We start from the raw sequence: 453,122 nt of genomic DNA on the forward strand, positions 1-453,122 counted from the left end.
CCTTCGACAATTCCCCGCACGGCCTGCTGTAGAGCCGAGCCCATGCTCGGCTGCTCTTCGTTCAACTCTCGGAATATTCGATTTCGATGGAGATTCATCCACGCAAGGCGTGGATCTACAATCCCACCATGTCCTCCCCCGCCCTGCCCTGGAATGGCACGCTGCTGCTGGGTGCCCACGTGGCCGTGTTGCAGGGTCATGCCGGCGGCAGCGCTGCACATGCGCACTATGCCCATCAACTGCTGTTGAGTGAGGAGACTCCCTGGCAGGTCGAAATCGACGGCATGCGTCAGCAGGGCCAGCGGCTGTGGCTGCCCTCGTTCCAGCCGCACGCAATCGTGTCGGCGCCGCAAACGGGTTGCACGGTGTTCCTCGAACCGGCGCATGCCGACCTTGAACAGATCCAGCAGCATCTGCACACGCTGCCCGGTACTGCGGCGCAACTGCACGACTGGTTGCCGCAACTGAGCCGCGCACAGCCACTCGACCGCCGCGTGCAGGCGGCGCTGGCCCGCATCGGCCAGCACCTGCCTGGCCCGGTGCCGGCCGCCGATATCGCCGAAGCGGCGCATCTGTCGACCAGCCAGCTGCACCGGCGTTTCCAGTCCGACCTGGCGGTGACCCTGCGTGGTTGGGTGCTGTGGCAGCGCCTGCGCACCGCGCTGGCACATCACCTGCGCGGGCACAGCCTCACCGACAGCGCGCATGCCGCCGGCTTCGCCGACCTGGCCCATCTGTCGCGCAGCCTGCGCCGCATGTTCGGCATCGGTGCGGCACAGCTGCAAGGCCTGCAGCTGCACGCGGCCTGACACGCTCGATCACTCCCGCCTGCGCAGGCCTTCGGGTAGTTCCGGCACGTCACAATGCGGCAGCTCGCGGAACGGCGCCAGCAGCTGCCCCGGATAATCGCGCGGGTAGTCCGGCTGGCTGCCGATGCCGAGGTCCTGCTGCCGCAGCCGATAGCCCGGTGCATCGAAAGCGGTCCCCAGCAGATGATCCCAGAGGGTCAGGAACAGGCCGAAATTGACATCGCCAGCAGTGCCGTAGCGCATGTGGTGGAAGCGATGCAGTGGCGCCCACGCCATCACCCGGCCCAGCACGCCGGGGCGCATGTCCACGTTGGAATGCTGCAGCAACAGCTGGATGGCGATGGCAAACGCCAGCACTGCCGCCACCGGCATCGGCAGGCCCAGCACCAGCAATGGCAGCACGCCCCCACCGCCTCGGCCGCCTGATGCAGCGGGTGCTTCATCAGGCCGTTGAAGCCGTACATGCGGGTGACGCTGTGATGCACGGCATGCAGCCGCCACAACCAGCCGATGCGATGGCTGGCGTAGTGCACCAGGGTGATGCCGAGGTCTGCCGCCACGATGGCCAGCAGCACCTGCACGGCAAACGGCCACTGTACCGGCCAAAGCTGCCACGGAATGATCGCCGCCAGCAACGGCACCGCGGCGATCGACAACAGGTTCAGCCCTTCATTGACCAGTGCGTGCAGGGTATCGCGCACGCTGTCGCCATGATCGTGGTTGAACGCCGGATCATACGGCCAGGCCCGTTCGGCGCCGAATGAGAGCGCGATGGCCAGCGCCAGCAGGGCCAGCAGCCATAGTGGGTCACCGTGGCAGCGCCCCACCCAGACGATGGCGGCAGAGACGAATCCAAGCAGGAACAGGGGGCATACAGGCGGAGCATCCAGTGCTTCATGGGCAACCCGGAAAGTGAGGGGCCTGCATGCTGGCGTGGCGTGTGGGTTGCTGGCTTGAACAAACGGCGCAATCCGTGCGCCGCGGGTGGAGGCCGAGCCTGGTCGGCACCGTGTTTCCTGCATCCACGCATGGCGTGGATCTACAATGAAGCCCTCATCGCGCCCGGGACCGGCATGGACTCCTTCAACCTGATGCGCGCCTTCCGCCGCATCGTCGAACGTGGCGGACTCGCCCGCGCTGCCGAAGATCTTGGCCTTTCGCCAGCCGGGCTGAGCAAGCAGCTGCGTACGCTGGAAAGCCACCTGGGTGTGGTGCTGCTGCAGCGGACCACGCGGCGCATGAGCCTGACCGAAACCGGCCACGCCTATTACCGCGAATGCTGCCGCCTGCTCGACGAGCTGGACGCGCTGGAGCGCGGCATCGCCGAACAGCGTGGCGAGGTGGGCGGACGCCTGCGGGTGAACGCGCCGCAGTCGTTCGCGCTGAGCACGTTGTCGCCGCTGCTGCCGCGCTTCCTGCAGCAGCATCCGCAGCTGTCACTGGATCTGCTGATGGAAGACCGGTTGATCGATGCCGTCGGTGAAGGCTTCGATGTCTCCCTGCGCATCCGTGCCGAACTGGACGATTCGCGGCTGGTGGCACGCCGCCTGGCCTCGCTGCAGCAGGTGTTGTGCGCGGCCCCGTCCTACCTGCAGCAGCATCCGGCACCGCAGGTGGTGGACGATCTGCAGGCGCACAGCGTACTGGCCTACAGCCTGTCCGACTCGCCCGGCAGCTGGCCGCTGCTCGGCCCGGATGGCCAGGTGACCATCACCCTGCCGGCGCGCGTCACCGTCAACAACAGCCTGCTGCTGCGCGACCTGCTGGTGGCCGGCATGGGCATCGGCGCCCTGCCCTCGTTCCTGGCCGCTCCGGCACTGGCAAGCGGCGCCCTGCAGCAGGTGCTGCCCGACCATCGCTATCCGCCACGCTTCGTACATGCGGTCTACCCCACCTCGCGCCACCTGCAGCCCAAGGTGCGCGCCTTCATCGACTTCCTGCACGCCGAGCTGCCCGGCTGCGCCGGCCTGGATTCGTAACTCCCAGCGAAAACTGAGCTGCCCGTGGCGTGCTGTTTCGGCCACGCCGCACTGCCTACTCTGCCGCCTCCTCCTTCACCGATGGCAGGCAGATGTCTTCCGCTCCTTCCCCGCCACCGCAGCGCCGGTGGTCGATTTCTTCCACGACGTGGTCTGCGGCTGGTGCTTCGTGCTGGCTCCGCGCCTGCAGCAGGTCTCGGCCGAACTCGGCATCCAGGTGCGCCACCGCAGCTTCGTGCTGCAGGACTCGCGCGCCCGGATGATCGAGGTGTTCGGCTCGATGGCCCGTGCCAAGGCGACCATCCTGCGCCACTGGACCGACTGCGCCGCGCATGAAGACACCGCACGCATCGATATCGAAGGCATGCGCGCACAGGACTTCGAGTATCCCTCCGGCTGGCTGGGCGCACTGGCCTGCCAGGCCGCCGGGCTGATCGGCGGCAACGATGCCCATGGCGCGATGTTCGACGCGGTGCAGTGGGCGCACCTGCACCAGCACCGCAACATCGGCGATGCCGATGTGCTGCTGGACATCGCCGAATCGCTGGGCCATCGGCGCGGCACCTTCGCCGATGCGATGCGCAGCGACGCCGTACGGCAGCGCGTGCAGACCGATCGTGCCGAAGCCGCGGCCCTCGGCATCCATTCCATTCCCACCGTGATCGGCGGCAACGGCCTGCGCCTGCAGACCCTGCCGTTGCCACACCTGCGCCAGGCCCTGGCGCACCTGGTCGCGGCCTGAGCCGCACTGTCCCCCACCCCACAAGGAGATTCCCCATGACCCCACGTACCCTGGCCACCGCACTGGCCCTGCTGCTGGCCGGCACCGCTGCTTCCACCACGGTGTCCGCGCACGAACGCGTTCCCTCCGGCCAGCAGGTCGGCACCAGCCCCTGGGGGCCGAAGGACGAGATCGGCCGCCTCAACCTGATCACCGACGCCTCGCGCGCGGCGATCCTGTCGCGGGTCAGCGGCGGCAAGGCCTATGACCTGGCCACCGAGTACTACGTCGGCATGCCCAGCTGGCAGGACGCTGGCGACCCGCACTACCAGTTCTGGATGACCCACACCCCGCGCGGCACGGTGATGGATGATCCGATGGGCGTGGGCCAGACCATGAACCTCACCCGCAGCTACACCGGCACCGCGTTTTCGATGTACAGCCACACCGGTACCCACATCGATGCGTTGAACCACTTCGGCATCCACGGAAAGATCTGGAATGGCTTCGAGGCCGACAAGCATCTGGGCGACCGTGGCTGGAATGTCACCGGCATCGAGAAATTCCCGCCGCTGATCGCCCGTGGCGTGCTGATCGACGTGGCCGGCGCCAAGGGCGTGGACATGCTGCCGGACAGCTACCGCGTCACCCGCCAGGACCTGAAGGATGCACTGGCACGGCAGAAGGTGGCGCTGCAGCAGGGTGACGTGGTGCTGATCCGCACCGGCCGCATGCGCCTGTTCGAGCAGCCGAAGGCCTACATGGCCAACCCGCCGGGCATGGGCCTGGACGCGGCGCGCTTCCTGGTCGAAGACAGTGGCGCGATGATCGTCGGCGCCGACAACCTCAGCTTCGAGACCTTCCCGTCGGAGGTGTCCGATGATTATGTGCCGCTGCACACCTACCTGTTGGCCCAGCAGGGTGCGCCGATCATCGAACTGGTGGCACTGGACGAACTGGCCCGCGACAAGGTCTACGAGTTCGCCTTCATCGGCGGCCCGTTGAAGATCCGCGGCGGCGATGCCGCACCGTTGCGACCGGTGGCGTTGCCGGTGCGCCCGTAACCGGGGCCTGTGGGTGCCGACCCTGGTCGGCACTCCTTTACCCCTTCAGCAACCTGAAACCCACCCCGCCGATTTCATTAGTAATTCTACTTACAACGCGAGTAGCATGTCCGGTCTCAGCCCCTGATACGCGCCTGTCGATACTCGCTCCATGCCCGCCGTTTCCGCCCATCTCTGCCGCTTCCAGCCTGCCCGGCGCCTCCCCTGGAGGACCGGCTGATGGGCGCCGTCGTCGCCCTCGACCGGCTGCTGGATGGCCGCCAGCTGTGGCGTGGCCCGGCCCGCTACGGGCCGGCCAGCGACCATCTGGCCAGCGGCCACCCGGCCCTGGACGCCCGCCTGCCCGGTGGCGGCTGGCCGGCCAGCGGGCTGTGCGAGGTGCTGCAGGCCGCGCCCGGCGTGGGCGAACTGGCCCTGGTCTGGCCGGCGCTGGCAAAGCTGAGCCAACGCGACCGCCCGATCGTGCTGATCGCCCCGCCCTATCGCCCGCATGCGCCGGCCTGGGCCGCCGCCGGGTTGGAGCTGGCCCAGCTGCAGATCATCCAGGCCACACCGAAGCAGGCGCTGTGGGCGGCCGAACAATGCCTGCGCTCTGCCGCCTGTGCGGCGGTGCTGTGCTGGCCGCAGCAGGCCGACGACCGCGCCCTGCGCCGCCTGCAGGTGGCCGCCGACAGCGGCCAGTGCCTGGGCTTCGTGTTCCGCGAAGCACGTGCGGCACGCAACCCCTCCCCGGCCAGCCTGCGCCTGCAGCTCGAGCATGGCCAGGTGCGGGTGCTGAAGTGCCGCGGCGGGTTGCCGCCGGCACAGCCACTGCCGCTGGCCATCGCGCACTGAGGCCGCGCCATGCACTGGGCCTGCCTGTTGTTGCCGCAGCTGGCGCTGGACAGCGTGCTGCGCCTGCAGCCGGACCCGCAGCGGCCGCTGGTGCTGCTGCAGGGGCCGGCACAGCGCCGCGTGCTGCGCGCGGTCAGCCCGGCCGCGCGCGCGGTGGGCCTGCGCCCGGGCATGCTGCTGTCGGCCGCGCAGGTGCTGGTGCAGGACCTGCATCTGCACGATTACGACCCCAACGCCGAACAGCACACCCGGCAGCTGCTGGCCAGCTGGGCCTACGCTTACAGCTCGCAGGTCAGCCTCGATTTCCCGCATGCGCTGGTACTGGAGATCGGTGCCAGCCGCGCCCTGTTCGGTGACTGGCCCGCCATCGAACAGCGCCTGCGCAACGAACTGCATGAACTCGGCTTCCGCCATCGCCTGGTGGCCGCGCCCAACCCGCATGCCGCACGCGTGCTGGCCAATGTGCATGACGGCCTTGGCATCGATGCACAGCAGCTGCCGGCGGTGCTGGCACAACTGCCGCTGCCACGCTGCGGCCTGCCCGGCGATGCGGTGACCGTGCTCGGCCGCTCCGGTTTGCGCACGCTGGGGGCGGTGCTCGACCTGCCACGCGACAGCCTGGCCCGGCGTTTCACCCCGAGGTACTGCAGCAGCTGGACGCATTGCGGGGCCTGCCCACCGCGCCACTGCGCTACTACCAGCCACCGGACCGTTTCGATGCACGCATCGAATTCGAATACGAGATCGAATCCAGCCAGGCCCTGCTGTTCCCGCTGCGCCGCCTGCTGCTGGACCTGGCCGCCTTCCTGTGCTCGCGCGATGGCGGCGTGCAACGCTTCGACCTGCATTTCGAGCACGACCTGCTGCCGGCCAGTGTGCTGACCATCGGCCTGCTGGCACCCGAGCGCGATGCCGCGCTGCTGTTCGAGATCGCGCGCAACCGCATGGAAGCCTTCGCCCTGCCCGCCGGCAGCCGCGCGCTGCGCCTGCAGGCCGAGCAGTTGCCGCCCTTCGTACCGGCCGCGCGCGATCTGTTCGATACCCGGCCCGCGCAGGCGATGCCCTGGAACCAGCTGCGCGAACGCCTGCGCGCACGGCTGGGCGATGATGCGGTGCAGCCGCTGGCGGTACAGGCCGACCATCGCCCCGAACGCGCCAGTGGCACCCAGCCACCGGTCAAGCCGCCCGCGTGTTGGCCGCTGCGCCCCGGTTGGCTGCTGGAGACGCCGCAGCCGCTGCGCGACCCACGCCTGCGCATCGTCGCCGGGCCGGAGCGGATCGAATCGGGCTGGTGGGACCAGGCCGATGCACGGCGCGACTATTACGTGGTGGAAACCGCGCATGGCCAGCGCGGCTGGGCGTTCCGCATGCGTAACGATCCACACGCACCGTGGATGCTGCACGGCTGGTTCGGCTGAGCCGCGATGCACAGCGGACTGCCCGGCTACGCCGAACTGCATTGCCTGTCGGCCTTCAGTTTCCAGCGTGGTGCCTCGATCGCCGAAGAACTGTTCGCGCGCGCCGCTGGCCAGGGTTACCGCGCATTGGCGATCACCGACGAGTGCTCGCTGGCCGGCATCGTGCGCGCCTGGCAGGCAGCGAAGACGCATGGCGTAGCACTGATCGTCGGTGCCGAATTCCAGGTCGAGGACGGGCCGAAGCTGGCCCTGCTGTGCACCGACCAGGCGGCCTACACCGGGCTGTGCCAGTTGATCACCACCTGCCGGCGACGCGCGGCCAAGGGCGAGTACCGCTGCCTGCGTGAGGATCTGCTCGGCCTGCCCGACGGCCTGCTGTGCCTGTGGCTGGACCGGCAACCGGCCGCCACCGACCTGGAACTGCTGCGCGCCGGCTTCGATGACCGGCTGTGGCTGGCGGTGGAGCTGCACCACGAACACGACGATGCACGCCGCCTGCAGCAGCTGCAGGCGTTCGGTGAACGCCATCGCCTGCCGCTGGTGGCCTGTGGTGATGTGCACATGCATGTGCGTCGCCGCCGCGCCCTGCAGGACACCCTGACCGCCATTCGCCACCGGTGCAGCGTGGCCGAAGCCGGCTGGCGCCTGTTCCCCAACGGCGAGCGCCACCTGCGTCCACGCACAGCACTGGCCCAGCTGTACCCACCCGAACTGCTGGCCGAGACCCTGCGCATCGCCGAGCGGTGCCACTTCACGCTGGAGCAGCTGCAGTACACCTATCCGCGCGAGCTGGTGCCCGAAGGGCATGATCCGGACAGCTGGCTGCGCGTGCTGGTCGAGCGTGGCATCCCGTGGCGCTGGAAAGACGGCATAAAACCGGCACAACGCACGCAGATCGAGCACGAACTGGCGTTGATCAAGCAGAAGAACTACGCCTCGTACTTCCTCACCGTGCAGGACATCGTGCGTTTCGCGCGCAGCCAGGACATCCTCTGCCAGGGCCGCGGTTCGGCGGCCAACTCGGCGGTGTGCTTCGTGCTGGGCGTGACCGAGATCGACCCGGCGCGCAGCAACCTGCTGTTCGAGCGTTTCATCTCCGCCGAGCGCGACGAGCCGCCGGATATCGACATCGATTTCGAGCACGAGCGCCGCGAGGAAGTGCTGCAGTACGTGTTCAACCGCTATGGCCGTGAACGCGCCGCATTGACCGCGGTGGCGATCAGCTACCGTGGCCGCAGCGCGATCCGCGACGTGGCCCGTGCGCTCGGCCTGCCGATGGACCAGGTCAACGAACTGGGCGCAGCGATGGACCACTGGGGTGGCCATGTGCCGCTGCCGGAGACCCTGCGCGAGCGCGGTTTCGATCCGGACACACCGCTGATGCGGCGGCTGCTGGCACTGACTGCCGAACTGATCGACTTCCCGCGCCACTTGTCACAGCATCCGGGCGGTTTCGTGATTTCCGAGCATCCGCTGTCGACCCTGGTGCCGGTGGAGAACGCGGCGATGGCCGACCGCACCGTCATCCAGTGGGACAAGGATGACCTGGATGCCACCGGCCTGATGAAGGTCGACTGCCTGGCGCTGGGCATGCTCACCGCCATCCGCAAATGCCTGGCGATGCTGCAGCAGCACGGCCTGCACAGCGGGCGCATGGATGCCATCCCGGACGAGGACACCCCGACCTACGACATGATCAGTGCCGCCGACACCATCGGCGTGTTCCAGATCGAGTCGCGCGCACAGATGGCGATGCTGCCACGCATGCAGCCGCGCAATTTCTACGACCTGGTGATCGAAGTGGCGATCGTGCGCCCCGGCCCGATCCAGGGTGACATGGTGCACCCCTACCTGGAACGACGCCGGCTGCTGCGTGAACAGGGCCCGCAGGCGCTGGACAACCTGGAGGAACCCTTGTATCCGCCGCAGCTGGAACGCGTGTTCGCGCGTACCCTGGGCGTGCCACTGTTCCAGGAACAGGTGATGCAGCTGGCGGTGGATGCGGCCAGCTACACCCCCGGCGAAGCCGACGCGCTGCGCCGTTCGATGGCGGCGTGGAAGCGCCGTGGCGGGCTGGAACCGCATCGCGAGAAGTTGCTGGCCGGCATGTTGAGCAACGGCTTCAGCCGCGAGTACGGCGAACACCTGTTCGAACAGATCAAGGGCTTCGGCGATTACGGCTTCCCGGAAAGCCACGCCGCCAGTTTTGCCCTGCTCACCTATGCCAGCTGCTGGCTGAAGTGCCACCATCCCGCCGCGTTCACCGCCAGCCTGATCAACAGCCAGCCGCTGGGGTTCTACAGCCCCGATCAGCTGCTGCAGGACGCGCGCCGGCACGGCATCGGCGTGCTGCCGGTGGACGTGCGCCACAGCAACTGGGACTGCACGCTGGATTTCAGCAAGGGGCCAGCGGCGATCCGGCTCGGCCTGCGCCTGATCGACGGCTGCAGCGAACCGGCCGTGCAGGCCATCGTGCGCGAGCGTGCGCGGCGTCCGTTCGACGATGTCGGCGACCTGTGCCAGCGCACCGCACTGGACCGCCGCCAGCAGGGACTGCTGGCCGATGCAGGTGCGTTGCGTGGGCTCAGCGGCCATCGCCATCGTGCGCGTTGGGATATCTCCGGCGTGGAAAACCGGTTGCCCTTGTTCGATCAGGCGCGTGCCACGGCCGAGGCCCGCGTGCCGTTGCCGCTGCCCAGCGCCTGGGAAGACATGCAGGCCGACTACCGCAGCACCGGCACCACGCTGGGTCGCCATCCGATCTCGTTCCTGCGTGCGCAGTTGCGCAGCCGTGGCTGCCTGGATGCCGCGCAGCTGGCCGGGCACGGCCACGGCCGCCGCGTACGCATTGCCGGCCTGGTGCGCATGCGCCAGCGCCCGCAGACCGCCAGCGGCGTCACCTTCCTCACCCTTGAGGACGAGACCGGCATGGTCAACGCCGTGGTCTGGCGGCACCTGGCCGATCGCCAGCACCGGGTGCTGGTCGACACCCAGCTGATGCAGATCGACGGCCGCCTGGAGCGTGTTGATGGCGTGCAGCATGTCATCGTGCAGCGCATGCACTGCCTGGATGAACTGCTGCAGGGCCTGCGCAGCCACAGCCGCGATTTCCACTGATCCCGGGAATGACGGCGTAACGGCTACTGGGTGATGGCTACTGGGTAGAGTCGACTGTCAGTCGACTTGCGCGCGTCAGCGCGGGAATTTCCGCGACCTGATCGAACAGCAGTCGACCAGCAGTCGACTTTACCCAGTCGACGCTACCCGGCCGGCTCTACCCATCCCCTTTTGCATCCGCTATCGTCGGCACATCCAAGGAAGGACGACCCGATGCCCCGTGCGCTGCTGCTGACCACCCTGGGGGTCTCGACCCTTGCCCTGCTCGTATCCGGCTGGACCGCTTGGAACCTGCACCGCAGCCAATCACCACAGCGCATCATCGAGGCACGCGGCCTGGTCATCCACGATGGCAACGGCCAACCGCGCGTGATCCTCGGTGCACCGGTTCCCGATCCGCTCAGCCAGGGGCGCCCACAAGGGCCGCGCGCCACGGCGCTTTCCGGGCTGATCCTGCTCGGCCCGGATGGCTCCGAGCGCGGTGGCTACGGCACCAGCGACCGCGGCGGCGAAGCCGTGCTGACCTTGGACGATGCCAGCGGCACCACCGAAGTCTTCAAGGTCGTCGCCAATCCGGACCGGGGCGCCAGCCTGATGGTCAAGCACCAGAACAACACCGGCGCCATGCTCACCTCATGGCAGGGCAAGCCGGAGCTGATGTTCGTCGATGACAGCGGCCAGTCCTACTACGTCCGCCCCGGTGCCAACGCCGCGCCCTGATCACCGCACGCCGTAGCGTCGAGCTTGCTCGACTGCCGGTCATGTAGAGTCGAGCTTGCTCGACTGTTGTTGGCACGAGCAGTCGAGCAAGCTCGACTCTACAGTCCAAACACCGCGGCGAGGTCATCGGCCAGCTGCCGTTGCTGCACCGTCCCCAGCGCCGCGCAGGTGATGCGCAGGCCATGCCCCGGTGCTGCCACTGCAAACACTTCGCCCGCGCGCACATGCCATCCACGCGAGGCCAATGCCAGCACCTGTGGATGGCTGTCGCCCTGCAGCGGCAGCCACAGGTTCAATCCTTCCATCGGCTGCGGCGTCGGTACGCCACGTGCCCGCAGCAGCTCCTGCAGCGACTGCAACCGCTGCTGGTAGCGCTCACCCGCCGACGCGATCTTTGCCCGCTGCTGCGGCGATTCCAGCACCGATGTCGCCGCGTCCTGCAGCAGATGACTGACCCAGCCGGTACCGGATGCCAACCGCAACCGCAACCGCATCGCGGTCTCGTCATCACAGGCCAGCCAGGCCAGCCGCAGGTCCGGGCCCAGTGGTTTGGACAGCGAGCGCAGCAATGCCCAACGGCGGCCATCCAGCGGCAGCACCGAGTGATAGGCCTGCTGCGAGAGCAGCGCGTAATGATCGTCGATCAACACAGCCACCTGCGGGTAGGCCGTCAGCAACTGGCGCAGCGCCCGCGCCCGTCTCGCATCCAGGCTGGCCCCGGTCGGATTGTGCGCACGCGGGGTCAGCAGCACCGCACGCGCGCCGGCCTCCAGTGCCTGACGCAGCGATTCGACCTGCATGCCATTGGCATCCACTGCCACCGGCAATGGTGCATGGCCGGTGGCATTGAACACGTTGAGGCTGCCGAGGAAGCAGGGATCCTCCACCGCGATCCGGTCGCCCGGCAGCAGCCACGCCGCCAGCAGGCGCTCGATGCCATCGACCGCACCATGGGTCAGTTCCAGCGCATAGCCGCCCGGGCAGTCCGCATCCAGCGAGGCCCGCGCCAACGACTGCAGCCGTGGGTCGACCGTACCCACGCCATACAGCCGCGGCGCAGCCGGAGCCAGCCGCAGGGGCGGCAGCAGGCGTGGATCCGGATTGCCACCGGCCAGGTCATGCAAGGCCAATCCCGGTGGGGTGCCCTCGCGCGCCATCGTCGGCGGCAGGCCACGCACCACCGTGCCGCGGCGGCCACCGGTGCTGGCCAGGCCGGCCGCGTCCAGCCGCTTGTAGGCGGCGGCCACGGTGTTGCGGTTCACCCCCAGCTGTTCGGCCAGCTCGCGCACCGGTGGCAGCACGCTGCCCGCTGGCAACCGGCCCTTGCCGATGCCATCGCGGATGCTGTCGAAGATCGACTCGGCGCTATGCCCGGTGATTTTCATTTTGTCCTATGCCAAAATAATTCTTGTCCTGTGCCAGTGTATCCCACCCTGGCCACCCTGCATTGGAGGTGCCCGCATGCCCCTTGCCGCCGCCGACTGGCCCGTCGCCCAGTCCGTTGAACAGATCGCCGCCAACCTGGCCACGGTGCGCCAACGCATCGCCGACGCCTGTGCCCGGGTCGGCCGGGACCCGGCCAGCGTCCGCCTGCTGCCGGTCAGCAAGACCGTCGATGACGCCCGTATCCGCATGGCCGTGGCCGCCGGTTGCCACGAACTGGGCGAGAACAAGGTGCAGGAGGCACAGCGCAAGGCCGAGACACTGGCCGACCTGGGCGTGAAATGGTCGGTGATCGGCCATCTGCAGACCAACAAGGCACGCTACGTGGCGCGCTTTGCCAGCGAGTTCCAGGCGCTGGACAGCCTGCGCGTAGCCGAAGCGCTGCAGCAGCGCCTGCAGCTGGAAGACCGCACGCTGGATGTGTTCGTGCAGGTCAACACCTCCGCCGAACCCAGCAAATACGGTCTGGAACCCGATGCCGTCGGGGCCTTCGTGCAGCACTTGCCAGTCTTTGACAGGCTACGCGTGCGTGGCCTGATGACCCTGGCCATCTTCACTCCCGAAGTCGAACGTGTACGCGCGTGCTTCGTGCGCCTGCGTGAACTACGCGACCAGCTGCAACGCAGCGCCCCACCTGGCCTCGACCTGTCGCAGCTGTCGATGGGCATGTCCGGTGACTTCGAAGTGGCCATCGAGGAAGGCGCGACCGTGGTCCGTGTCGGCCAGGCCATCTTCGGCGCCCGCGCTACCCCGGACAGCTTCTACTGGCCGAACAACGGAGCCGAGGCATGAAGCACGCGGTTGTCCTGCAACACGTTGCCTTCGAGGACCTCGGCACCCTGCAACCGCTGCTGTTGGCACAGGGCTGGCAGCTGCAGGTGCTGCAGGCTGGTGTAGATGCACTCGATCCGGCCGAAGCGGCTGACCTGCTGGTGGTGCTGGGGGGCCAATCAGCGTCAATGATGTTGGTCTTTACCCGTTCCTCGACAACAGCATCGCGCTGCTGCAACGACGGCTGCTACAGCAGCGGCCCACCCTGGGCATCTGCCTGGGTGCGCAGCTGATGGCACGCGCTCTGGGCGCACAGGTTGCACCCAGCGGCGGCAAGGAAATCGGCTTTTCGCCGCTGCTGCTGACCGATGAGGGTCAGCGTTCACCACTGCTGGCGCTACAGGGCATTCCGGTACTGCATTGGCATGGCGAGGCATTCGAGCTTCCGGCAGGTGCGCACCGGTTGGCCAGCACACCGGCCTGCCGCCACCAGGCCTTTGCCATCGGTCACCACGCCCTGGCCCTGCAGTGCCATCCTGAACTGGATGCGCGCCAGTTCGAGCGCTGGTTGATCGGGCATACCCTGGAGCTGGCCCAGGCCGGCATCGACCCAAACGACCTGCGCGCGCAGGCACGCCGCTATGGCGCACCGCTGGCGGCAGCGGCCACCGCGATGTTCAGCCAGTGGTTGCAGGAACTGCCGGAGACAGCCCGATGAACTACCGATTGCAGATCCACCGCAATGGCGCCTACTGGGGCCACTTCGACTGCAGCGGCCCCGATGCCCGGCAGCACATGGACAGCATCGCCGCACAGCTGCCCGCCGATCAGGGCTACCAGCTGCAACGGCAGAAAGGCATCGGCGAAGAGCGCATCCTGTCCAGCAACGCCGACGGCCTGCGCGTGCTGGCGGTGCAGATCCAGTACCGCAATCTCTAACCCGACGGCGGTAGTGCCGGCCGCTGGCCGGCAACGCTGCGCCCACCACCATGGGCTGACGCATCCCCTCCTGCAGGCGATACTCACGCAATGTTCGACGTACCTGTCCACCTGCAGGGCATCGCCTGCGATCTTCAGCAATGGCTCGACCGCCTCCAGGCACTGCCCAGCAACATCGACTACCGGCTGCTGATCGATGGAGAAGCGCTGCGCTTCCCCTATCGCATCTACGCCGACGGCGTGCGCCTGGAACGCCTGGCGTCTTCCCTGCAGGGCGATCATCGCCTGCTGTGCCTGTGCCTGGCCACCCGGCATCCCGATGGTTTCCTGCGACAACGCGCCGTCGAGGCAATGGGGCAGGCGTCAGCACCGTGGGTGCTGGCGTTCCATCTGGCGCTGCTCAACGAGTATGTCGAAGAGATCGCTCTGGCAATCGACCATCATGCCCGGCAGATCGGCCTGACCGCTTACGCACCCCTGGTCCGCGAGAACGCCGCTTTCTTCGAGCGGTGCATCCAGCGCGCCGCAAGCTATTGGGACGCGTACCATCGGCAAAGGCATCCAACGCTGCACACATTCCCTGCTCACCGCCTGCTGTTGGAGATGCGCCGCGCCAGCCGCGCGAATTGATCGGCCATCCAGCGCATCGGCGCACCTCATGGATGCAAATGATTCTCTTTTGCTGTAAGGTGCAGCCGCTGCCCTTGCCGCCGCGGGCTGTTTCCCCTCCCAGTTGTTGCCCGCCCCGTGTCCACGCCTGTCGAACAGACGGATGTCGCGCAGCTGTGCGCGGCCCATTACCGGCCGCTGCATGCCCATGTCCGCCACAAACTCCCGCAACGCTGCGACGCCGATGACGTCGTCCAGGAAACCTGGCTGCGCTTCCTGAAGGTCGCTGCCAGCGGTCTGCTGGGCAATGGCCGCGCCTATCTGTATCGCGTTGCCCACAATCTGATTGCCGACCATTACCGCCAGCGCCAGCGTCGCCGCGAAGCACCGCTGGAGGATGCGCATGTACTGGCCCTGGTCGATCCGGCACCGCAGCCGGAACAGCGTCTGCTCGACACCGAACAGTTGCGCCATCTCGATGCGATCATCGCCGCGCTGCCACCACGCTCGCGCCAGGTGTTCCTGCTGGCCCGTGTGGAACAGCTGGGGCTGGCTGAAATCGGCCGCCAACTCGGCATCAGCCGGCAGACCGCACACGGTCATCTGCTGCGCGCGCTGGTCACCCTGCAGCGGGTGCCCGGTGCATGAACCAGGAGACGATCGCACGCGAAGCCGCGCGCTGGTGGCTGGATGGCCATGACGGGGGCCGCGACGAACCCGCGTTCGAGCAGTGGCTACAGGCGGATCCACGCCACGCCGCGCAGTACCTGCACCTGCAGCAGCTGTGGCAGGCCGGCGCTGCCCTGCCCAGCCTGCAACGCCAGCAGCAGCGCCGTCAGCGCCGCCGTCTGCGCGAGGCCGGCATCGCGGTCCTGCTGCTGTGCACACTCGGGCTGTACAGCCGCCATGCCTCGCCACCGCCTGCACAGGTGCTGCGTACCGTCGCCGGTGAGATCCGTGACGAACGGCTGCCGGACGGCACGCGGGTACGGTTGTCGCCAGGCAGCGAAGTACATGTCCGCATCGATGCGCAACGCCGGCAGCTGCAACTGCAGCGCGGCCAGGCCGGCTTCGAGGTAGCTGCCGATGCGGCCCGCCCGTTCCAGGTTCACACGCCGCAAGGCACGGTGACCGCACTGGGGACCGCGTTCGACCTGGCCGTGCTGGACAGCAGCAGCCGGGTCACGGTCACCGAGCATCGCGTCCGCGTGGACAGCGGCAACGGCCATGCCGTGGTTGCCGAGGGTGAACAACTGCGCTTCGACAGCGTCGCCCCGGGCATGACCGTGCCCGCCGATCCGGGTGCAATGGCCTGGCGCGAGCGGCGCCTGCACTGGGTCTCCACACCGCTGGGCGAGGTCGTCCAGGACCTTGATCGCTGGCATGGTGGCCACACCTGGATCGTCGGCGCGCGCCTGCGCCAGCAGCCGGTCACGCTGCTTGGCAGCACCGCAGGCGCGGCCCACAGCCGCGACCAGCTGGCGGCGCAGCTGCATGTGCGCGTGCTGCGCCTTGGCGGCAACCTGCAGGTCTGGCTGCCCCCGCGCACGGGGCGACGCGATGCACCCTGACATCGGCCCTGCTCACGCGTCTACCCGGGATGACGACGCTCTGCGTCAGCCCCTGGAGCCCCCGATGCTGTACCACCGCCCCCTTGTCCTCGCCCTCTCGCTGGCCTGCGCCAGCGCGTTCCCGTTGCTGCCCGCCCACGCGCAGGCTCAGACACCATCGCGTCATTACGATGTCCCCGCCCAGCCGCTGGCCAGTGCGCTGGATGCCTACAGCCGGTTGAGCGGCGTCGACCTGGTGATCGGCGCGGCGCTGCCTGCCGGCCACACCGCACCCGCACTGCGAGGCGACTTCGACGATGCCCAGGCCTTGTCGCGCCTGCTGCTCGGCAGTGGCCTGCGACCGCGCTTCATCGATGCACGCCGCGCCACGCTGGAGCCGGCACCGGCCGAATCCGGCGACGGCAGCCGCCGCACCGGCCCGCTGCGTGTGCAGGGCAACGATGCGCTCGGCCATGCTCCCGGCGCCGGTGCCAGCCAGTACGTCCCTGCCACCAACGATGGTTTCGCGCCGACCGTCGGCAGCGAACGCGTGGCCATGGCCGAACGCCAGGAGGGCAACAGCCTGCTGCGCTCGATGCCCGGCACGCACAGCTTCCATTCGCGCAGCCAGCCCGGGCTGCAGGTCAACATCCGGGGCATGACCGGCGCGGGTCGGGTCAACACCATGATCGATGGGGTCACCCAGACCTTCCGCAACAACGCCGGGCATGGCTCCGGTGGCCCGTTCGCCTATGTCGATCCGTTCCTGCTCGCCGGTGTGGACGTGCAGCGTGGCGCGGTTGCCGGCGGTGATGGCGCCGGTACGCTGGCCGGCAGTGCCAACTTCCGCACGCTGGACATCGACGATCTGCTCGGCGAGGGCCGTGACTGGGGCCTGCGCGCCGGCTACCACCAGGGCAACAATGGCTACGGCAATGGTCGCACCTTCGCCGGTGCCTGGCGTCACAGCGAAGAAGGTGGCGACCGCCAGTTCGGCCTGCTGGCTGCCGCAAGCAGCAGCCGCAGCAGCGAATACGCCACCGCCCATGGGCAGAAGAACAACGCCGATCCGGGCAGCCAGCAGCCCAGCAGCTGGTTGCTGAAAGCGCGCCTGCAGCCCAGTGACCAGCATCGGCTGGACCTGAGCCACATGCGCTACGAAAACGACTTCTACCACAACTACCCGTGGCAGATTTCCGCGCGCAACCAGCGCGCCAGCTACCACTACACACCCTACACGCCGTGGGTCGACCTGCGTGCGACCTTCGCCAGCAACAAGACCCGGCTGTTCTATCCGCCGGTGGAGGATTCAAACTACATCGGCCGCCGCACCCACAGCAGCCTCAGCAGCTGGACACTCGACAACACCAGCCGCTTCGATGTCGGCGCCCTGCAGGCGCGCTGGAATACCGGCATCAAGCACCAGTCGGACATCTACGTGGCCGACACCCCGATCCTGCGCGGCGCCAACCCGCAGGGCCGCAGCCAGCTGGACAGCGTGTTCAGCACCCTGGAACTGCAGTACGACATCTACGCGCTCACCGCTGGCCTGCGCCAGGATCGCTATCGCATCGGCGGCCACATTCCGGCGTGTTCCGATGTTCCGGGCCAATGCACGCAGATCAATGGCGGCGACATCGACGTGCGCCGCAGCGAGCGCGCACTCAGCCCCAGTCTGGCGCTCTCACTGCAGGCCACCGACTGGCTGCAGTTGTTCGCTGAAGTCTCGCGCACCTCGCGGCCGCCGCGTGTGCAGGAAATGTTCTTCGAGAAGATTCCGCTGGAGGACGCCAGCGTCGCCGACGGTATCGGTGCCAATCCGTTCCTGCGCCGCGAGCGCTCACGCAACCTGCAGTTCGGTGCCAATTTCAGCACTGAATCGCTGCTGGTTGACGGTGACCTGGCGCAGCTGCGCATCACCCGCTTCGACAACCGCATCCGCGACTACATCAAGCCGCAGTACCTGTTGATCGTGCATCCGCCGGAAGTGGAGCCGTTGGTGGTGCCGATCGACAGCGATCCGCAGCTCAATGCCTGGACCGATGTGCTGGATGCGGACGACTTCACTGCCACGACCCGCTGGATGAACCATCCCGGTGTGGTGCGCATGCACGGCGTCGAGCTGGAGGCGCACTACGCCAGCGAGCACTACCACGCCACGCTCGGCTGGACCCGCTCGCGCACCAGCGCGCCAGCCATCGAATTCGTCAATCTGGAAGACATCACTGCCCTGCCCGATCGCTACTGGACCCTGGACGTGGGCGGTCGCTGGTGGCAGCAGCGCGTGCAGGCCGGCCTGCGCGCCGAGTACTCCGGCCCGACCGAAGAAGGCTACGACTTCTTCCAGACCCGCAAGACCGGCGGCACCGGTGTGCTGCTGGACTTCTACGCCAGCTTCAAGCCGCAGGCCAACACTACGCTGTGGCTGAACATCGAAAACCTGCAGAACAAGTCCTATGACAACAATGCCTCGATCGACAGCATCTTCAGCCCGATCCTTGACCGCGGCAACGGCCGTGGCCGCACCGTCTCGATGGGCATCAATGTGGCGTTCTAGCCGTCGCTGGCTGCCGCTGTGCCTGCTCGCGCTGACCGCCCTGGCCAGCGCGCAGCCGATGCCTGGCACGGTGATCGACCTGGCCAGCGGCCAGCCCCTGGACGAAGCCACGTTCGTGCAGCGCGCCGCCGGCGCGCAGCGCCTGCTGCTGGGCGAGCGTCACGACATGGCGGGCGATCATGCCGCCCAGTGCTGGCTGCTGTTGGCGCTGCAGCGCGAGCGAGCACAGGGCGCGCTGGTGATGGAGATGATCGCCAGCGAGCGTCAGCCACGTCTGCAACGCGTACAGCGCTGGCTGGGCAAAGGCAACCAGGCCGACAGCACGCGACTGCAGGAACTGCTGGACTGGGATCCGCGCTGGCCCTGGAGCGCCTACGGCGCTGTGGTGGAGGCCGCGACCCATGCAGGAACTGCGCTGCATGGCGCCAACCTGTCGCGCGGAGAGGTCAACACGCTGCTCGCTTCGACCGACCCGGTGCGCTTCCCGGTCGCCGCTGCCCGCCAGCGGCTGTCGGCGGTGGTAATGGCCCAGCACGCGGACGCAGCACCGATGCTGGACGGCATGCTGGACGGCATGCTGGCCGTTCAGCACGCGCGGGACACACGCATGGCGCAGGTACTGGCCAGCGCACCGGCACCGGCGCTGCTGATTGCCGGCCGCTGGCATGTGCTGCGCGGTACCGGAGTGCCAGGCTACCTGCCGTCGGCCGTCCCCGCCCTGGTGATCGCCCTCGCCTCGCCCGGCGAAGTGATCGATGCCGCTGACGCCGATCTGTTGTGGGTGACCGGCGATGAGTGAGCGCGGTCAACACTGGCAGGCCATGGCGATCACCATCGGCCTGCACCTGCTGCCCTTGCTGCTGCTGGTGCACTGGGTAACGGCACCTCTGGCGCTGCCGCCACCGGAACAGGATGTACGCATCAGCCTGCGTCTGCTGGCACCGGCCACGCCACCGCAGCCGCTGGAGGAACGCCAGGCCGATACGCCCAGCCAGGCGCAGCAGGCGCGCGCCTCGCAACCTGCCAAATCACCGCCGCCACCCACGCCCACCGCCGCACGCGAGGGCGAACTGGCTGCCAGCGAAACCGGTGGCCGTGGTCGCCAGCCGCTGCCGGTCGCCCCGCCAGCGGCCGTGACCGATGCAAGTCCCGCACCGGCATCGATCACGGCCGCGCCGCCCGCTCCCGACGCGCCACCGGCGGACGTCCAGGCCGGCGCCGCCAGCGACCAGTGGGAAGCCCGCCTGATGGCGCGGCTGGAGCGTTATCGCTACTACCCCGCCGCCGCACGCTCGCGGCGCCAGCAGGGCACTGCCTGGGTCAGGGCCAGCATCGACCGCGAAGGTCGCCTGCTGGCACTGCGGCTGGAGCAGTCCAGTGGCCAGCCGTTGCTGGATGACGCAGCGTTGCAGACCTTCCGCCGCGCGCAGCCGCTGCCGCCCATTCCTGCCGAGATGAAGGCACCGCAGGAACTGGTGGTACCGGTGGAGTACTACCTGCGCTAGGTGGTGTGGAACTGCGAGGCAGTCTGCGACCTCAACCCGGGTTGAGGTCAAACGCATTCCGTGCAACAGACCGGTCCGCGATGCGCAACGATCGCGCAGTCCGTAGCGTCGAGCTTGCTCGACGGCTTCACGCGGTCGGCAGTTGTAGAGCCGAGCCCATGCTCGGCTGCCCCATGCGAACGGCAGCCGAGCACGGGCTCGGCTCTACAGGCAAGCATAAGGCAATCATGCGTGGAGCCGTCGAGCAAGCTCGACGCTACGTCCACGCCGGGTCGGCGGTGAAATCGATGGTCAGCCAGAACGTGCTGCCACGCGCATCCAGCCGCACGGCGATCTCATCACGCATCGCATCGACTCCGCCCACCGTTCCCAAGGGGTGGACGGATCGGTCAGCACGTGGATCTCGATGAAGCGCATCCGCCCCATCTTCGCCACATGGCTGGTGAAACCGGCATAACCACGCTCGGCCACGAATGCCTGCATCACCTGCTGCACGCGCCGGTCCAGATCGTCGGGTGCCACCTGCAGCACCTCACGCATCGCCTTCCACGCGCTGCGCGCCGGCACCGGCAGCACCGCCAGGCTGATCAGCGCCAGCACGATCGAATCCAGGTACGGCACCCAGTGGTGCCAGTCGCCACCGTGCAGGGCCCGCGCCAGCACGAACGCCAGCACCACCGCCAGGCTCATCAGGCCACCCAGCAGCCAGCCACGCACGTCCAGCCACAACAGCGCCGAGCGCAGTCGCCGGGCACGCTGCGCGACGAACGCGGCCATCGCCAGGTTGCTGGCACTCAGCAGTGCCGCCCACCACAGTGCGGGCCCGAATTTCACTTCGTGCCCTCCGGTGGTCAAACCGATCACCGCGTTGGCCAGCGCATACACGCAGGCCAGCGACAGGATCACCCCGCCCAGCGCCTCCACCATCGGCTCCAGGTGCCAGTATCCGTACTGGAAGCGCGGGCTCTGTTCCCGCGCCACCAGCCGCAGCACCGACAACGACACCAGGGTCAGCGCCACGTCGACCAGACTGTACACCCCATCGAACAGGATGGCCTGCGAACCCACCAGCAGGCCACCGCTGAAGCCGACCGCGCTGACCGCGATGGTGACTCCGATGGAGAACTTCAGGATGCGTTGCTCGCGCGCGGTCTCCATCGTCCGCCGAAGGACCGACCGTCGCCGGTCAGGCCTTCAGCACCTCCACCCGGTACGAGGTCACATCGCCGTCCTGCTCGATGATCAGCCCGTGCACGTCCGATTCGAAGCCCGGGAAGCGCGCATTCTGCTCGCGGGCGATGCGCAGCGACTGGATGATCGGTTCATCGCTGTCGCCGAAACGCTCACCCGGCATGATCGTCGGGATGCCCGGCGGGTACGGCACCAGCATGGTGGCTGCAACGCGTCCACTGAGCTGCTCGATGTCGACCCGTTCGATCTCGCCCTTGACCAGATGGTTGTAGGCCTCGGCCGGCGTCATCACCGGCGTCGGCAGGTCCACGTACATCTCGCGCATCACCTTGGCCACCGAGAACTCCTGGTTGAACGCGTGCAGCGCGTCACACAGGTCACGCAGGCCCCAGCCAGCGTAGGCGTTCGGATAGTCGGCCACCAGCGACGGCAGCGCCTGGCTCAGCGGCGCGTTGCGGTCGTACAGTTCCTTGAATGCCATCAGTTCGGTAACCAGCGTGCTCCACTTGCCCTTGGTGATGCCCATCGAGAACAGGAACAGCACCGAGTACAGGTTGGTCTTCTCCACGGTGATGCCGCGGCCCCACAGGAACTTGCTCAGCACCGCCGCCGGGATGCCCAGCGTGCCCATGCTGCCATCCATCGACAGGCCCGGGGTCAGCAGGGTCACCTTGATCGGGTCGATCAGCACATAGTCGTCAACCAGGTTCTCGAAGCCGTGCCAGTGTGCATCCGGCTGCAGATACCATTCCTCGCGCTTGGCCACCAGCGGTGCCGGCGTATCACCCTTGTCCAGGCTGCGCTCGACCTTTGTGGGCTGCCACACGCTGAACCACCAGTCATCGCGCCCCAGGTCATCGCGCACGTGCAGCATCGCGCGACGGAAGGCGATCGCCTCGTCATGCATTTCCTGCACCAGCGAACGGCCGGCGTCGCCTTCCATCATCTTCGAGGCCACGTCGCAGGCGGCGATCACCCCGTAATGCGGGCTGGTCGAGGTGTGCATCATGAACGACTCGTTGAAGCGCTCGGCATCCAGGTTGCGCTGCGCCGAGTTGCGCACATGGATCATCGACGCCTGCGAGAACGCCGCCAGCAGCTTGTGGGTGGAATGCGTGGTGAAGATGATCGCATCCTGCTCACGCGGCTTGCCCTTGGCCATGCCGTAATGGTTCTCGTAGAACGGATGGAAGGCGGCATAGGCGTACCAGGCTTCGTCGAAATGCAGGAAGTCGACCGCGCTGCCGATCTCGTCGGCGATCTTCTCGGCGTTGTAGCACAGGCCGTCGTAGGTCGAGTTGGTGACCACCGCAATGCGCGGCTTGGAGCCGGCCTGATAGGCCTTGCTGGCCAGCGGGTTGGCAGCGATGCGCTGCTGCAGCGACTCCGGCGTGAACTGGTCCAGGCTGATCGGGCCGATGATGCCGTGCGCGTTGCGGCTGGGGGTGAAGTACACCGGCACCGCACCGGTCATGATCAGCGCATGCAGCAGCGACTTGTGGCAGTTGCGGTCGACGAACACCACGTCGCCGCGCGCCACCGTGCCGTGCCAGACGATCTTGTTGGCGGTGGACGTGCCGTTGGTGACGAAGAAGGTATGGTCGGCGCCGAAGTTGCGCGCCGCCTCTTCCTCGGCGTCCTTGATCGGGCCGGTGTGATCCAGCAGCGAACCCAGCTCCGGTACCGAGATCGACAGGTCGCTGCGCAGGGTGTTCTCACCATAGAACTGGTGGAACGCGCGGCCCACCGGCGACTTGGTGAACGCCACGCCGCCGGCATGGCCCGGCGTGTGCCAGGAATAGTTCGACTCGGCCGCATGATGGATCAGCGCCTTGAAGAACGGCGGCAGCAGATTCTTCATGTAGTCTTCGGCCGCGCGCATCACCTGCCGCGAGATGAAGCTCTTGGTGTCTTCGAACAGGAAGATGAAGCCGTGGATGTACTTGAGCAGCTTGCTCGGCACCTTCTCGATGGTGCGGCGCTCGCCGTACAGGAACACCGGCAGGTTGGCGCGGCGCGCGCTCTGCTCGCGCAGGAAGGCGGTCAGGCGCTGGAACTCGCCATCCACCTCCTCGCTGCCGTCGATCGAGATCAGTACTGCCGAGGCCGCCACATAGGTGCGGGCACCGGCGCGGGCGTCATCCAGGTTCAGGCCGCACAGCACGCGCTGGTCGTTGCTGCGCAGCTCTTCCACCAGGGCGCGGATCAGGATGCCACCGATGCGCGGCGACTCGTAGTCGTTGTCGATGACAATGACCGGATAGTCCAGGGACTTGAAGTACACGTTGATTCTCCTTGTCGAACTCAGGAACGCTGGGCGCCGGCGCTGATGGCCGAGGCCTCGCGGGCGCGCTGCCGCTGCTGGCGGCGCTCCTCGCTGAAGAAGGGATAGAACACGGTGATGAACAGCACGAACAGGAAGGCGTACTGCACGATGGTTCCCGACGAGCCGTAGATCGCCCACAGGCAGTACACGACGGTCAGGCTGGTCAGCGTCCAGAACGCGCCGGTATGGATGATGGTGTGCGAGCGTTCGACCACGAAGTAGCAGGCCACGCACGAGTAGATGTACGGCAGCAGGGTCAGCACCACCGCTGCCGAGGTGATCACGTCGAACTGTGCCGACGCGGTTTCCGAGGTGGAGGTGACCAGCACGGCGAGGGTCATCAGCACCGCCACGATCAGCACGCCCTTGACCGGCACGTCGTCCTTGTTGGTCTTGCTGAAGATGCTAGGGAACAGGCCGTCGTCGGAGGCGGCCTTGGCGCTCTGTGCAGTCAGCAGGATCCAGCCACCCAGCGAGCCAGCCGCACCGATGAAAGCACACAGGCTGACCAGCGCCCCGCCCCAGCCACCCACCGCCTTGGCCGCGGCCAGCGCGAAGGGCGCATCGGAGGTCTGCAGCTCGCCGTTGGGTACCATGCCCATGATCACCGACGAGCTGGCGATGTAGGCTACCGCCGCCAGGAACACACCGGCCAGCGTGGCGCGGGCCACGTTCTTTTCCGGGTTCTCGACCACACCGGCGGTTACCGAGGCTGATTCAACGCCGATGAACGCCCACAGGGTCAGCGCCGCCGCGCTGGAAATCGCCCCGAAGTTGGATTCACCAGACACGTTGTAGGCGCCCTTGAAGATGTCGGCGTCGAAGAAGAACCAGCCGAAGATGGCGATGCCCAGGATCGGCACCAGCGCGAAACTGGTGGTGACCGTCTGCACGCGGCTGACGAAGGCCGGGCCGATCATGTTGGCAAAGCTCAACGCCCACACCAGCACCAGCACCGCGATGCAGCGCACCAGCGGCTCGGACAGGATCGGGAAGAAATAACTGAAGTAGCCCACCGCTGCGATCGGAATGGCAACGTTGCCGATCCAGTTGGCGAACCAGTAGATGGTATTGGTCTGGAAGCCCATGTACGGCCCGAACCAGTCACGCGCATAGGCATAGGGGCCGCCTGCCTTGGGTGCCAGCTTGCCGAGTTTGGCAAACACGAAGGCCAGCAGCAGTGCACCGGCGGTGGTGATCAGCCAGCCCCAGATCGAGGCGGTACCGATCTTGGCCAGGCTGGACGGCAACAGGAACACACCGGAACCCATCATGTTGCCGGCGACGAGGAAGGTGGCTCCGACCACCCCGATTTTCTTTGCTTCTGCCATGACAATCTCCTGTACTGGCATGAGCCCGGCTTGACCGGGCGTGGGGACGGTTACGCTGGCGTACGACTGCTCGCGCTTACTTGATGAAGTTGTATTGCAGGCTGCCCTGCACCCGGACGGTGTCGCCGCGCGCGCCGCCCTGCTGTTCCAGCCGCCCGTACAGCAGTTCCATGCCCATGGTCCACGAGGGGGCCGGGCTCCAGATCAGGTTGAACACCCCGTAGCGGCTCTGCCGGAAGGCGTCGGCGGCCAGCGCCGCGTTACGTTCCAGGGTCAGCTGGCCGACGATCAGGTTCGAGCGCCACAGTGGCGACCAGTAGTGGGTGTAGCCGACAAAGCCCCCGTGCAGGTCCAGGGCATCCAGACGGCCCTCGGCATCCACCACAGCATCCAGGCCCGACCCGGTCAGGTCGGCGGTGTAACGGCTGAGGCCGCGGCCACCCAGCGCACCGAACAGCAGCAGATCACGTTCGCCCACCGAGGCCGAGCCGCTCAGCTGCAGGCCTCCGGCCATGCGCCGGTCACGCTCGCCTGCACCGTCGTAGGCCAGGCTGCGTGCCACCGCGCCCAGTTGCAGGTGGCCCCAGTCGCGCTCCATGCGCGCGGTTACCGTGACATCGGGCAAGCGGTTCACCGCGGTGCGTTCATCACTGGCACCGGCCAGCTCGGTCTCCGGGTCTTCGGCAGCGATAGTCAGGGTGTTGCCCTTGCCCATCGCGAAGCTGTGATGGATGCCGGCCACCAACAGGTAGCCAGCGCCACCGGGGCCGGCGAAATCGAGGGTATCGGGCAGGCTGTCGGCATCCATGAAGCTGGAATAGCCATAGCCGGCATAGGTATTGCCGAGCTGGCCATAGGCATGGCGCAGGCGGAACTGGTAGCCGTCACTGCTGCCGAAGAAGTCGTTCTCCAGGTAGAAGCGCAGGTTGCCATGCGTGGTCGGGCGCCGCGCCTCGAAACTGAAGCGGGTCTGCTTGGCGTGGATATTGAAGTTGGAGACATCGCGGTGGCTGCCACCCACCGGCATCGAAGAAGGAATGAACTGGTCTTCGTCACCGGCCGCGCGCGAGTCGGCAATCGCATCGAGCTTGGCGTAGCCGCCGATGCGGATCACGGTATCGGTGCCCGGAATCGCGAAGAACCCCTTCAGGTCTGGATCGGTCGGACCGGCGGCGCTGTCTGGCCGCGATGCCGCGGTGGACGGGTCGGCCACCGAGTCGCGTTGCGGCAGCACCGGCTGCGCCACGCCCGGCACCTGGGTGCGATGGATGGCATCGGAGGGGGCGGAAGCGGCCACGGGCGTCGCCGCCGATGGCGCGGCCTGCGCCGGTGCAGCATCGCGCTGTTCAAGCCGGTCCAGCCGTTGCTGCATGCCTTCCAGCGCCTGCCGCATGGCGGCGATCTCACGACGCAACGCCTGTGCATCTTCTGGCTCCCCCTGCTGTGCATACGCTGGCGTGATCGCCAGCGCCGTCAGGCAGGCCAGACTCAGTACCGCCAAGCGCATTGCTTCCTCCCCGGGCGAACACTTGCATCGCGCTGCCCGGCCGCACACAGGTGCCGCCCCGGCCACACGTTGCCGTTGCTGGAAATGCGGGTACTGCGTTGACGACACCGGCGAGCCTGCCCTTCGCAGGCAACAGGACGATGACACTGCCCCATCTCCACCCATGCCATCACCATCAGGGCCGCGCTGCCAGAGAGGTGGCGACCGCAGCGGTCTGGGTAACAAGCGGAGGGTGAGAGTGTCGTGAATGGCTGTACCGTTGCGCCCGGATCAGGGCGGCTGCGGCGCGGCATGCAGGGCGCGTTGACGCTGTATTCCATGCGTCAAAGGCTAGTACAGCTGTCGTTTTTGGCCTTGATTGGAATCAAGGCGTAATGCTTGATCTCAGTCACGATTCAGACGTGACCCGCAACAGATCGTGCGCAAGCGGTTGTGTCCGCCAGCCGCACCAAACGCAACGGGCCCGCATGTCGCCATGCGGGCCCGCACTTCAGAGGAAAGCGATGGCGCTGCTCAGCGCGGTCCCAGCACCGTCTGCAGATCGCTCCCCTGTGGCAGACCGGAGCGGCGCTGCACCTGACCCTGGGCATCCTGGAACAGGATGCCAGGCGTTCCCTGGAAGCCCATCTCGATCATCAGCACCTGGTTGGCATCGAGCTTGCCGGCGATCTCACGACTGATGCTCGGCAGCGCCTTGATGCCCCCTCGGTCGAACTGGCGTTCGTTCTCCAGCAACGCCGCGCTCGGGTCGCGTGCGGCGAGGATGGCAGCCGCCTTGGCAGGGCTGTCTTCGCGGATCACCCCCACCATGATGTGGCGCAGCTGCACCTTGCCGGCATCGACCCACGGTCGCGCCGCTTCCCAGAACTTGTGGCAGTACGGGCAGTTGGCATCACTGAAGGTATAGACCACACGCGGGGCGTCGGCCTTGCCGTCACGCACCCAGGCACTGGCGTCCAGCTTGGTCCAGATCTTGGCCGACATCGGCGCAGCGACCAGTTTCTCCACCGCCTCGGCCGCCACGTCATTGCCCTCGGCATCGAACAGGCTGCCGACCAGCACATTCTTGCCGTCGGCGGTGACATAGGCCGCAGCGGGCTGCTGCCCGCCCACCACGCCGGCGAAGCCGCGCAGCCCGCCCGGTGCATCGAATTCGGCAACGACTTCGAAACCGTGCTTCTCGATGCCCTTCAGCACCGCAGGGCGGTCGCCCTTGGCGGTGGTGGCCGGCGCACCCGCCCCCGCCGTCTTGCCTGGCGGGGTCTGGGCCTGGCTGCAGGCGGCCAACGCCAGCAGAACCGGCAGCAACAGCACCGCCGGTGCGGTACGCAGGGAAGTGGACAACATGGGAACTCCGTAGTGAGATGCTCGCGGCAGGCTACCGCAGCCGACGCAGTTTGTGTTCAAGACCGGCCGCGGTCAGTTCGCCCAGGTGCAGCTCGCGCAGGCGCCCATCCTTGTCGAAGAACAGTGTGGAAGGATAAGCCTGCACGCCCAGCGCGGTGGATGCCGAAGCGGAGTCGTCCAGCAGCAGGTTGCCCAGCGCAAGCCGCTCTGCGGCGATGAATTCCCGGACCTCGTCCGCGGTTTCACCCTGGTTGAGAAACACGAACTGCACGCCTGTGTGAGCCTGCTGCGCTGCGGCCAGCACCGGCATCTCGCGCCGGCAGGGCCCGCACCAGCTGGCCCACAGATTGAGCACCACCGGTGCGCCCCGGAACTGCTGCAGATCGATCAACCGCCCCTGCAGGTCCACCACCTGCACCGCAGGGAGTGGCATCCGCTGTTGCTGCCAGACTGCCAACAGGTGGCTGCCACCTGCCCAGAACGTCACCCCCAGCAACGCGCCGGCCAGCACCGGAACACGCAGCACACGCCATTGACGCAGCCGCCAGAGGCCCCACAGAAGGCCCGCGGCCAGTACCACGACAAGATGATAGCCACCGTCGGCGATCTGCAGGATGCTCCACGGCGCCTGGCGATAGAGCCCGAAATTCAGTACGACGAAACTGATCCGCCCGCACAGCAGACCGATCAGCAGCATGTCCAGCACCATGCTTGCCGCCGAAGGCGGCGTCGTTTCGCCCTTGCGGCGCGGCCAGAGATGCGCCACCACCATGGCCAGCAATGCACCCAGCAGTATCACCACCACCGGCATCGGTACCGGTCCAATACTCGACATCTGCCACCCGTTCACTCGTGTGCTGACTGCATGGTCGAAGCGCCGCGCCCAGGATGCAAGTGCAGCGCCCGCTCCATGCCTTCCGCATCAGGCCGCACTGCGTCGCATCTGCGCGCCGGCCGCAGGTTGCAGTCCGCGCAGGCTGCCGGCCACCGAGGGCATCAGCGGACGCTCGCGCCGCTTGTGGTTGACCAGGCGGCGATAGTTGGCCGGTGTCATGCCTACGATGCGAAGGAACAGGCGTCGGAATGCACTCTGATCGGCATAGCCCACACCCCACGCCACCTCATCGATGCCAGCCCCCTGCTGCAGCAGCGTCTGCGCCTTGGCGATGCGCAGGCGTTGGCAGTACTCGATGGGGCGCAGACCGGTGGCCCTGAGGAAGCGCCGCTGCAACGTACGTGGCTCCAGCCCTGACACTTCGCAGATCGCACTCAACGTGGCGCCGCGCGCGGCGGTGGTATGCAGCCAGCGCTGCGCCTTCAGCACATCGCGGTCGCCATGGGCGAAATTGGCACTGAAGCGCTCCAGGTCCTGCTGGATCCCCGCCGGAACGGTAACCCCCAGCTGCTGGGCCACGGCATTGGCCACCCCTGGCCGTGCAGGCGATAGAGCAGGCGCAGGCCGAGGAACCGCCAGGCCTGGCTGCCCGCGACGGTCAGCAGATCGCCATCATCGACCAGTGCACGCTCGCTCGGCACCCAGCTGGCCGCCTGCCCCTGCAGACCGGCGTGACGGCCGCAATCCAGCGCACAGATGGTGCGCCCGGCCAGCAGCCCGGCGCGCGCCAGCACGCTGACGCCATCGCCTGCGGCGGCCAGCAGGCTGCCGCCGTCGTAATGCGCGCGCAGCCAATCCAGCAGGATCTCGTCGGCGCGCAGGCAGACACCCTGGCTGATCTGGCCCGGTACGGCGACCACGCCAGGAATGTCCGCATCGAGGATCTCCGCGCCGGCGATGCGATGCACCCCGGTCTGGCTGGCCGGCACGATCCAGCGCGTCACCACGACGCGCTTGAACGGTCGCCGCTGCTGGTGGGCAAGCCGGTTGGCCACATGGGCCATCTCAGTCAGCACCGAGGCCGCAGATGGGTCTCCTCCGGGATACTCCACCACCCCCACCTCGACGAATCCTTCGTTCCTGAATCCTTCCACAGCCCCTCCTCGGTTCGTTGCAGGCCATCGCGCGGCCAGTTCAGGCGCAGGGTAGGAACTGCTCCAGCAGCGGGGCTATGAAGAAAGTTGCAAAGTAGGCTGAATGCGGCGCACGGACGTCCCTTGACCCTGGAGCGGACTCAAGGCTTCAAAATGGCGCCAGCATCCGCAGGAATCCGCCATGAACATTGGTCAACTGGCACGCCAGGCCGGCGTACCGATCGATACGGTGCGCTATTACGAGCGCCAGCAGCTGCTGCCCCCGGCAGCACGCTCGGCCGGGGGCTATCGCATCTTCGGCGAGCCTGATCTGCGTCGCCTGCGCTTCATCCGCCGCGCCAAGGCGCTGGGATTCAGCCTGGAGGAGATCGGCGAACTGCTGGCCCTCAGCGATCAGCACCGGCATGACATGGGCAGCGTGCGCAACACGGCGCAGGCACGCCTGCACGACATCGCACAACGGATGGCGGAACTGCAACGCATGCATGCGGCCCTGTCGCAGCTGGTCGAGGCCTGCCCCGGTCATGGCACGCTGGATCAATGCCCGATCCTGGCTGCCTTGACCGATGGCAACGCATGAGCCCGGAGGCGTGACATCGCCGTCGCGATCGACGTGAAGAAAAGTGCAACAAATGCTTGCCAACCCCCTGGGGCAAGGCTATTATTTCGCTCCTCAGCGACGTGGGGCCATAGCTCAGCTGGGAGAGCGCCTGCATGGCATGCAGGAGGTCAGCGGTTCGATCCCGCTTGGCTCCACCAAACTTTCGGCATTAGGCCGTCGAAAGGTCGCAAAGAACATTGATGAGATCTGCGTCCCCATCGTCTAGAGGCCTAGGACATCACCCTTTCACGGTGGCGACCGGGGTTCGAATCCCCGTGGGGACGCCACTCATCACGAACAACGAGGACCCGGCCGATAACCGGGTCTTTTTGTTCACCGCCTACCGGCATTCAGGTTGTGGCGTTGCGGTTCCCCTGCCCTCGTGGCCGCGGTTGAACCGGAACGAAAAAAGTTCAAAAAAGCTTCCACAAACGTGAACACGCAGGTATGATAGGCGGCTCGGTAACACGGGGCCATAGCTCAGCTGGGAGAGCGCCTGCATGGCATGCAGGAGGTCAGCGGTTCGATCCCGCTTGGCTCCACCACTTTCGACATTAGGCCGTCGAAGGTTCTACAACTTGAAGTTTTTCGTGCGTCCCCATCGTCTAGAGGCCTAGGACATCACCCTTTCACGGTGGCGACCGGGGTTCGAATCCCCGTGGGGACGCCAGTTTCAAAACGGACTCTGCTCCCGGCAGATCATCCGCAGTTTCATTGGGGCCATAGCTCAGCTGGGAGAGCGCCTGCATGGCATGCAGGAGGTCAGCGGTTCGATCCCGCTTGGCTCCACCACTTCGACATTAGGCCGTCGAAGTTCTACAACTTGAAGTTTTCGTGCGTCCCCATCGTCTAGAGGCCTAGGACATCACCCTTTCACGGTGGCGACCGGGGTTCGAATCCCCGTGGGGACGCCAATTCTTGAAAACCCCGGTTTCGGCCGGGGTTTTTCTTTGCCTGCGATTTATGGGAAGGCGCCATCCACGCCATGCGTGGATGGCCTCACCGCCTCCACGCCTCAGAACCGGCGATACATCCCGATCGAGGCCGGCGCGGTCGGCGCGAAACCAAACTGCGCATACAACCGATGCGCTTCGCCATCGGCCAGCAGGCTGACGTACGCCGACGGCGGCAGGTTCGCCTGCATCCATGCATCGAGCCGTCGCATCACTTCCTTGCCCAGGCCCTGCCCCTGCAACCGCGGCAGCACCGCGATATCGCAGACCTGCAGATGGCAACCGCCATCGCCGACGATGCGCCCCATCGCCACCAGTTCACTCCCCTGATAGGCACACACACCGAACAGGGTATTGGGCAGCGCGCGCTCGGCCGCTTCCCGGCTCTTGGCGCTGAGGCCGGCAAGCACGCGCAGCTGGCAGTAGTCTTCGACCGTGGGCACGGCCTCGCGGAACTGGCAGGCGACAGAATCGTTCATGCACTCTCTCCAAAGGGTCAGGCTATCCTGCCGCATCCGCGTCGCAGCCGCTGCGACCCACGTCGGCAGAGTCCCCATGTGCTATTCCGCCCTGATCCGCGCCGACTACGCCAAGCTGGTGCGTGAATTCGGCGCCATCCTCTCGCTGGAGGAATTTGCCGAGCTGTACGCACACGATCCCGGCAAGAAGCGCCCGAAGACCCCCAAAGCCATGGACGATGGCTTTGCCGGCGCACGCACCGAGCAGGGCCGCGACATCGTCGCCAGGATCCAGCAATGGCACGCGCAGGAGCGGCAGCAACTGGAGACCGAGCTGGCCCGCCAGCGCGAGCGTCGCGACATCGCCCATGCCACCCTTGCCACGCGCCCCACCCAGAAGGCGCGCAACGACCTGCGCGTGGCCGGCAATCGCATCGAGCGCGCGCAGGCAAGGCTCGAAGACCTGCACCGTGTGCAGCTGCTGCCGCGCGACAACCGCATCTTTCCCGGCACCTACGCGCCGGTGATGGTCTGCGAGCACGGCCAGAGGGTGATCAAGCCGATGCGCTATCAATGTCGGTTGCCGGACAAGCCCGCGCGCAACGACGTGCTCTATCCCGGCACCTACAACGCCCGCCGCGACAGCCTGGAAGGCTACTGGCGCGGCGCCTTCGGCCTGCGCCACGGTGTCGTGGTGGTCAGCGCGTTCTATGAGCACGTGCCCCGCCACGCGATGGCCGGGCGCACACTGGGCACGGACGAGAAAGAGCAGGATGTGGTGCTGGAGTTCCGTCCCGATCCACCGCGCGACCTGCTGCTGGCCTGCCTGTGGGCGGAATGGGAAGGCCCGGAGGGACGCCTGCTCTCATTTGCCACGATCACCGATGCGCCGCCCAGCGATGTCGCCGCGGCCGGCCATGATCGCGGCGTCGTGCCGATCCGCAGGGAACACCTGGATGCCTGGCTCAATCCCGACCCGGATGACCTGGCGCGCCAATACCGCATCCTCGACGACCGCGAGGAGATCCACTACGTCTACGAGGAAGCGGGCTGAGCGCCGCGCACAGATGAAAAACCCCGCCTGGGCGGGGTTCCTGGATCAGGGGTTGCCGCCGCACATCGCCTCTTCGCAGAACGCCTGTTCCTGCAGGCACTGCTCGACCTCACCGCCCCGCGCGATGCAGCTCTTGTAGAGCTGGAAACAGGGCTGGCCACACCACGCGGCTGACGCCGTACCACCAAAGACCGCCATCGAAAGGACACCGGCGGCAACCATGCGCTTGATCCACTTCTTCATGCCACGCTCCTTGTAGGCCTGAGCATTCAGGCCCCGCCAGCATACCTGCCTGGCGAAACGGACGTGTCCGCTCAGGCCTTGACGCTGGAACGACCGACCGCGCGCACCAGTGCCTGGAACAGGTCGGCCGACAGATAGGGCTTGACCAGCAGCACGCCGCTGCGCATCGATTCGGGAATCTGCTCGGCCAGCATGCCGGTGGCCAGCACGAAGGGAATGCCGCATGCCGACAACGCAGCCGCCACCGGTTCGCTGGTTTCGTTGCGGGCCAGACGGTAATCGAGCAGGGCCACGTCCGGGCGCGATTCCGACAACAGCTGCAGGGCTTCGGACACGCTTGCCGCCAGCCCGACCACGGTCGCGCCAGCATGCACCAGCTGCATCTGCAGCAGGGCCGCACTCATCTCGTCATTCTCGACCACCAGCACCCTCAGGTCCTGCAACACTGTCATCGGCTACCGCTCCTGGAGGTATTCAAGCCGCCGCAGTATAGCCAGCATAGGGCCTATGCCGACAGGAAGCGCCCTGATCGGCCTTCCCTCTATGAAAGCCCTGTCGACCTCGGTTACACTCGCACGCTGCCTGCCGGTGTGGCGGAATGGTATACGCAGCTGACTCAAAATCAGCCGGGGGTAACCCCATGAAGGTTCGAGTCCTTTCACCGGCACCACTGCATCAAAGGCCAGGTCCCCGACCTGGCCTTTTGCATGTGCAGGGCCCGGCGCCGACCCTGGGCGCGATGCGGATGAACCGAGCGCGTCATCCCGCTGGATTACCCGCCTTCTGCTGACAACGTTGCCAGTGAACGAAGTTCACACTTTTCTTGCCAGCCTCACCCGCATCTGCCTATCGTGACCGCAGCCGGAGCTGGGGGCGGGGGAATGCATGACGTTGCGTGCCGCATTGTTGTTCCTGGTTACGCACGCGCTTGTCATCGGCCTGATCGGCCCCGAAGACCCGGTCGGCTCCTATCTGATGCTGATGGCCGCTCCGCTGCTGGCGGCGCTGGCCTGCGCCCGGCGCGCGCGACGCAGCCAGGCCGCCTGCAAGTGGCGATTGCTCGGCGCGGCCGTCGGCCTGTTCTCACTGGCCCTGCTGGCCCTGCTCTACCGCAATGTGGCCGGCCTGGCCCCTGCACAGATGACCGCCTCAACACTGATCCTGTACGTGTTCTACCGGATCCCCCTGACCTACGTAGCTGCAAGCCCGGGCGGCGGCAACCGCTTCATCCGTGCAGTGGACCTTGCGATCATTGCCCTGCTTTGGTTGCTGTACTACCTGCATACGCGGGCCATGGCACCTCTCAACACCGCGCTGTGGACGCAGTGCCTGAACAACATGAGCAGCGTGCAGAACAGCCTGGTGTTCTGCTTCGCGCTCATCCGCTTCCTGGCTGAGGACAATCCCGACCGCCGCGACTTCTTCCGGACACTTTCGATCTACGCGCTGGGCTACTTCCTGCTGGCGTTGTACATCAACACGGTGCAACCCCAGGCACCCGACGGAGGGTGGGCCGACCTGCTGATCAGCGCACTGTTCGTGCTGCTGGCGGTGATGGCCGGCAGCACGCGACGCTGGCCGGCGGTGGCTGTGCCGCGCGATCTGCGCCGCGTCGTCGATGCCGGGGTCCCGCTGATGCTGCCGCTGCTGCTGATGATGGTGGCCCTGCTGGTCGCCCGCCTGCAGCCGGTCCTGGCGACGGTGGGCTTCATCGGTGCCATGCTCGGTTACGCCCTGCGCAGCGTGCTGACCCAGATCGAGATCCAGCGCCAGCGCGATGAGCTGGAGCTGCTGGCCCGGCGCGATCCCCTGACCGGGCTGGGCAACCGCCGCAGCTTCGATGAGTCACTGGCCGGCGCTCATCGCCGTGCGCGCCGCCAGGGCCTGGGGCTGGCAGTACTGATGATCGACATCGATCACTTCAAACGGCTCAACGACACCTACGGGCATCCGGAAGGCGACCGCCGGCTGCAGGCCGTTGCGGCGATCCTCGAGGGCTGCCTGCAGCGTGGCGACGATCTGCTGGCCCGCTACGGCGGCGAGGAATTCATCGCTGCCCTGCCCTCGCCCGACACCGCCCACGCAGAGCAGACAGGTGAGCGGCTGCGTGCCGCCGTGGCAGCCGCCGCGCTGCCGGCCGCCGAGGACAGCGTGACGATCAGCATCGGCGTGGCCTGGCAGCCCGCTGGCGCGGAGGCGCCGCCGGGTGACCTGGTCGACCGCGCCGACCAGGCCCTTTACCGCGCCAAGCACGCCGGCCGCAACTGCGTGCGTACCGCCACGGCGGCCGCTGACGAACGCTCCGACCGTGGTGCCTAGACCGCGCGCAGGACGGCGCCGCCCTGCGGATGGGCGCTGCTGCCCTGCACGCGGAAGCCGGCGACGGTCTGCAGCAGCTGCGCCGACTGCTCCTCCATGCTGCGTGCCGCCGCCGAGGCCTCTTCCACCAGCGCGGCATTCTGCTGGGTACCCTGATCGATCAGATCGACCGCATGATTCATCTGCTGGATGTCGTCGCTCTGCTGCTGCGAGGCGGTACTGATCTCGCTCATCAGGTCACTGACCCGGCGCACGTTGGTCACGATTTCGTCCATGGTGCGCCCAGCGCTTTCGACCTGGGCGGTGCCGGCCCCCACGTTGGCGACCGACGCATCGATCAGCTGCTTGATCTCCTTGGCCGCGCTGGCCGAACGCTGCGACAGCTCGCGGATCTCGGTGGCGACCACGGCAAAGCCACGGCCGTGCTCGCCCGCGCGTGCCGCCTCCACCGCTGCATTCAGCGCCAGGATGTTGGTCTGGAAGGCGATGCCGTCGATCACCCCGATGATGTCAACGATGCGCCGCGAGGACGCATTGATCACCGCCATCGTCTCCACCACCTCATGCACCACGCTGCCACCGCGCGCAGCGACCTCGGCGGCGCCACCGGCCAGCTGGCTGGCCTGGCGTGCGTTGGTGGCGGTGCGCTGCACGGTGTCGGCCAGGCCCTTCATCGACACGGCGGTCTCCTCCAGCGAGGCCGCCTGCTGCTCGGTGCGCTGCGACAGGTCACTGTTGCCCTGGGCGATTTCGGTCGCGCCCACCGCGATGGTGTCGGCGGCGAACTTGATCTGGCTGATGATCGCGGCCATCGCCTCCACCAGCGAATTCACGCCCTCGCACAGTTCGCCGATCGGCCCCTGGGTGCCGGCCGTGGCCACGCGCCGGGTCAGATCGCCCTGCTTGGCTGCGGCCACCACTTCGCGAGTCTGCGCCACGGCACGCTGCATGGCCTGGTTTTCATGCACCTGCGCGGTGATGTCGGTGGCGTACTTGACGACCTTGAACGGCTTGCCGTTGAGATCGAGGATCGGGTTGTACGAGGCCTGGATCCAGACTTCGCGCCCGCCCTTGCCCAGCCGCCGGTACTGGCCGGCATCGTATTCGCCGCGCCCGAGCTTTTCCCAGAACTGGCGGTACTCGGCGCTGCTGCGAAGTTTGGGTTCAACGAACAGCGAATGATGCTGGCCACGCACCTCATCCAGACTGTAACCGGTGGTGGCCAGGAAGTTGTCGTTGGCTGACAGGATGCGCCCGTCCAGGCTGAACTCGATCACCGCCTGCGACTTGCCGATCGCGGCCAGCTGCCCTGCCGAATCGGCCGCCTGCAGCTTCTGCGCGGTGATATCGGTAGCGAACTTGACCACCTTGTACGGGCGCCCCTGGCGATCCAGCACCGGGTTGTACGAGGCCTGGATCCAGATTTCGCGTTGGCCTTTGCCGAAGCGGCGGTACTGCCCGGCATCGAACTCGCCACGCCCCAGCCGCGCCCAGAAGTCGCGGTACTCGGCGCTGCGCGCCTGTTCCGGATCGACGAACAGGGAATGATGCTTGCCCTGGATCTCCTCCAGCCGATAGCCCACCGCCTGCAGGAAATTGTCATTGGCCTGCAGGATGGTGCCGTCGAGCGCAAACTCGATGACCGCCTGCACCCGATGCAGCGCCGCGACCTGGGCTTCCAGTTCGGAGCGATCGTTCGCTGCCGGACCGGTGCTGGCGCGATGCTGCGGGGCCAAGGTGCCCAGCAGCGCGCGCCACGGCGACCAACGGGTATGCAGCTCGGCCGGCGCCTGCGCGCCCGCCGTGAAGCCTGGAATGAGCATTGTCTGATCCTCGGTGTCCGACAAAGGGTTGCGACCCGACGGGCGGGATGCCCGGCGGCAACTTCAGTTGCTAAGGACTACAGGTGCCGGATGGCACCCTCGAGCGGCTGGCAAGAACATCTGGTGCGGGTGCGATCGGCATCTGGGAGCGGCGGAACACACAGCGCGGGCCGCCCATCGGGGGCAGCCTGGGGTCCTGCAGCGGGCGACTGGAGCGGGATCCAGAGAGGATATCGGCGTTGTTGCGGGTGGCTTTAGCCGAATTAAGCGACGCCGGTCGCATCTTCCGGTGCTGCTGCGGGGATGTGGTAGACAACCGCGACGTACTTCACAGCTTGCTCACGTGCGACCGGGGCGCCGCCGAGGGATTCGGCCAGGCGCCGGCTGCGCGTGTTCTGCTCGGCCACCGGGTAGCGGAACGCAGCGCAGTGCAGGCGCCGGGATGCGTACGCCCACACCGCCGCCACGGCTTCACGGCCGTAGCCCTGCCCATGCATCGCTTCGGCGATCCAGATGCCCAGTTCCGGTTCCGCATCAGCGGTACGATGCAGACCCGCCAGGCCGAGAAACGCCTCATCCTCGTGCCGGCGGATCACGAAGGTGATGTCGCTCGCGTCGGCGATGGTGGGCAACCACGCCTGCCAGACGGCAGCAAAGGCCTGCTCCGACACCGGCGGTTCGAACGCCATGTAGCGGGTCAGCCCCGGCGTGATCGCGGCAAACACCTGGTCCGCATCGGCCGGGGTGAACGGCCGAAGGCGCAGCCGCTGGCTGTTGATGATCCAGTCGTCAGTGGGCATGTCCAGCTTCGTCACGGTCGATGCCCACAGCCTCGCCTGCAACGCCGATGCAGTTCAAGCACAAAAGGTTTGCATGACCAACGGGAGATTCCCCGGCACACGAAAGTGGCCAGCATGCAGCGGACTGCAGGACGTCCACTGACACGGAGATCGCATGTTCCCACGCCTGGCCAGCTTCCTGATCCTGGGCCTGTGCAGCACCGGCACGTTCGCTGCCGATGCCACCTATCGGCCAGACTTCCACCCCGACCAGCTGAAGGGGCCGCCCGCAGGCCGCCCCAACCAGGTGCTGGTGCTGGGCAGCCCGCATCTGTCCGGCCTGCCGAAAACCTTCACACCGGACATCCTGCAGCCGCTGCTGGAGCCTCTGCTCCAGCGCCTGCAGGCCTGGCAGCCCAATGCCATCGCCGTGGAGAACCTGTCCGGCCTGCAATGCGATTTCATGCGGCGCAACCCGACCCGTTACGCCGAAAGCGTCGAGACCTACTGCATCGACCCGGCGCCGGCGGGGGCCGCTACCGGGCTGGATGTGCCCACAGCCAATGCCGAAATGGAGCGCCTGCTCGCGCAATGGCCGAATACGCCGACGCCGGCACAGCGCCGCCGGCTGGCCGCCGTGTGCCTGGCCGCAGGCGAGCACGGGTCGGCGTTGGTGCAATGGCTGCGCCTGCCCCCGCAGGAGCGCCGCGCGGCCGACAGCCTGACCCCGGAACTGGTGCAGTTCCTCGACAAGCGCATGACCCGCCGCGACGAGGCCGGCATGATCGCCGCCGTACTGGCCGCGCGCCTGGGCCTGGAGCGTCTGTGGCAGGTGGATGACCACACCGCCGATACGCCCACGGCCAAGGACAAGGAGAAGGCCTATGGTGCGGCCCTGCAGGCGGCCTGGGACAATCCGGCAACCACGGCACGCTTCGCCGCCGATGAGGTGCTGTACGCCAACCTGGCCAAGCCCGGGGAATGCTCGCGCTCTATCGCGACTACAACGCCGCGGGAACGGCCATGACCGTCTACCGCAGCGACTTCGGCGCCGCCCTGGTCGAGCCGTCCACCGAAGGCTTCGGCCGCAGCTATGTCGGCTATTGGGAAACCCGCAACCTGCGCATGGTGGCCAACATGCGCGACGTGCTCGGCCAGCACCCCGGCAGCCGCATGCTGACCATCGTCGGCGCCTCGCACAAGGGCTACTACGAGGCCTACCTCAACCAGATGCACGATGTGCAGCTGGTCAGTGCGGACGCAGTATTGCAGTGAGAGGGATAGGTGCCGGCCGCGCGCCGGCACTATCCTGCAGGGCCCGAGCTGCAGGTGCCGACATGCTGAAAGTGATCGCCGAGGATTTCATCCATCCCGATGCCGTGGACACCGTGCTTCCCCTGTACCGCGAGCTGGTTGCATGCACGCAGCGCGAGCCGCTCTGCCTCGGCTATGAACTGTTCGTCGACCAGAAGGATCCGGGGCACTTCGTCTTCATCGAACGATGGCCGGACCGCGCCGCGCTCGACCTCCACTGCGCCAGCGAACATTTCCAGCGCCTGGTGCCCCGGATCAACGCCTTCCAGCGTGCGCCGTGCCGGTTCGTGCTGATGGATGCCGCGCCGCTGTAGTGCCCGCATCGATGCCGCTGCGATCACGGTGGCCACCTCGCCACAGCAGCACGCTGGCCACCACCGTGCACGCCAGGGTGAGGACCAGCGAGGCCACCACGCCCTTGTGCAGCAGCGGCAGCATCGCCTGGGCGAGGCGATCGTCGCGCAGCTGTTCCAGGCGCAGGCCACTGGCCAGTGCCAGGCACCAGCCGACCATGGCCGGTGCGTAGGCGGCGACGGCATTCCGATTCCAGCTGATCATCCTGTGCTCTCTTGTCCGGGAGGATGCGGCGATTGTTCCGCCCCTCCCTCTCACAGGTTGAGACCGCCTCCGGCGGCTATCGCGACCAGCCGCCGCCCAGCGCCGCCATCAACGCGGCGCTGGCCTGCAACTGCCGGCTCTGGATGTCCTGCAGGCCGAGCTGGGCCTGGCGCGCATCGGTTTGCGCACTGACCACGTCCAGGTAGCTGACCACACCTCCGGCGTAGCGGTCACGCGCGATCTGCTCGGCACGCCGCGCCGCACTCACCGCCTCCTGCTCGTGGCCGCGCTGGGCATCGAGCTGGCGCAACAGGGTCAACTGGTCTTCCACCTGGCGGATCGCGGCCAGCACGGTCGCGCGATACTGCGCCGAGGCCGCATCGAACTCCGCATCGGCCTCGGCCTTGGCCGCCTTGCGCCGGCCGCCATCCAACACCGGCAACGCCGCCAGTGGGCCCAACGCCCAGTAGCGGTTGCCTGCCTCGATCAACGCGCTGCCACCGGAGGTCTGTCCCCCAGCAAGCCGCTCAGGCTGAGCTGCGGGAACCACGCCGCACGGGCCACACCGATGCCGGCGTTGGCGGCAAACACCCGGCGTTCGGCGGCAGCGATATCCGGCCGGCGTTGCAGCAGGTGGCTGGGCAGATCGGCCGGCACCGCAGGCAGCGCCGGCAGCGCGGCATCGGCCAGCGCGAATCCGCTCGCAGGTGCGCCGACCAGCTCGGCGATGGCATGCCGCACCAGTTCGTTGCGTGCATCAAGCGCGTCCAGGTCAGCCTGTGCGCTGGCCAGCTGATGCCGTGCCCGGGACACGTCCAGTTCCGAGGCGATCTCACCGCGGAAGCGGTCCTCGGTCAGTGCCAGCGCCTGCCGGTAGTCCTCGATGCTGCCATGCAGGATCCCCTGCTGCGCCTGGGTACCTCTCAGCTGCAGGTACAACCCGGTCAACTGCTGCGAAAGGCTCAGGCGCGCGGCGGCGAGGTCATCGCCACTGGCCTCGGCGCGCGCTTTGCCCGCGGCGGCGGCGTTGCGCAGGCGCCCCCACAGATCGAGATCGAACGACAACGAGAATGTGGCCGTGTTGCTGTCATAGAGGGCCGGCTGGGTGGCACTGCGCAGCGGCTTGTCATCGGATTGGCGCTGACGCACCGGCCCGGTGCTGAAGCCGACCTGCGGCGCACCTGCCGACGCCACTTCCCCGGCGGCGGCACGCGCCGCGTCGTAGTGCGCAACGGCCAACGCCAGCGTTGGATTGGCCTGCAGCAACTGCTGCTGCAACCGGTCCAGCAGCGGGTCCTGGAACGCCTGCCACCAAGTCTGTGGCAGTGGCGCGGCAGCCGCCGGGGCTTGCACCTGCTCGTAGGTCGCCGGCATCGCCACCGAGGGCGGCTGATAGGTCGGCGCCAGCGAACAACCTGCAAGCGCGGCTACCGCCACCAGCGCCGCTGCGCGCTCAACCGCGGGCATGCGCAGGCTCCGCGTTACCGGCGACCACGCGCACATGATCACCCTCGCGCAAGGCATCCGGCGGGTTGGGAATCACCCGGTCCCCCGCCTTCAGGCCACGGTCCACGCGCAGCGTGCTGCCCAGGTCACTGGCGATGTGGATGTCGCGCAGGTGCACGATGTCCTTGCCATCAACCACCGCCACCTGGGTGCCCTTGGCCCGGAAGATCAGCACCTCGGCCGGCACGCTGACGCCGGCACCACCGCCCTGCAGTGGCAACGATACTTCCGCGTAGCTGCCGGGCAGCAGTGCGCCATCAGCGTTGTCGACCACGAACTGCGCCAGCAGCGTGCCCGAGCTGCGGTCGATCGCGCTGGAATCACCCTGCAGGGTAGCCGTGAAATGCCCCCGTCCTGGCCCGGCACCTGCAGCGTGGCCTGCAGTCCTGGCCGGATGCTGGCCGCGCTGTTCTGCGGCACCGGCACCATCAGGCGCAGGCGGCGGGTATCGGCGATGGTGAACAACTCGCGGCCACTGTCATCGGCGCGGATCAACTGGCCGACGTCGGTCTGCCGCGAGGTGACCGTGCCGTCGAACGGCGCGCGCAACGTGCGGTAATGGCCCAGCTCCTGCAGCCGCGCGTAGTCGGCCTGTGCCGCTTCCACGCTGGCCTGCGCCGCCACCGCGTTGGCCTGCTTCTCGTCCGCTTCCTGGCGCGATACCGAATGGCTGCCCAGCATGCCCTGCCAGCGCTCGGCGCTGACCTTGGCCAGCGCCGCGTCGGCCTGCACCTGCAGCAGGTGGGCGTGGGCCTGGGCGATCTGCTGATCCAGCTCCGGATTATCGATCACCGCCAGCACCTGCCCAGCCTTCACCGGCTGGCCGATGTCGGCACTCCAGGATTTCAGGTAGCCGCCCACCCGGGCATGGATCGGCGCTTCGGTCCAGGCGCTCAGGTGCGCCGGCAGGGTCAAGGTACCGGCAGCGCCCTGCTCTCCCGCAGTGACCACCTGCACCGAAGGAACCGCCTGGCGCTCGGTCCACTCGACCACCGCGTGTGCCTGCTGTGCGCGCAGGGCCAGACCGGCGGCCACCAGCACCAGCGCCACCGCAGCGGCCAGGAGCAAAGGACGGCGCAGCGAACGCTGCGGCAGCGAAGACTCAGACATGCAGGGGTTCTCCGGCAGGAGCAGTACGGGTTTTACGGGAATGGGCCAGCGCGAACACCACGGGCACGAAGATCAGCGTGGCGCAGGTTGCCAGCAGCAGGCCACCGATCACCGCGCGGCCCAGCGGCGCGTTCTGCTCGGTGGACAGTGCGGTCGGCAACATGCCCAGGATCATCGCCAGCGCCGTCATGCAGACGGGGCGGAAGCGGGTGAAACCTGCCTCCAGTGCGGCCTTGGCGGCATCACCGTGTTCGGCCAGACGCTCACGGCAGAAGCTGACCACCAGGATCGAATTGGCCGTGGCCACGCCCATGCAGAGGATGGCGCCGGTCAGCGCCGGCACCGACAGCGTGGTGTGGGTCAGGAACAGCATCCAGACCACCCCGGCCAGCCCGGCCGGCAGCGCAGTGATGATCACGAACGGGTCGGTCCACGACTGGAAGTTGATGACGATCAGCAGGTAGATCAGCACGATCGCGGCCAGCAGGCCGTAGCCGAGGCCGGTGAAGGCCACATGCAGCGCGTCGATCTGCCCGTGCAGGCCAACCTCGGTGCCGCGCGGACGCTGGCCGGCCATGCCGTCGATGACCTTCTGCACGTCGGCCGCCACCGCGCCCAGGTCGCGGCCCTGCACGCTGGCAAACAGGTCCAGCGTGGGCTGCACGTTGTAGTGGGTCACCACCGCCGAGCTGGAACCGCGCTGGATGTCGGCCAGTCCGCCCAGCACCTGCGGCACGCCACCGCTGCCGGTCACCGGCAACGCCTGCAGCGCGGCCAGGCTGTCCATGCGGTACTGCGGCGTCGCCGCGACCACGCCGTAGGAGATGCCGTTCTTCGGGCTCAGCCAGAACGTGGGGGCCACCTGGCCACTACCGGCCAGCGAGGCCACCATGCTGTTGGTGACGTCGCGTTCGGTGATGCCCAGGCCATTGGCGCGCAGGCGATCAACGTCCACCTTCAAGGTGGGATAGCCGTCGGGCTGCTGCAGGCGCAGGTCGACCAGTCCCGGCACGTGGCGCAGGCGGCGCTGCAGTTCCTGCGCATAGGCACGGTTGCCGGCTGCGTCCGGCCCGGCGATGCGGATATCCAGCGGCGCCGGTGAACCGAAGTTGAGGATCTGGCTGCTGGTGTCGGCCGGCAGGAAGGCGAAGCTGGCACCCGGGAACGCGGCCGGCAGCACTTCGCGAAGATGCTTCTCGTACGCTGCCGCATCACCATGTCCCGGCTTCAACGAGACCTGGATGTCACCATCCTGTGGACCGATGGTGCCACTGGCGCTGTAGGCCATGTTGATGCCGGTCATCGGCAGGCCAAGGTTGTCGACGATGGCATCGATCTCGTGCGGCGGGATCTCCTGGCGGATGCGCGCTTCGATGCGATCGAAGGCCGCAGCGGTTTCCTCGATGCGCGTGCCCAGCGGCAGGCGCACGTGCAGCGACAGTGCGCTGGCTTCGGTGGCCGGGAAGAAGTCCTGGCCCAGTGTCGGCAGAAGCGCGAAGGACAGCAGCACGCAGGCCATGAAGCCGACCAGGAAGCGCCCGCGGTGGGCCAACGCCAGGCCCAGCAGCGCGTGGTAACGGTCGCGGGTGGCGGAGAAACCAGCCTCGAAGCGCTGCTGCCAGCGCAGCAGCGTGGCGGTGAGGCGCGCGCGGCGGGGCTGCGGATGGTCACCTTCGTGATGGTTGAGGAAGGCATCTTCGGGATGATGACCGGCGCCTGCCTCCACCCGATGCGGTTTCAACAGGTACAGCGCCATGGTCGGCACCAGCGTGCGCGACAGCACGAACGAACTGGCCATGGCGAAGATCACCGCCAGTGCCATCGGCCGGAACAGGTAGCCGGCAATGCCATCGAGCAGGAACATCGGCACGAACACGATGCAGATGCACAGCAGCGACACGAATGCCGGGCCGACGATCTGCGCGGCGCCATCGAGGATTGCTTCGCGCACGCCCTTGCCCTGCTCCAGGTGCCAGTTGACGTTCTCGATGGTGACCGTGGCATCGTCGACCAGGATGCCCACCGCCAGCGCCAGGCCGCCCAGCGTCATCACGTTGAGCGTCTGCCCGGCGGCCGACAGCAGCGCGATGGCCGACAGCACCGCCAGCGGAATCGACGCGGCGATGATCACTGTCGAGCGCCAGCTGCCGAGGAACACCAGGATCATCACGCTGGTCAGCAGCGCGGCGATGATGCCTTCGCGGGCGACGCTGCTGATCGATTCGCGCACGAAGGTGGAGGCATCCCCCAGCAATGAGATCTTCAGCGACGGCGGCAGCGTTTCGGCGATCTGCGGCAGCATGCCGCGGATGCGACTGACCAGGGTGAGGGTGGAGGCATCGCCATTCTTCAGCGCGGCCATCAGCACCGAGTGCCCGCCGTTGACGCGCACGATGTTGGTCTGCGGCGGCGCGCCATCACGGACATGGGCAACCTGTCCAATGGTGACCACCGCACCGTTGACGGTGCGGATCGGCAGATCGTTCAGCGCCTCGATCTGGCTGGGGCTGTTGTTGAGCAGTACGGTGAACTCGCTGCTGCCCAGCTTGGCAGTGCCGACCGGGGTGATCTGGTTCTGCGCGGCCAGCGCATTGCCCACGTCCTGTGCCGACAATCCCTTGGCCGCCATCGCCTGCGGGTCCAGATCGAGGGTGATCTGGCGCTGCTTGCCGCCGTACGGTGCGGGAATGGCCAGCCCGGGAATCGAGGTGAGCGGCGGCCGCACGGTGTTCTGCGCCAGATCACGGATCTGCGATTCGCCCAGGGTCGGGCTGGAGAACGCCATCTGCAGCACCGGCACGGTGGAGGCGCTGTAGTTGAGGATCAGCGGCGGCGTCATGCCGGCCGGCATCTGCTTGACGATGGTCTGCGAGATGGCGGTGATCTGCGCATTGGCGGTGCGGATGTCCACGCCCGGCTGGAAGAACACCTTGACCACGCCCATGCCGGCCAGTGACTGCGACTCGATGTGCTCGATGTCATTGACGGTGGTGCTCAGCGCGCGCTCGTAAGGGGAGACCACGCGACCGGCCATCGCATCCGGCGACAGGCCGGTGTACTGCCAGACCACCGCGATGACCGGGATGCCGATGTCGGGGAACACATCGGTGGGGGTGCGCAGTGCGCTGAGCGGACCGACGATGCAGATGAAAATGGCCATCACCACGAAGGTGTAAGGCTTGTTGAGCGCGGTCCTGACCAACCCGAGCATGCGGCTCTCCAGCGGTGCCACTGCCCACCGCGGGCAGCGCAGGTCGGCAAGTATCGGCGTTGCCAGCTAAAACAAGGCTGTGCCGCAGATGAAACATATTTCATGAAGGAGGTGGGTTCGGCAGGGCGGCGCCCTGCACCCGCCGGATCAACGTCAACATCAAAAGCCAGAGCGGATTGCTGGGGTTGGCGGGGCACTGTGGGTTTGCGGGGGCGCCGTAAACCCGTCCATGGGGGCTTGGTCGCCGCATCCATGCGGCTCACAGCCCGCAAACCCACAGTGCCCCGCCTTGGACAGTTTCACGCGGCTGTTGGAAACTGCGACTGTTGGTCCGCGCGGCTGTTGGTAGGTGTCGACCGTTGGTCGACACAACTGTCAGACATCAAATTTCATCTGGAACCCGACCCAGTGCCGACCAACGGTCGGCACCCACCAGGAGCAGCTTGCACCAACAGCCGCGGGAAATTGTCGAAGGCGGGGTGGGTCCGGTTGCGGGGGACGCTGCAAGTACGTCCATGTAAGCTCGGTCGCCGCATCCATGCGGCTCACGCCCCCGCAACCGGACCCACCCCGCCTACCCACAGCAACCCCGGCGTTTGACGTTGACGTTGATTGCAGCAGGTGCAGGGCTGCAAGCCCTGCAAAAGACCACTCCCTACAGCACCTGCGGACGGCACAGCAGGCTGAACCGCGCGCCGCCCAGCGTCGACTCTCCCGCCTGCAGGCGGAATCCATGCAACCCGGCAATCGCCGCCACGATCGACAGCCCCAGCCCGAAGCCACCGCCCTTGCTGGCCTCCGCGCGATGGAAACGCTGGAACACCAGGCTGCGCTCGGCCTCGGCAATGCCCGGCCCGGAATCCTCCACCACGATGCAGGTAGCGCCCTGCTCCACCCGCGCCGAAAGCTGCACACGGCCGCCTTCCGGTGCGAACCGGATCGCGTTGTCGAGCAGATTGCCGATCGCTTCGAACAACAGGCCGCGGTCACCGATCACGCCCGGCAGATCGGTGGCCAGCTCAAGCAGCAACAGCTGCCCCTTCTCTTCCGCCAGCGGCGCATAGAAGGCGTGGATCTCCTGCAGCAGCGCGTCCGGCGCCAGCGTGCTGAAACCGGAACGGCGCTGATGGTCTTCCAGTTCGGAAATCCTCAGCAGCGCGCGGAAGCGCGCCATCAGGGTGTCGGTCTCCTCCAGCACCTGCTCCAGCGCCAGTGACTGCGGATCACCATCGGCCACCTGCTGGCGCATGCGGTACAGCTGCGCACGAACGCGCGTCAGCGGCGTGCGCAGGTCATGGGCGATGTTGTCACACACACCCTTGACCTCGGTCATCAGCTGTTCGATGCGGTCGAGCATCGCATTGACGATGGCCGCCAGCATGTCCAGCTCATCGCGACGGTCGGACAACGGCAGACGCCGGCCCAAGTCGCCGGCCACGATGCGGGCGGTGGCCTGCTCGATGGCCTGGATGCGCCGCAGCGGCCGCTGCCGCAGCAGGTGCCAGCCCAGCAGGCCGGGCAGCAGGGTCAGCGAAACTCCCCACAACAGTGCATCGAGGATCAGATGGTTGACCTGGTTCAACGGCCCGCTGTAGCGCACCAGCACCAGGATGCGGCCGTCGCGGGTCGGCATGGCCACGCCGAAGCCGCGCTTGCCACGGGCGTAGGCATCGTTGATCGGCAGCCCCGACACCGGGTGCGCGCTGCCATCCGGCGGCAGCTGTGCGGGCAGCGACTTCAGCATGCCGGCAAGCGGCTTGCCCTCGGGCGTGAACAGCCCGTAGGCATCAATGCCATGCAGGTCGTAGCGTCGGTTCTCGCGCAGCGCTGCGGTCAACCCGTCACCGGTGAAATGCTCGAACAGGTGCGCGCGCTGCAGCACGGCAGACTGTGCCAGCTCGTCCAGGTACAGCGACACCCGCCAGTACAGCACGCCCAGCAATGCGCAGGACCAGGCCACGAACAGCAGGCTGTACAGGCCCAGCAGGCGACTGCTGGACGAACGCCAGCCGTCAGACAGTTTCGCTGAGGACATAGCCGCTACCGCGCACGGTACGGATCAGCGATGGTGCATCGGGGTGGTCCAGCTTGCGCCGCAGGCGGCCGATATGGACATCGATCAGGTTGGTACCCGGGTCGAAGTGATAGCCCCACACTTCCTCGAACAGCATCATCCGGGTCAGCACCTGGCCGGCATTGCGCATCAGGTACTCCAGCAGCTTGAACTCGGTCGGCAGCAGGCTCAGGCTGCGCCCGCCGCGATGGGCGGTGCGCGCCAGCAGGTCCAGCTGCAGGTCGCCCACCCGCAGCACGGTCTCGTTGCCGGCCAAGCGTTGGCGCCGGCGCAGCAGCACTTCTACCCGCGCGGCCATCTCATCCGAAGCGAACGGCTTGGTCAGGTAGTCGTCGCCGCCGGCGCGCAGGCCGCGCACGCGCTCGTCGACGTCGGACAACGCACTGAGCATCAACACCGGCGTATCGATGCCGATCCGGCGCAGCGTGGTGACGATGGCCAGGCCATCCAGGCCGGGCAGCATGCGGTCCAGCGTGATCGCGTCGTAGTCACCGCTGGCCGCCCGCACCAGGCCTTCGCGGCCGTCGGCCACCCAGTCCACCTGCAGGCCATGGCTGGCCAGTTCGGCCAGGATTTCCTGGGCGGTGATGGCATCATCCTCGATGGTCAATACGCGCGACATGGGCACCGCTGAAGTCCAGGCTCGCCCATGCTCGCCAAATCGGCCGACGCGGGCAAATGAAACATCCTTCATCCGCACCGGCGGTGCAGGCCGGTTCAGCCGGCCTCACCGTCCTCGCCCGGCAGGTCGGACAGTTCGCCCTGCACCTGCACGTTGTTGCGGCCCATCGCCTTGGCCCGGTAGCACTGGGCATCGGCGGCGGCCACCGCCTGGTCCACGCTCATGCCGCCGGCCAACGGCGCAATGCCGATGCTGGCACCGACCCGCAGCCGGTGCTGGTCCCAGGGAATGGACAGCGACGCCAGCGTATGCAGCAGTTCGCCACCGATGCGGGCAGCGCGGCGCGGCGTGCAGCCGGACAGGATCACAGCGAACTCATCGCCGCCCAGGCGTGCCACCACGTCCGAATCACGCACGCCGTGCCGCAGCACGCTGGCCACCGCCCACAACACGGCATCGCCGGCCAGGTGCCCCCAGGTGTCGTTCACCGGCTTGAAGCGGTCCAGGTCGATATACATCAGCGACGCGGCCTGCCCGGTCCGTTCAACGCGGGTGATCGCCTGCTGCAGATGCACCTCGAAACCACGGCGGTTGCTCAGTTCGGTCAGCGGGTCGATCTCGGCCAGGTGGCGGGCCTCGCGCTGGCGTGCGCGCTGCTGGGTGTCATCGCGCAGCACCCACACCGCGCCGCGTACATGGCCTTCGTCGTCGCGCAGCCAGGCACGGGTCAGATCCGCCGGCACCGTGGCGCTGCCCAGCCGCAGCAGCAGATCGGCATGCAGGTCCACGGCGTTGCTTTCCGGGTCCAGCAGCACCGATACGTCCAGCACCGAGCCGGGCGCATATTCGGTGGTCAGCGACAGCACGTCCTGCACCTTGTGCCCGGCCAGCGACAAGGCGCCATCGCCGGCCAGGGTGCGCACCGCCGCCGCATTGGCGTAGTCGATGCGACCGTCAAGGTTGACGCTGAGCACCAGGTCGGCCACCGCATCCAGGGTGATGCGGCTGCGCTGCTCGCTCTCGAACAGGCGCTGCTCGCTGCTGCGCTGGGCGGTGATGTCCTGGATCTGCGAGACGAAATGCAGCGGTTCGCCATGCTCGTTGCGCACCAGCGAGACCGACAGGCGCGCCCAGATGGTGCGGCCATCGCGGTCCAGATAGCGCTTTTCCAGATGGTAGTGGCTGCGCCGGCCCGCCAGCAGGTCCTGTACCAGGGCCAGATCGGCCTGCAGGTCATCGGCATGGGTCAGGCGCTGGAAATCGACCTGCAGCAGTTCCTCGCGCGGATAGCCGAGGATCCGGCACAGCGCGTCGTTGACGTCCAGCCAGCGCCCTTCCAGCGACACCAGCGCCATGCCCAGTGCGGCGGAGGTGAACGCGCCGGCGAACTTCTCCGCCGACAGGCGCGCTTCGGCGCGTGCCTGCAGGATCTCGGTGATGTCGATGGCCATGCCGACGTAGCCGATGCGCAGGCCGTCAGCGCCATCCATCCGGCTGATCGACAGCCGCACCTGGCGCGACTGGCCATCCTTGCGCAGCAGGGTCCATTGCCGTGAATACGTCTGGCCGTCGGCGCGCGCGCTGAGCGCCTCGAACACGCCTGGAAGCGTGCCGTCGGCCGCGGCCTGCGGTTGCAGCCAGGTTCTAAGCTCCTGGGGGTCGTGGAAGGCGTCGAGCCTGCGCTGGCCGACCACCTCAGCGGCGCTGTAGCCCAGCAGCCGCTCTGCGCCGGTATTGAACAGGGTGATGGTGCCATCGGTATCGGTGGCGATCACCGCCACCTCGTCGGAGGCATCGACCACGGCCTGCAGGCGCTGGCGGGTCTCGGCCGCGTCATGCCGGGCCTGCTGCAGTTCGGTCACATCGGCATGCGCGCCGGCCATCCACAGCGGCCGCCCCTGCCCGTCCCATTCGAACACCCTGCCCCGGTCCTGGATCCAGATCCATTGGCCATTGCGGTGGCGCATCCGCAGCAGGCAGGCGTAGTTGTCGCTGCGCCCTTCGAAGTGGTCTTCCAGCGCCGCATCGGACAGCGCGATGTCATCGGGATGGACCAGCTTCAGGAAGGTCTTCTGGCAGACCGGCTCCAGCTCGTCCAGTCGATAACCGACGATTTCGGCCCAGCGCGCGTTGACCCGCATCTGCCCGGTCTGCACGTTCCATTCCCAGGTACCGGCCGCAGTGCCGTCGATGATCATCGCCAGCCGGCGGCGCTCCTCGGCCAGCTCGTGCAGGCGCCGCTCCAGCATCCCGTTGCCGTTGTTGCCCTGGCCCGCCATCAACGGGGCGCCTCGCAGGCGCAGGCAGGCGCGGGCCGCAGCGAAAGGCTGCAGCCGCCAATGAAGACGACGGGTCGTGCTGGCGTCATGGCCCTCCCCAGCGACAGCGGGGTGGCCAAACGCCGCCCCTGTTGCGCAAGTGTGCGCAATCACGGGGAAAATCGACAAGTCCCCCGCCACACATCAAGCGTGACGGGGGCCACGAACCTCAGCTGCGCTTGGCGCGCGCGAACGCCTCGGCCAGGGCGTTGTTGGCCGGCGGTGCCGCCTGCCCGCCCCGGTTGCCGGTGCCCTGGCCCCGGCCGGGCCCACGGCCCTGTCCCGCCGCATCGCGGCGTGACGGCTGGCCCGTACCGCGTTCCTCGCGGCTGCCGGGACGGCTGGTGGCCTGGCCGGGGGTGTCGTCCAGGCGCCGGGTCAGGGCGATGCGCTTGCGCGCCACGTCCACCTCCAGCACCTTCACCTTGACGATATCGCCGGCCTTGACCACCTCGCGCGGGTCCTTCACGTAGGTGTCGGACAGGGCAGAAATGTGGATCAGGCCGTCCTGGTGCACGCCGATGTCGACGAAGGCACCGAACGCGGCCACGTTGCTGACCACCCCTTCCAGCACCATGCCCTCACGCAGGTCCTTGATGTCCTCCACGCCCTCGGCGAAGCGTGCCGCCTTGAATTCCGGACGCGGGTCGCGGCCGGGCTTCTCCAGCTCCTTCAGGATGTCGCGCACGGTCGGCACGCCAAAGGATTCATCGGTGAACTGCTCGGCCTTCAGCCCGCGCAGGAAGCTGCCGTCGCCGATCAGCGCCTTGATCGGGCGTGCGGTGCTGGCCACGATGCGCTCGACCACCGGGTAGGCTTCGGGGTGCACCGCCGAGGCATCCAGCGGCTGCTCACCGTCGGCGATGCGCAGGAAGCCGGCGCACTGCTCGAAGGTCTTTTCGCCCAGGCGCGCGACCTTGAGCAGGTCCTTGCGGCGTTTGAACGGGCCATTGTCATCGCGGTGGCGCACGATGTTCTCGGCCACCGTGGCCGACAGGCCGGACACGCGCGACAGCAGTGCGGCCGAGGCCGTGTTTACGTACACGCCCACCGCGTTCACGCAGTCCTCCACGCGGGCGTCCAGGGCCCGCGCCAGGCGGTACTGGTCCACATCGTGCTGGTACTGGCCGACGCCAATCGCCTTGGGCTCGATCTTGACCAGTTCGGCCAGGGGATCCTGCAACCGGCGTGCGATCGACACTGCGCCGCGCAGCGACACGTCCAGGCCCGGAAATTCCTTGGCCGCGAACTCGGAGGCCGAGTACACCGAGGCACCGGCCTCGCTGACCACCACCTTCTGCAGCTTCGGGTTGCCCGCTGCCTTGATCGCTTCACCGGCCAGCTTGTCGGTCTCACGGCTGGCGGTGCCGTTGCCGATCGCGATCAGCTCCACGTTGTACTTCGCGCACAACTGCTTGAGGGTCTGCAGTGACTGGTCCCATTGGCGGCGGGGCTCGTGCGGGTAGATGGTGTCGGTAGCCACCAGCTTGCCGGTGGCATCGACCACCGCGATCTTGCAGCCGGTGCGGATGCCCGGGTCCAGGCCGAGCACGGTCTTGGCGCCGGCCGGCGCAGCCAGCAGCAGGTCCTTGAGGTTGTCGCCGAACACCGCGATGGCCTCGGCTTCGGCCTTCTCGCGGGCCTGGTTGAACAGGTCCAGCAGCAGGTGCGTGTGCAGCTTGGCGCGCCAGGTCAGGCGGCAGGCATCGAGCAGCCAGCGGTCGGCGGCACGGCCCTGGTCGGCGATGCCGGCCTTGCGCGCCACGCGCCCCTCGGCGTACTGATGGCCGGCCTCGGCATCGCTGCCCGGGTCCAGCTCCAGGAACAGGATTTCTTCGCGACGCGCGCGGAACAACGCCAGCAGCCGGTGCGAGGGAATCTTCGCCAGCGCTTCGGCGTGCTCGAAATAGTCTCGGTACTTGGCGCCTTCGGTTTCCTTGCCCTCGGCCACGCGCGCACGGATCACGCCGGTCTCGCCCAGCCAGGTGCGCAGTTCACCGACCAGCGCGGCGTCTTCGCCCCAGCGCTCCATCAGGATCGCGCGCGCGCCTTCCAGCGCCGCCTTGGTGTCGGCCACGCCCTTGTCGCTGTTGATGAAGGTTGCGGCAACGGTCTGCGGGTCCTGCGTCGGGTCGGCGAGCAGGCCGTCGGCCAGCGGCTCCAGCCCCGCCTCGCGGGCAATCTGAGCGCGGGTGCGACGCTTGGGCTTGTACGGCAGGTACAGATCTTCCAGCCGGCTCTTGGTATCGGCGGCCAGGAGGTCGTTGCGCAGTTCGTCGCTCAGCTTGCCCTGCTCGCCGATGCTGGCCAGCACCGCCGCGCGGCGGTCTTCCAGCTCGCGCAGGTAGGTCAGGCGCACTTCCAGGTTGCGCAGCTGGGTGTCGTCGAGCCCACCGGTGACCTCCTTGCGGTAGCGCGCGATGAACGGAACGCTGGCGCCTTCGTCGAGCAGGCCGACGGCGGCGCGCACCTGGGCGGACTGGGCACCGATCTCGGCGGCGATGGTCTGGGCGATCTGCTGGGCGAGCGCGCTCTGGGCGTTCTTGGCGTCGTGCATTGCTTCAGGTCTGTGCCGCGTTACGGGAAGACCCCATTCTGGCAATCCGCGGCGCAGCCGGACAAGGCATTGACAGAGGGCGAGGTTCAGCGGCGGGGCCGGATTGGACGCCGGCATCCTGGCGATGGGGGCTCGGACCGGCCCGGGCTGGGATGCCGGCGCGGGCGCGCGATGGTGGGCGCGCCCTGCCGCGTGTTGCGAAGGTCAGCGGTAGTGGCGGGCGGCGCGCTGCATGACGATCTCGTCACGCATGCCTTCCAGGGCCATCAGGCGGACCTTGCCGACACCCTGCAGTTCCATGAACCGCTCGGTGTAGAACTCCGGCCCCAGCGCGGTGTCAGCGCGCGATTTGCTGAAGCCGTAGGGCACCACGCCCTTCTCGCCATCCTTGCTACCACCGACATAAAGAACAATTGCCATGTGATGTATTCCTCCAAATTGCTACTGCGTACTGCACTCGATGAGCGATGCTGCGAGCCCATCGAGGGAGAGCTTACCGCGTCGAACCTGACTGGAACGTCACGCAGCCTAATGACGATCGGTTGCATGCAGATGACTGCGAATTCGCAGCAGAATGCTTACGAATCTTTAACTTTCAGCTAACGAACCGCCCTCAGCCACGTAGAGTCGAGCTTGCTCGACTGCTCGTACGGGCCGCAGAAAAAGCAGTCGAGCAAGCTCGACTCTACGATGGCCACCAGCCGTGGCCGAAGCGGGCGTAATGATCCGCCGCGCGCTCGAACGGGTTGCGCGCGCTCACCCCGCCACACAGCAGATACACCGGCAGGTACAACGGCCCCAGCACCAGATACTGGTAGACGTGCGCCCGCTCATGGTCATCCAGGCGGATCAGCGGCTCCACCCCCACCCTGCCTGGTGGGCGTAGGTCCGGCACGACATGCCGAGGTCGTGCCCGGTGTGCAGGATCACGTTGCCCAGGGTGATCGCACCGCCAGGCCCCCACGGCCACCGGTCAAAAACGACAGCACAGTCGGCACCGCTCCAGCGCGGTCTCGCCCCGCCGAGCATGCCCACCAGTCCACCCAGCAGTCCGGCCAGCGTGTTGGGCAGGGTCCAGGCCGCGCCCAGCACCTGCAGCGCGCGCAGCCAGACCGGCCACGGTCGTTGGGAGGCGTTCAATCGGCCTCGTTGGGGATCAACAGCCACAGGATCAGATAGACAAGAATGCCCGGGAACGCGGCCGAGGCCACCGATACCAGCACGTAGATCACCCGCAGCAGCGTGGGGCTCCAGCCAAAGCGGTGCGCGATGCCGCCGATCACGCCGGCAATCATGCGGTCGTTGAGCGATCGCGACAGCGTCCTGGGCGTGGTGTTCATGGCGGCGTCTCCTGGATATCGGAAAGAGCAGTCGAGCAAGCTCGACTCTACATCGCCCCCGTGTCTACGGCGTGCGTTGGCGCAGGGCCTGCAGACGTGCGCCAAACCAGGCCGCTGCCGTCTGTTCAGGCTGCCCGGGGCACTGGATGCGGTAGGGCTTGCCACTCATGCTGCTCTGGCTGGCGGCACGCTCGATGAACTGCTCGGCGCTGTCCACCTGGTTCTTCTTCAGCAGGTAGTCGTACTTGCGCTGCAGGTGCGCGCGCGCATCGCTGCCGTCGTACCAGCTGCCATTGCGCTGGAACCGGCATTGCGAGCCGTCCAGGCTGCCGATCAGCTGGGCGATCTCGCGCTGCGCCTGTGGGCCGGGGGCGGCGTGGGCCAGTGGCGCGGCGAGCAGGATGGCCAGCATCAGGAGAGGGTTTCGGGACATTCCGGGTTCCATGGAGTCGAGCAAGCTTGAAGTCGAGCAAGCTCGACTCTACCGGTCGCGGGCCTTCAGCCAGCCATCGATGGTGGCAGGGACTTCGCGCTGCGCGCGGCCTGACACGTAAATGCCGATGTGGCCGCCGCAGAAACTGGACTCGGTGTAATCGTCAGTGCCCAGGCGTCCACGCATCGCGCGCGAGGCGTCCGGCGGCACCAGGTGATCCTGCTCGGCGTAGATGTTCAGCACCGGCAGGGTTACCTGCGACAGATCCACCGCCTCCTCGCCGATCCGCACCGTGCCCTTCATCAGCCCGTTGCCCTGGTAGAACTGCTTGATGAAGTCACGGAACGCCTCACCTGCCAGGTCCGGTGAATCGAAGATCCACTTCTCCATGCGCAGGAAATCCTCCAGCGCCGCCTTGTCATCGAGGATGTCGAGCAGGCCGACGTACTTCTGCACGTTCAAACGGAACGGCTTGAGCATCAGGTAGCTGGCATTCATCAGGTCGGCCGGGATGTTGCCCAGCGTGTCCACCAGCAGGTCCACGTCCACCTGCTGTGCCCAGTGCGAGAGCATGTTGTCGGCGGTCTGGAAATCGACCGGGGTGACCATGGTGATCAGCTTGCCCAGCTTGTGCCGGCGCAGCGCGGCATAGCACAGCGCGAACACACCGCCCTGGCAGATGCCGAGCAGGTCCACCGGCCCGCCACTGCGTGCGCGCAAGGCGTCCACCGCGCCGTCGATGTAGCGCAGCAGGTAATCCTCCAGGGTCTGGAAACGCTCGGAGCGGTCCGGGTAGCCCCAGTCCAGCACGTACACGTCCTGGCCCAGCGCCAGCAGCTTCTGCACCAGCGAGCGATCGGCCTGCAGGTCCACCATGTACGGCCGGTTGACCAGTGCGTAGACGATCAGCAGTGGCGTGCGGCGGGTCGGCGCCTGCTCACCGACAAAGCGGTACAGCACCACCTTGCCGTCGCGCCAGACTTCCTCGCGGGCGGTCACGCCATAGTCCACGTCTTCCACCTGCGGCAGCAGCTTCAGCCCTTCCATCAGCTTGCGCTGCATGGCCAGGGTTTCCTGCATCAGATCATCGGCGTTGAAGCCCAACGGTCCTTTCATCGGTTGCGGGCCCGCGCGGAAACAGCGGGTGCCCGCTTCTTCGCCGGCGCCTTTGTCGCCGCGCTCTTCTTCGCAGGTGCCTTCTTTGCCGGCGCAGCCTTCTTCGCGGCCGTGCGCGCTGCTGGCTTCACCTTCGCCGGCGCCGGCTGCGCCACCGGATCCACCGCAGCGGTTCCGGCCAGCACCGCCACTTGCGCCTGCAGGCGGCGCAGGCTGCGCTCCAGCTCGGCGATGCGGCGATGTGCGGCATCCATCTCGCTGCGCGTCGGCAGGCCGATACGTTCACTCATCTGTTCCACCTCGCGCTGCAGGCCGGCGCGCAGGCGCATCTGCGCGTTGCCCAGGGAGGCGTACACCTGCTGGAACGGTTCGGACATGGCGACCTTGGCGTAGGCTTCCTCGGCCACTTCGATCCACAGATCGAACATCGCACGGGCGCTGGTCAGCTGGCTGCCGGGCTGTTCATGCTCGGCCAGGCGCTGCTCGAACAGGGCAAAGGCCTCGTCCAGCGCCTGCTTGATCTGATCGACATAGGCGCGCGAATGCTGCTGGTAGTCCTCCTGCGCCCGCAGCAGCGCCTGCCAGCGCGCCTGGTGCTCGCGGCCGGGGCCGAATGCCGGGCTCTGCAACCACGGGCCGGCCTGCAGCTGGAACTGCTGCAGCCACGCGGCAAATTCGGGCACGGCGGCACCGGCCTGGGTACTGCCCCGGGCGCCCTGCAGCATCCACTGCAGCATGCCCTCGCCCTGCCCCTGCACCGCCTCACGCCAGGCCTGCGCCACTTCGGCACTGCTGGCATCGCGGCCGGCGAAGCGCGCGGCCACCTCCTGCATCGTGCCGTACCAGCTGCCGGCCTGCTCGCGGAAGCGGCGCACTGCATCTTCCGGTGCGCCCTGCCCTTGTTCCGGCAACAACTGGGCCCAGCCGTCAAACAGCCGCTGCCAGCTGCCGGGGTCGCCGCCGCCCGGCGCGGCGGGGGCGGTCGCATGGCGCAGCGCATCGCCCCAGGCGCCGAAGTACTGCCGGGCCAGGGTCTCGAAATCGCTGCTGCCGGCGTCGTGGGCCGAGCTGGTCATCGCAGGCCTCCGCAGAGCAGGTTCATGGCTTGGGAATACGCAGGGTCTTGCTGATCATCAACGACCCGGACAGCGCGAACAGCAGCACCATCGGATGCAGCTGCCACGGCCCGATCTGCCACTGGCCGAACCAGATGTCCTGGCCGATGGCATCGGTACCGGCGGCGATGGCCAGCACGATCACCAGCACCAGGCTGGTCGGAATCGGCGTGCCCTCGAAGTACTTGACCTTGCCCTCGTCGCCGGCCAGCGCCTCGGCCGTGACGTTGTAGCGCGCCAGGCGGCTGACACCGCAGCAGACGAAGTAGCTCAGCACCAGCCAGTCCCAGCCGCCCTGCATGCCGCAGGCATAGGCCAGCGCCGCCGGGGCCACGCCGAAGGAGATGACATCGGACAGCGAATCCAGCTCCCGCCCGAGAGTGGAACTGGACTTGCGCCAGCGCGCGATGCGCCCGTCCAGTGCGTCGAAGATGAAGGCCAGCGGGATCAATGCCATGCCGAACAGCAGATAGCCGCGCTCCCCATCCTGCAGGAAGCGCATCGCGGCAAACACCGCACCGGTGCCGCAGAAGGCATTGGCCAGGGTGAACCAGTCCGCCAGCTGGAATTCGCGCAGCATCGAGAAGTGACGTTTCATGGGGTCTCACGGAGCATCAAGGCCCACAGGTTACCGCGAGCGCCGCCGCTGGCGACAGCACCGGCACGGCGGCGCCTTCACCGCGCCCTCACTCCTCATCACCAGCGGTGAATTTTTCGCCACCCATCTTGACAGCCTAGGGGGTGGCGCCTGTCGTGGCTTATCCACAAAGTTGCCCACGCGTAATCCACACCCCCTGTGGACAACCAGATCTCACCGACTGCGACTCTGGACATTTCCTGATCACCCGGCAGCGGGGTTTACCTACTTCCCAAGCCGCCGGGACGGCGCTATGGTCGTCGGCGGACCCGCCGCCGCCACGTCCGATTCCTTGTGACGGACGATGATGATGCTGGATGCTTCCACCCTGGCCGCGCAGCTGCGACGGCCCCATGGCGACGCTGCACTGGCAGTGGCCGACTCGATGAACCGCAGCAACGGCGCGCTGAACCAGGCCGCGATCGGGCTGCTGGCGGTGGCAGCCGGCGAACGCATTCTGGAGATCGGCCCCGGCAATGCGGCCTTCGCGCCGCAACTGCTGCAGGCGCCAGCAAGCCAGTACCTGGGCATTGAACTGTCCGCCGCCATGGTCGAGGCCGGCAACCAGCGGCTGGCCAGTGCCGGCCTGGGCGGCCGGGCGGCGATGCGGCTTGGCGATGCCCATGCGCTGCCGGTGGACGAGGCCTCCATGGATGCCGCACTGGCGGTCAACACCCTGTACTTCTGGCCCAACCTGGCCCCGGTGCTGGACGAGCTGGCGCGCGTACTTCGCCGCGGAGGCCGGCTGTGCCTGGCGTTCGGCGATGCGGCCTTCATGCGCAGCCTGCCGTTTTCCGTCGATTTCCAGTTGCATGAACTGGACGCGGTGGAGCTGGCACTACGCGTGTCGGGATTCAACGTCTCGGCCTGGCGCAGCCACCGGGAAACCGCGTCGAGCAATGACGGACAGATGCGCGAGAAGCATTTCCACCTGCTGCTGGCACATCGGCGCTGAACCTGGCCGGCTGCCCCGCAGAGCGCCGCGGTCAGGCCGCTGCCGGCAACCGGCCGCGCCAGCGGGCGAAACAGATCACCTGCATCACCAGCATTGCCATCAGCCCCAGCGGCCACGCCCACCACAGGCCGGCCAGCCCCTGCCGCGCCTGCAGCCACATCGCCAGCGGCAGCTCCAGCAGCAACACGGCAACCATGCCCAGCAGTGCCGGCAACAGCACCGTGCCACTGCCCCGCATCACGCCGACCAGCACCGCACTGCCTCCCATCGCCAACACCCCCACACCACCGTGCGCAACTGCTGCGTGGCCAGTTCGCGCACGTCCGTGGCCGCCAGGATCAGGCCGCTCAGCCAGGGCGCCAGCGCCAGCACCAGCAGCACCACCACCGCCAGCATCGCGCCGCCGAGCAGCACGCCGGTGCGGGCGATGGCCGGCAGCCGTGCCGTACGCCCCGCCCCCATCGCATGCGCAGCGAGGACGGTGGCGGTGATGCCCAGCGACATCGCCGGCAACTGCACCCAGCTCATCAACTGGTTGACCGCGCCGTAGGCCGCCGTGGCGGTATATCCGTAGCGATTGATCCAGCCCAGCAGCACGATCTCGGCCACGGCCAGACTGAGCATCTGCAGCGAGGACGGCACGCCGATACGCAGCATCGAACGGATCAGTGCGCCATCAAAGCGGATCGCACGCAGCACTTCGCGCCCGGGTGCCAACGGGTGCCCCATCCGCTGCCAGCGCCACATCAGCCAGACCAGGGCCAGCAGCGAGGCCAGCGCCGCCGAGACGGCCGCACTGGCCGGGCCCAGCGACGGCAGGCCGGCCCCGCCCAGGATCAGCAGCGGCGTGCACAGCAGGCCAACGAGCGTGGCCAGCAGCAGCGCATGCAGCGGCGTTTTCGCATCGCCCACCGCACGGCTGACCGCCGTGGCCAGCCACAGCAGGAAGAACACCGGTGCCGCCAACAGCAGGACGCGCGCATAGACGATCGATTCGCCAAGGATCGGCGCGGGCGTGCCGAGGGCCACCAGCAACTGAGGCGCGAAGCCACCACCCACGGCCATCACCAGCACCGACAGCACCAGCACCAGCGCCACCGCACTACCGGCAATGGCGCGCGCCTGCTGCGGGCGGCCCGCGCCCCAGGCTTGGCCGATCATCACCATCGCACCGGTCGCCAGCCCCATCACCAGGGCCAGCAGCAGGAAGAAGACCGGGAAGAACGCAGCGGCCACCGCCACTGCCTGGGTACCGAGCAGATGGCCCAGGTAGATGTTGTCCAGTGTGCCGGCGGCCAGCTGCAATGCATTGGTCAGCAGCATCGGCAGCAGCAGGGTCAGGTAGGTGCGCCACAGCGGTAGCGCGGTCGAAGCGGTTGCAGGTGCAGGCGTGTTCATGGGTTTTTCCGGGCAAGGCGCCGCCCTGCCCGGCGTCTCCGCCAGCAAAGCAAGCACAGGGGAAGCGGGCCTTGGCCCGCGATCAGAGAGCGCGGCCGCTCAACGACGGCGCGGGGGCTCAGCCGTCGGCGCTGTCTACAGGTTCGTCGAAGGCCAGACGCAGCGCGTGGCGGCGCACGTCCCCGGGCCAGAGGCGCAACGCCACTTCAAGGCCTGCGCGGTCATGCGCGAACAGCAGGCGGATGGCCTCCTCGAAGCCCGGCAGGTCACCGGCGATGGTCTGCAGGAAGTGATAGGCACGCTCGGCATCGCGGCGCCGGCGGTCCTTGTCGGCACCGGCCCGGCTGGCCGCCTCCACCAGTTTTCGCAATGCCACCGAGGCCCCGCCGGGCTGCTCGGCCAGCCACGCCCAATGGCGCGGCAGCAAAGTCACTTCACGGGCCACCACACCCAGCTTCGGGCGGCCACGGCCACGCGGGGCAACAGGCGCGTCTTCCGGAGCGATTCCGGCATCGGCCTCCGCAGCCGGTGCAAAGGCGTCGGCCAGCCGCGCCAACAGTTCGGCATCGCTGCCGCGCGTGTCGAAATCACGGGTGCGGCCGGTGGCGTTGTCGAACACCAGCAGCGGGCCGGCGGCGTGGTCGGCGCGCAGCTGCTTCAGTGCCAGCGCGGCCACTGCCGGGGTACCGGAGGCGACCAGGCGATGGCCGTCGAAACAGCTGAAGGGGGAAGTGCGGACGCGGGCATGGCGAAGGCATCGAGGGCGATGCGTAAATACTGCCCGGGTAATTTGCGTGCGTCAATATTGTCCGGGTATTAATTTCCCGGAAGAGCGTGCCAACCAAGGTTGGCACCCACCCGTTTCGTCGTTGGCACCCAGCCGATTCGTCGGGTCACAGCCGGCTGTAGGACCAGCTGACCATGCGGCCGTCCTTGTACGGCATGACCCCATGGAAGGGGCGCGGGTCGGCGTCGAACACCAGCGGCAGGAAGTTGCGATCCCCCTCCCACATCGGCAGCGTGTCCAGCTTGTCCAGGTCCACCCACTCCAGCGTGCCTTCGTGGTTGCCACCGTGCGGGGTGCCTTCGAAGGTATCGATGACGAACACGAAGCCCAGCCAGTCCTCGCCGTGCTTGCCGAAGCCCGGCCAGCTGAGGGTGCCGCGCAGGCGCATGCCGGTGCAGTCGATCCCGGCCTCTTCCTGGATCTCGCGACGCATGCTGGCGGCCACGTCCTCGTCCGCTTCGATCTTGCCGCCCAGGCCGTTGTACTTGCCCAGGTGATGGTCACCGGGGCGGGTGTTGCGGTGGATCATCAGCACCTGGCGACGATCGGGCGAGAGCACATAGCCCAGGGTGGCGACGATCGGGGTATACGGCATGGGGCAGCATCCAGCAGCAGGTCAGCCGTGGATTATGGCCGATCAGCGCACCAGCGACAGGCGGCGTTCGGCAGGTGTGCCCGCGCCATCGGGGTCGCGGCGCAGGGTGGCCACGCCGTGGCCGCGCTCGGCCAGGTATTCCAGCCACTTGCCGAGGAAGGTGTTCATCCGCATGCGGTGGCTGATCAGCTCGGCCGGCGGCGGGTACAGGCCCATGGTGTCCTGCCAGCGGCGGCCCACATAGCAATGGGTGGTCTCGGCCTGGCGCGCGTCACGGTACAGCCGCACATAGGCCGACGGATCCGGCTCGCCGGTGACCGGGTCGGCCAGGTCGTAGGTCAGGCGCAGTTCCACCGTGTAGCGATGGCATTCGATGACGTCCAGGCGCACGTCCAGACCGTCGCCGATCGAGGAAATGTAGCTGCCCGCCGCCAGTCCGGCCGGTTCGAACAGGCGCACCAGGTGCCGGTAGTTTTCCGCATACAGCCCCATGAGCCAGCTCAACCGGCTCAGGCGGGGAATGCGATTGGTGCGGGGCAAGGCTCGGGCCATGGGTCGATCCTACACGTTGGTGCTTCAACGTGGGGGCGGCCATGCGCAAGCCAACCCCGGGGGTGTTGCGATCAGCCGGCCAGCGGCCGGCTCTACAGGGCCAGCATCCACGGGTAGTGCCGGTCGCTGGCCGGCAGCCCGGGAAAGGATCAATACAGCTCGCGCTGCAGCCCCAGCGTGGCCAGCACCTTGCTGGAGATTTCCTCGATCGAGGTATGGGTGGTGCTCAGGGTCGGGATCCGCTCCATCTGGAACATCACCTCGGCCGCGGCCACCTCGCGCTTGCAGGTGTCCAGGTTGGCGTAGCGCGAGTTCGGGCGGCGCTCCTGGCGGATCTGCTGCAGGCGGTCCGGGTCGATGGTCAGGCCGAACAGCTTGCGCCGGTAGTTGCGCAGGCGCGGCGGCAGGCGGTCGCTTTCCAGGTCCTCGTCGGTCAGCGGGTAGTTGGCCGCACGCACCCCGTAATGCAGGGCCAGGTAGATGCAGGTCGGCGTCTTGCCGGCGCGCGACACCGCCACCAGGATCACATCGGCGTCGTCGTAGTTCACCGCGATGCCGTCATCGTGGGTCAGGGCGAAGTTCATCGCATTGATGCGGCGGTGGTAGGTGTCGAAATCGACCATGCCGTGGGCCTGGCCGACCCGGGCCAGGCGCGGGCTGGCCAGTTCACGCTCCAGCGGCTCGATGAACGGCGCGAACACATCCAGCATCAGCGCCCCGCTGTCGGCCAGGATCAGGCTCAGGCTCTGGTCCACGCAGGAGTTCACCACGATCGGCCGGACCTGGTAGCGCTCCCCGCCGCCTGGATCCGGGCGCAGGCTTCACGCGCCTTTTCGGGGTCATCGACAAACGACATCCGGTCGGTAATGAAGCTGAACCCGGAGAACTGGGTCAGCAGGCTATGCCCAATGGTTTCAGCGGTGATACCGGTTCCATCGGAAACGTAGAACACCGGACGGATGGTCGACATGCGCGCTTTTACCCCTACGAAGCTTAAAAAGGCCGCCAGCACAAGCTTGTGCCGACGGTGCTCTGCCCGGCATCATATCGGCTTCTTCCTACGGACGCGGCCACTCAGCCCGCCTCGGGCGATGGCCAAACGGAGCATCGCGCTTGAACGAGAACATCCTGTGGTTGCACGAACTGCGTCTGGCCGATCTGGCCCGCGTAGGCGGCAAGAATTCGTCGCTGGGCGAGATGATCGGCAACCTGGCCGGTCTGGGCGTTTCGGTGCCGGGCGGTTATGCCACCACCGCTGAAGCCTTCAAGGACTTCATCGCGCACAACGACCTGTCCAAGCGCATCTTCGACAAGCTGGCCACGCTGGACGTCGAGGACGTCACCGCGCTGACCGCCGCCGGCAAGGAAATCCGCACCTGGGTGATCGATGCGCCGCTGCAGCCGCAGCTGGACCAGGACATCCGCAGTGCCTACGCCCAGCTGAGCGCCGACAACGGCGGCGGCGACGTGGCCGTGGCCGTGCGTTCGTCGGCCACCGCCGAGGATCTGCCGGACGCCTCCTTCGCCGGCCAGCAGGAAACCTTCCTCAATGTCACCGGTGCCGACGATGTCGTGCACAAGGTCAAGGAAGTGTTCGCCTCGCTGTACAACGACCGCGCCATCGCCTACCGCGTGCACCACGGCTTCAAGCATGAAGACGTGTTCCTGTCCGCCGGCGTGCAGCTGATGGTGCGTTCGGGCGTCGGTTCCTCCGGCGTGCTGTTCACCCTGGACACCGAATCCGGCTTCCGTGACGTGGTGTTCGTCACCTCCTCGTTCGGCCTGGGCGAAATGGTCGTGCAGGGTGCGGTGAACCCGGACGAGTACTACGTCTACAAGCCCACCCTGCAGGCCGGCAAGCCGGCGATCCTGCGCCGCTCGCTCGGCAGCAAGGCGATCCGCATGGTGTATTCGGATGTCCCGGGTGAGCGCGTAAAGATCGAGGACACCCCGGCCGAACTGCGCAACACCTTCTCCATCAGCGACGAGGACGTGCAGGAACTGTCCAAGCAGGCGCTGGTCATCGAAAAGCACTACGGCCGCCCGATGGACATCGAGTGGGCCAAGGACGGTGTCAGCGGCAAGCTGTTCATCGTGCAGGCGCGCCCGGAAACGGTGAAGTCGCGCAGCCACGCCACCCAGATCGAGCGCTTCGCGCTGACCGAAAAGGGCGGCAAGGTGCTGGCCGAAGGCCGCGCCGTCGGTGCCAAGATCGGTTCGGGCGTGGCCCGCGTGGTCAAGACCCTGGACGACATGAACCGCGTGCAGCCGGGCGACGTGCTGATCGCCGACATGACCGACCCGGACTGGGAACCGGTGATGAAGCGCGCCTCGGCCATCGTCACCAACCGTGGTGGCCGTACCTGCCACGCTGCGATCATCGCGCGCGAGCTGGGCGTGCCGGCCGTGGTCGGTTCGGGCAACGCCACCAAGGTGATCGAAGATGGCCAGCTGGTCACCGTCAGCTGCGCTGAAGGCGATACCGGCTTCATCTACGAAGGCAAGCTCGGCTTCGAGCGCACCACCACCGATCTGGGCAACATGCCGCCGGCACCGCTGAAGATCATGATGAACGTGGCCAACCCGGAACGTGCCTTCGACTTCGGCCAGCTGCCGAACGCCGGCATCGGCCTGGCGCGCCTGGAAATGATCATTGCCAGCCACATCGGCATCCACCCGAACGCGCTGCTGGAATACGACCGCCAGGACGCGGCGACCAAGAAGAAGATCGACGAGAAGATCGCCGGCTACGGTGATCCGGTCAGCTTCTACGTGGACCGCCTGGCCGAAGGCATCGCCACCCTCACCGCCTCGGTCGCACCGAATGCAGTGATCGTGCGCCTGTCGGACTTCAAGTCCAACGAGTACGCCAACCTGATCGGTGGCAGCAACTACGAGCCGCACGAAGAGAACCCGATGATCGGCTTCCGCGGCGCCAGCCGTTACGTCGACCCGAGCTTCTCGGCTGCCTTCGCGCTGGAGTGCAAGGCCGTCCTGCGCGTGCGCAACGAAATGGGCCTGGACAACCTGTGGGTCATGATTCCGTTCGTGCGCACCCTGGAAGAAGGCCGCAAGGTCATCGAGGTGCTGGAACAGAATGGCCTGAAGCAGGGCGAGAACGGCCTGAAGATCATCATGATGTGCGAAGTGCCGTCCAACGCACTGCTCGCCGATGAGTTCCTGGAAATCTTCGACGGCTTCTCGATCGGCTCCAACGACCTGACCCAGCTCAGCCTGGGCCTGGACCGCGATTCGTCGATCGTCGCCCACCTGTTCGACGAACGTAACCCGGCGGTGAAGAAGCTGCTGTCGATGGCGATCAAGTCGGCACGTGCCAAGGGCAAGTACGTCGGCATCTGCGGCCAGGGCCCGTCCGATCACCCGGATCTGGCCGAGTGGCTGATGCAGGAAGGCATCGAGTCGGTGTCGCTGAACCCGGACACCGTGGTTGATACCTGGCTGCGCCTGGCCAAGCTGAAGGCCAACGGCTGATGCACTGAAGGCCGCAGGCTGACGTCGTGTTCATCGGCGTCGGCCCATACTGCTGCTGCACGCAAGCCCCGCCTCTGCGGGGCTTGCTGTTTCTGGCGTCGATGGACGCCCTGCCCTTCGCAGCAAAGGACGTCCGCATGATCGCCGCCGCAGCACCCGCCGCCCCCGCCGCAACGCCCTGGTTCCACTCACTCGACTGGGAGCGCCTGCTGGAAACCTATGGCGTGCCGTTGCTGGCCGCGGTCGTCGTACTGCTGATCGGACTGTGGATCGCTCGCCGCATTTCCAACGCAATGCCGCGTGCCACCTCACGCATGGGCGTGGATCCGATGCTGGGCAGTTTCCTGCGCAACGTGGTCTACGCGGCGGCGCTGGTGATCGTGGTGGTGCTGGCGATCGCCACACTCGGCGTCCCGATCTCGCCGCTGCTGGCTGTACTCGGTACCGCCGGCCTCGCCGTTGGCCTTGCGCTGAAGGATTCGCTGTCCAACATCGCCTCGGGCGTGATGTTGGTGACGCTGCGTCCGTTCCGTGTCGGCGACGTGGTCACCATCGCCGGGCAGACCGGCACCGTGCGCGAAGTGCGTATCTTCCAGACGGTGCTTACCGGCGCCGACAACCAGCACACCACCCTTCCGAACACGCTGATCACGGCCGCCCCGATCATCAACCTGACCGCCGAACCGACCCGCCGCGTCGAACTGGTGATCGGCATCGGCTACGAGGACAACATCCAGCTGGCACGCGATACCGCGCTTGCCCTGATGAAGGCCGACCCGCGCGTGCTGCAGACACCGGCACCGGACGTGGTGGTGTACGAATTGGGTGCACACGCGATCAACCTCGGCATCCGCTGCTACGTGAAGTCGGCCGACTGGTTCGGCACCAAGGTCACACTGCTGGAGCAGTTGAAGCTGGGCTTCGACAAGGCCGGCATCAACATTCCGTATCCGCAGCAGGACATGCACCTGTACCTGCACGGCAAGGATGGCGGCGTGGTCGAGGCCGAGGCGCTGGTGCGCGACACGCCCTGATCCATGCTCTGGATGCCGGCCAGCGGCCGGCGCTACCTCCTCCTCGTGCACCCTGGCAATGCCGGCCAGCGGCCGGCACTACCTCTCCTCGTGCACCCTGGTAGTGCCGGCCGCTGGCCGGCAGCCTCCAGTATCAGGCAGCGACGCTTTCCTCCAGCGTCGGGTAGTCGGTGAACCCAACCGCATCACCGCCAAAGAACCTCGCACGATCCGGCGGATTCAGTTCTGCACCGGTACGCAGGCGCTCAGGCAGATCCGGGTTGGCGATGAACGGCCGGCCGAACCCGATCAGATCCGCCCAGCCTTCTGCCAACGCCTGCTCGGCGCGCTCGGCGGTGTACTTGCCGGCATAGATCAGCGTGCCCGGGTAGACCATGCGCAGCGCCTGCTTGAACGCCACCGGCATCAGCGGCGCATCCTCCCAGTCGGCTTCGGCAATGTGCAGATAGCCCACACCCAGTTCGCCCAGCAGATGCGCAGCGGCCAGATAGGTCGCCTGCGGCGTATCGTCCACCGCGCCCTGCAGCGTGGTCAGCGGTGCCAAGCGCACGCCGACGCGTTCACCGCCCATCACCGACACCACCGTCTGCACCACCTCGCGCAGGAAGCGCAGGCGGTTCTGCAGCGAGCCGCCATAGCCATCGGTACGCTGGTTGGCCTGCGAGTCGATGAACTGGTTGATCAGATAACCATTGGCGCCGTGCAGCTCGACACCGTCGAAGCCCGCCTCCAGCGCGTTGCGCGCGGCCTGCGCGTAATCGGCGACGATGCCCGGAATCTCGTCCTCGCCCAGCGCGCGTGGCATCGAGTGCTGGATCATCTCGCCCACGCCCGCTTCCGGGCCGGCACCGGCCGGGTCGACGAACACCTTCACGCCTTCGGCCAGCAGTGCCGAGGACGATACCGGCGCTGCGCCATTGGGCTGCAGGGCCACATGCGAGACGCGGCCGACGTGCCACAGCTGCGCGTAGATGCGGCCGCCGGCGGCATGCACCGCATCGGTCACCTGGCGCCAGCCCTGCACCTGTTCCGGGCTGTGGATGCCCGGCGTCCAGGCGTAGCCCTGGCCCTGTGCACTGATCTGGGTGCCTTCGCTGACGATCAGGCCGGCGCTGGCACGCTGCGCGTAGTAGGTCGCCATCTCGGCGGTGGCGACATTGCCGGCGGCCGCGCGCGAGCGGGTCATCGGCGGCATCACGATGCGGTTGGGCAGGGTCAGTGCGCCCAGGCGGTGGGGAGTGAACAGCATGGCAGACATCTCTTGCGGGGGAGTGCCGGCAAGAATGGGGACCGCCTGCGAAAGGCAACAGGCGTGTTGTGGCAAAACAGTTGTGCCCGGCAGGCAAGGATGGCCTTGCATGAAGGCTCATCCACGCACGGCGTGAATCTACTCCAGGCTGGGCTCGATCCTGATCGCGCCATGCGCCACCCGGTCATAGCAGGTGCGCACCACATCTTCGCCGTACTTCAGTTCCAGCCGACGCACGATGAAGTGACCCCGCGCCATGTCCTGGTAGTAGTCGGTGAACATGGTATTGAGCGTTGCACCGGCGGCGGCACCGACGATCGGCACCGCCTGCGCGGCGAACTTCTCAGTGACCACCACGCCGAAGCGCGCCGCCACCTTCTCCACCAGCTTCGCCAGCAGCTTGCCGGCTTCCTTCGGTGCCACGCCCAGGGTCAGGTCGCGACCGGTCACCACGCGCCCTGCCAGTTCGGCCGACAGATGCCTCATCACGTCGGTGGTGAAGCCACGGGCCAGGTAGTAGCCGGTCTCGCTGGCGTCATCGCGCGGCGAGTTGCCGCCCAGCGCGAACACCTCCAGGCAGGCCTGGCGGGTGCTGAACTCGGACAGATCGAAGCCCTCGCTGCGGGCCACGTCGGCCACCGCACGCATCATGATGGTGGTCGACACCGGCAGTTCGATGAACAGCGCGGCGAAGCCGAACGCCCCGCCCACCGCACCGGAGGTGGCGACCGCCAGTTTGTGCCAGCGGGTGGAGGCGCCCTTGCCGGGCGTGTTGTCCATGCTCCACAACGCGGCCTGCGCCGATTTGGACAGCGCCGCCTGCACCGCGCCATGGATGCGGCCGGAGACTGCCTTGGGCAGCGCCTTCACCGCGAACTCCAGCGGCGTGCCGACCAGGTTGGCCATGCGCGCGGTCAGCGTCGGCGCTTCCAGCAGCGCCACCGCCCGCTGCAGGTCGGACCAGTCGCGGGCGTCGTGGGCGATATCGCGGGGGAGCAGGATGGGCTCGTTCATGGCGCCGATCTTAGCGCCGGGAAGTTGAACGGTTCGTCGCGGGGCACGGCAGAGGGGTCAGAGCCCTTTCCGCCGGAAAGGGATCCGCCCCCAACGGGCGACGGCATCAGGCAGCCGGCAGGCCCGACAGTGCGCCCATGAACTGGCGGTAGTGGCGCAGTTCGGCGATCGAGTCATGCACATCGCTCAGCGCGGTGTGGTTGCTGTTCTTGCCGACACCGGCAGCCACGGTCGGCGCCCAGCGCTTGGCCAGTTCCTTCACCGTGGACACGTCCAGGTTGCGGTAGTGGAAGTACTTCTCCAGCCGCGGCATCTGCCGGTGCAGGAAGCGGCGGTCCTGGCAGATCGAGTTGCCGCACATCGGCGACAGGCTTGAGGGAATCCATTGCGCCAGGAAGTTCACCGTCTGCGCCTCGGCCTGGCCCAGGGTGACGGTGCTGTCCACAACGCGCTGCCACAGGCCGGAACGGCGGTGCTGGTTGCGGTTCCACTCGTCCATCGCTTCCAGCGTTTCCAGCGGGTGGTGGATGGCGAACTCCGGACCCTCGGCCAGCACGTTGAGCTGCGCGTCGGTGACCACCGTGGCGATCTCGATGATCGAATCGTTGTCGGTATCCAACCCGGTCATTTCCAGGTCGATCCAGATCAGTCGCTCGTTGGCCGCGCCGTTTTCCGCCATGGTGTCGCCTCGTTGCTGGGCAGGCGCGCAGCCCACCGGGAAAGGAAAGAGGCGCCCATCATACCCCTTCGCCGTTCAGCCCTCGTCGGCGTGATCTTCCAGCAGCAACGGCGGCTTGCCACGCTTGGCACGGAAATAGTTGGTCAGGCGCGTACTGGCGTCCTTGGCCAGCACGCCGCCATGGATCTCCACCCGGTGGTTGTGGCGCGCGTCACCCAGCAGGTCGAACACGCTGCCACAGGCGCCGGTCTTGGGGTCGCTGGCGCCGTAGACCAGGCGCGAGACACGCGCATGCACGATGGCCATCGCACACATCGCGCACGGCTCCAGGGTGACGTACAAGGTGCTGCCGAGCAGCCGGTGATTGGCCAGTCGCGCACCACCGGCACGCATCGCCACGATCTCGGCATGCGCGCTGGGATCGTGCGAAGCGATGTTGAGGTTCCAGCCTTCGCCCAGCAGCTGGCCGTCGGCACCGACCAGCACCGCACCGACCGGGATCTCGTCGAACTCGCGCTGCGCGCGCTCGGCCAGCGCCAGCGCGTGGCGCATCCAATGTTCATCGGCGTCGTGCACCGGTACACCCAGGGCATCGGTCATGGCGGTTCTCCGGTATCAACAGGGCCAGGCTGGCCGCCCGGGCCGTAGTGTACGCCGGCGGCCGTGCAGGCGCTGCTAACGTGCGTCGAAGCGCTCGCGTGCCGCGTCCAGCACCGGAAAGTTGATTTCCGCCCAGCGGTCGAGGCTGGCCAGCGTAGCCACCAGGCCCCGCGCGACCTCGGTCAACCGGTACTCCACGTGCAGCGGCTTGCGCCCCAGCTCGCAGCGCTCGACCAGACCGTGACGCTCCAGCTGCCGCAGGGTCTGGGTCAGCACCTTCTGCGAGATGCCCTCGATCTTGCGCAGCAGTGCGCCATTGCGTTGCGGGCCGTCAGCCAGCGCAGGCAACACCAGCATCACCCACTTGCCGGAGATCAGCGCCAGCGCATCGCGCGCCGAGCAGTCCGCCGCATAGACATCGCCGGGATGGGCCATGGTTACCTCAAAGTGCGTAATTGCCGGGGCAATCCGGCGTCGCGAGGATGGTCGCACATCCCTCGCCGAGCCCACCCCATGCGCGCACTGATCGTGCTTGCCCACCCCGAACCACGGTCCTTCAACGCCCATCTGGCCGCGCAGGCCGCCGAACAGCTGCGTCGCGACGGCATCAGCGTGGAGGTGGTCGATCTGTACGCGGAGGACTTCGATCCCTGCGAGGCCGCCCACCACCATCGGCAACGCCTGCAACCGGAGCGCTTCGATGCCCAGCGCGAGCAGCGGCACAGCGCCGAACTCGGCAACCTGCCCGCCGACATCCAGCGTCACCTGCAACAGCTGCACGCCGCCGATCTGCTGGTCCTGCAGTTTCCGCTGTGGTGGTTCGCCGCGCCCGCCATTCTCAAGGGCTGGCTGGATCGCGTGCTGGTCTATGGGCCGATGTACAACAGCCGGCAGCGCCACGAACACGGGGTGATGCAGGGCAAACGTGCACTGCTCAGCGTCACCACCGGCTCGTCGGCACGGGCCTGCGCGGTCGATGGACGCGAAGGCGATACCGGGCTGCTGCTGTGGCCGTTGATGTACAGCCTGCGCTACATCGGCTTCGAGGTGATGCAGCCGCATCGGGTGCATGGCGTGCGCTCGGGGCTCGCGGCGCAACGCGTGCAGGCGCACGACGACGCACTCGTCGCCGCCGTACAGGATTACCGGGAACGGCTGGCGCACTGGCAGCACTGGCCGACCGTGCCCTTCAACGACAGCCAGGACTTTGAAGGCGGCGTCGTGCTGCGCGCGCAGGCGGCCGCGCACAGCCCGTTCATCCGCCACCGCAGCGGTGAGTGAAGCCCGGCCTGTACAGACGCGTGCAAGGCCTCATACTTCGCCTTTATCCAAAGCACCTTGGTGACCCCATGACCACCCTGCGCCCCTCGCGCGCCGACGACGGCGCGGCCCTCGTCGATCTCTGGCGCCGCGCTGTCGACGCCACCCACGACTTCCTCAGCGCCGACGACCGCCAGGCCATCGATGCCGAAGTGGCCAGCTTCCTGCCACAGGCGCCCTTGACCGTCGCCGTCGATGCCCAGGACCGTCCATTGGGCTTCATGCTGATCGATGGCACGCACATGGAAGCGCTGTTCATCGACCCCGATGTGCGTGGCACCGGTATCGGCCGTCGGCTTCTGCAGCACGCACTGGCGCTGCATCCGCAGCTGAGCACCGACGTCAATGTGCAGAATGCGCAGGCAGTGGGGTTCTACCTGCGCATGGGCTTTGTCGAAACCGGCCGCTCAGCGCTGGATTCGCAGGGCCGTGCCTATCCGCTGATCCACCTTCGGCACGCGGGCTGAGCGCCTGCGGTCAGGCGGTCGCATCGAACGCCGGCGAGTAGCGAACCTCTCCCTGCGCCAGCGGTGGCTGCAGGCACAACGCCTGGAAGTACTCGGCAGGCACGCCCGGCAGTACCAGCCCCGGCTCGGCGCGGAAGCCGAACCGGCCGTAGTACGCCGGCTCGCCCAGCAGCACGCAGCCGCGCGCGCCCTGCTGGCGAAGGGCGTCGATGGCCGCGCGCATCAACGCGGCCCCGATGCCCTGCCCCTGCCGCGCCGGCAGCACCGAGATCGGGCCCAGGCCATACCAGCCGCTGCTGCCATCGGAAACCGTCACCGGCGACACCGCCACGTGGCCGAGCAGCAGCCCGTTGTCCACGGCCAGCAGCGAAACCGACAGTTCACCGCGTGCGCGCAGTGCGTCGACGATGAACTGCTCGGTGTGGCTGCTGTGTTCGGCCGTGGCGAAGGCCGCAGCCGTCAGCGCGTGGATGCCGTCGATGTCGGCCGGGGTTTCAGTGCGGATGATGAAATTCAAGAGGCACCTCGTTCAGTGCGGCGGACCCGGCCAGCGGGCCCGCGGGAAGGGAAAAGAGTCGATACGACGTGCATCAGCGATTGTCCAGCTGCGGGCGCACCGCGACCAGTCCGGCGCGGTTGATCCGGTAGGGACGACCGTCATGCGAACTGATCAGGCGCTTGTTCTTCAGCTTCTTGAAGACGGCCAGGGTGCAATCGCTCAGCAACAAGCCTTCACGGTTGAAGCATTCAACACTGCGGACACGGCCTGAGCCGTCACGGCTGAACGCAATGCAGCCGCCCTGGGCGAGGACGTGCAGCGTCCTCTGCTCCGCTCGGGAGATATTCATGGGAAAAGAGATCCTGCGTAATCGGAAATGCGGACGACGCGGGCGGCCAACGGCGCCCGGTCACGGAACCACGCATTCGATAACCGCTCCCGGCAGACACACGGGAAGGGTTATCCGATGACGACAATCTCCAACATGAAGAACCACACTCGGCAGGCGCCTGCGTGCTGCAGGCCCGCGCACGTTACCCAGCCCCCTGCGGCGGGTCAACCTCGGCGGCGCCGTGGTTGGGCGATAATTTATCTTCCAGCAGCAGGAGGCAACGATGGACTGGGTCGTACAGGCACGCACATTGGCAAGCCAAGCCCATGCCGGGCAACAGGACAAGGCCGGACAGCCCTACATCGAACATGTCGCGCGCGTGGCCGCCGCGATCGATGACGATGACACGGCCAAGGCGGCGGCGTGGCTGCATGATGTGGTGGAGGATTGCCCGCAGTACGCGCCACGGCTGGCGGCCTTTCCGGCGCCGATCCGCGACATCGTGACCCTGCTCAACCGGCACAGTGCCGCCGATGCCCCGCATTACTACGCTGGGATCCGTCAGCATCCACGGGCATTGAAGGTGAAGCTGGCCGACATCGCCGACAACGCCCATCCACGCCGCTTGCTGCAGCTGCCGCCGGAGGTGGCCGACCGCCTGCGTGGCAAGTACGCCGCCGCATTGGCCGCGCTCGGCACCCGCAGCGCATCCACCGCCGTGCCCGATCCGGCATCCACCCGCCTGCGCTCGTTGATGGAGGCGGCACGTACCCTGGTTCAGCTGGCTGATGAGGCCGGTGCACACGCCTTTGCCAGTGGCGAGGATCCCTCCACGCATGCGCAGGCGCTGATCAGGGTGCGTGACATCGTGCTGGCCGAACTCGAAGCGCAGATGACGCCGGAAGCGTTCCTTCTCTGGAGCGACATGTACACGCTGGCCTGATCCGCCTTGGGGCGCGGTCGGCACCACCTGCCAAACGCTGATTCTTGGCAGCGGGCGCTGATCGCTGCTGCGCTGCAGCAGTACAATAGGCGGCTCCCCGCCCCATCGCGCCCCCGCATGAGCCCCAACTCTTCCCTGGCTGCGCGGCTGACGCCCCGCCAGCGCACCCTGATCATCCTCGCCCTGTCGCTGGGTGGCTTTGCCATCGGCACCAGTGAATTTGCCAGCATGGGCCTGATGCTGGAGATCAGCCGTGGCCTGGCGATCTCTGAAACCCAGGTCGGCCACCTGATCAGCGCCTATGCCATCGGCGTGGTGGTCGGTGCACCGATCCTGGCCTTCGTCGGTGCCAGCTTCCCACGCCGCAAGCTGCTGCTGGCGCTGATGGGCTTCTATGCGGTGGGCAACCTGGCCAGCGCGCTGGCGCCGAACTACGCCACCATGCTGGCCGCACGCTTCGTCGCTGGCCTGCCACACGGGGCCTACTTCGGTGTGGCGATGCTGGTGGCCGCGGCGATCAGCCCGGCCGGGCAGCGTGGCCAGGCGATGTCGCGCGTACTGCTGGGCCTGTCGATCGCCATCCTGATCGGCAACCCGCTGACCACCTGGCTGGGCCAGCAGCTGAGCTGGCGCACCGCCTTCGCGCTGGTCAGCGTGCTGGCCATCGCCACTGTGGCGATGATCGCCCGCTTCCTGCTGCCCGACCCGGACGAGGTGCGCACCTCGCCGATGCGCGAACTGCGTGCCTTCAACACCACCCAGGTATGGCTGGCACTGGCGATCGGCGCGGTCGGTTTTGCCGGCATGTTCTGCGTGTTCACCTATCTGGCGCCGACCCTGGTGCAGGTCACCGGCGTGGCCGAATCGTGGATGCCGCTGGCGGTGGGCGTGTTCGGCATCGGCGCGATCATCGGCAACATCGCCGGCGGCTGGCTGGTGGACAAGTTCCACTTCAAGGCCGCCGCCGTGGTGCTGCTGTGGTCGATCGTGATGCTGCTGCTGTATCCGCTGGCCGCGCAGTCGGTGTGGACCATCGGCCCGATGATCATCACCGTGGGCACCATGGGCGCACTGGCAGCGGTGCTGCAGACGCGCCTGATGGACGTTGCCGGTGAAGCACAGACGCTGGCGGCAGCCTCCAACCATGCGGCCTTCAATACCGCCAATGCGCTCGGTCCGTGGCTGGGCGGCATGGCCATCAGCGCCGGTTTCAGCCCGGCCAGCACCGGCTATGTGGGTGCCGCCACTGCCGTCGGCGGCCTGCTGCTGTGGGGTCTGGCGGTGATGCTGGACAGCAGGCGCAAGGGCGGCGTCGCCGGCAGCCGCTGAGCCTCGCGTCGGGGCATCAGCCGTTGCCGGTGCGACGGCGATGCAGGGATCGGCAGGTACCGCGCGGGCAGGCTTCTCTTCGCCGCAGTGATGGCCCACCATCTGCATGATCGGCGGCAGCCCGCCGCCGATTGCAGCATGCAGAAGGAACCAACGTGGCAGCCGTGCCGACCCGAAACCGTGAAAAGCTGCTCGATGACCTGCTCTCGCTGGGCCGCAACTGGGCGCTGGCGATCGCCATCGCCGGTGCGGGGGCGGCCGTCCACTACAGCGAATCGGTGTATGAAGCCGGTCTCTGGCGTGGCCTGCTGCCCACGCTGTGCTTCCTGGTCGCGATCATCTGGATCGTACTCAGCATCATCCGCTTCGACCTGACCATCCAGCAGCACTTCGCGCGCAAGCGGTCACGCTGGCTCAGCCGCCTGTTGTATGTGGTGCTGCTTGGTACCGGCGTCACGGCCGTGTTCTTCGTCACCGAGCTGGCCGCCAGCAACCATATTGCGCGGATGTGCGACTCGGTAGCCAACGAGCCGTCCAGCCGTATCCACCGATCGGCCGAGTGCCAGCGGCTGTACCAGCATCGGGCAGCCTACCGGCAGCGGCTGGAGTCGGCCGAGGGTGAGTTCGACTGAATCATCGTCGTCGCCGGGGCATCCCGCCGATGAACACATTCCGTGGATATGGCGTTGGGCACAGTGCGGGTGCCTCCCACGACCGGCCAGCACGGAGCCGCCATGCATCACCCCTCCGCCCCCGCCCGCCATGACGCCATTGCCCTTCAGGCCGGCATGCTGGGCAGCCTGCTCGGCGTGGCGCTGTTCAAGGCCATCGCGCTGTCGGCGCTGGCCAGTGGCTCGGTGATGGTGATCGGGTTGTGGCTGCTGGCCTGCGCCCTGCTGGGTGCCTGGGCCCTGGCGGCGTGCCTGGCCTGCCTCGCGCTGAGCCGGCGAGTGTTCGTGCTGATGCTGGTGTTGTGCATGGCGCTGATGGCCTGCATCGCCTGATGCGAGGTTGGCTGGCGTTGTTTACCCGCGTGCCGCCAGCGCCTGGACAGATGTGCAGGACCTGCTGACAGGCACTCGGCTATGCTGCCCCACCTTCCCGCGTCGACGGTCATGCTGCCCTTCCCCTTGCCGTCTCCGCGCCCGACCAGCTGGCCTACCGCCTGCTACAGGACAGCGACTGGGCGCGCTCTGCCGCCGCAGCCAGCGCCCCGCCCGAACTGCGCACCCTGCTGGCGATGATTCTCGACTCTCCCGAGCCGCTGTGGATTGCCTGGGGCCACCAGGACAAGACGTTCTTCTTCAACGATGCCTACCTGCCGATGCTGGGCGGCAAGCTGCACGGGGCCATGGGCAATGGCCTGGAACAGGTGTGGGCCGATGTCTGGCAGGTGGTGGCACCGGCGATTGACGATGCGTTTGCCGGCACCAGCCGCAGCTTCAACAATCTGCCCCTGATGATGGACCGCGACGGCACGCTGCGGGAAACCTTCTGGACGTTTTCCTATTCGCCGCTGCGCGTCGGCAATGGCACAGTGGCCGGCATCATCTGCGTGGTCAGCGAACAGACCGAGCGGGTGATCGAGCGCGACCGGCACAGCCGCCAGGTCGCGGCCATCACCGAACAGGCACGCGAGGCGCATCTGGAGCTGGTACGCGCGCGCGAACAGCTGCGGCAGTCGCAGAAGCTGGAGGCCATCGGCCAGCTAACCGGCGGCGTCGCCCACGACTTCAACAACCTGCTGCAGGTCATCACCGGTTCGGTGGACATGCTGCTGCACACCTGGCCTGGCGACGATCCGCGCCTGCGCTACATCCAGGCCATCGGCAGCGCCTCGGACAGGGCCACGCGGCTTACCGCGCAGCTGCTGGCATTCTCGCGCCGCCAGAGCCTGTCCCCGGAGGTGTTCGATCTGTGCGAGAGCGTGCAGGCACTGTCGGACATCATCACCACCGTGCTCGGTGCGCGCATCACGATGCGGGTGAACCTGCCTGACACGCCGTTGCCGGTGCTGCTGGACCGCACGCAGCTGGATACCGCCCTGATCAACATCGCGGTCAACGCACGCGATGCCATCGATGGCCAGGGCAGCGTGACGATCCAGGTCGAACAGGTCACCGCGGTACCATCGATCCGCTTTGCCGCACCGATGAAGGGCGCGTTCGCCGCCATCAGCGTGACCGACACCGGTACGGGCATCGATCCGACCGTGGTCGACCGCATCTTCGAGCCGTTCTTCACCACCAAGGATGTCGGTGCAGGAACCGGACTCGGCCTCAGCCAGGTGTTCGGCTTCGTCAAGCAGTCCGAGGGCGAGGTGGATGTGAGCAGCGAACCCGGCACCGGGACGCGTTTTACGCTCTACCTGCCGCTGGCCCAGTCCAGCGGCGCACTCCCGCGGCCGCTGTCACAGCCAGGCCTGGTGCATGGCCACGGGCTGTGCGTGCTGGTGGTGGAAGACAACGTGGATGTGGCCGAGTTCGCGGTCGGTGCGCTGCGCGAACTCGACTACACCGTGGTGCTGGCCCGCAATGCAGACCAAGCGCTGGCCGCGCTGGAACAGGATGCCGCGCGCTTCCATGTGATGTTCAGTGACGTGGTGATGCCCGGCACCAACGGACTGGACCTGGCCCGCAACGTCCGCAGCCGGTTCCCGGATCTGCCGATCATCCTCACCAGCGGCTACAGCGAACTGCTGGCGCGTGACCCGGGGCATGGCTTCACCCTGCTGCGCAAACCCTATTCACTCAAGCAGCTGGCGGCGGTGATGACCGAGGCCGGGCGACAGCGCTCGCCTGTGCCGGTGCGGGTGTAGCGCCTGCCGCGATAGCCACCGCCGACTATCGCGCAACTGTTACAACATAACAAGTGCACTTGGATGGATTGCGCGTGCCTGCTGTCACGGATTTGAATCGCATGGCCAGTCCGGCATCACCTCCGAGAACCCCCATGACCTTGTCGTCCCTGTACCGCGCCGCACCTGCCTTGATCGTCGTGTCCGTTCTCAGTGCCTGTGCCACCTATGACGACAACGCGATGCACCCGGCCTGCCAGGAATCACCGCACCTCAAGGACCTGCCGCCCGACGTCGCCGCGCGCGAAAGCCGCTGCAACAAGGGCATGGAAGTGTGGTCCAGCGAGCGCAAGGGCAGCGACAAGCCACTGGACCTGAGTGGCAGGAAGAAGGATCTCTGAGCGAAAGCGGCGCAGTCCTCACCGGCTGCGCCGCAGCCGCGCCGATCAGGCCGGCGCCAGCACACCGAACCAGCGCTGCAGCGCCTCGGACAGCCCCTTCGCATCGCCACCGGCATCGCAGGCCCAGGCCACGATGCCGTCGGGCCGGACCAGCACCGCACCGAGACCCAGTGTGTCGTGCACCGGCGAAGCCATGCAGGTGAGGCGATGCAGCTCGCCGTCAATGTCCTCGCAGAGCGCGGAATCGGCGTCGAACACCAGCAGCACCCCGCTACCGGCGCGCAGCAGCTCGGCCATGCGACGGCCATCGCCCAACTGCAAGTCCGGCACGCTGCGGCCGACCAGCGGATGCCCTTCACCCAGGTCCAGCCGCTGCGCAACACCCCAGACCCGTTCGGCCAGGTAGGTCGCGCCGTCGCCGGTCTCGGCCAGGTCGGCGATGACCGCCGCCAGCGCACGCGAGCCCGTACCAGGACGCATCAGCGCCACCTGCGCGCGCGACCAGTCCAGCACCCGCGCGCCGATCGGATGCCGCTCAGCGCCATAACTGTCGAGCAGCGTGCTTTCGGCCTTACCATGCACCACGGCCGCCAGCTTCCAGCCAAGATTCATCGCATCGCCGATGCCCAGGTTCAGGCCCTGCCCGCCCAGCGGCGAATGCACATGCGCGGCATCGCCGGCCAGCAGTACGCGCCCGTTGCGATAGCTCGTCGCCTGGCGCGCACCATCGGTCCAGGTGCTGTGCAGATGCAGCGCGGTGAGGGTGGCCTCTCGCCCGGAAATACGCCGCAGCAGGGCCTGCGCCGCCTCTCGATCAAGCGGTGTGCGATGGCCTGCGCCACCATCGAAATCGGCCAGTGCCAGCACGTCGGGCGGATTGAAATTGCACATGCCGTGCGCGGTGTACTGGCGGCCCAGCGTCAGCACCGAAGGGTCGTCCAGTTCCACACGCAACGAATGCCCGGTGAACTCCGGGTCGGTGCCGGCGAAGCTGAAGCCGCACTGCTTGCGCACGGTGCTGCGGCCGCCATCGCAGCCGACCAGCCAGGCGGCGCGCAGCGGTCCAGCGGCGGTCTCGATGGTCACTTCCGCATCGCCCGCCTGCACCGCCTGCAGCGCGCAGCCACGTTCGATGCGCACCCCCAGCGCGACCGCGCGGTCGCTCAGCACGGTTTCCAGCGCGTGCAGTTCCACCGCCATCTGGGTGCCAACCGGTGTAGCGAGGCGATACGGCCAGCGCCTGCTGTCGACGTTGTCCAGGGCGAACGGGATGCCGGCAAAGTGACCGCCCAGCGGCCGCGACTGCGCCAACCAATGCGCGGTGCCGGGTGGGGGCGCGCCCTTGTCGGGCTTGAGCACCTGGGTCGCGGCCACCGCCTCGAGCAGGCCGCGCCGGTCCAGCGCCTCCAGGGTGGGCGCATTCAAGCCGCGCAGGCCGAACGGCAAGCGCTTCAGCGGCGACTGCGGCGATGCGGCCGCTTCCAGCACCAGCACCGAACAGCCGGCCAGGGCCAGCTCGCAGGACAGGAACAGGCCGACCGGACCGGCTCCGGCAATAACCACGTCGTACCGCATGAGGATTCCTCGTGAGCACCGGGCCGGCGCTCTGGCAGGCATAATGTTACACTCGGTGTACGTTTCCACAAGTGAACCGCCCATGACCCCGCCCCCTGGCCGCCGTGAGCAGCGCAAAGCCGAGACCCGACAGGTGATTTCCGACGTCGCCACCGGGTTGATCATCGCGCGTGGCTTCGAAGCGGTGTCGATGTCAGAGATCGCCGAGGCCGCCGGCGTCTCGCGCAAGACGGTGTTCAACTACTTCGCCAGCAAGGAAGACCTGGTCTTCGACCGCGACGAAGAGGCGCGCGCGCTGCTGCGCGAAGGCATGGCCGAGCGCGGCAACATGACGCCCCTGGCCGCGTTCCAGTCGCTGCTGTGCAGCCTGCTGCACAGTGGCCATCCCCTGCTGCGGATCAACGCCGGTGCCGCAGCGTTCTGGGCCACGGTGGCCGACAGCCCGGTGCTGGTCGCGCACGCGCGGCGCCTGCAGGCGCAGCTCACCGATGATCTGGCCCACTTGATGGCCACCGCGGCCGGTCGCCCAGCCCATGATGCCGAGGCCCGGCTGGGCGCGGCGATGCTGCTGGCCTCGGTGGTGGCCGCCTACGAAAGGGGCCTGGCCAGCCAGGCACTGGGCGAGGATCCGCGCGAGGCGATGCTGCAGCTGATGGTGCGCGGCGCCACCGGCGTGCTGGTCGCGCTGGCCGGTACCCCTACACCGACCCCGGCGCACGTCCATAGCGCATTCGGGGGATAGGTCACGAAGTGTTGCAAATGCTAATCTTTCTCATTTGCAGCCACCTCCCCGCCCGCCATGCCCTCTCCCCTGCTCCGCGCGCACGCCCTGTACCTGGCGCTGACGCTGCCCCTGGCCACTCTCTGCCAGGCTGCCGAACCCTCCCCTCCAGCCGCTACAGTGCTGGACAAGGTGGAAGTGCGCGGCCGTGCGCAGACCCTGTACCGGGTGGACGATGCCGCAGTCGGTACCCGCACCGACACGCCGCTGGAGCTCGTTCCGCAATCGATCCAGGTGGTGCCACGCGAGCTGATCGACGATCAGGCGGCGCGCCAGGTCACCGACCTGTACCGCAGCATCAGCGGCATCAGCTTCTTCAGCTATGCCGGCGTCACCCTGCGCGGCTTCCGCCAGGAGAACGTGTTGTACGACGGCCTGCGCGGCGATCCGTACGCCGGCTTCTCGGTGCCGCAGCTGTTCAACATCGAACGGGTGGAGGTCCTGAAGGGACCGGCCGGGGCGCTCTATGGTGGCGGTGATGCCGGCGGCGTCATCAACTACGTCACGCGCAAGCCGAAGGCCAGCGCCGAGCGCCGCATCGAAGTGCAGATGGGCAACAAGGATTTCCGCGCCGGCTCCATCGAAGGCACCGGCCCGTTGAACGCCGACGGCAGCGTGCGCTACCGCGCAGGGCTGTATGCCGATACCGAGCAGGGCGTGCGCTGGAACGCCGACAGCGAAAGCGTGATCGGTGATGCCTCGCTGGCCTTCGATGTCGGCCAGACCGGCGAGCTGGTGCTGCAGTTCACCGACATCACCCAGAACCTGGGCGGCAACCGCCTGCGCGGCGTGCCGGTGAACGATGCCGGCACCTTCCTGACCGACCGCCGCTGGAACCATAACGAGGCCAGCGACTTCCTCGACATGCGCGCGAAGGTGGCGTTGGTGCAGTACCGTTTCGCGCCGCGTGACAACCTGGATGTGGACCTCGCCGCACGCTGGTTCAGCAACAACGAGCACCAGATGTACCACGAGCCGATGGGTCTGATCGACCGCGACCGCGATGGCGTGGCCGAGTGGATGACCCGGCAGCTGCGCAACCAGGTCCGCGACAACGAGGCCTTCACCGCCAGCGGTAATGCCGTGTGGCGGATCGACACCGGCCGCGTCGGCCACAAGGTGCTGTTCGGTGCCGATGTGTACCAGCTCGACGCAGACTTCACTGCGCAGACCGCCAACAGCGCCGACCTCGCGCGTGGCGCCGGCCCGGTACGCGGCATCGACCTGTTCAACCCGGTGTACGGCGCCAGCACCTGGCACGACTACAACCTGGCCACCCTGCCCTGGCGCAGCACCTCTACCCGCAGCACACGCTACGGCGCCTACCTGCAGGACGAACTCGCACTGGGCCAGCGCTGGCACGTGCTGGCCGGGCTGCGCTGGGATGGCTTCAAGGATGAGGATCGTCTCGGCGCCAGCAGTGTCGATGGCAACGATCTGAGCTGGCGGCTCGGCAGCACGTTCACCGTTCGCCAGGGGCTGAACCTGTATGCCAACGTAGCCAGTGGCTTCGTGCCGCAGAGCGCGGCGAACCAGAACCCGGCCGCCGGCGGCCCGTTCGACGCCGAGCGCAGCAAGCAATGGGAAATCGGCCTGAAATCGCTGCTGGCCGAACGCGTGAGCGTGAACATGGCGGCCTACCGCATCGACCGCAGCAACATCGTGCAGGCCACCGGCGAGGTGATCGGCGGCGTGAACCAGCTGGCCGCGCTGGGCCTGGTGCGCAGCACCGGCATGGAGCTGGACCTGCTGGCCGATGTCACCGAGCGCTGGGTGCTGAACCTGACCTACGCCTACAACGATGCCCGGGTGAAGGACGCCGGCCCGGGCGGCATCACCAACGCCTCCGGCGACCGCTTCGCCAATGCGCCGCGCAACAAGGTCGGGTTGTGGACGCGCTACGACCTGCCCGCGATCAACTCCGCCATCGGCTTCGGCGCCGACCATGTCGGTGAGCGCGTCAGCCTCGATGGACAGACGGTGAAGGCCTATACCGTGTTCGACATGAGCTGGAAGACCACCTGGAAGCAGTGGCAGTTCCAGGCCAACGTCAAGAACCTGTTCGACAAGGTGTATGCCGCCAGTGGCTTCATCGCACGCAACGGGCACTTCCCGGGCGAACCGCGACGGGTGTATGTGCAGGCCGCTTACACCTTCTGAGCGGCGGCCGCTGTCGCGCCGGGCCCAGACCCGGCTGCACCCTGCGTGATCTAATGGCCTCCCCATGGATGAGGCCTGATGCAATGACACGGATCCGTACCCTGGTGCAGCGTGCATTCCCACTGGCGCTGCTGCCACTGCTTGCCGCCTGCCAGAACGAACAGGTCAGCGCGTTCTTCAATCCTCCGCAGGACGTGCAGGCCAGCGGCGAATTCCACATGAGCACCCCGCCGGGGCTGGTGCACAACAATCTGCTGTCCTCGGCAGCGGTGAACGACGGCCAGGCCCGCGTGGACTCGCGCGGCCCGGGCTATCTCGATATCCGCTTCTTCCCCATCACCCATGCCGATGCGCTCGATACCATGGGCCCGAAGTGGCCGTCCTCGCAGCGCGATAGCGAGCCCGATCTGGGCAACGTCGATTTCAGCAGCCACTTCGTCTTTCTGGTGGCGCACCCGGAACTGACCGGCTACGCCGCGATGCGCAGCGGTCAATACGCCACATTCTTCAGTTCTGTGAAGGTTGCCTACCTCGACGACCGCGTGGTGGTGCATCTGGATGCGTCGCGGCTGGGCGACATCAGCCCGATGGCACTGCTCGGCAGCCCGTGGGCCGGCAAGCTTTACACGCTTGAACGGCGTGGCCGGAAGCAGCTGGAAGTGAAGCTGTACGACAACCGCTACCAATTCACGCTGGTGCCGGAGGTCGTACCAGAGGTGGAGTCTGAGATTCCGCCGCCCAGGGTGAGGTGAGGCCATCAGCGTGACACCGATGCGCCGGAGCCCGAGCCTCGGCGCAGACGGCGACGGTTCACGGCACCAGACAACGCTCAACCTGCAGCGAAAGCGCTTCGCAGGCGTCGAACAGGCCATCAACCAGTGCTGCGGACGGACAGCTGCGCGGGTCATCGTTCTCACGCGCGACATGCGCGGCATGCAGCACGGCGCTGAGTGCGGCAATGCCTGACGCACTGCGCGTGGCCAATGCCAGGTCAAACGCGCGCGCAGGCGTGAGCCGGGTTTCCGTCCACGCCTGACCGTCGGCGCGACGTTGCTTGCCGTAGCGGTCGAGGAAGTCGAAGAACGCGGAGCGCGGAATGGACTCGGCCGCATCGCTGAGGGCATCTTCCATCTTCTCGGCCAACGCATTGGGAAGATCGCGCACGGCATCGCCGAGCAGAGCATGCAGGCGGGGATAGTCGGGGAGCAGGTCGGACATGACGGCAACCTCACAGGTATGGCCACCTGCAGATGCAAGGTGGCGGACGGTGCGGGTTGGCGTGCCGGATACATGCCGCAAGAAGCCGGCGGATCAATGATCCCCACGCACCGTCCACCATGGGCTGGCAGAAGGTGCATTGTCACGATTGCAGCTTTCGCTACAACCGCGACGCCGCGCGACATGTAAGTTCGGGACGCCAATCCCGGCCAGGGCAGGTGCCTTGGCAGCGCCATCGTTGGCGCGTTGCTTCGCTGCTGAAAAGTAGGGAAATACCGCACTGGCTCGTTATCGCGCCGGGTGCGTCAAAAGATGGCGAATGGATATCGGATGGCGTTCGGTTCGATCGCCTCCCTATCCGCCGCCACTCTCGCAAGCAAGGCAAACGCGACACTTCACGGTTGCCCACCATTTCCAGATGGGCCACTGCGCGTTCCATTGCAGGCATACGCGCATTGCTCAGGAACTGTCGCAACTGACAGAGCCGCACGTCGCAATCGAGCCGCTCGCGTCAAATTTCCTGACGCAGAAGCGTCGCGTCCTTCACGCGCCGAAAGCTGAAACACCCTGCCACAGCTGGTTTTCCCCGTATGCATGACCTTTGCACGGCCGCACGCGCCGCCGAACTGGATCGCATCCTGCATTTCGTTCTGGAACGGAAGCGAAACATGGCAAGGAACTGGATTGTGGTGGGCGACCCGACCTCCAGCGGCGGCCGCGTGATCACCGGCTCAAGCAGAACCGACATTGACGGCATGAGCGTTGCCCGCGTCGGTGACAAAGCGACCTGCCCGACGCTGCATCAGGGCGAGTTCGCCATCGTCGAAGGCGATATCACGACCACCATCGACGGCCAGCCTGTTGCACTGCATGCCAGCGCGCTGGCCTGTGGCTGCCGTGTCCTGTCTACCCAACAGACCCGGGTGTACGTCATCACCAACGGCGGCGGCGGCGGCCGGACGCCTGCAGGTGATGCCGGCCCGACCGAACTCGCGTCTGCCCTGCAACCCGCAGCCTCGCCATCTCCCCGCACTTTCGACCAGGCGATCCGATTTGTCGGCAGCCGAGGGAACCCGCTGGCCGAACTGCCCTATACATTGTATCTGGACGATGGCAGGGCCTTCTCCGGCACCACCGATGCGCAGGGCGGCACGGCGCGGATATCGACCGCGCAGAGCCAAGCCCTGGTGCGTGCGGAACTACGTCCACCTACGGTGCTGACAGGGTGCTGTGTGCGCATGGCGCCCGGCAGCGATGATGCACCGGAGATATTCGATCTCGAGGGTGTGATCACCACGCCACGGGACATGGGCGTTTCGGTTGTGGAGGTGAGCGCCCCCGGCCATGAGCGGAGCCTTACGTTCGGCGAGATCGAGATGGCGCGACTGGTGTTTGGCGACTCGGTCGACTACAGCCGAGTGAAGGTTCACAACCATGGCTACTGGCTGTTTTTTGGGTTCCAGCACAAGGACACTGGCGTCACGCCCAATGGCGAAATGTACTTTCCGAAGGATATCTATCTCGACGACTTCTCAACCGATGACTTGCGTAGCCAGCAGTTCTTCATCCACGAAATGACGCATGTCTGGCAGTATCAGCTGGGTTACAAGGTCAAGCTGGTACGAGGGCCGCGACCCAGAATGAGCTACGACTATCTACTCGATGAGCTCCGCTTGTTCCACAACTACAACATGGAGGCCCAAGGTGACATTCTGGCGGACTACTTCCTCATCAATTTCCGTGGCTCACAAGCACGCATGAACAACGCGAGGTATCGCACAGCTTCTGGAGTCGCTGCACAATTGGAACGGACGCTATCATCATTCCTCGCCGATCCCAGCAGCAGGTCAAATCTGCCAAGGACGACCCAATGACGCGACCGCAGCTATCGGCGGCAGTTTTCGGCATGCTCTTGCCAATGATGGCAAGCTGTTCAGCACCTCCCGGCCGCTACCAGCAGGCAACCATTCGAGACCGCGATGGCGTGCCGTGCTTCAGCGTAGCCGACACGCCCGAAGCACGTGCCAACGCTCCACTGATCGCGGGCATTACGGTAATGGAGATGGGTACGGGGGCACGCCAATCTGGGAGCGCATCTTCCTACGCGCCAAAACTACCGAGCCCGCGCTGGGTCCCGACCAGTGCATCGGCTACGGTTTGGGGGGAACGCCCGCCGGCTTCTTGCGCATGGGTACGCACTATCAAGTGGAAATCTGGGGTAGAACGCCAGGCACACCTGGTAATGTTGGTGAAGCGCAATCACGCTGGTATCAAGGCTGCTTCTACATTGCTGAAGTCATCGGCAAGTACGAAATTAGAACGGTGGAATCGAATTGCTCGACCGCACGTTCGTCTGGATCGCCACCGGTGCAATTGGACGGGAAGGAGAATGGGATATCCCGTTGATAGGGCCATATCTGGCTCTTCTGTGCCTTCTGTTGCCAATGCTGGCCAGCTGCTCGTCACCACCCGGGCGCTATCAGCAGGCTGCGATACATAATCGCGATGGTGTGCCGTGCTTCGGAGTACCCGACACCAAAGAGACGCGCGTCAACGCGCCAGTTATCACCGGCGTGTCAGTGACGGAACCAGGTAGGAATGGCCTGCCAATGTGGGAGCATGACTTTCTGCGTGATGGGACCGGCGAGCCGACGCTGCCTCCAAGTCAATGCATCAAGTACGGTGAGGGCGTGGCGTCCGTCCCCTCACTGCTGACGGGCAAACGTTACCAGGTAGTGCTATGGGGACGCACACAAGGTGTTCCCGGCAGGAAGGGCGAAGCCGACGCCCGTGTCTTCAGTGTCTGCTTCCAAATGGTGGAAGTGAGCGGAAAGGTTATAAAGCCCGTCGTATCGGATTGTTCGACCGCGCTCCCTGCCGGGCAACAACTTGTGCGAATGGAAGACAGGTAGAGAGGCCCCTAGTGGTGGAACCCTATGAAGCAACTGAAAGCATGGATGCTGTTGGCTTTGCTGCTGCCAATGATGGCCAACTGTTCGTCACCACCCGGGCGCTACCAAGAGGCCACGGTCAGCACCTCTGAAGGCAGGCTGTGCTTTGGTGTTCCTGACACGCGCGAGATTCGATCCGCGCCGCCTGGGATTGCCTCCATCGGACTGAGCGCTGCTGGGCAGGGTCTCTACCCGATGTGGGAACGCGTCTTCATTGAAGAGCACATTCCCGAGCCTTCGCTCGCACCCGACCAGTGCATACCCTATGGCTCCGGACCCAGCCCTGCCCCGCCGCTGCAGGCGGGCGCGTACTACCAGGTGGTCCTTTCCGGATATACGCCAGACAACCCAGAGAATGGAGCGGTGGGACAGAAGCGTGTATTCAGCGCCTGCTTCCACCTGCGTCAATCCGCCGATGGCCGCGAGTTGAAGCCTGTCGTGGTGACCTGTGGGGAGGTGCCTCCATCTCCGCTGCCCCCGTCATGAGCGGAGGGCCAACGATCTGCGCGGCACAGAGCACGATCGCATGAATCGCTGCGGCAGAAGCTTCACCGCACTTCCGGCCTCGCCGGCGCCCAGCCTTCAGCTCTCCCCACGCGCGCTCTGGTAGCCGCGATAGGTTTCACCCCATTCCCGCATCGCCAGCAGCACCGGCACCAGCGTGCGCCCGAATTCGGAAAGCTCGTATTCCACCTTGGGCGGCACCTCGGGATAAACATGGCGGATCACGACCCCATCGGCCTCCAGTTCTCGCAGCTGGCTGGTCAGCATCGACTGGGTGGCGTTGGGTACCCGCCGCGTCAACTCCATGAAGCGTCGCTTGCCGGCCATCAAGTGAAAAAGAATGATCGGCTTCCACACGCCACCCATCACCGACAGCGTGACTTCCACCGCGCAACCGCTCTTGCCATCCCAACGCTTACTACGCATGCATACTCCGGAAAACCATAGTACCCATGAAAAAACATCGTTCTTGTTGCCATAACGGTGCGAGCCTAGCATGGGCCCATCCACTGAACGTGAGGCCCTTCCATGAGTTTCAAGGCACTACTGACCCGTAAAACCGACGACGGCGTTTCCACGCAACTGGTCGATTTCAATGATGCGGATCTGATGGACGGCGACGTGCTGGTGCAGGTCGAGTACTCCACGCTCAACTACAAGGATGCGCTCGCCCTCACCGGCACGCGTCCAGTGATCCGGACGTTCCCGTTGATTCCGGGCATCGATCTGGCCGGCGTGGTGCTGGAATCGAGCAACGCCGGTTTCAAACCCGGCGACCGGGTCGTAGTGAATGGCTGGGACCTGAGCATGGGCCACCACGGCGGTCTGGCCCAGCGCGCCCGCGTGCGCGGCGAATGGCTGAACAGGATTCCGGGCAACCTCACTACCCGCGATGCCATGGCCATCGGCACTGCCGGCTACACCGCCATGTTGTGCGTGCTGGCGCTGGAAGACGCGGGCGTGACCCCGGACAAGGGCGATGTGCTGGTGACCGGTGCCAACGGCGGCGTGGGCTCGATTGCCGTGGCCATCCTTTCCAGGCTGGGCTACCGGGTGGTGGCCGCCACCGGGCGCCCGCAACACGCCGAGTATCTGCGCAGCCTGGGTGCCGCCGACATCATCGACCGTGCACAGCTTTCAGAACCACGCGATCGACCCGTCAGCGCCGAGCGCTGGGCGGGCGTGGTGGATGTGGCCGGCGGCCCGACACTGGTCAATGCCATCGCCGAGACGAAGTACCGCGGCGCCGTGGCGGCCTGCGGCCTCGCCCAGAGCGATGCCCTGCATGGCTCGGTACTGCCCTTCATCCTGCGCAACGTGACCCTGGCCGGCGTGGATTCGGTGAACGCACCGCAGCACGTTCGCCAGCGCGCCTGGGATCGCCTCGCCACCGATCTGGACCCGCAGAAACTGGAAAGCACGGTGCAGCAGATCGGGCTTGCCGAAGTGCTGGACGTCTATGAGCAGATCATTCCGGGCAAGGTGCGCGGGCGGATCGTGGTCGACGTGAACGCCTGACGCCCGTTACTTCACCGCTGGCAGCTGGCCTGCCCGGCCAGACGCCCTGCGCACGGCACCAAGCCCCCTTATCATGGGGCTGTAAGGGCGCTTTACGCCCAGTGACGTACGCAAGGCAGTATCTGGATGTCTATGGAATGGCGCCCCTCGGGCTGGGGCCAGCGTGTGACCCGCTCGCCGGACTGGCGACTGCGGCTGGATGGCGAGCATGTCGAGCTTCTGATTGGGGGCCGGCAGTACTCGCAGCGCGTGGATCACGACCAGCGCGTGCGGGTGCTTCCCGGCGTGTTCTGGGCCAAGGTGGCGCTGCAGACCGAGGACGGCCAAACGCTGTCCGTGGACGGCCTGCCGAACCGCCAGGCGTCCCATCTCTCGGCTGCTGTCCAGAACGTGCTCTTTGCGCGCACCACGCGCGGGCGCAAGGCGCTCTTTGAGGAGATCCTGGAGCAGATCCAGTCATGGCTGAGCGCGGCGGACGCGCTGACCGATCGCGGTCACGCCAGCCGCCGCTGGATCACCCACGAGCAGCAGCAGGCGCTGCTGGCTGAGCGGCCTGCTCTGCCACTCTCCCCAGATGAGCTGGAGAGACTGTTTCTCGATACGGACGTGCACGACGACCTGCACTCCAGCCGCCATCTGGCCGCGCTGGAAGCGCTCAATGACTGGCATCGGGATTGGCCTGCTGCCTGGGCCGAGGCCAACGAGGCCATCACCCAGCGCGAGCTGGTGCTGGCCAAGGACCTGCTGGACCATGTCGAGAGCAGGCCACTGACCGAAGAACAGGCGCGCGCGGTCATCTGCTTCGACAACCGGGTACAGGTGGTGGCCGCGGCCGGCTCCGGCAAGACCTCCACCCTGGTTGCCAAGGCCGCCTACGCGATTGATCGCGGCTTCGTCGAGCCCGAGCGCGTGCTGATGCTCGCCTTCAACAAGGACGCGGCCGAGGAACTGGAAGCGCGTGCGCAGCGCGCGTTCCAGCGGCTCGGCATGGGCGATGCCGTGGTGGAAGCGCGGACCTTCCACGCACTGGGCCTGGCCATCATCGCCAAGGCAACGGGGCGCAAGCCCGACATTCCGGAATGGGCCACCGACGCCACGCTGGGCTTCAACAAGCTGGCCGAGCTGGTGGACGACCTGAAGGACCGCTCGAGCCACTTCCGCACCCAGTGGGACATGTTCCGCCTGGTGTTCGGCCGCGACCTTCCTCCGTTCGGCGCCGAGATGCTGGCCGACGGCTACGACCGCGATGGCACGCCCTACATCCGCACCCTGCAGGGTGAGCGGGTGAAGAGCCTGGAAGAATGCGTCATTGCCGACTGGCTGTTCTACAACGGCGTGGCCTACGACTACGAGCGGCGCTATGAGTTCGATACCGCGACCGACACCCACCGCCAGTATCGCCCGGACTTCTATTACCCCGACGCCGCGCTGTATCACGAGCACTTTGCGCTGGATGCCGACGGTCAGCCGCCGAAGCACTTTGCCAACTACAGTGAAGGCATGCACTGGAAGCGCCAGCAGCATGCTGCGCGCGGCACCTCGCTGGTCGAAACGACTTCGTTTGGCCTTCGTAGCGGCCACGCGCTGCAGCACCTGGCCCGGGCGCTTGGCGAGTCGGATGTCGAACTGGACCCGAACCCGGACCGCGCGCTTCCCGAGCAGGGCGCCAAGCCGATGCCGGACGCTGATCTGATCGGGCTGATGCGCACGTTCATCGCCCATGCCAAGAGCAACTGCCTGACGCTGGAGGACATGGCCGGGCGCCTGCGGCAGATGCCCGACGACCAGTTCAAGGAACGGCACCGGCGCTTCCTGGAGATCGCCGGGCCGGTCTTCCAGGCCTGGGACAACGCGCTGGCCGACGAGCGCGGCATCGACTTCGAAGACATGCTCAACATGGCCGCAGGGCTGCTGGAACAGGGCCGGTACCAGTCACCCTACGAGCTGGTGATGGCCGACGAATTCCAGGATGCCTCACGCGCCCGTGCGCGACTCTGCCGCGCGTTGGTCAGTCAACCCGGCCGCCATCTGTTCGCGGTGGGCGATGACTGGCAGTCGATCAACCGCTTCGCCGGTGCCGATGTCTCAGTGATGACCAGCTTCCCGGAGTGGATGGGACAAGGCCAGGTACTCAAGCTGGAACAGACCTTCCGCTGCCCGCAAGCGCTGTGCGATGTCTCCAGCCGCTTCATCCGCCGCAATCCAGCGCAGATGGCCAAGGCCGTTCGCTCGGCGACGCCGGCGGTGGGCCCGGTGCTGCAGGCGTTCCAGCTGGCCCGCCGTGAGGAAGTGCAGGACGGGGTTCGCCAGTACCTGGCCACGCTGCACCAGCAACTGCTGTCCGGCGCACTGCCTCGCGGCCACGCCGGTCGTGTGACGGTATTCATTCTGGGCCGCTACCGGAATGAGCGCAGTGCCTTGCCTGCGGACTGGAAGACCACGTTTGGCAGCACGATGGAGGTCGAGTTCCTGACCGCGCATCGTTCGAAGGGGCGCGAGGCGGATTACGTGATTCTGCCGGGCATGGTGAATCGTGGCTTCCCGAGCCTGCGTTCTGATGATCCGGTACTTTCGCTGGCGATGCCCGAAGGCGATGCCTTCCCGCTGGGCGAAGAGCGACGGTTGTTCTATGTGGCGCTGACGCGTGCGCGGCGCTCGGTGGCGATGTTCACCCTGCAGGGCAAGCACTCGCCGTTCCTGGATGAGCTGGTGCAGGACGGCGTGGTGGAAGTGACGAGCCTGTCGGGTGTGGCGATCAATGAGGAACGCTGCCCGGTGTGCAAGGTGGGCGTGTTCGTGGAACGGAATGGGCCGCATGGGGCTTTCAGATCGTGCTCCAGCTATCCGTTGTGCCATAACAAGCCCAAGGGTGGCCGTCGCGCATGAGTGCCTCTTTCTGCGTCTTCGTGGCGATGCGTGTACTGGCCTCACCGCAGCCCTGGTGGCATGCCTGGCGGCCGGAACTGGCCTGCCCGCGCAAAGCAGCCGTGTGACGGCGGCTCGCGTGCAGATCGAGGGCGTGGACTGAAGAAACGAAAAAGCCCCTGCATGCAGGGGCTTTTGTGAATCAGTGGCGGAGAGAGTGGGATTCGAACCCACGGAAGGTTTAACCCTTCGCCGGTTTTCAAGACCGGTGCCTTAAACCGCTCGGCCATCTCTCCAATCGGGTCCCGGTCGCCCGGGCAGTGGCGTATTCTCGCACGTGAAGGTCATTTGCCCAAGACCACCCTTGCCCCTGCCCTGCGCATGCGGCACGGTGGGGGCTCGACCGCATCCGGAGCCCCCATGGCCCACCTCGACCTGGCCAACCTGCGCACCACCCTGCTGGACGACACCCAGTTGGCCGCGGTAGCCCTGCATCGCACCCTGGCCGGCCACCTGCCGGTCAGCAGCGGGCAGCTGGTGGTCTGCGATCCGCTGGTCCAGGCCGAGGCGCCGGCGCTGGCCGACTACACCGCGCCGGCCGGCCGTCATCCGGTGGAGATCATCGTGCACAGCGGCCGCCCGGCACTGGCCGTGGTCTGGTTCAAGCCGCGCCAGGCCCTCACTGCATCGGCCCTGCATTGGCAGATGGCACGCTGGACCACCCAGGACCTGACCGGCCTGGATGAGGACAGCTTCATCGGCTATCCGGTCGACGCCGGCATCGGCTGCTTCATGGATACCGACACCCAGCAGGCGCTGCTGGCTCTGATCGAGCAGACCGCCGGCGAGGAAAACAGCGCGTGGTCCGATGCGCTGATCGATCATGACGGCCTCGACGAAGGGGCCGAGTACCGCCCGTGGGGCGAAGACTCGCCACATGGGCTGGTGGTATTCACCAGTGGCTGGGGCGACGGCGTGTATCCCAGCTATTGGGCGCTGGATACCTCGGGCCATCCGGTGGCGCTGGTCACTGATTTCCTGTGCATCCAGAACGGTGACGGACGCGACGAGCGTGAGATCGCCGACCAGGCCTATCGCGACAGCCTTCCACCCGAAGAAGCTGAAGCGCTGGCACGACTGGTGGCGGCCGTGGAGCGGGACGACGCCGACGCGCTGCGCGACCTGCTGAAGGATGCACCACAGCGTGCCAACCAGATCGAGCCTGGATGCGGAGGCACCGCCGTGTTCGAGGCGATCCGCCTGGATCGACCTCAGGCGCTGCGGGTGCTGCTGCAGGGTGCGGCGCTGCCAGCGATGCCCGAGCGCCTGCACATGAGCAGGGCCACCAGCTATCTGGAGTACGCGCGTTTCCTGAAAAAGCCGCGCAGCGCCGAACTGATGGCGGTGTTGGAAGCACCGGTCATCACGGATCGGCCAGAACCGGTGGCAGCGCCACGACGCAGCTTGTGGGACCGGCTGTTCGGGCGGAAGTGATCGGCGCCGGATACAGCAACGCCGGGCATGACCCGGCGTCACCGTTCATTCCTCTCAGCCGGCATCCACCGCCAGCGCGCCCAGCGCACTGGCCTTGATCCGCTCCTTGGCCTTCTCGCACGCACCATCGCAATGCAGGCGCGAGGCCTCCAGCTGCGGCGGCAGGTGCTCGGCCAGGAAGTCGATGAACACGCGCACCGCCGGCAGCAGGCCGCGACGCGAGGCGAACACGGCATGGCACACGCCCTGCGGCAGCGACCAGTCCGGCAGCACCACTTCCAGCTCGCCATTGCGCACGGCATCGGCGCACACGGTTTCCGGCAGCATGGTGATGCCGAAGCCGTCCTTGACCATGCTCTGCAGCAGCGGGAAATCGAAGCCGGCCACGCGCGGCTGCAGGTCGACCCGGCGCACCTCGCCTTCCGGGCCATGCAGCTCCCAGCGCTGGCGCGCTTCGTCTTCGCTGATGCTGAGGGTGACGTGCTGGGCCAGCTCCTCCGGGTCCTTCGGGCGACCGGCGCGGTCCAGATACTTCGGGCTCGCCACCAGCAGTTCCTGCACCTGGCCGAAGCTGCGCATCACCAGGCTGCCGTCGTCGTCCAGCCGCGAGCGCACGCGCAGGGCCACGTCGTAGCCTTCATTGATGATGTCCACGCGGCGGTTGCTGATGTTCAGCTGCAGGCGCACCTTCGGGTACTGCTCAAGGAACTTGGGCAGCAGCTTGGGCAGCTGCATCTGCGCCAGCGACACCGGCACGCTGGCGCGCACCACACCGCGCGGCTCGGCGCTGAGGCGGTCCACCACTTCGCGCGCGGCCTGTGCCTCGGCCAGCATGGTCTGGGCGTGGCGGTGCACGCTGGTGCCGACGTCGGTGACCGCGAAGCGACGCGTGGAGCGCTGCAGCAGGCGCACGCCCAGGTCGGTCTCCAGCTGGCTGATGCGGCGGCTCAGGCGCGACTTGGGGATGCCCAGGGCGCGCTCGGCGGCGGCGAATCCGCCGTGGTCGACCACCATCGCGAAGTAGTACAGATCATTCAGGTCATGCATGCCCGAGTTCCATATCTAGAACAATACGTGGCATTCAATCACCTTTATCCCGCCTTTGCAACAACCTATCGTTCTCTCCGTCGGCGGGGCCTACCCGCTTCTTCCTTCCAGAACATAGGTGACTGCCATGAAGCTTCTGCATCTCGACGCCAGCGTGCTTGGCGAGAACTCCGTCTCCCGCCACCTGACCGCCGCCGTGGTGGCCCGGTTCAAGCAGCAGATCGAAGGCCTGCAGGTCGATTATCGCGATCTTGACGCCAATCCGGTACCGCATCTGCGCAGCAGCTCGCTGGCCAAGGCCGACGCGGCCGAAGCCGCTGATGCTGAACAGGTGCTCGAGCAGTTCCTTGCAGCAGACATCGTGGTGATCGGCGCGCCGATGTACAACTTCAGCATTCCGTCCACCCTGAAGGCCTGGATCGACCGCGTGGCCGTGGCCGGCCGCACCTTCAAGTACACCGAGAACGGCCCGGTCGGCCTGGCCGGCGGCAAGCGCGTGATCGTGGTCAGCAGCCGCGGCGGCATCTACACCGATTCGCCGGCCGACTTCCAGGAGCCCTTCCTGCGCCAGACGTTCGCGTTCTGGGGCATCAACGACATCGAGTTCGTGCGTGCCGAAGGCATCGCCTACTCGCCGCAGCACCGTGAAGACGCCATTGCCGGCGCGCTGGCGGCCCTGCCGTCGCACGAAGCGGCTGACGCCGTCGCTGCATAAGCGTTCCAGCGTTCGGCGCCGCTCTCTCCTCGTCGAGGCGCTGAACGCGGGCCGGGATCCCCTCCCCATCCCGGCCCACCCTGGCGGCCCCGCAGTGCGGGGCCGCTTTTTTGTGGACCGATTCCCGCCCGCCTGGCATGGCCCGGCGGAAACGGTACAGTGGGTCATGGACTACATCGTGACGACTGCACACCGCAGCGAATTTCCGCAGCCGATCACCCTGCGCCGAGGCCAGGCGCTGGTGGTGGGCGAGCGCTATGCAGGCCCGGAGGGCTGGGAGGATTGGTTCCTGTGCCAGGCCGAGGGGCAACAACCCGGGTTCGTGCCGGCACCGGTGATCGGTCGTGATGCGCAGGGTGACGCGTATGCCACCGAGGCCTACTGCGCGCGGGAGCTGGATGTGGATCCGGAGCAGAGGCTGCGCGGGCTGCGCACACTCAATGGTTGGGCGTGGTGCGTGCCGGAGGCGGGCGAACCGGGATGGGTGCCGCTGGAGAAGCTGCGGATTGTGCGGTGATCGCGGGGTTCATCCACGCATGGCGTGGATGTAGCCCGCACTGTAGATCCGTGCCATGCGTGGATTCGGTGCCATGCAAGCATGGCACCCACCCGATCAACTAATCAGCCGATGGTTTCCAGCCCACCCATGTACGGGCGCAGCACGTCCGGCACGGTGATGCTGCCGTCGGCGTTCTGGTAGTTCTCCATCACCGCGATCATCGCGCGGCCAACCGCCACGCCCGAGCCGTTCAGGGTGTGCGCCAGTTCCGGCTTGCCGGTGGCCGGATTGCGCCAGCGGGCCTGCATGCGACGGGCCTGGAAGTCACCACAGTTCGAGCACGAGGAAATCTCGCGGTAGGTTTCCTGCGACGGCAGCCAGACTTCCAGGTCGTAGGTCTTGATCGCCGAGAAGCCCATGTCGCCGGTGCACAGCAGCACCTTGCGGTACGGCAGGCCCAGCTTTTCCAGCACAACCTCGGCACAGCGGGTCATGCGCTGGTGCTCGGCGTCGCTGTCTTCCGGGCGGCTGATCGAAACCAGCTCGACTTTCTCGAACTGGTGCTGGCGGATCATGCCGCGCACGTCGCGGCCACCGCTGCCGGCCTCAGCACGGAAGCACATCGAATGGGCGGTCATGCGCAGCGGCAGACGCTCGGCATCAACGATCTCGTCGCGCACGATGTTGGTCAGCGGCACTTCCGAGGTCGGAATCAGGTAGCGCGTGGAGTCACCCACCGCAGTCTTGAACAGATCGTCCTCGAACTTCGGCAGCTGGCTGGTGCCACGCAGCGAATCGGCGTTGACCAGCAACGGCACGTTGGTTTCCTCATAACCGTGCTCGCCGGTATGCAGGTCGACCATGAACTGGGCCAGGGCGCGGTGCAGGCGCGCGATCGGGCCACGCAGCACGGTGAAACGCGAACCGGACAGCTTGGCCGCGGTCTCACCGTCCAGCCAGCCGTTACGCGCGCCGAGCTCGACGTGGTCCAGCACCTTGAAATCGAACTGGCGCGGGGTACCCCAGCGGGCCTGCTCGACGTTGTCGTTCTCGTCGGCACCGGCCGGCACGTCATCGGCCGGCAGGTTCGGGATGCCCATCGAGATCGCTTCGATCTTCTCGCGCAGCTCGTCCAGCGCCACTTCCGAGGCCTTCAGCTCGTCGGCAAAGGCCGCGACCTCGGCCATGATCGCCGAGACGTCCTCGCCCTTGGCCTTGGCCTGGCCGATCGCCTTGGAACGGCTGTTGCGCAGGCTCTGCAGCTCCTGGGTCCGCACCTGGATGCGCTTGCGATCAGCCTCCAGGGACTCCAGGGCAGACACGTCGAGCTCGAAGCCGCGGCTGGTGCGCAGGCGTTCGGCGAGGTCGGCGGGCTGGTGGCGGAGCAGGGCTGGATCAAGCATGGCAGGTGTCGTGGTGGGTATCAGGGATGGGATTATCGCCTGTTATACGGATTTCTGCCGCCCGGTTCATTCCCGGCGTGGCAGAATCGGGGCATTCCGTACTGGTCCGGTCCATGTCTGCACCCCGCTCGTCGTCCGCCAAGTCGTTCACTGTGCATATCCCGCGCAACGCGCTGAAGATCGCCGGCATCGCCTTCGGCGTTGGCGTGCTGCTGTTCGTGGTGGTCTGGCTGACCGGCCGCGACAAGGAGTTCTTCCGCGCCGACCCGGCTGCACAGACCCCGCAGGAGACCGCCCAGGTGGAACCGCTGCCGGAACCGCTGGCCGCCGCCGCCGGGTCCAGCGACATGCCCGATGCCAAACCGGCGCCGGTGGAAGAAGAAGCGCCGAAGCTGGTGGAAGCCGCCCCGCCGCCGCCGGCCCCGGTGGCCGAAGCAGCCCCGGCCGCTACGGGTCCGGCGCCCGCCGTGGCCGCCAACAGCCAGCCGATGCCGATTGCCGGCCAGTCGCCACCGCCGACCTACCCTGCCGCCGCCCTGCGCGCCGGTGAGACGGGCAGCGTGGTGGTACGCGTGGATGTGGACGCCACCGGCTATCCCAACAATGCCACCGTCATCCAGCGCAGCGGTTCACGCGAGCTCGACCGTGCCGCCACCGATGCCGTGCGCCGCTGGCGCTTCACCCCGGCACACAGCAATGGCCAGCCCGTTCCGGGCAGCATTGAAGTGCCGTTCGACTTCAAGACCCAGTAACTGAATGTAGTCCGGCAGGCAAACTGAACCCTGCCGGTGGTGTTGACGCAGCACTGACACTTCCGCACGGCGGCTCGGGCAACACTCTGCACGTCGTCAATTGACGGAAGGAGTTTGCGATGACTGCCACCACCCACGAGAACCTTCATTCGACACACGACAGCCACACTCAGCAGCGGCCGACCTCGCCCTGGATGTGGATCGCGCTGATCGTGGCGATGTTCGCTGCCGCACTGCTGTGGCTGCGCCACGCCAACCAGGACGACGTGGCACCGGCGCCGGTGGGCGAGCGGATGCTGCCGGCTGCGGAGCAGCCGCTGGCCGATGCGGCCGTGCCTGCCAACGGGCAGGCGGCTCCGGCCGCCACCCAGCGCCGTGCAGCACCGGCGGTGCGCAACCGCGAGGCGCGCCCGCTGGCCAGCAACAGCAAGCCGACCTACCCGGCCACGGCACTGCGCAATGGCGTGCAGGGCAGCGTGGTGGCCAGCCTCAATGTCGATACCCGCGGCCATGTGACCAATGCGGCGATTGTTTCGCGCAGTGGCGAACGCAGCCGTGATCTTGATCGTGCGGTGCTGAGCACCGTGCAGAACTGGAAGTTCCAGCCGGCCATGCATGAGGGCCGTGCGGTAGCGAGCGTAGTGCGGGTCCCGGTGGACTTCCGCACCGAGCAGCGTTGATCGCGGACGAGGGGTTCGTGATGTTTCGACGGAGGCTTCGGCCTCCGTCCTTTTATCTGGCGCCTCGAATGTAGAGCCGAGCCATGCTCGGCTCATCGCAATGTCCACCATGGAGTCGAGCATGGCTCGACTCTACGGAGCCTCGCGATCAGGCCAGATTGAACCCGGCGCTGCGGGCCAGGCCGTCGAAATCCGGGAAGGATGTGGCGACGTTGGCGATGTCGTTGATGCGCACTTCGCCATCGCTGATCTGGCCGGCAATGGCGAACGCCATGGCGATGCGGTGGTCCCCGTGGCTTTCGATGGTGCCGCTGCCCAGACGCACACCGCCGTACAGGGTGGCACCGTCTTCGGTTTCATCCACCTGCATGCCCAGCGTGCGCAGGCCAGTGGCCATCGCCGCAAGGCGGTCGGATTCCTTCACCCGCAGTTCGGCCGCACCGGTTACCACGGTCTGGCCTTCGGCGGCGGCGGCGGCCACGAACAGCGCCGGGAACTCGTCGATCATGTCCGGCACCAGTGCCTCGGGAATGCGGGCGCCCTTCAGCGGCGCGTAGCGCACCACCAGATCGGCCACCGGCTCACCGCCCTGCTCGGCCGGATTCTCTTCAGTGATGTCCGCCCCCATCAGGCGCAGCGCGTGCAGCAGGCCGGTGCGACGCGGGTTCAGGCCGACCTGCTTCAGGCGCAGCGCGGAACCGGGAATGATGCTGGCGGCGACCAGGTAGAACGCCGCCGAGGAGAAATCGGCCGGCACCACGATATCGGTGGCGCGCAGGCGCTGGCCGCCACGCAGGCGGGCCTTGCCGGGCGAAAACTCGATCTCCACGCCGAACGCGGACAGCATCCGCTCGGTGTAATCGCGGGTCGGGTGCGGTTCCAGAACGCTGGTTTCGCCCTGCGCGTACAGACCGGCCAGCAGCACCGCCGACTTGATCTGCGCGCTGGCCACCGGCGAGGCGAAGTCGATGCCGTGCAGCGCCTGGCCGCCATGCACGTGCAGCGGCGGCGTACCGTCGCTTTCGGTGTCGATCTTCGCGCCCATCTGCGACAGCGGGCCGGTCACGCGGCGCATCGGGCGGCCGGACAGCGATTCATCGCCGACCAGCGTGCAGTCGAAGGCCTGGCCAGCCAGCAGGCCGGCCAGCAGGCGCATGCCGGTACCGGCGTTACCGCAGTCCAGCGGTGCGTCCGGCGCCTTCAGGCCATCGATGCCAACGCCATGCACGATACGCTGCGACGGGCTGGGGGTTTCGATGCGCACACCGAGCTGGCTGAAGATGCGCGCGGTGGCGCGGGTGTCCTCGCCTTCCAGGAAGCCTTCGATATGCGAGGTGCCATCGGCCAGCGCGGCGAACATCACCGAGCGGTGCGAGACCGACTTGTCGCCGGGAATGGTCAGGCTGCCCTGCAGCGGCTGGCCCTTGCGGGCGATCCAGTGTTGCGCGTTGCTCATCGTTCGATCATTCCGTAAACGCCGGCAGCGCCGGCGATGCATCAGGGAGCGGTGGCCAGAGCCGCCGCAGCAGCACTCAGGGCACGGCCACTGGATAGGAGCCCAGCACCTTGATCTGCGCCGAGTGCGCTTCCAGTTCGGCCAGCGCGGCCTGCATCGGCGCGTCGTCGATGTGGCCGGCCAGATCGATGAAGAAGCCGTACTCCCACTTGCCGTGGTGCGACGGCCGCGACTCGATGCGGTTCATGCTGATGCCATGGCGGGCGAACGGGCTGAGCACGTCGAACAGCGCACCGGGCTTGTCATGGATGAACACCAGCACCGAGGTGCGGTCGTGGCCGGAGGTCGGGAAGATGTTGCGGCCCACCACCAGGAAACGGGTGGTGTTGTCGGCGTCGTTCTGGATCGGCTTGGTGACCACCTTCTTCAGGCCGTACACATGGCCGGCGCTCTCGCCACCGATGGCCGCCGCGTCGTCGGCGTTGCGCGCACGGCGTGCGCCTTCGGCGTTGCTCGACACCGGAATCTTCTCAGCCTTCGGCAGGTTGGCGCGCAGCCAGGCCGAGGTCTGCATGAACGACTGCGGATGCGCATAGATGCGTTCGATATCCTCGATGCGACCGCTGCGCGACATCAGGTACTGCTGCACGCGCAGTTCCACTTCGCCACAGATCTTCAGGTTGGAGGTCAGGAACATGTCCAGGGTGATCTGGATGGTGCCCTGCCCAGAATTCTCCACCGGCACCACGCCGAAATCGGCGTTGCCCGCTTCCACTTCCTGGAACACTTCCTCGATGCTGGCCATCGGCAGGCCCAGCGCCGAGCGACCGAAGTGCTTGAGCACGGCCTGCTGGCTGAAGGTGCCTTCCGGGCCGAGGTAGCCGATCTTCAGCGGCTCCTGCTGGGCCAGGCAGGCCGACATGATCTCTCGGTAGACATGCACCAGCAGCTCGTCGCTGAGCGGGCCTTCGTTGCGGTCCACCACCATGCGCAGCACCTGTGCTTCGCGCTCGGGGCGGTAGTAGTCGACGGCGGCGGCCAGCTTGCCCTTGGCCTTGCCGACCTGGTGGGCGAAACGCGCGCGCTCGGCGATCAGGCTCTGGATGTCGCGGTCGATCTGGTCGATCTTCGAGCGCACATCAGCCAGTGCCAGCGGCGCCAGGGTCGGCGCCGGATTGGACGCGGCCTTGCTCTTGGCGCGGCTCTTGGACGCCGCACTGTCCTTGGCCGGTTCGGCCTTGTTCGGCGCCTTCTTGCTGGATTTGCTGCTTGCCATCGGAATTCCTTGTTGCGGGGCACGCACACGACGGTGCGCGCCGTTCATTGCTCAGCCGTGACGCTGCTGGAAATCGGCCATGAAGGCGACCAGCGCCTCGGCCCCGGCCAGCGGCATGGCGTTGTACAGCGAGGCCCGGATGCCGCCGACCACCTTGTGGCCCTTCAGCGCCAGCAGGCCGGCGGCCTTGGCTTCGGCAACAAAGCGCGCGTCGAGCTCGGCATCGGGCAGGAAGAACGGGATGTTCATCCGCGAACGTGCGGCGTGCGCGACTTCGTTGCGGTAGAAGCCACCGGAGCCGTCGATGGCGCCGTACACCAGCGCGGCCTTGGCCGCGTTGCGCTTGGCGAACTCGGTCACCCCGCCCTCGGCCAGCATCCACTTGAACACCAGGCCGGCCAGGTACCAGTTCCAGGTCGGCGGGGTGTTGAGCATCGAATCGCGGGCGACGTGCGAGCGGTAGTCGAAGATGTCCGCGCGCGGCTGGCCACTGCGTTCCAGCAGGTCGCGGCGGATGATCATCACCGCGATGCCGACCGGGCCGAGGTTCTTCTGCGCACCGGCGTAGATCACGCCGTAGCGGCGCACATCCAGCGGCTCGCTGGCGATGGACGAACTGAAATCGGCGATCAGCGGGACGTTGCCGGTGTCGGGCACATCACGGAACTCGACGCCGTGGATGGTCTCGTTGGCGGTGAGGTGCACGTAGGCCGCATCGGGCGAAAGCTGCCAGTCCGCGCGCGGCGGCAGCGTGTGGTAGCCATCGGCCTCGCTGCTGGCGGCGATGTTGACGTCCACGTAGACCCCGGCCTGCTTGACCGCGGTCTTGCCCCAGTGGCCACTGACCACGTAGTCGGCACGCTGGCCGGGGCTGGCGAAGTTGAGCGGGATCAGCGCCTGCTGAGTGGTGGCGCCACCGGACAGGAACAGCACCGCATAGTCGTCGGGGATATCGAGCAGGCGGCGCAGGTCGGCCTCGGCCTCGGCGGCCACGGACATGAATTCCGCGCCACGATGGCTCATTTCCACGATCGAAGCGCCGGACCCGTGCCAGTCCAGCATTTCCGCCTGCGCCTGGCGCAGGACCGATTCCGGCAAGGTTGCAGGGCCGGCACTGAAGTTGAACGCGCGCGTCATGTCACACCTGTGGGGCAAGACCCCTAGTATGCCGCACTGCACCAGCCTTGCGGCCTTGTGGCGCAAGGGAAATTTGGTTTCATTGGAATCCATTGGCCGCCAGCATGGCGCCGGTAGTCGCCGACCTTGGTCGGCGTACGCCGTAAGGCGTCATGCCCATCCAGGGAGCGTGCCGACCAAGGTCGGCACCTACCGGAAGCGGGTGGGCACGCGCCGCGTGGGTAGCGCCGGGCCAGGCCCGGCGGACGCAGGGTTCAGCGTGCGCCGAACCAGAGCAGCAGGCTGAGCAACGCCGCCAGCAGCAGCGCGCTGACCAGCAGCCACGGCCAACGCCGGACCCTGCGCGGCGCGACGGGCAGCACCGGCGCTTGCTCGATGTCCTGGCTGGCCTCATCCTCGTCCGGCAACGGGCGCCGGCGCGGGTCATGCGGAACCTCCAGCACGAACCGGTGCTGGCCATCGAACACCACCTGGTCGCCGGCCTGCAGCCAGCAGTGACGAACGGCCACGCCGTTGACCCGGGTGCCATCGGCACTGCCCAGGTCGCGCAGCAGCACGCGCTCGCCATGCACTTCCACGCGGGCGTGCTGTTCGGCGAACGCGGGGTCGTCGATGGCGATGTCGGCGTCGTTGCCACGACCGATCAGGCGCGCCCGCGACAACGTGAAGCTGCGCCCATGATGCAGGCCACCGACGCCACGCAGCAGGCGCTGCTGTTCGTCGCTGCCCTCGTCGCTGTTCGGCGCAGGCGCCTGCAGCAGGCTCTCGACCTCGCCCTGCAGCACCATCTCCACGCCATCGACGTACACCGCGTCGCCTGCACGCAGCAGGGCCATCCGCCGTACCGGCCGTCCGTTCACGTGGATGCTGCGGATGCCGTTGCCGACCTGCAACCACAGCCCCCGGTCATCCATGCAGAACTGCGCCAGCAGCAGGGCGCCGTTGCCGCCCTCACCCAGCCTGACGCTGCCGTTGGCCTGGCGCACGATACGCTGCACCCCGGGCCGCAGGGGCTGGTCGGGCTGTTGTTGTTGGCTGAAGTGGACAAGCAGGTTCTGCACGCGGCGCAGACTAGCAGGTTGCTCGCCAACGAAGAAGAACCGGTGATGAGTGCTTGGCGCGAAGGCCCCCGATGCGCACAATGCTCGCCCTCATTGATCATCCCCGCCCTGCGCCAGGAGCCTGCATGTCCACCATCGATGTCCGCCACGCCCACGCCCTGCCCGACGCACAGGCGCGCGCGGCGATCGAACAGGTCGCCGCCAAGTTGTCCGAACGTTTCGGCCTGAAGTCGTCCTGGACCGCCGACGTACTGAATTTCTCCGGCAGCGGCGTGGACGGTGCGATCGAACTGCAGCCCGGCGCCGTACGTGTCACCGCCAAGCTGGGCTTCCTGCTGTCGGCGATGAAAGGCATGGTGGAAGGCGAGATCCAGCGCGTGCTGAAGGAAAAGCTGGGCTGAATCCCTGCGGCGGCCGTCACGGTCGTGCAACGCCATCGCGCGCTACTCTCGGGGCAGGCCCAACTCCCACGGGAAGTGCGATGAACCGTTACGAAAACGACGACCGCCGCGACGACGACGCCTCGTTTGGCGACCAGGCCGAGCGCTTCTCGCGCAAGCTGAGCGATTCGGCCCAGCAGGTCTGGCTGGCCGGGCTGGGTGCCCTAGGCCGCGCCCAGGCCGAAGGCAGCCGCTTCTTCGATGGCCTGGTGAAAGAAGGCGAAGCCTGGGAAGCCCGCCGCCGCGAGCGCCAGGGCGACCAGGGCCCGGGCTGGCGCGACAACGTTGAATCGTCACTGGACGACGCGCGTGAGAAGGCCTCCGGCACCTGGAACAAGGTCGAGAAGGCCTTCGACGACCAGGTGCAGGGTGTGCTCAAGCGCCTGCATGTGCCCACCGCCGACGAAGTGGCCGCGCTGGAAGCCCGCATCGATGCCCTGCATGCGCGCCTGGCCAAGCTGGAGACCCGGGCCGCCTCGGGCAGCGACGCGCCCGCGCCGGGCAGCCACCAGTCGCCGGACAGCGTGCCCTGACCGACGATTGTTGCAATGCAATAAAATCTGGTTGACAATCGCGAGCAACCCGCCAATCGCTTCGGCTGCCGTTTGTTCCCTCCCTCACGGCTTCAGGATTGGCGGGTTTTTCGTGCCTGCACTACGCCGATCTGAGCGTTTGATCACATTTGGTGTCAGGAACCTCCTGACCCAGCAGGGCGGCGCGCCGATTACACTGTCGTCTTCCGCATTCGCCCCTTCCGCGCACCTCCCGCATGCTCCCCTGGATCCTGGCCCTGCTCTCGGCCCTGCTTGTCTGTTCCCTGGCCGTTGTCTATCTGTGGTGGATCAAGCGGCGCCAGAAGGAGATGCAGCTCGGCCTGCAGGCCCTGGCTGGCATGCACTGGCGTGAATTCTCGGTACTGGTCAAGCGCATGCTGCGCGAGCAGCGCGGGCTGCGCGAGCTGAACGATCCGGCCGAGGATGCGCGTGAGCCGAGCAGCGATTTCGTGCTCAGTGACGGCCCCAACCAGTGGCTGGTGTCGTGCAAGCATGGCCTGGCCTACCGCATCGGCACCGCCGCAGTGAACGAACTGGGCGCCGCCGCGCGCCTGGCCGGCGCCAAGGGCGGCATGCTGCTGACCGAAGGCCGTATCGAACGTGACGGTCGCGCCGCCGCCGAAAAGCAGGCCGTCGAAGTGCTGGACGGCCCGCGCCTGTGGCCCCTGTTGCAGCCTTATCTGCCGGGTGACATCGACACGCGCGTGCGTGCCGGTGCGCGCCACGAAGCGCTGCGCCGGATCGCCATCGCCGCGCTGGGCTCGGTGACGCTGGGCCTGCTGGTGGGCGTGGGTCTGCAGGGCCTGCATGTGGACCGCGCCGAGCCCGTTGCCGCGGCGCCGGTCACCCCGACCGTGGCCGCTGAAGCGGCCCGCGAACCCGCTCCGGTGGCCACGCAGGCCGCCCTGGCAGCGCTGCCCGCGCCGGCCCCCACGGCCGCGCCGGGAACCCTCGATGCGCGCAGCAATCCCAATCCGGATACGGCCACGCTGGACCGTTTCCAGGCGGATCTGTCGCGCGCGCTGGCCGGCAAGCCCGGCATCGCCAGTGGCGTCTGGTTGACCCGCCAGACCCTGGCGATCAACCGCACCGGAGAACTGGATGCGGTATGGCCGCAGGTCTGCGAGGAAGTGCTGCACTACCCGGCCCTGCGCAATGTCCGCATCCAGCTCAATGCCCGCCCCGGCGTGGATGAACCGGTGCGCTGGCGGCAGTGCGCCACGTATTGATGGGGACCGACATCCACGCATGGCGTGGATGCCCCTGTAGCGTCGGGCCGCGCTCGACTCATCGCGCATCGCGCGGACAGCAGCCGAGCATGGGCTTGGCTCTACATGACGCCTCGCCAGGACTCGACGTGGCAGGCAGTTGTTGACCCGTTCGATGATGTCGTCCAGCAGCGCCGGATCAATGCAGGTGACGAGCGTGCGCCCGGCTCTACAGTAGATTTACGCCATGCGTGGATACGGCCCCTACCGTGCGCCGGGCGCGAAGCGTGCCACCAGGTCCCAGGCATCTCCCAGGAACACCTGCCGCACGCGGGTGATCGGCTGTTCGCCGCGCCAGGTCAGGCGCTCGATCACCAGGCAGGCGGTGCCGGGCTTCACATCCAGCAGCTTGGCGCTGGCGGTGTCCGCGCCCCAGGCGCTGATGCGGTGCTGCGCGCGCGTCCACGACACGTTCTGCAGCAGCCAGCTGCCCGGCGCGGTGGTGTTGAAATCAACCTCCAGCACCTCGGGCACGCCCACCGGGCTGATCAGGCGGTGCTCCAGCGCCAGCGGACGGCCATCGGCCAGATGCAGGCAACGCATCGCCAGCAGCATTTCGCTACCAGCCAACTCCACTTCGCCGGCATTGCCCACGTCAGCCAGACGCAACTCGCGCTGCAGCAGGCGGTAGCCGTACTGATGGCCGCGCGAGCCAACCTCCATCGCGATATCCGGAATTTCCAGCGCCACCTGCTCCAGATGCGGCGGCTGCCGTGCCACGAATGAACCCGCGCGACGACGGCGTTCGATCATGCCACTCTCAGCCAGCGCGGTCAGCACCTTGTTCACCGTCATCCGCGAGCAGCCGTACTGCTCCATCAGCTCGTGCTCGTACGGGATGCGGAACCCCGGCGCCCACTCTCCGCTGAGAATGCGGCTTTCCAGATCGCTGCGGATACGCTGGTTGAGCGTGGCGGACTTGCTGGCCTTCACGTGGTGGGGTCTCGGTGGCGGGAGGCGATCAGCCCAGCACGCCCTTCAGGGCGGCGGCGAAGGCGGTGGTGATCGCCTCGCGCTGCAGGTGGCGACCTTCGGCCACACACTGGCGGCCATGGCGCCAGACCGATCGCAGCGCGCCATTACGTGCGGCGAACACCCAGCTGTCAAGCCATGCGTCACCCTGTCGCGCCTGCAACGCGGGGTGTGCGGCATCCAGTTCGACCAGATCGGCACTGGCGCCCACCTGCAGGCCAGCAGCCACGCCCAGCGCCTGTGCGCCACCGTGCAATGCGCCCTCGAACAGGAAGCGGCCGCTGCTGCGGGTGGCATCCGGGGCCAGCACGTTGCGCCCGCGAAGGGTCAGGCGCTGGCCATATTCGAGCAGGCGCAGCTCTTCGGCCGCGTCGATCAGCACATTGGAATCGGAGCCGACGCCGAAGCGTCCGCCCTCACGCGCAAACGCCTGCATCGGGAACAGGCCGTCGCCCAGGTTGGCTTCGGTGATCGGGCACAGCCCGGCCACGGCCTGGCTGGCCACGATGGCCGCGCGCTCGTCATCGGTGATGTGGGTGGCATGCACCAGGCACCAGCGCGCATCCACCGGCGCATGGTCGTACAGCCACTGCACCGGGCGCTGGCCGCTCCAGGCCAGGCAGGCCTCGACTTCGCGCACCTGCTCGGCGATATGGATATGCACCGGGCCATCGGTGAGCGGCAGCAGCGCGCCCAGTTCCTCGCCGGTGACCGCGCGCAGGCTGTGCGGGGCGATGCCGAGCACGGCGTCAGGCAACGCGGCCAACGCTGGCTTGGCCGCGTCCAGCAGCTGCGCGAAGCCATCCACATCATGGATCAGGCGGCGCTGCGCCGGATTCGGCGGTGCGCCACCGAAATCGGCGTGGGCGTAGAACACCGGCAGCAGAGTCAGGCCGATGCCGGTCTGCCCGGCGGCAGCGGCGATGCGCGCGCTCATCTCGGCACGGTCGGCATACGCCTGGCCGTCGGCATCGTGGTGCAGGTAGTGGAATTCGCCGACGCGGGTGAAGCCGCTTTCCAGCATTTCCATGTAGGCCTGGGCGGCGATGGCCTGCACCGCGTCCGGGCGCAGACGGGCCAGGAAGCGGTACATCAGCTCGCGCCAGCTCCAGAAGCTGTCACCGTCGCCGCCGCCGATCTCGGTCAGGCCGGCCATGCCGCGCTGGAAGGCGTGGCTGTGCAGGTTGGGCAGGCCCGGCACCAGCAAGCCAACGCGGGTATCACCGTCCCGCGCGCCCTGCCCGGTGCTGATCGCCGAGATGCGGCCGTCCTGCACCTGCAGGCGGACATCGCGGGCCCAGCCTTCGGCCAGCAGGGCGTGGGCGGCATGGAAACAGTGCAGGGAACGCGAATCGGACATGGCTGGACAACCCGAAATGGACGCCTATATTGTATAGACATATAAGCACAGCCGCGTTGTGGATGCCATGCACGTCGATACCCTCTGGTCCAACGTCCACCTGATCACCCTCGATGGCGAGGGCCTGGGTGTCATCCGCGATGGCGTACTGGCCTGCAGCGAGGGCCGCATCGTCCACGTCGGCGCCGCCGGCAGCGATGCGCACCTGCAGCCGACCACCCGCATCGACGGTGAAGGGCGCTGGATCTCGCCGGGCCTGATCGACTGCCACACCCACCTGGTCTACGCCGGCAACCGCGCCAACGAGTTCGAGCAACGCCTGCAGGGCGTCAGCTATGCCGAGATCGCCCGCGCCGGCGGTGGCATCGTCTCCACCGTGCGTGCCACCGGCGCCGCCACACCCGAGCAGCTGGCCGGCGAAAGCCGCCCGCGCCTGCTGGCGATGCGCGCCGAAGGCGTGACCACGATCGAGATCAAGTCCGGCTACGGCCTGACCCTGGCCGACGAACGCAAGCAGTTGCAGGTCGCACGCGCATTGGGCGAGGAATGCCGGGTCAACGTGGTGACCACCTTCCTCGGCGCGCACGCGATTCCGCCAGGCCGCGAGGCGCAGGAGTACACCGACGAGGTGTGTGAGGTGATGATTCCGGCCATTGCCGCCGAAGGCCTGGCCGAAGCGGTGGACGTGTTCTGCGAGAACATCGCCTTTTCGCCCGCGCAGGCGCGGCAGGTGTTCGAGGCCGCACGCGCGAACGGACTGGCGGTGAAGATCCATGCCGAACAGCTGAGCAACCAGCACGGCGCCGAACTGGCCGCGGGTTTCGGCGCGCTGTCGGCCGACCATATCGAACATCTGGATGACACCGGCATCGCCGCGATGGCTGCCGCCGGCACCGTCGCCGTGCTGCTGCCGGGCGCATTCTATTTCACCCGCGATACCACCCTGCCGCCGATTGCCGCGCTGCGTGCGGCCGGCGTGCCGTTGGCACTGGCCACCGACAGCAACCCGGGCACCTCGCCGCTGACCAGCCCGCTGCTGGCGATGAACATGGGCGCCACTCTGTTCCGCCTGACCGTGGACGAGTGCATCGCCGGCTTCACCCGTGAAGCGGCGCGCGCGCTGGGCCATGGCGAGCGCATCGGCCGCCTCGCTGTCGGCATGGACTGCGACCTGGCGATCTGGGACATCGACGCCCCCGCCGATCTGGTCTATCGCATTGGATTCAACCCGCTGCACGCGCGCGTGGTGCGCGGGCAGCCCGACCTGCCTGCCTCCTGGAGCAACACATGAGCAACACCCTGGTTCTTCGTCCCGGCCATGTCACTCTCGCCCAATGGCGGCAGGTCTATCGCGGCGCGCCGCTGGCACTGGACCCGGCCGCACTGCCGGTGGTGCGCGCCAGCGCCGCCGCCGTCGCTGCCATCGTCGCCAAGGGCGCACCGGTGTATGGCATCAACACCGGCTTCGGCAAGCTGGCCAGCGTGCGCATCGAGCGCGAGGACCTGGCCACCCTGCAGCGCAATATCGTGCTCTCGCATGCAGCCGGCGTGGGCGAGCCGATGCCGGCCAGCGTGGTGCGCTTGATGATGGCGCTGAAGCTGGTCAGCCTGGCGCAGGGTGCTTCGGGCATCCGCGAGGAAACCCTGCTGCTGCTCGAAGCGATGCTGGTCAAGGGCGTGCTGCCGGTGGTGCCGGCGCAGGGTTCGGTGGGTGCCTCGGGCGACCTCGCGCCGCTCTCGCATCTGGCCAGCGTGATGCTGGGCGTCGGCGAAGCCTTCATCGGTGACGAACGCCTGCCGGCAACCGACGCACTGGCGCGTGCCGGCCTGCAGCCGATCGAGCTGGGCGCGAAGGAAGGCCTGGCGCTGCTCAACGGCACCCAGTTCTCCACCGCCTATGCGCTGGCCGGCCTGTTCGAGATCGAGACCGTGTTCCAGGCTGCGCTGGTGACCGGGGCACTATCGGTGGAAGCGGCCAAGGGCTCGGACACCCCGTTCGATCCGCGTATCCATGCCATCCGTGGCCAGCGCGGGCAGATCGCCACCGCCGCGACCCTGCGTACCCTGATGCAGGGCTCGGACATCCGCGAATCGCACCGCAACAACGACGTGCGCGTGCAGGACCCGTACTGCCTGCGCTGCCAGCCTCAGGTGATGGGCGCGGCGCTGGACATCCTGCGCCAGGCCGCAACCACGCTGGAAATCGAAGCCAACGGCGTGTCCGACAATCCGCTGGTGTTCACCGATACCGGCGAAGCGCTGTCCGGCGGCAACTTCCACGCCGAACCGGTGGCCTTCGCCGCCGACATGCTGGCGATGGCGGTGTGCGAGATCGGTTCGATCAGCGAGCGCCGCCTGGCGATGCTGGTGGACCCGGCGCTGTCCGGCCTGCCGGCCTTCCTGACCCCGCGCCCGGGCCTGAATTCCGGTTTCATGATTCCGCAGGTGACCGCCGCGGCACTGGTCTCGGAGAACAAGCAGCGCGCCTACCCGGCCAGCGTCGATTCGATCCCGACTTCAGCCAACCAGGAAGACCACGTGTCGATGGCCGCACACGGCGCGCGCCGTTTGATGCAGATGGCCGAGAACGCCGCCAACGTGATCGGCATCGAGCTGCTGGCCGCCGCGCAGGGCTGCGACTTCCATGCGCCGCTGCGCTCCAGTGCCGCGCTGGAATCCGTGCGCGCCGCCCTGCGTGCGCAGGTGCCAACGCTGGAAGAAGACCGCTACTTCCATCCGGACATGGTGACCGCCACGAATCTGGTGCGCAGCGGCGCGCTGGCACACGGTCTTGCCGAACTGCTGCCGACCGTGGAACCGCAGGCATGAATGCCCTTCCCGAATGGCTGACGGTGCACGAGGGCGATGCCCCGTTGATCGTCAGCTTCCCGCATACCGGCAGCGAGCTGCCGCACGACCTGATCGGCCACTACCATTCGCCGTGGCTGGCGCGCCGCGATGCCGACTGGTGGGTGCACGAGCTGTACGATTTCGTGCGCGGTATGGGCGCGACCACGGTGCGTTCGGCGATCTCGCGTTCGGTGATCGACCTCAACCGCGATCCCAGCGGGGTCTCGCTGTATCCGGGCCAGAACACCACCGGCCTGTGCCCGCTGACCACCTTCGACAACCAGCCGCTATACCACGCCGGGCGCGAACCGGATGACGCCGAGATCGCGCGGCGCCGCGACACGTATTTCCTGCCCTACCACGACGCACTGGCCGCACAGATCACCCGCCTGCGTGCACGCCACGGCACCGTGGTGGTGTACGACGCGCATTCGATCCGCTCGCATATTCCGCATCTTTTCGATGGCGAGCTGCCGCAGTTCAACCTGGGTACCGCCGGCCCGTCCGGAGCACCAGACACCTCCTGCGACAACGCATTGAGCGATGTGGTGGAGAACCTGCTCAGGATCAGTGGCATGAGCCAGGTGCGCAACGGCCGCTTCAAGGGCGGCTGGATCACCCGCCACTACAGCAACATCGCCGGCGGCGTACATACGCTGCAGATGGAGCTGGCCTGCCGCGGCTACATGCACGAGCCGCTGCCCGACCAGGTGGACGAACACAGCTGGCCCACCCCGCTCGACCCTGACCACGCCGCACCGCTGCGCCATACCCTGGCGCAGGTGCTCAACGCCTGCCTTGAATTCGCTACGAACCGGAGCGCCGCATGACCCGCAACGACCCGTCCCGCACCATCGCCGCGCCGACCGGCACCACGCTCAACGCCAAGAGCTGGCTGACCGAAGCGCCGCTGCGCATGCTGATGAACAACCTGCACCCGGACGTGGCCGAGCGGCCGCAGGAACTGGTGGTGTACGGCGGCATCGGCCGCGCCGCGCGCGACTGGGAGAGCTTCGATGCGATCGTCGAAACGCTCAAGCGCCTGGACGATGACCAGACATTGCTGGTGCAGTCGGGCAAACCGGTGGGCGTGTTCCGCACCCATGCCGATGCGCCACGCGTGCTGATCGCCAACTCCAACCTGGTGCCGCGCTGGGCCAACTGGGACCACTTCAACGAACTGGATAAGAAGGGCCTGGCCATGTACGGCCAGATGACCGCCGGCAGTTGGATCTACATCGGCGCACAGGGCATCGTGCAGGGCACCTACGAGACCTTCGTGGAAATGGGCCGCCAGCACTTCGGCGGCGACCTGACCGGCAAGTGGCTGTTTACCGGCGGTCTGGGCGGCATGGGTGGCGCACAGCCGCTGGCCGCAGTGATGGCCGGTGCCTCATGCCTCGCTGTCGAATGCCGCAAGAGCAGCATCGACATGCGCCTGCGCACTGGCTACCTGGACACCTGGACCGACAACCTGGACGAAGCGCTGCGCCTGATCGACGAGTCGTGCAAGGCCGGCACGCCGAAGTCGGTGGGCCTGCTGGGCAACGTGGCCGACGTGCTGGCCGAACTGCTGAAGCGCGGCGTGAAGCCGGACCTGCTGACCGATCAGACCTCCGCCCACGATCCGGTGAACGGCTACCTGCCGCAGGGCTGGACCGTCGAGCAATGGGACGACAAGCGTGCATCTGCGCCGAAGGAAGTGGAGAAGGCCGCGCGAGCCTCGATGGCCAACCACATCCGCGCCATGCTCGGCTTCCACGCGCTGGGCGTGCCGACCGTGGACTACGGCAACAACCTGCGGCAGATGGCGCTGGAAGAAGGCGTGGAGAACGCGTTCGACTTCCCTGGTTTCGTGCCGGCCTACATCCGCCCGCTGTTCTGCCGCGGCATCGGCCCGTTCCGCTGGGCGGCGCTGAGCGGCGATCCGGAAGACATCGCCAAGACCGATGCCAAGGTCAAGGAACTGATTCCGGACAATCCGCACCTGCACCGCTGGCTGGACATGGCCGCCGAGAAGATCAAGTTCCAGGGCCTGCCGGCACGCATCTGCTGGGTCGGCCTGGGCGACCGTGATCGACTCGGCCTGGCTTTCAACGAGATGGTCGCCAACGGTGAACTGAAGGCGCCGGTGGTGATCGGCCGCGACCACCTGGACAGCGGCAGCGTGGCGTCGCCGAACCGCGAAACCGAGGCGATGGCCGATGGTTCCGATGCAGTGTCCGACTGGCCGCTGTTGAACGCCCTGCTCAACACCGCCAGCGGCGCGACCTGGGTGTCGCTGCACCACGGCGGCGGCGTCGGCATGGGCTTCTCGCAGCATGCCGGCATGGTGATCGTGTGCGATGGCACCGAAGCGGCGGCGAAGCGGATTGGTCGCGTGCTGTGGAACGACCCGGCCACCGGCGTGATGCGCCATGCCGATGCCGGCTATGAGATCGCGATTGAGTGCGCGAAGGAGAAGGAGCTGGATCTGCCGGGAATTCTCGGCTGATACGGGGTTGCTGGCCAGCGGCCGGCACTACCGGAAACACCGGGTTCTGCCGGCCATTCTCGGCTGATCCACGGTTGCCGGTCAGCGAACGCGTGGTAGTGCCGGCCGCTGGCCGGCATCGCCCCCACCCACCGATGGCCCTTGACCGGGCCACGATGGAGTTTCCATAGTGCGGCCTCACCCTTGGGTTGATCCGTCATGAACCGACTGCTTCGCCATAGCGTTGCCCTGCTGTGCCTGCTTCCGGGCGTCGCATTCTCAGCCCCATCCGGCGTGGCCACCCGGTTCGACACACAACTGCAGACCAATCGCGAACGCTACGGCATCGCCGGGCAAGCGGTGCTGGTCGCCCACAACGGACAGGTGCTGTACCAACGCGCCAGCGGCGATCGTGATCCCGCTAGCCATGCACTTGCCACCGTCGATTCCATTTTCACAGCGCAGTCGATGGCCAAGCTGCTGACCAGCACGCTGGTGATGCAGCTGGTCGATCAGGGCAAAGTGGATCTGGATGCGCCAGCCAGTCGCTACGTACCGGACCTGCCGGCCCCGTGGCAGGCGATCCCGGTGCGTGACTTCCTCAACCATAGTTCGGGCATCGGCGAGTACTACGACCGGGTCGACAATCGCTGGGTGAGCAAGGGCTACAGTGGTGTCGCGCCGGATCTTGCGGCCGCGCTGAAGGTGGCCGCCGCCGCGCCGATGCAGTTCGCCACCGGTAGCCGCGTGCAGTACACCCAGGCCAACTACCTGGTGCTGACGGCGTTGCTGGAAGCGCACTACCGCAAACCCTACCCGGCCATCGCGCGCGAGCGCATCCTGCAGCCGCTGAAGATGACCAGCACCTCGTGGGGCGTGGCCAGCGTACCGGCCCAGCGCGCGGCGGTGCCGTACATCGGCAAGGACGGCGCATTGCAGCCCGCCAATGAAGACCCGTGGCCGAGCTACGGTTGGGGCCATGCCGACCTGCAGACCACCGTGGGCGACATGAACCGCTTCCTGCAGGCGCTGGCGACCGGCAAGCTGCTGCGCACGGCCACGCTGGAAACGCTCTGGCAGCCACAGACGCTGAGCGGCGGCGGCAGCAATTTCTTTTCCACCGGCTGGGACACCACCCGCAGCGATGGCTACACCCAGGTCGGCCACGATGGCGGCACCCGTGTGCGTGCGCGGCTGGCCTACAAGGGCACGCTGGACAGTGGCTACTGGGTATTCGTCTACCTGACCAATGGCAGTGCGCGCAATGTGTGGTCGAGCACATTGGTGGAAAGCACGATGGCGGTGGCCGCACCGGGGAATTCCCGCATGCGGTGCTGTCTGAGCGGTTGATCGCTTATGCGCTGGATGATGATGCAGGCGCTGTACCCGCCCTGCGCGCGTGGTTGCGCGACAGCAGCGGCATCGCGGCCAGCGAACTGGAGCGGGCGATCAACAGCGACGGCTACGCCATCCTCGCGAGCCTCGGCGCGCGCAGCGCGTTGAAGGTGTTCACACTCAACACCGAGCTGTATCCGCAATCGGCCAATGCGTGGGACAGTCTGGCCGAGTGCCATGCCGCGCTGGGTGAGAAGGAAGCCGCCGAGCGGCTGTATGCGAAGTCGAAGGCGCTGGCGAAGCCTTCGCCGTAAACCGATTGTAGAGTCGAGCTTGCTCGACTGCTCCCAGGTGCGATCGTAGAAACCCGCAGTGCGCGCGATAGTCGAGCAAGCTCGACTCTACGAAGCGCGTGGGCGGCCATACGCTGCCGGTGGGTGACGTGGGGTGCCCGACCTGTTAACTTGCGCGCCACTTTTGTGGTTTACAGCATTTCGCATGTCGCTCCCGTCTCACCGCCCCACCCCGTCGCTGCTGTTCCTGGCCGTTTCCTTCAGCCTGGCCGTCACTGCCCAGGCCGCCCCACAGGCCACCACCCTCGATGCCGTGCAGGTCACCGCCGCCGATGCCAGTGCGCAGGCACGCGCGGAGATGAAGCGCGTGCCTGGCGCCAGCAATGTCATCGACGTGGCCAAGGCCGATAGCCGCCTGTCCAGCAGCGCCGATGTGCTGGCCTACCAGCCGGGCATCAGCGCGCAGTCGCCAGGCAACGAGGGCACCAAAGTCTCGATCCGCGGCTCAGGCATCAATCGCGGCCCGGGTGCGCATGCGTCGGGCATCGCGGTGTCGATCGACGGCCTGCCGCTGACCGGTCCGGGTGGCACGCCCTACGAACTGCTGGAACCGCTGTGGCTGTCGCGCGTGGAAGTGCTGCGAGGGGCCAATGGGTTCGAACGCGGCGCGCTCGCGCTCGGCGGCGCCATCGACTACGTCAGCCGCAGCGGCCGTGATTCGGCGGGTGTGCAGCTGCACTACGAAGCCGGCAGCCGTGGCTACCAGAAGCGTGGCCTGAGCTGGGGCGGCGTCAGCGGTGATGTCGACTATTTCCTGGCCTACACCGACACCGAGTTCGACGGCTACCAGCGCCACGCGCGCGGCGACGGCAAGGGGGCAATGGCCAATGTGGGATGGCAGATCACGCCCGATCTGCAGACGCGCTTCTTCGTGCGCTACCGCGAAACCAATCACGAAACACCTGGGCGCCTGACCCGCGACCAGATCCGCAACGATCCGCGTGCGGCCAATCCGGCCAACCTGGCCATCGATGCGCGCCGCCCGCAGCCGGGCAGCACCTGGCTGGGCAATGTCACCACGCTGCAGATCGATGAGGATTCGTCGCTGCAGGCCGGGCTGGTCTATCACAAATATCCGATGGACCTGAACGAAAGCCTGTACCGCCAGCAGCTGGACTACGCCAACCTCAACGCCACGCTGGACTACCGCCATCACCACACGCTGTTCGGGCTGGACAGCGACACCACGATCGGCCTGCGCGTCACCCACGATCTGGATGCCGACGTGCGCGAGTCGCTGCGCTTTGCCAGCAACGGCTATGCCGCCGGCACGCGCACGCGTGAGTTCCGCCACCACGGCACCGACAGCACGCTGCACGTCAGCAACACCCTCGCCTTGAACGACCGCCTGCGCATGCAGACCGGGCTGGCGCTGATCAACACCCGTCGCGATGTGCAGGTGACCTGGCCGAGCAGCGGCGGCCGCCTGCGCGATCATGACTGGGACTACGCGCCGCGACTGGGCTTCACCTGGCAGCACAGCGCGCAGACGCAGTGGTTCGGCAACCTCAGCCGCTCGGTGGAAGCGCCGCATCCGTGGTCGATGATCTGGGGTTCGAACCAGTATTTCGGGCCGGGCAATGGCCCGTCCACGGGCCGCCAGCGCGCGCCGGTGCCGATGCAGAACCAGACCGCCACCACGCTGGAACTGGGTGCGCGTGGCGATGCGGCGCTCGGCCGGTGGGAGCTGACCGGCTACTACGCGCATGTGAACCACGAACTGCTGAGCGTGGAGCTGCAGCCGGTGCCGAACCTGTTCATCGCAGAAAACAACGCCAGCCCCACCGTGCACCGTGGCATCGAAGCCGGCTTGGACAGCACGCTGTGGCAGGCCGCGCCGGGACGCCTGTCGTTGCGCCAGGCGTACACCTTCAGCGACTTCCGTTACCGCCACGATGCGCGCTTCGGCAGCAACCGCCTGCCGGGCCTGCCGCGCCACAGCTACCAGGCCGAGCTGCGCTTCGATCACGCGTCCGGTCTGTACGCCGCGCTGAACACCGAATACGCCTCACGCATCGCGGTGGACTATGCCAACAGCTACTGGGCCGACAGCCATGTGATCTTCGGCAGCCGCATCGGCTACGACGCACCCAATGGCCGCTGGCAGGCGTGGGCGGAGATGCGCAACCTCGGCAACCGTCACTACGCCGCCACGGTCACGCCAGGCTATGACGATGCGGGCAAGGATGTGGCGCGCTCGACGCCGGGCGAAGGCCGTGGCGTCTATGCGGGCGTGCGTTGGCGCTTCGATTGAGCCGCGCCACGGCGCGGTCACAACCCGCGGAACACTTCCAGCAGGCTGGCCGCGCCCGGTACCCGCTGCTGGGCCAGCCAGCCCACGATCGCAAAGAACAGCAGCAGGCCCAGCAACGGCCAGATCGTGTGCGTCACGCATACCCGCCACCAGCCCTGCTCCTGCATGCCCTGCATGCGCCGGTACAGGCCACCGGCAATGGCCGCGTCCACCAGCAGTTCGGCCATCAGTACCGGTGCCGACCACACCATCCACACGCTGGCCAGCAGGACGGCGGCCACCAGCGCGACGATGCCGAGGACGGCCAGCAAGGGCAGCCCGGCTTCGTCTTCAACCAGTCCGGCCAGCGGCACCTCGCTCACCTCAACCTCGCTCTGCGCTGCCGACTCATTCCACGAGGCAGACGCACCGCCACCACCGGAACGGCCGCCGACATCACTCCACGGCGATTGCGCGGCGCTGCCGTGTGCCGATGGGGTGCCTCCGCCCACCTCCGACGACAGCGCATCGAGCACGTTGTCCCAGCGCCAACGGATCCAGATCCACATCAGCAGCAGGAACACACCGTAGGCCAGCAGTACCGCCAGTGGGTAGCGCAGCGGCATGGCCTCGACACCGGCCAGCCGCAGCAGATGCGAGACGAGGAACCCGGCAGCTGCGGTCAGCGCAACGATCAGGGCCATCTGCAGCCGCGGCCAGCCGCGTTGCTGCAGGTGCCGCCGCGCACGCACGACTTCGCTGCCACGGCTCCTGCGCAGCTTCAAGGCACTGGTGGAAAAATGGCGCGGGTTCTTCATGCCGCCACCCGTAGGCGGGAGGCAACGCGGTCAGCGACCTCGGAAACCTGATGCTGCATGCGGACGTCCTTGCCGGGCACGCGTAGGCGGTGATGGCCGGATTCTATCGCGATGCGGCGCCGCGTCGAGAGCGCGCACAGCTTCATTGATCAGGCAGCACCGGGCGTTACGCGCTCATCCACGCGTGGCGTGGATCTACCGGATACGGCCGGATCAGGGAGGCGCGGCAGCCTTCAGCAACTGTGCGGCCACCTGGTCGAACGGGGCGATGTCCTGCAGCGCGCGGCACATCGCTACCGCGCCTTCCACGCTGGCGATCACCAGGCTGGCCAGTCCCGACGCGGTCGCGAGGTCGTGCCCTTCGGCGACGAAGGCGGCGACCAGATGGCTCTGCCAACGCACGAACACCTCGGCGGCGGCCACGCGTGGCTGGCTCGGTGCGGCATCCATCGGCTCTTCCACGGCAGCCGCCAGCACCGGGCAACCGGCACGGAACTGCGTGCGCAGCAGGCGTTCGCGCCACATCGCCAGGAACTGCTGCAGGCCCTGTGCCGCGCCGCCCTTCAGCAACTCCACCAGCAGCGCCTCCACCTTGTCGCCGGCCATGTGCGTGGCGCGTGCCAGCAGTTCCTGCTTGCCGCCCGGGAAATGATGGTAGGTGGAGCCCAGGGGCGCGTCGGCCAGCTTGGTCACCTCGCGGATGCTGGTCGCGTTGAGGCCGACCCGCGCCAGCATCTGTGCCGCAGCATCAATCACCCGTTGCGGGGCGTCAGAGGGTCGCGGGCTCACGGCGGGGTTCCTTGCCAGGACAGTTGTCATAGACTAGCGTACCGACCGTTCTATAACAGTCGTCATAACCATGAATCTCTGGTTCCGCCTGCTCCACCTGCTGCTGTGCAGCCTGTTCCGGCCGAAGCTGGAAGCCCCGTTCGGGGTCTCGCGGCTGCAGTTCCGGGTGCTGCCCAACGACCTGGACAGCAACCTGCACATGACCAACGGCCGCTACTGGAACATCTTCGATCTGGGCCGGCTGGACCTGATCCTGCGCATGGGCCTGGGCCGGGTGGCGCTGCGTGAGAAGTGGGCACCGATCGTCGGCGCCGGCACCATCCAGTTCCGCCGCGAGCTGAAGCCGTTCCAGCGCTTCACCCTTGAAACCCGCCTGGTCGGCTGGGTCGGCTCGCGCGGCATCATGGAGCAGCGCGTGCTGATCGGCCGCGAACAGAAGATCGCCACCCGTGCGCTGCTGGTCACCGGCATCTACGACCGCCGCGCGCGCCAGTTCGTGGGCATGCCGGCGATGATGGAAGCCATCGGCGTGGTCGCGCCGCCGTCACCGCCGCTCAGCGCCGCCGCCGAAGCGCTGCTGGCAGCGGATGCGGCGCTGAAGCGGGATGACGCCTGAGCCGCATCAGACCCTGGGCATGTTCTTGGTCACGCAGTGGATGCCGCCACCGCCGCCGGCAATCGCGTCGATATCCACCTGCTCGATCACGCGGCCGGGGTACAGATCCTCCAGCAGCTCGCGGCAGTGGCCATCGGCGGCATCGTCACCAAACTGCGGCGCGACCACCGCGCCGTTGATCGGCAGATAGTTGATGTAGCCCATCGCCAGATCGTCGTTGTCACGGGTGTGCACGTTGTCGCGCCCGTCCAGCGGCGGCGGCAGCGTGTGCACCTGCAGGCGCCGCCCATCGGCGTCGGTCGCATCGCGCAGTATCTCAAGATGTTCGCGGGTCAGATCGTAGTCGTAGGACTCCGGATCATTATCGAGGTTGGCGATCACCACGCCCGGGCGCACAAAGCGCGCATAGAAATCCACGTGTGCGTCGGTGATGTCCTCGCCGGCGATGCCGGGCAACCAGATCACCTTGCGCAGGCCGAGGTGGTGCTTCAGCTCGGCCTCGATATCCGCGCGCGACCAGTCCGGATTGCGGTTGCGGTTCACCCAGCAGCTCTCGGTGAGAATGGCCGTGCCGTGGCCGTCGACTTCGATGCCACCGCCCTCGCCGACCAGATCACTCTCCAGCAGCGTTGCGCCGGTCACCTGCGCCAGCCACGGCGCCACCGCGCCATCGTTGCGCGCGCTCTGCTTGCCGCCCCAACCGTTGAAGTTGAAATCGACCAGGCCCAGTCCGCCCTGGCCGTCGGTGACGAAACAACCGCCGTAGTCGCGCACCCAGATGTCATCCAGCGGCACCTCCAGGAATTCGATGTTGTCGCGACCGCAGCGGTCCTGCGCCTGCTTCCGCTGCGCGGGGCGGCACAGCACGCTGACCGGCTGGTGGCGGGCGATGGTACGGGCCAGCCGCGCCACAGCGCTGTTCACCGCATCGGCCTGCGCGCCCCACACCCGCGGCTGCGCCGCGAAGGCCAGGAACACACGCTCCTGCGGGCCGTGTTCGTCGGGCATGCGCCAGGCACCCGCGCCTGGGGCCGCTGCCGCAACGCGGCCCGGCAGGCCGGCCAGGCCCAGTGCCGCCAGGCCGCCAAGCCCGGCCGCACCGGCCAGCTGGGTAAGGAAGTGACGACGGGTAGGCATGACGGGCTCCACGGGGTTGGGGGTCAGGCCATGCTGCGCTTGCCGACCCATAAGAACAAACGATAGATTCAGACATCAATTGAACAGTTCTGCTTATCTGAAATGCTCAAGCACTGGCCCCCGCTGAACGCCCTGCGCGGCTTCGAAGCCGCCGCGCGGCTGGGCAGCTTCCACGCCGCCGCCGAGGAGCTGCACCTGACCCAGTCGGCGATCAGCCAGCAGATCCGCGGGCTGGAGGCCTCGTTGCAGCAGCCACTGTTCTTCCGCCAGGGCCGCAGCGTCACCCTCACCGACGCCGGCATCGACCTGCTGGAAACCACCCAGTCCCTGCTGCGGCAGCTGGCCAGTGGCATCCGCCGGCTCGATCAGTACCGCAAGCCCAATCAACTGATCGTCAACACCAGCCCGGCCTTTGCCCGGCATTGGCTGGTGCCGCGCCTGGCAGAGTTCCATCGCCTGCATCCCGATGCCGACCTGTGGCTGCTGACCAGCGAAGAAGCGCCGGACATGACCACGCAGACCCTGGACATCGCCGTACGCGATGACCTCGATTCACAGGCGCACTGCCAGCACCGCGTGCTGCTGCAGGATCGCCTCTATCCGGCCTGCCACCCGGCGCTGCTGGCCACGCCAGTGCATGAGCGCCTCACCCTGCACGGCGAGCGCGAGATGGACTGGAGCCAATGGCAGGTGCAGGGCGGCGCCGACGTTGGCCAGCGCCGCGACGGCATGAACTTTTCCGAGCCCGGGCAGCTGCTGGACGCCGCCTGCCAGGGGCTGGGCATTGCCCTGGTGAGCGAGCTGCTGGCGGCACGGGCCTGCCAACAGGGGCAGCTGCACGCGCTGGACGACGCACGCGTGCGCGGCCCGCGCTGGAGCTGGCTGGTGCATGAGGACAGCGCCGCCGAACCGCTGGTGATCGGCTTCTGCGCGTGGTTGCAGGCCAGCCTGTCCGCTTCTATTTCTGCTTCAGTGCGCGGCTGACGGCCGCTTCTGCCAACGGCGCCATGCGCGCGTAGCCCTGCGCCGTCGGATGCACACCGTCCTCGGCCAGCTGCGGATCGAGGCCGCCGACTGCATTGGCCATCGGCGTGTAGTAGTCCAGATAGACCAGCTGCTTCGCCTCGGCGTAGCGCTTCAATGCATCGTTCAACGCACGCACTTTCGGCGCCGGCGTGATGCCCGGCATCCACGGGTACTCGCTGACCGGCAGCACCGAGGCCAGCACAACGCCGATGCCGTGCGCCCGCGCCAGATCCACCATCGCATGCAGGTTGTCTTCAATCATCGCCTGCGTGGACGGACCGGTGTTGCCGGCAAGGTCGTTGGTGCCGGCCAGGATCACCACCACCTGCGGCTTCAGCGCCAGCACGTCCTGTGGGAAACGCAGCAGCATCTGCGCCGTGGTCTGGCCACTGATACCGCGGTTGAGCCAGCCCTTGCCAGGAAAGAACGAGGCGCTGCCTTCCCTGCCCCAGCCTTCGGTGATGGAGTCGCCGTAGAACACCACGCGCGGGTGGCCGGGCACGGCGGCAGGCAGCGCGGCATTGGCGTCACGATAGCGCTGCAGCTGCGGCCAATCGGCCAGGCGCTGCTGCATGAAACGCACCTCGTCCGCGCGCAGCTGTTCTACCGGCTTCAGCAGTAACGGATTGACCACCGCAGGCTCGGCCGCCTTCAGCGGGGCGCTCAGCGCCATGGCAACGGTGATGGCAGCGGCAAGCAGCATGGATCCACGCATGCGGGTTCTCCAAGAAACCAGGCCCGCAGTCTAGCGCTGCCTGCCCGCTTCATCGCGAAGCCGAGCGCGCCGCCACACCGGTCACCTTGGCCGGCATCCACATACCCGGCGTCCAGCCGCTGGCGGCCAGGATCGTCTTCGGGTCATCCTGCTGGACCAGCGCACGCACCGCCTCGCGCTTGTCCTTGGCCTGCAGGTAGTACGCCTTGGCAATGCGGTAACCCACCCAGTAACCCAGGTCGTAGGGCTCCTGTGAACCGGGCGTGTAGTTGTACAGCCACGGCGACAGGTCGGTGCTGTCCAGGTCGAGTGCGAATGCGCTTTCGATATGCACTTCGCGGCCGCGCGTCCACGCGGCGTGGCGCCCATTGCCGACGTTGCCGGAGATCAGCTCGGTGATGAACTCGGCAATCCCTTCGCCCAGCGAAATGCGCAGCACCGTCGCGCGCGGGTCACCCGGTTCGAAATCGATCAGGCCGGTCTGCTGGATGTGCACGTACTCGTGCGCGATCACGTGCACGAAACGATCCTGCACGTTGGCATTCATGAAATCGGCCGCACACAGCGCTTCCAGGCCGATGATCACGCCACTTTTCGAGGTCAGTCCGACCGGCCGGCCGCGGCCCACGGCGATGGTCACCGGAGGGAATGCGGTCTGCGGGTAGATCGCCTGCAGGTTGGCGAACACCTGCACCAGGCGCTGCTTCACCGCCGGCAGCTCGGCCAGGCAGTTTCGTCCCTGCGCGTACAGCGCCGGCTGGTTGGCGATGGCCTCGGCGATGCGCTCTGCGGTGACCCGGCGCGCCTTGGCCAGCTCGGCCAGACCGCTTGACCCCTCGGCCAGGTAGCCGCGCAACTGGGCAACGCTGGGCTTGCCGCCCGCGTCATCGTAAATTGCATAGAAACGACCGACATCCTCGGTGAGGATCTGCGGCCCCGCCGGTGCAGCCGCCTGTGCCGCGCCTACCGCCCCGGCACAGGCCAGGGCCAGCAGGCCGCGCAGAATCATGTACATCGCTCCGTCCTTGGTGGTGTGCATGCAAGGCGCGCAATTTACCACTCTGCCCGAGCCGCCGCAGCAGGTGGATGCGGCGCCCCCTGGGCTATGCCAGACTCCCCTGGGCAGCCAGCCACGGATGACGGAGCACGCACCATGATGATCGTTCCCGCCTACTGGGCCGAAGCCCGCGTACAGGCCCGCTTCCGTGGCCGCGCGCTGGTCGTGCGCCGCTTCGGCTGGTCCGATGAGGGCCCCGCCGAAGCCCAGGCACATGCCGATGCCCGCGCCAACGAGGCACTCAACGCCATCGTTGCCGGGCAGCCGCTGCCGCGCCGCGAGGTGCGCAGCAATTACGGCGTGGAAGGCGTGCCGATCCGCGAACAGATCGTGCAGCGCGATGGCGACGTGGTGATCACCCGCAACAGCTACGGCGCGTTGTGCCTCAACAGTCCGGATGTGTTGTTCGCCGACATCGACCACGCGCCTGCGCCGGGCGGTTGCGTGATGCCGGCCCTCATCGCCGCCGCGGTGCTGCTGGCCGGCGCCATCACCGGCACCCTGCTCTGGCATTGGCTGGTGGGGCTGGTGCTGGGCGTGGTGGCACTGCTGCTGGTCAACGCGGCAGTGCTGGCACGCCGGCGGCAGCGCCTCGCCGCCGCCGGCGGTGCCGAAGGCATCGCGCTGCAGCGGGTAGCGGCCTTCAGCGAACGGCACCCGGACTGGCACCTGCGCGCCTACCGCACCCCGGCCGGCCTGCGTCTGCTGGCAATGCACGCGACATTCCCGCCCGAAGACGAGCAGCTGCAGGGGTTGTTCAAGGCCCTCGGCACCGATGCACTGTACGCACGCATGTGCCGGCTGCAGCACTGCTTCCGTGCGCGGCTGACCCCCAAGCCATGGCGGGTCGGCTTGAAGTACCGCATCCGGCCGCCGGTGGCGGCCTGGTCCGCCGAGCAGGCCAGCAACCCCGACCGCCTGGCGTGGATCGCCGAGTACGAGAAGAAGAGCGCCGGCTTCGCGGCCTGCGCCTATCTGCGCAGCTTCGGCGATACCACGCGGGTGCATGCCAAGGCCGAACATGTGCGCGAACTGCACGACCGGCTGTCGCACGCGCAGGACCGCCTGCCGCTGGCATGACGGCGGCGCAGGCTCAGTCGGCACCCTGCACGAACGGCTGCCCGGCCAGGGTCATGCCCACCCGCACCGCAATCTGCTGGCCGCTCTTTTCGAAGGTCGTCGCACACTGCGTGCCGCCCTTCTGGCATCGAACCTCCGGAAAGCCTTCCAGCGGTTCGGCAGCGCCCGCCACCGCGGCTGGCTGCCACCCGGCAGCATCCAGCAGGCGCTTGGCCTTGGCATAGGGCATGCCGGCGATGATGCCCAGCTGCGCCAGTTCGGCGGGCAGCGGCTGGGCGTGAGCAGGCGCCTGCGCCACCATCAGTAATGCAGCAAGAACCACAACCTTCATCGGTGCGCCCCACAACGTGCGTTGGAGCTACAGGGTAGCCCAGTGGCGGCCGCTGTCGGCGCATGGATCACCCCTTGTTACGCAATCCAGGCAGGCCGATACCTGGCGTTACCGTTCGGTCAATGCTCTCCCGGCCGAAGCCCATCGCCCCAGCGCGCCCGCAACGGCCCCTGCTGCCGGAACCGTTGCGGGCAAGCCGCCTCATGCGCAGGCCGGATCAGCCCGGCACGAGCGTGGCGCGCGCCTCCTGGCGGTGCAGTGCCCCCGCCCACAGGGATGGATCGACACCGCCCAGCTGCGCAGGCGCATCGCCAGCGAGCCCCGTGTCAGCACCCGCCTGGAACGCGCCCATGGCCCCCACCAGATGCTGAAGTTCCGCCTCCAGTGACATGGCCTCCGGCGCGGACGCGGCGGCGGAGGTCATGCTGGTGCGCAGCGCGGTCATCGGCGTCAACTGACTGGCAATCTGATCTGCAGTGATGGCGTAGCCACCATCGCCAGGCTGCACGAAGGCAATGGCGTACTGTCCACCCTGGAAATGGCGGAGCACACGCATCTGCTGCCCGGCGCTGCCATCCACCCTGACGACCAGATCATCGCCATCACGGTGATAGCTCAGGCGGCTGCGATCGATGCCATCGAAGTACAACCAGTCGGTACCACCGCCGGTGTTGTCCACCGTATCCGCGCCCGACCCGGCCCGGTAGAAGTACGTGTCGTTGCCCACTCCGCCGATGAGCATGTCATCGCCATCTTCGCCTACCAGTTGGTCGTCGCCGGCGCCACCGATCAGGATGTCCTTGCCGGACCCGCTGAAGCTGCCGTTGCCACCGGACAGGTAATCGTTGCCATCACCGCCTTCCAGCTTGTCATCGCCCCCCATGCCAAACAACTTGTCGTCGCCGGCAAGACCCTTGATCAGGTCACGCCCACTGGTACCAACCAACTGCTCGGCGTTCGCCGTACCGTTGATCTTGGAGGGGTAGTCGGCATCGTTTCCGGTCCCCGGCGTACCTCCGCCGTCGCCACCGCCATTGCTGACCAGCGCATTGATGGCCGCCGTGTTGAGCGCATTGCCGGTGGCAGCCTGCAGATAGTCGAGCGCCCAGTCACCGCCCAGGAAGTGATTGGTCACCGTGACGCGTTGGTTGGCATTTCCGTTCACAACGATCACCAGGTTGTCACCTTCGCGGGTGAAAGCCAGCTGTCCGGTGGTAATGCCGTTCTGGAAGAACAACCAGTCGACGCCTCCCCTGTGTTGTCGATCACATCGTTCCCGCCGCCATGGATGTACTGGTCATCGCCGCTGCCACCCAGAAGCACGTTGTTACCGTCCTGGCCGCGCAGAGTATCGTTGCCTGCGCCTCCCTCAAGCCGGTCATTGCCCGAGCCCGCAGCGCTGCCATTGCCGCCCGCAAGCTGATCATTGCCATCGCCTCCGCGCAGCGTGTCGTCGCCTGCCATACCGAACAGCGTGTCATCGCCGCCCAGACCCTCGATCAGGTCCTTGCCCGCGGTGCCCACCAGCTGCTCTCCTGCCGACGTCCCGGTGACGGTCTTGTCGAACCCGCCCCCACTGCCGCCGCTGACCAGCTGGTTGATCTGGGCTGCGCTGAGTGAACTGCCTCCATCAGGCTGAACCTGATCGATGGCCCAGTCCCCACCGAGGAAGTGATTACGCACGCGTACCGCCGGCGCAGCTCCCTGGTCGATCCGGATCAACAGGTCATCCCCGTCGCGGGAGAAGCTCAGCCGTTCCCGGGTGACCCCGTTCTGGAAGAACACCGTATCGTTGCCGCCTCCGGTGTTGTCTACGACATCACTGCCTGAGTTCGCATCGACCAGATAGGCGTCGTTGCCCGCGCCGCCCAGCAGGGTATCGTTGCCCGCCCCACCACTGAGCGTGTCGTTGCCGCCTCCCCCATTGAGCGTGTTGCTGCCACTGTTGCCCGCCAGGTAGTTGGCCAACGCATTGCCGGTCCCGTTGATGTCGGCACTTCCAGTCAGGAACAGGTTTTCCAGATCCGCCGACAGCGTGTAGGAGGCCGAAGACTGCACCTGGTCCGTGCCCCCGCCGGCAAGCTCGATGATCGTGTCCGCCGTGTTGTCCACGATGTAGATGTCATTGCCTGCGCCACCACTCATCTGATCGGCACCGCTGCCGCCATCAAGATAGTCCGCACCATTGTCACCGCGCAGGACATCGTCACCGCTGCCACCCCAGAGCTGGTCATCGCCGTCGCCGCCGACAAGGGTGTCGTTGCCGTCCATGCCGCTCAGCTTGTTTGCCGCAGCGTTGCCATTGATGACATTGTCCAACGCGTTGCCGTTGCCGGACACGATGCCGTTGGCCAGGATCAGGTTCTCGACATTGTCGGCCAGGATCAGGTTGGTCTCGAAGCGACGCTCGATGGTATCCAGACCGCCGTCTTCGTCCTCGAACACACGGTCCTGGGCCGATTCGATGATGTACAGATCGTCGCCCAGGCCACCGTACAGACGATCGGCACCGAGGCCGCCCTCGAGCCGGTTGTTGCCATCGTTGCCATACAGCTCGTTGTCCAGGCTGTTGCCAACTCCGCTCAGGTGGCCGGAGCCGGTCAGCACCAGATTCTCCAGATGGTCGCCCAGCTGCCAGTCCAGCGCCGCCTCGACCGTATCGACGCCTTCGCCGGCCACCTCGATGACAACGTCGCCGGCGCTGTCGACCACGTAGGTATCATCGCCGGCACCGCCGACAAGGCGATCTTCGCCGGCCGCGCCATCAAGCCTGTTGTCGCCCTGGTTGCCTACCAGCGTGTTGTTGCCCTGGTTGCCGATGCCTTCGTATGCACCGTCGAGCAGCTCGAGCCGCTCGACGTGATCGCCCAGCACGTAGCGATGACTGCCACTGCGGACGGTGTCGTCGCCTCCGCCGGCCAGTTCGATCACCTGCTGGCTCGGATCATTCACCACATAGATGTCGTCGCCCTCGCCGCCATACAGGCGATCACCGGCGCCAGCGCCATTCAACACGTCATTGCCTGCGCCGCCATGCAGATCGTCACGGAACTGGGTGCCGGCAAGCACATCCGCGCCATCGGTACCTCGCAGCACGTTGCGTACATTCACCGTCAGCCAGGCCGTGGTGCGCTGCCCCCAGCTGTCGGCAGCAATGATCTCCAGCGAAAGATCCGCACCGCCATTGGGCGGTGTGCCTGTCAGCTGCCCGGTAAGCGGGTCGATGACCAGCCAGGCCGGCGCATTCGCACTCAGTGAATAGGTCAGCGTGTCCTGGGCCTCATCCTGGAACATGCCCGAGGGAATCTGTGCCGAGAAGGCCGCCTCACCAATGGCCTCGAACTCGACGAACGGGATCAGCGTGATCGGAGGCTTGTTGGTGTACGGCAGCTGGTGAAGATCGCCGCGACGCACGGTGCCATCGGCGAACAGGAAGTGGTCGACCACCCCACGCACCACCAGACTGCCGCTTTCCTCATACCAGTAGTTGCTGACCGTGAGCTGATCATTCTGATCGCTGCCGACCTGCACGATCAGGTCCAGCCCACTGCGGCTGAAGGTGACGTCGTCCGGGTCGATGCCTGCGCCAAACACCACACGGTCGCGCCCGGCACCCGGCTGCGAATCCACCGTATCGCGGCCATCGCCGATTCCGTAGTGGAAGTCGTCGTCGCCATAACCGCCCCTGAGCATGTCATCGCCGGTACCGCCATGCAGGTCCGCACCGCCCTGGCCTGCGATCAGCTGATCATTACCCTCTTCACCATAGAGGTAGTCCCGGCTGGCCTTGTAGACCGTGTTCGGCTCGCGATCGCCGCCCTTGAGGGTATCGTTGCCTCCGCCGCCGCGGATTTCGTTGCTGAATCCGTTTCCGGTCAGGACGTTGTCACCGGCATCGCCGCGCAGGTTGGCGTGGAACGCGCCCCCGTTGATGGTGCCCGCGCCGCGTCCGTCAGGCACCAGGTTGTTGCCCAGCTCCAGGTTCTCGACATTTGCGAAGTTTGCCACCTCGAACCACTGGTTCTGGGGCGCGCCATCTTCGAGAGCGTCGATCACCACGGTATCGTTGCCTTCCCCGGCCAGCTCCACCACCGTGTCGTTGGCACTGATGATGTAGCGATCATCTCCCATACCACCGTACAGATGGTTGGCGCCGGTCGACGTGCGGCCGTTGAGCGTGTTGTCGCCCGCATTACCCCAGCCCGACCAGTCGCCGCTTCCGACCAGTTCCAGGTTCTCGATGTTGACCAGGTTGGCGATCGAGTAGGACAGGCTGGCACGCACCGTGTCGATGGAGAAGCGGTTGTCCCAGCCCCAGTCACCCTCGATGATCACATCGCCGAGGCTGTCGACCACATAGGTTTCGTTGGCCTGGGTTCCGATCAGCGTGTCATTGCCGGCGCCACCATCAAGCACGTAGTAGCGTCCACTATGGCTGCCCATATAGGACGGCTTGCCAAACTGGATGATGTTGTCCAGGTCGTTGCCGACCAGGGTGCGGGGAATGTGCACGATCCAGCCAGGATAGGACGGGTTCTGCCAATGCCAGGTGTTGCTGTTGAAGACGCCCACCAGATTCTCGACATTGGCCGTCAGGGTGTATGAGAAGGACTCGGCAAAGACGGTGTCCACGCCTTCGCCTTCCAGTTCGATGACCGTGTCCGGGGAAGAGGCGTACTGGTAGCCGGTGCTGATGTAGTAGCGATCATTGCCAGCACCGCCCCGCAGGATGTCCGGGCTGCCATCACTGAATTCGTTCGCATACAGCATGTCATCGCCGGCACCGCCATCAAGCAGGTCCGCACCGCCATCGCCGTAGATCACATCATTGCCATCACCGCCGAAGAGCTGGTCATCGCCTTCGCCACCGAAGATTCGATCGTTGCCCCCTTTCCATCGACGATATCGTTGCCGGCACCGGCGCGCAGGTTGTTGCCTTCGTCGGTCGCTGTGTACGTATCGTCAGCGTCGGTACCAGTCCAGCTTCGCGCCGTCTCGACAAAGTCCTCGGCGCTCATCCACGTGCCGTCGTCGAACTGGATGATGTGGCTGCGGTTGCTCCCGGCAAGGAATCCATCCAGGCTCAGCGACTGGAACCCGGCACCGGTGAAGAAGGCGAGCATCAGGTCATCGCCGGAGACCTGGATGTTGTTGATCATCGCCCGTGTCAGTCCAGGGCCGATACGGATGATGTCCGTGCCGGCAGCGGCGCTTCCCAGGTTGATGATGCGGTCATAGCCATGACCAAAATCGTAGTGATAGATGTCATTGCCGGCGCCGCCGTCGAGCACGTCGTGGCCAAGACCGCCGATCAGCAGGTCATCGCCGGCGCCACCGAACAGCCGGTCGTTGCCCTCCAGGCCCATCAGCGTATCGTTGCCGTCAGCGCCATACAGACTGTCGTCACCGCTGGTGCCCAGCATGCTGTCATCACCGCCTGTACCGAAGACAAGCGTCGGCACCTCCAGTTGTTCCTCCAGGCGTTCGCGATCGGTGACATCGATACCGCCCACCGCAATGCCACCGGAACCAGAGGATGCAAAATAGTTGTGCACCACCACGGTATCAGTGCCGTCGCGGTGGCGAATGATCAGATCCAGCCCGTACGCCTCGTAGTGCAGATCGGTCTGATTGATGCTGGTGCCGAAGGTGATGCGATCACTGCCCGGATTGCCCTCCTGCAGGTAGACATGATCGATACCAAACCCCGCTTCGAAGTGGTACTGGTTGTTGCCGGTGCCACCGTAGAGCAGGTCATTGCCGCTGCCGCCATCGAGGAGGTCATCGCCGGCACCACCGGACAGCAGATCATTGCCTGCACCACCGCGCAGCGTATCGTTGCCACCCGGGCCATTGTCTTCATCACCGTACAGCCTGTCATCGCCGGCACCACCATTGAGCTCGTCGTGCCCGCCCTGCCCGAACAGCACGTCGTTGCCGGCACCGCCGTCGAGATAGTCATTGCCAGCCGCACCGGAACTGCCCGCGCCGCCATCGCCAGCCAGGACGTCATCACCGGCGCCGCCATACAGACTGTCGTTGCCATCCTCACCAAACAGACGGTCGGCGCCGCTGCCCCCGTTCAAGGAATCATTGCCGGCACCGCCCTGCAGCTCGTCGTCGCCATCGCCGCCGTCGAGGGTGTCGCGCCCATCACCTCCCATCAACAGGTCGTTGCCCGCACCACCGGCAAGCACATCGTCACCCGCTTCGCCACGCAGGGTGTCGGCCCCCTCACCACCGGACAGTGTGTCCTTGCCGGACCCACCCCACAGTTCGTCGTCGCCCTGGCCGCCCATGAGCGTGTCATCGCCTTCGCCGCCGATCAGCACGTCCTTGCCGGCGCCGCCATCAAGATGATCGTTGCCATCGCCACCTTCCAGATGATCGGCGCCCTCGCCGCCCAGCAGAACATCATTGCCATCCTGCCCGAACAGCCGGTCGGTGCCATTGCCGCCGTCGAGAGTGTCGTCGCCATCTTCGCCCTGCAGCTCGTCGTCACCGTCTTCGCCCATGAGGCGATCGTTGCCGGTGCCGCCAACCAGAAGATCGTTTCCGATACCGCCCGACAGCAGATCATCGCCGGCCTGACCGGACAGCTGGTCGTTGCCGGCGCCACCACGCAGGATGTCATTGCCGCCCCCGACGATTCCGGACTGCGGGTAATAGTCCCCCCAGATCAGATCGTCACCGTCTCCGCCGTCGATCAGATCATTTCCACCTTCACCCCACATCTCGTCGTCGCCGGCGCCGCCGTCAATGCTGTCGTTGCCGTCTCCGCCTGCCACCTGGTCGTTGCCGGCCCCGGCCAGGATCACATCGTGGCCGCCTTCACCACTGATCGCATCGTTGCCATCCCCACCATCGAGGTAGTCGGCTGCACTGCTGCCACCGAGCTGGTCGTTGCCGTCTTCGCCAAACAGGCTCACACCGCTGGTATAGGTGATACCCGAGCCCTCCTCCGTGGTGATCCGTCCCTGGCCCAGCGCAATGCCATCCGGCTCGGTGGCGCTGCTATAGACAAGGGTGTAGGTATCATTGTCCAGACGACGGAATCTGAACGTCCAGCCCGGCGCCACCGAGGCGCCACTGAAATCGAACATCCCCGACAGGCCATAGTTGAAGCCGATGGCCAGGCTGCCATCATCGCGGCGCCCCAGACGCTGCATTGCAGTCCAGCTGAAGAAGGCCTCCACGTCGCGCCAGATGCCGGATTCGGTGATCGGCACACGTGAATTCGTGCGCACATCAAAGCCGAAGTTCCACTGCGCATTCAGGACATCATTGCCCTCTCCGCCATGCGCGATCGTCTCCGATCCCAGGCCAGAGATGAAGTCGTCGCCGACACCGCCGGTGATGATGTCGGCGCCACCGCGACCATTGATGATGTCACTGCCTTCACCGCCATCCAAGGTGTCACCGCTGCCGAACGCGGTTCCCCAGATCATGTCGCGGCCATTGCCACCGGACAGGTTGACCGCACCACTGGGCGCGCTGTTCACGAAGGGATTGAGGAAGTCGGCCAGCCCGGTTCCGCCCGTGCCTGCCTGGCCCGGCTTGAACTCCGGAAGCGTGATGCCCAGATGGCCCTGGCTCCAGCCGTCGACCATCACACTGCCGGTGTCGGTGCCACTGCGGATGATCAGCTTCGACCCATTGGCGATCGAGTGGCTGACCTTGATCTGGCCATCGGCGCTCTCCCAGGTGGTGGCCGACGTTGCGATGAGCCCGTTGGCCCAGGCCCCGTTGCCATTGATGACCACGGTACCGTTGCCGTCGGTGTCAACGATCGTATCCAGATCGCCGGCCAGGCCCGTGCCGATGGTGTAGGTGTCAAAGCCCATCCCGCCGCGCAACGTGTCGCTGCCGATGCCGCCGTCGAGCGTATCGTTGCCGGCGCCACCGAACAGCGCGTCATTGCCGGCGCCGCCGTTCAGGGTGTCGTTGCCGCTACCGCCGTCGATCACATCGTTGCCGGCCAGACCAGACAGCACGTCCGCGCCTTCCTGGCCGAAGATGACGTCGGCTTCATCGGTACCGTCGATGGCATCGCCCTGCAGCGAGCCATAGGCGGTCAGTCCGCTCCCTGGCTTCACCGACAGCTTCAGCACGTCCGGCAGGGCATTGAGGAACTCGCGGATCTGGTCCTTGTTGAACTCTCCGTCCTGGGCATCCAGCATCAGCGCGCCGGTGAAGAACAGGAAGGGATCCAACGGGCGGGCAGCCCCTCCGGTACCGTCCTCCAGCATTTCGGTGCTCAGCCGTGCCAGCCATGCCGAGTACACGTCATCGTTCATACCCAGACGCCAGAACCATGAACCGGCCCCCATGGGATCGTTCTCTGCGTTCTTGACCACCTTGACCAGCAGTTCGATGCCGGCCTTGGTATCCCACGGCAGACGACCGTTGCTGTTGAGCATCGAGTCCCAGATGGCATCGCGTTGCTGCTGGTCCAGAAGTCTGAAGGGCGTATTCAACGTCCAGGAATCAACCGGCAGGTTCAGTTCGGTGAAAATGCGGTTATGGAAGGTCCAGGCTTCGTCGGCGGTGATCTCACGAACAACGTCGCCCGCCGCATCTGCGATCTGGTCGAGCATGTCCAGGAGGCCCCGGGCCATGCCCGCGCGCACCGCCTGGATCTTCGCATCGTCCACGGGAACGCCATGATCCTTTGCGGTTTCCTCCAGAAACTCCAGTGCAGTCAAACCGGAGAACATGTTGCCCACGGCCACGCCACTGGCCAACCGGGCATAGCGATGCCCGAAACCGGCGATGAACTGGTACACCTCCTCGATCTTGCCGCTGTCGAGCATCGCCCGCGCCAGTGCACGCTGTTCGGCTGTCATCGTTTCAACCACGTTCAATCTCCTTCACGTTCCGGTGTGTAGGGCAATGGGACCTGATGCGTTGCAGATAGGCCTGGACATCGGCCTGGATCTCCCGCCAATGCGGCAGCAGGTTCTGACGGTAAACAATGGTGGTGCGTACATTCAGCAGCCCAGGCTGCTCAAGCGAGGCCTCGCACAGGGGCGTCCACTGCGGAGGTGCGTATTGCGGCCCGGTCATGCAGCGGATCAGGACAGTGGGTGCGCGTGCTGGGTCCAGGCTGTCGGTATAGGTGATCCGGTTCCAGTTGAAGCTTCGGCGCTCCGACAGCGCCGGTCGGGCCATCTCCAGTCCAAGCGCTGCGTCACGACCGAAATCGAATGTGACCTCGGCGGGCAGTTCCTGATGGTGCAGGCGATACAGTCCCCAGTCCCGTATCTGCTGCAGCGTGATGTTCTCGCCCTCTCCGGCCTGGTTCAGGCCGATGTCGATCCAGTTCGAATCGCCGTTCCCCGCCGAGTGATGCCGATCGTAGTCCTGTCGGGTCTGCGCATTGCGCGGCGCCATCTCCGGCCAACGCAGCTGGATGGAAACACTGCGCAATGTCGCGCCGCAGGTGGACGCGGGCTCGGCCTGCGCGTCACGATCCGTCTCCCATATCCACACATCCTGCCTGGGCACCTCCAGCGCGACACCACCGATGCGCCCCTGCAGTCGTGCAGCTTCTGGTCCTTTCCTGTCGGACCCGCATCCCACCAGCACGAACGACAACGACAACCACAGCATCACGTCGAACCGCAGCCGGCACACGCTCGCCAACCATCTGCCAGCCGCCGCTGGATCGGCCTCAGCGTTCACGCAGCGCCTCCTGCGCGTGCTGCTGCAGAGGGCTGAGCAAATAGTCGATGACCCGTCGTCGCCCCGTCTTGATCTCTGCGGACAAGCTCATGCCAGCACTCATCCTCACCTTGACGCCGCCGATGTCCAGCTCGGGACGGTCCAGGCGGATCCGTGCCGGAAACACCAGGCCCAGCTGCTCATCCTGTGCGGCATCATGGGAGACGCTCACGACGGTACCGGTGAGATAGCCATAGCGGGTATAGGGGAAACTGTCGATCTTGATCGTGACCGCCTGGCCTGGCCGCACGAAACCGATGTCCTTGTTGAGCAGCGTTGCTTCCACTTCCATGCCGTCGCCACTGGGCACCACCACCAGCAGCGGTTGTGCCGGCGTCACCACGCCGCCCACGGTGTGCACGGCCAGCTGCTGCACGGTCCCGTCCACCGGCGCGCGCAACGTCATCTGTCGATTGCGCTGACCGGTCTTGGCCACTTCCGGCCCCATCTGCCCGATCTGCTCCTGGGCCTTGCGCAGTTCATCAAGGGCCTGTTGCCGGGTGTCGGTGAGCAGCACGCGCAGTTCTTCCCGTGCCGCCAGCAGGGCCGAGCGCAGCTCCTGCACCCGATTGCGCTGCGTGGCCAGATCGCGCTCGGCGGCGATGCGTTCCTGTTCGCGCAACAGATAGTCGTGGCGCCCGACGTAGTTGCCTTCCACCAGGCGAGCATAGTCCGCCGCGCGGGTACGCGCGATCTGCGCCGAATCACTCAACGGCTGAATCAAGCCCTCGGTGGTGTGAAGCTCTGCCTGGCGCTGCTGGATGCCGGCCTGCAGGCCATTGCGCCGTGCCCGGAAAGCATCGAACTGACTGCGCACGAGCACCTGCTCGTCCGCCAGCCGCTGCGCGGGAAGGCCGCTGTCCAATGGCAACTGCGGCTGGCTGCCCGTGTCGAAGGCCACCAGCAGAGCATCCAGTCTCAGTGCCGCCAGCCGGGCGTTGGTCAAGGCTTCGCCGGCCTGGGCGAGCTCTGCCCCGGCGCCCGCCCCCTCCAGCTCGATCAGCAGCTCACCGGCTTTGACCGCCTGCCCGTCGCGCACCAGGATGCGGCGGACCACAGCGGTCTCGGCTGGCTGCACCACCTTGGTACGCGAGTTGACGACGGTCTTGCCGGGCGCCACCGCTACGATGTCGAGCTGGCCGATGCATGCCCATAGCAGTGCCACGCAGAACAACGCGATGATGATCCGCATGCTCCAGCGCGACGTTGGCGAAACCGGCGTCTCGATCAGCTCCAGGTGGGCAGGCAGGAAATCGCGCTCATCGGCTGTTCGCTGCGGCGATTCCATCTGCGCACGGGCCTTCCACGCCGCACTCGCCACCCGTGCGTATCGACCCAGAAAATCGCCTGCGGCCTGGAATCGATGCTTCATGCGGCCCCCGCCTGCAACCGCTGCAGGTGGGCATAGAAACCATCGGGCAGGCGCATCAGTTCCTCATGAGCGCCGGCCTCGACGATCCGACCCTTCTCCACCACCACGATGCGGTTCGCATGGCGCACCGTAGACAGCCTGTGCGCGATGATAAGCACCGTGCGGCCCTTGCATATCGCGCGCATGTTGGACATCACCGCATGCTCGGACTCGTAGTCCAGCGCACTGGTTGCCTCGTCGAAGATCAGGATGCGCGGATCGGTGATCAGCGCCCGGGCGATGGCGATGCGCTGGCGTTGGCCACCGGAGAGTCCTGCACCGTGTTCACCCACCTTGGTGTCATAGCCCTCGGGCAGCTCGACGATGAACTCATGCGCGCCGGCAAGCATGGCGGCCTGGATCACCCGTTCCAGCGGCATGCCGGGTTCGCCCAGCGCGATGTTCTCGCGCACCGAGCGGTTGAACAGGAAATTCTCCTGCAGGACTACGCCGAGCTGACGACGCAACCACGCCGGATCGGCCAGTGCCAGATCGTGGCCATCGATCAGTACCCTGCCATGCTCAGGCGAATAGAGGCGCTGCACCAGCTTGGTCAACGTGCTCTTGCCCGAACCTGAGCGGCCGACGATGCCGATCACCTCGCCCGGTCGAACATCCAGCTCGATGTCATTGAGCACGGCGGCGGCGTCGGGACGATAACGGAACCCAACGCGCTCGAACGTGATCCGGCCCTGGATTGGCGGCAATGCCATCCGGCTTCCCGGCAGCTCGGTGCGCGTATTGAGGATATCGCCCAGCCGTTCGACCGAGATCCCGACCTGCTGGAAGTCCTGCCACAACTGCGCCAGACGGATGATGGGCGCTGCCACCTGGCCGGACAGCATGTTGAAGGCAATCAGCTGACCCAGAGTCAACTTGCCATCGATGACCAGCTTCGCACCCCAGAACAGGATCGCAACGGCCACCAGCTTCTGCACCAGCTGTACGCTCTGTTGGCCGAGTGTGGCGATCTTGGTGACGTTGAAGCCTGCACTGACATACCCGGCCAGCTGGCTGTCCCAGGTGCGGGTCACCCTCGGGTCCACTGCCATGGCCTTGACCGTTCCGATCCCGCTGACGGTCTCCACCAGGAAGGCCTGGTTGTCCGCGCCTCGCTGGAACTTGTCATTCAGACGCCTGCGAAGCACAGGTGTCACCAGCGCCGAAATGAGCGCGTACAGCGGCAGCGACAATGCCACGATCAGCGTAAGCCAGCCGCTGTAATGGAACATCACGGCCAGGAAGACAACCGTGAAGAACAGGTCCAGCACTGAGGTCAACGCCTGCCCGGTGAGGAAGCTGCGGATGTTCTCCAGTTCCCGCACGCGGGCGATGGTGTCGCCCACCCGTCGCGATTCGAAGTACGCCAGCGGAAGCGCCAGCACGTGCCGGAACAGGCGCGCGCCGAGTTCGACATCGATCTTGCTGCTGGTGTGTGAGAAAACGTAGGTGCGCAGGCCTGACAACACCACGTCGAACACCGCCATCGACACCAGGCCGATGGCAATCACATCCAGCGTGGTGAGCCCGCGGTGCACCAGCACCTTGTCCATCACCACCTGGTAGAACAGGGGTGTAACAAGAGCAAACATCTGGATGAAGAACGAGACGATCAACACTTCCACCAGCAGGCGCCGGTACTTGATCACCGCAGGGATGAACCAGCTGAAATCGAACTTTGCCAGTTCGCCCAGCACCGAGGCACGCGAGGTCACCTGCAGCAGGCGCCCTGCATAGCGCTGCGCCAGTTCGTCCAGCGTGAGTGTTCGCGGCCGCTTTTCGGCCAGGTCGTGGATGAGTACCTGACCGGCGTCGACCCGTGCAATGATGAAAGGGTGTGCGCCTGCCAACGCCAGCGCCGGCAGCGTGACCCGGGAAAGGCGCCGCAGCGGCGTTGCAGAGATCCTCGCCTTGAGGCCAAGCCGGCTGGCGGCCAGCAGCAGGGCCGTCTCGTCAAAAGCTTCGCCGTTGCGCCCATGCGCATGCGCAAGCTGTTCCGCATCCGCAGCGATGCCATGGAACTGCGCAAGCAGTACCAACCCCGCAATGCCAGATCCGGCTGGGCGTGAAGCACGCGCTCGCGTGCGACGCCCGGACTGGCTACCGTCCCCTGGTGCATGTCATCCCTGAATGCGTTTTCCCCGGCCCGATCATCGGATGGGCCTCCCGCGGATGTCAAGACCGCGTGATGTGCACCTGACCAACGCTCCCACTGCGCCGGCTACACCCCATCCCTGCCGTGGGGCTGACAGCACAGGGCCGCCCGCAGGCGGCCCTGTGCTGCGCCGTCGAGCAAGCTCGACGCTACCTGGCGTTCTTGTCGAGCAAGCTCGACGCTACTTGGCGTTCTTCACGTAGGTGTCGAACCAGTTCAGCATTTCCGCCACAAGCTGCTCGTTCGATTCCAGCGCGGTGTACCAGTGCGGCTCGTTGGGCAGCATCACCAGGCGGGTGGTGCCGCCGTTACCGCGAATAGCCTGGTACAACTTGCGCGACTGGAACGGCTCGGTGCCCGGGTTGGCATCGTCCTCGCCGTGGACCAGCAGCAGCGGCAGCTTGATCTTGTCGGCATAGAAGAACGGCGACGCCTTCAGGTACACGTCCTGCGCCTGCCACACCGAACGACGTTCGTTCTGGAAGCCGAACGGGGTGAAGGTCTTGTTGTACGAACCGCTGGTGGCCACGCCGGCCTTGAACAGGTTGGTGTGCGCGATCAGGTTGGCGGTCATCAGGCCGCCGTGGCTGTGGCCGGTCACGCCGATGCGGTTGCGGTCGACCACGCCCATCTCCACCGCCTTGTCCACCGCCGCCTTGGCGTCGGCTTCCAGCTGCTCCAGGTAGGTGTCGTAGGCGTTCTTTGGGTCGCCCACGATCGGGAAGGAGGCGTTGTCGATGATCGCGTAGCCGGCCAGCAGCATCAGGCGGTACGGCTGCAGACGGGTGAAAGTCTGCTGCGAACCGGACACCTGCCCCGCCTGTGCCGCATTGGCGAAGTCGGCCGGGTACGCGTACAGGATCGCCGGCACGCGCTGGCCTTGCTTGTAGCCCGGCGGCGTGTACAGCGTGAACGACAGGTCCACGCCGTCGGCACGCTTGTAGGTCACCAGCTGCTTCTTGATCTGGCGCACTTCCGGGGTCGGGTCGGCCAGCTTGGTCAGCGCAGTGGCACTGGACGCGAACTGGGCCTCGCCGGCCTTCGCGTCGGCCACCGCCTCACCCTGCTGGCGGATGAAGGCGTTCGGCGGATCGATCACCGACTGGTGCCAGGTCAGATAGCGGCCGGGCGTGCTGCTGAAGCCGAGGAACTGCTCGTAGGCATCGGCGCTGCTGCGGAACAGGCGTTCGCTCTTCAGCGAGCCCAGGTCCAGGCGGTCCAGGAACGGGCGGTCACCCTGCGGCGATGCGCCGCGCCCGCTGAGGAATACATGGTTGCCGTCCTGGCGCACGACCTGTGCACCGGTGGGCAGGCGGGTGAAGACCAGGTTGCCGGGGTCGCCGTACAGTTCATCACTGGACATGTCCCACAGCAGGCGGCCTTCCTTCTTCGGCTGGTCCACATCGACGATGTGGGTCTGCACCCAGTGCCGGTTCTCGTCGTTCTCGAACTGGAACGCCACCGCCGGATCGGCGGTCCACGCGTAGCCTTCGAAGCGCTGCGCGGTGCGGGCGATTTCCACCGGCTTGCCGTTGAACGGCGCCTTCAGCATCAGCACGCGGTCGCGGTGCGGCACGCTGACCTTCCAGTCACCCTTGTCCAGCGCTTCGGCATAGACCAGGGTGGCCGGATCGGTGGCGCGCCAGTCGAAACCACGCGGGCCTTCCGGCACGCCGTGCACCGGCACGCGGTCGGCCAGCGGCAGGCTGGCAATCGGCGTGGCCTTGCCGCTGGTGATGTCCAGCACGGCCACGTCGTTGGCAAAGCGCTGGTAGGTCACCGCATGCGAGTACGGTGCCTTGATCGATTCGGTCAGCACATGCACGCCGTCGGGCGCGGCGCTGACGTCGTTGAACAACGCCGGCTGCCCGACCGGACGCACGCTGCCGGCGGCGGTATCGACCACGGCCAGCTGCGAGGCACCGTAGTAGGCGAACAGCTTCTCATCATGCACGCTGGTCAGCGTATCGCGCGCCTCATAGGTGCTGCTCTCGCCGCTGCTGCCCAGCGACTCCTGCGCATCCGGGCCGGTCGGCACGCCACCGTCGGACGGTGCCGGGCCCTGGTTGGCCGGCACCAGCTTCACCAGCAGATTCTGGCTGCCGCCCAGCCACTGCACGGTGTTGCCGAAGATCGGGTTCAGCTGCACGTTCGGGATCTGCTTCACCTGCCCGGTGGCGGCGTCGCCCACCCACAGCTGCACGCTGGTATCGACCGCATTCTGGAACGCGAAATGGCTGCCATCGGCCGACCACAGTGCGCCTGTGGCGCAGCCCTGCGGCAGGTTGACCTTGGTCTCCTTGGCGCTGGCGATATCGACCAGGGTGAAGTCGGCCACGCACGCCGGGATGCCGTAGCCGCCCGGGGTGTCGTGACGGCTGCGGTTCTTCGGTTCCAGGCGCACGCCGGCCAGCTTCAGGTACGGCTGGGCAACCCGGCTGATCGATGGATAGGTCTGCGCGGTGGTCAGCAGCAGGCGCTGGCCACCCGGGGCCACGTTCGGCGCCGGCGGCGGCGGTGCCTTCAGCACCTTGAGCAGGTGCTCCGGCGGCTTTGCGTAATCGGCAAGCGCCGGGCCAGCGGCCAGCAGGCCGGCCGTGGCAACGGCAACCGCCGCCGCCAGCGAGGTTCGACGGATCAGCATCCTTATCCCCTGCAGTGTGAATGGAGCCCGAGGACGGGCAAGAGCCCGAATCTAGCACCGCAGCAGGTGGGGGGAATGGGCCGGAAGGGCTAGTGGCCGGATGGAGCAAAGTGGAACACACCCGGCGAGGCCGGCAGCGGGCCGGCATCTGCCAGGCGTGGGCTGTCATCACTGCTGGGCGTGCAGATCCCAGGCGGTCAGGTAATCGGGGTCGACCACGATCATGCCGCTGTTGCGCATGCGGTATTCGCCGGGCGCGGCCCGCTGGTACTGGTCAAGCATGGGCGGCAGGTAGTGCTCATGACCATCATCTTCGTCGGCCAGCACCACGCCTTCATCGGCGCTGATGCGCAGCACGGTGCCGGCGTACTGTTCCAGGCCCTGCACCTGGCCGTCGCCGCCATAGCGGGTGACGCCGACCAGCACCACCTTGCCGATCATTTCCTCGGCCTTGGCATCGTCCAGGGGCGGCAGCATGGGAGTGAATTCGTCGCTCATCGGTGCACCTCCAAAGCCTGTGGGGACATCGTGGATTCGGCGTCGGCCCGCGTTGCCAATGCCGACGGCGACGCAGGGGTCCATCTCGGGGCGCAAGTACCTGGATCGCAGGACCGGCCGGGCCATGCCGGGGTCGCGATGTGTGAAAGGTGTCTGGAACTGCGGGGAAACGGCCATCCGTGCCGGGGGCGTGACCGTGTCAGCTCAAGGTCAACACCACGCGTTGCGTTGCATACAGGGTGAAGCATGACAGCTGCACTGTAGCGGCATGACGGCCTCCTGTTGAAGGTCACACGCGGGCGTGTTGCTCCGTTGAAACGCATGCTGCCACCCGGCGCGGAAGGAAGAAGTGAAGATTGCAGGTGGCCGCTACACGATGTTTCGCGCGCTCCCTGTTCGTTAAGCCTGGGCCCTGCTCGGCCCCGGCGCGACGGCCCGGCCACCACGCTAGAATGCGCCCATGCGCACCGTACATGCCCTCCGTTACATCACCCCGCTGCGGGAAGGCGGCTCCCTGCCCGCCGTGGTCGAGACCGACGACGACGGCATGGCCGTACTGAAGTTCCGCGGCGCCGGCCAGGGCCCGAAGGCCCTGATCGCCGAGCTGATTGCCGGCGAGATGGCGCGCACGCTGGGCCTGCCGATTCCGGAGATCCTGTTCGTCGAACTGGACCGCGAGTTCGCCCGCACCGAGCCGGATCCGGAGATCCAGGAGCTGATCCGTGCCAGCGAGGGCCTGAACCTGGGCCTGGACTACCTGCCCGGCGCGATCAACTACGACCCGGCCGCGATGCCGGTGGACGCCGACCTGGCGTCGCGCATCGTCTGGTTCGATGCGTTCACCAGCAATGTCGATCGCACCACGCGCAATCCCAATCTGATGGTGTGGCACCGCCAGCTGTACCTGATCGACCACGGCGCGGCGATGTATTTCCATCACGACTGGGCCAATGCCGGCGATGCCTGCGAGAAACCGTTCGTGCTGATCCGCGACCATGTGCTGCTGTCCTTCGCCAGCCGCATTGCCGAGGTCGATGCCGAACTGGCTGCACGCCTGACCGATACCGAGATCGAGCGAATCGTCGGCCTGGTGCCCGACAGCTGGCTGGTGGACGAGCCGGCCTTCGACAGCCCGCAGGCCTATCGGCAGGGCTACATCAACTATCTCAAGCATCGCCTGAAAGTGCGTGCGGTGTTCGTGCAGGAGGCCATCCGTGCCCACGCTGCACACGTATGACTATGCGGTCATCCGCGTGGTACCGCGGGTGGAACGCGAAGAGTTCATCAACGTCGGGGTGATCGTGTCCTGCCCCGGTGCACGGCACCTGGAAGCGGCCATCGAGATCGATCCGGCACGCCTGCACGCGTTCGCGCCAACGCTGGACCAGGAGGCATTGCAGCCGTGGCTGGATGCGATCGTGGCGATCTGCCGCGGCGATGCTGGCGCTGGGCCGATCGCGCAACTGCCGGCGCGCGCACGCTTCCACTTCCTCACCGCCAAGCGCAGCTCGATCGTGCAGATGTCGAGCACGCACGTGGGCCGAACTGCCGATCCGGCGGGTGTGGTCGAGCACCTGATGACGAAGATGGTGCGGGTGCCGGCCCCGACTGGATGACGTCGACTGGGTAGAGTCAGCTGTTGGTCGACTACCATTCACGAAAAGATCGAAGCGCCCGCGCTTCGCGCGAGCGTCGACCAACGGTCGACTCTACATCCATCGCCCCCACGCTCACTGCAACGGCAACCGCCGCGCGATGTAGTTGACCACGTTACCGATCGCGTCCGGATCAACGTTGGCCAGGCCAACGATCACATATCCCTGCGCAGGCATCACCACGATGGCGCTGTTCGACCCCGGCGCACCGCCTTCGTGGCCGTACTGGTGCTCCCTGCCCTCGCCCTGCACCACGAAGCCAAAGCCATACCAGCGCTTGTGATTCTGCGCCGTGGTGGCCTGCTGCAGCAGTGCCGGCGAGACCAGCTTTCCGCCGCGCAATGCCTCGGCGAACTTCAGCATGTCGGTGGCCGTGCTGTAGCCACCGCCAGCGGACATGCCGCGCCAGGGCAGCGACTTCGTTTCACGCACCCATTGCCCGTCCTTCTTCGTGTAGGCAACGGCACGCTGTGGCACCTTCACCGTTTCCGGTTCGAAGCCGGTGCCGGTCATGCCAGCCGGTCGCAGGATGTGCTGCTCCACATAGGCATAGTACGACTGCCCTGAAGCGGCCTCGATGAGGCGCCCAAGCACGATGAAGCCATAGTTGGAGTAGCCGTCCTGGCTGCCGGGCGTGAACTGCGGTGCATCCTTGGCAAAGCGCTGCACGTAGTCATCCAGCGTCTTCAGCGAGGCCGAATACTGGTCGAAATCATCGCCGAAAAAGTCGCCAAGGCCACTGGTATGGGTCAACAACTGGCGGACGGTCACCTCAGCGGCGACGGCCTTGTTCGGGTAGTCCGGCAGATGCTCGCCGATCGTATCGTCCAGCCCCAGCTTGCCGGCCTGCACCAGCTGCAGGATGGCCACCGAAGTGAACATCTTGTTGGACGACGCCAGCCGGAAGCGCGTATCCGCCCGCACCGGAATACCGCTTTCGCGATCTGCCTGGCCGCCCCGCCAATCCAGCAACACCTGGCCGTTGCGCGCCACCAACAACGCTCCCGACAGCGCGTCCTGTGCGCGCAGCGCGTCCAGCTTCGTCCTGGCGTCAGCCATCAGGACCGGCAACGCAACACGCTCCGGCTTGTATTTGTCCGGTACCTCGGTGCCTTCGATCTGGAACAGCTTCAGGTGGGCCGGATGATCCGGGTCCATCTCCGCCGTCACCCACATCGCACGTTCGTTCAGCTGCCCCATCACCAGCAGCTTGGCGTGACCAGGCGTGCCCTCGCGCGTTTCCAGCACGCGCAGCGGGCCGGTACTCTCGCGGAACTCGAGATAGTCCTTGGGAGCACTGCCTTCCTTCTTCGCATACTTGTCGGCGAAAGCCTGCAACGCATCGAGGCTGCCTGCGTTGAAAGCCGCAAGCCAGTCATCGATAGCGTCCTGCGCATGCGGATGTGCAGGCCCGGAGGTGGTTGCGCCAATCGCAGGAAAAACCGGCACGGCCGTCAGAAGCGGACAGGCCAGCGCAGCGCACAGCAGCAGACGTCCAACCGCCATCATCGCAGTTCCTTTGCAGGGATCCCTGCGCGCATCCTAGAGCAAGCATCCGCCTGCCGCATCCACGCTACGGGCTCTGCCGCGTCACCTCCACGGTGACGTTGAATGCTTCGATGCGGCGCCACTCGCTGCGCGGATGCGGCATCGACTCCACGCCCATCCCGATCTGGTACCTCACCATGTCTGCACCTTCGCGCCAGCTGTAGGGCCCGCCATTGCTCCAGCCACAGCAGGTGTAACGCAACATCGGCATTCCGAACGTCGCGTGCAGATACGCTTCGACCTGCTCGGCGCGTGCGCCGGCGACGCGGTAGTGGGCCTGCATGGGCTTGATGTAGGACGCGTCGTCCTGGCTGCAGCCCACGTACTCCAGCCCAGCCGGCTTCCGCCCCATCGCCTGCAGTAAATCCTGGCAGGGGCTGTCCGGTCGCGCCAATCCATCGGCACGCCCATGTGCCTCCCATTCGGCCAGCGCCTGCGCGGGCGCGCGGCCGCCGGACAACGACGCCAGCAGCAGCACGCCGAGGGCAGGATGGAACGGCGGAATGGGCATCACGGGGCGATCCTTCGCAGAGGGGCGCCGGAATGCTAACCGATGCCCGCGCTATCGCCGCGCCATGCTCTGCTCATTGAAGCGCGCCACGCAGAAATCCAGGAAGCTGCGCAGCTTGGGCGTCAGCTGGCGATCACGCGGGTACACCAGGTTGATCCAGGTCGACACCGGCACGAAGCCTGGCAGCACTTCCACCAGTTCACCGCGCGCGAGTGCGGCAGCCAACATCTCGTGCGGCTGCAGGATCAGCCCCAGCCCGCCCACCGCAGCGGTCAACAACGGCTCGGCCTGGTTGACCATGAAGCGGCTGGACACCGGCACGGTCAACACACCGCCGTCGGCATCGAGGAAGCTCCAGCGGGTGCGGATGATCGAATGGGCAAAGCCCAGGCATTCGTGCCGGCTCAGATCGCTGGGGTGGGTGATGGGTGGACGCGAGGCCAGATACCCCGGCGCCGCGCACAGCACCAGCGGATACGGCCCCAGCCGCCGTGCCACCAGTCCGCTGTCGGCCAGATCACCGGTGCGGAACACCAGGTCGTAGCCGTCTTCGACGATGTTGACCAGGCTGTTGGAGAGATTCAGATCAACCTGCACGTCTGGATAGGCCTGCATGTAGGCCACCACCGCCGGACCCAGCGCATGCACGCCGAAGGTGACCGGCGCGCTGATGCGCAGGCGCCCCATCGGCCGCCCGCGCGCCACTTCGGCCAGCTGTTCGGCGCCCTCCACTTCCTCCAGGATCACCCGCGCCCGCGCCAGATAGGCCTGGCCGAAGTCGGTCAGGCTCTGCTTGCGCGTCGTGCGGTTGAGCAGGCGCACGCCCAGGTGCTGCTCCAGCGCCTGGATGTGCTTGCCGACCAGCTGCGGCGACAGGTCCAGCGCCTCGGCGGCAGCGGCGAACGAGCCGACCTCGGCCACCTTGGCGAAGGTCAGGAGGGGAACGATCAGGTCCATTGCAAACGGATGTTTTCCAATGAAACGCCAGATTACCCCTTATTCTGGATGCAGACCACGCGCATAGTGGCCGCCACGTCCCCGCCGGCCCGCGCGCCGGCCCTTCCCAGGAGCCCCCATGAGTCAGGTTGTCCGCATCCATGAATATGGCAACGCCGATGTGCTGCGCATCGACGAGATCGACGTTCCCGCCCCCGCCGCCGACGAGGTGCAGATCCGGGTCAAGGCGATCGGCCTGAACCGCGCCGAGGTGATGTTCCGCAACGGCGCCTATCTGCAGCAGGCACAGTTCCCCAGCCGCCTGGGCTACGAAGCGGCCGGCGTGGTCGAAGCGCTCGGCAGTGCAGTGAACGGCTTGGCCGTTGGCGATGCGGTCAGTGTGGTGCCGCCTCTGGATATCGCCCGCTGGGGCACCTACGGCGAGCTGGCCAATGTGCCGGCGCGGCTGGTGGTCAAGCATCCGCAGGCGCTGGATTTTGAAACCGCGGCGGCCGTGTGGATGCAGTACGTCACCGCCTGGGGCGCGCTGGTGGAGCAGGCGCATCTGACCGCCGGGGATTTCGTCATCATCACCGCGGCCAGCAGCAGCGTCGGCCTGGCCGCCATCCAGATCGCCAACGCAGCAGGTGCCACGCCGATTGCAGTGACCCGCGGCGCAGGCAAGCGCCAGGCCCTGCTCGACGCCGGCGCCGCCCATGTCATCGCCACCCAGGATCAGGACCTGGCCGCCGAAGTGGCGCGCATCACCGATGGCGCCGGTGCCCGCGTGGTGTTCGATCCGATCGGCGGCCCGCAGTTCAATGCACTGACCGATGCGATGGCGCGCGGCGGCATCCTGCTGGAGTACGGCGCGCTGAGCAACGAACCGACGCCGTTCCCGTTGTTCAACGTGCTGGGCAAGTCGCTGACGCTGAAGGGTTACCTGTACTCGGAAATCGTCGCTGATGATGCCGCGCTGGCGCGGGCCAAGGCCTTCATCGTCGACGGCCTGGACAAGGGCGTGCTGGTACCGATGATCGCAAAGGTGTTCCCGTTCGCGCAGATCCAGGACGCGCATCGTTATCTGGAATCGAACGAGCAGATCGGCAAGGTGGTGGTGACGGTGTGATCCGACGCCATGCAATGGGGGTGGCCGATGGCCGCCTCTATTTGTGCCCTGCCGGCAGCGCGTACGCCATCACGTAATCGCCCTTCGGGATTTCCATGAAATGGTGGCCGCCGGCCATGATCACCACGTACTGGCGGCCGCCCTGTTCGTACACCATCGGGTTGGCCTGGCCACCGGCCGGCAGCTTGGCGTGCCACAGCTCCTTGCCGGTCTTCAGATCAATCGCGCGCAGCAGATCATCGGTGGCGGCGGCGATGAAGATCAGGCCGCTGGCGGTGATCACCGAACCGCCATTGTTCGGCGTACCGATTTCGATCGGCAGGCCGGAGCGGATGCCGAACGGCCCATTGCCGCGTGCACTGCCGAACGGGCGATCCCACAGCAGCTTGCCGGTACGCAGGTCGATGGCACGGATGCCGCCATAGGGGGTTGCTTGCACAGCAGGCCGGTGAACGGCAACCGCCAGCCGGCGTTGACCTGGATGGCATACGGCGTGCCCACCTGCGGATCACCGGCGCCCTCGCCACCGCCCTTGTCGGCGCGGATCTTCTCGCGCGGCAGCCAGCCCCGCCGGTCGGCCTCCGCACGCGGTACCAGCCGGTTGTAGTTGGGCATGTCGTTGTAGTTGGCCACGATCACGCCACGCCGCGTATCGATGGAGACGCTCCCCAGTCCGAACCGCCGTTGTAGCCGGGATACTCGATGGAATGGCGGTCGCTGCTCGGCGGCGTGTAGAAGCCTTCGTAGTAGGCCTTGCGGAACTGGATGCGGCAGACCAGCTGGTCGATCGGGGTCAACCCCCACATGTCGCGCTCGGTCAGGTCATGCTCGCGACGCAGCGTGTGGTACAGCGAGAACAGCTGGGTGGGCGAACGCTGTTGCGGTTCGACACCGCCAAGCGGAACCTTGCGCTCTTCGGCGGCACTCAGCAGCTGGCCATTGCGACGGTCGAGAATGTACAGGTCGCCCTGCTTGGTTGGCAGCAGGATCGCCGGCACCTTGCCGGCCGCGGTCGGGTAATCGATCAGGCTGGCCTGCGAACCCAGGTCGTAATCCCATACATCCTTGCGCACGGCCTGGAAATGCCAGACCGGTTTGCCGGTGGCCACATCGAGGGCCACCAGCGAGGTCGAATAGCGGTTCTGCGCTTCACTGCGCGAGCCACTCCAGTAGTCGCCGGCGGCATTGCCCAGCGGCAGATAGACCAGGCCCAATGCCTCATCACCGGTGGCGGTGGTCCACATGTTGGGCGTACCGCGCGTGTAGGTCTGTTCGCGTGGCGGCAGGCCGTTGCGCTCGGGCTGGTCCATGTCCCAGGCCCAGCGCAGCTTGCCGCTGATCGCGTCGTAGGCCTGGATCACCCCCGACGGCGCATCCCGGCGCTGGCCATCGAGCACCTGGTGGCCGGTGACGATCACCCCGCGCACGATGGCCGGCGGCGAAGTGATCGACACATAGCCCGGCGGCACCTCACCCATGCCCAGGGTGATGTCGACCTGGCCGTTGTTGCCGAAGTTGGCGCAGGGGCGGCCGCTGTCTGCATCCACCGCGATGATGCGGCCGTCCAGGGTGCCCTCGATGATGCGCGCCCAGCACGCCGGATGGCTGCCGGGTGCGGCATTGCGGGTGACGGTGGGCGGTGGCTCGGGCAGCGCCAGATCAGCGGCCACGTCAGCCAGCACCGCATCAGCGATGGTCGGCGCGCTGGGTTGTTCGTAGTAGCTCACGCCACGACAGGCGGCGGTGTAGGGAATCGAGGCGTCCCTGACCTTCGGATCGAACCGCCACAGCTCCTTGCCGCTGCCGGCATCGAGGGCGATCAGGCGGTTGCGCGCGGTGCACAGGTACAGGCGGTCGCCAATCTTCAGCGGCGTGGTTTCCGCGCCCCAGCGCTTCTTCGGCAGATCACCGGTTCGGAACTGCCAGGCCAGCTGCAGCGTGCCGACGTTGGCCGGCGTGATCTGCTGCAGCGGCGAGTAACGGGTGGCGGCGTTGCTGCGACCCCAGGCCGCCCAATCACCATCGGCAGGCTGGTCGGCCGGCTGCAGGCCGGTGGTGTCACGGGTCGGTTCCAGGCCGGCGCTGACCGCGCCTTCCGGGAACGGCTGATGCCCATCCACCTCACCCTGCGGCGCAAACGCCAGGCCGAACGCGGCCACGAACACCAGCAGCAGCACAGCGGCCACCGCACGCGAGAGCCGTCTGGGAACGGGCGTACGCAGGGTCGGCGCCAGCAGCGCCAGCACGATGCCCAGTGCGGTCACCAGGCCCAGCCGCGGTACCCATCGCCAGTAGTCGCTGCCCGACTCCCACCCGGTCCACAGCAGCGTTCCGATGAATACCAGCGCGTACATCAGCGCGCCACTGCGCCGGTTGCCGAACAGCAGGATACCGCTGGCCAGCAGACCGGCGCCGGCGATGGCGTAGTACGCCGAACCTCCCAGGCTGAGCAGCCACGCGCCGAGACCGCCGATGACCAGGCCAAGCACGACCAGCAGCAGCGACAGCACGGTCACCAGCGGATGGCGGGATACAACGGGGGCGGCGGACTGCGGCGTGGCGGACATCGTCGATCTCCGGGGCAGCATGGCCTGTTATCCCACCGTCGCTGTGAAGTGCGCGTGCGGTGAGCGCCGGATACAACAACGCCGGCACGAGGCCGGCGTTGTTGAGGTGGCGTGGCGAGGCGGGCTTACGCCTGCGGCGCGTCCTCGCCCGGCGCGGGGGCTTCGGCCGGGGAGGCGGCAACCACCTCGTCCTCGTCCTCGTCGATCGAGGCATCCATGCGCTCCACCGCCTGCAGCTTCTCGTCCTTGGACAGGCGGATCAGAGTGACGCCCTGGGTGTTGCGGCCGACGCGGCTGATTTCCGAGCCGCGGGTACGCACCAGGGTGCCGCCGTCGGAGATCAGCAGGACCTCGTCGCTGGAGCCCATCAGCACCGCGGCGACCAGCTTGCCGTTGCGCTCGGTGGTCTGGATGCCGATCACGCCCTGCGTGCCACGGCCCTTGCGCGGATAGTCCGGCAGCGGGGTGCGCTTGCCGTAGCCGTTCTCGGTGGCGGTCAGGATGTACTGCACGCTGGCGTCGTCGGCGCCGTCGATCACCGCATCGCCATTGGCGGCGGCTTCCTCGACACCGTTGTCGTCCTCGTTCTCGTCCTCGATGCCACCGGCACTTTCGGCCACGATCAGGCTGACCACTTCCTCGCCGGCCGGCATCTTGATGCCGCGCACGCCGGTGGCGGTGCGGCCCATCGAGCGGACCTTGTCCTCGCCGAAGCGCACGGTCTTGCCGTTGGAGGCGAACAGCAGGATGTCGCGCTCACCGTCGGTCAGGCCGACGCCGACCAGCGCATCGCCCTCGTCGAGGTTGATCGCGATCTTGCCGCGGGCCAGACGGAAGGCGAACTCGCCCAGCGGGGTCTTCTTCACCGTACCGTTCTTGGTGGCGAAGAACACGAACTGGCCATCGGCGTACTCGCGCACCGGCAGCACGGCCTGCACGCGTTCGCCCGGTTCCAGCGGAATCCAGTTGATGATCGGACGGCCACGAGCGTTGGAACCCGCTTCCGGCAGCTGGTAGACCGGCAGCCAGAACACCTTGCCCGAACTGGTGAAGGTCAGCAGCGTGTCATGCGTATTGACCAGCCACAGCTGTTCGATGAAATCCTCTTCCTTGGTCGCCGCCGCACTGCGGCCACGGCCACCGCGGCGCTGCGCGCGGTACACGCTCACCGGCTGGCGCTTGACGTAGCCGGCGTGCGACACGGTGACCACCACGTCTTCCGGCGCGATCAGGTCGAGGATGTCCAGATCTTCTTCGCTGTGGCGGATCTCGGTACGACGCTCGTCGCCGAACTCGGCCTTGACGCTGACCAGCTCTTCGCGGATCACCTGCAGCAGGCGGTCGGGATCTTCCAGGATGTGGATCAGCCCGGCGATCACTTCCAGCAGCTGCTTGTACTCGTCGGTCAGGCGGTCCTGCTCCAGCCCGGTCAGGCGGTGCAGGCGCATTTCCAGGATCTGGGTGGCCTGGATCTCGGTCAGCTGGTAGCCGCCCTCGATCAGGCCCACGCCCTTGGGCAGGTCTTCCGGACGCGAGGCTTCGGCGCCGGCGGCACCCAGCATCGCACCGACCAGGCCCGGCTCCCACACGCGTGCCAGCATGCGCTCGCGGGCTTCGTTCGGGTTCGGCGAGGTCTTGATCAGTTCGATCATCTCGTCGATGTTGGCCAGCGCCACGGTCAGGCCTTCCAGCACGTGGGCACGGGCGCGCGCCTTGCGCAGCTCGAACACGGTGCGGCGGGTGACCACTTCGCGGCGGTGGCGGACGAACGCCTCCAGCATCTGCTTGAGGTTCATCAACTGCGGGCGGCCATCGACCAGCGCCACCATGTTGATGCCGAACACCGATTCCATCTGCGTCTGCTGGTACAGGTTGTTCAGCACAACCTCGGCAGATTCACCGCGCTTGATCTCGATGTAGATGCGCATGCCGTCCTTGTCGGACTCATCGCGCAGCTCGCTGATGCCTTCGATCTTCTTTTCCTTGACCAGCTCGGCGATCTTTTCGATCAGACGCGCCTTGTTCACCTGGTAAGGAATTTCAGTGACGATGATCGATTCGCGACCGTTGTCGGCCACTTCGATATCGGCCTTGGCTCGGATGCGCACGCGGCCACGGCCGGTGCGGTAGCCGGCGACGATGCCAGCGGTGCCATTGATGATGCCGGCGGTCGGGAAATCCGGGCCCGGGATGTACTCCATCAGGCCATCGACGTCGATGTCCGGGTTGTCGATCAGCGCGATGCAGGCGTTGATCGATTCGCTCAGGTTGTGCGGCGGGATGTTGGTCGCCATGCCCACCGCGATACCGGCCGAACCATTGACCAGCAGGTTCGGGAACCGGGTCGGCATGACCGTCGGCTCCAGTTCCTTCTCGTCGTAGTTGGGCTGGAAATCGACGGTTTCCTTGTCGATGTCGGCCATCAGCTCATGCGCGAGGCGCGACATGCGCGCTTCGGTGTATCGCATCGCTGCCGCCGAGTCGCCGTCGATCGAACCGAAGTTACCCTGGCCATCGACCAGCATGTAACGCAGCGAGAACGGCTGTGCCAGGCGCACCAGCGTGTCGTACACCGACTGATCGCCATGCGGGTGGTACTTACCGATGACGTCACCGACGATACGCGCCGACTTGAAGTAGGGCTTGTTGCTGTGCGCGTTGAGTTCATTCATCGCAAACAGCACGCGGCGATGCACCGGCTTGAGGCCGTCGCGCGCATCCGGGAGCGCGCGGCCCACGATCACGCTCATGGCGTAATCGAGGTAGCTCTTGCGCATCTCGTCTTCCAGGTTGACCTGGATGATTTCCTTGGCGGTTTCTGCCATTCGGGTTCCGTTGTCTGGTAGCGGTCCAGTCCGGCGCAGCCCTCTGCGGGAGGGGGTCGCGCCGGAACCTCGATTCAACCTGTGGATACTACCACAACGGGTCGTTTTCCGCCGCCTTTTACGGGGATTTTACCGGCACAAATCAGGAACTTAGGGGGTTCAGCCGCCCCTGTAGAGCCGAGCCCATGCTCGGCTGCGGCGGATTCCCCGGCGGAGCCGAGCATGGGCTCGGCTCTCCAGGCATCCTCGCCCCTGTCCCGCCTCAACCGCCGAAGGCGGCGCGCATGTTCTCGGCGGTCGGGTTCAGGATCACGCCGCGTTCGGTCACGATGGCGTCGATCAGCTCGCCCGGGGTGACGTCGAACACCGGATTCCAGGCGGCGATGCCTTCGGCCACGGTGCGGGTACCGCCCACGCCGTACAGTTCGCCCGGGTCACGCTGCTCGATCTCGATCTGGCTGCCATCCACGGTGTCCATGTCCACCGTCGAGGACGGCGCCACGACCATGAACTTCACGCCGTGGTGGCGGGCGGCGATGGCCAGCTGGTAGGTGCCGATCTTGTTGGCGGTATCGCCGTTGGCGCAGATGCGGTCGGCACCGACGATGACCCACTGCACGGCGCCGGTCTTCATCAGGTGCGAGGCCGCCGAGTCGGCGATCAGGGTGGCGTCGATGCCGTCCTGCTGCAGCTCCCACACGGTCAGGCGCGCGCCCTGCAGCCACGGCCGGGTCTCGCCGGCGAACACCCGGGCAATACGGTGCTGGGCCATGCCGGCACGGATCACACCCAGCGCGGTGCCGAAGCCGGCGGTGGCCAGCGAACCGGTATTGCAGTGGGTCAGCACGCCGCTGCCGGCCTCGATCAGGCCCGCACCCAGCGCGCCCATGTGGCGGTTGGCGGCCAGATCCTCTTCGGCAATGGCCTGCGCTTCGGCCTCCAGCAACGCCTTCCAGTCGGCGCCTGCGGCACTCAGGCAACGGCGCATGCGCGCCAGCGCCCAGGCCAGATTGACCGCGGTCGGGCGCGAGGCGTTCAGGCGCTGCAGCGCCGGCTCCAGCTGCTGCAGGGCGTGCGCGCCATCGGCGGCCTGCACCCCGCGTGCCGCCAGCACCACGCCCCAGGCCGCGGCAATACCGATGGCCGGCGCGCCGCGCACGGTCAGTGCGTGGATGGCCGAGGCGACCTCGTCACTGTCATGGCAGACCACGTGCTCGACCACGAACGGCAGCTTGCGCTGGTCCAGCAGTTGCAGGGCATCGCCGGTCCACAGGATCGGGCGGATGTGGTCGTAGCGCGCGTAATCGATGTCAGGGGCAGTGTTCATGGGCCCATTGTAGGGCCACGTCCTGCGCGGTTGGAGCCCGCCGGGGCTCAATTCACCGAGAATTCGGCGCGGCAGCCGCCGTCCACCCAGATCCCGTTGCGGCTCCAGCCCCAGGTGCTGCCCTCCACGCAGGGCGTGCTGGACAGCTGCTGGGATACCGCCGCGCCGACGGAGATGCTCGCCCCGCAGAAGCGCCGCTTCTTCGATTTCGATTCGCAGGTCAGCCGGCGCGGCATATCGACGAAGCGGCCCTGCTCATCGGCCACTTCGAAATCGCCTTGGCAGCCACGGCTGGTCCACACTTCGTTGCGCTTGTAGCCCCAGCCCTGCCCTTCGCGGCACGGCAGCACGGACAGCTGGCGCAGCAGGCGCACCGGCGCCCCATCCAAGCGGACCGGACAACTCTGCGGGCGGCCGTTGGACTCGCAGCGCACCACGCGGCGGAACTGGCGCTTGCCGTCGCTGCCGGCCGCTGCGGCGGCCCCCGGCGCACGGCGCGCACGGAACTCGGCGCGGCAGCCAAGGGTGACCCAGACGCCACTGCGATCAGTCCCCCATTCGCTGCCGCGGATACAGCTGTTGCTGGACAGCTGCCGGATCAGGTCGACGCCATTGGCGACCTCGATATCGCAGTGCACCCAACCCATGTCGCGTGATTCGCAGGTGACCACTTCCTCGTCATAACCCAGCTGCTGGGCGGACGCGGAGAACGGCAGCCAAGCACCCCAGAGCGCGATGGAGTAGACCGGTACCGCAACAACCGCAAACCACTTGACCAATGCCTTCCCCAACAGGAGTGGACGAATTCCGATGCCAGTGTCCCGCATCGCCCGTGATAAGAGCATCATCCTGCTTGCTGAAGCAAGCGCGTGGATCCGGCAATCCGTTCAGTCTTCGATGTCCGGCAGCGGATGATGTTCATGCATGAGCGAAATCGAACGCCAGCACATCGGCGATGCGCGGCGTGCGCTCCATCGCCATCAGCAGGCGATCCACGCCCACCGCCACCCCTGCACACGCCGGCATCGACGGCAATGCGGCCAGCAACGCCTCATCCAGCGCCGGCTGCACCTGCCCGCGTGCATGACGCCGCTGCTGGTCACGCAGGAAGCGGGCACGCTGCTCGTCGGCATCGTTCAGCTCGTGATATCCGTTGGCCAGCTCGACCGTGCCCAGGTACAGCTCGAACCGTTCGGCCAGTGCCGGCGAACCGGGGCGGATGCGCGCCAGCGCTGCCTGGCTGGCCGGCCAGTCATGAACCACGGTCATGACGCTGTCATCGAAGCCGGGCTGGATACGATGGGTCATCAGCAGGTCCAGCCAATCGTCGCGGGTCAAGCCGACCGGATCGATGTGCACCTCGCCCAGCGCGGCGCGCAGCGCCGATTCATCGGCATCGAACGCGTCGATGCCCAGGTACTGCTGGAACAGCTCCCGGTAGCTCAACACACGCAGCGTCGCCGTACGGCCGACCAGAGCCAGCGCCTGGTTGACCAGCTCGGCGGTTTCCTGCACCAGACGGTGGTGATCCCAGCCCACCCGGTACCACTCCAGCATGGTGAACTCGGGATTGTGGCGGCCGCCGGCCTCGCCGTTGCGGAACACCCGGCCCAGCTCGTAGCAATCGCCAACACCGGCCGCCAGCAGCCGCTTGAGCGGATACTCCGGCGAGGTCCGCAACCAGCGCCGGCGGCCACCGGCATCGACATGCCCACTGAAATCGGTGTGGAAGCTGTCGATGTTCGGCTCGGTATTGCCCGCCACCGACAGGATCGGCGTTTCCACTTCCAGCACATCGCGCTCGGCGAAGAAGCGGCGCACCAGCGCGTTGAGCGCAGCACGCTGGCGCAGCGCATGCAGCAGGGCCTGGCTCACAGGATGCCCTCCGGGCGCGGGTGGTCCAGCGGCAGGGTCAGCAGGTCGCGGGTGTCATCGATGTAGCCACTGGCCAGGTACAGGCGGCGGGCCAGTTCGTTGTGGTGGTTCACTTCCAGGCGCAGGCGGCTGACGCCACGGCCACGTGCACGTTGTTCGCAGATGGCCAGCGCCTGCTTGCCGCGACCGCGGCCGCGCGCGCGATGGGCCAGGTACAGCTCGTCCAGCAGCATGAAATGGCCGCCCTGCTCCAGGCTGAAGCCCATCGCGATCACCGCGTAGCCGACCACTTCACCGGCCTCGTCCAGCCACAGCAGCACCTCGCCGTTGCGCGGGTCGGCCAGCAACGCATCCACGCCTCGGCGCACGCGTGCATCGTCAAAGTCGATCCTGTCTTCGGCGTAGAACTCGCGCATCAGCGCGATCAGCCGTTCTTCGTCGGCACGGGTCGCCAGGCGGAAATCCAGCGGGGCGGTCTGCATCGGTCATCCTTTGTGCTTCATGCCGGGCGGCAGACGCCCGGCGGGGTCATCACTCGTGTTCGGCCAGGTAGGCCAGCAGGCGGTCTTCATCCCACACCGGCACGCCCAGCGACTGTGCCTTGTCCAGTTTGGAGCCGGCCTCGGTACCGGCCACCACGAAGCTGGTCTTCTTCGACACGCTGCCGGAGACCTTGGCGCCGAGAGCCTCCAGGCGTTCCTTGGCGGCATCGCGGGTGAGCTGGGCCAGGGTGCCGGTCAGCACCACGGTCTGCCCGTCCAGCGGGCCGGCCACGATCTCGGCCAGCGCCGGCGCCTTGGCCAGGATCTGCTGCATCGCCTTCTCGGCAGCCAACAGCATCGCACCATGGCCGTCCGTGTCCAGCCATTCGGCCAGTCCACGCGCAGTGTCATCGGGCAGCCCGGCGTTGACGAACTGGCCATGCTCGGCGTCGAGCACGGCCTGCGCGCCGGGAAGCGCGGCCATCAGCTTTTCCGCACGCAGGCGGGTGATGCCCGGAATCTCCGATTCGACCAGCAGCTGGGCCAGATCCAGCCCTTCGCGCAGCTTGGCACTGGGCGCATGCACATCACTGATGCGGACCTGGCCGACCTGCAGCAGGTCATCGATGGCCTGCTGGTTGCCCTGCTGTTCGAAGAAATGACCCAGCGAACGGGCCACTTCGCCGCCGATGTCCGGCACGCGCTTGAACAGCGGCCACGGCAGGTGGCGGATCAGTTCCAGGTCACCGAACCACTGCGCCAGCGCCTTGGCGGTACTTTCGCCCACGTGCTCGATGCCGAGCGCGAACAGCAGCCGTTCCAGCGTGGCGGCACGGCTGGCGTCAATGGCTGCGATCAGGTTGTCGGCCCACTTGGTGGCGATCTTCTTCGTGTTCCATTCGAAACTGGCCGGCTGCGCCAGCGCCTGCGCGCGCCAGCCCGGATCGTTGCCATCCAGTCTGAGCACCGCGTTGAGCACCGCACCACTACCCTCGGCGGGCAGATGCAGCTTCAGCGCGGCGGCCAGCGCCGAGGGATCTTCGGCGTCGAGCACCAGCTTCAGGTGCAGCAGCGTATCGCGGCTGAGCCGGTACAGGTCGGCCACGCTCCTGACGATGCCGGCATCGACCAGGGTTTCGATGTACTTGTCACCCAGGCCATCGATGTCCATCGCGCGACGCGAGGCGAAATGAGCGATGGCTTCCTTGCGCTGTGCCGGGCAGGACAGCTCACCCGAGCAGCGCCATGCGGCCGCGCCTTCTTCGCGCACGATCTCCGACCCACACACCGGGCAGCGCGTCGGCATCTGCCAGGGCGTGGTGCCCTGCGGCCGACGGTCGAGGATGACGCTGACCACTTCGGGAATCACGTCGCCCGCGCGGCGCACGATCACGCTGTCGCCGACGCGCACATCCAGGCGCGCGATCTGGTCGGCGTTGTGCAGCGTCGCGTTGGATACGATCACCCCGGCCACCGCTACCGGCGCCAACCGTGCAACCGGTGTTGCGGCACCGGTGCGGCCGATCTGGATCTCGATCGCCTCCACCGTGGTGCTCTGCTCCTGCGCCGGGAACTTGTGCGCGATGGCCCAGCGCGGTGCACGCGAGACGAAGCCCATCGCCTGCTGGCCGGAACGATCATCGAGCTTGTAGACCACGCCGTCGATGTCGAACGGCAGGCCGTCACGGCGCTCGCCGATATCGCGGTAATAGCCGAGCAGGCCGTCGGTGCCCTCGACCACCTTGCACAGTGCACTGACCGGGAAGCCCCAGGCGCCCAGCTGCGCCAGCGTAGCCGAGTGGGTATCGGGCAACTCACCGCCCTGCACCTCGCCGGTGCCGTAGGCGAAGAAGCTCAACCGACGCTGTGCACTGATCTTCGGGTCGAGTTGGCGCAACGAGCCGGCCGCGGCGTTGCGCGGGTTGGCCAGCACCTTGCCGCCCTGCTGGCGCGCACGTTCGTTGTAGGCCTCGAAGTCGGCGCGGGCCATGTAGACCTCACCCCGCACTTCCAGCACGTCCGGCCAGTCCTTGCCATGCAGGCGCTTGGGAATGTCGCCGATTTCACGCAGGTTGGCGGTCACGTCCTCACCGGTGCTGCCATCGCCGCGGGTCGCGCCGAGTACGAAATGACCCTCCTCGTAACGCAGGCTGATCGCCAGTCCATCCATCTTCGGCTCGGCCGAGAACTGCAGGCTGCGGCGGCCCAGGCGCTCATCGATGCGGCGCACGAAATCGGCCACTTCCTCGTCGCTGAAGGCATTGGACAGCGACAGCATCGGCACCGCGTGACGCACTTCCGGGAAGCGACCGGACGGACGCGCACCGACCTGCTGGGTCGGGCTGTCGGCACGGGCCAGTTCCGGATGCTCGCGCTCCAGCGCTTCCAGCTCACGCACCATGCGGTCGTAGTCGACGTCGGGGATCTCCGGCGCATCCAGCTCGTGATAGGCGCGGTTGGCCTGGGCGATCTGCCGGCGAAGGTCTTCGGCGCGTTCGGCGGGGCTGGGGCTCATCGGGATCCGGTGGTTCTGGGATGGCCGGGAATTCTACCGCGCCCAGCCGTCAGCCCCCGTAACGCCCCGCCTTCGTAGCGTCGAGCTTGCTCGACTGGGCCGGTAGAGCAGTCGAGCTTGCTCGACTGGGCCGGTAGAGCAGTCGAGCTTGCTCGACGCTACGAAGGCGGCTTGCCGCGCGCCGCCGCCAGCGCTAGCGTGCGCGGGCTGCCCTTCGGAATCCCGCCCGTGACCCTGCCTGCCTCCCGCCGCCACTTCCTGCAACTGGCCGGTGCCGGCCTCGCCCTGGCCGGCACCGGCCTGCCCCGCCTTGCCCAGGCCCAACCCGCTGCGGCTTCGGCAGCTGTGCCGGCTTCAGGCGAAGGCGCGGTGCTGCTGAATTTCAACGAGTGCCCGTATGGCCCCTCGCCCGCAGCGCAGCAGGCTGCGCGCGACAGCATCGCCGGTTGCGGCCGCTACCGTTTCGAGCTGGCCGGCCAGGTGCGCGACGCCTTCATCGAGCAGGCGCGAATTCCGGCGGACCATGTCCGCCTCTACCCCGGCTCCAGCGAACCCCTCAATCGCGCAGCCGTCGTATGGACCGGTCCGCAGGCCGGGCTGGTGGTGGCCGACCCGACCTTCGAGACGCTGGGCGAGGTCGCCGCCGCGCACGGCGCGCACGTGCAGAAGGTGCCGCTGCGAACCGACGGCGCACACGACCTGCGCGCGATGGTCGCTGCCGCGCACGCGCGCCCGACCGGGTTGTTGTATGTGTGCAACCCAAACAACCCGACCGGCTCGATCAGTCCGCCGGCCGAACTGGCGTGGCTGCTGGCGCACAAGCCCGCCACGACCCGCGTGCTGGTGGACGAGGCCTACCTGCAGTACAGCGATCAACCGAGCCTGATCGCCGAGGTGGCGCAACGCGATGACCTGATCGTGCTGCGCACGTTCTCCAAGCTGTATGGCATGGCCGGGCTGCGCCTGGGCGTGGCGGCCGCGCACCCCGACCGCCTGCGCGAACTGGCCCGCCTGGGCGACAACCCGCTGCCGGTGCCGGCGTTGGCCGCCGCCTTGGCCAGCCTGCAGGATCCGCAACTGGTTGCGCAGCGCCGCCTGCAGAATGCCAAGGCCCGGCAGGCCACCATTGCCTGGCTCGGCAAGCGCGGTTTCAGCTGCCTGCCTTCGGAGGCGAACTGCTTCGTGGTGGACGTGCAGCGCGACGGCGCCGCGTTTGCCAAGGCAATGGCAGAGAACGGCGTGGTGATCGGGCGCAGCTGGCCGATCTGGCCGCAGCGCGTACGCGTGACTGTGGGAACCGAGGACGAGATGGCGGCATTCCGCCGTGCGTTCGCCAGGGTGGCCGGCGTCCCGGCGTAGACCGCATCCACGCATGGCGTGGATCTACCGAGGATTGCCGATGGGGGTGGGTGCCGACCGTTGGTCGGCACATCAGGCATTACCAGCGCGGGGTCTTGGTCAGCGGCGGCGCCTGGTGCTGGCGGTCGTAGGCGCGCAGTTCATCACGGATGTGCGCGATGCGCTGCCGGCCGAGCGCATTGCGGCTGTCATCCAGCACCACGCCGTCGAGCAGCTCGGCCATGCGCTGCACGGTCGGCAACATCTTCTCCCAGGCGTCCAGCGCGGTCAGCGGCGCCGGCAGGGTCAGGAAGAAAGCGATGGCCGGAGTTTCCATGGCACGGATGTTGGCCATGTCGAAGCTGCCCGGCTTCATGATGCTGGCCATCGAGAAGATCGGGCCACGCTCGGGGTGGCCTTCCACCAGGCGGTGGAACACGTTCATGTGGCCGAACACCAGGCCGGTCTTCTCCGCTGCCACCACGATGTCCTCGCCGCGCAGTTGTTCGCCGGCACGGGCGGCCACGAACAGCGAGACGATCTTGTCGAAGTCCTGGGTGGCGCGCTTGCCCAGGTCGCTGGCTGCGCCTGCGTCGGTGTCGGCCAGGCCGAGCTCGGCCTGCTCGCCCTCGCCGCCCATGCCGGGCTCGAGGCGGCCACCGGCCACGGCGATGCCGTCCTCACCCAGGACTGGCTCGCGACGCTCGCCGCTGGTCGATTCCGCGCCTTCCACGCGGCGCCCCTGGGGCTTTTTCTTCGGACGGCCAAACAGGAAGATCGCGGCGATCAACAGCAGGCCGGCGGCCAGGATGCCGATGCGCAACAGTGCCGTGTCGGACATTCGATAGGTTCTCCGGCTGGTTCATTCAGGTAGTTAGGATGGCACGTCAGGCCGCGCCCGCCAATCGTGCGGCCTCTTCCAGGTCGACGCTGACCAGCCGGCTGACGCCCGGCTCGCGCATGGTCACGCCCGACAGCTGGTGCGCGGCCTCCATCGTCGCCTTGTTGTGGCTGACGAACAGGAACTGCACCTTTTCGCTCATTTCCTTGACCATGTTGGCCAGGCGACCGACGTTGGCCTCGTCCAGCGGTGCATCCACCTCGTCCAGCAGACAGAACGGCGCCGGGTTCAGCTGGAAGATGGCAAACACCAGCGCCACCGCAGTCATCGCCTTTTCGCCGCCGGACAGCAGCGAGATGCTGGACACGCGCTTGCCCGGCGGACGCGCCATGATGGTCACGCCGGTATCGAGCAGGTCCTCGCCGGTCAGTTCCAGATACGCATGGCCGCCACCGAACAGGCGCGGATACAGCGCCTGCACGCCGGCGTTGACGCGGTCGAAGGTGTCCTTGAAGCGGCCACGGGTCTCGCGGTCGATCTTGCGGATGGCGTCTTCCAGCGTTTCCAGCGCGGTGGTCAGATCCACATGCTGGGCATCCAGGTACTCCGAGCGCTGCGAGGCCTCGCCGTACTCGTGGATGGCGGCCAGGTTGACCGGCTCCAGCCGGCGCATGCGGCCATCGATCTGGTGCACGGCCTGCTCCCAGTCGCCCAGACGGGCGTCCTCGGGCAGTGCGTTGAGCACGTCCTGCATGACGAAACCGGCTTTCTCCACAGCGCCCTGCAAGGTCTCGGCACTGAGCACCAGCGCCTGCTGGTCCAGCTTGCGCTGCGAAATGCGTTCGCGCTGCGCCAATGCCTGTTCGTCACGCTGGTGGCGGGTCTGCTCGTAATTGCGCAGCTCGGCGTCGATGCCATCCAGCAGCGTGCGCGCTTCGGTCAGCACGCGGTCGGCGCGCACGCGCTCTTCCAGCGCATTCTGGTGCTCGGCCTGCAGCGATTCGACCGGCGAATCGCCTTCATCCAGCTGCGAGTGCAGTTCGCCCAGGCGCGAATCGAGCTGGCCACGCTGGGTGCCCATGCGCTCCAGTGCCTGGCCCAGCGACGCCAGCTGCGCCCGCTGCGATTCCAGGGTCAGGGCCAGCGAATGCGCGCGCTCGCGCACCCCGCGTGCGGCATCGCGTGCGAGGTCGCGGGCCTCGGTCAGCTGGCGGCGTTCACCTTCCAGCCGCTGCCGGGTCGACTCCAGGTCGCCCATGCTGCTGACCGCGTTCTCCAGCCGCGAACGGGCTTCGCGCGCCTGCTCGCTGTTGGCTTCCAGCGTTTCCTGCAGCTGCCTCAGTTCGCCTTCGATGCGATCGATGCGGGTGCGCGCGGCCTCGACCTTGCCCTGCTGGCCCTGCAACTGGCCGGCCAGCTCGGACACCGCACGATGCGCCTGGTAGAGCGTGCGCTGCGCGTCCTCGCGCTGCTGCTCGGCCGCCAGCAACTGCTCGCGGAAGCCGGACAGCTGCTCTTCCAGCGCAGCCTCGCGCTCCTGCAGCTGCTCGATCTGCTCGCGCAGTTCGTTGATCTCGCGTTCGCGCAGCAGGGCTCCCTGCTGGGCCGCACCGGAGCGCGACACGCGCAGCCAGCCCTGGCCCAGGCGTTCGCCGCCCTGGGTGATGATCGAATCGCCGTCGGGCAAGCCTGCCTGCAGCGCCTTGGCCTCGGCCAGATCCCGGGCACCATGCAGATGCGCCAGCAGCCGACGGATCGCCGCCGGGCCACGCACGCGTGCAGCCAGCGAGGTCGGCGCGACCTTCAGCTCGGCATCGTCATGGGCAACCAGCGCGATATGACCCTCGCCGAGTTCGCCCAGTGCATCGACCAGGCGGGCCGGCTCATCGACCAGCACGCCTTCGATCAGCTCGCCGAGCGCGCTTTCCACCGCGTTTTCCCAGCCGGCATCGACATCCAGGCGCTCGCCGACGCGTGCAGCCGAATCCAGCCCACGGGCCTTCAGCCAGGCGACCGCCGCGCCCTGCTCCTGGCCAAGCGCAGCCTGCTGCAAGGTTTCCAGCGATGCCAGCCTGCCGCGCAGGGCGTTGGCCTGCTTGCGCAGCTCGGCCAGTTCGTTCTGGCCCGCGCGCTGCTGTTCCTGCACGGCGGCGACACCTTCCTTGCGCTGCTCGACCTCCTCGGTCAGCTCATCCAGTGCGGTCTTCTGCGTGTCGTGCTGCAGGTGCAGCTGCTCGAAGGCGTCCTCCAGCGCGTCCACGTCCAGCCCGGCACGTTCGGCGGCCAGCGCCTCGCGGCGCCGGTCGGCGTCGAGGATCTGCTTGTCCAGGTAGTCCACACGGGTGCGCTCGACATCGCCGGCGCGCGAAGCTTCCGAACTCTGTGAGGTGTGCTGTTCCCAGCGCTGCTGCCAGCCGGCCAGACGGTCCTCGGCCTCGCGCAGGCTTTCCTGCTTGATCTCGTTCTCTTCCTGCAACGCCTCCAGCTGCGGGCTCGCCGCGTCCACGGCCTCGCGCAGTACGCCCAGCCTGGCCTCATCACCACTGATGTGCTGGCCCAGTTCGGCCAGGGCCTGGCGGGTCTCATCGCGGGCCTTGTGCAGGCGCTGCGACAGCTCGCGCTGATGCTGGATCTGCTGTTCCAGGCGCGCGAGCGTGCTGCCCACCTGGTAGACCGCCGCCTGTGCGGTGTTGAGCGCATCGGCGGCCTCTTCGCGGCGCACGCGCGAGGTCTCGATACGGGCCTCGGCGTCGCGCTGGTCGGCAATCAGCTGCTGCAGCCTGGTCTCTTCCTGCGACAGCCCTTCGCGCAGCTTCGACAGGCGACCGTCCAGGCCCCGGAACTCCAGCGCCTTCCATTCGGCATCCTTGACCCGGCGCTCTTCCTGCAGCGCCTGGTATTGCTCGGCCTGCCTGGCCTGGCGCTTGAGGTGTTCCAGCTGCTTGCTGATCTCGTCACGCAGGTCACCCAGCCGGTCCAGGTTCTCGCGGGTATGGCGGATGCGGGTCTCGGTCTCCTTGCGGCGCTCCTTGTACTTGGAGATGCCGGCGGCCTCTTCCAGGTACACACGCAGGTCTTCCGGGCGCGCCTCGATGATCTGGCTGATCATGCCCTGCTCGATGATCGAGTAGCTGCGCGGGCCCAGGCCGGTACCGAGGAACAGGTCGGTGATGTCGCGGCGGCGGCACTTGGTGCCGTTGAGGTAGTAGTTGCTGGTGCCGTCGCGACTGACCGTGCGCTTGACCGAGATTTCGTTGAACGAGGCGTACTCGCCGGAAATCGTGTGATCCGAGTTGTCGAAGATCAGCTCGACGGTGGCCTGCGAGACCGGCTTGCGGGCATTGGAACCGGAGAAGATCACGTCGGTCAGCGAGTCGCCGCGCAGGCGGCTGGCCGAACTCTCGCCCATGACCCAGCGCACGGCGTCGATGATGTTCGACTTGCCGCAGCCATTGGGCCCCACCACGCCGGTCATGTTGGTCGGCAGGTGCAGGGTGGTCGGATCGACGAACGACTTGAAGCCGGACAGCTTGATCGTGGAAAGACGCATAGAGGTTCCGGACTGGGGCCGGCGAGCGGCCTGCATTTACCCTCCAAGTCATTGATCCTACTGGGATCGCCGACCGTGGAACAGGTGTGACGCCCTGAGTATACCGATGTGGCCGTGTTCTACGAATGGGGGTGGAATCCGGGCCCCCTTCCGGCCAGCGGCCGGGCCCACAAAACAAAACGGGCACCCTTGCGGGCGCCCGTTCTGCGGTGATGCCAGGCCTTGCGGCGTGGTATCAGGCTTCGGCGACGATGACGACCTTGACGGTGGTCTCGACGTCGGCGTGCAGGTGAACCAGCACGTCGTACTCGCCGATGTTGCGGTAAGCACCTTCGCCCAGGATCACTTCGCTCTTTTCCAGCGGCAGGCCGGCAGCGGTGAAGGCTTCGGCGATATCGCGCGGGCCGACCGAGCCGTACAGCTTGCCTTCGGTCGAAGCATTGGCGGCGATGGTCACGCTCGCGCCTTCCAGCTTGGCCTTGCGGCTCTCAGCGTCGGCGTGGATGGCCTGGGCCTTGGCTTCGTATTCGGCGCGCTTGGCTTCGAACTCGGCCTTGTTGCTCTCGGTGGCCGGCACGGCCTTGCCCTGCGGCACGAGGAAGTTGCGGCCATAGCCCGGCTTCACATCAACCAGGTCGCCCAGGTTGCCGAGGTTGGTGACTTTCTGCAGGAGGATCAGCTGCATGGTATTGCTCCAGATGAGTTATTCGTTAGCGAGGCGATGCCCCGCAACAAAGGCTGTCCGAATAGCTGGCACAGCGGGGGCGGCACGGGGCCGCCCCGCCGGCATCAGACGTCGTGGTTGTCGGTGTACGGGATCAGGGCCAGGAAGCGAGCGCGCTTGACGGCGGTCGCCAGCTGACGCTGGTACTTCGACTTGGTACCGGTGACGCGGCTCGGCACGATCTTGCCGTTCTCGGTCAGGTACTGGCGCAGGGTGTTGAGATCCTTGTAGTCGATCTCCTTCACACCTTCAGCCGTGAACTTGCAGAACTTGCGGCGACGGAAGAACTTGGACATGGGAAGGCTCCTTAGGCGGCAGAAGCGGCGTCGTCGCCGGCTTCGTTGTCAGCGGTGGTGGTGGACTCGCCTTCTTCGTCGTCACGACGACGGCGCTCACCGCGCTCCGGCTTGTCACCCTTCTCGTCCTTGCTCTTCATGATCAGCGACTGCTCGGTGTCAGCCTCGTCACGCTTGATGACCAGGTTGCGCAGCACGGCGTCGTTGAAGCGGAAGCTTTCGGTCAGCTCGTTCAGAACGGTCTGGTCGGCTTCGATGTTCATCAGCACGTAGTGGGCCTTCACCAGGTTCTGGATCGGGTACGCCAGCTGGCGGCGGCCCCAGTCTTCCAGACGGTGGATGGTGCCGTTGCCGTTCTCGACCAGCGACTTGTAGCGCTCGATCATGGCCGGGACCTGCTCGCTCTGGTCCGGGTGGACCATGAACACGATTTCGTAATGACGACTCATGTTTTTTCTACCTTTCGGATGTGGCCTTGCGGCCGGACAGCCCCCGCCGTTGAGACCGCGGTGGGGCAAGGATTCCCGCCAAGGAGGCAGGAAGCCGCGCATTATGGCGCAGATGGGGGTTGTGGGCAACCAGGCGCCCCGCCGGCAATCTGAACCCGGCAGCGTATTCAGCCCACATCGACGTGAAGGCGGTGCTGGCCGCACTCCAGGCACTGGAACAGGCAACCGACCATCTCACCGTCACGGGTCAGGTGTTCCAGCACCCAGTCGGCGTCGCCCGGGTTGACCTCCGCCACGTCCGGCCGGACCTGATCCCGGATGGGCAGCAGGTCCTCGCCACCGGCGAATCCGAGGAACGCGCAGGGCCGTTCACAATGGCTGAGCCAGACCGACTGCTGCCAGGACCGATAGCCCGGCGTGCGCTCGCAGATCTCCAGCAGCATCTCTCGGGGAGGGTCGGCGGCGGGTCGGCCGGGTCCGGCGACACCCCTCGATATCACTCCAGCCGGTGAATTCGCCCTCGAAGCGTGCCGACGCACTGCCATCGGCGATGCACCACGGGCACAGGTAATCGGGCTTCAGGGCGGTGTAGAACGGCCCGCAGTAGCGCAGCGCCCGCGGCTGGCCGCAGCCGTCACAGACCCCATCGACCGCTTCGAAGGCGGTCGCGTAGGCGTTGGGGTGATAGGTGAAAACCGGGCGTTCCATCCGTGGGTCCTTCGTGCCGGGCCATGCCCGGCGGGTGCCGCAACCGTGCGTCAGGCCTTGTCGGCGTCGGTGGTGAAGCTCTCGCCGCAGCCGCACTCGGCGGTGGCGTTGGGGTTGCTGAACGTGAACGTCTCGCTCAGGCCGTGCTTGCCGAAGTCGATCACGGTGCCGTCCACCAGCGCCAGGCTCTTGGCGTCGACATAGATCTTCACGCCGTCCTGGTCGAACACGGTGTCGCCCTCGCGCTCGTCGCGGGCCAGGTCGGTCACGTGGCCCCAGCCGGAACAGCCGGTCTTGGTCACGCCGAAGCGCAGGCCGAGCGCGCCGGGGGTCTGGGCGACAAAGCGCTGCACGCGCTCGAAGGCAATGGGGGTCAGGCTGACAGCCATGGGGCTACTCCAGAGGTACGGGGACATTATAAGGAGCCGTTGCCACGAAAAATGCCTCGCAAGCGGAACGCTGCAACCGGTAAACTCCCGTGTTCACAGATCGAGTCGATCAGCAGAGGATTCAAGTCATGACGGTGGTCAGCGTTGAACATGCGCTTGCCGGGAAGATCCCGGAAGGCGGCGAAGTCACGGTACGCGGATGGGTGCGCACGGTGCGCGGTTCAGCGAATCTGGCCTTCGTGAATGTGAGCGACGGCTCCTGCTTCGCCCCGATCCAGGTCGTGGCCAACGACACCCTGGCCAACTTCGACGAGATCAAGCGCCTGACCAGCGGCTGCTCGGTCATCGCCACCGGCACCCTGGTGAAGTCGCAGGGCAAGGGCCAGTCGTTCGAGATCCAGGCCAGCGCGCTGGAAGTGGTCGGCTGGGTGGAAGACCCGCTCACCTACCCGATCCAGCCCAAGCCGATGTCGCCGGAGTTCCTGCGTGAAGTGGCGCACCTGCGCCCGCGCACCAACCTGTTCGGCGCGGTCACCCGCATCCGCAACTGCCTGGCCCAGGCCGTGCACCGCTTCTTCCACGAGAACGGCTTCAACTGGATCAGCACCCCGATCATCACCACCTCCGATGCCGAAGGCGCCGGCCAGATGTTCCGCGTGTCCACCCTGGACATGGTGAACCTGCCGCGTGACGAGAAGGGTGCGATCGATTTCAGCCGCGACTTCTTCGGCAAGGAAACCTTCCTGACCGTGTCCGGCCAGCTGAACGTCGAGGCCTACTGCCTGGCGCTGAGCAAGGTCTACACCTTCGGCCCGACCTTCCGCGCCGAGAACAGCCACACCACCCGCCACCTGGCGGAGTTCTGGATGATCGAGCCGGAAATCGCCTTCGCCGACCTGGCCGAAGACGCGCGCCTGGCCGAAGAGTTCCTGAAGTACCTGTTCCGCGCGGTGCTGAACGAGCGTGGCGACGATCTGGCCTTCATCGCCGAGCGCGTGGACAAGAACGCGATCACCAAGCTGGAAGACTTCATCAATGCGCCGTTCGAGCGCATCGACTACACCGATGCGGTCAGCCTGCTGCAGAAGTCCGGCAGGAAGTTCGACTTCCCGGTCGAATGGGGCCTGGACCTGCAGACCGAGCACGAGCGCTGGCTGACCGAGGAACACGTCGGCCGCCCGGTGGTGGTGACCAACTATCCGGAGCACATCAAGGCCTTCTACATGCGCCTGAACGACGACGGCAGGACCGTTGCCGCGATGGACGTGCTGGCCCCGGGCATCGGCGAGATCATCGGCGGCAGCCAGCGCGAAGAGCGCCTGGACGTGCTGGACGCGCGCATGGCCCAGTTCGGCCTGGACCGTGAGCACTACAGCTGGTACCGCGATTTCCGCCGCTATGGCTCGGTGCCGCACGCCGGCTTCGGCCTCGGCTTTGAACGCCTGGTGGTCTACGTCTGCGGCCTGTCCAACATCCGCGATGCGATCCCCTACCCGCGTGCCCCGGGCAGCGCGGACTTCTAAGCCCCATACGACCACGGAGGTACGGCCCCCATGACCCTGTTCTTCGCCCTCTGTTTCGTCGGCGTTGCAGTGGCCGGGTTCAGTGCCTTCGTGATCTTCTGGCCGTTGACCCTGGTGCACGTGCGCGACCGCCATCCGGCGCTCGCCGCGCGCTTCGGCAGCGGCGCCTTCCTCAAGCCCGACGCCCTGGGCTGGCTGCTGCGCCGCGACTATCGGCAGCAACCGGACCGCTCGCTGTCCGGGCTGGCGACACCGGCCTGGGTATCGCTGCTGACCCTGCTGGCCGGACTGGGCATGGCTGCCCTGCTCTGGCTGGCCTCGCTCTGGTAATACGCTCATGAATGACATCACCGCCTCGCGCGACAGCTGGTGGCTGGCCAGCCTCGGCAACACCCTGATCTGGGCCCGCCTGCGCGTGCGTCCGGCCGGCACCGCCGAAGTGCTCGACAGCGATGGCAATACCCTCAGCTACGACAGCGAGGACACCGCCCGCGCGCAGCTGTTCGACGCCGAATTCGTCGAGTTCGATGGCCTGGACGAGGAAGACGCGCTGGTGCGCGGCTTCAGCCTGCACGAGGTGCAGCCGCCGCACGCCGACAGTGACGAAGGCCTGCGTGGCCGCATGGTGCAGTCGCTCGGCGGGCGCGCCTGAGCCGGACATGTTCACCCCGCGCGCCTTCGCCGAGACCGACCTGCTCTGGCTGGATCGCCTGCTGGCGCGTGACCCGTTCGTCACCGTGCTCACCGTCGGCAGCGACGGCCTGCCCGAGCTGACCAGGATGCCGGTTCTGTACCAGCGTGACGGGCAGCAGATCGAACTGCGCGGCCACTGGGCCCGCGCCAACCCGCAGTCGCGCCACAGCGGCGCGGCCAAGGTGCTGGTCGACGGCCCGCATGGCTACGTCTCGGCCAGCTGGTATCCGGACAAGGAGCCCGCCGCGCGGGTACCTACCTGGAACTACGCCGCCGCCGAGCTGCGCGGCCAGCTGCACACCTTCGACGACACCGATGCGCTGGCCGGACTGGTCGGCGCGATCAGCGACCGCTTCGAAGCCAGCGTCGGCCAGGCCTGGCAGTTCGATGCCACGCGCGCCGAACACGGCCCGGAACTGCGCGCCATCGTCGGCTTCCGTTTCCAGGTCGAGTACGTGCAGCTGAAGCTCAAGCTCAGCCAGAACCATCCCGAGGCCAACCAGCAGGCGGTGATCGCCGCGCTGGAGGCACTGGCCAACCCTTCTTCCCAGGAGCTGGCGCAATGGATGCGCTGGCACCGCGAACAGGCTGCCCGCAGCGACTGATCGCCCCTGTTCCCGCGACGCTGCAGCCGGATGGCTGCGGCGAGCCCCCACCCGACGCCAGGGATACCGCACATGAAAGACATCCATCGCCTGCTGCAGAACAACCGCGACTGGGCCGACCGCATCGCCCAGGAAGATCCGGAGTTCTTCCACCAGCTGGCCAAGCAGCAGCATCCGGAGTACCTGTGGATCGGCTGCTCCGACTCGCGCGTGCCCGCCAACCAGATCATCGGCATGGCCCCGGGCGAAGTCTTCGTGCATCGCAACGTCGCCAACGTGGTGGCGCACAGCGACCTGAACTGCCTGAGCGTGGTGCAGTACGCGGTGGACCAGCTGAAGGTGAAGCACATCCTGATCGTCGGCCACTACGGCTGCGGCGGCGTGCATGCCTGCCTGCACAACACCCGCGTCGGCCTGGCCGACAACTGGCTGCGGCACGTCGGCGATGTCGTGCAGAAGCACCAGGGCATCCTCGATGCGATCGACGATGACGAGCTGAAGCATGCACGCCTGTGCGAACTGAACGTGATCGAGCAGGTCGCCAACCTGTGCCGCTCGACCATCGTCGAGGACGCCTGGGCGCGCGGCCAGAAGCTGATGGTGCACGGCTGGGTCTACAGCCTGAAGAACGGCCGGGTCAGCGAGATGGGCATCGACGTCGGTGCACCGGAAGAGCTCAAGCCGGCCTATGAAAAGGCCCTGTCCTACGTGCCGCGCCAGGGCCGGCGCGACTGACCTCACTACGGACCACGACCATGCTCGCCTCGCCGATCAACCTGCACGCCTGGATCGAAGAACATCGCCACCTGCTGAAACCGCCGGTGGGCAACAAGATGATCGACAACGGCGACTTCATCGTGATGGTGGTGGGCGGGCCGAACTCGCGCACCGACTACCACTACGACGAAGGCCCGGAGTGGTTCTACCAGCTCGAAGGCGAGATGGTGCTGAAGGTGCAGGAAGACGGCGCGGTGCGCGACATTCCGATCCGCGCCGGCGAGATCTTCCTGCTGCCGGCCAGGGTGCCGCACTCGCCGCGGCGCCCGCCCGGCGGTGTCGGCCTGGTGGTCGAACGCAAGCGCCTGCCGCATGAACGTGACGGCGTGATCTGGCACTGCGAGCGCTGCAACCACAAGCTCTACGAAGAGTATTTCACGCTGCAGAACATCGAGACCGATCTGCCCAAGGTCTTTGCCAGGTACCAGGCCAGCCTTGAACTGCGCACCTGCGGCCAGTGCGGGCACGTGGACCCGTTGCCGGCGCCGGCGGCGGGCTGATCTCCCGCCCTTGTAGAGCCGAGCCCATGCTCGGCTGCGAGGGCCCACAGCCGAGCATGGGCTCGGCTCTACAGGTTCGGCGGCATGCACGCATCCCTGCCACCGGGTACGCCATCCCAAGCGCTACACTGGCCGTCCCGTTGCAGCCTGTTGCCCAACCATGTCCGACCTGCTCAGCCGCACCCACGCCATTGCCCTGGACGCCGCCGATCCGCTGCGCCCGCTGCGAAACGAATTCCTTATTCCGCGCCATGGCGGCGGCGAACAGACCTACTTCGTCGGCAACTCGCTGGGCCTGCAGCCGCGCGGTGCGCAGGCGGCAGTGCAGGAGGTGATGAAGCAGTGGGGCGAGCTGGCGGTGGAAGGCCACTTCACCGGCCCGACGCAGTGGCTGTCCTACCACCGTCTGGTGAGCGCGCAGCTGGCCCGCGTGGTCGGCGCACTGCCCAGCGAAGTGGTGGCCATGAACACGCTGAGTGTGAACCTGCACCTGATGATGGTCAGCTTCTACCGGCCGACGGCCGAGCGCCCGGTGATCCTGATGGAGGCCGGCGCGTTCCCCACCGATCGCCATGCCGTCGAGGCACAGATCCGCTTCCACGGCTTCGACCCCGCCGAATGCCTGGTGGAAGTACAGCCCGATGAGCCCAATGGCACGATTTCGCCGGTGGCGATCGAACGCGCCATCACCGAGCACGGCCCTCGCCTGGCGCTGGTGCTGTGGCCGGGCGTGCAGTACCGCACCGGCCAGGCCTTCGACCTGGACGCGATCACCCGCGCGGCGCGACTGCAGGGCGCGCGCATCGGCTTCGACCTGGCCCATTCGGTGGGCAACCTGCCACTGCGCCTGCATGAGGTGGCCCCCGATTTCGCCGTGTGGTGCCACTACAAGTACCTCAACAGCGGCCCGGGCGCGGTTGCCGGCGCCTTCGTGCACGAGCGCCACCACCGCGACACCACGCTGCCGCGCTTTGCCGGCTGGTGGGGCCATGAAGAGAGCACCCGCTTCCAGATGGCGCCGCAGTTCACCCCGGCCATCGGTGCCGAAGGCTGGCAGCTGAGCAATCCGCCGATCCTCGGCCTGGCCCGCTGCGCGCCTCACTGGACCTGTTCGAGCGTGCCGGCATGGAGACGCTGCGCAGCAAATCGCTGGCACTGACCGGCATGCTTGAAGCGCTGGTACGCGCGCGCCTGTCCAGCGTGCTGGACATCATCACTCCGGCCGATCCGCAGCGCCGTGGCTGCCAGCTGTCGCTGCGCGTGATCGGCGGCCGTGAGCGCGGCCGTGCCCTGTTCGAGCACCTGCGTGGCATCGGCGTGCTCGGCGACTGGCGCGAACCGGACGTCATCCGCATCTCGCCCACCCCGCTCTACAACCGCTACCTGGACGTGCACCACTTCGTCGAGGAAGTGGAAGCCTGGGCCGGCCTGTAAGCCGGCCCCTCCCCTACTGCTGGACAGTTCGTTGATCGCACACGCTTCCCGCTCGTTGAGCATTATCGGCGCCGGCCTGGCCGGATCCCTGCTGGCCATCCTGCTGTCACGCCAGGGCTGGCGCATCACCCTGTACGAACGCCGCGGCGATCCGCGCATCGCCGATTACGAGAGCGGCCGTTCGATCAACCTGGCCTTGGCCGAGCGCGGACGCAACGCGCTGCGCCAGGCCGGCGTGGAGGACGAGGTGATGGCGCGCGCGGTGATGATGCGTGGGCGCATGGTGCACCCGCGCGAAGGCGAACCGCAGCTGCAGCGCTATGGCCGCGATGACAGCGAAGTGATCTGGTCGATCCACCGCAGCGACCTGAACACCACGCTGCTGGAGCTGGCCGAACAGGCCGGTGCCACCGTGCACTTCCATCGCCGCCTGCACACCGTGGACTTCGATGCCGGCTACGCACGCTTCATCGACGACCGCGATGACAGCCCGCATGACATCCACTTCGACACCCTGATCGGTGCAGACGGCGCCGGCTCGGCACTGCGTGCGGCGATGAACCGGCGCGCACCGCTGGGCGAGGACATCGCCTTCCTCGACCACTCCTACAAGGAGCTGGAGATTCCGCCGGCCGCCGACGGCAGCTTCCGTATCGAACGCAATGCGCTGCACATCTGGCCGCGCGGCCACTACATGTGCATCGCCCTGCCCAACCACGAAGGCACCTTCACCGTCACCCTGTTCCTGCCCAACCAGGGTGATCCCAGCTTCGCCACGGTCAACACCGGGGCGCAGGCCGAGGCACTGTTTGCGCGCGAGTTCGCCGATACCCTGCCGCTGATCCCGAACCTGCGCGCAGACTGGGAACAGCACCCACCCGGCCTGCTCGGCACGCTCACCCTGGAACGCTGGCACCAGCAGGGCCGCGCGGTGCTGATCGGCGATGCCGCCCATGCCATGGTGCCGTTCCACGGCCAGGGCATGAACTGCGCGTTCGAGGATTGCGTGGCTCTGGCCCGCCACCTGATGGAAGCGGACGACCTGGAAGGCGCGTTCGCGGCGTTCGAGAGCGAGCGCAAGCCGAACGCGCGCGCAATCCAACAGATGGCGCTGGAGAACTATCTGGAAATGCGCGACCGTGTGGCCGATCCTGCGTTCCTGCTGCAACGCGAGCTGGAGCAGGAGCTGCAGCGGCGCTGGCCGGCCCGCTTCGTGCCGCACTACACCATGGTCACCTTCCTGCACACGCCGTATGCCGAAGCACTGCGCCGCACCGAACTGCAGCGCGACATGCTGGTGGCGGCCACCGCCGGCCACGATTCACTGGACAACATCGACTGGGCTGCACTGGAAGCGCAGATCCATGCGCAGCTGCCGGTTTTGGAGGGCGCGCACTGATGGCTGACAGCTTCCTGTTCTACGACCTGGAAACCTTCGGCCAGGATCCGCGGCGTACGCGCATCTCACAGTTCGCCGCGATCCGCACCGACGCCGACCTCAACGAGATCGACACCCCGGCCAGCTTCTTCGTGCGCCCGGCCGATGACCTGCTGCCCTCGCCGATGGCCACCCTGGTCACCGGCATCACACCGCAGCAGGCCCTGGCTGAAGGCATCAGCGAGGCCGAGGCGTTCGACCGCATCAACGAACTGCTGTCGCGGCCCGGCACCTGCGCACTGGGCTACAACACGCTGCGCTTCGATGACGAGTTCGTCCGCTACGGCCTGTTCCGCAACTTCCACGACCCGTACGAGCGCGAGTGGCGCAACGGCAATTCGCGCTGGGACCTGCTGGACATGCTGCGGCTGATGCGCGCGATGCGCCCGGATGGCATCCAGTGGCCGCTGCGCGAGGACGGCGCCACCTCGTTCAAGCTGGAACATCTGGCCGAAGCCAACCACGTGCGCGAAGGCGATGCGCACGAAGCGCTTTCGGACGTGCGCGCCACCATCGGCATGGCGCGCCTGTTCAAGCAGTCGCAACCCCGCCTGTGGGACTACGCACTGAAACTGCGCGACAAGCGCTTCGTCGGCAGCCTGCTGGATGTGGCCGCGCTCAAGCCGGTGCTGCATATCTCCATGCGCTACCCGGCCAGCCGCCTATGCGCCGCACCGGTACTCCCGCTGGCGGTGCATCCGACCATCAACAACCGGGTGATCGTGTTCGACCTGGACGGCGACATCGACGACCTGCTGGAACTGCCCGCCGAGGTGATCGCGCAGCGGCTGTACATGCGCGCCAGCGAACTGCCCGAAGGCGTGGCGCGGGTACCGCTGAAGGAAGTGCATCTGAACAAGGTGCCGGCGCTGATCGCCTGGAACCACCTGCGTGCCGATGACCATGCGCGGTTGGGCCTGGACGTGGCGGCGATCGAGGCCAAGGTCGAGCGCCTGCGCGCGTTCGCCCCGCAACTGGCCGAGAAGGCGCGCCAGGTCTACAACCAGCCACGCGCGGCCACCGTGGCCGACGTCGATGCCTCGCTGTATGACGGCTTCCTCGGCAACGGCGACAAGCCGCTGCTGGCGCTGGCCCGCACCACCGCGCCAGAACAGCTGGCCGCACTGGAAGGCCGCTTCCGCGACCCACGCCTGCCCGAGCTGCTGTTCCGCTATCGTGCGCGCAACCATCCCGGCAGCCTCGCGCCGGCTGAACGCCAGCGCTGGCAGGATTACCGCCGCCAGCGCCTGCTCGGAGACGGCGGCCTGGGCGAACTCAACCTGCCCCAGTACCAGCAGCAGCTGGATGCACTGGCCGCCGAAGCGCCCGATGACACCCGGCGCCAGGCCCTGCTGCAATCGCTGCGCGACTGGGGCCAGCACCTGCAGGAGACGCTGTGAGCACTTATTTCTCGGACGCCAGCTTCAGGTTCCTGCGCAGCCTCGCGCGGCACAACGACAAGGCCTGGTTCAACGACCACCGCCAGCAGTACGAAGACCACGTGCGGCAGCCGTTCCTGCGCCTGCTGGGCGATCTGCAACCGGCGCTGGCCGAGGTCAGCGAGCACTTCCGCGCCGATACCCGTGGTGTCGGTGGCTCGCTGTTCCGCATCCATCGCGACGCGCGTTTTTCCAACGACAAGTCGCCCTACAAGACCTGGCAGGGCGCGCGCCTGTTCCATGAGCGCCGCCGCGAAGTGGCCGCGCCCTCGTTCTACGTGCATCTGCAGCCGGGCGAGAGCTTCGTCGGCGCAGGCCTGTGGCACCCGGAGCCGGAGACCCAGCGCCGCGTGCGCCATTTCATCCTCGACAACCCGGGCAGCTGGAAGGCCGCCGCGCATGCACCGGCCCTGCGCAAGCGCTTCGATTTCGAGGAAAGCGAGAAGCTGGTGCGCCCGCCGCGCGGCTTCCCGGCCGACTTCGAGTTCATCGACGACCTCAAGCACCGCAACTGGGTGATGTGGCGCTCGCTGGACGACGCTACGATGACCGGGCCGCGCCTGTTGTCCACGCTGGGCAAGGATCTGGCCGGGCTGGGCCCGTTCGTCGACTACCTGTGCGCGGCATTGGACCTGGAATTCTGATGTCGCCGCCGTCTGCGCTGGCGCGCCAGCGGCGGGTGCTGGGCCGTACCGGCCTGGCGGTTTCACCGGTCGGCCTGGGCTGCTCAGGGTTCTGGGGCCATCGCCGTTTTCCCGAAGAGGCGGCGGCAGCCGTGGTCGCGCATGCACTGGCCCATGGCGTGAATCTGCTGGACACCGGGCACAACTACGCCGGCTTCCATGCCGAGCCGCGCCTGGGCCGCATTCTTCGCCCGCTGCTGAAACACTACTCGCGCGATGCGCTGGTGATCTCCAGCAAGGGCGGCACGCTGACCGGCCAGGCCGGCATCAGCGGTGCCGAGCAGCGCAACTTCTCGCCTGCGGCCATCACCGCCAGTTGCGAAGCCTCGCTGCGCAACCTCGGCCTGGACCATCTGGACATCTACCAGCTGCATGGCGCCAGCGAACACGACATCAACGACGATCTGCTGGCCGCGCTGCAACGCCTGCGCGAGCGGGGGCTGATCCGGCACACCGGCATCAACACCCACTCCGCATCGACCCTGCGCTGGATGATCGCCCACCCCACCGCCTTCGATATGGTGCTGCTGGACTACAACGCCCTGCAGCAGGACCGCGAACCGCTGATCGACCAGCTGCACGCCGCCGGCATCGGCGTGCTGGCAGGCACGGTGCTGGCACAGGGCCACCTGCTGCCCGCGCGCCCGCGCCTGCCGCGGCTGGCCGATGGTTGGTACCTGGCGCGTGCCTGGCTCAAACCGAGCAGCCGGCAACTGATGCGCAGCGCCCGCACCATGCGCAGCGCCATGGCCGCGATCAACAGCCAGCGCCCGGCGCAGACCGCCTTCGCCTACGCGCTGGGCTACCCCGGCGTGGCCAGCGGGATCCTTGGCACCACCCGCATCGGCAGCCTGGATGAAGTGCTGGCCACACGGTTGGAGGCACTGAGCGCTGCCGAGCGCCAGCAACTGGTGGACGCCTTCGGAGATGGCCGCGGCTCACCCAGTCATTGAGTCTTCACCCGGCACGGCCGCCGTTGCGGCAGTCTGGGCGCATGAAAAAGCTCACTGCCCTCGCAATCCTGCTGGTCCTGGCGCTGGCGGCCTGGTGGTTTGGCGGCCCCTACATGGCCGTCAACGGCTTGTCCAAGGCCATCGAGCAGCGTGACACCGCGCGCCTGGAGCGCTACGTGGACTTCCCGCGTGTTCGCAGCAGCCTGCGCGCCCAGCTCAACGACTACCTGGTACGCCAGGCCGGTCCGGATGTGGCGGCCAGCCCATTCGGCGCCCTCCTCTACGGCCTGGGCGACCAGCTGGGCGGTGCCGCCGTGGACACCATGGTCAGTCCCGCCGGGATCGGCGCAATGCTGCAGGGCCACGTGCTGTGGAAGCGCGGCCGCAATGAGCTGCAGGGCGGCGATGCCTTCGGCCCGACCGAACCGGCGCGGCCGTTGAAGAACGCCGAACACCATTTCGAAGCGCTGGACCGCTTCGTGATCGACGTCGATCGCGGCCCCGGCCAGCCGCCCTTGAAGGTCGTGCTGGAACCGCAGGGCCTGCGCTGGAAGGTGGTGGACCTGCAGCTGGGGATGTCGGGCACGCATTGACCGGTAGCGGCCCACCTTGGTGGGCAGTGATGCACCGCCGTGCCAACCAACGGTTGGCACCCACCCATCAAGGCGTCAACCTTCGTTGGCGACACCGTGCGGCACGTGACCGGCGGCCACATGTTCGCGCGCACTGTCGATGTTGTGCTGCGAATCATCGAAGAAGATGTCGGCACCGAAGGCCTGCAGGAACGGGCCCTTGTGGCGGCCACCGAGGAACAGCGCCTCATCCAGGCGCACGCCCCACTCACGCAGGGTGCGGATCACCCGCTCGTGCGCCGGCGCCGACCGCGCGGTGACCAGCGCGGTGCGGATCGGTGCGCTTTCGCCGGCCGGGAACACTTCCTGCAGCGTATGCAGGGCCGACAGGAAACCACGGAACGGACCGCCGCTGAGTGGCTCACGGGCGCGCTCACGCTCGTGGCGGCCGAATGCTTCCACGCCCTGCTCGCGTGAGATGCGCTCGCTTTCATCGCCGAAGATCACCGCGTCGCCGTCGAAGGCGATGCGCAGCTGGCCGGCCGGGCGGCCGATGTCGATCTGGTCGGCTGCCGCCGCTGCGGTCTCACCCGGTGGCTTGGGCAGGATCGTCGCTGCGGCGATGCCGTGGCGCAGCGCGCTGCGCACCGATTCCGGGTTGGCCGACAGGAACAGGTCGGTACCGAACGGCTTCACATACGGCCAGGTCGGCTCGCCGGCGGTGAACGTCGCGCGGATGATGCCCAGGCCATAGTGCTGGATCGAATTGAAAATGCGCAGGCCGGTATCGGCCGAATTGCGCGACAACAGGATCACCTCGACCCGCGGGTTCTCCGGGCTGGCGCCCTGGTTCAGCGCCAGCAGCTTGCGCACCACCGGAAAGGCCACGCCCGGGCCGAGGATGTCATCCTCATGCTGGCGCTGGAATTCGGCATAGGCCGCCACGCCATCGCTCTCGAACAGCGCGTGGCTTTCTTCCAGATCGAACAGCGCGCGCGAGGTCACCGCGACGGTCAGCAAACGGGGGAGTTGTCGCCCATCGGTGGGGTCCTTCAAGCGGTCGGCGGGGGCCGGCGGCCTATTGTCCTCAAAAACGAACTGTTCGCTCAGGATCCGGTCTTCCAGATTGTGCTCCGGGTCGAACAGCAGGGTCACCCGGCGGTCCTTCGACTCGCGGATGGTCACCTCCACCACATCACGGGTCTCGTGCGAATCGGCGGTGACACTGACCGGGCGCTTGTACGGATCGAGCACGCGGAAGCGCACCTCGGTATCGGCCTTGAGGATCGCGCCGCGCCAGCGTCGCGGCCGGTACGGGGCCAGCGGCGTCAAGGCGATGGTGTGTGAGCCCAGCGGCAGCACCGGGCCATGCGCGGAATAGTTGTAGGCGGTGCTGCCGGCCGGGGTGGCCACCAGCACGCCGTCGCCGATCAGCTCGGCCACCCGCTCCTGGCCGTTGAGGTCGATGCCGATGTGTGCCGCCTGCCGGGTCTGGCGCAACAGCGAGACATCGTTGTACGCCAGCGAACCGGTGCTGGTGCCGGATTCGGTCAGTGCCACCATTTCCAGCGGGCGCAGATGGGCCGGCTCGGCGCGGGCGATGCGGGCATGCACGTCCTCGTCGCCGCGGTACTGGTTCATCAGGAAGCCGACGGTGCCCAGCTTCATGCCGAACACCGGCTTGCCCAGGTGCCCATGCCGGTGCAGCGTCTGCAGCATGAAGCCATCGCCGCCCAGCGGGCACAGCACATCGGCCTGCTCGGGCGCGTAGTCGCCATAGCGCGACACCATCGCCGCACGCGCCATCTGCGCCGGTTCGGTGGTGCTGGCCAGGAAAGCGATGCGGGGGAGTCGCTCATCGGTGGATCCGGGTGGGTGTACCAGCAAGAGCATACCCGGTCGTGCCCGCCGCTGGCCGGCACAACGTGCAATGCAGAACGGCCCCGCTTTCGCGGGGCCGTTCCGGTTTACGCTCGCCGGGCAGCGCCCGGCGCTACCTCACTTACGCGCCGTGTGCCGCCAGCTGGCCCAGGCGCTGCACCGCGACCGAGACGGTCGGGTAGTCCAGGGTCTTCTGCTCGGCCAGTTCGGCCAGCATCGCCAGGGTGAAGCGCAGGCTGTTGTCGTCACGGCCCATCCAGGCTGCAACCTTGGCCTCCGCACTGCTGCCCTTGGTGCCCAGCACCTGGCCGGCCAGGTTGCGGTGGTTGGCCGCCAGTTCGTCACGCAGCACGCCACGTGCCACCGCGTGCCAACGACCGTTGACCTCCAGCGCGTCGACCTGCTCGAACAGCCACGGCAGCTGCAGGGCATCGCCCAGGCGGAAGTGGACCTTGGACACGTCCACCGGCTTCAGCTTGCGGGTGCGGGCCAGTTCGATGATGTCGAACGCCGGCTCCAGGAAGTGCAGTTCGGCCAGCTGCTGCGCCAGCGCGGACGGCAGGCCCTTTTCCTTCCACTCGGCCACCAGGGCTTCGTAGGTCGGACGCTGCGAATCCGGCAGCACGCCCGAGGCGACGCGGATGTCGTTGAACGGGCCCTGGTAGCGGTTGACCGCTTCGGTGATGCCCGGCATCGCGCCCGGGCGCGACAGCAGCCAGCGCACGAACGAACGCTGCAGCTTCCAGATCACTTCCAGTGCGTCGATCTGCACCGACTCCGGCACCTTGCCGTCGAGCGCGTCGATCTGCGCCCACAGCGCGCGTGCATCCAGCGTTTCGCGGCTGATGGTGTAGGCCTTGGCGACCTCGGCGATGGAACGGCCGGTGTCTTCCTGCATGCGCATCAGGAAGGTGGCGCCCATGCGGTTGATGGTCTGGTTGGTCACGGCCGTGGCGATGATTTCGCGCTTCAGGCGGTGACGCTCCATCGCGTCGGCGTACTTCTTCTGCAGCGGGGTCGGGAAGTAGCGCTGCAGTTCCTTGGACAGGTACGGATCTTCGGGAATGTCCGAATCCAGCAGCTGGGCGAACGCCACCAGCTTGGAGTAGGACAGCAGCACCGACAGTTCCGGACGGGTCAGGCCCTGGCCGCGTGCCTTGCGCTGCGACAGCTCGGCATCGGACGGCAGGAACTCGATCTGGCGATCGAGTAGGCCCTGCTGTTCCAGAGTGCGGATGAAGTGCTGCTTGGAACCCAGGCGCTTGACCGCCATCCGCTCCATCAGGCTCAGCGCCTGGTTCTGGCGGTAGTTGTCGTTCAGCACCAGGTCGGCCACTTCGTCGGTCATCGACGCCAGCAGCTTGTTGCGCTGTTCAACGGTCAGCTTCTTGGCCCGCACCACATCGTTGAGCAGGATCTTCATGTTGACTTCATGGTCCGAGGTATCCACACCGGCCGAGTTGTCGATGAAGTCGGTGTTGAGCAGCACGCCGGCCTGCGCGGCTTCGATACGGCCCAGCTGGGTCATGCCCAGGTTGCCGCCCTCGCCCACCACCTTGCAGCGCAGCTCGCCACCGTTCACGCGCAGCGCATTGTTGGCGCGGTCGCCGACATCGCTGTGCTGCTCGCTGGCGGCCTTGACGTAGGTACCGATGCCGCCGTTCCACAGCAGGTCGACCGGTGCCTTCAGGATCGCGCTCATCAGATCGTTCGGCGACAGTGCCTTGACGCTGTCGTCCAGGCCCAGCGCTTCACGCACCTGCGGGGTGATCTCGATCGACTTCAGGCTGCGCGGGAAGATGCCGCCGCCCTTGCTGATCAGCTTGGCATCGTAGTCGGCCCAGCTCGAACGCGGCACGGTGAACATGCGCTCACGCTCGACGAACGAGGTCGCCGCATCCGGGTTCGGGTCCAGGAAGATGTGGCGGTGATCGAAAGCAGCGACCAGGCGGATATGGCGCGACAGCAGCATGCCGTTGCCGAACACGTCGCCGGACATGTCGCCGACGCCGACCGCGGTGAAGTCCTGGGTCTGGCTGTCACGGCCCAGCGCACGGAAGTGACGCTTGACCGACTCCCACGCACCGCGTGCGGTGATGCCCATGCCCTTGTGGTCGTAACCCACCGAACCACCGGAGGCGAACGCATCGCCCATCCAGAAGCCGTGCGCGATGGCCAGGCCGTTGGCGATGTCGGAGAAGGTCGCGGTGCCCTTGTCGGCGGCCACCACCAGGTACGGGTCGTCCATGTCGTGGCGCACGACATCCACCGGCGGAACGATCTTGTTGTTGACGATGTTGTCGGTGATGTCCAGCAGGCCCTGGATGAACAGCTTGTAGCAGGCCACGCCGTTGGCGAAGACTGCATCGCGATCGCCGTTCACCGGCGGCATCTTGGCGAAGAAGCCACCCTTGGCGCCGACCGGCACGATCACGGTGTTCTTCACCATCTGCGCCTTGACCAGGCCCAGCACCTCGGTACGGAAGTCTTCGCGACGATCCGACCAGCGCAGGCCGCCACGGGCCACGGCGCCGAAGCGCAGGTGGGTACCTTCCACGCGCGGGCCGTACACGAAGATTTCGCGGTACGGGCGCGGCTTGGGCAGGTCCGGCACCAGTGCCGAATCGAACTTGAAGCTGATGACATGGCCGTGCTGGCCGTTGGCATCGGTCTGGTAGTAGCTGGTGCGCAGGGTCGCGTCGATCACGCCCATGAACGAGCGCAGGATGCGGTCCTCGTCCAGGCTCGACACGCGGTCCATCAGCTTCAGCAGCGCATCGCGCGCGGCCTGCATCTGCGCATCGCGGTCACCCTTGCGGGCGTCGACCACGGTCTTGAGCACCTTCAGGGTGGCCTCGTCGCCGGCGGCCAGCACATCGAGGTGGGCCTTCAGCTGGGCCTGGCCAGCGGCGATGTCATCCTTGCTCTCGTGGCCGGTGGCCGGATCGAAGCGCGCTTCGAACAGTTCCACCAGCAGGCGCGCCAGCAGCGGGTAACGGGCGAAAGTGCCTTCCACGTAGGCCTGCGAGAACGGCACGCCGGTCTGCAGCAGGTACTTGCAGTAGCCACGCAGCATGGCGACCTGGCGCCAGTGCAGGCCGGCGGCCAGCACCAGGCGGTTGAAGCCATCGTTCTCGGCATCGCCGTGCCAGACGCGGGCGAAAGTCTCGCCGAAAGCTTCATCGACGCTGGCGGCATCGATGGCGCCGGCGGTCGATTCGACTTCGAAGTCCTGCACATACACCGGCGCGTTGTCGACCGACAGGCGGTACGGGCGCTCGGCGATCACGCGCAGGCCCATGTTTTCCATCATCGGCAGCGCGTCCGACAGCGGAATGTCATCCAGCTGGCGGTACAGCTTCAGGCGCAGGCCATCGCCGCTTTCGCGCGGCACCGCCTGCAGGCTCAGGCGCAGGTCGTCCGGGCCGGTCAGGGCGTCGAGCTGGCTGACATCGTTGGCGGCAACGGCGGTGCTGTTGTCTTCGATGTAGCCGGCCGGCAGCGCCTTGCCGATACGGGCGGCGATGCGCAGGCCTTCGGTCTCGCCATGGCGGGTGACCAGCGCTTCACGCAGGTCGTCCTGCCAGTTGCGCAGCACCTGGGCCAGCTTCTGCTCAAGTTCGGCGGTATCGACGTCGAGCATTTCGCCCGGCTTCGGGCGCACGATCAGGTGCACCTGTGCCAGCGGCGATTCGCCCAGCACCACCGAGCTGTCGACGTACTCACCGTGCAGCGCGTCCTTCAGCATCGCCTCGATGCGCAGGCGCACGTCGGTGTTGAAGCGCTCGCGCGGCAGGTAGACCAGCGCGGAAATGAAACGGCTGTACTTGTCGCGGCGCAGGAACAGGCGGCTGCGCACGCGCTCCTGCAGGCCCAGCACGCCCATCGCGGTGCGCAGCAGTTCGTCCTCGCTGGACTGGAACAGCTCTTCGCGCGGCAGGGTTTCCAGGATGTGGCGCAGCGCCTTGCCACTGTGGCTGGCCGGGGCCAGGCCGGACTGCTTCATCACGTGCTCGTGGCGCTGGCGCACCAGCGGGATTTCCCACGGGCGGCGGTTGTAGGCGCTGGAGGTGAACAGACCAAGGAAGCGCTGCTCGCCGATGATCTTGCCCTTGGCGTCGAATTCCAGCACGCCGATGTAGTCCATGTAGCCGGCGCGGTGCACGCGCGAACGGGCATTGGTCTTGGTCAGGATCAGCGCGTCCTTCAGCCCGGACGTGGCGTTCAGGCCCTGCGCGGCCAGGGTCTTGACCGGACGGGCGGCGGACTTGTCCTTGCCGCGCATCAGGCCCAGGCCGGTGTCGTTCAGCGGCGCCAGCACGTCTTCCTTGCCCTGCTTCTCGACGCGGTATTCGCGGTAGCCGAAGAAGGTGAAGTGGTTGTCGGCGGCCCAGCGCAGGAATTCCTGTGCTTCCTTGCGCGAGGCATCGTCGACCGGCAGCTGGCGGCTGCCCAGGTCGTCGGCCAGCGCCAGCGCCTTGTCCTTCATCGGCTGCCAGTCGCGCACGATCGCGCGCACTTCGTCCAGCGCCTTGTTGATGGCCTGTTCGATGGCGGCCATGGCTTCGGCCGGCTGGCGGTCGATCTCCAGCAGCATCACCGACTCGGCATCACCCTCGCCGACCTTGACCAGCTTGCCGGCCTTGTCGCGGGTGAAGCGCAGCACCGGGTGGCCCAGCACGTGGACGCCCACGCCCTGCTCGGCCAGCGACATGGTGACGGTGTCGACCAGGAACGGCATGTCGTCGTTGACGATCTGCAGCACGGTGTGCGGCGATTCCCAACCATTGGCCTTGGCGGTCGGATTGAACACGCGGACGTTGGCCTTGCCGGCCTTGCGGGCACGGGCGAATTCCAGCGTCTCAGCCGCGAGAGCGGCCCACTCTTCAGCGCTGTGGTGCGGGAACTCGTCCGACTCCATGCGCTTGTAGAAGCCAGTGGCAAAGGCCACTGCTTCGGCCTGTGCGGCCGCGGGGTAGCGCTTGCGCAAGGCCGTGTACACCGGCTCCAGGGAGAAACCAGCGGTCACTGCGACCTCCGACTCTGCTGGTTTGGTCTTGTTTTTCACGGTCTTGGCTGCGGTTTTTTGCGGTTTCATGGCAGAGCGATGCGCTTGCTCAGTTGGGAAAATGAAATTGTAGCCCTACCGCACGAAAAGGCCTTGCTGCAGGACGGAATAAGCAGATTCGGGTTTGCTGCGGTTTAGACGCCTATTCAGTTCGCACCGGTATGGTCCCGGCGCCGTCCGCAGCACTGCCGACAGGATCGGCAAAGCGTGTTACCGGAAGACACACGCGGCCACACCCATTCGATTCCACAATGCTGAACTGGACGGTATAGTCCACCGCGTGAACCCGCCCTGCCCCCCGCTGCCCTGGACGCGCGCGATGAGCGTGTGTTCGCTGCCGTTCGCGAACTGCTGGCCCAGCAGGGCATGCAGATGAGCATGGATGCGGTGGCCCAGCACGCCGGCTGCTCCAAGCAGACCCTGTACTCGCGCTATGGCAGCAAGCAGGAACTGCTGCGCCGGGTCATGCAGCGCCATGTCGGCCACGCCACCGGCGCCATGCTGCGTGCACTCCGCACTGACGACCTGCGTGCCAGCCTGCTCCAGTTCGCCACCGACTTCCTGGAGCATTTCAACCAACCGCACGTAGGCCAGGCCTGTCGGCTGATCGCCGCCGACGCCGCGCAGTTTCCTGAAGAGGCGCGTACGCTGTACCGGCATGGCGCCGGCGCACTGACGCTTCATCTTGCTGAATGGATTGAAACCGTTTGCATGCAAGGCCGGCTTCGCCATGACGACCCGCACTACATGGCCGAACTGCTGCTGAGCATGATCGCCGGTCAGGATTTCGACAAACAGCGCTTCCATACCGCCCATCGTGATGACGCGCAGCTGCGTCGGCGCTGGGCAGAGTTCTCCGTCGACAGCTTCCTGCGCGCGTTCGCGCCACAGCCGTCGCCGGCCCCGTCTACAAACCAACCCCGGAGTTCCTCCTGATGACCGCCCCACTCCGCACCCTTGCCTTGACGTGCGCCGTTGCTGTCGCGCTGGCTGCCTGCAAGAAGCCGGAACAGCAGACGCCCCCGCCGCCGGAGGTGGGCGTGATCGACGCCAAGCCGCAGACCCTGCCGCTTCAGCGTGAGCTGGTCGGCCGCCTGTCGCCGTTCCGCAGCGCCGACGTGCGCGCACGCGTGCCGGGCGTTCTGCTCAAGCGCGTCTACCAGGAAGGCTCGCAGGTCAAGCAGGGCCAGGCCCTGTTCCTGATCGACCCGGCCCCGCTGCGCGCCTCGCTCAATGCCTCCGAAGCCCAGCTGGCCTCGGCCCGCGCCACCTACGCCAATGCCAAGGTCGCCGCCGACCGCGCCCGTTCGCTGGCACCGCAGCAGTTCGTCTCCAAGTCCGACCTGGACAACGCCGAATCGGCCGAGCGCACCGCGCTGGCCGCGGTCAAGCAGGCCGAAGCCACCGTCACCTCCTCGCGCATCAACCTGGGCTACACCGAAGTGACCGCGCCGATCAGCGGCGTGGCCAACAAGCAGCAGGTCACCGAAGGTGCGCTGGTCGGCCAGGGCGATGTGACCCTGCTGACCACCGTCGACCAGCTCGATCCGCTGTACGTGAATTTCTCGCTGAGCGTGGACGAACTGACCCAGCTGCGCGCGCAGCAGGCCAAGGGTGCGCTGGCACTGTCCGGTGACGGCAAGGCGACGGTCAACGTCAAACTGGCCGATGGCAGCACCTACAGCGAGCCGGGCACGCTGGACTTCTCCTCGACCACGGTCGATCCGGCCACCGGTGCGGTGTCGCTGCGCGCACTGCTGCCCAACCCTCAGCAGATCCTGCTGCCAGGTGCCTTCGTCAGCTTCCAGGCCAACCTGGGCGAGCGCAACAACGCCTACCTGGTGCCGCAGCAGGCGCTGCTGCGCGACACCACCGGCGGCTATGTGATGGTGGTCGGCGCCGACGGCAAGGTCATTCGCAAGAACGTCAAGACCGACGGCGCGCAGAACGGCAACTGGCTGGTCAGCGACGGCCTGGCCGCCGGTGACAAGGTCATCGTGGCCGGCGTGCAGAAGGTCAAGGAAGGCGCACCGGCCGTGGCCAAGCCGTGGACCCCGGGGCAGGACGCCAACGGCAAGCCTGCCGCAGGCGGCGCTGCACCGGCAGCCGCGGCTCCGGCTGCAGGCAAGGCACCGGCCGACGCGGCCAAGCCCGAGCAGGCCGATGCGGCCAAGCCGGCCGCCACCGAATCGAACAAGCAGTAACGGGAACCTTCCGTCATGCCTAAATTTTTCATCGAGCATCCAGTCTTCGCCTGGGTGGTTGCGATCCTGATCTCGCTCAGCGGCGTGATCGCGATCCTCAACCTGGGTGTGGAGTCCTACCCCAACATCGCCCCGCCACAGGTGACCGTCTCGGCCACCTACCCGGGCGCCAGTGCCGACACCACTGAAAAATCGGTCACCCAGGTGATCGAGCAGCAGCTGACCGGTATCGATCACCTGCTGTACTTCAGTTCCTCGTCCGCCTCCAACGGCCGTGCCTCGATCACCCTGACCTTCGAGACCGGCACCGATCCGGACATCGCCCAGGTGCAGGTGCAGAACAAGGTGTCGCTGGCCACGCCACGACTGCCTTCGGAAGTGACCCAGCAGGGTGTGGTGGTGGCCAAGGCCAACGCCGGCTTCCTGATGGTGATCGCGCTGCAGTCCGATACGCCGACCATCAACCGTGACGCCCTGAACGACATTGTCGGCTCGCGCGTGCTCGACCAGGTCTCGCGCATCCCCGGCGTCGGCAGCACCCAGCAGTTCGGTTCCGAGTACGCCATGAACATCTGGCTGAACCCGGAAAAGATGCAGGGCTACGGCCTGTCGGCCAGCCAGGTGCTGGCCGCGGTGCGCGCGCAGAACGTGCAGTTCGCCGCCGGCGCGCTGGGTTCGGACCCGTCGCCGGAGGGCCAGCACTTCACCGCCACGGTGTCGGCCGAAGGCCGCTTCAGCTCGCCGCAGGAGTTCGAGAACATCATCCTGCGCGCCAACCCCGACGGCTCGCGCGTGCTGCTCAAGGACATCGCCCGGGTGGCCTTCGGTGCCAACAACTACGGCTTTGATACCCAGTACAACGGCAAGCCCACCGGTGCCTTCGCCATCCAGCTGCTGCCGGGCGCCAACGCCCTGAACGTGGCCGATGCGGTGCGCGCCAAAATGGACGAACTGCAGCCCAGCTTCCCATCCGGCGTGACCTGGTTCTCGCCGTACGACAGCACCACCTTCGTCAAGATCTCGATCCAGGAAGTGGTCAAGACCCTGTTCGAAGCAGTGTTGCTGGTGTTCCTGGTGATGCTGATCTTCCTGCAGAACTTCCGCGCCACCCTGATCCCGACCCTGGTCATTCCGGTGGCCCTGCTCGGCACCTTCCTGGGCATGTGGATGATCGGCTTCACGATCAACCAGCTGACCCTGTTCGCGATGGTGCTGGCAATCGGCATCGTGGTCGATGACGCGATCGTGGTGATCGAGAACGTCGAGCGCATCATGACCGAGGAAGGGTTGGCGCCGAAGCCGGCCACGCAGAAGGCGATGACCCAGATCACCGGCGCGGTGGTGGCGATCACCGTCGTGCTGGCTGCGGTGTTCATTCCGTCGGCCCTGCAGGGCGGTGCGGCCGGTGAGATCTACAAGCAGTTCGCGCTGACCATCGCCATCTCGATGGCGTTCTCGGCCTTCCTGGCGCTGGGCTTCACCCCGGCGCTGTGCGCGACCTTCCTCAAGCCGACGCACAACGACAACCCGAACATCGTCTACCGCACCTTCAACAAGTACTACGACAAGATCAGCCACACCTACGTGGGGCATATCACCTCGGCGGTGCGCCACGCCCCGCGCTGGATGATCCTGTTCGTGGTGCTGACCGCGCTGTGTGGCTTCCTGTTCACCCGCATGCCCGGCAGCTTCCTGCCGGAAGAGGACCAGGGCTATGCGCTGGCGATCGTGCAGCTGCCGCCGGGTTCGACCAAGGGCCAGACCAACGAAGTCTTCGCGCAGATGCGTGGCGTGCTGGAAAAGCAGGATGGCTATGAAGGCATGCTGCAGGTGGCCGGCTTCAGCTTCGTCGGTTCCGGCGAGAACGTGGGCATGGGCTTCATCCGCCTGAAGCCGTGGGAGGAACGCAAGTTCACCGCGCCGGAGTTCATCCAGAACATGAACGGCGCGTTCTACGGCATCAAGGAAGCGCAGATCTTCGTGGTCAACCTGCCGACCGTGCAGGGCCTGGGCCAGTTCGGCGGCTTCGACATGTGGCTGCAGGACCGCAGCGGTGCCGGCTACGAGCAGCTCACCCAGGCACGCAACATCCTGCTGGGCAAGGCCGCGCAGAAGCCCGAAGCACTGGTCGGCGTGCGACCGAACGGACTGGAAAACGCGCCGCAGCTGCAGCTGCACGTGGACCGCGTGCAGGCGCAGTCGATGGGCATGTCGGTGTCGGACGTGTACAGCACCATCCAGCTGATGCTGGCGCCGGTGTACGTCAACGACTTCTTCTACGAAGGCCGCATCAAGCGCGTGACCATGCAGGCCGATGGCCCGTACCGCACCGGCCAGGAATCGCTGAAGAGCTTCTACAGCCCGTCCAGCCTGACCACCAATGCCGATGGCACCAACGCGATGATCCCGCTCAACACGGTGGTCAAGTCCGAATGGGTGTCGGCACCGCCGTCGCTGAGCCGCTACAACGGCTACTCGGCGATCAACATCGTCGGTTCGCAGGCCCCGGGCACCAGTTCGGGTGAAGCGATGCAGACCATGGAGAGCATCGTCAACGACGACCTGCCGGCCGGCTTCGGCTACGACTGGTCCGGCATGTCCTACCAGGAAATCCTGGCCGGCAACGCCGCGACCCTGCTGCTGGTGCTGTCGATCGTAGTGGTGTTCCTGTGCTTGGCAGCCCTGTATGAAAGCTGGTCGATTCCGGTGGCGGTGCTGCTGGTGGTGCCGCTGGGCGTGCTGGGTGCACTCGGCCTGTCGATGCTGCGTGGCCTGCCCAACGATCTGTTCTTCAAGATCGGTCTGATCACCGTGATCGGCCTGGCAGCGAAGAACGCGATCCTGATCGTGGAGTTCGCGGTGGAGCAACGCGCGGCCGGCAAGAACCTGCGCGATGCCACCATCGAGGCAGCGCGCCTGCGTTTCCGCCCGATCCTGATGACCTCGTTCGCGTTCATCATGGGCGTGATCCCGATGGCGATCTCCAGCGGCGCCGGCGCCAACTCCCGCCACGCCATCGGTACCGGCGTGATCGGTGGCATGCTGTTCGCCACCCTGCTCGGCCTGCTGATGATTCCGGTGTTCTTCGTGGTCGTGCGGCGCATGCTGGGCGACAAGCTCGATGAACCCTCCAAGGAGTTCATGGAACGCCAGCGCGACGCCGATGCCGCGCACCGTCCGGATCGTTGATCCGGCCGTAAGCAGATACGAGAAAGGCCCCGGAGCGATCCGGGGCCTTTTTTGTTGCTGCTCTTGAATCCATGCCAACCTTGGTTGGCACTTTCCAGGGCAACGTCTCAGCGGAGCAGCGCAACCACAATGTTGCCTTTGGGGCCATCATGCGGAAGAAGGAACGCCAGCAGCAGGATCACTGCGATCGGCGTCACCAGCGTCATGAAACCCCAACCGCGATGGATCATCGTGCAGACCCTTGAATAAAACGGTCTGCATTGTAGCGGCGCTTTCGAAGGCCGCCGCAGAATGAAATTGATGGCGGAACACAGGTTGCCGATCTGTAGCGCCGAGCCCATGCTCGGCTGCGTCTGCCGGAGCCGAGCGTGGACTCGGCTCTACAGACGGCCAGAGAACAGCGCATCCACGCATGGCGTGGATCTACTGGCCGCGCCGCCGTTGCAGCGGCGCGGCCCTTGCCACTCAGCGCAGCCCGGTCTCGTTGCGTGCGATCACCAGACGCTGGATCTCCGAAGTGCCCTCATAGATCTCGGTGATCTTGGCATCACGGAAGTAGCGCTCCAGCGGCATTTCCTTTGAATAGCCCATGCCGCCATGGATCTGCACCGCCTGGTGGGTGATCCACATTGCCGCCTCCGAAGCGGTCAGCTTGGCGATGGCCGCTTCATTGCTGAAGCGCTTGCCCTCGCCCTTCACCCACGCCGCGCGCAGGGTCAGCAGCAGCGCCGCGTCCAGCTTGCACTTCATGTCGGCGATCTTGGCCTGGGTCATCTGGAAGGTACCGATGGCCGCGCCGAACGCCTTGCGCTCCTTCACGTACTCGATGGTCGCTTCATAGGCAGCACGGGCAATGCCGATCGCCTGCGAGGCGATGCCGATGCGACCGGCATCCAGCACACCCATCGCGATCTTGAAGCCCTCGCCTTCCTGGCCCAGCACGTCCTCGGCCTGGGCCACGTAGTCGTTGAACTCGATCTCGCAGGTGGCCGAGGCACGGATGCCCAGCTTCGGTTCGGTCTTGCCACGACCAAAGCCGGGCTTGTCGGTGTCGATCAGGAAGGCGGTGATGCCGCGCGCGCCCTTGTCCGGCTCGCTCATTGCAAACAGCACGATGTACCTGGCCACCGGGCCGGAGGTGATCCAGCTCTTCTTGCCGTTGATGACGAAGCTGCCATCGGCCTGCTTGACGGCCCGGCAACGCATGGCGGTGGCGTCCGAACCGGACTGCGGCTCGGTCAGCGCGAACGCACCGATGGCCTCGCCCTCTGCGATGGCACGCACGTATTTCTGCTTCTGTGCTTCGCTGCCATGGGTCAGGATGCCGTTGCAGAACAGCGAATTGTTCACCGACATGATGGTCGAATGCGCAGCATCACCGGCGGCGACCTCCACCATCGCCAGCACGTACGCAATCGGGTCCATGCCCGCGCCACCGTATTCGGTCGGCACTTCGATGCCCATCAAGCCGTTCTCGCCCAGCAGGCGGATGTTGTCCAACGGGAACTCGCCGGTGCGGTCATGGTGCTCCGCGCTGGGGGCGATCTTCTCCTGCGCGATGCGACGCGCCACGTCCTGCAGCATCAACTGCTCTTCGGTAAAGCTGAAATCCACAACACCCTCCCGGGTACATGAAGTTATGGGCCGCGTACGGCGCGCCCAGGTAGCTCGATTGTACCGGGGCGTGAATGGTTCCGTACGCCAGCGACTTGACCCTGGCAGGCCTTCTCGGCGAATATATCTCTATATCGCGATAGGTAGATATTTATGGATCTGGAAGACTGGTCGACCCGCCTGAAGGTGTTCGCCGATGCCACCCGCGTGCGACTGTTGGCGCTGCTGGAACAGGAAGAGCTGACCGTGGCCGAGCTGTCAGCGATCACCCGGTTGGCGCAGCCACGCGTGTCGACCCATCTGGCGCGCCTGAAGGAAGCCGGTCTGGTCCGCGACCGCCGTGCCGGCGTGTCGGCCTACTACCGCTTCGACGAGGCCCAGCTGGACCCGGCACAGCGTGCATTGTGGCACGCCTTGAGCAACGGAAGCGACGATCCGCTGCTGCGCCAGGATGCTGAACGGGTGGCCGCCGTGCTGGCCCACCGCGCCTCCGACCAGAACTGGGCCGACAGCGTGGCAGGCGACATGGAACGCCACTACTCCCCGGGCCGCACCTGGGAGGCGCTGGCCCGCACCGCGCTGCCGCTGCTGGAAACCGGCGACGTGCTCGACATCGCCTCCGGTGACGGCGTGCTGGCCGAACTGGTCGCCCCGCATGCCAAGCGCTACGTCTGCATCGACACCAGCGCGCGCGTGGTCGCCGCCGCCAGCGAGCGCCTGCGCCGCCTGCCCAACGTGGAGGTACGCGAGGGCGACATGCATGCGCTGCCGTTCAAGGACCGCAGCTTCGACCTGGTGGTGCTGATGCACGCGCTGACCTACGCCAGCAAGCCGGCGCAGGCGGTGACCGAGGCCGCACGCGTGCTGCGCCCGGGCGGCCGGCTGCTGCTGTGCAGCCTGGCCCGCCACGAGCACAAGGCCGCCGTCGAGGCGTATGGCCACGTCAACCTCGGCTTCAGCGACAAGGAACTACGCAAGTTCGTCGACAAGGCCGGCCTGCAGGTGTCGAGTCTGGAGACGGTCACCCGCGAGAAGCGCCCCCGCATTTCGAAGTGATCTCGCTGATCGCCAACAAGCCCTGAGCCCGAGTCCGCCATGTCCGCGCTGCCCTGGTTGCATCCCGATCGTGCCAACGCCCTGCTCGTCGCCCTGCGCGAGCGCATCCTGATCATCGACGGTGCGATGGGCACCATGATCCAGCGCCACGGGCTGCAGGAGCAGGATTATCGCGGCGAGCGCTTCGCCGGCGGCTACGACCACGCCCACGGCCCCGGCTGCGACCACGGTACGCCCGAGGGTCACGATCTGAAGGGCAACAACGATCTTCTGCTGCTGACCCGCCCGCAGATCGTCGCCGACATCCACACCGCCTATCTGCTGGCCGGCGCCGACCTGGTGGAAACCAACACGTTCAACGCCACTTCGGTGAGCCAGGCCGATTACCACCTGGAACACCTGGTGTATGAGCTGAACAAGGCCGGCGCGGCCGTTGCACGCGCCTGCTGCGATGCGGTGGAAGCGACCACGCCGGACAAGCCTCGCTTCGTCATCGGTGTGATCGGCCCCACCAGCCGTACCGCCTCGATCAGCCCGGACGTGAACGATCCCGGCTTCCGCAACACCAGCTTCGATGAACTGCGCGATACCTACCGCGAAGCGATCGAAGGCCTGATCGACGGCGGCGCCGACACGCTGATGGTCGAGACCATCTTCGACACGCTCAACGCCAAGGCCGCGCTGTATGCGCTGGAAGAAGCCTTCGATGCACGCGCTGCGCGCCTGCCGGTGATGATCTCCGGCACCATCACCGATGCCTCCGGCCGCACCCTGTCGGGGCAGACCGCCGATGCCTTCCACGCCTCGCTGGCGCATGCGCGGCCGCTGTCGATCGGCCTGAACTGCGCGCTGGGTGCCGACGCGATGCGCCCGCATGTGGAGACCCTGGCGCGCGTGGCCGGCTGCCATGTCAGCGCACACCCCAACGCCGGCCTGCCCAATGCCTTTGGCGAGTACGACGAAACGCCCGAGGAAATGGCCACCACGCTGCGCGGCTTCGCCGAGGATGGTCTGCTGAACCTGGTCGGCGGCTGCTGCGGCTCCACCCCCGAGCACATCCGCGCCATCGCCCAGGCCGTGGCCGGCCTGCCGCCCCGTCCACTGCCCGGCGCGCAGGAGCAGCAGGCCGCATGAGCACCGCCCCCTACACCCGCCTGTCAGGCCTGGAACCGCTGGTCATCACCCCGGACCTGCTGTTCGTCAATGTCGGCGAGCGCACCAACGTCACCGGCAGCGCGCAGTTCCGCAAGCTCATCAAGGAAGGCCGCTACGAGGAAGCCGTGGACGTGGCCCGCCAGCAGGTGGCCAGCGGCGCGCAGATCCTCGACGTCAACATGGACGAAGGCCTGATCGACTCAGAGGCAGCGATGACCCGCTACCTCAACCTGATCATGTCCGAGCCGGACATCGCGCGCATCCCGGTGATGGTCGACTCGTCCAAGTGGAGCGTGATCGAGGCCGGGTTGAAGTGCCTGCAGGGCAAGAGCGTGGTCAACTCGATCTCGCTGAAGGAAGGCGAGGCGCCGTTCCGCGAGCACGCGCGCAAGGTGCTGCGCTACGGCGCGGCCGCAGTGGTGATGGCGTTCGACGAAACCGGCCAGGCCGACACCTGCGCACGCAAGGTGGAAATCTGCACCCGCGCCTACCGCATCCTGGTCGATGAGATCGGCTTCCCGCCGCAGGACATCATCTTCGACCCGAACATCTTCGCCGTCGCCACCGGCATCGAAGCGCACGACAACTATGCGGTGGACTTCATCGAAGCCACCCGCATCATCAAGCAGACGCTGCCGCACTGCCATGTCTCCGGTGGTGTCTCCAACGTGTCATTCTCGTTCCGTGGCAACGAGACCGTGCGCCAGGCCATCCACTCGGTGTTCCTGTACCACGCGATCGCCGCTGGCATGGACATGGGCATCGTCAACGCCGGCGCGATGCCGATCTACGACGAGCTGGAGCCGGAGCTGCGCGAACGCGTGGAGGATGTAATCCTCAACCGACGCAGCGATGGCACCGAACGCCTGCTGGAGATCGCCGAGCGCTACAAGGGCAAAAAGGGCGCGGCGAAGACCGAGGATCTGGCCTGGCGTGAAAAGCCGGTGGCGCAGCGTCTGGCGCACGCGCTGGTGCACGGCCTGGACGCCTGGGTCGAGGAAGACACCGAGCTGGCCCGGCAGGCTTCCAGCCGCCCACTGGACGTGATCGAAGGCCCGTTGATGGATGGCATGAACGTGGTCGGCGACCTGTTCGGCGCCGGCAAGATGTTCCTGCCCCAGGTGGTGAAATCCGCGCGGGTGATGAAGAAGGCCGTGGCCTACCTCCTGCCGTACATCGAGGCGGAGAAAGCGCGCAGCGGTGACACCGCCAAGAGCAACGGCAAGATCATCATGGCCACGGTGAAGGGCGATGTGCATGACATCGGCAAGAACATCGTCGGCGTCGTCCTGGCCTGCAACAACTTCGAAGTGATCGACCTGGGCGTGATGGTGCCGGCGCAGAAGATCCTCGACGCCGCGCGCGAGCACCGTGCCGACCTGATCGGCCTGTCCGGGCTGATCACCCCCTCGCTGGAAGAAATGAGCCACGTCGCCCGCGAAATGGAACGCCAGGGCTTCGACCTGCCGCTGCTGATCGGGGGCGCGACCACCTCGCGCGCGCATACCGCCCTGAAGATCGACCCGCATTACAAGGCCCCCACAGTGTGGGTGAAGGACGCCTCGCGCGCGGTCGGCGTGGCCCAGTCGCTGATCTCGCGCGACCTGCGCGAGGCGTTCGTCGCCGCCAACGAAGCCGACTACGCCGAGATCCGCGCGCGCCATCGCAACCGTGGCGATGCCAAGCGCCTGGTCTCGCTGGAGCACGCACGCGGGCAGAAATTCCAGGGCGACTGGGCCAACTACACGCCACCGGCACCGCGTCAGCCCGGCCTGCATGTCTTCGATGATTACCCACTGGCCGAACTGGTGGACTACATCGACTGGACCCCGTTCTTCCAGGCATGGGAGCTGGCCGGCAAGTTCCCGGCCATCCTCACCGACGAGATCGTCGGCACCCAAGCCAGCGAACTGTACCGCGACGCGCGCGCGATGCTCGACCGCATCGTCGGCGAGAAGTGGCTGACTGCCAAGGCGGTGTTTGGCCTGTGGCCAGCCAACAGCATCGGCGACGACGTGCGCGTGCAGCATCCACAGGGCGAAACCACCCTGCACTTCCTGCGCCAGCAGGTGGACAAGCCGGCCGAGCGCCCGGACTTCTGCCTGGCCGATTTCATCGCGCCTGCCGACAGTGGCCGCGACGACTGGATCGGCGCGTTCGCGGTGACCGCCGGCATCGGTATCGACGCGCATGTTGCACGCTTCGAAGCCGAGCATGACGACTACAACGCGATCCTGCTGAAGGCACTGGCTGACCGCTTCGCCGAAGCGCTGGCCGAGCGCCTGCACCAGCGCGTGCGCACGCAGTTCTGGGGTTACGACCACGCCGAGACGCTGGACAACGAGGCGCTGATCGACGAGCAGTACCGCGGCATCCGCCCGGCGCCCGGCTACCCGGCCTGCCCCGAGCACAGCGAGAAGCGCCGCCTGTTCGACCTGCTGCAGGCCGAGGCCAACGCCGGCATGGAGCTGACCGAGAGCTTTGCGATGCTGCCCACCGCGGCGGTATCCGGCTACTACTTCAGCCACCCGCAGAGCCAGTATTTCGTGGTGGGCCGGCTCAGCCGCGAACAGGTCAGCGACTACGCCCGGCGCAAGGGCGTGGACCGCGCGCAGGCCGAGCGCTGGCTGGCCTCCAACCTCGACTACGACCCCGAATAGAAAAGGGGACGGAGGGGATCAAGGCATTTGTGCCACAAACGACTTGATCCCCTCCGTCCCCTTCAGCGCTGCAGCAGCACCTGCTGCAGCGAAGGCAACAGCACGCGATTGCCCTGCGCACTGAGGTGATCGCCATCGAAGAACAGCGGCCGGCCATCACGCTGTGCCGGGCACAACCGGTCGTCGCACAGCGCCGGCAACGGATCCCAGAGCACGCCGCCGGGCAGGCCGTCGACCACCTGGCGCAGGCTGCCCAGCATGGGCGCGCGCAGCGTCTCCATCGCCTCGCGCGTGCTGTCCAGGCCATTGCGGCAGACTTCGTTGCCCGCGTTGAAGCTGTCCGAACAGCGATACGGGGGCGCCGGCAGCACCGGCTTGGGCGCCTCCAGCACGATGCGCACGCCACGCTCGGCCAGCGGCCTCCATTGCGCGATCGCCTCGGCCACCTCAGTCTCACGCCCGGCGGCAGCTTCGGCGGTCAGCTCACCGGCCAGCTGCGCCTGCGCGTCGAACAGCACGAACTGATCGGACAGGCGCGGAACCCGCAGCGACACCAGCACCACCGCGTCACCCGGTTGCGCACGGCGCGCGATATCGGCGAACACCGCCGCATCGAATCCGGCACAGCCCGCACCTGCGCCACGCCACTTCTGCAGGCTTACCTGCGGGCATCCGCCACGGCCATACAGCGACACCTCTGCGCCGGTTTCCAGCGCCAGGCGTTGCAGCAGTTCGATGTAGGCCATCGCATGCGAATCACCGGCAACGAACACCCGCGCAGGCGCGCCCGCCGGCACCGTACGGTCGCAGTCTCCGCGGGCATAGGTGCGCGCACTGCCCCCTCGAAGCGATGCTTGGCCGTCACCAGGGCACAGCCGGGATAATCGCCGGCCACGCTCTTGCCGTCGGGGTACCAATCGGCCGGTTGCCGGCTGACGGTACTCAACGACAGCTGTGGCGCCTGCTGGTAGAGCAGCGTCTGCAGGCCGGCAGCGAGCAGCAGCACGGCCGCACCGGCCAGCACCCACCGCCCGGGGCGCAGGCGCTGCGCCAACGTGCCGCGGAAGGGTTGTTCCACCCAGCGCCACGACAGCCATGACAGCAGCAGCACCAGCGCCATCGCAGCGATCATCTGCGCCGGTGTCTGCAGGCCCACGGTCCAGCGCATCAGCACGAATACCGGCCAGTGCCACAGATACAGTGAATACGACAGCAGGCCGACACGGCGCATCGGGGCACTGGCCAGCAGGCGCGCGACCCAGGCCTGCGGATGATGATGCAGCGCCCACAGCAGGCCGGCAGTGGCCAGGGCCGGCAGCAGACCATCCGGCCATGGCGAATGCCCTGCACGCGCGGACCACAGCGCCCACCCCAACAGGGCCAGCGCCACCACGGCCAGCAGGGAGAATACGGGCGCCATGCGCTTCGGCGCCTGCTCCGTTGTGCGCTCCCGCGATGGGCGCAGGTGCAGCCACTGGAACAACAGCACCCCCACCCCCAGCTGCCACAGCCGCGTACTGGTGGCATAGAACGCCCATGACGGTGGCATGTCGCGCATGCCCAGCAGCGCCGCATGCAGCAGCGACGCCACACTGACCAACCCGAACAGGCCCAGGCTGATCCAGCGCCCACGCGTACCGCGCGCCCAGGCCAGGAACAGCAGCGGGAAGATCAGATAGAACTGCTCCTCCACCCCCAACGACCAGGTATGGGTATAGGGATTGAACTCGGCCCTGGGGGCGAAGTAATCGTTGCCGATCGCTGCCAGCACCCAGTTGCTGAAGCCGAACAGTGCCATCAACCCGGTCTTGTCACTGGCCTCGCTGAGCCAGGACTCGGGAATGAACAGCACGCTGGCCAGCGCGGTCAGCAACAGGCAGGTCAGCAGGGCGGGCGCGATGCGGCGGATGCGACGCGCATAGAAGCGCAGCATCGACTGCCCCAGCGGCAGCGGCGGCAACCGGTGTACCGAGGCACTGACCACGAAGCCGGAGATGACGAAGAACACGTCCACACCGGTGAACCCGCCCGGCAGCCAGGCCGGGTCGAGGTGGAACACGATGACGGCCAGCACGGCAATCGCGCGCAGGCCGTCGATGTGCGGTACATAGCCGCGGCTTGGATCTGCGGTCATCCCTTCCCCCACCGCCGCGACGGCCGTGGGCCCGCAGCATTCACGCGTTTACCAGACCAGGTCGTCCGGCACCTGGTACTGCGGATCGGCGTACGGATCTTCCTCGGCCGGCGCGTTCGGATCGACCTTCAGCGCCACCGATGCGGCGAACACCGCCTCGGACTGCGCCAGCACCTCGGCGGTCACCAGCAGGTATCGGCCATTGAGCTGGACCACGCCCAGTTCACCGGCATTGAGCGCGGTGAGCTGTTCGGCGGTCACGTAGATGCGCTTGATCTTGCCACCGTACGGGAAGTGGCGGGCGATGTCCGCGTCCTCGGCATTCAGGCCCTTGTCCTTCAGCAGTTCTTCCAGCTTGGCCTTGGCCTCGCGGCGAATGCGCGCTTCTTCCTGCTTCAGGCGCTCGGTCTCGATGCGCTCTTCCTTTCCCGCTGCGCACGGATCGCGTAGGCCTTGGCCAGATCCATCTCTTCGGCGCTGCGCGGCTTGCGCGGGCCTTGCTGGCCGGGCCCACGGGACTGCCCGGGCTTGCCTGCACCCGCGTGGCCGTGGCCACCTCGGCGCTCGCCGGGCTTGTGCTCGCCCTTGCCGGCGCCCTGCGGCTTTCCATTGCCATTGCCACCCTTGCCCTGCGGGCGGCCATCACGGCGGGGGCCATCATTCTTGCGCTCGGGCTTGGGCGCGGGCTTGAAGCCCAGGCCCATCAGCTGGTCGCGGAGGGTATCGCTCATAGGATTCGGATCAGTAGTGCGGCGGCGGCGGTTCGCTCGCCGGATCGGAAGAATTCAGTGCGTTGCGGACCTTGCCAAGGTCTTCCAGCAGGACGCGCAGCACGTCGGCATTGCGCATGCCCTGCATGCGGGCATCGGCCAACGCATCGCTCAACTCGGCCAAGGCCTGTTCCTGGAAGGACACGCGCATTTCCAGTTCGACCAGGCGCGCTTCAAGCGCCTGTTCGCGTTCAGTGGGCAGCTCAGACATGCAGCGAACGCCCCCGGCCGATACCGTAGTACGCCACGCCTGCGGCTTCCACCTCGGCCGGGTCGTAGAGGTTGCGCCCGTCGAACACCACTGCGTCCTTGAGCTGCTCGCGCAGCTTCTGGAAATCGGGGCTGCGGAACTGCTTCCACTCGGTCACCACCACCAGCGCGTCGGCACCCTGCAGCGCCTCATCGGCACTGTTGCAGAACACCAGATCATCGCGCTCACCGAAAATGCGCTGCGATTCGTGCATTGCTTCCGGGTCGTAGGCGCGCACCGTCGCACCGCCCTCCCACAGCTGCGCCAGCAGGCGGCGGCTGGAGGCTTCGCGCATGTCGTCGGTGTTGGGCTTGAACGCCAGGCCCCACACGGCAAAGGTCCTGCCGCGCACACCCTCGTCCTCGCCCTTGTCGTAGTGACGCTGGATCAGGGCGAACAGATGGCCCTTCTGCGCATCATTGACCGCTTCCACCGCGTTCAGCAGCTTCGGTTCCAGACCGTACTGCTGCGCGGTGCGGGCCAGCGCCTGCACGTCCTTGGGGAAGCACGAGCCGCCGTAGCCGGCACCGGGATAGATGAAGTGCCAGCCGATGCGCGGGTCCGAACCAATGCCCTGGCGGACCTGCTCGACGTCGGCACCCACGCGTTCGGCGATGTTGGCGATTTCGTTCATGAACGAAATCTTGGTCGCCAGCATGGCGTTGGCCGCGTACTTGGTCAGCTCGGCCGAACGCACGTCCATTTCCACCACGCGATCGTGGTTGCGGTTGAACGGCGCGTACAGGCGGCGCATCATCGCCACCGATTCGTCGCTGCTGGCACCGATGATGATGCGGTCCGGGCGCATGCAGTCGGCCACCGCATCGCCTTCCTTCAGGAATTCCGGGTTGGACACCACGTCGAACGCGATGTCCTCGCCGCGCACCGCCAGTTCTTCGGCAATGGCGGCACGCACCTTGTCGGCGGTGCCCACCGGCACCGTCGACTTGTTCACCACCACCGTTGGTACCGCCATATGGCGGCCGATGGTGCGGGCCACGGCCAGCACGTACTGCAGATCGGCACTGCCGTCTTCGTCGGGGGCGTGCCCACCGCGATGAAGACCACCTGTCCATGGCCGATGGCGCTGGCGCCATCGGTGGTGAAGGACAGCCGCAGCGCGGCATGGTTGGCCTTCACCATCGGCTCAAGGCCGGGTTCGTAGATCGGGATGATGCCCTGGTTGAGCCCATCCACCTTGGCCTGGTCGATGTCGACGCAGACCACCTGGTGGCCTACGTCGGCCAGACAGGTGCCGGTCACCAGACCGACGTACCCGGTACCGAAAATCGCAACGCGCATATCCGTGCTGGCTCCGTGATCGCTTACGGCAGGACGCCCAGCAGCTCGACGTCGAAGGTCAGCGTGGCATTCGGGCCGATCGGGCCACCCGGGGTGCCGTTCTCGCCATAGGCCAGTTCGCCCGGGATCCAGAAGCGGTACTTCGAACCGACCGGCATCAGTGCCACGCCTTCGGTCCAGCCCTTGATCACCTGGTCCAGGCCGAATTCGGCCGGCTGGCGGCCGTAGGAGCTGTCGAACACGGTGCCGTTGAGCAGCTTGCCTTCGTAGTTGACGCGCACCTTGCTGCTCGGCAGCGGACGCTCGCCGCTGCCCGGGCGGATCACCTGGTACTGCAGGCCCGACGCGGTGGTCACCACGCCCGGCTGGGTCTTGTTCTTGGACAGGAACGCATTGCCTTCCTCACGGTTGGTCTGCGCGGCGGCGGCGGCCTTGGCCTGCATTTCGGCCTGCTTGCTGCCCATGAAGGCCTGGATGGTGGCGGTCGCGTCAGCTTCCGTCATCTTCGGCTGGCCCTTACTCAGACCCGTGCTGATTGCGTCAAACAATGCGGCAACGTCGATGTCGTCCTTCAGCTGTGCCAGCGACGGACCGACCGAGTAGGAACCGATCATCTGCGCGACCTTGACACGATCGACCTTCGGCGGCTGCGTGCCCGGCGCCATGCCCGGCACCTGCTGGCCGCTGCGCGCCATCACCACCTGGCGCAGCGCAGCGTCGGTGGCCTTGGCCTGTTCCTGGGTGATCTGCGGCTGCAGGCCTTCGAAGGAACGCTCCACGGCGGTGCGCAGCGCGGCCACATCGATCTCATCGGCGATCGGGGTGAACGACTTGGCCACGTCCAGGCCGATGGCATAGCCCAGCTTCTGCTTGGGGGAATTCAAGGTTGCGGTCTCCTTGGCGGCTGCCGGAGCAGCCGGTTGTTGCGACAGAGCGACACCCGAAGTGCCCATCGCCAGAATCAGAACCGACGCCGCGGCGCCGCGCATTCCCATCTTCATTCGCTGCATTCCTGGAAGTGTCTGGGCGCCGACGTCGGCGCGAAAAGAACCATTGTCGCACGCATGCCCCCGATGTCGAGGCATCCGTGCCGGATATCAATGCTGGGCGGCGGCCAGGGCCTTGTCGATGGCCGCAGTCAACTGCGGATCGTCCGGCGTCACCTTGCTGGCGAACTGGGCGATGACCTTGCCATCGCGGCCGACCAGGTACTTGTGGAAGTTCCAGCCCGGTGCCACGCCGGTGGCCGCGGTCAAGCGCTGGTACAGCGGCGTGGCCTCGGCGCCGACCACATGCACCTTCTCGAACATCGGGAACTTGACGCCGTAGGTGAGCGTGCAGAAATCCTGGATCTGCTTCTCGTCACCGGGCTCCTGGCCCTTGAAATCGTTGGACGGGAAACCGAGCACGGCAAAACCACGGCTGGCATAGCGCTTCTGCAGCGCCTCCAGGCCTTCGTACTGCGGGGTATAGCCGCACTTGCTGGCGGTATTGACCACCAGCAGCACCTGCCCGTGATAGCGCTGCTGCAGATTGATCTGCTGCTTGCCCGCCAGGGGCGGTACGACAGGTCAAGCAGATCGGTGGCCAGGGCCGTGGCCGGACCGGCAACGCCGGCAACCATCAGGGCCAGCAGGGAGAGCCCGCGCAGGCGGCGCAGGGAAACGGTCGGCAGAGGCATCAAGGTCAGTCCGTAGTGGCCTTTTACAGGGCCCGACCGGTACGGGCCGGGGATCGGCCGAACTATAGCACCGGGCCTGCGCTGCCCCGGCCGGCGCAGGCCGGACCGGCTTTGCGCGGAATGGCGACTTTGCCCGCGCTCGCCGGTACACGGCGCAGGAATGACACCGCATGGACAATACTGAATGCAAGGACGGTCCTGAGCGCCGCCTGCGTAATTCTTATTTCCGTTGAAAAACAATGAGTTGAATGAATATTTCGGTCATATGCCCCCCGTGCCATCAGTTGGGTCCGGCAAGGGCTTGCACGGCGGCGTGCCGGTGTTATAGTTGCATACAACACCAGTCACCTGAGACAGGGGGAAGCCATGAACGCTCGGATTCGTCGCACTCTCACCGCACCCGCGGTCACGGCCGTTTCGACGCTGCTGGTGCTGGCCTGGCTGGCCATGCCCGCCCCCCGGCCTCGGCCGACAGTGCGCAGGACGCGACCGTTTCACCGACAGGGACTGCCACCCCCTCCCCCTCCCCGCGTCGGCTGCACAGCTCCCTGTCCATGCCGTATTTCTCGTTCGCACAGCCGCTGACCCCACGGAGCTGAACATGAGCGACATCCAGTGGAGCGACGGCGCTCCGATCTACCGTCAGTTGAAGGAGCGCGTGATCGCCATGATGCTCGACGGAATCCTCAAGCCGGGCGACGCCCTGCCCTCGGTGCGCCAGGTCGCCGCCGACTATCAACTCAACCCCATCACCGTTTCGCGCGCTTACCAGGAACTGGCCGATGAAGGCCTGGTGGAAAAGCGCCGCGGCCTGGGCATGTTCATGACCGAGCAGGCGGCCACGCAGCTGCGCAGTACCGAGCGCGACCGCTTTCTCAACGAAGAGTGGCCGGCCGTACTGGAACGCATCCAGCGCCTGGGCCTGAGCCTCGACGAATTGCTGCCCCAGGGGAATGTCTGATGAATAGCTCCGCAAGTGAATCGGTGATCACCGCCCGAGGCCTGCGCAAGGCCTACAAGACCACGGTCGCGCTCGACAATGCCAGTTTCAGCATTCCGAGCGGGCGCATCGTCGGCCTGATCGGCCCCAACGGTGCCGGCAAGACCACCGCGTTGAAGGCCATCCTCGGCCTGACCTCGGTGGAAGGCGAGTTGAGCGTGCTCGGACGCGACCCGCGCCTGCACCGCGATGAGCTGATGAAGGACATCTGCTTCATCGCCGATGTTGCCGTGCTGCCGCGCTGGTTGAAGGTACGCGAGGCGATCGATTTCGTCGCCGGCGTGCATCCGCGCTTCGACCGCGCCCGTTGCGAGCGCTTCCTGGCCAACACCAAGCTTCAGCCCAGGCAGCGCGTGCGCGAACTGTCCAAGGGCATGATCGTGCAGCTGCACCTGGCGCTGGTGATGGCCATCGATGCCCGCATCCTGGTGCTGGACGAACCCACCCTGGGCCTGGACATCCTTTACCGCAAGGAGTTCTACCAGCGCCTGCTGGAAGACTACTTCGACGAACAGAAGACCATCATCGTCACCACCCACCAGGTGGAAGAGATCGAGCACATCCTCAGCGATGTGATGTTCATCCGCGATGGCCGCATCGTGCTGGATGCGGAAATGGACGACGTCGGCCAGCGCTATACCGAGCTGCTGGTGAACGCCGACCAGCTGGAAACGGCGCGCGCCCTGAAGCCGATCGACGAGCGCAGCCTGGCGTTCGGCAAGACCGTGATGCTGTTCGATGGCGTGCCGCGCACCCAGCTTTCCACCCTCGGTGAAACCCGCAGCCCGGGCCTGGCCGATCTGTTCGTCGCCATCATGAAGGGGACCTACGCATGAATGCCGTCAACCACCCTGTCGGCCCGATGGGCACCCTGCGCTGGCTGCTCAAGCGCGAATACTGGGAAAACCGCGGCGGCTTCCTGTATGCCCCGCTGATCGCCGGCCTGATCTCGCTGGTGATGAGCACCGTGGGCATCGCCTTCGGCCTGTTCGCCCTGCATCGCGCCGCCCGCGATGGTGGCCTGCACATCGACGGCGAGGACGTGAACATCAATGGCCTGGACCTGGCCCTGCTGACCCGCGACATCAGCGCCAAGGACCTGACCGACCTCGGCAATGGACTGGACCTGACCCTGGTACTCAGCTCGGCCTGGCCATTCCTGGTGCTGGCCTTCGTGGTGTTCTTCTACTGCCTCGGCGCACTGTATGACGACCGCCGCGACCGCAGCATCCTGTTCTGGAAATCGCTGCCGCTGTCGGACAGCCAGACGGTGCTGTCCAAGGTACTCAGCGCGCTGATCGTGGCGCCGCTGATCGCCGTGGTGGCCGGCATCATCACCATGTTCGGTTTCATGCTGGTCATCAGCATCGTCGCGCTGATGCACGGCGGCAGCCCGATGACCCTGATCTGGGGCCCGGCCAGCCCGCTGACCCTGGCCGCCGGGCATCTGGCCTGGATTCCGGTCTATGCCCTGTGGGCACTGCCGACTGCCGGCTGGCTGCTGCTGTGCTCGGCCTGGGCCAAGAGCAAGCCGTTCCTGTGGGCGGTGATGCTGCCGCTGTTTGCCGGCGTCATCGTCAGCACCACCAAGGTCATGCCGCTGGTTGGCCTGAGCACCGGCTGGTTCTGGCAGAACATCGTCGGCCGCCTGCTGCTGGGCGGCGTACCGGGCATGGACCTGCTGTACCGCCTCAGCGCCGATGACAACGCACGCCGCGACCTGGACTCGGTGGTCAGCCTGATGTCGCCGGCCTCGCAGTTGAAGTCACTGGCCATGCCGGAACTGTGGATCGGTGCGGTCGTCGGCGCACTGTTCATCTTCCTCGCCATCCGCCTGCGCAAGCGCGCCGGCGAGATCTGATCCCATCCCTCTGGAGGCACCACCCATGCGTTCCCTGCTCGCTTGTTCTGCGCTGTTGCTGTTGCCACTGTCGGCGCTGGCCGCCGATGCTCCGAACTGCAAGTTCACCGCTGCGCGCGCGTTGAAGCTGGACGTGGCCGGTGCCAAGGCGGTGGTCTTCGAAGTGAACCAGCATGACCTGAAGGTCGTCGCCAGCGCCGGCGGTGGCCAGCTGGACGGCCGGGCCTGCGCCTCCAGCCAGGAATGGCTGGACCAGCTGGTACTGGACCAGCGCCGGGTCGGTGACAAGCTGGTGGTGAGCCTGCGCCGCGAAGGCCGCACCAGCGGCATCAACCTGGGCAACAGCTACGCCTGGCTGGACATCCGTGGCAGCGTGCCGGACAACCTGCCGTTGCAGCTCAAGGTCGGCTCCGGCGATGCCAGCGTGGAGAACGCGCAGTCGCTGAGCGTGGACGTCGGTTCCGGCGATGCCATTGCCCGCGGCACCCGCGGCAGCATCCATGCGGCCGTGGGCTCGGGTGATCTCGACATCGATGGCGGCAGCTCGCTGAACCTGCTGTCGCTGGGTTCGGGCGACGTCAACGTACGCAATATCGGCGGCGATGCCAGCACCGGTACGGTGGGCTCGGGCGACCTGAAGATCAGCGATGTGCGCGGCAATGCGCGGCTGGACACGGTTGGCTCCGGCGACATCGAGTTCAAGCGCGTGCAGGGCAATGTGGAAGTCGGCGTGGTCGGCTCCGGCGGCGTCGATCTGGATGACATCGGCGGCAGCGTGCACGTGCGCAGCCACGGCTCGGGCGATATCCGCGTGGACGGCGTGCGCGGCGCGCTGACCGTCGACCACAGCGGCAGTGGTGATGTGGAGCACCGCAACGTCAGCGGCAAGGTCACCCTGCCGCGCAACAAGTAACCACCTTCCAATCGGTTCGAGGGGAATGCCATGAAGCTGTTGCGCCTGCTGCCCGCCACCCTGTTATGTCTGCCGCTGATCGCCTGCGGCGGCCCCGCCTCCACTCCTGGCAGCTCGGTCGGCAAGAGCGTGGCCGACGCCACCAGCGGCGTCAGCCAGACGGTGAAGGAGACCATGGACGACGCCCGCCGCGACATCGCCCAGGGCAACATCAAGATCTCTGCCGACAAACAACCGCGTGCGGAAATCACACCGGACGGCCACCTGCTGATCGATGGCAAGGATGTTCCGGCCAACGATGCACAGCGCCGCCAGCTGCTGGCCTACCGGGGCCACGTGGTCGCCATCGCGATGGACGGCATGGATGTCGGCCTGGCCGGCGCCAAGCTCGGTGCCAGCGCGGCCGGCGAAGCGCTGAAGGGCATCTTCAGCGGCGACAGCGAAGGCGTCGAGAAGCGCATCAACGCCGAGGCCGCCAAGATCGAGGCGCAGGCCAAGCGCATCTGCCAGCGCCTGCCGGCCATGCTGGCCAGCCAGCAGGCCCTGGCCCGCGAACTGCCTGCGTTCAAGCCCTACGCCACGATGGACCAGAGCGACGTGGACGACTGCGGCAAGGACACCGTGGTCCTGCGCTAGGCCGTTGGCGGGTCTGCGCATACGGCCGGCAGTGACATCGCACTGCCGGCCGGCGGCCCTACAATGACGGCCCCGGACGCCGACGAACCGAAGCCATGATCAAGCCGCTGCTGCTGGCCACCCTGCTGTGTCTGCCACTGCTGGCCTGCAACGGCAGCGCCGACAGCGCCGGCAAAGGCCTGGGCACGCGTGCGGCCGAGATCTCCGGCGGCCTTGGCCAGAAGGTCAGGGACGCCACCGATGAAGCCCGCAGGAACCTCGTCCGGGACAACACCGCGCTCCACGCCAAGGGGCAGCCGCGCGCGGAAATCACCGCCGACGGCCAGCTGTTGATCGACGGCAGGCCGATCCCCACCGATGCGGCACAGCGCCGCCAGCTGCTGGATCATCGCAGCCTGCTGATCGCCAGTGCCTCCGACCGCCTGGACGCGGATCAGACCTACGCCAATGCCGCCGACGCCACATTGAAGGGCCTGCTCGGCAGCGGCGGTGATGTCCGCAAACAGGTCGGCGGTGAGTACGACCGGCTCGAAGAGAAGCTCAAACGCATCTGTGCGCGCATGCCGGCGCTGCTGGCCAGCCAGCAGGCCCTGGCACGCGACATCCCGGCCTTCAAGGCCTACGCGACGATGACACAGAATGACGTTGCCACCTGCGGCAGGGGCGACGGCTCGCTCTCGATCCCGTTCGACGACTGAGACATTTCAGCGCACCCTGCCAGGGGCGGGCTGCCAAAGCCGGCCGTACTGCGCCGACCCGCTTACAATGGCAGCCCCGGACGCCCCCGAACCGACGCCATGAAGAAGCTGTTCCTGCTGCTGGCCGCCCTGCTCTGCCTGGGCCTGGCCGGCTGTGACAAGGATTACCGAAACCACCGCGCCGAGCGCGGCAAGCCCAAGATCTCCGTCAGCGAAGGCATGGTGACCGTGCGTCGCCCGCCGGCGCCGAACATCATCATCCTCGGCGATGGCACGATGAAGGTGGACGAGATCCAGATCCCGCTGGATGACGGCCAGAAGCAGATGCTGCAGACGATGTTCGGCAAGCTGCAGGTGCTGCGCCAGAACACCCTGGTGGCCGCCCCCGCCGACCCGAACATGCAGCCGGTGAAGATCCAGCCGCCGGAAGGCATGGACGTGATTCCGGCCGACCTGATCCAGCGCATCCCTGAATTCAAGGATTACACCGACACCTTCGGCAACATCGTCGCCGACCGTCGCTGAAGCAGAAACGCCGCCCAAGGGCGGCGTTTCTCATTTCGGTAGAGTCGAGCTTGCTCGACTGCTGCCTGGAACCTGAGCCGAGCATGGGCCCGGCTCTACATCCGGCCGATCAACCGCCGCCGCCGCCACCGCCTGCCTGGATGCCGCCAGCGGTCAGCGCGGTCGGGTCCAGCAGGCGACGCAGCTCGGCCTCGTCCAGGCCGCTGTCTTCCAGCGCCACATCCAGCACCGGGCGCTGCTCCTTGTAGGCGCGCTTGGCAATCGCCGCGGCCTTCTCGTAGCCGATGATCGGGTTCAGCGCGGTGACCAGGATCGGGTTGCGCGCCAGCGCCTCGGCCACGCGGTCCTCGCGCACCTTCAACCCGGCGATGGCACTGTCGGCCAGCAGCGTGGACACGTTGGCCAGCAGGCCGATGCCATCGAGCAGGTTCACCGCAATCAGCGGCAGGGTGACATTGAGCTGGAAGTTGCCGGTCTGCCCGGCCACGGTAATCGCGGTGTGGTGGCCGATCACCTGCGCGCAAGCCATCACCGTCGCTTCAGGGATCACCGGATTGACCTTGCCCGGCATGATCGAGCTGCCCGGCTGCAGCGCCGGCAGTTCAATCTCGCCCAGCCCGGCCAGCGGACCGGCGTTCATCCAGCGCAGGTCATTGGCGATCTTGATCAGCGCCACCGCCAACGCGTTGAGCTGGCCGGACAGTTCCACCGCGTCGTCCTGTGCGGCCAGGCCTTCGAACTTGTTCTCGGCGCTGTCGAACTTGAAACCGGTCTGCTGCTTCAACGCCTTGGCCACCTGCGCGCCGAAACGCGGGTCGGCGTTGATGCCGGTGCCGATGGCGGTGCCGCCCAGCGGCAGCCGACGCACGCGCTTGAGGCTGTCCTCGATGCGCTCCTGCGCCGAGGCCAGCTGTGCCGACCACGCACCGAACTCCTGCTCGAAGGTCAGCGGCATCGCATCCATCAGGTGGGTGCGGCCGGTCTTGACCACCTTGCGCAGGCTGCGGCCCTTCTTGTCCAGGGTCTTGCGCAGGTGCACCAGCGCCGGCAGCAGCTGTTCGTGAGTGGCCAGCACCGCCGACACGCGCAGCGCGGTGGGGATCACGTCATTGGAGCTCTGCCCCTGGTTGACGTGATCGTTGGGGTGCACGGCGGTCTTGCCGGCCTTGCCGGCGCGGTTGGCCAGGGTGGCGATGACCTCGTTGGCATTCATGTTCGACGACGTGCCCGAGCCGGTCTGGTAGACGTCGATCGGGAAATGCGCGTCCCAGTCACCGGCAGCCACTTCGGCGGCGGAGGTCTGGATGGCCTTGGCCACGGTCTTGGGCAGGTGGCCCAGCTCGGCATTGACGCCGGCGGCGGCGCCCTTGACCAGGCCCAGCGCACGAATGAAACCGCGCGGCATGCGCTGGCCCGAAACCGGGAAATTCTGCACGGCACGCTGGGTCTGCGCGCCCCACAGGGCATCGGCAGGCACCTGCAGCTCGCCCATGCTGTCGTGTTCGATCCGGAACCCGGTGGTTCCACCCTTGCTTGCAGCTTTGCTCATTGCATCGACTCCGCACTACTTCAGTTGGGGAAAGGGAAGCGGCGGCTGGCAGGGTGTCGCTTCCCGGGCTGGCGGCTGCGCCCACGATACTCCCTTGCCTGCAGTGCGGGATGACGAGCACGGGCCAGATCGTTTCATCCGCAGGGCCGTTGTGCGCGCACGGGGGACGTGCCGGTCGCTGGCCGGCAATCCATGGAATCGCGGGCCGGGCGTGATTGCCGGCCAACGGCCGGCACGACCTCACCGGCACGTCGTAGAATATCGGCCCCGCCGCTCGCCCCAGCCCTGCCGACATGTCCGATTCCGCCCTGCTCGCCCTGTCCCCGCTCGATGGCCGTTACGCCGGCAAGGTCGACGCCCTGCGCCCGATCTTCTCCGAATATGGCCTGATCAAGGCCCGCATCGTGGTCGAGGTGGAATGGCTGCTGGCGCTGGCCGCCGAGCCGGGCATCGTCGAACTGGCGCCGTTCTCCGAGGGCGCCATCGCCCGCCTGCGCGGGCTGGCCGCCGGCTTCAGCCCGGCCCAGGCCGCGCGCGTGAAGGAGATCGAGCGCACCACCAACCATGACGTCAAGGCGGTGGAATACTTCATCAAGGAACAGCTGAAGGACGACGCCGAGCTGGCCCCGGCGCTGGAATTCGTGCATTTCGCCTGCACCAGCGAAGACATCAACAACCTCAGCTACGGCCTGATGCTGGAACAGGCCCGCCGCGAAGTGCTGCTACCGACCCTGGACGGCATCGCCGCCAGCCTGCGCAGCCTGGCCCACGCCCAGGCCGGCCAGCCGATGCTGTCGCGCACCCATGGCCAGACCGCTTCGCCGACCACCCTGGGCAAGGAACTGGCCAACGTCGTCGCGCGCCTGGAGCGCCAGCGCAGGCAGATCGCTGCGGTCGAACTGACTGGCAAGATCAATGGCGCGGTGGGCAACTACAACGCACACGTGGCCAGCTACCCGGACGTGGACTGGCCGGCCTTCGCCGAGCGCTTCGTGACCGGGCTGGGTCTGGTGTTCAACCCGTACACCACGCAGATCGAGCCGCACGACAACGTCGCCGAGATCGGCGATGCCGCACGCCGCGCCAACATCATCCTGATCGACTTGGCCCGTGACATCTGGGGCTACATCTCGCTGGGCTACTTCAAGCAGCGCCTGAAGGAAGGCGAAGTCGGCTCGTCGACGATGCCGCACAAGGTCAATCCGATCGATTTCGAGAATGCCGAGGGCAACTTCGGCATCGCCAATGCGCTGTTCGAGCACTTCAGCGCGAAGCTGCCGATCAGCCGCTGGCAGCGTGACCTGACCGATTCCACCGTGCTGCGTGCACTGGGCACCGCGTTCGGCCACAGCCAGGTGGCGCTGGATTCGCTGGCCAAGGGCCTGGGCAAGCTGGAAGTGAACCCGCAGCGACTGGATGCCGATCTGGACGCAGCCTGGGAAGTGCTGGCCGAGGCCGTGCAGACGGTGATGCGTCGCCACGGCCTGCCGAACCCGTACGAGCAGCTGAAGGCACTGACCCGTGGCCAGGGCATCACCGCCGAGTCGATGCGGGCGTTCGTGCAGGGGCTGGAGCTGCCGGCCGATGCCAAGCAGCGCCTGCTGGAGATGACCCCGGGCAGCTACACCGGCCTGGCCGAGTCGCTGGCGAAGAAGATCTAAGGGGTTTCCTTTGCGGCGGCGGCCGCGGGCGCTGCCTGCGGCAGGCTTGTACTGCCAAGGCAACAGCAACTGCCAAGGTCAAAGGCGGCTCTGGATTTTGCCGCGCTTGGCGGGGCGGGTTGGATTCGCGGGGGACGCCGTGAATCCGTCCGTGGAGGCTTGGCAGCCGCATCCATGCGGCTGACACCCCCGCGAACCCAACCCGCCCCACCCCTGACAGATTTCCGGTGACGGATCGAAGAGCGTTGGGGTGTCGGGACGGAATTTGAAAGAGGGACGCGGCTTCGCCGCGTCCCTCTTTGTTTGTGGGGGTTTTGTAGAGCCGAGCATGGGCTCGGCTCTACAGATGCACAAGCGAGCGCAGCGCGCGACCCGCTTTTGCCGTTGATCTTCTTCCCTTCCGTGGCGGGCCGCGCAGGAAACTGTCAGGGGCCGGTCGGGTGGGCTGCGCGGGGGTGTCCGCCGCATGGATGCGGCGGCCAAGCTTACAGGGACGTACTTGCAGCGTCCCCCGCGCAGCCCACCCGACCGGCCAAACCCGGCTTTTGCTTTCAGCGACCAACCCCAGACCGCCGCCACGAGGGGCTCTGCCGTTGGCCGGAACGCCGCGACAAACCACCGCACGTGCGCAATCCCAACGAACGTCGGACAATGGAGGCCTTGGCGGCCCGCCACGCCGCCCCTCCCGCTTTCCGCTGCAAGGATTCCCCCATGGCCGCCCGCAAGTCCTCCGCTCCGCTCATCGAAGTTACCGCCCGCCCAGGCCAGCCGCTGGGCATGGCCCCGGCCACCTTCCTGCGCGATTTCTGGCAGAAGCGCCCGCTGCTGATCCGCAACGCCTTCCCCAACTTCCAGACCCCGGTGCAGCCGGAAGACCTGGCCGGCCTGGCCTGCGAGGAAGGCGTGCTGGCGCGCCTGATCGAACACAACAAGGCCCAGGACAGCTGGCGCGTGCGCAGCGGCCCGTTCCAGGAAGACATCTTCCCGGCCCTGCCCGACCACGACTGGACCCTGCTGGTGCAGGATGTGGACAAGTGGGACAAGGACGTTCGCGCCCTGATCGAGCACTTCCGCTTCCTGCCGCGCTGGCGCATGGACGATGTGATGATCAGCTTTGCCGCCACCGGCGGCTCGGTCGGCGCCCATGTCGACCAGTACGACGTGTTCCTGCTGCAGGCCCAGGGCCATCGCCGCTGGCAGATCGACGCCAGCGAATCGATCAAGGGCAAGCGCCCGCCACTGGGCTTCCGCCCGGACGTGGAGCTGAAGCTGCTGCAGGTGTTCAAGCCCACCCACGACTGGGTGCTGGCGCCAGGCGACATGCTGTACCTGCCGCCGAACGTGCCGCACCACGGCGTCGCCGAAGATCCCTGCCTGACCTTCTCCTTCGGCATGCGCGCACCGGCCTCGGCCGAGCTGATCAGCGACTACCTGGACACCCTGATCGCCGATGCCGACGAGAACATCCGCTACCAGGATGCCGACCTGAAGGTGCCGGCCGACCCGAACGAAATCGACACAGTGGCGATGGCGCGGGTGATCACCGCGCTCAATGCCATCCGCATGAACGACCCGGACAAGCTGGGCGACTGGTTCGGCCGCTTCATCACCACCTACCGCGCCGCCGGCGAAGTGATGGCCCACCAGGCCGCGCCGGCCCAGGAAGAGGTGGTCGAAGCACTGGCGTCCGGCCTGCTGCTGCAGCGCCACCCGTGGGCCCGGCTGGCCTGGCGCCGGGCCAAGCGTGGCGCCAGCCTGTACGTCAGCGGCCAGGACTTCGCGCTGCCGGTGAAGGACGCCCAGCGTCTGGCCGGTGCCGAGCAGCTCGACGCCGCCGCCTATCGCGGCCTGTCCGACAAGGGTCGCGCGGTGGTCCAGCAGCTGCTGGTCGGGGGCGTATTCCAGCTGATCGATCCGAACGAGATGTACGAGGCCGAAGACGAAGATGAAGACGACGGCGAGGATGCCGTGGTGCTCGGCGAGGTGGTCGAAGGCCGTGACCGCGTCGATGCGATCGACGCCGATGCGGTGTCCGACGATGTCCACTCAGTGACCGTGCATGACGACGGCATCGAGGTCATCGTCAGCTTCGACGACGAGGACGAAGACCAGGGCGACAGCAACGACGGCCGCGCCTGAGCCCTGCCATGATCCGGGTCCAGCAGGTCAGCCACGCCGACGCCCACACCGCCATCCATGGCGTGCGGCAGCAGGTGTTCGTGCAGGAACAAGGCATCGCCGCCGAACTGGAGCGCGACGCGCTGGACCCGGTCAGCGCCCATGTGCTGGCCCTGGGCGCCGACGGCCAGCCGGTCGGCACCGGGCGCCTGGCGCCGGATGGCCGGATCGGCCGCATGGCGGTGCTGGCCAGCCACCGCAGCCAGGGCGTCGGTGAAGCCCTGCTGGAGGCGTTGGTCGAAGCCGGGCGCCGGCTCGGCCTGGCCGAACTGCATCTGCACGCCCAGCTGCCGGCCCGCGACTTCTACGCCCGCCAGGGCTTCCTGTCCGAAGGTGAGGTGTTCGAGGAAGCCGGCATCGGCCACCAGCAGATGCGCCGCCGGCTGGGTGTGGCCAGCGCCATCGACAGCCGCGCCGAGGCGCTGGCCATCACCACCGCCATCCTCCACCGTGCCCGCCGCCAGCTGTGGCTGCACAGCCGCCAGCTGGACCCGGGCCTGCTGGACGCGCCACCGGTACAGGCCGCCCTGCGCCGCTTCGCCACCGCCCGCCACGACAAGCAGCTGCGGGTGATCGTGCACGACGCTGCCGCCATCGCCGCCGCAGGGGCACCGCTGCTGGCGCTGGCCCAGCGCCTGCCCAGCGTGATCCAGTTCCGCGAGGTGACAGACCCGGTCGACCGTGCGCTGGCCTCGGCCTGCCTGCTCAACGATGCCGGCGACTTCTACTTTCGTCTGATCGGGCATCGCCTCGACGGCGAGGCCGGTATCGCGCTGCCGGCACGTTCGCAGCCGTTCGAACAGCAATTGCAGCGTGTCTGGGACCGTTCGCGCGAATGCAGCGAACTTCGCGCGCTCGGCATCTGAGCCGACAGCGCCGCCCCAACCTGTCTGGAAGCGGCATCGGGGGACGCGGGATGCCGCCGCTGCTGCCCCTTCGTGTCCGGATGGGGGTACAATTTGGCTGTTTGAACGCGCCCGTGCAGGGCTATTCATGTTCCTGCCGGGTCCTTCTGAAGCCATACCCCACAAAGCGAATCAGCACCCTCCATCGTGGACAATCTACTGAAGCAGTTTGCGCAATCTTCGCAACTCGCCGGCGGCAACGCCTCCTATGTCGAGGACCTGTACGAGCAGTACCTGGTCTCCCCGGATAGTGTCGATCCCAAATGGAAGACCTACTTCGACGGCTTCAAGGGCCGTGAAGCAGGTGACATCCCGCACTCGGCCGTCATCTCCCACATCGCGGAAGCGGCCAAGGATGCGCTGAAAGCCGGCACCGGCACCGGTGCGGGCGACGAGCGTGAGCGCAACGTCGGTCGTCTGATCACCGCCTACCGTTCGCGCGGCCACCTCGATGCGCGCCTGGACCCGCTGGGCCTGACCAAGCCGGTCAACACCCCGGACCTGGGCCTGCCGTTCCACAGCCTGTCCGATGGCGACCTCAACAGCGAGTTCAGCACCGGCGGCGTCGGTGGCCAGCCGCGCATGAAGCTGCGCGACCTGCTGGCGCGCCTGAAGGCGACCTACACCGGCTCGATCGGTGCGGAGTTCATGCACATCTCCGAGGTCGAGCAGCGCCAGTGGATCTACAAGAAGCTGGAACTGGCCGGTGGCAACTACCAGCTGGACGCTGACACCCAGCGCCGCACCCTGGAGCGCCTGACCGCGGCCGAAGGCCTGGAGCGCTACCTGCACACCAAGTACGTCGGCCAGAAGCGCTTCTCGCTGGAAGGCGGCGACTCGCTGATCCCGATGATGGACACCATCATCCGCAGCGCCGGCAAGGATGGCGTCAAGGATGTGGTGGTCGGCATGGCCCACCGCGGCCGTCTGAACGTGCTGGTCAACACCCTGGGCAAGAACCCGCGCAAGCTGTTCGACGAATTCGAAGGCAAGTTCGAGCACGACGAGCACGCGTCGGCCGGCGACGTGAAGTACCACATGGGCTTCTCCGCTGACGTCGCTACCGACGGCGGCCCGGTGCACCTGGCGCTGGCGTTCAACCCGTCGCACCTTGAAATCGCCGACCCGGTCGTGGCCGGTTCCGTGCGTTCGCGCCAGGAGCGCCGCAAGGACACCGCCCGCAAGCAGGTCATGCCGATCCTGATCCACGGCGACGCGGCCTTCTCCGGCCAGGGCGTGGTCATGGAGCTGTTCCAGATGTCGCAGGCCCGCGGCTTCGCCGTCGGCGGCACCGTGCACATCGTGGTCAACAACCAGGTCGGCTTCACCACCTCCAACCCGCTGGATACGCGCTCCACGCGCTATGCCACCGACGTGGCCAAGATGATCGCCGCGCCGGTGCTGCACGTGAACGGCGATGACCCGGAAGCGGTGGTGTTCGCCGCGCAGCTGGCCTTCGAGTTCCGCCAGACGTTCGCCAAGGACGTGGTCATCGACCTGATGTGCTACCGCCGTTGGGGCCACAACGAGGCCGACGAACCGGCGATCACCCAGCCGCTGATGTACCAGGTGATCCGCAAGCACCCGACCACCCGCGAAATGTACGCCGAGCAGCTGGAAAAGGCGGGCGTGATCGCCGCCGGCGCCGGCAAGGCGATGGTCGATGCCTACCGCGAGAAGCTGGACGCCGGTGAAGTGACCACCGAGCTGGCCAAGGTCGAGAAGACCCCCGAGCAGCCCGCTGTTCGTCGATTGGCCCAAGCTGCTGGAAGGCAAGCTGTCCGATCCGATCTCGACCAAGGTCGAGAAGAACAAGCTGGTCGAACTGGCCAAGCTGATCAACACCATTCCGGACGAAGTGCAGCTGCACTCGCGCGTGGCCAAGGTCTACGACGACCGCCGCAAGATGGCCGCCGGCGAGATCCCGGGCGACTGGGGCTTTGCCGAGAACCTGGCCTACGCCACCCTGCTCGACGAAGGCAATGCACTGCGCCTGGTCGGCCAGGACGTCGGCCGCGGTACGTTCACCCACCGCCACGCGATCCTGCACGACCAGAAGACCGACAACTACTACATGCCGCTGCGGCAGCTGGTGGATTCGCCGGAGAAGGCCACCGTCATCGATTCGCTGCTGAGCGAAGAAGCGGTGATGGCCTACGAGTACGGCTTCTCCACCACCGATCCGAACACGCTGTGCATCTGGGAAGGCCAGTTCGGCGACTTCGCCAACGGCGCGCAGGTGGTCATCGACCAGTTCATCGCCGCCGGTGAAGCCAAGTGGGGCCGCATTTCCGGTCTGACCCTGCTGCTGCCGCACGGCTATGAAGGGCAAGGCCCGGAACACAGCTCGGCGCGCCTGGAGCGCTTCCTGCAGCTGTGCGCGCTGGAGAACATGCTGGTGGTGGTGCCGTCGACCCCGGCGCAGGCCTTCCACATGCTGCGTCGCCAGCAGCACCTGACCACCCGCAAGCCGTTGGTGGTGATGTCGCCGAAGTCGCTGCTGCGCCACAAGCTGGCCGTGTCGACCCTGGACGAACTGGCCAACGGCGAGTTCCAGCACCTGATCGGCGACGCCAACGCGGACGCCAAGAAGGTCAAGCGCGTGGTGCTGTGCTCGGGCAAGGTCTACTACGACCTGCTGGAAGACCAGACCAAGCGTGGCCAGGACGACGTGGCGATCATCCGCGTGGAACAGCTGTATCCGTTCCCGCGTGCGCTGCTGGCTGCCGAACTGAAGAAGTACGGCAAGGCCACCGACGTGGTGTGGACGCAGGAAGAACCGCAGAACCAGGGTGCGTGGTACCAGATCCGCCACCACCTGCAGTTCTGCCTGGCCGATGGCCAGAACCTGCACTACGCCGGTCGCGCACGTTCGGCTTCGCCGGCTGCCGGTCACATGGCTGACCACGTCCGCGAACAGCAGCAGCTGGTCGCCGACGCACTGGTCAACCCGTTCAACGACACGTTCGCTGAATAATCCTCCCCTATTTAGAAGACAAACCAGGAAGCTCCCGCATGGCCACCGAAGTCAAAGCCCCGGTACTGCCCGAATCCGTCGCCGACGGCACCATCGCCACCTGGCACAAGAAGGTGGGCGACGCCGTCAAGCGCGACGAAAACCTGCTTGACCTGGAAACCGACAAGGTCGTCCTGGAAGTGCCGTCGCCGGTCGACGGCGTGATCAAGGAAATCAAGTTCGCCGAAGGCTCGACCGTGACCTCCAGCCAGGTCGTGGCGATCATCGAGGAAGGCGCCGTGGCTGCTGCCCCGGCTCCGGCCGCTGAAGCCGCTCCGGCTGCCGCCGCTGCCCCGGCCGCTGCTGCTCCGGCCGCCGCTGCCGCTCCGGCCCCGGCCGCCAAGTCGGCCGCCGACGCGCTGCCGCCGGGCGCCCGCTTCACCGCCATCACCGAAGGCGTGAACCCGGCCGACGTTGACGGCACCGGCCGTCGCGGCGCGGTGACCAAGGAAGACATCGTCAACTTCGCCCGCAACGGCGGCGCCGGCAAGGCCGGTGGTGCACGCCCGGAAGAGCGCGTGCCGATGACCCGCATCCGCAAGCGCATCGCCGAGCGCCTGATGGAGTCGAAGAACACCACCGCGATGCTGACCACCTTCAACGAAGTCGACCTGTCCAAGGTCTCGGCGGCGCGCAAGGAGCTGCAGGACGAGTTCGTCAAGGCCCATGGCATCAAGCTGGGCTTCATGAGCTTCTTCGTGAAGGCCGCGGCCAACGCGCTGCAGCGCTTCCCGCTGGTCAACGCCTCCATCGACGGCGACGACATCATCTACCACGGCTACTCCGACATCTCGATCGCCGTGTCGACCGAGAAGGGCCTGGTCACGCCGGTGCTGCGCAACGTCGAGCGCATGTCGTTCGCCGACATCGAAAAGACCATCGCCGACTACGCCAAGAAGGCGCGTGACGGCAAGCTGGGCCTGGACGAACTGCAGGGTGGCACCTTCACCGTGACCAACGGCGGCACCTTCGGTTCGCTGCTGTCGACCCCGATCATCAACCCGCCGCAGAGCGCCATCCTGGGCATGCACGCCATCAAGGAGCGTCCGATCGCCCAGAACGGCCAGGTCGTGATCGCGCCGATGATGTACCTGGCGCTGTCGTACGACCACCGCATCATCGACGGCAAGGACTCGGTGCAGTTCCTGGTGGACATCAAGAACCAGCTGGAAAACCCGGGCCGCATGCTGTTCGGCCTGTAAGACACCTCCCGCCCCTCCGCGCCTGCGCGGAGGGGTTCTGGTAATGCATCAAGGAATAATTCAATGGCTGAACAATTCGACGTCGTCGTCATCGGTGCCGGCCCGGCCGGTTACCACGCTGCCATCCGCGCGGCCCAGCTGGGCCTGAAGACCGCCTGCATCGACGCAGCGCTGGGCAAGGACGGCAAGCCGGCCCTCGGCGGCACCTGCCTGCGCGTGGGCTGCATCCCGTCCAAGGCGCTGCTGGATTCCTCGCGCCAGTTCTGGAACATGGGCCACATCTTTGGCGACCACGGCATCAGCTTCAAGGATGCCAAGATCGACGTCGAAGCGATGGTTGGCCGCAAGGACAAGATCGTCAAGCAGTTCACCGGCGGCATCGGCATGCTGTTCAAGGCCAACAAGGTCGCCGCCTACTACGGCTTCGGCGAACTGCAGCCGGGCAACGTGGTCAAGGTCACCCAGCATGACGGCTCGATCGTCGAGCTGAAGGGCACCAACGTGATCATCGCCGCCGGTTCGGATTCGATCGAACTGCCGTTCGCCAAGTTCGACGGCGAGACCATCGTCGACAACGTCGGCGGCCTGGACTTCACCGAAGTGCCGAACCGCCTGGCGGTGATCGGCGCCGGCGTGATCGGCCTGGAACTGGGCAGCGTGTGGAAGCGCCTGGGCGCTGAAGTCACCATCCTGGAAGCTCTGCCGGAGTTCCTGGCCGTGGCCGATGCCGAAGTGGCCAAGACCGCTGCCAAGGAATTCAAGAAGCAGGGCCTGGACATCCGCCTCGGTGCCAAGGTCTCCAAGACCGAGATCACCGGCAAGGGCAAGAAGAAGGAAGTCGTTGTCACCTACACCGACAGCGAAGGCGAAAAGACCCTGACCGTGGACAAGCTGCTGGTGGCCGTCGGCCGTCGCGCCGCCACCAAGGGCCTGCTGGCCGAAGGCACCGGCGTCAAGATCAACGAGCGTGGCCAGATCGAAGTCGACGCGCACTGCCACACCGGCGTCAACGGCGTGTGGGCGGTCGGCGACTGCGTGCGCGGCCCGATGCTGGCGCACAAGGGCTTCGAGGAAGGCATCGCGGTGGCTGAGCTGATCGCCGGCCTGCCGGGCCACGTCAACTTCGACACCATCCCGTGGGTCATCTACACCGAACCGGAACTGGCCTGGGTCGGCAAGACCGAAGCGCAGCTGAAGGCCGAAGGCATTCCGTACAAGGCCGGCAGCTTCCCGTTCGCCGCCAACGGCCGTGCCGTGGCGATGATCGAGCCGGCGGGCTTCGTGAAGATCCTGGCCCACGCCGAAACCGATCGCATCCTCGGCATGCACCTGGTCGGTGCCAACGTCTCCGAGCTGGTGCACGAAGGCGTGCTGACCATGGAGTTCAGCGGCTCGGCCGATGACCTGGCCCGTATCTGCCACGCCCACCCGTCGCTGTCGGAAGTGATCCACGACGCGGCGATGGCGGTCAGCAAGCGCGCCATCCACAAGGCGAACTGATCGTTCGCGGGTCGTGCCGGCCGCTGGCCGGCATCACCCGGATACAAAGAACCCCGCCTCGGCGGGGTTTTTGTTGGCTGCGCCGATGTAGCGCCGAGCCCACGCTCGGCCGCCCTGCAAAGGCCGCCAAGCATCAGCTCGGCGCTACACCTTCCCGACCGGCTTCTTCGGCGGGTCGTCACAGATCCGGTGCTGCATCACCGTCTCGCCAACCTTCCACTCCTTCACCACCCGGCAGTTCTCCTTCTGCGCAGGCTTCTCCGGCGCCTTCAACTCGGCCTTGTCGGCATCGTGCTGGCGCTCCAGGTAGGCCGCGGCTGGCTGCGGCGTGGCCAGCGCCGGTGCGGCCATCAGCAGCATCAACGTCATGATGGCAAGCGGCTTCATGCGGTCACCGGGCCGCCACCGAGCAGGCGCGCCGGCAGCATGAACAGCGCGCGCAGGAAGGCAAACAGTGCCGAGAAGGTGATGCCAACCAGGCGGAACGGCAGGCTCAGCAGCCACACGAACGGCCAGGCGATCAGCGCCAGGATCGCCAGCGGCCAGCACAGCACGAACAGCAGGCACCACACGCCGAGCGCAAACAGGGTCTTCATCACGGTCTCCTTGGGGCGGCACCCTGCCGCCTGCGGACACCTTGGCGCCCTGCCCCGCCACCCGCAAACGATTTGCGACGAAACCCGGCTGGGGGCGATGAAAGCGGTGGTTCATGCGGTTGCCGGCCGGCGGCCGGCACTACCGAACGGATTCACACCGGGACCGCGCCCGGGCGGCCGTGGGTGACCTGGAAGCGGGCCGCCGTGCGCACCGCCGCGTCGGCATGCAGCACGCTGTCGGCAAAGCGCAGTTCGGCATCCACGGTCTGCCGGTTCAGCTGCAGCTTCCACCAGCCACGGCGGTCGCCGTCGAAGTAACGGATATGCGGGTTCTGTGGAATCGACGGCCCGTAGTACGGCCCATACGGCGTATCGTCGCCGCCACTGCTGATCGCCGGGGCAATGAATTCGGTGGCCACGATCGGGGCACCGGCAGCATCGAAATCCAGCTTCAGGTCGTTGACGAAGGTGGAATGCCAGTCGCCACCGAGCACGATGGCGTTGCCCTGCCCGCCGGCCTGCAGCGCCTGCAGCAAACGGTTGCGTGCGGCCGGGTAACCGTCCCAGGCGTCGTTCCAGAAGCGTTCGCGCGGCGTGCCGACGTCCAGCCGCAGCTGCGCCATCAGCAGCTGCTGCACCACCACGTTCCAGCGCGTGCCGCGTGCGGCCGCCATCGACTGGGTGAACCAGGCTTCCTGGCCCAGGCCCAGCATGCTCATGCGCGGGTCCAGCGCTGCCTCGCAGCGTGGCGATTCGCCCACCCCACACGGATTGGCCGGGCGGAACTGGCGACAGTCGAGCAGGGTCAGCTGTGCCAGATCGCCGTAGCGCAGGCGCCGGTGCACGCGCAGGCCGCCGTTGCCGGTTGGCGTGCTGCGCATCGGCAGGTGTTCGTAGAACGCACGATAGGCGGCGGCGCGGCGGACGATGAAGTCCTCCGTCGAGACGCCGGGCTTTTCCGGGTGGATGCCGGAATAATCGTTCTGCACTTCGTGGTCATCCCAGATCACCGCGAACGCGTGTGCGGCGTGCGCGGCCTGCAGATCGGGATCGAGCTTGTACAGCGCGTACTGGTCGCGGTAGCGCTCCAGGCTGATGGTCTCGCCGCTGAAGCGCGCCGCATCCAACGTCTGGCGGCGCGCGTTCTGCAGCGGGCTGTACTCGTACAGGTAGTCGCCCGCATGCAGCACCAGATCCACGTCGCTCTGCGCGATGTCGCGCAGCACCGGGTAGTAGCCGCTGTTCCAGGCCTGGCAGGTGCACAACGCCAGCCGCAGCTGCTGCAGCTGCGTTTCCAGCTGCGGCGCGGTGCGGAAGTGGCCGACCGCACTTTCCTCATCGCCATCGCAGGCGAAGCGGTAATAGTAGTCGCGACCGGGGCGCAGGCCGTTGACCTCCACATGCACCGAATGGGCGAGCTCGGGCACCGCCGCTGCAACGCCACGCTGCACCAACCGGCGCATCCCGGGATCTTCGGCCACGAACCAGCGCACCGGTACCGCTCGCGACGGCATGCCGCCGCCGTTGAGCGGGTCCGGTGCCAACCGCGTCCACAACACCGCGCCCTGCGGATCCGGATCGCCGGCGGCAACGCCGAGGGTGAACGGATCACGTCCCAGCCGCGGCCGCGGACCGGCCGTGGCCAGCCCCGGCATCGCCGCCAGTGCGATCGCCGCCCCCGTGCCCTGCCACGCCATGCGCAGCAAGCGACGGCGGCCCTCCGGATCGACAGGGCCTCGCATCAGAAGCGCACGGTGGCGGTGGCCATCACCTGCCGCGGCGCACCGACCTGCATGGTCGCCAGGCTGCGGGTCGGGTCGGCGGCGTAGGTGCCATTGGTGTTGATCGAAGACAGGTAGCGCTTGTCGGTCAGGTTGGTCAGGTTCAGCGCCACGGTCAGGTTCTGCGCCGGGCCGAGCTTGCCGAAGTCATAGGCCACCGAGGCGTTGACCAGCCAGTAGCTCGGCACCGACACGTCATTGGTGTAGGTCACATAGCGCTTGCCGACGTGGTTGGCGGCCAGGCGCAGGTCCCACGGACCCGGGGTCCAGGCCAGGGTGCTGGCGAACATCCACTCCGGGGTGTCGACGGTCTTCTTGCCACGGGTCGGCACCACGCCGTTGTTCACGTAGTCGTTGTCGTATGTGCTGTCATTCCAGGACAGCGCGTTGGACCAGGTCAGGTCCTGCATCGGCTTCAGCTGCAGGGTCGCCTCGGCGCCGCGGCTGGTCACCGAACCGACGTTGGAGAACAGCGCCGGGCAACCGAGGATGCCCACGCACTGCGCGATGGCCAGCAGGCGGTTGTCGAACTTGACGTCGTACACCGCCACCGAGGCTTCATAGCCCTGGCCGTAGCCGCGCCAGCCCAGCTCGAGGGTGCGCGACTGTTCCGGCTTCAGGTTCTGCGCGCTGGCATCGAAGGCCGCCTGCGGCACGTTGAACGGGCTGCCCACGCCCAGCGCATAGGCGGCGATGTTCTTGGCGAACGAACCGAAGATCTCGTTGCCTTCGTTGAGCTTGAAGTTGAAGCCGGCCTGCGGCAGGAAGCCCTTCTTCGAGGTCAGGCTGCTGTTGTTGGCATAGCTGCCCAGCGGTGTACGCACGCGGGTGCGGGTGTTCGGCGACTTTGCACCGATGTCGATCGTCAGGCGGTCATCGAACAGGCGGAAGCGGTCCTGCACGTAGAACTGGCGGGTGATGGTGGTATAGCGCTGGTGCCACACGCTCTGGTCGGGATTGCGCAGGAAGAAATCGTCGGTGATCGGGCCGTCGATGTAGTAGAAGTTGCGCTGCACGCTGTGGCCGTTGTCTTCGTACCACAGGCCCGCTTCCAGTTCGTGGCCCGCCACGTTCCAGGTGAATGCCGAAGTCACGCCGGTGCGGTCGATTGCGTATTCGGTGGTGCGGATCGAGATCGGGATCTCGCGGCTGGTGCCCGGGTTGGACGGATTGGACGGACTGAACCAGTGGCCCTGGCCACGGTTGCTGTGGTTGTAGACGTTGACCTTCAGTCGCATCGACTCGTTCAGGCCGAAATCGCCGGCGATGCTGGACAGGTCGTCGTTGCGCAGGCCGTGGCCGGAGTAGTACGCATCCCACGGGCTGTTGACGCCGCCGCTGAACGTGCCGCGCGCGGCGGCGACGGCGCGATCCCAGTCCGGCGCGTAGTTGTCCCAGTCCCAACCGAGGCGATCGATCATCTCCAGCGACAGGTCCTGGTAATCGGCCTCGACGCGGCGCGATGCATTGAACAGCGCGGTGATCCTGCTGTCGGTGCCGAAGTTGTAGGTGGCCTTGCCGTTGAACTGCTTCAGCTCCTGCGACCCCTTGCCTTTCCACTTGTCGCCTTCAGAGTAGGCGCCGGACAGGTAGGCGGCAAAGCCCTGGTGTTCACCGGTGTCCAGGCGCGCGTAGCTGCGGCGTGCGCTGTCGCTGCCAAAGCCCTGCGCCAGCACCACGCCGTACTCGGTGGACGGGTCGATCGAATAGAACTGGAACACGCCGCCCAGGTTGCTGGTGGACGGCGTCCCCAGCGCGCCGATGCCGGTGGACACTTCGGCACCGCCCAGGTTCTCGCTGATCACCGCACGGCTGATATGCAGGCCGTTGCTGTTGCCGTAGGCCATGTTGCCCAGCGGGATGCCATCGAGCGTGTAACCCAGGCGGTTCTGGTTGAAGCCGCGCAGGCTGATGGTGGTGGACCACTCATACGCACCGGTGGCATCGGCCGATTCAAAATGCACGCCCGGCTTGGTCGCCAGCAGCTTCAACGGGTTGGCGCCGGGCGGCAGCACCTTCAGGTCCTCGGCGGTCACGCGCTGCACCTGGCGCGCTTCGCCGCGGCCGATCACCGAGACCGAATCGAGCGTGGTGGCCGACTGCACGTCGGTGGCGGGGGCGGTTTCGGCAGCAGCCAGCGATGGCAGCGATGCACAGACCAGCAGAGCCAGCAGATTGCGGCGGAGCGGAGCGTGGGACGGCATGAAGGCGGATTCCTTGGGCACGCTGGACGCCGAAGGGCGGCGTCGAAGGGCAGCAGCGGCGGAATCGTAGAAGCGTCGCGTTACATGTCATTTACACGCCACGTACGCACGTTCGGTGTTTCGAATGGTTTGCCGGCCAGGGGGCCGGCCAGCGGCCGGCCCTACGGCTATTCGAACGAGCCGACCGAGTCGTGGGCCAGGTTGTCGAAGCGGGTGTACTCGCCGAAGAACTTCAGCTTGCACGAGCCGGTCGGGCCACCACGGTGCTTGCCGATGATGATCTCGGCCAGGCCCTTGTCCGGCGAGTTTTCCTTGTTGTAGTAGTCGTCGCGGTAGATGAACACGATCATGTCCGCGTCCTGCTCGATTGCGCCCGATTCACGAAGGTCGGCCATCACCGGGCGCTTGTCGGTACGCGTTTCCAGCGAGCGGTTGAGCTGGGACAGCGCGATCACCGGCACGTTCAGTTCCTTGGCCAGGCCCTTGAGCGAACGCGAGATCTCCGAGATTTCGGTCGCGCGGTTCTCGCTGTTACCCGGCACGCTCATCAGCTGCAGGTAGTCGATCACGATCAGGCCCAGGTCGTGCTCGCGCTTGAGCCGGCGGCACTTGGAACGCAGCACCTCCGGCGACACGCCCGGCGTGTCGTCGATGAAGATCTTGGTTTCCTTCAGCATCTTGATCGCGCTGGTGACGCGGCTCCAGTCCTCGTCTTCCAGCTGGCCGGTACGCAGGCGCTGCGCGTTGATGCGGCCGTTGGAGGAAATCAGGCGCATCGCCAGCTGCGAGGCTGACATTTCCATCGAGAAGACCGCCACGCCCTTCTTCGACTTGATCGCCGCGTACTCGGCGATGTTCAGTGCAAAGGTGGTCTTGCCCATCGCCGGGCGCGCGGCCAGGATGATCAGGTCGGTCGGCTGCAGGCCGGCGGTCATCGCATCAAAGTCGTTGTAGCCGGTCGGCAGGCCGGTGATGTTGCCGCCGTTCTCGAAGCGGTTGCGCAGTTCCTCGAAGGCGTCCTTCAGCGCGCCGGGCATGGCCACGAAGTCGGTGCGGCCACGTGCGCCCTGTTCGGCGATGGCGAACACGCTCTTTTCCGCCGCCGACAGCAGCTCGCTGCTGTCACGGCCTTCGGGCTGGAAGCCATCATTGACGATGTCGGTACCAACCTGGATCAGCTGCCGCAGCACCGCCTTGTCGCGCACGATCTCGGCGTAGGCCACGATGTTGGCCGCCGACGGCGTGGTGCTGGCCAGTTCGACCAGGTAGGCGCCATCGCCGACCAGTTCCAGCTTGCCCTGCGATTCGAACCACTCGCCCAGGGTCACCGCATCGAAGGGCCGCTCGCGCTCGGACAACTCGCGGATCGCCCGATAGATCATCTGATGGTCACGGCGATAGAAATCGCCTTCGGTCAGCTGGTCGTTGACCCGGTCATAGGCTTCCGGCGCCAGCATCAGGCCACCGAGCACCGCCTGCTCGGCTTCCACCGAATGCGGGGGCACCCGCAACTGATCGATGCGCGACTCGTCGCGATCACGATCAAAGCCATCACCGCGCTCTCTGCGGTTGGAACGGAAGCCGGAACGAGCGGACATGCTGCGGTGTTTCCTGCGAAAGTGGGCCGGGCCAGTGTAGGCATGCGCCGACCCCGGCAGCCATGGACAAGCCTGTGGATAAGCCGTGGAAGAACGGGGGATATCCGCCGGTGCCTGGCCATTCTGGCGTGGGGGCGTCGCAATACCTGCGATGGGCGCCGTTGCGGCACCCGAGCGGAGCATTATCGCAGATCAGGCGGCCCGGGTCGGAGCCCGTGCAGACGCGCGCAGGGGGATGTGGGGTCAGAGCCCGCCGCTGCGCGCCGGGGTCCGACCCCGGGCGTGGCAGGGGTCGGATCCCTCTGCGAAGCAGAGGGCTCTGACCCCATCGGCCTCAATCGCCCTTCACGTGCACCGCAATCAGCGCCAGGAACCGGTCCACGTAGCCCTGCAGGAACTTCTGCGTACCTTCGTTGTGGATCGTGCCGTCGGCATCGATCAGGCCGTCCTTGAAGTGGATGAACGCCTCCGGCTGGCCGAGCACGTGCATGTCCAGGAAGGCCAGGCTGTTGCGCAGGTGCTGCTGGGCCACGGCGGTGCCGATCTGGCCGATCGAGGCGCCGATCACCGCCGCCGGTTTGCCGGCGAAGGCACTGTCACCATACGGGCGCGAGCCGATATCGATGGCGTTCTTCAGCACCCCCGGCACCGAGCGGTTGTACTCGGGTGTGACGAACAGCACCGCATCGGCCGCGCGCACCTGATCCTTCAACCGGGTGCCCTGCGGCGGATAGTGGCCATCGAAATCCTGGTCGTACAGCGGCAGGTCGCCGATCTGCACGTACTGGAAGCGCGCGCGGTCACCGGCGATCTTCTCCAGCGCATGGGCCAGCTTGCGGTTGCAGGAGTCCTTGCGCAGGCTGCCGACGAGCACGGCAATGGTGGGGACGGACATCGGGACATACTCCTCACGGTGCGGGAGGCCCAGCCTAGTGGCCGGGCCCGTGCAGGCCGGTGAAGATCAGCCGCCGCTGACGCCTGCGCGCACCTGCCGCCAATGCGCCTGCCAGGCCTGGAACATCAGCACGTTCCACAGATGGGTGTGCCACTTGCGCTGCCCGCCCAGGAACTGCTGCCACAGCGGTTGCACCGCCGCCGCCGACAACACGCCTTCGCGTTCCAGGCGCGCGGGCTGCAGCAGATCGTCGGCCCACGGCCGCAGGTCGCCCTTCAACCAATCGCTGACCGGTGCGCCGAAGCCACGCTTGGGTCGATGCACCATCGACTGCGGTACGTAGCGGCCCAGCACGCGCTTGAGCAGCACCTTGCTGGTGGTTTCGCTGCGCTTGAAGCCCAGCGGCAGCGACCAGGCGAACTCGGCCACGCGCCAGTCCAGCAACGGCGCCCGCGCCTCCAGGCTGACCGCCATCGAAGTGCGGTCGACCTTGCACAGCAGATCGTCGGGCAGATAGCTCACGAAATCGGCCAGCATCATCGCATCGGCCGGGGTGCCGGCGCCGTGCAGGGGATCGGCCAGGTCATAGAAGCTGCCGGCGGCCTGCGCGCCGGGCACGGCGGCGGCCGGATCGCGCCAGCGCGAAATGCGGTTGCGGTAAACGTCGCCGATGCCACGCGCGCCGGTCTCGGCCAGCAGTGCCGCCAACCCACCGGTGCGCGAGGCCTCGCCCTGCTGCTGCGAACGCGCGCCCATCCAGCGCCGCAACGGGCCGGGCACGCGGCCGAGCATCTGCCAGTTGCGCAGCGCGCGCACGTAGCGCGTGTAACCGAAGAACAGTTCATCGCCGCCATCGCCGGACAGCGCCACGGTCACGCCCTGCCGCGCCAGCCGGGCGACCAGCGCGGTCGGTACCTGCGAGGCATCGGCGAAGGGCTCATCGAACATCGCCGGCAGCTGCGGCACCACCGCCAGCGCGTCGGCGCCGCTGACATACAGCTCGGTGTGATCGCAGCCCAGCTGCGCCGCCAGTTCCCTGGCCAAGGGCGCCTCGTCATGGCTCGAATCGCTGAAGCCGATGCTGAAGCTGTGCACCGGCTGCCCGCTCTGCGCCTGCATCAGCGCGGCCACCAGCGACGAATCGGTACCGCCGGACAGGAACACACCGACCGGCACATCGGCCACCATCCGCAGCGCCACTGCATCGCGCAGCAGCGTGTCCAGCTGTTCCTCGGCCTCCTCGATGCGGCCCTGGAACGGCGCGGCCAGTGCCGCCTGCATGCGTGCACGCGCATCCCAGTACGGGCGTTGCGCCTGCTCCGGGCGATGCGCGGCCGCACCGGCAGCAACCATCGCCGCGTCCAGGCGCAGCACGCGGCCGGGCATCAGCTTGTAGCAGCGCTGGTGGATGCTGTGCGGCGCCGGAATGTAGTCCAGCCGCAGCAGCAGGGTCAGTGCGTCGCGGTCGATATCGTTGTCGAAGGCCGGGTGCTGCCACAACGCCTTCAGCTCCGAACCGAACACCAGCGTGTCACCGGCCCAGCCGTAGTACAGCGGCTTCTTGCCGACGCGGTCGCGGGCCAGCCACAGGCACTGCTCCTGACGGTCCCACAGCGCGATGGCAAACATGCCGTTGCAGCGCTGCAGGGTCTCTTCCACGCCCCACTGCAGGATCGCCGCCAGCAGCACTTCGGTATCGGAATGGCCACGGAAGCCATGCCCCAGCGGCTCCAGCTCGGCGCGCAGCGCCGCGAAGTTGTAGACCTCGCCGTTGTAGGCCATCACGTAGCGGCCATCGGCCGAGGCCATCGGCTGGTGGCCCAGCGGGGACAGATCGAGGATGCTCAGGCGGCGATGCGCCAGCGCGATGCCGGACCCGGCATCAACCCAGCTGCCGCCATCATCCGGCCCGCGATGGTGCAGCGCCTGGCCCATGGCCAGCACCTGCGCCTGCAGCGCCTCGGCCGACGCCATCGGCGCCGGCAACAACATTCCCGCCAATCCACACATGCATCAGGGTTCCTGCGCCAGGTCGAGGGCGGCGCCAATCACCGCATTGTCGCTTGGAAGCCCAAACATTGCTGCCCCTGCCAACGGGGTATAGGTATCGGCGCCACAGACCCGGCGCAGCGGAAGATGGCCGAACCCGGCTTCGACCAGGGCGGTGACCACGCCTTCGCCCACCCCACCGCTATGGCGGCCCTCGTCCAGCACCAGTACCCGCCGTGCGCTGGCCGCCTGGCCGGCGATGAAGCCGGCATCCAGCGGTACCAGCCAGCGCAGGTCGACCACCCTGACCTGCCAGCCCAGCCGCTGCTCGATCGCCCGCGCCGCCCGCAGCGCCATCGGCACGCCGTTGCCATAGGTGTAGACCACCAGGTCGTCAGCCTCGGGGGCATAGACCCGCCCCTCGCCCGGCACCAGCGCCTGCCCCTGCGCCGGGTAGTCGAACAGCCACTGGCCATCACCGGCGTCGTGCAGGTCCTTGCTCATGTACAGCGCGATCGGCTCCAGCAGCACCGCCACCCGCCCATCCACCCGCGCCATCGCCGCCAGCGTGCGCAGCATCATCACCGCGTCGTCGCCGCGCGACGGCAGCCGACCACCAGCCCCGGAATGTCGCGCAGCGCGGTGATCGAATTGTCATTGTGGAAGTGGCCGCCGAAGCCCTTCTGGTAGCCCAGCCCCGCCACCCGCACCAGCATCGGGTTGCGATACTGGTCATTGGAGAAGAACTGCAGCGAACACGCCTCGCCACGCAGCTGGTCGATGGCGTTGTGCAGGTACGCCAGGTACTGGATCTCCGGAATCGGCAGCATGCCCATGTTGGCCAGGCCCTGCGCCATGCCCAGGATCATGGTTTCATCCAGCAGCGTGTTGAACACCCGGCGCGGGCCGAAGCGGCGCAGCAGATCCTTGCTGACGGTGTAGACGCCGCCCTTCTGCGCCACGTCCTCGCCGAACAGCAGGCTCTGCGGGTACTTGGCCAACAGTTCCTGCAGGCCGTGGTTGATCTGGATCGCAAGGTGCCGCGGTGCCTGCCGCTCGGGCAGTGCCCCGGCGTCGCCATACAGTGCCTCGCGCGTTGCCGCCGGCACCGCCCGCTGCGCCTCCGCCTGCACCGCGGCCGGCGTGTATGGCGCCAGCGGGGCCATCACCTGCTGCAGCGATTGCAGCGTGGCGCTGCCTTCGGCTTCAGCTGCGGCGGCCATGCAGCGCGCGCGCATCGTTTCGTATGCGACCTCGATCGCCGCCGCATCCATCCAGCCCGATTCCAGCGCGATCTGCGCCGAGCGCAGCAGGGGGTCACTCGCCTCGGCCGCGCACAGCTCCGGCAGCGCGCGCCATTCCACCTCGAAATCGGTACCGGCATGGCCCATCAGGCGCGTGGTGCGCAGATGCAGGAAGGTCGGCCGCCGGGTACGCCGGCAATGCTCCACCGCCGCCTGCACCTGGGCATGGCCGCTGGCCAGGTCCAGACCGTCGGCAAAGAAATAGTCCAACCCCGGTTGCCGGCTGAAACGTTCGGCGATCCAGCCCTCCGGGGTCTTCACCGAGATGCCCAGGCCGTTGTCTTCGCAGACGAACAGGATCGGTGCCGGCAATTTCTGGTAGGCCGACCACATGGCCGTGTTGAAGGCGGTCTGCGCGGTGGCATGGTTGGCCGAGGCATCGCCGAACGAACACAGCACGATGCTGTCGGCGGGAATCGGCAGATCCTGGCCCAGCCGCTTGCCGCTCTCGATGGCCAGCGCGGTACCCAGCGCTTTGGGCAGGTGCGAGGCAATGGTCGAGGTCTGTGGCAGTACCCACAGCGGCTTGCTGCCCCACACCTTGTGGCGGCCACCGCTGGCCGGATCCTCGGCGCTGGCGGCGAATGACAGGGCGGCATCACGCAACGGATCGATGCCCGGCACCTGCCGCGAGCGCTCGGCCATGAAGGCGCCGGAACGATAGTGCAGGAACGCCGGGTCGGTATGCCGGCAGGCCCGCGCCAGCAGCGCATTGCCCTCGTGGCCGGACGAACCGATGGTGTAGAAGACCTTGTTCTGCACGCGCAGTACGCGTGCCATCAGGTCCAGCTGGCGGCTGGCCAGCTGCGAATCGAACAGTTCATCAAAGGCTGCGGCAGTGAGCGTGCTGCCCGGCAGGATCGGTGCATCCGGCGCCGGTCGCGGGCGCGGGCTGCCGCGCCAACCGCGCACCGCCTCGAGGAAATTGACGTCGCACACATCGGCGCGGTTGAGCACGCGCATGCGTGCGGGAATCGGATCGGGAACCACAGCGAACATCGAACACCCTCCGTGTCGTTGTTGCGTTCGGCCGGGCATGGGGCCCTGCATCCGTAGCGTCGAGCTTGCTCGACTGCTCTGGAAACCCGTCGAGCAAGCTCGACGCTACGCGCGACCGTCGAGCCGTGCGCGCACCTCGGCGGTCACCGCCGGCATCGGCAGGAAGCGGGGCTGTGCACGCACCCGCTGCAGCCAGGCACGCACTTCCGGGAACGGCTCCAGGCTGATGCCGCCCTCGCCCGCCACATCGGTGTAGGCGAACAGGGCAATGTCGGCGATACCGTAGCCGCTGCCGGTGAACCACGGCGCCTGGCGCAGGTGCTGCTCCATCACCGCCAGCGCGCTGGCGGCGCGCTCATGCAGGCGCGGCAGTTCGCCACGGCGCGGCGAATCGGCTGCGGTCCAGCCACGGATGAAACGCGCCACGGCCACGCAGGGCTCATGCGTGTACTGCTCGAAGAACATCCAGCTCAGCGCCTGCGCACGCTCCCAGCCATCCACCGGCAGATACGGCGTGCCTTCGGCCAGCCAGAACAGGATCGCATTGGATTCGGTCAGCACGCGGCCGTCGTCGCGGACGATCAGCGGCACCTTGGCATTGGGATTCAGTGCCAGGAACTCGGCGGTGTGGGTCTGCCCGTGAGCGCTGTCGACCTCCACCCAGCGGTAGCGGCTGCCCAGCTGCTCCAGCAGCAGTCGGACCTTGTGGCAATTGCCCGAGACCGACATGCCGTGCACCGTCAGCGGGACGCGCTCTTCCACCATTGCCTGCTCCATCGGATCCGGCCGGCGGCCGGCTGCGTGCAGTCTGGCAAGTGCGCCGGTGAATGCCAAGCGCGGGTGCAGCATGGCGACACGGTAGTGCCGGCCGCTGGCCGGCAGCGATTGCCGGCCAGCGGCCGGCACTACCGGGCAACGCTCAGCGCACGCGTTGCCGCCATTGCTCGCGCGACTGGCCCCAGATCTGCATCGGCTTGTCGTTGTAGGGCGGCGGCAGCTCGCCCATGCGCAGCAGCGTGCTGCCGAGCTTGCGCGCTACGGCCCGCGAGTTGTCGTTGTTCTCGGCGATGGTATGGATCACCTCGTCCCAGCCCAGCGTATCGAAGGCCCAGTCGATGGCGGCGACCGCCGCTTCCGGCGCATATCCCCGGCCCCAGCTGGCATGACGGATGCCCCAGCCGACCTCCGTCCCCGGCCAGTCCTGCGGCTGCCAGGGGCCCATCCGTCCGATCCATTGGCCACTGGATTTCTCGATCACGCTGAACATCGAGAAGCCGAACAGCTGCCAGGCACCGGCCAGGCTGCAGAAACCGCGCCAGGCCACCGATGGCGGCTGCACACCGCCCAGAGTGCGCATCGTTTCCTCGTCGGCACAGAACGCCAGGTAGGGTTCGTAATCCTCGCGCAGCAGCGGGCGCAGGATCAGCCGCTCGGTTTCCAGGCGCAGGTCGAAGATGCTCATGCCGACTCCATGTCGAAGGGGCCACCATGATGGTGGATTCCGTCGCCACAGGGATGAATACCGGCGCGCACAACGAAACGGGCCGGCATGTGCCGGCCCGTTCGGTACTGCGTACTGCGCGCTGCGCCGGAATTACTGGCGCGTGGCGGCGGTCGCACCGGCGGCAGCGGTCTGCGTGACCAGCTGGCCGTCAACCACCGGCAGGCGATCGCTGGCCGGCTTGTTGTCCAGGCGCACGGTCTTCTCTGCGCCGTCATAGCGGTAGGTCACGTTGTAGCCCTTCACCACATCGTTGGTACCCATGGCAATGCGGGTGCCTGGCTTGCTGGCCATGCGCATCGTGCCGGTGGTGCCGTCCTCATTGCGGTAGGTCACGTTGTAGCCGGTGACGCGGCTCGACTCGGAGGTGGCGGTCTCGGTGTGGCACTGGCGTTCGGTACGGTTGACCACGCGGCCTCCGACATGGCGCTTGTCGATCTGGTTGCCGATCAGGCCACCGGCCACTGCACCGGCTGCGGTGGCGGCCTTCTTGCCGTTGCCGCCGCCGACCTGGTTGCCGAGCAGGCCACCGACCACCGCGCCCACCACGGTGCCGCCGACATTACCGTCGCGCTCAGGCAGGCGTTCCTGCACGGTCACGTCTTCGCAGACTTCGTGCGGGGTCTGGGTGGTGGAGGTCTCACGCACCGGATCGGTGCCGATCACGGTGGCGTAGGCCTTCTGCTTCTCGGTGATCGGGTCGACCTTCAGCACGTCGGCATATTCCAGCCCACGCGGCGCGGACGGGTCGAGCATGTCACCACGGGCACCGTCGTCGCTGGCGTTGCCATTGACCAGGCGCGATTCACCGTTGGGGGTTCCGGCGCTGATGGAATCGGGCGACGAACCGCCGCTCTTCATGAAGGCAGCGGTGGCGATGCCACCGACCAGCAGCGCGCCCGCTGCGACCAGGACAGTTGTTGTTGTACTTTTCATGACCTGCTCCTTGCGGACCATCCGCAACGTTCTCGACGCAGATTGCAGCATGCACTGCCTGAACGGAATCTCCACATTTCCTGCTCATTCCTGTAACCCATTCAGCATCGGGAAATGCTGGGCCCGTGGTAGCGTTTGCATATTCCCCACGAGGATTGCCGCCATGGCCAACCCGATGCTGCTGCCGGTTCTGCAATGGGCCCGCCGGCTGCGCTACCCCACCCTGTTCAAGCTGACCGCCGGCCTGTTCGTGCTGACCCTGTTCATCCCCGACCCGATTCCGTTCGTCGATGAGCTGGTGCTGGGGTTCGGAACGCTGCTGCTGGCCAACTGGAAAAGCCGCAACACCGCGACGCCGCCGCCCCTGGAACAGCGTTGAGCGTGCTGGTCGACAGCCATTGCCACCTCGATGCCAGTGAGTTCGACCCTGACCGCGCGGCCGTGATCGCACGCGCGCAGGCGGCCGGCGTCCATGTCCAGGTGGTGCCGGCAGTCACCGCCGCAAGCTGGCCGAAGCTGCGCGAGGTCTGCACACAGGCGCCGGGGCTGTACCCGGCCTATGGCCTGCACCCGATGTTCCTGGCGGCGCATCGGCCCGAGCATCTGCCGTTGCTGCGCGAATGGATCGAGCGCGAACGCCCCTGCGCGATCGGTGAGTGCGGGCTGGACTTCTTCGTTGAGGGACTCGATGCGGACACCCAGCTGGCCTACTTCATCGGCCAGCTGGAACTGGCCCGTGAATTCGATCTGCCGGTGATCGTGCACGCACGCCGCGCGGTGGATGCGGTAATCGCGGCGATCCGCCGCATCGGCGGCCTGCGTGGCGTGGTGCACAGCTTTTCCGGCAGCCCGGAACAGGCCGCACAGCTGCACCGGCAGGGCTTCCTGCTCGGCCTGGGCGGCCCGTTGACCTACGAGCGCGCGCAACGGCTGCAGCGGCTGGTGCGGGAGATGCCGCTGGAACAGCTGCTGCTGGAAACCGATGCGCCGGACCAGCCCGACGCCGGCATCCGTGGCCAGCGCAACGAACCGGCGCGGCTGGCGACCATTGCCCGGCACGTGGCAGCGCTGCGCGGGGTGGAACTGGAGGCGGTGGCGCAGGCCACAACGGAGAATGCGCGGCGGCTGTTCGCGCTGCCGGCAATGTAACGGTGGGTGCCGACCTTGGTCGGCATGCGGCAGCCACTGCGGTGGACCCTATGCCGGCCAGCGGCCGGCACTACCGGCGATAGCCCCGGTTGAACGGTAGTGCCGGCCGTTGGCCGGCAACCCCGGGCGGCTGGCACCACCGTCACGCGTCGGCGTGGGCCTCGGTCACCTCAGTTTTCACCTTCTTCGGCTCCAGCAGCATCTCCAGCGCCTTGCCCACCGCAGCAAACGCGAAGGCGCCGGTGATGTGGGTGGCCGCACCAAGGCCGGCACCGCAATCCAGCTTCAGCGCGGCGTCGGCCCCCAGGTTCGGGCGCAGGCCACAGACACTGCCGTCGGCCTGGGGATACTTCACGTTCTCCAGCGAATACACCGCCGGCACGCCGAAATAGCGCTTGGCATTCTTCGGGAAATTGAACTCGCTGCGCAGCTTCTTGCGGATCAGCGCCAGCATGGCGTCATGCTCGGTGCGCGAGACATCGCGGATGCGCACCAGGGTCGGGTCGGTGCGGCCCCCGGCGGCCCCCACGGTCAACAGCGGCAGCTTGCGGCGGCGGCACCAGGCGATCGTCTCGACCTTGACCCGGAAGCTGTCGCAGGCATCGATCACCAGGTCGAAGCCTCGGTCCAGCAGCTCGGCCATGTTGGAAACGGTCAGGAACGCCTGCACCGCATCGACGCCGATATCCGGATTGATCGCACGGCAGCGCTCGGCCATCGCCTCGGCCTTGTTGCGGCCGTAGTTGCCTTCCAGCGCGGGCAGTTGCCGGTTGGTGTTGGACACGCAGATGTCGTCGGCATCGATCAGGGTCAGGTGGCCGACCGCCGAGCGCGCCAGCGCTTCCACCACCCACGAGCCGACGCCGCCCATGCCCACCACCGCCACGCGGCTGCCCTGCAGGCGCTCGAGCGCACCTACGCCATACAGCCGTTCGATGCCGGCGAAGCGTTGTTTGACCTGTTCGTTCATCCGGCTATTTTAACGTGCAGGCACGCGTGCCTACAGCGCGCCGGTACCAAACCCACCGTTGCACGACCGGAGAGCCCGCCATGAACGCCAGCCCGCCCCGCCGCCTGTCCTCCGCCCACCGCTACCTGTTCGTGCTGTGCCTGGGCCTGCTGATCGGCCTGGTCGCCACGGTGATGGTCGGGCGCGTGTTGCAGGCTCGCCGCGATCCGTTCCCGGACAGCCTGATGCAGGTGATGCAGCGGCAGTCGCAGCTGTTGCAGCAGGCCCAGCAGCAGAACCGCTGCAGCCTGGCCGACAGCGTTCCGCGCCTGCAGGCGCTGCGCCTGCTGTCCAACGACCTGGACCTGGCCTTTCCCGCGCTGAAGGACAGCGCCCAGTTCCAGCAGCATGCCAGCCGGCTGCGCGGCACCCTCAACGCCGCACTGGCTGCGCCGCCCAGTGACTGCACCGCCCTGGCCAAGGTGGTGGAAACCGTGCAGAGCGACTGCCGGGCCTGCCATCAGGATTTCCGCTGAAGCGCATTCATCTTCCAGCCGGACTGTGCACGCGTGGTTGGCACCTCGTTCACGTTCAAAAGGGGACGATTCGTCCACCCTGCTGCATGACGCAGTACCACCCAACGCACCCGCCTTCACGGCCAGGAGACGCCCCATGAAGATCCAGCTCATCGCTGCCAGCGCCATCGCCACCCTTGCCCTGGCCGGCTGTGCCACCTCGCCCGGCTACGGCGGCGGCGGCTACAACAATGGCGGTTACAACTCGGGCGGCTACGGCAACAACGGCGGCTACAACCAGGGCCGCTGTGCCGACTGCGGCATCGTCACCCGCATCAACGTGGTGCCCTCGGGCCGTACCGCGCCCAGCGCGACCGGCGCGATCCTGGGCGGCATCGTCGGCGCCGTGGCCGGTCATGAGATCTCCGACCACACCGGTGGCAGCCGTGGCAACAAGAACATCGCCGCCGCCGCGGGCGCGGTCGGTGGTGCACTGGCCGGCAACCAGATCCAGAAGAACGTCACCAGCGACACCTACGACATCAGCGTGCGCATGGATGATGGCCGCACCATCGTGGTCAACCAGCGCGATCTGGCCGGCATCCGCGAGAACACCTACGTGCGCGTGGTCAACGGCAAGGTCATCCTGCGCTGATCGGCAACGGGCCACCGGTAAAGAAAAGGCCCGCTTGCGCGGGCCTTTTCCGTTTGACGTGATGCAGCTCGATCAGGTCGGCTGCACAGCGTCGGCCTGCAGGCCCTTCTGGCCCTGCACGACGGTGAAGGTGACCTTCTGGCCTTCCTTCAGGCTCTTGAAGCCCTGGGTCTGGATGGCGCGGAAGTGCACGAACACGTCTTCGCCGTTTTCACGGCTGATGAAGCCGAAGCCCTTTGCATCGTTGAACCACTTGACGGTACCGGTCTCGCGTTCGGACATCTCACTAACTCCCTGATGACTCTCTCTTGTTGTTGGAAACGCCTGGTGGGCGGCTGACAAGCAAGGGGAAGCGAGGTGCATCGATGCAGCGGATCGGGAAGATCTTGCTTCATCAGGCCACGATCCACGGTGACCTTGCCAAGCTCAGCGACTGCAACTTAACCCGCCCAAAACGAAAAAGCAACTGGCAAAATCTTTCACTGTCAACCCCAAAACGACCACCATACGGACCAGCATGGGACTCTCATTCATCTTGTATCTGCTAGCGGTCATTTCTGTCCTCGTCGGTATCGCCGGGATCATCCTGCCGGCCCTGCCAGGCATCCCGCTGGTCTTCGTCGGCCTGCTGCTGGCCGCCTGGGCCGACGGCTTCGCGCATGTCGGCTGGCCCACCCTGGTGGCGCTGGGCGTGTTGACCCTGCTCTCGCTGCTGGTTGACGTGCTGGCCACCGTGGTCGGCGCCCAACGGGTCGGGGCCAGCCGCAAAGCCCTGTGGGGCACGTTCGTGGGCAGCATCGTCGGCCTGTTCTTCATGCCGATCGGCCTGTTCGCCGGGCCGCTGCTCGGCGCGCTGGCCGGCGAGTACTGGCACACCCGTGAACTGGGACGCTCGACCAAGGTCGGCCTGGCCACCTGGCTGGGCATCCTGCTGGGCCTGGCGCTGAAGCTGGCCGTGGTCATCGCGATGCTGGGCCTGTTTGCCTTTGCCTGGTTCCTGTAGCGGGCATCGCCTTCACGCCGCGCGCACGCCGTGCCCGTGCATAAACCGTGGGGGCTGGCCGCCATCCGGCGCAGTCGCCACACTGTGCGTTCCCCGTATTCACTGAAGGGCCTGCTGCAATGACCCTCCCCACGCTGTTTCCCCGCCTCGCACCGCTGGCCGTGGCCCTGTCCCTGGCCAGCGCTACGGCGGCCGCCCAGGAGTTCGCGCCCAGCGCCGAAGCCTCGCCGGCGGCGTGTGCGGCCATCACCACCGACGCGGCCCGCCTGGCCTGCTATGACCGTCAGTTCGGGCATACCCCGCAGGCCACGGCCGCCGCCGATGCAGCCGCCGAAGCCGCCGCACAGGCCCGCCGCGAAGAACGCCAGACCGCACGCGTGAGCCAGGGTGAGGAAAAGCTGCGCGAGCGCGTCAGCGACCTGTTCCGCCCGGCGGCCCCGGACAGCGCGCTGGCCAATGCCGGCCGCGGCTCGCTGCTGGACAGCCGCTGGGAACTGGCCGAGGACTCCAAGCTGGGCCCGTTCCAGCTGCGCGCCTACAAGCCGGTGTACCTGTTGCCGGCGTTCTGGACCAGCGACCGCAACACCACGCCGCACTCGCCGAACCCGGCCAATACGGTCACCACGCCGCAGGTGCTGGACAGCGCCGAATTGAAGTTCCAGATCAGTTTCAAGACCAAGATCGCCGAGAACCTGTTCGGCGACAACGGCGACATCTGGGCCGGCTACACCCAGAGCTCGCGCTGGCAGGCCTACAACAGCGCCGATTCGCGACCGTTCCGCGAAACCAACTACGAGCCGGAAGTGATGATGGTGTTCCGCAACGGCTACTCGATCGGGGGCTGGCGCGGGCGCATGACCGGCATCGCGCTGAACCACCAGTCCAACGGCCGCGCCGACCCGCTGTCGCGCAGCTGGAACCGGGTGATGCTCAACATCGGCCTGGACCGCGAGAACTGGGCGCTGGTGCTGCGCCCGTGGTACCGCATTCCGGAAACCCGCAGCGATGACAACAACCCGGACATCGAGGACTACATGGGCCGCGGTGATGCGACCCTGACGTGGAACCGCAACGGCCACGAGGTCTCGCTGATGGCGCGCCATTCGCTGCGCACCGGCAGCCGCTCACACGGTGCGCTGCAGCTGGACTATGGCTTCCCGATCAGCAACCTGCTGCGCGGCCACGTACAGGTCTTCGATGGCTATGGCGAGAGCCTGATCGACTACAACCACAAGGCCACGTACGTCGGCGTGGGCGTGTCGCTGCTGGAGTGGTTCTGATGCACGTGACGATCTGGCACAACCCGGCCTGCAGCAACTCGCGGGGTGCGCTGAAGCTGATCCGCGACGCCGGCTTCGAACCGGTGGTGATCGACTATCTGGACAGTCCTCCCGACATCGCCACGCTGCGCCAGGTGCTGGCCGAGTCGGGGTTGTCCGCGCATGAGCTGGTGCGCAGCAAGGAGCAATCGTTCGCCGAGCTGGGCCTGGCGGACGCCGATGAGGCCACCCTGTTGGCGGCCATGGCTGAACACCCACGGCTGATCAACCGCCCGGTGGTGCGCACCGCGCGCGGCACGCGCCTGTGCCGTCCCCGGAAACGGTGCTGGAGCTGCTGTAACCCGCCCCGCCCTGGTAGAGCCGAGCCATGCTGGGCTGCGGTCCGCGTGCAAGCCGTGAATGCAGCCGAGCATGGCTCGGCTCTACAGAACAGGCTTACAGCCAGTCGGTGATGCCCTCGCGGCGGTACACCTCGGCGAAGGCCGGGCGCGCCTTCATCGCGCTGGCGTGTGCCTTCAGCGCCGGCCAGGTGTCGCTGGGCCGGGGCATATTGCGCGACCAGCGCATCAGCATCACCAGCATGTAGTCGACCACGCAGGGGTTGCGCCCAGCAGGTAGGGGCCGTGCGCCTGCAGATGGGTAGCCACGTGCTGCCAGGCCGCTTCAAGGCGCTGCCGCGCCATTTCGCGGCTGGCGGCCACGTGCGCCTCGCCCGCCACCTCATGCGGATAGAACCAGGCCCGATAGGCCGGTTGCAGCGTATTGGCGCACCAGAACATCCAGCGGTAGGCATCGCCCCGCTGTGGCGTGCCCAGCGCCGACAACAGGTTGGCCTCCGGATGCCGGTCGGCCAGATACAGCGCGATGGCCGCCGCTTCGGTCAGCACCATGCCGTCGATCATCAGCGTCGGCACCACGCCGGCCGGATTCAGCGCCAGGTACCCGGCCGCCTTGTGCTCCTGCGTATCGAAATCCAGCGACACCAGTTCATGCGCGATGTCCAGTTCGATCAGCAGCCAATGCACCACCAGGGCGGCGGTACTGGGCGAACCATACAGCGTGATGCTCATGCGGCAGATCCTGTGCGGGTGGAGCGGCCGATTATGCGCCCACGCGGGCAATCGTTGCTCAACCACAACTGCTCATGCAGGAATCCCGGCGTTCACCACAGGACATCATCGGCGCGCGCATCGTGCAGTCATGTGCTTTCAGTTCGCAGGAGCGCCGCAACTCCGGGTTGTCCACGTCCTTGCAACGCTTGTCCGGGGCCGGCGCCACCCGCTGCTCGCAGTTGCTCTGGCGGCTGCCGATGGAATCATTCTGCGCCATGCAGCTGCGGTAGCTGGCCTGGCACTGCATGCGGCATTGCGCCGATGCGGAGAAGTCCGCGCCTTCGTACGACGCTGGGGTACTGCAGCCGGCCAGCGCCAGCAGCACGCCTACCACGATGAATCGATGCAGAGCCATGGACACGTCCTGTGTGAGCGGATGCCGACCGTAGCAGAGCAATCGCTGCAGATTCGTTAACCCCCGCTCCAGATACAGCAACGGCGCCACGCGGGCGCCGTTGCCTGAAACGGAAGCGGAGGAATTACTCCACCACCACCGGAATCTTGCCGATGCGGGCCTGCCATTCGCGCGGGCCGGTCTTGTGCACCGATTCGCCGGTGGAGTCGACCGCAACGGTCACCGGCATGTCCTGCACGGTGAACTCGTAGATCGCTTCCATGCCCAGGTCGGCAAAGCCAACCACCTTGGCCGCCTTGATCGCCTTGGACACCAGGTAGGCCGAACCGCCGACCGCCATCAGGTAGGCCGACTTGTTGTCACGGATCGCCTCGATGGCCGCCGGGCCGCGCTCGGCCTTGCCGACCATGCCCAGCAGGCCGGTCTGCTCCAGCACCTGGCGGGTGAACTTGTCCATGCGGGTGGCGGTGGTCGGGCCGGCCGGGCCCACCACTTCGTCGCGCACCGGGTCGACCGGACCGACGTAGTAGATGAAGCGGCCCTTCAGGTCGACCGGCAGTTGCTCGCCCTTGTTGAGCATGTCGACCATGCGCTTGTGCGCGGCGTCGCGGCCGGTCAGCAGCTTGCCGTTGAGCAGCAGGGTCTGGCCGGGCTTCCAGCTGGCCACGTCTTCCGGGGTGATCGTGTCCAGGTCCACGCGGGTGCCCTTGGACGCGTCGTAGGTCAGCTTCGGCCAGTCTTCCAGCGACGGCGGGTCCAGCATCACCGGGCCGCTGCCATCCAGGGTGAAGTGCGCATGGCGGGTGGCCGCGCAGTTCGGGATCATCGCCACCGGCAGGTTGGCCGCATGGGTCGGGTAGTCGTTGATCTTGATGTCCAGCACGGTGGTCAGGCCGCCCAGGCCCTGTGCGCCGATGCCCAGCGCATTGACCTTCTCGTACAGCTCCAGGCGCAGCTCTTCGATGCGGTTGGAGGCACCACGGGCCTGCAGCTCGGTGATGTCGATCGGCTCCATCAGCGCTTCCTTGGCCAGCAGCATCGCCTTCTCGGCGGTGCCACCGATGCCGATGCCGAGCATGCCCGGCGGGCACCAGCCAGCGCCCATGGTCGGCACGGTCTTCAGCACCCAGTCGACGATGGAGTCGGACGGGTTGAGCATGGCAAACTTGGTCTTGGCTTCCGAACCACCGCCCTTGGCGGCGACGATCACGTCGACCGTATTGCCCGGCACCACCTTGACGTTGACCACGCCCGGAGTGTTGTCCTTGGTGTTGATGCGCTTGCCGGCCGGATCAGCCAGCACCGAGGCACGCAGCTTGTTGTCCGGGTGCATGTAGGCGCGGCGCACGCCTTCATTGGCCATGTCTTCCACGCCCATGGTGGCGTCGTCCCAGCGCACGTCCATGCCGATTTCCAGGAACACGGTGACGATGCCGGTGTCCTGGCAGATCGGACGGTGGCCTTCGGCGCACATCCGCGAATTGATCAGGATCTGGGCCATCGCTTCCTTCGCGGCCGGCGACTCCTCGCGCTCGTAGGCGGCGGCAAGGTTCTTGATGTAGTCGACCGGGTGGTAGTACGAGATGTACTGCAGCGCGTCGGCGATGGACTGGATGAGGTCTTCCTGCTTGATCGATGTCACGGCTTGCTCGCTTGCTCGAGGCTGGCGGGGGTAATCCGCCCATTTTACCCCCTCCCCGGCCGCAGGGTGGTAGTGCCGGCCGCTGGCCGGCAAGATCTGACCCTGGCCCCCTGTCACGCCACGCGCCGCTGCGGCGTCCTTGCCCACATGAACGCCGAAACCGCTTTCCAGACCCACCGCCCGCGCCTGATGGCCCTGGCCTACCGCCTGCTCGGCAGCCGCGCCGATGCCGAAGACGTGGTCCAGGACGCCTGGCTGCGCTGGTCCGGCGTCGACCCGGCCAGCGTCCGCGACGCTGAGGCGTGGCTGGTCACCACCACCACGCGGCTTGGACTGGACCGCCTGCGCGCGGCCAGGCGCGAGCGCGTGCACTACGTCGGCCCATGGCTGGCTGAGCCGCTGGCGGTCACCCTCGAGCCCGATCCGGCCCCCGGCCCGGCCCAGTTGCATGCGCTGGCCGACGATGTCTCGGTCGCCTTCCTGACCCTGCTCGAGCAGCTCGGCCCTGAAGAGCGCGCCGCGTTCCTGCTGAAGGAAGCCTTCGACCACGACTATCGCGAGATCGCCGTCCTGATCGGCCACAGCGAAGCCAACTGCCGGCAGCTGGTGCACCGCGCGAAACAACGCCTGCAGTCCGGACGGCCGCGCTTCAACGCCGACGCCAGCCAGCACCGGCAGCTGCTGGCGCGCTTCATGGAGGCCTCGCAGCGCGGCGACAGCGAAGCGATCCAGGCCCTGCTGCACGCCAACGCGTTGCTGGTCTCCGACGGTGGCGGCGTGGTTACCGCCGCGATCCGCCCGCTGCTGGGCGCCGAGCGCATCGGCCGCCTGTTCTGGGCGATCGCGCGCCGCGGCGCGGTGCATCCGGCGCAGCTGGGCTATGTCAACGGCGAACCGGCGATCCTGCGCTTCATCGGTGATCGCCTGCACTCGGTCACCACCATCGAGGTGATCGATGGCCGCATCGCCAACCTCTACAGCGTGCTGAATCCGGAAAAGCTGCCGACGGTTGTCACGCGCGAGGGTGCTGCGGCGTCCTGGTAGTGAAAGGTGGCCATCGTGGCCGCCGAGGAGCCGAAAATGTCCGACCACGCCTCTCCCCGCGTCCCGTACACCCGCCTGGCCGCCGAGGCCTTCAAGGGCCTGCTGGCCACCAGCAAGGCGGTGCATGACAGTTCGATCGACCCGACCCTGATGGAACTGCTGTTCCTGCGCGTGTCGCAGCTCAATGGCTGTGGCTACTGCATGGACATGCACGGCACCGCGCTGCGCAAGGGCGGCATCGAGCCGCGCAAGCTGGATACCCTGCCGGCCTGGCATGAAAGCCGCTTCTTCGATGCACGCGAACGAGCCGCGCTGGGCTGGGCCGAGGCGCTGACCCGGCTGACCGACGGTGCGCCGTCGCAGGCCGCATTCGATGCGCTGGCCCCGCACTTCGATGAGAAGGGCATCAGCGACCTGAGCATGGGCATCGCCGTGATCAATGCCTGGAACCGGTTGGGTGCGGGCCTGCTGCCGCCGCTGCCGTAAGAGGGTTTTGTTGGCCGGGCTGCCGCCCGGCACCCGCAGAAGCAACAGCAACGTCAAAAGCTGGCTCTACTGTGGGTTGGCGGGGTGGGCCAGGTCGCAGGGGACGCTGCAAGTACATCCATGTAAGCTCGGTCACCGCATCCATGCGGCTCACGCCCCTGCGACCTGCCCCACCCCGCCTTCGACAGTTCCCTGCTGCTGTTGGTAGGTGTCGACCTTGGTCGACACGGTAGATCCACGCCATGCGTGGATGCAGCAGGGTCAGATCCCTTTGCCGGGCAAAGGGATCTGACCCCGGGCCGCACGGCTGCACTGACCCCTCTGCACGGCCCAGGCGCGCACAATGCGCGCATGCCCGCCGCCTCCGAAAAAAGCCCAGCCTGCGCCAGCGCTTCAGGGCGATGCGCAACCTGCCGCCATTCCTGCGCATGGTCTGGCAGACCAGCCCCGCGCTCACCCTGGCCAGCCTTGGCCTGCGCCTGATCCGTGCGCTGCTGCCGGTGGCGATGCTGTACGTCGGCAAGCTGATCATCGACAGCGCCCTGCACCTGAGTCAGCACGATGCCGGCTTCCCGCCGCTGGGCGAGGCGCTGTCCAGTGGCCTGCTCAATCCGCTGCTGGGCCTGTTGGCGCTGGAGTTCGGCCTGGCCATCGGCTCGGACCTGCTCGGCCGGCTGGTCAGCTATGCCGATGCGCTGCTCTCGGAGCTGTTCGCCAACGTCACCAGCATCCGCTTGATGGAACATGCCGCCACGCTGGACCTGGAGGACTTCGAGGACCCGGACCTGCAGGACAAGCTGGACCGTGCTCGGCGCCAGACCATGGGCCGGATGAACCTGATGAGCCAGCTGTTCGGCCAGGTGCAGGATGCGATCACCGTGGCCAGCCTCGCCGTCGGCCTGCTGGTCTACGCGCCGTGGCTGATCCTGCTGCTGGCGCTGGCGCTGGTGCCGGCCTTCATCGGTGAATCGCACTTCAACGCGGCCGGCTACAGCCTCAACTTCCAATGGACGCCCGAGCGCCGCCAGCTCGACTACCTGCGCCAGCTCGGCGCCAGTGTGGAAACAGCCAAGGAAGTGAAGATCTACAACCTGCACCGCTTCCTGGTGGAGCGTTACCGGCGCCTGTCGGTGGCGTTGTTCCAGGCCAACCGTGCACTGGCCCGGCGCCGCGCGTTCTGGGGCACGCTGCTGGCCGCGCTGGGCACGCTGGGCTACTACACCGCCTATGCCTACATCGCCTGGCGCACGGTGCGCGGCGATTTTTCGATCGGCGACCTGACCTTCCTTGCCGGCAGCTTCCTGCGCCTGCGCCAGCTGCTGGAAGGCCTGCTGATCGGTTTTTCGCAGGTGGCCAGCCAGGCGCTGTACCTGGACGACCTGTTCTCGTTCTTCCAGATCGAGCCGGAGATCCACACCCGCGACGGCGCCGTACGCGTGCCGCAGCCGATCCGCCAGGGCTTCGTGTTCGAGAACGTCGGCTTCCGCTATCCCGATGCGGAACAGTGGGCGGTGCGCCATCTGGATTTCCAGCTGCATGCGGGCGAAGTGCTGGCCCTGGTGGGCGAGAACGGCGCCGGCAAGACCACCCTGGTCAAGCTGCTGGCGCGGCTGTACGAACCGGACGAGGGCCGCATCCTGCTTGATGGCCGCGACCTGCGCGACTACGACCTGGACGACCTGCGCGCCAACCTCGGGGTGATCTTCCAGGACTTCGTGCGCTACAACCTCAGCGCCGGCGAGAACATCGGCGTCGGCCAGGTCGAGGCCATGCACGATCAGGCGCGCATCGCCGATGCCGCCCGGCGTGGCATGGCCGAGGAAGTGATCGAGGCACTGCCCGGCGGCTACGACCAGCTGATCGGGCGCCGCTTCAAGCAGGGCGTGGACCTGTCCGGCGGCCAATGGCAGAAGATCGCCATCGCCCGCGCATGGATGCGCAATGCGCAGGTGATGATCCTGGATGAGCCCACGGCGGCGCTGGATGCACGCAGCGAGTTCGAGGTGTTCCAACGGTTCAGGGAACTGGCGGATAATCGCACCGCTGTACTGATTTCCCACCGTTTTTCCTCGGTGCGCATGGCCGATCGCATCCTGGTGCTGGCCGATGGGCGGATCGAGGCCAGTGGCACCCATGCCCAGCTGATGGCCCAGGGCGGCCGCTACGCCGAGCTGTTCGAGCTGCAGGCGGCCGGTTACCGCTGAGAACGCCTCTCGTTCCGCCTAATGAGAACCTGTCTCATTTGAGATAGAATCACCCCGACGACTTTTGATAGATACGCCCATGTCCTCCGCTTTCGGCGCCGAAACGGTGCTTGAGGTCCGTCACTGGACCGACGCCTACTTCAGCTTCACCCTTACCCGCGACAGCGGTTTCCGCTTCGAGAACGGCCAGTTCGTGATGATCGGCCTGGAAACCGAGGCGCGGCCGCTGCTGCGCGCCTATTCCATCGCCAGCGCCAACTGGGAAGAGCACCTGGAGTTCTTCAGCATCAAGGTGCAGGACGGCCCGCTGACCTCGCGCCTGCAGCACATCAAGCCGGGCGACAAGGTGCTGGTCGGCAAGAAGCCCACCGGCACCCTGCTGATCAGCGACCTGCACCCGGGCAAGAACCTGTACCTGCTGGGCACCGGCACCGGCATGGCGCCGTGGCTGTCGGTGATCAAGGATCCGGAGACCTACGAGCGCTTCGAGAAGGTGATCCTGTGCCACGGCGTGCGCTACGAAAAGGACCTGGCCTACCGCGATTACTTCGAGAAGGAACTGCGTGAGCACGAGTTCCTCGGCGAGATGATCGGCGACAAGCTGCTGTACTACCCGGCCGTCACCCGCGAACCGTTTGCCAACCAGGGCCGCCTGACCTCGCTGATGGAAAGCGGCGAGATGCAGCGCACGCTCGGGCTGCCGGCGCTGAGCCCGGAAAACGACCGCGCGATGATCTGCGGCAGCCCGCAGATGCTGGCCGACCTGCGCTCGGTGCTCGACGCACGTGGCTTCCAGGTTTCGCCGCGTATCGGCCAGCCGGGCCACTACGTGTTCGAGCGCGCGTTCGTCGAGAAGTAAGGCGGCCTTTGCGCATGCCCGCTTGCGTGCTCCACGCATTGCGGGCATCGTGCACCGCACATGGGCCAATGGCCCCCTGGGGACGACACGGATGACCAACACACCTGTTCCGCACCGGATGCGGGCCTGGGCAATGGCCTGCCTGCTGCTGGCCGCCGTTCCGGCATGGGCCTCGCCGCCCGCCAGCGGCGATGTGCCACCGCAGGCACTGGGCGATGACGCCAAGGGCAAGCCGGTCAATCTGGCCGAGCTGCGCGGCAAGGTGGTGATCGTGACGTTCTGGGCTTCCTGGTGCGGACCGTGCCGCAAGGAACTGCCCATCCTGGCGCATCTGCAGCAGGTCGTCGGCGAAGACGCGTTACAGGTCTATGCGGTCAACTGGGGCGAGCCGCGACGGGAGGTCAACCGCCTGATCCGCCAACGTGGCTGGCCGAAGCTGGACTACCTGCACGATCCCGGCGGCGTGCTGGCCGAGCAGTTCGGCATCGTCGCTGTGCCCCACATGTTCATCGTCGGCCGCGACGGCACCATCGCCCACGCCCATCGTGGCTACAGCGAGGCCAGCCTGCCGCGGATCATGGCACAGGTCATCGAAGCGCTGCCCGAAGAAGTCCGCAACCGCCAGGCGGGAGCACCGCCACTGCCACGCTGAGCGCTGCGCCCCGGCCGCCGACCGCGTATTACAGCAGCGCTTCAATCGCTCCGCACAGCTGCTCCGGCTTGGTGGTGGGCGCATACCGCGACACCACCCGCCCCTGGCGGTCGACCAGGAACTTGCTGAAATTCCACTTGATGCGGGCGCTACCCAGCAGGCCGCGCTTCTGGCGTGACAGCCAGGCCCACAGGGGATCAGCGCCCTCGCCGTTGACCTTGATCTTCTCCGACAGCGGGAAGCTGACCGGGTAATCCAGCGAGCAGAACTGGCGGATCTGCGCGGCGTCGCCGGGCTCCTGTGCGCCGAACTGGTTGCAGGGAAAGCCGATCACCACCAGGCCGCGCTCGCGATAGTCCTGCCACAGCTGTTCCAGCCCGGTGTACTGCGGGGTGAAGCCACAGCGGCTGGCGACATTGACCAGCAGCAGCGGCTGGCCCTGGTACCGGGCCAGCGCCTGCGGTTGGCCGTCCAGGTCACGAAAGCTGAAATCGTAGGCGGTGGTCATGGCGGTGGGCCCGGGGAGAGGACACCGGCATGGTACCGGGGCAGCTGCGTGCCCGGCAGCCACCCATGCGGCGGCGCTGCCAGCATGCCTTTTGACACAAGTGGGCGCGCGACCGCCCGGGTTACCCTCGGAACCTTGTTTGCCTTACCGGAGTTCCTACCTTGACCACTCGCCTTGCCCTCGCCGTGGCCATGTCCCTCGGCCTTGCCCTGCCCGCCTTCTCCGCCGGCGCCGCCACCCCGGCCGCCAGCACCGCCGCCCAGCAGGCCAATCCGTTCTTCGCCGAAAGCCCGCTGCCCCTGCACTTCCCGCAGTTCGACAAGATCAAGGACAGCGATTTCGCCCCGGCCTTCGACGCCGGCATGGCGCAGCAGCTGAAGGAAGTGGAAGCGATCGCCAACAACAAGGCCAAGCCGAGCTTCGACAACACCATCATCGCCCTGGAAAAGAGCGGTGACGTCCTCGATCGCGCCACCACCGTGTTCTTCAGCCTGGTCGGCGCCGACACCAACGACACCCGCAAGAAGCTGCAGGCCGATTATTCGGCCAAGTTCGCCGCGCACAGCGATGCGATCGCGCTGAACGGCAAGCTGTTCGCCCGCATCCAGGCGCTGTACGACACCCGCAGCCAGCTGGGCCTGGACGCCGAAGGCGTGCGCCTGGTCGAGAAGTACTACGACAACTACGTGCGCGCCGGCGCCAAGCTGTCCGACGCCGACAAGGCCAAGCTGAAGGAAATGAACGCCGAGCTGGCCAACCTGGGCACCAAGTTCAGCCAGAACGTGCAGTCGGAAGTGAACGCTTCGGCGATCACCGTCGCCGACGTCAAGGAACTGGACGGCCTGTCCAAGGAGCAGATCGCGGCCGCCGCCGAAGCCGCCAAGGCCCGCGGCCAGGACGGCAAGTACGTGATCACCCTGCTCAACACCACCGGCCAGCCGCCGTTGACCAACCTGGCCAACCGCGCCCTGCGCCAGAAGATCTACGAAGCCTCGGTCAGCCGTGGCAGCCGCGGTGGCGAGTTCGACAACACCGCGCTGGTCTCGCGCATCATGCAGCTGCGTGCCGACAAGGCCAAGCTGATGGGCTTCCCGAACTTCGCCGCCTACAACCTGACCAACCAGACCGCCAAGACCCCCGAAGCGGTCAATGCGATGCTGGGCAAGCTGGCCCCGGCTGCGGTGGCCAACGCCAAGCGTGAAGCTGCCGACCTGCAGGCGATGATCGACCAGGAGCAGAAAGCGGCCGGCAAGAAGACCTTCGCGCTGGAACCGTGGGACTGGGCCTTCTACAGCGAGAAGGTGCGCCAGGCCAAGTACAACTTCGACGAGTCGCAGCTGAAGCCGTACTTCGAAATGAAGAACGTGCTTGAGAACGGCGTGTTCCATGCCGCCAACCTGGAATTCGGCCTGACCTTCAAGCAGCGCACCGACCTGCCGGTCTACCACGATGACGTCACTGTCTACGATGTGTTCGACGCCGACGGCAGCCAGCTGGCGATCTTCATCTTCGACCCGTATGCACGCGCCTCCAAGCGCGGTGGCGCGTGGATGAACTCCTACGTCTCGCAGTCCAAGCTGACCGGCTTCAAGCCGGTGGTCGCCAACCACCTGAACATCCCGAAGCCGCCGGCCGGCCAGCCGACCCTGCTGACCTGGGACGAGGTGAACACCACCTTCCACGAGTTCGGCCACGCCCTGCACGGCATGTTCTCCAACGTGAAGTACCCGTACTTCTCCGGCACCTCGGTGCCGCGTGACTTCGTCGAGTTCCCCTCGCAGGTCAACGAGATGTGGTCGGACAACCCGGTCATCCTGAAGAACTACGCCAAGCACTACCAGAATGGTTCGGCGATGCCGCAGGCACTGCTGGACAAGGTGCTGGCCGCGGCCAAGTTCAACCAGGGCTTTGCCACCACCGAGTACCTGGGTGCGGCCATGCTGGATCAGCGCTGGCACCAGATCGGCGCTGACCAGGTGCCGGCCGCCAAGGACGTGATGGCCTTCGAGCGTGCTGCGCTGGAGAAGGACGGCATCTACTACGCACCGGTTCCGCCGCGCTACAAGACCCCGTACTTCAGCCACATCATGGGCGGCTACTCGGCCGGCTACTACGCCTACATCTGGTCGGAAGTGCTCGACGCCAACACCCAGAAGTGGTTCAAGGACAACGGTGGCCTGAGCCGCAAGAACGGCGACCACTTCCGCGCCACCCTGCTGTCCAAGGGCGGCAGCGTGGATGCCATGCAGCTGTTCCGCGATTTCGCCGGCCACGAGCCGCAGATCGAGCCGCTGCTGGAAAAGCGTGGCCTGACCGGCGCCGGCAACTGATCGCTGGCGCGGTAGCGTGAAACGAAAACCGCCCGGGAGACCGGGCGGTTTTCTGTTGAATGGGGTCGGATCCCTTTCCATCGGAAAGGGCTCTGACCCCATCCACGGCCCCATCCACACCATGCGTGGATGCACTCGAATCAACGCGGCGCGACGTACCCGCCCGGCACACCTTCCGGCGACAGCACCAGCTGCCACAGCTGCGCATGCCGGCAGCGGAAGGTCGCCATCGAGCCGGCCAGGTAGAACCGCCACATGCGCCGGAAATGCTCGTCATAACGGGCATCCAGCTGCGGCCAGGCCGCTTCCACATTCCGCCGCCACGCCTGCAGGGTCAGGTCGTAGTCGGTGCCGAAGTTGTGCCAGTCCTCCAGCACGAAGCGTCCTTCGAACGCCTTGCTGATCTGCAGCGCCGAAGGCAGCATCGAATTGGGGAAGATGTAGCGCGCGATCCACGGATCGGTGCGGTGCCGCGAGATGTTGGTACCGATGGTGTGCAGCAGCAGCAGGCCACGCGGCGACAGGCAGCGCCTGGCCACTTCGAAGAAGCTGGCGTAGTTCTTGTCGCCGACATGCTCGAACATGCCGATCGAGAAGATTGCATCGAACGGCTCATCCAGTTCGCGATAGTCCTGCAGCCGGATCTCGATCGGCAGGCCGGCGCACAGCTCGCGGGCGAAGTCGGCCTGCTCCTGCGAGATGGTCACGCCGACACCGCTGACGCCATAGCGCTCGGCAGCGAACTTCAGCGCTTCGCCCCAGCCACAGCCGATGTCCAGCACGCGCTGGCCCGGGCGCAGCCCCAGCTTGCGGCAGACCAGGTCGAGCTTGGCCTCCTGCGCGGCGTCCAGATCGCCGGCACTGCGCCAGTAGCCACAGCTGTACACCAGGCGCTGGCCGAGCATGGCCTGGTAGAGATCATTGCCAAGATCGTAGTGGCGCCGGCCGACCTCGTAGCTGCCCTGCCCGCTCTGCAGGTTGAACAGCCGCGCTTTCAGCGCATCGGCCACTTCGCGCCAACCATGCACCCGTTCGTCCAGGTGCGCCTGCATCAGGTGGACAAGGAACTCATCCAGGACGGTGGCATCCCACCAACCGTCCATGTAGCTCTCGCCGAGGCCGAGCGAGCCGTGTGCCATGACCCGCGCGAAGAAGCGCGGGTCATGCACCTGGATGTCCTGTGGCTGGGTGCCGCCGATGCGGACCCCGGCTTCGTGCAGCAGGCCGGCGACCCGCTCCTGCAACCCTGTATCCACCCCACGTCCTCCACTGCGATCAACCGCGTGCGAACAGCTCCACGTAGTCCTTGGCCACGTGCGGCAACACCACCGCCGCCGGTACGTCAGCGGTCTGGGTGCCGTCCGAGTATGGACCCACCTGGTACGGCGGGAACACAAAGCGCAGCGCGGTGATCTGCCCCTTGTCGTCGGTCAGCGGCTGGAACTGGCTGAAATTATCGGCCTGCGGGCCGGTCCCGTCGGCGATCATGCGCGAGGCATTGCGCAGCGATTCCTGCAGCTGGGCCGGGTCCATGTCTTCGCCACTGAGGCGGGTGGCCACGCGCTCGCGCAGCTGGTCGGCGACGAAATCACTGATCGCTTTCCAGCCCTTGGCATCGGGCACCAGCTTCTCGGCACTGAGCATCTGCTGCTGCTGCGGCAGCCACACGAAGCGCGCCACCAGCGGCTCGCCGTGGGCGCCACCGGTATAGCGGCTGCCATCGGCGCTGACCACCACCAGCTGCGGGGTCTCCAGCAGCTTCTCAAAGCTCAGCGACAGTTCGTAGGGCATGGTCGGCTTGTCATTGCCCAATCCATCCAGCGCCTGCTGCAGATCGCCACGAGCACTGGTGGCATAGCCCTGCAACGCGCGCGCCAGCCCCGGGTAGCGATCGATGCCGGCCGGGTAGCTGATACCCACCACTTCGCGCTCGTTGTTCTCGATCACGTCGCGCAGATCCAGCGGCGCTTCCGCGGCCGGCGTTTCACCCGCTGCGGTGGCCTCGGCGGCAGGCGCCGCATCGGTGGCCGGTGCCGGTTCGCCTTGACGCTGGCAACCGGCCAGCACCAGCACGCCCACCACGCCGGCCAGCACGCTGCCGTGCAGTGGCCGGTTGTTTCCAATCTTCATCGGGATCCCCTGTTCATGTTTGTCCATCATCGCCTGCCCTGGCTGAAGCGTGGCCCGCTGGCGCTCAGCCCACCAGCAGGTCGTGGTACTCCTCGTGCCGCTGCAGGAAGGCTTCGGCATAGGAACACGCCGGCACCACCTTGTACTTCTGTTCGCGGGCAAAACGCAGCGCGACGCGGGTCAACTCACCGGCAATGCCACGGCCAGCGATCGGCTCGGGCACTTCGGTGTGGGTGATGACCATGCGCCTGCGCTTGATCTGGTAGTCCAGTACCGCCAGCTGTCCTCGCACACGAGCGGTGAAGCGGTGGTTGGCCAGGTCGTGCTCGACCTCGTAGGCCAGACCGGGGGCGTGACCGAAGCCATGGAACTGTCTCCTGCGGCGACTGCGTGGATGGTGCGCAGCCGGGCGCCATGATCGCGTGAAGCCTGAACAGGGGCAAGTCCAGTCCGTTCACGTCACTTTTCGACCCTCAAGCTGGAGCCGGGGCGGCCGCTATCGCCTGTGGAGGGGTCTGGCCTGGCTGGCACGGCCCTTGCGAACGTTGATCACGTGCACCCCGCGGAGGCTTTCATGCACCCCAGCGACACCCATTCGGACACCGACCACGCCCTGCTCGAAGGGCTGCTGCAACTGGCAGTGGAAGGGCAGACCGAAGACCAGGATTTCCAGCGCATCGGCGAGGAAGTGTTCGCCCGCCTGCTGGACACCTACGGCCAGCAGACCCGGGCCTGACCAGCAACCAGGTCCCTGCCCCGGGGTCGGATCCAGCGGATCCGACCCCAGCCCTCAACCGCCGCCGAGGCGGAAGGTCGGGTTGGACAGTTCGCGCAGGAAGTGGCTGAAGATGCTCGGCTGCATGGCCAGCATGAAGATCACGCCGAACGCCGCGCCGGCCAGGTGCGCACTGTGGTTGATGCGGTCACCGCCACGCTTGTCCATCCAGATGCTGTAGCCGACATAGAACGCGGCGTAGATGATCGCCGGTGCCGGGATGAAGAACACCAGGATGATCGACCACGGCTTGATCAGGATGAAGGCGAACAGCACCGCCGACACCGCACCGGACGCCCCCAGGCTGAGGTAGTTCGGGTTCTTCTGGTTCTTCAGGTAGCTGGGCAGGATCGAGACCAGCAGCGCGCCGATGTAGAACCCCGGGTAAGTCAGGTAGCTGCCGGTCAGCTGCACCATCACGCTCTCGATGAACCCCCGAAGAAGAACAGGGTGATCATGTTGAAGATCAGGTGCGACCAGTCGGCGTGGATGAAGCCATAGGTCACCAGCCGGTCGTACTGGCGGTGACGGTCGATGGCCGGCGGCCACAGGATCAGCCGGTCGGCCAGCTTGCGGTTGTTGAACGCCATCCAGGACAGGATGGCGGTGATGGCGATCAACAGCAGATTGACAGGGGTCATCTCAGGCTCAAGCGCTGCGGTAGTTGTCGACCATACGATAGCGTTTTGCATACCAACCGAACGCCAACGCCGCGATGAAGGCAAAGCCGGCGAAGAAGAACATCAGGAAGGCGGCCTCGCTCAGCCCGGTACCGGCAATCTGGTGGGTCACCGCATCGTTGCGCACCGCCGCGTTGGACAGCAGCACCCACAGGTTGCCGATGGTGGTGGTCAGGTTCCAGAAGCTCATCACCACGCCCTTCATCGCCTGCGGCGCCTGGCTGTAGGCGAACTCCAGGCCGGTGGCCGAGACCAGCACCTCACCGAAGGTCAGCAGCGCATACGGCAGCATCTGCCAGAAGATCGACATGGCGTTGCCGCCATCCATGATCACCTGGATGCCACCGACCACGATCCAGGCCAGGCCGCTGAAGGCGATGCCGGCGGTCATGCGGCGCAGCGCGGTCGGCTCGAAGCCGAAGCGGCGCAGGGCCGGGTACAGCACCAGATTGTTGAACGGGATCAGGATCATCACCAGCAGCGGGTTCAGCGCCTGCATCTGCGAAGCGGTAAACCAGCTCGGCATCTGCATCTGCTGGCCCTGCAGCACCCAGGTCGAGGCCTTCTGGTCGAACAGCGAGAAGAACGGCGTGGTCAGCGCGAAGATCACCAGCACGCGCAGCACCGAGCGCACACCCTCCACCGCCTCGGCCGGATGCTGGCCGCGGGCGCGGTCCAGCTGCAGCCAGGTGCCACCGCCGATGCCGGCCAGGATGGCCACCAGCGCCAGGCACAGGCAGATCACGATGCCCAGCGAACCGACCAGGCCGAACGAGGCCACCGCCAGCACCAGGCCGAGCGCGGCGATCACCAGGCCAGGACGGCCCTGGCCGGCCACGCGCGCGGTCAGCGCGGTGCGCACCACGTTGGCGAACGAATGCGGATCCTTCGGCGGCAGCGGCACCAGCACATAGCGCTTGCGGCCCAGCCAGAACACGAAGGTCGCCACGAACATCAGGATGCCCGGGATGCCGAACGCCCACTGCGGGCCCCAGTTCTTCAGCACCAGCGGAATCAGCAGCGAGGCAAACAGCGAGCCGAAGTTGATGATCCAGTAGAAGGCGTCAAAGACGATCTTGGCCAGGTGCTTGTTGCTCTGGTCGAACTGGTCACCCATGAACGAGGCCACCAGCGGCTTGATGCCACCGGCGCCGAGCGCGATCAGGCCCAGGCCAAGGAAGAAGCCTTCGCGGCTGTTCTCGAACAGCGCCAGGCAAAGATGGCCGGCACAATAGACCAGGCTGAACCAGAGGATGGTGTGGTACTTGCCGAAGAACTTGTCGGCCAGCCAGCCACCGAGCAGCGGGAAGAAATACACGCCGATCATGAAGCTGTGCATGATGTCCTTGGCTTCACCGGCACGGCCTTCGGCCGTGATTTCCTGCAGCAGCAGCGAGGTGATCAGGAACTGCACCAGGATGTTGCGCATCCCGTAGAAGCTGAACCGTTCGCAGGCCTCATTGCCGATGATGTACGGGATCTGGCGCGGCATCTTTCCCTGGCCGGCGATGGGGGCGACTGCGTCGTGGCTCATCCTGTAAGGCATTCCTGCAAAGCGAAAGGCGCAAGATTACCGGAACCCGGGCTTGCGAGGCACGCTGCAGGGCTGCATGACAACGGTGGCAATCCATGGCAGGCGACGCCGACCCTGCCGGAAGTCACGGCACCTGCACGACAAAAGCGTAAACTTATCGTTATGCGCCCCCTCACCCACGCCCGCCTCCTGCTCAGCTGCCTTGCGCTGGTGCTGGCGTTGCAGGCGCAGGCGCGGCCACAGGCGCCAGCCAGTGCCACCACTGATGCCGAGCCCCGCCAGCTGACGGTGGCCGCCCTGGAACTGCCCAGCCGCGACGACGCGCAATGGAAGCTGCGCCGCGAGCAGGTCGCCCAGCTGCTCACCGAACTGCAGCCGGACGTGATCTCAGTGCAGCAGGTGCTGCAGCAGCAGGGCCGCAACCCGGCCTGCTGGCTGGCCAGCCGGCTGCGCTACAGCTGCGACTTCGTTACCGCCGACCCGCCCAGCCAGTCGCTGCGGCATGGCAACGCAATGCTGACCCGGTTGCCGGTCAGCGAAGACGGAGTCACCCTGCTGCATCCACCGGGCACCTTCAGCGCGGCCGGCATGATGCGCCTGAAGCTGGGCCAGGCGCTGGTGAACATCTACGTGGCGCGGCTGCGCCCGGACCCGGACGAGGCGGCCGCCCGTCAGCATCAGACCAGCGATCTGATGACCTGGATCGGCGCCACGGCCGAAGGCATGCCCAGCCTGATCGCCGGTGATTTCTCGGCAACCACGGTGGAACTGGTGCGCAGCACGCCCGGCTTCCAGCCGGCCCGGCGCAATCCCGGCGGCCGTCCCGAACCGCCTGCGGCCAGTGGTGGCGGCGCCAGTGGCCACGGCCTGGACGTGCTGTTCCAGGTCAAGCACTTCGGGGGCATCCGCCAGCAGCCGATCCTGCTGCCGGCCGACGGTGACCTGCCCGGCCTGCGCCTGGGTGTGATGGCAACCCTGCGCCTGCAGGGCGATACGGCCACCACGGAATAGGTAGTGCCGGCCGCTGGCCGGCTCCCCCGGCACCACACGGATGCCGGCCAGCAGCCGGCACTACCCAATGACTGCTGCAACAAAAAGGCCGGGGTCTCCCCGGCCTTTTCATTTCATCCAGTGACGCAGATCAGGCGATCGCTTCCTGGTAACGGCGCTCGACTTCGTTCCAGTCGATGACGTTGAAGAACGCGCCGATGTATTCCGGGCGACGGTTCTGGTACTTCAGGTAGTACGCGTGCTCCCACACGTCCAGGCCGAGGATGGGGGTATTGCCTTCCATCAGCGGGCTGTCTTGGTTGCCGGTGCTTTCGACCACGACCTTCTTGTCCGGGGTCACGCTCAGCCAGGCCCAGCCACTGCCGAAGCGGGTCAGGGCGGCCTTGGTGAAGGCATCCTTGAACTTGTCGAAGCCGCCCAGGTCCTTGTCGATGGCCTTGGCCACGTCGCCCACCGGGTTGCCGCCGGCGTTCGGCGCCATCACCGTCCAGAACAGCGAATGGTTGGCGTGGCCACCACCGTTGTTGCGCACCGGGCCCTGCAGGTTCTCCGGCAGCGACTTGAGCTTCTTCACCAGTTCTTCGACCGGCAGGTCAGCGTACTCGGTGCCTTCCAGCGCCGCGTTGACGTTGTTGATGTAGGTCTGGTGATGCTTGGTGTGATGGATTTCCATCGTCGCCGCATCGATATGCGGTTCCAGCGCGTCGTAGGCGTAGGACAGCTTGGGCAGGGTGTAGGCCATGATGCATCTCCTGATTGCGAGGGCACCCGACGGTGTCGGGCGGTGCGCGGTGAATGATGGGGACAGACCGCCAGATTACCAAGGGGGATGTAAAGGAAATTGCGTCCTGCCGGTGAGCATCCCGGCAATTGTTACGCAGCAGTGACGCGCCACCCTCCTCATGCACCGTGCAGCGCGCAGGCGCTACAGTGCGTGCATCACCCTCGCCTGCCCCCGCCCATGCGCAACCCCCGGCTGCTGATCACCGCCATCGCCCTGCTGCTGCTCGGCCTGGTCGTCAACCACTTCATGCAGCGGCCACCGGCGCCGCAGTTCGCACCGGACCTGCAGGGCACGCCCGCCGCGCGTGCACCGGCGGCGCGCAGTACCGGCGACGCCAGCGGGCTGCCGGCATTCCTGCCCGCCGAAGCACGGCAGACCATCGCCCTGATCCAGCGCGGCGGTCCATTCCCGCACCGCCAGGATGGCAGCACCTTTGGCAACCGCGAGCAGCAGCTGCCGCAGCGTGCGCGCGGCTACTACCGCGAATACACCGTCGATACGCCCGGCGCACGCACCCGTGGCACGCGCCGCATCGTCACCGGCGGCGATCCGCCGGAGGCGTGGTACTACACCGATGACCACTACGCGTCATTCCGCAGCTTCACCGTACCGGCCCAGGGAGCGCAGTGATGAGCCATGATGATTTCGGCCTCGGCCTGCATGACATCAACAATGCCGGCGTCTACGCCATTGACAGCGAGGACATCGGCGCGCTTGCCGCAGCGATGCGCGATGCCGGCCTGAAAGTGATCCGCATCGATCTGGAAGGCGTGACGGACAAGCGCACGCTGCTGGCCCGGCTGGCCGCGCAGCTGGATTTCCCGGCCGGCTTCGGCGGCAACTGGGATGCCTTGTCGGACAACCTGCGCGACCTGCAGTGGCTGCCGGCCAACGGCTATGCGTTGTTCCTGGCCGACGTGGACGCACTGCGGGCCACCACGCAGAAGGACTTCGACACCCTGCTGGAGGTGATGGACGAGGCCAGCGGTGACTGGGTCGGCCGCGATGTGCCGTTCTGGGTGTTCCTGTCGCAGAGCGCGTAGGGGCCACGCCCTGGTAGAGACCGACCTTGGTCGGCGTTTCCGTGCCAACCAAGGTTGGCACCTACCAAAGCCCGCCGCCGTGCCAACGGCGCGGGGACAAGGAAACATGCGTGGACAACGGCAGCCGCTAGCGGCTTCCGTTGTCTTCCTGCAGTTCCTTCTTGAACGGGATGTCCGGCGGCGGACGCGCCACGGCCGGCTGGTCCTGCATGTTCGGATCACTCAGGCCGCAACCGCCACCGGCCTGCAGGATCGAGATCACACAGGAAATCCGCGTGCTGGTGCCCGGCAGCGGGATCTCCATCGTCTGGATGCCCTTGCGCACCCACTCGGCCAGCAGCGATTCCTGCGGCACCCAGTATTTGTCGAACGAGGTGGGCGTGTAGTCGTACGGCGGCCGCTTCAACCACGTGCCCGACTGGGCGATGCGCTCCCGGCTCCAGCCATCATTGGCACCGCCCGGCGCGCCGCGCGAGGCATGACCCTCACCGTCCTGCCCCGGTACACGTACGCTGCCATCGGCATTGAACAGGCCATCCCCCTTGCCGGCGCTGCTGGCCTGGCGGGCACCGCTGCTGGCGCCATCACGATTGCGGCTGGACGCGCCCCAGTCATCGCCCTTGGCGGGGTGGCCCAGTTGCCCGGCGTGGGCGCAGGGCGCGCGCCAGCCTGGCCGGGTGCGGTGCTGGGCACCGACGCCGCCGACGTCCGGTTGCTGGCCTGCGCCGCACTGCCGCTGGCCGTCGGCGTCGCCGCCGGCGCACTGCCACTGGAGGTGGAAGGCGACGCTGCCGGCGCCGACGCGACGGCGCGCTCGCGCACCTGCACCTCGCGACCTGCCGGCGCACGCACTGCCGGCGCGCGGCCGGCCACGTCCGCCATCCGCACCTGCGGATCGACCACTGCCTGTACCTCACGTTCGCGCACCTGCACCTCGCGCTGCGGTACGCGCACCTGCACGTCGGCCGTGCGCAGCGGCTGCGGTGCAACCGGCGCATCCACCGCGCTGACCTCGCGTTCCTGCACCTGGATCTCACGCACCTGCGGCGTGCGCACCGCCACCTCCGGCGTCCGCAGCGGTGTCGGGGTGGGCGGCGCCTGCACTGGCTGCACGCTGCGCTCGCGCACCGCCGGCGTGGCGTCGCGCGGCACGATGCTGACCTCGGTACGTGGCACGCTGACCGGAGGCACCACGAAATCACTGCTGGCCTCGGCCACGGTGGTGGCCTGCACCGGCGAGGGCGGTGGAGCTGCCAGCGGCGCGGGTTCGGCAGTGGCAGGCGGCGCGGGCTGGCTGACGGTGGGTGCCGCTGCTGGCGCGGGCGCAGGCGCCGATGCTGCGGCCGGACGCAGCTCGGGCGCGGTCGCCGCGCCCGCGTCATGACCCGCCGCAACCTGACCGGCCGGCGCGGCCGCAGCCGCTTCAGCGCCTGGCTGATCGCCGCCGCCTTCCTGGCTGGCGCGGCCCACGAATTCCACCTGCACGCGCTCGCCCTCGGCACCCTCTTCGTCCGGCGCCGTGGTGCGGATCACCGCCACCCACAGCAGCAGAACGAAGAACAGCAGATGCAGCAGCGCACTGGCCAGCGCGGAGGTCCAGCGCATCCAGCGCTGGTCCGCGGCGCGGCATCCCAGTCCTGCCAGAACAGGCGGCGCAGGGCCTGCCAGGGCGACAAACGCGGCAGCCGACCCGGCGGGCCCGGCAGCGGCCGCGGCAGCAGCACCGCGATCACCTCACGGGCGTGCAATGGCCTGGGCAGCGGCCCCAATGAGCGCAACCACAGCGCCCAGCCATACGGCAGGCGCGTGGTCTTTTCGAGGATGGCGCCTGGCTGCTGGCGCGCCAGCAGCAGGTCGATGAGTTGCTCGGCCCGGGTCAGAGGCACGCGTCGGCGATCAGGCGGCGTTGCCGCGCGGAATGTACGGCGCGTGGCCGCTGTCGTGGTCGGTCGCGTCGCGCACAGCGGTTACGCCCGGCACGCGGCCCATCAGGGTCTTTTCGATGCCCTGCTTGAGCGTCACGTCGGCCATGCCACAGCCCTGGCAGCCGCCACCGAAGCGCAGCAGCACCACGCCTTCGGCCGAGACTTCCTGCACGGCCACCTTGCCACCATGCGACGCCAGCTGCGGATTGATCTCGTTTTCCACCACCCAGTGCACGCGCTCGACCAGCGAGGCCGCATCGCCGGGTGCTTCGCCCTTGATGCGCGGCGCCTTGATGGTCAGCTGCTGGGTGCCGGCGCTGCCGGCGACGATATCGATCTCGGCGCCGTCGAGCCAGCCGACGCTGCCGGCATCGACATAGAGGGTGAAGCCATCGCAGTCCACCGCCCACTCGTCGCCAAGCAGGTCGGTCGGCTCGGCGAACTCCAGCCGGGCGTCGGCGCGCGGCGTACCGGGATCGACGGCGCTCAAGCGCACGCCCATGCCGGGCACGCCCTCGCGTTCGATCAGCTTGCGGAAGTGGGTCTGGGCAGTGTCGGAGATCTGGATCATCAGGCTATTCTAGCCAAGTCAGCGTCGGCCGCTCATTCGGTTTATACACCGTCCGGCGCATTGTTCAGTCAACACGAGGTGGAGGAACCCATGTCCGACCTGATTCCGCTGGCACAGGCGCACTGCGTGCCGCGAAAGGGCAGCGACCACAAGCTGGGCGAGGCCCGCCTGGCCGAACTGCTGCCGCAGGTGCCGGGCTGGGAGCTGGCCGAGGCCGGCCAGGCGCTGGTGCGCACCTTCCGGTTCAAGAACTATTACGAAACGATGGCCTTCGTGAACGCGCTGGCCTGGATCGCCCACCACGAGGACCACCACCCGGACCTGGGCGTGCACTACGACCGCGCCGTCGTGCGCTATTCCACCCACGACGTGGGCGGCCTGAGCGAGAACGACTTCATCTGCGCGGCAAAGACTTCGGCCCTGACGGAGCAACTGCCATGAACGTACGTTTGCTGAGCCTGTCCCTGATCGCTGCGACCGGCCTGGCCGGCTGTGGCCCGTCCGAACCGCCGGCACCGCCACCGCCGCCGCCGACCGAAGTGGCCGCGGTGAAGACGCCGCCGCCGCAGTACCCGCTCGAACTGGCCTGCATGGGCGTGGGCGGCACCAGCACCTTCAAGGTGACCATCGGCACCGACGGCAAGCCCAGTGAGGTTGCCCTGCTGACCGGCGCGGGCAATCCGCAGCTGGACGAACTGGCCAGGACCGCCGTGCAGGGCTGGCAGTTCAATGCCGCCACCCGCAACGGCCAACCGGTGCCGGCCACCATCCAGGTGCCGGTCAGCTTCAATCCGCCGCAGCCGAAGCCGGACCAGTGCTTCGCGATTGAAGAACGCCTGCGCCGCGGCGGCTGATCGCGCACGCCGACGAGGCCAGCCGACGCCCGCCTCGCCCTCGCCGCCCCGGCCCTGCCCGGGGCGGTTGTCTGTCAACAGGACCGCGTCGGTACATGCTGCAGATTCCCACCGAAAACATCTGGATCGCACTGGCGGTCACCCTTGCGGCCGGCCTGGCGACCGCCATCGGCAGCCTGATGGTGCTGTTCTCGCGGCGGCCCAATCCGCGCCTGCTGGCCTTCGGCCTGGCCTTCGCCGGCGGCGCGATGGTCTACGTGTCGCTGTCGGAGATCCTCAACAAGTCCATTGCATCGTTCGCGCTGGCCTATGGCGAGCGCACCGGCTTCACCTACGGCACGCTGGCGTTCCTGCTGGGCGTGGTGGCGATCGTGCTGATCGACCACTTCATTCCCAATCCGCATGACAGCCTGGACAAGCAGGACCCCGCGTTCCGCGAGAACAGCCGCGAGTACCTGAAGCGCGTCGCGCTGCTGACCTCGATCGCGATCACCGCGCACAATTTCCCGGAAGGGCTGGCGACCTTCTTCGCCACGCTGGAAAGCCCGTCGGTGGGCATGCCACTGGCCTTCGCCATCGCCATCCACAACATTCCCGAGGGCATCGCGATCGCGGTGCCGGTGTACTTCGCTACCCAGAACAAGTTCTATGCGTTCAGCGCCAGCCTGCTGTCCGGGCTGGCCGAGCCGGTGGGCGCGGCACTGGGCTACTGGCTGCTGTCCGGATCGCTGTCGCACGCCACGTTCGGCTGGGTGTTCGGGCTGATCGCCGGCGTGATGGTGTTCCTGGCGCTGGATGAGCTGCTGCCGGCGGCCAAGCGCTATGCCAAGGGCCACGAGACCGTGTACGGGCTGGTGGCCGGCATGGGCACGCTGGCGATCAGCCTGGTGCTGTTCAAGTGGTGAGGGGCCGCTAAGGCACATCCACGCATGGCGTGGATCTACCGCCCTCGGGTAGCGTCGAGCTTGCTCGACGGCCCTTCGGTCGGGTCACGCGGAAAGCCAGTCGAGCAAGCTCGACTCTACTTCAGCCGGTCCAGCGCCTCGACCAGCTCATCGGCCAGCGGCGCGTTCAGCACATACGGGCTCTTGCCAGCGTCCAGCGCGAACTCCAGCGAGGCCGCATGCAGGAACAGGCGCTTCAGCCCGATCTGCTCACGAAGCCGCTTGTTGACCGCAGGATCGCCGTACTTGTCGTCACCAGCCACCGGATGACCCAGATGCTGGGCATGCACGCGGATCTGGTGGGTGCGACCGGTCTCGATGCGCACTTCGCAATAGGAATGACCACCGCGGCGCTCCAGCACCCGGAAGTGGCTGATGGATTCCTTGCCGATCGCGTTGACCTGCACATGGCGCTCGCCGCCCTGGCGCAGGCCCACGTGCAGCGGCGCATCCACCGTCATCACGCCATCGGGCATGCGCCCGGCCAGCAGGGTCAGGTAGCGCTTGCGGATGCCGGCGCCGTGGTCTTCGCGCAGCAGCGCCTGCAGCTCGCTCAGCGCCGAGCGCTTCTTGGCTACGATCAGCAGGCCCGAGGTGTCGCGATCCAACCGGTGGACCAGCTCCAGGGTCTGGCCCGGACGCAGCGCCCGCAGCGTCTCGATGGCACCGAAGCTGATGCCGCTGCCGCCGTGGCTGGCCACGCCGGTCGGCTTGTTCAGGGCCAGCAGGCGCGCGTCTTCGAAGACGATGGCCTGCTCCAGCCGGCGCATGAACGCCTCGGGCGGGCCCGCCTTGTCTCCTTCTTCAGTGAGACGGACCGGCGGCACACGCACCTCATCGCCCGCCTCCAGCTTGCGTTCGGCCTTGGCGCGGCCGCCATTCACGCGGACCTGGCCGCTGCGCACCAGCTTGTAGACCAGGCTGCGCGGGGCGCCCTTGAGCTGGCCCAGCAGGAAATTGTCCAGGCGCTGGCCGGCACGGTCCTCGGGAACGGTGATCATGCGCACGGAAGGCTTGTCGCCGGCTGGCTTGGTGGGGTCTGAGGCAGTCATCTGGCTGTTTATTCTGTTACACTCGGGGGGCGAGATAAGGGATTGATTTCGTTGGAAGTTACTCAGGGCCAGAAGCCCAGCTTCCGACGAATCCGGCACAGTGCGCGACCACCGCCCGCGGGGCGGCCATGTTAGCGGCTCACCGGCCTTCCCGGCCATCGCCGGATGCCTGACACGCAACCGTGCTGAACATGTCCCGCGTGGCGCTCCAGCCTGGCTGACAGCTGCCTGCGGCCCTGCAACACCCCAAAACCCATAAGAGTGAAGCGCTCCCGCGGCCTGCCGTGGTGTCGTAGCGCTGGAAACCCAAGCCGCCCTCCCCGCGCTTGCGCGAATGGGCGGCGAGCCGTGTCCAGAGGCGAAACCCCATGGCGTTCCGCGCGGTAGCCGCTTGCGAGGAACGCAACAATGAAGCGAATGCTGATCAACGCCACGCAGGCTGAAGAGCTGCGTGTTGCCATCGTGGATGGCCAGTCGTTGTATGACATCGACATCGAACAGCCGTCGAAGGAACAGAAGAAGTCCAACATCTACAAGGGCCGGATCTTCCGCATCGAGCCCTCGCTGGAAGCGGCCTTCGTCGAATACGGTGGTGGCCGCCATGGCTTCCTGCCGCTGAAGGAAATCTCCCGCGACTACTTCCAGGCCGGTGTCGACCACAACAAGGCCGGCATCCGCGAGCTGCTCAAGGAAGGCCAGGAAATCGTCGTCCAGGTCGACAAGGAAGAGCGCGGCAACAAGGGCGCTGCCCTGACCACGTTCATCTCGCTGGCCGGCCGCTACATGGTGCTGATGCCGAACTCACCCAGCGCTGGCGGTGTTTCCCGTCGCATCGAGGGCGAAGACCGTGCCGCCCTGAAGGACGCGCTGGACAAGCTGAACATCCCCGACGACATGGGCGTGATCATCCGCACCGCCGGCGTCGGCCGCGATGCCGAAGAGCTGCAGTGGGATCTGGACTACCTGCTCAACGTCTGGCGCGCCATCGCCGACGCCGCACTGAGCAAGCCGGCCCCGTTCCTGATCTACCAGGAATCGCGCCTGATCGTGCGCGCCCTGCGTGACTACCTGCGCGCCGACATCGGCGAGATCCTGGTGGACACCGAGGAGATGTACGAACACGCCCGCGAGTTCATGCAGCAGGTGATGCCGCAGACCCTGCGCAAGCTCAAGCATTACAAGGACGACATCCCGCTGTTCAACCGCTTCCAGATCGAATCGCAGATCGAAGGCGCCTACGAGCGCAATGTGCGCCTGCCGTCGGGCGGCTCGATCGTGGTCGACCAGACCGAAGCGCTGACCGCCGTCGACGTGAACTCCTCGCGCGCCACCAAGGGCAGCGACATCGAGGACACCGCGTTCCAGACCAACCTGGAAGCGGCCGAAGAAGTGGCCCGCCAGCTGCGCCTGCGTGACCTGGGCGGCCTGGTGGTGATCGACTTCATCGACATGGCCTCCAACAAGCACCAGCGCGAGGTCGAGAACCGCCTGGCCAACGCGCTGAAGTACGACCGCGCGCGCGTGCAGGTCGGCCGCATCTCGCGCTTCGGCCTGCTGGAAATGAGCCGCCAGCGCCTGCGCCCGAGCCTGGGCGAATCCAGCCAGATCGTCTGCCCGCGCTGCGACGGCCACGGCCGCATGCGCAGCGTCGAGTCGCTGTCGCTGTCGATCATCCGCGTTGCCGAAGAGCACGCGATGAAGGAAAACACCGGGCAGGTGCTGGTGCAGGCCCCGGTGGAGATCGCCAACTACCTGTTGAACGAGAAGCGCAGTGCGCTGCGCGAGATCGAACGCCGTCACGAAGCGCCGATCGTGATCGTTGCCGACGAGCAGCTGCACACCCCGCATTACACCGTGACCCGCCTGCGCGAGAACGAGCTGGGTGAAGAGAGCAACAAGCCGAGCTACCAGCGCGGCACCCCGCGCAAGCTGCCGGTGCATGCCCTGACCAAGGGCCAGCTGAACATCCCGCCGCCAGCGGTGACCCAGGTCAAGCACACCTCGCCCGCCCCGGTGCGTGAGGAAGCAGAACCGGCCAAGGCGGCGCCGGCCCCAGTCGCCGCAGCGCCGGTGGCAGCGGCCCCGAGCGGTGGCGTGATCGGTTGGCTCAAGCGCGTGTTCGGTGGCGAAGCGGCGCCTGCTCCGGCGGCGGCTGCGCCAGCGGCGCGCCAGCAGCAGGAGGGCGGCCGCAAGGACCGCAACAAGGATCGCAACAAGGACCGCAAGGACCGTCGCGACGAAAACCGTGGCAACGGCGGCAACGGCAATGCGCAGCAGCAGAAGGACGGCGGCAACCGCAAGGACCGCGGCGAGCAGCGCAGCAAGGACGGCCGTAACGGCAACAACGGCAATGCCCAGCAGCAGCCGCAGCAGGGCAAGCAGAAGGAGCCGCAGCAGAAGGATGGCCAGCAGCAGCCGCAGCAGAACAAGCCGCGCAACGAGCAGCAGGGCCAGAACCAGAACCAGAACCAGCAGCAGCCGAAGCTGAAGCAGCCCAAGCAGCCGCGTCCGCAGCAGCAGGACGGCGACAAGCCGGCCGACAAGCCGCAGCGCAACGCCGCCGAGGCGCCGGTCGATGCAGTGACCGCAGCCGCCGCCGTGGCCGCGACCGCCGTCACCGCCAACGTGGTGACCGCGCAGGAAGGTACGGCTCCGGCCGCACCGGTGGCCGAAGTGGACCTGGCTGACGCAGCAACGGTGGCCGACACCGCGGTCAACGCTGATGCCGACGCCGTTGCCGTGTCCGGCGACGATGCGGCAATCGACGCCGCAGGCGAGCAGGCTGGCGAAGGCGCGACCCGCCGTCGTCGTGGCCGTCGCGGTGGCCGTCGTCGTCGCCGTGGTGGCGCCGAGAACGCTGCCGGCAGCGATGCCCTGGGCGATGACCAGGATGATGCTGACGAAGGTGATGACAGCGACAGCACCGACCCGGTTGCCGACGACAGCGCCGAGGCCACTCCGGTTGCCGTGGCGCAGCCGACCCGCTCGCAGCCGGAGTTCGATTTCGATGACGAAGCCGAGCCGGCGACCGTTGAAGCCGAGAAGCCGGCCCGTGCTGCCGCCGCCGTGGTTGCCGCGCCGGTTGCGGTGGTGAGCAGCGCCGTGGTCGATGCCGCAGCACCGGTCGTGGCCGAAGCACCGGCACCGGTCATCAAGGCCGAGCCGGCGCCGCAGCCGGTTCAGACCAGCATGCTGGATCAGATCGATGCCGCAACCCCGGCCCAGCCGGCGGCACCGATCGCTCCGGTGGCTGAAGCCAAGCCGGTTGTCGAGGAGGTCGCCGCGGTGGCCGCGCCGGCACCGGTGGTGGTCGACGCTGCGCCGGTGGTGGAAGCGGCTCCGGTCGTTGAAGCCAAGCCGGTGGTTGCCGAAGCCGCACCGATCGTGGCCGACGTCATTCCGGTGGCGGAAGCCGCTCCGGTGGCGGAAGCCGCTCCGGTGGTGGAAGCGAAGCCGGTGGTCGAGACCGCACCGGTCGTGGAACAGCCGGCAGCACCGGTGGCCGTCGAGGCCGCGCCGGTCGAAGCTGCCGCACCGGTGGCTGAGGCCGTGGTGACGCCGTCGATCGAGCCGCTGGCCGATGGCCATGCCGATTCGGCCAGCCAGGCCGCTGATGCCCAGGCATCGGACGAAGACGAAGAAGCCGCCAAGCGCACGCCGCCGGCGAACTGATCGTTCTTTGATCGCGAAGTACGAAACGGCGGGGATCGATGATCCCCGCCGTTTCTGTTTGTGCCGTACCGTGGTGTGGTGGCCGGCCTGGGTCGGCGCCGTGGTTCGTGCCAACCCAGGTTGGCACCTACCGAAGCGGGTGTTGCTCAGGGCTTGGGGGCGAACTGCAACCGGGTCCAGACCCCGTAGTGGTCCGACGCCCAGCGGCCGCTGTCGTCGGGCTGATCGAACAGGATCTTCGCTTCGCGCGCGACCATCGCGTCCTGCAGGAAGAAGATGTGGTCGATGCGCGAGGGCGCCTGGTAATAGTGCCGGTTCAAGGTGCTGACGCCGGCCAGGTCGGTGTTGACGTGCACGCTGCCGTAGCTGTCGCCGTAATGGCTGCGCAGCTCACTCAGATCCCCGGCATCGACCAGCGCGTTGAAATCGCCAGCGATCACCACCGGCGCACCGGCCGAGGTTTCGGTGATGAAACGCAGCAGGTCCTCCACCTGGGTGCGGCGGATGCGCTGGCCGTTCTCATCGCTGCGCTCGTTCAGATGCGTGGCATAGACGTTCACCGGTGCGCCATCGACGTCGATGCGCAGGTGCGCCACCGTGCGGTAGTCGTCCAGCGGCTTCAGCAGATGATCGCCGCGCGCCAGGATCGGGCGCCGGGTCAGCAACGCATTGCCGTAGCGCTTGGGTGCACCGACCGGATCGGTCGACACGAACACATACTGGTAGCCCAGCTGGCTGGCCAGCCATTGGGCCTGGTTGCGCACGTTGCGGCGCTGGATCACCTCCTGCAGGGCCACCGCATCGGGTTGCAGGCGCTTGAGCTCGGCCAGGATGGTGCGGCGGCGGCTCGGCCAGTCCTCGCGGTCATGGTGCAGGTTGAACGTGACCATACCCATGCCTGCTGCGCTGGCAACGTCGGTCGCCGCAGTCGTGGCCACTGGCTCGGCCGCCAGCACAACGCCCGGCAATGCCAGCGCAATCGCCAGCCCCAGGGCGCGCACCGATGCGCGCACCCTCGCCCCCTGCTCCCTCATGATTACTGCCCCTTGCGTTCGGCGCGGCGCACCGCGCTCGGTACATCGATCTCGACCCGCGCCGGCAGCTGGTGCACGTGCAGCTCCCGGTTGATCCACTCGGCCGCTTCGCCGTTGATGGTCGCCTCGCCCGGATCACCGGCGTACGGCCACGGCAGCACCACGCCGCCGACCGGTGGCAGCAGGCCCGGCTGCACCTCCAGCACCAGCTGCTTGTCGCTGCGCTGCAGGCGGTAGTTGAGCTGGCCCTGCGGCGTGCGCAGGCCCTGCACGGCGATGCCCTCGCCCTGCAGCCACGACGTCGGCACGCCGGCAGCCAGCACCAGTGCATCATCCATGTCGCGGTTGTAGGCGAACATGTCCAGCGCCGAGCGCACGAAGTCCGACGCCACCCAGGCATGCGGCAGGTCACCGACGAAGAACGGCTTGCGCGGCGTGCGCGAGACCACTTCGGCCCACTGGTTCCAGGCCTGCGGCGCGCGATCCCTGAAGAAGAACTCGGTGGCCTGCCAGGCACGATCGCGCCAGCCCAGGCGCACGAACGCGGCCACATTGCGCCACTCGTACGGGGTGTAGTCCTTCCATTCGCGCTTGCCGTCGCGGCGGGCCACGAACTCCTTCCAGTAGCGCTCGAAGGTCGCCTCCAGGGCCTGCTGCGGCAGACGGCCCTGCTCGCCACCCGGCGCCAGCGCGATGGTGGTGGAGGTGGCATCGAAATCGCCCAGCTCGGCCGAACCCGGCAGATAATCGATGTGGTGCTGCTGCATCGCCGACAGCAGCGATGCCTGCAGGTCATCACGGAACTGGTCGCGCGATTCGGCCATCTGCATCGCCTCGACCTTGCCCAGCTGGGCCGCCAGCAGCGCCGCGTCCTTGTAGCCGCGCAACGCCCAGAAGTTGTCCCAGTACGAATGCATCGGCTTGGCCGAATAACCTTCGTGGCTGATCGAGGCCGGCATCATGCCGTAGAAGGCCGGGTTGCGCGCACGGTTCTCTTCGGTGCGCTCGCTGGCACGCAGCTGCTCCATGTAGGTGTAGGCGCCCTGCACATGCGGCCACATCAGCTCGGCGAAGGTGCTGTCACCGGTATAGCGCCCATATTCGGCAATGCTGTAGATCAGCTCGCCGTGGCTGTCGTTCTCCGGCACCGGGTCGCTGCCGCGCGCATCGACGCAGCACGGCACCTTGCCGTTCTCGAACTGGAACGGCGCATACCAGTTGATGTAGTCACGCACCGCGTCGCTGCGGCCCATGCGCAGCAGGCCCTCGGAAATCATCGCGCCATCGCGGATCCAGCTGCGCGCATACGAACGCGTGCCCGGCTGCAGGCGCGGGCCAACGCGCGAGATCAGCATGTGCGCGACGGCGGTGCGCAGGGTGTCAACCAGCGCCTGGCCGGCGGCGGGCACCTGCAGCGAGACCACGCCCAGCTTCTGCCGCCACTGTTCGGCCACCTGCGCCTGCGCCTTGGCCACGTCCAGCGCCTTCGGCGCCCAGCCACCGGTCTGCGGCAGCACCACCGCCACTTCCCGGCTCTGCCCCGGCTCCAGCTTGATGGTGTACAGCAAGGCGCCCGACGCCATGCCGGTGCTGTCCTTCACTGCGGTGGTGGCCGGGTACTTGCCGTCGGCCAGGTGCATCGCATCGAGCTTGCCGTCGAAGGTGCTGGCAAAGCGCGCGTCGGGCACCTGCAGGGGATACACGCGCGGCTCGCCGTTGATCCGCACCAGCTGATCGCCGACATCCAGCGCATCGATGCGGCTGAAGCCACCGACGGTGTTGAGGAACTGCGTGGGCGGATTGACCTGCCACGGGCGGATCGCCAGTGCCAGCGTGTACTCGTGCGCCACCTTGTCCGGGTTGCTCAGCCGGTAGCGGCCGATCAGCTGCGCACGCTCCGGGGTGCCCTGCACGAAGCTGGTCACCGCCAGCCCGACCTTTTCATGCACCCAGTCGACATTGGCGATGGGCAGGTAATGGTCCTGCAGCGACTGGGTGATGGCGACCTTGGACCAGTCCAGCAGCTTGCCATCGAGGCGGATGAACGGCTCGATGCTGAAGCTGCCCTTGGCCGGTTCCAGTGCGCCGTCTTCGCTGATCAGTGCCTGCTCCTGTCCGCCGTCGAGGCCGAGCAGGGTCCAGTAGGGCTGTTCGCCCACATAGGCGCGTGGCAACGATCCGCGCGGCAGATCAGCGGCCACCGAGGACAGGAAGGCATTGGGCGTGGCGGCAAAGGCCAGCGGCTTCAGTGCGATGTCCCGGATGCCGTAGCGCCAGTTCGGGCCATCCTGCAGGTCGAAGCGCACGTAGCGCGCATCAGTATCCGGCAGCGCCAGCCAGTCACGGCCACCGGCACCGCTGGTCACCTCGCGCACAGTGCGCCAGTCGCGGCCATCTTCCGAGGTACGCACGGTGTAGCGGCGCGCTTCCAGGTTCGGCAGCCAGTCGATCACTGCACCGCCGATCTCGCGGCTCTTGTGCAGGTCCAGGCTGATGGTCTGCTGCTTGACCCCGCCGCTGATCCAGAACGTATCGCTCTTGCCGTCGATCATGCGGTCCTGCAGCGCGGTGGCGGTATCGGCAATCACCGAGGGCACCAGCGCCGAATCGTCCTGCGGCGGCAGGCCCTGCAGGGTCAGCTTGTCGAAGCACACCGTGCCGCGGCCGCCGACCTTGCTGTAGATCGTGAACTCGACGGCGGCGCTGCGCGCCAGCTCCTTCTCCGGCGACGGCCCCCACGCCTTGTCGATCTGGCGTCGACGGTATTCGACCGGCGTCCACGCCTTGGCGAAGCTGTAGCCGGGGCGGTTGACCCACCAGACGTTGTCGCCGCTGGCATCGATCAGCTTGAACTGCAGGTCGTTGGCCGGCGAATCGCCGCGCAGCTGGAAGCCGAAACGGTAGTTGGCCGGGTATTGAATGTTCAGCGCGCGGCGGATGCCGACGTAACCGGAGACCTCATGGAAGTCGTAGTCCAGGCACAGCGCGCGGCCACCGCCGGCGCCACTGACCGGGCGCAGCGAACCGCTGACCTGGTCGGACAGCACCAGCTTCCAGGCGCCGATGTCGTCGAAGTCGTCCAGCACCTTCGGTGCCGGCAGCGCCGGGGGTGCGGCGATCGCCAGGGAAGTCCACAACAGGCCCAGTCCAACGGCGATCACTCGCTTCATCCCTTGACGCTCCCCAGCAACAGACCTTGGATGTAGTACCGCTGCAGCACCAGGAACAGCGCCAGCACCGGGACCACGGTGACCACCGCGCCGGCCATCATCATTTCCACGTCCATGATGTGCTCGCGCGAGAGGGTGGCCAGCGCCACCGGCAAAGTGTAGTGCTCCTGATCGGTCAACACGATCAACGGCCACATGAAATCGTTCCATGCGCCCATGAAGGTGAAGATCGCCAGGGTCACCAGCACCGGCTTGAGCATCGGCAGCACGATCTGGAAGAAGATGCGCAGCTCCCCTGCCCCGTCGATGCGCGCCGCTTCCAGCAGCTCGTCCGGAATCGAGCGCGCGTACTGGCGCACCAGGAAGATGCCGAACACGCTGGCCAGCGCCGGCACGATCACGCCACCAAAGCTGTTGACCAGGCCGAGCTGCTTCATCAGCAGGAACAGCGGCAGCATCGCCACCTGCGCCGGAATCACCAACGCCGCCATCAACACCTGGAACAGGCGCTCGCGACCGACGAAGTTGAGCTTGGCGAAGGCATAGCCGGCCATGGTGTTGAGCAGCAGCGAGCCGAAGGTGATCGCCAGCGACACCAGCAGGCTGTTGGCGAAGTTGCCGCCCATGCCGGTACGTGCGAACAGCTCATGGTAGTTGTGCGTGGTGATGCTCGAAGGCAGCAGCGGCGGCGGGAAATGGCTGGCCTCGCCCTGCGGCATGAACGAGACCGACACCATCCACAGCAGCGGCGCCAGGCTGACCAGGGCCAGCACCAGCAACGCACCATTGATCATCCACGGGTACCAGCGCGACTGGCCGATTTCACGACTCATACCAACTGCCTCTTGCGGCCAAAGCGGAGCATCACGGTGGTCACCGCCAGGATGATCAGGAACAGCAGGAACGCCACTGCCGAGGCGCGTCCCAGGTTCCACCACTTGAAGCCTTCCTCGAACATGAAATACAGCACGCTGACGGTGCTCTGCAGTGGGTCGCCGCGGGTCATCACGTACGGCTCGGCGAACAGCTGGAAGTAGCCGGACACGGTAATCACCCCGACCACCAGCAGCACCGGGCCGAGCATCGGCAGGGTGATGTGCAGGAACTGCTTCCAGCGCGAGGCGCCGTCGATGCGCGCGGCCTCGTACAGGTCATGCGGGATCGCCTGCAGGCCGGCCAGGAAGATCACCATGTTGTAGCCGAAGTTCTTCCACACCGCGAACAGCATGATGGTCGGCATCGCCCAGTTGGGATCACCCAGCCAGTCGATCGGACTGATGCCCAGATGGCCCAGGCCGTAGTTCACCAGGCCATAGCTGGTATGGAACAGGTAGCGCCAGATCACCGCCACCGCCACCAGCGTGGTCACCACCGGGGCGAACAGTGCGGTGCGGAACAGCGCCTTGAAGCGCGCCGCCGGGGCGTTGAGCAGCATCGCCGCGCCCAGCGACACGCCGATCGACAACGGCACGCCGATCAACACGAAGTAGGTGGTGTTCCACAGCGACTTCCAGAACATCGGCGTCTGCAGCAGGTCGATGTAGTTGCCCAGGCCGACAAAGCGCAGGTTGCTGCTGTCGGCCAGCGCATACAGATCGAAGTCGGTCACGCTCAGCGCCAGCGCCGAGGCCACCGGCAGGCCGAAGAACACGCCCAGCACGATCAGCGAAGGGCCGGCGAAGATCCAGCCGGCAAGCGAAGTACGTTTCATTGCGCGCTCCCGGCGGCGACGGCACTGCTGGACTGCGACGACGGTGCGCGCTGCTGCAGGCGTTGTTGTTCATGCATCCAGCGGCGCTTGGCCAGCACCTTGTCCACGCGCTGGTCGAGCTCTTCCACCGCCTTGTCCTGCGCCAGGCCACCGCGCACCACCTTCTCGGTGACAATGCGCATTTCCTGCACGATGCGCTCCCATTCGAGCACCTTCGGCGTCGGCTTGACCCGCTCCAGCTGGTCACGGAAGGCCGTTGCCAGCGGATCATTGGCCAGCGACGGCGCGCTCCAGGTGCTGCGGCGCGGCGGCAGGTCGCCGATGATCGAATGGAAACGCGCCTGGATCGCCGGCCGCGACAGGAACTCGATCAGCTTCCACGACGCTTCCTTCTGCTGCGACTTGCGGAAGATCACCAGGCTGGTGCCGCCGGCGATGCCGGCGCCGGGGCCATCCGGGCCGGGCAGCGCCGCGGTGCCCCACTGCCCTTCCAGTTCCTTCGGCTGCAGCTTCTTGAACTCGCGGATGTTCCAGGGGCCGGAGATGTAGAACACGTTGAAGCCGCGGAAGAACTCGTCCCAGACGTTGGAGATCTGCGTCTCGGACATCTTCGGCGCCCAGCCCTGCTCGAACATGTTGGCGTAGAAGGCGAGCGTGCGGCGGAAGCCCGGGCTGGCGAAGTTGCCGCGGGTATCGTCGTCGCGCAGCAGCGGGTCGGGCTGCTGCAGCGCCAGCGACAGCTGCTGCTCGAACTCGTTGATCGGCATCAGCACCGCATAGCGGTTCGGTCCCTGCATGCGCTTGATCGCCGCCATCTGCTGGTCCCACTCGGCCCAGGTACGCGGCGGGTGGTCGTAGCCGGCCTTGGCCAGCAGATCCTTGCGGTAGTAGATCAGGCGCGTATCGACGTACCACGGCACGCCCACCAGCTCGCCGTGGATCACATTGGTATCCCAGATGCCCTGGAAGTAGTCCTTTTCATCAACCACCGCCGAGTGATCGACAAACGGCTGCAGCGGCGTCAGCGCATCGAGCTCGGCGAACTCCGGCACCCAGGTGTTGCCGAGCTGGCAGACATCGGGCAGGCCGTCGGCGGCGAACGCGGTCAGCAGCTTCTCGTGCGCTGCCGTCCACGGGATGTTCTGCACATCCACCTTGATGCCGGGGTTCTCGGCCTCGAACTCGTGGATCAGTTCGCTGACCACCTCGGCTTCGCGGCCCATCGCCCAGAAGCGCACGGTGGTGGTGCCCGGCTCGGTGCGGGCGCAGCCGGCCACGGCCAGTGCGGCCAGTGCGGCCAGGGCGGGCAGCGCCCAGCGGCGCAGGCGGTCGATCCAGTTCGGCACCGGGTTACTTCCCCTGCCCTGTGTTGCGGTTGGCATTGTTCTTCTGTTCCTGCGCGGCAGCCGCGCGTGATTCGGCGATACCCACCGCGCGTGCCGCCGCGGCCTTTTCGTCCTTCTGCAGTTCCAGCGGCTGGAACGAGCCTTCCGGCGCCAGCCAGCCGCCACTGAACCCGGCCCGCTCCAGACCCTTGCGGATGTACGGATTCTTCTTCATCACTTCCCAGACGAAGTCGTTGCGATAGTTGGCGATCATGGTCAGGATCGGGCCCTGGTCGATGGCGATGTAATCGCTGGCGACCCAGCCGCGATCCGGTACCACGCGGCCGGTCTTGATCGGGATGTCGTAGTTGAAGCTGGGATTGAACGAATCCAGGAAGCCGTAGCTGGAATAGATGTAGTCGCCGTAGCGCTTGTGCATCTCCAGCGTGGCCGGAATCACCTGCTCCGGTGCGAACACCACCGAGGCGATCGCGGCGGTCGGCGCGATCGTGCCGTCATCGAAGTTCTCGCGCAGGCCGGCGCCGCGCGAAGAGTAATGGCGGAACTGCCGCTGCTCGCCGCGATACTCCTGCGTGGTGTTCTGCGGGCCATCGCTGGCGGTCAGGCCCCAGACATTCTCGCCATAGTCCTTCCACTGCATCGGGTTGGCGATGGCGTACTCGCGCTGGGCCAGCGCGGCCGAACGGCTGTTGAGGAAATAGGTGCTGCCGCGTTCGCGCATGTACGCGTCCTGGATATCGCGGAAGTCGATCCAGACATGGCTGTACTGGTGGCCGAACAACGGGCCGAAGGACAGGTATTCCTGGCCCTGGTAGACGCCCCAGTCGTTGTCATAGGTGCGCGTCCACACCGTCCATGCGTCCGGGCTGACCGGGTGCGTGGGCGAGCCCAGGGCGAGGATGTAGACCATCATCGCCTCGTTGTAGCCCATCCAGTCATGGTCGATGAAGCCGCTCTCCGGGAACCAGCCCATCGAGATCAGCGGCGCGCGCTGCTGCAGCCAGGGCCAGTCGACCTTCTTGTACAAGGTGTCGGCGATCTGCCGGATTTCCTTCTCGCGCGGGTCGTCACCGTCGTAGTAGGACTGCGCGAACAGCACGCCCATCATCAGCAGCGCGGTATCCACCGAGGACAGCTCGACCCAGCTGTCGTAGCGTCGGCCCTGCTGCATGTCCAGGAAGTGGTAGTAGAAGCCCTTGTAGCCGGCCTTGCCGGTACGCTGCGGGCCCATCGGCACGTCGCGGAAGAATTTCAACGTAGTCAGCGTCCGATCGATCGCCTGGTTGCGGCTGACCCAGCCGTTCTCGATGCCGATCGGATAGGCGGTCAGCGCGAAGCCGACCGAGGCGATGCTGGCGAACGGCCGCGACGGATAGCGGTCCGGAGTCAGGCCGTTCACTTCGTTGGTGGTGTCCCAGAAGAACTGGAAGGTGCGCCGCTCGATGTCATCAAACAGCGGCGGCAGCTCCGGCTTCATCGGCCGCGGCGGTGCGTCGGCCTCGATCAGGATCACCGGTGGGCGCGGCTTGGCAGGCTCCTGCTGGGCCGGCTGGCAGGCGGCCACGCCCAGGCTCAGCGCGGCGGCGGACAACAGATGGCGTGCCTGCATGGCGCGGTTCCTCCGGTGGTCTGATCGATGGGAAAGCATACCGTCCAATGATCTGAAATCGTTTACAAGATGCGTTCTTAAAAAACCACGAAAAACGTGGTTTGACACCGCGATCATTGCCCACACCGCTGCCCCCTGCCCGGCAGCGGTGTGGGCAATGGACCGGCACCCGGCCGGCCATTGCCGTTTTCACCGATGCCGCCAGCGAGCCGGCGGCATCGGGTCATGCATCAACGCCCGGGCTTAGAAGCGGAAGCCCACTTCGGCCTTGACCTGACGCGGCGTACCGATGATCTCGCCGGTCTCGTTGTAGCTGGCCTGCAGCTTGCCGTTGGTCTTGACGTAGTTGTAGGTGGAGAAGTTGTCGAAGTTGAACACGTTGATGATGTCGATACGCGCGTACAGCTCGGTATCGCCCGGCATCTTGAACGTCTTCGTCGCCTGCAGGTCGACCGAACGGTAGCCGAAGATCTTGCCACCCACCAGGAACTTGCCGGTGGCGTTGGGCACCGCTGCCTGCGGGGTCGGCAGGGTGTAGCCGCTGGCCTGCATCACCGGGTACCAGTCATTGACGGCGGTCGGCGTAGCCAGGGTGATCTTGCCACCGAAGGTGATGCCCCAGAAGCCCGCGTACGAACCGGTCATCACCAGGCGGTGACGCGGCGCGCCGTTGGAGCGGATGGTCGGGTAGTCACCGATCAGGCCGCGGTCGAAGGCGTACTTCTCGTTGATGTCGCGGTTGTGGCGCGCGGTGGTCCAGGTATAGGCGATCGAGGTGCCCCAGCCACTTTCCTTGGTGAACGGCTTCTGCGCCGACAGCAGGACCTGGGTAGCGCGGGTCTTGATGCCCTGCTGGCCGATGATCAGGCTGCCGAAGCCCGGCACGTTGCAGCTCCACGCCTGGCTCAGGCCCGGGTCGGTGCCGCCGCACAGGCGCGGGTCATCGAAGAACTGGCCGGTCGGGTAACGGTTGCCCAGGGTGAAGGCGAAGCCGTCGTAGCTCAGGGTGCGGGCGATGGTGGCGTCGGTCAGCCAGTCACCGATCTGGTTGCTCATGCCCAGGCTGAACTGATCCGAGTACGGGGCCTTCAGCTTGTTGTTCAGCAGGTCCACTTCCAGGCCGGCATTGCTGGTCGCGCCAACCAGCGACTGCAGGTTGCCGATGCCGTTGAGCAGGTTCGGGTTCCAGTCGTAGCAGGCGGCCTGGCCGTTGATGCAGGTGCCGGTGGCCGGGTTGCGGAAGTAGATGGTCGGCTGCGGCAGGGCCAGCTTGGTGGTTTCCAGCTGCAGGTTGTCAAACAGGTCGCGGTCGTAGGAACGGCCGGCACCACCGTGGATCACGTGCTGCTCGTCAGCGTTGATGTCATACGAGAAGCCCAGGCGCGGCTGCCAGGCATCCTTGAACGCCTTGCGGTTGTGGCCGTTGCTGATGTAGTTGCTGATGTCCAGGCCGCCCAGTGCCAGCGAATCGGCGTAGGTCTGGCCGGCAGGCGCGCGCGGATCCTGCGAGTAGATGGCGTCGACCACCTGCTGCGGGGTCACGAAGTCCAGGTAGGACGGGGTCTTTTCGTAGTCCCAGCGCAGGCCGAGGTTGATCTGCAGGTGGTCATTGACCTGCCAGTCGTCCTGGATGAACACGCCGTACTGCTTGGACTTCGAACGCACTTCACCGGACACGCCCGACACGCCGGTCACCGGCTTGACGAACTGCGCCTTGTACGGAATGGAATCCGGGAAGTCCGGATCGCCCAGGCTGTAGGTGAAGGTCGGGTTGATCTGCGCCGCATCGGAGGCGTACAGGTCGATCTGCTTGTACTTCACGCCCATCTTGATGGTGTGGTCACCGGCCCACTGGATGCCATCCAGGGTCAGGTTGTCTTCGATCGACCAGCCCTTCTGGCCCTTCACCTGCGAATCCAGTGCCGAGGCGCCACCGATCTTCACCACGGTGCGGTCTTCAGGACCGTCCGGCGCGGTGTAGGTGATGCCGTTGGCCAGGGTCAGCGGGGTCGGGTTGTTGAACGAATCTTCGTGGGTGACCATCAATTCGTTGTAGTAACGCTCACCGCTGTGGTTCCAGCGCAGCGCGTAACGACGGTCGGTGTTGACCACTTCACGGCCGGCTTCCGGCGAGGTCTGGCCACTGAACTGCGACTGGGTTTCGTCGCGGTCCTGGAAGGTCAGTTCGATGCGATCGTTGTCGGTCGGCTCGAAGTCGATCTTGCCGAAGATCAGGTCCTGCTGGAACGGCTGGCTGGCCGGGCCGAGGCCGGCAGCACCGGCCGGCGGCAGCAGACCGGCAGCGCCGGTGACCGCGCCGTCCGGCGCGATGGTGACCGGCAGGTCGAAGCGCTTGGCTTCGTAGGTCACGAAGAAGTGGGCCTTGTCCTTGACGATCGGGCCGCCCAGCGCGAAGCCGTATTCCTTTTCGGCCGAGACCATCTTGTCCTTGCCGCCCTGGCGCTCGGCCGGGGTCTTGGCGCGCATGTCTTCATCGGTGTAGCGGTAGAACGCCTCACCCTTGAACTCGTTGGTACCGGACTTGGTCGCGGCAGTCACCGCAGCGCTCGACACCTGGCCGTACTCGGCCTTGTAGTTGCCGCTGATGACCTTGTATTCGCCGATGGCCAGCTGCGGGAACGGGTTGCCGGCGCTGCCGGACTGGCCGGCCACGCCGCCGCCCTTGACGTAGCTCTTCTGGCCCACGCCGTCGATGTACACGTTGGTGCCGTCGGCATTGGTGGCACCGCCGCGCAGCGAGGTGTTGCCCTTGGCGTCACGGGTGAAGATCATGCCCGGCACCGCGTCGGCGAACTCCAGGAAGTTGCGCGACACCTGCGGGGTGGTCTGGATCTGCTGCAGGCTGACGGTCTTGCCCACTTCAGAGGTGCGCACTTCCTGCAGCAGGGTCGGTGCGACGACGTTGACGGTGTCCAGGTTGGTGGCCGCGGTCGAACCCGGCGTGCTGCTGGCAGCACCGGCGAAGTTCAGCGTGGCGGTGGAGGCCACGGTGACGGTGACCTTCTGGGTCTGGCCGTTGGCGACCACGTCGTAGGTGCCCGGATCCAGGCCCATCAGCGAGTAGCTGCCATCGGCGCGCACGGTGCCGCGACGGACGGTACCGGTGGCCACATTGGTGGCGGTGACTTCAGAACCGGCCTGGGCGCCGGCAACCTGGCCGCGCAGGCTGGCGTTGGCCGACTGCGCCATGGCGTTGGGGGCCGCAGCCAGCATCAGACAGCTGACCAGTGCGGTGCTCAGCAGCCGGCGTGCCGGCGTGCGGAAGGTGGTATGCATCATCAACTCAATCTCCGGGTGGCGGTGACCGCTCGCGCGGTCCCTGCGATCAATCAAAAAGAAGGAACGCCTCTGGCTTCAACGGCCGGATGGCGGAGTGGTGGAATCGCGAACTATCAAGCGGGGAACCAGGGTCTGCTTGTCCCCTGTCCCATCCGTGGAGGTGCCGTCCATCAACTGCATCAGGCGCGTCATGGCCCGATCGCCGAGCTCGGCGATGCTGACCTGCATGGTGGTCAGCGACGGGTGGACGAAACGTGCCAGTGGAATGTCATCGAAACCGGCCAGGGCGACATCGGTCGGCACATGGACCCCTGCCTGCGTGAACGCATACAGGCAACCCAGGGCCATCATGTCGTTGGCGGCGAACACGGCATCGGGCAGCGCTCCGGCTGCCAGCAACTCCTGACCGGCGCGGTGGCCGGAAGCTTCGTCGAAATCACCGGGCAGCTCGATGCCTTCGGCGCCACTGCCGAATGCCGCCAGCGCGTCACGGAAGCCGCGCAGGCGCTCGCGCGCGTCGAAGTTGAGGTCCGGGCCAGAAATGAAAGCGATGCGACGGTGGCCAGCGTCGAGCAGATGGCGGGTCATCGCCATCGCACCGGCATGGTCGTCGATGCTCAACACCGGGTGTTCCTGCGTGGGCAGGTAGGTATTGATCAACACCGTCGGCAGCGACTGCGGCAGGTTGTCGGTCAGGAAGCCCGGGCTCTCGGCATAGGGCGAGAGCACCAGCAGCCCGTCAACCCGGCCGCGCATGGCACGCAGGGCCGCGCCCTGCTGCTCCTGGTCGCCGTGGTAGCTGGACACCAGCAGGTGCTGGCGGCGGTTGCGGGCGACGTTGTCGATGCCGCGCATCAGCTCGGAGAAGAATTCGCCGTACAGGTCGGGCAGCACCACGCCCACCGTGTTGGTGCGGCGGCTGCTCAGGCTGCGGGCGGCGGCGTGCGGGGTGTAACGCAGCCGGGCGGCCACCTCCAGCACAAGCTGGCGGACCGGTTCGGCGACATTTTCATGCCCGTTGAGCGCACGCGATACCGTGGCCACGGAGACCCGGGCTTCGCGAGCGACGTCTTTGATTGTGATAGCTGCCTTGTTCACGAAGCCGCCCTCCACGGCTTGGACCTACCAGCATTGGCGCGGAATGTAAGCGTTTCCATCTGGGCTTGTAAACAGTCCGTTAGGCGAATGTCCTGAAATGGACATGAAAACCTGTCCATCACAGGCCTTTGCGAAGACCTGCGATGACAGCGCGGGACAAGGGCTCAGCCCTGTTCTGACGGGGTGGATGCGCGGATGGACAGGGCATGGATGTCGGTGTCCATCATCGCCCCCAGTGCGGCATAGACCGCGCGGTGGCGCGCCAGCGGGCCCAGCCCGGCAAAGCGCTCGCTGACCACCAGTACGTTGAAATGGCCGCGCCCATCGCGGGCTCCGGCATGACCGGCATGGCGATGACTGTCGTCTTCGATTTCCAGCCGGGTCGGGGCCAGCGCCTGCTGCAGCGCATCACGGATCCGTTCGATCCGTCCGGCGTTCACGGCAGGACCTTGCGGAACGGCCGCACCTGCACGCGGGTGTAGACGCCCGCGTCGACGTAAGGGTCGGCATCGGCCCAGGCCTGGGCCTGCGCAAGCGACTCGAACTGGGCAATCACCACCGAGCCGCTGAAGCCGGCCGGACCGGGGTCTTCGCTATCCACCGCCGGACAGGGACCGGCCAGCAGCAGGCGCCCTTCGTCGCGCAGCGCGTGCAGGCGCGCCAGGTGTTCCGGCCGGGCCTGCAGCCGCTGTGCCAGCACATCCTGGCCGTCATACCCCTCGATCACATACCACACCGGCGTTACCTCGCTTGCGTTTTCGGGTCCGCAGATTCTAGCCAATGGCCCCTGCCGCCGCCCTTGGCTGGACACCTGCGCCACAAAGGCTTACCCTAGAACCCATTGCACGTGGCTGGATGCAGCAGCTCGTCGGTTCCTGCGGCCAATGCGGCCCCCGACGACCGACCTGCCGCTTCAAAACCGGATCGCCTGACCGGGCCACGTAGACGACCTCCCCGTAGTTTCGTCGCTGCCGTTCGCTGCGGCGCGTCCTGCTGTTTGATATGTGTGGAATCGCGCCGATCCCGGCGTGTCTGGTGCCCTGGGGCTCCGTGGCGTTGGCCCGGCGAACCCGGTGCCGCGACTGGTCCGTTGCAATCCTGATGTCCATTAGATGACTTCCGAACTCGCGCTCGACGCGAACCCGCCAACCCGGCCGCCCGCCCCCAGCAGCAGGAAATGCCGCTGGCCGTGGTGCATGGGCAACCGGTCCTGCAGATCCCGCAGGACCTGTACATCCCGCCGGACGCGCTGGAAGTCATCCTGGATGCCTTTGAAGGCCCGCTGGACCTGCTGCTGTACCTGATCCGCCGGCAGAACCTGGACGTGCTGGACATTCCGGTAGCCGAGATCACCCGGCAGTACGTGGAATACATCACCGTGATGCGCGAGCTGCGTTTCGAGCTGGCGGCCGAGTACCTGGTGATGGCCGCGATCCTGGCCGAGGTGAAGTCGCGCATGCTGCTGCCGCGGCCGGTCAGCGAGGAAGGCGACGAGGCCGACCCGCGCGCCGAGCTGGTGCGCCGGCTGCAGGAGTACGAACGCTTCAAGCAGGCGGCCGAGGACATCGACGCCCTGCCCCGCCAGGACCGCGACACCACGGTGGCGCATGCCTTCATGCCCGAACGCGCGGCGGTGAAACTGCCGCCGCCGGTGGACCTGAAGGAAATGCTGCTGGCGCTGCACGACGTGCTCAAGCGCGCCGAGCTGTTCAGCGGCCACGCCATCAAGCGCGAGGCACTGAGCGTGCGGCAGCGCATGGGCGAAGTGCTCGGCCGCATGGAAGATGGCAGGTTCTATCGTTTCGAGAGCCTGTTCACCGCTGAAGAAGGCAAGCTGGGCGTGCTGGTCACGTTCCTGGCGGTGCTGGAACTGGCCAAGGAACAGTTGCTGGACATCGTGCAGGAAGAGCCGCTGGCGCCGATCTACGTGAAGTCGCTGGCTGCCGGCAACACCAACGCCCCGCTGCAGTTCAGCAGCGAGTTCGACGACAACGACGCCGCCAACGAGAACGAGTGAGCGCTGCCTGCCGATGGATCAATCGCTGATCAACCGCATAGTCGAAGGTGCCCTGCTGGCCTCCAGCCAGCCGCTGACCCTGGCCCAGCTGAAGGACCTGTTCCCGGAAGAGGAACCGGCACCGCCGGGCAGCATCGAACGTGCGCTGGAGCGCCTGCGTGAAGCCTGTGCGGAGCGCGGCGTGGAACTGGTCGAGGTCGCCTCCGGCTTCCGCTACCAGGTCACCGGCGAAGTGCACAGCTGGATCAGCCGGCTGTGGACCGAACGCAAGACCCGCTACACCCGTGCCACGCTGGAAACCCTGGCGTTGATCGCCTACCGGCAACCGATCACCCGCGGCGAGATCGAACAGGTGCGCGGCGTGGCAGTCAGCAGCAACATCATCCAGGCCCTGGAAGAACGCGAATGGATCCGCGTGGTCGGCCACCGCGACGTGCCCGGCAAGCCGGCGCTGTTCGGCACCACCAAGGGCTTCCTGGACTATTTCGGCCTCAAGCGCCTGGACGAACTGCCGCCCCTGTCCGAACTGAAGGACCTGGGCGAGCTGGAACCGCAGCTGGCGCTGGACCGCGATGGCCCGGCCGTTGCCGGTGCGGACGGCCCGGATGTTTCGGCCGGCGCCGACGGCGCTGCCGCCAACGATGACGCCGGCCTGGCCGGCAGTGACACCCCAGATTCCGCCGATGCAGACACTGCCTCGGCTTCCGATGAGCAAGCACCTTCGCCCCTCGATGATGGGCACCCCGATTCCGCGCCGGGCGAGCGCGCGGTGCCAGTGAACGAACGCGAAGACAACGCCGTCGCGACGACGACCGTGGCTGTTGACCAAGCCGATTCCGAACCAGAGGCCGACCTCGAAACCGTCGGCCGGAGCAAAACTGATGAGTGACACCCCCGTAACAAGCTCTCGCTCAAGCGCGAAGCCACCTCCGAACAGTTCAAGCTGGAAGAGCGCCTGCACAAGGTGCTGGCCCAGGCCGGCCTCGGCTCGCGCCGCGCGCTGGAACAACGCATTGCCGAGGGCCTGGTCAAGGTCAACGGCGAAGTCGCGCAGACCGGCATGTCGGTCAAGAGCGGCGACAAGATCGAGCTGGATGGCCGTGGCTTCGTCGCCACCGCCCTGGCCGAACCGTCGCGCGTACTGGTCTACAACAAGCCGGAAGGCGAAGTGACCACCCGCGAAGATCCCGAAGGCCGCCCGACCGTATTCGAATCGCTGCCGCCGCTGAAGGGCGCGCGCTGGATCGCCATCGGCCGCCTGGACATCAACACCACCGGCCTGCTGCTGGCCACCACCGACGGTGAACTGGCCAACGCCATGATGCACCCGTCGTTCGAGGTCGAGCGCGAGTACGTGGTGCGCGTGCGCGCCCCGGAAGGCGAGGAAAAGGTCTCCGACGCCATCGTCGACCGCCTCGCCCGTGGCGTCGCGCTGGAAGACGGCCCGGCCAAGTTCGACGAGATCGAACGTATTGGCGGCACCGATTCGCACGACTGGTTCCGCGTCGTGGTGAAGGAAGGCCGCAACCGCGAAGTGCGCCGCCTGTGGGAATCGCAGGGCTGCCAGGTCAGCCGCCTCAAGCGCACCCGCTACGGCAAGGTCAGCCTGCCGCGCGAACTGGCCCGTGGCCATTCGGTGGAACTGGGCACCGCCCAGGTCGAAGCCCTGCGTGCACAGCTGAAGCTGGAAGAAGGCGCGCCGTCGGCACTGACCCTGCAGCCGGTGATCGGCCAGCGCCGCGCCGCCAAGACCACCGTGCGTGTGCGCGAAGGGGGCCGTGGCAATGCGTACGTCAACGGTCACAACACGGCCGACGAAGGCCGCGAACTGCGCCGCTTCGACAACGTGCGCGAAGATCGCGGCCGTGGTCGCGGTGGCAAGGGTGGCGGCTTCAAGGGCGGCCTGACGGTCAGCGGTGAAGCGGCGGCCAAGCAGTCGCAGAAGCCGTTCAAGCAGCGCGCGCCGAAGAATGATCGCTCGCTGCCGGAAGGCAACCCGGCTGCGTTCCGCACCTGGTACGTGCCGGACGGTGTCAGCACCGGCCCGAGCGGCCATCGCAATGCCGGTCCGGGCGCACGTGGCCCGGGTGCCCGTGGTCCGGGCGCGGGCGGCCAGGGCCGTCCGTACGGCAAGCCGAAGGGCCCGGGCGCGGGCGCCGGTGGTGGCCAGGGCCGTGGCGGTTTCGGCGGTGAAGGCCGTGGCGGCGCAGGCGGCCAGGGTCGTCCGGCCGGTGGTGGCAACCGCTCGCAGGGCCAGGGCAACAAGCACCCGTACGGCCATCCGGGCAACGCCCCGAGCTTCCCGTCCGACCACGCCACCCCGGGCTTCAACCCGTATGGCAGCCCGAAGCCGGCACACGGCGCCCGTCCGGGCGGTCGCGGTCCGGGTGGCGGCAACAACCGTGGCCCGGGCGGTAATCGCGGCCCCGGCGGTCCGGGTGGCAACCGTGGCCCGGGTGGCCCCGGCGGCAACCGCGGTCCGGGCGGCCCGCGCCGCAGCGGCCCGCGCGGCGGCTGACTGCCGGCCCAACTGGAATGAAAAACCCCGGCTCCGGCCGGGGTTTTTCGTTGTGCCGTAGATCCACGCCACGCATGGATGGACGCGTCATCAGGCGACGCTTTAGGACTTGTTGCATTCACCGCGCCGTGTGATCCAGCGCCCAGAGCGCATTCAATCGCGTCGGCTAACGTGGCGCCTCCCGAAACAACCGAGGCAGTCCCGATGATCGACATCACGCCCGAACAGGCCCGAGCCAACGCGGCCACCGCCAGCCATCCGGTAGAGCAGTACTACGCCGACCTCAACAACTCCATCCGCGTTTGCTCACTGGAAGGAAAGCACGAGATCACGTTCGGCTTCAGTCGCGCACTTGCCAGCGAAGCGCTCGTTGATGGTGTCGTACACCAGCTTCTGCGCACCGGCTACAGCGCCGAGCGCCTCTCCAGCAACGACGAACAACACTTCATCCGCATCAGCTGGAAACAAACCTCGGAACCGGTAAGGCTCAGCGGCGGCTGATGGTGAAGGCGGTGCCATCCACGCCCAGATCCCAGCCTTCGCCGGTGCCGGACAGGGCCAGCGAGATGTCGCCCTTGGTCATTACCTGCGCATTGCTGGACTTCACCGCACCCGCGTGCGCGCCAACCGATGCGTAGGTCCCCAACAGTTCATTGACGCTGACCGCACCGGTGAAGCTGCCCCGGCCATTGGTGATCTTCGACTTGCCCACCGTCAGGCCGCCACCCTTCATCTGGATGCGCACCGGCAGGCTGGCGCCGTTGCTGCAGGTGACCGTACCGTTGCCGGAGGCGGTCTTGTAGATCAGCGACCAGCCGGACAGGTTGTAGCGCAGCTGGCAGTCGAGGTTGCCGGCGGCGTGCGCAGCCGGGGCCAGCGACGCGGCGGACAGGGCCAGCAGCAGGGCGAAGGGCTTGTTCATGGCGGGACTTCCAGATCGTTCGGACTGCTGGCGAATCTAGCAGCGCGCGCGTGCACGATGGATGCACGCGCGCGTGCGGGTGCGGCCAGCATTCAGCCGCCGTCCGGCTGGCTCAGGCCTGCTCGTCCAGATGGAAGGCATCGGCATCGAGCATCGCCGGGAAGCGTGCGCGGTGCGCGGCCAGCGCTTCGGCCGAAATGGTGGTGGTCACCACCTGCTCGCGCTCACGGATCTCGACCTGCGGCTGGCCAAGGAAATCGATCACCGCGCTGTCGCCGGCGTAGTGCAGCTGGTTGCCATCCACGCCCACGCGATTCACCGCCGCCACGAAGCACAGGTTCTCGATCGCCCGCGCGCGCAGCAGGGTCTTCCACGCATAGGCACGCGCCGAGGGCCAGTTGGCGACGAAGATCTGCAGGTCGAAGTCCAATTGCTCGGGACGCTCGACGTTGTAGCGGTTGCGGCAGAACACCGGGAAGCGCAGGTCGTAGCAGACCTGCGGATTGATCCGCCAGCCCTTCCATTCCACGCTCAGGCGCTCGCGACCGGCGGCATAGCGTTCGTGCTCGCCGCCGTAGCGGAACAGGTGACGCTTGTCGTAGTACTGCAGCCCGCCATCGGGTGTGGCGAACAGCAGGCGGTTGTACACGCCCTCGCCATCGCGCAGCTGCACGCTGCCGATCACCGCCGCGTTCAACGCCCGGGCCTGCTCGCGCACCCAGGCCACGGTCGGGCCGTCCATGCCTTCGGCCTGCGCGATGGCGTCGTTGGAGAAGCCACTGGTGAAGGTCTCCGGCAGGATCACCAGGTCGGTGGTGCCGGCCAACGGCGCCAGCAGCGCGCCGTAGTAATCACGGTTACCCGCCGGGTCATGCCAGCGGGTGTCGCCCTGGACGAGGGAAATGCGCAGGTCCTGCATCTTCACTGCTCCGCTCAAAGAAGGCGCAGGCGTTCGATCGCCGCGTCCATGGTCGCTTCATTCTTGGCAAAGCACAGGCGCACCAGGCGCTGGCCAGCCGGCGGATTCTCGTAGAACGGCGACAGCGGGATGGCGGTGACACCCTTCTCGATGGTCAGCCACTTCACGAACTCGTGGTCCGGCAGATCGCTGATGGCCGAGTAGTCGACCAGCTGGAAGTAACCACCCGGCACCGGTAGCGGCTTCAGGCGCGTGCCGGCCAGCTGCTCGCGGAAACGATCGCGCTTGGCCTGGTAGAACGCGCCCAGCTCCAGGTGGTGTTCGGGCTCGTCGCGGATCATCGCGGCGAAGCCATACTGCGCCGGGCCGAAGCTGGTGAAGGTGTTGTACTGGTGCACCTTGCGGAACTCGGCAGTCAGCGCCGGCGGCGCGATCGCGTAGCCGATCTTCCAGCCGGTGCAGTGGTAGGTCTTGCCGAAGCTGGAGATGACGAACGCGCGCTCGCGCAGTTCCGGGTAGCGCAGCGCCGATTCATGACGGCGGCCGTCATAGATGATGTGCTCGTACACTTCATCGGAGATCAGGTAGATCTGCGTGCCGCGCAGCAGCTCGGCCAGCGCCTGCATGTCCTGCGCCGACAGCATCGCGCCGGACGGATTGTGCGGGGTGTTGACGATCAGCATGCGGGTGCGCGGGGTGAGTGCCGCACGCACGCGATCCCAATCGACCGCGAAGGTCTGCGGATCGAGCGACACATGCACCGCCCTGGCGCCGGCCAGGTCGATCGCCGGCTCATAGCAGTCATACGCCGGGTCGAGCACGATCACTTCCTCGCCCGCACGCACCACGGCGTGGATGGCGTTGAAGATGGCCTCGGTGCCGCCGCTGGTGACGGTGATCTCGCTGTCCGCGTCCACCTGTGCGCCATAGCAGTCCAGCGCCTTCTGCGCGATCGCCTGGCGCAGCGGCGCCACGCCGGTCATCGGCGGGTACTGGTTCAGACCGGCGGCCATCGCCCTGGCAGTCTCGTCGATCAGGCGCTGCGGTGCGGAAAAGTCCGGGAAACCCTGGCCCAGGTTGACCGCGCCGTGTTCGGCGGCGAGCTGGGACATCACGGTGAAGATCGTGGTACCGACCTTGGGCAGCTTGGTGTTGGGTTGCATCGGCCTGGGGAGTATGGGGAGACGGACCCCTGAGTTTACGCAATCCCTGCTTCGGTAGTGCCGGCCGCTGGCCGGCAACCCCAACGGGCAGATGGTGAAATTGCCGGCCAGCGGCCGGCACTACCACCGGCATTCACCGCTACAATTGCCGCCGCACTCCGGCATGAAGACCCCTGCCCCTTGAACACCCCTGCATTGCTGGCCGCCAGTGGCCTGAGCTTCTCCCGCAATGACGAGCCGGTGTTCGGCCCGCTGGACTTCCACGTGGACGCCGGTGAGGCGCTGCTGGTGCAGGGTGGCAACGGTGCCGGCAAGACCACGCTGCTGCGCGTGCTGGCCGGCCTGGCCCGGCCCGGTGCCGGCCAGGTACGGATCGACGGCAAACCGGCCAGCAATGCCGAGCGGGCGCGCTACGTCGCCTATCTCAGCCACCTGCCCGCGCTGAAGCCGGACCTGGATACGCTGGAGAACCTGCACTTCCTGTGCGGCCTGCACGGCCGCCGTGCGCGGCAGATGCCGGGCAACGCGCTGGCCATCGTCGGCCTGGCCGGGTACGAAGACACCCTGGTGCGTCACCTGTCCGCCGGGCAGAAGCGGCGCCTGGCGCTGGCGCGCATCTGGCTTTCGCCGGCGCCGCTGTGGCTGCTCGACGAACCCTATGCCAACCTCGACCTGGAGGGCATCACCCTGGTCAACCGGATGATCTCGGCACACCTGCGTGCCGGTGGCGCCGCGCTGGTCACCACCCACGGCGCGTATGCCGCACCGCCGGTGCGCACCCGCCAGCTCGACCTCGGCGGTGCCGCATGATCGCGCCGGGTACCGAACCGGGCCTGTGGCAGACCGCCGGCGCCCTGCTCAGGCGCGACCTGCGCCTGCTCTGGCGCCGTCGTGGCGATGCACTGCAGCCACTGCTGTTCGCGGTGCTGGTGGTGGTGCTGTTCGCGCTGGCCCAGGGCCGCGAGCCACAGCTGCTGGCCGCCACCGCCGGCGCGGTGCTGTGGCTGGCGGTGCTGCTGGCGGGACAGCTGTCGCTGGATTCGCTGTTCCGTTCCGATGCTGAAGACGGCTCGCTGGAGCAATGGCTGCTGGCACCGGTGCCGCTGACCTGGCTGGTACTGGTGCGCGTGCTGCTGCACTGGGCCACCACCGCGCTGCCGTTGATCGTGGTCAGCCCGCTGCTGGCCGAAATGCTGCATCTGCCGCATGACCAGCTGCCGCTGTTGCTGGCATCGTTGCTGCTGGGAACGCCGTTGCTGAGCCTGATCGGTGGCGTGGTCGCCGCGCTGACCGTAGGCATCCGGCGCTCTGGTATTCTCGTGGCGTTGCTGTCGTTGCCGCTGTACGTGCCGGTGCTGGTGTTTGGCGCAGGCAGCCTGGCGGCGGCCGGACGCGGACAGGATCCGGTCGGTGCACTGCTGATGCTGGGTGCCGGCCTGCTGGTCGCGCTGGTGCTGGCACCGCTGGCCACTGCTGCTGCAATACGCATTTCTCTGAGTTGACCGAGCTGAGAGCCAATCCACCCCTGCTGGATAGCCGCCACGCATGAATCCGATTGTCCGCTGGTTCCACCAACTCGGTTCACCGCCCACATTCGACCGTTTCGCTGCCCGCTGGTCGCGGGTGTTCTACCTCGCCGCGGTGCCGGTGCTGCTGGTCGGCATGTGGCAGGCGTTGCTGGTGGTGCCGCCGGAGGCCAAGCAGCTGGACAGCTTCCGCATCCTCTACATCCACGTGCCCAGCGCCTGGATGAGCCTGTTCGTGTTCGCGCTGATGGCGCTGTACGCGGCCATCGCACTGATCTGGCGGATCAAGGTCTGCGAGATCCTGGCCATGGCCTGCGCGCCGATGGGCGCCGGCTTCACCCTGATCACCCTGCTCACCGGCAGCATCTGGGGCAAGGGCACCTGGGGCACCTGGTGGGACTGGGATCCGCGCATGACCAGTGAACTGGTGCTGCTGTTCCTGTACCTGGGCGTGATCGGCCTGTACCACGCCATCGAAGACCGCCGCAGCGCCGCGCGCGCGGCCGGGCTGCTGGCCATCGTCGGCGTCAGCCTGCTGCCGGTGATCCGCTATTCGGTGGACTGGTGGGGCGGCCTGCACCAGCGCCAGTCAATCAATGTGTTCGGCGAATCGGCGATCAGCAGTGCGATGATCGCGCCGCTGTGGTGGATGGTGATCGGCACCAAGTTCTGGTTCGCCGGCTCGGTGCTGGCCAAGGCGCGCGCCGACAACCTCGACCGCGAGGCCGGCAAGGCCTGGGTCGGTGGCCGCGTCGATGCAGAGCGCCCGGCGCGGGAGGCCCAGCCATGACCCACCTGCCCTATGTGATCGGTGCCTACGCCGTGTTCGTGCTGGTGCTCGGCGCCGATGCCCTCGGCTCGTGGTTGCGCCTGCGCGTGGCGCGCCGCCTGGCACTGGCCCGGCAGAAACGGCAGCAGACCCGCGCCGGCAAGCAGGACGCAGCGGCCTCGCTGCCGACGGAGCTGGAACGATGACGCCGGTGCAGCGTCGCCGCCTGGCCTGGGTGCTGCTGGCCCTGCTCGCCTCCGGCCTGGCCACCGCACTGGTGGCGATGGCGTTGGAGCGCAACATCGCCTATCTGTACACGCCCGCCGAAGTGCTGCGCGGCGATGTCGATGCACAGACGCGCTTCCGCCTGGGCGGCATGGTGGTGAAGGGATCCTTCAACCGCCCGGTCGGCTCGCTGGAGGCACGCTTCGAGGTGACCGACGGCGATGCACAGCTGCCCGTGACCACCTCGCGGATCCTGCCGGACATGTTCGCCGAAGGCACTGCGGTGGTCGCCAGTGGCCGCCTGCAGGACGGCGTGTTCGTCGCCGACGAAGTGCTGGCCAAGCACGATGAAAAATATGTCCCGAAGGAAGTGGCCGACAAGATGGGCGACGCCCATCGCAAGCATGACGTGCCGGTAACGGCGCCCGAGGTGCGTTGAGTGCTGCCCGAACTGGGTCAGATCCTGCTGTTGTGCGCGCTGCTGGCCTCGCTGCTGCAGACCGCCCTGCCGCTGGCCGGTGCACATCGCAACCACGCCGCATGGATGGCGGTGGCACGACCGGCCGCCTTCGCGCAGTTGCTGCTGCTGGCCGGTGCGTTCGCGGTGCTCACCGCCGCCTTCGTGCAGCAGGACTTCTCGGTGCGCTATGTCGCCGAGAATTCCAACTCACTGCTGCCGATGATCTACCGCTACTCGGCGGTGTGGGGGGCGCACGAAGGCTCGCTGCTGATGTGGGCGCTGGTGCTGGCCCTGTGGACCGGCGCGGTGGCGCTGTTCTCGCGGCACCTGCCGGCCCCGGTGCAGGCGCGCGTGCTGGCGGTGATGGGCATCGTCAGCGTCGGCTTCCTCGCCTTCCTGATCTTCACCTCCAACCCGTTCCTGCGCCTGAACCCGGCGCCGCTGGAAGGCCGCGACCTCAACCCGCTGCTGCAGGACCCGGGCCTGATCATTCACCCGCCGATGCTGTACCTGGGCTACGTCGGCTTCGCGGTGCCGTTCGCCTTCGCTGTGGCTGCACTGCTGGAAGGCCGCATCGACGCGCGCTGGCTGCGCTGGACGCGGCCGTGGACCAACGTGGCCTGGGGCTTTCTGACCCTCGGCATCGCCCTCGGCAGCTGGTGGGCCTACTACGAGCTGGGCTGGGGCGGCTGGTGGTTCTGGGACCCGGTGGAGAACGCCAGCTTCATGCCCTGGCTGGTGGGTGCGGCACTGATCCACTCGCAGGCCGTCACTGAAAAGCGCGGCACCTTCGGCAGCTGGACCCTGCTGCTGGCGATCGCCGCCTTCGCGCTGTCGCTGCTGGGCACGTTCCTGGTGCGCTCGGGCGTGCTGACCAGCGTGCATTCGTTCGCTGCCGATCCTTCGCGCGGCCTGTTCATCCTGATCTTCCTGTCGCTGCTGGTCGGCGGCAGCCTGCTGCTGTATGCCCTGCGCGCCAGCCAGCTGAGCGTGGACGCCGACGATCCGCGCCGTGGCTTTACCGCGACCTCGCGCGAGACCCTGCTGCTGGCCAACAACCTGCTGCTGGCCACCGCCTGCGCGATGGTGCTGCTCGGCACGCTGTACCCGCTGCTGGCAGACGCGCTGTCACTGGGCAAGATCTCGGTCGGGCCACCCTACTTCGGCAGCCTGTTCCTGCTGCTGATGGCCCCGATGATCCTGTTGCTGCCGTTCGGCCCGCTGGTGAAATGGCAGCGTGACCAGCCGTCGCGCGCGTTCGCGTTGCTGGCACCGTGGCTGGGCCTGGCGCTGCTGCTGGGCGCGCTGGCCTGGTGGCAGGCACCGCAGAATGGCTGGAAGGCCGGCATCGGCGTGGCCGCCGCCGCCTGGGTCGGGCTCGGCACCGCGCGCTTTGTCTGGCAGCGGCTGCGCGGCAACGGCCGCTTCACCGCCGAGATGCTCGGCATGATTGTTGCCCACACCGGCATTGCGGTGTTCCTGGCCGGCGCACTGCTGGTGGAAGCCCTGAACGTGCAGCGCGAAGTGGCGCTGGCACCGGGCCAGCAGCTGGTGGTCGGCCGCTACGAGGTGCGCTTCGAGGGCGTGGACCACCGCGAAGGCCCGAACTTCATCGCCGACCGCGGTCATCTGCGGGTGTTCCGCAACGGCCATGAACAGGCCCTGCTGCATCCGGAGAAGCGCCAGTACGCCAGCGGCGGCCAGGTGATGACCGAAGCCGGCATCGATGCACGCTTCGATGGCGATGTCTACGTGGCATTGGGCGAGCCGCTGGGCAACAATGCATGGGCGGTGCGGGTGCATATCAAGCCGTTCGTGCGCTGGATCTGGCTGGGCGCGCTGCTGATGGCCCTGGGCGGATTCATCACCGCCGCTGACCGCCGTTTCCGTCGTCCGTAGGAGTTTCCATGTCCGAGTCCCCCGCCCCGCGCCCCTCCCGCCCGCTGCCGCCGGTAGCCATCGTGATCGGCGTGCTGTTCTTCTTCGGCCTGCTCGGGCTGATGATCTACGGGGTGATGAAATCGGGCGACCCGCAGCGTGACGTGCTGCCTTCGGCACTGATCGACAAGCCCGCGCCGGCGTTCGCGCTGCCGGTGCTGCACGACCCGGACATGATCGTGCGCAGCGATGAGCTGCGCGGCGCCCCTACCTGCTGAACGTGTGGGGCAGCTGGTGCGCGGCCTGCCGCGAGGAACACCCGGTGCTGACCCGTTTCGCCGAGAGCAAGCGCGTGCGCGTGATCGGCTACAACTGGAAGGACGACCCGACCGACGCGCTGCACTGGCTGGAACAGCTGGGCAATCCGTTCATGGTGGTGCTCAGCGATGTCGAGGGGCGTACCGCGATCGACTGGGGCGTGACCGCTGCGCCGGAGACCTTCCTGGTCGATGGCAGCGGCGTGGTGCGCTGGAAGTACAGCGGTGCGATGACCCAGCGTGTGGTCGACGAGAAGCTGATCCCGGCGCTGGAAAAGATCGAGAAGGCGCAGGGCAATGCCGGCACTACCCTGCATACGGCACCGTAAGCCGATGCGCTGGCTGCTGGTGCTGCTACTGATGCTGCCACTGGCCACGCTGGCCCAGCAGCCGCTGCACGACCCGCAGCCGCTGCAGTTCCGCGATGGCGCCGAAGAGCGTCGCTTCCATGATCTGGCCGCGCAGCTGCGCTGCGTGCAGTGCCAGAACCAGTCGCTGGCAGACTCCAATGCCCAGATTGCCCAGGACCTGCGCCGCGAGGTGCTGCAGCTGATGCAGCAGGGCCACGACGATGCGCAGATCAAGCAGTTCCTGGTGGCCCGCTATGGCGAGTTCGTGCTCTACCAGCCGCCGCTGCAGCCGGGCACCTGGCTGCTGTGGGGCGGCCCGTTGCTGGTACTCGGTGCCGGTGCGCTGGTGGTGCTGGGCATCGTCCGCCGCCGCGGGCGCACGGTGGCTGCCGCACCGGCCGGCAAGGGCGATGAAGGAGACGGCTGGTGAACGTGTGGCTGCCGACAATGGCCGGAGCCGTGGCAGCACTGATGGCGGTGCTGGTGCTGTGGCCGCTGCGCCACCACGGCCGCAAAGGGTTTGTCGTGGGTGTGCTCGCACTCGGCGTTGCCGGTGCCTGCCTGTATGTGCTGGTGGGTGATCCCCGTGCTGCGCAGCTGAAACCGGCAGCCACGGTGGCGACCTTGCACGATGGGGTGCAGGCCCTGCAGGACGCACTGAAGCGTGATCCGCAGCGTGCCGATGGCTGGGCCCTGCTGGGCCGTTCGCAGGCCGAACTGGGCGATGCTCCCGCCGCGGCCGCCGCGTTCGCCCGCGCCGCAGCGCTCGCCCCCGATGATCCGGGAGTGCTGGTGGAAGCGGCGCAGGCGCGTGCCCAGGCCGACCCGGGCAAGCGGTTCGATGACACCGCCGTGGGCTGGTTGCAGCAGGCTCGATCACTGGCTCCCGATGCGGAGCGGGCCAGCTGGTTGCTGGGCATCGCCCTGCGCCAGCGTGGCCGCAATGCCGAGGCCGCCGATGTGTGGAGCAGCCTGCTGCCACGGCTGGAACCCGGCGCCGCGCAGGCGTTGCAGGCGCAGATTGCCATCGCCCGTGAGGCGGCCGGCCAGTCCGCCGAAACAACGGTTGCAGCGGCGCCGGCATTGCTGCAGGTACGTGTGCAGTTGCCGGCCATGAAAGCGGCCGAGTGGCCGGCCAGCACCCAGGTGTTCGTGCTGGCGCGTGCCGTCGGCGGGCCGCCGATGCCGGTGGCCGCACGCAAGCTGTCACTGGCCGGCTTCCCGGCCACGATCGAGCTGGGCGACGCCGACAGCCCGATGCCCACCGCACCGCTGTCGGCGCACCGCGAAGTGGAAGTGCTGGCGCGCATCTCGCGCAGCGGCAGCGCCAACCGCAGCGAGGGCGACCTGCAGAGCGTGCCGGTGAAGGTGAGCCTGCCGCATGAAGGCGTGGTGGAGCTGCGCTTCCCGTAACGCGCCACCCGTAGTGCCGATCGCCAATGGAAACCAGCGTGTCGCCAGCTGCACATGCCGCCCCGCTAGAATGCCCTCATGACCGAATTCATCCCGCCCGGCACGCGTTTCCACGCCCTGCCCTCGCCGTTCCCGTTCAAGCGCGGTGGCGCCCTGCACGGCGCACGCGTGGCCTTCGAAACCTGGGGAACGCTGGCCACCGATGCCGGCAATGCGATCCTGATCGTCACCGGCCTGTCGCCGGACGCGCATGCCGCCGCCAATGAGGCCAACCCGGCACCGGGCTGGTGGGAAGCGATGGTTGGCCCGGGCAAGCCGATCGATACCGACCGCTGGTTTGTGGTGTGCGTCAATTCGCTGGGCAGCTGCAAGGGTTCGACCGGCCCGGCCTCGCTCAACCCCGCCACTGGCCAGCCCTACCGCCTCGATTTCCCCGAGCTGTCGATCGAAGACGGTGCCCGTGCCGCCGTCGAGGTCGTGCGTGCGCTGGGCATCACCCAGCTGGCCTGCGTGGTCGGCAATTCGATGGGCGGCATGACCGCATTGGCCGTGCTGATGCTGCACCCGGGCATCGCACGCAGTCACATCAACATCTCCGGCAGTGCGCAGGCGCTGCCGTTCTCGATCGCGATCCGCTCGCTGCAACGCGAGGCGATCCGCCTCGACCCGCGCTGGAATGGCGGCCACTACGACGACGCCGAATACCCCGAGTCCGGCATGCGCATGGCGCGCAAGCTGGGCGTGATCACCTATCGCTCCGCACTGGAATGGGACGGCCGATTCGGCCGCGTGCGGCTGGATTCGGACCAGGCCGACGACGATCCTTTCGGCCTGGAATTCCAGGTGGAGAGCTACCTGGAAGGCCACGCGCGTCGCTTCGTGCGTTTCTTCGATCCGAACTGCTACCTGTACCTGAGCCGTTCGATGGACTGGTTCGACCTGGCCGAGTACGCCGATGGCGACGTGCTGGCTGGGCTGGCGAAGATCCGGGTGGAGAAGGCGCTGGCCATCGGCGCCAACACCGACATCCTGTTCCCGGTGCAGCAGCAGCAACAGGTCGCCGACGGCCTGCGTGCCGGTGGTGCCCAGGCGCGCTTCATCGGCCTGGAATCGCCGCAGGGCCATGATGCGTTCCTGGTCGATTTCGAGCGGTTCGGCCCGGCCGTGCGCGACTTCCTCGACGCGCTGTAAGTGGGCTGGCGGCGCAACCTGGCGCTGGCCGCGTTCGGCGCCTTGATCGCCTTGATGATCAGCGGCGTGCTGCCGCTATGGCTGGGCGGCGGGTGCCTGCTGGTCAGCGCGGTGTCGTTCGGGCTGTACGGTCACGACAAACGCGCAGCCCAGCGAAAGCAATGGCGGATTCCCGAACGCACGCTGCAGCTGCTGGCGTTCGCCGGCGGCTGGCCCGGCGCGCTGCTCGGCCAGGCCGTATTCCGCCACAAGCACCGCAAGGCCGCATTCCAATGGGTGTTCTGGCTGTGCGTGCTGGCCAATGTGGCCTCGATCGCAGTGCTGCTGCGCGAGTTTTCGCGATAGCCCTCGCAATCGGTAGTGCCGGCCGCTGGCCGGCAATCACGTATCGGTGTGAAGCGCCATGAGGTTGCCGGCCAGCGGCCGGCACTACCATTTACGCTTCGCGCACCAGAACGCCATCACGCATCCGGTACTGTGCATCCACCACGCCTTCGGGCAGATCATCGTGGGTGATCATCAGCAGGCTGCGACCGTCCAGCAGCGCGGAAAGATCCTGCAACAGCGCGCGCGCCGTATCCACGTCCAGGCCTTCGGTCGGTTCGTCCAGCAGCAGGATCGGCGCGTTGCGCAGCAGCGCACGCGCCAGTGCCAGGCGCCGCGCCTGGCCGGCCGACAGCGTCGCGCCGTTCTCGCCCACCCAGGTCTGCAGGCCACCGTTGTGCTCGGCCCATTCGCCCAGGCGTACCCGGCGCAGCACCGCCCACAGCGCGGCGTCGCTGGCATCGGGATCGCCCAGCCGCAGATTCTCGGCTACCGTTCCGGCAAACACCGGTGCGTTCTGCGGCAGCCAGGCCAGCTGCCGATGCCATTCGGCCTGGGCGAAATCGCGCAGATCACGGCCGCCACAGGTCAACCGTCCCTGCTGCGGATCCCACAGGCGCAGCAGCAGGCTGGACAGCGTGGTCTTGCCGCAGCCGCTGTCACCGCGCAGGGCAATGCGTTCGCCTGGCGCCAGGGTCAGCTGCACACCGGCCAGTACCGGCCGCGCGGCACCCGGCCACTGGAAATGCACGTCATCCCAGTGCACGCGCGCCGCCTGTGGCACCGGCTGCGGTGCCTGCGGGTCCTCCACCGTCGGCGGCTGCTCGACGATGGCCTGCAGGCGATCGGCGGCGATGCGCCCGGATTGCAGCGACTGCCAGGCCAGGCCCATGCCCGCCCATAGCTCGATCAGCGCGACGGTGAGGAAGACCAGGCCGGCCGCCATTTCCGCCGCGATGCGCTGCTGCTCGGCAGCGTGCAGGGCCAGTGCCAGCATGGCCACCAGCCCAAGCCCGGCGACCAGCCCATGCAGCGTGGAGCCGGCAATCAATCGCCAGCGCCGGCGCCGGTCGCGCGAGGCCAGCTGCTTGGCCGCCACCCGCACCTTCAGCTGCCACGCTGCATCGGCATGCAGCGCGGCCAGATCGCCCGCGCCTTCCAGCCCCTCGAAGGCGGCGGTGCGCAGCGCGGCGCGATGCGCGGCGCGGTCGGCCTCTTCATCATCCCGGCCGCGCACGCCCAGCCACGGCACACCGAAGGCGATCAGCACCGCCAGTACCGCCAACAACAGCGCCGCTGATGGCAGGATCATCGCCGCCGAAGCAATCGCCACCAGCGACAATCCGCCCAGCGCCAGCAGCGGACCGATGGCGCGCACCAGCAGGCCATCGACCTCACCGATGTCACCGAGCAGGCGCGCCAGCAGGTCGCCGGTACGGGTGGCGCCCAACCGGGCCGGTGCCAGCGGCAGCGCGCGGCGGAAGAACCACACACGCAGATCGCGGGCGATGCGCAGGGTGGCATCGTGGCCGACCAGCTTTTCAAAGTAGCGCGACACGATCCGGGCCATGGTCAGGCCACGGATACCGGCCGACGGTGAGAAGAAGTTGAAGCCCTGGCCGAGCCCGGCCGCACCGGCCAGCGCAGCCGCGGTGAGGAAACCACCGGACAGGCCCAGCAGTGCGGTACCGGCCAGCATCGTGGTCCACAGCAGCAGCACGGTCAGCAGCAGGCGCGGCCGATGGCGCAGGAACACCGCGCGCAGCGAATCGGGCGAACGGTTCATGCGCGCACCGCCTGCGCCGGTTCGACCAGGCGACCTTTCGGCAGCAGCAGGCAGCGGTCGGCCCAGGCGATCACGGTCGGGCTGTGGGTGGCCACCACCACGCTGCGCCCGCGCGCATACGCGGCCAGGCTGCGCAGCAGTGCCGCTTCGGTATCGGCATCGAGGAAGGCGGTGGGTTCGTCCAGCAGCAGCACCTGCGGGTCGCGCAGCAGCAAGCGCGCCAGGGCGATGCGTCGAGCTTCGCCACCGGACAGGCCGAAGCCGCGCTCGCCGATCACCGTGTCCAGCCCCTGCGGCAGACGCTGTGCGAACTGCAGCACCTGCGCGGCCTCGGCGACCGCGCGCAGGCGCGCGTCAGTGGCCCCGGGATCGGCCAGCCGCAGGTTGTCGGCGATGCTGCCGTGGAACAGATACGGGCGCTGGCTGGCGTAGGCCACCTGCACACCGGGGCGCAACTGCAACTTGCCGGCGCGCGGCGGCAACCAGCCGGCCAGCGCTTCCAGCAGCGTGCTCTTGCCACTGCCACTGGGGCCGACCAGGGCCAGCCGCTGGCCCGGCTCCAGCAGCACGTCCAGATTCTGCAGCACATCCTGCGGCGCACCCAGCGGGCGCAGCACCAGGCCGCGCGCCTGCAAGGGCGGCAATGCGGCCTCGGCCGGCTCCAGCTCCACCGCCAGCGGCGCGGTCTCGTTCTCGACCAGGCCCTGCTCATCGGGCAACGACTGCAGCAGACGCTCTACTTCGGCGGCGGCGGCCAGGGCATTGGCGCGGTCGTGGTAGTGCGCGGCCAGGCGCCGCAGCGGGGCGTAGAACTCCGGGGCCAGCAGCAGGCAGAACAGGCCGGCGCCGAGGCTCGGCACGCTGGCGTGCAGCGACATCATGCCCAGGTAGCTCAGGCCCAGGTACAAGGCCACCATCGCCACGCTCACCGAGGCGAAGAACTCCAGCACCGTGGAGGACAGGAAGGCAATGCGCAGCACCTTCAGGGTTCGCAGACGCACACCCTCGGCGGCGGCTTCGACACCGGCCAGCTCCGCCTCACCGCGGCCATACAGGCGCAGCAGGCCCAGTCCCTTGATGCGGTCGGCGAAATGGCCACTCATCCGCGCCAGCTCTCCCAGCTGCGCACGGCCTGCGGCCTCCGCGCCCCAGCCCACCAGCATCATGAAGAACGGCACCAGCGGCGCGGTAAACAACAGGATCAGTGCCACCACCCAGTCGACCCAGGCCACTGCGGCCAGGATCAGCAGCGGGACCACCACCACTTCAGTGCGTACCGGCAGGAAACCGCTGTAATAATTCTCAATCGCATCGCCGTGATGCAGCATCAGTTCGCCCAGTTCGCCGGTGCGGCGCTGGCGCAGCCACAGCGGGCCATGGCCCAGCAGGCGGGCGAACACGCGCTCGCGCAATGCCAGCCGTGCGGCATCGGCCACATCGCCGGCCGCCACCTGGGTGGCGCTGCCCAACAGGGTGCGCAGCACCAGAATCAGCGCCAGCGCACCCAGTACCGGCAGCCCCGACGCCAGCGCGGCGTGCTCCACCAGCACCTGCTGCACCAGCCAAGCGATGCTGGCGGCCTGGCCGATCAGCAACGCGCCCGACACGCTGATGCACAACGCGGCCAGGCGCTGACGACCGCGTGCCGGCCGCGCCAGATCGGCCAGCCAGGCCGTGCGCGCGCGCCGCTGACGGGTGGTTTCAGCGTCCGGGGACAGGCTGGCGGAAGTCGTTTCGGCAGCGCTCAAGGGGTCTTCACGGTCAACGGGGGAGACACGGCATTGTAGGCGCAGGCAACAGCCCGCCCCTGCGGCCGGCGGTCGCAGTCTTCATCAGGTTCGCATACGATCCCTTCGCAGACCTGTTCATACATTGATCTGGATCAAGGCTTTCTGAAGTAGTCGGTCACATCATTCACGTCGTAGACCACCCTTCCCGCCACCTGCAACGGCACTATCCAACGAGGTAGCCAGGCCATGATTGATCAGACAGTCGTAGAACTGTCGCGGCTGCAATTCGCGCTGACCGCGATGTACCACTTCCTATTCGTACCGCTCACCCTTGGCCTGTCCTTCATGGTGGCCATCATGGAGAGCGTGTACGTGATGACCGGCAAGGAGATCTGGCGCAGGATGACCCTGTTCTGGGGCGTCCTGTTCGGCATCAACTTCGCCATGGGCGTCGCCACCGGCATTGTCATGGAATTCCAGTTCGGTATGAACTGGTCCTACTACAGCCACTACGTGGGTGACATCTTCGGTGCGCCGCTGGCCATCGAAGGCCTGATGGCATTCTTCCTGGAAGCCACCTTCGTCGGCCTGTTCTTCTTCGGCTGGAACCGCCTGAGCAAGGTCAAGCACCTGATGGTGACCTGGCTGATGGCGCTGGGCACCAACCTGTCGGCAATCTGGATCCTGATCGCCAACGGCTGGATGCAGAACCCGACCGGTGCGGTGTTCAACCCGGAAACCATGCGCATGGAAGTGGTCGACTTCATGGCGGTGGTGTTCAACCCGGTGGCGCAGGCCAAGTTCGTGCACACCGTCAGCGCCGGCTACGTGACCGGTGCGGTGTTCGTGATGGCGATCAGTGCCCTGTTCCTGCTGCGCAACAAGCACAAGGACCTGGCCCGTCGTTCGTTCGCGGTCGCCGCGGCGTTCGGCCTGCTGTCCTCGCTGTCGGTGGTGGTGCTGGGTGACGAGAGCGGTTACGCCGCCAGCGAACACCAGAAGATGAAGCTGGCCGCGATCGAAGCGATGTGGGAAACCGAGCGTGCGCCGGCCGACTTCACCGCCTTCGGCATCCCGAACCAGACGACCCACCAGAACGACTACGCGGTGAAGATCCCGTACCTGATGGGCCTGATCGCCACCCGTTCGTTGAACCAGCCGATCCCGGGCATCCTGGAACTGGTCGAGCGTGCCGAACACCGCGTGCGTGGCGGCCAGCTGGCCTACGGTGCGCTGGAACGCCTGCGTGCCAACAAGAACGACGTCGAAGCGCGCGAGATGTTCGATCGCCACTGGCAGGATCTGGGCCACGGCCTGCTGCTCAAGCGCTACCGCGATGACATCCTCAACGCCACCCCGCAGGAAATCTCGCAGGCGGCGATGGATACCGTGCCGCGCGTGATGCCGCTGTTCTGGACCTTCCGCGTGATGGCCGGCCTCGGCTTCTACCTGATCGCCTTCTTCGCACTGGCCTTCTACTACTCCTGCCGCAACAACTTCCAGGACAAGCGCTGGTTCCTCAAGGTGGCCCTGTGGACGCTGCCGGCACCGTGGATCGCCATCGAATGCGGCTGGTTCGTGGCCGAGTACGGTCGCCAGCCGTGGGCGGTTGATGGCGTACTGCCGACCTTCTATGCGGCATCGGGCCTGGCCCTGCACGAAATCGTGCTGACCCTGGCCGGCTTCACCGCGATCTACACCGCACTGATCGTGGTCGAGATCAAGCTGATGCTCAAGGCGATCCGCAAGGGTCCGGACGAGGTGCTGCCGTCGCTGCAGTCGCCTCAGCCGCATGCTTCCCACAATGCCTCGGCGCCCGCCGCCGGCCAGGCCTGAGGCAGGAGAACCACGATGGATTTCATTCTTCTGGACTACACCACGCTGCGCGTGATCTGGTGGCTGCTGCTCGGCATCCTGCTGATCGGCTTTGCCGTGATGGATGGTTTTGACCTGGGCGTGGGCACCTTGCTGCCCTTCGTCGCCCGCACCGATGCCGAGCGCCGCCTGGTGATCAACACCATCGGCCCGGTCTGGGAAGGCAACCAGGTGTGGCTGGTGCTGGGCGGTGGTGCGATCTTCGCCGCGTGGCCGCCGTTGTACGCGGTCAGCTTCTCCGGGTTCTACCTGGCGATGTTCGTGATCCTGTTCGCGCTGATCCTGCGTCCGGTTGGCTTCAAGTTCCGCAGCAAGATGCCCAGCGAACGCTGGCGCAACACCTGGGACTGGGCACTGTTCATTGGTGGCTTCATCCCGGCGCTGATCATGGGCGTGGCGGTGGGCAATGTGCTGCTGGGCGTGCCGTTCCACTTCGATGACAGCATGCGCATCTTCTACACCGGCTCGTTCTTCGGTCTGCTGATGCCGTTCGCGCTGCTGGCCGGCCTGCTCAGCGTGTCGATGCTGGTCGCCCACGGTGCCGCCATGCTGGTGATCAAGACCGACGGCCCGGTGGCCGAACGTGCGGCCCGCTTCGGCAGCATCGCCGCGATCATCGCCTTCGTGCTGTTCGCGGTGGGCGGTGCCTGGGTGGCCTTCGGCCTGCCCGGCTACCAGATCACCTCGCAGGTGGTCACCGATGGCGCCACCAACCCGCTGCTGAAGACCGCCGAGCTCGGCGCCGCCGGTGGCTGGATGCGCAACTACAGCACGATGCCGGCCACGATCCTGGCGCCGCTGCTGGGCCTGGCCGGCCTGCTGGCCAGCGCGGTGCTGCTGCGAGCCCGTCGCGGCGGCCTGGCCTTCATCGCCTCCGGTGCGGCCATCGCCGGCATCATCCTGACCGTCGGCTTTGCCATCTTCCCGTTCCTGCTGCCGTCCTCGAGCCAGCCCACCACCAGCCTGACCGTGTGGGATGCCTCGTCCAGCCACCTGACCCTGTGGATCATGCTGCTGGCCACGGCGGTGTTCCTGCCGATCATCCTCGCCTACACCACTTGGGTGTACCGCGTGCTGAAGGGCAAGACCACCAGCGAAGAGATGGGCAACAACCCGAACGCTTACTGATTGACGATGTGCCGGTCCATGGCCGGCACATCCCTTGAACAAAGGAGATTGACCATGTGGTATTTCGCCTGGATCCTCGGTGCCGGCCTCGCCTCGACGGTGGCCATCCTCAACGGCATGTGGTTCGAAGCCCGCGAGCAGAACCGCATCGAGAAGGAAAATCGTCACTGAGCGGTAAAAAAGCCTTGCCGCCTTGGCCTTCACACGGTATCTTAGGCGGCTCCTTCGGGGTGTAGCTCAGTCTGGTAGAGCGCTACGTTCGGGACGTAGAGGTCGCAGGTTCGAATCCTGTCTCCCCGACCACTCATGTGGTCGCATTGAAGCCTGGTGAAGTCGTCCAGGCTTTTTTGTTCCCTGAAGTGGCACTGCTTCGGCAGTGTGAAGAAAACAGCATTTACCCCTTGCCGCCATCGGGGTAGATCGCTAGAATAGGCGGCTCCCTTCGGGGTGTAGCTCAGTCTGGTAGAGCGCTACGTTCGGGACGTAGAGGTCGCAGGTTCGAATCCTGTCTCCCCGACCACTTCGGTGGTCACCAAGAAGCCTGGAAGACGACAGTCCTCCGGGTTTTTTGTGCCTGGCATTCGGGCAACGGGGGAAACGGCAATGGCCCCGCCCCGCCATCCTTCCTCGACGGAGCCGTACGTTCAGGCTGGCGAAATGCCCCCAGGCCCGGCCGGCACATGTCAGGCGTTCCTGTACGCCCTGGCGCCACCGCGCGCGCCGGCAGATGCCATTCGCTCCGTGCAGATTGGCTCGAGCGCCGTAGGTCGTGCATCCGCTCTCTCACCCCTTCAAGCTCGGGTCCGTGACCGGCAGCAGGTCATAGCTGGCAAGATCCATCTCAACACGGTGAACCTGGTCCACCTGCGCATCGTCGGTGGGATCAAACACGCCCGGCACCGAGACGATGACCGTGCCCAGACCATCGACCGGGTGGACGGCATGTGCGTCGGGAATCTGCGCGTGGGTGATCTGCGCGGGGACGAAGCCCATCCAGCCAAAGAACTCGCGGTGTTGATACAAGCGTCGGCTCATCTGATATGTCACAAGGCCCTTCTCGGGCGTTCTGGCTTTGACATTCGTACAGGCGAACGTCGGCCGCAATGCCTTCACCAGCTCGATCAGCACATTGAGCACTAGCAGAGACGTCGCATCCCCAAACGGCTCAAGACCCTCAATACTGAAAGCATTAAATCCAGTTGTCGGGTCCAACTGGAGCACAACCACTCCCGGTTTACGCCAGTCGCGGTCGTTGTCGACATTGGCGAGACTCAAAGACGCACCGAGTTCCGCATAGTCACCAAATCGCTGGCGACGCTTCTCCACATCCCGTTCCATCCGAGTCAAGAGCTCTTCCGAATCATTCAAGGAAAGAGTCTTCTCCTTCTGACTCGAAGGAAGCGCATACCACCCTTTCATTAATGGATGCATCCGCGCCAGTTTCTCAGCTATCTCCACAGCTACTCGCAGAACTTCGCGCGGAGATTTCGCGACAGGCGCTGTCCACAGATCGGCTTGAGCTCGGATGATCATATACCACCTCCCGGGAATGGCTCATATCTGCAAATCAACGGGTCAAGTCGAGCAAATTCAATGGCCGCTGCCATTGCCCTTCCCTCCATGAAGCACCAAACAAGCCTTCCTTGAGGCTCAGCGATCGCAATCGCAGCGCGCTGCCGAATCATCTGCTCCCTCCATGGTTGAAAGACACTGGGTACCACAAACCTGTACTTCGGCTTTTCTTCTTCATCCAGAAACTGGTCGTACCTCCCCTTTGCCTCCACCACCGTGCAGTCCTTCAACCAGAACCCATCAAACTCACAGGCGTTGAAATGCCACTCCTGCACGGTGCGTGAGAACCCATCACGCTCAAGGTAGTCAAACAACGTATCCACCGAGAACAACCGCCGATCAGGATCCGCCTTGTCGGCGACCATGAAACCAAAGCGCAGCGGTGCCGAGCGCAGGTTGGCGATGTACAACTGATACTCGTAATTGATCAGATTGCTTTGGGTCACATAGCGCGGGGTAAGGGGTGGACCGATGAACCCCTCCTTCAGCAGGCACTCGTTGCACGCGGTTTCGTCGGGCATCTGCGAGCAGTCCACCTCCCGCGCCTTGACCTTCGGCTCAGCGCGCGCATCCGGCTTGGCTTCACCGCGCACCCGCCGCTGGATGCCATCCACCACATCGCGAATGCCATCGACCACGTCACCGGTGGTCGGCCCACCGTGGGGTTCCACCGGATGGCCGTCTTCATCCACGCCGCCGTTGCCGCCTCCCATGCCGGGCCCAAGCCAAGGCCGCGGGCCGATGATTCTGGTGCCCATCGTTACTCCTGGTGTCCTGCCAGATTCGACAGCAGATCAGCCGCTGCCAGATTCGGATCCTTCGCGGTGCGCATCCACATGTCCGCGGCCGGGACGGCCCGCAAACCGCGCGTCCGTGCCACATCTGCCTTCACCCAGCGCACCAGCACCGGCAGGTGGGTGATGCGCAGCACGTAGGCGGCATGGTCATGGCTTTGCACTACCTCATCCATCAATGCGCCATCGCTCAGATGACCCACCCTGCCGGGGTACTCCTCGCGAATCTCCCGGCACAACAACGGGAAAAAGGTGGAGGGGTCAGGCAGACGCAGCAGGGCCTCCTGCTCTTCGTTGATCTCAAACATCAACCGGTCTCCGCTGCATACAGCGCGTCACGTTCCAAGGCGTAGTGCTGGCCCAGCATCTGGAAGCGCCACTGCCGCAGCGGGCCCATCAGCTGCCTGCGCTGCTGCAGCGTGAACGCCCGCTGCAAGCGCAGGAACACGCGACCATCCCAGTAGCGCAGCAGTGCCAGCTTGCCGCTGGGACGGCGCAGGTCCAGGCAGGCTTCCAGGTGCTGGAACACCGTTTCAAATCCGGCGTCGCTGCTGAGCCAGGCCACGACCGGCTTGTTCATTTCCAGCGCGCGCAACCATCCATCCACCGGGGTCTGGTGCTGCGCGGGCAACTGGATCAGCCAGGGCCCGAGGCTGGCGTGCGCCGCCTCGGGCTGGCGTGCCAACAGGGTCCGGTGCGGCAGGTCCTGCGCATACCAGGCCAGCGCCTTGGCCGTGTCGGCATAGGCCGCTGCATCGACAATGACGTATCGGTTCATTCAGCGCCCCAGGAAGGTTGCGCCGGAGCGCGAAGCGGCCAGCAGGCACGCCTCGCATACAGACGGCTTGCCGGCCTGCGGCAGTACCGGCAACGGGGCCGGCTGCGAGGCGGCAGCGGCGGGCCTGGCACTGTCAGCCCCGCCACCTTTGCCACCCATGTCCACATGGACGCGGGATTGCTTGCCGGACATCAGCGAGCAGCCGCACGAGAGCCGGTCGCCGTGGCGCGCGACGGGCTGGCCTTCAAACGTCAGCGTGATGTCGCCGCTTACGATGGTGGCCACGCACTGGTGCCTGGGGCAGGTGGCTTTGTCGCCCACCCGCGCAACCGGCATGCCCTCGATGTCGGTCGCGGGGGAGCCGGTGATGACCCTGCCACCGCCGGTGGTCGCATCACCGACCACAATCAACGTCCTTGCCACCCTGTAATCCTTCCGCCCTGGAGGTGGCCCGAACCTAGCAACGCTCCGACACCGCGCGCGCTTCAACGCGGCGTCGAGCACAGCGTGCCTCCCGCATCAGCACCGGCGCAGGCTGGCACTGCAAGGGTTTGGCTGGATTGCGGCGAATACGTGACGCACATCAGCCGCCGCCCTCCAGCGATGCAGATCGCGACAAATCGCGCCAACAGGACCTCACCCCGCCAGCCACGTACAATGGCGCCTCCCCCACCCTGCCGCGTCGGCGTAGACCGATGCCGGCCCTGCATGCCAGCACTCCGGCGTGCGTCACCTGCAAGGACCACCGATGAGCTCCTCCCCTTCCGATTCGCCGTCGCTGCTGCACGGGCGCCTGCTCGCCTTCGCCGCGATCCTGCTGGCCGCAGTCAACCTGCGCACCGCCGTCACCTCGATCACGCCGCTGCTGGACGTGCTCGGCCAGCAGTTCGGCTTCGGCACCACCATGACCGGCGTGCTGGGCATGCTGCCGACCGCCTCGTTCGCCCTGTTCGGCGTGGCCACACCGGCGTTGGCACGGCGCCTGGGCCTGGAGCGCACCACGCTGCTGGCGATGGTGATGGCGATGGCCGGCCTGCTGCTGCGCTCCAGCGCCGGCAATGTCGGCACGCTGCTGCTGGGTTCGGTGCTGGCGCTGGCCGGCATGGGCATCGGCAACGTGGTGGTGCCGCCGCTGGTGAAGCGCTACTTCGCCAACAAGGTCGGCACCATGAGCACGCTCTACATCAGTGTGCTGCAGCTGGGCACGATGCTGCCGGCGCTGCTGGCGGTGCCGGTGGCCAACGCGGCCGGCTGGCGCGTGTCGCTGGGCATGTGGGCACTGCTGGCGCTGGCCGCCGCGCTGCCGTGGCTGATGCTGGCCCGGCGCGCGCCGAAGCCGCAGGCCGATGTCACCGACCCCACCGCGCAGCCGCATGGCAAGGTCTGGCGCACGTCGCTGGGCTGGAGCATGACGCTGATGTTCGGCATGACCTCGCTGATGACCTATTCGATGTTCACCTGGCTGCCGCGCATCGTGGTCGAGGCCGGTGGCTCGCCGGCCTTCGGCGGGGTGATGGTGGCGGTGTTCTCGGCGCTGGGCCTGCTGCCCTCGCTGGTCATTCCGTCGATGGCGGTGCGCCTGCAGAACCCGTTCCCGCTGGTGCTGATCGGCTTCTTCTCGTTCGTGATCGCCTTCACCGGCCTGCTGCTGGCACCGATGAAGGCCCCGCTGCTGTGGGCCTGCCTGCTCGGCGTCGGCCCGTCCACGTTCCCGCTGGCGCTGACCCTGATCAACCTGCGTACGCGTACCCCCACCGGCTCGGCGGCGCTGTCCGGCTTCATGCAGGGCGTGGGCTACAGCTTCAGCTGCCTGGGGCCGTTCCTGGTCGGCTGGCTGCACACCGTCAGCGACGGCTGGACGCTCCCATTCAGCTTCCTGTTCGGCTGCGCCACGCTGATGCTGTGCGCCTCCTGGGTGGCCTGCAAGCCGCGCAAACTGGAAGACCTCTGGTAAGCCGCGGCGGCCGCTCATCGCCCCTTCCGGGAAATTTGACGCGCAACTGACAATTCCGGGCGGATAGTGCCCACGAGTGCCCAACCTTGCCGCGTGTCGGCATTGGGCCTTGGGGCGGCCCGGCCGCCCAGGCCACCACTCGGTGCGCGGGGATTCTCGTTCAAGACATGACATCGCGGGTCGCTGTCCGGGTTGTACCCGTCCTGACTGGGCGGGAGTGCACGAAGGGAGTGACGCAGGGCACGGCCATCCAGAAATCTGGCATGTGATGTGCGTCACAGTTTTCACGGTTGTCTGGTCAGGAAGCCAAGGGGGTCCCCAATGGTCGTCCACCGCCGGCTGGCGCTCTGCGTCGGCCTCGCCTGCTCCGCGCTGGCCTGGGCCAGCAGTGCCGCGCCGCCGGACCGCGAGGCGGCGCTGGCCGAGATCGGCCGCTACCGTGACCAGGCCCGCTGGCTGGACGCACTGGGCGCGATCGAACGTGCGAGCCAACAACAGCCCAATGACGACCTGCTGTTCAAACTGCGCGTCCTGACCCTGGGCGACATCGGCAATGCGTGGCGCGCCTGGGAGCTCTACCAGCAGCGACCGCAGCTGTTCGACGATGCCCAGAAGCAACGCCTGGAGGGCGACTATCTGGCCAAGCTGGTGGTCTGGAGCCTGGCCTACAGCCGCAGCGAAGACAGCCGCCTGGAAGAGGCCGAATTCACGCTGGCGCGCATGCAGCGCTATCTTGGCGGCGAAGGCACGCCACCGGCCCAGGCCCCGCTGCGCATCCGCATGGACCGCCTGATCCTGCTCAACCGGCTGGGGCGCCACGCCCAGGTGCGCGAGGAGGCACGCGCCCTGCAGGCCGAGGGTCACACGCTGCCCGACTACGTGCTGCCTGCGGTGGGCGATTCACTGATGGGAACGCTGCATCCGCAGGAAGCCATCCCGGTGCTGCAGGCCGCGGTGGCCGGCGATCCCACACGCGATGCCTCGCACTCGCAACTGGCCTACGCCTACCTGGAAAGCGAGCAGCAGGAGAACGCCATTGAGCTGTTGCAGGCGTGGCGTGACAAGGAACCGGCCTGGCGCTGGAGCAATGGCAAATCGCCGTATGCGAACTGGTCGCGCTACGAGGCCGACCTGAATCTGGCGATGGTGCGCGCCTACAGCGGCGACCTGTCCACCGCGCAGCACGACCTGGAATCGATGGTGGATATCGCGCCGGGCAACGGCGGCCTGCAGAGCGCACTGGGCAGCGTGTACATGATGCGCGGCTGGCCACGCCGGGCCCTGCAGCGGCAGCAGATGGCGCACGCGCTCGACCCGCGTGACGTTGAGGCGCGGCTGGGCATGGAAGAGGCCTACGTCGCCCTGCAGCGCGATGACCTGGCGCGACCGCTGCACGACGACCTGGTCGCGCGCTACCCGACCCAGCCGGCGGTGCAGCGCATGGACCAGGCGTGGCGCGTGCATCGCGGGTGGCAGGTGCAGGCATGGACCGACATCGGACGCAGCTCCGGCGGTGGCGGCACCTCGCCCCTGGGCAACAACGATCGTCGCTATGGCGTGGAAGTGCAGTCGCCGATCCTGGACGATCGCTGGCGGCTGTTTGCCTTTGCCGACCGGCGCTCGGTCGACTTCCAGGACCAGCGCATCGACCCGCTCTGGCTCGGCGCAGGCGTGCGCTACCGCTTCGGCCAGCTGGATGCGGAAGCGGCCGTGCTGCGCGCCAACGACCATGTGGGTGATACCGGCCTGCGCGCCGGCGTGGGTTGGCAGTTCAACGACTACTGGCACGCCGGCCTGGTGGCCGCGCGCAATGATCCGGAAGCGTCGATGCAGGCGCGCGTTGCCGGCATCACCGCCGACAGCCTGAGCGCGCGGGTGGACTACCGGCGCAGTGAGCTGACCCACTGGATGTTTGGCGCCAGCCGCTTCCGCTACGACGACGGCAATCATCGCGAGCTGTTCAGTACCGCCCTCGAGCAGCGCCTGCTGACTCGACCGCGCTGGCTGGTCGACGGCCTGGCCAGTGCCTACACCAGTCGCGGCAGCCGCGATGATGCGCCCTATTTCAACCCGTCGCGTGACCGCATGGTCGAGATCGGGCTGCGCATCGACCAGCAACTGTGGCGGCACTACGAACGCCACTTCCGGCACCGGCTGACGGTTTCGCTGGGGGACTACTGGCAGGACGGCTTCGGCAGCGCGCTGGTGCCATCGGTGTCCTACCAGCATGAGTGGCAGCTGGGGCCGGGCCGTGTGCTCGAGTACGGCGTACGCTGGTCGCGGCCGGTCTACGACGGCCACCGCGAACGCCATCTCGGCTTCGAAGCCGCATTGCGCTGGGGAGACTGACATGGCCCGCATCCTGCGACTGATCCTGCTGCTGTTGCTCAGCACCGCACCGACCGCACTGGCACAGCAGGCCGCGCATCTCGATGCGGCCGACAACGGGCTGCTGATCCTCAGCTACCACGATATCCGCGACCAGGTGGCCGCCAAGGGCGATGCCGATACCTACGCGGTGAGCACGCAGAACTTCGCCGCACACCTGGACTGGCTGGGGGCGCATGGCTACCACCCGGTGTCGCTGTCGCAGGTGATCGATGCTTCGCAGGGCCGCGCCACGCTGCCACCGCAGCCGGTGCTGCTGACCTTCGATGACGGCCTGCGCAGTGTCTACGACAAGGCGTTCCCGTTGCTGCAGGCCTATCGCTACCCGGCCCTGGTGGCGGTGATCACCGACTACATGGACATGGCGCCGGGGCGCACCATCGACTACGGCTACCGCCCGTTCGGCCACGACGATTTCCTCACCTGGGCGCAGCTGAAGCAGATGCATGACAGCGGCCTGATCGAAGTGGCCAGCCATACCGACAACCTGCACCATGGCGTGCTTGCCAATCCGCAGGGAAACTCCACTCCGGCCGTCGTGACCCGGGTCTACTCACCTTCCACGCGCAGCTATGAGACCGAGACGCAGTACGAGCAGCGCCTGCGCGCCGACCTGACCCGCAGTGCGCAGCGTATCGAGCAGCACCTTGGCGTACGCCCCCGCGCGATCGTGTGGCCGTACGCGGCCTACAACCAACTGAGCAACGACATCGCCGAGCAGCTGGGCATGCCGGTGTCGTTCGACCTGGAGGGGCGCAGCACACCGGTCACCCGTGAGCTGCACGGCCTGGCGCGTTTCCTGGTCAGCGACAACCCGACCGTGGAAGGACTGGCATTCGAACTGCGCCGCGACGCGGCACTTGATGGCATCCGCGCCCTGCAGATCGACCTGGATGATGTGTATGACCCCAACCCGGCGCAGCAGGCGCGTAACCTCGACGCGCTGATCGAACGGGTCAAGCGCATCGCACCCACCCACGTCTACCTGCAGGCCTTCGCCGACGCCGACGGCAACAACACCGCCGATGCGCTGTACTTCCCCAATCGCCACATGCCGATGCGCGCGGACCTGTTCAGCCGCGTGGCCTGGCAGCTGAAATCCCGCGCAGGGGTGAAGGTGTATGCGTGGCTGCCGGTGCTGGGCTTCGAGCTGCCCGACCCGGTGCAGCGCAAGGCATTGGCCATCCACAACGGCGATGCCGATGGCATGTACCGGCTGGACTTCACCAACCCGAAGGCGCGCCAGATCATGCTCGACCTCTACGAGGACCTGGCGGTCAATTCCTACTTCGAAGGCCTGCTGTTCCACGACGATGGCTACCTGCGCGACACCGAGCTGCCGTCGCTGCCGGCGGGGAGCGATGGCAGCGCGCGCACCCAGGCGCTGATCGACTTCACCCTGGCCCTGCGCGACCGCGCGCAACGCTGGCGGCCGAAACTGGCCACCGTGCGCAACCTGTATGCCGAACCGGTGCTGCGCCCGCAGAGCGAAGCCTGGTTCGCGCAACGCCTGGACCTGTTCAACAAGGCCTATGACCAGACCGCGCTGATGGCGATGCCGTGGATGGAGGGCAGCAAGCATCCGGAGCGCTGGCTTGACCAGCTGCTGGCCGCCGTACGCCGCCACGATCCACAACTGCAGCACACGCTGTTCGAGCTGCAGACCGTCGACTGGCGCACGGGCCAGCCGATTCCCGCCGACCGCCTGCGCGCGCAGATCCGCCAGCTGCAGGCACAGGGTGTGCACCACTTCGCCTGGTACCCGGATGACTTCATCGCCGACCAGCCCTCCACCCACGATGCCCGTGCGGCCATGTCCGCCGGCAACTTCCCGTATCCGGAGAAGTGACGTGGACATGCATCCGTTGCTGCTGATCCTGTTCCAGTTCGCCTTCTACTACCCGATGGTGATGGCGTTCTTCTGGATGTCTGGCGGCCTGTACTACTACTACCGCCGCGAACGCCATTCGCGCCCGCGCAGCGATCCACCGCTGATGGTCGATCCGCCGTTTGCGACCCTGCTGATTCCCTGCCACAACGAATCGGAGAACCTTGACGACACCCTCGGCGCAGCGCTCAACCAGCGCTACCCGACCGACTACGAGGTGATCGCCATCGATGACGGCAGCAGTGACGACACCGGTGCGCGCCTGGACGCGCTGGCGGCCCAGCACCCGCGGCTGCGCGTGTTGCACCTGGACCGCAATCTGGGCAAGGCCAACGCGTTGCGCATGGGCGCGCTGGCTGCGCGCTCGGAGTACCTGGTGTGCATCGACGGCGATGCCATGCTGGAGGAACACGCACTGCACTGGATGGTCTGGCACCTGGTCAGCGGCAACCGGGTCGGCGCGGTCACCGGCAATCCGCGCATCCGCAACCGCTCCACCCTGCTTGGCCGCCTGCAGGTGGCCGAGTTCTCCTCCATTATCGGCATGATCAAGCGGGCGCAGCGCGTGTACGGGCGCATCTTCACCATTTCCGGGGTGATTGCCGGCTTCCGTCGCACCGCATTGCACCAGGTGGGCTGGTGGTCGGACGACATGGTGACCGAAGACATCGACATCAGCTGGCGCCTGCAGCGCGGGCACTGGGACATCCGCTACGAGCCCAACGCCCTGTGCTTCATCCTGATGCCGGAAACACTGAAGGGATTGTGGCGGCAGCGCCTGCGCTGGGCGCAGGGCGGCGTGGAAGTCATGCTTCGCCACGCCCGCTCTCTGCTGAACTGGCGCGAGCGCCGCATGTGGGGCGTGCTGCTGGAGTACGTACTGAGCGTGATCTGGGCCTACACGATGCTGTTCATCGTCGTGCTGTGGGTGCTGGGCAAGTTCTTCCCCATGCCGCCCCAGCTGTACATCGCCAGCCTGCTTCCGCAATGGCATGGCGTGATCCTGGCGCTGGTCTGCCTGCTGCAGTTCGCCAGCAGTCTGATCATCGACCGGCGTTACGAAACACAGATTGGACGCAACTACTTCTGGGTCATCTGGTACCCGATGGCGTACTGGCTGATCAGCCTTTCCACCACCCTGGTGGCGTTGCCGAAGACACTGCTGCGACGCCGTCGCAAGCGCGCCACCTGGACCAGCCCTGATCGGGGAATACGATGAACGCACAGCACCCGTCCAACCGATTCGATTCGCGGATGATCCGCAAGCCACACCGCCAGCCGCGGTTCCAGCGCACGGCCTGGGGATTTGTCACCCTGGCGTTCTGGGGCTTCTACTTCTACCTGTGGGCACCGCTGGTGACGCTGGTGTCGTGGCTGGTCGGCGGCCAGATGGCATGGCAGCAGCTGTATGAGCGGCAGAACCAGTTCGACCCCTACGTGCTGGTGGCGCTGCCGGTGATGCTGTTGTGCGCCAGCGTGCTGCTGATCAGCTGGGCCGAGTACAACCGTGCGCGCTTCCGCGGGCGGGACCGGCGACTGCCGCGGCCGCTGGCCAGCCTCAACGAGGTGGCAGCGGACCTGGGCGCCAGTACCGGCCTGGCCGAGCGCCTGGCCCAGTGCAAGGCGGCGACGCTGCACATGGACGAGCACGCACGTCCGGTCGGCATCCGCCGCGAAGTGGTGTAGCCCGACAACCCGGTGGGTGCCGGCCTTGGCCGGCGTTTGCTTTGGTAGCTGCCGACCTTGGTCGGCAGCTACCAGAAGCAACCATTGATATTGGCGCAGCCGGCGCTCAGCGGCGGGTCTGCCCTTCGCCACGCACCACGAATCGCTCGACGGTGAGCGCTTCCAGCCCCATCGGCCCGTACGCATGCAGGCGCGTGGTGGAAATGCCGATCTCGCTGCCCAGCCCCAGCTGGCCACCATCGGAGAAGCGCGAGGATGCATTGACCATCACCACCGCCGAGCGCAGCGCATTGACGAAGCGCTCGGCATTGCCGCTGTCTTCGGTCGCGATCACTTCGGTATGGTCGGAGGTGTACGTACGGATGTGCGCGATGGCCGCATCCAGATCGTCGACCACGCGCACCGCCAGCACCAGATCAAGGAACTCGGCAGCGTAGTCGTCTTCGGTGGCCAGCGTGCTGCCCGGCAACAGGAGTTGCGCATCCGCATCGGCGCGCAGCTCCACGCCGCGCTCGCCGAGTGCCTGCGCCACGCGCGGCAGGAAGGCTTCGGCCACATCACGGTGCACCAGCAGCGTTTCCAGCGAATTGCAGGCGGCCGGGCGGCTGCACTTGCCATCCACCAGCAGGTCGATGGCCTTGCCGGGATCGGCACTGGCATCGACGAACAGGTGGCAGACGCCCTTGTAGTGCTTGATCACCGGGACCCGCGCATGCTCGGCAACGAAACGGATCAGGCCTTCGCCGCCGCGCGGAATCGCCAGGTCGATCAGTTCGTGCAGCTGCAGCAGCTCCAGCATGGCTTCGCGGCGCAGGTCGGTCAGCACGGTCACCGCGGCCGGCGGTACGCCATGGGCCTGCAAGGCACCGGCCAGCGCCTGGGCGATGGCGGTATTGGAATGGATCGCTTCGGAACCGCCGCGCAGGATCACGCCATTGCCGGCCTTCAGGCACAGCGCCGCCGCTTCGGCGGTCACGTTCGGGCGCGCCTCGTAGATCATCGCGATCACGCCCAGCGGCACCCGCACCTTCTGCACGCGGATGCCGTTCGGGCGCACGTCGTCGCGGGTCACCTGGCCGACCGGATCGGGCAGCCCCGCCACTTCGCGCACCGCTTCGGCCATCGCGAACAGGCGCGGCGGGTCCAGCGCCAGGCGGTCGAGCATGGCAGTGCCCACGCCCTTGTCGCGCGCCGCCGCCAGATCGCGTGCGTTGCCGGCCAGGATCAACCCGGCGTTCACTTCCAGCGCCTGCGCCATGCCCAGCAGCAGCGCACGCCGGGCCTCGCTGTCGAGGCCGGCGACCACCTGGGCCGCGTCACGGCAGGCACGCGCCTGCGCTTGGATATCGCTCATCGGGATGTCCTTCAGTCCGGTCATGGCAGCACCAGGTCGTCGCGATGGACGACGCTGCCACCGTAGTTGTAGCCGAGCACGGCCTGGATGTCGCGCGAATGGCGGCCTGCGATGCGGCGCACGTCATCGGCCGCGTACTGGCTGACGCCACGGGCGATGCACACCCGCCCCTGCGGTGCGTCCCAGCACACCTGCACCATGTCGCCACGGCGGAACGTCCCTTCCGCACCGGTGATGCCGCCGGGCAGCAGCGAAGCGCCCTTCTCGCGCATCGCCTGCGCCGCGCCGGCATCGATGAGGATCGCGCCTTCGGCCAGCGGTGCGTGGCGCAGCCAATGCTTGCGGGCCGCTTCGCGGCTGCGTGCGGCATGGATGCGGGTACCGAACAGGCGATCCTGTGCCAGCGCGCGTACCACCTCGCCACTGCGGCCGTTGAACAGATAGGTTTCGATGCCGAGGCGGCCGGCCTTCGCCGCCGCCTCCAGCTTGGTGCGCATGCCACCGGTACCGGCGCGCGAGCCCGCGCCGCCGGCCATCGCCAGCACCTCATCACTCAGCTCTGCGACATCGTGCAGAGGCCGTGCGTCGGCCACGCTGCGCGGGTCGGCGCTGTACAGCCCGTCGATGTCGGTAGCGATGAACAGCGCATCGGCATCGACCAGTGCAGCCACCGTCGCGGCCAGGTTGTCGTTGTCGCCGAGCTTGAGCTCGTCCACCGACACGGTGTCGTTCTCGTTGACCACCGGCAGCGCGCCCAGCCGCAGCAGCTCGCTGAGCGTGGCGCGTGCATTGAGATAGCGGCGGCGGTTGCGCAGGTCGTCGTGGGTCAGCAGCACCTGCGCCACCGGGCGCTCGAAGAAGCGCTGCCAGAGCCCGATCAGCTGCGCCTGGCCCAGCGCTGCCAGGGCCTGGCGTGCGGCCATCGCCGCGCCGGGCTCGTCGGCGCGCGGCAGGATCGCCCGACCGGCGGCGACCGCGCCGGACGAAACGATCACCACCTCGCGCCCGGCCAGCACGTTGGCCGAGACAAACTGGGCCAGGCCCAGTGCATGCCGCGGCGACAGGCCACCGCCATCGGCGGCCAGCAGGCTGCTGCCCACTTTCAGCACCGCACGCCGCCACGGCGGCAGCGCCTGTTCCGGGAACGGCGAAGCGATGTGGCTGGCATGCAGGGTCATCAGTCAGGGCCTCAGCGGGTGTTCCATTCGTGCACGGTCAGGTCGGAGGCCTGCATCGTCACCAGCGGATCAGTGGCGATGATGGCCTGCGCCTGCGCCAGGCTGTCCACGTTGCACAGCACATAGGCGCCACCACTGCCATCGGCGAAGCCGCCGGTCAGCTGCAGCTTGCCCTGCGCCTGCAACGCGTCAAGGAAGTCGCGGTGCGGCTGCACGGCCGCCGCGTTGAAATCAGGCCGGCGCATCGCCAGCACCAGGTAGACGGTGCCCGCCATCAGGACAGCGCCTGCCAGCGTGCGCGCAGTTCATCCAGGCGCAGATCGGCGGCCGAGCCCGGCGACACGCGTGCGCCCAGGCTGCCCTCCGGCGTGCGTCCCTGCCCTGCACTGTCGGCACCGGCCGCCGCGGCCTTGTAGGCCTCGCGGAACGGCACACCGGCCACGGCCGCTTCCACCGCCACATCGGTGGCATACATGCCCGAGTCGATGGCCGCGCGCAGTTTGTCATCGCGCCATTCCAGATTGGCCAGCAGCGCCGGCAGCAGCTCCAGCGCGGCCAGGCCACGGCCGAAACCGTGGAAGATGGCGCCCTTGGACGACTGCAGGTCGCGGTGATAACCCGACGGCAGCGACAGCAGCTGTTCGATCTCGGTACGCGCGGCGGCCACGCTGGCGTGGGTGGCACGCATCAGTTCGATCACATCCGGGTTGCGCTTGTTGGGCATGATCGAGCTGCCGGTGGTGTACTGCGCCGGCAACGCAACGAAGCCGAACTCGGCGCTGGTGAACAGCGACAGGTCCCAGGCGATGCGGCGCAGGTCCAGCGTGGCACCACCGAGCGCTTCCAGCGCAGCCAGCTCGAACTTGCCGCGCGACAGCTGCGCATAGATCGGCGAGATCTGCATGCGCGCGAAGCCGAGCGCGGCGGTGGTGTGTTCGCGGTCCAGCGGCAGGTTCACGCCGTAACCGGCAGCGGTGCCGAGCGGATTGGCATCGACCAGCGCGTGCGTGTCGCGCGCGCGGATCGCATTGTCGATGAAGGCTTCGGCCCAACCGGCCCACCACATGCCCGCCGACGACACCACGGCACGCTGGATGTGGGTGTAACCGGGAATCGGCAGATCCTTCTCGGCCTGCGCACGGTCCAGCGCAACCTTGGCCACGTCGGTACTGACCTGTGCCACGCGCTGCAGCTTCTCCTTCAGCCACAGGCGGGTGGCGACCAGGATCTGGTCGTTGCGGCTGCGGCCGGTATGGATCTTGCGGCCGGCATCGCCAAGACGCTCGGTCAGCCGCGCCTCGATCGCCGAGTGGCCATCCTCGTACTGCGTATCCAGCACGAAGCGGCCGTCGCGGAAGTCCTGCGCCAGAACCTCCAGTTCGCGCAGCAGACCGGCCAGCTCATCGGCGCTGAGGATGCCGATGTGCTGCAGGCCCTGCGCATGCGCGGCGCTGGCGGCGATGTCGTGCAGGAAGAATTCGCGGTCGAGGATCACGTCGTCGCCGGCGAGGAAGGTCTGGATCTGGGCGTCGACAGCGACGCCGGGCTTCTGCCAAAGAAGGTCTGCCATGGGGGCTCCGGAAGGCGGGGTCAGTGCGGGATCGACGTCAATTCGTCGATGCCCAGCGCGAGATTGAGGTTCTGCATGGCCTGGGTGGCCGCGCCCTTGAGCAGGTTGTCCAGGGTCGCCACCACCACCACCCGCTTGCCGCCCGGGGCCAGGGTGAAGCCACCGACCTGGGCGCCATGGCGGCCGGCGATGCGGCTGACCCACGGCGCTTCGTCCACCACCTCGATCAGCGGTTCGCCGGCATAGGCCTGCTGGAAGCGTTCGACGATCTGCTCGCGGGTCTGCGCACGGTTCAGCCACAGGTTCGCAGTCAGCGTGATGCCACGGAAGTGCGGCGCGACGTGCGGCATGAACTCGACGGCCACGCCCAGCTGCACCGACACCTCGCGCTCATGCACGTGGTTGGTCAATGCATACGGCATCAGGTTGTCGGCCAGCAGTTCAACGTTGTTCTTGTCCGAGGGCGTGGTGCCGGCGCCGGAGTAGCCGGACACACCAAAGCACTGCGGCGGACCGGCCAGCAGATCCAGCAGCGGATGCACCGCCAGCTGCATCGCCGTGGCATAGCAGCCCGGATTGCTGATGTGCTTCTGGCCGTTGTAGCGGCCCCGGGTCAGTTCCGGCAGGCCGTAGTACCAGCCGTTGTCGAAACGGTAGTCGGCCGACAGGTCGACGATGACGGTGTCCGGCTTCGCCGCTTCCAGCGCGGCCACGAACGGTGCGGCCAGGCCATTGGGCAGGGCCAGGATCACCGCATCCACCCCCTTGGCGGCCACCGCGTCGGCATCCAGGTTCTCGTACTGCAGGTCCCCCTGGAATTCCGGATGGTGGTCGGACAGGCGCTGCCCGGCGCGCTCGCGCGAAGAGACAAAGGCCAGCTTCAGCCGCGGGTGCGCGGCCACCAGCTTGATCAGCTCGGCACCGGTATGGCCGCGGGCACCGACGATGCCCAGGGTGAAAGTCGAATCGTTCATGCGTGGCTGTCCAGGCGGTACTGCAGGTGGCGCTTCACGCCCTGCCATTCCGCATCGATGATGGAGAAGATGACGGTGTCGCGCGGCGTGCCGTCGGCATGCCGCTTGTGGTTGCGCAGCACGCCATCCTGCTTGGCGCCGAGGCGGGCAATGGCGGTGCGCGAAGTGGCGTTGAACCAGCTGGTTTCCAGCACCACGCTGATGCAACCCATGGCCTCGAATGCGTGCTGCAGCAGCAACAGCTTGGCTTCGGTGTTGGCACCGGTGCGCTGCACGCGCGGTGCGTACCAGGTGTAGCCAAGGCTGAGTTTCGGCACGCTCGCATCCATGTCGTAGAAACGGGTGCTGCCGACGATGTCACCGGCCGCATCACGGATCACGAACGGCAGCACCCTGCCTTCGGCCTGCGCCTGCAGCGCGGCCTGCACATAGGCCTCGGTGCGCTCCGGCGACGGCACCTGGGTGTACCAGAGCTGGTCCAGCCCGCTGCCCTCCAGCGCAGCACGCAGGCCGGGCACGTGCTCACCCTGCAACGGCTGCAACGACACGTGCTGGCCACGCAGGGTCGGTACCAGGTTCCAGGCGTCCGGGTTGTTCATCGTTCAGCCCTGCAGGCTCGGGGCGCGCTGGGCGCAGTGATCGACATAGGTGCGGATGCGATCGATGCCATCGGCGCCATACCAGAACACCTTCCAATGGTCCTGCTTGTAGCAGCCATCGGATTCGGCGTAGTAGAAATGGTTGATTGGGTTGCCGTGGCGCGAGCGCCAGAACAGCTGCGGGGTTTCCTCCAGCATCACGTTCCAGACCGCGCGACCCAGGCCTTCGCCCTGTGCATCGTCGAGCACGGCGAACTTGTCCAGGTACACGCCTTCGACCTCGTCGGTGAGGATCACCGCGGTGCGGTAATTCTCGCTGACGTAGGCACGCAGCAGCCGGGTCTTCTCGAAGTAGTCCGGCACCAGGGTGCGGCCGAAGCTGGATTCGATCAGGCCCTTCAGGCGTGGCAGGTCCAGTTCGTTCCAGGCGGTGGCGCGCAGCACCTTCTCGCCTTTGCGCACCAGCGTGCCCGAGCCCTTGTGGGTGAACAGTTCCTTGGCCAGGTCGGCCGGCCGGGTGATCGACACCGACGATTCCAGCGGCAGGCGGTCGAGCAGATCCTTGATCTGTTCGATCTTCACCTTCATGCCGCCGTGGATCCACGGCTGCGCGATCAGGTGGTCGTACTCGGTGGACAGGTTGATCGAATCGATCACGTTGCCCGCCTCATCCAGCAGGCCACCGGTGCCGGTCAGGAAGATGATCTTGTACGGCTGTAGTTCCTGCACCAGCTCGTTGGCGGCGAAGTCGGCGTTGACGTTGAGGATCTGGCCGCCCGCAGTCTCGCCCAGGCTGGTGATGACCGGGATCGAGCCGGCACGCAGGCTGGCTTCGATCGGTGCCAGGTTGACCTTCTTCACTTCGCCGACCAGGCCGTAGGTATCCACGTCCAGGTACTCGGCCTCGAACACGCCACCGGTGATCGAAGTGGCGCGCGCGCCGTTCTGCTGCAGCGCCTCGACCAGGCGCAGGTTGGACTGCTGGAACACCCGGCGCACGATCGCCAGCGCTTCCGGTGAGGTCACGCGCAGGCCGTTGACGGTCTGCTTGTCGATGCCGGCCGCCGACAGTTCGGCATCCAGCTGCGGGCCAGCGCCGTGCAGCACGATCGGGGTCAGCCCGACTTCCTGCAGGAACGACAGCGAGGAGGTCAGCGCGTCAAGATCGTCGCGCAGCACCGCGCCGCCGACCTTGACCACGGCGAAGCGCTTGGCGTCCAGCTGCGAGAAGCGCTTGAGGTACTGGCTGATCTCCTTCGCGCTGGCCATGCTGGAAAGCAGGCGCACGATGGTCTGGCGGGTCTGGCGGTGGGGCTGGAGGGCAGGAGACATTTCAGTTTCGTCGGAAAGGGAAGAATCAGGCGCCGGCGGCGATGATGCGATGCACGGCGTCGGTATAGCGCTGCAGCTGGTCCAGCGTCACGAACTCATCGGCGGTATGGGCCTGGGCGATGTCGCCCGGGCCGAACACCAGCGTGGTGTAGCCACCGGCCGAGAACAACGAGGCCTCGGTCCAGAAGTCCACCGCGTTGCCGATCGGCAGATCCAATGCGTCGGCCACGTCGCGCGCCAGCAGGCGACGGTTCTCGGCTTCGGCGATATCACCGGCCGGCAGGCTGGGGCCACGGAACGTCTCGGTGAACAGGGCCGCCTGCGGCTCGGCGAAGCCGGCGAAGGTGGCCAGCAGTGCGTCGATATCCATCGACGGCAGCGGGCGGAAACCGAAGCGCACTTCGGCGGCCGGCGCGATCATATTGGCCTTGATTCCACCTTCGACGCGGCCGATGTTGAAGCGCAGGCCGGTCAGCCCGCCAAAGCGCGCCGAAGCCAGCGATTCGACATGGTCCAGCGCGCGGTTGCCCCAGCGCATCGCCTGGTGCAGCGCGCTGGCAGCGGCATCCTGCTTGCCCGAGGCATGCCCGGCACGGCCGGCGAACTGCATCAGCACCGAGCTGATGCCACGGTGCGCCAGCACCGCTTCGCTCATGGTCGGCTCGGCCACCAGCACCGCTTCGTACGGAATGCCACGGGCCAGGAACGCGGCGATGCAGCGCGGATCGTTGGCTTCCTCGTCGCTGGAGAACAGGAACGCGGCATCGCCATCGCTGGCATTGGCCGCAGCCACCAGTGCAGCGGCCGCGCCCTTGATGTCACACACGCCCAGACCGACCACGCGGTCATCCAGGCGTCGCATCACGTGCGGGTCGGCACTCCAGTGCGGCGAGTCCGGCACCGTGTCCAGGTGCACGTTGAACAGGTACTTCGGCGTACCGCGCACGGCGTACAGGCTGACCGCACCGGCACCATGGTCGATCACCTCGACGTTGAACCCGGGCAGGTTGTCGCGCAGGTAATCGAAGATCCCACCGGTGGTGATCGCACGCGGCGGGTTGCGGGTGTCGAAGGACACCAGCGCCTGCAGATGCGAGATCGTCTGTTCAAGCATGAATCAAAGATCCTGTGGAATTCCGCCGGGCATGGCCCGGCGCTACCGTAATGCGTCTGGTGGAGAGCCCCTTCTTGTTGAAGGGGCGCGCCAACGGCGCAGGGTTAAGGCGGAATGCGTGGTCAACCGCTCAGCGGTTGACTTGCGCGTAAAGCGTCGAGCTCATGCCGAACAGCTTGATGAAGCCCTCGGCCTCTTCCACGCCCCAGTCGGCCGACTGCGCGTAGGTGGCACCCTTGGTGTTGAGCAGGTGCGGCGACTTCACCGCCACTGCATCGACGCGGCCACCACGGGTTTCCAGCACCACCTCGCCGTTCACCTTGGCCTGCGAGGACTTCAGGAAGGCCTCGATGTCGGTCTTCAGCGGGTCGTGGTAGAAGCCTTCGTACACCAGCTCCACCCACTTGCGCGCCACGTCCGGCTTGAAGCGGTTCTGCTGCTTGGTCAGCACAGCATCTTCCAGCGCGCGGTGCGCGGCCAGCAGCGACACCAGGCCCGGCGCCTCGAACACGATGCGGCCCTTCAGGCCGATCACGGTGTCGCCGGTGTAGACGCCACGGCCAACGCCGTACGGGGCGAACAGCTTGTTGAGCTGGGCCAGAATCTGATCGCCCGGCAGCGCCTTGCCGTTCAGTTCAACCGCTTCGCCTTCGACGAACTTCAGGGTGACCGTCAGCGCCTGTTCCGGCCACTCGCTGCGCGGCGAGCACCAGCCGCGCGCGCCCTCGCCCGGGGCTTCCCAACGGTCGATCTCACCACCGGACATGGTCACGCCCAGCAGGTTCTCGTTGATGGTGTAGGCCTGCTGCTTGGCGCGCACACCGAAGCCGCGCTCTTCCAGGTACTTCTGCTCGTAGGCGCGGGTCTGGGTGTGCTCCTTCTGGATCTCGCGGATCGGCGCGATGATCTGGTAGTCGCCCAGCGCCTTCACTGCCAGGTCGAAGCGGACCTGGTCGTTGCCCATGCCGGTGCAGCCGTGGGCGATGATGTTGGTGCCCAGTTCGGCGGCACGCTTCAGCGCGGCATCGACGATCAGGTAGCGGTCGGACACCAGCAGCGGGTACTGGCCCTGGTAGCCTTCGCCGGCCCACACGAACGGCTTCACGAAGCCTTCCCAGATGGCCGGGCCGCCATTGACGGTGACATGGCTGGTGACGCCCAGCTCGGCGGCGCGCTTTTCGATGAAATCGCGCTCTTCATCATCCACGCCGCCGGTATCGGCGAACACGGTGTGCACGTTGTAGCCGCGCTCCTGCAGGTACGGCACGCAGAAGCTGGTATCCAGGCCGCCGGAGAAGGCGAGAACGACGTCTTTGTTGCTCATGGGGAGGGTATGTCCTGGTAGCGCCGGGCCGTGCCCGGCGGAAATGATTGAATCGGAAAAAATCAGCGCCCGGCAACGGCGGCCATGATCGCCTTCTGCACGTGCAGTCGGTTCTCGGCTTCGTTGATGGCAATGCACTGCGGCGAATCCATCACGCCGTCGGTGGCCTTCACGTTGCGGCGCAGCGGCAGGCAGTGGCTGAACACACCGTTGTTGGTCAGCGCCATCTTCCGCTCGTCCACGATGAAGTGCTTGAACTGGTCGCGGATCGGCTTTTCCGGCTCCCAGTTGCCGAAGAACGGCAGCGCGCCCCAGCTTTTGGCGTAGACCACATCGGCGCCAGCGTAGGCGCTGTCGATGTCATGGCTGATCTTCAGCGAACCGCCGCTCTCGGCCACGTTCTGCTCGGCCCAGCCCATGTAGCGGTCGTCAAGGATGTAGTCGGCGGTCGGGCACAGCAGGGTCACGTCCATGCCCATGCGGGTGGCGATGGTCAGCGCCGAGTTGGCCACGGCGGTGTTCAGCGGCTTGGGGTGGTAGGTCCAGGTCAGCACGTACTTCTTGCCACGCAGGTCCTGGGTGCCGAAGTGCTCCTGCAGAGCCATCACATGCGCCAGTTCCTGGCACGGGTGGGTGATGGTCTCCATGTTGATGACCGGCACCGGCGAGTACTTGGCGAAGCTGTTGAGGACGATGTCCTGGCGGTCGTAGGCCCAATCCTGGAACTTCGGGAACGCACGCACCGCGATGATGTCGCAGTAGCGGCCCAGCACCTTCGCCACTTCAGCGATGTGTTCTTCGGTATCGCCGTCCATCACCGTACCGAGGTTGAACTCGATCGGCCACGCATCCTTGCCCGGCTGCAGCACCACCGCGTGGGCACCGAGCTGGAACGCACCCAGCTCGAAGCTGGTGCGGGTGCGCATGGACGGGTTGAAGAACACCAGCGCGATCGACTTGCCCTTGAGCTGGTCGCCGAGCTTGTTGCGCTTGAACAGCGCGGCCTGGGTCAGCAGCGCGTCGAGATCGCTGCGGCTCCAGTCCTGGGTGTTCAGGAAGTGCTTGGGGGACATCGGTTTTCCTTGCGTAGCGGCGCCGGGTCCGGCGCGGTGGAAGGAAAAGCAGGAACCAAAGGTGGATCGAAAAGGTTGCAGTTGCAGCTTTCAGAACGCGGAAACGAAAAAACCCAGCCGGCGGGCTGGGTTTTTTCGGACGAACAGCAAAAAGCTCCGGTTACCCAGCGAGGATGTGGGGTTCCGGTCGACGCGCACGCGAGGTCATGCCCGACGCCTGTCGGGCTGCGCTGCTGTCGTGCTGGAAGTCGGTGAGCTTCATGGCCGGCAATCTTTGCATGCGGCCGGAGCCGGCGCAAGGGGCAGCGGTCCCGGAATCAGGGATTGCTGGCGGTGCCCTGCTCGGGGCCGACCCACGGGGTGATCGAAACCCGGATCTTGAGCCGGTTGCCGGGGTCTTCCGGCAGCCGCGAGCGGTACTTGGTGCCTTTGTAGACGTAGTCCACGTCATAGGCGATGGGACGGCGGAATTCACGCCCCACCGGCACGATGCGGCAATCACGGGTCAGCATCGGCCCATTGTTGGCCGGGGCCGGGGCCGGGGTCTCGGTGGCGGCCTCTTCGGTCGCCTCTTCGTCGCTGCGCTTGAACATCGAGCGCACCGAATCCCAGAAACGGCCGATCCGCCCCTTGTCCTCCACCGGCTCTTCACCGGTGACGTTGACCGGGGCCAGGGTGCGGGTCGATACCGGCTCGCAATGCTCCTCGGTACGGGTCGCGCGCAGGGTCTGGAACACCGGCTCCACGTTCAGCACCTGGGCATAGTCGAACTTCACGTTCTCCACGATCACCACCCGGTTGCGGGGCTCGGCCTCCTGCGCCAGGGCCACGGCGGGCAGCGCCGACAGGCAGGCCAGGGTCAGCAACGCGGTGGATTTCATTGGCGACGGGAGCAAGGACACGGCAATAGTGTAGGCAGTGACGAGCACAAGGGGCTGAACATTACCCGTCCACGCCGCTCCTGCCCACCCCACCCTGGGCGGCCGCGGCGTCCACCGGTGGCAGCGGGCGCCCCAAAGGGGGTCGACACGTTCTAAAATCGAAGGCTTGTCCCCCAGCCACAGCCCCATGACCCTGCGCCTGCACAACAACCTGACTCGCCAGCTCGAACCGTTCACCCCGCTCGACCCGGCCTGTCCGACGCTGTATGTGTGCGGCCCGACGGTCTACAACTACGTGCACATCGGCAACGCCCGTGGCCCGGTGGTGTTCGGGGTGCTGGCCGATCTGCTGCGCCGCCGTTTCGGCGCCCTGCGCTACGCCCGCAACATCACCGACGTGGACGACAAGATCAACACGGCCGCGCGCGAACAGGGGGTGCCGATCAGCACCATCACCGACCGCTTCGCTGCGGCCTACCGTGAAGACATGGCCGCGCTGGGCGTGGCGCCGCCGGACATCGAGCCGGAAGTGACCGCGCACATGCCGCAGATCATCACCATGATCGAGCAGCTGATCGGCAGCGGCCACGCCTACGCCGCCGAGGGCCACGTGCTGTTCGCGGTGGCCAGCTTCGATGGTTACGGCAAGCTCTCGCGCCGCGATCCGGAAGAGATGCTGGCCGGCGCCCGCGTCGATGTCGCCCCGTACAAGCGCGACCCGGGCGACTTCGTGCTGTGGAAGCCCTCCACCGACGATCTGCCCGGCTGGGAATCGCCGTGGGGCCGTGGTCGTCCGGGCTGGCACATCGAATGCTCGGCGATGGCCGCCGCGCATCTGGGCGAGACCATCGACATCCATGCCGGCGGTGTCGACCTGCAGTTCCCGCACCACGAGAACGAGATCGCGCAGAGCGAATGCGCCCACGGCGGCAGGATCTTCGCCCGCTTCTGGCTGCACAACGGCATGCTCAACTTCGGCGGCGCCAAGATGAGCAAGTCGCTGGGCAACATCGAGCGCGTGCACGACCTGGTGCGCCAGCACCCGCCGGAGGCGCTGCGCCTGGCCCTGCTGTCGGCCCATTACCGGCAGCCGCTGGACTGGACCGACGGCCTGATCGAGCAGTCGGTGCGCACCCTGGACCGCCTGTACGGCACCCTGCGCGAGCTGGCGTCGATCGAGGCCGTGGCGGTCATCCCGGCCAGCGTCGAAGCGACCCTGGACGACGACCTGAACACCCCGCAGGCGCTGGCCGAAGTGGCCCGCATCGCCGCCGATGCACGCCGCGCCACCGATCCGGCCGAGCAGGCGCGCCTGAAGGGCGAGCTGCTGGGCGCGGGCCTGGCGCTGGGCCTGCTGCAGGCCGATCCGGCGCAGTGGTTCGGTACCGCAGCCGGCGACGACGGCGATGATGCCCGTATCCAGGGCCTGATCGACGAACGCGCTGCGGCCAAGAAGGCGCGTGACTTCGCTCGTGCCGACGCCATCCGTGACCAGCTGGCCGCTGAAGGCATCGTGCTGGACGACACCCCGCAGGGCGTGCGCTGGTCGCGCAAGCGCGGCTGACCTGCCCTGCCCCGTGGCCGGTCCGCCGGCCACGCCCCCACTGTAGAGACTGCTGTGATCGACTCCCCGTTCCCGCTTGAACCCACCGCCGCCGAGGCCCAGGCCGCCATCGCCGAGGAATTCGGCTTCTTCGGCGACTGGTCCGAGCGCTACCAGTACCTGATCGACCTCGGCCGCAAGCTGCCGGCCTTCCCGGAAGACTGGAAGACCGAGGAGCATCGCCTGCTGGGCTGCCAGTCGATGGTCTGGATCGTGCCGGAAGGCAACGCGCAGTCGCTGCGCTTCCACGCCATCAGCGATTCGGCCATCGTCTCCGGCCTGATCTTCCTGGCCCTGCGCGTGTACTCGGGGCGCTCGGCGCAGGAGATCGTGGCCACCGAACCGAGCTACATCCAGGACATCGGCCTGGCCCGCCACCTCTCGCCCACCCGCAGCAACGGCGTGGCGGCGATGCTGGCCTTCATCCGCGAGACCGCGCAGGCGCAGCTGCAGCGCGAACAGCCGTGAGCGAGCCTGCTACGGCCGAAGACACCGCGCTGGGCCTGCTGTCCCGGCCCGGTTTCGCCAAGCTGCTGGCCTACCGCATCTTTGCGATGCTGTCCTACCAGGTGGTTGCGGTCACTGTCGGCTGGCATATCTACGAAGTCACCCGCAATCCGTTCTCGCTGGGCCTGATCGGGCTGGCCGAGGTGCTGCCGTTCTTCTGCGTGGCGCCGTTTGCCGGCTACCTGGTCGACCATCTGCCGCGCCGCCGGCTGGGCATGGCCGCCTGTTCCGGGCTGATCGCCACCGCACTGGTGCTGACCGGCGTCGCTACAGGCTGGCTGCCCTTTGAAGGCGTGTGGCCGATCTATGCGGCCATCGCCTTGACCGGCATGGTCCGGGCGTTCCTCTCGCCCATCTACAACGCGCTGTTCGCCCGCGTGCTGGCCCGCGACCAGTTCGCGCGCGGCGCCGGCCTGGGTGCGGTGGTGTTCCAGGCCGGCATGGTTGCCGGCCCGGCACTGGGCGGCGTGCTGGTCGGCTTCGGCGGCAAGGGCCTGTCGTATGCGGTGGCCACCGCCTTCGCGCTGGTGGCGATGGCCTGCCTGGCCACGCTGAAGGTGGACGAACCGGTGCACACCGGCCCGGCCGCCCCGATCTTCAAGAGCATCACCGAAGGTGCCCGCTTCGTCGTCGGCAACCGCATCATGGTCGGCGCGATGGCGCTGGACATGTTCTCGGTGCTGCTGGGCGGCGTGGTGGCGATGCTGCCGGCGTTCCTGCACGAGATCCTGCATCACGGCCCGGAGGGGCTGGGCGTGCTGCGCGCAATGCCGGCGCTGGGCTCGGTGTGCGTGGGCCTGTGGCTGGCCCGCCATCCATTGCATCGCAATGCCGGCCGCGTGCTGCTGTGCGCGGTGGGCGGGTTCGGGCTGTGCGTGATCGGCTTCGGGCTGTCCCAGCACTTCTGGCTGTCGGCGCTGATCCTGCTGTTCTACGGGGCGTTCGATGGCGTCTCAGTGGTGATCCGCTCGACCATCCTGCAGTTGGCCACGCCGGAGGAAATGCGTGGACGGGTGTCGTCGATCAACGGCATCTTCATCAGTTCGTCCAACGAGCTGGGCGCGTTCTATGCCGGCACGATGGCGAAGCTGCTTGGCCTGGTACCGGCGGTGGTACTGGGCGGATTCGCAGTGCTGAGCGTGGCCGGCATCACGGCATGGAAGAACCCGACGTTGCGGAAACTGAATCTGCGCGACCTGCAGTGATCACGGCGGCGCTGTGGCCTCCTGATGATCGCGGCGACACGGCTCTTTTCTGATGATCGCGGCGACGCGGTTTCCCGTAGAGTCGAGCTTGCTCGACTGCTTTTGAGAAGCGTCAGTCGAGCAAGCTCGACTCTACAAACAAAAAACCCGGCCAAGGCCGGGTTTTCTGCATGACCACACAACGATCAGGAATCAGTCGCCCTGCTGCTTCTGCAGGTGCTCCCAACGCTCCTGGGCGTCGATGGTACGTTCGGCGGTCAGGCGCGCTTCCAGACGCTCCAGGCCGATCTCTTCGCCCGTATCCACGCAGTAGCCGTAGTCGCCGGCTTCCAGGCGCTTGAGCGTGCTGTCGATCTTGCCGATCAGCTTGCGGTAGCGGTCGCGGGTACGCAGTTCCAGCGAGTTCTCGGTCTCGCGGGTCGCACGCTCGGCTTCATCGCCGATGTCACGCACTTCCTCGCGCAGGTTCTCGATGGTCTGCTTGGACTCTTCCACCAGATCGGCGCGCCAGTTCTGCAGGCGCTGGCGGAAGTACTCCTGCTGCAGCGAGCTCATGTATTCCTCTTCCGAGGACGGCTTGTAGCCGGCCGGCAGGATCGGGCGGCCGGTGGCCTCGTCGGTCTTGTACTCGACCACCTTGTACTTGCTGCGCGGGGCCGGTGCCGCCGATCGGGCGGCGACAGCGACGGCGACCTTGCCGACAGGGCGCGACACGGTCTTCGGGGCGGAATCGGATTTCACGGCGGTTTTGGCAGGCGATTTCGAAACGGGCACGGGATTCTTGGATTGCGGGGCCTTCGATGCAGCAGAAGCAGCGGCCGGGGCCGGCTGGGGAGCCGGTTGGGCTGCTGCCGCTGCCACGGTCTTGGCCGGGACAGGCTTGGCCGGAGCCGGCTTGGCAGCAGGCTTCGGTGCGGACTTCACTACAGGGGCCGGGGCCGGCTTGGCGGCCGGTACGGCGACATTCTTGGCAACGTTCTTTACAGCAGCAGGCGTGGCGGCCGGTTTGGCCGCAGCGACCTTCTTCGCCGCCGGCTTGGCAACCGGCTTGGTTGCGGCCTTCTTCACCACCGCCTTCGGCGCCGGCTTAGCGGCTGCCTTCTTCGCCACCGGCTTGGCGGCGGCCTTCTTCACCGGCGCGGCCTTGCTGGCAGCCTTCTTCGCCACCGGCGCCTTCTTGCCGGCAGCAGCAGGTTTGGCCTTGGCGGGTGCGGCGGCCTTCTTTGCCACCGGCTTGGTCGCCTTGACCGGTGCTTTCTTCGCGGTGGCCTTCCTGGCCGCCGGTTGCGAGGACGCTGCCTTGGTCACCGCCTTGCTGGCCGGCTTTTTGGCAACGGGCTTTGCCGCCAACTTCTTCACAACAGGCTTGGCGGTTTTCTTGGCGGCCGTTGCGGCCTTCTTTGCAGTTTTTTAGCAGCCACGAAACGCTCTTCCTTGGATTCCCCGGGGCCCGGGAAAGCGGGCCTTTATAGCCTACCCGACCCGCAGCAGCAACCTCGGCGCCCTGCTCCATTCAGTCCTGGAGCCAAGGCACCCAAAGCGCGGTCCGACGAACATGGACCGCCTTGCGCGGTACGGAACCTGGCCGGCACCCAGCGGTGCCGACAGCGGTCGCAGGCCATCGGCGACATGCGACCAACGGCCCATCCTGCACAAATGCGGCCTTCATGCCAACTGGCATAAGATGACTGGGTGATCTCGCGCCTGCTCATTGCCCTGCTGCGCTTCTACAAGCGCTTCATCAGCCCCCTGCTGGGGCCGCGCTGCCGCTTCGTGCCCAGCTGTTCTGAATACGCCATGGATGCCATTGCCCGCCACGGTCCGCTGCGCGGCAGCTGGCTGGCCGCGCGCCGGCTGGGACGCTGCCACCCGTTCCACCCCGGCGGCTTCGATCCAGTGCCCGAGTCTCCCCACGCCCCCTCTTGCCGTTGCACAGGAAAACACTGACATGTCCTCCACGCTCATCACCAATGCCCGCATGGTCAACGAAGGCCGCACCTTCGACGGCGACCTGCGCATCGAGAACGGCCGCATCGCGCAGATCGGCAGCGGGCTGACGCCGCGCGACGGCGAACAGGTGGTGGACGCAGCCGGGCGCTGGCTGCTGCCGGGCATGATCGACGACCAGGTGCACTTCCGCGAACCGGGTCTGACCCACAAGGGCGACATCGCCAGCGAATCGGCCGCTGCCGTGGCCGGCGGGCTGACCAGCTTCATGGACATGCCCAACACCAACCCGCCGACGCTGGATTCGACCATCCTGGAAGCCAAGTACGAGCTGGCCCGCGGTCGCGCCTGGGCCAACTACGGCTTCTACCACGGCGCCAGCAATGACAACCTCGACGCGATCCGCGCCCTGGACCCGAAGAAGGCGCCGGGCGTGAAGGTGTTCATGGGCGCGTCCACCGGCAACATGCTGGTGGACAACCCGGAAACGCTGGACGCGATCTTCCGCGAGTGCCCCACTCCGATCATCACGCACTGCGAAGACACGCCGATGATCGATGCCAACCTGAAGGCGTTCCAGGAGAAGTACGGCGACGCGCTGACCCCGGACATGCACCCGGACATCCGTTCGCGCGAGGCCTGCATCAAGTCGACCCGTCTGGCCATGTCGCTGGCCCGCAAGCACGGCACCCGCCTGCATGTGCTGCACATCTCCACCGCCGACGAGCTGGCACTGTTCGAGAAGGGCCCGCTGATCCGCGCCGACGGCAGCCGCAAGCAGATCACCGCTGAAACCTGCGTGCACTTCCTGCACTTCGCGCGCCCGGACTACGCGACCAAGGGCAATCTGATCAAGTGCAACCCGGCGATCAAGGAAGTGTCCGACCGCGAAGCAATCACCGCCGCACTGGCCGACGACGTGCTGGACGTGCTGGCCACCGACCACGCCCCGCACACCTGGGAAGAGAAGCAGAAGCCCTACGCGCAGGCGCCGTCGGGCCTGCCGCTGGTGCAGTACGCGCTGGTGGCCGCGCTGGAGCGCGTGCACGAAGGCAAGCTGACCCGCGAGCAGGTGGTGCAGAAGTTCGCGCATGCGCCGGCCCAGCTGTTCGACGTGGAAGAGCGCGGCTTCCTGCGCGAAGGCTACTTCGCCGACCTGGTGCTGGTGGAAGACGTGCCGTTCACCGTCAAGCGCGAGGACGTGCTGTCCAAGTGCGGCTGGTCGCCGTTTGAAGGCACCACCTTCCGTTCGCGCATCGCCTCCACCTGGGTCAACGGCCAGCTGGTGTGGGACGGCAGCACGCTGGTCGGCGAACCGGCCGGCCAGCGCATGACCTACGACCGCTGATGCGCGCGGCTCTCCTGACCGGGGCGCTGCTGCTGGCGGCGCCCCTGCTCTGCACACCTTCGGCGAATGCGCAGGATGCCATCGGCAGCCTGATCGACAGCCGCGTGGTGTTTCCGGCCAGCGCGTCGCAGGGCGCGCTGGTGATCGGCAAGGTCCCGGCCGGCAGCCGCGTGCAGTACGCCGGCCGACAGCTGCGGGTGAGCAACTACGGCAGCGTGGTGTTCGGCATCGGCCGCGACGAGAAGGGCCCGTTGCGCGTTCAGGTGCAGCGTGCCGACGGCGGCAGCGAAACGGTGACCATCGCGGTGACGCCGCGCGACTGGCCGACCGAGCGGGTCAACGGCGTGCCGCCGAAGACGGTCAATCCGCCGCCGGCGATCGCCGAGCGGATCAAGCGCGAACAGGCGCAGGTGACCGCCGCACGCGCCCGCGATGACGACCGTACCGACTTCACCCAGACCTTCATCTGGCCAGTGCAGGGCCGCATCAGCGGCCGCTTCGGCAATGCGCGCGTGTACAACGGTCAGCCTGGCGCGGGTCACTCCGGCATGGATATCGCGGTGCCGACCGGCACGCCGGTGAAGGCGCCGGCGGCCGGTATCGTCACCTTCGCCGGCCCCGACCTGTACCTGACCGGCGGCACACTGTTGCTCGACCACGGCTTCGGAGTCAGTTCCAACTTCCTGCACCTGTCGCGCATCGACGTAAAGGTCGGCGACCGTGTGGAACAGGGCCAGGTGATCGCCGCGGTCGGGGCCACCGGCCGCGCTACCGGCCCGCACCTGCACTGGGGCATGAACTGGTTCGACACCCGCATCGACCCATTGCTGGTGCTGGAACGGAAATAACGCGCGCAATGCGCTTGGGTGGGTGCCAACCTTGGTCGGCACGATCCCGCAGAGCGTGCGGACCAAGGTCCGCACCTACCAGAATCGATCAACCGCGCGCGGCCCACCACACGCGCAGCAAGGTGCGCATCGGTGTCGCTTCAATCGGCTTGCCTGCGGCCTGCGCGGCCACACGGGCACGCGCCAGGCTGGACCACACGCGTCGCGGCCGAGGGCCGGGCACGCGGGCGCCCCACCCCTTCAACAGCGACTGCGCCCAGCGCTGCGCGGCACTGCTGGAATCTTCATCCAGCACGCTGCGCGGCACACCGGCCACGCCGGCATCCTGCAAACGCTGGGCCAGGGTCTGCAGCAGCACTGCACGACCGGCGCCGGTGCGCGGCTTGTCGCTGAACAGCGCTGCCTCCACCGCCGCCACCGCATCGGCGTAGTTGGCCAGCGCGCGCTCGGCGCTGGCGGCATCGAGCGCGACGGTGCGCGCTTCGACCAGATCCGGCAGCGCTTCGGCCAGCTGCGCCCATGGCGCGCGCACCGGCTCCAGCAGGCGCCCCAGCGGATGCCGCGAACGATGCGCGGCCCAGCTGCGCAGTTCCTCGCCCCACCACGCCAGCTTGGCGTCGGCCGGCAGCGGGTCGCCACTGGTGTTGAGCATGTCGTCGAATTCCTGCAGCAGCGCGAACCACGCCACCGCGAGTTCGCGTTGCGATTCGGCCACGAACGGGGCGGCCACCGACCATTCCGGCCAACGGCTGCGCCACTTGTCGAGGAAACTTTCCAGCGCGGTACTGCTCACTACGGGGTTCCTTACGGCTGGGCCGGGGCTGCCGGCCGGGTCGGCCAGAGACTGGCCAGTTGCAGAAGTCCGGCGTTTTCCACCAGCACGTCGGCCTGCCAGGCCAACGGATCGTCGCTGTGCAGGCGATAGCCCCACAGCGCCGCCACCGACGGCATGGCGGCGGCCCGTGCGGCGATGATGTCGCGCTCATCGTCGCCCACGTACACGCAGTCTTCGGCGGCAACGGCAATCGCCTGCGCAGCGTGCAGCAGCGGCAGCGGGTGCGGCTTGCGTTCGGCCAGGGTATCGCCGCCGACCAGCACCGCACAGCGCTGCTGCCAGCCGTACTGCGGCACGATCAAGCGCGCCAGGTACTCCGGCTTGTTGGTGACGATGCCCCACACCGTACCGGCATCATCCAGTGCGGCAAGCATGCCGGCCACGCCGTCAAACAGCACCGCGTGCTGGCCGATCAACGCTTCATAGCGCTGCAGGAACTCGGGAATCAGTGCATCACGCGCCGCCGTATCCAGTTCCGGGAAGGCGGCGCCCACCATTGCACGCGAGCCCTTGGAGACCACCGGACGCAACATCGCCGGATCGACCGGCGCACGGCCACGTTCGGCCAGCATCGCATTACAGGTGGCAACGAAGTCCGGCGCGCTGTCCAGCAACGTGCCATCCAGGTCGAACAGCACCGCACGCGGGAAGCGGGCGGAGGTCATGCCGGCTTGACCGCGTAGGCCAGGTAGTTGATGTCGGTGCGGCTGCTCAGCCGCGCACGGTTGCGCCACGGCTCGTAGGCCATGCCACTGACGTCCACCAGCTGCACATCGGCCTCGCGCAGCCAGCGTGCCAGCTCGGCCGGCTTGATGAATTCCTGGTAGTGGTGGGTGCCCTTGGGCAGCAGCCGCGCCACGTACTCGGCGCCGACAATGGCCACCGCGAAGGCGGCAGCGGTGCGGTTGATGGTGGACAGGAACAGGTGGCCGCCCGGCTTCAGCAGGCGCTTGCAGGCCTCGATGATCGCGCCCGGGTCCGGCACATGCTCCAGCATCTCCATGCAGGTGACCACATCGAAACTGCCCGGCTGCTCGGCGGCCAGATCCTCGGCGGCCTGCACCCGGTAATCGACCTTGGCACCGCTTTCCAGCGCGTGCAGGCGCGCCACCTTGACCAGTTCCGGGGCCAGGTCGATGGCCGTGACGTCGGCGCCGGCCTGGGCCAGCGCCTCGCTCAGCAGACCGCCGCCGCAGCCGATGTCGAGCACGCGCGCACCACGCAGCGGCACACGATCGGCCACGTACTGCAGGCGTACCGGGTTCAGCGCATGCAGTGGCTTCTGCGGGCCGTCAGCGTCCCACCAGCGGTTGGCCAGCGCGGCGAACTTGTCCAGCTCGGCCTGATCGAAATTGGAAGAAGCGTGGGGGCGGTCATGAGAAGTCCTTGCAGCGCCAGGGTTCAGGCGCGGATATGACGGATACGCTCGCGCCACTGGCGCGCGTTGGCGATGATGCCCGGCAGGTCCATGCCGACCAGCTCGCGCTGCACCAGCTTCGGCTTGCCGGCGATCCAGACATCGCTGACCTGCTGGCGGCCGGTGGCGTAGACCAGCTGCGACAGCACGTTGTGCAGCGGCTGGGTTTCCAGCGCCGACAGGTCCACGCAGACCAGGTCGGCCTGCTTGCCGACTTCGATCGAGCCAATGCGCTCGCCGAAGCCCAGCGCACGCGCGCCGCCCAGCGTGGAGGCACGCAACGTGGTGGCCGCGTCCAGCGCGGTGGCATCGTCGGCCACCGCCTTGGCCAGGATTGCTGCGGTGCGGTTCTCGCTGAACATGTCCAGGTCGTTGTTGCTGGCACAGCCGTCGGTGCCGATCGCCAGGTTCACGCCTGCGCGCTGCAGGGCACAGGCCGGGCAGAAGCCCGACGCCAGCTTCAGGTTCGATTCCGGGCAGTGCACCACGCTGACGCCGCGCTCGGCGCACAGATGGATTTCCGCGTCGGTCAGCTGGGTCATGTGCACCGCGATCAGGCGGTCGTTGACCAGGCCCAGGCGATCCAGACGCGCCAGCGGACGCTGGCCATGCAGCTTGATCGAATCGGTGATTTCCTGCGCGGTTTCATGGGTGTGCAGGTGCACCTGCATGTCCAACTGGTCGGACAGCATCCGCACCCGCTCGAAATTGGCATCGTTGACCGTGTACGGCGCATGCGGCGCGAACGCGGTGCCGATCAGCGGATCGGTGCGCCACTGGTCGTGCAGTTCACCGGCCTTGGCGAAATACTCGTCGTCGGTCTTTGCCCAGGCGGTGGGGAAATCGATGATGACCGCGCCAACCAGCGCGCGGAAACCGTGCTTCTTGTAGACCGCGGCCTGCACATCGCCGAAGAAATAGTTCTCGTTGGCGCAGGTGGTGCCGCCACGCAGCATCTCGGCGATGGCCAGGGTGGTGCCGTCGGCAACGAATTCGGGGCCGATCACCGCCGCTTCCACCGGCCAGATGTGCTGCTGCAGCCAGGTCATCAGCGGCAGGTCGTCGGCGACGCCGCGCAGCAGGGTCATCGGGTTGTGCGTGTGCGCGTTGACCAGGCCCGGCATCAGCGCCGCCTCGGGGCGGCTGACCACCTGTGCGGCGCGGAAACGCGCGCGGGCTTCGGCACGCGGCAGGACGGCGACGATCTCGCTGCCACGCACGGCTACGGCGTGGTCTTCCAGCACCACTGCATGCGGCTCGATCGGAACGACATAACCGGCTTCGATGAGGAGGTCGCAGGCTTCGGGGAGGTGCGGGCTATCGCTCATGCGGGCTCACTTGGCTGTGGGGAGAACCTCACGGGAGGCGGTAGCGCCGGGCCGTGCCCGGCGACTGTCCGTTGCGGCGCCATCGGCGCCGGCAACGGGTTCCGGGCGGAGCCCGGAAAGCCGAGCATGGCTCGGCTCTACAGGTAATCCGGTTGCGCCGGATTATTTGACGCGTGCGGAGTATTCGCCCGAACGGGTGTCGACCTTGACGATCTCGTCCTGGTTGACGAACAGCGGCACGCGGACCACGGCGCCGGTTTCCAGGGTGGCCGGCTTGCCGCCGCCGCCCGAGGTGTCACCACGGACGCCCGGATCGGTCTCGATGATCTTCAGTTCGACGAAGTTCGGCGGCTGCACGAAGATCGGCGAACCGTTGAACAGGGTGACGATGCAGGACTCTTCGCCCTTCAGCCACTTCTCGGCGCCGCCCATGCCGGCCTTGTCGGCCTGCACCTGCTCGAAGGTTTCCGGGTCCATGAAATGCCAGTACTCGCCGTCGCTGTACATGTAGTTCATGTTGGTGTCGACCACGTCGGCCACTTCCACGTCATCGGTGGCCTTCATGGTCATTTCCACGGTGCGGCCCGACTTGATGAAGCGATAGCGCACGCGCGTGAAGGCCTGGCCCTTGCCCGGCTTGATGAACTCGGTCTCGGAGATGACGGCCGGTTCATTGTTGACCAGGATCTTCATCCCGTTCTTGACATCGTTCATGCCCGCAGTGGCCATGCTCAAGCTCCTCAAATGGCGAAACCGCCGCGCGTGCGGCGAGCCGGATAGAATGGAAAGCCCACCGAAGGCCGGTGGGCGACAGTTTTTCTGCCCCCATGATAACCGCAGGCCCCCTCCCCATGCAGCTTTCCGCCTTCCCCGGCCCCAGTCGCCAGGCGCGCCCGCGCGCTGGCAGCAGCTCTGGCGCCAGGCGCTGCGCGACCCGCAGGCCCTGCTGGCCCGGCTGGAGCTGGACCCGGCTGCGCTGGGCGTCTCGGAAGCGGCCATGGCCCAGTTCGCGCTGCGCGTGCCCGAAGGCTTCGTGGCCCGCATGCGCAGGGGCGACCCGGCCGACCCGCTGCTGCGCCAGGTGCTGCCGATCGACGCGGAAATGCGCCCCGCACCCGGGTTCAGCTTCGATGCGGTGGGCGATGGCGCAGCCAAGAAGGCCACCGGGGTCATCCAGAAGTACCGCGGGCGGGCCCTGCTCGTCGCCACCGGCAGCTGCGCGATCAATTGCCGTTACTGCTTCCGCCGCCACTTCGACTATGGCGCGGAGAACGCCGCCAAGGGCGGCTGGCAGGAGGCCGTGACGGCCATCGCAGCCGACCCGGACATCGACGAAGTGATCCTGTCCGGCGGCGATCCCCTGTCACTGGCCACGCACAAGCTGGTCGAGCTGACCGACGCCCTGCGCGCGATCCCGCATATCCGCCGCCTGCGCATCCATACCCGGCTGCCGATCGTGCTGCCGGAACGGGTGGACGACGAACTGGTCTCCTGGTTGGGCAGCCTGCCGTGGCCGCTGGCGATCGTGGTCCACGCCAACCATGCCAATGAGTTCGATGCCAGCGTGGACGCGGCGATGGCCCGCCTGCGCGGCCTCGGCGCCCAGCTGCTGAACCAGGCGGTGTTGCTGCGCGGGGTCAACGACAGCGTGCATGCCCTGCAGGACCTGAGCGAGCGCAGCTTCGCCGCCGGCGTGCTGCCCTACTACCTGCACCAGCTGGACCGGGTCGAGGGCGTGGCCCACTTCGAAGTGGACGACACCCAGGCCAAGGCACTGATCGCCGGCCTGACCGCACGCCTGTCCGGCTACCTGGTTCCCAAGCTGGTGCGCGAACTGCCGGGCGACCCGAGCAAGCGCCCGGTGTAAGGGCACGGCCGGGGTCAGATCCCTTTTCCGCAGGAAAAGGGATCTGAGCCCAACACAAGACCCCGGAAGGTCCACGCCGTGCGTGGATGGGGTGTCAGAGCCCCGATTCGATCATCCGCACCACTTCGGTGGCGGTCACCGGGTGGCTCAACCAGTAGCCCTGGCCGAGATCGCAGCCGCGCTGGGCGAGAAGTTCGAACTGCGCCTGCTGCTCGATGCCTTCGGCCACCACCGTGATCCCCAGCGCATGGGCCATGGCGATGATCGCCGTGGTCAAGGCCAGATCGTCCGGGTCGCGCTGCATGTCGGCGACGAAACTCTTGTCGATCTTCACCCCGTCCACGGGCACCTGGCGCAGGTGGCTCAGGCCGGAGAAGCCGGTACCGAAGTCGTCCAGCCAGACTTTCACGCCGGTGCGGTGCAGCTTGTCCAGCAGCTGCGCAGCGACCATTTCATCGCCGATCACGGCGGTTTCGGTCAGCTCCAGGTGCAGGCGCGAGGCCGGCAGCCCGGACTCGTGCAGGCCCTGCGCAACCAGTGCCGGCAGCTCCCTCCGCGCAGCTGGCGGGGCGAGACGTTGACCGAGACGAACAGGTCATCACCGCCTGCCCCACGCGGCCACTGCGAGGCTTCCATGCAGGCCGCGCGCAGCACCTTCGGGCCGATGATCTCGATCAATCCGCTCTGCTCGGCTACTTCGATGAAGACCGACGGCGGAATCGTCCCCAGGGTCGGATGCTGCCAGCGCAGCAGCACTTCCACGCCGACCATGCGGCGGTCACGCATGCGGAAGATCGGTTGGTAGGCCAGCCGCAGCTCGCCGCGCTCCCATGCGCCACGCAGCTCCTGCTCCATGTGCACGCGGCGTTCGACCGCGTGGTCCATCGCACGGCTGTAGTAGCGATAGCAGTTCTTGCCGGCCATCTTCGCCTGGTACATCGCGATATCGCCGTTCTTCAGCAGCGTGGTCGCATCGGCCGCGTCATCGGGGAACAGGGTCACGCCGATCGAGGTACCCAGGAACAGCTCCCTGCCCTGCACCACCAGTGGCTTGCCCAACTCGCGCACCAGCACTTCGGCCAGCAGCCGTGCATTGGCGGCCACGTCACCGTCGCCCACCAGGATCACGAACTCGTCGCCACCGAACCGCGCCAGCAGGGCCTCATCGCCGCCGGCCTCGGTGACGGCGCGGCCGATGCGCTGCGCGAACTGCAGCAGCGCCTCGTCGCCGGCCTCGTGGCCGAGCGTGTCATTGACCCGCTTGAAATCATCGATGTCGGCAAACAGCAGGCCCAGCCGATGGTTGGAGGCACGCGCGGCCATCAGGCGATGGTCCAGTGCCTCCCGGAACGCCAGCCGGTTGGTCAGCCCAGTCAGGGCATCGGTATAGGCCATGTGCCGCACTTCGCGGTCGTGGCGGGCAATCGCATCGCGCATGCGGGCAAACCCGCGCACCAGCTCGCCGACTTCATCATCGCGGGTGTTCTCGGCCAGCGGTGCCTGGTAGTCACCGGCTTCGATGCGCCGCGCGGCGGCAGCCAGGTCACGGATCGGCGCGACCAGGGTGCGCTGCACGTACAGGATCACCACCACGCCGATCACCACCAGCAGGCCCAGCATCAGCAGCAGCCAGCCCAGGTGGCGGCTGCCGACTTGCTGCAGGCGTTCGCCCAAGGTGGCATTGGCGGCCTGTTCGCGCTGCTGCACTTCATCGAGCGCCATGCCGACGCGAACCCCACCGATGCGCTGGCTGCCGACCATGATCGGCATGGTGTTGTCGAGCACCTTCGGCGATTCCTGCACCACCAGCGCCCGCGCTGCCGCCGCCTTGGGCGCCAGCGGATCGGCCATCGGCTGGCCGAATCCGGAAACCTCCACCGAACCGTCATGCACCAGCCGGCCGCGCTCGTCGAACACCAGCACGTAGCGCACCACCGGCTGCCGCGCGGTGCTGCGCACCAGCGCGCCGACCTGGTCCAGGTCACGGTAATACAGCGGATTGGCCAGCGCGTCGGACAACTCGCGCGCCACCGCTTCGCCGCGACTGCGCACGCTGCGGTCGAACAATTCATGGATGACGCCCCCGCTGAGGGTACGCACCTCGCTCTGCATCGCCGCCTGGCGTCCCAGCAGCACGGCCAGAATCGCCACCACCACGACCATCGCCCCGCCCATCGCGAGCAGGAACCTGGCCTGCATTCCCGAGCCGAGCCACTTCATTCCACTTCCATCCGCACGCGCGTCAATCCTTGTTTCAATTCATCCAACCGCTGCTGCGCATGCGCATCGACGCGGTGGAACCCAGAAGTGCCGAAAAACCGATGCAACGCCCCCTGCGCCCGTGGGTCGCTGGCCGCCTGCAGCAGCACCTGCTGCAGACGATCACGCACCTGCGGATCGAGGTCGGCGCGCACCATCTCCACCGCCCGCGGGTAGGGCTCGGTACGCTGCAGTTCGCGGAAATCGCGCCGGAATGCCGCCGGCACCCGCCGCTCGTCGTCCCAGTCCACACTGCTCACCGCCCCCGCTTCGACCAGCCCTTTGTGCACGAACGTAGCGATGTTCAATTCGCTGCGCGCAAATACATACCCCACGCTGTTGCGCCCCGGCGTGTCCCATTCCCCGGCCAGGATCTGCGGCGACAACCCTTCCTGCAGCAGGGTCATCACCGGCACCAGGTAGGCACTGGTGGACGCGGTGTTCTGCAGTGCCAGACGATGGCCGCGCAGATCCTCCATGTTCTGGATCGGACTGTCGCGGCGGACGAAGAACACCGTCTGGTACTGGCGCACGCCATTGCGTTCGGTCAGCAGCAACGGCCGTGCACCGCTGCGCTGGCCCAGCGCCATCGCCGTGCCTGATGTTTCCGTGACCCAGTCCACCCGCCCCCGCCGCAGATAGCTGGCCATCTGCTGCGGATCGCGCGCCATCAGGATCCTCCTCCCTGATGCCGACGTCGTGCATGTGCGCCACCACATAGTCCAGCAACGGCTGCAGCTGCTCGTAGTGGGCCTTGGGATCATCACTGATCCGGCCCAGCACCAGCACCGGATCCGGTGCCGCATGCAGCGACCCGGCCAGCAGGAACATGGCCAGGCCCAGCAGCCCCCTCTGCACTGCCTTTCGCAGACCCGACACAGGTTTCATCCCCCCAGGGTATCCGGACAGACTACCCGAAAAAATGAGACCGTCGTCAGTCGTCCCTGCTGCCGGCACGGGCCAGCCGGGCCATGCGCTGGGTATCGGCCAGGATGCCGCGCAGCAGGCGCACTTCCTGCTCGCTCGGCTGATTGCGCAGGAACAAGCGGCGCAGCTTGCGCATCGCCGACTCCGGGGCACGCCCCTTGTGGAAATCGATCTCGTCCAGGGTGTCGCCCAGCTGGGCAAAGAAGCTCTCCATCTGCTCGTGGCTGGCCGGCTGCTCGCGGAAGCCCGGCTCGGTCTCCGCCACCGGCTGCGCGCCGAGCAGCTGCATGCGCGTTTCGTAGGCCAGTACCTGCACGGCAGCGGCCAGGTTGAGCGAACTGAACGCCGGATCGGACGGGATGTGCACCGCGGCATGGCACAGCTGCAGCTCTTCGTTGGTCAGCCCGGTCCGTTCGCGGCCGAACACCAGCGCCACCTCGGCGCCCTCGCCGGCCCGGGCCACCGCGCGGGCGGCGGCATCGGCCGGCAGGTACTCCTCCAACTGCACGCGTCGGGCGCGGGCGGTGCAGCCCAGCACCAGGGTGCAGTCGGCCACGGCTTCGGCCAGGGTGGCGACCACCGGGGCGTCACCCAGCACATCCTCGGCGCCGGCCGAGCGGCGGAAGGCCTCCTCGTCGAGCGGTTTCTCGGGCGCGACCAGCACCAGGCGGGCCAGCCCCATGGTTTTCAGGGCGCGGGCGGCAGCCCCATGTTGCCGGGGTGCTGGGTGCCAACCAGGACGAAACGGAGGCGGGTGGCGGCAGGAAACTGGGACATGAACAGGGAAAAGGTCGAGCTGGACGATGACCAATGGTAAACTGTGCGGCCGGCCACTGCGCCGGACCCGCTCTTTTCCCCCGCCAGTCCATCTCTTCTGCCTTTCCGGGAGCCCACGCCATGCAGAAACCCGCCGTCACCGTCATGGTCAAGGCCGCCCGCCTCGCCGGCAACGTCCTGTTGCGCAACATCAACAAGCTCGAGGCGCTCAATGTGGTGCAGAAGGGCCGGATGGACTACGCCAGCGAAGTGGATGCGGACGCGGAAAAGGTCATCGTCAAGGAACTCAAGCGCGCCTACCCGGACTACGGCATCTTCGGCGAAGAAGGTGGCGTACAGGGCGAGCGTCGCCAGATGTGGGTCATCGACCCGCTGGATGGCACCAGCAACTACCTGCGCGGCGTGCCGCACTACTGCGTGTCGATCGCCCTGGTTGAGAACGGCGAGCCGACCGACGCGGTCATCTTCGACCCGCTGCGCAATGAGCTGTTCACCGCCAGCCGCGGCGCCGGCGCGGTGCTGAACGACCGCCGCATCCGCGTGGCCGACCGCAAGGACCTGGACGGCACCATGATCCACACCGGCTTCGCCCCGCGCGAACGCAACCGTGCCAGCGCCCAGCTGAAGGCGGTCGACGCCCTGCTGGTGCACGGCGAGGACATCCGCCGCACCGGTTCGGCCGCGCTGGACCTGGCCTACGTGGCCTGTGGCCGCGCTGATGCCTACTTCGAAGCCGGCGTGAAGGCCTGGGACATCGCGGCCGGCCTGCTGCTGGTGCGCGAAGCCGGCGGCAAGGTCTGCGACTTCAAGGGCGCCACCCTCGGCCGCATGGACAACCGCGGTCCGGAGACCCATCAGATCGTGGCCGGCAACCTGAAGGTGGCCGAATCGCTGCAGAAGGTGCTGGTGAACACCGGCTACGCTGCCGAGTTCGACGCGAAGTTCTGAGATTCCGTGTAAAGCGGTTCATGGAGACGGCACCTGCGAGGGTGCCGTTTTCGTTTGCGCGCACGGAGATTCGTTTCCGCGACCGCGGAGGGTGTCACTTTCTTTGCGCGCAAAGAAAGTAACCAAAGAAGCGCTCCGCCAGCCGCGAGCCGACGTGCTACGCACGCCGGTGCCCTGCGCTTCTCGGCGAATCAGGGGACGGCGCCGAACTCGCTTCGCTCAAACATCGGCGCCTCTTCGCCCCTGATTCCCCTGCGATGCTCGGCTCGCTCAAGGCGGACTGGAAGGTCAAGAGCAAGAGCAAGAGCAAGAGCATCCACGCGTAGCATGGATCAACCGGGTACCGCTGTGGCGTTTGACCTTGGGTCCGCCTTGAGCGAGCCGAGCACCGCAGGTCCGGCGAGGGCGAAGAGGTGCGGGTGTCTGAGCGCAGCGAGTTCCCGCACCGTCCCTCGACGGGCCGAGGAGCGCAGGGTACCGATGCGCAGCATCGGCTCGCGCCCTGGCGGCGTGTTTCTTTGGTTACTTTCTTTGCACGAGCAAAGAAAGTGACACCCTCCGCAGGCGCGGAAACGATCCGCCGGGCGCGACCCCGCATCAGCAATGCATTCCCGCAAACAAAAACGCCCGGCGCGAGGCCGGGCGTTCCTGCACTACCTTGAAAGCCGAGGCTTACGCCACCGTAGAAGCACGCAGCGCGGCGATGCGCTCTTCCAGCGGCGGATGGCTCATGAACAGCTTCTTCGCGGTCGAGCCGGCAATGCCGAAGGCGGCAATCTGCGTCGGCAGCGTGCTCTGGCCGTGGTTCAGCTGCAGGCGCTCCAGCGCGGCGATCATCTTCTGGCGGCCGGCCAGCGAGGCACCACCGGCGTCGGCACGGAACTCGCGGTGGCGCGAGAACCACATCGAGATCATCGTGGCGAACAGGCCGAACACCATCTCCAGCACGAACACGATGATGAAGTAGGCGAAGCCACGGCCACCGCCTTCGCGGTTGCCCGACAGCGCGCTGTCGATGATGCCGCCGACCACGCGGGCCAGCACGATCACGAAGGTGTTCAGCACGCCCTGCAGCAGTGCCATGGTGATCATGTCACCGTTGGCGACGTGGGCGATCTCGTGGCCCAGCACCGCTTCGGCTTCGTCTTCGCTCATGTTGTGCAGCAGACCGGTGGACACCGCCACCAGCGCGTTGTTGCGGTTGGCGCCGGTGGCAAAGGCATTGATCTCCGGGCCTTCATACACCGCCACTTCCGGCATGCCGATGCCGGCTGCCTTGGCCTGGCGCTCGACGGTGGCCAGCAGCCAGCGCTCGGTCTGGTTGCGCGGCTCGGTAATCACCACCGCGCCGGTGGAACGCTTGGCCATCCACTTGGACAGCAGCAGCGAGATGAAGGAACCACCAAAGCCGAAGATGCCGGCCATGACCAGCAGGCCGCTCATCGAACGGGAGTCCACGCCCAGAATGGACATCACGATGCCGGCGAGAATCAGCACCGCAAGGTTGGTGGCCAGGAACAGGGCAATGCGGGTAAACATGGGAGAATCCGGCTCTAGAAGGGTCGATATCGACCAATTTGCGGTGCAGTCAGCTTGAATTCAAGCGCCAACCTGACCGACGATTCAGCCAGCATGACCTCACCCACACCTTGCGGCCGCTTCGCACCCTCGCCGACCGGCCTGCTCCACCCTGGTTCCCTGCTTGCCGCCTTCGGCAGCTGGCTGCTGGCCCGCCATCACGGCGGCCTGTGGCGGCTGCGCATCGAGGATGTCGATCCGCCACGCACCGTGCCTGGTGCGGCCGAGTCGCAGCTGCAGGCGCTGGCCGCGTTCGGGCTGGCCCATGATGGCCCGATCCTCTGGCAGAGCGCCCGCGGCGCGGCCTACCAGGCCGCCCTGGACGTGCTGCTGGCCAGCGACCTCGCCTTCGTCTGCCACTGCAGCCGCAGCGACCTGGCCACCAGTGGCGGCATCCATCACCGCTGCGTCGCACGGCAGCCGCGACCGGATCCTGCCGTCCGCTTCCGCGTGCAGCCCGGCAGCGTCGTGCACTTCGTCGATGGCCTGCGTGGGCCGCAACAGCAGGATGTGCACGCCGAGGTCGGCGACTTCGTGCTGCGCCGCGCCGATGGCTGCTGGGCCTACCAGCTGGCGGTGGTGGTCGATGACGCCGCACAGGGCGTGACCGAAGTGGTGCGCGGTGCCGACCTGCTCGATTCCACCGCGCGGCAGATCCTGCTGCAGCAGGCATTGGGCCTGGCCGTGCCACGCTACTGGCATCTTCCGCTGCTGCTGGATGCGCCGGGTCACAAACTGTCCAAGTCGCTGGCCGCGCTGCCGGTGGACACCCGGCGCCCGCTGCCGGTGTTGCGCCAGCTCTGGCAGCTCCTCGGTCAGGCGCCCACCGCGCTGGATCCGGCCCAGGACCTGGACGCACTGCTGGCCCGCGCGCAACAGGCCTTCGACCCGGCACGGTTGCCGCGCGCCGATATCCTGTTGCAGCCCGGCGCACTTTCCGCGCCGATGTTGCAGAATCCCCTTCCCCACCTGATATCCGGACAGCACTCCATGACATCTCGCGTCGCACTGGTCACCGGCGGAACCGGCGGCATCGGTACCGCCATCTGCCAACGCCTGGCCGACCAGGGCCACCGGGTCGCCACCAACTACCGCGACGAAGCCAAGGCACGCGCCTGGCAGCAGGCCATGACCGAGCGTGGCTACCGCGTGGCGATCTTCCCGGGCGATGTCTCCGATCCGGACAGCGCCGAAGCGCTGGTGCGCGCCGTAGAAGCTGAGCTCGGCCCGGTGGAGATCCTGGTCAACAACGCCGGCATCACCCGCGACACCACCTTCCACCGCATGCGCGCCGACCAGTGGCACGATGTGATCAACACCAATCTCAACTCGGTGTTCAATGTCACCCGCCCGGTGATTGAAGGCATGCGTCGCCGCGGCTGGGGCCGGGTCATCCAGATCAGCTCCATCAACGGCCTGAAGGGCCAGTACGGCCAGGCCAACTACGCAGCGGCCAAGGCCGGCATGCACGGCTTCACCATCTCGCTGGCGCGCGAGAACGCCGGCTTCGGCATCACCGTCAACACCATTTCGCCCGGCTATGTGGCGACGGACATGGTGATGGCCGTGCCCGAAGAGGTGCGCGCCAAGATCATCGCCGACATCCCCACCGGGCGGCTGGGCAAGCCGGAGGAGATCGCCTACGGGGTGTCCTTCCTGGTGGCCGACGAGGCCTCGTGGATCACCGGCAGCAACCTGGACATCAACGGCGGCCACCACATGGGCTGGTAAGCCACGCAGGGGCCTGATGCGGCGTACGCCGGCGGCCCCTGCCGATGGTCATGCTGCGCAACACGCAAACCCTTGTTGCGCAACATGATCGCCCCTGAAAGCCAAGCCTGGCGGGGGCTGAGGCGGTTGCAACCGCTGCTGCACTGCGCCATGCTGCGCATCTACTGTGACGAGTGACCGCTTCAATGGCTGCGACCCGCATCATCAAGAAGTATCCGAACCGCCGTCTCTACGACACCGAGATTTCCAGCTACATCACCATCGAGGACGTGCGCCAGCTGATCCTGGACGGTGAGGACTTCGAAGTCCGCGACGCCAAGAGCGGCGACGACCTCACCCGCTCGGTCCTGCTGCAGATCATCGCCGACCAGGAACAGGACGGCGAACCGATGCTCTCCACCCAGCTGCTGAGCCAATTGATCCGCTTCTATGGCGATTCGCTGCAGGGCTTCATGGGCAATTACCTGGAGCGCAGCATGCAGGTCTTCCTCGACCAGCAGCAGCAGTTCCGCCAGCAGATGGGCAACCTGCTGGGGCAGACCCCGTGGGCGATGATGAACCAGCTGACCGAACGCAATCTGGAGCTGTGGCAGGAATTCCAGCGCAGCATGGGCACCGGTTTCGGCGGCCCGCGCCCGGGCGGCACCGGAACGGGTACTGGCACCGGTACCGGCAACAAGCCGAACGAACCGGGAACCGGCACCGGCGGCAAGACCCGCCGCTGAGCCGCAGTCCGGGCGGGAACGAAAACGGCGCGCCCTTGGCGCGCCGTTCTGTTTTGTGGCTCAACGGCGAGGCGTCAACGTTTCGCCTTGCACCCGGTGCACACGCGCTCGACCTTGTAGCCCTTGGCCTTCAGCTTCTCGACCACGCCATCGCTGCCCAGCAGGTGCAGCGTGCCCACCACCACCAGCGTGCCACCCTGCCCGGCCTGCAGGTACGGCACCAGCCTGGGCACCCATGCGTCATTGCGCCCGGTGTTGATGCGCTGATACAGCTGCGGATACTGCTGGCGCATTTCCGCCGCCATCTTCGTCCACAGCAGGCGCTCATCGCCGCGGCGCCATGCATCGTGCAGCTGGCGTGCCTGCTCGTCGGCCTTGCCGGCCTGGTCCAGTGCCTCGGCCAGCATCTGCCGCTGCTCCTGCAGCGTCATGCCATCGAGCGTGCCGATCTGCGTGTCGATGTCCTCCAGCCCTGCGGTCTTGCGGCCGGTCTTCTGCGCACGCTCCATGAAATGCCGGTCCAGCCCCAGCGCCGGGTCCAGCCCCAGCTTCTGCATCTGGCCCACCGAAATGCTCAGGCCGACAAACCACGGTTTCATGCCCTGCATCTGTGCCAACGGCAGCTTGTTCTCGCTGGCGAAGGCCTGCAGCTTCTGCCAGGTCGCAGCATCCAGGTCACGCTTGAGCTCGCTGCCATCGGTGCGGGTCGCGGCCTGCACCATGCGGCTGACCAGCTGCGGCGACTGCATGTCTTCCGGTGACAACTCGAACACCACCCGCTGCGAGGCCTCGAACGCCTGCTCGACATCGGCCGACAATGGATAGTCCTGCGGCTTCAGCAGATGGAACGACCCCAGCAGGTACAGGCGCGCATCGCCCGGGCCGGTGACTTTCCACAGCAGCGGCACCGGCGGCCTGGCGGCAGTTGCGGTTGCGGCAGGGTGGCCGGGGCGTCACGGGCCGCGGCCAGCGGCGCGATCGCGCAGGCCGCCAGCAACAAGGTGGCGCGGAACAGGTGTCTGATCGGCATGGTCAGCCTTCTCCTTCAGGCAGGTGGTAGGCCTTCTCGCCCGCTTCGACGCGCAGGTCGAGCCGGTTTTCCGGCGGCGCCAGCGGACAGGTCGCGTAGGCGGTGAACGCGCATGGCGGGTTGTAGGCGTGGTTGAAATCGATACGCACCGTACCGTCGGCCGCGGGCGCGTCGGTATCCAGGTAACGACCGGCCGGATAACTGCCGCGGCCGCTGGTGCGGTCAGCGAAGATCAGGAACAGCGGTTGGCCAGGCGCGCCGATCGCCTCCAGACGCCAGCGGCGGCCATCACGCTCGAATTCGACGGCGCCGGCATTGGGCATCTGCGTGGTCAAGCCGGTGATGTCGACAATGGGCAGGGTCTTGCCCGCCGGATGCGCGATGAAGCGCGCCTGCACCTGCCAGTCAGCGCCACCGGACCAGTACTGCAGGCCGGCGAAATCGCGGCGCGCAGGTGCGTCGGCATGCTTCACCCGCAGTGCATCGCGCGGACCACGGCGGATGATGCTCAGCTGGCCCTTGCCGCCATCGAAGGCGAGCAGGGTCGGCTGCGGATCCTTGTCGGTGTCAACCCGGATGCGTCCGCGCACCGGTTGCCCGTCGTGGCTGACCTCGGCGCCCGCTTCCGGCGTGAACCACCACTGGCTGCCTTCCCGGCGCAACAGACCCAGCTTGTCCGGACCCACCGCCAGGCGGATGCCATTGGTGGCCCCGCTACCGACGAAATGCGATTTGTTCTGCAGCCAATGCAGTCCCACCAGCGCCGTCCAGCCATCGGCCCGGGTCAGGTCCTGATAGCGCGCCACGCGCCACTGCTGCTGCGCGGCGGCAAACGCCGGATCCTCCACCGCCGTCGGTGCCGGTGGTGTCGCCGGGCTGCAGGCGGCCAACATCCAGGCGGCCAGCAGGCCACTCATTCCCCAGTTACGCATCGATGCTCCCCTCAACGTCCGCGCAGGAACCAGCGGTCGATCTCCGCCAGCGAAAAACGGGCCCAGGTCGGTCGGCCGTGGTTGCACTGGCCGGACCGCTCGGTGATTTCCATGTCGCGCAGCAGCGCGTTCATTTCCGGCACGGTCAGGCGCCGGTTGGCGCGCACTGCGCCGTGGCAGGCCATCGTCGACAGCAGTTCGTCGCGCGCGCTGGCCACGCGCCGGCTCTGGCCATGTTCGCGCAGATCGGTCAGTACATCGCGCAGCAACCCTTCCGGCTCGGCATGGGCCAGCAGTGCCGGAAGGCTGCGTACGTGCAGCGCCCCCGGGCCGGCACGGGTCACTTCGAAGCCCAGCGCGGCCAGCGTTTCGGCTTCACTCTCCGCGGTGTCAGCCTCGCGTTCGCCCACCGCCAGCGTGATCGGCACCAGCAGCGGTTGCGACTGCAGGCCGATGCCATCGTGCGCATTCTTCAGGCGCTCATAGCCGATGCGCTCGTGCGCGGCATGCATGTCGACCACGATCAGGCCTTCGGCGTTCTCGGCCAGGATGTAGATGCCGTGCAGCTGCGCGATCGCATAGCCGAGCGGTGGTACGCCGGCGTCTGCACTGGTGACCGGCAGGCCGTTCTCGGTCGGCATCGGCGGCAGCGGCGCTGCGCGCTCGGCACCGGCCGGCGTGGCGTACAGCGCCGCATAGGCCGCTGGCGCATCGGCCACCTGCAGCCCCAACGGTTGCTGCGGGCGCCAGCCGGAGAAGCCACCACTGCTGCCGCCCGCACCGGCACCGGGCGCAGGCCCGCGGACCAGGCCGAAGCCGGATGCGCCCACGTTCGAGGCCATCGGTGCTGCTGCGGTGTCGGCCGGGTGTGCAGCGCCTGCGCCGATCTCCTGTGCCGACACACCGGCACGGGTCTCGGCCAGCGCATCCTTCAGGGTGCGATAGACGAAATCGTGTACCAGCCGCGAATCGCGGAAACGCACCTCATGCTTGGCCGGGTGCACATTGACGTCGACGCGGGTCGGGTCCAGCTCCAGGAACAGCACGTAGGCCGGCTGGCGGCCGTGGTACAGCACATCGCCGTAGGCCATCTTCACCGCATGGGCAACGCTGCGATCACGCACCGAGCGGCCGTTGACGTACAGATACTGCTGATCGGCACTGGCGCGCGAATAGTGCGGTTGCGCGATCCAGCCGTGCAGGCGCAGGCCGGCGCCGCTGTGGTCCACGCGCACGGCCTGGTTGGCGAAGTCCTCGCCCAGCGTCTCGGCCAGCCGCGCATCGGAATACAGATCGCCCGGCTTGTAGCGACGCGAGGCCTTGCCGTTGTGCGACACGCGCAGCTCGACGTCCGGGCGCGCCAGTGCCAATGACCGCAGCCATTCTTCGATGTGACCCAGCTCGGTGCGTTCGGCGCGCAGGAACTTGCGTCGCGCCGGCACGTTGTAGAACAGCTCGCGCACTTCCACCGTGGTACCCGGCGCATGCGCGCGCGGGGTGACCTCACCGATCTTGCCGCCTTCGATCTGCAACGCCGAGCCGTGTTCGTCATGCGCGCGACGCGAGGCCAGGGTGAAGCGGCTGACCGAGGCGATCGAAGGCAGCGCTTCACCACGGAACCCCAGTGTCGCCACCGATTCCAGATCGTCCAGGTCGGCAATCTTGCTGGTGGCGTGGCGCGATACCGCCAGCGGCAACTGCTCCGGTGCGATGCCACTGCCATTGTCACGGATGCGGATCAGGCGCACACCGCCCTCTTCCAGATCGATGTCGACGCGGCTGGCACCGGCATCGATCGCATTCTCGACCAGTTCCTTCACCACCGACGCAGGACGTTCGACCACTTCGCCAGCGGCGATCTGGTTGATCAGGATTTCCGGCAAGGGCCGGATCGGGCGCGGGCCGGGCGCGCTCATGGCAGGCAATGGGCAGCAGACGTCATGGGGGGATGATAGCGGAGGCGCCACGGGTAGAGTCGACTGTCAGTCGACTGCTCCTGGCCGGGCAGCGAAAAACCCCGCGCTGCGCGCGTAGTCGACTAACAGTCGACTCTACAGAAAGCAGAAACCCGCCTTCGGCGGGTTATTTGCTGCCGCCGGCCATGGTGCCGGCTGCGTCGATCTCGGCCTGCGCACGCGCCGCGTACAACGTCCCCGGCGGCGGTTGGCGGCTGAAGAAGGTGTGCACGCCATCGAGCACGGCACCGGCGATCTTGCGCTGGTAGGCCGGGTCGATCAGGCGGCGTTCTTCATCCGGGTTGGAAATGAACGCGGTTTCCACCAGCATCGCCGGCATGTCCGAGGTGCGCAGCACCGCGAAGTTGGCACGTTCGATGTTCGGCTTGTGGTTGTTGCCGATCCGCTTCAGGCCACCCAGCACATGCCCGGCCGCGTCTTCGGAGGCCTTCATGTAGCCGCTCTGGGCCAGGTCCAGCAGCACGTTGGCCAAGGTGCCTTCGGTCTGCTGCAGGCGCACGCCACCGACCAGATCGGCCGCGTTTTCCTTGTCCGCCAGCCAGCGCGCGCGCTGCGAAGAAGCGCCCTTGGTCGACAGCACATACACCGAAGAACCGGTCGCCGATCGGTTCTCGGCAGCATCGGCGTGGATCGAGATGAAGATGTCGGCCTTGTTCGCACGCGCCTTCTGCGCACGCATCGGCAGCGGGATGAAGACGTCGCTGTCGCGCGTCAGGTAGGCCTTCAGACCGGGCGTGGCGTTGACCTGGCGGGCCAGTTCGCGGGCCACCGCCAGGGTGACATCCTTCTCACGCTTGCCGGTCGGGCCGATCGCGCCCGGGTCCTGGCCACCGTGGCCGGGATCGATCGCCACCACCAGATGGCGCATGCCCGGCTGCATGCGGATGCGCGAGGCATCGCTGGGCATCGCCGGGCGTGGCGCTTCAACCGGCGCCGCTGGCGCCGGCGTGGGAATGGTGGCCGGCGGCGTGCTCACCACGGCGGCGGTGCGCTGGCCGGCGAGGATCGCGGCCGGCGAAGACGAAGGGGTACTGCTGGCCGTGGTCCCTGCCGCGGCGACCTGGACCGGCGCGGTGGAGGGTGCCGGCGTCGGCGCGGCGGGCGCTGCCGCCGTGGCACTGGCCTGCTGCTGCACCTGTGCAGTCAACAACGCGGTGGCGCGTGCGGCATCGGTACGCGACTGCGCACTTTCGGCCGCGCTCGGGGCCGATGCGGTGGTCGGCGCCGGCGGTGTCGGTGCCGGACGCTGGGCGGCCACGGCCGGGCCATCGCCCGGCCACTCGATCACCAGCTTGGATTCGTTGCCCTCGCGCTGCATCTGCGGGCGGAACGGCGCCACCGATTCGGCAAGGTCGAACACCACGCGGAACGTACCCGGCACCGGCTGTCCGGTGCGCACGGCCGTGACCACGCCCTGTGCGGCCGGCATCTTCAGGTTGCGGATGGCGCTGGAGTCGGGGAAATCGACCACCAGACGGTTCGGACCGGCCAGCGACAGGGTCTTGTACCCGCCGCTGCCGACCAGCGAGATCTCGGCGCGGGTGCCGGTGGCACCGGTATTCAGCAGGACCTGGCGGACCTCACCGGCCCACGCACTGACGCTCGCCAGACCCAGTCCGACGGCGGCACAGATGGCGATGAGACGGTTCCCCGGGCGCATGACTCAGGATTCAATCACCGCGCTGAACGGAATGCAACACCTTTTTCCTTAATAATCCGTAACCTGCCGGTGTTTGTTCTCGTCAGCCGGCAGAAATGGCCTGCAAGTCGCCCCCTTGCGGGAGCCGTTGCAGCCATTCACGACCGATGTCGCTTGCCGCGGTGAGACGGACACGACGGCCCTGACCCTCGATCTCCAGCGCCACCACCAGGTCGGTCGGCGGCAGCGCGCCAGCACCGCGCTCGGGCCATTCGACCAGCCACAGCACCGCGCTGCCCTCGTCCAGGCCGAGGAAATCCAGCTCACCGGCCTGACCGATCCGGTACAGGTCCAAGTGCCAGGCCTCGCCGCCGCTCGCCAGCGGATAACGCTCGACCAGGGTGTAGGTGGGGCTGCGGATCGCGCCCTGCACGCCCAGCGCGCGCAGCAGGGCACGGGCGGTGGTGGACTTGCCGGCACCGAGGTCACCGCGCAGTTCGACCAGCGCCTGCGGCGGCCGGCTGGCCGCCAACCACTGCCCCAGCCGTTCGGTGGCGTCGCTGTCGGCAAGGAAGAAGTCAATCATGGGAAGTGTTCCGGGTTGGCCAGTCGCCGCAGCGGCGCCAGCAGGTCGGTGGGAAGCAGGCCGCGCGCGCCTTCGGCCGCAGCGGCATCGCCGGCCAGTGCGTGCAGCAGCGCGCCGGCGGCGGCGGCATCGAACGCGCACAGGCCCTGCGCACGCAGGCTGGCAATGATGCCGGTGAGCAGGTCGCCCATGCCACCGACGGCCATGCCGGGGTTGCCGGCCGCGATCAGTCGCGGCAGCTGCGCGGGCGCGGCCACGATGCTGCCCGCGCCCTTCAGTACCACCACGGCGTGGAAGCGCTCGGCCAGCGCCTGCGCGCTGGCATAGCGGTCGGCCTGGATGTCGGCGCTGCTGCAGCCCAGCAGACGCGCAGCCTCGCCCGGATGCGGGGTGAGAATGGCCTCGGGCAGCGCGCGCGGATCCTGCGCCAGCAGGTTCAGCGCATCGGCGTCGATCACCAGCGGCTTGCCACAGGCCAGCGCCCGCGCAGACAGCGCCCGCGCCCATTCGTCCTGGCCCAGCCCAGGGCCGATCGCCACCACCCTGGCTCTGTCCAGCAGTGCGGGCAGCGCATCACCGTCTTCCAGCGCGTGGCTCATCGCCTCGGGCAAGCGCGCCAGCAACGGTGCCACGTGATCGCGACGGCTGCCGACGCTGACCAGCCCGGCACCTGCGCGCAGCGCGGCGGCGGCGGCCAGCATCACCGCACCGCCGCTGCCATGGTTGCCGCCAATGCACAGTACGTGGCCGGACTCGCCCTTGTGGGTATTGGCCCGGCGCGGTGGCAGCAGCGCCGGCAGACGCTCCCCGTCCAGCGCTGCGCGCTGGCGGCAATGCCGTCCCAGGCGGCATCAGGCAGTTCCAACGGCGCCAACCGGCGCTGGCCCACGTGTTCCAGTGCATCGCCGGTGTACAGGCCACGGTGGCAGGCAATGAACTGCAGTGTGACCTCGGCCTTCACCGCCACGCCCGGCACGCGACCGCTATCGGCATCGACGCCACTGGGCACGTCCAGCGCCAGTACCGGTGCCGTTGTGTTGTTGAGCGCTTCGATCAGCGCCAGGGCCTCGCCCGCCGGCGCCCGGTCCAGGCCAAGCCCGAACAACGCGTCCACATACACCTCGGCCGCCGGCAGCTGGCCGTCGAACGCGACGACACAGCCTCCTGCCGCGGCAAAGTCCGCCGCGGCCTGGCGGGCCAGCGCCGTGGCAGGCGCCTTGCCGGGCAGCGTCACCACCTGCACCGGGCGTCCCGACCGCAGCGCATGGGTGGCCAGCACGTAGCCGTCGCCACCGTTGTTGCCGGCGCCGGCCAGCACGCACAGCGCGCGGGCCTCGGGCCACTGCTGCAGCAGGCATTGCCAGCCGGCCAGGCCGGCCTGTGCCATCAGGCCCCAGCCACCGTCACCGGCCAACGCCGAGGCGCGCGCATCGAGCGTGCGCGCGGCGGCAGTGTCGAACAGAAGAGAAAGATCGGGCATGCCGGGATTTTATACTGGTGCACATGTCCCCCGTCCCCGCCCCTGTCGATCCGGCCCAGGCCGTACTGCGCATCCGCGAACTGGCCCGCGCGCATGGCTTCCAGCGCTGCGGCATCGCCGGCATCGAGCTGGGCGAGGATGAGGCGCACCTGGCCGACTGGCTGGGCCAGGGCCTGTACGGCACGATGGACTGGATGGCGCGCCACGGCACGCTGCGCGCGCGACCGGCCGAGCTGCTGCCGGGCACGGTGCGGGTGATCTCGGTCGGCATGGACTACAGCCACAAGGACGATACCGAAGCGTGGGCCACCCTGGCCGACCCGGGCCGCGCCTATGTGGCGCGCTACGCGCTGGGCCGCGACTATCACAAGCTGATGCGCAACCGCCTGCAGAAGCTGGCCACGCAGATCAACGATGAAGTGGCGCCGCTGGGCTACCGCGTCTTCGTCGATTCGGCACCGGTACTGGAACGTGCGCTGGCGCGCAATGCCGGGCTCGGCTGGATCGGCAAGCACACCTGCCTGATCGATCGGCACGGTGGCTCGTGGTTCTTCATCGGCGAGATCTACATCGACATCCCGCTGCCGATCGACACCCCGGCCACCGCGCACTGCGGTACCTGCACGCGCTGCATCGATGTCTGCCCCACCCGCGCGATCACCGGCCCGCAACGACTGGACGCACGGCGCTGCATTTCCTACCTGACCATCGAGCATGACGGCGCCATTCCCGAGGACATGCGGCCATTGATGGGCAACCGCATCTACGGGTGTGACGACTGCCAGCTGGTCTGCCCCTGGAACAAGTTCGCCAAGCGCACCGACGAAGCCGATTTCCGCGCGCGCAACAACCTCGACACCGCGCGCCTGGACCAGCTGTTCGCCTGGGACGAAGCCGAGTTCCTGCGCCGCACCGAAGGCAGCCCGATCCGCCGCAGCGGCCATGAGCGCTGGCTGCGCAACATCGCCGTGGCGCTGGGCAATGCGCCGGCCTCGGCCGAGGCGCTGGCCGCGCTGCACACCCGCATCGACGATCCCTCGCCGCTGGTGCGTGAACACGTGCAGTGGGCGCTGGCCCAGCACGCCCCGCGCTGACGTGCGATCCTGAGCGCCCGTTCCACCTGCCGCACGCCGTTCCCATGCAGCCACGCAACAACGACATCCTCACCCCCAGCCAGCTCAACACCCTGGCCCGCGACCTGCTGGAAGGCAGCTTCCCGGCGATCTGGGTCGAGGCCGAGCTCGGCAGCGTGGCGCGCCCGGCCTCCGGGCATCTCTACTTCACTCTGAAGGACGCGCGTGCGCAGCTGCGTGCGGCGATGTTCCGGATGAAGGCGCAGTACCTGAAATTCGTGCCGCGCGAAGGCATGCGCGTGCTGGTGCGCGGCAAGGTGACCCTGTACGACGCCCGTGGCGAATACCAGATGGTGCTCGACCACATGGAGGAAGCCGGCGAAGGCGCGTTGCGCCGCGCATTCGAGGAACTGAAGGCCCGGCTGGACGCCGAAGGTCTGTTCGACCCGGCACGCAAGCGCCCGCTGCCGGCCCATGTGCAGCGCCTGGCGGTGATCACCTCGCCCACCGGTGCCGCCGTGCGCGACGTGCTGAGCGTGCTCGGCCGCCGCTTCCCGCTGCTGGAAGTGGATCTGCTGCCGACCCTGGTCCAGGGCAGCACGGCGGCGGCGCAGATCACCCGTCTGCTGCAGGCCGCCGATGCCAGCGGCCGCTACGACGTGATCCTGCTGACCCGCGGTGGCGGTTCACTGGAAGACCTGTGGGCGTTCAATGACGAAGCCCTTGCCCGTGCGATCGCCGCCAGCCGCACCCCGGTGGTGTCGGCGGTGGGCCACGAGACCGACTTCAGCCTGAGTGATTTCGCTGCCGACCTGCGCGCTCCGACACCGTCGGTGGCGGCCGAACTGCTGGTACCGGACCAGCGCGAACTGGCCCTGCGCCTGCGCCGCACCGCCGCGCGCATGGTGCAGCTGCAACGCCATGCGATGCAGCAGGCCATGCAGCGCGCCGATCGCGCCCTGCTGCGCCTGAACGCACAGAGCCCGCAGGCACGGCTGGAGCTGCTGCGCCGGCGCCAACTGGAGCTGGGCCGGCGCCTGCATGCGGCATTCAACCAGCAGCAGGAGCGTCGTGCGGCCCGGCTGCGGCACGCGGTGGCCATGCTGCGCGGCCATCACCCGCAACGCCAGCTCGACGCGATGCAGCGGCGCCTGGCGGCCCTGCGCGGGCGTCCGCAGGCCGCGATGCAGCGGCGGCTGGAGCGCGATGCACTGCGCCTGCGCGGGGTAGCGCGCTCGCTGGAAGCGGTCAGCCCGCTGGCGACCGTGGCGCGTGGCTACAGCATCCTCACCCGCAGCGACGACGGTACGCTGGTGCGGAAGGTCGATCAGGTACGGCCCGGCGATGCCCTGCAGGCGCGTGTTGGCGACGGTGTGATCGACGTGCAGGTCAAGTAGAGAGTTGTTCGGCAGGGCTGCGCCCTGCACTCGCGGTAGTGCCGGCCGCTGGCCGGCAACCTCAACGGCTACAGCCGAAGCAACAGCCAGAGCGGCTCTGGATTGCCAATGACCTGGCGGGGCGGTGACGGTCGGTAGATCCACGTCACGCATGGATGAATCTCTTTCAGATCTCTAATCAATTCGGGTCAGATCCGTTTTCCGTAGGAAAACGGATCTGACCCCACGCCATTCCGACAGATCGCGAGAATCTGTCGTAGGCGGGGTCGGTCAGGTTGCGGGGGCGTGAGCCGCATGGGCCCGAGGCATGCCTCGGGCGGGTTGGGCAGGACGCCCAACCCCGGTCTTGCCGTGCGCGCAGGACAGCGCACACGAGCAAGCGGCGACCGAGCCTACATGGGTGAGGCCGCTTTGCCTGCGAAGCACTGCTTCGCAAGCGCCCGAACGCACAGCCACCAGCGGCTGGGCCGGGCCCCGGAGGGGGACTCGCAGCGGCCGGCACTACCGCGGGTGCAGGGCACAACCCTGCTCCCCACCCTACTTTGCCTGCTCGCAGAACTTCTGCCGGTACTCCAGCGCCTTCGGCATCAACGCCTGCAGGTTCTGGATGCGGGTACCGGGATTGGGATGGGTGGAGGCGAACTCCGGCGGCGACTGGCCACCACCGGCCTGGCCCATCCGCTGCCACAGCGGCACCGCTTCACGCGGATCAAAGCACGCCGCCGCCGCCAGCATCAGACCTACTTCGTCGGCCTGCGTCTCGTGGCTGCGTGCATACGGCAACAGGTAACCGTAGCCCATCGCCGACATCATCATCTGTTGCTGCTGCGCATCCATGCCGCTGGCGGCGCCGGCCACCTGCCCGATCTGGGTCAGCTTCTGCTGCGCCATGCGCTGCGCACCGTGGCGCAACAGCGCATGGGCGATTTCGTGGCCCATCACCACCGCCATCGCATCGCGGGTGCGCGCCACCGGCACCAGCCCGGTATAGACCGCCATCTTGCCGCCCGGCAGGCAGAACGCATTGGCCTGCTCGGACGGAATCACGTTCACTTCCCACTGGAAATCACGCGCGAAGTGCGCCGGCTGCACACCGTGTTCCTGCGCCAGCGCAGTCTCCACCACATCCACCTTGGCAATCAGTCGCTGCGCGATGTCACGCACGTCGCGCGCGATCGGCGCGTTCGGATCCATCGGCGGTTCCTGCGAGAGGATCTGCTGGTACGCCTGCAGGCCCAGCGCGGTTTCCTGGCGCGCGTCCAGGCTGCTGTCGATCATGACCTTTTCGCCGGTATAGGGATCCACCGTGCGGTTGGAAAACCAGTAGAACGCGGCATAACCGGCGGCCAGCAGCAGCACCCACCAGCGGATGTTGCCGAACAGGCCGCGCCGTTGCGGGCCCTGTGGCGAGCGGGAAAAGGGATCGTTGCGCATCGGGCGGTCTTCCTGCAAGCCCCGCCGGCCGGCGGGCACGGCGCAATCTTAGTGCGCCGACGCCTGCAGCGGGTGAAGCCGCGGGCCGATCAGATACCGCGCACCAGGCGGAAACCGATGCGCGCGTTGGTCGTATCCGAATCCTGCGACTGCCGCCAGGCGGCACGGGTCTGCTCGGGTGCGTTGGCCCAGTTGCCGCCACGGATCACCCGCGCGCGGCACCCCGGGTTGAACCAGGCCACACCATCGGACGGCGCGCGCCGGTAGCTGGCATGCCAGCAGTCGGCCACCCATTCGCTCAAGTTGCCCGCCATGTCATGCAGGCCGAAGGCATTGGCCTGGAAGCTGGCCACCGGCGCCGGCCCCCACCAGCCATCACCGTAGCCGATGAAGGCGTTGTGCCAGTGCCGGCCGGAGGGCGACACATCCTTGCTGCCGGTGAAGTTGCCGCTGCCGGGAGGCGGTGTACCGGCATCTCCCCACGGGTAACGGCCACTGCTGCCGGCACGCAGTGCATACTCGAACTCAGCCTCGCTCGGCAGCCGGTAGCTGCGCCCGGTCTGCTCGGACAGCCACGCTGCGTAGTTCTCGGCATCACGCACACTGACGTGCATCACCGGCGAGTTGCCCAGCGCGCGGCCGCCATCGTAGTCCGAGCGCCAATCCACGCCACTGCGCCGGATGAAGTTGCCACTGCGCTCGTCATACACCACCGAATGACCACGGCGGGTGGCCCGGGGCCGCGCGTTGGTGGCCTTTACATAGCGCTCGAAGTCGCCGACGGTGACTTCGGTGATCGCCATCGCGAAGCCGCGGTCAAAGCGCACGTAATGCGAAGGTCGCTCCGAATCGGCCGAGCCCGGCTCGGCGTCGCCGGCGCCCATCTGGAATCCACCATGGGGCACCACCACCATCTGCGGGCCGCGCCCGCCATCGCGCATCGCATCACTGAACACCTGGCCCGGGCGGAAGCTGCCGTAGTGCGTGGCCAGGTCGATGCGCTCGCGCAGCTGGGCCACTGCCGCATCGCCCGGCAGGCCGATGCGCAGCGCCTCGGCCAGCTTCTCCCGCGCCGGCTTCAGGCCCTGCGGTGTGGCCAGGTCGCGCAGGCCGTCGTCGCGCAGCCGCAGCAGCGTGTCCGAGCGGATCTGCTCGATGCGTTCGAACGCATCGGCAATGGTCGGCGACGAGTCACGGACCTTGCTCGCCTCGGCCAGCCAGCTGCCGGCGCTGGCGAAGTCGCGGGCACGCGCGGCATCCTCGGCACGGCGGATCAGGCCGCTTTCGGCCGCCGCCAGCCCCTGCCTGGCCCGGCTGTTGTGTTCATCCAGCGCCAGCGCCTCGCGGAAGTTGCCGATCGCACCGTCCCCTTCCTCGCCGATCCGGTCCGAGCGCAGGTCCTCTTCGCCCGCGCGGTTGTAGGCCACCACGCGCTGGGCCCGTTCCACCCGCCCCTGCAGGGCGCGCACCTTTTCGTCATTGGGCGCCAGCGTCAGCAGCACCAGCGCCTGGCGGCTGGCCTCGGCCAGTGCCTCGCGCTGCTTCAGCGGACGCACCAGCAGCTGGTCGGCCTGCTGCTGCAGGCGCTGGCGCGCACGCTGCAGGCCCTGCCGCGCCTGGCGGTCATCCGGGTCTTCCTCCTGCACCGCTAGCCACAGCGGAATGGCTGCGTCGGCATCCTCGTAGAACCGCCCCTGGGTGAACGCCTGCTCGGCCGCACGGCGCAGCTGGGCCAGGCTGCGCCCTTGCCGGTCCACGCGCGGCGGGGTCCACTGTTGAACATCCTCTGCGGCGTCCTCGCCGGCAATGGTCACGCGGCCCTGCCGCGGCGGCGGTGCCGTGTCGGTGACGCTCGCCTGGGCCGGGCGCGCATCGTCGCCGGCGGCCCGCTCGGCGGTCGTCGGCGGCGACGGCGTGCAGCCGGCCAGGGCCACGGCCAGGGCGGTGCACAGCACGGGCGACAACGAAAAACGCAAGCAGAGCCTCCTTCGGCACGGACGCGGACCGACGTTAGGCTATTCTCCCCTGCCTGAGCAAACCCGAGTAGTAGGCCCCCGACCCGTGGCAACCTGGATCACCACCCCCGCCGAGCTGGACACGTACTTCCAGCAGCGCCCGGCCCGCATCGGCCTGGACACCGAATTCATCCGTGAACGCACCTTCTGGCCGCAGCTGGCGCTGGTGCAGATGGCCGTCGGCCAGGACATCCTGCTGATCGACCCGCTGATTCCCGGCATGACCGACGCACTGGTGCCGTGGCTGGCCGACGAATCGATCACCAAGGTGATGCACAGTGCCAGCGAGGACCTGGTCGCGTTCAAGTGGGCCTGCGGCGTGCTGCCGCGCCCCTGTTCGACACCCAGATCGGCGCCGCACTGGCCGGCATCGGCGGTGGCATGGGCTACCAGAAGCTGGTGGCGGAAATCACCGGTGTGACCTTGGCCAAGGGCGAGACCCGTTCGGACTGGATGCGCCGGCCGCTGTCCGAGTCGCAGCTGCAATATGCCGCCGACGATGTCGAGCACCTGTTCGCCCTGCATGACGCGATCGATGCCAGGCTGCAGGCGCTGGGGCGCCAGCAGTGGCTGCATGACGATGGCGAGCGCCTGCTGGCCAGTGTCGCCAACGATGAGGATCGCTGGCCGCATCTGGCGATGCGCTCGGCGCAGTTCCTCGATGCCGCCGCACAGCGTCGCCTGCTGCGCCTGCTGCGCTGGCGCGACGTGCAGGCGCGCAACAGCGACCGGCCGCGCAGCTGGATCCTGGACAACGAACTGGCCGCCACCCTCGCACGTACGCCGCCGGCCGATGCAGACGCGCTGGGCAAGCTGTTCGAGCAGTTCCCGAAAGCACCGCGCAAGCTCGCCGGTGCCGTGTGGCAGGCCCTGCAGACACCGTTGGCTGACGAGGCCGACGCACCGCTTGCGCTGCCAGCCAACGACAGCAACAAGCAGGCCCTGAAGAAGCTGCAGGATGCGGTCGCCGAACGCAGCCGCGATCTGGGCCTGCCCGATGGCGTGCTGGCTTCGCGAAAGCATCTGGAGAGCTATCTGGAACGCCGCCAGTGGCCCGCCGCGCTGGCCGGCTGGCGCCAGCAGGAACTGGAATCACGGCTGCAGGCGCTGTTGCCGCCACGCTGATTTCGGCAGGCGTCGGGCACATCCGGCGCCTGCGCAGTGGAAATGAGCCCCTGCCACGCTTGCCGGCGTCGGCACGGGCCTGTCCAATAGCGGCCCCGCCATGTTGGATTGCATCAGATGACAAACGGAATTGCGAAGGACGGCCTCTCTGTGGAGGATCTGGCCTGGCGCGCCCAGGCGCGCAGCGCACTGCAGGCGCAGGACTATGCCGTGCTGGATGCATTGCTGGCGCCCCACGAGCAGGTCTGGCTGGACGGCGTGCGACCCTTGCCCGGCATCCGCTGGCGCCTGCGCAACCTGCATGATGCAGAACTGAGCCTGGATGAGCGCCTGCAGCAGGCGCAGCAGTGGGTCGCCGCGGCCCCGCACAGCTACTACGCGCACCTGCGCCTGGGCGCCTGCTGGGAATCCGCCGCAGGCGCGCTGCGCAGCGCCGACGTCGCCGCGCTGGTCGAGGACAGCCAGTGGCTGGCCGCACAGCTGGCCCGCGACCATGCCGTGCATGCCTACCTGCAGGCGATTCCGTTGTCATCCCGACCGGCGCTGGCGCTGGATGGCATCAAGCGCATCACCAGCTACCTGCGTGAACCGAACTGGTTGCGTGCACTGCAGGCCGGCCAGCCGGCCGAATCCGATGAGCAGGTGCTTGCCGAGCGCTATCCGCAGGCGTGGCCGCAGGCGGTGCAGATGCTGTCGCGCTTCGGCGCGCCGCTGCAGACCCTGCCCAGCGCGCTGCCCGCGCTGCTGCAGGAGCGTGACCAGGACGATTTCGACGCACCGTTGGCGTACTGGATGCACCTGGTGCTGCAGCAACGTCCCAACGACCAGAGCACCCTGGAAGACACCCTGTACTACCTGTACCCGCGCTGGGGTGGCAGCCACGAGGCGATGGAGGATTTCATCGAAGGCAGCTGGTGCCGTGGCCTGGAGCTGGCGCAGCGCAACGCGTTGCGCTGGTGCAAGGAACAGGACTGGCTGGGCGAGCTGCCGCACCGCGACGATGCCGATGTCGTGGCTGCGCACGAGCGTGCCTATGCGCAGATCCTCGACGGGCACCTGGAGCGCTTCGTACGTGCGGAGGTCCTGATCCAGCGCGCCGCGCTCCGCTTCCACCTCGGCCGCATCGAGGAGATCGAAGACCAGGTGCACTGGGACGCCGGCTGCATGCAGGCGGCGCTGGAGGACCTTCAGCAGGCCTGGGCGCTGGATCGTGACATGGTGCTGCACGGTGGCTTCAGCGGCCTTGAGGCCTGCACCTGGTTCGCCCATGTCGACGGAGCCGAAGCCCTGTTCGCGCAGGTGGTGGACTACGCCGCCCACGAAGGCGATTCGGCGCTCGGCCTGCTCTGGGCCGCCACTGCCATCGAGCATGGCCTGCTGGGCCAGACCGCCGACCCGGCACGTGCGCAGCCCCTGCTGCAGCGCGCCCTGAAGATTGCAGCGGAACAGAAGACCTCCACGGTCACCTTTGCGTCCAACCTGTTCTGCGATGTCTCGCAGGATGCGGGCCTGTCGCTGCTGCAGCGCATGGCCGACGCTGGCGATTCTGGTGCGATGGCCGCGCTGTGCGACCTGTACAAGGGCCGGCTGGGTGGCCGCGACCAGCCGGACTTCGTGGATGCGCAGAAGGCCCTGTACTGGCAGGAGCGCGCGGTGGAAGGCGGTGACCTGATCGCCACCTACAACCTGGGCGTGCGCCTGGTTGCCGCCGGTGGCGCTGACAACGAAGCGCGTGCACGCGAGCTGTACCTGCGCTGCCTGCGCGAAGCCGAGGCCGGTGAACGCGTGTGGGGCCCGACCTGCCGCAACCTGGCCTGCCTGGCATTCGATGGCCAGAACGACGCGCACAAGCGCGAAGCGGTCGAACGTGCCTTGATTCCGCTGTGGTGGCGCGGTGAGGACGACGACAAGCTGTGGGCCGCCGGCTACCTGGCCGACGTCTACCACTTCGGCAACGGCGTGCCGGCCAACGCCTTCCTGGCCCTGACCTGGCTGCAGCGCGCCAGCGAGATCGATACCGGGTACGTGGACGTGGTGCGCATGGGACCACTGATCAACGGCGAAGGGCGCTGGTTCGGTGCCAGCCGTGCGCGCAAGCAGCAGGCGCAGGACCGCCAACAGGTGGACAGCGCCACCTGGGCCCTGACCTTCGGCCAGCGCAGCCAGGACAGCGACCTCACTGCGGTCTGAGGCAACGAGGAAGCGCGGCCCGGACTTCCGGGCCGCGCCCGCATCACACGTAGCCGCGCGACTTCAACAGCGCCCAGCGCTCGGGCGCCAGTGCCCGCCGCATGCCCGGCAACGGATCGACACTTCCGGTGTTGTCTGCCACCGCCACCACGAAATCATCGGTGGTCCGCAGCTGCCCACGCCGTTCCGGCGCATCCAGCCAGGCGGCCACCTTCTTCAGCACCTGCATCGCCGACGCCGAACTCTGCCGCAGCGCCATGTACTGGGTGTGGCGGGCGCACGCTTGAACCAGCGCGGGCGCATCGAACCAGCGCTCGCAGGGCCCGACCTGCGCTTGGCGGATCTCATCCGGTGCCCACAGGTAATAGGCCACCTCCTCGCCCCGCGCCAGTACCTGCTCGCGGTAGGACTGCCGGCCCCAGACCAGGAAAGGCGGCCAGGCCGCCGGCAGGTCTTCCTCGGTGAAGCACAGCAGCAGGCAGTACAGCGGCTCTTCCTGCGGGATGCGTGGCAAGGCATCGGCGAGTGCCTCCTGCAGCAGGCGCTGCACCTCGGCGCTGACCGTCGCCAGCGTTTCTCCCGTCCTGGGCCGCAGATAGAGCAGCTGCGCGTCGCCCTTGCGGCGCCTCCTGTTGTCCAGATATTCCAGCGTCATCCGCTGCAACTGGCCGTCGTCGTCATAGTCATGCAGGCGCTGGCACCACCAGGTGCGCCGGCCCCCACCGCGGTTCTCGATCAGTACGCGCAGCAGGCGCTCGCCTTCCCACTCGTAGTGTTCGGTGAAGCCACGACCGTCGGCGGCCAGCTGCAGTTGCTGCAGGCGTCCGCCGGGTTCGTGGAACTGCATGATCGAGCCGAGACTGCCGGAGTTGTGGAACGAGAACTGTTGTCGAACGTCCGGTAGATGCAGCCAGACCGACATGCTCCCATTGGGCTCGCACTCAAGGATGATCCGTCCTTGCGCATCGAACCCATGATGGACATGCCGGGCGGGATCAGCCTTGGCATCGGCGATCCAGCGCGGTATCGGCCCGCCATGCTCTTCGCGCATGAACGGCACCACGAAGGCCATCGAGTGGCTCGCCCAACGCCAGGACACTACCTGCTCCCGGCAGCGCGCCTGCAGCGCTGCACCAGCGCAGGATTCGGAATAGGTCTGGTACAGCGCATCGAGCATGGTCGAGATCCTTTCAACACAGCGCAGGACCTTAGCATGGCGCACGAAAAACGGCGCTCCAGGAGCGCCGTTCTCGAAACGCGGACGACCGGATTTACCAGTTCATGTTCAGCGAGACACCCACGGTGCGCGGTTCGTTGTAGACCGCGGCCATGTAGTTCTCGATCACACCCTTGAGGTTCTTCTCGTTGGTGATGTTTCGCGCGAACAGCGCCACTTCGTAGGCACCGTAGTTGCCCGAGTAGCCGATCTTCAGGCCGCCCTCGAAATCACCCTTGGAGTTGAATTCCTTGCTGTCGTACAGCACGAAGCTGGTGTAGCCCTGCTTGTTCCAGTCGGTGGACACGAACATGGTGCCGGCATCGCTGACCGGGAAGTCGTAGCGGGCAGCCAGGTTGACGTTGTACTTCGGCGCGTTCGGCAGCGGGTTGCCGTCGATCTGCGCGAAAGTGTTGGCACCGACCTTGATGGTCGGGTCATTGACCGTGCACACCACCTGGCCGTTGAGGCCACAGACCTGCGCGTAGACGCGCTTGTCCTTGATCTCGCTGTGCAGCAGGCTCAGGCCGGCGCTCAGGGTCAGGTTCGGGATCGGGCGCAGCTCCATGTCCGCTTCAAAGCCGTAGGCCTTGGCCTTGTCGGCGTTGAACAGCACGCCGTTGCCGTCCGAATCGTTGCCGTTGAGCTGGATGTCGTTGACGGTGTAGGTGAACGCGGTGGCGTTCAGGCGCAGGCGGTTGTCCCACAGGCTGCTCTTCACGCCCGCTTCCCACGACAGGATCGTTTCCGAATCGGCGGTGGTGAAGTCGGCGTTGAACACGGCCGAACGGCCCTGGATGGTCGGGCCACGGAAGCCACGTGCCACCTTCGCGTAGACGCTCACGCTCGGGGTGAACTGGTACATCGCGCTCAGGTCCCAGCTCGGGGTGGTATCGGACATCTTCACGTCCGTACGGCCCTTGTAGGTGACCACGCCGGCAGCAGTGTCAGCGGTCTTCAGCAGACGGGTGTGCTTCTCGTCCTTGGTCTGGCGCAGGCCTGCGGTGACGGTGAACTTGTCGGTGAAGGCGTAGCTCAGCTGGCCGAAACCGGCCCACGAGGTGTTCTTGTTGCGCAGGCGCACCCAGTTGTTCGGGTTGCGGGCCGCGCCCTGCAGGAACCAGGCGCGCTGGTAGAAGTCGGTGGTGTCGCTGCCATTGAAGTAGAAGGCACCGGCCTGCCACTGCAGCGCGCTGTCGTCATGGCTGGTCAGGCGGAACTCCTGGGTCCACTGGTCCAGGTCGCGGATGCGGCCCATCGACTGGCCGTAGCCGTTGGGCACGCCGTTGACCGGGAAGTTCACCGCAGCGCCGCCGTCGGTATCACCACGGCTGTAGCCGGAGGTGGTCTCGTAGGCGGTGATCGAGGTGAAGTCGATCGCACCGAAGTCGTAGCGCGCCTTCACCGAGCCGCCGTAGGTCTTGTAGGCCTGCGGGTTGTTGTCGGCTTCGTCGTAGGCCACTTTGTCACGCGCCACGTCGGTCTTGTTCGAGCCCTTGGTCAGCGCACTGCGCAGGAACAGGGTCGACGTACCTTCGTAATCGCGGGCGTGGGCCGAGGCCAGGATCGAGAACTGATCGCTCGGGGTCAGCAGCAGCTGTGCCCGCACGTTGCGGTCATCGAAGCCGCCCATGGCATTCTTCTTCGGGCTGACCGTGCCGTCGGCACTCGGGCCCTTGTAGGTGTTGTCGACGTAGTCGTCGCGGTGCTGGTACAGGGCCGACACGCGGAACGAAGCGATGTCGTTGATCGGGCCGCCGAAGCCGCCGTCGATCGACACGCTGTTGTAGGTCGCATAGCTGGCGCTGACGCGGCCGGTGTAGTCCTGGGTCGGCTTCAGCGTGTCGAACTTGATGATGCCGGCGGTGGTGTTGCGGCCGAACAGCGAGCCCTGCGGGCCGCGCAGCACTTCCACCTGGTCCACGTCATAGACCGGGTTGGACTTCAGCACCACATGTTCCAGCACCACGTCGTCCTGGATGATCGACACCGGCTGCGAGGCACCCAGGTAGAAGTCGATGTTGCCCAGGCCACGGATGTAGAAGCGCGGGAAGATGCGGCCGGTGGTGGTTTCCGCATACAGGCTCGGCACGCGGCCAGAAAGCGCCAGCAGCGTGTCATCGCCACCGGCAGTGAAGTCGCGCATGCGCTCGCCCTGCACCACACCCACCGAGACCGGCACTTCCTGCAGGTTCTGCTCGCGGTGCTCGGCGGTCACGGTGATCGTGTCCAGCCCGGTGGGGGTCGGCGCGCTGTCCTGCGCGGCGGCACCGAAGCTGCCGACCAGGGCCAGGCCGGCACAGGCCAGGGCCAGCGGGTGGCGGCGGAAGGAAACGGAGGAAGACGACGTACCCGACAGGCGGCGGGAATCGGTATGGGAGGGCATGCAATGCTCTGAGGAGGCGTCCGTGCGGCCTGCGCGAGCCGGGCGGCAAAAAGGAGGAAAACTGCGCAAGCGGTCATTATCCCCCAAATTGTTACGATTTCGTTGCGCGATGCCAAAAGCCGGCGAAACAAGCGGTTTCGGCACAGTCAGCCAGCGCCGCTTGGGGTCAGATCCGTTTTCCAGGGGAAAACGGATCTGACCCGGATCTCACGGCAGCGGGGTCAGCGCCACGTCAACCATCGCCAGCAGGCGTTCGCGGCTGATGCCGTCACGGGCCTGCACCGAGATGCCGTGCAACACCGTGGCGAAGTGGTCACCCAGTGCCTGCACCGCCGCGTCGTTGGCCAGCTCACCCTCGGCCTGCGCCTGCTGCAGCCGCGCGATGATCGCCGCCGTGCGCTGGCGACGATGGCTGGCCAGCCAGTCGCGCACGCCTTCGCCATCGGGCGACACGCTGCTGGCCGAAGACACCACCAGGCAGCCGTGCGGACGCCCGCGCCGGGTGTAGGTGAGCACCGCCTCGCGCAGCATCGAACCGATCGCCTCACGCAGCGACGCTTGTTCCAGCGCGCGCGGTGCGAAGCCACCCTCGCCCTCTTCGTACAGCGCCACGGCCTCGCGGAACAGCTGCTCCTTGCTGCCGAACGCGGCATAGATGCGCGCCGAGGCGATGCCCAGCGTTTCCACCAGCGCCGACATCGAGGTGCCTTCATAGCCGTGCTGCCAGAACAGCAGCATCGCCTTGCGCAACGCCAGGTCCCTGTCGAATTCGCGCGGTCGCCCTGCCATCTGTCCTGCCTGCTCCAGTGAGGCGCGCAGTGTAACGCGGGTGTTGACCATCACGAGAGTCGCGCCTATTCTTTGTCGACCGACAAACAATTGGAGCAACACATGCAGACCCTCAAGGGCCCCAGCCTGCACCTGGCGCAGTTCGCCGGCGACCAGGCCCCGTTCAACTCACTTTCCGGTGTCGCCGCATGGGCCGCCGGCCACGGCTTCAAGGCGCTGCAGATTCCTGCGTGGGATGCGCGCCTGTTCGACCTGGCCACCGCCGCCGACAGCCAGGACTACTGCGACGACATCCGCGGCACCCTGGCCGAGCACGGCCTGCAGGTCAGCGAACTGACCACCCACATCCTCGGCCAGCTGGTGGCCGTGCATCCGGCCTATGACGAACTCTGTGATGGCTTCGCCCCGGAAGCACTGCGCGGCAATCCGAAGGCCCGCAGCGAGTGGGCGCAGCAGCAGCTGCACCTGGCCGCCCGCGCCTCGCGCCGGCTCGGCCTGCAGGACATGGGCACCTTCTCCGGCTCGTTCGCCTGGCCCTACCTGTTCCCGTTCCCGCAGCGCCCGCCGGGTCTGATCGATGCCGCCTTCGATGAACTGGCCCGTCGCTGGCGGCCGATCCTCGATACCTGCGAGGACAACGGCGTCAACCTCTGCTACGAGATCCACCCCAGCGAAGACCTGCACGACGGCACCAGCTTCGAGCGCTTCTTCGAGCGCGTCGGCCAGCACGAGCGCTGCCGCATCCTGTTCGATCCCAGCCACTTCGTGCTGCAGCAGTTGGACTACCTGCAGTACCTGGACATCTACCACCCGCTGATCCGCATGTTCCACGTCAAGGATGCGGAGTTCCGCCCCAGCGGCCGCCAGGGCATCTATGGTGGCTATGCCGACTGGACCGAGCGGGCCGGTCGCTTCCGCTCGCTCGGCGATGGCCAGGTCGATTTCAAGTCGATCTTCTCCAAGCTGGCCCAGTACGACTACCAAGGCTGGGCGACACTGGAATGGGAGTGCTGCCTGAAGGACCAGGAAGCCGGCGCGCGCGAAGGTGCCGCGTTCATCCGCGACCACATCATTCCGGTCACCGACAAGATCTTCGACGATTTCGCCGGTGCGCCGATCAGCACCGCACAGATGCAGCACATGCTCGGCATCGCCTGAGCCCCCACGGAGCATTCCCCATGACCACGTCCCTTCCCGCTGGCGCTGCCGGCGACAACGCCCTGCGCCACCACTACCTGCGCATCGACGGCCAGCGCGTGCATTGCGTGTCCGCCGGCCACGGCGAACCGGTGCTGCTGATTCCCGGCTGGCCACAGACCTGGTACGCCTGGCGCCACGTGCTGCACGCGCTGGCCGACGCCGGCTTTGAAGCGATCGCCGTCGATCCGCCCGGCATCGGCGAATCCGACCGCCCGGCCCATGGCTATGACACCGGCAGCGCCGCCGCGGTGCTGCACCAGACCATGCTGGCGCTGGGTCATGCCCGCTACCAGCTGGTCGGCCATGACATCGGCATGTGGATCGCCTATGCACTGGCCAGCGACCAGCCGCAGGCGGTGCGCCAGCTGGCGGTCACCGAAGCGGTGATTCCCGGCCTGGCGCCGGAACCGGGCATCTTCGCCGCACCGGCCGACAACATCTTCCTCTGGCACTTCATGTTCAACCAGGTCGCCGACCTGCCCGAGGCACTGATCAGTGGCCGCGAGCGCGCCTATCTGGAATTCATGTTCGACCGCTGGTCGTACCGCCGCGATGCGGTGGCCGCCGACACGTACATCGCCGCCTACAGCCGCCCCGGCGCATTGCGCGCTGGCTTCGCCTGGTACCGCGCGATTCCGGAAACCATCCGCCAGAACAAGGAACGTGCGCAGCGCCGCCTGGCGATGCCGGTGCTGGCCATCGGCGCCGAGCACGCCACCGCCGATGCGCCGATGCTGACCCTGCAACCGCATGCCGACAACGTGCGCGGCAGCATCGTACCCGGCTGCGGCCACTTCATCATGGAAGAAGCGCCGCAGGCGTTCCTCGCGCAGCTGCTGCCGTTCCTGCAGGAGGCGCGCCATGCAGCTTGAACCCGCGCTGCAGCAGTTCGTCGATGCCATCGCGGCCCATCCGCTGCCGGAGGACCTGCGCGAGCTGCGTGCGATCAGCGCAGCGGCGCTGCCGCAGTTGCAGGGTGCACTGCAGCCGGTGGCACAGGTGGTCGAGTACAGCGTGACGGCACGCGACGGCCACGCGTTGGAAGTGCGCCTGTACACACCGGAGGGGCTGCCTGAAGGACCGGCACCGGCCCTGTTGTTCGCCCACGGCGGCGGCTGGTTCCAGTGCTCGCTGGCGGTCTATGACGGCCCGTGCCGGGCATTGGCCAATGCCAGTGGCTGCGTGGTTGCCGCGGTCGGCTACCGGCTGGCGCCGGAACACCCGTTCCCGGTACCGCTGCACGACGTTGCCGACGCCTGGTCGTGGCTGCAGGCCAACGCCGAACGCCTTGGGCTGGACCGGCTGCGGTTGGCAATCGGCGGCGACAGCGCCGGTGGCAATCTGGCGGCCGCCTGCTGCCTGCTGCTGCGCGATCTCGGCCTGCCGCAGCCGCGCCATCAGCTGCTGCTGTACCCGGCACTGGACGCCGGCATGAGCAGCGACTCCTATCGCGAGTACGCCAGTGGCTACTACCTCAGCGCCGAACTGATGCAACGCTGCTGGCAGGCCTATCTCGGCGATCCGAGCGCGCCGCCGGCACTGGCCTCGCCGGCCCATGCAACGGATCTGCATGGACTGGCGCCGGCCTCGGTACTCAGCTGCGAGCACGACCCGCTGCGTGATGAGGCCGAACAGTACGCACGGCGGCTGCAGGCCTGCCGCACCGATTGCACGCTGGAACGCCTGCCCGGGATGATCCACGCCTGCATCCATCTGCACACGGTCAGTGCCTCCACCGACGTGGCCGTGCAGCGCGCAGGCGCCCTGCTGCGCCAGGCCCTGTGCTGAACCGGCCGGGACGGTGGTAGACCCTGCACGGCCACCGTCCCGGCCGGCCGCTTGGCAAGCCCGGCAGGCGGCGCTACACTGAAAGCCTGCCGTGGGGCCATAGCTCAGCTGGGAGAGCGCGTCGTTCGCAATGACGAGGTCAGGAGTTCGATCCTCCTTGGCTCCACCACTATTCAGAAGAACCCGCAGATCCTCGCGATCTGCGGGTTTTTTCGTTTCCGGGTGCTGGCTCAGGCAGGCTCCTGGCCGCCATCCTTGCGTTGCGGGCTGCGCGAATGCGCATCGCGCACCTGTTGATCGCGCTGCCCTGGCCGCTGCCTGGCCACATGGTCCTGCTTCCTGTCCTGCCGACTTTCCTCGCTGCCCTGCCGGATCTCGCCCTCGGATGGGGGATTTTTCTTGTCGTTCATCGTTTCTGCTCGAAACCGCTCGGGCCTGCAGCGTGGTGTAGTACAGGTAACGCGGCGGTCGGGGAAATGCAGTCACGATGTGCACGCATGCACTCACCCGACTTGTCTACGTCGTTGTGGCATGCACACAATCGGCATCCGACCTCCGCACAAGGATGCGCAATGTCCCGCCTGTTGCTGTTGATATTTCTGCTGCTTACCGCCGGCTGCGCCCATCGCATGGGCGACCGGCCAGCTACCGCAGCCGGCTACATCGGCAACGACCAAGCGGTGCGCGCAGCGCAGGATGATCCCGCAAGCGGCATCTCAGGCACCTTCGCACTCACGGTACAGGCGTCCGGCGCGGAGAACGGCCACATCTACCTGAACAGTGAGCGCGACTATCGGCATCCGCTCAACATCACCCTCGACATCGATGCTGCCCTGCGCCCGCAGCTGGAAGCACATCTTGGCCTGGAGCTGGAACAGCTGCTGGGCCGGCACCTGCTGGTAAGCGGAACCGCGAGGCGGGTGCGCATCGCCTTCTTCGATTCGGCCGGCCGCCAGAGCAGGAAGTATTACTACCAGACCCACATCGCGGTCAGCGATGTCGACCAGCTGCGGTTGGCTCCCTGAACCGGCCATCGGCTCTGCCGGACCCTGTATCCGCAGTAGCACTCAGGTCCGCGTGATCGACACCCCACCCTCCACCCGCATCGCGGTTCCGGTCACGAAGCTGCTTTCATCGCTGGCCAGGAACAGCGCCGCATTGGCGATCTCCTCCGGCTCGGCCATCCGCTTCAGTGCATGCAGCGAACGCACGAAATCACGCGCATCGCCGGTGGGCGCGGCCTGACGCCCCATTTCGGTATCGGTGCCACCGGGCAGCAACACATTGCTGCGCACGCCGCGCGCGCCGTACTCGGCGGCGATCACCTGGCTCAGCCCGATCAACCCGGCCTTGCTCGACGCATAGGCCGCCATGCCCGGGAAGCCCACGGTGTGGCCGACGAAGGTGCCGACAAACACCAGCGAGCCGCCGCCGCGTGCCAGCAATGCCGGCAACTGGGCGCGTGCGGCATGGAAGGCCGCATCGAGATTGGTCGCCATCACCTCGCGCCATGCGTCGGCCGGGAACTCCGCCGCCGGCACGCCAGGGCCGAGCATGCCGGCGTTGTTGAGCGCGATGTCCAGCCCGCCGAAGCTGTGCTGTGCCAGTGCCACCAATGCCGGTGCAGTCTCGGGATCAGCCACGTCGGCGGCATGCACCACCACCTCGCCGCCACCCGCTCGGATCTGTGCGGCCAGTTCCTGCAGCGGCTGCGGTCGCCGCGCGTTGAGCACCAGCTTTGCGCCTTCGGCGGCGAAGCGCAGCGCACTGGCACGGCCGATGCCGGCACTGGCACCGGTGATGAGGGCGATCTTGTTGTTCAGGCGCATGTTGCGCTCTCCTGGCGGTGAAAGGGCCGCCACGATGCCGCGCCGTTGCCGCGCCGACACTCCGTTTCCGGGCCTCGCGGGCAGGTGCAGGAAACGGAGTTTCCGCAGAACCCGCCCGTGCCAGAATCCGCCCATGGACAGCACTGCCTCCCCACCCTCGATGCCCGTGTCGAGCGGGTCTGCCGCCACCTGCAGGCCAGCCTCGACGAGCCCTCGCTGCAGGAACTGGCCGACCTCGCCGGCTGCAGCCCGACCCGGCTGCATCGCCTGTTCAAGCAGGCCACCGGGCTGACCCCGAAGCAGTACGCCGCGGCCCTGCGCGCCGATCGCCTGCGCACCGGACTGCAGCAGTCGGAACGCATCACCGACGCCTTCCACGACGCCGGCTTCGGCTCCAGCGGGCGCTTCTACGAGAACGCGCCGCGGCTGCTGGGCATGACCCCGAAGCAGTGGCGGGCCGGCGGCCGTGGTGAGGTCATCCACTTCGCCATCGCGGAAAGTTCGCTGGGCAGTGTGCTGGTGGCCAACAGCGCAACCGGCGTCGTCGCGATCCTGCTCGGTGATGATCCGGAAGCGCTGCTGCAGTCGCTGCAACAACGCTTCCGCAAGGCCGAACTGATCGGTGCCGACAGCGGCTATGAACACCTGGTGGCGCAGGTGGTGGGCCTGGTCGAGGATCCCACCCGTGGCGCCACCCTGCCGCTGGACATCCGCGGCACCGCCTTCCAGCAGCGGGTGTGGCAGGCCCTGCAGCAGATTCCGCGCGGGCAGACTGCCTCGTATGCCGACATCGCCGCGCGCATCGGTGCGCCCCGTTCAAGCCGCGCGGTGGCACGGGCGTGTGCGAGCAATCCCCTGGCGGTGGCGGTGCCCTGCCACCGCGTGGTGCGCCGCGACGGCGACCTGTCCGGCTACGCCTGGGGCGTGGCGCGCAAGCGTGAACTGCTGCGCCGGGAAAGAGCTCCGACTGCCTGAAGTGGGTGCCGACCTTGGTCGGCACACCCACCAAGCCCTCAATCCAGCTTCACCACCAGCTTGCCGAAGTTGTGTCCCTTCAGCAGCCCGAAGAACGCCTCCGGCGCATTTTCCAGACCCTGCACTACATCCTCGCGGTACTGGATGCGCCCTCGCGCAGCCACCGCGCCATCTCGCGTTCGAAGTCCGGCCACAGATGATTGAAGTCGTGCACGATGAAACCGCGCACGGTCAGGCGCTGGCGCAGGATCTGACTGAACAACGCCGGCAACCGGTCCGGGCCGGGCTGTTCGACGCCACGGTCGTTGTAGGTTGCGATGGTGCCGCACACCGGAATGCGGGCGAAGTCGTTGAGCAATGGCAACACCGCATCCAGTACATGGCCACCCACATTCTCGAAATAGACATCGATGCCGTTGGGCACGGCGCTGCGCAACTGTGAGGCGAAGTCGTCCGCGCGATGATCCAGCGCCACGTCCACGCCCAGCGTCTGCAGATAGGCGCGCTTGGCTTCACCACCGGCGATGGCGACCACGCGCGCGCCCTGCAGCTTGGCCAACTGGGCCACGGTCGCGCCGACCGGACCGCTTGCGGCAGCCACCACCAGCGTCTCGCCCGGCTTCAACCGGGCGATTTCATGCAGGCTGGAATAGGCGGTGAATCCCGGCATGCCATACACGCCCAGCGCCGTACTCAACGGCAGTCCGGCCGTATCAAGGCGACGCCCCAGCGCCTTGGCCGGCAGCACCGCATGGGTCTGCCATCCGCCTGGCGCCAGTACCAGGTCACCCACCGACACGCCATCTGCCTTCGACTGCAGCACCTCGGCCACGGTCTGGCCTTCCATCACCGCGCCCACCGCCACCGGCGCCGCGTAGGAAGGACCGTCGTCCATGCGACCACGCATGTACGGATCCAGCGACAGGTAGCGGTTGCGCAGCAGCACCTCGCCACTGGCCAGCGGCGGCAACGGCGCCTGCTCCAGGCGGAAGTTGGCGGCCGTCGGCGCGCCCTGCGGACGCGAGGCCAGCACGATGCGGGAGGTGGTCGGGGAATCGGACATGGCGGTCGGCTCTGCTGTTGCCAGCATCAGGAAAGGAACGCCGACACTACGCCGCCGCCTGCCCGGCCGGTGGCCGCGAAAACAGCGTTCCATGCCCCGCCCCGGCGTCGTCGGCGCGTATCCCTTGCCATTGCCGCTTTGCCCTTCACCGTGGGTCGCTGATTTCCGCCACCGGCGCTGATCCGTGAATCGATGTTCAGGCGCTCCTGCCCTGCCACGCGACGGAGGATCAAGCACTTGCGGGTGCGCAGACGGCAATGTGAAGAATTCTTGGCAAAACCCTTGCCGAAGACAACCGACCTCCGTAATATACGCCTCCTCGGCAGCGACCTCGCTGCAACGAAACATGTGGCCGAGTAGCTCAGTTGGTAGAGCAGGGGATTGAAAATCCCCGTGTCGGCGGTTCGATTCCGTCTTCGGCCACCACTTTCGAAGGCCTGCAGAAATGCGGGTCTTTTTTTCCGGAAGCCGCATCCATCGCGGTCGCCACACAATTTGGCCGAGTAGCTCAGTTGGTAGAGCAGGGGATTGAAAATCCCCGTGTCGGCGGTTCGATTCCGTCTTCGGCCACCATCTTCAAAGACCTGCAGAAATGCGGGTCTTTTTTGCCTGCGCTTTGCCCTCCACGCATGGCAAGGTGGCACGCCCCCGCTTGACGAAACATTTACACCGGCACCGGCTGCGGCACCTACGCTCCAGACTCCTGCCCGGAGTCCGCCGATGCACCTGCGCCCCACCCTGCTCGCCTGCCTGCTGCTGGCCGCCCTGCCGGTGATCGCCGCCGAACCGGTGCGTGCGGTCGAGACCCTGGACATCGATCGCTACGCCGGCCAGTGGCATGAGATCGCACACCTGCCGGTGTCGTTCCAGAAGCGCTGCACGGGTGAGATCACCGCCAATTACGGATTGCGCCGTGATGGCCGCATTACCGTCACCAACGCCTGCCGCGCCGACGATGGCCAGCGCCTGGTGGCCGAGGGCGTGGCCCGTCCGGTCGCCGGGCACGCCGGCCAGTTGCAGGTGCGCTTCGTTCCGGACTGGTTGAGCTGGGTGCCACTGGTCTGGGCCGACTACTGGGTGCTGGCGCTGGACCCGGACTACCAGTGGGCCCTGGTGGGCGAACCCGGCCGCCGATACCTGTGGATCCTCGCGCGCCTGCCCGAGATGGATCGGACCCAGTTCGAGCAGTTGAAGGCCAAGGCCGAGGCAATGGGATACGACCTTGGCCCGTTGCGGGTCATGGCCCCACTGCGTGACGCGCCGGCCGATTGAGCCGTGCCACAACCGGTGCATCCGGCGTGCCTGATCCGGCGCCGCGCACGCCCGGCCGCCATCTTCACACGCTACCCTCTGCGACAGGTCGCCAGCGGCGATCCACACAACCATACGCCGTAGTATGCTTAACCCAACGCACCCCCTTCAGAGGACTTGCGCCCATGCTCCACCGTGTCCGTACCGCCTTGATCATCCTGTGCACCCTCGCCCTTGTTGCCTGCAACAACGGCATCGTCAAGCGTGTGTCCGAACCGGCGGCCAGCCTGCAGCAGCTCACCGTACGCGCCGACGGCAACTGGACGGTGGCGCTGCGTCTGCAGAACTACAGTTCGATGCCGATGACCTTCGATGAGGTCTCGCTGGCGCTGACCGTTGGCGATGCAGCGGCCGGCACCCTGCAGGCCAGGCCGGCCATCTCCATCGGCGGCACCTCCGCCGACGTCATCAATGTCGAGCTGGTGCCCAGCTCGGCCGCACGCCTGGTGGTGGCCGACGCACTGGCCGGCAACCGCACCCTCGCCTATGGCCTGAAGGGTTCGGTGGCGGCTACGCCGCAGGAAAAGAAGCAGCGCAGCTTCGACATCAGCAGCCGCAGCACGCTCAACCAGGCGCCAGGCCTGCCCGGCGTGCTGCGCTGATTCCGCTTACCGATTTCCGCTGCGGCGCTGCGCGCCGCTCCCCTGTCCCTGATCAATTCGAGACGTACCGATGAGCAGCTACACCGCCCCGCTTTCCGATCTCCGTTTCGCCCTGCACGACGTGCTCAAGGTCGAACCCCTGTTCGCCCGCCTGGGCTTCACCGACGCCACCGCCGACGTGGTCGATGCCGTGCTGGAAGAGGCCGGCCGCTTCAGCGCCACCGTGCTGGCCCCGCTCAACAGCGTTGGCGACGAGATCGGCTGCGTGCTCGACCAGGCCAGCGGTGAAGTGACCACCCCGCCCGGCTTCAAGCAGGCCTACGACCAGTTTGTCGACGGCGGCTGGACCGGCCTGACCGCTTCGCCGGAACTGGGCGGCCAGGGCCTGCCGCATACCCTGGGCGTGCCGCTCAACGAAATGATCAACGCCGCCAACCTGGCCTGGGGCAACTTTCCGCTGCTCTCGCACGGCGCCATCGAAGCGCTGAAGCAGCATGGCGAGGCTTGGCAGCACGAGGCGTTCCTGAAGCCGCTGATCGAAGGCCGCTGGACCGGCACCATGTGCCTGACCGAGCCGCACTGCGGCACCGACCTGGGCCTGCTCAAGACCAAGGCCGAACCGAACGCCGATGGCAGCTATTCGATCACCGGCACCAAGATCTTCATCACCGCCGGCGAGCACGACCTGACCGGCAACATCGTGCACCTGGTCCTGGCCAAGCTGCCCGACGCGCCGCCGGGCGCCAAGGGCATCTCGCTGTTCGTCACCCCCAAGTTCAAGGTCGACCGCGACGGCAACGTCGGCGAGCGCAATGCGCTGCGCTGCGGCTCGATCGAGCACAAGATGGGCATCAAGGGCTCGGTCACCTGCGTGATGAACTTCGACGGCGCGCAGGGCTACCTCGTCGGCCAGCCGCACAAGGGCCTGCAGGCGATGTTCACCATGATGAACACCGCACGCCTCGGCGTCGGCCTGCAGGGCATCGGCCTGTCCGAGCGCGCCTACCAGAACGCGCTGACGTACAGCCGTGAGCGCCTGCAGTCGCGCGCCCTGAGCGGCGCCAAGTTCCCGGACAAGGCGGCCGACCCGATCCTGGTCCACCCGGATGTACGGCGCATGCTGCTGACGGTGAAGTCGCTGGTCGAAGGCAGCCGCCTGCTGGCCCTGCACGCGGCCACCCTGATCGACGTCGCCCACCACGCCGAGGACGCCGCCGAGCGCGAACGCGCCGACACGCTGGTGAGCTTCCTGACCCCGATCTCCAAGGCCTGCCAGACCGAATGGGGCATCGAGAACACCTACAACGCCCTGCAGTGCTTCGGTGGCCACGGCTACATCCGCGAGCACGGCATGGAACAGCTGGCGCGCGATGCCCGCATCACCACCCTGTATGAAGGCACCACCGGCATCCAGGCACTGGACCTGATCGGCCGCAAGACCGCGTCCAGCCAGGGCGCCGGCCTGAAGCTGATGCTGGCCGAGATCGAAGCCTTCGCCAAGGAACACGAAGGCAACGAAGCGCTGGCCGAGTTCATCGGCCCGCTGCGCGCCAAGGCGGCCGAGTGGGGCAAGCTGACCCTGGACGTATTGCAGCGCGCGGCCGCCAACCCGGACGAACTGGGTGCGGCCAGCTACGACTACCTGTTCTATTCGGGTTATGTGGTGCTGGCCTACTGGTGGGCCCGCAGCGTGGCCGCCGCCGATGCCAGCGCGCACGGCGCCGCCTTCGCCCAGGGCAAGCGCGAGACCGCACGCTTCTACTTCGCCCGCGTGTTGCCGCGCACGCTCAGCCACGCCGCCGCCATCCAGGCCGGCGCCGCCCCACTGATGGCGATGGACGAGGAGCGCTTCGGCGCCTGAGCCGGGCTGCGCCCGGCACCCGCGGTAGTGCCTGCCGCTGGCCGGCAACCGCAACAGCAACAGCTGCATCCCGGTGGATGGCGGGGCGGTGTGGCCTGGCAGGACACGCCGTAAACCCTTCCTTGGGGGCTCGATGGCGCCTTGCTCGTGTGCGCTGTCCTGCGCACACGGCAAGACCGGGGTTGGGGCGTCCTGCCCAACCCGCCCGAGGCATGCCTCGGGCCCATGGCGCCAACGGTCCTGCCAACCCACACCACCCCGCTCCTGACAGTTCCCCGCGATCTGCGGTAGATCCACGCCATGCGTGGATGGAAATCACCGAAATCCCTCTGGAGAAAAGCCCCCTTTGTTAAGGGGCGCGCCAACGGCGCGGGGGATAGGAGGAATGCGCGGACCTGAATGTTGACAATTTGTGTATCGCCCACAGGCGATACACAAATCGTCAACATTCAGGTATAAGCTGTTCTCCCGATGGAGACAGACACTACACGCTTGGGTCTGATCGAAGCCGGAGCTCCGTTTTCTGCTCCGGGCGCCGAAGCATCGCCCAACGCCACGACGCTGCATCGACCCGGTTCCGTCCGGCTGCTCTCGCTGGATGCCCACGGACGCGTACTGGACTGGATCACCTGGCAGGACGCCGCCTGCCTCTACGCCCGCGAAGCGGTGGCCTGGACGCTCGGCGATCCCTGCCTGCACATCCACGGCGGCACCAACCGCTTCAGCGGCCTGCAGAGCGGGCTGGACCTGCACCCGATCATCGCCGCACGCGGCCACGCCCGCTCCCGTGCGATCGACCCCACGCCGAACCTGACCAATCCGGCCCTGTTCGCCCGCGATGCCCATCTGTGCATGTACTGCGGCCAGCAGTTCAACCGCCCCACCCTCACCCGCGACCACGTGATGCCACTGTCCAAGGGCGGCCTGGATTGCTGGGAGAACGTGGTCACCGCCTGCTTCCACTGCAATTCGCGCAAGAGCGACCGCACCCCGCAGCAGGCCGGCATGCCGCTGCTGGCGGTGCCTTACCGGCCCAGCTGGATCGAGCATCTGATCCTGTCCAACCGCAACATCCTGGCCGACCAGATGGCCTTCCTGAAGGCGCAATTGCCGAAGCGCTCGAAACTGAGCACCTGAATCGCCGGAAATGCAACCCTCACCGTCCTGTCACGGGCGGCGGCGTTTGCTTGCCCCACCCCCGTTTGAGGGCGAAAATGGGCGTTCAGAACAAGTGCGAACATGATGATCGACTCTGCCCGCTATCCCCGCCTCGCGCGCATCCAGACCCCGGATGACCTGCGCACGTTCGACGAATCCGAAATGAGGGCGGTCGCCGACGAACTGCGCGCCTACCTCATCGAATCGGTGGGCAAGAGCGGCGGCCATTTCGCCGCCGGCCTGGGCGTGATCGAACTCACCGTGGCCCTGCACTACCTGTACCAGACCCCGCACGACCAGCTGGTCTGGGACGTCGGTCACCAGACCTACCCGCACAAGATCCTGACCGGCCGTCGCGACGAGATCCACACCGTCAAGCAGAAGGACGGCGTGGCGCCGTTCCCCAAGCGCGAGGAAAGCGAGTACGACACCTTTGGCGTCGGCCACTCCTCGACCTCGATTTCGGCCGCGCTCGGCATGGCCATTGCCCGCCAGTCCGAAGGCGACGACCGCAAGGTGGTGGCGGTGATCGGAGACGGCGCGATGACCGCCGGCATGGCCTTCGAGGCGCTGATGCATGCCGGCGGCATGGATCCCGAGCCGAACCTGCTGGTGATCCTCAACGACAACAACATGTCGATTTCCGAGGCGGTCGGCGGGCTGACCAAGATGCTCGGCCGCGCCACCGGCAGCCGCACGCTCAACGCGCTGCGCGAAGGCGGCAAGAAGATCCTCGGCGACAAGAAGAACAACCCCGCGCGCTTCGTCAAGCGCTGGGAAGAACACTGGAAGGGCATGTTCGTGCCGTCCACGATGTTCGAGGAAATGGGCTTCCATTACACCGGCCCGATCGACGGCCACGACATGCCTGCCCTGCTGTCCACGCTGAAGACGCTGCGCGCCTCCAAGGGGCCCAAGCTGCTGCACGTGATGACCACCAAGGGCAAGGGCTACCAGCCGGCCGAGGGCGACCAGATCGGTTACCACGCCGTCGGCCCGTTCGACCCGGACAAGGGCCTGGTGGCCAAGGCCGGCGCCAAGAAGCCGACCTACACCGATGTATTCAGTGACTGGCTGTGCGATGCCGCTGCGGCCGAGCCGCGCCTGTACGGCATCACCCCGGCGATGCGCGAAGGCTCCGGCCTGGTGCGTTTCAGCAAGGAATACCCGCAGCGCTATTTCGACGTGGCGATCGCCGAGCAGCATGCGGTCACCCTCGCCGCCGGCATGGCCACCCAGGGCGGCAAGCCGGTGGTGGCGATCTACTCCACCTTCCTGCAGCGCGCCTACGACCAGCTGGTGCACGACGTGGCGATCCAGGATCTGGACGTGCTGTTCGCGATCGACCGCGCCGGCGTGGTTGGCCCGGACGGCGCGACCCATGCCGGCAACCTGGACCTGAGCTTCCTGCGCTGCGTGCCGAACCTGGTGGTGATGGCACCGTCCAACGAAGCCGAATGCCGGCAGATGCTCAGCACCGGCCTGCAGCACCCGGGCCCGGCAGCGGTGCGCTACCCGCGCGGCAGTGGCACCGGCGTGGATGCCGGCAGCGACCTGTCCACCCTGCCGATCGGCAAGGGCGAGCTGCGCCAGCAAGGCAGCCGCATTGCCCTGCTCGCCTTTGGCAGCACCGTGGCCGCAGCCGAACAGGTCGGCCGCGAACTGGGCCTGAGCGTGGTCAACATGCGTTTCATCAAGCCACTGGACCGCGAACTGGTGCTGGCCATGGCGGCCCAGCACGAGGGCCTGGTGACGATCGAAGACAACGTGGTCGCCGGTGGCGCCGGTTCCGGCGTCGGCGAACTGCTCAATGCTGAAGGCGTGCTGCGCCCGATCCTGCACCTGGGCCTGCCCGACAGCTACCAGCACCATGCCAGCCGCGAAGACCTGCTGGCCGAAGCCGGCATCGATGCCGCGGGCATCCGCGCGGCGGTGCTCAAGCGCTGGCCGCAGCTGGCCTCGGGTACGCCGCCGCTCAGCGCGGCAAGCTGATGGAAGCAGCCACGCCCGGCGTGGCTCTACTGGCATCCCGGTACATCCACGCCATGCGTGGATGGCGACATCAACCGTAACTGACCGCTTCCACGTACGCGCCGCTGGCCTCCACGCGCACTGCGGCGCGCTGCCCGGTGTCGACAAAATGCAGGCGCGCCAGGGTCTCGGCGAAATCATAGGCGCGGGCGCCGTCGCGGAACTCGATCGGCTCCGGCCGGTCCGGATGCAGCACGCGCCACTGGCGCTGTTCGCATTGCAGGCGGATCAACATGCAGCTCACTCCTTGAGGCAGCGTATCGACGGCGATGGGATGCCCGGGCCGGCTGCACGCGCGGCACCGTAAGCAGTCAGGGCGCACACCGGCACCCTGGCTGCAGACAATACGGCCTTCAAAATGAGAGCTGTATCAGATTTCTCTGATTTTGCAGGGGCAAACCCGAAAGACTCAGTTCACCTGGAACTGAGCCCGGCAGCCATCGCTGACCCAGATGCCACGGCGGTCCCAACCCCAGGTCTGGCCTTCAATGCAGGCACTACGCGAATCCTGACGGATCAGGCGGACACCACGGCGGATGCGCGCGTCACAGTACTCCTGGCGATGGCCATTGGAATGGCAGGCGATCACCTCCCCGCCCCCGCCCCAACCGTTGCCGTTGCCGTTGCCGTTGCCCCAACCGCCGCCACGGCGATATTCGCCCACAAACTCGGCGCGGCAGCCCTGGGTCACCCACACCCCGCTGCGCGACTGCCCCCAGGTTTCACCTTCCACACACGGCGAGCCGGACAACTGGCGGATCAAGCGTGCCCGGCCCTGCAGGCGGCACTCGTTGCTGCGGTTCTTGATCGACTCGCACCGAACGATGCCACCGCCATCGCGGCCGCCATAGCGATCGTCGTCATAGCCATAACCGTAGCTCTGCGCCTGTGCGCCACCCGCGGCCGCGAGCATCGGCAGCAATGCGCAGGCCAGGGTGCGCCAGGTGAGTGCGTTGCCCATCGAGATCTCCAGATGAATACGATGGCGCAAGCATCCGGGATTCGCGTCGCGGCGCACAGAGGGGCGCGACGCTGCGGTTCTTTCCCCATTCAAACACCACAACCGTGGCTGACTGGGCCACGGCCGGTGTGTCAGTCTCCGATGTGCAGGGCGTCCACGGCGTTGCCGAGCGCCTCCACCCGCACCGTGCTGGGCTGGCCGGTGCGCCGGTGGTGTTCCAGGGCCAGCGCTGCGGCAGCGTCGAACGCGTCGGCGCCGTGTGCATAGCCAATGGCGTCGTGCGCCTGCGGATGCAGCACGGACCAGTGCCGTGCCTTGCATTGGACAGTAATCACCATGTTCCGGCTCCTTCGCGACAGGGATGCAGCGGCAGGCACAAGGGCGTCCCTGCCGATACCCCTTCAGGCTAGCGAGCGCGTCGGGAAGGGCCTATAGGATTTGTACGAAAACGCCTCCATTGCGGGTGGGTGCTTTCATTCCTCACATCCCTGAGTCCGTTTAGCCCGTTCATTTCGTGATCCTTGTCACGGAGTCAGCCTGACTTCACACTATCGTCACCAACAGGGGCCCCTTCCACATGCGCACCTTCTTCTCACAGCAGCGTTCGACGTTGCTGAAGTTCTATTTCGTGGCCAGCTACGTGGTGCTGATCGAAGAACTGATCCGCGCCACGGTGTTCTAGACGCTTGCCGGGTCCCGGGCAGCAGCGCAGACTGCTGCTTTGGATACGGACTCCCCATGAAAGCGCAACTTCTGATGCCCGCAGCGCTGCTGCTGGCCGCCTGCGCCAGCGCGGACAGGCCGGCGGTCACCACCGACACCGGTACCACCCGCCCGGCGCCCGGCAGTGACCGCGATGCACATGGCTGCATCGGCTCGGCGGGATACCAGTGGTGCCAGCACAGCCAGCGCTGCGAGCGTCCCTGGGAACTGGCGCAGGCCCAGGGCCTGGCCAACACCGCCGAGGCGATCGACGCCTATTGCGCCAAGCCGGCCAGCCCGCCGCAGACCTGAGACCGACCACGCATGGCTGAACTGAGTCCGCTGCCTGCGCTTGCGCGCGGCCGCTACCGCCACTTCAAGGGCGGCGAATACGAAGTCATCGATCTGGTGCGCAGCAGCGAGACGCTGCAACCGATGGTGCTCTATCGGGCCCTGTACGGCGAAGGCGGCCTATGGGTGCGCCCCTACTCGATGTTCGTCGAGCAGGTGCCCGGCGAGCACGGACCGCAGCCCCGCTTCGCCCGCATCGACGACTGAGCCCGGCACCGGCCGAGGCTGGCAACGGTAACCCGGCGCTGCTGCGCTACAATCGTACCGTCCAGTCGGTTTCTTCCTGTATGCCCCCATCCGCGTCCCCATCCCCTCCCCGTTCGCGGCGCAAGGCGCCCGAGAGCGTGCGCCAGTCGCTGCTGCAGGCCACCGTTGCGATGATCGGCCAGCATGGCCTGGCCGCCCTGACCGTACAGGACGTCGCGCGCGCGGCCGGGGTCAGCAAAGGGGCGCTGTTCCACCACTTCAACAGCAAGCAGGCCCTGGTCGATGAGGCCATTGACGGGCTCATCGGCGAATTCGAGGCACGCGTCCGGGCCCTGCTGCTGGCAGAATCGTCGGGCTACGGCCGCTTCAGCCGCGCCTATGTGCAGGCCAACTTCGAGCACCTGCTGCAGCAGGAACAGGACAACGATATCGGCCTCACCCTGGGCAACCTGCTGGAACCGGCCCTGCTGGTGCGCTGGCGCGACTGGAAGCGGGCCATGCTGGTCGAATTCCCCGACGAAGCCGATGACCCCCGGCTGTACGCTGCGCGCTGCGTCGCCGATGGCTATTGGGCCACCGCCTATGGGCGCCCGCTGGACGCGCTGGAACACGCCAATGCGCTGGCGATGGCCGAGCAGGCGCTGAAGCTGTGTGATCCGTTGTAGCCCGGAGCCCGTGATGAACCCCTATCTGTACCTCGCCGCCGCCATCATCCTGGAAGTGATTGCCACATCACTGCTGAAGGCCTCTGAAGGCATGAGCCGGCTGTGGCCGACGCTGGGTGCACTGGTCGGCTACGGCCTGTGCTTCTACCTGTTGTCGGTGACCATGAAGTCCATTCCCACCGGCATCGCCTACGCGATCTGGTCCGGCGTGGGCATCGTCCTGATCTCGCTGATCGGGCTGCTGGTCTTCAAGCAGCGCCTGGATGCGCCCGCCCTGATCGGCATCGGCCTGATCTGCGCCGGGGTGCTGGTGATCAATCTGTTCTCACGCAGCAGCGCACACTGAGCGCGCTGCTGCGTGAAGCACGCTAGCTGACTTTCTTCGCCACGCTCATGCCCAGCAGGAACAGCACCACGGCGATGATGATGCCGGCCCAGAACAGGAACTTGGCGATGCCCACGGCTGCGCCGGCAATGCCGCCGAAGCCCAGCACGCCGGCGATGACACCGATGATGGCGAAGATGATGGCCCACTTGATCATGTCGATCCTTTCCCCGCAGGGAATGCAAACGGTGAGATCAGGCTAGGCTGACGCCGATGCGGCACCCGTGAACGGGCCGCGTGTGCGATGTGAATCAGCGCGGCCGGAAGCGCAGCAGGGCTACGGCAAACGCCAGGAACACGCTGCCTACCAGCCGTTCGAACCAGCGCCGCGCGAACGGCCGGGCCAGCCAGCGGCGCAGGCCATGTCCACCGGCTGCGTACATCACGTACCAGAACAGTTCGCAGGCCGCGAAGGTTGCCACCAGCACGCTGTACTGCAGGGCCTGGCTGCGCGAGGGGTCGACGAACTGCGGCAGGAACGCGGTGGCGAACAACAGCAGCTTGGGATTGCTCAGGCCGACCCACAACCCGCCACGCAGGACGGTCCACGCCCCATGTACCGGCGCCAGCGCCGGCGTCTCGTCGCTGGCCACCGGCGGCGCCGGCCGGAAGCTGTCGTGCCAGGCCTTGATGCCCAGCCACGCCAGGTAGGCCACGCCCAGATAGCGCAGCACCTCGAACAGCATCGGCGAGGAATGCAGCAGCGCGCTCAGCCCCGCCGCGGAGGCCGCCAGCACCAGCAGCATCGCCAGCAGGCAGCCGGCCATGGCCGGAACGCTGCCGCGGAAACCCAGCCCGACACTGCGTCCGAGGATGTGCAGCATGTTCGGCCCGGGCGTGCCGCACAGGACGAAAACCGTGGCCAGGAACCACCACCAGGTATGCAGCGCCATATCCGGCATCCACCGCGGAAGAGCGCACCAGCATAGAGCCCACGGCCGCATTGCGGCACACACAGCGACGCGCCGATACGATGGTTACAGATACGCGGTGAGCGCATGGGCGGCGCCATCTGTGCTGCAATGGCCTGCCCTGGCATGGAGCAGTGCATGAAGACCCTGGGCCTGATCGGCGGCATGAGCTGGGAGAGCTCGGCGCAGTACTACCGGCTCATCAACGAGGCGGTGCGCGATCGCCTCGGCGGCGCGCATTCGGCGCAGCTGCTGCTGTGGTCGGTGGATTTCGCCGGCATCAAGCAGCTGCAGCACGAGGGTGACTGGAATGCACTGGGCACCCATATGGTGGACGCCGCGCAGCGGCTGCAGGCCGGCGGCGCCGAGCTGCTGCTGATCTGCACCAACACCATGCACGCACTGGCCGATCGCATCGAGTCGGCGTGCCCGTTGCCGCTGCTGCATATCGCTGACCCGACCGCAACGGCGATCGTCAGGGCGGGCGCGCGCAGGGTCGGCCTGCTCGGCACCGCCTTCACCATGGAACAGGACTTCTACCGCGGCAGGCTGGAACAACGCTTCGGGCTGGAGGTGCTGGTCCCGGACGCGGCCGACAGGCGCTGCGTGCACGACATCATCTACCAGGAACTGATCCTCGGCGTGGTCAGCGAAACGTCGCGGCGGCGCTACGCCGAGGTGATCGCTCGGCTGACCGCGCGCGGGGCCGAAGCGATCATCCTCGGCTGCACCGAGATCATGCTGCTGGTGCGCCCCGAAGACAGCGCGGTGCCCCTGTTCGACACCACCACCCTGCACGCGATCGCAGCGGTGGACGCGGCACTGGGTTGATCCGGACCGGCGTCAGCCCTCGCCCTGCACTTCCAGCGCGGTGATCAGCCAATCGACCACCGCCTGCGAATCACACAGGAAGAAGATGGCGTCGCCCGAACGCGCCTCGGTCAGCAGGCGATAGACGGTGATCGCCACCGCCGACTGGTTGGCGATGAACACTTCCGGGCTGCGCGGCCCTTCGCTGTGACCTGCCACTGCCTGCAGCGCCTTGCGCGCGGCCACCGTGGTGGCCGGGTCCGCGCTGCGGGTCAGTTCCGGCCCGCGCAGGCCCCAGGCAACAAACACATGCTTGCCCTTGAACGTGGTGTCCAGGACCTGCACCGGCCCAGCATCGGTGCTCGCCGAACGATGAATGACGGTACTGCTGATCAACGCAACCCCCTGTGGTCGTCGTGGTCCGCGCATCGTCTCCCGCAGGCCGCGCGCACGCCAGTGACGACAGCCACAGGCTGCGCCGCCAGGCGTGGCAGACATGTAAGAAGGTGTAAGCCGATGCGATCGGATGTGCAGCGATGATACGGGATGTAAGCCTCTGCATGGGCCCGTGCGCACTACTAAATCCCGCATGAGCCCGCGCTGCAACGATCCGTTCCGGCGGCCCCGGCCTGGTCCATTCTTGCGGCCCGTTCCCCTGCCGAGACTGCTCATGACCCATCGCCTGGTGCTGCCGATCGCCCTCTCCGCCCTGACGCTGCTGCTGGCCGCCACCCCGGCGGCAGCCCGGGATTACGACAGCGATCACATTTCGCCGTTGCGCTGCGAATCGCAGTTCAACAAGCCCCAGCAGTGCCCGATCGAAGGCCGCATGCGCCTGGCCAGGCAGCTGTCGGTCACCCGTTGCGTGGAGGACCAGAACTGGGGGCAGAGCCGCCGCATGCTCTGGGTCGACGACGGCTGTCGTGCCGAGTTCGTGGCCGACGGACGCGGACGTTGGCCGGGCCACGGCCGGGACCGCGACGATGACGGCGAACGCCTGGTCTGCGAGTCGTACGAACAGAAGGACAAGGAATGCCGTATCCGCGTGCGTCACGAGGTACGCCTGGTCAGGCAGAAGTCGGTGACGCCCTGCATCGAGGACCGCAACTGGGGCTGGGACCGCCGCGGGGTGTGGGTCAGCGACGGCTGCCGCGCCGAGTTCCGGGTGTACTGACCGGCGCGGCCACGTGTTGGCCGCGGCGGATGGGCGAACGCGGCCGGCGCACTCGATAGACTGGGCCCGATCCGCCCAGGAGCCGACGATGCCGCCACCCGATGCCTCCCCGACGATGCTGCGTCTGCGCGACGCGGTGCCGCGCGATCTGCCCGCGCTGGTCGCGCTCGACAGCGTCGCGGCCGGCGATCGGCAACGCGCGCGGCAGATTGCCGGCTGGCTGGCGAGCGCCGCCGTGTATGTGGCGGAACGGGACGATGTGGCGGCCGGCTATCTGGTCATCCACCATCACTTCTTCGGCGAAGCCTTCATCGAGATGCTGATGGTGGCGCACGCGCATCGCCGCCGCGGCATCGGGGCCGCCCTGCTGCGCCACGCAAGCGCACTGCAGGGACAGCGCAAGCTGTTCACTTCAACCAATGCCTCCAATACCGGCATGCAACGCCTGCTCGCTGCCTCCGGCTTCATCGACAGCGGCATCGTGCACGGTCTGGACGAAGGCGATCCGGAACTGATCTACCGCTTGGCCGGCAGCTGATCCAGACAGGCGGTCACCCTGGCATCCAGCAGATCCATCAACACCGGATCCATGCAGCGGTAGTCATCGGGGATATCGAGGCAATGCATGCGCTTGTGCTCCAGCAGGCGCGCGTAGGTGGCCTGCAGGCGATGCTGGTGCTTGGCCTCCATCACGAAGATGACATCGGCCCAGCGGATGTCCGCCGGGCCGATGGGGCGTCGTGCATGTGGACTGGTGCCGGCCGACAGCACGGTGAATCCGGGCCGTCGTTGCCACATGGCTTCGGCGGTCGGGCTGCGCAACTGGTTGCGGCTGCAGACGAACAGCAGCTTGATCATTCCTGTTCCTGCAGTTGGCGGGCGCTGAGGACCGGATAGACGAAGCCCAGCTGGCGTGCGCGCGCGAGCTTGGCACCGCGCGTGTACAGCAGCTTCCAGTTCTTTTCGGGCTTGTAGCTGTACGCCGTCGTGGCGCGGTCGCCACCGTGGTTGCAGGCCTGGCTGCGACGCCAGGCACGGTTTCTTGCAGATTCCATTGTGTGTTCTCGTGAGTACCGGGTTCAGCAGCCGCGGTAGTACGAGTGGCGCGCAGCATACACTGCACGCACAAAAAAGCCCACGCATCGCTGCGCAGGCTCTTTGATTCATCACAGTGGTCGGGACGGCCGGATTCGAACCGACGACCCTCTGCCCCCAGGCATCGTTACTGTCCGGCGCATCTCGTTGATAGGGAAGGAATCTGCGTCAGAACGACGCTTCCCAAAAGTGCCGATTGCGACAAATGCAATCAATCACTTACGAGCCGATAGGGTGCAGCTTTCCGGGCTTAAACGCCACGCCGCAGCTGCTGCAGCGCCGCCCTCACCCGCGCCTTCTGAGGATCCCTCGCCCTGGGCTTGGTCGCTGCCGGCGGCTTGGTCGGCTCCAGCGCTTCCTTGATCCGTGTCAGCTCCAGCGCCCCAGACTCAGCCAGGCGCCGCGCCTGTTGCTGCTGCTCACGCGTAGGCGGCAGCCCGGGCAGTGGCGGCGGCAGTTGGAACCGCGTGCTGTCCGTCAGGCGGGCGACGGCCTCGCGCAGGGGAAGGTCGGGATAGAGCCTGGCCGCGCACCAGCGCTCGGCGTACCGCTTCGCCTGCCGGATGCTCGCCGCGCGCACTTCCTTCACCTGCCACATCTTCTGCCCTTCCATCCACAGGCGCACACCGGCACCACCATCGGGGGCGACGCTGGCCGTCTCCCGGCCGTTGTACCAGAGCGCCCAGCGCTCACCGGTCTGGACCCAGCCAGAGGGGATCGGGGTGGTGCGGAAACCGTGGTGGCCGTGCGAAGGAAGCATGGCCGGAAGGATACGACCGGTGGTCGCAGATCCTGCGAACGCGGCGGCGACCTGCCTGAATCGTTCGGGGAGGTTCGAGCCGAAAGAGTGGTCTAGGCTGACCGCCTTTACTCATGGTCCGAGCGGATGACCTCAAATCGCCCGTGTGAGTGGAACTGGTGATCAACTGCCTCGAGGCCGTAGAGCCCGGAAAGGTAAATCATCAACACCCGGAAATCCGTCCTCGCCGTTTTCAGCCATCCTGCGGATAGCTCCTTCAGCCACGGAGGATTGACCATTTCAAGCAGCTTTTCCTCAACCTCTTGACGTGACTCACAGATCGGACCGGCAACCACCTCGGGCTTGCCGTGAGCCAACTTGTCTCGCAGAGCGAATAGCTTCGCGGCGTATTGCAGCTGCTTGCTGCCCCAGTCCGCCTCCTTACCCGCATGAAGGTGCAGCACCTTGATCTTATTTCGCCACGGGATGCGCTCAATCTCATCCCAAAATTCGATCTTCCTGGCGCCAAGGGAGTTCAAGTAGGCCTCTACGGTAAAAGCCATGAACACCACGACCGGTAGCAGTTCAGCTGCCGAGTGCGGCCTCTTTTCCAGCTGCGCAATCATCACCATCAGGGCTTCGTAAGCCTTCCCCTGAGCGGTGAATTCCATGTATGGCTTGAATCTCTCCGTCCCCATAATCATCCGGAATTGTCAGTGGCATCACAGCCGTGAGGGTACATGCTCCCTATGTGCGGCCGATTCGTCCAGCTCCCCGTCGTCAACTTCGGACAGGCCGAGCTGGCTGACCTTGCCCCCAGCCTGGCCGAGATCCAGCCCAGCTACAACCTCGCCCCGACACAGCGGGCGTCGGTGATCCTGGACCGCGGCGAAGGCCGGCAGGTCACCCGGCTGGCGTGGGGCCTGCTGCCGTTCTGGGCCAAGGCAAAGGGCCTGCAGGGCTCGACCATCAACGCCCGCATCGAGACCGTGGCCACCAAGCCGGCGTTCCGCACGGCGTTCAAGAAGCGCCGCTGCGTCATCCCCATGGCCGGGTATTACGAGTGGTCGGTCAGCCCGATCGACGGGAAGAAGGATCCATGGTTCATCCACTCGGCCGAGCCGCTGCTGGCGGCCGGCCTGTGGGAGGACAGCAGCCCCCTGCTGCCCGACGGCAACCTGGGAACCTTCACCGTCATCACCGGGGACAGCAGCGGCGTGTCGGCCGACATACACGACCGCATGCCGGTCTGGCTGCTGGCCAGCCAGATCGATGAGTGGATGGCAGCCGATCCCGACGATGCAATGGCGATGCTACTGGCCAGCGAACCCCCATCCATGGAGGCCTACCGGGTCAGCCGGGCGGTCAATACCCCCAGGAACAACCGCGAGGATCTGCTGCAGCAGGTGGCGTGAGAGCCGACAGGTTGTCGACCCTCAGCCCTACTTAAACAGCCCGGTCCGGCTGAAATAGATCGTTGGGTTCGAGTCGGAATCCGACCCGATGATGCAGCCCGCAGACGGCGACCACTGCACGCCCTCCGGCCTGGCCATGTTGGTCCCACTGAGGGGCGCGGGGATGTCGGTCGGCTGGAACGTGGCGCCGTTGTCCCTGCTGATGAACTGCCTCGCGCTGCCTGCACCCGGCCCGGACTGATACGCCTGGATGACCAGCAGCCGCAGCGTCTCGTCATAGACAACCATTCCGCCCAGGTCGTAGCCAGCGGGAACGCCGGGGAGGCTCGAAGGCCGGATTGGCCGCTCAAACGTGAGCCCTCCGTCGCGGGAAATCATGTAGCCGCTTCCGGTGTTCGTCGTGGAATCTGAACCAACCGTCCACACGTCTCCGTTCGGAAGGCTCGCCGCGCCATACCGTGAATTGATTGCCGTCCCGGAGGGTGGATTGAAGTAGCTCCAGGCCGAGGCGGTCGGGTCACCAGTACACACCGCATACTGGGGCTGACCGCCTGATTCGGCATGCGGGAGGCACACCGCCCGGTCATGCACTGCGCTGTAAGTGATGTTGTAGTAACCGCCCGTGTTGCTCTTGTTGAGCGGACCGGCGCCACCCGCATTGAGGGTGAGGATTCTGCGGGTGTACGCGCCAGCCCCAACCACGATGAAGATGTTCCACTCGGGGATCCACTTTGCAAACACCCATGCCGAGTCGTAGGGGGTATAGGTTCGCCCCCAGGTTGCGCCGCCATCCAAGCTACGGGCGACATAGTGACCGCAGGCGACCAGCACCTGATCGCGGTCGTTGTAGGCAAACGCGCGCGTGTAATAGGGTGTGTTCGCGAGCGGGGAATCCGTAAGCGTCCAGTTCTGGCCGCGGTCGTCCGAGCGCCAGATTTTCCCGTCGTGGCCGCCGGTCAGCAGCCGCCCCACCCCGTTGAACTTGATGGCGTAGGGCACGCCGCGCCATTCCATGCTGCCGCGCGTGCGAGACTCCCATGCGCCATCCCACAGCACCACGCTGACAGTGCCCTTCCACAGGTAGCTCCGGCCGCGCGAGTCGCTGACCAGCAGGGTCAAACTCAGCAGCTGCTCGTAGTTGATGCCCGCCGACGGGACCGTGTGGTCCCACTCGAAGGTATCGACGAAGAGAATTTTGTTCTCGCGGTGGCGGATGCCGTTGCCGGCCACGTTGATGGTCGTCGCCCCGGCCGGTGCCACGCCGGTCACGTTGGAGTCGTAGACCCGATTCTTGCTCGCCGACATGACCCGGTTGCCCTCGGCCGACTCGATCACGTCGCCATCAGCATTGCGGTATTCCAGCATCACCGACGCGCCGGCGTTGCCTTCCGACGATGCGCCCTGACGCACCTGGCACTTTGCGTGGGTTACCTGCCCTGCGAACACCGAATAGCGCGAGGTGCTGGAGATCCGCGACTCGCCCTGATTGTTGAGGTAGCCGGCCGCCCACAATCCGGTCGGCGGGTTCTCGGTGGCGATCTTCCAGCCCGGTCCGCCCACCCAGCCCGAATCGCCGGCCTCGAACCCTGGATTGACGATCGGCGCCTGGCCGGACTGGTAGGCCGGCCAGGCCAGCACGACCTCCTGCGTGGCCTGGTCCACGTACAGGCGATGGCCTTCCGGCAGCCGGTCGCCATCGATCTGGCGGACCAGGCAGGCGCCGACGCCGTTTTTGATCTGCAGGCGCCCCTCATAGGGCGCGGATGGCTCTGCCCCGGGGAATCGCCCGGTTACATACAGCGCCCGCAGGCCCAGCTCCTGATCGAGGTCCGGGCGGTCGTAGATGCGCGCGGTCATGTCAGCTCGCCCTCTGGCCGACCAGGTAGACCCGCAGGCCCTTGGCCAGCGCCGTGCCCACCTGGTCCACGTCGATCGTGATCTCGTCGCCCTTGGCCAGGATCTCGCCGCCGGGCACCAGCACCGGCGGGGCCGCTGCCGTCAGCGTGCTGCGCTCGTTGTTGTCGAAGGTCAGGCGGGTGGAGAAGATGCTGGTGCCATTCCGGTTCACGTCCACGGTCAGCACCGCGCCGGCGGCCTGCGCCACGGACAGCGTGGCATAGATGCCGCCGTTGGCCACGGTATCCAGCATCAGGCCGTAAGGCAGCACCAGGCTGTCCTTGCCGGCGCCGCTGGTGATGTTGCCCCCGATCAGCACCGATCGGTCGATCAGCTGGAAGCTCTGCAGGTCAGGAGCTGCCGACACCCGCAGCAGGTCACCGGCCGCCACCCAAGAATCGGCATCAGGCGCAATGCAAGTGCCACTGATGATGCAGCCCTGTCCCCGGGTCTTGGCCTGGAAGCCCGGCGGGACTGTGAGCTGGCCCCCGCCGCCCTCGATTGCCAGCGTGACAGCGCCAGCCCCCACCTGCAGCACAGAAAAGAACTGGCCGTCCTTCCAATCGGCGCTGCCGCCGGTGTTCTCCCGCAGGGTGAGGGTGATCGGCGTGGCCGAGTTGGCCAGGATCAGGGTGTTGTGCATGTCACCGGCCAGCGTCGTGTTGTCGGTGACGCTGACGATCCGGGGGCGACGGTGTAAACCGGGGGCTCACCGATCCACGGCCGGGCGTATCCACGCAGCGTGGTGAACCCCTGCACGCCGTCTCCCAGCGGCGTCTTGAACCTGATCGCCGGCGGCGCACCACCCACGCCCGGGACGATCAGGAACTCGCCTACCCCCGCCGCATCGACCGGACGGGACACCTTGTAGTCCGCAGCGCCCGCAGTGATCTCGACCGCCGTGTCGTAGAACAACGCGCTCAGGACATCAGCGCCGAGCAGCGGGAAGTCGGTCACCTCTCCGTCGCCCTCGAACGTCCACAGCCGCGGGTGATGCCGATGCTCCCGCCGCCGCCCTGGATCTGCTCGATCAGCACCAGCGCGCTACGCAGGTTCAGCGCGTCGGCCAGCGCCGTGGCGTCGCCCACATTGGTGATGCGGCTGCCCTTCGCATCCCACACGAATTCACCGGTGACGGGGTCTTGAACCAGCTGCATCCCGTTGTCCAGCAGCTGCTGCAGCTGCATCACCCGGTAATCGAACGCGTCTTCATGGATCTCCGGAAGGAAGGCGCCCTGATTGGTGATGTCCGTGGGCTGATCCATCGGGACCGTGCGCAGGATCAGGATGTCAGCATTCGTTGCCGGCGCGGCGTTGAAGGTCACCACAGTCGACGGCTGGCGGAGGCCCGTCACAGCGTACTGGGACGGCGGCACCAGGTTGTAGACCGGATGGGTACCGGTGAACACCTGGATATGGCTCGACAGGAACGCCTTCGGCCCGTTAAACGTGGTGGCGACGCCGTTCCCCACGTAGGTCTTGCGGCGGTCATTGGCGGAAATGGTCATGGGTGCATCGGCTCCAGAATGAAGAAGCCCCGCAGAAGCGGGGCTGGGCGTGGTCGATTACTGCTCGTCCTTGGGTCGGCGGTACATGAGGTATGCGGCCGCCTCCGCTGGGTTGTCCGGGGTGTACTGGCCGGTACCGACGTCGTAGAGGTATTCGCCGGTAGTCAGCATCTGATTGCTGGGGATGCCGGTCAGCGGGCCGGCAGCGCGCACGCCGGTCTTGATCAGCTTTTCCGCGTCGGGCTCTTCATCGTCGACGATCCAGTCTCTGCCCTCCTTCCACGCGGCCTGGCCGAACCTGGCCAGTGCAACGCCGGCGTCCACGATCGGATTCGGGCGGCCCATGCTGGGCTTGCCCTCGATCGCGGCGTCGATGCCGCCGGCGACATCGCGCAGCAGGGGAATCGTCTGGAACGGGAACAGCAGCGTTTTGCGGGCGAGCCAGGCGCTCCAGTCGTCCCATCCCTTCCCGTCGTCATCGCCACCGTCCGGGCCGCGCATCATCAGCAGCTCGAACACCGCATTGGACAGCACGCCCGCGGACAGCCAAGTGCCCAGCGCCCGGGCGGGCGACTGCACGCGGCCCAGGTACAGGCCGCGCAGGCCAGACTCCTGCAGGCGGTTGTTCATGATGATCATCGGTCCGATGAACATGCGCACCCACTTATAGCGAGGGTCTCGCTCGGCAGCGCTGAGATCCTTGGGCGCGCCGGCCTGCTGCGTGGTTCGGATCGCCTTGTCGGCCAAGCGCACCGCCTCCTCGATGCCCACTCCCTGAGCCTGGGCCTGCTGATAGCGACCCAGCCAGATGGCACGTTCGGCCAGCGGGACCGTCCAACGGTGCACTTCCATGGCCATCTTCATCGCAGCAGCACGGATGCCGCGCTTGCCCGAGAGTTTGCCCAGCACGACCTGATAGGACGAATCCAGCGAGTTAGCACGTTCCTCCATGAAGGGCGACAGCGAGTGGATCATTTCCGTCATCTTGCCTGGGCTGCGGTAGTACGCCGCGTAGCCAGTGGCGAGGTACTTCGGGTCGACGCGCGCCGCCGCTTGGATCGGCGCCACCACGGTATTGGCGAACACCAGCGGCAGGCGGAAGCCCAGGGCGGCCACGGCCGTGTTGGTCAGCACCGCGTCGCCGAGCTTCTCCACCGAGCTGGATCCTGGCTCGGACACCGACGCCCCGCGCACCGAGTTCTTCACGCTGCCGTAGAGCGCGTGATAGGCGCCCTCCGACAGCCGCTGCTGGATCAGGTTCTTCAGCTCCTGGTCTTCCAGCACCCGCAGCGCCTGCTTCACGTAGCCGCGGTGCGAGACGTCGGTGATCACGTCATTGAGGTGGCGCGACAGCACGCGGTGGTAGTCCAGCAGCATCGGCGCTGCGTATTCGGTGCGCTCCTTGGTGTGGCCCTTGCTGGTCATGGCGCGGCTGAAGGTGCCGCCCATGATCTGTTCCTCGGCCGCGCGCGCCTGCTTGACGCCGCCGGCACCCGCCCGGGGGTCGTACACCGCCGGGTAGTAGCCGCCGCGCAGGCTGACCATCGAGCCATCGGCCGCCGTGAACACCAGCGGCATCGGCTCAACCTGCTCAGGCGCGACGCCGGACAGGCGGCGCTGCTGCTCCACGATGTCCGGCCACAGGCTGTTCACCGCATCCCAGATGCCCTGCACCATCTGCGCGTCGGCCGGCGTCAGGTGTCCGAGCATTTCCGCGATGTTCTGCGGGGTGAACTGGACTACCTCGGCGTTCTTGCCGATGAACCCGCCGCGCATCAGCTTGTCGCGGTTGCCAGCGTTGCCCATGTTCAGCGCCACCGCCACGATCGTGTTTTTCGACACCGAGCGGCCCAGGCTGGGTACGTACACCAGGCGGTTAAGGTCCGCCCGCTGCGCCGGGGTCAGGGCCTTCATGGTCTGCTCCAGCATGCCCCCGACACGGTTGCGCAGCTCGATACGCTGCTGCTGCGCTGCCTCGGCCTGGTTCCACAGGAAGTCGTGCCAGGGTCCGGTTTCGCCTCCGTCCAGCCACTCCACGACGGTCTCCGGCCGCAGCACCCAGTCCATCAGGCCGGTGTAGGTCGCGCCCACCTTCTGCATCGCCGTCAGGTCCGCATCCGAGAGCGGCAGCGGCTTACCTTCAGCGATAGCGCCGCGGATCGCCCCAGCCAGCTCGGCCTGTGCGCTCTCCCAGTCACGCTGATCCTTGTTGCCCAGCAGTTCGTTCTTCAGCTTCGCCAGGCGCGCGATGTTCGTCACCGCGTCATGCAGCTCGCGGAACTCGGTAACCGGCAGGTCCGCGTAGTTCGTCACGCTCTCCGCCTCAACCCGCGCCAGCAGCGCATCGCTCACAGCGGTCAGGTCGTCCTCGGCCTGGCGCGCCTCCACCCACTGCCGCAGGCTCTGGCGGCGCGCAACGGCCCGACCGGACACGTCGCGGAACTCGTAGGTGTCGGCGATCGTGTCCATCGCTTCCAGGTAGTCGGCGCCGGCCTTGCCCAGCCGCTCGCGCGCCTGCGGTGTCATCTGCCGGCGGATGTAGCCGACCTTGGACTCGACCTCCTGCTGCACCGCGCGGGCTTCGGCGAACAGCACTGCGTTCAGAGCCTGCTGCCGCTTCGCCCGCAGTGCGTCTGCATACTTCCCGGCCGCTGCTGCCTGTGTCGCCGCACGCGCAGCCTTGCGCTCGGCGACCAGGTACTCGTTCGGGCGAATCTGCCGCGCTGTCTTCTCGGCCAGCACGGCCTGCGCCACTGCCTTCAGCTCGCGCCGATTGGGGCGTGGCTCCTTGGCCAGGTCTGCCAGCACGCCCAGTTCGCGCTCCAGCAGCTGAATCTTGCGGCTGCCGTGCACGGCGTCCAACGCTCGCTGCGGCAGCGTGCCGTCGGTCATCGGCTCGCCGTGCCTGGCCTGCATTCGCGCATCGGCCTCGGCGCCCACGCCTGCCAGGGTTTGCCGCACCGTCCACAGGCCCTGCACCAGCTCGTCGGCGGAACTGAAGCCCAGCAGGGTGGCTACCTCTTCCGGATGGGTGCCGCCTTTGCGCGCGTAGACCCGGCCCATCTTGTCCAGCAAGCCGTCGCCGTAGGTCGCCGCCAGCGCCGCGCGATCCAGCTTCAGCCCCTGCAGTTGCTCGGGCACCGGCTCACCGCCGGCTTCCTTCCGACCCGTCAGAACGCGGTAGGCGCGCACGATCGGAGTGGCCTCGACCTCGGCCTGCACCTCGCTGCGAATGGTGGCCAGCTCGTCCTTCCACCAGCGCTCGCGCGCCCGTGCATCCGCCTCCTGCAGCTGCGCCATCAGGTCGGCCTCGGCTTGCTCACGTGCCGCCGCGACCTGCTGCTGGTATTCGGCGAACTGCCGCTCGGTCATGCCCAGCGCCTGCGCTTCGGCCAGGTCGCGGGCGATCGGCTCGAATCCGACCCGGGCCTGCGCCGCCTCGATCTCTTCCTGGCTGGCCAGCATGCGGTCGAAGACGCCGCGCACGTCGTCGGTCAGCTCCACGTCCAGATTCCGCAGGCTGCGGTAGACACCCAGGATCCATTGCTTGAACTGGCTGAACACCGATTGCAGCTCCGGCGTCGGCGCCTTGCCCTCGCCCAGGTACGCCTCGAAGCCCCGGGCGAACTGCTCGTGCTGGTCGACCCCGATCTGATCCGCCGACTCCACCCCGAACCACTTCAGCAGCGCATCGAGGTCCGAACGCAGTTGGGGGCGGCGTCCTCGGCCGTAGCCAGGTCGCGATAGACCTCCAGGAAGAAGTGCCCGGACTCATGCAGGAAGGTGGACAGGTCCGCTCCCCTGAACAGGCTGATCTGCATGGACCGGCCAGGGCCGATCTGAATCTGGCCCCGTGGGGCCGCCTCGGACGACTGGAAGAACGGCCGGGCGTTGAAAGCCGGCAGAACCTCTGCTAGCGTCAGCCCCGACGTCGGCAGACCGCGGGTACGCAACTCGGACTCGGCCGTGCCGGCCCGCTCCATGGCACCGACGTCAGACCCCGATTGGCGCAGCGATTCGCTGCCGAGGCCGTCGGGGTTTCCTATTTCAAAGCCCTCGAAATCGTAGGCGCGGCGCACTCCGTCATTGCCGACGCGGTACACCAGGCGCACCGGGTACACCCGACCGTCGTACTGCACAGCCGATGCGGCATAGGCGTAGGACACGGTCTTGTCATCGGTATCCACCGAGGTGGAATGGATCGGCGCAGATTCCACCAGCGCCGGCAGCTCGCGGGCAACAGCCTGGCGCAGCGGATCCCGCCGACCCTTGGACATGACCTTCTTGCGTCCACGCGAGGCGAACCGGACAGGCTGACCGTCCGGCGCAGTGACCTCGATGCCGTCCTGCTGGGTGCGCATCAGCTCGTTCGACTCGGCGAACCACTCGGCCGGGTTGCCGGTGGTCGGCTCCAGCTCGATCACCGGCACGGGCGTTTCCGGGGCGAGACCGGTTGGCACCTCGTCCGTGCGAGACGGCTGGTACAGGCGGAGAGGCTTACCGACCGCTGCCTCATCCCAAATCACGTAGTTGTGGCTTCCGTCCCCGGCGCGGCGGCTGGAGCCGTCCAGGTAGCGCAGGCCGGGAACCCCGGCTGCCATCAATGCCTCGGAAGCTGCCTGGGGCGATCCGAGATCACGGACGATTGCGCGGTAGATCCCATCGCCGGTGGTGTCCTCAAACGGTTGCAGTGATTCGGCCAGTGCCTCGCCTGCGGTGACCTGCCGAATCGCCTGCTGGACAGATTCGGGCTGCTGACTGAATGGAGCGTCCCAGTTCAGCAGATCGGCATCATCCGGAACATCGACCTGATACAGCTTCCCTGCAGAGCATCGCGAGCGGAGCGGTACGCCTCCAGCGACTGTTCAAGCTGCTGCGGGTTGCTGATGTCCCAGTTTTCCTGCCATCTGGCATCCGCCAGCAGTGCGCCAACGGCCTCGCCAAAGGTGTCGAAGCCCAGGAAGTCCTCAGCGCGGAGCGCTTCTCGCAAGGCGTCACGCGCCGAACCAAGCGCCTCATCGGACTCCCTGCGGTCACGCGACACGGCCTGAGCGTAGTAATCGGCCACCTCACGCCGGCCGGCAAAGTACATGCCCCATCCGAACGCCTGATTGCCCTCGCCAGTGCCAATGCGCTGCACGCTGAAGCGATCAACGTTGTACGGGGTGCCATGGAATGCCGGCTGGAACAGGATGTCCCCGGCCAGGACTTCGCGCGCGGCGGTGTCCGGGAGCGCAACGCTCCAGGTCTGCCGCTGGCCCTCGATCGGGTCGTCCTGCACGATCTCGCCGCCAGTGCGCTCGGCTTCCGTGCGCGCCTGGTCCAGCGCCAGGAAATCACGGGCTTGGCCCTGGTCGTCGGCCAGCAGCCACTGCCCTGCGCGCTGCACGTAGGCGCTGCCCTCGCGCTCGATGGTCTGCTGGCCACGGGCGTCGGTGGCGACCTGCGGCCGGCCAAACAGGCCACGCAGCGCGTCCATTCCCCGCTGCATCAGCGTGCGCGGCTGGGCCTCAGCGCCCTCTGCCGGCGCCTCAGCTGTATCGATGCCGGCCGCGTAGCGCTCGTACAGCGCAACCGGATCCTGCCCGGTGACCTCGCCCAGGCGGCCGAACATGGCGCCCCACAGCCGCGCCTGGCTCTCGGCCTGCGCAGGCGTGTACCGCTCGGTCCCGATCAGCTGCGCCATGACCGACTGCTGCACCTGCGCGCGCGCATTCGCCGCGGCCGCGTCCGGCGCCGGCGCGTCCAGCGGCACGCCCAGCTCGCGGGCCATCGCATCGATGTCGAGCGATTCCAGTTCCGCTGGGGATAGCCCATCGGCCGTCGTGCGGGCGTTGCGCAGGATCTCGTCGCGGTTCGGCAGCCGCGGAACGGCCGCCATCCACTCGGCCATCGGGATCACGACCTGGCCAGTGGCGAGTTGCTCGGCCAGCACCGACTCGCCGCCGACCATGTCCTGCAGCACCTGCGGTGCGGACTGGAACAGCGTCTGCGCCTGCTCCGCGTCCAGGTACACCCGTGCGTCCTCGCCGGCCACCTGTGCGGTAAGCGCCTTCATGTCCTCCGGCGACCGCTCGCCCAGCTTCAGCTCTCCCGCAAGCTCGGTGGCGGCGCGCAGGCGGTCGTTGCTCTGGCCGGACTGCATCACCTGGTCCAGGCGCTCGTTGATCCAGCGCACCTGCCCGGACGCGCGCGCGGCGCGGTAGTTGGCATGCACCTCGACCGCACCCGTGGGCACCTCGGCCAGGCCCTCCATGATGATGTCGCCCCACTTTAGGCGTTCCTCGGTCAACAGCTGCGCAGTGGCTTCGCCGGCGGCACCGCCACCCAGCTGCAAGCCGGCCTCGGCACCGGTGCGCAGGACCGCCGAGGACGCGCTGCGGCGGGCGTTGTTGATGAAGTGACCGGCCACGCCGGCAGTGAGCGCGTCGAACACGCCGATGGCCACGCCGCGTCTGGCGGCCTTGTCGCGCGCGGCCGCCATCTTCTGCGGATCGCGCAGGAACTGGCCAACCGCGTAGGCGTCGGTTGGGTCAATCTTCGCGTCCTGCATGGCGTCGGCGATGCTGGCGCCGAACTCGGTCAGGCCCGACCCGGTACCGGCCGATGCGGCAGTCACCACGCGGCTACCACCACCGGTGGCAGCGGTCAGCGCCAGGCCGGGAGCGCCCATGCCGATCGACTGACCCAGGGTGACCGCAATCGCGCCGAGCGTGTCGGTACCGCCACCGGCCAGCTCGCGCACAGCCCCGCCGAAACTGCCGGCCTTATTCGCTCGGTCGAACGCCTGGAAACCGCGATCGGTGCTGGCGCTGGTCACGTCGGCAGCCTGCGCACGGCGCTCCTGGTCTGCGCGCAACGCGGCCTCTTCGGCCGAACGGTCGTTGGTCAGGCGACCGGTCGCAGGGTCCATCACCGCCGGGCCATCGGGCAGCAGAGACAGTGCATTGGCCTTGCCGCGCTGCCAGCCGCTGACGATGCCGCCGATGACCTGCTCCAGGATGTTCGGCTCGGCAGTTGCACGCGCTTCACCGGTCACCAGCGAGTTGGCATAGGTAGCCAGCTTCGGGGCTTCATCGCTGGCCAGCGCCATCCGCCGCGGATCACTCAGGAAGTCGCCGACGTGCGGCGATGCGCGGCCGGCGTCATCGATCTCCTGGCGGCGCGCGTCCTGCTCGTAGTCGCCCAGGTTCGCCGCGACCACGCCAAACGGTTGTCCAAGCTGGTCCGAGAGCTGGTTCGCGCGCGCGGCTTCTTCCGGCTTCTGGCTGGTGCCGGTGTAGGCGCTGCGCAGGGTCACCTGCCGGTTGCTCTCGATCTCGTCCGACAGTTCGTCGAAGCCTTCCAGCACGTTGTCGATCACTTCTTGGCTCCTTGGCTCTTGCGGGCGAGGTACTGGGTAACCCAGGCATCGGTCGGGGGTCGGCCGTACTTCTCGGCGTATGCGCCCCGCACCGCGTCCCGGTCGGCCTGGCTCACCTGAAGGTCGAACTGCGCGGCGCTGCTGTAGAGACCCACCTTCACCTTCGGGTTGTTCTTGAACTTGCCGTCCTTCTCCTGGATCGCGCCGAGACGGCCCGCCTGCAGGTTCTGGGCAAACTGCTTGGCCGTCGCCGACAGCAGCACGTCTGCCTGCTCAGGAGTCGGCTTCTTGCCGGTGGACTGCACGAATGCCGTCTGTGCGTTCTGGTAGGCGATGCGGAACTCACCGCGCAGCCCTGCCCGCGGCGCGTTCTTTGCCTCAGACCCAGTCCCGCTCGCATCCGTCGCCGCACCGATTCCCAGCATCTGGAAACCACGTTCAACGCGATCGGCGTCACTCAGATAGTCGGCACGCTTGGCTGGGTCATTCACCTTGGTCTGGTCTTCGGCGAAGGCCTTCAGAGTCTTGCCACTGAGCTTGTCGGCGTACTGGCCCAGTGGAAGCTTGGCGAACTCGGTCGGCCGCAGAGCCTGCATGCGCTGCAGCTCGTCTACCGTGGCCGGATCGTCCTGCACTACCGCACCCTCCGCGGTCAGCTTGCGATAGCGATTGATCGACTCGGACAGGCTCGAATCCTGACCCACCAGCGCCAGCTCGGCCGGCGCCAGCACCTGCGACAGCGGCACGCTCGCGCCGGCGGCAGCCACCTTGTCATAGATCGACATGGCCGCGGCCTTCTTCGCCTGCTCCAGCCGGTCCTTGCGCTGCGCATAGATGTCGCGCAGGTAGCCCTCGGCTGCGGCGCGCTGATCCGGCGGCATCGTGCGCGGGATCGCTGCGATCGCATCAGCCAGCGTTGCGGGTGCGGCAGTCGCGCCGGCCACGACCGGCGCCCCGGATGCAGCGCCTTGCCCCACCGCGGATGCCCAGCGCGCAGATCGGCCCATGACCTGCCGCACGTACAGCGCCGTCTTCGGGTTCTGCGCCGAGCGGCCACGATTCACCACCGCATCAGCTCCGCCTTCGCCGGCGAAGTGCGCGGCAATGGCGAACGCCCGGCCGCCCTTGGCCAGCCGTTCCTTGTACTCGCGAGCAGCGCGACGGGCAGACGCCACGGCGTCCTTCCGATCGATGCCGCCGGCGCTGGTTGCGCGGTACTGGAACAGGCCCGTGGCTTGGTCTCCGTCGTCCAGCATCTCGGGGTTCACCGCGTCGGCGCGGAATGCCGATTCCTGCTCGGCCAGGGCGTACAGGTCAGCGCGTCCTGCTGCGTCCAGTCCCTCGGCCGCCGCCGCATCGTCGATCGCCTTGGCGATGCTCGCAGATGGCTTGCCCCGGGCAGCTGGTGCCGGAAGCGGCTCGATTGCGCCACGTCCGTCGGCCAGCGACTGCGCCAGTTCGTATGCCGCCCGGTCCTTCACCACGGGATACAACGTGCGCTCGACCTGCGCACGGTCCTCCGGCGTCATCTGGTCCGCGTAGCGGTTGTAGTAGTCCTCCGCCGCAAAGGGATCACGCGTGGCCATGGCCGCAGTCGTCTGCTTGCGCACGGACGAGACGATGCCCCGCTCGCTGGCCTTGATCGCCTCTGCGCCCAAGCCCTGCGTCTGGTAGGCGGCGCTGGCGATGCCGACGGCCTCCTGCAGGCGGACGTCCGCCAGGCCGAAGTCGCCCGCCATACCGGCGCTGACGGCGTCCTGGCCGATGTTGTCGATCGTCGCCTTGCGCTCGCTGGCCTCATAGGCGCCGTACTCGCGATCGGCATAGCTGTTGAGCCGGCCCTGCACGGAGTCGCGGAAGGAGAACGACACCTGGTCGAACCGCTGCTGCTGCTCAGGCGACAGGCGGCTCCTGATCGCTGACACCCGTTGGTCGAGATCGCCCAGCAGCGCGTCGTGGGCCTGCAGGGCGTTCTTGCCCTGGTACTTGGCGATGCCGTCCGCATTGGCTGGGTTGAAGGTGCTCCCCTCCCAGTCCGACAGCTCGCGGCGTGCCTCCATGACCGCGGTCAGGTCGGCGCGCTGCTTCTGCTGCTGGAACAGGTCGGCCGCCGCTTGGCCGACAGCACCCGCGGTGCGACTGAGCGGCGACAGGTTCACCTGCGCGGTGTTGCGGACCTGCGGGCCGAGCTGGGCCTGCACCTGCGGCCCGCTGGTGCGCGGAATCAGGGTTGCCATGTCACAGCCCCCATCCGCGCGAGATGCGCGCGTTGTTCCGCATGGTGATGCTGTTGGCCTGCGACGACAGGTTGCCTCCGCCGCCCCGACCCGCGCCTGATACCCCGCCGAACCCCATGCTTGCCGCGCTGGCGAGCGAGCCGAGGATCGTGCCGGTCGCCTGCGCATTGCCGCTCCAGCGCGCCAGCTCGCCCTGCGTGCGCTGGTTCTGAGCCTGTGCGCTGAAGCCCCAGGCCTGCCGCGCGGCGTTCATGCGGATCGTCTGCTGATCGACTTCGCCGAACATGGCCGTCTCGCCCAGGATCTCTGCGGGGGTTCCGAGCGTGGGATCGACGTTGTTCGCGGCAATGGCAGCGCGCTGCTGACCCAGCGCGATCCGGGTGCGCCAGGCCTGCTGCTCCATCTCGCGCGTGGCCAGCGCGTTGGCCTGGTCGGCATCAGCCTGCGCCAGCGTTGCGTTGTTCTCGGCGATCTGCGCGTTGGCCTCGCCCTGCTTTCGCTGGACGTCGGCCTGATAGGCGCCTGTAACGAGGGTGGTCGCCAGCAGGGCGACAACAGGATTGCACACGTTATGCGCTCCAGTAGAACGGAAGGAAGGGGCGCTGTCCGGTCCCACCGGCACCGGCGCGAGGAAGTGGAAGCCCAGCCAGTGCAGCCAGCGTTGCGCGGCCTCGTTGCGCTGATCGACGACGTTGAACAACAGAGATGGGAACGCCCGCTGCATCCTGGCCAACGCCGGCCGCGAGAGCCGCAGCAGCTCCTTTTGAACCGATAGCGGGTTCAGTCCTGTCGAGCCGACCATCCAGGGCGTGCCGATACCGCCGAGGATCGAGTAAGGCGTCGCCCCGAACATGCACACCGGCACGCCGCGCACCATCGCGGTCCACGCCTCCGCGCTGCCGGCCAGGCCGCGCTGCAGAGCCTCGGCCGGAGTGGTACGGCCGCATGCCCATAGCTCGGCAACATCGGCCGCCCTGGCCGCCGATGCGATCGCTGCGATGTGGTCGGCCGCGGCCGGTACCAGTTCTGCCGTGATCTTCATTCGGACGCCACCACCTGCGGCATCAGGGCGAGAATCTCCATTGGCAGCGGGTCGTCGCTGACGACGTGGAAATGACCGCTGTCAACGCCCCATCGGCAGGACATGTTCTTGCGCAAGATGCCGGTGTAAGCCTGCGTGGGTTCGTCGTAGTCCTCGAACTCGCGCTGGGCGATGGGGTCCAGCGTGTCCAAGGTCGTCCCGACGTAGACGCCCCGTGTGTTGCGCACCAGCAGGGCGACCTCGAATGCGAGTTTCTTCATGGGCCGAAGCGGATCACCGCCGTTGGAGTTGACCTCCAGCGTCTCGATGTGCGCGGTGTACGGCAGGCCGATGTGCACCACGCCGCCCGGGCGCTGCAGCTGCACCTTGCCTTCGACAACCTGCAGATCCTTCTGCACATTGCCATCGACCAGTGCAACGACGCCCTTCCCTTCCAGGTGGTCCATGCCGGCGATCGTGCTGCGCTGGTATGTCCAGTCATGCACGACGGAATCACGCAGCCCCGGCGGTACTGAACCGATCGACTCGACCGTGGCCACCGTGGGCGACACCACGGCCATGACACGCACGCGCACGCTGTCGTCGCCGATCGCCAGCCGCAGGATGTTCCCCACATCCGCGGCCCCGCTGAAGATCGCCGTGCCAGTGGTCGCGGTGATCACTGCGCCCTCGTTCCATCCGCCGCTGCTGGTGAGGGTCATGGGCGAGCCATTCGGACGCCGGCCGTCGTAGGTCAGCAGGCTGTCGGCATACTTCCAATCGAGCGGGTCGTCATACCGGGTGGGCGCCATCTGTTCGACGTATTGCACCCACTCACCGTTGATGAATCGGCGCACCAGCAGGTAGACCTCGGTCTCGATCTCACCCGGGAGGCAACACACGTCCAGCACCTCGCCGTCGGTCTCGTGCGGGTGCCAGCCGGTGACCTCCTGCTCCGGCATGTAGGTGCAGCCGATCAGAACACCGTCGGTGCGAGGCATCCACAGGATCGGCCATGGCGCGGTGCTGTATTCGATGCCGCGGAACGTGTAGCCCTGCACCAGGTGGTCGGCCCAGATGCTGATCTCGTTGCCCCGGAAGCCGTCTTTCTCGAACTGGTAAGCCAGATCGCGCACCCTCTGGCCCTGCGCCTGCAGGAAGATGGCCGAATCGCCCAGCACGCGGGCCTGCAGGTCACCGGTGCCATAGGCAGACTGCGGCTTGATCCCGATCGTGCTGGGGGTCACGACGTCGTCCTGACCGCCGGTCACCTTCCACTCCCCGCCGGTGGTCAGCACCAGCAGGTTGTCCAGCGGTACCAGATCGCGGATCGCGTTCACCTGTCGGGCGTTGATGGTGAACGACACGGCATCGCTGTCGACGATCGGCGAGCTGCGGCCGAAGTTCGGATAGTCGCCAATGTTGGACGCCCACACGGTCTGCGGGTCACCAGGGCTACCGGCGAACCAGAGCCGATCGCCGAAGAACTCGACCTCGCCCGGGTAGCCGTAACGATAGGACCAAGCGCCCACCGCCCAGACGTCCGTGCCGCCGACCGCGCCCGCGGCGAACTGGGTCACAACGACGTTGCCGGCGCCGGTCGGCGGTGCCTCATAGAAGTTGATCTGATCCGCGACGGGATCGATCGTCCAGCCCTGTGCCATTACTGCGCCTCCTGCACGTTGCTGCCGCCGCGGCCAATGCCGCCGCCGCTGGTGCCACCCGTGCCACTGCCGCCGGGGTAGTAAGGGTTCGACTGCACCGGCACCCCGTCGATCTTCACCTGGTAGTCCAGGTAGGACGCGCTGGTCGCGCCGGGAATGGCGAACTGTGTCGTGGTGCCGTCGCCGCTGAAGGTCCACGGGCCGGCCACCGGCGGCGGAACGTTGCCGACGATGCTGTCGGGAATGCGCTCGATCACGGTCGCCGTCACCTCGTACTCGCTGGTGAATCCGGTGATCTTCATGATCCCGAACCCGCCGTGCACGTACTCCCATTCGACGCCCACCGCGTACTCCTGCACGCCGTCGTCCTTCACGTCCTGGGGGCCGTCGAATGCACGGCCGACATCGTGGACGGGGCGTACTCCGCCGCACAGGTAGTAGGGCTTGTCTCCGGCCAGTCCGCTGATGTTCGGCACCGCGACGCAGCGGTAGACCTTCTGGTCACTGCGCCGCAGCACGCCCAGGGGCACGTTGCGCTCCTGCGCCACCCAAGGCTTCACCGAGCGCAGCTCCTTCTCTTCGGCGTAGAGCAGCGAGCCGACCATTTCGACGGTGAAAGTGGGAACGTTGGTGGTGACCGTCACCACGCCCTGCGTGCCAGACACAGCCAGCAGTGCGGCCTCGTCGTTGTTGAACGGGCGGAAAGGACCCCGGCGGAACTCGAAATCGCGCAGCTCGAACTGGTCGACGGCCAGGCGGCGCAGCTCCTTCTGCGGGATCCACGGATGCACCAGGAACAGCACGTCGGCCGACTGCGTGTGGCGAACCTTGTAGATGTCCTCGCCCGTGTACGGCGTGGCCACCTCGACAACGTCGCCTTCCCCGTTGCGCAGCAGCGCGCCGCCCACCCAAAACCGCATGTAGCCGTCGCCCATCTCGATCGCGTATTTCACGCTCGTCGAGTAGATGAAGGGGATGAAGCGGGTGGCACGGTCGTTGTGCTTGGCACCCCCGCGGAACAGATAGCCCGGGCGCTTCTCGCCGCCTCCGGTGGGTTTGGTGATCACGTTGCGGCAGGTCTTCAGGCTGATGGCGTAGCGCACCAGGTCCACGCGTCCCTGCAGCCCTGGCGACAGCTCGCCGCCGGACATGCTCGGTTGCAGCATGCGTGCCATGTCAGCCCCTCGCCATCTGGGCCATGGACGGCTGATGCCCGTCCTCGTCGGCCTCGTTGAAGTCGTGCGCCGCGGCCTGGCTCAGGGCCATCTCATAGAGCTGCTTCAGGCCCGACTTGTTGGAGAAACCATTGGCGCCGATGATCGCCGGCGCACCTTCCTCGGCGAGCTTGCAGGCCAGCGCGTCGACGAAGTGCGCGGGGTATCGCTCCGGGTCTTCGACACGTGCGACATAGACCAGCCATGCCCCAGCGCGATCGCACAGCAGCGAGGTGCCATCAGCCCCCATCGCCTGCTCGAACTGGATACCGTGGCCCTGTCGATACTGAGGCGAACACCAGCGCGAGAGCCGCCGGCCAGCGCGCATGCCCTCGTCGTCGGTGATCGCGATCGCGGTGATGCAGTCGCTGGGCCGCGCGTAGCGGATCTCCCAACCGGGCAGCGGTGCCTCAGCCGCAACCGCCAGGCGCTGCGCTCTGACGGCCCATGGCCACAGACTGTCGGCCAGAACCAGATCGCGCATCGGTTCCCACAGACGCGAGAACACGCGCGCCTCCTTCGAGCGCTCGGTCAGCGAGGTGATCGTGATGTCCTGGGCCAGCTTGCCCAGGGCCAGGTTGCAGATTTGGACCTGGGAGGCCATTTGCGACTCCGGTAGTGGGGGCGCCCGAAGGCGCCCCATTGGTTGCCGTCAGGCGTTCGCCGACTTCTCGGCCACGGCCGCGTCGATCGCCTCGATCACGCCCTTGCGGGGCTTCTCGGCGGCAGCTTCCTGCTCGCGGTATGCCGCCAACTGCTCGACCTCCAGACCGGCCAGGTCCGCCTTGATCTGATCGACCGTGCGATCGAGGAACGGGTCGGCAGGCGGCGGCGACTTCTCGGCCACGGCCTTGCCGCTGATCGGCTCCATCCAGGAGCCCAGCTGTTCCTTGCTGGCGATCTCGAACTCGTCGCCGACCGCACGTTCCTGCCCGAAGTAACCGCGCCGGGTCGCGCGCACGCGCAGGCCGGTCACAGGTTGTTCTCCTGGTGGCCGGCGACGATGCCCGCGGTGACCTTGCCCGTGGTCGGCGCGGTGCCCACCAGGGTGTAGTTCAGGCGGACATAGCGCAGGTTCGTGCCACGCGGCACGTAGTACAGGCCGCCGAACACCGAGCCAGCGGCCAGATCGGCCAACAGCTTGGTCTGCGAGCCTACGGTCACCGGAGCAGCGAAGTTCTCGGTGGCCGAGACCTGCAGCTCGACCTGCAGGCTGGTGGCGTTGTTGAAAGCCTCGACTACCTGCACGCGCAGCGGGATCAGGGTGCCCGGCCCGATGTCGCGCTTGATCGGGGCGCCCTCGCCCTGCACGGTGCCGGTGGCACCCAGGTCGATGACGTTGGTGGACACTGCGCTCGCCAGCACCGACTGTGCGTTCGAGAACAGGTTCTGCTGATCGAAGATCATGGTGGTTTGCTCCTTGGATTGCGGTAGGGAGCGGGGCCGGAGCCCGCGCGCCCGATTCAGTGGCGGCGGATCAGACGACCCGGGCTTCGGTGTTCAGCAGCGCATCCGACTCGCGCAGCGGGATGCCGCGATAGGTCAGCACTTCCTCGCCCTCGATCTCCTTGCGGGTGAGGCGCACGAAGTTGTCGGTGGTGCCGCCATTGGTGGCCAGCGCGTCCAGCGCTTCCAGCATGTCGGTGTTGAGGTAGATGGCCGCACGGCCGCCCATCACGCGGCGCTGCTTCAGCTTGTAATAGGCCTTGCGCATGAAGTCGTACAGCTTCACGTTGCCGGCCTTCACGTCGGACACATCGATGTTGGCGATGCGGGAAACGTAGCGGTAGTCGCGAACCGACAGGCCAATGTCCCACTGGAACTTTTCGCGGACCACGTCGAGGATCGACCCATCCGCGTTGGTCTTGGTCTGCTTGCCCTTGTCTTCACGATCGATGCCGGCCTTGCTGCCCTTCGGGTACAGGCCATGGACGGTGTTCTCACCCCAGACGATGAACCAGATCGAGGTGTTGTCGGAGCCGGTACCGCCTGCATCGACGATCTGGGCGCCCGAACCGCTGGTGGCGATCTTGTTGAAGCGGGGAGCAAAGCCAGTGAACTTCGCCGGCGAGGTAGCCTGGTCACCGTAGAACATCGAGGTGGCCACGCCCTGGTTCAGGCCTTCGAGGAATGCCTGGGCTTCGGACAGGCGCAGGCCGGCCGAGTCGCCGGTCATGCGCACCAGCTTCTCGTCGATCTCGCTCCAGGCTTCGATCATGCCGGTGGCATCGCGCACCTGGGCGGTGGTCGACTTGGTGGGCTGAACGCCCTGGTACAGCATGCGCCAAGTGCCTTCGGGGATGCCGGTGCGCACGGTGGTCAGGTGCGTGGTGCCGTCATTGCACTCCTTGACGATCATGTCCTGCAGGATCGGGTTGTCCTGCGCCAGCAGCTCGATCACCGCAGCGATCTGCTTGTCGGCGTCGGTGCGCTTGAACACGTCCGCCAGGGTCAGGTAGGTGTTGCCGATGGTCGACATTGTTTGTCTCTCCAGATACGAAAAAACCGCCTTGCGGCGGCTGGTTGATGGGTTGTTGCGTAGCGGCTATCAGCCGCCGTAGAGGATCGACTTCGGGTCGCTGGAAGCGCTCGGACCAGATGCGGTGGTCCCGCCCAAGCCATCCACCTTGCTGTCGCGAAGGAACCCGCCGAAAAAGGCGAACGCCTTGATCATGGTCGGATGGTTGCCCCAGCCCAGCTCGTTGAACGCCTTGGTGAGGTCGGGGTCGTTGATGGCCTTCACCGCGGTGGTGGCCAGGCCGACGGTTTCGTCGTACTTGGCGCCCAGCTGCTGCTTGGCATCCACGCCCCACTGCTCGACCTGCTGCAGGCGCTGGGCTTCCATTGCCTGCTGCATCGCCGCCGCATCCTGCCCGGCCATCTGGGTGTACAGGTCAACGGCCTCCTGGGCCTGCTCCTGCGTCCAGCCCTTGGCCTTGAAGAACTGCGTGGCTGTGCCCAGTCGATCGCCTTCCAGGGTGAACCCTTCAGGCAGGTTGAACTGTCCGTACTGCTCCGGTGCCGCGCTGGTCTTACCGTCCTCGGGCTTGCCGGCTTCACCGCCGCCTTCACCCTCGTTCGGCTTTCCATCGTTGCCCGCAGCGTTGCCACCGCTGCCGCCACCATCGGTCCCCGCCGGCGCACTGCTGCCGGGAACCTGCGGAGTTTCGGTCGTGGTGGTGGTATCGCCGGCGCCAGGATTGGGGTTGCTGGCAGTGTTGGCGTTGTCAGTCGACATCGTTGATTTCCTCGGGTTGCTGCAGCTGCGATTGCAGCCGCTTCATTGCACTGTTGGCCTCGGCGCGCATCTGTGCCTCGCGCTCCGGGCAGCTGTCACGGACGACACGCAGCCACCACTGGCCGGCCTCCTGCCGTCCGATTTTTCGGGACTGCGCCATCGCGTTGGTGTTGAACGCGCTGTCATCCACATCCATGGCCTGAATGAACAGCCACACCAGCCGGCGCCCGGCTGGATCGGCCAGCACTGCACGCGCGTCCTCGCGGAGCTGGCTGTCCTGCAGGTCCGCGATGCGCTCGGCAACGCGGCGCTGCTCTTCCTCCCGCGGGTCCATGCCGGGGCGCTTCATGCGGCACCCTGCATGGCGTCAATCAGCGCCTGGGCCGCCGAGCCTTCCTCGGGCACGGTGTCGCTGGCCGTCTTCAGCGCCTGCGCGGCTTCCTTCATCGGCTGGGCAGAGGCTGCCAGCTGCTGCTGCCGCTGCTGCTGCGCACGGTCTGCACGGATCCGCGCGACTGCGTCGTCGCTGCGAATGATCGAGGCAGGGCCGCCCACGGCTGCGGTGTACTCGTCGACCACCTGGTCGCTGTCCAGTTTGTCCATCACGGACGGGTCACCGGTGGCCTGCGCCACGTTGGCCACGAAGGTCATGGTGCGTTCGATCGAGCCGACCGCTGCCGCCTTGGCCGCCTGCGCCAGGATGCTGGTGTATTCGATCTTCAGCGGCACATTGGCCAGCACCTGCGGCGGATCCGGGATGCGGCCAGCGCGCTCCAGCAGACGGAACACCCGGACCACCACCGGGTCCAGCACCTCGTCGGTGATGGACTCCAGGGTTGGCGCCAGCACTGCCGCCTTCTCTTCCTTGCGGGTGACGATCTCGGTGGCGGTGCGGTCGGTCTTGTCGCCGAGCGCCTCCAGCATCAGGAACAATTGGTAGAAGAACGCCCGCTGGATGCGCTGCTCGACGGTAGTTATTTCTTCACGGATCTGCTGCAGGCCGCGCCCGTCTGGCGTATAGACCGGCGCGACATTCGCGTTAGTGACCCCGTCGGGTAGGTATATCTGGCCGCCTTTCCTCAGTCGTGCGCCGCCGGTCCTGCGCAAGCCCTCCGGCACGCCCAGGGTCGGATCCGACAGCTGCTCCATCAGGCGCAGCTTCTCGCCTTCCAGATACTGCAGCTGCTTGATGTCGCCCAGGCAGTTGATCGCGGGGCAGGACGAGTAGATGTCCTCCGCGACGGGGTTCCAGCGGGCAACGACGAACGGCGCCTCATAATGGCCGCCGATGTCGATCACGCCGTTCTGGCCGTTGGCTACTCCGTCGATCCAAACCACCTCACGGTAAGGACGGAAGCGCGGAGCCTGCAGCCCCAGCGGGCCGATGCCAGGCCGCTGGTCCGGGTTCGGCTCGATCAGCGACTCCACCCAGAACTTCTGGTCCCCGCTCTTGCCCAGTGCCTCGCGCACGACCGACGGCAACGCGTCTGCGCCGTAGCGTTCCTCCAGTTGCCGCGCCGTCTTCGGGTAGCGGCGCCACAGCGAGTCGACCCGCCCCTGGTCATCCAGCCCTACGGCGTAGTTGCCGGCGGTCAGCGCGTAGAAGCGGACCACCTCGCGCGAGTCTTCCAGCACCAGCAGCGGAGCGACGCCGAAAATGCCGTCCTCGGCGTAGACAACCGGCATGGCCTTGTAGAAGTTGCTGCTGGCCAGGGTGTCGCGGATCCGCTGGGCGACATCGTCCAGCCACACACGCACGCCGAACAGCTCGGCGATGGCTGGGTCAGGCGTGGTCACCTTGAACCACGGCTGCGCCTTGGGCGTCATGTGCGACATCATGCCGGCCGCCATCACGCCCAGCGCATCCGTGGCCGTGCTGTTGATCACCTTGGACCAGTTGCGCTTACGTGGCTTGTCGTCCTGGTCACCGTAGAAGCGGCCCCGGGTCGGGTCGATGTACTCCGACGTTTGGCGCCACAGCGGGGTCCAGTCGTTCTGAGCCTCCTTCAGGGCGGTCTTGCGGCGCTTGCAGTGCGCCTGCAGCTTCGCGATGTCCATCAGCCTCCCCAGCAGGGTATTGCGCGGGGTGGTTACTCCCAGCGCGGTGGTCGGTACAGCAGAGCGGTACGCCACCGAGGTGACGCCACTGCGCTGGAAGGTCTTGCGCTCGTCCTCGGCTTCCTTCCGGGCACGGCGGACGCGGCCGGTCGGGTCGCCTACTGCGGTCTTCGTGATGCCCAGCGGGTCGGCGTACTTGCCCGTCTTGTCGCCGAACAACAGGCCGCCCGGGTCGATGATCTGGCGCGAGGTGCACATGGGGTCAGCCACCCAGCGCCGTCTTGACCGACGCGGTGGGCATCGCCGCGCCAGTGCCACCGGCAAGGATGGTGGACGTGCGGCCGAACCGCAGGCGCTGCCGCTGGCGCTCGCGATCACGCTCGGAGATGGCCGCGTCGTCGATCGACTCGGGCGCGACTTCGGGCGGCGCAGCCACCGGCTTCACCTTGGGGGCGGAGTTGCACATGGAGATTCCTTCAGGACAACGGGTTGTAGGGTTCACCGGCCTGCTGGTCGGCGCGATCGCGATGCTCCATCGGCGACCCATCGGGGAAGCGCGGCCTGGGCATCACGGGGTATGCGAACGACAGCACCAGGGCGTCGGCCCGGTTAGGGCTCGGCAGGCCGCGGCGCTTCATGTCCTTCTTCGATTCCATCTGCAGCTTCCCGTCGAGGCGCGGCACGGTTTCCGGTGCCTGCAGCTCGTCGCGCAGCTGCGGATCCTCGGGGATGGCCCCGCCTTCTTTCAGCCAGTCGCGGCAGGCCTTCCACATTTCGGCGCGCTTGTTGAGGCACCCCTGGTCGCCGGACTCGGCCGAGAACCACACCAGGCGCCAATCGCGCCCCATCGTGCGGCCACCGGACACGATGCCAGTGCCGAAACCGCCGTCGACGAACACAGCGTCGGCCTGATGCTCGTCCTCCAGCTGGGCGAGGATCGCCGCCACCGCCATGTCGTTGTCGTTCTTGGCCAGCGTGCGCAGCTGCCGATACGCCAGGCCCTGCCGCAGGCCGATCACCAGCTCGTCGTCGCCTTCCCACGCCGGATCGAGCGTGAGGATCTTCGGCGCCCAGCTGTACTGCTCGGGCCGCAGGTGCCGCCCATAGGCTGCAGCCACGTCCGCCTCGGCGATGAACTGGCGGGCTGACATCGAGGGGAACAGGCCGCGGATGCGGACCTTCACCACGTCGCTGTCCTCGCCGTAGTCGCGGACCATGCGCTCGGCCTCGACCAGATTCACACCTTCAACGGTGCGGCTGTCGATCTGCTCGGTGTCCCAACTGGCCTTGAACCGGCGGAAGCACTCGCGGAACCGCCCGGTGTTGCGGGTGGTGTTGCCGAACGCGGCCCAGATGATCTCGGTGCCTTGGTCGGTCAGCGCGCCCTCGGCCACTTCCCACACCTTGTCGGCAATGGCCGAGGCCTCGTCGAACACCAGCAGGATGCGCCGACCTTCGTTGTGCAGGCCGGCGAATGCCTCGGTGTTGTTCTGCGACCACGGCACCGCGTCGATGCGCCAGGTCTTATCGTGGCCCGGGGCGCTGCTGATCAGCGCGGTGGCGGTCAGCGTGGCCCAGTCCTTCGTGAGGCTGATGCCGTGCCATTTCGACAGCTCGGCCCAGGTCTTCGTGCGCAGCTGGTTGTCGGTGTTGGCGGTGACCACGCCTCGCGTGTCTTCGAACGTGTCGAAGGCCCACTTGATCAGCATCGCCACCAGGGCGGACTTGCCGATACCGTGGCCAGAGCCGACGGCCTGGCGGATCACCTCTCCAGCATCAGCAGCACCGGCCTGCAGCTTCCTGCCGATCTTCTCCAGCTGGCGGCGCTGCCAGGCGCGCAGTTTCTTGCCATCCAGCGGGCCGCCCTTGACGCCCCACGGGAAGTTGAACAGCACGTAGCCCAGCGGGTCGTGCTGGAACGAGCCGATGGCCTCGACCAGCTGCTGCTCAGGACTCGCGGCCGGCTGCGCGCTCACGGGCGGCTCTCAGTTGGTCGGCCAGGTTGTCCTGCACGCCGTGATCCAGGGCAACGCGCTCGCCGTACTTCTTGGGCTGCAGCTTGCCGGCGTACCACTTCCGCGCATCGATCATCAGCTTGGAGCGCTCGACCATGTCGCCGGTCTGTCGCTCCAGCACCTTGCCCTTCCCATCCTTCTTCAGCCGCTCGCCCAGCACCGCCTTGTCGGCGATGTCCAGGATCTCTTCGGCCAGCGTGTCCGCCTGCAGCTCGCGTGCACGCGCGTACTGGTTTCGAAATGCCTCGTTCTCGGCCAGCCAACGAATGACCGTGGAACGGCTCGGCATCTTCGCCGTGGAACAGATCGTGCGCAGGCTCTTGCCATCTACCAGCAGGTCGCAGATCGCGTCAGCCAGCTGCTGGCTGTACTTACTGGGCCGTGCCATTACTGCTCCCTGTCCGCCCGGATCACGGCTTGGCCGGCGAGGACGTGGTTGTCGGCGTCGCGGCCGATTTGAACAGCAGCTCCCGCAACCTCTGCTCGTAGTTCGGCGTGCGCATCACGTTCGACGGCGCCGGCGACGGCTTGGGACAGGAGGCTGGTGCTGCAGGTGGCGAGGTCGTCGCGCAGCTGGAGACGCCCAGCGCGCAGGTCAGCCACAACAGCAGCAGGGACGGTCGCGGCCGCAGTGCGGTCTTCTTCATGCTTCGCTCCAATGGCGGCCAGTGTCTCGGCCTGGGCATGCTCGATGGCACGGGTCTGGTTCACCTGGGCGGCGACTGCCTCGGCGCCGGCGGCGCGCTGGGTGGCCTCGCTGCCCTCTGCACGGTCACTGCGCCAGGCCCAACCAACGCCGACCATGGCGACGGACCAAAGGACGAAGGCTGCTACCGCGATGGCGATGCGGTTCACGACCGGCCCTCGCACATGGCCCGTTCCGCCGCCCGGCGGTTCACCAGGCCCTGCACGCGCTTGCCGCCGGCGTAGACCCAGCGGTCCAGCTCCGGGCACCAGGCCGCGGCGGGTTGGCCGGCGTTGATCCTCCCTACCAGCGTCGACCGGCAGGCAGCACCCACGCCCACGTTGTAGGTCCAGCTCAGTACCGCGGCCCACTCGGGCTCCCGCAGCGGCACCTTGATGCACTGGCTGATGCCGGTCAGGTAGCTACCGAGGCGGCTGTTGAGCTTTTCGGCGCACTCCTGCTCGGTGTAGACCGGCTTGTCCGGGCGGCTGGTGTCGCCGTAGCAGTAGGTGGCCACACCGACCATGTCGATGTATGGCGTGGGCGAGTAGCCCTCCCACGGCTTCACCAGCGCGGCGGCGGCCAGGGCGATGACAGCTGCGGCGCTGCCGCCGATCACCTTGCCCTTCATCCGATCACCCCGCCGCGGCGCGCCTGGCGCCATTCGCGTACCCATTTCCACACCAGGTAGCCGATCTGGCCCACCAGGTAGATGGCCGTCAGCACCAGCACGGCCTTATCCAGGGTGAACCCTGATGCGACGGCCGTAGCCACCGTTACCGGCGGCGTGACCTTCAGGGCAGCGGTCCCCACCGCGTCAATGATTTCTCCCCGCATGTCGGTTCCATGGTTGGTCCGGTTCGGCATGTCGCCCTCCCCGATTGGTCGATAGGTGCCCGTCACCGCAGCCCGGCAGGCTCGGCGAATTGGTCCGGTGAGGGTGGACGGGCGTGGATGGTTGCGGGGGCCGGATTCGAACCGGCGAATCTCCGGGTTATGAGCCCGGCAGCCTGGACCTCTGGCCTACGCCCGCAGGAAGCGCAGTCCCGGAAACGCAGAAGCCCCGACGCAGGGCCGGGGCTTCAGGGACAATTCTTGACAGTTGCAGAATTAGGGCATTCGCTTGTGCAACTTGTCAAGGGCCAAGGCTGTGCCCCCCGCTGCGCAAATGCTGGGACATCCCACCAGCGAGATGGAAGAGCTGCGCGGCTTCCGCCTCGACCTGTCTATTCGGTGGACCGACATCCCAGGCGCAATAACTACGGATCGCATCGGAAACGAGGACAAGATCCTGCATGAACGACCTGACTTCTGGCTCCTTCAGGCCTGCTATTACCAGATGCTCGCGGCTCGTCTTTATCGCGTTGAGGTGTGCGACGCCGTTGTTTCTCACGCGGAACAGCGCGATTCGAAGAGCCTGATGATGCTCATACACATCCCGCAGGAGCTTAACAACCTCCGGATCTGCCTGAGCGCTCTCAAGGCTGAGGGCTACGGTATTCAGGGTCAGTACGTCGCTCTTTGTATCAAGAAGGTTGAAGGTAGAAACAACCATGGAATCGAAAGCGTTGTTCACCAACACTGGGTATACGACCCAGAACCGATCCCTAGTCTCGACATTCTGCGGCTTATCCATGTACCCATTGATAGCCGTGAACACCCAATGGCTTTCTACTGCAGACCGGATCTCCTGGCAGAGCTCACTCACCTGCTCGCCAACGTGCATTCTCTTAGCCACGATAACGCTCTCTATGCGGCCAAACGGCCGCCGATCCAGTCTACCGCCCGCTGCAGCTCCCGGCGGTACTGCCAGACCGACAGCGTGCCGCCGTACTTCTCCGCCACCATTCGAGCCTTGACTGCCTGACTGGCCGACACCGTGTACTCGGTGTGCAGCACCAGGGCGCGCAGCGGGTGCTGCCGCATCATCGACGCCAGCGCCTGCTCGACCCACCTCAGTTCGTCGGGGATACCGATGTCCACCGCGATCTCCGGGTTGTCGTGCGGCTTGTCGGCATCGTTCGTCGACCGAACCGGATCGACTGCCCATGCCGGCAGCATGCCCATCCCCTCCACGCCGCAGCGGTCGGCCATGAAGCGCCTGCGGCTGGACCCGTCTCGGCCCACCAGGTCGCGTAGGGCGCGCTCGCGGGTACCGGGCGCCATGTCGCGGGCCTTCTCCAGCACGTGCGTGCTGCGGTCGGCGTAGGTAAGCGCGAACCGGTTGGCCTGCGCGTGACCCCAGGCTCGCAGCTGCTGCACCAGGTAGTCGTCAGTCGCCATCGCGCATCCCCTTCAGCACGTTCTCGTCGAATCGGAACACCGGCAGCAGCCCGTCGGTGTCGCAGCTGCCCTGTCGGTCTGGCCGGCGCTGGCAGTGCGCAGGGCTGCTGCCGCGCTCGCGCATGGTGCAGACGGCGCACACGCCGTGCCGGCGCAGGTAGGCGTTGTATCGCTTCCGCGTGCGGGCCTCGGCGGTGGTCACGCTGCGGCCTCCCCGAACAGGGACGGCGCAGCGGCGAGGTGCTCGATGACCAGCTCCACACGTGCGCCCTTGGCATCCGGCTCCATGCGTTCGAGCAGGATGCGGCGGTGCTTCTTGTCGTCAACCCAGGCCACGCCGTTGAGGGCATCGGACAGCACCTTTTCGCAGTTCCCGAGGTCGATGCACTGCACCGTGTCGTCCCAGGTGTGTGGGTCGCGACGCGCGCGCTTCGCCCAGTCCTGCGGCAGATTCGGGAACAGGCGGATGGTCAGCGAGATCCGCCCTGCATGCGGCTGGCCGATTCCCCCGGCCTTGGCCAGCCGGGCAACCTCGGCCTTGTAGGCCTTGGCCTCCTTGGTCGGGACCATGACGGCATGCCCCTTAATGATCACGGCGCGCCAGTACCGGTTCGAACTGATCGGGTACGGGAGGGTGAGGCGGATCATCGTGCGGCCTCCTTCAGCTGCAGCCGGGAAAGGGTGACGTTCAGGGCGGCCAGCTCGTCCATCTTCATGACGAGCCACATGCGCTTCTGCCCGTGGATGCCGTTGAAACTGCCCTGGTGGCAGTCCTTGCACAGGGCCACGGTCGTGAAGTGCTGGCCCTGTTTGATGTGGTGGGCGTCGCTCGGCGCAGCCCGGCTACAGACGCTGCAGGGCAGCCGTTTCACTGCGTCTAGGTGCCGCCTCTCGGCAAGCGTGAGGGCCTTCGCGTTCTTGGTCCTCATGGGGCCACCCCGGGCTGTAGAATCCGGCCAACAACAAGGGGCAAGGCATGAAAAAGGGAAGGACCGACCGAGACTGGGCCGTGGTCGCGGTGATGTCGTTTGGCGCAGGAGCCTTCTTCGTATGGGCGCTTATGAGCGGAGGGTTGCGGCTCGTGCAAGCTCCCAAGGACCTCCCCGCCTGGGTTCAGGCGATCGGCAGCATCGCGGCCATTCTGGTAGCCGTCGGTGTGCCTGCTTGGCAGCGTCGGCAGGAGATCCGGGACAAGCGCGCTCAGGAAGCGTTGGTTGCTCGGAGCTTCGGGCTGATCCTTCTCAGAGAGCTGGAGACCATGCAACGGCGCATCGAGAGGGACATCCATGACGTTGAGACCCGGCCCAACGACGACATGATCGGCACCAACAAAGACACCATTCCCCAAGAATTGTGGGACAAGGGCGAATCTCTGCACCTTCTCGGGCCTGCAGGTGGCTCGACCATCAGCGCTATCCACGCCATCCACCGTGCACGCAGCGTGTGCAACCGTGCTGGACGGTGGTTGTTTCGCGAAGAAGTCCCCGAATTTCTCCGGTGCATGGAAGAAGCAAAGGAATTCTGTAAAGACGCAATTGCGGGCGTCAAGAACTCCCTGTGATCGACGAAAGTTCATGCAACCCTCCTATTCGACCCAGCCATGTCCCAGAACTCCGCGCGCACGTCGTCGAGCATCACGTGGGAGTAATGGCGGGCAATGTGTTCGGTCAGGCCGTCGAACAGCTCCTGGAACCGGGCCTGTTCCATCTCGTCGAATGACAGACTCTCGGCGCGCTTGACCGGGATTGTGCGGATCTCCGGCAGCACGCCGGCCAGTACCTTGCGAGCGCCTGCGCCCAGCAGCGCCTCGCAGGCGTCCAGCACCGCGGCGATCACCGGGGTGGCGTCCATTTCGACGGTCTCGCAGCACACGTCGGCGTCCAGCTGCAGGCGCTTCACCGCGTCGTGCGCGTCGAGCTGCTCCCAGCCTTCGACGTTGTCGACCATCAGGTGCCCGATCTTGTGGATCAACCGATGCTGGCTGCCGTCACGCGGCTGCTTCAGTTCGCCGCGGATCTCCCGACCCACGCGGAACTTCCGCTCGCGGAGCAGGCGCTGGTCGACTTCATGCGCCGGGACCAGGGCGCCGACCACCTCACCGGTGTTCGGGTCGATCAGCTTCACCACCACCAGGTAGATCGGCCGGCGTGCGCGCTTGGCGCGGATCTTCTTTGCCGCTGCGGTCAGGGTCATTCTCGGTCTCCAATCGGCAACGCAGCGGCGAGGCCTCGGCGAGCCCTCGGCGCAGAACCGGCCGTTGGCGCCGAGGCGGTGTTCTGCTTCGGCTCCCACCATTCGGGCAGGTTGGAGAACCGGAAATACTCCGGCGCATACGCGACGCGAGCCATGCCGGGCGCACCGTCGCGCTGGATGGCCACGATCAGTTCGGCCGTCCCAGCCCAACGGCTGTCGGGGTGATAGATCTCGTCGCGGTAGATGAAGATCACCGCGTCCGCGTCCTGCTCGATCGATCCCGAGTCGCGCAGATCGGCCACGATTGGGCGCTTGTCGCCGGTGCGCTTCTCCAGGTCGCGGTTGAGCTGGCTCAGGAGCAGCACCGCGATGTCCAGCTCGCTGGCCAAGAGCTTCAGTGCACGGGTGATGTCGCCGATGCCGGCGGCACGGTTGTCCCCGAGACGTGCATCAGCTGCAGGTAGTCGATCACCACCAGCACCAGGTTGTCGTCCTGCGCCTTCATGCGGCGCACCTGGGCGCAGACGTGCTGCACCTTGGCGATGCGCGGCCGGCTGATGCGCATTGCCGCCTCACCGATCCTGCGGGTCCAGAGGGTGACGTTCTGCCAGTCGGCGTTGTCGAGCTTTCCCGACCGCAGCTTGCCGCCGCTCACCCCGGCCAGGTTGGCCAGCATGCGCTTGCCCAGTTCCTCTGGCTTCATCTCGAAGCTGAAGAAGGCGACCGACTTGCCTGCACGTAGGGCTACCTGCTCGGCGATGTTCTGCGCCAGGGTCGTCTTGCCCATCTTGGGTCGAGCGGCCAGCACGTACAGGCGGCCACCCAGCAAGCCGTCCAGGATCTGATCGAGGTCTTCCATGCTGGTGGACAGACCGGTGATGCCATCGACCGTTTCAGCGGCGTGGGAAAGCTGGTCGAACACGCGCGCCATCACCGGTGCCACCGGCTCCAGGTCGCACGGCTCGCTGTCCAGCAGCCCACCGATGCGGGACTGGGCATGCCCGATCAGGTCGAGCGCGCTGCGACCCTCGGGGCTGTAGGCCGCGTCGATCAGGTCGTGCCCAGCATCGATCAGCGCACGCAGCTTCGCCTTCTCGGCCACGATCTCGGCGTAGGCCCGCACGTTGGCTGCCGACGGCGTGTTGTTGGCCAGCTCGATGATGTACGCGCCATCGCCCACCAGCTCCAGCTGTCCGGCAGCCCCGAACCACTCGCCGATAGTCACCGCATCGAACGGCTGGCGCTTCTCGGCTAGCTGCAGGATGCAGCGCCACAGCAGCTGGTGGTCCCGGCGGTAGAAGTCACCTTCCACCAGGACGTCCTGCACCTCGACCAGCGCCCGGTTGACCAGCATCAGCCCACCCAGCACGGACTGTTCGGCTTCGATACTGTGCGGCGGCAGGCGCAGGGCCTGCTGGTCGCCGTACAGGCCCGACAGGCGGCTCACTTCGTCACGGGCCGCGGTCATTGGGTCACCTCGGACAGGGCCCGGTCTGCCAGCTTGGCAATGGTCTTCTCGCGCAGCAGAACTTCGAAGTCGGGAACGTAGTTCTCGTGACCAGGTCCGCCCTTCGCCCGCCCCGAATAGAAATCATCATCGGCCGCGGATTCGAAGTAGAGGTTCCAGAACTGGGGCGTCACCCGCTCGCTGCCGAACAGCTGCTGGCAGAGCTGGCGCACGGTCGGCAGAGCATTCTCGACCGCCTTCAGCCGCGGCTTGTTCAGCACGGTGCACTTGGCCAGCAGGCCGTGCGGCTTGGCCATGGTCGCGTTGAACGCAGCCTGCGCATCGGTAGCGATCTCGCGGATGCGGTCGGCCTTGCGGGCCTTCAGGTCAGCCTTGGCGCCCTCCCCTGCCCCTTGCCCTGGCCCTGGCCCGCGGCGTCGCCGAGCAGGTCCACGCCAGCGGCGTTGGACGAATCCGAGCGTAGCGAGGATAGATCTTCTCCTTCCCTTCCTCTCCACTCCCCTCCACTCCATTCCCTTCCGGGGGTGAGGACTCGTCGAGCCCTCGCCGAGCATCACCCGAGAACGGCGGATGCTTGAACGTGGGGCGGTCAATTTTCTGGTGCTTCCGCCAGCCAGTGACGTGCAGATATTCCTTGTCACCGTTGGTATAGAAGGCGATCAGCGCGTTCGACGACAACTCGTCGAGCATTCGCTGCACATCCGACGAGCCAATGTCGTCTCCGGGGAAGATTTCGGCCTTCACGGTCTTGGCACTGGCCACGTGGTTGCCGGCGTCATCGCAAAAATTCCAGAGGCCGATGAAGAGCAGCCGAGCCATCGGCGAGCATTCCATCACCTGCTCACTGGACCAGAACTCGGGCTTGATAGAGCGGATCCTGGCCATCAGCGCGCCCCTGCGTAGCGACACCGATGCGCTGCTCCATGACCCGCACCTGCTCGGGGGAACGGGCCAGCACCGAAGCGCGAAGCTCGCTCCACAGGCGCCGCAGCGCCGCGCGGTCGCCGCAGGACCGGGCAACCCTCATGGCAGCCGCCAGCTCGCGGATACGGCGCTCGCGCTGCTGGTCGGCCAAGTTGATCGTGTGGGCGGTCATGGCCACTTGATCCCCAGCTTGGCGAGCGTCCCGCTCAGGGCAGAAAGGTGCTGGTGCAGCTCGGCCAGCGCCTCTGCCGTCGCTGCTTCGGGGGTGACCAGGTAGCGCTCGATCAGGTAGTGGACCGGCGACACGTCCTTGGTCGTCTGGATGTAGCGCTCGAGGTCGTCGATGGACAGGCCACGCGGCTTGCCGCCGCTGTCGCAGCCGGCAAGCTTCTCGCTCAACTTCGAAGGGGCCATGTCCAGCTGACCGGCCACAGCCGTCAGGCCGGCGCCGCGGTGGACCATCGCCGCCATGTGGTCACGGAGCGTCGGGTTGCGGGTCAACCCGTCTTCATAGGTAATTTGCTGACTTTTCATGCAGTTATCCCGTGGGTGGGAATGCGGGGGAAGACGTTTTCCCCTGCGTTCCCCTGACTGGTTCTGAAAATGGCCGCATCCCCAAATCGGAGTGCAGCCTGTGAAAAAGACTCAGCCGGCGTCGGCCGACGTACTGACGCTCACGCCCATGTGCGGAAAGCTCTTTGTCCTGAAGAAGGTCGGGGACCAGGTGCAGGCCAGGCCCGCTCGGGTGCCGGTGCCGAAACCGCCCGGTGCGCCCAGCGTGGTGATCCCCTTCCCTGCCCGACGAGCGGTCGGGGCCGACCGTTGAAGCCTTCCCCAGCCTGTGTAGCGTCGGCCTGCGACACCGACCGAACCCACACAGGAGTTACCAATGCGACAAGCCCAATCGACCCGCGCCGCGGAGCGTGCCCAGCGAGAGCGCCGAGAGCTGCAGCAGCAGCTCGCCGAGATCGAACAGATGTGCGCTGGCACCGCCGCGCAGACAGAGCTGCTGGAGGAACTTCGCCGGATTGCCAGGAACGGGCCGCGAGCCGACGCGAGGAAACTGCTCGCATCAGTACTGCGCGTGCTGGCGCCCCTGCAGTAGCGCCGCCGGCGTACATGTCAGGCGGCGGCCCCGGTTTCCGGGGTCTGCTGCTCAATGTCGCCGGGCGCCGGACCGAACACGTCGGTTCGGGTCACCCGCGTGTATGGCGGGATACCCCGGTACTTCCAGTTCTGTACGCGCTGCGTGCCCTTGGGCATCGCGAAGCCCAGTCGTCGGGCCACTTCGGCGGGGCCACCGAGCTGGTCAATCAGCTCGGAATCCTTGTGCATGGTCGTGGTTGGCTGGTTCATGCCAGCGATTAAACGCCATGTTTATTGTACAGTCAACATGACGTGTAACAACGCCATGTTTAGCCGCAGGACAATGCCCTATGGCTGAAATGCATTCCTCGATGAAGCGGCTCTACGCCGCCGCTGCCCAACTCGACTCGCCGATTCGCGGTCAGTCGGCCGTCGCGCGGGCCCTGGGCCAATCGCCGCAAACGCTGAAGAACTGGGAAAGCCGGCCGACGGGCGTGTCTGCAGCCGGCGCGAACAAGGCGCAGCAGATGCTCGGCATCAGCTCCACCTGGATTCTTGAAGCCCAACCCCCAATGCTGATCGGTGGACCCTCGCCTGTCTCCACTTCTGCGACGAAAGATGACTATGTTCGCGTTCAGCAACTGGACGCGGAGGCAGGCATGGGTGAGGCAGTGGAGAACGTCGACTACCCAGAGGTGATCCGGGCGATCGATTTCGAACCCGGCTACATTCGGAGCATTGTTGGTTTCGTGCCAGCACCAGGCCGGTTGAGGCTCATCACTGGTAACGGCGACTCCATGCAACCTGTCATCCAACCGGGGGATGCCGTGGTGGTGGATACCGGCATCACTTCCTTCGACGGCGACGGGATCTACCTCATCAACATGGGTAACGGGCAGCAGATCAAGCGATTGCTGGATCGCGGCGTGATTCATGTTGCCAGCGACAACAAGAGCTATGGCGAGCCTTTCCCGATGCCTGCCGGCACGCTTATTGGGGGAAGGTGTACCTGCGCAACAGGATCGAGCGGTTCAACTAGGGGTTTCACCACTTGAAGGGGGAGTTGTGAAGGAAAAACTATGGATGGTTCTTGGGCTGCTGCTTTTTGTCGGCGTCGGTCTCGCGGCCTTCTTCTTCACTGGCGCCTTACTCAATCTGCTCCTATGGGTGAGCAACCGTGGTGCGAGCTGGCTGCTCCTCGCCTCCACTGCCTATCTAGTTTTCGGGCTGTTCGTGCTACTGCCACTCGCGGCATTCCGCGGGACCAGGCGATTTGCGGGTGGAGGCATGTCCGTTGGCAAAGGCCTGTTTGGCCTGACTCTGTGGGTGCTATGCATTGCCCTGACGTTTGCCAAATGGGGCAAGGTGGTGACGATCGTCGGTCTACTGATTTTCGGCGTCGGCATCCTCCCAATGGGCATCGTTGCTGGATTCCTCACTGATCCTTGGTACGGCGGGTTCATTCCGCTAGCGCTGATCGCCCTGTACTTCGGCGCGGCCGCCGCCTCGCAGCACTTCCTAGAAGATTGACCCGGTTCGCTGCTCACTCAAACCCCGCCACGGCGGGGTTTTTTGTTGCCTACGGGCAAAACTTTACACACCCGCGTTAAACATGGTGTTGACTTACGAATAAACGCGGTGTTTAAATGCCTCCCGTCGGCCCACCCGGGCCATATGACGGGGTTCACCATGGCACTGCAGCCATACAGCGACAGGGCACGTAGCGCCCAGCGCAACTGGGACAACCAGGAAGATCCGCGCCACGAGCAGGAACACCTTGCCGAGCAGGCGGTGGAGCTGGCGCGGACCTACCGCACCGACCCGGACAAGGTCCGCGAGGCGGAGGAACTGACGGCCGGCACGTTCACGGACACGCATTACACCGAGGTGTCGCTGGCGCTGTACCGCCTGCACCACACGGACCCGGCCGACCTGATGGGCTCGGGCGCGCTGGAGGATCTGTACCGGCTCGCCCGGGACGAGGCCGCGGCGATCGACGGGCGCCTGCTGGAAATGGCCCTGCAGCAGGTGGCGGCATGAGCGCCCCTGTCGATGTGCTGGCGGTGCTGAATCTTCGCGTGCACTACGCCCTGCGCGATTGCCGCAACCATCGCGCATACCTGCGTATGCGCAAAGAGCGGCCATTCCAGTTCGCAGCCTCACAGGGATACAGCTACAGCCCTGGGGTGGCGCTGGGCGAGTGCCAGAATCATCTTGTCGTTCTCCGTCGCCAGATTCAGGGCGTACGCGCCGCCCTCGCCCGCGTCAAAGGCGGTGCCGCATGAGCGCCAAGACTCTTGCGTGCCCGATCTGCCTCGACCGCCCAAAGGCGATGCGGCGCTGGCACGACAAGCACAACCGTGCGGCCAACCACCTGAAGTGGCAGGTGCAGTGCAAGGGCGGATGCCTCACTTCCCTGGGCGGATATCGCGCGGAGGCGGTGACCCTCTTCAACTGCGCAGTGACGGAGAAGCGCGAACAGATGGCCGCAGCTGCGCCGCGCATGACGCTGCGGCGCTTCTTCTCGCTCGTGTGGCACGGCGTAGGCGGTGCCCGATGACCGCCGCCGACCGCGAGGCGCACTACAAGGCGGTGCTGCTGACCGTGAGCTACGGCGTGGCCTTCTGCATGGGCGTCGCGTTCGCCGTCGTGGTGCAGGCGGTGCTGTCGTGAGCGGCATCGTGGCAATCCTGACCGACGCGCTGGAGGACTGCGAGTGGCTGCTCAGAAGCTCGGTCAAGGTGATGGAGGTCAGCCCGGAACAACTGCGCCGGGTGATCGCCGCCGTCACCGAACTGCAGGCCGCCGCACACGCATCCCTCGCAGCCCGCGACCTTGCCGACCAGCTGGCCGCCGACAACCGCCTGCGCGCCGCCTTGGCCGCGTGCGAACCCACCGACACCGATAGCAACCGCGAGGCCGTGGACGGCCTGTGCGTGGAGGAAATCAACGATGAGCAGTAGTGCGTGGCCGAACTATCGGGAGATGACCGCCGAGCAGATGCTGGCGTGGGGCCTGGAGGTATCCGAAGCCCGACAGGCAGACCTGCGGGTTCGCACCGCTGAAGGGCTTGCGGCCGCGCAGGCGAATGCCGAAGCGCGGCGCAAGCTGATCGGAGCGAGCCGCAGCGCCGCTGCTTCGATGGTGATCGACGCGAATCGACACGCGCGCAGGAGCCGCTGATGCGCTTCCTGACCTTCTTCGGCTGCCGCAGCTGGCGCGACTTCGCCGCTGCCCTCGCCTGCTATGCCATCACCGCCGCGCTCGCAGCCGCCCTGTGCTGGCCGCTGGCCTGGTCCTGACTTCCCGCCGGCGCGGCCGGCTCCTACGAGAGGCACCACCGATGTTCCAGCTCGAAAAGCACGATGCGGAGTTCTCGCATCTGAACCTGCGGAAGGAAAAGCACGGCAACGAAGACGCAGCCGCGGCTGACCTGAAGTTCTCGCTGAACGCCCCGAACACGATCCTCAACACCATCGACCCGGCCATCCTGCCGGCGTTCTGGAAGAAAGCCGACAAGGGCCAGCAGCAGAACCTGCCTATGGAAGGCAGCACCGACCTCGTGGCGCTGAACCTGCCGCTGCTGGGCGAGCAGGACATCACCGGCAAGTTCGAAGGCTACGAGTTGTCGATCGGCTCGCTGATGGACCACATCGAGCCGGTGTTCTTCGCCGATGCCAAGGTGAAAAAGATCACCTGGAAGCCGCTCGAAGGCGGCAGCGTGGCCATGGGCTTCACCGTCTCGGTGCTGCTGGACGAGGACGAAGACGCCGAGCTGATCTCTGCATGGCGCCGCGGTGAGGTGCGTCTGACCCTCACGCCGCCGAGCGCCACTCCGCAGCAGGCCGATCTGGCCGCGTAACCCATTCCCCCGCCCGCCCCCTGCGGGTGCCTGCGCCGGCCAGGCCTTCCACAAAGCCGGCATCTATCCAACGAGAGAAAAGGGATTTGCCATGTTGAACATCAACGAAGAAGAACTGAAGGCCGGGATCATTTCGCAAGCCGCAGACCAGATCGTCAGAAACGATGAAGACCTGTCCGGCATGGTTGCGAAGGAAGTGGCCAAGCGCATCAACGCCATCTTTGTCGATCGCGTGGAAGCGCAGATCCAGGCCGCGATCGATGCCGCAGTGAACAACGCGTTCGATGAAGAGTACCAGCGCGTTACGCAGTGGGGTCAGCCCGAGGGCCCGTCGACCACTGTCCGCAAGCAGCTGGAGAAGATCGTCAACGGTTACTGGGCCGCCAAGGTGGATGCCAAGACTGGCAAGCCCTCCAGCAGCGACTACAACAGTGTCACCCGCGCCGAATACCTGATGACGACGATCTGCGCCGAGGACTTCAGCGCCGCGATGAAGCAGAGCGCACTCAACGTGACCGGCGCCCTGAAAGACGGCCTGCGTAACCAGATCGGGCAGCAGATGGACGTGATCCTCAACGAGCTTTTCCGGGTCAAGAGCCTGCAGGACCAGGGCAAGGTCGAAAAGCCCTACTGAACGCCGCAAGGACGCACCCGCCCGCCCGGCGGCGGCTCCGAAAGCCGGGCACCTCATTTCATGTCGAGAAAAAGGAACTGCCATGTCCGAAGCCCTGATCCCGCTCGAATCTGTCAACGCCGTCGAGGTGTTCACCGGCGGCGGCCTGGACGACCTGCTGGCCCGCATCCGCGCCGAGGCCGTCACCCTGGTGCCGAACGTCAAGACCGTGGCCGGCCGCAAGGAAATCGCCTCGATCGCCTACAAGGTGTCGCGCTCCAAGACGGCCATTGATGACGCCGGTAAGGCGCTGGTGGCCGACCTGAAGAAGCAGACCGGAGACATCGACTCCGCCCGCAAGAAGGCCCGCGACACCCTGGACGCGCTGCGCGACGAGGTACGCAAGCCGCTGACCGACTGGGAGGCAGAACAGGAGCGCATCGAGCGCGAACGCGTGGAGGCCGAGGAACGCGCCCGCGCCGAGGCAGAAGCGGCGCGCCTGGCGGATATCGCCCGTCGGGAAGAAGAGATCCGAGCCCGAGAGGAAGCCGTGCGGGTCGCCGAAGAGGCCGAGCGCCAACGCGTCGCTGCCGAGAATGCCGAGCGTGAGCGCGTCCAGCGTGAGGCCCGCCTGCAGGCCGAGGCCGCCGAGAACGCGAAGCGCGAGGCAACTGCCGCCATCGAGCGCGCCGAACGTGAGGCCCGTGAAGCGAACGAGCGCGCAGCCCGTGAAGCCGCCGAAGCCGAGCAGCGCGAGAAGGACGCTGCGGCCCGTGCAGAACGCGAGAAGGCAGAAGCCGTAGCGGCCGCCGAGCGCCGCGCCAGGGACGAAGCCGACCGTGCCGAGCGGGAACGCCAGGCGCGGGCCGACGCCCAGCGCAAGGAAGAAGAAGCCCGCGCCGCCGACGTCGAACACCGTCGCGCGATCAACCGCGCCGCGATGGCCGCGCTGATCGCCCAGGGCATCAGCGAAGCCGATGCCGCCACCGTCATCACCGCCATCGTGCAGGGCAAGGTCCCGGCCGTGGCCATCCGCTACTGAGGCACCCCATGAACCAGATGACCACCCGCGCCGCCGCCGGCGAACTGATTACCGAAGAACAGGCCGAAGCTATCCGCACGGCCCTGAAAACCAGCCTGTATCCCGGTGCCACTGATGAATCGGTGGACATGGTGCTGGCCTATTGCCGCGCCGGTGGCCTGGACCCGATGACCAAACCCGTCCACATCGTTCCCATGTGGGTGCCGGAGAAGAAGCAGGGCAACCGGGTCATCAGCCCGGCAGGCATGCGCGACGTCATCATGCCCGGCATCGAGCTGTACCGGACCAAGGCGCACCGCACTGGCGAATACGCCGGCCAGGATGAAGCCACGTTCGGACCGATCGTCGACGAGACCCTCAACGGCGTGCGTGTTCGCTACCCGGAATGGTGCAGCGTTTCCGTCTACCGCCTGGTGAACGGAAACTCTGTGCGTTACACGGGCAAGGTGTACTGGCTGGAGAGCTACGCGACCGCCAAGCGCGACAGCGACGCACCGAATGTCATGTGGAAGAAGCGCCCCTTCGGGCAGCTGGAGAAGTGCGCTGAAGCATTGGCCTTGCGCAAGGCATTCCCGGAGGCTGTGGGCGCCCAGCCGACCGCCGAGGAGATGGAAGGAAAGGCCATCATCGATGTCGAATCGGTGCGCGAAGAGCGCCGGTCCTCCACCGCCGGCGCCATCACCCGCCAGCAGCCGGCCGATCCGCAGGACACCCCGGAACGGCAGGCGCTGTATGCCAGCCTGCAGGAATTCGCCGAGTGCGGCATCGAGGAATACCAGGGCGCCTGGGGCCGCCTGTCCAAGGAACAGCGCCAGCTGATCGGCACCGCCGGCCACGAAACCCTGAAGGGCATCGCCGACCGTGCCAGCGCCACGGACGTGGAGGATGCCGAGCAACAGTCGGCAGCCGATGAAGAGGTGCCGCTGTGATCGTCATCGGGTGCGACCAGGGCAGCGAGGCGTGGCACCGCGCCCGCGCCGGCATCATCACGGCCAGCATGTTCGCCACCGCTCGTTCTCGCGTGGGCGAGCTGACCGAGCAGCAGCGCACCTATGTGGACGCTGTGCTGTCCGGCTTGGCCGAGAAAACCGCCATGGAGCGCGCCGGCTACAAGGCCGTGCCGCGCTCGGCCATCATCGAGAAGGCCATCGCCGGTGAGCCGATCGGCGATTTCAGCGAGGCATCCAAGAACTACGCCTTTCGCCTGGCCATCGAGCGCATCAGCGGCGAGCCGTTGGACGAGGGTTTCGAGACGTTCGCCATGCGCCGCGGTCACGAGCTGGAGCCCGAAGCCCGAGCCGAGCATGAGGTGCAGTCCGGACTCCTGGTGAAGCGCGCCGGGTTCGTCCTGAGCGACTGCGGCGACTACGGCTGCTCGGCGGACGGCTTCATCGGCGAGGACGGCGGCAGCGAATACAAGTGCTTCATCAACCCGGAAAAGCTGCGCGCCTTCCACATCGACAACGATGCGAGCGAGGTGTTCGAGCAGGCCCAGGGTTGCATGTGGCTGACCGGCCGGCAGTGGTGGCACATCGGCCTGTACTGCCCGGCGCTGGCCGCCGTGGGCAAGCAGCTGTGGTGGCGCCGCTTCGACCGCGACGAGGCGTTCATCGCAAAGCTGCGTGCTGACCTGGAACCGTTCCGCCAGATGGTGATCGGGTTCGAGCAGAGCCTGCGCGCCGGTGACCACCAGGAGGCGGCATGAAGGGCCTCGATTACGACTATCCCCACGTGGGCACGAAGCGCGGCGGCAACAACCGCGCGCGGCAGTTCGATCACGTAATCGAGGGGAAGCGCGTCACGACCATGGAAGTGGCCGCGGCGCTGGGCCTGTCGAAGAAGCGGGCAGCGGCACGGCTGAAGCTGGGCCCGTTCCCTCTGACCTGGGCCGGCCTGCGCGGAGATCCGCCGGCATGAAGACCTGCACGAAGTGCGCGGCCCGGCTGCCGCTGCGGTTCTTCCCCTCATCAACGGCAAGGCCACCGCCGCGTGCGCGCCCTGCCGCAACACCGAGCGCCGCCTGCGCGACCCGCTCCCTGCCCCGCAGCAGAACCCGCTGCAGGTGCGCCTCAACAACACCTTCAACCTGTGGCACGGGCCAGTGCGCCGCGTGCCGCTTCGGAGCCACGCATGAACGACGAGCAGGAGAAGCGCGCAGAGCAGCGCGGCTATGCCAAGGGTTACGCGGCCGGGAAGCGCCCACGTGCGAAGGAGGTCAGCTACGAGCATCAGCGGCAGCGGGATGCTGCGCGGTTTGATCGCTTCATGTGTGCGGCGGTGACCGGACTCATCGCCTACGGCGGCTGGAAAAGGGGCGACAAGCCCGACAGGTCGCCAGCGGATTTCGCCGCAACGGCAGCTGATATTGCGGCCGCACTGATGAAGAGGGGGCATCGGGCATGACCCACCACCGCTACGACCGCCGGCTGCCGAAGCGCACCGAGGGCTTCGCCTGGGGCCGGTCCATCGACCGCGTCATGGGCGGCCACGTCCTCACCTACCGCCTGTTCCGCCGCGACCTGAAAGGCGCGCTGCACATCAGCATGCGGCAGTTCGCCCTGACCGATCACCGCTGCTTCATCGCCATGGCGCTGCGCCAGATGCGCAAAGACCTGGCCGCGAAGGTCGACGCCATCGGATACGCCCTCATCGAGGCCGAACTGGTCACCACTCAGCTGCAGGAGGTTGCATGAACACCACGATGGCAGACGGCGCAGCCCAGCGCCTGGTCGCACAGATCGCAGCTGACCTGTTCGGCCAGCCGGGCCTGACCCTGATGGAGCTGGCGGAGAAGGTGAAGCAAGCTCGCGGCAATGATGTCCCGCTCGGCTATGTCCGCGTCGAGGCGATCAAGGCCCTGCGCGAGGACGACAAAGTGACCGGCGTAATGGTCCACGTTGAGGAAAGGGCCGACAGCGTGCCGGTCTACCTCGCCGCCCGCCAGCCGGTGGACCTGGAGCAGCAGCGCGACGCTGCTCGCTATCGCTGGATCCGCGAAGAGTATGACCCTTCGGTCCACGACGACGGATTTGAGCCGATGTTTAGCCTTGGCCCAGACCGTCTGGATGCGGAAATCGACGCAATGATCGACGCCAAGGCGGTGGGCAATGGCTGACCAGCTGCTCACCGCTGCAACGGTCCACCTGCTCGCCCTGGTTGGGCTCCTGCTGGTGCTGGGCGCTCTCTGGCTCGCGCTGCAGGGCTACCGCGCCGCGCGCGCAGGGCTGCGCTGGTGCTGGCGGAGGTACGCAGGATGAACGGGCGCTCCTGGACTGAAGACGAGGACGAGACCCTTCGGCTTAACTGGCCGCGTTTTCCCGCCTTCCTGATCGCGCACATCCTGGGTCGCGGCCGGGCATCCGTGTATCGACGTGCGGCGCAGCTCGGGCTGAGGAAGGCGGCTGACTTCGAGACGCAGCCGCTCGCGCGCCTCTGGAATGGGACGGAGGAACCAGGGTCAGTCGCAGCGCGCTTCAAGCCTGGCCAAGTCCCTGCGAACAAAGGCCTGCGCCGGCCGGGCTGGGCCTCGGGCCGCATGAAGGAGACCCAGTTTAAGAAGGGACGTCCTGCCAGTGAGTCGAGGAACTACGTGCCCATCGGCACGGAGAAGGTCGATCGCAAGCGGAACGTGCTGATGCGGAAGATCACGGATGACCCCTCCATCTTCCCGGTCAAACGTTGGCGACCGGTGCACGTGATCGTATGGGAGGAAGTCCACGGCGAGGTGCCGCCTGGCCACATCGTTGTGTTCCGGCCAGGGCTGAAGACATACGCCGCATCAGAGATCACGGTCGAGCGCCTGGAGCTGGTCACGTTGGCCGAAAACATGCGGCGAAACAGCTTCCACAACCGCTATCCACCTGAAATCAAAGAGTTGATCCATCTGAAGTCCAGGATCACTCGCCGGGTCAACGCACGCACCAAGGAGCAGTCGAATGAAGAACAAGGTCAGTGACGTCCGCGATCACCTGGTCGCCATGCTCGAGCGGCTGGATGACGACAACCTCAGTGCGGAAGAAATGAGCGTGGTGATCGAGCGCGCGAAAACGTCAAGCTTGGTCGCCAGCACGTACATCGGCGCAGTCAAGGTCGAACTCGACGCCATCAGGTTGATGGACGAAACCGGAAAGCTCGCCAACGCCGTATCTGCGCCACAGCATATGCCGGCTCTGCCGCATGGACGCACGTGATGCGCGCCCAGCTCTTCCCCGCGAACCGCGCCGCATGAAGCAGCCGGCCAAGGACGTGCTGCGCGAGCAGCTGGTGGTCGCGGCCGATGAAGTGATCCGCCTGCGCGCTGAGGTACTGCGCCTGCGCGGCGAGATGAACCGGGCCACCGAGCAGCTGCGCGCTGCGCTGGCCACGAACTGAAGGAGACCAGCATGCAACTGATGACCCCCGAGCGGTGGCTGGACCGCTACTTTGAAGAGGGCAGCCGCCCGTCCCTGCAGGTTCTGCAGCGGCTGTTGCGCGACGGAAAGCTGCCCGGCCGCAAGGTCGGCGGCACCTGGTTCATCGACGAACACGAATGGCTCGCCGGCGGCGACGATCTCGTGGCGCGCGTCCTGGCCGATGCGGCGTAACCTGCCATGATGGGACGTGTCCGCAAGCCTGGCCGCCGAGACTGGCCGCAGAACCTGTACGCCCACCGGGACGGTTTCAAGTACCGGCACCCGATCACGCGCAAAGAGCATTCGATGGGCAAGGACAAGGCCAAGGCCTTCGCCGCGGCCAAGAAGCTCAATGCCATGTTGATGCCCAGCAACGACCTGGTATCGAAGGTGCTGACGCCCGGCGAGACGGTGGCTGATGCAATTGTCGTGTTCCGCCGCGATGACGTGCCCGGCAGGAGGTGGGCGCCGAAGACGGCCGAGGTCTACGAAAGCGTGATTCGCCGCATCGAGGCCGGGCTGGGTTCGAAGCCGGTAGCCGACGTGTCGGTGAAGGTGTGCGCCACCTTCATCCGCGAGGTGACCGAATCCGACCGCGCGCGCCAGCAGTTCAGGCTGGTGTTGGGGTGGATCCTCGCCTGCGCGGTGGAAGAAGGCTGGATCGACACCAATCCCGCCTTGGCCACGCGCCGATTCCAGCACGAGCGGAAGCGCGTGCGCCTTACGCTGGACGTCTACCGGGCGATATGGGACAAGGCCGCGCCCTGGCTGCGCAACGCCATGGATCTGTCGCTGGTGACGCTGCTGCGCCGGGAGGACGTGGTGACGGTGAAGTTCACCGACGTGCGCGATGGCCACCTGTGGGTGGTCCCATCGAAAACCGAGGGCTCGACGAACGTTCGGCTACAGATCGCCACCGCTGGCCCGCTGGCGGACCTGCTCAAGCGGTGCAAGGATGACGTGGCTTCGCCGTTCGTGATTCACCGGTTGCCAGAGCGCGCCAAGCCGCAGGACAAGCGCGCCAAGACGCGCACGCACCACACGCAGGTACTGCCCGAGCAGCTGTCGCGCGCTTTCGCCACCGCACGCGATGCCGCCGGCATCACGGGGGACGCGCCGCCAACCTTCCACGAGATCCGCAGCCTGGGCGGTGCACTGCTGCGCGAAACTGGCTGGACCACGGAGCAGATTCAGGCGCTCATGGGACACGGAAACGCATCGATGACCGAGCATTATCTGGGTGGCCACGAAGCGCCCTGGCAGCCGGTCACCACGGGTATCGCGCTGCCGCGATAGTGGTGGAATAGTGGACATGTAGTGACCACAACTAAAAAGGGCCTGCACCGTATGGCGCAAGCCCTTGTTCTTTCGCAGTATTTGGTCGGGACGGCCGGATTCGAACCGACGACCCTCTGCCCCCAGGCAGATGCGCTACCAGGCTGCGCTACGCCCCGACTGATGCTGCGATGTGCCCGCCAGTGCGGCGGGCCGTGAAGTATAGCGGATTACGATGGAAATGGGATCAGCGACGCAACAACTGCAGCACTTCTTCCAGCTCCATGCGCACCTGCTTGATGATCTGGTTGCTCAGCGCCGATTCCTCGCGGGCATCGGGGCCGTCCAGACGCAGGCGTGCACCACCGATGGTGTAGCCCTGTTCGTACAGCAGGCTGCGGATCTGCCGCACCATCAGCACGTCGTGGCGCTGGTAGTAGCGGCGGTTGCCTCGGCGCTTGGCCGGCTCAAGGCTGGGAAACTCGGTTTCCCAGTAGCGCAGGACGTGCGGCTTGACGTCGCACAGCTCGCTGACCTCACCGATGGTGAAGTAGCGCTTGGCCGGTATCGGCGGTAGTTCGCGGTTACTGCCCGGATCCAGCATAAGCTTCCACCCGCTCCTTGAGCTTCTGGCCCGGACGGAAGGTCACCACCGTACGGGCGGAAATCGGAATTTCCTCGCCGGTCTTGGGGTTGCGACCCGGGCGCTGGTTCTTGCGCCGCAGATCGAAATTACCGAAGCCCGACAGCTTCACCTGACGTCCCTGTTCCAATGCTTCACGCAGCACATCGAAAAACGCGTCGACGAATTCCTTGGCTTCCCGCTTGTTCAGACCGACTTCGTCGAACAGCTTTTCCGCCATCTCCGCCTTGGTCAATGCCATTGCCTGCTACCCCCGAGTGCTGCCCGCTCAGCCGCGGATCCGGGCGTGGTGTTCACGCTCGATGGCGGTGACCGCCTCGGCCACCACCGCATCCACGTCGCGGTCCGTCAGAGTGCGCGACTTGTCCTGCAAAATCAAGCCCATAGCGAGACTCTTGAATCCCGGCTCGACGCCCTGGCCGACATACCGGTCGAACAGGTTCAGCTCGCGCAGCAGCGGCCCTGCGGCCTGGCGGACAGTGGCGGCCAGGTCGGCCCAGGCCACCTGTTCAGGCACCAGGAACGCCAGATCGCGGCGCACCGCCGGGAAGCGCGACAGCTCGCCGGCACGCGGCAGGCGGCGGGCGGTCAACGGCTCCAGGTCCAGCTCGAAGGCGTACACGTCGGCTTCGATGTCCATGGCCTTGGCCAGGCGCGGGTGGACCTGGCCGATCCAGCCGATCGCCACGCCATCGCGGAACACCTCGGCCGAACGCGCCGGGTGGCCATAGGCACGCGCCGACGGGCGGAACTCCAGCTGCGCACCACTGGCAGCGGCCAGCGACTCCAGGTCGCCCTTCAGGTCATGGAAATCGACCTTGCGGGTCGGCAGGCCCCATTGCACCGCCTGCGCATCACCGCAGACCGCCGCGGCCACGCGCGGGGTTTCCAGCGGCGCGGGCTGACCGTCTCCGGCCTGCTGGGCGAACACCCGACCGATCTCGAACAGGCGCACGCGGCCGAGCTGGCGGGCGGCATTTCGGCCCAGCGTGGCGACCAGGCCCGGCAGCAGCGACGGGCGCATCACCGCCAGTTCCGCCGACAGCGGGTTGGCCAGCGGCACCAGCCCGTCACGCAGCTGCCACTGGGTCAGCAGCGCGTCGTCGACGAAGGCGAAATTGACGGTTTCCTGCTGGTCGCGGGCGATCAGCTGGCGGCGCACGCTCAGTGCGTCCAGCTGGGTCTCGCTCGGCATCGCCACGCGGGCGGCACCGCCCGGCAGCGTGGTCGGAATCTGCTCGTAACCGTGGATACGGGCCAGCTCTTCGATCAGGTCTTCTTCAATGGCGATGTCGAAGCGGCGGCTCGGCGCGGCCACCTGCCAGCCCTCGGCAGTGGCCGCCACGTCCATGCCCAGCGCGCGCAGGATGCGCTCGACTTCGGCATCGTCGATGGTGATGCCAAGCACCCGGGTGATGCGCGCGCGGCGCAGCACGATCGTCGCCGGCTGCGGCAGATCGACCTCGCGCACGGCCTCGGTAACCGGCGCCGGGGTGCCGCCGGCCAGGTCCAGCACCAGGCGGGTGGCGTATTCGATGGCGGTGCGCGGCAGCGCCGGATCGACGCCACGCTCGAAGCGGTGGCCGGCATCGGTGTGCAGGCCCAGCTTGCGGCCGCGCCCATGATCGCGGCCGGCGCAAAGTGCGCGGCCTCCAGGAACACGGCGGTGGTGGCATCGGTGACGCGGGTGTCGAAGCCACCCATCAGGCCAGCCAGGCCGACCGCACGATCAGCGTCGGTGACCACCAGGAAGCTGTCGTCCAGCGTGGCATCACGGCCGTCCAGCAGCTTCAGGGTCTCGCCCGCGCGCGAACGGCGCACCGCGATGCTGCCCTGCAGGGTGCCCAGGTCATAGGCATGCATCGGCTGGCCCAGCTCCAGCATCACGTACTGGGTGATGTCGACCAGCAGCGAGACCGGGCGCACGCCACTGCGGCGCAGGCGCTCGGCCATCCACAGCGGAGTCGTGGCGGCGGCGTTGACGCCTTCGATGACACGGCCGAGGTAGCGCGGCGCTTCAGCGCCGGCATCGAGCTGGATCGACAGCTCACGGCTGCCGACCGGCGCAATGGCGTCAGCGGCGAATTCCAGCACTTCGCTGCGGGTGGCTGCGGCGACGTCGTAGGCGATGCCGCGCAGGCTGAAGCAGTCGGCGCGGTTCGGGGTCAGCTTGATCTCGATGCTGGCATCGGGCAGGCCCAGGTACTCGACCAGGGTCTGGCCGACCGGCGCATCGTCCGGCAGTTCCAGCAGGCCGGATGCATCGTTGTCCAGGCCCAGCTCCTTGGCCGAACACAGCATGCCGTTCGATTCGACGCCGCGCAGCTTGGCCGGCTTGATCTTCAGCTCGCCGATCTGCGCACCGACCATCGCCAGCGGCGCAACCAGGCCCGGGCGCGCATTCGGCGCACCGCAGACGATCTGCAGCAGCTCGCCCTGCCCGGCATCGACCTTGCACACCTGCAGGCGATCGGCTTCGGGATGGCGCACCGCTTCGACGATGCGTGCCACGACCACGTGATCGAGGCCGTCGCCGAGCGCGGTCACTTCTTCCACTTCCAGGCCGATGGCGGTCAGCACCGCGCTCAGCTCATCGCGCGAGGCGGAGGTCGGGACGTGGCTGCGCAGCCAGTTTTCGGAGAATTTCATGGTGTCACCCTGGTGGGCCCGGCGCATGCGCCTGGGCCTGCGAATTGAGATGCCGTCGATTCAGGAGCAGTCGAGCAAGCTCGACTCTACGGGCCGGCGCTTATGCGAACTGTTTCAGGAACCGCACGTCGTTCTCGAAGAACGCGCGCAGATCGTTGACGCCGTAGCGCAGCATCGCAAAGCGCTCCACGCCCATGCCGAAGGCGAAGCCGGTGTAACGCTCCGGATCGATGCCGACGTTGCGCAGCACGTTCGGATGCACCATGCCGCAGCCGAGCACTTCCAGCCAGCGGGTGCTGCCATCGGGCTGCTGCCAGGCGATGTCCACTTCCGCGCCCGGTTCAACGAACGGGAAGTAGCTGGGACGGAAGCGCATCTCGAAATCGCGCTCGAAGAACGCGCGCACGAACTCGGCCAGCGTGCCCTTCAGGTCGGCGAAGGTCGAATGCTCGTCCACCAGCAGGCCTTCGACCTGATGGAACATCGGCGAATGGGTCTGGTCGCTGTCGCTGCGGTACACCTTGCCGGCGGCGATCATGCGCAACGGCGGCGCGTGGTCGCCCATGTAGCGCACCTGCACACCGGAGGTATGCGTGCGCAGCAGGCGGCCGTCGCCGAAGTAGAAGGTGTCATGCATCGCGCGCGCCGGATGGTGCGGCGGGAAGTTCAGCGCCTCGAAGTTGTGCCAGTCATCCTCGATTTCCGGCCCTTCCGACAGCTCGTAGCCCAAGCGGCCAAAGATGCCGGTGATGCGCTCCAGGGTGCGGGTGATCGGATGCAGGCCGGCGCGCTCGCCATTGCGGCCCGGCAGGGTGATGTCGATGGCTTCGGCGGCCAGGCGCGCATCCAGTGCCGCGTCTTCCAGCAGCGCCTTGCGCTCGCCCAGCGCGCGGGTCAGCGCGTCGCGGGCCTGGTTGATCGCTTCACCGGCGGCCTTGCGCTCGTCGGCCGGCAGGGCGCCGAGCTGCTTGAGCTGCGAGGTGATGCTGCCGCTCTTGCCAAGCAGGGCCACGCGCATCTGTTCCAGCACGTCGGGGCTCTGTGCGGCGGCCACATCGGCCAGCGCCTGGGTGGTGAGGGATTGGATGTCGCTCATGGGGGCCGGAACTCCAGTCGATCTGCCATCGCGATGCGCGAAGGGCCGACCCCTGTCGCCACCGCCGTCCCCGCGCTGCCGCTGTGGCCACGCCGGGACCCAAAAAGAATGGGGAAGGACTTGCGCCCTTCCCCATGCATTGCCTTGACCTGACACCGTTCCGAGTGAACGGTTACGGCATCGGGAAGGACTTATGCCGCCAGCGCGCCCTTGGCCTTTTCGGCCAGCGCGGCAAAACCGGCTGCGTCGTGCACGGCGATGTCAGCCAGGACCTTGCGATCCAGGGTGATGCCGGCCTTCAGCAGGCCGTTCATGAAGCGGCTGTAGCTCAGGCCGTTGATGCGGGCAGCCGCATTGATACGGGTGATCCACAGCGAACGGAAGTTGCGCTTCTTCTGCTTACGGCCGATGTAGGCGTACTGCTGTGCCTTGATGACCGCCTGCTTGGCGACGCGGAAGACCTTGCGACGGGCGTTGTAGTAGCCCTTCGCCAGAGTCAGGATTTTCTTGTGGCGGCGACGCGCCTGTACGCCACGCTTAACTCGTGCCATTTTTCAGTTCCTCAGAGGTAAGGGAGCATGCGGTCCAGACGGCCTGCGTCTTCTGCACGGACATGGCCCGTCTGACGCAGATTACGCTTACGCTTGGTCGCTTTCTTCGTGAGGATGTGGCTACGGTTGGCGTGGCCGCACTTGTACTTGCCCGAGGCGGTCTTGCGGAAACGCTTGGCCGCTGCCCGGTTGGTCTTGATCTTGGGCATTGCAATGTCCTTGATGGGGGTGACCCTGGTTTCTGACTGATCTGGCGGCGGCCTGGGCCGCTCTTTCCGTCCTGCCATGATCGGCGTACGACCCGTCCTGGGTGGGTCGAGCCGGGCATGATACAGGCAAAACCGCCCTGCCACCAGCCCCTGTGACCCTCAAACGTGCTGCTGCAAAAGCAAAGGGACGCCACTGGCGCCCCTTCACCCTGAACCATTCAGCCAGGCGCCCCGGAAGGCAGCCCCGCAGGCCTCAGGTCTTCTTCTTCGGCGCGATCATCATGACCATCTGACGCCCTTCCAGGCGCGGACGGGATTCAATGACGATGTCCTCACCCAGATCGGTCTCGATCCGGTTGGCCATTTCGCGGCCCAGTTCCTGGTGGCTCATTTCACGGCCACGGAAGCGGATGTTGACCTTGATCTTGTCACCATCCTCGAGGAACCCACGCATCTTGCGCAGCTTGATCTGGTAGTCGCCCTCGTCCGTGACCGGACGGAACTTCACTTCCTTGATCTCGACCTGCTTGGTCTTCTTCTTGGCCTCGCTGGCCTTCTTCTGCGCTTCGAACTTGAACTTGCCGAAGTCCATGATCTTGCAGACCGGCGGATCGGCCTGCGGCTGGATTTCGACCAGGTCCAGGCCTTCATCTTCGGCCATGGACAGCGCTTCGTCGCGCGACAACACGCCGATCATTTCTCCGTCACTGCCGATCACGCGGACGCGCGGCACACGGATTTCCTGATTCTTGCGGTTCTGTTTGTTGTCAGGGGTGCTGATATTACGTTCTCCCAAGGGTATCGAACCGGTCCGGGTGCCTGTGCCCCCGGACCGGACCTTGCTTACGCGCCCTCGGCCTGGAGCCGCTCGATGAAGGCCTGCAGGCTCATGCTGCCCAGGTCTTCGCCAGAACGCGTACGCACCGCCACAGCCCCATTTTCCTTCTCGCGGTCACCGATGACCAGCAGGTAGGGCACGCGCTGCAACGTATGCTCGCGGATTTTATAGCCGATCTTCTCGTTACGCAAATCCGAGCTGACGCGGAAGCCTTGCTCCGCAAGGGTTTTGGTCACGCCCGAGACGTACTCGGCCTGGGCGTCGGTGATATTGGCCACCACCACCTGGGTCGGCGCCAGCCAGGCCGGGAACTGGCCGGCGTGGTGCTCGATCAGGATGCCCAGGAAGCGCTCCATCGAGCCGACGATGGCCCGGTGCAGCATGACCGGGTGCTTCTTCTGGCTGTTCTCGTCCACGTACTCGGCGCCGAGGCGGCCGGGCATCATGAAGTCGACCTGCATCGTGCCCAGCTGCCAGGTACGGCCGATGGCGTCCTTCAGGTGGTACTCGATCTTCGGGCCGTAGAAGGCGCCCTCGCCCGGCAGCTCCTGCCATTCCACGCCACAGGCGGTCAGCGCCGAGCGCAGCGCGCCCTCGGCCTTGTCCCAGGTGGCATCGTCACCCAGGCGCGATTCCGGACGCAGCGCGATCTTGATCTGGATATCGTCGAAGCCGAAGTGCTTGTACACCGCCAGCGCCTGCTGGTGGAACGCGGTCACTTCCGATTCGATCTGGTTTTCGGTGCAGAACACATGGCCGTCGTCCTGGGTGAAACCGCGCACGCGCAGGATGCCGTGCAGCGCGCCGGACGGCTCGTTGCGGTGGCAGGAGCCGAACTCACCGTAGCGGATCGGCAGGTCGCGATAGCTGTGCAGGCCCTGGTTGAACACCTGGATGTGGCCCGGGCAGTTCATCGGCTTGACCGCGTAGGTGCGCTTTTCCGACTCGGTGAAGAACATGTTGTCCTGGTAGTTGTCCCAGTGGCCGGACTTCTTCCACAGGCTCACGTCCAGGATCTGCGGGCAGCGCACTTCGCCGTAGCCGCTGTTGCGGTAGACCTTGCGCATGTACTGCTCGACCACCTGCCACAGCGCCCAGCCCTTGGGGTGCCAGAACACCAGGCCCGGCGCTTCTTCCTGCAGGTGGAACAGGTCCTGCTGCTTGCCGATGCGGCGGTGATCGCGCATTTCGGCTTCTTCGATGCGCTTGATGTAGGCCTCAAGCTGCTTCTTGTCGGCCCAGGCGGTGCCGTAGATGCGCTGCAGCTGTTCGTTCTGCGCGTCGCCACGCCAGTACGCGCCGGAGATGCGGGTCAGCTTGAAGGCCTTCAGGAAGCGCGTGTTCGGCACGTGCGGACCGCGGCACATGTCCACGTATTCCTGGTGGTAATACATGCCCATGGCCTGGATGTCGTCGGACATGTCCTCGATCAGGCGCAGCTTGTAGTCCTCGCCACGGGCCTTGAAGATCTCGATCACTTCGGCGCGCGGGGTCATCTTCTTGATGACGTCGTAGTCCTGGGCGATCAGCTCGCCCATGCGCTTCTCGATCGCGGCCATGTCGTCCGGGGTGAACGGGCGCTCGGAGTAGATGTCGTAGTAGAAGCCCTCGGCGATCACCGGGCCGATCACCATCTTCACGTCCGGGTACAGCTGCTTGACGGCGTGGCCGACCAGGTGGGCGCAGGAATGGCGGATGATCTCCACACCCTCCTCGTCCTTGGCGGTGATGATGCGCAGGCTGGCATCGTGGTCGATGACGTCGCTGGCATCGACCAGCACGCCATCCACGGCGCCGGCGATGGTGGCCTTGGCCAGGCCGGCGCCGATCGACTGGGCGACGTCCATGACGCTGACGGGGTTTTCGAATTCGCGGCGGCTGCCGTCGGGAAGGGTAATGTTGATCATCGCAGTAGCTTCGTGCGGGGCCCGCCGGGCGGGCTGGAAAGCGGTCCCGGGCCGGAGCCCGGGCAATAAAAAGCGCCGCGAGGGCGCCTGGAACACAGGGCCTTCGGGGGCAGGTCAACAGTGGGCGGTGGTAGTGCTCATGTCACACGCTCGGCCGGCGCTGGGCGCGGGCCACCTTGTTCCAGTCAGGGTTCTGCGCTGATCTTAAACCAGCAGGCGGGAAAGCCCAAGGGCCACCGTACGGCCCGCTGAATGAGCGCCGCTGGCGGCGTGAAAACGCAATGATTACCATGTCCGCGCGGCCCGCCCTGTGCCAGCCTGCCCGCTTTCCCCCAGGACCTCGTGATGCGCCACCCGCTCCGACCGGCTCCCGCCGGCCCCGCCCGTGCCCCGCGTTCGCCCGCCCGCAGCTGCGCCGGCCACCCGCGATGATCACCGTCGGCCTTTCCACGCTCGGCTTCTGCAGCCTGGGCATGCTGTCGGCGATGTTCTCGGCACTGTCCTTCTATGCCGCCTCGCCGCACTGCCGCTGGCCGCGCCTGCGCCGTGCCGGCCGCCTCGGCCGCCAGATCGGCCTGGTTGCCGCCGCTGCCGCGTTGTGGCTGTGGATGGCCGAGCTCGGCTTTGCCGCCGGGCTGGTGGCGATGCTGTGTACCTGGATGCTGTCGGCCATGCTGTTGCCGACGCTGGCGGCCTGGCACCGCCCCGGCGCGGAGTCGCCCTGATGTGGGCGCGTGCCTTCGCCGGCCTCGTCGCCGGCTTCTTCCTGGCCGCCGCGGCGACCGGGCTGGTCACCTGGCTGCCCCCGGCCCTTGGCAGAACGCTCTGGTTCCGAGCCTGATCGCCTTCGTGCCGCTGTGGATGCTGGCGGCCCTGTGGGCGTTCAGTTTCCGCAGCGCACTGCGCGCCTGGCTGGTGCTGGCCGGCAGCGCAGCGGGCGGCTTCGCCGTGCTCGGGCTGCTGCGCCTGGCCGGTGCCGTGCAATGAGACCGACCCCATGAAGTTCAGCTCGCAGACCCTGCGCACCTTCACCACCCTGCACACCTGGGTCGGCCTTGTGGCCGGCTTCGGCCTGTTCGTGGCGTTCTACGCCGGCGCCCTGACCCTGTTCCATCATGACCTGCCGCTGTGGCAGACGCCCGGCGCGGCAACCGCACTGCCCGCTGGCCTGGACGACGCGCAGTACCTGCTGGAGGACGTGCTGGCCACGCATCCGGAAGCGCGCCGCCACGTCGGGATGACCTTCCCCGGCGCCGAACACCCGCAGCCGCTGGCCTACTGGCAGGCCGACGACGGCAGCTGGCGCTACGCGTGGCCGGGCCAGATCAGCGGCAGCCCGACGCCCCCGCAGAGTGGGCTGGCCGAACTGGTCAACGAACTTCACTACAGTCTCGGCCTGCCGGTGGCCGGCATCTATGTGATGGGCATTGTCAGCCTGCTGTACGGCATGGCGCTGCTCAGTGGCCTGGTAATCCATCTGCCCAAGCTGCTCGGCGATCTGTTCGCGCTGCGCCCCGGTCGCAACCTGAAGCAGATGTGGCAGGACGCGCACAACGTGATCGGCGTGCTCAGCCTGCCCTTCCACCTGATGTTCGCCGTTACCGGCGCCCTGCTCTGCCTGGTCTTCGTGCAGATGGCCCTGCTCAATCCACTGATCTACGACGGCAAGGTGCTGGCGGCGGCGCCAGCGGCGATGGACACCGCGCCGGTGCGCGAGGCCACCGGCATTCCGGCGCCGCCGGGCAGCCTGCGCGTGCTGCATGCGCGCGCCCTGGAGGTTGCCCGTGCGCAGGGCGTGGCCAGCTTCGAGCCGGCCTACCTGAAACTGGCCAATGCCGGCGACGCCCATGCCACCATCGAGATCACCGGTGAATCCACCGGCACGCTCGGGCCGCTGGGTTCGGTGGCGCTGGACGTGGCCACCGGTAATGTCCTGGCCACCCAGCTGCCGGGCCACCGTGATGCCAATCACGCCACGCTCAGTGCCGCCTACGCACTGCATTTCGGCGAGTTCGGCAATGGCGTGGTGGTCTGGCTGTACTTCCTGCTTGGCCTGGGCGGTGCCTTCCTGTTCTATTCGGGCAATCTGCTGTGGATCGAATCCCGCCGCAAGCGGCGCCAGCCGCAGCAACCGCGCGCCGGGGTGAACATGGCCCGGGCCACGGTGGGGGTCTGCATCGGCCTGTGCGTGGCGATCTCGGTCGCGTTTGGCACCGCGCTGGTGCTGGAACGGTTGGCACCATCGGTCGTCGACCACGGCATCCGCTGGGCCTGCTTCGGCAGCTGGGCGGTCTGTGCGCTGTGGGCCGCGCTGCGGCGCCCGGCGCAGGCCGCGCGCGAGCTGCTGTGGGCGGCAGCGATCAGTACCGCGCTGGTGCCGATCCTGCATGGGGCACTCAGTGGTGACTGGTTGTGGCGTGCCGCCTCGCACGGCCAGTGGCCGCTGTTCTGGGTCGATGCGATCGCACTGGCAATGGCGTTCGGCTTCGCCCGCCTGGCCGTGGCCAGCCAGCGCCGCGCACGCAACGGCGATCCGAACAGCGTCTGGGCCGATTGAGTAGCGTCGAGCTTGCTCGACGGTAGTGGCGTTCGCGCGAAGATCCGCCGGGCATCGCCCGGCGCTACCGAAACACACCGCGCCGACAGCCGTCGAGCAAGCTCGACGCTACGACGGCGCGGTCATCGCTCAATCGCCGATGCGTGCCTTCTGCCACGGGCCCAGCATGGCGTTGAGCAGGCTGGCCTGCTCGTCGTCGCCGGTCAGCTCCCACATGAAGACCCCGGCCAGGCCCTGCTCGCGGGCGAACTGCGCGCGCAGGCCGATCGAGCGCGGATCCTCATAGCTGATGAAGACCTTCTGTTCGCTGTTGTACAGCCAGGGGCTCTGCGCCTGCGGCTGCCAATGCTTCGTCCAGCCGGGCTGGTCGAGATAGCGCGCCTTGATCACCCGCCAGTCGCCGGCGTCGGCCGGTGCACTGTAGGCCTGGTACAGGCCATCGGCAGCGTTGCCGGTCACCTTGAAGCCACGCCCGTAGAACGGCACGCCCAGCACCAGCTTGTCGGCTGGCACGCCGTGCTGGCGGTAGTACTGCACCGCGCCGGCCACGTTGTTCCAGCGCCGCAGCTCCGGCGCCAGCGGGTCAGCCGCCACCTCATGCAGCGGCGCGTTGAACGTCGACACTGCCGAGAAGCCGGTGCCCATGTCGTAGCTCATCAGGTTGATGAAATCGAACACCTTGGCCAGTGCCGGCAGGTCGTAGCTGGCGGCCGGATCGTACGGGCCATCGGTCTGCAGGCGGCCGGCGGCCAATGCGGCCGTCAGCAGCATCGGCTGTCGCGCCTTGCGCCCGCGCGCGTCGAGTGCCACGCGGAACGCCTGCGCGAGCCGGGTCAGGTTGGCGCGATCCTGCGGACGGTGCGCCAGCTCCTTCGGCCCACCACTGACCGGGAATTCCCAGTCGATGTCCACGCCATCGAAGCTGCCGGCGTGGCGGTCGAAGAACAGCGTCATGCACGAATCAACCAGGCGCTTGCGGCTGGCCTCGGTCAGCGCAGCATCGGAGAACCCGCCGGCACCCCAGCCACCGATCGAGATCAGCGTGCGCAGGTGCGGATGCGCCTTCTTGAGCTCGGCCAGCGCGGCGAAGTTCTTCGGCGCTTCCGCCCCGATCGTGCAGCGCCCGTCCTCGATGGTGGAGAACGCGTAGAACAGGTGGGTCAGGCGCTCGGCCGGAATGCTCGACACCGGATAGCGCTCGGCCGAGCCCCCGGATAGTACGCACCGAAGATCGGCGATTGCGCCGGCGCGGCCTGCGCCGCGATGGGCACGGCACCGGCAATCAGTACGGCAAGGACGGCCACGGTCTGGCGGAACATGCGATCTCCTGGTTCGAAGGCGCCGTCACGTTAGCAAACCGATGCGCCCGCAGGACCGATGTCGTGGCATGTCGTCCACTGGACAAGCGCGATCTACCGGGCGACGACAATCCAGCAGTCACGCCACGGCCATCATGCAGTGCAGCAGGACATGTGCCGACGCAGCAGCACCGGGATGTTTGCTGGAGGCCGTCGAACAGCGCGAGCATCCACTGAGTGACCCCGAGCCGGACCAGGTGTGGTGAGGCACCGAAGCGTCGAGCTTGCTCGACTGATCGAAGCAGAAGCAGTCGAGCAAGCTCGACGCTACAAAGAGCGGACGACGAGCAGGCTCGACGCTTTGAAAAAGAAAAAGCGGGCCGAAGCCCGCTTTTTCATCTGCGAAGGTGTGAGGACCAACGGTCCTCACCCACCGCACAATCGGCAGTACCGATTATTCGGCGCTGACGGCGTCGCCTTCTTCCACGGCCTTCATCGACAGGCGGATACGGCCCTGCTTGTCGACTTCCAGCACCTTGACCTTGACCACATCGCCTTCCTTCAGCACGTCGCCGACCTTCTCGACGCGATCGCTGGAGATCTGCGACACGTGGACCAGACCGTCCTTGCCCGGCAGGATCGTGACGAACGCACCGAAGTCCATGATCTTGGCGACCTTGCCTTCGTAGATGCGGCCCGGCTCGACGTCCGAGGTGATCTGCTCGATGCGGGCCTTGGCGGCCTGGGCAGCGATGGCGTTGACCGAGGCGATGACGATGGTGCCGTCATCCTGGATGTCGATCTGGGTGCCGGTTTCCTTGGTGATTGCCTGGATGGTCGAACCACCCTTGCCGATCACTTCGCGGATCTTGTCCGGGTGGATCTTGATGGTCAGCAGGCGCGGCGCGTAGTCCGACAGCTCTTCGCGCGGCGCGGTCAGGCCGTGGGCCATTTCGCCCAGGATGTGCAGACGGCCAGCCTTGGCCTGCTGCAGGGCCTGCTTCATGATCTCTTCGGTGATGCCTTCGATCTTGATGTCCATCTGCAGGGCGGAAATGCCCTCAGCGGTACCGGCGACCTTGAAGTCCATGTCGCCCAGGTGATCTTCATCACCCAGGATGTCGGACAGTACGACGAAGCGCTCGCCTTCCTTGACCAGACCCATGGCGATACCGGCCACCGGGGCCTTCACCGGCACGCCGGCGTCCATCAGGGCCAGCGACGAACCGCAGACCGAGGCCATCGACGAGGAGCCGTTCGACTCGGTGATTTCCGAGACGACGCGGATGGTGTACGGGAAGGATTCCAGCGACGGCATGACAGCCAGCACGCCACGCTTGGCCAGGCGACCGTGGCCGATTTCGCGGCGCTTCGGGCCCATCATGCGGCCGCACTCACCCACCGAGAACGGAGGGAAGTTGTAGTGGAACAGGAAGTTTTCCTTGTACTCACCGGCAACGGCATCGATGACCTGGCCATCACGGGCGGTGCCCAGGGTGATGGTCACGATGGCCTGGGTTTCGCCGCGGGTGAACAGCGAGGAACCGTGGGTACGCGGCAGCACGCCGGTCTTCACGGCGATCGGGCGGACGGTGTCCAGCGCACGGCCGTCGATACGGACCTTGGTGTCCAGCACCGAGTCACGCATGGTGCGGTATTCCAGCTCGCCGAATTCCTTCGACAGCTCGGCCGGGTTCCAGCCCTCGGCAGCCACGCGGCCAGCCAGGGTTTCGACCACGTCCTTCTTGATCGCCGAAATGGCGTCGCGGCGCTGCAGCTTGTCGCGCACCTGGAAGGCTTCGCCCAGGCGCGGGCCGATGGCTTCCTTCAGGGCGGAGATCAGCGCGTCGTTCTTGGCCGGGGCTTCCCAGGTCGACGGCTTGGTGCCGGCTTCGACGGTCAGCTCATTGATCGCGTTGATGACCTTCTGCATTTCGCGGTGACCGAAGGTCACAGCGCCCAGCATCACTTCTTCGGACAGCAGCGCGGCTTCGGATTCAACCATCAGCACAGCGTTGGAGGTACCGGCCACGACCAGTTCCAGCTGCGAATCAGCCAGTTCGCTGACGGTCGGGTTCAGGATGTACTCGCCGTTCTTGTAACCGACCTTGGCAGCGCCGATCGGACCCATGAACGGGGTGCCGGCCAGGGCCAGGGCAGCCGAGGCGCCGATCAGGGCCGGGATGTCGCCGTCCACGTCCGGGTTCAGCGACATGACCGTGGCGATGATCTGCACTTCGTTCTTGTAGTCTTCCGGGAACAGCGGGCGGATCGGACGGTCGATCAGACGCGAGATCAGGGTTTCCTTCTCGGTCGCACGGCCTTCACGCTTGAAGAAACCACCCGGGATACGGCCGCCGGCGTAGAACTTTTCCTGATAATCGACGGTCAGCGGGAAGAAGTCCTGGCCTTCGCGCGCGCTCTTGGCGGCGACGGCGGTGACCAGCAGTACGGTGTCGTCCATCTTGACGATGACGGCACCGCTGGCCTGACGGGCGACTTCGCCGGTCTCAAGCGTGACGGTGTGCTTGCCGTACTGGAAGGTTTTGGTGATTTTTGCCACGGAGGGTGTCCTTGGGGATGCTGTCTGCGAATTTGGACCGTCGGCGACCCTTGCCGCCAGCGGGTGGCCGGATCGTTCCGGCCTGAATCGGGGATTGCGGTGCTACAAAACAAAACCGCGGCGCATCGCTGCGCCGCGGGGATTCGTTGCTTAGCGACGCAGGCCAAGCTTTTCGATCAGGGCCTTGTAACGCTCGACGTCCTTCTTCTTCAGGTAGTCGAGCAGGCTGCGACGGCGGTTGACCATCTGCAGCAGGCCGCGGCGGCTGTGGTGGTCCTTCTTGTGGGTCTTGAAGTGGCCGGTCAGCAGCTCGATGCGGGCGGTCAGCAGGGCCACCTGGACTTCCGGAGAGCCGGTGTCAGCCGAGCTGCGCTTGTTGTCTTCAATGACCTTCTGGGTGTCGATCGACATTTTCTTTTTCTCTGTGATGCGTGGCCGGCAGGAACGCGCTTCGCGCACCGCCAGGCTCGCCGTGGACTACAAGGATGAAACCTGCGCGGAGCAGGCTGCCGGAAAACGGCCGCGAAATTGTAACGGCCAGGGGCTTCCGGGACAAGGACCGGGGCTGAACCACCCTGCCCCGTTCAGAGGTTGAAACGGCGCTGCGGGGCCAGCAGCCCGCTGTCGTCAACCTGCCCGAGCCCCTGGACAGCATCGTCCGGGCCGAACACGGCCACCAGGCCCTGCGGCCAGGACAGGTCGCGCTGGCGCTGGCCGACGCAGAAGCGATGCGCCTGTTCGGCATCGAGGTCGACCCGCGGGTATTCCGCCAACCCGGCGGCCAGCGGCAGCAGCAGTGCGTCCATACCCGCCTCGTCGCCGGCCTCGACCATTGTGCGCAGCTGGTCCAGGGTGACCATGGCCGGTTCGCGGAACGGTTCCACCCAGAGCCGGCGCAGCGCGCTGATGTGGGCGCCACAGCCCAGGGCCTCGCCCAGATCACGGGCCAGGCTGCGGATGTAGGTGCCCGAGCCGCAGGTCACGCGCAGGCGCAGCCGTTCCGGCTGCTGCTCCAGCACCTCGATGGCGTGCACCTGCACCTCGCGCTCGGGTGCCTGGATGACGTCACCGCGGCGGGCCTTCACATACAACGGTTCACCGCCCTGCTTGAGTGCCGAATAGATCGGCGCACGCTGCAGGATGGCCCCAGTCAGCGGCGCCAGCGCGGCCTGCAGGGCGTCGGCACTGATGGCAGGGACCGGGCGCTGCAGCAGCACCTGGCCTTCGGCATCATCGGTATCGGTGGTCTGGCCGAGCACGATCTCGGCGTCGTAGGCCTTGGCCGAACCGAGCAGCAGGCCGGCGATCTTGGTGGCTTCACCGAAGCACAGCGGCAGCAGGCCGGTGGCCAGCGGGTCGAGGCTGCCGGTATGGCCACCCTTCTCGGCGCGGAACAGGCGACGGGCCACCTGCAGGGCGGCGTTGGAGCTCATGCCGGTCGACTTGTCGAGCAGCAGGATGCCATCCAGGCGGCGGAACTGAATTCGGGTCATGACAGGATGTTGTAGAGCCGAGCCATGCCCGGCTTCCGCAGCGGTGTGCGAGAGCAAAAGCAGCCGAGCACGGCTCGGCCCTTCAAGAAGCTTATTCTTCGTCGCTCTCGCGACGCTTCTCCGCGGCCAGCGTATCGGGCAGGTCGCGCAGAATGTTGTCGATGTGCTCACCACGGTCGACCGAGTCGTCGTAGTGGAAATGCAGCTCCGGCACGTGGCGCAGCTTCATCGCCCGGGCCAGGTCCATGCGCAGGCGGTAGCCCAGCTCCTTCAGGCCGGCCACGGCTTCGGCCGAACGTTCCGGCATCAGCGCGGTGACGAACACCTTGGCATGGGCCATGTCGCGGGTGATTTCCACGTCGGACACGCTCACCGAGGGCAACCCGTGCTCGCGCACGGCGTTGTGCACCAGGGTGCCGAGTTCACGGCGCAGCTGGGCGGAGACACGGTCGGTTCGATGGAAAGTCTTGGGCACGAGGAGCTCTTGGTTCAGTTGTCGCCCGACCAGCGGTCGGGCGCTACCTTTGATTCAATTGTCGCCCGACCAGCGGTCGGGCGCTACAGGTACAGGGTAGGGCCCGACCGTTGGTCGGGCCACCTTGCAGCATTACAGGGTGCGCGGCACTTCGATACGCTCGAAGCACTCGATCTGGTCGCCCGGCTTGACGTCGTTGTAAGCCTTCACTGCGATACCGCATTCGGTACCGTTGCGGACTTCCTCGACGTTCTCCTTGAAGCGACGCAGCGATTCCAGCTCGCCCTCGAAGATCACCACGCTGTCGCGCAGCACGCGGATCGGCTTGTTGCGCTTGACCACGCCCTCGATGACCATCGAGCCGGCCACGGCGCCCAGCTTGGAGCTGCGGAACACGTCGCGGACCTCGGCGATACCGATGATCTCTTCGCGGATCTCCACGCCCAGCAGACCGGAGGCCACCTGCTTCACCTGATCGATCACGTCATAGATGATCGAGAAGTAACGCAGGTCCACGCCGTTGGATTCGATGATGCGACGGGCCGAAGCATCCGCACGCACGTTGAA

395 protein-coding genes, 15 tRNA genes and 44 pseudogenes (1 of these 454 running past the window's edge) are annotated in these 453,122 nt (G+C 67.0%); 210 read left to right on the forward strand and 244 right to left on the reverse strand.

Annotation, left to right across the window (positions count from 1 at the left end; translation table 11 throughout):
* The first annotated feature begins 86 nt into the window (after positions 1-86).
* On the forward strand, positions 87-809 hold the full coding sequence (locus N4G47_RS11045) for a helix-turn-helix domain-containing protein (RefSeq protein ID WP_475287116.1): 723 nt from the start codon (positions 87-89) through the stop codon (positions 807-809).
* 9 nt (positions 810-818) lie between these two features.
* Here the strand turns inward: N4G47_RS11045 and N4G47_RS11050 are convergent.
* Positions 819-1,707, reverse strand: a pseudogene (locus N4G47_RS11050) (sterol desaturase family protein).
* Between the two features lie 130 nt (positions 1,708-1,837).
* On the opposite strand from N4G47_RS11050, the gene N4G47_RS11055 reads away from it, so the two are divergent.
* The 7 genes and pseudogenes from N4G47_RS11055 to N4G47_RS11085 all read left to right on the forward strand — a co-directional run bounded on the left by N4G47_RS11055 (position 1,838) and on the right by N4G47_RS11085 (position 10,662).
* A complete protein-coding gene (locus N4G47_RS11055) occupies positions 1,838-2,788 on the forward strand; it encodes a LysR family transcriptional regulator (RefSeq protein ID WP_475287118.1) in 951 nt (316 codons plus the stop codon).
* A gap of 127 nt (positions 2,789-2,915) precedes the next feature.
* A complete protein-coding gene (locus tag N4G47_RS11060) occupies positions 2,916-3,530 on the forward strand; it encodes a DsbA family oxidoreductase (protein ID WP_475287120.1) in 615 nt (204 codons plus the stop codon).
* 35 nt (positions 3,531-3,565) lie between these two features.
* On the forward strand, positions 3,566-4,573 hold the full coding sequence (locus N4G47_RS11065; protein ID WP_475287121.1) for a cyclase family protein: 1,008 nt from the start codon (positions 3,566-3,568) through the stop codon (positions 4,571-4,573).
* A 219-nt stretch (positions 4,574-4,792) separates the two neighbouring features.
* Positions 4,793-5,407 carry a translesion DNA synthesis-associated protein ImuA gene (imuA, locus tag N4G47_RS11070; protein ID WP_475287123.1) on the forward strand — a complete coding sequence of 205 codons (615 nt, stop codon included), beginning with the start codon at positions 4,793-4,795 and terminating at the stop codon, positions 5,405-5,407.
* Between the two features lie 9 nt (positions 5,408-5,416).
* Positions 5,417-6,825 (forward strand): annotated as a pseudogene (locus tag N4G47_RS11075) (Y-family DNA polymerase).
* 6 nt (positions 6,826-6,831) lie between these two features.
* Complete coding sequence (locus N4G47_RS11080; RefSeq protein WP_475287125.1) at positions 6,832-9,942, forward strand: error-prone DNA polymerase; 3,111 nt, start codon at positions 6,832-6,834, stop codon at positions 9,940-9,942.
* A gap of 213 nt (positions 9,943-10,155) precedes the next feature.
* On the forward strand, positions 10,156-10,662 hold the full coding sequence (locus N4G47_RS11085) for a hypothetical protein (protein ID WP_107233190.1): 507 nt from the start codon (positions 10,156-10,158) through the stop codon (positions 10,660-10,662).
* A gap of 98 nt (positions 10,663-10,760) precedes the next feature.
* Here the strand turns inward: N4G47_RS11085 and ptsJ are convergent, their stop codons facing one another.
* Positions 10,761-12,047 carry a MocR-like B6 salvage transcription factor PtsJ gene (ptsJ, locus tag N4G47_RS11090; protein WP_475287128.1) on the reverse strand — a complete coding sequence of 429 codons (1,287 nt, stop codon included), beginning with the start codon at positions 12,045-12,047 and terminating at the stop codon, positions 10,761-10,763.
* 76 nt (positions 12,048-12,123) lie between these two features.
* Here ptsJ and N4G47_RS11095 point away from each other — a divergent pair, with 76 nt between their 5' ends.
* The 9 genes and pseudogenes from N4G47_RS11095 (at position 12,124) to N4G47_RS11135 (ending at position 20,036) form a co-directional block, all read left to right on the forward strand.
* Positions 12,124-12,897, forward strand: a complete 774-nt coding sequence (locus N4G47_RS11095) for a YggS family pyridoxal phosphate-dependent enzyme (RefSeq protein ID WP_475287130.1) — start codon at positions 12,124-12,126, stop codon at positions 12,895-12,897.
* Positions 12,894-13,594: pseudogene (locus tag N4G47_RS11100) on the forward strand (glutamine amidotransferase). Before N4G47_RS11095 ends, N4G47_RS11100 begins: the two are co-directional and overlap by 4 nt.
* Positions 13,591-13,815 (forward strand): hypothetical protein, encoded by a 225-nt coding sequence (locus N4G47_RS11105; protein WP_107233186.1) that lies wholly within the window; start codon positions 13,591-13,593, stop codon positions 13,813-13,815. The pseudogene N4G47_RS11100 and the gene N4G47_RS11105 overlap by 4 nt, the downstream one beginning before the upstream one ends.
* A gap of 90 nt (positions 13,816-13,905) precedes the next feature.
* Positions 13,906-14,445 (forward strand): hypothetical protein, encoded by a 540-nt coding sequence (locus tag N4G47_RS11110; protein ID WP_475287132.1) that lies wholly within the window; start codon positions 13,906-13,908, stop codon positions 14,443-14,445.
* Between the two features lie 117 nt (positions 14,446-14,562).
* Positions 14,563-15,072, forward strand: a complete 510-nt coding sequence (locus N4G47_RS11115; RefSeq protein ID WP_107233184.1) for an RNA polymerase sigma factor — start codon at positions 14,563-14,565, stop codon at positions 15,070-15,072.
* Entirely contained in the window at positions 15,069-15,995 is a 927-nt protein-coding gene (locus N4G47_RS11120; protein WP_475287134.1) for a FecR family protein, read from the forward strand. Before N4G47_RS11115 ends, N4G47_RS11120 begins: the two co-directional genes overlap by 4 nt.
* Before the next feature lie 64 nt (positions 15,996-16,059).
* The gene (locus N4G47_RS11125; protein ID WP_475287136.1) at positions 16,060-18,531 is read left to right on the forward strand and encodes a TonB-dependent receptor domain-containing protein; all 2,472 of its coding nucleotides are present in this window, start codon (positions 16,060-16,062) and stop codon (positions 18,529-18,531) included.
* The gene (locus N4G47_RS11130; RefSeq protein WP_475287138.1) at positions 18,518-19,330 is read left to right on the forward strand and encodes a ChaN family lipoprotein; all 813 of its coding nucleotides are present in this window, start codon (positions 18,518-18,520) and stop codon (positions 19,328-19,330) included. The genes N4G47_RS11125 and N4G47_RS11130 overlap by 14 nt, the downstream gene beginning before the upstream one ends.
* A complete protein-coding gene (locus N4G47_RS11135; protein WP_475287141.1) occupies positions 19,323-20,036 on the forward strand; it encodes an energy transducer TonB family protein in 714 nt (237 codons plus the stop codon). Before N4G47_RS11130 ends, N4G47_RS11135 begins: the two co-directional genes overlap by 8 nt.
* 256 nt (positions 20,037-20,292) lie before the next feature.
* On the opposite strand, the pseudogene N4G47_RS11140 reads toward N4G47_RS11135, so the two are convergent.
* The 7 genes and pseudogenes from N4G47_RS11140 to N4G47_RS11170 form a co-directional block, all read right to left on the reverse strand.
* Positions 20,293-21,194, reverse strand: a pseudogene (locus tag N4G47_RS11140) (cation diffusion facilitator family transporter).
* Between the two features lie 28 nt (positions 21,195-21,222).
* Entirely contained in the window at positions 21,223-23,511 is a 2,289-nt protein-coding gene (locus N4G47_RS11145) for an Orn/Lys/Arg family decarboxylase (RefSeq protein ID WP_475287143.1), read from the reverse strand.
* 20 nt (positions 23,512-23,531) lie between these two features.
* Positions 23,532-24,884 (reverse strand): arginine/agmatine antiporter, encoded by a 1,353-nt coding sequence (gene adiC, locus N4G47_RS11150; protein WP_475287145.1) that lies wholly within the window; start codon positions 24,882-24,884, stop codon positions 23,532-23,534.
* Between the two features lie 76 nt (positions 24,885-24,960).
* Positions 24,961-26,391, reverse strand: coding sequence for a DcaP family trimeric outer membrane transporter (locus tag N4G47_RS11155; RefSeq protein WP_475287147.1), 1,431 nt, complete (start codon positions 26,389-26,391; stop codon positions 24,961-24,963).
* A gap of 513 nt (positions 26,392-26,904) precedes the next feature.
* Positions 26,905-27,738, reverse strand: a complete 834-nt coding sequence (gene dsbG / locus N4G47_RS11160; protein WP_475287149.1) for a thiol:disulfide interchange protein DsbG — start codon at positions 27,736-27,738, stop codon at positions 26,905-26,907.
* A gap of 31 nt (positions 27,739-27,769) precedes the next feature.
* Positions 27,770-28,573, reverse strand: a complete 804-nt coding sequence (locus tag N4G47_RS11165) for a redoxin family protein (protein WP_475287151.1) — start codon at positions 28,571-28,573, stop codon at positions 27,770-27,772.
* A gap of 87 nt (positions 28,574-28,660) precedes the next feature.
* Positions 28,661-29,727: pseudogene (locus N4G47_RS11170) on the reverse strand (GlxA family transcriptional regulator).
* Between the two features lie 181 nt (positions 29,728-29,908).
* On the opposite strand from N4G47_RS11170, the gene N4G47_RS11175 reads away from it, so the two are divergent.
* The 7 genes from N4G47_RS11175 (at position 29,909) to N4G47_RS11205 (ending at position 31,242) form a co-directional block, all read left to right on the forward strand.
* Positions 29,909-30,307 (forward strand): heavy metal-responsive transcriptional regulator, encoded by a 399-nt coding sequence (locus N4G47_RS11175; RefSeq protein WP_475287153.1) that lies wholly within the window; start codon positions 29,909-29,911, stop codon positions 30,305-30,307.
* A gap of 103 nt (positions 30,308-30,410) precedes the next feature.
* Positions 30,411-30,486: transfer RNA gene (locus tag N4G47_RS11180), tRNA-Ala, on the forward strand.
* Positions 30,487-30,539: 53 nt separating this feature from the next.
* Positions 30,540-30,615 (forward strand) — tRNA-Glu (locus N4G47_RS11185).
* A gap of 182 nt (positions 30,616-30,797) precedes the next feature.
* Positions 30,798-30,873 (forward strand) — tRNA-Ala (locus tag N4G47_RS11190).
* Between the two features lie 49 nt (positions 30,874-30,922).
* Positions 30,923-30,998: transfer RNA gene (locus N4G47_RS11195), tRNA-Glu, on the forward strand.
* A 46-nt stretch (positions 30,999-31,044) separates the two neighbouring features.
* Positions 31,045-31,120: transfer RNA gene (locus tag N4G47_RS11200), tRNA-Ala, on the forward strand.
* Positions 31,121-31,166: 46 nt separating this feature from the next.
* Positions 31,167-31,242 (forward strand) — tRNA-Glu (locus N4G47_RS11205).
* Between the two features lie 101 nt (positions 31,243-31,343).
* Here N4G47_RS11205 and N4G47_RS11210 read toward each other — a convergent pair.
* Positions 31,344-31,760 (reverse strand): GNAT family N-acetyltransferase, encoded by a 417-nt coding sequence (locus N4G47_RS11210; RefSeq protein WP_475287155.1) that lies wholly within the window; start codon positions 31,758-31,760, stop codon positions 31,344-31,346.
* A 76-nt stretch (positions 31,761-31,836) separates the two neighbouring features.
* On the opposite strand from N4G47_RS11210, the gene N4G47_RS11215 reads away from it, so the two are divergent.
* Positions 31,837-32,793: an SOS response-associated peptidase family protein gene (locus N4G47_RS11215; RefSeq protein WP_475287157.1), complete on the forward strand. Its 957-nt coding sequence runs from the start codon at positions 31,837-31,839 to the stop codon at positions 32,791-32,793.
* Between the two features lie 45 nt (positions 32,794-32,838).
* On the opposite strand, the gene N4G47_RS11220 is transcribed toward N4G47_RS11215, so the two are convergent.
* Together N4G47_RS11220 and N4G47_RS11225 are read right to left on the reverse strand one after the other, a co-directional pair.
* Positions 32,839-33,036 carry a hypothetical protein gene (locus N4G47_RS11220; RefSeq protein ID WP_010484956.1) on the reverse strand — a complete coding sequence of 66 codons (198 nt, stop codon included), beginning with the start codon at positions 33,034-33,036 and terminating at the stop codon, positions 32,839-32,841.
* Between the two features lie 71 nt (positions 33,037-33,107).
* The gene (locus N4G47_RS11225; RefSeq protein ID WP_107233169.1) at positions 33,108-33,488 is read right to left on the reverse strand and encodes a response regulator; all 381 of its coding nucleotides are present in this window, start codon (positions 33,486-33,488) and stop codon (positions 33,108-33,110) included.
* A gap of 132 nt (positions 33,489-33,620) precedes the next feature.
* On the opposite strand from N4G47_RS11225, the gene N4G47_RS11230 reads away from it, so the two are divergent.
* A tRNA-Leu gene (locus N4G47_RS11230) sits at positions 33,621-33,706 on the forward strand.
* 215 nt (positions 33,707-33,921) lie between these two features.
* The gene (locus N4G47_RS11235) at positions 33,922-35,355 is read left to right on the forward strand and encodes a GGDEF domain-containing protein (protein WP_475287160.1); all 1,434 of its coding nucleotides are present in this window, start codon (positions 33,922-33,924) and stop codon (positions 35,353-35,355) included.
* Here N4G47_RS11235 and N4G47_RS11240 read toward each other — a convergent pair.
* Positions 35,352-37,178 carry a methyl-accepting chemotaxis protein gene (locus tag N4G47_RS11240; RefSeq protein WP_475287162.1) on the reverse strand — a complete coding sequence of 609 codons (1,827 nt, stop codon included), beginning with the start codon at positions 37,176-37,178 and terminating at the stop codon, positions 35,352-35,354. The two genes, N4G47_RS11235 and N4G47_RS11240, sit on opposite strands and share 4 nt — an antisense overlap.
* A gap of 263 nt (positions 37,179-37,441) precedes the next feature.
* Positions 37,442-37,978 carry a GNAT family N-acetyltransferase gene (locus N4G47_RS11245; protein ID WP_475287164.1) on the reverse strand — a complete coding sequence of 179 codons (537 nt, stop codon included), beginning with the start codon at positions 37,976-37,978 and terminating at the stop codon, positions 37,442-37,444.
* A gap of 154 nt (positions 37,979-38,132) precedes the next feature.
* Between N4G47_RS11245 and N4G47_RS11250 the strand changes: the two are divergent.
* A pseudogene (locus N4G47_RS11250) lies at positions 38,133-39,232 on the forward strand (DUF5694 domain-containing protein).
* Between the two features lie 62 nt (positions 39,233-39,294).
* On the forward strand, positions 39,295-39,585 hold the full coding sequence (locus N4G47_RS11255) for a putative quinol monooxygenase (protein WP_475287166.1): 291 nt from the start codon (positions 39,295-39,297) through the stop codon (positions 39,583-39,585).
* Here N4G47_RS11255 and N4G47_RS11260 read toward each other — a convergent pair.
* The 17 genes and pseudogenes from N4G47_RS11260 to N4G47_RS11340 all read right to left on the reverse strand — a co-directional run bounded on the left by N4G47_RS11260 (position 39,527) and on the right by N4G47_RS11340 (position 57,829).
* Complete coding sequence (locus tag N4G47_RS11260; RefSeq protein WP_475287168.1) at positions 39,527-39,829, reverse strand: hypothetical protein; 303 nt, start codon at positions 39,827-39,829, stop codon at positions 39,527-39,529. The genes N4G47_RS11255 and N4G47_RS11260 overlap by 59 nt on opposite strands.
* A gap of 76 nt (positions 39,830-39,905) precedes the next feature.
* Positions 39,906-40,319, reverse strand: a complete 414-nt coding sequence (locus tag N4G47_RS11265; protein ID WP_475287170.1) for a TolC family protein — start codon at positions 40,317-40,319, stop codon at positions 39,906-39,908.
* Positions 40,316-41,296, reverse strand: a complete 981-nt coding sequence (locus N4G47_RS11270; RefSeq protein WP_475287173.1) for an efflux transporter outer membrane subunit — start codon at positions 41,294-41,296, stop codon at positions 40,316-40,318. The genes N4G47_RS11265 and N4G47_RS11270 overlap by 4 nt, the downstream gene beginning before the upstream one ends.
* Positions 41,283-41,555: a permuted SH3 domain-containing protein gene (locus tag N4G47_RS11275; protein ID WP_475287175.1), complete on the reverse strand. Its 273-nt coding sequence runs from the start codon at positions 41,553-41,555 to the stop codon at positions 41,283-41,285. Before N4G47_RS11275 ends, N4G47_RS11270 begins: the two co-directional genes overlap by 14 nt.
* Entirely contained in the window at positions 41,504-42,445 is a 942-nt protein-coding gene (locus N4G47_RS11280; RefSeq protein WP_475287177.1) for an efflux RND transporter periplasmic adaptor subunit, read from the reverse strand. The genes N4G47_RS11275 and N4G47_RS11280 overlap by 52 nt, the downstream gene beginning before the upstream one ends.
* Entirely contained in the window at positions 42,438-45,656 is a 3,219-nt protein-coding gene (locus N4G47_RS11285) for an efflux RND transporter permease subunit (protein WP_475287179.1), read from the reverse strand. The genes N4G47_RS11280 and N4G47_RS11285 overlap by 8 nt, the downstream gene beginning before the upstream one ends.
* Before the next feature lie 655 nt (positions 45,657-46,311).
* Positions 46,312-47,691, reverse strand: coding sequence for a sensor histidine kinase (locus tag N4G47_RS11290; protein ID WP_475287181.1), 1,380 nt, complete (start codon positions 47,689-47,691; stop codon positions 46,312-46,314).
* Positions 47,669-48,352, reverse strand: a complete 684-nt coding sequence (locus N4G47_RS11295; RefSeq protein WP_475287183.1) for a response regulator transcription factor — start codon at positions 48,350-48,352, stop codon at positions 47,669-47,671. Before N4G47_RS11295 ends, N4G47_RS11290 begins: the two co-directional genes overlap by 23 nt.
* A 95-nt stretch (positions 48,353-48,447) precedes the next feature.
* On the reverse strand, positions 48,448-50,631 hold the full coding sequence (locus N4G47_RS11300; RefSeq protein ID WP_475287185.1) for a PAS domain S-box protein: 2,184 nt from the start codon (positions 50,629-50,631) through the stop codon (positions 48,448-48,450).
* A gap of 208 nt (positions 50,632-50,839) precedes the next feature.
* The gene (locus tag N4G47_RS11305; RefSeq protein WP_475287187.1) at positions 50,840-53,227 is read right to left on the reverse strand and encodes a Tex family protein; all 2,388 of its coding nucleotides are present in this window, start codon (positions 53,225-53,227) and stop codon (positions 50,840-50,842) included.
* A gap of 204 nt (positions 53,228-53,431) precedes the next feature.
* Positions 53,432-53,647 (reverse strand): hypothetical protein, encoded by a 216-nt coding sequence (locus N4G47_RS11310; protein WP_005410085.1) that lies wholly within the window; start codon positions 53,645-53,647, stop codon positions 53,432-53,434.
* A gap of 265 nt (positions 53,648-53,912) precedes the next feature.
* Positions 53,913-54,367: pseudogene (locus N4G47_RS11315) on the reverse strand (hypothetical protein).
* Positions 54,364-54,567, reverse strand: coding sequence for a PspC domain-containing protein (locus N4G47_RS11320; protein WP_107233155.1), 204 nt, complete (start codon positions 54,565-54,567; stop codon positions 54,364-54,366). The pseudogene N4G47_RS11315 and the gene N4G47_RS11320 overlap by 4 nt, the downstream one beginning before the upstream one ends.
* Positions 54,568-54,631: 64 nt before the next feature.
* Positions 54,632-55,000: a YfeK family protein gene (locus N4G47_RS11325; RefSeq protein WP_475287189.1), complete on the reverse strand. Its 369-nt coding sequence runs from the start codon at positions 54,998-55,000 to the stop codon at positions 54,632-54,634.
* Positions 55,001-55,048: 48 nt separating this feature from the next.
* Positions 55,049-56,116: a class III poly(R)-hydroxyalkanoic acid synthase subunit PhaC gene (phaC, locus tag N4G47_RS11330; RefSeq protein ID WP_475287191.1), complete on the reverse strand. Its 1,068-nt coding sequence runs from the start codon at positions 56,114-56,116 to the stop codon at positions 55,049-55,051.
* Positions 56,113-57,192 (reverse strand): class III poly(R)-hydroxyalkanoic acid synthase subunit PhaE, encoded by a 1,080-nt coding sequence (phaE, locus tag N4G47_RS11335; protein ID WP_475287193.1) that lies wholly within the window; start codon positions 57,190-57,192, stop codon positions 56,113-56,115. Before phaE ends, phaC begins: the two co-directional genes overlap by 4 nt.
* Positions 57,193-57,214: 22 nt before the next feature.
* On the reverse strand, positions 57,215-57,829 hold the full coding sequence (locus tag N4G47_RS11340; RefSeq protein WP_107233150.1) for a CDP-alcohol phosphatidyltransferase family protein: 615 nt from the start codon (positions 57,827-57,829) through the stop codon (positions 57,215-57,217).
* Positions 57,830-58,172: 343 nt separating this feature from the next.
* On the opposite strand from N4G47_RS11340, the gene N4G47_RS11345 reads away from it, so the two are divergent.
* On the forward strand, positions 58,173-58,823 hold the full coding sequence (locus N4G47_RS11345; protein WP_475287196.1) for a class I SAM-dependent methyltransferase: 651 nt from the start codon (positions 58,173-58,175) through the stop codon (positions 58,821-58,823).
* Between the two features lie 31 nt (positions 58,824-58,854).
* On the opposite strand, the pseudogene N4G47_RS11350 reads toward N4G47_RS11345, so the two are convergent.
* The 5 genes and pseudogenes from N4G47_RS11350 to ppsR all read right to left on the reverse strand — a co-directional run bounded on the left by N4G47_RS11350 (position 58,855) and on the right by ppsR (position 63,125).
* A pseudogene (locus tag N4G47_RS11350) lies at positions 58,855-60,221 on the reverse strand (MATE family efflux transporter).
* A gap of 118 nt (positions 60,222-60,339) precedes the next feature.
* A pseudogene (locus tag N4G47_RS11355) lies at positions 60,340-60,968 on the reverse strand (DUF2239 family protein).
* Positions 60,969-61,114: 146 nt separating this feature from the next.
* Positions 61,115-61,603, reverse strand: coding sequence for an NUDIX hydrolase (locus N4G47_RS11360; RefSeq protein WP_295569753.1), 489 nt, complete (start codon positions 61,601-61,603; stop codon positions 61,115-61,117).
* Between the two features lie 42 nt (positions 61,604-61,645).
* A complete protein-coding gene (locus tag N4G47_RS11365; protein WP_107233146.1) occupies positions 61,646-62,155 on the reverse strand; it encodes a DUF1249 domain-containing protein in 510 nt (169 codons plus the stop codon).
* A 149-nt stretch (positions 62,156-62,304) separates the two neighbouring features.
* Positions 62,305-63,125 (reverse strand): annotated as a pseudogene (ppsR, locus tag N4G47_RS11370) (posphoenolpyruvate synthetase regulatory kinase/phosphorylase PpsR).
* Between the two features lie 143 nt (positions 63,126-63,268).
* Between ppsR and ppsA the strand changes: the two are divergent.
* Positions 63,269-65,647, forward strand: a complete 2,379-nt coding sequence (gene ppsA, locus N4G47_RS11375) for a phosphoenolpyruvate synthase (protein WP_475287199.1) — start codon at positions 63,269-63,271, stop codon at positions 65,645-65,647.
* Positions 65,648-65,784: 137 nt separating this feature from the next.
* Positions 65,785-66,681: a mechanosensitive ion channel family protein gene (locus N4G47_RS11380; protein ID WP_475287201.1), complete on the forward strand. Its 897-nt coding sequence runs from the start codon at positions 65,785-65,787 to the stop codon at positions 66,679-66,681.
* Positions 66,682-66,814: 133 nt separating this feature from the next.
* Here N4G47_RS11380 and N4G47_RS11385 read toward each other — a convergent pair whose 3' ends face one another.
* The 5 genes from N4G47_RS11385 to N4G47_RS11405 all read right to left on the reverse strand — a co-directional run bounded on the left by N4G47_RS11385 (position 66,815) and on the right by N4G47_RS11405 (position 70,658).
* Positions 66,815-67,930 carry an alkene reductase gene (locus tag N4G47_RS11385; protein ID WP_475287203.1) on the reverse strand — a complete coding sequence of 372 codons (1,116 nt, stop codon included), beginning with the start codon at positions 67,928-67,930 and terminating at the stop codon, positions 66,815-66,817.
* A gap of 138 nt (positions 67,931-68,068) precedes the next feature.
* Positions 68,069-68,944, reverse strand: coding sequence for an EcsC family protein (locus N4G47_RS11390; protein ID WP_475287204.1), 876 nt, complete (start codon positions 68,942-68,944; stop codon positions 68,069-68,071).
* 106 nt (positions 68,945-69,050) lie between these two features.
* Positions 69,051-69,623 (reverse strand): oligoribonuclease, encoded by a 573-nt coding sequence (gene orn / locus N4G47_RS11395; RefSeq protein WP_475287206.1) that lies wholly within the window; start codon positions 69,621-69,623, stop codon positions 69,051-69,053.
* A 75-nt stretch (positions 69,624-69,698) separates the two neighbouring features.
* Positions 69,699-70,223 (reverse strand): tRNA adenosine(34) deaminase TadA, encoded by a 525-nt coding sequence (gene tadA / locus N4G47_RS11400; protein WP_475287208.1) that lies wholly within the window; start codon positions 70,221-70,223, stop codon positions 69,699-69,701.
* A 75-nt stretch (positions 70,224-70,298) separates the two neighbouring features.
* Positions 70,299-70,658, reverse strand: coding sequence for a winged helix-turn-helix transcriptional regulator (locus N4G47_RS11405; RefSeq protein ID WP_107233138.1), 360 nt, complete (start codon positions 70,656-70,658; stop codon positions 70,299-70,301).
* Positions 70,659-70,736: 78 nt separating this feature from the next.
* Here N4G47_RS11405 and N4G47_RS11410 point away from each other — a divergent pair, with 78 nt between their 5' ends.
* Together N4G47_RS11410 and N4G47_RS11415 are read left to right on the forward strand one after the other, a co-directional pair.
* Positions 70,737-71,504: an NAD(P)H-dependent oxidoreductase gene (locus N4G47_RS11410; protein ID WP_475287210.1), complete on the forward strand. Its 768-nt coding sequence runs from the start codon at positions 70,737-70,739 to the stop codon at positions 71,502-71,504.
* A 68-nt stretch (positions 71,505-71,572) separates the two neighbouring features.
* Positions 71,573-72,010, forward strand: coding sequence for an acetyltransferase (locus N4G47_RS11415; RefSeq protein WP_475287212.1), 438 nt, complete (start codon positions 71,573-71,575; stop codon positions 72,008-72,010).
* Between the two features lie 10 nt (positions 72,011-72,020).
* Here N4G47_RS11415 and N4G47_RS11420 read toward each other — a convergent pair whose 3' ends face one another.
* Positions 72,021-72,527 carry a GNAT family N-acetyltransferase gene (locus tag N4G47_RS11420; protein WP_475287214.1) on the reverse strand — a complete coding sequence of 169 codons (507 nt, stop codon included), beginning with the start codon at positions 72,525-72,527 and terminating at the stop codon, positions 72,021-72,023.
* 73 nt (positions 72,528-72,600) lie between these two features.
* Positions 72,601-72,858: a YjhX family toxin gene (locus N4G47_RS11425; protein WP_040007459.1), complete on the reverse strand. Its 258-nt coding sequence runs from the start codon at positions 72,856-72,858 to the stop codon at positions 72,601-72,603.
* A gap of 265 nt (positions 72,859-73,123) precedes the next feature.
* Here N4G47_RS11425 and N4G47_RS11430 point away from each other — a divergent pair, with 265 nt between their 5' ends.
* The 6 genes and pseudogenes from N4G47_RS11430 to N4G47_RS11455 all read left to right on the forward strand — a co-directional run bounded on the left by N4G47_RS11430 (position 73,124) and on the right by N4G47_RS11455 (position 78,310).
* Positions 73,124-73,783 carry an HD domain-containing protein gene (locus N4G47_RS11430; RefSeq protein ID WP_475287216.1) on the forward strand — a complete coding sequence of 220 codons (660 nt, stop codon included), beginning with the start codon at positions 73,124-73,126 and terminating at the stop codon, positions 73,781-73,783.
* Positions 73,784-73,900: 117 nt separating this feature from the next.
* Positions 73,901-75,112 carry an MFS transporter gene (locus tag N4G47_RS11435; protein ID WP_475287218.1) on the forward strand — a complete coding sequence of 404 codons (1,212 nt, stop codon included), beginning with the start codon at positions 73,901-73,903 and terminating at the stop codon, positions 75,110-75,112.
* Between the two features lie 155 nt (positions 75,113-75,267).
* Positions 75,268-75,744 carry a hypothetical protein gene (locus N4G47_RS11440; RefSeq protein WP_107233131.1) on the forward strand — a complete coding sequence of 159 codons (477 nt, stop codon included), beginning with the start codon at positions 75,268-75,270 and terminating at the stop codon, positions 75,742-75,744.
* A 102-nt stretch (positions 75,745-75,846) separates the two neighbouring features.
* Positions 75,847-76,116 (forward strand): hypothetical protein, encoded by a 270-nt coding sequence (locus N4G47_RS11445; RefSeq protein ID WP_475287220.1) that lies wholly within the window; start codon positions 75,847-75,849, stop codon positions 76,114-76,116.
* Between the two features lie 111 nt (positions 76,117-76,227).
* Positions 76,228-77,930 (forward strand): annotated as a pseudogene (locus N4G47_RS11450) (ATP-binding protein).
* Positions 77,931-78,064: 134 nt separating this feature from the next.
* Positions 78,065-78,310 carry a hypothetical protein gene (locus N4G47_RS11455; RefSeq protein ID WP_475287222.1) on the forward strand — a complete coding sequence of 82 codons (246 nt, stop codon included), beginning with the start codon at positions 78,065-78,067 and terminating at the stop codon, positions 78,308-78,310.
* Positions 78,311-78,355: 45 nt separating this feature from the next.
* Here N4G47_RS11455 and N4G47_RS11460 read toward each other — a convergent pair whose 3' ends face one another.
* Complete coding sequence (locus N4G47_RS11460; RefSeq protein WP_475287224.1) at positions 78,356-79,885, reverse strand: FAD-dependent monooxygenase; 1,530 nt, start codon at positions 79,883-79,885, stop codon at positions 78,356-78,358.
* Positions 79,886-79,967: 82 nt separating this feature from the next.
* On the opposite strand from N4G47_RS11460, the pseudogene N4G47_RS11465 reads away from it, so the two are divergent.
* The 3 genes and pseudogenes from N4G47_RS11465 (at position 79,968) to N4G47_RS11475 (ending at position 83,578) form a co-directional block, all read left to right on the forward strand.
* Positions 79,968-80,611: pseudogene (locus N4G47_RS11465) on the forward strand (TetR/AcrR family transcriptional regulator).
* A 73-nt stretch (positions 80,612-80,684) separates the two neighbouring features.
* Positions 80,685-82,826: a TonB-dependent siderophore receptor gene (locus N4G47_RS11470; protein ID WP_475287226.1), complete on the forward strand. Its 2,142-nt coding sequence runs from the start codon at positions 80,685-80,687 to the stop codon at positions 82,824-82,826.
* A gap of 83 nt (positions 82,827-82,909) precedes the next feature.
* Positions 82,910-83,578, forward strand: a complete 669-nt coding sequence (locus tag N4G47_RS11475; RefSeq protein WP_475287228.1) for a hypothetical protein — start codon at positions 82,910-82,912, stop codon at positions 83,576-83,578.
* A 58-nt stretch (positions 83,579-83,636) separates the two neighbouring features.
* Here the strand turns inward: N4G47_RS11475 and N4G47_RS11480 are convergent, their stop codons facing one another.
* Entirely contained in the window at positions 83,637-84,044 is a 408-nt protein-coding gene (locus N4G47_RS11480; RefSeq protein ID WP_107233015.1) for a hypothetical protein, read from the reverse strand.
* A 590-nt stretch (positions 84,045-84,634) separates the two neighbouring features.
* Here N4G47_RS11480 and N4G47_RS11485 point away from each other — a divergent pair.
* Both N4G47_RS11485 and N4G47_RS11490 read left to right on the forward strand, forming a co-directional pair.
* Positions 84,635-85,918: a PAAR domain-containing protein gene (locus N4G47_RS11485; protein WP_475287230.1), complete on the forward strand. Its 1,284-nt coding sequence runs from the start codon at positions 84,635-84,637 to the stop codon at positions 85,916-85,918.
* Positions 85,919-86,980: 1,062 nt separating this feature from the next.
* Positions 86,981-87,481, forward strand: a complete 501-nt coding sequence (locus N4G47_RS11490; RefSeq protein WP_475287232.1) for a hypothetical protein — start codon at positions 86,981-86,983, stop codon at positions 87,479-87,481.
* Between the two features lie 96 nt (positions 87,482-87,577).
* Here the strand turns inward: N4G47_RS11490 and N4G47_RS11495 are convergent, their stop codons facing one another.
* Positions 87,578-87,925 carry a winged helix-turn-helix transcriptional regulator gene (locus tag N4G47_RS11495; RefSeq protein WP_475287234.1) on the reverse strand — a complete coding sequence of 116 codons (348 nt, stop codon included), beginning with the start codon at positions 87,923-87,925 and terminating at the stop codon, positions 87,578-87,580.
* Between the two features lie 102 nt (positions 87,926-88,027).
* Here N4G47_RS11495 and acuI point away from each other — a divergent pair, with 102 nt between their 5' ends.
* Together acuI and N4G47_RS11505 are read left to right on the forward strand one after the other, a co-directional pair.
* Positions 88,028-89,017, forward strand: coding sequence for an acrylyl-CoA reductase (NADPH) (acuI, locus tag N4G47_RS11500; protein ID WP_475287236.1), 990 nt, complete (start codon positions 88,028-88,030; stop codon positions 89,015-89,017).
* A gap of 132 nt (positions 89,018-89,149) precedes the next feature.
* Positions 89,150-91,903 (forward strand): UvrD-helicase domain-containing protein, encoded by a 2,754-nt coding sequence (locus N4G47_RS11505; protein ID WP_475289930.1) that lies wholly within the window; start codon positions 89,150-89,152, stop codon positions 91,901-91,903.
* A gap of 185 nt (positions 91,904-92,088) precedes the next feature.
* Here the strand turns inward: N4G47_RS11505 and N4G47_RS11510 are convergent.
* Positions 92,089-92,178: transfer RNA gene (locus N4G47_RS11510), tRNA-Ser, on the reverse strand.
* A 124-nt stretch (positions 92,179-92,302) separates the two neighbouring features.
* Between N4G47_RS11510 and N4G47_RS11515 the strand changes: the two genes are divergently transcribed.
* Complete coding sequence (locus tag N4G47_RS11515) at positions 92,303-93,376, forward strand: DUF4241 domain-containing protein (RefSeq protein ID WP_475287237.1); 1,074 nt, start codon at positions 92,303-92,305, stop codon at positions 93,374-93,376.
* 54 nt (positions 93,377-93,430) lie between these two features.
* Here N4G47_RS11515 and N4G47_RS11520 read toward each other — a convergent pair whose 3' ends face one another.
* Positions 93,431-94,423, reverse strand: a complete 993-nt coding sequence (locus N4G47_RS11520; RefSeq protein WP_107233008.1) for a LysR family transcriptional regulator — start codon at positions 94,421-94,423, stop codon at positions 93,431-93,433.
* 127 nt (positions 94,424-94,550) lie between these two features.
* On the opposite strand from N4G47_RS11520, the gene N4G47_RS11525 reads away from it, so the two are divergent.
* Both N4G47_RS11525 and N4G47_RS11530 read left to right on the forward strand, forming a co-directional pair.
* The gene (locus N4G47_RS11525) at positions 94,551-95,138 is read left to right on the forward strand and encodes an FMN-dependent NADH-azoreductase (RefSeq protein WP_475287239.1); all 588 of its coding nucleotides are present in this window, start codon (positions 94,551-94,553) and stop codon (positions 95,136-95,138) included.
* A 166-nt stretch (positions 95,139-95,304) separates the two neighbouring features.
* The gene (locus N4G47_RS11530; RefSeq protein ID WP_475287241.1) at positions 95,305-95,655 is read left to right on the forward strand and encodes an SH3 domain-containing protein; all 351 of its coding nucleotides are present in this window, start codon (positions 95,305-95,307) and stop codon (positions 95,653-95,655) included.
* A 104-nt stretch (positions 95,656-95,759) separates the two neighbouring features.
* Here the strand turns inward: N4G47_RS11530 and serS are convergent, their stop codons facing one another.
* Positions 95,760-97,040: a serine--tRNA ligase gene (gene serS / locus N4G47_RS11535; RefSeq protein WP_475287243.1), complete on the reverse strand. Its 1,281-nt coding sequence runs from the start codon at positions 97,038-97,040 to the stop codon at positions 95,760-95,762.
* A 113-nt stretch (positions 97,041-97,153) separates the two neighbouring features.
* Here serS and N4G47_RS11540 point away from each other — a divergent pair, with 113 nt between their 5' ends.
* Both N4G47_RS11540 and N4G47_RS11545 read left to right on the forward strand, forming a co-directional pair.
* Positions 97,154-97,792: an energy transducer TonB gene (locus N4G47_RS11540; RefSeq protein ID WP_475287245.1), complete on the forward strand. Its 639-nt coding sequence runs from the start codon at positions 97,154-97,156 to the stop codon at positions 97,790-97,792.
* A gap of 119 nt (positions 97,793-97,911) precedes the next feature.
* Positions 97,912-98,472, forward strand: a complete 561-nt coding sequence (locus tag N4G47_RS11545) for an energy transducer TonB (RefSeq protein ID WP_475287247.1) — start codon at positions 97,912-97,914, stop codon at positions 98,470-98,472.
* A gap of 148 nt (positions 98,473-98,620) precedes the next feature.
* Here N4G47_RS11545 and aroA read toward each other — a convergent pair whose 3' ends face one another.
* From aroA to N4G47_RS11565, 4 genes are all read right to left on the reverse strand, one after another.
* Positions 98,621-99,928, reverse strand: coding sequence for a 3-phosphoshikimate 1-carboxyvinyltransferase (gene aroA, locus N4G47_RS11550; protein ID WP_475287249.1), 1,308 nt, complete (start codon positions 99,926-99,928; stop codon positions 98,621-98,623).
* A 76-nt stretch (positions 99,929-100,004) separates the two neighbouring features.
* Complete coding sequence (gene pheA / locus N4G47_RS11555; RefSeq protein WP_475287251.1) at positions 100,005-101,204, reverse strand: prephenate dehydratase; 1,200 nt, start codon at positions 101,202-101,204, stop codon at positions 100,005-100,007.
* A 51-nt stretch (positions 101,205-101,255) separates the two neighbouring features.
* Positions 101,256-102,341: a 3-phosphoserine/phosphohydroxythreonine transaminase gene (serC, locus tag N4G47_RS11560; RefSeq protein ID WP_475287254.1), complete on the reverse strand. Its 1,086-nt coding sequence runs from the start codon at positions 102,339-102,341 to the stop codon at positions 101,256-101,258.
* 254 nt (positions 102,342-102,595) lie between these two features.
* Complete coding sequence (locus N4G47_RS11565; RefSeq protein ID WP_475287255.1) at positions 102,596-103,402, reverse strand: FHA domain-containing protein; 807 nt, start codon at positions 103,400-103,402, stop codon at positions 102,596-102,598.
* Between the two features lie 125 nt (positions 103,403-103,527).
* Here N4G47_RS11565 and N4G47_RS11570 point away from each other — a divergent pair, with 125 nt between their 5' ends.
* The 3 genes from N4G47_RS11570 (at position 103,528) to N4G47_RS11580 (ending at position 105,625) form a co-directional block, all read left to right on the forward strand.
* Positions 103,528-103,803 (forward strand): polyhydroxyalkanoic acid system family protein, encoded by a 276-nt coding sequence (locus N4G47_RS11570; protein WP_005417302.1) that lies wholly within the window; start codon positions 103,528-103,530, stop codon positions 103,801-103,803.
* Positions 103,804-103,883: 80 nt separating this feature from the next.
* Positions 103,884-104,375, forward strand: coding sequence for a phasin family protein (locus N4G47_RS11575; protein ID WP_475287257.1), 492 nt, complete (start codon positions 103,884-103,886; stop codon positions 104,373-104,375).
* Positions 104,376-104,611: 236 nt separating this feature from the next.
* Positions 104,612-105,625, forward strand: coding sequence for a restriction endonuclease (locus N4G47_RS11580; RefSeq protein ID WP_475287259.1), 1,014 nt, complete (start codon positions 104,612-104,614; stop codon positions 105,623-105,625).
* A gap of 243 nt (positions 105,626-105,868) precedes the next feature.
* Here the strand turns inward: N4G47_RS11580 and hutC are convergent, their stop codons facing one another.
* The gene (gene hutC / locus N4G47_RS11585) at positions 105,869-106,597 is read right to left on the reverse strand and encodes a histidine utilization repressor (protein WP_475287261.1); all 729 of its coding nucleotides are present in this window, start codon (positions 106,595-106,597) and stop codon (positions 105,869-105,871) included.
* Positions 106,598-106,625: 28 nt separating this feature from the next.
* The gene (locus N4G47_RS11590; protein WP_475287263.1) at positions 106,626-107,996 is read right to left on the reverse strand and encodes a formimidoylglutamate deiminase; all 1,371 of its coding nucleotides are present in this window, start codon (positions 107,994-107,996) and stop codon (positions 106,626-106,628) included.
* Positions 107,997-108,063: 67 nt separating this feature from the next.
* Here N4G47_RS11590 and hutI point away from each other — a divergent pair, with 67 nt between their 5' ends.
* From hutI to N4G47_RS11620, 6 genes and pseudogenes are all read left to right on the forward strand, one after another.
* Entirely contained in the window at positions 108,064-109,287 is a 1,224-nt protein-coding gene (gene hutI / locus N4G47_RS11595; protein ID WP_475287265.1) for an imidazolonepropionase, read from the forward strand.
* Positions 109,284-110,825: a histidine ammonia-lyase gene (gene hutH, locus N4G47_RS11600; RefSeq protein WP_475287267.1), complete on the forward strand. Its 1,542-nt coding sequence runs from the start codon at positions 109,284-109,286 to the stop codon at positions 110,823-110,825. The genes hutI and hutH overlap by 4 nt, the downstream gene beginning before the upstream one ends.
* The gene (gene hutG, locus N4G47_RS11605) at positions 110,822-111,676 is read left to right on the forward strand and encodes an N-formylglutamate deformylase (RefSeq protein ID WP_475287269.1); all 855 of its coding nucleotides are present in this window, start codon (positions 110,822-110,824) and stop codon (positions 111,674-111,676) included. Before hutH ends, hutG begins: the two co-directional genes overlap by 4 nt.
* Complete coding sequence (gene hutU / locus N4G47_RS11610) at positions 111,673-113,340, forward strand: urocanate hydratase (RefSeq protein WP_475287271.1); 1,668 nt, start codon at positions 111,673-111,675, stop codon at positions 113,338-113,340. Before hutG ends, hutU begins: the two co-directional genes overlap by 4 nt.
* A 198-nt stretch (positions 113,341-113,538) precedes the next feature.
* Positions 113,539-114,968: pseudogene (locus N4G47_RS11615) on the forward strand (serine hydrolase).
* A gap of 184 nt (positions 114,969-115,152) precedes the next feature.
* The gene (locus N4G47_RS11620) at positions 115,153-117,261 is read left to right on the forward strand and encodes a TonB-dependent receptor family protein (RefSeq protein ID WP_475287273.1); all 2,109 of its coding nucleotides are present in this window, start codon (positions 115,153-115,155) and stop codon (positions 117,259-117,261) included.
* A 17-nt stretch (positions 117,262-117,278) separates the two neighbouring features.
* On the opposite strand, the gene N4G47_RS11625 is transcribed toward N4G47_RS11620, so the two are convergent.
* Complete coding sequence (locus N4G47_RS11625) at positions 117,279-118,058, reverse strand: hypothetical protein (protein ID WP_475287275.1); 780 nt, start codon at positions 118,056-118,058, stop codon at positions 117,279-117,281.
* A 213-nt stretch (positions 118,059-118,271) separates the two neighbouring features.
* A complete protein-coding gene (locus N4G47_RS11630; protein WP_475287277.1) occupies positions 118,272-118,847 on the reverse strand; it encodes a TetR/AcrR family transcriptional regulator in 576 nt (191 codons plus the stop codon).
* Positions 118,848-118,917: 70 nt separating this feature from the next.
* On the opposite strand from N4G47_RS11630, the gene N4G47_RS11635 reads away from it, so the two are divergent.
* Positions 118,918-119,463 carry a thioesterase family protein gene (locus tag N4G47_RS11635; protein WP_475287279.1) on the forward strand — a complete coding sequence of 182 codons (546 nt, stop codon included), beginning with the start codon at positions 118,918-118,920 and terminating at the stop codon, positions 119,461-119,463.
* Between the two features lie 6 nt (positions 119,464-119,469).
* On the opposite strand, the gene N4G47_RS11640 is transcribed toward N4G47_RS11635, so the two are convergent.
* Complete coding sequence (locus N4G47_RS11640; protein WP_475287281.1) at positions 119,470-120,600, reverse strand: agmatine deiminase family protein; 1,131 nt, start codon at positions 120,598-120,600, stop codon at positions 119,470-119,472.
* Between the two features lie 102 nt (positions 120,601-120,702).
* Here N4G47_RS11640 and N4G47_RS11645 point away from each other — a divergent pair, with 102 nt between their 5' ends.
* Positions 120,703-121,584: a LysR family transcriptional regulator gene (locus N4G47_RS11645; RefSeq protein WP_475287283.1), complete on the forward strand. Its 882-nt coding sequence runs from the start codon at positions 120,703-120,705 to the stop codon at positions 121,582-121,584.
* Here N4G47_RS11645 and N4G47_RS11650 read toward each other — a convergent pair.
* Positions 121,559-122,341, reverse strand: a complete 783-nt coding sequence (locus N4G47_RS11650; protein ID WP_475287285.1) for an SGNH/GDSL hydrolase family protein — start codon at positions 122,339-122,341, stop codon at positions 121,559-121,561. The two genes, N4G47_RS11645 and N4G47_RS11650, sit on opposite strands and share 26 nt — an antisense overlap.
* Before the next feature lie 49 nt (positions 122,342-122,390).
* Positions 122,391-123,356: a DUF2268 domain-containing putative Zn-dependent protease gene (locus tag N4G47_RS11655; RefSeq protein WP_475287287.1), complete on the reverse strand. Its 966-nt coding sequence runs from the start codon at positions 123,354-123,356 to the stop codon at positions 122,391-122,393.
* Between the two features lie 138 nt (positions 123,357-123,494).
* Between N4G47_RS11655 and N4G47_RS11660 the strand changes: the two genes are divergently transcribed.
* Positions 123,495-124,478 (forward strand): hypothetical protein, encoded by a 984-nt coding sequence (locus N4G47_RS11660; protein WP_475287289.1) that lies wholly within the window; start codon positions 123,495-123,497, stop codon positions 124,476-124,478.
* Positions 124,479-124,491: 13 nt separating this feature from the next.
* Here N4G47_RS11660 and N4G47_RS11665 read toward each other — a convergent pair whose 3' ends face one another.
* The 9 genes from N4G47_RS11665 to N4G47_RS11705 form a co-directional block, all read right to left on the reverse strand.
* Positions 124,492-124,809, reverse strand: a complete 318-nt coding sequence (locus N4G47_RS11665) for a hypothetical protein (RefSeq protein WP_249843588.1) — start codon at positions 124,807-124,809, stop codon at positions 124,492-124,494.
* 217 nt (positions 124,810-125,026) lie between these two features.
* Positions 125,027-126,046 (reverse strand): calcium-binding protein, encoded by a 1,020-nt coding sequence (locus N4G47_RS11670; protein ID WP_475287291.1) that lies wholly within the window; start codon positions 126,044-126,046, stop codon positions 125,027-125,029.
* Positions 125,980-129,684, reverse strand: a complete 3,705-nt coding sequence (locus tag N4G47_RS11675) for a putative Ig domain-containing protein (protein WP_475289931.1) — start codon at positions 129,682-129,684, stop codon at positions 125,980-125,982. The genes N4G47_RS11670 and N4G47_RS11675 overlap by 67 nt, the downstream gene beginning before the upstream one ends.
* Positions 129,630-133,655: a hypothetical protein gene (locus tag N4G47_RS11680; RefSeq protein WP_475287292.1), complete on the reverse strand. Its 4,026-nt coding sequence runs from the start codon at positions 133,653-133,655 to the stop codon at positions 129,630-129,632. The genes N4G47_RS11675 and N4G47_RS11680 overlap by 55 nt, the downstream gene beginning before the upstream one ends.
* A gap of 4 nt (positions 133,656-133,659) precedes the next feature.
* Entirely contained in the window at positions 133,660-134,493 is an 834-nt protein-coding gene (locus N4G47_RS11685; RefSeq protein ID WP_475287294.1) for a hypothetical protein, read from the reverse strand.
* Complete coding sequence (locus N4G47_RS11690) at positions 134,483-135,904, reverse strand: HlyD family type I secretion periplasmic adaptor subunit (RefSeq protein ID WP_249843586.1); 1,422 nt, start codon at positions 135,902-135,904, stop codon at positions 134,483-134,485. The genes N4G47_RS11685 and N4G47_RS11690 overlap by 11 nt, the downstream gene beginning before the upstream one ends.
* A complete protein-coding gene (locus N4G47_RS11695; protein WP_475289932.1) occupies positions 135,901-137,991 on the reverse strand; it encodes a type I secretion system permease/ATPase in 2,091 nt (696 codons plus the stop codon). The genes N4G47_RS11690 and N4G47_RS11695 overlap by 4 nt, the downstream gene beginning before the upstream one ends.
* 288 nt (positions 137,992-138,279) lie before the next feature.
* On the reverse strand, positions 138,280-140,742 hold the full coding sequence (locus N4G47_RS11700) for a S9 family peptidase (RefSeq protein ID WP_475287296.1): 2,463 nt from the start codon (positions 140,740-140,742) through the stop codon (positions 138,280-138,282).
* A 168-nt stretch (positions 140,743-140,910) separates the two neighbouring features.
* The gene (locus N4G47_RS11705) at positions 140,911-141,240 is read right to left on the reverse strand and encodes a hypothetical protein (protein ID WP_107232977.1); all 330 of its coding nucleotides are present in this window, start codon (positions 141,238-141,240) and stop codon (positions 140,911-140,913) included.
* A gap of 460 nt (positions 141,241-141,700) precedes the next feature.
* Between N4G47_RS11705 and N4G47_RS11710 the strand changes: the two genes are divergently transcribed.
* Together N4G47_RS11710 and N4G47_RS11715 are read left to right on the forward strand one after the other, a co-directional pair.
* Positions 141,701-142,477, forward strand: a complete 777-nt coding sequence (locus N4G47_RS11710; protein WP_475287299.1) for a HipA family kinase — start codon at positions 141,701-141,703, stop codon at positions 142,475-142,477.
* Positions 142,455-142,856: a DUF3037 domain-containing protein gene (locus N4G47_RS11715; RefSeq protein WP_107232975.1), complete on the forward strand. Its 402-nt coding sequence runs from the start codon at positions 142,455-142,457 to the stop codon at positions 142,854-142,856. Before N4G47_RS11710 ends, N4G47_RS11715 begins: the two co-directional genes overlap by 23 nt.
* Before the next feature lie 114 nt (positions 142,857-142,970).
* Here N4G47_RS11715 and N4G47_RS11720 read toward each other — a convergent pair whose 3' ends face one another.
* The 3 genes from N4G47_RS11720 to N4G47_RS11730 all read right to left on the reverse strand — a co-directional run bounded on the left by N4G47_RS11720 (position 142,971) and on the right by N4G47_RS11730 (position 145,911).
* Positions 142,971-144,404: a serine hydrolase domain-containing protein gene (locus N4G47_RS11720; protein WP_475287305.1), complete on the reverse strand. Its 1,434-nt coding sequence runs from the start codon at positions 144,402-144,404 to the stop codon at positions 142,971-142,973.
* A 64-nt stretch (positions 144,405-144,468) separates the two neighbouring features.
* On the reverse strand, positions 144,469-144,954 hold the full coding sequence (locus tag N4G47_RS11725) for a DUF4952 domain-containing protein (RefSeq protein ID WP_475289933.1): 486 nt from the start codon (positions 144,952-144,954) through the stop codon (positions 144,469-144,471).
* Between the two features lie 51 nt (positions 144,955-145,005).
* The gene (locus N4G47_RS11730) at positions 145,006-145,911 is read right to left on the reverse strand and encodes a LysR family transcriptional regulator (RefSeq protein ID WP_475287309.1); all 906 of its coding nucleotides are present in this window, start codon (positions 145,909-145,911) and stop codon (positions 145,006-145,008) included.
* 118 nt (positions 145,912-146,029) lie between these two features.
* Here N4G47_RS11730 and N4G47_RS11735 point away from each other — a divergent pair, with 118 nt between their 5' ends.
* Positions 146,030-147,019, forward strand: coding sequence for a zinc-dependent alcohol dehydrogenase family protein (locus tag N4G47_RS11735; protein ID WP_475287311.1), 990 nt, complete (start codon positions 146,030-146,032; stop codon positions 147,017-147,019).
* A gap of 37 nt (positions 147,020-147,056) precedes the next feature.
* Here N4G47_RS11735 and N4G47_RS11740 read toward each other — a convergent pair.
* The 7 genes and pseudogenes from N4G47_RS11740 to ligA all read right to left on the reverse strand — a co-directional run bounded on the left by N4G47_RS11740 (position 147,057) and on the right by ligA (position 158,616).
* Positions 147,057-149,586, reverse strand: a pseudogene (locus N4G47_RS11740) (membrane-bound PQQ-dependent dehydrogenase, glucose/quinate/shikimate family).
* A gap of 125 nt (positions 149,587-149,711) precedes the next feature.
* The gene (gyrA, locus tag N4G47_RS11745; protein WP_475287312.1) at positions 149,712-152,411 is read right to left on the reverse strand and encodes a DNA gyrase subunit A; all 2,700 of its coding nucleotides are present in this window, start codon (positions 152,409-152,411) and stop codon (positions 149,712-149,714) included.
* A gap of 262 nt (positions 152,412-152,673) precedes the next feature.
* Positions 152,674-153,738 (reverse strand): S-methyl-5-thioribose-1-phosphate isomerase, encoded by a 1,065-nt coding sequence (gene mtnA / locus N4G47_RS11750; protein ID WP_475287314.1) that lies wholly within the window; start codon positions 153,736-153,738, stop codon positions 152,674-152,676.
* Positions 153,739-153,785: 47 nt separating this feature from the next.
* On the reverse strand, positions 153,786-154,517 hold the full coding sequence (locus N4G47_RS11755; protein ID WP_475287316.1) for a DUF3011 domain-containing protein: 732 nt from the start codon (positions 154,515-154,517) through the stop codon (positions 153,786-153,788).
* 139 nt (positions 154,518-154,656) lie between these two features.
* Positions 154,657-155,613 (reverse strand): EF-P lysine aminoacylase EpmA, encoded by a 957-nt coding sequence (gene epmA, locus N4G47_RS11760; protein WP_475287320.1) that lies wholly within the window; start codon positions 155,611-155,613, stop codon positions 154,657-154,659.
* Positions 155,610-156,095 (reverse strand): GNAT family N-acetyltransferase, encoded by a 486-nt coding sequence (locus N4G47_RS11765; RefSeq protein WP_107232965.1) that lies wholly within the window; start codon positions 156,093-156,095, stop codon positions 155,610-155,612. Before N4G47_RS11765 ends, epmA begins: the two co-directional genes overlap by 4 nt.
* A 49-nt stretch (positions 156,096-156,144) precedes the next feature.
* Entirely contained in the window at positions 156,145-158,616 is a 2,472-nt protein-coding gene (gene ligA / locus N4G47_RS11770; RefSeq protein ID WP_475289934.1) for an NAD-dependent DNA ligase LigA, read from the reverse strand.
* 222 nt (positions 158,617-158,838) lie between these two features.
* Between ligA and N4G47_RS11775 the strand changes: the two genes are divergently transcribed.
* Entirely contained in the window at positions 158,839-159,969 is a 1,131-nt protein-coding gene (locus tag N4G47_RS11775; RefSeq protein ID WP_475287323.1) for a pyridoxal phosphate-dependent aminotransferase, read from the forward strand.
* A 79-nt stretch (positions 159,970-160,048) separates the two neighbouring features.
* Here N4G47_RS11775 and zipA read toward each other — a convergent pair whose 3' ends face one another.
* The 8 genes from zipA to N4G47_RS11815 form a co-directional block, all read right to left on the reverse strand.
* On the reverse strand, positions 160,049-160,789 hold the full coding sequence (gene zipA / locus N4G47_RS11780) for a cell division protein ZipA (RefSeq protein ID WP_475287325.1): 741 nt from the start codon (positions 160,787-160,789) through the stop codon (positions 160,049-160,051).
* Positions 160,790-160,835: 46 nt separating this feature from the next.
* Positions 160,836-164,339 (reverse strand): chromosome segregation protein SMC, encoded by a 3,504-nt coding sequence (gene smc / locus N4G47_RS11785; protein WP_475287327.1) that lies wholly within the window; start codon positions 164,337-164,339, stop codon positions 160,836-160,838.
* 235 nt (positions 164,340-164,574) lie between these two features.
* Entirely contained in the window at positions 164,575-165,024 is a 450-nt protein-coding gene (gene rplI / locus N4G47_RS11790; protein ID WP_107232960.1) for a 50S ribosomal protein L9, read from the reverse strand.
* A gap of 104 nt (positions 165,025-165,128) precedes the next feature.
* A complete protein-coding gene (gene rpsR, locus N4G47_RS11795) occupies positions 165,129-165,359 on the reverse strand; it encodes a 30S ribosomal protein S18 (RefSeq protein ID WP_002804494.1) in 231 nt (76 codons plus the stop codon).
* Positions 165,360-165,370: 11 nt separating this feature from the next.
* Complete coding sequence (gene rpsF, locus N4G47_RS11800) at positions 165,371-165,808, reverse strand: 30S ribosomal protein S6 (protein WP_107232959.1); 438 nt, start codon at positions 165,806-165,808, stop codon at positions 165,371-165,373.
* Between the two features lie 167 nt (positions 165,809-165,975).
* Positions 165,976-166,251 (reverse strand): CbrC family protein, encoded by a 276-nt coding sequence (locus tag N4G47_RS11805; RefSeq protein WP_475287330.1) that lies wholly within the window; start codon positions 166,249-166,251, stop codon positions 165,976-165,978.
* Entirely contained in the window at positions 166,178-166,516 is a 339-nt protein-coding gene (locus N4G47_RS11810) for a CbrC family protein (RefSeq protein WP_475287332.1), read from the reverse strand. The genes N4G47_RS11805 and N4G47_RS11810 overlap by 74 nt, the downstream gene beginning before the upstream one ends.
* Before the next feature lie 50 nt (positions 166,517-166,566).
* On the reverse strand, positions 166,567-166,905 hold the full coding sequence (locus N4G47_RS11815; protein WP_006452998.1) for a HesB/IscA family protein: 339 nt from the start codon (positions 166,903-166,905) through the stop codon (positions 166,567-166,569).
* Between the two features lie 128 nt (positions 166,906-167,033).
* Here N4G47_RS11815 and asnS point away from each other — a divergent pair, with 128 nt between their 5' ends.
* From asnS to N4G47_RS11875, 12 genes and pseudogenes are all read left to right on the forward strand, one after another.
* Positions 167,034-168,428 (forward strand): asparagine--tRNA ligase, encoded by a 1,395-nt coding sequence (asnS, locus tag N4G47_RS11820; RefSeq protein WP_150455044.1) that lies wholly within the window; start codon positions 167,034-167,036, stop codon positions 168,426-168,428.
* A 30-nt stretch (positions 168,429-168,458) separates the two neighbouring features.
* A complete protein-coding gene (locus N4G47_RS11825) occupies positions 168,459-168,758 on the forward strand; it encodes a hypothetical protein (protein WP_099490769.1) in 300 nt (99 codons plus the stop codon).
* Between the two features lie 7 nt (positions 168,759-168,765).
* The gene (locus tag N4G47_RS11830) at positions 168,766-169,080 is read left to right on the forward strand and encodes a hypothetical protein (RefSeq protein ID WP_107232957.1); all 315 of its coding nucleotides are present in this window, start codon (positions 168,766-168,768) and stop codon (positions 169,078-169,080) included.
* A 7-nt stretch (positions 169,081-169,087) separates the two neighbouring features.
* Positions 169,088-169,726: an FMN-binding negative transcriptional regulator gene (locus N4G47_RS11835; protein ID WP_475287334.1), complete on the forward strand. Its 639-nt coding sequence runs from the start codon at positions 169,088-169,090 to the stop codon at positions 169,724-169,726.
* A gap of 72 nt (positions 169,727-169,798) precedes the next feature.
* Positions 169,799-170,461 carry a carbonate dehydratase gene (gene can / locus N4G47_RS11840; protein WP_107232955.1) on the forward strand — a complete coding sequence of 221 codons (663 nt, stop codon included), beginning with the start codon at positions 169,799-169,801 and terminating at the stop codon, positions 170,459-170,461.
* A gap of 20 nt (positions 170,462-170,481) precedes the next feature.
* Positions 170,482-171,003 (forward strand): 3-hydroxyanthranilate 3,4-dioxygenase, encoded by a 522-nt coding sequence (locus tag N4G47_RS11845; RefSeq protein WP_475287337.1) that lies wholly within the window; start codon positions 170,482-170,484, stop codon positions 171,001-171,003.
* Positions 171,004-171,163: 160 nt separating this feature from the next.
* Positions 171,164-172,437 (forward strand): annotated as a pseudogene (kynU, locus tag N4G47_RS11850) (kynureninase).
* A gap of 31 nt (positions 172,438-172,468) precedes the next feature.
* On the forward strand, positions 172,469-173,836 hold the full coding sequence (locus tag N4G47_RS11855; protein ID WP_475287339.1) for an FAD-dependent oxidoreductase: 1,368 nt from the start codon (positions 172,469-172,471) through the stop codon (positions 173,834-173,836).
* Positions 173,836-175,275, forward strand: a complete 1,440-nt coding sequence (gene sbcB, locus N4G47_RS11860; RefSeq protein WP_475287341.1) for an exodeoxyribonuclease I — start codon at positions 173,836-173,838, stop codon at positions 175,273-175,275. The genes N4G47_RS11855 and sbcB overlap by 1 nt, the downstream gene beginning before the upstream one ends.
* Positions 175,272-175,958: a DUF2461 domain-containing protein gene (locus N4G47_RS11865; protein WP_107232950.1), complete on the forward strand. Its 687-nt coding sequence runs from the start codon at positions 175,272-175,274 to the stop codon at positions 175,956-175,958. The genes sbcB and N4G47_RS11865 overlap by 4 nt, the downstream gene beginning before the upstream one ends.
* The gene (locus N4G47_RS11870) at positions 175,958-176,950 is read left to right on the forward strand and encodes an aldo/keto reductase (protein WP_475287344.1); all 993 of its coding nucleotides are present in this window, start codon (positions 175,958-175,960) and stop codon (positions 176,948-176,950) included. The genes N4G47_RS11865 and N4G47_RS11870 overlap by 1 nt, the downstream gene beginning before the upstream one ends.
* A 41-nt stretch (positions 176,951-176,991) precedes the next feature.
* Entirely contained in the window at positions 176,992-177,543 is a 552-nt protein-coding gene (locus N4G47_RS11875; RefSeq protein WP_475287346.1) for a DUF2939 domain-containing protein, read from the forward strand.
* A gap of 75 nt (positions 177,544-177,618) precedes the next feature.
* Here N4G47_RS11875 and N4G47_RS11880 read toward each other — a convergent pair whose 3' ends face one another.
* From N4G47_RS11880 to N4G47_RS11890, 3 genes and pseudogenes are all read right to left on the reverse strand, one after another.
* The gene (locus N4G47_RS11880) at positions 177,619-178,578 is read right to left on the reverse strand and encodes a 5'-nucleotidase (protein WP_475289935.1); all 960 of its coding nucleotides are present in this window, start codon (positions 178,576-178,578) and stop codon (positions 177,619-177,621) included.
* A 39-nt stretch (positions 178,579-178,617) separates the two neighbouring features.
* A pseudogene (locus tag N4G47_RS11885) lies at positions 178,618-179,415 on the reverse strand (NAD kinase); the annotation flags it as partial.
* Between the two features lie 109 nt (positions 179,416-179,524).
* On the reverse strand, positions 179,525-184,501 hold the full coding sequence (locus N4G47_RS11890) for an NAD-glutamate dehydrogenase (protein ID WP_475287348.1): 4,977 nt from the start codon (positions 184,499-184,501) through the stop codon (positions 179,525-179,527).
* Positions 184,502-184,798: 297 nt separating this feature from the next.
* Here N4G47_RS11890 and N4G47_RS11895 point away from each other — a divergent pair, with 297 nt between their 5' ends.
* Genes N4G47_RS11895 through N4G47_RS11905 form a run of 3 tightly spaced genes read left to right on the forward strand, consistent with a single transcriptional unit; the run spans position 184,799 to position 189,864 of the window.
* Positions 184,799-185,407: a TetR/AcrR family transcriptional regulator gene (locus N4G47_RS11895; RefSeq protein ID WP_475287350.1), complete on the forward strand. Its 609-nt coding sequence runs from the start codon at positions 184,799-184,801 to the stop codon at positions 185,405-185,407.
* On the forward strand, positions 185,407-186,675 hold the full coding sequence (locus tag N4G47_RS11900) for an efflux RND transporter periplasmic adaptor subunit (RefSeq protein WP_107232944.1): 1,269 nt from the start codon (positions 185,407-185,409) through the stop codon (positions 186,673-186,675). The genes N4G47_RS11895 and N4G47_RS11900 overlap by 1 nt, the downstream gene beginning before the upstream one ends.
* A 15-nt stretch (positions 186,676-186,690) precedes the next feature.
* A complete protein-coding gene (locus N4G47_RS11905; protein ID WP_409460228.1) occupies positions 186,691-189,864 on the forward strand; it encodes a multidrug efflux RND transporter permease subunit in 3,174 nt (1,057 codons plus the stop codon).
* A gap of 107 nt (positions 189,865-189,971) precedes the next feature.
* Here the strand turns inward: N4G47_RS11905 and N4G47_RS11910 are convergent, their stop codons facing one another.
* On the reverse strand, positions 189,972-190,205 hold the full coding sequence (locus N4G47_RS11910; protein ID WP_475287353.1) for a hypothetical protein: 234 nt from the start codon (positions 190,203-190,205) through the stop codon (positions 189,972-189,974).
* 124 nt (positions 190,206-190,329) lie between these two features.
* The gene (locus N4G47_RS11915; protein ID WP_249843554.1) at positions 190,330-191,478 is read right to left on the reverse strand and encodes an acyl-CoA dehydrogenase family protein; all 1,149 of its coding nucleotides are present in this window, start codon (positions 191,476-191,478) and stop codon (positions 190,330-190,332) included.
* Positions 191,479-191,631: 153 nt separating this feature from the next.
* On the opposite strand from N4G47_RS11915, the pseudogene N4G47_RS11920 reads away from it, so the two are divergent.
* From N4G47_RS11920 to metH, 3 genes and pseudogenes are all read left to right on the forward strand, one after another.
* A pseudogene (locus N4G47_RS11920) lies at positions 191,632-192,560 on the forward strand (ArsR/SmtB family transcription factor).
* 13 nt (positions 192,561-192,573) lie between these two features.
* Positions 192,574-193,668, forward strand: a complete 1,095-nt coding sequence (locus tag N4G47_RS11925; protein ID WP_475287355.1) for a homocysteine S-methyltransferase family protein — start codon at positions 192,574-192,576, stop codon at positions 193,666-193,668.
* Complete coding sequence (gene metH / locus N4G47_RS11930) at positions 193,665-196,349, forward strand: methionine synthase (RefSeq protein ID WP_475287357.1); 2,685 nt, start codon at positions 193,665-193,667, stop codon at positions 196,347-196,349. The genes N4G47_RS11925 and metH overlap by 4 nt, the downstream gene beginning before the upstream one ends.
* A gap of 62 nt (positions 196,350-196,411) precedes the next feature.
* Here the strand turns inward: metH and N4G47_RS11935 are convergent, their stop codons facing one another.
* The 7 genes and pseudogenes from N4G47_RS11935 to N4G47_RS11965 all read right to left on the reverse strand — a co-directional run bounded on the left by N4G47_RS11935 (position 196,412) and on the right by N4G47_RS11965 (position 202,486).
* Entirely contained in the window at positions 196,412-197,122 is a 711-nt protein-coding gene (locus N4G47_RS11935) for an SGNH hydrolase domain-containing protein (RefSeq protein ID WP_475287359.1), read from the reverse strand.
* Positions 197,008-198,483: an acyltransferase family protein gene (locus tag N4G47_RS11940; RefSeq protein WP_475287361.1), complete on the reverse strand. Its 1,476-nt coding sequence runs from the start codon at positions 198,481-198,483 to the stop codon at positions 197,008-197,010. The genes N4G47_RS11935 and N4G47_RS11940 overlap by 115 nt, the downstream gene beginning before the upstream one ends.
* A gap of 48 nt (positions 198,484-198,531) precedes the next feature.
* A pseudogene (locus N4G47_RS11945) lies at positions 198,532-199,214 on the reverse strand (DUF2058 domain-containing protein).
* 10 nt (positions 199,215-199,224) lie between these two features.
* Positions 199,225-199,464 (reverse strand): SlyX family protein, encoded by a 240-nt coding sequence (locus N4G47_RS11950; RefSeq protein ID WP_046982650.1) that lies wholly within the window; start codon positions 199,462-199,464, stop codon positions 199,225-199,227.
* Positions 199,457-200,805 (reverse strand): annotated as a pseudogene (locus N4G47_RS11955) (UDP-glucose dehydrogenase family protein). The gene N4G47_RS11950 and the pseudogene N4G47_RS11955 overlap by 8 nt, the downstream one beginning before the upstream one ends.
* Positions 200,806-200,828: 23 nt before the next feature.
* Positions 200,829-201,806, reverse strand: a complete 978-nt coding sequence (locus tag N4G47_RS11960; RefSeq protein WP_249843548.1) for an FKBP-type peptidyl-prolyl cis-trans isomerase N-terminal domain-containing protein — start codon at positions 201,804-201,806, stop codon at positions 200,829-200,831.
* A 96-nt stretch (positions 201,807-201,902) separates the two neighbouring features.
* Positions 201,903-202,486, reverse strand: a pseudogene (locus N4G47_RS11965) (glutathione peroxidase).
* A 366-nt stretch (positions 202,487-202,852) separates the two neighbouring features.
* Between N4G47_RS11965 and N4G47_RS11970 the strand changes: the two are divergent.
* From N4G47_RS11970 to N4G47_RS12005, 8 genes and pseudogenes are all read left to right on the forward strand, one after another.
* Positions 202,853-203,085: pseudogene (locus N4G47_RS11970) on the forward strand (hypothetical protein).
* Between the two features lie 2 nt (positions 203,086-203,087).
* Complete coding sequence (locus N4G47_RS11975; protein ID WP_107232934.1) at positions 203,088-203,447, forward strand: GntR family transcriptional regulator; 360 nt, start codon at positions 203,088-203,090, stop codon at positions 203,445-203,447.
* Positions 203,447-204,322: an ABC transporter ATP-binding protein gene (locus tag N4G47_RS11980; RefSeq protein WP_475287364.1), complete on the forward strand. Its 876-nt coding sequence runs from the start codon at positions 203,447-203,449 to the stop codon at positions 204,320-204,322. The genes N4G47_RS11975 and N4G47_RS11980 overlap by 1 nt, the downstream gene beginning before the upstream one ends.
* Positions 204,319-205,347 carry an ABC-2 transporter permease gene (locus N4G47_RS11985; RefSeq protein ID WP_107232932.1) on the forward strand — a complete coding sequence of 343 codons (1,029 nt, stop codon included), beginning with the start codon at positions 204,319-204,321 and terminating at the stop codon, positions 205,345-205,347. The genes N4G47_RS11980 and N4G47_RS11985 overlap by 4 nt, the downstream gene beginning before the upstream one ends.
* A 25-nt stretch (positions 205,348-205,372) precedes the next feature.
* Complete coding sequence (locus N4G47_RS11990; RefSeq protein WP_309339957.1) at positions 205,373-206,260, forward strand: DUF4097 family beta strand repeat-containing protein; 888 nt, start codon at positions 205,373-205,375, stop codon at positions 206,258-206,260.
* A gap of 30 nt (positions 206,261-206,290) precedes the next feature.
* On the forward strand, positions 206,291-206,896 hold the full coding sequence (locus tag N4G47_RS11995) for a YggN family protein (protein ID WP_475287366.1): 606 nt from the start codon (positions 206,291-206,293) through the stop codon (positions 206,894-206,896).
* 95 nt (positions 206,897-206,991) lie between these two features.
* Positions 206,992-207,594 (forward strand): YggN family protein, encoded by a 603-nt coding sequence (locus N4G47_RS12000; protein WP_475287368.1) that lies wholly within the window; start codon positions 206,992-206,994, stop codon positions 207,592-207,594.
* Positions 207,595-207,693: 99 nt separating this feature from the next.
* Positions 207,694-208,119, forward strand: coding sequence for a hypothetical protein (locus N4G47_RS12005; protein WP_475287370.1), 426 nt, complete (start codon positions 207,694-207,696; stop codon positions 208,117-208,119).
* Positions 208,120-208,228: 109 nt separating this feature from the next.
* Here N4G47_RS12005 and N4G47_RS12010 read toward each other — a convergent pair whose 3' ends face one another.
* Complete coding sequence (locus N4G47_RS12010) at positions 208,229-209,668, reverse strand: class II fumarate hydratase (protein ID WP_475287372.1); 1,440 nt, start codon at positions 209,666-209,668, stop codon at positions 208,229-208,231.
* Positions 209,669-209,961: 293 nt separating this feature from the next.
* Here N4G47_RS12010 and purB point away from each other — a divergent pair, with 293 nt between their 5' ends.
* The 6 genes and pseudogenes from purB (at position 209,962) to lpdA (ending at position 220,130) form a co-directional block, all read left to right on the forward strand.
* Positions 209,962-211,329: an adenylosuccinate lyase gene (purB, locus tag N4G47_RS12015; protein ID WP_475287374.1), complete on the forward strand. Its 1,368-nt coding sequence runs from the start codon at positions 209,962-209,964 to the stop codon at positions 211,327-211,329.
* A gap of 711 nt (positions 211,330-212,040) precedes the next feature.
* Positions 212,041-213,468: a ribosomal protein uL16 3-hydroxylase gene (locus N4G47_RS12020; protein WP_475287376.1), complete on the forward strand. Its 1,428-nt coding sequence runs from the start codon at positions 212,041-212,043 to the stop codon at positions 213,466-213,468.
* Positions 213,469-213,476: 8 nt separating this feature from the next.
* A complete protein-coding gene (locus N4G47_RS12025) occupies positions 213,477-214,373 on the forward strand; it encodes a GNAT family N-acetyltransferase (protein ID WP_475287377.1) in 897 nt (298 codons plus the stop codon).
* A 186-nt stretch (positions 214,374-214,559) separates the two neighbouring features.
* Positions 214,560-217,389: pseudogene (locus N4G47_RS12030) on the forward strand (2-oxoglutarate dehydrogenase E1 component).
* Positions 217,390-217,427: 38 nt separating this feature from the next.
* Positions 217,428-218,630, forward strand: a complete 1,203-nt coding sequence (gene sucB / locus N4G47_RS12035) for a dihydrolipoyllysine-residue succinyltransferase (protein ID WP_475287379.1) — start codon at positions 217,428-217,430, stop codon at positions 218,628-218,630.
* A 63-nt stretch (positions 218,631-218,693) separates the two neighbouring features.
* Entirely contained in the window at positions 218,694-220,130 is a 1,437-nt protein-coding gene (lpdA, locus tag N4G47_RS12040) for a dihydrolipoyl dehydrogenase (RefSeq protein ID WP_008264626.1), read from the forward strand.
* Positions 220,131-220,274: 144 nt separating this feature from the next.
* Here the strand turns inward: lpdA and N4G47_RS12045 are convergent, their stop codons facing one another.
* The 11 genes and pseudogenes from N4G47_RS12045 to N4G47_RS12095 form a co-directional block, all read right to left on the reverse strand.
* Complete coding sequence (locus N4G47_RS12045) at positions 220,275-220,517, reverse strand: hypothetical protein (RefSeq protein ID WP_475287381.1); 243 nt, start codon at positions 220,515-220,517, stop codon at positions 220,275-220,277.
* Positions 220,514-220,726, reverse strand: coding sequence for a hypothetical protein (locus N4G47_RS12050; RefSeq protein ID WP_107230906.1), 213 nt, complete (start codon positions 220,724-220,726; stop codon positions 220,514-220,516). The genes N4G47_RS12045 and N4G47_RS12050 overlap by 4 nt, the downstream gene beginning before the upstream one ends.
* Positions 220,727-220,878: 152 nt before the next feature.
* Positions 220,879-222,468: an alkaline phosphatase D family protein gene (locus N4G47_RS12055; RefSeq protein WP_475287384.1), complete on the reverse strand. Its 1,590-nt coding sequence runs from the start codon at positions 222,466-222,468 to the stop codon at positions 220,879-220,881.
* Positions 222,468-224,711: a TonB-dependent receptor family protein gene (locus N4G47_RS12060; protein WP_475287386.1), complete on the reverse strand. Its 2,244-nt coding sequence runs from the start codon at positions 224,709-224,711 to the stop codon at positions 222,468-222,470. The genes N4G47_RS12055 and N4G47_RS12060 overlap by 1 nt, the downstream gene beginning before the upstream one ends.
* Positions 224,712-224,878: 167 nt before the next feature.
* Entirely contained in the window at positions 224,879-226,309 is a 1,431-nt protein-coding gene (locus tag N4G47_RS12065) for a replicative DNA helicase (protein ID WP_057498262.1), read from the reverse strand.
* Between the two features lie 334 nt (positions 226,310-226,643).
* Positions 226,644-227,204, reverse strand: a complete 561-nt coding sequence (locus N4G47_RS12070; protein WP_057498263.1) for an NADPH-dependent FMN reductase — start codon at positions 227,202-227,204, stop codon at positions 226,644-226,646.
* Positions 227,205-227,270: 66 nt separating this feature from the next.
* A complete protein-coding gene (asnB, locus tag N4G47_RS12075) occupies positions 227,271-229,214 on the reverse strand; it encodes an asparagine synthase (glutamine-hydrolyzing) (protein ID WP_107230909.1) in 1,944 nt (647 codons plus the stop codon).
* A 3-nt stretch (positions 229,215-229,217) separates the two neighbouring features.
* Positions 229,218-231,496: pseudogene (locus N4G47_RS12080) on the reverse strand (thiamine pyrophosphate-dependent enzyme).
* Between the two features lie 105 nt (positions 231,497-231,601).
* Entirely contained in the window at positions 231,602-232,261 is a 660-nt protein-coding gene (locus tag N4G47_RS12085; protein WP_475287389.1) for a glutathione S-transferase family protein, read from the reverse strand.
* Between the two features lie 154 nt (positions 232,262-232,415).
* Positions 232,416-232,958 carry a GNAT family N-acetyltransferase gene (locus tag N4G47_RS12090; RefSeq protein ID WP_475287391.1) on the reverse strand — a complete coding sequence of 181 codons (543 nt, stop codon included), beginning with the start codon at positions 232,956-232,958 and terminating at the stop codon, positions 232,416-232,418.
* A gap of 132 nt (positions 232,959-233,090) precedes the next feature.
* A complete protein-coding gene (locus N4G47_RS12095; RefSeq protein WP_409460239.1) occupies positions 233,091-233,933 on the reverse strand; it encodes a glycine zipper 2TM domain-containing protein in 843 nt (280 codons plus the stop codon).
* 163 nt (positions 233,934-234,096) lie between these two features.
* Between N4G47_RS12095 and N4G47_RS12100 the strand changes: the two genes are divergently transcribed.
* A complete protein-coding gene (locus tag N4G47_RS12100) occupies positions 234,097-234,312 on the forward strand; it encodes a DUF6116 family protein (RefSeq protein WP_107230912.1) in 216 nt (71 codons plus the stop codon).
* Positions 234,309-235,082 (forward strand): TatD family hydrolase, encoded by a 774-nt coding sequence (locus N4G47_RS12105; protein WP_475287394.1) that lies wholly within the window; start codon positions 234,309-234,311, stop codon positions 235,080-235,082. Before N4G47_RS12100 ends, N4G47_RS12105 begins: the two co-directional genes overlap by 4 nt.
* A 142-nt stretch (positions 235,083-235,224) precedes the next feature.
* Here N4G47_RS12105 and N4G47_RS12110 read toward each other — a convergent pair whose 3' ends face one another.
* The gene (locus N4G47_RS12110) at positions 235,225-236,052 is read right to left on the reverse strand and encodes a tRNA threonylcarbamoyladenosine dehydratase (RefSeq protein WP_475287396.1); all 828 of its coding nucleotides are present in this window, start codon (positions 236,050-236,052) and stop codon (positions 235,225-235,227) included.
* Between the two features lie 80 nt (positions 236,053-236,132).
* Between N4G47_RS12110 and N4G47_RS12115 the strand changes: the two genes are divergently transcribed.
* Positions 236,133-236,567 carry a hypothetical protein gene (locus N4G47_RS12115; protein WP_475287398.1) on the forward strand — a complete coding sequence of 145 codons (435 nt, stop codon included), beginning with the start codon at positions 236,133-236,135 and terminating at the stop codon, positions 236,565-236,567.
* A 136-nt stretch (positions 236,568-236,703) separates the two neighbouring features.
* Complete coding sequence (locus tag N4G47_RS12120) at positions 236,704-237,201, forward strand: glycine zipper 2TM domain-containing protein (protein WP_057498272.1); 498 nt, start codon at positions 236,704-236,706, stop codon at positions 237,199-237,201.
* 72 nt (positions 237,202-237,273) lie between these two features.
* On the opposite strand, the gene N4G47_RS12125 is transcribed toward N4G47_RS12120, so the two are convergent.
* Positions 237,274-237,483 carry a cold-shock protein gene (locus N4G47_RS12125; protein ID WP_057498273.1) on the reverse strand — a complete coding sequence of 70 codons (210 nt, stop codon included), beginning with the start codon at positions 237,481-237,483 and terminating at the stop codon, positions 237,274-237,276.
* 235 nt (positions 237,484-237,718) lie between these two features.
* Here N4G47_RS12125 and N4G47_RS12130 point away from each other — a divergent pair, with 235 nt between their 5' ends.
* The 3 genes and pseudogenes from N4G47_RS12130 to arsC all read left to right on the forward strand — a co-directional run bounded on the left by N4G47_RS12130 (position 237,719) and on the right by arsC (position 239,824).
* Positions 237,719-238,204 carry a DUF456 domain-containing protein gene (locus tag N4G47_RS12130; protein ID WP_475287401.1) on the forward strand — a complete coding sequence of 162 codons (486 nt, stop codon included), beginning with the start codon at positions 237,719-237,721 and terminating at the stop codon, positions 238,202-238,204.
* Positions 238,205-238,323: 119 nt separating this feature from the next.
* Entirely contained in the window at positions 238,324-239,484 is a 1,161-nt protein-coding gene (locus N4G47_RS12135; protein WP_475287403.1) for a phospholipase A, read from the forward strand.
* A pseudogene (arsC, locus tag N4G47_RS12140) lies at positions 239,484-239,824 on the forward strand (arsenate reductase (glutaredoxin)). The gene N4G47_RS12135 and the pseudogene arsC overlap by 1 nt, the downstream one beginning before the upstream one ends.
* A 95-nt stretch (positions 239,825-239,919) precedes the next feature.
* On the opposite strand, the pseudogene N4G47_RS12145 reads toward arsC, so the two are convergent.
* From N4G47_RS12145 to N4G47_RS12155, 3 genes and pseudogenes are all read right to left on the reverse strand, one after another.
* Positions 239,920-240,554 (reverse strand): annotated as a pseudogene (locus N4G47_RS12145) (glutathione S-transferase family protein).
* A gap of 58 nt (positions 240,555-240,612) precedes the next feature.
* Entirely contained in the window at positions 240,613-240,951 is a 339-nt protein-coding gene (locus N4G47_RS12150) for a hypothetical protein (protein WP_309337083.1), read from the reverse strand.
* A 124-nt stretch (positions 240,952-241,075) separates the two neighbouring features.
* Complete coding sequence (locus N4G47_RS12155; RefSeq protein ID WP_008268808.1) at positions 241,076-242,593, reverse strand: fumarate hydratase; 1,518 nt, start codon at positions 242,591-242,593, stop codon at positions 241,076-241,078.
* 147 nt (positions 242,594-242,740) lie between these two features.
* On the opposite strand from N4G47_RS12155, the gene N4G47_RS12160 reads away from it, so the two are divergent.
* The 5 genes from N4G47_RS12160 (at position 242,741) to N4G47_RS12180 (ending at position 247,838) form a co-directional block, all read left to right on the forward strand.
* Entirely contained in the window at positions 242,741-243,637 is an 897-nt protein-coding gene (locus N4G47_RS12160) for an RNA polymerase sigma-70 factor (protein WP_475287406.1), read from the forward strand.
* Positions 243,638-243,673: 36 nt separating this feature from the next.
* A complete protein-coding gene (locus N4G47_RS12165) occupies positions 243,674-244,123 on the forward strand; it encodes a carboxymuconolactone decarboxylase family protein (protein ID WP_053509636.1) in 450 nt (149 codons plus the stop codon).
* 380 nt (positions 244,124-244,503) lie between these two features.
* Complete coding sequence (locus N4G47_RS12170; protein WP_475289936.1) at positions 244,504-246,327, forward strand: ABC transporter ATP-binding protein; 1,824 nt, start codon at positions 244,504-244,506, stop codon at positions 246,325-246,327.
* Between the two features lie 79 nt (positions 246,328-246,406).
* Positions 246,407-247,186, forward strand: coding sequence for a ferredoxin--NADP reductase (locus N4G47_RS12175; RefSeq protein ID WP_475287407.1), 780 nt, complete (start codon positions 246,407-246,409; stop codon positions 247,184-247,186).
* A gap of 91 nt (positions 247,187-247,277) precedes the next feature.
* Positions 247,278-247,838, forward strand: coding sequence for a TlpA disulfide reductase family protein (locus N4G47_RS12180; protein ID WP_475287408.1), 561 nt, complete (start codon positions 247,278-247,280; stop codon positions 247,836-247,838).
* A gap of 28 nt (positions 247,839-247,866) precedes the next feature.
* Here N4G47_RS12180 and N4G47_RS12185 read toward each other — a convergent pair whose 3' ends face one another.
* The gene (locus tag N4G47_RS12185) at positions 247,867-248,346 is read right to left on the reverse strand and encodes a glutathione peroxidase (protein WP_475287410.1); all 480 of its coding nucleotides are present in this window, start codon (positions 248,344-248,346) and stop codon (positions 247,867-247,869) included.
* A gap of 161 nt (positions 248,347-248,507) precedes the next feature.
* Here N4G47_RS12185 and N4G47_RS12190 point away from each other — a divergent pair, with 161 nt between their 5' ends.
* Positions 248,508-250,676: a M3 family metallopeptidase gene (locus N4G47_RS12190; RefSeq protein WP_475287411.1), complete on the forward strand. Its 2,169-nt coding sequence runs from the start codon at positions 248,508-248,510 to the stop codon at positions 250,674-250,676.
* 140 nt (positions 250,677-250,816) lie between these two features.
* Here N4G47_RS12190 and cfa read toward each other — a convergent pair whose 3' ends face one another.
* The 3 genes and pseudogenes from cfa to N4G47_RS12205 all read right to left on the reverse strand — a co-directional run bounded on the left by cfa (position 250,817) and on the right by N4G47_RS12205 (position 253,172).
* Complete coding sequence (gene cfa, locus N4G47_RS12195; protein WP_249843511.1) at positions 250,817-251,932, reverse strand: cyclopropane fatty acyl phospholipid synthase; 1,116 nt, start codon at positions 251,930-251,932, stop codon at positions 250,817-250,819.
* 19 nt (positions 251,933-251,951) lie between these two features.
* A complete protein-coding gene (locus N4G47_RS12200) occupies positions 251,952-252,833 on the reverse strand; it encodes a DUF3298 and DUF4163 domain-containing protein (protein WP_475289937.1) in 882 nt (293 codons plus the stop codon).
* Between the two features lie 37 nt (positions 252,834-252,870).
* Positions 252,871-253,172, reverse strand: a pseudogene (locus N4G47_RS12205) (GNAT family N-acetyltransferase).
* A 208-nt stretch (positions 253,173-253,380) separates the two neighbouring features.
* On the opposite strand from N4G47_RS12205, the gene N4G47_RS12210 reads away from it, so the two are divergent.
* Positions 253,381-253,542 carry a hypothetical protein gene (locus N4G47_RS12210; protein ID WP_181358714.1) on the forward strand — a complete coding sequence of 54 codons (162 nt, stop codon included), beginning with the start codon at positions 253,381-253,383 and terminating at the stop codon, positions 253,540-253,542.
* A 54-nt stretch (positions 253,543-253,596) separates the two neighbouring features.
* Here the strand turns inward: N4G47_RS12210 and N4G47_RS12215 are convergent.
* Positions 253,597-254,222 (reverse strand): annotated as a pseudogene (locus N4G47_RS12215) (rhomboid family intramembrane serine protease).
* A gap of 7 nt (positions 254,223-254,229) precedes the next feature.
* Positions 254,230-255,795: a POT-type proton-dependent oligopeptide transporter gene (locus N4G47_RS12220; RefSeq protein WP_107230928.1), complete on the reverse strand. Its 1,566-nt coding sequence runs from the start codon at positions 255,793-255,795 to the stop codon at positions 254,230-254,232.
* 162 nt (positions 255,796-255,957) lie between these two features.
* Here N4G47_RS12220 and N4G47_RS12225 point away from each other — a divergent pair, with 162 nt between their 5' ends.
* The gene (locus N4G47_RS12225; protein ID WP_475287414.1) at positions 255,958-256,806 is read left to right on the forward strand and encodes an endonuclease/exonuclease/phosphatase family protein; all 849 of its coding nucleotides are present in this window, start codon (positions 255,958-255,960) and stop codon (positions 256,804-256,806) included.
* Between the two features lie 130 nt (positions 256,807-256,936).
* Here N4G47_RS12225 and N4G47_RS12230 read toward each other — a convergent pair whose 3' ends face one another.
* Positions 256,937-257,548, reverse strand: coding sequence for a superoxide dismutase (locus N4G47_RS12230; RefSeq protein WP_005410310.1), 612 nt, complete (start codon positions 257,546-257,548; stop codon positions 256,937-256,939).
* A 219-nt stretch (positions 257,549-257,767) separates the two neighbouring features.
* On the opposite strand from N4G47_RS12230, the gene N4G47_RS12235 reads away from it, so the two are divergent.
* Both N4G47_RS12235 and N4G47_RS12240 read left to right on the forward strand, forming a co-directional pair.
* Positions 257,768-258,220 (forward strand): guanyl-specific ribonuclease, encoded by a 453-nt coding sequence (locus tag N4G47_RS12235; protein WP_107230930.1) that lies wholly within the window; start codon positions 257,768-257,770, stop codon positions 258,218-258,220.
* On the forward strand, positions 258,220-258,633 hold the full coding sequence (locus N4G47_RS12240) for a barstar family protein (protein ID WP_475287416.1): 414 nt from the start codon (positions 258,220-258,222) through the stop codon (positions 258,631-258,633). The genes N4G47_RS12235 and N4G47_RS12240 overlap by 1 nt, the downstream gene beginning before the upstream one ends.
* A 127-nt stretch (positions 258,634-258,760) precedes the next feature.
* Here N4G47_RS12240 and N4G47_RS12245 read toward each other — a convergent pair.
* Positions 258,761-260,519, reverse strand: a pseudogene (locus N4G47_RS12245) (hypothetical protein).
* A gap of 10 nt (positions 260,520-260,529) precedes the next feature.
* Complete coding sequence (locus N4G47_RS12250; protein ID WP_005410314.1) at positions 260,530-261,129, reverse strand: NfuA family Fe-S biogenesis protein; 600 nt, start codon at positions 261,127-261,129, stop codon at positions 260,530-260,532.
* A 90-nt stretch (positions 261,130-261,219) separates the two neighbouring features.
* Here N4G47_RS12250 and N4G47_RS12255 point away from each other — a divergent pair, with 90 nt between their 5' ends.
* From N4G47_RS12255 to zupT, 3 genes are all read left to right on the forward strand, one after another.
* Positions 261,220-261,570: a 4a-hydroxytetrahydrobiopterin dehydratase gene (locus N4G47_RS12255; RefSeq protein ID WP_107230933.1), complete on the forward strand. Its 351-nt coding sequence runs from the start codon at positions 261,220-261,222 to the stop codon at positions 261,568-261,570.
* Entirely contained in the window at positions 261,567-261,983 is a 417-nt protein-coding gene (locus N4G47_RS12260) for an energy transducer TonB (protein ID WP_107230934.1), read from the forward strand. Before N4G47_RS12255 ends, N4G47_RS12260 begins: the two co-directional genes overlap by 4 nt.
* A gap of 95 nt (positions 261,984-262,078) precedes the next feature.
* Positions 262,079-262,888, forward strand: a complete 810-nt coding sequence (gene zupT, locus N4G47_RS12265; RefSeq protein WP_249843503.1) for a zinc transporter ZupT — start codon at positions 262,079-262,081, stop codon at positions 262,886-262,888.
* A 116-nt stretch (positions 262,889-263,004) separates the two neighbouring features.
* Here zupT and N4G47_RS12270 read toward each other — a convergent pair whose 3' ends face one another.
* Entirely contained in the window at positions 263,005-263,979 is a 975-nt protein-coding gene (locus N4G47_RS12270) for an RluA family pseudouridine synthase (protein ID WP_107230936.1), read from the reverse strand.
* A gap of 408 nt (positions 263,980-264,387) precedes the next feature.
* Here N4G47_RS12270 and N4G47_RS12275 point away from each other — a divergent pair, with 408 nt between their 5' ends.
* Positions 264,388-267,651: an Rne/Rng family ribonuclease gene (locus N4G47_RS12275; protein ID WP_475287420.1), complete on the forward strand. Its 3,264-nt coding sequence runs from the start codon at positions 264,388-264,390 to the stop codon at positions 267,649-267,651.
* A 146-nt stretch (positions 267,652-267,797) separates the two neighbouring features.
* Here N4G47_RS12275 and N4G47_RS12280 read toward each other — a convergent pair whose 3' ends face one another.
* From N4G47_RS12280 to N4G47_RS12325, 10 genes are all read right to left on the reverse strand, one after another.
* Entirely contained in the window at positions 267,798-268,685 is an 888-nt protein-coding gene (locus N4G47_RS12280) for an endonuclease/exonuclease/phosphatase family protein (protein WP_475287422.1), read from the reverse strand.
* 2 nt (positions 268,686-268,687) lie between these two features.
* Entirely contained in the window at positions 268,688-271,855 is a 3,168-nt protein-coding gene (locus N4G47_RS12285) for a discoidin domain-containing protein (RefSeq protein ID WP_475287423.1), read from the reverse strand.
* Positions 271,852-272,688, reverse strand: coding sequence for a carbohydrate ABC transporter permease (locus N4G47_RS12290; protein WP_057495576.1), 837 nt, complete (start codon positions 272,686-272,688; stop codon positions 271,852-271,854). The genes N4G47_RS12285 and N4G47_RS12290 overlap by 4 nt, the downstream gene beginning before the upstream one ends.
* On the reverse strand, positions 272,685-273,566 hold the full coding sequence (locus N4G47_RS12295; RefSeq protein ID WP_005410323.1) for a carbohydrate ABC transporter permease: 882 nt from the start codon (positions 273,564-273,566) through the stop codon (positions 272,685-272,687). The genes N4G47_RS12290 and N4G47_RS12295 overlap by 4 nt, the downstream gene beginning before the upstream one ends.
* Positions 273,563-274,891 (reverse strand): sugar ABC transporter substrate-binding protein, encoded by a 1,329-nt coding sequence (locus N4G47_RS12300; RefSeq protein ID WP_475289938.1) that lies wholly within the window; start codon positions 274,889-274,891, stop codon positions 273,563-273,565. Before N4G47_RS12300 ends, N4G47_RS12295 begins: the two co-directional genes overlap by 4 nt.
* Positions 274,892-274,916: 25 nt before the next feature.
* Positions 274,917-276,521, reverse strand: coding sequence for a glucoamylase family protein (locus N4G47_RS12305; RefSeq protein WP_107230941.1), 1,605 nt, complete (start codon positions 276,519-276,521; stop codon positions 274,917-274,919).
* Between the two features lie 243 nt (positions 276,522-276,764).
* The gene (locus tag N4G47_RS12310; RefSeq protein WP_475287426.1) at positions 276,765-279,821 is read right to left on the reverse strand and encodes a TonB-dependent receptor; all 3,057 of its coding nucleotides are present in this window, start codon (positions 279,819-279,821) and stop codon (positions 276,765-276,767) included.
* Between the two features lie 75 nt (positions 279,822-279,896).
* Complete coding sequence (locus tag N4G47_RS12315; RefSeq protein WP_475287428.1) at positions 279,897-280,934, reverse strand: LacI family DNA-binding transcriptional regulator; 1,038 nt, start codon at positions 280,932-280,934, stop codon at positions 279,897-279,899.
* Positions 280,935-281,083: 149 nt separating this feature from the next.
* Complete coding sequence (locus tag N4G47_RS12320) at positions 281,084-281,359, reverse strand: BolA family protein (protein WP_475287430.1); 276 nt, start codon at positions 281,357-281,359, stop codon at positions 281,084-281,086.
* Positions 281,356-281,655: a YciI family protein gene (locus tag N4G47_RS12325; RefSeq protein ID WP_475287432.1), complete on the reverse strand. Its 300-nt coding sequence runs from the start codon at positions 281,653-281,655 to the stop codon at positions 281,356-281,358. The genes N4G47_RS12320 and N4G47_RS12325 overlap by 4 nt, the downstream gene beginning before the upstream one ends.
* A gap of 376 nt (positions 281,656-282,031) precedes the next feature.
* On the opposite strand from N4G47_RS12325, the pseudogene N4G47_RS12330 reads away from it, so the two are divergent.
* From N4G47_RS12330 to N4G47_RS12345, 4 genes and pseudogenes are all read left to right on the forward strand, one after another.
* Positions 282,032-282,936 (forward strand): annotated as a pseudogene (locus tag N4G47_RS12330) (segregation and condensation protein A).
* Positions 282,937-282,949: 13 nt separating this feature from the next.
* Positions 282,950-283,825: an SMC-Scp complex subunit ScpB gene (gene scpB / locus N4G47_RS12335; RefSeq protein ID WP_249843491.1), complete on the forward strand. Its 876-nt coding sequence runs from the start codon at positions 282,950-282,952 to the stop codon at positions 283,823-283,825.
* Positions 283,826-283,879: 54 nt separating this feature from the next.
* Positions 283,880-285,454, forward strand: a complete 1,575-nt coding sequence (locus N4G47_RS12340; protein ID WP_475289939.1) for a pseudouridine synthase — start codon at positions 283,880-283,882, stop codon at positions 285,452-285,454.
* Between the two features lie 204 nt (positions 285,455-285,658).
* Positions 285,659-285,955 carry a hypothetical protein gene (locus N4G47_RS12345; protein WP_475287435.1) on the forward strand — a complete coding sequence of 99 codons (297 nt, stop codon included), beginning with the start codon at positions 285,659-285,661 and terminating at the stop codon, positions 285,953-285,955.
* Here N4G47_RS12345 and N4G47_RS12350 read toward each other — a convergent pair.
* From N4G47_RS12350 to N4G47_RS12360, 3 genes are all read right to left on the reverse strand, one after another.
* On the reverse strand, positions 285,942-286,376 hold the full coding sequence (locus tag N4G47_RS12350; RefSeq protein WP_107230949.1) for a hypothetical protein: 435 nt from the start codon (positions 286,374-286,376) through the stop codon (positions 285,942-285,944). The two genes, N4G47_RS12345 and N4G47_RS12350, sit on opposite strands and share 14 nt — an antisense overlap.
* A 112-nt stretch (positions 286,377-286,488) precedes the next feature.
* On the reverse strand, positions 286,489-287,295 hold the full coding sequence (locus tag N4G47_RS12355; RefSeq protein ID WP_475287438.1) for an amidohydrolase: 807 nt from the start codon (positions 287,293-287,295) through the stop codon (positions 286,489-286,491).
* 14 nt (positions 287,296-287,309) lie between these two features.
* Entirely contained in the window at positions 287,310-288,458 is a 1,149-nt protein-coding gene (locus N4G47_RS12360) for a pyridoxal phosphate-dependent aminotransferase (RefSeq protein ID WP_475287440.1), read from the reverse strand.
* A gap of 57 nt (positions 288,459-288,515) precedes the next feature.
* Here N4G47_RS12360 and ccmA point away from each other — a divergent pair, with 57 nt between their 5' ends.
* The 11 genes and pseudogenes from ccmA (at position 288,516) to N4G47_RS12415 (ending at position 296,932) form a co-directional block, all read left to right on the forward strand.
* On the forward strand, positions 288,516-289,268 hold the full coding sequence (gene ccmA, locus N4G47_RS12365) for a heme ABC exporter ATP-binding protein CcmA (protein ID WP_475287442.1): 753 nt from the start codon (positions 288,516-288,518) through the stop codon (positions 289,266-289,268).
* The gene (ccmB, locus tag N4G47_RS12370; protein ID WP_475287444.1) at positions 289,265-289,960 is read left to right on the forward strand and encodes a heme exporter protein CcmB; all 696 of its coding nucleotides are present in this window, start codon (positions 289,265-289,267) and stop codon (positions 289,958-289,960) included. The genes ccmA and ccmB overlap by 4 nt, the downstream gene beginning before the upstream one ends.
* A 43-nt stretch (positions 289,961-290,003) precedes the next feature.
* On the forward strand, positions 290,004-290,774 hold the full coding sequence (ccmC, locus tag N4G47_RS12375; RefSeq protein WP_087923100.1) for a heme ABC transporter permease CcmC: 771 nt from the start codon (positions 290,004-290,006) through the stop codon (positions 290,772-290,774).
* Entirely contained in the window at positions 290,771-290,959 is a 189-nt protein-coding gene (locus N4G47_RS12380; protein WP_475287446.1) for a heme exporter protein CcmD, read from the forward strand. Before ccmC ends, N4G47_RS12380 begins: the two co-directional genes overlap by 4 nt.
* Complete coding sequence (gene ccmE, locus N4G47_RS12385) at positions 290,956-291,417, forward strand: cytochrome c maturation protein CcmE (protein WP_309337018.1); 462 nt, start codon at positions 290,956-290,958, stop codon at positions 291,415-291,417. The genes N4G47_RS12380 and ccmE overlap by 4 nt, the downstream gene beginning before the upstream one ends.
* Positions 291,418-293,337, forward strand: a complete 1,920-nt coding sequence (locus tag N4G47_RS12390; RefSeq protein WP_475287448.1) for a heme lyase CcmF/NrfE family subunit — start codon at positions 291,418-291,420, stop codon at positions 293,335-293,337.
* A gap of 8 nt (positions 293,338-293,345) precedes the next feature.
* A pseudogene (locus N4G47_RS12395) lies at positions 293,346-293,962 on the forward strand (DsbE family thiol:disulfide interchange protein).
* 4 nt (positions 293,963-293,966) lie between these two features.
* Entirely contained in the window at positions 293,967-294,413 is a 447-nt protein-coding gene (locus N4G47_RS12400; RefSeq protein WP_475287450.1) for a cytochrome c-type biogenesis protein, read from the forward strand.
* Complete coding sequence (locus tag N4G47_RS12405; RefSeq protein ID WP_475289940.1) at positions 294,407-295,396, forward strand: tetratricopeptide repeat protein; 990 nt, start codon at positions 294,407-294,409, stop codon at positions 295,394-295,396. Before N4G47_RS12400 ends, N4G47_RS12405 begins: the two co-directional genes overlap by 7 nt.
* Before the next feature lie 78 nt (positions 295,397-295,474).
* On the forward strand, positions 295,475-296,587 hold the full coding sequence (gene metX / locus N4G47_RS12410) for a homoserine O-acetyltransferase MetX (RefSeq protein WP_475287452.1): 1,113 nt from the start codon (positions 295,475-295,477) through the stop codon (positions 296,585-296,587).
* Positions 296,588-296,932: a DUF1294 domain-containing protein gene (locus N4G47_RS12415; protein WP_249843478.1), complete on the forward strand. Its 345-nt coding sequence runs from the start codon at positions 296,588-296,590 to the stop codon at positions 296,930-296,932.
* A gap of 91 nt (positions 296,933-297,023) precedes the next feature.
* Here the strand turns inward: N4G47_RS12415 and cydC are convergent, their stop codons facing one another.
* Both cydC and cydD read right to left on the reverse strand, forming a co-directional pair.
* Complete coding sequence (gene cydC, locus N4G47_RS12420; protein ID WP_475287454.1) at positions 297,024-298,697, reverse strand: thiol reductant ABC exporter subunit CydC; 1,674 nt, start codon at positions 298,695-298,697, stop codon at positions 297,024-297,026.
* The gene (gene cydD, locus N4G47_RS12425) at positions 298,694-300,445 is read right to left on the reverse strand and encodes a thiol reductant ABC exporter subunit CydD (protein ID WP_475287456.1); all 1,752 of its coding nucleotides are present in this window, start codon (positions 300,443-300,445) and stop codon (positions 298,694-298,696) included. The genes cydC and cydD overlap by 4 nt, the downstream gene beginning before the upstream one ends.
* A 228-nt stretch (positions 300,446-300,673) precedes the next feature.
* On the opposite strand from cydD, the gene N4G47_RS12430 reads away from it, so the two are divergent.
* From N4G47_RS12430 to N4G47_RS12450, 5 genes are all read left to right on the forward strand, one after another.
* Complete coding sequence (locus N4G47_RS12430) at positions 300,674-302,263, forward strand: cytochrome ubiquinol oxidase subunit I (RefSeq protein WP_107230964.1); 1,590 nt, start codon at positions 300,674-300,676, stop codon at positions 302,261-302,263.
* Between the two features lie 15 nt (positions 302,264-302,278).
* The gene (gene cydB / locus N4G47_RS12435; protein ID WP_475287458.1) at positions 302,279-303,430 is read left to right on the forward strand and encodes a cytochrome d ubiquinol oxidase subunit II; all 1,152 of its coding nucleotides are present in this window, start codon (positions 302,279-302,281) and stop codon (positions 303,428-303,430) included.
* Positions 303,431-303,484: 54 nt separating this feature from the next.
* Positions 303,485-303,601 carry a cytochrome bd-I oxidase subunit CydX gene (gene cydX, locus N4G47_RS12440; protein ID WP_008268311.1) on the forward strand — a complete coding sequence of 39 codons (117 nt, stop codon included), beginning with the start codon at positions 303,485-303,487 and terminating at the stop codon, positions 303,599-303,601.
* 55 nt (positions 303,602-303,656) lie between these two features.
* Positions 303,657-303,733, forward strand: a tRNA-Pro gene (locus tag N4G47_RS12445).
* 140 nt (positions 303,734-303,873) lie between these two features.
* Positions 303,874-303,950, forward strand: a tRNA-Pro gene (locus N4G47_RS12450).
* Between the two features lie 263 nt (positions 303,951-304,213).
* On the opposite strand, the gene N4G47_RS12455 is transcribed toward N4G47_RS12450, so the two are convergent.
* From N4G47_RS12455 to N4G47_RS12475, 5 genes are read right to left on the reverse strand one after another with little or no spacing between them, the layout of a single operon-like run.
* Complete coding sequence (locus N4G47_RS12455) at positions 304,214-304,963, reverse strand: hypothetical protein (RefSeq protein WP_475287460.1); 750 nt, start codon at positions 304,961-304,963, stop codon at positions 304,214-304,216.
* On the reverse strand, positions 304,960-305,760 hold the full coding sequence (locus N4G47_RS12460; RefSeq protein ID WP_475287462.1) for a Tox-REase-5 domain-containing protein: 801 nt from the start codon (positions 305,758-305,760) through the stop codon (positions 304,960-304,962). Before N4G47_RS12460 ends, N4G47_RS12455 begins: the two co-directional genes overlap by 4 nt.
* A gap of 2 nt (positions 305,761-305,762) precedes the next feature.
* Positions 305,763-306,104 (reverse strand): hypothetical protein, encoded by a 342-nt coding sequence (locus tag N4G47_RS12465; protein ID WP_475287464.1) that lies wholly within the window; start codon positions 306,102-306,104, stop codon positions 305,763-305,765.
* Positions 306,104-306,574 (reverse strand): DUF4123 domain-containing protein, encoded by a 471-nt coding sequence (locus N4G47_RS12470; protein WP_475287465.1) that lies wholly within the window; start codon positions 306,572-306,574, stop codon positions 306,104-306,106. The genes N4G47_RS12465 and N4G47_RS12470 overlap by 1 nt, the downstream gene beginning before the upstream one ends.
* Positions 306,575-306,997 carry a PAAR domain-containing protein gene (locus N4G47_RS12475; protein WP_475287467.1) on the reverse strand — a complete coding sequence of 141 codons (423 nt, stop codon included), beginning with the start codon at positions 306,995-306,997 and terminating at the stop codon, positions 306,575-306,577.
* Positions 306,998-307,322: 325 nt separating this feature from the next.
* Between N4G47_RS12475 and N4G47_RS12480 the strand changes: the two genes are divergently transcribed.
* The 5 genes from N4G47_RS12480 (at position 307,323) to pgaD (ending at position 314,490) form a co-directional block, all read left to right on the forward strand.
* Entirely contained in the window at positions 307,323-308,528 is a 1,206-nt protein-coding gene (locus N4G47_RS12480) for a CynX/NimT family MFS transporter (RefSeq protein ID WP_107230975.1), read from the forward strand.
* A gap of 321 nt (positions 308,529-308,849) precedes the next feature.
* Positions 308,850-310,877 carry a poly-beta-1,6 N-acetyl-D-glucosamine export porin PgaA gene (gene pgaA, locus N4G47_RS12485; RefSeq protein ID WP_475287469.1) on the forward strand — a complete coding sequence of 676 codons (2,028 nt, stop codon included), beginning with the start codon at positions 308,850-308,852 and terminating at the stop codon, positions 310,875-310,877.
* A gap of 1 nt (position 310,878) precedes the next feature.
* Positions 310,879-312,765 carry a poly-beta-1,6-N-acetyl-D-glucosamine N-deacetylase PgaB gene (pgaB, locus tag N4G47_RS12490; protein ID WP_475287471.1) on the forward strand — a complete coding sequence of 629 codons (1,887 nt, stop codon included), beginning with the start codon at positions 310,879-310,881 and terminating at the stop codon, positions 312,763-312,765.
* Positions 312,766-312,772: 7 nt separating this feature from the next.
* A complete protein-coding gene (pgaC, locus tag N4G47_RS12495; protein ID WP_181358716.1) occupies positions 312,773-314,023 on the forward strand; it encodes a poly-beta-1,6-N-acetyl-D-glucosamine synthase in 1,251 nt (416 codons plus the stop codon).
* Entirely contained in the window at positions 314,020-314,490 is a 471-nt protein-coding gene (pgaD, locus tag N4G47_RS12500; RefSeq protein WP_475287473.1) for a poly-beta-1,6-N-acetyl-D-glucosamine biosynthesis protein PgaD, read from the forward strand. The genes pgaC and pgaD overlap by 4 nt, the downstream gene beginning before the upstream one ends.
* A 106-nt stretch (positions 314,491-314,596) precedes the next feature.
* Here the strand turns inward: pgaD and N4G47_RS12505 are convergent, their stop codons facing one another.
* From N4G47_RS12505 to N4G47_RS12555, 11 genes are all read right to left on the reverse strand, one after another.
* Positions 314,597-315,868, reverse strand: coding sequence for a glutamate-5-semialdehyde dehydrogenase (locus N4G47_RS12505; protein ID WP_475287475.1), 1,272 nt, complete (start codon positions 315,866-315,868; stop codon positions 314,597-314,599).
* Positions 315,865-317,022, reverse strand: a complete 1,158-nt coding sequence (gene proB, locus N4G47_RS12510; RefSeq protein ID WP_475287477.1) for a glutamate 5-kinase — start codon at positions 317,020-317,022, stop codon at positions 315,865-315,867. The genes N4G47_RS12505 and proB overlap by 4 nt, the downstream gene beginning before the upstream one ends.
* 11 nt (positions 317,023-317,033) lie before the next feature.
* Entirely contained in the window at positions 317,034-317,297 is a 264-nt protein-coding gene (locus tag N4G47_RS12515) for a YciI family protein (RefSeq protein ID WP_475287479.1), read from the reverse strand.
* Complete coding sequence (gene argH, locus N4G47_RS12520; protein ID WP_475287481.1) at positions 317,297-318,592, reverse strand: argininosuccinate lyase; 1,296 nt, start codon at positions 318,590-318,592, stop codon at positions 317,297-317,299. The genes N4G47_RS12515 and argH overlap by 1 nt, the downstream gene beginning before the upstream one ends.
* 20 nt (positions 318,593-318,612) lie before the next feature.
* Positions 318,613-319,566, reverse strand: coding sequence for an N-acetyl-gamma-glutamyl-phosphate reductase (argC, locus tag N4G47_RS12525; protein ID WP_475287483.1), 954 nt, complete (start codon positions 319,564-319,566; stop codon positions 318,613-318,615).
* Entirely contained in the window at positions 319,563-320,165 is a 603-nt protein-coding gene (locus N4G47_RS12530) for a GNAT family N-acetyltransferase (RefSeq protein ID WP_475287485.1), read from the reverse strand. The genes argC and N4G47_RS12530 overlap by 4 nt, the downstream gene beginning before the upstream one ends.
* 3 nt (positions 320,166-320,168) lie before the next feature.
* Positions 320,169-321,497, reverse strand: coding sequence for an acetylglutamate kinase (locus N4G47_RS12535; RefSeq protein ID WP_475287487.1), 1,329 nt, complete (start codon positions 321,495-321,497; stop codon positions 320,169-320,171).
* A gap of 25 nt (positions 321,498-321,522) precedes the next feature.
* Positions 321,523-322,611 (reverse strand): acetylornithine deacetylase, encoded by a 1,089-nt coding sequence (locus N4G47_RS12540; RefSeq protein ID WP_475287489.1) that lies wholly within the window; start codon positions 322,609-322,611, stop codon positions 321,523-321,525.
* A gap of 130 nt (positions 322,612-322,741) precedes the next feature.
* A complete protein-coding gene (locus N4G47_RS12545) occupies positions 322,742-323,935 on the reverse strand; it encodes an argininosuccinate synthase (protein ID WP_108750132.1) in 1,194 nt (397 codons plus the stop codon).
* A gap of 62 nt (positions 323,936-323,997) precedes the next feature.
* Positions 323,998-325,008, reverse strand: coding sequence for an N-acetylornithine carbamoyltransferase (locus N4G47_RS12550; protein ID WP_108769376.1), 1,011 nt, complete (start codon positions 325,006-325,008; stop codon positions 323,998-324,000).
* Between the two features lie 317 nt (positions 325,009-325,325).
* Positions 325,326-325,889, reverse strand: coding sequence for a glycine zipper 2TM domain-containing protein (locus N4G47_RS12555; protein ID WP_107230988.1), 564 nt, complete (start codon positions 325,887-325,889; stop codon positions 325,326-325,328).
* Positions 325,890-326,076: 187 nt separating this feature from the next.
* Here N4G47_RS12555 and cysS point away from each other — a divergent pair, with 187 nt between their 5' ends.
* From cysS to N4G47_RS12570, 3 genes are read left to right on the forward strand one after another with little or no spacing between them, the layout of a single operon-like run.
* A complete protein-coding gene (cysS, locus tag N4G47_RS12560; protein WP_475287491.1) occupies positions 326,077-327,453 on the forward strand; it encodes a cysteine--tRNA ligase in 1,377 nt (458 codons plus the stop codon).
* Between the two features lie 54 nt (positions 327,454-327,507).
* A complete protein-coding gene (locus N4G47_RS12565) occupies positions 327,508-327,960 on the forward strand; it encodes a SufE family protein (RefSeq protein WP_107230990.1) in 453 nt (150 codons plus the stop codon).
* Entirely contained in the window at positions 327,957-329,204 is a 1,248-nt protein-coding gene (locus N4G47_RS12570; RefSeq protein WP_475287493.1) for an MFS transporter, read from the forward strand. The genes N4G47_RS12565 and N4G47_RS12570 overlap by 4 nt, the downstream gene beginning before the upstream one ends.
* A gap of 192 nt (positions 329,205-329,396) precedes the next feature.
* On the opposite strand, the gene dksA is transcribed toward N4G47_RS12570, so the two are convergent.
* Complete coding sequence (dksA, locus tag N4G47_RS12575; RefSeq protein WP_475287495.1) at positions 329,397-330,563, reverse strand: RNA polymerase-binding protein DksA; 1,167 nt, start codon at positions 330,561-330,563, stop codon at positions 329,397-329,399.
* A 333-nt stretch (positions 330,564-330,896) separates the two neighbouring features.
* Between dksA and yidD the strand changes: the two genes are divergently transcribed.
* From yidD to N4G47_RS12590, 3 genes are read left to right on the forward strand one after another with little or no spacing between them, the layout of a single operon-like run.
* Positions 330,897-331,151 carry a membrane protein insertion efficiency factor YidD gene (yidD, locus tag N4G47_RS12580; RefSeq protein ID WP_107230993.1) on the forward strand — a complete coding sequence of 85 codons (255 nt, stop codon included), beginning with the start codon at positions 330,897-330,899 and terminating at the stop codon, positions 331,149-331,151.
* 1 nt (position 331,152) lies between these two features.
* Positions 331,153-332,499, forward strand: a complete 1,347-nt coding sequence (locus N4G47_RS12585) for a dihydroorotase (protein ID WP_475287497.1) — start codon at positions 331,153-331,155, stop codon at positions 332,497-332,499.
* Positions 332,499-333,347 carry a M23 family metallopeptidase gene (locus N4G47_RS12590; RefSeq protein ID WP_475287499.1) on the forward strand — a complete coding sequence of 283 codons (849 nt, stop codon included), beginning with the start codon at positions 332,499-332,501 and terminating at the stop codon, positions 333,345-333,347. The genes N4G47_RS12585 and N4G47_RS12590 overlap by 1 nt, the downstream gene beginning before the upstream one ends.
* An 88-nt stretch (positions 333,348-333,435) precedes the next feature.
* Here N4G47_RS12590 and N4G47_RS12595 read toward each other — a convergent pair whose 3' ends face one another.
* The 5 genes from N4G47_RS12595 to efp all read right to left on the reverse strand — a co-directional run bounded on the left by N4G47_RS12595 (position 333,436) and on the right by efp (position 337,656).
* Positions 333,436-334,140, reverse strand: coding sequence for a squalene/phytoene synthase family protein (locus N4G47_RS12595; RefSeq protein WP_475287501.1), 705 nt, complete (start codon positions 334,138-334,140; stop codon positions 333,436-333,438).
* Positions 334,141-334,151: 11 nt separating this feature from the next.
* Positions 334,152-334,847 (reverse strand): phosphoglycolate phosphatase, encoded by a 696-nt coding sequence (locus N4G47_RS12600; RefSeq protein WP_475287503.1) that lies wholly within the window; start codon positions 334,845-334,847, stop codon positions 334,152-334,154.
* The gene (ubiG, locus tag N4G47_RS12605) at positions 334,844-335,587 is read right to left on the reverse strand and encodes a bifunctional 2-polyprenyl-6-hydroxyphenol methylase/3-demethylubiquinol 3-O-methyltransferase UbiG (RefSeq protein WP_475289941.1); all 744 of its coding nucleotides are present in this window, start codon (positions 335,585-335,587) and stop codon (positions 334,844-334,846) included. The genes N4G47_RS12600 and ubiG overlap by 4 nt, the downstream gene beginning before the upstream one ends.
* Positions 335,584-336,927, reverse strand: coding sequence for a TRZ/ATZ family hydrolase (locus N4G47_RS12610; RefSeq protein ID WP_475287504.1), 1,344 nt, complete (start codon positions 336,925-336,927; stop codon positions 335,584-335,586). The genes ubiG and N4G47_RS12610 overlap by 4 nt, the downstream gene beginning before the upstream one ends.
* Before the next feature lie 162 nt (positions 336,928-337,089).
* Positions 337,090-337,656, reverse strand: coding sequence for an elongation factor P (gene efp / locus N4G47_RS12615; RefSeq protein ID WP_475287506.1), 567 nt, complete (start codon positions 337,654-337,656; stop codon positions 337,090-337,092).
* Positions 337,657-337,778: 122 nt separating this feature from the next.
* On the opposite strand from efp, the pseudogene epmB reads away from it, so the two are divergent.
* Positions 337,779-338,794, forward strand: a pseudogene (epmB, locus tag N4G47_RS12620) (EF-P beta-lysylation protein EpmB).
* A gap of 94 nt (positions 338,795-338,888) precedes the next feature.
* Here epmB and N4G47_RS12625 read toward each other — a convergent pair.
* The 3 pseudogenes from N4G47_RS12625 to N4G47_RS12635 all read right to left on the reverse strand — a co-directional run bounded on the left by N4G47_RS12625 (position 338,889) and on the right by N4G47_RS12635 (position 342,757).
* Positions 338,889-341,014 (reverse strand): annotated as a pseudogene (locus N4G47_RS12625) (putative bifunctional diguanylate cyclase/phosphodiesterase).
* Positions 341,011-341,884: pseudogene (locus N4G47_RS12630) on the reverse strand (phosphate/phosphite/phosphonate ABC transporter substrate-binding protein). The pseudogenes N4G47_RS12625 and N4G47_RS12630 overlap by 4 nt, the downstream one beginning before the upstream one ends.
* A 103-nt stretch (positions 341,885-341,987) precedes the next feature.
* Positions 341,988-342,757 (reverse strand): annotated as a pseudogene (locus tag N4G47_RS12635) (RNA methyltransferase).
* 120 nt (positions 342,758-342,877) lie between these two features.
* Between N4G47_RS12635 and N4G47_RS12640 the strand changes: the two are divergent.
* Positions 342,878-343,705 (forward strand): inositol monophosphatase family protein, encoded by an 828-nt coding sequence (locus N4G47_RS12640; RefSeq protein ID WP_107231003.1) that lies wholly within the window; start codon positions 342,878-342,880, stop codon positions 343,703-343,705.
* A gap of 672 nt (positions 343,706-344,377) precedes the next feature.
* On the opposite strand, the gene htpX is transcribed toward N4G47_RS12640, so the two are convergent.
* The gene (htpX, locus tag N4G47_RS12645) at positions 344,378-345,244 is read right to left on the reverse strand and encodes a protease HtpX (protein ID WP_057495513.1); all 867 of its coding nucleotides are present in this window, start codon (positions 345,242-345,244) and stop codon (positions 344,378-344,380) included.
* A 93-nt stretch (positions 345,245-345,337) separates the two neighbouring features.
* On the opposite strand from htpX, the pseudogene gluQRS reads away from it, so the two are divergent.
* From gluQRS to phaR, 3 genes and pseudogenes are all read left to right on the forward strand, one after another.
* A pseudogene (gene gluQRS, locus N4G47_RS12650) lies at positions 345,338-346,277 on the forward strand (tRNA glutamyl-Q(34) synthetase GluQRS).
* A complete protein-coding gene (gene phbB / locus N4G47_RS12655; RefSeq protein ID WP_249843447.1) occupies positions 346,274-347,014 on the forward strand; it encodes an acetoacetyl-CoA reductase in 741 nt (246 codons plus the stop codon). The pseudogene gluQRS and the gene phbB overlap by 4 nt, the downstream one beginning before the upstream one ends.
* Positions 347,015-347,199: 185 nt before the next feature.
* Entirely contained in the window at positions 347,200-347,739 is a 540-nt protein-coding gene (gene phaR, locus N4G47_RS12660) for a polyhydroxyalkanoate synthesis repressor PhaR (RefSeq protein WP_107231006.1), read from the forward strand.
* A gap of 74 nt (positions 347,740-347,813) precedes the next feature.
* On the opposite strand, the pseudogene N4G47_RS12665 reads toward phaR, so the two are convergent.
* The 6 genes and pseudogenes from N4G47_RS12665 to N4G47_RS12690 form a co-directional block, all read right to left on the reverse strand.
* Positions 347,814-348,769, reverse strand: a pseudogene (locus tag N4G47_RS12665) (TraB/GumN family protein).
* 2 nt (positions 348,770-348,771) lie between these two features.
* Entirely contained in the window at positions 348,772-349,701 is a 930-nt protein-coding gene (locus N4G47_RS12670; protein ID WP_475287510.1) for a DUF1684 domain-containing protein, read from the reverse strand.
* 11 nt (positions 349,702-349,712) lie between these two features.
* Entirely contained in the window at positions 349,713-351,617 is a 1,905-nt protein-coding gene (mutL, locus tag N4G47_RS12675) for a DNA mismatch repair endonuclease MutL (RefSeq protein WP_475287512.1), read from the reverse strand.
* A 166-nt stretch (positions 351,618-351,783) separates the two neighbouring features.
* A complete protein-coding gene (locus N4G47_RS12680; protein WP_475287514.1) occupies positions 351,784-353,337 on the reverse strand; it encodes an N-acetylmuramoyl-L-alanine amidase in 1,554 nt (517 codons plus the stop codon).
* Positions 353,338-353,419: 82 nt separating this feature from the next.
* Positions 353,420-353,902: a tRNA (adenosine(37)-N6)-threonylcarbamoyltransferase complex ATPase subunit type 1 TsaE gene (gene tsaE / locus N4G47_RS12685; protein WP_475287516.1), complete on the reverse strand. Its 483-nt coding sequence runs from the start codon at positions 353,900-353,902 to the stop codon at positions 353,420-353,422.
* Positions 353,899-355,382: pseudogene (locus N4G47_RS12690) on the reverse strand (NAD(P)H-hydrate dehydratase). Before N4G47_RS12690 ends, tsaE begins: the two are co-directional and overlap by 4 nt.
* 23 nt (positions 355,383-355,405) lie before the next feature.
* Here N4G47_RS12690 and queG point away from each other — a divergent pair.
* Positions 355,406-356,476, forward strand: coding sequence for a tRNA epoxyqueuosine(34) reductase QueG (gene queG / locus N4G47_RS12695; protein ID WP_475287518.1), 1,071 nt, complete (start codon positions 355,406-355,408; stop codon positions 356,474-356,476).
* Positions 356,477-356,520: 44 nt separating this feature from the next.
* Positions 356,521-357,852 carry an exodeoxyribonuclease VII large subunit gene (gene xseA, locus N4G47_RS12700; protein ID WP_475287519.1) on the forward strand — a complete coding sequence of 444 codons (1,332 nt, stop codon included), beginning with the start codon at positions 356,521-356,523 and terminating at the stop codon, positions 357,850-357,852.
* A gap of 537 nt (positions 357,853-358,389) precedes the next feature.
* Here the strand turns inward: xseA and N4G47_RS12705 are convergent.
* Positions 358,390-359,286: a M48 family metallopeptidase gene (locus N4G47_RS12705; RefSeq protein ID WP_107231015.1), complete on the reverse strand. Its 897-nt coding sequence runs from the start codon at positions 359,284-359,286 to the stop codon at positions 358,390-358,392.
* 89 nt (positions 359,287-359,375) lie between these two features.
* A complete protein-coding gene (locus N4G47_RS12710) occupies positions 359,376-361,262 on the reverse strand; it encodes an SUMF1/EgtB/PvdO family nonheme iron enzyme (protein WP_475287522.1) in 1,887 nt (628 codons plus the stop codon).
* Positions 361,263-361,347: 85 nt separating this feature from the next.
* Here N4G47_RS12710 and rnd point away from each other — a divergent pair.
* Positions 361,348-362,426 (forward strand): annotated as a pseudogene (rnd, locus tag N4G47_RS12715) (ribonuclease D).
* 117 nt (positions 362,427-362,543) lie between these two features.
* Entirely contained in the window at positions 362,544-364,616 is a 2,073-nt protein-coding gene (locus N4G47_RS12720; RefSeq protein ID WP_475287523.1) for a DUF4034 domain-containing protein, read from the forward strand.
* 43 nt (positions 364,617-364,659) lie between these two features.
* Here the strand turns inward: N4G47_RS12720 and N4G47_RS12725 are convergent, their stop codons facing one another.
* From N4G47_RS12725 to N4G47_RS12735, 3 genes are all read right to left on the reverse strand, one after another.
* Positions 364,660-365,793: a hypothetical protein gene (locus N4G47_RS12725; RefSeq protein WP_475287525.1), complete on the reverse strand. Its 1,134-nt coding sequence runs from the start codon at positions 365,791-365,793 to the stop codon at positions 364,660-364,662.
* A 94-nt stretch (positions 365,794-365,887) separates the two neighbouring features.
* Positions 365,888-368,218 (reverse strand): TonB-dependent receptor, encoded by a 2,331-nt coding sequence (locus tag N4G47_RS12730; protein ID WP_475287527.1) that lies wholly within the window; start codon positions 368,216-368,218, stop codon positions 365,888-365,890.
* A gap of 207 nt (positions 368,219-368,425) precedes the next feature.
* Positions 368,426-369,007 (reverse strand): TetR/AcrR family transcriptional regulator, encoded by a 582-nt coding sequence (locus N4G47_RS12735; protein ID WP_475287529.1) that lies wholly within the window; start codon positions 369,005-369,007, stop codon positions 368,426-368,428.
* 102 nt (positions 369,008-369,109) lie between these two features.
* On the opposite strand from N4G47_RS12735, the gene N4G47_RS12740 reads away from it, so the two are divergent.
* From N4G47_RS12740 to N4G47_RS12755, 4 genes are all read left to right on the forward strand, one after another.
* Positions 369,110-370,165, forward strand: a complete 1,056-nt coding sequence (locus tag N4G47_RS12740; protein ID WP_475287531.1) for a sugar phosphate isomerase/epimerase family protein — start codon at positions 369,110-369,112, stop codon at positions 370,163-370,165.
* A gap of 20 nt (positions 370,166-370,185) precedes the next feature.
* Positions 370,186-371,079: an alpha/beta fold hydrolase gene (locus N4G47_RS12745; RefSeq protein ID WP_475287533.1), complete on the forward strand. Its 894-nt coding sequence runs from the start codon at positions 370,186-370,188 to the stop codon at positions 371,077-371,079.
* A complete protein-coding gene (locus N4G47_RS12750) occupies positions 371,069-371,995 on the forward strand; it encodes an alpha/beta hydrolase (protein WP_475287535.1) in 927 nt (308 codons plus the stop codon). Before N4G47_RS12745 ends, N4G47_RS12750 begins: the two co-directional genes overlap by 11 nt.
* A 93-nt stretch (positions 371,996-372,088) precedes the next feature.
* A tRNA-Ala gene (locus N4G47_RS12755) sits at positions 372,089-372,164 on the forward strand.
* A gap of 61 nt (positions 372,165-372,225) precedes the next feature.
* Here the strand turns inward: N4G47_RS12755 and N4G47_RS12760 are convergent.
* A complete protein-coding gene (locus N4G47_RS12760; RefSeq protein ID WP_475287536.1) occupies positions 372,226-372,405 on the reverse strand; it encodes a hypothetical protein in 180 nt (59 codons plus the stop codon).
* Positions 372,406-372,567: 162 nt separating this feature from the next.
* Here N4G47_RS12760 and N4G47_RS12765 point away from each other — a divergent pair, with 162 nt between their 5' ends.
* Positions 372,568-373,020: a hypothetical protein gene (locus N4G47_RS12765; protein ID WP_475287538.1), complete on the forward strand. Its 453-nt coding sequence runs from the start codon at positions 372,568-372,570 to the stop codon at positions 373,018-373,020.
* Between the two features lie 42 nt (positions 373,021-373,062).
* On the opposite strand, the gene N4G47_RS12770 is transcribed toward N4G47_RS12765, so the two are convergent.
* On the reverse strand, positions 373,063-373,824 hold the full coding sequence (locus tag N4G47_RS12770; RefSeq protein WP_475287540.1) for an SDR family oxidoreductase: 762 nt from the start codon (positions 373,822-373,824) through the stop codon (positions 373,063-373,065).
* Between the two features lie 133 nt (positions 373,825-373,957).
* Here N4G47_RS12770 and N4G47_RS12775 point away from each other — a divergent pair.
* A pseudogene (locus N4G47_RS12775) lies at positions 373,958-374,799 on the forward strand (bifunctional transcriptional activator/DNA repair enzyme AdaA).
* Positions 374,800-374,837: 38 nt separating this feature from the next.
* Here the strand turns inward: N4G47_RS12775 and N4G47_RS12780 are convergent.
* A pseudogene (locus N4G47_RS12780) lies at positions 374,838-375,862 on the reverse strand (NADP-dependent oxidoreductase).
* Between the two features lie 350 nt (positions 375,863-376,212).
* On the opposite strand from N4G47_RS12780, the gene N4G47_RS12785 reads away from it, so the two are divergent.
* The 7 genes from N4G47_RS12785 (at position 376,213) to dxs (ending at position 382,786) form a co-directional block, all read left to right on the forward strand.
* Positions 376,213-376,288 (forward strand) — tRNA-Phe (locus tag N4G47_RS12785).
* 71 nt (positions 376,289-376,359) lie between these two features.
* Positions 376,360-376,435, forward strand: a tRNA-Phe gene (locus tag N4G47_RS12790).
* Between the two features lie 147 nt (positions 376,436-376,582).
* On the forward strand, positions 376,583-377,134 hold the full coding sequence (locus tag N4G47_RS12795; protein ID WP_475287541.1) for a lipocalin family protein: 552 nt from the start codon (positions 376,583-376,585) through the stop codon (positions 377,132-377,134).
* A gap of 164 nt (positions 377,135-377,298) precedes the next feature.
* Positions 377,299-377,775: an LEA/WHy family protein gene (locus N4G47_RS12800; protein ID WP_249843425.1), complete on the forward strand. Its 477-nt coding sequence runs from the start codon at positions 377,299-377,301 to the stop codon at positions 377,773-377,775.
* A gap of 70 nt (positions 377,776-377,845) precedes the next feature.
* Positions 377,846-379,636, forward strand: a complete 1,791-nt coding sequence (locus tag N4G47_RS12805; RefSeq protein ID WP_475287543.1) for an acyl-CoA dehydrogenase C-terminal domain-containing protein — start codon at positions 377,846-377,848, stop codon at positions 379,634-379,636.
* A 471-nt stretch (positions 379,637-380,107) separates the two neighbouring features.
* Positions 380,108-380,773 carry an HNH endonuclease gene (locus N4G47_RS12810; RefSeq protein WP_107231033.1) on the forward strand — a complete coding sequence of 222 codons (666 nt, stop codon included), beginning with the start codon at positions 380,108-380,110 and terminating at the stop codon, positions 380,771-380,773.
* A 105-nt stretch (positions 380,774-380,878) separates the two neighbouring features.
* Positions 380,879-382,786 carry a 1-deoxy-D-xylulose-5-phosphate synthase gene (dxs, locus tag N4G47_RS12815; protein ID WP_475289942.1) on the forward strand — a complete coding sequence of 636 codons (1,908 nt, stop codon included), beginning with the start codon at positions 380,879-380,881 and terminating at the stop codon, positions 382,784-382,786.
* Between the two features lie 70 nt (positions 382,787-382,856).
* Here the strand turns inward: dxs and N4G47_RS12820 are convergent, their stop codons facing one another.
* From N4G47_RS12820 to N4G47_RS12830, 3 genes are all read right to left on the reverse strand, one after another.
* Positions 382,857-383,060 carry a hypothetical protein gene (locus N4G47_RS12820; protein ID WP_107231034.1) on the reverse strand — a complete coding sequence of 68 codons (204 nt, stop codon included), beginning with the start codon at positions 383,058-383,060 and terminating at the stop codon, positions 382,857-382,859.
* 174 nt (positions 383,061-383,234) lie between these two features.
* Positions 383,235-383,786 (reverse strand): DUF3011 domain-containing protein, encoded by a 552-nt coding sequence (locus N4G47_RS12825; RefSeq protein WP_475287546.1) that lies wholly within the window; start codon positions 383,784-383,786, stop codon positions 383,235-383,237.
* 131 nt (positions 383,787-383,917) lie between these two features.
* Complete coding sequence (locus N4G47_RS12830) at positions 383,918-384,124, reverse strand: hypothetical protein (RefSeq protein ID WP_107231036.1); 207 nt, start codon at positions 384,122-384,124, stop codon at positions 383,918-383,920.
* 400 nt (positions 384,125-384,524) lie between these two features.
* Between N4G47_RS12830 and N4G47_RS12835 the strand changes: the two genes are divergently transcribed.
* From N4G47_RS12835 to N4G47_RS12850, 4 genes are all read left to right on the forward strand, one after another.
* On the forward strand, positions 384,525-384,800 hold the full coding sequence (locus N4G47_RS12835; RefSeq protein WP_475287548.1) for a hypothetical protein: 276 nt from the start codon (positions 384,525-384,527) through the stop codon (positions 384,798-384,800).
* A gap of 12 nt (positions 384,801-384,812) precedes the next feature.
* Positions 384,813-385,046, forward strand: a complete 234-nt coding sequence (locus N4G47_RS12840; RefSeq protein WP_475287550.1) for a DUF1653 domain-containing protein — start codon at positions 384,813-384,815, stop codon at positions 385,044-385,046.
* A gap of 80 nt (positions 385,047-385,126) precedes the next feature.
* On the forward strand, positions 385,127-385,711 hold the full coding sequence (locus N4G47_RS12845; protein ID WP_475287552.1) for a TetR/AcrR family transcriptional regulator: 585 nt from the start codon (positions 385,127-385,129) through the stop codon (positions 385,709-385,711).
* A gap of 13 nt (positions 385,712-385,724) precedes the next feature.
* Positions 385,725-386,057, forward strand: coding sequence for an SMR family transporter (locus N4G47_RS12850; RefSeq protein ID WP_475287554.1), 333 nt, complete (start codon positions 385,725-385,727; stop codon positions 386,055-386,057).
* A 22-nt stretch (positions 386,058-386,079) separates the two neighbouring features.
* Here the strand turns inward: N4G47_RS12850 and N4G47_RS12855 are convergent, their stop codons facing one another.
* Positions 386,080-386,253 (reverse strand): DUF1328 domain-containing protein, encoded by a 174-nt coding sequence (locus N4G47_RS12855; RefSeq protein WP_107231041.1) that lies wholly within the window; start codon positions 386,251-386,253, stop codon positions 386,080-386,082.
* A gap of 94 nt (positions 386,254-386,347) precedes the next feature.
* Positions 386,348-386,989 (reverse strand): LysE family translocator, encoded by a 642-nt coding sequence (locus N4G47_RS12860; RefSeq protein WP_475287556.1) that lies wholly within the window; start codon positions 386,987-386,989, stop codon positions 386,348-386,350.
* 156 nt (positions 386,990-387,145) lie between these two features.
* On the opposite strand from N4G47_RS12860, the gene N4G47_RS12865 reads away from it, so the two are divergent.
* The gene (locus N4G47_RS12865) at positions 387,146-387,838 is read left to right on the forward strand and encodes an aspartate/glutamate racemase family protein (RefSeq protein ID WP_475287558.1); all 693 of its coding nucleotides are present in this window, start codon (positions 387,146-387,148) and stop codon (positions 387,836-387,838) included.
* 12 nt (positions 387,839-387,850) lie between these two features.
* Here N4G47_RS12865 and N4G47_RS12870 read toward each other — a convergent pair whose 3' ends face one another.
* A complete protein-coding gene (locus N4G47_RS12870) occupies positions 387,851-388,246 on the reverse strand; it encodes a hypothetical protein (RefSeq protein ID WP_107231044.1) in 396 nt (131 codons plus the stop codon).
* Between the two features lie 241 nt (positions 388,247-388,487).
* Between N4G47_RS12870 and N4G47_RS12875 the strand changes: the two genes are divergently transcribed.
* Positions 388,488-388,991 (forward strand): DUF3011 domain-containing protein, encoded by a 504-nt coding sequence (locus N4G47_RS12875; RefSeq protein WP_475287560.1) that lies wholly within the window; start codon positions 388,488-388,490, stop codon positions 388,989-388,991.
* A gap of 88 nt (positions 388,992-389,079) precedes the next feature.
* Positions 389,080-389,529: an N-acetyltransferase family protein gene (locus tag N4G47_RS12880; RefSeq protein ID WP_475289943.1), complete on the forward strand. Its 450-nt coding sequence runs from the start codon at positions 389,080-389,082 to the stop codon at positions 389,527-389,529.
* On the opposite strand, the gene N4G47_RS12885 is transcribed toward N4G47_RS12880, so the two are convergent.
* The 4 genes from N4G47_RS12885 to N4G47_RS12900 form a co-directional block, all read right to left on the reverse strand.
* Positions 389,508-389,849, reverse strand: coding sequence for a low molecular weight protein tyrosine phosphatase family protein (locus N4G47_RS12885; RefSeq protein WP_475287562.1), 342 nt, complete (start codon positions 389,847-389,849; stop codon positions 389,508-389,510). The two genes, N4G47_RS12880 and N4G47_RS12885, sit on opposite strands and share 22 nt — an antisense overlap.
* Positions 389,846-390,046: a hypothetical protein gene (locus N4G47_RS12890; protein ID WP_475287564.1), complete on the reverse strand. Its 201-nt coding sequence runs from the start codon at positions 390,044-390,046 to the stop codon at positions 389,846-389,848. Before N4G47_RS12890 ends, N4G47_RS12885 begins: the two co-directional genes overlap by 4 nt.
* Before the next feature lie 290 nt (positions 390,047-390,336).
* Entirely contained in the window at positions 390,337-390,846 is a 510-nt protein-coding gene (locus N4G47_RS12895; protein ID WP_475287566.1) for a hypothetical protein, read from the reverse strand.
* A gap of 107 nt (positions 390,847-390,953) precedes the next feature.
* On the reverse strand, positions 390,954-391,496 hold the full coding sequence (locus N4G47_RS12900; RefSeq protein ID WP_475287567.1) for a hypothetical protein: 543 nt from the start codon (positions 391,494-391,496) through the stop codon (positions 390,954-390,956).
* A gap of 78 nt (positions 391,497-391,574) precedes the next feature.
* Here N4G47_RS12900 and N4G47_RS12905 point away from each other — a divergent pair, with 78 nt between their 5' ends.
* Complete coding sequence (locus N4G47_RS12905) at positions 391,575-392,240, forward strand: SOS response-associated peptidase (protein ID WP_475289944.1); 666 nt, start codon at positions 391,575-391,577, stop codon at positions 392,238-392,240.
* Between the two features lie 27 nt (positions 392,241-392,267).
* On the opposite strand, the gene N4G47_RS12910 is transcribed toward N4G47_RS12905, so the two are convergent.
* The 30 genes from N4G47_RS12910 to N4G47_RS13055 form a co-directional block, all read right to left on the reverse strand.
* The gene (locus tag N4G47_RS12910) at positions 392,268-394,097 is read right to left on the reverse strand and encodes a hypothetical protein (protein ID WP_475287569.1); all 1,830 of its coding nucleotides are present in this window, start codon (positions 394,095-394,097) and stop codon (positions 392,268-392,270) included.
* 1 nt (position 394,098) lies between these two features.
* Complete coding sequence (locus tag N4G47_RS12915; protein ID WP_475287571.1) at positions 394,099-394,779, reverse strand: hypothetical protein; 681 nt, start codon at positions 394,777-394,779, stop codon at positions 394,099-394,101.
* The gene (locus N4G47_RS12920) at positions 394,764-395,093 is read right to left on the reverse strand and encodes a hypothetical protein (RefSeq protein ID WP_475287573.1); all 330 of its coding nucleotides are present in this window, start codon (positions 395,091-395,093) and stop codon (positions 394,764-394,766) included. Before N4G47_RS12920 ends, N4G47_RS12915 begins: the two co-directional genes overlap by 16 nt.
* Positions 395,090-395,644, reverse strand: coding sequence for a hypothetical protein (locus tag N4G47_RS12925; RefSeq protein ID WP_475287575.1), 555 nt, complete (start codon positions 395,642-395,644; stop codon positions 395,090-395,092). Before N4G47_RS12925 ends, N4G47_RS12920 begins: the two co-directional genes overlap by 4 nt.
* Before the next feature lie 57 nt (positions 395,645-395,701).
* On the reverse strand, positions 395,702-399,148 hold the full coding sequence (locus N4G47_RS12930) for a hypothetical protein (protein WP_475287577.1): 3,447 nt from the start codon (positions 399,146-399,148) through the stop codon (positions 395,702-395,704).
* A 176-nt stretch (positions 399,149-399,324) separates the two neighbouring features.
* Positions 399,325-400,245, reverse strand: coding sequence for an LPD3 domain-containing protein (locus N4G47_RS12935; RefSeq protein ID WP_475287578.1), 921 nt, complete (start codon positions 400,243-400,245; stop codon positions 399,325-399,327).
* A 176-nt stretch (positions 400,246-400,421) separates the two neighbouring features.
* Positions 400,422-403,007 (reverse strand): hypothetical protein, encoded by a 2,586-nt coding sequence (locus N4G47_RS12940; RefSeq protein WP_475287581.1) that lies wholly within the window; start codon positions 403,005-403,007, stop codon positions 400,422-400,424.
* Complete coding sequence (locus N4G47_RS12945) at positions 403,004-405,244, reverse strand: hypothetical protein (protein WP_475287583.1); 2,241 nt, start codon at positions 405,242-405,244, stop codon at positions 403,004-403,006. Before N4G47_RS12945 ends, N4G47_RS12940 begins: the two co-directional genes overlap by 4 nt.
* 1 nt (position 405,245) lies before the next feature.
* The gene (locus N4G47_RS12950) at positions 405,246-406,286 is read right to left on the reverse strand and encodes a hypothetical protein (protein WP_475287585.1); all 1,041 of its coding nucleotides are present in this window, start codon (positions 406,284-406,286) and stop codon (positions 405,246-405,248) included.
* Positions 406,283-407,929 carry a phage tail protein gene (locus N4G47_RS12955; protein ID WP_475287587.1) on the reverse strand — a complete coding sequence of 549 codons (1,647 nt, stop codon included), beginning with the start codon at positions 407,927-407,929 and terminating at the stop codon, positions 406,283-406,285. The genes N4G47_RS12950 and N4G47_RS12955 overlap by 4 nt, the downstream gene beginning before the upstream one ends.
* A complete protein-coding gene (locus N4G47_RS12960; RefSeq protein WP_475287589.1) occupies positions 407,929-409,041 on the reverse strand; it encodes a phage tail protein in 1,113 nt (370 codons plus the stop codon). The genes N4G47_RS12955 and N4G47_RS12960 overlap by 1 nt, the downstream gene beginning before the upstream one ends.
* A 64-nt stretch (positions 409,042-409,105) precedes the next feature.
* Entirely contained in the window at positions 409,106-409,747 is a 642-nt protein-coding gene (locus N4G47_RS12965; RefSeq protein ID WP_475287591.1) for a phage connector family protein, read from the reverse strand.
* Positions 409,748-409,795: 48 nt separating this feature from the next.
* The gene (locus N4G47_RS12970; protein ID WP_475287593.1) at positions 409,796-410,119 is read right to left on the reverse strand and encodes a hypothetical protein; all 324 of its coding nucleotides are present in this window, start codon (positions 410,117-410,119) and stop codon (positions 409,796-409,798) included.
* Entirely contained in the window at positions 410,116-410,550 is a 435-nt protein-coding gene (locus tag N4G47_RS12975) for a Bbp16 family capsid cement protein (RefSeq protein ID WP_475287595.1), read from the reverse strand. Before N4G47_RS12975 ends, N4G47_RS12970 begins: the two co-directional genes overlap by 4 nt.
* Positions 410,551-410,620: 70 nt before the next feature.
* Positions 410,621-411,622, reverse strand: coding sequence for a major capsid protein (locus tag N4G47_RS12980; RefSeq protein WP_054172936.1), 1,002 nt, complete (start codon positions 411,620-411,622; stop codon positions 410,621-410,623).
* Between the two features lie 69 nt (positions 411,623-411,691).
* A complete protein-coding gene (locus N4G47_RS12985; RefSeq protein WP_475287597.1) occupies positions 411,692-412,381 on the reverse strand; it encodes a hypothetical protein in 690 nt (229 codons plus the stop codon).
* Positions 412,371-412,730, reverse strand: a complete 360-nt coding sequence (locus N4G47_RS12990; protein ID WP_138464159.1) for a hypothetical protein — start codon at positions 412,728-412,730, stop codon at positions 412,371-412,373. The genes N4G47_RS12985 and N4G47_RS12990 overlap by 11 nt, the downstream gene beginning before the upstream one ends.
* Positions 412,727-414,709 carry a portal protein gene (locus N4G47_RS12995; RefSeq protein ID WP_475287599.1) on the reverse strand — a complete coding sequence of 661 codons (1,983 nt, stop codon included), beginning with the start codon at positions 414,707-414,709 and terminating at the stop codon, positions 412,727-412,729. The genes N4G47_RS12990 and N4G47_RS12995 overlap by 4 nt, the downstream gene beginning before the upstream one ends.
* The gene (locus N4G47_RS13000; RefSeq protein WP_475287601.1) at positions 414,702-414,905 is read right to left on the reverse strand and encodes a hypothetical protein; all 204 of its coding nucleotides are present in this window, start codon (positions 414,903-414,905) and stop codon (positions 414,702-414,704) included. The genes N4G47_RS12995 and N4G47_RS13000 overlap by 8 nt, the downstream gene beginning before the upstream one ends.
* A gap of 10 nt (positions 414,906-414,915) precedes the next feature.
* Entirely contained in the window at positions 414,916-416,415 is a 1,500-nt protein-coding gene (locus N4G47_RS13005; protein WP_475287603.1) for a hypothetical protein, read from the reverse strand.
* Positions 416,387-416,842: a terminase small subunit-like protein gene (locus tag N4G47_RS13010; protein WP_053091891.1), complete on the reverse strand. Its 456-nt coding sequence runs from the start codon at positions 416,840-416,842 to the stop codon at positions 416,387-416,389. The genes N4G47_RS13005 and N4G47_RS13010 overlap by 29 nt, the downstream gene beginning before the upstream one ends.
* Positions 416,842-417,309, reverse strand: coding sequence for a lysis system spanin subunit (locus N4G47_RS13015; protein WP_475287605.1), 468 nt, complete (start codon positions 417,307-417,309; stop codon positions 416,842-416,844). The genes N4G47_RS13010 and N4G47_RS13015 overlap by 1 nt, the downstream gene beginning before the upstream one ends.
* The gene (locus tag N4G47_RS13020; RefSeq protein ID WP_475287607.1) at positions 417,306-417,770 is read right to left on the reverse strand and encodes a lysozyme; all 465 of its coding nucleotides are present in this window, start codon (positions 417,768-417,770) and stop codon (positions 417,306-417,308) included. The genes N4G47_RS13015 and N4G47_RS13020 overlap by 4 nt, the downstream gene beginning before the upstream one ends.
* Positions 417,767-418,006 (reverse strand): hypothetical protein, encoded by a 240-nt coding sequence (locus N4G47_RS13025; RefSeq protein ID WP_239508883.1) that lies wholly within the window; start codon positions 418,004-418,006, stop codon positions 417,767-417,769. Before N4G47_RS13025 ends, N4G47_RS13020 begins: the two co-directional genes overlap by 4 nt.
* Positions 418,007-418,094: 88 nt before the next feature.
* Positions 418,095-418,173: transfer RNA gene (locus N4G47_RS13030), tRNA-Met, on the reverse strand.
* Between the two features lie 101 nt (positions 418,174-418,274).
* Positions 418,275-418,865 (reverse strand): AbiU2 domain-containing protein, encoded by a 591-nt coding sequence (locus tag N4G47_RS13035; RefSeq protein WP_475289945.1) that lies wholly within the window; start codon positions 418,863-418,865, stop codon positions 418,275-418,277.
* A 23-nt stretch (positions 418,866-418,888) separates the two neighbouring features.
* Entirely contained in the window at positions 418,889-419,422 is a 534-nt protein-coding gene (locus N4G47_RS13040) for a hypothetical protein (protein ID WP_475287609.1), read from the reverse strand.
* Positions 419,412-419,624 carry a hypothetical protein gene (locus tag N4G47_RS13045; RefSeq protein WP_475287611.1) on the reverse strand — a complete coding sequence of 71 codons (213 nt, stop codon included), beginning with the start codon at positions 419,622-419,624 and terminating at the stop codon, positions 419,412-419,414. Before N4G47_RS13045 ends, N4G47_RS13040 begins: the two co-directional genes overlap by 11 nt.
* A complete protein-coding gene (locus N4G47_RS13050) occupies positions 419,621-420,070 on the reverse strand; it encodes a RusA family crossover junction endodeoxyribonuclease (RefSeq protein ID WP_475287613.1) in 450 nt (149 codons plus the stop codon). The genes N4G47_RS13045 and N4G47_RS13050 overlap by 4 nt, the downstream gene beginning before the upstream one ends.
* The gene (locus tag N4G47_RS13055) at positions 420,067-420,351 is read right to left on the reverse strand and encodes a hypothetical protein (RefSeq protein ID WP_475287615.1); all 285 of its coding nucleotides are present in this window, start codon (positions 420,349-420,351) and stop codon (positions 420,067-420,069) included. The genes N4G47_RS13050 and N4G47_RS13055 overlap by 4 nt, the downstream gene beginning before the upstream one ends.
* A gap of 47 nt (positions 420,352-420,398) precedes the next feature.
* Here N4G47_RS13055 and N4G47_RS13060 point away from each other — a divergent pair, with 47 nt between their 5' ends.
* Positions 420,399-420,983, forward strand: coding sequence for a hypothetical protein (locus N4G47_RS13060; RefSeq protein ID WP_475287617.1), 585 nt, complete (start codon positions 420,399-420,401; stop codon positions 420,981-420,983).
* 11 nt (positions 420,984-420,994) lie between these two features.
* On the opposite strand, the gene N4G47_RS13065 is transcribed toward N4G47_RS13060, so the two are convergent.
* From N4G47_RS13065 to N4G47_RS13095, 7 genes are all read right to left on the reverse strand, one after another.
* Positions 420,995-421,615, reverse strand: a complete 621-nt coding sequence (locus N4G47_RS13065) for a hypothetical protein (RefSeq protein ID WP_475287619.1) — start codon at positions 421,613-421,615, stop codon at positions 420,995-420,997.
* Positions 421,612-422,004, reverse strand: a complete 393-nt coding sequence (locus N4G47_RS13070; RefSeq protein WP_475287621.1) for a DnaB-like helicase C-terminal domain-containing protein — start codon at positions 422,002-422,004, stop codon at positions 421,612-421,614. Before N4G47_RS13070 ends, N4G47_RS13065 begins: the two co-directional genes overlap by 4 nt.
* Before the next feature lie 5 nt (positions 422,005-422,009).
* Positions 422,010-423,083: a replicative DNA helicase gene (locus N4G47_RS13075; RefSeq protein ID WP_475287623.1), complete on the reverse strand. Its 1,074-nt coding sequence runs from the start codon at positions 423,081-423,083 to the stop codon at positions 422,010-422,012.
* Positions 423,080-423,379: a hypothetical protein gene (locus N4G47_RS13080; protein ID WP_475287624.1), complete on the reverse strand. Its 300-nt coding sequence runs from the start codon at positions 423,377-423,379 to the stop codon at positions 423,080-423,082. The genes N4G47_RS13075 and N4G47_RS13080 overlap by 4 nt, the downstream gene beginning before the upstream one ends.
* 70 nt (positions 423,380-423,449) lie before the next feature.
* Entirely contained in the window at positions 423,450-423,968 is a 519-nt protein-coding gene (locus tag N4G47_RS13085; protein WP_475287626.1) for a hypothetical protein, read from the reverse strand.
* Complete coding sequence (locus N4G47_RS13090; RefSeq protein WP_475287627.1) at positions 423,925-424,179, reverse strand: hypothetical protein; 255 nt, start codon at positions 424,177-424,179, stop codon at positions 423,925-423,927. Before N4G47_RS13090 ends, N4G47_RS13085 begins: the two co-directional genes overlap by 44 nt.
* Positions 424,176-424,541, reverse strand: a complete 366-nt coding sequence (locus tag N4G47_RS13095) for a hypothetical protein (RefSeq protein WP_153855843.1) — start codon at positions 424,539-424,541, stop codon at positions 424,176-424,178. The genes N4G47_RS13090 and N4G47_RS13095 overlap by 4 nt, the downstream gene beginning before the upstream one ends.
* 355 nt (positions 424,542-424,896) lie before the next feature.
* Between N4G47_RS13095 and N4G47_RS13100 the strand changes: the two genes are divergently transcribed.
* The gene (locus N4G47_RS13100; protein WP_475287629.1) at positions 424,897-425,112 is read left to right on the forward strand and encodes a hypothetical protein; all 216 of its coding nucleotides are present in this window, start codon (positions 424,897-424,899) and stop codon (positions 425,110-425,112) included.
* 17 nt (positions 425,113-425,129) lie between these two features.
* Here the strand turns inward: N4G47_RS13100 and N4G47_RS13105 are convergent, their stop codons facing one another.
* Entirely contained in the window at positions 425,130-425,363 is a 234-nt protein-coding gene (locus N4G47_RS13105) for a hypothetical protein (protein ID WP_475287631.1), read from the reverse strand.
* 101 nt (positions 425,364-425,464) lie between these two features.
* On the opposite strand from N4G47_RS13105, the gene N4G47_RS13110 reads away from it, so the two are divergent.
* The 23 genes from N4G47_RS13110 to N4G47_RS13220 all read left to right on the forward strand — a co-directional run bounded on the left by N4G47_RS13110 (position 425,465) and on the right by N4G47_RS13220 (position 436,297).
* On the forward strand, positions 425,465-426,148 hold the full coding sequence (locus N4G47_RS13110) for a LexA family transcriptional regulator (RefSeq protein WP_475287633.1): 684 nt from the start codon (positions 425,465-425,467) through the stop codon (positions 426,146-426,148).
* Between the two features lie 28 nt (positions 426,149-426,176).
* Entirely contained in the window at positions 426,177-426,623 is a 447-nt protein-coding gene (locus tag N4G47_RS13115) for a hypothetical protein (protein WP_475287635.1), read from the forward strand.
* 159 nt (positions 426,624-426,782) lie between these two features.
* Positions 426,783-427,133, forward strand: a complete 351-nt coding sequence (locus N4G47_RS13120; protein ID WP_475287637.1) for a hypothetical protein — start codon at positions 426,783-426,785, stop codon at positions 427,131-427,133.
* On the forward strand, positions 427,130-427,378 hold the full coding sequence (locus N4G47_RS13125) for a hypothetical protein (RefSeq protein ID WP_475287639.1): 249 nt from the start codon (positions 427,130-427,132) through the stop codon (positions 427,376-427,378). The genes N4G47_RS13120 and N4G47_RS13125 overlap by 4 nt, the downstream gene beginning before the upstream one ends.
* Positions 427,375-427,653, forward strand: coding sequence for a hypothetical protein (locus N4G47_RS13130; RefSeq protein WP_475287640.1), 279 nt, complete (start codon positions 427,375-427,377; stop codon positions 427,651-427,653). Before N4G47_RS13125 ends, N4G47_RS13130 begins: the two co-directional genes overlap by 4 nt.
* Positions 427,654-427,774: 121 nt before the next feature.
* Positions 427,775-428,056: a hypothetical protein gene (locus tag N4G47_RS13135; RefSeq protein ID WP_475287642.1), complete on the forward strand. Its 282-nt coding sequence runs from the start codon at positions 427,775-427,777 to the stop codon at positions 428,054-428,056.
* Positions 428,046-428,276 carry a hypothetical protein gene (locus N4G47_RS13140; RefSeq protein ID WP_475287644.1) on the forward strand — a complete coding sequence of 77 codons (231 nt, stop codon included), beginning with the start codon at positions 428,046-428,048 and terminating at the stop codon, positions 428,274-428,276. The genes N4G47_RS13135 and N4G47_RS13140 overlap by 11 nt, the downstream gene beginning before the upstream one ends.
* Before the next feature lie 160 nt (positions 428,277-428,436).
* Entirely contained in the window at positions 428,437-428,955 is a 519-nt protein-coding gene (locus N4G47_RS13145) for a hypothetical protein (RefSeq protein WP_475287646.1), read from the forward strand.
* 91 nt (positions 428,956-429,046) lie between these two features.
* Positions 429,047-429,589 carry a hypothetical protein gene (locus tag N4G47_RS13150; RefSeq protein WP_475287648.1) on the forward strand — a complete coding sequence of 181 codons (543 nt, stop codon included), beginning with the start codon at positions 429,047-429,049 and terminating at the stop codon, positions 429,587-429,589.
* A gap of 82 nt (positions 429,590-429,671) precedes the next feature.
* A complete protein-coding gene (locus N4G47_RS13155; RefSeq protein ID WP_475287650.1) occupies positions 429,672-430,610 on the forward strand; it encodes a hypothetical protein in 939 nt (312 codons plus the stop codon).
* A gap of 8 nt (positions 430,611-430,618) precedes the next feature.
* Positions 430,619-431,539 (forward strand): phage recombination protein Bet, encoded by a 921-nt coding sequence (bet, locus tag N4G47_RS13160; protein WP_475287652.1) that lies wholly within the window; start codon positions 430,619-430,621, stop codon positions 431,537-431,539.
* Positions 431,536-432,315 carry a lambda exonuclease family protein gene (locus N4G47_RS13165; RefSeq protein ID WP_475287653.1) on the forward strand — a complete coding sequence of 260 codons (780 nt, stop codon included), beginning with the start codon at positions 431,536-431,538 and terminating at the stop codon, positions 432,313-432,315. Before bet ends, N4G47_RS13165 begins: the two co-directional genes overlap by 4 nt.
* Positions 432,312-432,527, forward strand: coding sequence for a hypothetical protein (locus tag N4G47_RS13170; protein WP_475287655.1), 216 nt, complete (start codon positions 432,312-432,314; stop codon positions 432,525-432,527). The genes N4G47_RS13165 and N4G47_RS13170 overlap by 4 nt, the downstream gene beginning before the upstream one ends.
* Positions 432,528-432,540: 13 nt before the next feature.
* Entirely contained in the window at positions 432,541-432,744 is a 204-nt protein-coding gene (locus N4G47_RS13175; RefSeq protein WP_475287657.1) for a hypothetical protein, read from the forward strand.
* On the forward strand, positions 432,741-433,013 hold the full coding sequence (locus N4G47_RS13180; RefSeq protein WP_475287658.1) for a hypothetical protein: 273 nt from the start codon (positions 432,741-432,743) through the stop codon (positions 433,011-433,013). The genes N4G47_RS13175 and N4G47_RS13180 overlap by 4 nt, the downstream gene beginning before the upstream one ends.
* Complete coding sequence (locus N4G47_RS13185) at positions 433,010-433,303, forward strand: hypothetical protein (RefSeq protein WP_475287660.1); 294 nt, start codon at positions 433,010-433,012, stop codon at positions 433,301-433,303. Before N4G47_RS13180 ends, N4G47_RS13185 begins: the two co-directional genes overlap by 4 nt.
* Entirely contained in the window at positions 433,300-433,725 is a 426-nt protein-coding gene (locus tag N4G47_RS13190; protein ID WP_475287662.1) for a hypothetical protein, read from the forward strand. Before N4G47_RS13185 ends, N4G47_RS13190 begins: the two co-directional genes overlap by 4 nt.
* Positions 433,718-433,867, forward strand: a complete 150-nt coding sequence (locus tag N4G47_RS13195; RefSeq protein WP_475287664.1) for a hypothetical protein — start codon at positions 433,718-433,720, stop codon at positions 433,865-433,867. Before N4G47_RS13190 ends, N4G47_RS13195 begins: the two co-directional genes overlap by 8 nt.
* Positions 433,864-434,565, forward strand: a complete 702-nt coding sequence (locus tag N4G47_RS13200) for an HNH endonuclease family protein (protein WP_475287666.1) — start codon at positions 433,864-433,866, stop codon at positions 434,563-434,565. The genes N4G47_RS13195 and N4G47_RS13200 overlap by 4 nt, the downstream gene beginning before the upstream one ends.
* Positions 434,546-434,800 (forward strand): hypothetical protein, encoded by a 255-nt coding sequence (locus tag N4G47_RS13205; protein ID WP_475287668.1) that lies wholly within the window; start codon positions 434,546-434,548, stop codon positions 434,798-434,800. The genes N4G47_RS13200 and N4G47_RS13205 overlap by 20 nt, the downstream gene beginning before the upstream one ends.
* Positions 434,787-434,981, forward strand: a complete 195-nt coding sequence (locus N4G47_RS13210; RefSeq protein ID WP_475287670.1) for a hypothetical protein — start codon at positions 434,787-434,789, stop codon at positions 434,979-434,981. Before N4G47_RS13205 ends, N4G47_RS13210 begins: the two co-directional genes overlap by 14 nt.
* Positions 434,982-434,992: 11 nt before the next feature.
* The gene (locus tag N4G47_RS13215; RefSeq protein WP_475287671.1) at positions 434,993-435,193 is read left to right on the forward strand and encodes a hypothetical protein; all 201 of its coding nucleotides are present in this window, start codon (positions 434,993-434,995) and stop codon (positions 435,191-435,193) included.
* A gap of 6 nt (positions 435,194-435,199) precedes the next feature.
* The gene (locus tag N4G47_RS13220; RefSeq protein ID WP_475287674.1) at positions 435,200-436,297 is read left to right on the forward strand and encodes a tyrosine-type recombinase/integrase; all 1,098 of its coding nucleotides are present in this window, start codon (positions 435,200-435,202) and stop codon (positions 436,295-436,297) included.
* A gap of 82 nt (positions 436,298-436,379) precedes the next feature.
* On the opposite strand, the gene N4G47_RS13225 is transcribed toward N4G47_RS13220, so the two are convergent.
* The 9 genes and pseudogenes from N4G47_RS13225 to thrS all read right to left on the reverse strand — a co-directional run bounded on the left by N4G47_RS13225 (position 436,380) and on the right by thrS (position 444,169).
* Positions 436,380-436,455: transfer RNA gene (locus tag N4G47_RS13225), tRNA-OTHER, on the reverse strand.
* Between the two features lie 68 nt (positions 436,456-436,523).
* Positions 436,524-436,880, reverse strand: coding sequence for a MerR family transcriptional regulator (locus N4G47_RS13230; RefSeq protein ID WP_005410431.1), 357 nt, complete (start codon positions 436,878-436,880; stop codon positions 436,524-436,526).
* On the reverse strand, positions 436,861-437,160 hold the full coding sequence (locus N4G47_RS13235) for an integration host factor subunit alpha (RefSeq protein WP_005410432.1): 300 nt from the start codon (positions 437,158-437,160) through the stop codon (positions 436,861-436,863). The genes N4G47_RS13230 and N4G47_RS13235 overlap by 20 nt, the downstream gene beginning before the upstream one ends.
* Positions 437,161-437,187: 27 nt before the next feature.
* A pseudogene (pheT, locus tag N4G47_RS13240) lies at positions 437,188-439,568 on the reverse strand (phenylalanine--tRNA ligase subunit beta).
* Between the two features lie 100 nt (positions 439,569-439,668).
* Entirely contained in the window at positions 439,669-440,664 is a 996-nt protein-coding gene (locus tag N4G47_RS13245) for a phenylalanine--tRNA ligase subunit alpha (protein ID WP_475287677.1), read from the reverse strand.
* A 191-nt stretch (positions 440,665-440,855) separates the two neighbouring features.
* Complete coding sequence (rplT, locus tag N4G47_RS13250; protein WP_003484828.1) at positions 440,856-441,215, reverse strand: 50S ribosomal protein L20; 360 nt, start codon at positions 441,213-441,215, stop codon at positions 440,856-440,858.
* A gap of 11 nt (positions 441,216-441,226) precedes the next feature.
* Entirely contained in the window at positions 441,227-441,424 is a 198-nt protein-coding gene (gene rpmI, locus N4G47_RS13255) for a 50S ribosomal protein L35 (RefSeq protein ID WP_005410436.1), read from the reverse strand.
* Positions 441,425-441,677: 253 nt separating this feature from the next.
* Positions 441,678-442,220, reverse strand: a complete 543-nt coding sequence (infC, locus tag N4G47_RS13260; RefSeq protein ID WP_005410437.1) for a translation initiation factor IF-3 — start codon at positions 442,218-442,220, stop codon at positions 441,678-441,680.
* A 47-nt stretch (positions 442,221-442,267) separates the two neighbouring features.
* Entirely contained in the window at positions 442,268-444,169 is a 1,902-nt protein-coding gene (thrS, locus tag N4G47_RS13265; protein WP_475287680.1) for a threonine--tRNA ligase, read from the reverse strand.
* Between the two features lie 428 nt (positions 444,170-444,597).
* On the opposite strand from thrS, the gene N4G47_RS13270 reads away from it, so the two are divergent.
* From N4G47_RS13270 to N4G47_RS13280, 3 genes and pseudogenes are all read left to right on the forward strand, one after another.
* Positions 444,598-444,894, forward strand: coding sequence for a hypothetical protein (locus N4G47_RS13270; RefSeq protein WP_107231051.1), 297 nt, complete (start codon positions 444,598-444,600; stop codon positions 444,892-444,894).
* Positions 444,894-445,156, forward strand: a pseudogene (locus tag N4G47_RS13275) (hypothetical protein). Before N4G47_RS13270 ends, N4G47_RS13275 begins: the two are co-directional and overlap by 1 nt.
* A 10-nt stretch (positions 445,157-445,166) precedes the next feature.
* Positions 445,167-446,726, forward strand: coding sequence for a PepSY-associated TM helix domain-containing protein (locus N4G47_RS13280; RefSeq protein ID WP_475287683.1), 1,560 nt, complete (start codon positions 445,167-445,169; stop codon positions 446,724-446,726).
* A 129-nt stretch (positions 446,727-446,855) separates the two neighbouring features.
* Here N4G47_RS13280 and N4G47_RS13285 read toward each other — a convergent pair.
* The 6 genes and pseudogenes from N4G47_RS13285 to infB all read right to left on the reverse strand — a co-directional run.
* A pseudogene (locus tag N4G47_RS13285) lies at positions 446,856-448,045 on the reverse strand (glycoside hydrolase family 18 protein).
* A 433-nt stretch (positions 448,046-448,478) separates the two neighbouring features.
* Entirely contained in the window at positions 448,479-450,587 is a 2,109-nt protein-coding gene (pnp, locus tag N4G47_RS13290; RefSeq protein WP_014037942.1) for a polyribonucleotide nucleotidyltransferase, read from the reverse strand.
* Between the two features lie 150 nt (positions 450,588-450,737).
* Positions 450,738-450,998 (reverse strand): 30S ribosomal protein S15, encoded by a 261-nt coding sequence (gene rpsO, locus N4G47_RS13295; protein WP_005410445.1) that lies wholly within the window; start codon positions 450,996-450,998, stop codon positions 450,738-450,740.
* Between the two features lie 173 nt (positions 450,999-451,171).
* The gene (gene truB / locus N4G47_RS13300) at positions 451,172-452,080 is read right to left on the reverse strand and encodes a tRNA pseudouridine(55) synthase TruB (RefSeq protein WP_475287684.1); all 909 of its coding nucleotides are present in this window, start codon (positions 452,078-452,080) and stop codon (positions 451,172-451,174) included.
* A gap of 91 nt (positions 452,081-452,171) precedes the next feature.
* Positions 452,172-452,555, reverse strand: coding sequence for a 30S ribosome-binding factor RbfA (gene rbfA, locus N4G47_RS13305; RefSeq protein ID WP_005410447.1), 384 nt, complete (start codon positions 452,553-452,555; stop codon positions 452,172-452,174).
* 132 nt (positions 452,556-452,687) lie between these two features.
* Positions 452,688-453,122, reverse strand: a pseudogene (gene infB / locus N4G47_RS13310) (translation initiation factor IF-2) (it continues 2,210 nt past the right edge of the window).

It is taken from the genome of Stenotrophomonas sp. GSD10, from assembly GCF_056172695.1.

What these genes read in the sequence shown, in the direction of transcription:
- N4G47_RS11045 (WP_475287116.1), top strand. Translation starts at nt 87, where the DNA reads ATGGAGATTCATCCACGCAAGGCGTGGATCTACAATCCCACCATGTCC.
- N4G47_RS11055 (WP_475287118.1), top strand. Translation starts at nt 1,838, where the DNA reads ATGGCGTGGATCTACAATGAAGCCCTCATCGCGCCCGGGACCGGCATG.
- N4G47_RS11065 (WP_475287121.1), top strand. Translation starts at nt 3,566, where the DNA reads ATGACCCCACGTACCCTGGCCACCGCACTGGCCCTGCTGCTGGCCGGC.
- imuA (WP_475287123.1), top strand. Translation starts at nt 4,793, where the DNA reads ATGGGCGCCGTCGTCGCCCTCGACCGGCTGCTGGATGGCCGCCAGCTG.
- N4G47_RS11080 (WP_475287125.1), top strand. Translation starts at nt 6,832, where the DNA reads ATGCACAGCGGACTGCCCGGCTACGCCGAACTGCATTGCCTGTCGGCC.
- N4G47_RS11085 (WP_107233190.1), top strand. Translation starts at nt 10,156, where the DNA reads ATGCCCCGTGCGCTGCTGCTGACCACCCTGGGGGTCTCGACCCTTGCC.
- ptsJ (WP_475287128.1), bottom strand. Translation starts at nt 12,047, where the DNA reads ATGAAAATCACCGGGCATAGCGCCGAGTCGATCTTCGACAGCATCCGC.
- N4G47_RS11095 (WP_475287130.1), top strand. Translation starts at nt 12,124, where the DNA reads ATGCCCCTTGCCGCCGCCGACTGGCCCGTCGCCCAGTCCGTTGAACAG.
- N4G47_RS11105 (WP_107233186.1), top strand. Translation starts at nt 13,591, where the DNA reads ATGAACTACCGATTGCAGATCCACCGCAATGGCGCCTACTGGGGCCAC.
- N4G47_RS11110 (WP_475287132.1), top strand. Translation starts at nt 13,906, where the DNA reads ATGTTCGACGTACCTGTCCACCTGCAGGGCATCGCCTGCGATCTTCAG.
- N4G47_RS11120 (WP_475287134.1), top strand. Translation starts at nt 15,069, where the DNA reads ATGAACCAGGAGACGATCGCACGCGAAGCCGCGCGCTGGTGGCTGGAT.
- N4G47_RS11125 (WP_475287136.1), top strand. Translation starts at nt 16,060, where the DNA reads ATGCTGTACCACCGCCCCCTTGTCCTCGCCCTCTCGCTGGCCTGCGCC.
- N4G47_RS11130 (WP_475287138.1), top strand. Translation starts at nt 18,518, where the DNA reads ATGTGGCGTTCTAGCCGTCGCTGGCTGCCGCTGTGCCTGCTCGCGCTG.
- N4G47_RS11135 (WP_475287141.1), top strand. Translation starts at nt 19,323, where the DNA reads ATGAGTGAGCGCGGTCAACACTGGCAGGCCATGGCGATCACCATCGGC.
- adiC (WP_475287145.1), bottom strand. Translation starts at nt 24,884, where the DNA reads ATGGCAGAAGCAAAGAAAATCGGGGTGGTCGGAGCCACCTTCCTCGTC.
- N4G47_RS11155 (WP_475287147.1), bottom strand. Translation starts at nt 26,391, where the DNA reads ATGCGCTTGGCGGTACTGAGTCTGGCCTGCCTGACGGCGCTGGCGATC.
- dsbG (WP_475287149.1), bottom strand. Translation starts at nt 27,738, where the DNA reads ATGTTGTCCACTTCCCTGCGTACCGCACCGGCGGTGCTGTTGCTGCCG.
- N4G47_RS11165 (WP_475287151.1), bottom strand. Translation starts at nt 28,573, where the DNA reads ATGTCGAGTATTGGACCGGTACCGATGCCGGTGGTGGTGATACTGCTG.
- N4G47_RS11175 (WP_475287153.1), top strand. Translation starts at nt 29,909, where the DNA reads ATGAACATTGGTCAACTGGCACGCCAGGCCGGCGTACCGATCGATACG.
- N4G47_RS11210 (WP_475287155.1), bottom strand. Translation starts at nt 31,760, where the DNA reads ATGAACGATTCTGTCGCCTGCCAGTTCCGCGAGGCCGTGCCCACGGTC.
- N4G47_RS11215 (WP_475287157.1), top strand. Translation starts at nt 31,837, where the DNA reads ATGTGCTATTCCGCCCTGATCCGCGCCGACTACGCCAAGCTGGTGCGT.
- N4G47_RS11220 (WP_010484956.1), bottom strand. Translation starts at nt 33,036, where the DNA reads ATGAAGAAGTGGATCAAGCGCATGGTTGCCGCCGGTGTCCTTTCGATG.
- N4G47_RS11225 (WP_107233169.1), bottom strand. Translation starts at nt 33,488, where the DNA reads ATGACAGTGTTGCAGGACCTGAGGGTGCTGGTGGTCGAGAATGACGAG.
- N4G47_RS11235 (WP_475287160.1), top strand. Translation starts at nt 33,922, where the DNA reads ATGACGTTGCGTGCCGCATTGTTGTTCCTGGTTACGCACGCGCTTGTC.
- N4G47_RS11240 (WP_475287162.1), bottom strand. Translation starts at nt 37,178, where the DNA reads ATGCTCATTCCAGGCTTCACGGCGGGCGCGCAGGCGCCGGCCGAGCTG.
- N4G47_RS11245 (WP_475287164.1), bottom strand. Translation starts at nt 37,978, where the DNA reads ATGCCCACTGACGACTGGATCATCAACAGCCAGCGGCTGCGCCTTCGG.
- N4G47_RS11255 (WP_475287166.1), top strand. Translation starts at nt 39,295, where the DNA reads ATGCTGAAAGTGATCGCCGAGGATTTCATCCATCCCGATGCCGTGGAC.
- N4G47_RS11260 (WP_475287168.1), bottom strand. Translation starts at nt 39,829, where the DNA reads ATGATCAGCTGGAATCGGAATGCCGTCGCCGCCTACGCACCGGCCATG.
- N4G47_RS11270 (WP_475287173.1), bottom strand. Translation starts at nt 41,296, where the DNA reads ATGCCCGCGGTTGAGCGCGCAGCGGCGCTGGTGGCGGTAGCCGCGCTT.
- N4G47_RS11280 (WP_475287177.1), bottom strand. Translation starts at nt 42,445, where the DNA reads ATGTCTGAGTCTTCGCTGCCGCAGCGTTCGCTGCGCCGTCCTTTGCTC.
- N4G47_RS11285 (WP_475287179.1), bottom strand. Translation starts at nt 45,656, where the DNA reads ATGCTCGGGTTGGTCAGGACCGCGCTCAACAAGCCTTACACCTTCGTG.
- N4G47_RS11290 (WP_475287181.1), bottom strand. Translation starts at nt 47,691, where the DNA reads ATGTCCTCAGCGAAACTGTCTGACGGCTGGCGTTCGTCCAGCAGTCGC.
- N4G47_RS11295 (WP_475287183.1), bottom strand. Translation starts at nt 48,352, where the DNA reads ATGTCGCGCGTATTGACCATCGAGGATGATGCCATCACCGCCCAGGAA.
- N4G47_RS11300 (WP_475287185.1), bottom strand. Translation starts at nt 50,631, where the DNA reads ATGGCGGGCCAGGGCAACAACGGCAACGGGATGCTGGAGCGGCGCCTG.
- N4G47_RS11305 (WP_475287187.1), bottom strand. Translation starts at nt 53,227, where the DNA reads ATGCACGACGCCAAGAACGCCCAGAGCGCGCTCGCCCAGCAGATCGCC.
- N4G47_RS11310 (WP_005410085.1), bottom strand. Translation starts at nt 53,647, where the DNA reads ATGGCAATTGTTCTTTATGTCGGTGGTAGCAAGGATGGCGAGAAGGGC.
- N4G47_RS11320 (WP_107233155.1), bottom strand. Translation starts at nt 54,567, where the DNA reads ATGAACACCACGCCCAGGACGCTGTCGCGATCGCTCAACGACCGCATG.
- N4G47_RS11325 (WP_475287189.1), bottom strand. Translation starts at nt 55,000, where the DNA reads ATGTCCCGAAACCCTCTCCTGATGCTGGCCATCCTGCTCGCCGCGCCA.
- phaC (WP_475287191.1), bottom strand. Translation starts at nt 56,116, where the DNA reads ATGAAAGGACCGTTGGGCTTCAACGCCGATGATCTGATGCAGGAAACC.
- phaE (WP_475287193.1), bottom strand. Translation starts at nt 57,192, where the DNA reads ATGACCAGCTCGGCCCACGACGCCGGCAGCAGCGATTTCGAGACCCTG.
- N4G47_RS11340 (WP_107233150.1), bottom strand. Translation starts at nt 57,829, where the DNA reads ATGAAACGTCACTTCTCGATGCTGCGCGAATTCCAGCTGGCGGACTGG.
- N4G47_RS11345 (WP_475287196.1), top strand. Translation starts at nt 58,173, where the DNA reads ATGATGATGCTGGATGCTTCCACCCTGGCCGCGCAGCTGCGACGGCCC.
- N4G47_RS11360 (WP_295569753.1), bottom strand. Translation starts at nt 61,603, where the DNA reads ATGCCGTATACCCCGATCGTCGCCACCCTGGGCTATGTGCTCTCGCCC.
- N4G47_RS11365 (WP_107233146.1), bottom strand. Translation starts at nt 62,155, where the DNA reads ATGGCCCGAGCCTTGCCCCGCACCAATCGCATTCCCCGCCTGAGCCGG.
- N4G47_RS11380 (WP_475287201.1), top strand. Translation starts at nt 65,785, where the DNA reads ATGATCGCCGCCGCAGCACCCGCCGCCCCCGCCGCAACGCCCTGGTTC.
- N4G47_RS11385 (WP_475287203.1), bottom strand. Translation starts at nt 67,930, where the DNA reads ATGCTGTTCACTCCCCACCGCCTGGGCGCACTGACCCTGCCCAACCGC.
- N4G47_RS11390 (WP_475287204.1), bottom strand. Translation starts at nt 68,944, where the DNA reads ATGAACGAGCCCATCCTGCTCCCCCGCGATATCGCCCACGACGCCCGC.
- orn (WP_475287206.1), bottom strand. Translation starts at nt 69,623, where the DNA reads ATGGCGGAAAACGGCGCGGCCAACGAGCGACTGATCTGGATCGACCTG.
- tadA (WP_475287208.1), bottom strand. Translation starts at nt 70,223, where the DNA reads ATGACCGATGCCCTGGGTGTACCGGTGCACGACGCCGATGAACATTGG.
- N4G47_RS11405 (WP_107233138.1), bottom strand. Translation starts at nt 70,658, where the DNA reads ATGGCCCATCCCGGCGATGTCTATGCGGCGGACTGCTCGGCGCGCGAT.
- N4G47_RS11410 (WP_475287210.1), top strand. Translation starts at nt 70,737, where the DNA reads ATGCGCGCACTGATCGTGCTTGCCCACCCCGAACCACGGTCCTTCAAC.
- N4G47_RS11415 (WP_475287212.1), top strand. Translation starts at nt 71,573, where the DNA reads ATGACCACCCTGCGCCCCTCGCGCGCCGACGACGGCGCGGCCCTCGTC.
- N4G47_RS11425 (WP_040007459.1), bottom strand. Translation starts at nt 72,858, where the DNA reads ATGAATATCTCCCGAGCGGAGCAGAGGACGCTGCACGTCCTCGCCCAG.
- N4G47_RS11430 (WP_475287216.1), top strand. Translation starts at nt 73,124, where the DNA reads ATGGACTGGGTCGTACAGGCACGCACATTGGCAAGCCAAGCCCATGCC.
- N4G47_RS11435 (WP_475287218.1), top strand. Translation starts at nt 73,901, where the DNA reads ATGAGCCCCAACTCTTCCCTGGCTGCGCGGCTGACGCCCCGCCAGCGC.
- N4G47_RS11445 (WP_475287220.1), top strand. Translation starts at nt 75,847, where the DNA reads ATGCATCACCCCTCCGCCCCCGCCCGCCATGACGCCATTGCCCTTCAG.
- N4G47_RS11455 (WP_475287222.1), top strand. Translation starts at nt 78,065, where the DNA reads ATGACCTTGTCGTCCCTGTACCGCGCCGCACCTGCCTTGATCGTCGTG.
- N4G47_RS11460 (WP_475287224.1), bottom strand. Translation starts at nt 79,885, where the DNA reads ATGCGGTACGACGTGGTTATTGCCGGAGCCGGTCCGGTCGGCCTGTTC.
- N4G47_RS11470 (WP_475287226.1), top strand. Translation starts at nt 80,685, where the DNA reads ATGCCCTCTCCCCTGCTCCGCGCGCACGCCCTGTACCTGGCGCTGACG.
- N4G47_RS11475 (WP_475287228.1), top strand. Translation starts at nt 82,910, where the DNA reads ATGACACGGATCCGTACCCTGGTGCAGCGTGCATTCCCACTGGCGCTG.
- N4G47_RS11480 (WP_107233015.1), bottom strand. Translation starts at nt 84,044, where the DNA reads ATGTCCGACCTGCTCCCCGACTATCCCCGCCTGCATGCTCTGCTCGGC.
- N4G47_RS11485 (WP_475287230.1), top strand. Translation starts at nt 84,635, where the DNA reads ATGCATGACCTTTGCACGGCCGCACGCGCCGCCGAACTGGATCGCATC.
- N4G47_RS11490 (WP_475287232.1), top strand. Translation starts at nt 86,981, where the DNA reads ATGAAGCAACTGAAAGCATGGATGCTGTTGGCTTTGCTGCTGCCAATG.
- N4G47_RS11495 (WP_475287234.1), bottom strand. Translation starts at nt 87,925, where the DNA reads ATGCGTAGTAAGCGTTGGGATGGCAAGAGCGGTTGCGCGGTGGAAGTC.
- acuI (WP_475287236.1), top strand. Translation starts at nt 88,028, where the DNA reads ATGAGTTTCAAGGCACTACTGACCCGTAAAACCGACGACGGCGTTTCC.
- N4G47_RS11505 (WP_475289930.1), top strand. Translation starts at nt 89,150, where the DNA reads ATGGAATGGCGCCCCTCGGGCTGGGGCCAGCGTGTGACCCGCTCGCCG.
- N4G47_RS11515 (WP_475287237.1), top strand. Translation starts at nt 92,303, where the DNA reads ATGGCCCACCTCGACCTGGCCAACCTGCGCACCACCCTGCTGGACGAC.
- N4G47_RS11520 (WP_107233008.1), bottom strand. Translation starts at nt 94,423, where the DNA reads ATGCATGACCTGAATGATCTGTACTACTTCGCGATGGTGGTCGACCAC.
- N4G47_RS11525 (WP_475287239.1), top strand. Translation starts at nt 94,551, where the DNA reads ATGAAGCTTCTGCATCTCGACGCCAGCGTGCTTGGCGAGAACTCCGTC.
- N4G47_RS11530 (WP_475287241.1), top strand. Translation starts at nt 95,305, where the DNA reads ATGGACTACATCGTGACGACTGCACACCGCAGCGAATTTCCGCAGCCG.
- serS (WP_475287243.1), bottom strand. Translation starts at nt 97,040, where the DNA reads ATGCTTGATCCAGCCCTGCTCCGCCACCAGCCCGCCGACCTCGCCGAA.
- N4G47_RS11540 (WP_475287245.1), top strand. Translation starts at nt 97,154, where the DNA reads ATGTCTGCACCCCGCTCGTCGTCCGCCAAGTCGTTCACTGTGCATATC.
- N4G47_RS11545 (WP_475287247.1), top strand. Translation starts at nt 97,912, where the DNA reads ATGACTGCCACCACCCACGAGAACCTTCATTCGACACACGACAGCCAC.
- aroA (WP_475287249.1), bottom strand. Translation starts at nt 99,928, where the DNA reads ATGAGCAACGCGCAACACTGGATCGCCCGCAAGGGCCAGCCGCTGCAG.
- pheA (WP_475287251.1), bottom strand. Translation starts at nt 101,204, where the DNA reads ATGGCAAGCAGCAAATCCAGCAAGAAGGCGCCGAACAAGGCCGAACCG.
- serC (WP_475287254.1), bottom strand. Translation starts at nt 102,341, where the DNA reads ATGACGCGCGCGTTCAACTTCAGTGCCGGCCCTGCAACCTTGCCGGAA.
- N4G47_RS11570 (WP_005417302.1), top strand. Translation starts at nt 103,528, where the DNA reads ATGTCCACCATCGATGTCCGCCACGCCCACGCCCTGCCCGACGCACAG.
- N4G47_RS11575 (WP_475287257.1), top strand. Translation starts at nt 103,884, where the DNA reads ATGAACCGTTACGAAAACGACGACCGCCGCGACGACGACGCCTCGTTT.
- N4G47_RS11580 (WP_475287259.1), top strand. Translation starts at nt 104,612, where the DNA reads ATGCTCCCCTGGATCCTGGCCCTGCTCTCGGCCCTGCTTGTCTGTTCC.
- N4G47_RS11590 (WP_475287263.1), bottom strand. Translation starts at nt 107,996, where the DNA reads ATGTCCGATTCGCGTTCCCTGCACTGTTTCCATGCCGCCCACGCCCTG.
- hutI (WP_475287265.1), top strand. Translation starts at nt 108,064, where the DNA reads ATGCACGTCGATACCCTCTGGTCCAACGTCCACCTGATCACCCTCGAT.
- hutH (WP_475287267.1), top strand. Translation starts at nt 109,284, where the DNA reads ATGAGCAACACCCTGGTTCTTCGTCCCGGCCATGTCACTCTCGCCCAA.
- hutG (WP_475287269.1), top strand. Translation starts at nt 110,822, where the DNA reads ATGAATGCCCTTCCCGAATGGCTGACGGTGCACGAGGGCGATGCCCCG.
- hutU (WP_475287271.1), top strand. Translation starts at nt 111,673, where the DNA reads ATGACCCGCAACGACCCGTCCCGCACCATCGCCGCGCCGACCGGCACC.
- N4G47_RS11620 (WP_475287273.1), top strand. Translation starts at nt 115,153, where the DNA reads ATGTCGCTCCCGTCTCACCGCCCCACCCCGTCGCTGCTGTTCCTGGCC.
- N4G47_RS11625 (WP_475287275.1), bottom strand. Translation starts at nt 118,058, where the DNA reads ATGAAGAACCCGCGCCATTTTTCCACCAGTGCCTTGAAGCTGCGCAGG.
- N4G47_RS11635 (WP_475287279.1), top strand. Translation starts at nt 118,918, where the DNA reads ATGAATCTCTGGTTCCGCCTGCTCCACCTGCTGCTGTGCAGCCTGTTC.
- N4G47_RS11640 (WP_475287281.1), bottom strand. Translation starts at nt 120,600, where the DNA reads ATGCCTACCCGTCGTCACTTCCTTACCCAGCTGGCCGGTGCGGCCGGG.
- N4G47_RS11645 (WP_475287283.1), top strand. Translation starts at nt 120,703, where the DNA reads ATGCTCAAGCACTGGCCCCCGCTGAACGCCCTGCGCGGCTTCGAAGCC.
- N4G47_RS11650 (WP_475287285.1), bottom strand. Translation starts at nt 122,341, where the DNA reads ATGCGTGGATCCATGCTGCTTGCCGCTGCCATCACCGTTGCCATGGCG.
- N4G47_RS11655 (WP_475287287.1), bottom strand. Translation starts at nt 123,356, where the DNA reads ATGTACATGATTCTGCGCGGCCTGCTGGCCCTGGCCTGTGCCGGGGCG.
- N4G47_RS11660 (WP_475287289.1), top strand. Translation starts at nt 123,495, where the DNA reads ATGATGATCGTTCCCGCCTACTGGGCCGAAGCCCGCGTACAGGCCCGC.
- N4G47_RS11665 (WP_249843588.1), bottom strand. Translation starts at nt 124,809, where the DNA reads ATGAAGGTTGTGGTTCTTGCTGCATTACTGATGGTGGCGCAGGCGCCT.
- N4G47_RS11680 (WP_475287292.1), bottom strand. Translation starts at nt 133,655, where the DNA reads ATGACAGCCGAACAGCGTGCACTGGCGCGGGCGATGCTCGACAGCGGC.
- N4G47_RS11690 (WP_249843586.1), bottom strand. Translation starts at nt 135,904, where the DNA reads ATGAAGCATCGATTCCAGGCCGCAGGCGATTTTCTGGGTCGATACGCA.
- N4G47_RS11700 (WP_475287296.1), bottom strand. Translation starts at nt 140,742, where the DNA reads ATGCTGATCCGTCGAACCTCGCTGGCGGCGGCGGTTGCCGTTGCCACG.
- N4G47_RS11705 (WP_107232977.1), bottom strand. Translation starts at nt 141,240, where the DNA reads ATGAGCGACGAATTCACTCCCATGCTGCCGCCCCTGGACGATGCCAAG.
- N4G47_RS11710 (WP_475287299.1), top strand. Translation starts at nt 141,701, where the DNA reads ATGCGCACCGTACATGCCCTCCGTTACATCACCCCGCTGCGGGAAGGC.
- N4G47_RS11720 (WP_475287305.1), bottom strand. Translation starts at nt 144,404, where the DNA reads ATGATGGCGGTTGGACGTCTGCTGCTGTGCGCTGCGCTGGCCTGTCCG.
- N4G47_RS11725 (WP_475289933.1), bottom strand. Translation starts at nt 144,954, where the DNA reads ATGCCCATTCCGCCGTTCCATCCTGCCCTCGGCGTGCTGCTGCTGGCG.
- N4G47_RS11730 (WP_475287309.1), bottom strand. Translation starts at nt 145,911, where the DNA reads ATGGACCTGATCGTTCCCCTCCTGACCTTCGCCAAGGTGGCCGAGGTC.
- N4G47_RS11735 (WP_475287311.1), top strand. Translation starts at nt 146,030, where the DNA reads ATGAGTCAGGTTGTCCGCATCCATGAATATGGCAACGCCGATGTGCTG.
- gyrA (WP_475287312.1), bottom strand. Translation starts at nt 152,411, where the DNA reads ATGGCAGAAACCGCCAAGGAAATCATCCAGGTCAACCTGGAAGACGAG.
- mtnA (WP_475287314.1), bottom strand. Translation starts at nt 153,738, where the DNA reads ATGAACACTGCCCCTGACATCGATTACGCGCGCTACGACCACATCCGC.
- N4G47_RS11765 (WP_107232965.1), bottom strand. Translation starts at nt 156,095, where the DNA reads ATGCAGACCGCCCCGCTGGATTTCCGCCTGGCGACCCGTGCCGACGAA.
- zipA (WP_475287325.1), bottom strand. Translation starts at nt 160,789, where the DNA reads ATGTCCGACACGGCACTGTTGCGCATCGGCATCCTGGCCGCCGGCCTG.
- smc (WP_475287327.1), bottom strand. Translation starts at nt 164,339, where the DNA reads ATGCGTCTTTCCACGATCAAGCTGTCCGGCTTCAAGTCGTTCGTCGAT.
- rplI (WP_107232960.1), bottom strand. Translation starts at nt 165,024, where the DNA reads ATGCAGCTGATCCTCCTGCAGAAAGTCACCAACCTCGGCAACCTGGGC.
- rpsR (WP_002804494.1), bottom strand. Translation starts at nt 165,359, where the DNA reads ATGTCCAAGTTCTTCCGTCGCCGCAAGTTCTGCAAGTTCACGGCTGAA.
- rpsF (WP_107232959.1), bottom strand. Translation starts at nt 165,808, where the DNA reads ATGAGTCGTCATTACGAAATCGTGTTCATGGTCCACCCGGACCAGAGC.
- N4G47_RS11805 (WP_475287330.1), bottom strand. Translation starts at nt 166,251, where the DNA reads ATGCTGCTGGAGATCTGCGAGCGCACGCCGGGCTATCGGTCCTGGCAG.
- N4G47_RS11810 (WP_475287332.1), bottom strand. Translation starts at nt 166,516, where the DNA reads ATGGAACGCCCGGTTTTCACCTATCACCCCAACGCCTACGCGACCGCC.
- N4G47_RS11815 (WP_006452998.1), bottom strand. Translation starts at nt 166,905, where the DNA reads ATGGCTGTCAGCCTGACCCCCATTGCCTTCGAGCGCGTGCAGCGCTTT.
- asnS (WP_150455044.1), top strand. Translation starts at nt 167,034, where the DNA reads ATGACGGTGGTCAGCGTTGAACATGCGCTTGCCGGGAAGATCCCGGAA.
- N4G47_RS11825 (WP_099490769.1), top strand. Translation starts at nt 168,459, where the DNA reads ATGACCCTGTTCTTCGCCCTCTGTTTCGTCGGCGTTGCAGTGGCCGGG.
- N4G47_RS11830 (WP_107232957.1), top strand. Translation starts at nt 168,766, where the DNA reads ATGAATGACATCACCGCCTCGCGCGACAGCTGGTGGCTGGCCAGCCTC.
- N4G47_RS11835 (WP_475287334.1), top strand. Translation starts at nt 169,088, where the DNA reads ATGTTCACCCCGCGCGCCTTCGCCGAGACCGACCTGCTCTGGCTGGAT.
- can (WP_107232955.1), top strand. Translation starts at nt 169,799, where the DNA reads ATGAAAGACATCCATCGCCTGCTGCAGAACAACCGCGACTGGGCCGAC.
- N4G47_RS11845 (WP_475287337.1), top strand. Translation starts at nt 170,482, where the DNA reads ATGCTCGCCTCGCCGATCAACCTGCACGCCTGGATCGAAGAACATCGC.
- sbcB (WP_475287341.1), top strand. Translation starts at nt 173,836, where the DNA reads ATGGCTGACAGCTTCCTGTTCTACGACCTGGAAACCTTCGGCCAGGAT.
- N4G47_RS11870 (WP_475287344.1), top strand. Translation starts at nt 175,958, where the DNA reads ATGTCGCCGCCGTCTGCGCTGGCGCGCCAGCGGCGGGTGCTGGGCCGT.
- N4G47_RS11875 (WP_475287346.1), top strand. Translation starts at nt 176,992, where the DNA reads ATGAAAAAGCTCACTGCCCTCGCAATCCTGCTGGTCCTGGCGCTGGCG.
- N4G47_RS11890 (WP_475287348.1), bottom strand. Translation starts at nt 184,501, where the DNA reads ATGAAACCGCAAAAAACCGCAGCCAAGACCGTGAAAAACAAGACCAAA.
- N4G47_RS11900 (WP_107232944.1), top strand. Translation starts at nt 185,407, where the DNA reads ATGACCGCCCCACTCCGCACCCTTGCCTTGACGTGCGCCGTTGCTGTC.
- N4G47_RS11905 (WP_409460228.1), top strand. Translation starts at nt 186,691, where the DNA reads ATGCCTAAATTTTTCATCGAGCATCCAGTCTTCGCCTGGGTGGTTGCG.
- N4G47_RS11910 (WP_475287353.1), bottom strand. Translation starts at nt 190,205, where the DNA reads ATGGGCTCGGCGCTACAGATCGGCAACCTGTGTTCCGCCATCAATTTC.
- N4G47_RS11925 (WP_475287355.1), top strand. Translation starts at nt 192,574, where the DNA reads ATGTCCGCGCTGCCCTGGTTGCATCCCGATCGTGCCAACGCCCTGCTC.
- metH (WP_475287357.1), top strand. Translation starts at nt 193,665, where the DNA reads ATGAGCACCGCCCCCTACACCCGCCTGTCAGGCCTGGAACCGCTGGTC.
- N4G47_RS11940 (WP_475287361.1), bottom strand. Translation starts at nt 198,483, where the DNA reads ATGACCGCAGATCCAAGCCGCGGCTATGTACCGCACATCGACGGCCTG.
- N4G47_RS11950 (WP_046982650.1), bottom strand. Translation starts at nt 199,464, where the DNA reads ATGTCTGAGCTGCCCACTGAACGCGAACAGGCGCTTGAAGCGCGCCTG.
- N4G47_RS11960 (WP_249843548.1), bottom strand. Translation starts at nt 201,806, where the DNA reads ATGAAGATGGGAATGCGCGGCGCCGCGGCGTCGGTTCTGATTCTGGCG.
- N4G47_RS11975 (WP_107232934.1), top strand. Translation starts at nt 203,088, where the DNA reads ATGAGCGACATCCAGTGGAGCGACGGCGCTCCGATCTACCGTCAGTTG.
- N4G47_RS11980 (WP_475287364.1), top strand. Translation starts at nt 203,447, where the DNA reads ATGAATAGCTCCGCAAGTGAATCGGTGATCACCGCCCGAGGCCTGCGC.
- N4G47_RS11985 (WP_107232932.1), top strand. Translation starts at nt 204,319, where the DNA reads ATGAATGCCGTCAACCACCCTGTCGGCCCGATGGGCACCCTGCGCTGG.
- N4G47_RS11990 (WP_309339957.1), top strand. Translation starts at nt 205,373, where the DNA reads ATGCGTTCCCTGCTCGCTTGTTCTGCGCTGTTGCTGTTGCCACTGTCG.
- N4G47_RS11995 (WP_475287366.1), top strand. Translation starts at nt 206,291, where the DNA reads ATGAAGCTGTTGCGCCTGCTGCCCGCCACCCTGTTATGTCTGCCGCTG.
- N4G47_RS12000 (WP_475287368.1), top strand. Translation starts at nt 206,992, where the DNA reads ATGATCAAGCCGCTGCTGCTGGCCACCCTGCTGTGTCTGCCACTGCTG.
- N4G47_RS12005 (WP_475287370.1), top strand. Translation starts at nt 207,694, where the DNA reads ATGAAGAAGCTGTTCCTGCTGCTGGCCGCCCTGCTCTGCCTGGGCCTG.
- N4G47_RS12010 (WP_475287372.1), bottom strand. Translation starts at nt 209,668, where the DNA reads ATGAGCAAAGCTGCAAGCAAGGGTGGAACCACCGGGTTCCGGATCGAA.
- purB (WP_475287374.1), top strand. Translation starts at nt 209,962, where the DNA reads ATGTCCGATTCCGCCCTGCTCGCCCTGTCCCCGCTCGATGGCCGTTAC.
- N4G47_RS12020 (WP_475287376.1), top strand. Translation starts at nt 212,041, where the DNA reads ATGGCCGCCCGCAAGTCCTCCGCTCCGCTCATCGAAGTTACCGCCCGC.
- N4G47_RS12025 (WP_475287377.1), top strand. Translation starts at nt 213,477, where the DNA reads ATGATCCGGGTCCAGCAGGTCAGCCACGCCGACGCCCACACCGCCATC.
- sucB (WP_475287379.1), top strand. Translation starts at nt 217,428, where the DNA reads ATGGCCACCGAAGTCAAAGCCCCGGTACTGCCCGAATCCGTCGCCGAC.
- lpdA (WP_008264626.1), top strand. Translation starts at nt 218,694, where the DNA reads ATGGCTGAACAATTCGACGTCGTCGTCATCGGTGCCGGCCCGGCCGGT.
- N4G47_RS12045 (WP_475287381.1), bottom strand. Translation starts at nt 220,517, where the DNA reads ATGAAGCCGCTTGCCATCATGACGTTGATGCTGCTGATGGCCGCACCG.
- N4G47_RS12050 (WP_107230906.1), bottom strand. Translation starts at nt 220,726, where the DNA reads ATGAAGACCCTGTTTGCGCTCGGCGTGTGGTGCCTGCTGTTCGTGCTG.
- N4G47_RS12055 (WP_475287384.1), bottom strand. Translation starts at nt 222,468, where the DNA reads ATGCGAGGCCCTGTCGATCCGGAGGGCCGCCGTCGCTTGCTGCGCATG.
- N4G47_RS12060 (WP_475287386.1), bottom strand. Translation starts at nt 224,711, where the DNA reads ATGCCGTCCCACGCTCCGCTCCGCCGCAATCTGCTGGCTCTGCTGGTC.
- N4G47_RS12065 (WP_057498262.1), bottom strand. Translation starts at nt 226,309, where the DNA reads ATGTCCGCTCGTTCCGGCTTCCGTTCCAACCGCAGAGAGCGCGGTGAT.
- N4G47_RS12070 (WP_057498263.1), bottom strand. Translation starts at nt 227,204, where the DNA reads ATGTCCGTCCCCACCATTGCCGTGCTCGTCGGCAGCCTGCGCAAGGAC.
- asnB (WP_107230909.1), bottom strand. Translation starts at nt 229,214, where the DNA reads ATGTGTGGATTGGCGGGAATGTTGTTGCCGGCGCCGATGGCGTCGGCC.
- N4G47_RS12085 (WP_475287389.1), bottom strand. Translation starts at nt 232,261, where the DNA reads ATGGTGGAAGAGCGCGTCCCGCTGACGGTGCACGGCATGTCGGTCTCG.
- N4G47_RS12090 (WP_475287391.1), bottom strand. Translation starts at nt 232,958, where the DNA reads ATGAGCATCTTCGACCTGCGCCTGGAAACCGAGCGGCTGATCCTGCGC.
- N4G47_RS12095 (WP_409460239.1), bottom strand. Translation starts at nt 233,933, where the DNA reads ATGAAAAGTACAACAACAACTGTCCTGGTCGCAGCGGGCGCGCTGCTG.
- N4G47_RS12100 (WP_107230912.1), top strand. Translation starts at nt 234,097, where the DNA reads ATGGCCAACCCGATGCTGCTGCCGGTTCTGCAATGGGCCCGCCGGCTG.
- N4G47_RS12110 (WP_475287396.1), bottom strand. Translation starts at nt 236,052, where the DNA reads ATGAACGAACAGGTCAAACAACGCTTCGCCGGCATCGAACGGCTGTAT.
- N4G47_RS12115 (WP_475287398.1), top strand. Translation starts at nt 236,133, where the DNA reads ATGAACGCCAGCCCGCCCCGCCGCCTGTCCTCCGCCCACCGCTACCTG.
- N4G47_RS12120 (WP_057498272.1), top strand. Translation starts at nt 236,704, where the DNA reads ATGAAGATCCAGCTCATCGCTGCCAGCGCCATCGCCACCCTTGCCCTG.
- N4G47_RS12125 (WP_057498273.1), bottom strand. Translation starts at nt 237,483, where the DNA reads ATGTCCGAACGCGAGACCGGTACCGTCAAGTGGTTCAACGATGCAAAG.
- N4G47_RS12130 (WP_475287401.1), top strand. Translation starts at nt 237,719, where the DNA reads ATGGGACTCTCATTCATCTTGTATCTGCTAGCGGTCATTTCTGTCCTC.
- N4G47_RS12135 (WP_475287403.1), top strand. Translation starts at nt 238,324, where the DNA reads ATGACCCTCCCCACGCTGTTTCCCCGCCTCGCACCGCTGGCCGTGGCC.
- N4G47_RS12150 (WP_309337083.1), bottom strand. Translation starts at nt 240,951, where the DNA reads ATGGCTCTGCATCGATTCATCGTGGTAGGCGTGCTGCTGGCGCTGGCC.
- N4G47_RS12160 (WP_475287406.1), top strand. Translation starts at nt 242,741, where the DNA reads ATGAACGCCGAAACCGCTTTCCAGACCCACCGCCCGCGCCTGATGGCC.
- N4G47_RS12165 (WP_053509636.1), top strand. Translation starts at nt 243,674, where the DNA reads ATGTCCGACCACGCCTCTCCCCGCGTCCCGTACACCCGCCTGGCCGCC.
- N4G47_RS12175 (WP_475287407.1), top strand. Translation starts at nt 246,407, where the DNA reads ATGTCCTCCGCTTTCGGCGCCGAAACGGTGCTTGAGGTCCGTCACTGG.
- N4G47_RS12180 (WP_475287408.1), top strand. Translation starts at nt 247,278, where the DNA reads ATGACCAACACACCTGTTCCGCACCGGATGCGGGCCTGGGCAATGGCC.
- N4G47_RS12185 (WP_475287410.1), bottom strand. Translation starts at nt 248,346, where the DNA reads ATGACCACCGCCTACGATTTCAGCTTTCGTGACCTGGACGGCCAACCG.
- N4G47_RS12200 (WP_475289937.1), bottom strand. Translation starts at nt 252,833, where the DNA reads ATGGACAAACATGAACAGGGGATCCCGATGAAGATTGGAAACAACCGG.
- N4G47_RS12210 (WP_181358714.1), top strand. Translation starts at nt 253,381, where the DNA reads ATGCACCCCAGCGACACCCATTCGGACACCGACCACGCCCTGCTCGAA.
- N4G47_RS12220 (WP_107230928.1), bottom strand. Translation starts at nt 255,795, where the DNA reads ATGAGCCACGACGCAGTCGCCCCCATCGCCGGCCAGGGAAAGATGCCG.
- N4G47_RS12225 (WP_475287414.1), top strand. Translation starts at nt 255,958, where the DNA reads ATGCGCCCCCTCACCCACGCCCGCCTCCTGCTCAGCTGCCTTGCGCTG.
- N4G47_RS12230 (WP_005410310.1), bottom strand. Translation starts at nt 257,548, where the DNA reads ATGGCCTACACCCTGCCCAAGCTGTCCTACGCCTACGACGCGCTGGAA.
- N4G47_RS12235 (WP_107230930.1), top strand. Translation starts at nt 257,768, where the DNA reads ATGCGCAACCCCCGGCTGCTGATCACCGCCATCGCCCTGCTGCTGCTC.
- N4G47_RS12240 (WP_475287416.1), top strand. Translation starts at nt 258,220, where the DNA reads ATGAGCCATGATGATTTCGGCCTCGGCCTGCATGACATCAACAATGCC.
- N4G47_RS12250 (WP_005410314.1), bottom strand. Translation starts at nt 261,129, where the DNA reads ATGATCCAGATCTCCGACACTGCCCAGACCCACTTCCGCAAGCTGATC.
- N4G47_RS12255 (WP_107230933.1), top strand. Translation starts at nt 261,220, where the DNA reads ATGTCCGACCTGATTCCGCTGGCACAGGCGCACTGCGTGCCGCGAAAG.
- N4G47_RS12260 (WP_107230934.1), top strand. Translation starts at nt 261,567, where the DNA reads ATGAACGTACGTTTGCTGAGCCTGTCCCTGATCGCTGCGACCGGCCTG.
- zupT (WP_249843503.1), top strand. Translation starts at nt 262,079, where the DNA reads ATGCTGCAGATTCCCACCGAAAACATCTGGATCGCACTGGCGGTCACC.
- N4G47_RS12270 (WP_107230936.1), bottom strand. Translation starts at nt 263,979, where the DNA reads ATGACTGCCTCAGACCCCACCAAGCCAGCCGGCGACAAGCCTTCCGTG.
- N4G47_RS12275 (WP_475287420.1), top strand. Translation starts at nt 264,388, where the DNA reads ATGAAGCGAATGCTGATCAACGCCACGCAGGCTGAAGAGCTGCGTGTT.
- N4G47_RS12280 (WP_475287422.1), bottom strand. Translation starts at nt 268,685, where the DNA reads ATGAGGGAGCAGGGGGCGAGGGTGCGCGCATCGGTGCGCGCCCTGGGG.
- N4G47_RS12285 (WP_475287423.1), bottom strand. Translation starts at nt 271,855, where the DNA reads ATGAAGCGAGTGATCGCCGTTGGACTGGGCCTGTTGTGGACTTCCCTG.
- N4G47_RS12290 (WP_057495576.1), bottom strand. Translation starts at nt 272,688, where the DNA reads ATGAGTCGTGAAATCGGCCAGTCGCGCTGGTACCCGTGGATGATCAAT.
- N4G47_RS12295 (WP_005410323.1), bottom strand. Translation starts at nt 273,566, where the DNA reads ATGAAACGTACTTCGCTTGCCGGCTGGATCTTCGCCGGCCCTTCGCTG.
- N4G47_RS12305 (WP_107230941.1), bottom strand. Translation starts at nt 276,521, where the DNA reads ATGCAGGCACGCCATCTGTTGTCCGCCGCCGCGCTGAGCCTGGGCGTG.
- N4G47_RS12310 (WP_475287426.1), bottom strand. Translation starts at nt 279,821, where the DNA reads ATGATGCATACCACCTTCCGCACGCCGGCACGCCGGCTGCTGAGCACC.
- scpB (WP_249843491.1), top strand. Translation starts at nt 282,950, where the DNA reads ATGGATCAATCGCTGATCAACCGCATAGTCGAAGGTGCCCTGCTGGCC.
- N4G47_RS12345 (WP_475287435.1), top strand. Translation starts at nt 285,659, where the DNA reads ATGATCGACATCACGCCCGAACAGGCCCGAGCCAACGCGGCCACCGCC.
- N4G47_RS12350 (WP_107230949.1), bottom strand. Translation starts at nt 286,376, where the DNA reads ATGAACAAGCCCTTCGCCCTGCTGCTGGCCCTGTCCGCCGCGTCGCTG.
- N4G47_RS12355 (WP_475287438.1), bottom strand. Translation starts at nt 287,295, where the DNA reads ATGCAGGACCTGCGCATTTCCCTCGTCCAGGGCGACACCCGCTGGCAT.
- N4G47_RS12360 (WP_475287440.1), bottom strand. Translation starts at nt 288,458, where the DNA reads ATGCAACCCAACACCAAGCTGCCCAAGGTCGGTACCACGATCTTCACC.
- ccmB (WP_475287444.1), top strand. Translation starts at nt 289,265, where the DNA reads ATGATCGCGCCGGGTACCGAACCGGGCCTGTGGCAGACCGCCGGCGCC.
- ccmC (WP_087923100.1), top strand. Translation starts at nt 290,004, where the DNA reads ATGAATCCGATTGTCCGCTGGTTCCACCAACTCGGTTCACCGCCCACA.
- N4G47_RS12380 (WP_475287446.1), top strand. Translation starts at nt 290,771, where the DNA reads ATGACCCACCTGCCCTATGTGATCGGTGCCTACGCCGTGTTCGTGCTG.
- ccmE (WP_309337018.1), top strand. Translation starts at nt 290,956, where the DNA reads ATGACGCCGGTGCAGCGTCGCCGCCTGGCCTGGGTGCTGCTGGCCCTG.
- N4G47_RS12400 (WP_475287450.1), top strand. Translation starts at nt 293,967, where the DNA reads ATGCGCTGGCTGCTGGTGCTGCTACTGATGCTGCCACTGGCCACGCTG.
- metX (WP_475287452.1), top strand. Translation starts at nt 295,475, where the DNA reads ATGACCGAATTCATCCCGCCCGGCACGCGTTTCCACGCCCTGCCCTCG.
- cydC (WP_475287454.1), bottom strand. Translation starts at nt 298,697, where the DNA reads ATGAACCGTTCGCCCGATTCGCTGCGCGCGGTGTTCCTGCGCCATCGG.
- N4G47_RS12430 (WP_107230964.1), top strand. Translation starts at nt 300,674, where the DNA reads ATGATTGATCAGACAGTCGTAGAACTGTCGCGGCTGCAATTCGCGCTG.
- cydB (WP_475287458.1), top strand. Translation starts at nt 302,279, where the DNA reads ATGGATTTCATTCTTCTGGACTACACCACGCTGCGCGTGATCTGGTGG.
- cydX (WP_008268311.1), top strand. Translation starts at nt 303,485, where the DNA reads ATGTGGTATTTCGCCTGGATCCTCGGTGCCGGCCTCGCCTCGACGGTG.
- N4G47_RS12455 (WP_475287460.1), bottom strand. Translation starts at nt 304,963, where the DNA reads ATGATCATCCGAGCTCAAGCCGATCTGTGGACAGCGCCTGTCGCGAAA.
- N4G47_RS12460 (WP_475287462.1), bottom strand. Translation starts at nt 305,760, where the DNA reads ATGGGCACCAGAATCATCGGCCCGCGGCCTTGGCTTGGGCCCGGCATG.
- N4G47_RS12465 (WP_475287464.1), bottom strand. Translation starts at nt 306,104, where the DNA reads ATGTTTGAGATCAACGAAGAGCAGGAGGCCCTGCTGCGTCTGCCTGAC.
- N4G47_RS12470 (WP_475287465.1), bottom strand. Translation starts at nt 306,574, where the DNA reads ATGAACCGATACGTCATTGTCGATGCAGCGGCCTATGCCGACACGGCC.
- N4G47_RS12480 (WP_107230975.1), top strand. Translation starts at nt 307,323, where the DNA reads ATGAGCTCCTCCCCTTCCGATTCGCCGTCGCTGCTGCACGGGCGCCTG.
- pgaA (WP_475287469.1), top strand. Translation starts at nt 308,850, where the DNA reads ATGGTCGTCCACCGCCGGCTGGCGCTCTGCGTCGGCCTCGCCTGCTCC.
- pgaB (WP_475287471.1), top strand. Translation starts at nt 310,879, where the DNA reads ATGGCCCGCATCCTGCGACTGATCCTGCTGCTGTTGCTCAGCACCGCA.
- pgaC (WP_181358716.1), top strand. Translation starts at nt 312,773, where the DNA reads ATGCATCCGTTGCTGCTGATCCTGTTCCAGTTCGCCTTCTACTACCCG.
- pgaD (WP_475287473.1), top strand. Translation starts at nt 314,020, where the DNA reads ATGAACGCACAGCACCCGTCCAACCGATTCGATTCGCGGATGATCCGC.
- N4G47_RS12505 (WP_475287475.1), bottom strand. Translation starts at nt 315,868, where the DNA reads ATGACCGGACTGAAGGACATCCCGATGAGCGATATCCAAGCGCAGGCG.
- proB (WP_475287477.1), bottom strand. Translation starts at nt 317,022, where the DNA reads ATGACCCTGCATGCCAGCCACATCGCTTCGCCGTTCCCGGAACAGGCG.
- N4G47_RS12515 (WP_475287479.1), bottom strand. Translation starts at nt 317,297, where the DNA reads ATGGCGGGCACCGTCTACCTGGTGCTGGCGATGCGCCGGCCTGATTTC.
- argH (WP_475287481.1), bottom strand. Translation starts at nt 318,592, where the DNA reads ATGGCAGACCTTCTTTGGCAGAAGCCCGGCGTCGCTGTCGACGCCCAG.
- argC (WP_475287483.1), bottom strand. Translation starts at nt 319,566, where the DNA reads ATGAACGATTCGACTTTCACCCTGGGCATCGTCGGTGCCCGCGGCCAT.
- N4G47_RS12530 (WP_475287485.1), bottom strand. Translation starts at nt 320,165, where the DNA reads ATGAACAACCCGGACGCCTGGAACCTGGTACCGACCCTGCGTGGCCAG.
- N4G47_RS12535 (WP_475287487.1), bottom strand. Translation starts at nt 321,497, where the DNA reads ATGTCTCCTGCCCTCCAGCCCCACCGCCAGACCCGCCAGACCATCGTG.
- N4G47_RS12540 (WP_475287489.1), bottom strand. Translation starts at nt 322,611, where the DNA reads ATGCTTGAACAGACGATCTCGCATCTGCAGGCGCTGGTGTCCTTCGAC.
- N4G47_RS12545 (WP_108750132.1), bottom strand. Translation starts at nt 323,935, where the DNA reads ATGAGCAACAAAGACGTCGTTCTCGCCTTCTCCGGCGGCCTGGATACC.
- N4G47_RS12550 (WP_108769376.1), bottom strand. Translation starts at nt 325,008, where the DNA reads ATGTCCCCCAAGCACTTCCTGAACACCCAGGACTGGAGCCGCAGCGAT.
- N4G47_RS12555 (WP_107230988.1), bottom strand. Translation starts at nt 325,889, where the DNA reads ATGAAATCCACCGCGTTGCTGACCCTGGCCTGCCTGTCGGCGCTGCCC.
- cysS (WP_475287491.1), top strand. Translation starts at nt 326,077, where the DNA reads ATGACCCTGCGCCTGCACAACAACCTGACTCGCCAGCTCGAACCGTTC.
- N4G47_RS12585 (WP_475287497.1), top strand. Translation starts at nt 331,153, where the DNA reads ATGTCCTCCACGCTCATCACCAATGCCCGCATGGTCAACGAAGGCCGC.
- N4G47_RS12590 (WP_475287499.1), top strand. Translation starts at nt 332,499, where the DNA reads ATGCGCGCGGCTCTCCTGACCGGGGCGCTGCTGCTGGCGGCGCCCCTG.
- N4G47_RS12600 (WP_475287503.1), bottom strand. Translation starts at nt 334,847, where the DNA reads ATGACCTCCGCCCGCTTCCCGCGTGCGGTGCTGTTCGACCTGGATGGC.
- N4G47_RS12610 (WP_475287504.1), bottom strand. Translation starts at nt 336,927, where the DNA reads ATGAGCGATAGCCCGCACCTCCCCGAAGCCTGCGACCTCCTCATCGAA.
- efp (WP_475287506.1), bottom strand. Translation starts at nt 337,656, where the DNA reads ATGGCCACTGCGGGCATGAACGATGTCAAGAACGGGATGAAGATCCTG.
- N4G47_RS12640 (WP_107231003.1), top strand. Translation starts at nt 342,878, where the DNA reads ATGCAGAAACCCGCCGTCACCGTCATGGTCAAGGCCGCCCGCCTCGCC.
- htpX (WP_057495513.1), bottom strand. Translation starts at nt 345,244, where the DNA reads ATGTTTACCCGCATTGCCCTGTTCCTGGCCACCAACCTTGCGGTGCTG.
- phbB (WP_249843447.1), top strand. Translation starts at nt 346,274, where the DNA reads ATGACATCTCGCGTCGCACTGGTCACCGGCGGAACCGGCGGCATCGGT.
- phaR (WP_107231006.1), top strand. Translation starts at nt 347,200, where the DNA reads ATGGCTGCGACCCGCATCATCAAGAAGTATCCGAACCGCCGTCTCTAC.
- N4G47_RS12670 (WP_475287510.1), bottom strand. Translation starts at nt 349,701, where the DNA reads ATGCGTAACTGGGGAATGAGTGGCCTGCTGGCCGCCTGGATGTTGGCC.
- mutL (WP_475287512.1), bottom strand. Translation starts at nt 351,617, where the DNA reads ATGAGCGCGCCCGGCCCGCGCCCGATCCGGCCCTTGCCGGAAATCCTG.
- N4G47_RS12680 (WP_475287514.1), bottom strand. Translation starts at nt 353,337, where the DNA reads ATGCGCCCGGGGAACCGTCTCATCGCCATCTGTGCCGCCGTCGGACTG.
- tsaE (WP_475287516.1), bottom strand. Translation starts at nt 353,902, where the DNA reads ATGATTGACTTCTTCCTTGCCGACAGCGACGCCACCGAACGGCTGGGG.
- queG (WP_475287518.1), top strand. Translation starts at nt 355,406, where the DNA reads ATGTCCCCCGTCCCCGCCCCTGTCGATCCGGCCCAGGCCGTACTGCGC.
- xseA (WP_475287519.1), top strand. Translation starts at nt 356,521, where the DNA reads ATGCAGCCACGCAACAACGACATCCTCACCCCCAGCCAGCTCAACACC.
- N4G47_RS12705 (WP_107231015.1), bottom strand. Translation starts at nt 359,286, where the DNA reads ATGCGCAACGATCCCTTTTCCCGCTCGCCACAGGGCCCGCAACGGCGC.
- N4G47_RS12720 (WP_475287523.1), top strand. Translation starts at nt 362,544, where the DNA reads ATGACAAACGGAATTGCGAAGGACGGCCTCTCTGTGGAGGATCTGGCC.
- N4G47_RS12725 (WP_475287525.1), bottom strand. Translation starts at nt 365,793, where the DNA reads ATGCTCGATGCGCTGTACCAGACCTATTCCGAATCCTGCGCTGGTGCA.
- N4G47_RS12730 (WP_475287527.1), bottom strand. Translation starts at nt 368,218, where the DNA reads ATGCCCTCCCATACCGATTCCCGCCGCCTGTCGGGTACGTCGTCTTCC.
- N4G47_RS12735 (WP_475287529.1), bottom strand. Translation starts at nt 369,007, where the DNA reads ATGGCAGGGCGACCGCGCGAATTCGACAGGGACCTGGCGTTGCGCAAG.
- N4G47_RS12740 (WP_475287531.1), top strand. Translation starts at nt 369,110, where the DNA reads ATGCAGACCCTCAAGGGCCCCAGCCTGCACCTGGCGCAGTTCGCCGGC.
- N4G47_RS12745 (WP_475287533.1), top strand. Translation starts at nt 370,186, where the DNA reads ATGACCACGTCCCTTCCCGCTGGCGCTGCCGGCGACAACGCCCTGCGC.
- N4G47_RS12750 (WP_475287535.1), top strand. Translation starts at nt 371,069, where the DNA reads ATGCAGCTTGAACCCGCGCTGCAGCAGTTCGTCGATGCCATCGCGGCC.
- N4G47_RS12760 (WP_475287536.1), bottom strand. Translation starts at nt 372,405, where the DNA reads ATGAACGACAAGAAAAATCCCCCATCCGAGGGCGAGATCCGGCAGGGC.
- N4G47_RS12765 (WP_475287538.1), top strand. Translation starts at nt 372,568, where the DNA reads ATGTCCCGCCTGTTGCTGTTGATATTTCTGCTGCTTACCGCCGGCTGC.
- N4G47_RS12770 (WP_475287540.1), bottom strand. Translation starts at nt 373,824, where the DNA reads ATGCGCCTGAACAACAAGATCGCCCTCATCACCGGTGCCAGTGCCGGC.
- N4G47_RS12795 (WP_475287541.1), top strand. Translation starts at nt 376,583, where the DNA reads ATGCACCTGCGCCCCACCCTGCTCGCCTGCCTGCTGCTGGCCGCCCTG.
- N4G47_RS12800 (WP_249843425.1), top strand. Translation starts at nt 377,299, where the DNA reads ATGCTCCACCGTGTCCGTACCGCCTTGATCATCCTGTGCACCCTCGCC.
- N4G47_RS12805 (WP_475287543.1), top strand. Translation starts at nt 377,846, where the DNA reads ATGAGCAGCTACACCGCCCCGCTTTCCGATCTCCGTTTCGCCCTGCAC.
- N4G47_RS12810 (WP_107231033.1), top strand. Translation starts at nt 380,108, where the DNA reads ATGGAGACAGACACTACACGCTTGGGTCTGATCGAAGCCGGAGCTCCG.
- dxs (WP_475289942.1), top strand. Translation starts at nt 380,879, where the DNA reads ATGATCGACTCTGCCCGCTATCCCCGCCTCGCGCGCATCCAGACCCCG.
- N4G47_RS12820 (WP_107231034.1), bottom strand. Translation starts at nt 383,060, where the DNA reads ATGTTGATCCGCCTGCAATGCGAACAGCGCCAGTGGCGCGTGCTGCAT.
- N4G47_RS12825 (WP_475287546.1), bottom strand. Translation starts at nt 383,786, where the DNA reads ATGGGCAACGCACTCACCTGGCGCACCCTGGCCTGCGCATTGCTGCCG.
- N4G47_RS12830 (WP_107231036.1), bottom strand. Translation starts at nt 384,124, where the DNA reads ATGGTGATTACTGTCCAATGCAAGGCACGGCACTGGTCCGTGCTGCAT.
- N4G47_RS12835 (WP_475287548.1), top strand. Translation starts at nt 384,525, where the DNA reads ATGAAAGCGCAACTTCTGATGCCCGCAGCGCTGCTGCTGGCCGCCTGC.
- N4G47_RS12840 (WP_475287550.1), top strand. Translation starts at nt 384,813, where the DNA reads ATGGCTGAACTGAGTCCGCTGCCTGCGCTTGCGCGCGGCCGCTACCGC.
- N4G47_RS12845 (WP_475287552.1), top strand. Translation starts at nt 385,127, where the DNA reads ATGCCCCCATCCGCGTCCCCATCCCCTCCCCGTTCGCGGCGCAAGGCG.
- N4G47_RS12850 (WP_475287554.1), top strand. Translation starts at nt 385,725, where the DNA reads ATGAACCCCTATCTGTACCTCGCCGCCGCCATCATCCTGGAAGTGATT.
- N4G47_RS12855 (WP_107231041.1), bottom strand. Translation starts at nt 386,253, where the DNA reads ATGATCAAGTGGGCCATCATCTTCGCCATCATCGGTGTCATCGCCGGC.
- N4G47_RS12860 (WP_475287556.1), bottom strand. Translation starts at nt 386,989, where the DNA reads ATGGCGCTGCATACCTGGTGGTGGTTCCTGGCCACGGTTTTCGTCCTG.
- N4G47_RS12865 (WP_475287558.1), top strand. Translation starts at nt 387,146, where the DNA reads ATGAAGACCCTGGGCCTGATCGGCGGCATGAGCTGGGAGAGCTCGGCG.
- N4G47_RS12870 (WP_107231044.1), bottom strand. Translation starts at nt 388,246, where the DNA reads ATGCGCGGACCACGACGACCACAGGGGGTTGCGTTGATCAGCAGTACC.
- N4G47_RS12875 (WP_475287560.1), top strand. Translation starts at nt 388,488, where the DNA reads ATGACCCATCGCCTGGTGCTGCCGATCGCCCTCTCCGCCCTGACGCTG.
- N4G47_RS12880 (WP_475289943.1), top strand. Translation starts at nt 389,080, where the DNA reads ATGCCGCCACCCGATGCCTCCCCGACGATGCTGCGTCTGCGCGACGCG.
- N4G47_RS12885 (WP_475287562.1), bottom strand. Translation starts at nt 389,849, where the DNA reads ATGATCAAGCTGCTGTTCGTCTGCAGCCGCAACCAGTTGCGCAGCCCG.
- N4G47_RS12890 (WP_475287564.1), bottom strand. Translation starts at nt 390,046, where the DNA reads ATGGAATCTGCAAGAAACCGTGCCTGGCGTCGCAGCCAGGCCTGCAAC.
- N4G47_RS12895 (WP_475287566.1), bottom strand. Translation starts at nt 390,846, where the DNA reads ATGCTTCCTTCGCACGGCCACCACGGTTTCCGCACCACCCCGATCCCC.
- N4G47_RS12900 (WP_475287567.1), bottom strand. Translation starts at nt 391,496, where the DNA reads ATGGAATTCACCGCTCAGGGGAAGGCTTACGAAGCCCTGATGGTGATG.
- N4G47_RS12905 (WP_475289944.1), top strand. Translation starts at nt 391,575, where the DNA reads ATGTGCGGCCGATTCGTCCAGCTCCCCGTCGTCAACTTCGGACAGGCC.
- N4G47_RS12910 (WP_475287569.1), bottom strand. Translation starts at nt 394,097, where the DNA reads ATGACCGCGCGCATCTACGACCGCCCGGACCTCGATCAGGAGCTGGGC.
- N4G47_RS12915 (WP_475287571.1), bottom strand. Translation starts at nt 394,779, where the DNA reads ATGCACAACACCCTGATCCTGGCCAACTCGGCCACGCCGATCACCCTC.
- N4G47_RS12925 (WP_475287575.1), bottom strand. Translation starts at nt 395,644, where the DNA reads ATGACCATTTCCGCCAATGACCGCCGCAAGACCTACGTGGGGAACGGC.
- N4G47_RS12935 (WP_475287578.1), bottom strand. Translation starts at nt 400,245, where the DNA reads ATGGCAGCCGGGGTTCCCGGCCTGCGCTACCTGGACGGCTCCAGCCGC.
- N4G47_RS12945 (WP_475287583.1), bottom strand. Translation starts at nt 405,244, where the DNA reads ATGGCAACCCTGATTCCGCGCACCAGCGGGCCGCAGGTGCAGGCCCAG.
- N4G47_RS12950 (WP_475287585.1), bottom strand. Translation starts at nt 406,286, where the DNA reads ATGAAGATCACGGCAGAACTGGTACCGGCCGCGGCCGACCACATCGCA.
- N4G47_RS12955 (WP_475287587.1), bottom strand. Translation starts at nt 407,929, where the DNA reads ATGGCACAGGGCTGGACGATCGATCCCGTCGCGGATCAGATCAACTTC.
- N4G47_RS12965 (WP_475287591.1), bottom strand. Translation starts at nt 409,747, where the DNA reads ATGGCCTCCCAGGTCCAAATCTGCAACCTGGCCCTGGGCAAGCTGGCC.
- N4G47_RS12975 (WP_475287595.1), bottom strand. Translation starts at nt 410,550, where the DNA reads ATGATCTTCGATCAGCAGAACCTGTTCTCGAACGCACAGTCGGTGCTG.
- N4G47_RS12980 (WP_054172936.1), bottom strand. Translation starts at nt 411,622, where the DNA reads ATGTCGACCATCGGCAACACCTACCTGACCCTGGCGGACGTGTTCAAG.
- N4G47_RS12985 (WP_475287597.1), bottom strand. Translation starts at nt 412,381, where the DNA reads ATGTCGACTGACAACGCCAACACTGCCAGCAACCCCAATCCTGGCGCC.
- N4G47_RS12990 (WP_138464159.1), bottom strand. Translation starts at nt 412,730, where the DNA reads ATGAAGCGCCCCGGCATGGACCCGCGGGAGGAAGAGCAGCGCCGCGTT.
- N4G47_RS13000 (WP_475287601.1), bottom strand. Translation starts at nt 414,905, where the DNA reads ATGTGCAACTCCGCCCCCAAGGTGAAGCCGGTGGCTGCGCCGCCCGAA.
- N4G47_RS13010 (WP_053091891.1), bottom strand. Translation starts at nt 416,842, where the DNA reads ATGGCACGGCCCAGTAAGTACAGCCAGCAGCTGGCTGACGCGATCTGC.
- N4G47_RS13020 (WP_475287607.1), bottom strand. Translation starts at nt 417,770, where the DNA reads ATGAAGGGCAAGGTGATCGGCGGCAGCGCCGCAGCTGTCATCGCCCTG.
- N4G47_RS13025 (WP_239508883.1), bottom strand. Translation starts at nt 418,006, where the DNA reads ATGCCGAACCGGACCAACCATGGAACCGACATGCGGGGAGAAATCATT.
- N4G47_RS13035 (WP_475289945.1), bottom strand. Translation starts at nt 418,865, where the DNA reads ATGCACGTTGGCGAGCAGGTGAGTGAGCTCTGCCAGGAGATCCGGTCT.
- N4G47_RS13040 (WP_475287609.1), bottom strand. Translation starts at nt 419,422, where the DNA reads ATGGCGACTGACGACTACCTGGTGCAGCAGCTGCGAGCCTGGGGTCAC.
- N4G47_RS13050 (WP_475287613.1), bottom strand. Translation starts at nt 420,070, where the DNA reads ATGATCCGCCTCACCCTCCCGTACCCGATCAGTTCGAACCGGTACTGG.
- N4G47_RS13055 (WP_475287615.1), bottom strand. Translation starts at nt 420,351, where the DNA reads ATGAGGACCAAGAACGCGAAGGCCCTCACGCTTGCCGAGAGGCGGCAC.
- N4G47_RS13060 (WP_475287617.1), top strand. Translation starts at nt 420,399, where the DNA reads ATGAAAAAGGGAAGGACCGACCGAGACTGGGCCGTGGTCGCGGTGATG.
- N4G47_RS13065 (WP_475287619.1), bottom strand. Translation starts at nt 421,615, where the DNA reads ATGACCCTGACCGCAGCGGCAAAGAAGATCCGCGCCAAGCGCGCACGC.
- N4G47_RS13075 (WP_475287623.1), bottom strand. Translation starts at nt 423,083, where the DNA reads ATGACCGCGGCCCGTGACGAAGTGAGCCGCCTGTCGGGCCTGTACGGC.
- N4G47_RS13080 (WP_475287624.1), bottom strand. Translation starts at nt 423,379, where the DNA reads ATGGCCAAGCCGCACGGCCTGCTGGCCAAGTGCACCGTGCTGAACAAG.
- N4G47_RS13085 (WP_475287626.1), bottom strand. Translation starts at nt 423,968, where the DNA reads ATGGCCAGGATCCGCTCTATCAAGCCCGAGTTCTGGTCCAGTGAGCAG.
- N4G47_RS13090 (WP_475287627.1), bottom strand. Translation starts at nt 424,179, where the DNA reads ATGACCGCCCACACGATCAACTTGGCCGACCAGCAGCGCGAGCGCCGT.
- N4G47_RS13095 (WP_153855843.1), bottom strand. Translation starts at nt 424,541, where the DNA reads ATGAAAAGTCAGCAAATTACCTATGAAGACGGGTTGACCCGCAACCCG.
- N4G47_RS13100 (WP_475287629.1), top strand. Translation starts at nt 424,897, where the DNA reads ATGCGACAAGCCCAATCGACCCGCGCCGCGGAGCGTGCCCAGCGAGAG.
- N4G47_RS13105 (WP_475287631.1), bottom strand. Translation starts at nt 425,363, where the DNA reads ATGAACCAGCCAACCACGACCATGCACAAGGATTCCGAGCTGATTGAC.
- N4G47_RS13110 (WP_475287633.1), top strand. Translation starts at nt 425,465, where the DNA reads ATGAAGCGGCTCTACGCCGCCGCTGCCCAACTCGACTCGCCGATTCGC.
- N4G47_RS13115 (WP_475287635.1), top strand. Translation starts at nt 426,177, where the DNA reads ATGGTTCTTGGGCTGCTGCTTTTTGTCGGCGTCGGTCTCGCGGCCTTC.
- N4G47_RS13120 (WP_475287637.1), top strand. Translation starts at nt 426,783, where the DNA reads ATGGCACTGCAGCCATACAGCGACAGGGCACGTAGCGCCCAGCGCAAC.
- N4G47_RS13125 (WP_475287639.1), top strand. Translation starts at nt 427,130, where the DNA reads ATGAGCGCCCCTGTCGATGTGCTGGCGGTGCTGAATCTTCGCGTGCAC.
- N4G47_RS13130 (WP_475287640.1), top strand. Translation starts at nt 427,375, where the DNA reads ATGAGCGCCAAGACTCTTGCGTGCCCGATCTGCCTCGACCGCCCAAAG.
- N4G47_RS13140 (WP_475287644.1), top strand. Translation starts at nt 428,046, where the DNA reads ATGAGCAGTAGTGCGTGGCCGAACTATCGGGAGATGACCGCCGAGCAG.
- N4G47_RS13145 (WP_475287646.1), top strand. Translation starts at nt 428,437, where the DNA reads ATGTTCCAGCTCGAAAAGCACGATGCGGAGTTCTCGCATCTGAACCTG.
- N4G47_RS13150 (WP_475287648.1), top strand. Translation starts at nt 429,047, where the DNA reads ATGTTGAACATCAACGAAGAAGAACTGAAGGCCGGGATCATTTCGCAA.
- N4G47_RS13155 (WP_475287650.1), top strand. Translation starts at nt 429,672, where the DNA reads ATGTCCGAAGCCCTGATCCCGCTCGAATCTGTCAACGCCGTCGAGGTG.
- bet (WP_475287652.1), top strand. Translation starts at nt 430,619, where the DNA reads ATGAACCAGATGACCACCCGCGCCGCCGCCGGCGAACTGATTACCGAA.
- N4G47_RS13170 (WP_475287655.1), top strand. Translation starts at nt 432,312, where the DNA reads ATGAAGGGCCTCGATTACGACTATCCCCACGTGGGCACGAAGCGCGGC.
- N4G47_RS13180 (WP_475287658.1), top strand. Translation starts at nt 432,741, where the DNA reads ATGAACGACGAGCAGGAGAAGCGCGCAGAGCAGCGCGGCTATGCCAAG.
- N4G47_RS13185 (WP_475287660.1), top strand. Translation starts at nt 433,010, where the DNA reads ATGACCCACCACCGCTACGACCGCCGGCTGCCGAAGCGCACCGAGGGC.
- N4G47_RS13190 (WP_475287662.1), top strand. Translation starts at nt 433,300, where the DNA reads ATGAACACCACGATGGCAGACGGCGCAGCCCAGCGCCTGGTCGCACAG.
- N4G47_RS13195 (WP_475287664.1), top strand. Translation starts at nt 433,718, where the DNA reads ATGGCTGACCAGCTGCTCACCGCTGCAACGGTCCACCTGCTCGCCCTG.
- N4G47_RS13200 (WP_475287666.1), top strand. Translation starts at nt 433,864, where the DNA reads ATGAACGGGCGCTCCTGGACTGAAGACGAGGACGAGACCCTTCGGCTT.
- N4G47_RS13205 (WP_475287668.1), top strand. Translation starts at nt 434,546, where the DNA reads ATGAAGAACAAGGTCAGTGACGTCCGCGATCACCTGGTCGCCATGCTC.
- N4G47_RS13210 (WP_475287670.1), top strand. Translation starts at nt 434,787, where the DNA reads ATGGACGCACGTGATGCGCGCCCAGCTCTTCCCCGCGAACCGCGCCGC.
- N4G47_RS13215 (WP_475287671.1), top strand. Translation starts at nt 434,993, where the DNA reads ATGCAACTGATGACCCCCGAGCGGTGGCTGGACCGCTACTTTGAAGAG.
- N4G47_RS13220 (WP_475287674.1), top strand. Translation starts at nt 435,200, where the DNA reads ATGATGGGACGTGTCCGCAAGCCTGGCCGCCGAGACTGGCCGCAGAAC.
- N4G47_RS13230 (WP_005410431.1), bottom strand. Translation starts at nt 436,880, where the DNA reads ATGCTGGATCCGGGCAGTAACCGCGAACTACCGCCGATACCGGCCAAG.
- N4G47_RS13235 (WP_005410432.1), bottom strand. Translation starts at nt 437,160, where the DNA reads ATGGCATTGACCAAGGCGGAGATGGCGGAAAAGCTGTTCGACGAAGTC.
- N4G47_RS13245 (WP_475287677.1), bottom strand. Translation starts at nt 440,664, where the DNA reads ATGAGCGACATCCAATCCCTCACCACCCAGGCGCTGGCCGATGTGGCC.
- rplT (WP_003484828.1), bottom strand. Translation starts at nt 441,215, where the DNA reads ATGGCACGAGTTAAGCGTGGCGTACAGGCGCGTCGCCGCCACAAGAAA.
- rpmI (WP_005410436.1), bottom strand. Translation starts at nt 441,424, where the DNA reads ATGCCCAAGATCAAGACCAACCGGGCAGCGGCCAAGCGTTTCCGCAAG.
- thrS (WP_475287680.1), bottom strand. Translation starts at nt 444,169, where the DNA reads ATGATCAACATTACCCTTCCCGACGGCAGCCGCCGCGAATTCGAAAAC.
- N4G47_RS13270 (WP_107231051.1), top strand. Translation starts at nt 444,598, where the DNA reads ATGATCACCGTCGGCCTTTCCACGCTCGGCTTCTGCAGCCTGGGCATG.
- N4G47_RS13280 (WP_475287683.1), top strand. Translation starts at nt 445,167, where the DNA reads ATGAAGTTCAGCTCGCAGACCCTGCGCACCTTCACCACCCTGCACACC.
- rpsO (WP_005410445.1), bottom strand. Translation starts at nt 450,998, where the DNA reads ATGTCGATCGACACCCAGAAGGTCATTGAAGACAACAAGCGCAGCTCG.
- truB (WP_475287684.1), bottom strand. Translation starts at nt 452,080, where the DNA reads ATGACCCGAATTCAGTTCCGCCGCCTGGATGGCATCCTGCTGCTCGAC.